At 71.6% G+C, this 461,373-nt stretch carries 338 protein-coding genes, 2 tRNA genes, 11 pseudogenes and 1 riboswitch (1 of these 352 only partly in view); of the genes and pseudogenes, 177 read left to right on the top strand and 174 right to left on the bottom strand.

What is annotated here, in order from left to right; translation table 11 throughout:
- Positions 1-725, top strand: partial view of a glycoside hydrolase family 3 C-terminal domain-containing protein gene (locus OHT52_RS01740; RefSeq protein WP_328718304.1) — the final stretch only. 2,158 nt of this gene lie to the left of the window's left edge; only the last 725 of its 2,883 coding nucleotides appear in the window; its start codon lies off the left edge, out of view; the stop codon is at positions 723-725.
- Positions 726-786: 61 nt separating this feature from the next.
- The gene (gene yicI, locus OHT52_RS01735) at positions 787-3,075 is read left to right on the top strand and encodes an alpha-xylosidase (protein ID WP_328718303.1); all 2,289 of its coding nucleotides are present in this window, start codon (positions 787-789) and stop codon (positions 3,073-3,075) included.
- Between the two features lie 262 nt (positions 3,076-3,337).
- Here yicI and OHT52_RS01730 read toward each other — a convergent pair whose 3' ends face one another.
- From OHT52_RS01730 to xylB, 5 genes are all read right to left on the bottom strand, one after another.
- Positions 3,338-4,180, bottom strand: coding sequence for a calcium-binding protein (locus OHT52_RS01730; RefSeq protein WP_328718302.1), 843 nt, complete (start codon positions 4,178-4,180; stop codon positions 3,338-3,340).
- A gap of 236 nt (positions 4,181-4,416) precedes the next feature.
- The gene (locus tag OHT52_RS01725; RefSeq protein ID WP_328718301.1) at positions 4,417-5,997 is read right to left on the bottom strand and encodes an aspartate:alanine exchanger family transporter; all 1,581 of its coding nucleotides are present in this window, start codon (positions 5,995-5,997) and stop codon (positions 4,417-4,419) included.
- A gap of 249 nt (positions 5,998-6,246) precedes the next feature.
- Entirely contained in the window at positions 6,247-7,140 is an 894-nt protein-coding gene (locus tag OHT52_RS01720) for a hypothetical protein (protein WP_328718300.1), read from the bottom strand.
- Positions 7,140-8,411, bottom strand: coding sequence for a VWA domain-containing protein (locus OHT52_RS01715; RefSeq protein WP_328718299.1), 1,272 nt, complete (start codon positions 8,409-8,411; stop codon positions 7,140-7,142). Before OHT52_RS01715 ends, OHT52_RS01720 begins: the two co-directional genes overlap by 1 nt.
- 101 nt (positions 8,412-8,512) lie before the next feature.
- Positions 8,513-10,003 (bottom strand): xylulokinase, encoded by a 1,491-nt coding sequence (gene xylB / locus OHT52_RS01710; RefSeq protein WP_328718298.1) that lies wholly within the window; start codon positions 10,001-10,003, stop codon positions 8,513-8,515.
- Positions 10,004-10,204: 201 nt separating this feature from the next.
- Between xylB and xylA the strand changes: the two genes are divergently transcribed.
- Complete coding sequence (gene xylA, locus OHT52_RS01705; RefSeq protein ID WP_328718297.1) at positions 10,205-11,374, top strand: xylose isomerase; 1,170 nt, start codon at positions 10,205-10,207, stop codon at positions 11,372-11,374.
- Positions 11,375-11,508: 134 nt separating this feature from the next.
- Here xylA and OHT52_RS01700 read toward each other — a convergent pair whose 3' ends face one another.
- The 4 genes from OHT52_RS01700 to OHT52_RS01685 form a co-directional block, all read right to left on the bottom strand.
- Positions 11,509-11,940: a nuclear transport factor 2 family protein gene (locus OHT52_RS01700; RefSeq protein ID WP_328718296.1), complete on the bottom strand. Its 432-nt coding sequence runs from the start codon at positions 11,938-11,940 to the stop codon at positions 11,509-11,511.
- A 140-nt stretch (positions 11,941-12,080) separates the two neighbouring features.
- Positions 12,081-13,325 (bottom strand): ROK family protein, encoded by a 1,245-nt coding sequence (locus OHT52_RS01695; protein WP_328718295.1) that lies wholly within the window; start codon positions 13,323-13,325, stop codon positions 12,081-12,083.
- A 198-nt stretch (positions 13,326-13,523) separates the two neighbouring features.
- Positions 13,524-14,177, bottom strand: coding sequence for a DUF305 domain-containing protein (locus tag OHT52_RS01690; RefSeq protein ID WP_328718294.1), 654 nt, complete (start codon positions 14,175-14,177; stop codon positions 13,524-13,526).
- Complete coding sequence (locus tag OHT52_RS01685) at positions 14,174-14,824, bottom strand: DUF3105 domain-containing protein (protein WP_328718293.1); 651 nt, start codon at positions 14,822-14,824, stop codon at positions 14,174-14,176. The genes OHT52_RS01690 and OHT52_RS01685 overlap by 4 nt, the downstream gene beginning before the upstream one ends.
- A 462-nt stretch (positions 14,825-15,286) precedes the next feature.
- Between OHT52_RS01685 and OHT52_RS01680 the strand changes: the two genes are divergently transcribed.
- On the top strand, positions 15,287-16,120 hold the full coding sequence (locus tag OHT52_RS01680) for a phospholipid scramblase-related protein (RefSeq protein ID WP_328718292.1): 834 nt from the start codon (positions 15,287-15,289) through the stop codon (positions 16,118-16,120).
- A gap of 123 nt (positions 16,121-16,243) precedes the next feature.
- Here OHT52_RS01680 and pcaDC read toward each other — a convergent pair whose 3' ends face one another.
- Genes pcaDC through pcaH form a run of 4 tightly spaced genes read right to left on the bottom strand, consistent with a single transcriptional unit; the run spans position 16,244 to position 20,059 of the window.
- On the bottom strand, positions 16,244-17,404 hold the full coding sequence (pcaDC, locus tag OHT52_RS01675) for a bifunctional 3-oxoadipate enol-lactonase/4-carboxymuconolactone decarboxylase PcaDC (protein WP_328718291.1): 1,161 nt from the start codon (positions 17,402-17,404) through the stop codon (positions 16,244-16,246).
- Positions 17,401-18,780, bottom strand: coding sequence for a 3-carboxy-cis,cis-muconate cycloisomerase (gene pcaB / locus OHT52_RS01670; RefSeq protein ID WP_328718290.1), 1,380 nt, complete (start codon positions 18,778-18,780; stop codon positions 17,401-17,403). Before pcaB ends, pcaDC begins: the two co-directional genes overlap by 4 nt.
- On the bottom strand, positions 18,780-19,349 hold the full coding sequence (gene pcaG, locus OHT52_RS01665) for a protocatechuate 3,4-dioxygenase subunit alpha (RefSeq protein ID WP_328718289.1): 570 nt from the start codon (positions 19,347-19,349) through the stop codon (positions 18,780-18,782). The genes pcaB and pcaG overlap by 1 nt, the downstream gene beginning before the upstream one ends.
- Positions 19,346-20,059, bottom strand: a complete 714-nt coding sequence (gene pcaH, locus OHT52_RS01660) for a protocatechuate 3,4-dioxygenase subunit beta (RefSeq protein ID WP_328723579.1) — start codon at positions 20,057-20,059, stop codon at positions 19,346-19,348. The genes pcaG and pcaH overlap by 4 nt, the downstream gene beginning before the upstream one ends.
- Before the next feature lie 282 nt (positions 20,060-20,341).
- Here pcaH and OHT52_RS01655 point away from each other — a divergent pair, with 282 nt between their 5' ends.
- From OHT52_RS01655 to OHT52_RS01640, 4 genes are all read left to right on the top strand, one after another.
- Positions 20,342-20,836 (top strand): MarR family winged helix-turn-helix transcriptional regulator, encoded by a 495-nt coding sequence (locus OHT52_RS01655; protein WP_328718288.1) that lies wholly within the window; start codon positions 20,342-20,344, stop codon positions 20,834-20,836.
- Between the two features lie 194 nt (positions 20,837-21,030).
- Complete coding sequence (locus OHT52_RS01650; RefSeq protein WP_328718287.1) at positions 21,031-21,432, top strand: hypothetical protein; 402 nt, start codon at positions 21,031-21,033, stop codon at positions 21,430-21,432.
- A gap of 19 nt (positions 21,433-21,451) precedes the next feature.
- Entirely contained in the window at positions 21,452-23,143 is a 1,692-nt protein-coding gene (locus tag OHT52_RS01645) for an FUSC family protein (protein ID WP_328718286.1), read from the top strand.
- The gene (locus tag OHT52_RS01640; RefSeq protein ID WP_328718285.1) at positions 23,140-23,646 is read left to right on the top strand and encodes a MarR family winged helix-turn-helix transcriptional regulator; all 507 of its coding nucleotides are present in this window, start codon (positions 23,140-23,142) and stop codon (positions 23,644-23,646) included. Before OHT52_RS01645 ends, OHT52_RS01640 begins: the two co-directional genes overlap by 4 nt.
- A 47-nt stretch (positions 23,647-23,693) precedes the next feature.
- Here the strand turns inward: OHT52_RS01640 and OHT52_RS01635 are convergent, their stop codons facing one another.
- Complete coding sequence (locus OHT52_RS01635) at positions 23,694-24,458, bottom strand: IclR family transcriptional regulator (RefSeq protein ID WP_328718284.1); 765 nt, start codon at positions 24,456-24,458, stop codon at positions 23,694-23,696.
- 577 nt (positions 24,459-25,035) lie between these two features.
- Here OHT52_RS01635 and OHT52_RS01630 point away from each other — a divergent pair.
- The 6 genes from OHT52_RS01630 to OHT52_RS01605 all read left to right on the top strand — a co-directional run bounded on the left by OHT52_RS01630 (position 25,036) and on the right by OHT52_RS01605 (position 31,289).
- Positions 25,036-26,667 (top strand): sensor histidine kinase, encoded by a 1,632-nt coding sequence (locus tag OHT52_RS01630; protein ID WP_328718283.1) that lies wholly within the window; start codon positions 25,036-25,038, stop codon positions 26,665-26,667.
- The gene (locus tag OHT52_RS01625; RefSeq protein ID WP_275491019.1) at positions 26,664-27,071 is read left to right on the top strand and encodes a roadblock/LC7 domain-containing protein; all 408 of its coding nucleotides are present in this window, start codon (positions 26,664-26,666) and stop codon (positions 27,069-27,071) included. The genes OHT52_RS01630 and OHT52_RS01625 overlap by 4 nt, the downstream gene beginning before the upstream one ends.
- A complete protein-coding gene (locus OHT52_RS01620; RefSeq protein WP_266711909.1) occupies positions 27,068-27,439 on the top strand; it encodes a DUF742 domain-containing protein in 372 nt (123 codons plus the stop codon). The genes OHT52_RS01625 and OHT52_RS01620 overlap by 4 nt, the downstream gene beginning before the upstream one ends.
- Positions 27,420-28,034 carry a GTP-binding protein gene (locus OHT52_RS01615; RefSeq protein ID WP_328718282.1) on the top strand — a complete coding sequence of 205 codons (615 nt, stop codon included), beginning with the start codon at positions 27,420-27,422 and terminating at the stop codon, positions 28,032-28,034. The genes OHT52_RS01620 and OHT52_RS01615 overlap by 20 nt, the downstream gene beginning before the upstream one ends.
- Positions 28,035-28,286: 252 nt before the next feature.
- Positions 28,287-29,792 (top strand): cytochrome P450, encoded by a 1,506-nt coding sequence (locus OHT52_RS01610; protein WP_328718281.1) that lies wholly within the window; start codon positions 28,287-28,289, stop codon positions 29,790-29,792.
- A gap of 150 nt (positions 29,793-29,942) precedes the next feature.
- Positions 29,943-31,289: a 6-phospho-beta-glucosidase gene (locus tag OHT52_RS01605; RefSeq protein ID WP_328718280.1), complete on the top strand. Its 1,347-nt coding sequence runs from the start codon at positions 29,943-29,945 to the stop codon at positions 31,287-31,289.
- On the opposite strand, the gene OHT52_RS01600 is transcribed toward OHT52_RS01605, so the two are convergent.
- Both OHT52_RS01600 and OHT52_RS01595 read right to left on the bottom strand, forming a co-directional pair.
- Entirely contained in the window at positions 31,271-34,969 is a 3,699-nt protein-coding gene (locus OHT52_RS01600) for a DUF4132 domain-containing protein (RefSeq protein WP_328718279.1), read from the bottom strand. The genes OHT52_RS01605 and OHT52_RS01600 overlap by 19 nt on opposite strands.
- Before the next feature lie 150 nt (positions 34,970-35,119).
- On the bottom strand, positions 35,120-35,569 hold the full coding sequence (locus tag OHT52_RS01595; protein WP_443046454.1) for a hypothetical protein: 450 nt from the start codon (positions 35,567-35,569) through the stop codon (positions 35,120-35,122).
- A 366-nt stretch (positions 35,570-35,935) separates the two neighbouring features.
- On the opposite strand from OHT52_RS01595, the gene OHT52_RS01590 reads away from it, so the two are divergent.
- Together OHT52_RS01590 and OHT52_RS01585 are read left to right on the top strand one after the other, a co-directional pair.
- Complete coding sequence (locus OHT52_RS01590; protein ID WP_328718278.1) at positions 35,936-36,796, top strand: helix-turn-helix domain-containing protein; 861 nt, start codon at positions 35,936-35,938, stop codon at positions 36,794-36,796.
- Positions 36,796-37,032 carry a DUF397 domain-containing protein gene (locus tag OHT52_RS01585; protein WP_328718277.1) on the top strand — a complete coding sequence of 79 codons (237 nt, stop codon included), beginning with the start codon at positions 36,796-36,798 and terminating at the stop codon, positions 37,030-37,032. Before OHT52_RS01590 ends, OHT52_RS01585 begins: the two co-directional genes overlap by 1 nt.
- Before the next feature lie 378 nt (positions 37,033-37,410).
- Here OHT52_RS01585 and OHT52_RS01580 read toward each other — a convergent pair whose 3' ends face one another.
- A complete protein-coding gene (locus OHT52_RS01580) occupies positions 37,411-39,756 on the bottom strand; it encodes an ATP-binding protein (RefSeq protein WP_328718275.1) in 2,346 nt (781 codons plus the stop codon).
- A gap of 457 nt (positions 39,757-40,213) precedes the next feature.
- Between OHT52_RS01580 and OHT52_RS01575 the strand changes: the two genes are divergently transcribed.
- Positions 40,214-41,362 (top strand): glycosyltransferase 87 family protein, encoded by a 1,149-nt coding sequence (locus OHT52_RS01575; protein ID WP_328718274.1) that lies wholly within the window; start codon positions 40,214-40,216, stop codon positions 41,360-41,362.
- 131 nt (positions 41,363-41,493) lie between these two features.
- On the opposite strand, the gene OHT52_RS01570 is transcribed toward OHT52_RS01575, so the two are convergent.
- A complete protein-coding gene (locus OHT52_RS01570) occupies positions 41,494-42,423 on the bottom strand; it encodes a helix-turn-helix domain-containing protein (RefSeq protein ID WP_328718273.1) in 930 nt (309 codons plus the stop codon).
- 241 nt (positions 42,424-42,664) lie between these two features.
- Here OHT52_RS01570 and OHT52_RS01565 point away from each other — a divergent pair, with 241 nt between their 5' ends.
- Together OHT52_RS01565 and OHT52_RS01560 are read left to right on the top strand one after the other, a co-directional pair.
- The gene (locus OHT52_RS01565; RefSeq protein ID WP_328718272.1) at positions 42,665-42,874 is read left to right on the top strand and encodes a hypothetical protein; all 210 of its coding nucleotides are present in this window, start codon (positions 42,665-42,667) and stop codon (positions 42,872-42,874) included.
- Positions 42,875-43,014: 140 nt separating this feature from the next.
- Entirely contained in the window at positions 43,015-43,458 is a 444-nt protein-coding gene (locus tag OHT52_RS01560; RefSeq protein WP_328718271.1) for a YchJ family protein, read from the top strand.
- 130 nt (positions 43,459-43,588) lie between these two features.
- Here the strand turns inward: OHT52_RS01560 and OHT52_RS01555 are convergent, their stop codons facing one another.
- Positions 43,589-45,682, bottom strand: a complete 2,094-nt coding sequence (locus tag OHT52_RS01555) for an MDR family MFS transporter (RefSeq protein WP_328718269.1) — start codon at positions 45,680-45,682, stop codon at positions 43,589-43,591.
- 217 nt (positions 45,683-45,899) lie between these two features.
- A complete protein-coding gene (locus tag OHT52_RS01550; protein WP_328718268.1) occupies positions 45,900-46,748 on the bottom strand; it encodes a hypothetical protein in 849 nt (282 codons plus the stop codon).
- Positions 46,749-46,834: 86 nt separating this feature from the next.
- On the opposite strand from OHT52_RS01550, the gene OHT52_RS01545 reads away from it, so the two are divergent.
- Complete coding sequence (locus OHT52_RS01545) at positions 46,835-48,085, top strand: cytochrome P450 (protein WP_328718267.1); 1,251 nt, start codon at positions 46,835-46,837, stop codon at positions 48,083-48,085.
- Between the two features lie 208 nt (positions 48,086-48,293).
- On the opposite strand, the gene OHT52_RS01540 is transcribed toward OHT52_RS01545, so the two are convergent.
- From OHT52_RS01540 to OHT52_RS01510, 7 genes and pseudogenes are all read right to left on the bottom strand, one after another.
- Positions 48,294-48,725: a DUF4240 domain-containing protein gene (locus tag OHT52_RS01540; RefSeq protein ID WP_328718266.1), complete on the bottom strand. Its 432-nt coding sequence runs from the start codon at positions 48,723-48,725 to the stop codon at positions 48,294-48,296.
- 227 nt (positions 48,726-48,952) lie between these two features.
- Positions 48,953-49,743, bottom strand: a pseudogene (locus OHT52_RS01535) (IS5 family transposase); the annotation flags it as partial.
- Positions 49,744-49,786: 43 nt separating this feature from the next.
- Positions 49,787-50,056: a hypothetical protein gene (locus OHT52_RS01530; RefSeq protein WP_328718265.1), complete on the bottom strand. Its 270-nt coding sequence runs from the start codon at positions 50,054-50,056 to the stop codon at positions 49,787-49,789.
- Between the two features lie 222 nt (positions 50,057-50,278).
- The gene (locus tag OHT52_RS01525; RefSeq protein ID WP_328718264.1) at positions 50,279-51,508 is read right to left on the bottom strand and encodes an acyl-CoA dehydrogenase family protein; all 1,230 of its coding nucleotides are present in this window, start codon (positions 51,506-51,508) and stop codon (positions 50,279-50,281) included.
- A gap of 4 nt (positions 51,509-51,512) precedes the next feature.
- Complete coding sequence (locus OHT52_RS01520) at positions 51,513-51,995, bottom strand: SCP2 sterol-binding domain-containing protein (RefSeq protein WP_328718263.1); 483 nt, start codon at positions 51,993-51,995, stop codon at positions 51,513-51,515.
- A gap of 116 nt (positions 51,996-52,111) precedes the next feature.
- Positions 52,112-52,375: a hypothetical protein gene (locus OHT52_RS01515; RefSeq protein WP_328718262.1), complete on the bottom strand. Its 264-nt coding sequence runs from the start codon at positions 52,373-52,375 to the stop codon at positions 52,112-52,114.
- A 198-nt stretch (positions 52,376-52,573) separates the two neighbouring features.
- Positions 52,574-53,794, bottom strand: a complete 1,221-nt coding sequence (locus OHT52_RS01510) for a helix-turn-helix domain-containing protein (protein ID WP_328718261.1) — start codon at positions 53,792-53,794, stop codon at positions 52,574-52,576.
- Positions 53,795-54,607: 813 nt separating this feature from the next.
- Between OHT52_RS01510 and OHT52_RS01505 the strand changes: the two genes are divergently transcribed.
- From OHT52_RS01505 to OHT52_RS01495, 3 genes are all read left to right on the top strand, one after another.
- The gene (locus OHT52_RS01505) at positions 54,608-55,183 is read left to right on the top strand and encodes a hypothetical protein (RefSeq protein WP_266711952.1); all 576 of its coding nucleotides are present in this window, start codon (positions 54,608-54,610) and stop codon (positions 55,181-55,183) included.
- Positions 55,184-55,332: 149 nt separating this feature from the next.
- Entirely contained in the window at positions 55,333-56,859 is a 1,527-nt protein-coding gene (locus OHT52_RS01500) for a DUF6801 domain-containing protein (RefSeq protein ID WP_328718260.1), read from the top strand.
- Between the two features lie 50 nt (positions 56,860-56,909).
- The gene (locus tag OHT52_RS01495) at positions 56,910-57,473 is read left to right on the top strand and encodes a hypothetical protein (protein WP_327179128.1); all 564 of its coding nucleotides are present in this window, start codon (positions 56,910-56,912) and stop codon (positions 57,471-57,473) included.
- Positions 57,474-57,599: 126 nt separating this feature from the next.
- Here OHT52_RS01495 and OHT52_RS01490 read toward each other — a convergent pair whose 3' ends face one another.
- The gene (locus OHT52_RS01490) at positions 57,600-58,532 is read right to left on the bottom strand and encodes a hypothetical protein (RefSeq protein ID WP_327179129.1); all 933 of its coding nucleotides are present in this window, start codon (positions 58,530-58,532) and stop codon (positions 57,600-57,602) included.
- Positions 58,533-59,474: 942 nt separating this feature from the next.
- Between OHT52_RS01490 and OHT52_RS01485 the strand changes: the two genes are divergently transcribed.
- The 15 genes from OHT52_RS01485 (at position 59,475) to OHT52_RS01415 (ending at position 73,520) form a co-directional block, all read left to right on the top strand.
- Complete coding sequence (locus OHT52_RS01485) at positions 59,475-60,470, top strand: ABC transporter ATP-binding protein (protein WP_328718259.1); 996 nt, start codon at positions 59,475-59,477, stop codon at positions 60,468-60,470.
- Positions 60,467-61,321, top strand: coding sequence for an MlaE family ABC transporter permease (locus OHT52_RS01480; protein WP_328718258.1), 855 nt, complete (start codon positions 60,467-60,469; stop codon positions 61,319-61,321). Before OHT52_RS01485 ends, OHT52_RS01480 begins: the two co-directional genes overlap by 4 nt.
- 3 nt (positions 61,322-61,324) lie before the next feature.
- Positions 61,325-62,128: an MlaE family ABC transporter permease gene (locus tag OHT52_RS01475; protein WP_266711964.1), complete on the top strand. Its 804-nt coding sequence runs from the start codon at positions 61,325-61,327 to the stop codon at positions 62,126-62,128.
- A complete protein-coding gene (locus OHT52_RS01470; protein WP_328718257.1) occupies positions 62,128-63,435 on the top strand; it encodes an MCE family protein in 1,308 nt (435 codons plus the stop codon). Before OHT52_RS01475 ends, OHT52_RS01470 begins: the two co-directional genes overlap by 1 nt.
- Complete coding sequence (locus tag OHT52_RS01465; RefSeq protein WP_328718256.1) at positions 63,432-64,463, top strand: MCE family protein; 1,032 nt, start codon at positions 63,432-63,434, stop codon at positions 64,461-64,463. Before OHT52_RS01470 ends, OHT52_RS01465 begins: the two co-directional genes overlap by 4 nt.
- Entirely contained in the window at positions 64,460-65,479 is a 1,020-nt protein-coding gene (locus OHT52_RS01460; protein ID WP_328718255.1) for an MCE family protein, read from the top strand. Before OHT52_RS01465 ends, OHT52_RS01460 begins: the two co-directional genes overlap by 4 nt.
- A 2-nt stretch (positions 65,480-65,481) precedes the next feature.
- A complete protein-coding gene (locus tag OHT52_RS01455; RefSeq protein WP_328718254.1) occupies positions 65,482-66,702 on the top strand; it encodes an MCE family protein in 1,221 nt (406 codons plus the stop codon).
- Positions 66,699-67,856 (top strand): MCE family protein, encoded by a 1,158-nt coding sequence (locus OHT52_RS01450; RefSeq protein WP_328718253.1) that lies wholly within the window; start codon positions 66,699-66,701, stop codon positions 67,854-67,856. The genes OHT52_RS01455 and OHT52_RS01450 overlap by 4 nt, the downstream gene beginning before the upstream one ends.
- Positions 67,853-69,106, top strand: coding sequence for an MlaD family protein (locus OHT52_RS01445; RefSeq protein ID WP_328718252.1), 1,254 nt, complete (start codon positions 67,853-67,855; stop codon positions 69,104-69,106). The genes OHT52_RS01450 and OHT52_RS01445 overlap by 4 nt, the downstream gene beginning before the upstream one ends.
- On the top strand, positions 69,103-69,624 hold the full coding sequence (locus OHT52_RS01440; protein ID WP_328718251.1) for a hypothetical protein: 522 nt from the start codon (positions 69,103-69,105) through the stop codon (positions 69,622-69,624). The genes OHT52_RS01445 and OHT52_RS01440 overlap by 4 nt, the downstream gene beginning before the upstream one ends.
- Positions 69,621-70,352, top strand: coding sequence for a hypothetical protein (locus tag OHT52_RS01435; protein ID WP_328718250.1), 732 nt, complete (start codon positions 69,621-69,623; stop codon positions 70,350-70,352). The genes OHT52_RS01440 and OHT52_RS01435 overlap by 4 nt, the downstream gene beginning before the upstream one ends.
- A 56-nt stretch (positions 70,353-70,408) precedes the next feature.
- Positions 70,409-70,951 carry a hypothetical protein gene (locus tag OHT52_RS01430; protein WP_328718249.1) on the top strand — a complete coding sequence of 181 codons (543 nt, stop codon included), beginning with the start codon at positions 70,409-70,411 and terminating at the stop codon, positions 70,949-70,951.
- A 46-nt stretch (positions 70,952-70,997) separates the two neighbouring features.
- Positions 70,998-71,765 (top strand): hypothetical protein, encoded by a 768-nt coding sequence (locus OHT52_RS01425; protein WP_328718248.1) that lies wholly within the window; start codon positions 70,998-71,000, stop codon positions 71,763-71,765.
- Positions 71,766-71,784: 19 nt separating this feature from the next.
- Complete coding sequence (locus tag OHT52_RS01420) at positions 71,785-73,083, top strand: lytic transglycosylase domain-containing protein (RefSeq protein ID WP_328718247.1); 1,299 nt, start codon at positions 71,785-71,787, stop codon at positions 73,081-73,083.
- Between the two features lie 194 nt (positions 73,084-73,277).
- A complete protein-coding gene (locus tag OHT52_RS01415) occupies positions 73,278-73,520 on the top strand; it encodes a hypothetical protein (RefSeq protein WP_328718246.1) in 243 nt (80 codons plus the stop codon).
- A 225-nt stretch (positions 73,521-73,745) separates the two neighbouring features.
- On the opposite strand, the gene OHT52_RS01410 is transcribed toward OHT52_RS01415, so the two are convergent.
- On the bottom strand, positions 73,746-74,810 hold the full coding sequence (locus OHT52_RS01410) for an ATP-dependent DNA ligase (protein ID WP_328718245.1): 1,065 nt from the start codon (positions 74,808-74,810) through the stop codon (positions 73,746-73,748).
- 76 nt (positions 74,811-74,886) lie between these two features.
- Between OHT52_RS01410 and ligD the strand changes: the two genes are divergently transcribed.
- A complete protein-coding gene (gene ligD / locus OHT52_RS01405) occupies positions 74,887-75,915 on the top strand; it encodes a non-homologous end-joining DNA ligase (RefSeq protein WP_328718244.1) in 1,029 nt (342 codons plus the stop codon).
- Positions 75,912-77,108, top strand: a complete 1,197-nt coding sequence (locus OHT52_RS01400) for an ABC transporter permease (protein WP_328718243.1) — start codon at positions 75,912-75,914, stop codon at positions 77,106-77,108. The genes ligD and OHT52_RS01400 overlap by 4 nt, the downstream gene beginning before the upstream one ends.
- A 17-nt stretch (positions 77,109-77,125) precedes the next feature.
- On the opposite strand, the gene OHT52_RS01395 is transcribed toward OHT52_RS01400, so the two are convergent.
- Positions 77,126-79,315 (bottom strand): DEAD/DEAH box helicase, encoded by a 2,190-nt coding sequence (locus OHT52_RS01395; protein ID WP_328718242.1) that lies wholly within the window; start codon positions 79,313-79,315, stop codon positions 77,126-77,128.
- A 278-nt stretch (positions 79,316-79,593) separates the two neighbouring features.
- Here OHT52_RS01395 and OHT52_RS01390 point away from each other — a divergent pair, with 278 nt between their 5' ends.
- Together OHT52_RS01390 and OHT52_RS01385 are read left to right on the top strand one after the other, a co-directional pair.
- Positions 79,594-80,385: a VOC family protein gene (locus tag OHT52_RS01390; RefSeq protein ID WP_328718240.1), complete on the top strand. Its 792-nt coding sequence runs from the start codon at positions 79,594-79,596 to the stop codon at positions 80,383-80,385.
- Between the two features lie 83 nt (positions 80,386-80,468).
- Positions 80,469-80,723 (top strand): WhiB family transcriptional regulator, encoded by a 255-nt coding sequence (locus OHT52_RS01385; protein ID WP_328718239.1) that lies wholly within the window; start codon positions 80,469-80,471, stop codon positions 80,721-80,723.
- 75 nt (positions 80,724-80,798) lie between these two features.
- Here OHT52_RS01385 and OHT52_RS01380 read toward each other — a convergent pair whose 3' ends face one another.
- Positions 80,799-81,491: a chitosanase gene (locus OHT52_RS01380; RefSeq protein WP_443046757.1), complete on the bottom strand. Its 693-nt coding sequence runs from the start codon at positions 81,489-81,491 to the stop codon at positions 80,799-80,801.
- 378 nt (positions 81,492-81,869) lie between these two features.
- Here OHT52_RS01380 and OHT52_RS01375 point away from each other — a divergent pair, with 378 nt between their 5' ends.
- Positions 81,870-85,268 carry a hypothetical protein gene (locus OHT52_RS01375; RefSeq protein ID WP_328718236.1) on the top strand — a complete coding sequence of 1,133 codons (3,399 nt, stop codon included), beginning with the start codon at positions 81,870-81,872 and terminating at the stop codon, positions 85,266-85,268.
- A 43-nt stretch (positions 85,269-85,311) separates the two neighbouring features.
- Here the strand turns inward: OHT52_RS01375 and OHT52_RS01370 are convergent, their stop codons facing one another.
- The 3 genes from OHT52_RS01370 to OHT52_RS01360 all read right to left on the bottom strand — a co-directional run bounded on the left by OHT52_RS01370 (position 85,312) and on the right by OHT52_RS01360 (position 89,062).
- The gene (locus OHT52_RS01370) at positions 85,312-86,283 is read right to left on the bottom strand and encodes an acyl-ACP desaturase (protein ID WP_328718235.1); all 972 of its coding nucleotides are present in this window, start codon (positions 86,281-86,283) and stop codon (positions 85,312-85,314) included.
- Between the two features lie 196 nt (positions 86,284-86,479).
- Positions 86,480-86,896 (bottom strand): SsgA family sporulation/cell division regulator, encoded by a 417-nt coding sequence (locus OHT52_RS01365; RefSeq protein WP_328718234.1) that lies wholly within the window; start codon positions 86,894-86,896, stop codon positions 86,480-86,482.
- A 462-nt stretch (positions 86,897-87,358) separates the two neighbouring features.
- Positions 87,359-89,062 carry a RecQ family ATP-dependent DNA helicase gene (locus OHT52_RS01360; RefSeq protein WP_328718233.1) on the bottom strand — a complete coding sequence of 568 codons (1,704 nt, stop codon included), beginning with the start codon at positions 89,060-89,062 and terminating at the stop codon, positions 87,359-87,361.
- A 163-nt stretch (positions 89,063-89,225) separates the two neighbouring features.
- Between OHT52_RS01360 and OHT52_RS01355 the strand changes: the two genes are divergently transcribed.
- The gene (locus OHT52_RS01355) at positions 89,226-89,903 is read left to right on the top strand and encodes an endonuclease V (RefSeq protein WP_328718232.1); all 678 of its coding nucleotides are present in this window, start codon (positions 89,226-89,228) and stop codon (positions 89,901-89,903) included.
- A gap of 128 nt (positions 89,904-90,031) precedes the next feature.
- On the opposite strand, the gene OHT52_RS01350 is transcribed toward OHT52_RS01355, so the two are convergent.
- Positions 90,032-91,213 (bottom strand): saccharopine dehydrogenase family protein, encoded by a 1,182-nt coding sequence (locus OHT52_RS01350; protein ID WP_328718231.1) that lies wholly within the window; start codon positions 91,211-91,213, stop codon positions 90,032-90,034.
- Between the two features lie 252 nt (positions 91,214-91,465).
- Between OHT52_RS01350 and OHT52_RS01345 the strand changes: the two genes are divergently transcribed.
- The 4 genes from OHT52_RS01345 to OHT52_RS01330 all read left to right on the top strand — a co-directional run bounded on the left by OHT52_RS01345 (position 91,466) and on the right by OHT52_RS01330 (position 97,353).
- Complete coding sequence (locus tag OHT52_RS01345; protein WP_328718230.1) at positions 91,466-92,608, top strand: CaiB/BaiF CoA transferase family protein; 1,143 nt, start codon at positions 91,466-91,468, stop codon at positions 92,606-92,608.
- An 85-nt stretch (positions 92,609-92,693) separates the two neighbouring features.
- Positions 92,694-93,836 (top strand): acyl-CoA dehydrogenase family protein, encoded by a 1,143-nt coding sequence (locus OHT52_RS01340; RefSeq protein ID WP_328718229.1) that lies wholly within the window; start codon positions 92,694-92,696, stop codon positions 93,834-93,836.
- 82 nt (positions 93,837-93,918) lie between these two features.
- The gene (locus OHT52_RS01335) at positions 93,919-95,133 is read left to right on the top strand and encodes an acetyl-CoA C-acetyltransferase (protein WP_328718228.1); all 1,215 of its coding nucleotides are present in this window, start codon (positions 93,919-93,921) and stop codon (positions 95,131-95,133) included.
- 48 nt (positions 95,134-95,181) lie between these two features.
- Entirely contained in the window at positions 95,182-97,353 is a 2,172-nt protein-coding gene (locus OHT52_RS01330; RefSeq protein WP_328718227.1) for a 3-hydroxyacyl-CoA dehydrogenase NAD-binding domain-containing protein, read from the top strand.
- A gap of 54 nt (positions 97,354-97,407) precedes the next feature.
- Here the strand turns inward: OHT52_RS01330 and OHT52_RS01325 are convergent, their stop codons facing one another.
- Complete coding sequence (locus tag OHT52_RS01325; RefSeq protein ID WP_328718226.1) at positions 97,408-98,154, bottom strand: MerR family transcriptional regulator; 747 nt, start codon at positions 98,152-98,154, stop codon at positions 97,408-97,410.
- Positions 98,155-98,296: 142 nt separating this feature from the next.
- On the opposite strand from OHT52_RS01325, the gene OHT52_RS01320 reads away from it, so the two are divergent.
- Together OHT52_RS01320 and OHT52_RS01315 are read left to right on the top strand one after the other, a co-directional pair.
- Complete coding sequence (locus OHT52_RS01320; protein WP_328718225.1) at positions 98,297-98,773, top strand: macro domain-containing protein; 477 nt, start codon at positions 98,297-98,299, stop codon at positions 98,771-98,773.
- 170 nt (positions 98,774-98,943) lie between these two features.
- Positions 98,944-99,579, top strand: a complete 636-nt coding sequence (locus tag OHT52_RS01315) for a TetR/AcrR family transcriptional regulator (protein WP_328718224.1) — start codon at positions 98,944-98,946, stop codon at positions 99,577-99,579.
- On the opposite strand, the gene OHT52_RS01310 is transcribed toward OHT52_RS01315, so the two are convergent.
- On the bottom strand, positions 99,566-100,525 hold the full coding sequence (locus OHT52_RS01310; protein ID WP_328718223.1) for an oxygenase MpaB family protein: 960 nt from the start codon (positions 100,523-100,525) through the stop codon (positions 99,566-99,568). The genes OHT52_RS01315 and OHT52_RS01310 overlap by 14 nt on opposite strands.
- 314 nt (positions 100,526-100,839) lie before the next feature.
- On the opposite strand from OHT52_RS01310, the gene OHT52_RS01305 reads away from it, so the two are divergent.
- Entirely contained in the window at positions 100,840-101,715 is an 876-nt protein-coding gene (locus tag OHT52_RS01305; protein ID WP_328718222.1) for an oxygenase MpaB family protein, read from the top strand.
- 128 nt (positions 101,716-101,843) lie between these two features.
- Complete coding sequence (locus OHT52_RS01300; protein WP_328718221.1) at positions 101,844-103,589, top strand: BCCT family transporter; 1,746 nt, start codon at positions 101,844-101,846, stop codon at positions 103,587-103,589.
- A gap of 133 nt (positions 103,590-103,722) precedes the next feature.
- Here OHT52_RS01300 and OHT52_RS01295 read toward each other — a convergent pair whose 3' ends face one another.
- Entirely contained in the window at positions 103,723-104,646 is a 924-nt protein-coding gene (locus OHT52_RS01295) for an FAD-dependent oxidoreductase (protein WP_328718220.1), read from the bottom strand.
- A 142-nt stretch (positions 104,647-104,788) separates the two neighbouring features.
- On the bottom strand, positions 104,789-105,352 hold the full coding sequence (locus OHT52_RS01290) for a hypothetical protein (RefSeq protein ID WP_328718219.1): 564 nt from the start codon (positions 105,350-105,352) through the stop codon (positions 104,789-104,791).
- Between the two features lie 157 nt (positions 105,353-105,509).
- On the opposite strand from OHT52_RS01290, the gene OHT52_RS01285 reads away from it, so the two are divergent.
- A complete protein-coding gene (locus tag OHT52_RS01285; RefSeq protein WP_328718217.1) occupies positions 105,510-107,147 on the top strand; it encodes an ABC-F family ATP-binding cassette domain-containing protein in 1,638 nt (545 codons plus the stop codon).
- A gap of 102 nt (positions 107,148-107,249) precedes the next feature.
- Here the strand turns inward: OHT52_RS01285 and OHT52_RS01280 are convergent, their stop codons facing one another.
- The 3 genes from OHT52_RS01280 to OHT52_RS01270 form a co-directional block, all read right to left on the bottom strand.
- Positions 107,250-109,664 (bottom strand): Tex family protein, encoded by a 2,415-nt coding sequence (locus tag OHT52_RS01280; RefSeq protein ID WP_328718215.1) that lies wholly within the window; start codon positions 109,662-109,664, stop codon positions 107,250-107,252.
- Between the two features lie 203 nt (positions 109,665-109,867).
- Entirely contained in the window at positions 109,868-110,731 is an 864-nt protein-coding gene (locus tag OHT52_RS01275; protein WP_328718213.1) for an SCO6745 family protein, read from the bottom strand.
- A gap of 78 nt (positions 110,732-110,809) precedes the next feature.
- On the bottom strand, positions 110,810-111,562 hold the full coding sequence (locus OHT52_RS01270) for an enoyl-CoA hydratase/isomerase family protein (protein WP_328718212.1): 753 nt from the start codon (positions 111,560-111,562) through the stop codon (positions 110,810-110,812).
- Positions 111,563-111,643: 81 nt separating this feature from the next.
- Here OHT52_RS01270 and OHT52_RS01265 point away from each other — a divergent pair, with 81 nt between their 5' ends.
- Both OHT52_RS01265 and OHT52_RS01260 read left to right on the top strand, forming a co-directional pair.
- Complete coding sequence (locus OHT52_RS01265; RefSeq protein WP_328718211.1) at positions 111,644-112,270, top strand: DUF308 domain-containing protein; 627 nt, start codon at positions 111,644-111,646, stop codon at positions 112,268-112,270.
- A gap of 153 nt (positions 112,271-112,423) precedes the next feature.
- Complete coding sequence (locus OHT52_RS01260) at positions 112,424-112,879, top strand: ATP-binding protein (RefSeq protein WP_328718210.1); 456 nt, start codon at positions 112,424-112,426, stop codon at positions 112,877-112,879.
- A 78-nt stretch (positions 112,880-112,957) separates the two neighbouring features.
- Here OHT52_RS01260 and idi read toward each other — a convergent pair whose 3' ends face one another.
- The 3 genes from idi to galE form a co-directional block, all read right to left on the bottom strand.
- Positions 112,958-113,551: an isopentenyl-diphosphate Delta-isomerase gene (idi, locus tag OHT52_RS01255; RefSeq protein WP_328718209.1), complete on the bottom strand. Its 594-nt coding sequence runs from the start codon at positions 113,549-113,551 to the stop codon at positions 112,958-112,960.
- A 149-nt stretch (positions 113,552-113,700) separates the two neighbouring features.
- Positions 113,701-114,633, bottom strand: a complete 933-nt coding sequence (locus OHT52_RS01250) for a cation diffusion facilitator family transporter (protein ID WP_328723577.1) — start codon at positions 114,631-114,633, stop codon at positions 113,701-113,703.
- 141 nt (positions 114,634-114,774) lie between these two features.
- Entirely contained in the window at positions 114,775-115,758 is a 984-nt protein-coding gene (galE, locus tag OHT52_RS01245; RefSeq protein WP_328718208.1) for a UDP-glucose 4-epimerase GalE, read from the bottom strand.
- 324 nt (positions 115,759-116,082) lie between these two features.
- Here galE and OHT52_RS01240 point away from each other — a divergent pair, with 324 nt between their 5' ends.
- The 22 genes and pseudogenes from OHT52_RS01240 to OHT52_RS01135 all read left to right on the top strand — a co-directional run.
- Complete coding sequence (locus OHT52_RS01240) at positions 116,083-117,870, top strand: DUF5941 domain-containing protein (RefSeq protein ID WP_443046756.1); 1,788 nt, start codon at positions 116,083-116,085, stop codon at positions 117,868-117,870.
- Positions 117,867-118,601, top strand: a complete 735-nt coding sequence (locus OHT52_RS01235; protein WP_328718206.1) for a phosphocholine cytidylyltransferase family protein — start codon at positions 117,867-117,869, stop codon at positions 118,599-118,601. The genes OHT52_RS01240 and OHT52_RS01235 overlap by 4 nt, the downstream gene beginning before the upstream one ends.
- Positions 118,589-119,650 (top strand): iron-containing alcohol dehydrogenase family protein, encoded by a 1,062-nt coding sequence (locus tag OHT52_RS01230; protein ID WP_328718205.1) that lies wholly within the window; start codon positions 118,589-118,591, stop codon positions 119,648-119,650. Before OHT52_RS01235 ends, OHT52_RS01230 begins: the two co-directional genes overlap by 13 nt.
- Positions 119,628-120,407 (top strand): CDP-alcohol phosphatidyltransferase family protein, encoded by a 780-nt coding sequence (locus tag OHT52_RS01225; protein ID WP_328718204.1) that lies wholly within the window; start codon positions 119,628-119,630, stop codon positions 120,405-120,407. Before OHT52_RS01230 ends, OHT52_RS01225 begins: the two co-directional genes overlap by 23 nt.
- 7 nt (positions 120,408-120,414) lie before the next feature.
- On the top strand, positions 120,415-121,287 hold the full coding sequence (locus OHT52_RS01220) for a glycosyltransferase family 2 protein (protein ID WP_328718203.1): 873 nt from the start codon (positions 120,415-120,417) through the stop codon (positions 121,285-121,287).
- A 271-nt stretch (positions 121,288-121,558) separates the two neighbouring features.
- A complete protein-coding gene (locus OHT52_RS01215) occupies positions 121,559-122,488 on the top strand; it encodes an ABC transporter permease (protein ID WP_328718202.1) in 930 nt (309 codons plus the stop codon).
- Positions 122,481-123,266 carry an ABC transporter ATP-binding protein gene (locus OHT52_RS01210; protein ID WP_328718201.1) on the top strand — a complete coding sequence of 262 codons (786 nt, stop codon included), beginning with the start codon at positions 122,481-122,483 and terminating at the stop codon, positions 123,264-123,266. The genes OHT52_RS01215 and OHT52_RS01210 overlap by 8 nt, the downstream gene beginning before the upstream one ends.
- 431 nt (positions 123,267-123,697) lie before the next feature.
- Entirely contained in the window at positions 123,698-124,606 is a 909-nt protein-coding gene (gene hpnC, locus OHT52_RS01205; RefSeq protein ID WP_328718200.1) for a squalene synthase HpnC, read from the top strand.
- Complete coding sequence (gene hpnD / locus OHT52_RS01200; RefSeq protein ID WP_328718199.1) at positions 124,603-125,556, top strand: presqualene diphosphate synthase HpnD; 954 nt, start codon at positions 124,603-124,605, stop codon at positions 125,554-125,556. The genes hpnC and hpnD overlap by 4 nt, the downstream gene beginning before the upstream one ends.
- 100 nt (positions 125,557-125,656) lie before the next feature.
- On the top strand, positions 125,657-127,045 hold the full coding sequence (hpnE, locus tag OHT52_RS01195) for a hydroxysqualene dehydroxylase HpnE (RefSeq protein WP_328718198.1): 1,389 nt from the start codon (positions 125,657-125,659) through the stop codon (positions 127,043-127,045).
- A complete protein-coding gene (locus OHT52_RS01190) occupies positions 127,042-128,145 on the top strand; it encodes a polyprenyl synthetase family protein (protein ID WP_328718197.1) in 1,104 nt (367 codons plus the stop codon). The genes hpnE and OHT52_RS01190 overlap by 4 nt, the downstream gene beginning before the upstream one ends.
- Positions 128,146-128,249: 104 nt before the next feature.
- A complete protein-coding gene (gene shc, locus OHT52_RS01185; protein ID WP_328718196.1) occupies positions 128,250-130,247 on the top strand; it encodes a squalene--hopene cyclase in 1,998 nt (665 codons plus the stop codon).
- The gene (locus OHT52_RS01180; protein WP_328718195.1) at positions 130,247-130,894 is read left to right on the top strand and encodes a phosphorylase family protein; all 648 of its coding nucleotides are present in this window, start codon (positions 130,247-130,249) and stop codon (positions 130,892-130,894) included. The genes shc and OHT52_RS01180 overlap by 1 nt, the downstream gene beginning before the upstream one ends.
- 5 nt (positions 130,895-130,899) lie before the next feature.
- A complete protein-coding gene (gene hpnH / locus OHT52_RS01175; RefSeq protein WP_328718194.1) occupies positions 130,900-131,919 on the top strand; it encodes an adenosyl-hopene transferase HpnH in 1,020 nt (339 codons plus the stop codon).
- 79 nt (positions 131,920-131,998) lie between these two features.
- On the top strand, positions 131,999-133,990 hold the full coding sequence (gene dxs, locus OHT52_RS01170; protein ID WP_328718193.1) for a 1-deoxy-D-xylulose-5-phosphate synthase: 1,992 nt from the start codon (positions 131,999-132,001) through the stop codon (positions 133,988-133,990).
- A complete protein-coding gene (locus OHT52_RS01165; RefSeq protein ID WP_328718192.1) occupies positions 133,987-135,441 on the top strand; it encodes an aspartate aminotransferase family protein in 1,455 nt (484 codons plus the stop codon). The genes dxs and OHT52_RS01165 overlap by 4 nt, the downstream gene beginning before the upstream one ends.
- Positions 135,442-135,513: 72 nt before the next feature.
- The gene (locus OHT52_RS01160; protein WP_328718191.1) at positions 135,514-136,122 is read left to right on the top strand and encodes a helix-turn-helix domain-containing protein; all 609 of its coding nucleotides are present in this window, start codon (positions 135,514-135,516) and stop codon (positions 136,120-136,122) included.
- 73 nt (positions 136,123-136,195) lie between these two features.
- The gene (locus OHT52_RS01155) at positions 136,196-136,381 is read left to right on the top strand and encodes a DUF6126 family protein (protein WP_328718190.1); all 186 of its coding nucleotides are present in this window, start codon (positions 136,196-136,198) and stop codon (positions 136,379-136,381) included.
- A 113-nt stretch (positions 136,382-136,494) separates the two neighbouring features.
- Positions 136,495-136,982, top strand: a pseudogene (locus OHT52_RS01150) (Tn3 family transposase); the annotation flags it as partial.
- Positions 136,983-137,634: 652 nt separating this feature from the next.
- Positions 137,635-137,772, top strand: a complete 138-nt coding sequence (locus tag OHT52_RS01145) for a hypothetical protein (protein WP_328718189.1) — start codon at positions 137,635-137,637, stop codon at positions 137,770-137,772.
- A gap of 116 nt (positions 137,773-137,888) precedes the next feature.
- Positions 137,889-138,305 carry a hypothetical protein gene (locus tag OHT52_RS01140; RefSeq protein ID WP_328718188.1) on the top strand — a complete coding sequence of 139 codons (417 nt, stop codon included), beginning with the start codon at positions 137,889-137,891 and terminating at the stop codon, positions 138,303-138,305.
- A gap of 115 nt (positions 138,306-138,420) precedes the next feature.
- A pseudogene (locus OHT52_RS01135) lies at positions 138,421-138,906 on the top strand (Tn3 family transposase); the annotation flags it as partial.
- A 94-nt stretch (positions 138,907-139,000) separates the two neighbouring features.
- Here OHT52_RS01135 and OHT52_RS01130 read toward each other — a convergent pair.
- Positions 139,001-139,354 (bottom strand): winged helix-turn-helix transcriptional regulator, encoded by a 354-nt coding sequence (locus OHT52_RS01130; protein WP_328718187.1) that lies wholly within the window; start codon positions 139,352-139,354, stop codon positions 139,001-139,003.
- Between the two features lie 77 nt (positions 139,355-139,431).
- On the opposite strand from OHT52_RS01130, the gene OHT52_RS01125 reads away from it, so the two are divergent.
- From OHT52_RS01125 to OHT52_RS01105, 5 genes and pseudogenes are all read left to right on the top strand, one after another.
- Entirely contained in the window at positions 139,432-140,478 is a 1,047-nt protein-coding gene (locus OHT52_RS01125; protein WP_328718186.1) for an NADP-dependent oxidoreductase, read from the top strand.
- A gap of 282 nt (positions 140,479-140,760) precedes the next feature.
- A pseudogene (locus tag OHT52_RS01120) lies at positions 140,761-141,150 on the top strand (recombinase family protein); the annotation flags it as partial.
- Positions 141,151-141,230: 80 nt separating this feature from the next.
- Positions 141,231-141,665, top strand: a complete 435-nt coding sequence (locus tag OHT52_RS01115) for a resolvase (protein WP_328718185.1) — start codon at positions 141,231-141,233, stop codon at positions 141,663-141,665.
- 227 nt (positions 141,666-141,892) lie between these two features.
- Positions 141,893-142,279: a hypothetical protein gene (locus OHT52_RS01110; protein WP_328718184.1), complete on the top strand. Its 387-nt coding sequence runs from the start codon at positions 141,893-141,895 to the stop codon at positions 142,277-142,279.
- Between the two features lie 294 nt (positions 142,280-142,573).
- Positions 142,574-142,783, top strand: a complete 210-nt coding sequence (locus OHT52_RS01105; protein ID WP_328718183.1) for a hypothetical protein — start codon at positions 142,574-142,576, stop codon at positions 142,781-142,783.
- A 214-nt stretch (positions 142,784-142,997) separates the two neighbouring features.
- Here the strand turns inward: OHT52_RS01105 and OHT52_RS01100 are convergent, their stop codons facing one another.
- The gene (locus tag OHT52_RS01100; RefSeq protein ID WP_328718182.1) at positions 142,998-143,807 is read right to left on the bottom strand and encodes a tyrosine-protein phosphatase; all 810 of its coding nucleotides are present in this window, start codon (positions 143,805-143,807) and stop codon (positions 142,998-143,000) included.
- Between the two features lie 428 nt (positions 143,808-144,235).
- A riboswitch (cyclic di-AMP (ydaO/yuaA leader) is annotated at positions 144,236-144,392 on the top strand.
- Positions 144,393-144,395: 3 nt separating this feature from the next.
- Here OHT52_RS01100 and OHT52_RS01095 point away from each other — a divergent pair.
- Both OHT52_RS01095 and OHT52_RS01090 read left to right on the top strand, forming a co-directional pair.
- Positions 144,396-145,289, top strand: a complete 894-nt coding sequence (locus OHT52_RS01095; protein ID WP_328718181.1) for a LysM peptidoglycan-binding domain-containing M23 family metallopeptidase — start codon at positions 144,396-144,398, stop codon at positions 145,287-145,289.
- 181 nt (positions 145,290-145,470) lie between these two features.
- Positions 145,471-146,295 (top strand): SGNH/GDSL hydrolase family protein, encoded by an 825-nt coding sequence (locus tag OHT52_RS01090; protein ID WP_328718180.1) that lies wholly within the window; start codon positions 145,471-145,473, stop codon positions 146,293-146,295.
- Between the two features lie 9 nt (positions 146,296-146,304).
- Here the strand turns inward: OHT52_RS01090 and OHT52_RS01085 are convergent, their stop codons facing one another.
- From OHT52_RS01085 to OHT52_RS01060, 6 genes are all read right to left on the bottom strand, one after another.
- Positions 146,305-147,198 carry an STM4011 family radical SAM protein gene (locus tag OHT52_RS01085; RefSeq protein WP_328718179.1) on the bottom strand — a complete coding sequence of 298 codons (894 nt, stop codon included), beginning with the start codon at positions 147,196-147,198 and terminating at the stop codon, positions 146,305-146,307.
- A 7-nt stretch (positions 147,199-147,205) separates the two neighbouring features.
- Positions 147,206-148,603, bottom strand: a complete 1,398-nt coding sequence (locus tag OHT52_RS01080) for an STM4012 family radical SAM protein (RefSeq protein WP_328718178.1) — start codon at positions 148,601-148,603, stop codon at positions 147,206-147,208.
- A 4-nt stretch (positions 148,604-148,607) separates the two neighbouring features.
- Complete coding sequence (locus OHT52_RS01075; RefSeq protein ID WP_328723576.1) at positions 148,608-149,414, bottom strand: STM4013/SEN3800 family hydrolase; 807 nt, start codon at positions 149,412-149,414, stop codon at positions 148,608-148,610.
- Positions 149,415-149,565: 151 nt separating this feature from the next.
- A complete protein-coding gene (locus tag OHT52_RS01070) occupies positions 149,566-150,768 on the bottom strand; it encodes an STM4014 family protein (RefSeq protein ID WP_328718177.1) in 1,203 nt (400 codons plus the stop codon).
- The gene (locus OHT52_RS01065) at positions 150,749-151,780 is read right to left on the bottom strand and encodes an STM4015 family protein (RefSeq protein WP_328718176.1); all 1,032 of its coding nucleotides are present in this window, start codon (positions 151,778-151,780) and stop codon (positions 150,749-150,751) included. Before OHT52_RS01065 ends, OHT52_RS01070 begins: the two co-directional genes overlap by 20 nt.
- The gene (locus OHT52_RS01060; protein ID WP_328718175.1) at positions 151,777-152,730 is read right to left on the bottom strand and encodes an STM4015 family protein; all 954 of its coding nucleotides are present in this window, start codon (positions 152,728-152,730) and stop codon (positions 151,777-151,779) included. Before OHT52_RS01060 ends, OHT52_RS01065 begins: the two co-directional genes overlap by 4 nt.
- A 337-nt stretch (positions 152,731-153,067) precedes the next feature.
- Between OHT52_RS01060 and OHT52_RS01055 the strand changes: the two genes are divergently transcribed.
- The 4 genes from OHT52_RS01055 to OHT52_RS01040 all read left to right on the top strand — a co-directional run bounded on the left by OHT52_RS01055 (position 153,068) and on the right by OHT52_RS01040 (position 156,340).
- Complete coding sequence (locus OHT52_RS01055) at positions 153,068-153,394, top strand: hypothetical protein (protein WP_328718174.1); 327 nt, start codon at positions 153,068-153,070, stop codon at positions 153,392-153,394.
- A gap of 89 nt (positions 153,395-153,483) precedes the next feature.
- Positions 153,484-154,503, top strand: a complete 1,020-nt coding sequence (locus tag OHT52_RS01050; RefSeq protein WP_328718173.1) for a DUF6745 domain-containing protein — start codon at positions 153,484-153,486, stop codon at positions 154,501-154,503.
- Positions 154,504-154,591: 88 nt separating this feature from the next.
- A complete protein-coding gene (locus tag OHT52_RS01045; RefSeq protein WP_328718172.1) occupies positions 154,592-155,032 on the top strand; it encodes a PPOX class F420-dependent oxidoreductase in 441 nt (146 codons plus the stop codon).
- A 117-nt stretch (positions 155,033-155,149) separates the two neighbouring features.
- Positions 155,150-156,340, top strand: a complete 1,191-nt coding sequence (locus OHT52_RS01040; RefSeq protein ID WP_328718171.1) for an MBL fold metallo-hydrolase — start codon at positions 155,150-155,152, stop codon at positions 156,338-156,340.
- A 125-nt stretch (positions 156,341-156,465) separates the two neighbouring features.
- Here the strand turns inward: OHT52_RS01040 and OHT52_RS01035 are convergent, their stop codons facing one another.
- The gene (locus OHT52_RS01035; protein WP_328718169.1) at positions 156,466-158,127 is read right to left on the bottom strand and encodes a beta-1,3-glucanase family protein; all 1,662 of its coding nucleotides are present in this window, start codon (positions 158,125-158,127) and stop codon (positions 156,466-156,468) included.
- A 253-nt stretch (positions 158,128-158,380) separates the two neighbouring features.
- On the opposite strand from OHT52_RS01035, the gene OHT52_RS01030 reads away from it, so the two are divergent.
- Positions 158,381-159,421: a LacI family DNA-binding transcriptional regulator gene (locus tag OHT52_RS01030; RefSeq protein WP_328718168.1), complete on the top strand. Its 1,041-nt coding sequence runs from the start codon at positions 158,381-158,383 to the stop codon at positions 159,419-159,421.
- A 102-nt stretch (positions 159,422-159,523) separates the two neighbouring features.
- Here the strand turns inward: OHT52_RS01030 and OHT52_RS01025 are convergent, their stop codons facing one another.
- Entirely contained in the window at positions 159,524-161,698 is a 2,175-nt protein-coding gene (locus tag OHT52_RS01025; RefSeq protein WP_328718167.1) for a trypsin-like serine protease, read from the bottom strand.
- 49 nt (positions 161,699-161,747) lie between these two features.
- A complete protein-coding gene (locus OHT52_RS01020; RefSeq protein WP_328718166.1) occupies positions 161,748-162,254 on the bottom strand; it encodes a hypothetical protein in 507 nt (168 codons plus the stop codon).
- Positions 162,255-162,645: 391 nt separating this feature from the next.
- On the opposite strand from OHT52_RS01020, the gene OHT52_RS01015 reads away from it, so the two are divergent.
- Positions 162,646-166,260: an ALF repeat-containing protein gene (locus tag OHT52_RS01015; RefSeq protein WP_328718165.1), complete on the top strand. Its 3,615-nt coding sequence runs from the start codon at positions 162,646-162,648 to the stop codon at positions 166,258-166,260.
- A 7-nt stretch (positions 166,261-166,267) separates the two neighbouring features.
- Positions 166,268-166,642, top strand: a complete 375-nt coding sequence (locus OHT52_RS01010; protein WP_328718164.1) for a hypothetical protein — start codon at positions 166,268-166,270, stop codon at positions 166,640-166,642.
- Between the two features lie 204 nt (positions 166,643-166,846).
- Here the strand turns inward: OHT52_RS01010 and OHT52_RS01005 are convergent, their stop codons facing one another.
- Entirely contained in the window at positions 166,847-169,642 is a 2,796-nt protein-coding gene (locus OHT52_RS01005) for a glycosyl hydrolase (protein ID WP_328718163.1), read from the bottom strand.
- A 358-nt stretch (positions 169,643-170,000) separates the two neighbouring features.
- Between OHT52_RS01005 and OHT52_RS01000 the strand changes: the two genes are divergently transcribed.
- The 3 genes from OHT52_RS01000 to OHT52_RS00990 are packed head-to-tail and all read left to right on the top strand — an operon-like array spanning position 170,001 to position 171,249.
- Positions 170,001-170,561 (top strand): MarR family winged helix-turn-helix transcriptional regulator, encoded by a 561-nt coding sequence (locus tag OHT52_RS01000; RefSeq protein ID WP_328718162.1) that lies wholly within the window; start codon positions 170,001-170,003, stop codon positions 170,559-170,561.
- Positions 170,558-170,680, top strand: coding sequence for a hypothetical protein (locus OHT52_RS00995; protein WP_328718161.1), 123 nt, complete (start codon positions 170,558-170,560; stop codon positions 170,678-170,680). Before OHT52_RS01000 ends, OHT52_RS00995 begins: the two co-directional genes overlap by 4 nt.
- Complete coding sequence (locus OHT52_RS00990; RefSeq protein ID WP_328718160.1) at positions 170,677-171,249, top strand: YbhB/YbcL family Raf kinase inhibitor-like protein; 573 nt, start codon at positions 170,677-170,679, stop codon at positions 171,247-171,249. The genes OHT52_RS00995 and OHT52_RS00990 overlap by 4 nt, the downstream gene beginning before the upstream one ends.
- Before the next feature lie 347 nt (positions 171,250-171,596).
- On the opposite strand, the gene OHT52_RS00985 is transcribed toward OHT52_RS00990, so the two are convergent.
- The 10 genes from OHT52_RS00985 to OHT52_RS00940 form a co-directional block, all read right to left on the bottom strand.
- Positions 171,597-174,020, bottom strand: coding sequence for a discoidin domain-containing protein (locus OHT52_RS00985; RefSeq protein WP_328718159.1), 2,424 nt, complete (start codon positions 174,018-174,020; stop codon positions 171,597-171,599).
- Between the two features lie 51 nt (positions 174,021-174,071).
- Positions 174,072-175,676 carry a glycoside hydrolase family 13 protein gene (locus OHT52_RS00980; RefSeq protein ID WP_328718158.1) on the bottom strand — a complete coding sequence of 535 codons (1,605 nt, stop codon included), beginning with the start codon at positions 175,674-175,676 and terminating at the stop codon, positions 174,072-174,074.
- Between the two features lie 199 nt (positions 175,677-175,875).
- Complete coding sequence (locus OHT52_RS00975; RefSeq protein WP_328718157.1) at positions 175,876-176,751, bottom strand: carbohydrate ABC transporter permease; 876 nt, start codon at positions 176,749-176,751, stop codon at positions 175,876-175,878.
- Between the two features lie 19 nt (positions 176,752-176,770).
- The gene (locus OHT52_RS00970) at positions 176,771-177,730 is read right to left on the bottom strand and encodes a carbohydrate ABC transporter permease (RefSeq protein ID WP_328718156.1); all 960 of its coding nucleotides are present in this window, start codon (positions 177,728-177,730) and stop codon (positions 176,771-176,773) included.
- Between the two features lie 125 nt (positions 177,731-177,855).
- A complete protein-coding gene (locus OHT52_RS00965; RefSeq protein WP_328718155.1) occupies positions 177,856-179,280 on the bottom strand; it encodes an extracellular solute-binding protein in 1,425 nt (474 codons plus the stop codon).
- A gap of 265 nt (positions 179,281-179,545) precedes the next feature.
- A complete protein-coding gene (locus tag OHT52_RS00960; RefSeq protein ID WP_328718154.1) occupies positions 179,546-180,553 on the bottom strand; it encodes a LacI family DNA-binding transcriptional regulator in 1,008 nt (335 codons plus the stop codon).
- A gap of 111 nt (positions 180,554-180,664) precedes the next feature.
- The gene (locus OHT52_RS00955) at positions 180,665-184,951 is read right to left on the bottom strand and encodes a discoidin domain-containing protein (RefSeq protein ID WP_328718153.1); all 4,287 of its coding nucleotides are present in this window, start codon (positions 184,949-184,951) and stop codon (positions 180,665-180,667) included.
- Positions 184,952-185,344: 393 nt separating this feature from the next.
- Positions 185,345-186,559 (bottom strand): D-mannonate dehydratase ManD, encoded by a 1,215-nt coding sequence (gene manD, locus OHT52_RS00950; protein ID WP_328718152.1) that lies wholly within the window; start codon positions 186,557-186,559, stop codon positions 185,345-185,347.
- 201 nt (positions 186,560-186,760) lie between these two features.
- Positions 186,761-188,158 carry a ricin-type beta-trefoil lectin domain protein gene (locus OHT52_RS00945; protein WP_328718151.1) on the bottom strand — a complete coding sequence of 466 codons (1,398 nt, stop codon included), beginning with the start codon at positions 188,156-188,158 and terminating at the stop codon, positions 186,761-186,763.
- Positions 188,155-189,435 carry a family 16 glycosylhydrolase gene (locus OHT52_RS00940; RefSeq protein ID WP_328723575.1) on the bottom strand — a complete coding sequence of 427 codons (1,281 nt, stop codon included), beginning with the start codon at positions 189,433-189,435 and terminating at the stop codon, positions 188,155-188,157. Before OHT52_RS00940 ends, OHT52_RS00945 begins: the two co-directional genes overlap by 4 nt.
- An 802-nt stretch (positions 189,436-190,237) precedes the next feature.
- On the opposite strand from OHT52_RS00940, the gene OHT52_RS00935 reads away from it, so the two are divergent.
- Genes OHT52_RS00935 through OHT52_RS00915 form a run of 5 tightly spaced genes read left to right on the top strand, consistent with a single transcriptional unit; the run spans position 190,238 to position 194,371 of the window.
- A complete protein-coding gene (locus OHT52_RS00935; RefSeq protein ID WP_328718150.1) occupies positions 190,238-192,391 on the top strand; it encodes a sensor histidine kinase in 2,154 nt (717 codons plus the stop codon).
- Between the two features lie 7 nt (positions 192,392-192,398).
- The gene (locus OHT52_RS00930; protein WP_328718149.1) at positions 192,399-192,833 is read left to right on the top strand and encodes a roadblock/LC7 domain-containing protein; all 435 of its coding nucleotides are present in this window, start codon (positions 192,399-192,401) and stop codon (positions 192,831-192,833) included.
- A 2-nt stretch (positions 192,834-192,835) separates the two neighbouring features.
- A complete protein-coding gene (locus tag OHT52_RS00925; RefSeq protein WP_443046754.1) occupies positions 192,836-193,204 on the top strand; it encodes a DUF742 domain-containing protein in 369 nt (122 codons plus the stop codon).
- Complete coding sequence (locus OHT52_RS00920; protein WP_328718147.1) at positions 193,182-193,805, top strand: GTP-binding protein; 624 nt, start codon at positions 193,182-193,184, stop codon at positions 193,803-193,805. The genes OHT52_RS00925 and OHT52_RS00920 overlap by 23 nt, the downstream gene beginning before the upstream one ends.
- Positions 193,802-194,371: a GAF domain-containing protein gene (locus OHT52_RS00915; RefSeq protein ID WP_328718146.1), complete on the top strand. Its 570-nt coding sequence runs from the start codon at positions 193,802-193,804 to the stop codon at positions 194,369-194,371. Before OHT52_RS00920 ends, OHT52_RS00915 begins: the two co-directional genes overlap by 4 nt.
- Before the next feature lie 40 nt (positions 194,372-194,411).
- On the opposite strand, the gene OHT52_RS00910 is transcribed toward OHT52_RS00915, so the two are convergent.
- Positions 194,412-195,308, bottom strand: coding sequence for a transketolase family protein (locus tag OHT52_RS00910; protein ID WP_328718145.1), 897 nt, complete (start codon positions 195,306-195,308; stop codon positions 194,412-194,414).
- A 122-nt stretch (positions 195,309-195,430) separates the two neighbouring features.
- Complete coding sequence (locus OHT52_RS00905; protein WP_328718144.1) at positions 195,431-196,138, bottom strand: transketolase; 708 nt, start codon at positions 196,136-196,138, stop codon at positions 195,431-195,433.
- A gap of 125 nt (positions 196,139-196,263) precedes the next feature.
- Between OHT52_RS00905 and OHT52_RS00900 the strand changes: the two genes are divergently transcribed.
- A tRNA-Pro gene (locus tag OHT52_RS00900) sits at positions 196,264-196,337 on the top strand.
- Between the two features lie 111 nt (positions 196,338-196,448).
- On the opposite strand, the gene OHT52_RS00895 is transcribed toward OHT52_RS00900, so the two are convergent.
- Positions 196,449-196,601, bottom strand: coding sequence for a hypothetical protein (locus OHT52_RS00895; RefSeq protein ID WP_328718143.1), 153 nt, complete (start codon positions 196,599-196,601; stop codon positions 196,449-196,451).
- 312 nt (positions 196,602-196,913) lie between these two features.
- Here OHT52_RS00895 and OHT52_RS00890 point away from each other — a divergent pair, with 312 nt between their 5' ends.
- The 4 genes from OHT52_RS00890 to OHT52_RS00875 all read left to right on the top strand — a co-directional run bounded on the left by OHT52_RS00890 (position 196,914) and on the right by OHT52_RS00875 (position 201,026).
- Complete coding sequence (locus OHT52_RS00890; RefSeq protein WP_328723574.1) at positions 196,914-197,687, top strand: TIGR03084 family metal-binding protein; 774 nt, start codon at positions 196,914-196,916, stop codon at positions 197,685-197,687.
- Between the two features lie 92 nt (positions 197,688-197,779).
- Complete coding sequence (locus tag OHT52_RS00885) at positions 197,780-199,090, top strand: ABC1 kinase family protein (protein WP_328718142.1); 1,311 nt, start codon at positions 197,780-197,782, stop codon at positions 199,088-199,090.
- 203 nt (positions 199,091-199,293) lie between these two features.
- Positions 199,294-200,328 carry an SDR family NAD(P)-dependent oxidoreductase gene (locus OHT52_RS00880; protein ID WP_328718141.1) on the top strand — a complete coding sequence of 345 codons (1,035 nt, stop codon included), beginning with the start codon at positions 199,294-199,296 and terminating at the stop codon, positions 200,326-200,328.
- Entirely contained in the window at positions 200,325-201,026 is a 702-nt protein-coding gene (locus OHT52_RS00875; protein ID WP_328718140.1) for a maleylpyruvate isomerase family mycothiol-dependent enzyme, read from the top strand. The genes OHT52_RS00880 and OHT52_RS00875 overlap by 4 nt, the downstream gene beginning before the upstream one ends.
- Before the next feature lie 135 nt (positions 201,027-201,161).
- Here OHT52_RS00875 and OHT52_RS00870 read toward each other — a convergent pair whose 3' ends face one another.
- The 5 genes from OHT52_RS00870 to OHT52_RS00850 form a co-directional block, all read right to left on the bottom strand.
- Positions 201,162-201,926 carry a helix-turn-helix transcriptional regulator gene (locus OHT52_RS00870; RefSeq protein ID WP_328718139.1) on the bottom strand — a complete coding sequence of 255 codons (765 nt, stop codon included), beginning with the start codon at positions 201,924-201,926 and terminating at the stop codon, positions 201,162-201,164.
- A 392-nt stretch (positions 201,927-202,318) separates the two neighbouring features.
- Positions 202,319-203,374 (bottom strand): carboxymuconolactone decarboxylase family protein, encoded by a 1,056-nt coding sequence (locus OHT52_RS00865; RefSeq protein ID WP_328718138.1) that lies wholly within the window; start codon positions 203,372-203,374, stop codon positions 202,319-202,321.
- A gap of 321 nt (positions 203,375-203,695) precedes the next feature.
- Positions 203,696-204,592: an SDR family NAD(P)-dependent oxidoreductase gene (locus OHT52_RS00860; protein WP_328718137.1), complete on the bottom strand. Its 897-nt coding sequence runs from the start codon at positions 204,590-204,592 to the stop codon at positions 203,696-203,698.
- Entirely contained in the window at positions 204,589-205,224 is a 636-nt protein-coding gene (locus tag OHT52_RS00855) for a carboxymuconolactone decarboxylase family protein (RefSeq protein ID WP_328718136.1), read from the bottom strand. The genes OHT52_RS00860 and OHT52_RS00855 overlap by 4 nt, the downstream gene beginning before the upstream one ends.
- 255 nt (positions 205,225-205,479) lie before the next feature.
- Complete coding sequence (locus OHT52_RS00850) at positions 205,480-207,027, bottom strand: GMC family oxidoreductase (RefSeq protein WP_328718135.1); 1,548 nt, start codon at positions 207,025-207,027, stop codon at positions 205,480-205,482.
- 306 nt (positions 207,028-207,333) lie between these two features.
- Between OHT52_RS00850 and OHT52_RS00845 the strand changes: the two genes are divergently transcribed.
- From OHT52_RS00845 to OHT52_RS00825, 5 genes are read left to right on the top strand one after another with little or no spacing between them, the layout of a single operon-like run.
- A complete protein-coding gene (locus OHT52_RS00845) occupies positions 207,334-209,310 on the top strand; it encodes an FG-GAP-like repeat-containing protein (protein ID WP_443046447.1) in 1,977 nt (658 codons plus the stop codon).
- Complete coding sequence (locus tag OHT52_RS00840) at positions 209,307-210,326, top strand: enediyne biosynthesis protein (RefSeq protein WP_328718133.1); 1,020 nt, start codon at positions 209,307-209,309, stop codon at positions 210,324-210,326. Before OHT52_RS00845 ends, OHT52_RS00840 begins: the two co-directional genes overlap by 4 nt.
- Positions 210,323-216,208: a type I polyketide synthase gene (locus tag OHT52_RS00835; protein WP_328718132.1), complete on the top strand. Its 5,886-nt coding sequence runs from the start codon at positions 210,323-210,325 to the stop codon at positions 216,206-216,208. Before OHT52_RS00840 ends, OHT52_RS00835 begins: the two co-directional genes overlap by 4 nt.
- Entirely contained in the window at positions 216,205-216,681 is a 477-nt protein-coding gene (locus tag OHT52_RS00830; RefSeq protein WP_328718131.1) for an acyl-CoA thioesterase, read from the top strand. Before OHT52_RS00835 ends, OHT52_RS00830 begins: the two co-directional genes overlap by 4 nt.
- A 5-nt stretch (positions 216,682-216,686) precedes the next feature.
- A complete protein-coding gene (locus OHT52_RS00825; RefSeq protein WP_443046445.1) occupies positions 216,687-217,256 on the top strand; it encodes a flavin reductase family protein in 570 nt (189 codons plus the stop codon).
- Positions 217,257-217,499: 243 nt separating this feature from the next.
- Here the strand turns inward: OHT52_RS00825 and OHT52_RS00820 are convergent, their stop codons facing one another.
- Both OHT52_RS00820 and OHT52_RS00815 read right to left on the bottom strand, forming a co-directional pair.
- On the bottom strand, positions 217,500-218,897 hold the full coding sequence (locus tag OHT52_RS00820; protein WP_328718128.1) for a cytochrome P450: 1,398 nt from the start codon (positions 218,895-218,897) through the stop codon (positions 217,500-217,502).
- Positions 218,894-219,841 (bottom strand): DUF1702 family protein, encoded by a 948-nt coding sequence (locus tag OHT52_RS00815; protein ID WP_443046444.1) that lies wholly within the window; start codon positions 219,839-219,841, stop codon positions 218,894-218,896. The genes OHT52_RS00820 and OHT52_RS00815 overlap by 4 nt, the downstream gene beginning before the upstream one ends.
- Positions 219,842-220,145: 304 nt before the next feature.
- On the opposite strand from OHT52_RS00815, the gene OHT52_RS00810 reads away from it, so the two are divergent.
- On the top strand, positions 220,146-221,114 hold the full coding sequence (locus OHT52_RS00810; protein ID WP_328718126.1) for a hypothetical protein: 969 nt from the start codon (positions 220,146-220,148) through the stop codon (positions 221,112-221,114).
- A gap of 49 nt (positions 221,115-221,163) precedes the next feature.
- On the opposite strand, the gene OHT52_RS00805 is transcribed toward OHT52_RS00810, so the two are convergent.
- Entirely contained in the window at positions 221,164-221,814 is a 651-nt protein-coding gene (locus OHT52_RS00805) for a TetR/AcrR family transcriptional regulator (protein WP_328718125.1), read from the bottom strand.
- Between the two features lie 80 nt (positions 221,815-221,894).
- On the opposite strand from OHT52_RS00805, the gene OHT52_RS00800 reads away from it, so the two are divergent.
- The gene (locus OHT52_RS00800) at positions 221,895-223,280 is read left to right on the top strand and encodes a carotenoid oxygenase family protein (protein ID WP_328718124.1); all 1,386 of its coding nucleotides are present in this window, start codon (positions 221,895-221,897) and stop codon (positions 223,278-223,280) included.
- 139 nt (positions 223,281-223,419) lie between these two features.
- Here OHT52_RS00800 and OHT52_RS00795 read toward each other — a convergent pair whose 3' ends face one another.
- The 3 genes from OHT52_RS00795 to OHT52_RS00785 form a co-directional block, all read right to left on the bottom strand.
- Entirely contained in the window at positions 223,420-224,793 is a 1,374-nt protein-coding gene (locus OHT52_RS00795) for an MFS transporter (RefSeq protein WP_328718123.1), read from the bottom strand.
- A 293-nt stretch (positions 224,794-225,086) separates the two neighbouring features.
- Entirely contained in the window at positions 225,087-225,443 is a 357-nt protein-coding gene (locus tag OHT52_RS00790; protein WP_328718122.1) for an ArsR/SmtB family transcription factor, read from the bottom strand.
- On the bottom strand, positions 225,440-225,886 hold the full coding sequence (locus OHT52_RS00785) for an SRPBCC domain-containing protein (protein ID WP_328718121.1): 447 nt from the start codon (positions 225,884-225,886) through the stop codon (positions 225,440-225,442). Before OHT52_RS00785 ends, OHT52_RS00790 begins: the two co-directional genes overlap by 4 nt.
- Before the next feature lie 461 nt (positions 225,887-226,347).
- On the opposite strand from OHT52_RS00785, the gene OHT52_RS00780 reads away from it, so the two are divergent.
- Positions 226,348-226,689, top strand: coding sequence for a VOC family protein (locus OHT52_RS00780; RefSeq protein WP_328718120.1), 342 nt, complete (start codon positions 226,348-226,350; stop codon positions 226,687-226,689).
- Between the two features lie 543 nt (positions 226,690-227,232).
- On the opposite strand, the gene OHT52_RS00775 is transcribed toward OHT52_RS00780, so the two are convergent.
- From OHT52_RS00775 to OHT52_RS00745, 7 genes are all read right to left on the bottom strand, one after another.
- Entirely contained in the window at positions 227,233-227,949 is a 717-nt protein-coding gene (locus OHT52_RS00775; protein ID WP_328718119.1) for an NADPH-dependent F420 reductase, read from the bottom strand.
- A gap of 57 nt (positions 227,950-228,006) precedes the next feature.
- The gene (locus OHT52_RS00770) at positions 228,007-229,191 is read right to left on the bottom strand and encodes an acyl-CoA dehydrogenase family protein (protein WP_328718118.1); all 1,185 of its coding nucleotides are present in this window, start codon (positions 229,189-229,191) and stop codon (positions 228,007-228,009) included.
- Between the two features lie 32 nt (positions 229,192-229,223).
- Positions 229,224-230,171, bottom strand: coding sequence for an alpha/beta fold hydrolase (locus OHT52_RS00765; protein WP_328718117.1), 948 nt, complete (start codon positions 230,169-230,171; stop codon positions 229,224-229,226).
- A 280-nt stretch (positions 230,172-230,451) separates the two neighbouring features.
- Positions 230,452-231,198, bottom strand: coding sequence for an SDR family NAD(P)-dependent oxidoreductase (locus tag OHT52_RS00760; RefSeq protein ID WP_328718116.1), 747 nt, complete (start codon positions 231,196-231,198; stop codon positions 230,452-230,454).
- 141 nt (positions 231,199-231,339) lie between these two features.
- The gene (locus OHT52_RS00755) at positions 231,340-232,038 is read right to left on the bottom strand and encodes a DUF899 domain-containing protein (RefSeq protein ID WP_328718115.1); all 699 of its coding nucleotides are present in this window, start codon (positions 232,036-232,038) and stop codon (positions 231,340-231,342) included.
- 34 nt (positions 232,039-232,072) lie between these two features.
- Positions 232,073-233,623: an AMP-binding protein gene (locus OHT52_RS00750; protein ID WP_328718113.1), complete on the bottom strand. Its 1,551-nt coding sequence runs from the start codon at positions 233,621-233,623 to the stop codon at positions 232,073-232,075.
- Entirely contained in the window at positions 233,620-234,444 is an 825-nt protein-coding gene (locus tag OHT52_RS00745; protein WP_328718112.1) for a p-hydroxycinnamoyl CoA hydratase/lyase, read from the bottom strand. The genes OHT52_RS00750 and OHT52_RS00745 overlap by 4 nt, the downstream gene beginning before the upstream one ends.
- Positions 234,445-234,939: 495 nt before the next feature.
- Between OHT52_RS00745 and OHT52_RS00740 the strand changes: the two genes are divergently transcribed.
- The 3 genes and pseudogenes from OHT52_RS00740 (at position 234,940) to OHT52_RS00730 (ending at position 238,775) form a co-directional block, all read left to right on the top strand.
- Positions 234,940-235,713, top strand: a complete 774-nt coding sequence (locus OHT52_RS00740) for a DUF6008 family protein (protein WP_328718111.1) — start codon at positions 234,940-234,942, stop codon at positions 235,711-235,713.
- 546 nt (positions 235,714-236,259) lie between these two features.
- Positions 236,260-236,425 (top strand): annotated as a pseudogene (locus OHT52_RS00735) (IS5/IS1182 family transposase); the annotation flags it as partial.
- 1,471 nt (positions 236,426-237,896) lie between these two features.
- The gene (locus OHT52_RS00730; protein WP_328718110.1) at positions 237,897-238,775 is read left to right on the top strand and encodes a helix-turn-helix transcriptional regulator; all 879 of its coding nucleotides are present in this window, start codon (positions 237,897-237,899) and stop codon (positions 238,773-238,775) included.
- Positions 238,776-238,982: 207 nt separating this feature from the next.
- Here OHT52_RS00730 and OHT52_RS00725 read toward each other — a convergent pair whose 3' ends face one another.
- From OHT52_RS00725 to eccD, 12 genes are all read right to left on the bottom strand, one after another.
- Positions 238,983-240,149, bottom strand: a complete 1,167-nt coding sequence (locus OHT52_RS00725) for a putative PEP-binding protein (protein WP_443046442.1) — start codon at positions 240,147-240,149, stop codon at positions 238,983-238,985.
- Between the two features lie 66 nt (positions 240,150-240,215).
- Positions 240,216-242,099 carry an FAD/NAD(P)-binding protein gene (locus tag OHT52_RS00720; RefSeq protein WP_328723573.1) on the bottom strand — a complete coding sequence of 628 codons (1,884 nt, stop codon included), beginning with the start codon at positions 242,097-242,099 and terminating at the stop codon, positions 240,216-240,218.
- 779 nt (positions 242,100-242,878) lie between these two features.
- A complete protein-coding gene (locus OHT52_RS00715; protein ID WP_328718109.1) occupies positions 242,879-244,213 on the bottom strand; it encodes a ricin-type beta-trefoil lectin domain protein in 1,335 nt (444 codons plus the stop codon).
- A gap of 79 nt (positions 244,214-244,292) precedes the next feature.
- The gene (locus OHT52_RS00710; protein ID WP_328718108.1) at positions 244,293-259,139 is read right to left on the bottom strand and encodes a hypothetical protein; all 14,847 of its coding nucleotides are present in this window, start codon (positions 259,137-259,139) and stop codon (positions 244,293-244,295) included.
- Positions 259,140-259,146: 7 nt separating this feature from the next.
- A complete protein-coding gene (locus OHT52_RS00705; protein ID WP_328718107.1) occupies positions 259,147-259,482 on the bottom strand; it encodes a hypothetical protein in 336 nt (111 codons plus the stop codon).
- Positions 259,483-259,488: 6 nt separating this feature from the next.
- Entirely contained in the window at positions 259,489-259,947 is a 459-nt protein-coding gene (locus OHT52_RS00700) for a YbaB/EbfC family nucleoid-associated protein (RefSeq protein ID WP_328718106.1), read from the bottom strand.
- Positions 259,948-259,969: 22 nt separating this feature from the next.
- Positions 259,970-262,687 carry an AAWKG family protein gene (locus OHT52_RS00695; RefSeq protein WP_328718105.1) on the bottom strand — a complete coding sequence of 906 codons (2,718 nt, stop codon included), beginning with the start codon at positions 262,685-262,687 and terminating at the stop codon, positions 259,970-259,972.
- 67 nt (positions 262,688-262,754) lie between these two features.
- Positions 262,755-263,195 carry a type VII secretion system-associated protein gene (locus OHT52_RS00690; RefSeq protein ID WP_328718104.1) on the bottom strand — a complete coding sequence of 147 codons (441 nt, stop codon included), beginning with the start codon at positions 263,193-263,195 and terminating at the stop codon, positions 262,755-262,757.
- Positions 263,196-263,349: 154 nt separating this feature from the next.
- Positions 263,350-263,673 (bottom strand): WXG100 family type VII secretion target, encoded by a 324-nt coding sequence (locus OHT52_RS00685; protein WP_328718103.1) that lies wholly within the window; start codon positions 263,671-263,673, stop codon positions 263,350-263,352.
- Positions 263,674-263,732: 59 nt separating this feature from the next.
- Positions 263,733-264,071 carry a hypothetical protein gene (locus tag OHT52_RS00680; protein WP_328718102.1) on the bottom strand — a complete coding sequence of 113 codons (339 nt, stop codon included), beginning with the start codon at positions 264,069-264,071 and terminating at the stop codon, positions 263,733-263,735.
- A 122-nt stretch (positions 264,072-264,193) separates the two neighbouring features.
- The gene (gene eccB, locus OHT52_RS00675) at positions 264,194-265,783 is read right to left on the bottom strand and encodes a type VII secretion protein EccB (protein WP_328718101.1); all 1,590 of its coding nucleotides are present in this window, start codon (positions 265,781-265,783) and stop codon (positions 264,194-264,196) included.
- Positions 265,784-265,880: 97 nt separating this feature from the next.
- Positions 265,881-267,281 carry a type VII secretion integral membrane protein EccD gene (eccD, locus tag OHT52_RS00670; RefSeq protein ID WP_328718100.1) on the bottom strand — a complete coding sequence of 467 codons (1,401 nt, stop codon included), beginning with the start codon at positions 267,279-267,281 and terminating at the stop codon, positions 265,881-265,883.
- Positions 267,282-267,563: 282 nt separating this feature from the next.
- Here eccD and eccCa point away from each other — a divergent pair, with 282 nt between their 5' ends.
- Complete coding sequence (gene eccCa, locus OHT52_RS00665) at positions 267,564-271,508, top strand: type VII secretion protein EccCa (RefSeq protein ID WP_328723572.1); 3,945 nt, start codon at positions 267,564-267,566, stop codon at positions 271,506-271,508.
- Positions 271,509-271,598: 90 nt separating this feature from the next.
- On the opposite strand, the gene OHT52_RS00660 is transcribed toward eccCa, so the two are convergent.
- The 12 genes from OHT52_RS00660 to OHT52_RS00605 all read right to left on the bottom strand — a co-directional run bounded on the left by OHT52_RS00660 (position 271,599) and on the right by OHT52_RS00605 (position 286,843).
- On the bottom strand, positions 271,599-272,816 hold the full coding sequence (locus tag OHT52_RS00660) for a S8 family serine peptidase (protein ID WP_328723571.1): 1,218 nt from the start codon (positions 272,814-272,816) through the stop codon (positions 271,599-271,601).
- Between the two features lie 90 nt (positions 272,817-272,906).
- On the bottom strand, positions 272,907-276,236 hold the full coding sequence (locus OHT52_RS00655; protein ID WP_328718098.1) for a right-handed parallel beta-helix repeat-containing protein: 3,330 nt from the start codon (positions 276,234-276,236) through the stop codon (positions 272,907-272,909).
- Positions 276,237-276,761: 525 nt separating this feature from the next.
- The gene (ssuE, locus tag OHT52_RS00650) at positions 276,762-277,319 is read right to left on the bottom strand and encodes an NADPH-dependent FMN reductase (protein ID WP_328718097.1); all 558 of its coding nucleotides are present in this window, start codon (positions 277,317-277,319) and stop codon (positions 276,762-276,764) included.
- Positions 277,320-277,391: 72 nt separating this feature from the next.
- Entirely contained in the window at positions 277,392-278,168 is a 777-nt protein-coding gene (locus OHT52_RS00645) for an alpha/beta hydrolase (protein WP_328718096.1), read from the bottom strand.
- 79 nt (positions 278,169-278,247) lie between these two features.
- Positions 278,248-279,588 (bottom strand): LLM class flavin-dependent oxidoreductase, encoded by a 1,341-nt coding sequence (locus OHT52_RS00640; protein WP_328718095.1) that lies wholly within the window; start codon positions 279,586-279,588, stop codon positions 278,248-278,250.
- A gap of 52 nt (positions 279,589-279,640) precedes the next feature.
- Positions 279,641-280,513 (bottom strand): ABC transporter ATP-binding protein, encoded by an 873-nt coding sequence (locus OHT52_RS00635; RefSeq protein WP_328718094.1) that lies wholly within the window; start codon positions 280,511-280,513, stop codon positions 279,641-279,643.
- Complete coding sequence (locus OHT52_RS00630) at positions 280,510-281,487, bottom strand: ABC transporter ATP-binding protein (RefSeq protein WP_328718092.1); 978 nt, start codon at positions 281,485-281,487, stop codon at positions 280,510-280,512. Before OHT52_RS00630 ends, OHT52_RS00635 begins: the two co-directional genes overlap by 4 nt.
- On the bottom strand, positions 281,484-282,371 hold the full coding sequence (locus tag OHT52_RS00625; protein WP_328718091.1) for an ABC transporter permease: 888 nt from the start codon (positions 282,369-282,371) through the stop codon (positions 281,484-281,486). Before OHT52_RS00625 ends, OHT52_RS00630 begins: the two co-directional genes overlap by 4 nt.
- A gap of 2 nt (positions 282,372-282,373) precedes the next feature.
- Positions 282,374-283,402 carry an ABC transporter permease gene (locus OHT52_RS00620; RefSeq protein WP_328718090.1) on the bottom strand — a complete coding sequence of 343 codons (1,029 nt, stop codon included), beginning with the start codon at positions 283,400-283,402 and terminating at the stop codon, positions 282,374-282,376.
- Positions 283,403-283,436: 34 nt separating this feature from the next.
- A complete protein-coding gene (locus tag OHT52_RS00615; RefSeq protein WP_328718089.1) occupies positions 283,437-285,008 on the bottom strand; it encodes an ABC transporter substrate-binding protein in 1,572 nt (523 codons plus the stop codon).
- A gap of 480 nt (positions 285,009-285,488) precedes the next feature.
- Complete coding sequence (locus OHT52_RS00610; RefSeq protein ID WP_328723570.1) at positions 285,489-286,355, bottom strand: DsbA family oxidoreductase; 867 nt, start codon at positions 286,353-286,355, stop codon at positions 285,489-285,491.
- 53 nt (positions 286,356-286,408) lie between these two features.
- Positions 286,409-286,843 (bottom strand): RrF2 family transcriptional regulator, encoded by a 435-nt coding sequence (locus OHT52_RS00605; RefSeq protein WP_328718088.1) that lies wholly within the window; start codon positions 286,841-286,843, stop codon positions 286,409-286,411.
- Positions 286,844-286,983: 140 nt separating this feature from the next.
- On the opposite strand from OHT52_RS00605, the gene OHT52_RS00600 reads away from it, so the two are divergent.
- Positions 286,984-287,502 (top strand): cupin domain-containing protein, encoded by a 519-nt coding sequence (locus tag OHT52_RS00600; RefSeq protein ID WP_328718087.1) that lies wholly within the window; start codon positions 286,984-286,986, stop codon positions 287,500-287,502.
- A 245-nt stretch (positions 287,503-287,747) separates the two neighbouring features.
- Here the strand turns inward: OHT52_RS00600 and OHT52_RS00595 are convergent, their stop codons facing one another.
- The 4 genes from OHT52_RS00595 to OHT52_RS00580 form a co-directional block, all read right to left on the bottom strand.
- Entirely contained in the window at positions 287,748-290,672 is a 2,925-nt protein-coding gene (locus OHT52_RS00595; protein ID WP_328718086.1) for a helix-turn-helix transcriptional regulator, read from the bottom strand.
- Between the two features lie 113 nt (positions 290,673-290,785).
- Positions 290,786-291,022: a hypothetical protein gene (locus OHT52_RS00590; RefSeq protein ID WP_328718085.1), complete on the bottom strand. Its 237-nt coding sequence runs from the start codon at positions 291,020-291,022 to the stop codon at positions 290,786-290,788.
- 113 nt (positions 291,023-291,135) lie between these two features.
- A complete protein-coding gene (locus OHT52_RS00585; protein WP_328718084.1) occupies positions 291,136-294,231 on the bottom strand; it encodes a type 2 lanthipeptide synthetase LanM family protein in 3,096 nt (1,031 codons plus the stop codon).
- A gap of 250 nt (positions 294,232-294,481) precedes the next feature.
- Positions 294,482-295,222 carry a peptidase E gene (locus OHT52_RS00580; protein ID WP_328718083.1) on the bottom strand — a complete coding sequence of 247 codons (741 nt, stop codon included), beginning with the start codon at positions 295,220-295,222 and terminating at the stop codon, positions 294,482-294,484.
- A gap of 303 nt (positions 295,223-295,525) precedes the next feature.
- Here OHT52_RS00580 and OHT52_RS00575 point away from each other — a divergent pair, with 303 nt between their 5' ends.
- Positions 295,526-296,521 (top strand): helix-turn-helix domain-containing protein, encoded by a 996-nt coding sequence (locus tag OHT52_RS00575; protein WP_328718082.1) that lies wholly within the window; start codon positions 295,526-295,528, stop codon positions 296,519-296,521.
- Positions 296,522-296,655: 134 nt separating this feature from the next.
- On the opposite strand, the gene OHT52_RS00570 is transcribed toward OHT52_RS00575, so the two are convergent.
- Positions 296,656-305,496, bottom strand: a complete 8,841-nt coding sequence (locus OHT52_RS00570) for a non-ribosomal peptide synthetase (protein ID WP_328718081.1) — start codon at positions 305,494-305,496, stop codon at positions 296,656-296,658.
- 399 nt (positions 305,497-305,895) lie between these two features.
- On the opposite strand from OHT52_RS00570, the gene OHT52_RS00565 reads away from it, so the two are divergent.
- From OHT52_RS00565 to sbnB, 6 genes are all read left to right on the top strand, one after another.
- Complete coding sequence (locus OHT52_RS00565) at positions 305,896-306,366, top strand: cobalamin B12-binding domain-containing protein (RefSeq protein ID WP_328718080.1); 471 nt, start codon at positions 305,896-305,898, stop codon at positions 306,364-306,366.
- Positions 306,353-307,660, top strand: a complete 1,308-nt coding sequence (locus OHT52_RS00560; protein WP_328718079.1) for a methylaspartate mutase — start codon at positions 306,353-306,355, stop codon at positions 307,658-307,660. The genes OHT52_RS00565 and OHT52_RS00560 overlap by 14 nt, the downstream gene beginning before the upstream one ends.
- A 72-nt stretch (positions 307,661-307,732) precedes the next feature.
- Complete coding sequence (locus tag OHT52_RS00555; protein WP_328718078.1) at positions 307,733-308,749, top strand: asparagine synthetase A; 1,017 nt, start codon at positions 307,733-307,735, stop codon at positions 308,747-308,749.
- A complete protein-coding gene (locus OHT52_RS00550) occupies positions 308,746-309,972 on the top strand; it encodes a glutamate synthase-related protein (RefSeq protein WP_328718077.1) in 1,227 nt (408 codons plus the stop codon). Before OHT52_RS00555 ends, OHT52_RS00550 begins: the two co-directional genes overlap by 4 nt.
- Entirely contained in the window at positions 309,969-310,916 is a 948-nt protein-coding gene (sbnA, locus tag OHT52_RS00545) for a 2,3-diaminopropionate biosynthesis protein SbnA (protein WP_328718076.1), read from the top strand. The genes OHT52_RS00550 and sbnA overlap by 4 nt, the downstream gene beginning before the upstream one ends.
- Positions 310,917-310,967: 51 nt before the next feature.
- Positions 310,968-311,975: a 2,3-diaminopropionate biosynthesis protein SbnB gene (gene sbnB, locus OHT52_RS00540; RefSeq protein WP_328718075.1), complete on the top strand. Its 1,008-nt coding sequence runs from the start codon at positions 310,968-310,970 to the stop codon at positions 311,973-311,975.
- A gap of 227 nt (positions 311,976-312,202) precedes the next feature.
- On the opposite strand, the gene OHT52_RS00535 is transcribed toward sbnB, so the two are convergent.
- The 10 genes and pseudogenes from OHT52_RS00535 to OHT52_RS00500 all read right to left on the bottom strand — a co-directional run bounded on the left by OHT52_RS00535 (position 312,203) and on the right by OHT52_RS00500 (position 336,200).
- Complete coding sequence (locus OHT52_RS00535) at positions 312,203-312,454, bottom strand: hypothetical protein (RefSeq protein ID WP_328718074.1); 252 nt, start codon at positions 312,452-312,454, stop codon at positions 312,203-312,205.
- A gap of 283 nt (positions 312,455-312,737) precedes the next feature.
- Positions 312,738-316,769 carry an amino acid adenylation domain-containing protein gene (locus tag OHT52_RS00530; RefSeq protein ID WP_328718073.1) on the bottom strand — a complete coding sequence of 1,344 codons (4,032 nt, stop codon included), beginning with the start codon at positions 316,767-316,769 and terminating at the stop codon, positions 312,738-312,740.
- Positions 316,766-318,385 (bottom strand): annotated as a pseudogene (locus OHT52_RS31410) (condensation domain-containing protein); the annotation flags it as partial. The gene OHT52_RS00530 and the pseudogene OHT52_RS31410, both read right to left, overlap by 4 nt.
- A gap of 111 nt (positions 318,386-318,496) precedes the next feature.
- A pseudogene (locus tag OHT52_RS31405) lies at positions 318,497-319,927 on the bottom strand (amino acid adenylation domain-containing protein); the annotation flags it as partial.
- 123 nt (positions 319,928-320,050) lie between these two features.
- Positions 320,051-324,673: pseudogene (locus tag OHT52_RS31400) on the bottom strand (amino acid adenylation domain-containing protein); the annotation flags it as partial.
- A 108-nt stretch (positions 324,674-324,781) separates the two neighbouring features.
- Positions 324,782-331,516, bottom strand: coding sequence for a non-ribosomal peptide synthetase (locus OHT52_RS00520; protein ID WP_328718071.1), 6,735 nt, complete (start codon positions 331,514-331,516; stop codon positions 324,782-324,784).
- Between the two features lie 200 nt (positions 331,517-331,716).
- Entirely contained in the window at positions 331,717-333,153 is a 1,437-nt protein-coding gene (locus tag OHT52_RS00515) for an MFS transporter (protein ID WP_328718070.1), read from the bottom strand.
- Positions 333,154-333,157: 4 nt separating this feature from the next.
- Positions 333,158-333,781, bottom strand: coding sequence for a helix-turn-helix domain-containing protein (locus OHT52_RS00510; RefSeq protein WP_328718069.1), 624 nt, complete (start codon positions 333,779-333,781; stop codon positions 333,158-333,160).
- Between the two features lie 417 nt (positions 333,782-334,198).
- Positions 334,199-335,185, bottom strand: a complete 987-nt coding sequence (locus tag OHT52_RS00505) for a DUF2510 domain-containing protein (RefSeq protein WP_328718068.1) — start codon at positions 335,183-335,185, stop codon at positions 334,199-334,201.
- A 94-nt stretch (positions 335,186-335,279) separates the two neighbouring features.
- Entirely contained in the window at positions 335,280-336,200 is a 921-nt protein-coding gene (locus OHT52_RS00500) for an AEC family transporter (protein ID WP_328718067.1), read from the bottom strand.
- A 304-nt stretch (positions 336,201-336,504) separates the two neighbouring features.
- Here OHT52_RS00500 and OHT52_RS00495 point away from each other — a divergent pair, with 304 nt between their 5' ends.
- The 4 genes from OHT52_RS00495 (at position 336,505) to OHT52_RS00480 (ending at position 340,318) form a co-directional block, all read left to right on the top strand.
- The gene (locus tag OHT52_RS00495) at positions 336,505-337,242 is read left to right on the top strand and encodes a FadR/GntR family transcriptional regulator (RefSeq protein WP_328718066.1); all 738 of its coding nucleotides are present in this window, start codon (positions 336,505-336,507) and stop codon (positions 337,240-337,242) included.
- Between the two features lie 117 nt (positions 337,243-337,359).
- Positions 337,360-338,130, top strand: coding sequence for a (Fe-S)-binding protein (locus OHT52_RS00490; RefSeq protein WP_328718065.1), 771 nt, complete (start codon positions 337,360-337,362; stop codon positions 338,128-338,130).
- Positions 338,127-339,689, top strand: a complete 1,563-nt coding sequence (locus OHT52_RS00485) for a lactate utilization protein B (protein ID WP_328718064.1) — start codon at positions 338,127-338,129, stop codon at positions 339,687-339,689. The genes OHT52_RS00490 and OHT52_RS00485 overlap by 4 nt, the downstream gene beginning before the upstream one ends.
- On the top strand, positions 339,686-340,318 hold the full coding sequence (locus tag OHT52_RS00480; protein ID WP_328718063.1) for a LutC/YkgG family protein: 633 nt from the start codon (positions 339,686-339,688) through the stop codon (positions 340,316-340,318). Before OHT52_RS00485 ends, OHT52_RS00480 begins: the two co-directional genes overlap by 4 nt.
- A 49-nt stretch (positions 340,319-340,367) precedes the next feature.
- On the opposite strand, the gene OHT52_RS00475 is transcribed toward OHT52_RS00480, so the two are convergent.
- The 6 genes from OHT52_RS00475 to OHT52_RS00450 all read right to left on the bottom strand — a co-directional run bounded on the left by OHT52_RS00475 (position 340,368) and on the right by OHT52_RS00450 (position 348,055).
- Entirely contained in the window at positions 340,368-342,308 is a 1,941-nt protein-coding gene (locus tag OHT52_RS00475; RefSeq protein WP_328718062.1) for a DUF2264 domain-containing protein, read from the bottom strand.
- The gene (locus tag OHT52_RS00470) at positions 342,305-343,339 is read right to left on the bottom strand and encodes a hydroxyacid dehydrogenase (protein ID WP_328718061.1); all 1,035 of its coding nucleotides are present in this window, start codon (positions 343,337-343,339) and stop codon (positions 342,305-342,307) included. The genes OHT52_RS00475 and OHT52_RS00470 overlap by 4 nt, the downstream gene beginning before the upstream one ends.
- An 88-nt stretch (positions 343,340-343,427) precedes the next feature.
- On the bottom strand, positions 343,428-344,327 hold the full coding sequence (locus OHT52_RS00465; protein ID WP_328718060.1) for a carbohydrate ABC transporter permease: 900 nt from the start codon (positions 344,325-344,327) through the stop codon (positions 343,428-343,430).
- A complete protein-coding gene (locus OHT52_RS00460) occupies positions 344,324-345,325 on the bottom strand; it encodes a carbohydrate ABC transporter permease (RefSeq protein ID WP_328718059.1) in 1,002 nt (333 codons plus the stop codon). The genes OHT52_RS00465 and OHT52_RS00460 overlap by 4 nt, the downstream gene beginning before the upstream one ends.
- Before the next feature lie 90 nt (positions 345,326-345,415).
- The gene (locus OHT52_RS00455) at positions 345,416-346,789 is read right to left on the bottom strand and encodes an ABC transporter substrate-binding protein (protein ID WP_328718058.1); all 1,374 of its coding nucleotides are present in this window, start codon (positions 346,787-346,789) and stop codon (positions 345,416-345,418) included.
- Between the two features lie 93 nt (positions 346,790-346,882).
- Entirely contained in the window at positions 346,883-348,055 is a 1,173-nt protein-coding gene (locus OHT52_RS00450; protein WP_328718057.1) for a substrate-binding domain-containing protein, read from the bottom strand.
- Positions 348,056-348,371: 316 nt separating this feature from the next.
- Between OHT52_RS00450 and OHT52_RS00445 the strand changes: the two genes are divergently transcribed.
- Positions 348,372-349,229, top strand: a complete 858-nt coding sequence (locus OHT52_RS00445) for a sulfite exporter TauE/SafE family protein (protein WP_328718056.1) — start codon at positions 348,372-348,374, stop codon at positions 349,227-349,229.
- A gap of 74 nt (positions 349,230-349,303) precedes the next feature.
- Here OHT52_RS00445 and OHT52_RS00440 read toward each other — a convergent pair whose 3' ends face one another.
- A complete protein-coding gene (locus OHT52_RS00440) occupies positions 349,304-349,783 on the bottom strand; it encodes a hypothetical protein (protein ID WP_328718055.1) in 480 nt (159 codons plus the stop codon).
- A 202-nt stretch (positions 349,784-349,985) separates the two neighbouring features.
- The gene (locus OHT52_RS00435; protein WP_328718054.1) at positions 349,986-350,510 is read right to left on the bottom strand and encodes a DUF309 domain-containing protein; all 525 of its coding nucleotides are present in this window, start codon (positions 350,508-350,510) and stop codon (positions 349,986-349,988) included.
- 118 nt (positions 350,511-350,628) lie between these two features.
- Between OHT52_RS00435 and OHT52_RS00430 the strand changes: the two genes are divergently transcribed.
- From OHT52_RS00430 to OHT52_RS00420, 3 genes and pseudogenes are all read left to right on the top strand, one after another.
- The gene (locus tag OHT52_RS00430; protein WP_328718053.1) at positions 350,629-353,274 is read left to right on the top strand and encodes an ATP-binding protein; all 2,646 of its coding nucleotides are present in this window, start codon (positions 350,629-350,631) and stop codon (positions 353,272-353,274) included.
- A 50-nt stretch (positions 353,275-353,324) separates the two neighbouring features.
- Positions 353,325-353,398: transfer RNA gene (locus OHT52_RS00425), tRNA-Pro, on the top strand.
- A 186-nt stretch (positions 353,399-353,584) separates the two neighbouring features.
- Positions 353,585-353,716, top strand: a pseudogene (locus OHT52_RS00420) (EstA family serine hydrolase); the annotation flags it as partial.
- A 40-nt stretch (positions 353,717-353,756) separates the two neighbouring features.
- On the opposite strand, the gene OHT52_RS00415 reads toward OHT52_RS00420, so the two are convergent.
- A complete protein-coding gene (locus OHT52_RS00415; RefSeq protein WP_328718052.1) occupies positions 353,757-354,719 on the bottom strand; it encodes a hypothetical protein in 963 nt (320 codons plus the stop codon).
- 279 nt (positions 354,720-354,998) lie between these two features.
- Between OHT52_RS00415 and OHT52_RS00410 the strand changes: the two genes are divergently transcribed.
- From OHT52_RS00410 to OHT52_RS00400, 3 genes are read left to right on the top strand one after another with little or no spacing between them, the layout of a single operon-like run.
- Positions 354,999-355,514, top strand: coding sequence for a sigma-70 family RNA polymerase sigma factor (locus tag OHT52_RS00410; protein WP_328718051.1), 516 nt, complete (start codon positions 354,999-355,001; stop codon positions 355,512-355,514).
- Positions 355,511-357,040 (top strand): hypothetical protein, encoded by a 1,530-nt coding sequence (locus OHT52_RS00405; RefSeq protein ID WP_328718050.1) that lies wholly within the window; start codon positions 355,511-355,513, stop codon positions 357,038-357,040. Before OHT52_RS00410 ends, OHT52_RS00405 begins: the two co-directional genes overlap by 4 nt.
- A gap of 20 nt (positions 357,041-357,060) precedes the next feature.
- A complete protein-coding gene (locus OHT52_RS00400) occupies positions 357,061-361,653 on the top strand; it encodes an FtsK/SpoIIIE domain-containing protein (RefSeq protein WP_328718049.1) in 4,593 nt (1,530 codons plus the stop codon).
- A 70-nt stretch (positions 361,654-361,723) separates the two neighbouring features.
- Here OHT52_RS00400 and OHT52_RS00395 read toward each other — a convergent pair whose 3' ends face one another.
- The 3 genes from OHT52_RS00395 to OHT52_RS00385 form a co-directional block, all read right to left on the bottom strand.
- Positions 361,724-362,059 (bottom strand): hypothetical protein, encoded by a 336-nt coding sequence (locus OHT52_RS00395; RefSeq protein WP_266712146.1) that lies wholly within the window; start codon positions 362,057-362,059, stop codon positions 361,724-361,726.
- Positions 362,060-362,162: 103 nt separating this feature from the next.
- Entirely contained in the window at positions 362,163-362,474 is a 312-nt protein-coding gene (locus OHT52_RS00390) for a hypothetical protein (protein ID WP_328718048.1), read from the bottom strand.
- A gap of 64 nt (positions 362,475-362,538) precedes the next feature.
- Positions 362,539-363,501 (bottom strand): serine/arginine repetitive matrix protein 2, encoded by a 963-nt coding sequence (locus OHT52_RS00385; protein WP_328718046.1) that lies wholly within the window; start codon positions 363,499-363,501, stop codon positions 362,539-362,541.
- Between the two features lie 162 nt (positions 363,502-363,663).
- Here OHT52_RS00385 and OHT52_RS00380 point away from each other — a divergent pair, with 162 nt between their 5' ends.
- Both OHT52_RS00380 and OHT52_RS00375 read left to right on the top strand, forming a co-directional pair.
- The gene (locus OHT52_RS00380; protein WP_328718045.1) at positions 363,664-372,294 is read left to right on the top strand and encodes a hypothetical protein; all 8,631 of its coding nucleotides are present in this window, start codon (positions 363,664-363,666) and stop codon (positions 372,292-372,294) included.
- On the top strand, positions 372,291-374,975 hold the full coding sequence (locus OHT52_RS00375; RefSeq protein ID WP_328718044.1) for a right-handed parallel beta-helix repeat-containing protein: 2,685 nt from the start codon (positions 372,291-372,293) through the stop codon (positions 374,973-374,975). The genes OHT52_RS00380 and OHT52_RS00375 overlap by 4 nt, the downstream gene beginning before the upstream one ends.
- A gap of 112 nt (positions 374,976-375,087) precedes the next feature.
- On the opposite strand, the gene OHT52_RS00370 is transcribed toward OHT52_RS00375, so the two are convergent.
- Both OHT52_RS00370 and OHT52_RS00365 read right to left on the bottom strand, forming a co-directional pair.
- Positions 375,088-375,990 carry an RNA polymerase sigma factor SigF gene (locus tag OHT52_RS00370; RefSeq protein WP_443046438.1) on the bottom strand — a complete coding sequence of 301 codons (903 nt, stop codon included), beginning with the start codon at positions 375,988-375,990 and terminating at the stop codon, positions 375,088-375,090.
- A gap of 276 nt (positions 375,991-376,266) precedes the next feature.
- On the bottom strand, positions 376,267-376,605 hold the full coding sequence (locus OHT52_RS00365; protein ID WP_328718042.1) for a helix-turn-helix domain-containing protein: 339 nt from the start codon (positions 376,603-376,605) through the stop codon (positions 376,267-376,269).
- A 1,058-nt stretch (positions 376,606-377,663) separates the two neighbouring features.
- Here OHT52_RS00365 and OHT52_RS00360 point away from each other — a divergent pair.
- The 15 genes and pseudogenes from OHT52_RS00360 to OHT52_RS31395 form a co-directional block, all read left to right on the top strand.
- Entirely contained in the window at positions 377,664-377,999 is a 336-nt protein-coding gene (locus tag OHT52_RS00360) for a hypothetical protein (protein ID WP_328718041.1), read from the top strand.
- Entirely contained in the window at positions 377,945-378,445 is a 501-nt protein-coding gene (locus OHT52_RS00355) for a hypothetical protein (protein ID WP_328718040.1), read from the top strand. The genes OHT52_RS00360 and OHT52_RS00355 overlap by 55 nt, the downstream gene beginning before the upstream one ends.
- A 1,016-nt stretch (positions 378,446-379,461) precedes the next feature.
- Positions 379,462-379,899, top strand: coding sequence for an RbsD/FucU domain-containing protein (locus OHT52_RS00350; protein ID WP_328718039.1), 438 nt, complete (start codon positions 379,462-379,464; stop codon positions 379,897-379,899).
- 172 nt (positions 379,900-380,071) lie between these two features.
- Positions 380,072-380,593, top strand: coding sequence for a protease inhibitor I42 family protein (locus OHT52_RS00345; protein WP_328718038.1), 522 nt, complete (start codon positions 380,072-380,074; stop codon positions 380,591-380,593).
- A gap of 865 nt (positions 380,594-381,458) precedes the next feature.
- The gene (locus OHT52_RS00340) at positions 381,459-383,567 is read left to right on the top strand and encodes a hypothetical protein (protein WP_328718037.1); all 2,109 of its coding nucleotides are present in this window, start codon (positions 381,459-381,461) and stop codon (positions 383,565-383,567) included.
- 213 nt (positions 383,568-383,780) lie between these two features.
- Positions 383,781-385,376: a GT4 family glycosyltransferase PelF gene (gene pelF, locus OHT52_RS00335; protein WP_328718036.1), complete on the top strand. Its 1,596-nt coding sequence runs from the start codon at positions 383,781-383,783 to the stop codon at positions 385,374-385,376.
- Positions 385,373-386,827, top strand: coding sequence for a hypothetical protein (locus OHT52_RS00330; protein WP_328718035.1), 1,455 nt, complete (start codon positions 385,373-385,375; stop codon positions 386,825-386,827). Before pelF ends, OHT52_RS00330 begins: the two co-directional genes overlap by 4 nt.
- Before the next feature lie 134 nt (positions 386,828-386,961).
- On the top strand, positions 386,962-387,963 hold the full coding sequence (locus OHT52_RS00325) for a GDP-mannose 4,6-dehydratase (protein ID WP_328718034.1): 1,002 nt from the start codon (positions 386,962-386,964) through the stop codon (positions 387,961-387,963).
- 54 nt (positions 387,964-388,017) lie between these two features.
- On the top strand, positions 388,018-388,731 hold the full coding sequence (locus OHT52_RS00320) for a nucleotidyltransferase family protein (RefSeq protein WP_328718033.1): 714 nt from the start codon (positions 388,018-388,020) through the stop codon (positions 388,729-388,731).
- Positions 388,732-388,739: 8 nt separating this feature from the next.
- A complete protein-coding gene (locus OHT52_RS00315; protein WP_328718032.1) occupies positions 388,740-389,654 on the top strand; it encodes an NAD-dependent epimerase/dehydratase family protein in 915 nt (304 codons plus the stop codon).
- Complete coding sequence (locus tag OHT52_RS00310) at positions 389,651-390,322, top strand: spherulation-specific family 4 protein (RefSeq protein WP_328718031.1); 672 nt, start codon at positions 389,651-389,653, stop codon at positions 390,320-390,322. The genes OHT52_RS00315 and OHT52_RS00310 overlap by 4 nt, the downstream gene beginning before the upstream one ends.
- A complete protein-coding gene (locus OHT52_RS00305; RefSeq protein ID WP_328718030.1) occupies positions 390,319-391,305 on the top strand; it encodes an endo alpha-1,4 polygalactosaminidase in 987 nt (328 codons plus the stop codon). Before OHT52_RS00310 ends, OHT52_RS00305 begins: the two co-directional genes overlap by 4 nt.
- 124 nt (positions 391,306-391,429) lie before the next feature.
- Complete coding sequence (locus tag OHT52_RS00300) at positions 391,430-391,747, top strand: S26 family signal peptidase (protein WP_328718029.1); 318 nt, start codon at positions 391,430-391,432, stop codon at positions 391,745-391,747.
- Between the two features lie 230 nt (positions 391,748-391,977).
- On the top strand, positions 391,978-392,487 hold the full coding sequence (locus OHT52_RS00295) for a DUF4232 domain-containing protein (RefSeq protein WP_328718028.1): 510 nt from the start codon (positions 391,978-391,980) through the stop codon (positions 392,485-392,487).
- A gap of 123 nt (positions 392,488-392,610) precedes the next feature.
- A pseudogene (locus OHT52_RS31395) lies at positions 392,611-392,758 on the top strand (M15 family metallopeptidase); the annotation flags it as partial.
- Between the two features lie 147 nt (positions 392,759-392,905).
- On the opposite strand, the gene OHT52_RS00290 reads toward OHT52_RS31395, so the two are convergent.
- Positions 392,906-393,400, bottom strand: a complete 495-nt coding sequence (locus tag OHT52_RS00290; RefSeq protein WP_328718027.1) for a MarR family winged helix-turn-helix transcriptional regulator — start codon at positions 393,398-393,400, stop codon at positions 392,906-392,908.
- 33 nt (positions 393,401-393,433) lie between these two features.
- Here OHT52_RS00290 and OHT52_RS00285 point away from each other — a divergent pair, with 33 nt between their 5' ends.
- Positions 393,434-393,892: a tautomerase family protein gene (locus OHT52_RS00285; RefSeq protein WP_328718026.1), complete on the top strand. Its 459-nt coding sequence runs from the start codon at positions 393,434-393,436 to the stop codon at positions 393,890-393,892.
- A gap of 478 nt (positions 393,893-394,370) precedes the next feature.
- Here OHT52_RS00285 and OHT52_RS00280 read toward each other — a convergent pair whose 3' ends face one another.
- Both OHT52_RS00280 and OHT52_RS00275 read right to left on the bottom strand, forming a co-directional pair.
- Positions 394,371-395,684, bottom strand: coding sequence for an SLC13 family permease (locus OHT52_RS00280; protein WP_328718025.1), 1,314 nt, complete (start codon positions 395,682-395,684; stop codon positions 394,371-394,373).
- A gap of 17 nt (positions 395,685-395,701) precedes the next feature.
- Positions 395,702-396,886, bottom strand: coding sequence for a CaiB/BaiF CoA transferase family protein (locus OHT52_RS00275; RefSeq protein WP_328718024.1), 1,185 nt, complete (start codon positions 396,884-396,886; stop codon positions 395,702-395,704).
- Positions 396,887-397,017: 131 nt separating this feature from the next.
- Here OHT52_RS00275 and OHT52_RS00270 point away from each other — a divergent pair, with 131 nt between their 5' ends.
- Together OHT52_RS00270 and OHT52_RS00265 are read left to right on the top strand one after the other, a co-directional pair.
- Positions 397,018-397,908: a LysR family transcriptional regulator gene (locus OHT52_RS00270; RefSeq protein ID WP_328718023.1), complete on the top strand. Its 891-nt coding sequence runs from the start codon at positions 397,018-397,020 to the stop codon at positions 397,906-397,908.
- Between the two features lie 97 nt (positions 397,909-398,005).
- Entirely contained in the window at positions 398,006-399,475 is a 1,470-nt protein-coding gene (locus OHT52_RS00265) for a hypothetical protein (protein ID WP_328718022.1), read from the top strand.
- 49 nt (positions 399,476-399,524) lie between these two features.
- On the opposite strand, the gene OHT52_RS00260 is transcribed toward OHT52_RS00265, so the two are convergent.
- The 5 genes from OHT52_RS00260 to OHT52_RS00240 all read right to left on the bottom strand — a co-directional run bounded on the left by OHT52_RS00260 (position 399,525) and on the right by OHT52_RS00240 (position 404,865).
- Complete coding sequence (locus OHT52_RS00260) at positions 399,525-400,268, bottom strand: DUF4232 domain-containing protein (protein ID WP_328718021.1); 744 nt, start codon at positions 400,266-400,268, stop codon at positions 399,525-399,527.
- Positions 400,269-400,759: 491 nt separating this feature from the next.
- Positions 400,760-402,052, bottom strand: a complete 1,293-nt coding sequence (locus OHT52_RS00255; RefSeq protein WP_328718020.1) for an MFS transporter — start codon at positions 402,050-402,052, stop codon at positions 400,760-400,762.
- Between the two features lie 71 nt (positions 402,053-402,123).
- On the bottom strand, positions 402,124-403,041 hold the full coding sequence (locus tag OHT52_RS00250) for a hypothetical protein (protein WP_328718019.1): 918 nt from the start codon (positions 403,039-403,041) through the stop codon (positions 402,124-402,126).
- Complete coding sequence (locus tag OHT52_RS00245; protein ID WP_328718018.1) at positions 403,038-404,051, bottom strand: SPFH domain-containing protein; 1,014 nt, start codon at positions 404,049-404,051, stop codon at positions 403,038-403,040. The genes OHT52_RS00250 and OHT52_RS00245 overlap by 4 nt, the downstream gene beginning before the upstream one ends.
- 238 nt (positions 404,052-404,289) lie before the next feature.
- Positions 404,290-404,865, bottom strand: a complete 576-nt coding sequence (locus OHT52_RS00240) for a TetR/AcrR family transcriptional regulator (RefSeq protein WP_328723569.1) — start codon at positions 404,863-404,865, stop codon at positions 404,290-404,292.
- A 251-nt stretch (positions 404,866-405,116) separates the two neighbouring features.
- On the opposite strand from OHT52_RS00240, the gene OHT52_RS00235 reads away from it, so the two are divergent.
- Complete coding sequence (locus OHT52_RS00235; RefSeq protein WP_443046435.1) at positions 405,117-406,013, top strand: phosphatase PAP2 family protein; 897 nt, start codon at positions 405,117-405,119, stop codon at positions 406,011-406,013.
- Positions 406,010-407,101 carry a DMT family transporter gene (locus OHT52_RS00230; RefSeq protein WP_328718016.1) on the top strand — a complete coding sequence of 364 codons (1,092 nt, stop codon included), beginning with the start codon at positions 406,010-406,012 and terminating at the stop codon, positions 407,099-407,101. Before OHT52_RS00235 ends, OHT52_RS00230 begins: the two co-directional genes overlap by 4 nt.
- A gap of 44 nt (positions 407,102-407,145) precedes the next feature.
- Here OHT52_RS00230 and OHT52_RS00225 read toward each other — a convergent pair whose 3' ends face one another.
- From OHT52_RS00225 to OHT52_RS00215, 3 genes are all read right to left on the bottom strand, one after another.
- Positions 407,146-407,889, bottom strand: a complete 744-nt coding sequence (locus OHT52_RS00225) for a LamG-like jellyroll fold domain-containing protein (RefSeq protein ID WP_328718015.1) — start codon at positions 407,887-407,889, stop codon at positions 407,146-407,148.
- Between the two features lie 193 nt (positions 407,890-408,082).
- Positions 408,083-408,664, bottom strand: coding sequence for a PadR family transcriptional regulator (locus OHT52_RS00220; RefSeq protein ID WP_328718014.1), 582 nt, complete (start codon positions 408,662-408,664; stop codon positions 408,083-408,085).
- Positions 408,665-408,700: 36 nt separating this feature from the next.
- Positions 408,701-410,716: an NADPH-dependent 2,4-dienoyl-CoA reductase gene (locus tag OHT52_RS00215; RefSeq protein WP_328718013.1), complete on the bottom strand. Its 2,016-nt coding sequence runs from the start codon at positions 410,714-410,716 to the stop codon at positions 408,701-408,703.
- 219 nt (positions 410,717-410,935) lie between these two features.
- Between OHT52_RS00215 and OHT52_RS00210 the strand changes: the two genes are divergently transcribed.
- Together OHT52_RS00210 and OHT52_RS00205 are read left to right on the top strand one after the other, a co-directional pair.
- Positions 410,936-411,472 carry a DoxX family protein gene (locus tag OHT52_RS00210; protein WP_328718012.1) on the top strand — a complete coding sequence of 179 codons (537 nt, stop codon included), beginning with the start codon at positions 410,936-410,938 and terminating at the stop codon, positions 411,470-411,472.
- A gap of 71 nt (positions 411,473-411,543) precedes the next feature.
- Positions 411,544-412,392, top strand: coding sequence for a DUF1206 domain-containing protein (locus OHT52_RS00205; RefSeq protein WP_328718011.1), 849 nt, complete (start codon positions 411,544-411,546; stop codon positions 412,390-412,392).
- 83 nt (positions 412,393-412,475) lie between these two features.
- On the opposite strand, the gene OHT52_RS00200 is transcribed toward OHT52_RS00205, so the two are convergent.
- Positions 412,476-413,855 carry a cryptochrome/photolyase family protein gene (locus OHT52_RS00200; protein WP_328718010.1) on the bottom strand — a complete coding sequence of 460 codons (1,380 nt, stop codon included), beginning with the start codon at positions 413,853-413,855 and terminating at the stop codon, positions 412,476-412,478.
- Positions 413,856-413,999: 144 nt separating this feature from the next.
- Positions 414,000-415,568 carry an SDR family oxidoreductase gene (locus OHT52_RS00195; protein ID WP_328718009.1) on the bottom strand — a complete coding sequence of 523 codons (1,569 nt, stop codon included), beginning with the start codon at positions 415,566-415,568 and terminating at the stop codon, positions 414,000-414,002.
- 394 nt (positions 415,569-415,962) lie between these two features.
- On the opposite strand from OHT52_RS00195, the gene OHT52_RS00190 reads away from it, so the two are divergent.
- The 5 genes from OHT52_RS00190 to OHT52_RS00170 all read left to right on the top strand — a co-directional run bounded on the left by OHT52_RS00190 (position 415,963) and on the right by OHT52_RS00170 (position 422,027).
- A complete protein-coding gene (locus tag OHT52_RS00190) occupies positions 415,963-417,450 on the top strand; it encodes a polyprenyl synthetase family protein (RefSeq protein WP_328718008.1) in 1,488 nt (495 codons plus the stop codon).
- Positions 417,447-419,003, top strand: coding sequence for a phytoene desaturase (locus tag OHT52_RS00185; RefSeq protein ID WP_328718007.1), 1,557 nt, complete (start codon positions 417,447-417,449; stop codon positions 419,001-419,003). Before OHT52_RS00190 ends, OHT52_RS00185 begins: the two co-directional genes overlap by 4 nt.
- Entirely contained in the window at positions 418,990-420,045 is a 1,056-nt protein-coding gene (locus tag OHT52_RS00180) for a phytoene/squalene synthase family protein (protein ID WP_328718006.1), read from the top strand. Before OHT52_RS00185 ends, OHT52_RS00180 begins: the two co-directional genes overlap by 14 nt.
- On the top strand, positions 420,042-421,067 hold the full coding sequence (locus OHT52_RS00175; RefSeq protein WP_328718005.1) for a DUF5914 domain-containing protein: 1,026 nt from the start codon (positions 420,042-420,044) through the stop codon (positions 421,065-421,067). The genes OHT52_RS00180 and OHT52_RS00175 overlap by 4 nt, the downstream gene beginning before the upstream one ends.
- A gap of 186 nt (positions 421,068-421,253) precedes the next feature.
- Complete coding sequence (locus tag OHT52_RS00170; RefSeq protein ID WP_328718004.1) at positions 421,254-422,027, top strand: hypothetical protein; 774 nt, start codon at positions 421,254-421,256, stop codon at positions 422,025-422,027.
- A 44-nt stretch (positions 422,028-422,071) separates the two neighbouring features.
- On the opposite strand, the pseudogene OHT52_RS00165 reads toward OHT52_RS00170, so the two are convergent.
- The 7 genes and pseudogenes from OHT52_RS00165 to OHT52_RS00135 all read right to left on the bottom strand — a co-directional run.
- A pseudogene (locus tag OHT52_RS00165) lies at positions 422,072-422,287 on the bottom strand (transposase); the annotation flags it as partial.
- Between the two features lie 144 nt (positions 422,288-422,431).
- Positions 422,432-423,517 (bottom strand): branched-chain amino acid aminotransferase, encoded by a 1,086-nt coding sequence (locus OHT52_RS00160; RefSeq protein WP_328718003.1) that lies wholly within the window; start codon positions 423,515-423,517, stop codon positions 422,432-422,434.
- 216 nt (positions 423,518-423,733) lie between these two features.
- On the bottom strand, positions 423,734-425,233 hold the full coding sequence (locus OHT52_RS00155) for an FAD-dependent oxidoreductase (RefSeq protein WP_328718002.1): 1,500 nt from the start codon (positions 425,231-425,233) through the stop codon (positions 423,734-423,736).
- A 59-nt stretch (positions 425,234-425,292) separates the two neighbouring features.
- On the bottom strand, positions 425,293-426,051 hold the full coding sequence (locus OHT52_RS00150; RefSeq protein WP_328718001.1) for a class I SAM-dependent methyltransferase: 759 nt from the start codon (positions 426,049-426,051) through the stop codon (positions 425,293-425,295).
- A 7-nt stretch (positions 426,052-426,058) separates the two neighbouring features.
- Positions 426,059-427,306: a lycopene cyclase family protein gene (locus OHT52_RS00145; protein ID WP_328718000.1), complete on the bottom strand. Its 1,248-nt coding sequence runs from the start codon at positions 427,304-427,306 to the stop codon at positions 426,059-426,061.
- 238 nt (positions 427,307-427,544) lie between these two features.
- Positions 427,545-427,772, bottom strand: a complete 228-nt coding sequence (locus OHT52_RS00140; protein ID WP_328717999.1) for a hypothetical protein — start codon at positions 427,770-427,772, stop codon at positions 427,545-427,547.
- Positions 427,773-427,863: 91 nt separating this feature from the next.
- A complete protein-coding gene (locus tag OHT52_RS00135) occupies positions 427,864-428,499 on the bottom strand; it encodes a sigma-70 family RNA polymerase sigma factor (RefSeq protein ID WP_328717998.1) in 636 nt (211 codons plus the stop codon).
- A 187-nt stretch (positions 428,500-428,686) separates the two neighbouring features.
- On the opposite strand from OHT52_RS00135, the gene OHT52_RS00130 reads away from it, so the two are divergent.
- Together OHT52_RS00130 and OHT52_RS00125 are read left to right on the top strand one after the other, a co-directional pair.
- Positions 428,687-429,727, top strand: a complete 1,041-nt coding sequence (locus OHT52_RS00130) for a B12-binding domain-containing protein (protein WP_328717997.1) — start codon at positions 428,687-428,689, stop codon at positions 429,725-429,727.
- Positions 429,728-429,846: 119 nt separating this feature from the next.
- Positions 429,847-430,293, top strand: coding sequence for a nitroreductase family deazaflavin-dependent oxidoreductase (locus OHT52_RS00125; RefSeq protein ID WP_328717996.1), 447 nt, complete (start codon positions 429,847-429,849; stop codon positions 430,291-430,293).
- Positions 430,294-430,346: 53 nt separating this feature from the next.
- On the opposite strand, the gene OHT52_RS00120 is transcribed toward OHT52_RS00125, so the two are convergent.
- From OHT52_RS00120 to OHT52_RS00110, 3 genes are all read right to left on the bottom strand, one after another.
- Positions 430,347-431,591: an acyltransferase family protein gene (locus OHT52_RS00120; RefSeq protein ID WP_328717995.1), complete on the bottom strand. Its 1,245-nt coding sequence runs from the start codon at positions 431,589-431,591 to the stop codon at positions 430,347-430,349.
- The gene (locus OHT52_RS00115; RefSeq protein ID WP_328717994.1) at positions 431,591-433,774 is read right to left on the bottom strand and encodes a bifunctional polysaccharide deacetylase/glycosyltransferase family 2 protein; all 2,184 of its coding nucleotides are present in this window, start codon (positions 433,772-433,774) and stop codon (positions 431,591-431,593) included. Before OHT52_RS00115 ends, OHT52_RS00120 begins: the two co-directional genes overlap by 1 nt.
- 62 nt (positions 433,775-433,836) lie before the next feature.
- Positions 433,837-434,229 (bottom strand): hypothetical protein, encoded by a 393-nt coding sequence (locus OHT52_RS00110; protein WP_328717993.1) that lies wholly within the window; start codon positions 434,227-434,229, stop codon positions 433,837-433,839.
- 293 nt (positions 434,230-434,522) lie between these two features.
- On the opposite strand from OHT52_RS00110, the gene OHT52_RS00105 reads away from it, so the two are divergent.
- On the top strand, positions 434,523-435,560 hold the full coding sequence (locus tag OHT52_RS00105; RefSeq protein ID WP_443046753.1) for a hydrolase: 1,038 nt from the start codon (positions 434,523-434,525) through the stop codon (positions 435,558-435,560).
- Between the two features lie 95 nt (positions 435,561-435,655).
- Here OHT52_RS00105 and OHT52_RS00100 read toward each other — a convergent pair whose 3' ends face one another.
- On the bottom strand, positions 435,656-436,222 hold the full coding sequence (locus OHT52_RS00100; protein WP_328717991.1) for an NADPH-dependent FMN reductase: 567 nt from the start codon (positions 436,220-436,222) through the stop codon (positions 435,656-435,658).
- 128 nt (positions 436,223-436,350) lie between these two features.
- Here OHT52_RS00100 and OHT52_RS00095 point away from each other — a divergent pair, with 128 nt between their 5' ends.
- The gene (locus OHT52_RS00095) at positions 436,351-436,992 is read left to right on the top strand and encodes a TetR/AcrR family transcriptional regulator (protein ID WP_328717990.1); all 642 of its coding nucleotides are present in this window, start codon (positions 436,351-436,353) and stop codon (positions 436,990-436,992) included.
- A gap of 55 nt (positions 436,993-437,047) precedes the next feature.
- Here OHT52_RS00095 and OHT52_RS00090 read toward each other — a convergent pair whose 3' ends face one another.
- From OHT52_RS00090 to OHT52_RS00080, 3 genes are all read right to left on the bottom strand, one after another.
- Positions 437,048-437,479 carry an ATP-binding protein gene (locus OHT52_RS00090; protein WP_328717989.1) on the bottom strand — a complete coding sequence of 144 codons (432 nt, stop codon included), beginning with the start codon at positions 437,477-437,479 and terminating at the stop codon, positions 437,048-437,050.
- 64 nt (positions 437,480-437,543) lie between these two features.
- A complete protein-coding gene (locus tag OHT52_RS00085) occupies positions 437,544-437,867 on the bottom strand; it encodes an STAS domain-containing protein (RefSeq protein ID WP_443046751.1) in 324 nt (107 codons plus the stop codon).
- A 147-nt stretch (positions 437,868-438,014) separates the two neighbouring features.
- Positions 438,015-438,341 carry a PRC-barrel domain containing protein gene (locus OHT52_RS00080; protein ID WP_328717987.1) on the bottom strand — a complete coding sequence of 109 codons (327 nt, stop codon included), beginning with the start codon at positions 438,339-438,341 and terminating at the stop codon, positions 438,015-438,017.
- A 269-nt stretch (positions 438,342-438,610) separates the two neighbouring features.
- On the opposite strand from OHT52_RS00080, the gene OHT52_RS00075 reads away from it, so the two are divergent.
- Genes OHT52_RS00075 through OHT52_RS00060 form a run of 4 tightly spaced genes read left to right on the top strand, consistent with a single transcriptional unit; the run spans position 438,611 to position 442,378 of the window.
- Positions 438,611-440,251, top strand: coding sequence for a PP2C family protein-serine/threonine phosphatase (locus OHT52_RS00075; protein WP_443046434.1), 1,641 nt, complete (start codon positions 438,611-438,613; stop codon positions 440,249-440,251).
- Positions 440,248-441,351 carry a cobalamin B12-binding domain-containing protein gene (locus OHT52_RS00070; protein WP_328717986.1) on the top strand — a complete coding sequence of 368 codons (1,104 nt, stop codon included), beginning with the start codon at positions 440,248-440,250 and terminating at the stop codon, positions 441,349-441,351. Before OHT52_RS00075 ends, OHT52_RS00070 begins: the two co-directional genes overlap by 4 nt.
- A complete protein-coding gene (locus OHT52_RS00065) occupies positions 441,348-441,812 on the top strand; it encodes an STAS domain-containing protein (RefSeq protein WP_328717985.1) in 465 nt (154 codons plus the stop codon). Before OHT52_RS00070 ends, OHT52_RS00065 begins: the two co-directional genes overlap by 4 nt.
- Positions 441,813-441,868: 56 nt before the next feature.
- Complete coding sequence (locus tag OHT52_RS00060) at positions 441,869-442,378, top strand: MarR family winged helix-turn-helix transcriptional regulator (protein WP_328717984.1); 510 nt, start codon at positions 441,869-441,871, stop codon at positions 442,376-442,378.
- Positions 442,379-442,418: 40 nt separating this feature from the next.
- Here OHT52_RS00060 and OHT52_RS00055 read toward each other — a convergent pair whose 3' ends face one another.
- Together OHT52_RS00055 and OHT52_RS00050 are read right to left on the bottom strand one after the other, a co-directional pair.
- Positions 442,419-442,778: an STAS domain-containing protein gene (locus tag OHT52_RS00055; protein WP_328717983.1), complete on the bottom strand. Its 360-nt coding sequence runs from the start codon at positions 442,776-442,778 to the stop codon at positions 442,419-442,421.
- A gap of 122 nt (positions 442,779-442,900) precedes the next feature.
- The gene (locus OHT52_RS00050; RefSeq protein ID WP_328717982.1) at positions 442,901-443,914 is read right to left on the bottom strand and encodes a zinc-binding dehydrogenase; all 1,014 of its coding nucleotides are present in this window, start codon (positions 443,912-443,914) and stop codon (positions 442,901-442,903) included.
- 155 nt (positions 443,915-444,069) lie between these two features.
- Between OHT52_RS00050 and OHT52_RS00045 the strand changes: the two genes are divergently transcribed.
- The 3 genes from OHT52_RS00045 to OHT52_RS00035 all read left to right on the top strand — a co-directional run bounded on the left by OHT52_RS00045 (position 444,070) and on the right by OHT52_RS00035 (position 453,039).
- Positions 444,070-444,651 carry a TetR/AcrR family transcriptional regulator gene (locus OHT52_RS00045; RefSeq protein WP_328717981.1) on the top strand — a complete coding sequence of 194 codons (582 nt, stop codon included), beginning with the start codon at positions 444,070-444,072 and terminating at the stop codon, positions 444,649-444,651.
- 569 nt (positions 444,652-445,220) lie between these two features.
- Positions 445,221-452,561 carry a polymorphic toxin type 27 domain-containing protein gene (locus tag OHT52_RS00040; RefSeq protein WP_328717980.1) on the top strand — a complete coding sequence of 2,447 codons (7,341 nt, stop codon included), beginning with the start codon at positions 445,221-445,223 and terminating at the stop codon, positions 452,559-452,561.
- Positions 452,562-452,631: 70 nt separating this feature from the next.
- Positions 452,632-453,039: a hypothetical protein gene (locus OHT52_RS00035; RefSeq protein ID WP_328717979.1), complete on the top strand. Its 408-nt coding sequence runs from the start codon at positions 452,632-452,634 to the stop codon at positions 453,037-453,039.
- Positions 453,040-453,259: 220 nt separating this feature from the next.
- Here OHT52_RS00035 and OHT52_RS00030 read toward each other — a convergent pair whose 3' ends face one another.
- The 3 genes from OHT52_RS00030 to OHT52_RS00020 form a co-directional block, all read right to left on the bottom strand.
- Positions 453,260-453,997, bottom strand: coding sequence for a hypothetical protein (locus OHT52_RS00030; RefSeq protein WP_328717978.1), 738 nt, complete (start codon positions 453,995-453,997; stop codon positions 453,260-453,262).
- A 230-nt stretch (positions 453,998-454,227) separates the two neighbouring features.
- Entirely contained in the window at positions 454,228-456,579 is a 2,352-nt protein-coding gene (locus tag OHT52_RS00025) for an AbfB domain-containing protein (RefSeq protein ID WP_443046432.1), read from the bottom strand.
- A gap of 82 nt (positions 456,580-456,661) precedes the next feature.
- A complete protein-coding gene (locus tag OHT52_RS00020; protein WP_328717977.1) occupies positions 456,662-459,124 on the bottom strand; it encodes an RICIN domain-containing protein in 2,463 nt (820 codons plus the stop codon).
- Between the two features lie 292 nt (positions 459,125-459,416).
- Between OHT52_RS00020 and OHT52_RS00015 the strand changes: the two genes are divergently transcribed.
- Both OHT52_RS00015 and OHT52_RS00010 read left to right on the top strand, forming a co-directional pair.
- Entirely contained in the window at positions 459,417-460,424 is a 1,008-nt protein-coding gene (locus OHT52_RS00015) for an aminoglycoside phosphotransferase family protein (RefSeq protein ID WP_328717976.1), read from the top strand.
- Between the two features lie 47 nt (positions 460,425-460,471).
- Positions 460,472-460,792 carry a DapH/DapD/GlmU-related protein gene (locus tag OHT52_RS00010; protein ID WP_328717975.1) on the top strand — a complete coding sequence of 107 codons (321 nt, stop codon included), beginning with the start codon at positions 460,472-460,474 and terminating at the stop codon, positions 460,790-460,792.
- 171 nt (positions 460,793-460,963) lie between these two features.
- Here OHT52_RS00010 and OHT52_RS00005 read toward each other — a convergent pair.
- Positions 460,964-461,373 (bottom strand): pentapeptide repeat-containing protein (locus OHT52_RS00005; RefSeq protein WP_328717974.1); only part of this gene is annotated, 410 nt, incomplete at its 5' end.

Raw genomic sequence — 461,373 nt, 5'->3', positions numbered from 1 at the left:
CCGTCGCCCGCGAGGACGACCTGCTCCGCGTCGGCCTGACCGTCACCCACGGCGGCGGGGCCGCCTCCGACGAGGTCGCCCAGCTCTACGTCCGCCGCACCGGACCCGACGCCGCCCGGCTGCCGCTGCGCAAACTGGTCGGCCACCGCAGGCTGCACCTCGCCCCCGGCGGCTCGGAGCGCGTCGAATTCCTGGTGTCCGTCTCCGAACTGGGTCACTGGGACGTGGCGCACGGCCGCTGGACCGTGGAGCCCGGCGGGTACGAGCTGCTGGCCGGGGCGTCCAGCGCGGACATCCGGCTCACCACCTCGGTGGAGCTCGGCGGAGAGCCCTCCGGGCCCCGCCCCGTCCTCGCCGCGGGCATCGAGGCGGCCGACTACGACGAGCAGCACGGCACCGAGATCGTCGACCGCGCGAAGACCGACGGCGACGCGGTCACCACCACCGGAGCCGAAGCGGACGGCGGCCGACTGGTCTTCGAGGGGTGCGACTTCGGGCCGGGCGTGCGCAGTGTCACCGTCCACGCCGCGGGCGAGGGCACGGTCGAGATCGAGACGGACGGCGCCGCAGCCGCCGTCGACGTCCCCGCCACCGGCGGCCCGTACGACTACCGGTCGGTGACCGCGGCCTTCGGCGCGGACGGGGTGGCGGAACTCCGGGTCACCCTGCGCGGGTCCCTGCGCCTCGCCCGCCTCACCTTCGCCCCCTCGGGAGCGTCCGAGTGACCCGGTACCCCGCCGCAGCAGCGCAGCCTCCGCTCACCACCGCCCCCGGAAGAGAGTCCTCATGAAGTTCACCGACGGATTCTGGCTCATGCGGGAGGGGGTCAGTGCCTCCTACGCCACCGAGATCCGCGATCTGCGGGTGGACACCGACCGGATCACCGCCCACGCGGCGGTCATGCGGGTCACCGGGCGCGGCGACACACTCAACACCCCGCTGATCACGGTCGAATGCTTCACGCCCGCCGAGGGGATCATCGGCGTCCGCGCCACCCACCACGCCGGCAAGGTCAACCACGGCCCGGACTTCGAGCTGTCGGTGGACCCGACGCCGCACGCCTCGGTGCGCACCACGCGGGAGGGTTCGGTCTCCGAACTCACCAGCGGTCCACTGACCTTGAGGATCGACAAGGAAGGGCCCTGGGGCCTCGCCTTCCTCGACGCGGACGGCCGCCGGCTCACCGGCGCGGACCGCAAAGGCACCGCCTTCGCCACCACCCCCGACGGCGCCCACCACATGATCGCCCAACTCGCCCTGGCGGTGGGGGAGAACATCTACGGTCTCGGCGAGCGCTTCACCCCCTTCGTGAAGAACGGTCAGGTCGTCGACGTCTGGCAGGCGGACGGCGGCACCAGCAGCGAACTGGCGTACAAGAACATCCCGTTCTACCTCTCCTCGCGCGGCTACGGCGTCTTCGTCAACCACCCCGGCAAGGTCTCCTTCGAGATCGGCTCCGAATCCGTGGGCCAGGTGCAGTTCAGCGTCGAGGACCAGACACTGGAGTACTACGTCGTCGCCGGCCCGACGCCCAAGGACGTCCTGGCCCGCTACACCGGCCTCACCGGCCGCCCGGCGCTCCCCCCGGCCTGGTCCTTCGGGCTGTGGCTCACCACCTCCTTCTGCACCTCCTACGACGAGGAGACGGTGACCTCCTTCGTGGAGGGCATGGCCGAACGCGACATCCCGCTCTCCGTCTTCCACTTCGACTGCTTCTGGATGCGCGAGTACCAGTGGTCCGACTTCCTCTGGGACCCGGACGTCTTCCCCGACCCCGAGGGGATGCTGGCCCGCCTCAAGGAGCGCGGGCTGCGCATCAGCATGTGGATCAACCCCTACATCGCCCAGAAGTCGGCGCTCTTCGCCGAAGGGGCGGAGAGGGGCTACCTCGTCCGCAGGCCCAACGGCGACATCTGGCAGTGGGACCTCTGGCAACCGGGCATGGCCCTGGTCGACTTCACCAACCCGGCCGCCACCGCCTGGTTCCAGAGCAAGCTGAAGGTCCTCCTCGACCAGGGGGTCGACTGCTTCAAGACCGACTTCGGCGAGCGCATCCCCACCGAGGTCGTCTGGCACGACGGCTCCGACCCCGAGCGAATGCACAACTACTACGCGCAGATCTACAACCGCGCGGTCTTCGAACTCCTGGAGAAGGAGCGCGGCAGTGGCGAGGCGGTGCTCTTCGCCCGCTCGGCGACCGCCGGCGGCCAGCAGTTCCCCGTCCACTGGGGCGGCGACTGCTTCGCCTCCTTCAACGCGATGGCCGAATCCCTGCGCGGTGGACTGTCGTTGAGCCTCTCCGGCTTCGGATTCTGGAGCCACGACATCGGCGGCTTCGAAGGCACCCCCGACCCGGCCGTCTTCAAGCGCTGGCTCGCCTTCGGCCTCCTCTCCTCGCACAGCCGCCTGCACGGCAACGTCTCCTACCGTGTGCCGTGGGAGTTCGGCGAGGAAGCCGTCGAGGTGACACGGCAGTTCACCCTCCTCAAGCACCGGCTGATGCCCTACCTCTACGGGGCCGCCGCCGAGGCCCACCGCACCGGCGTCCCGGTGATGCGCCCGATGCTGATGGAGTTCCCGGACGACCCGGCGACCCGCACCCTGGACCGGCAGTACATGCTCGGCCCGGACTTGCTCGTCGCCCCGGTCTTCTCGGCCGAGGGCGAGGTGGAGTACTACGTCCCCGAGGGCACCTGGACCCACCTGCTCACCGGCGAGACGGTCACCGGCCCGGTCTGGCGCCAGGAAACGCACGGCTTCGACAGCCTCCCGCTGTACGTCCGCCCCGGCGCGGTGCTCCCCTGGGGCAGCGACGACCAGCGCCCGGACGGCGACTGGCTCGCCGACCTCACCCTGCGGGCCTTCGGTCCCGCCGCGCAGTCCGGGACGACCACTACTTTGGTCACCGTCCCCGGCCTGACCGGCGAACCCGCCGCGACCTTCCACGTCACCCGCGACGAGGACGGCGTACGGGCCACGGCGGAGGGCAGCGGCCGGCCCTTCCGCGTCACGGTCGAGGCGACGGGCGCGACGGCGGAGGGGGAAGCCACGGTCACGGTGCCGCACACCGGCTGACGTGGGTGGGCCGGCCCGGCCGAGCGCCGGCACGCCCTGTGCGGGTGGGCCGGCCCCGGCCGAGCGCCGGCCCACGCCGCTCCTCCCGGCCCCCGCCCCGGTCCCCGGCTCACGACCAGCGTTCGCGTTCGCTGTCCGGCTCGGCGCTCCCCGAGCTTCGGCCCCTGTCCACAGACCGTCCGGCGGCCCGCTGGGCGGAAGCCCGAGGCCGGGCGCGCGGGGACGGCCGCCTCCGCGCCCGCCGCCTCAGGATTCGGCCGGCTCAGTGCTGGTGGACCGCGTCGGTGCCGGGGCCGCCGACGAGGGTGTCCGTGCCCGCACCGCCCCGGAGGATGTCGTCGCCCCGGTTGCCCCGGAGGGTGTCGTCGCCCGCCTGTCCGTAGAGCGTGTCGTCGCCGGCGTCGCCGAACATCTCGTCGTCGCCGCCTTTGCCACGGATGACGTCGTTGCCCGCACCGCCGTGCAGGACGTTCTCCTTGGAGGTGCCGGTGAGGATGTCGTCGCCGGCACTCCCGAAGCACTCGTAGGAACAGCCGCTGAGAGTGTCGTCACCGGCGCCGCCCCAGGAACCGATGCCGAATATGCCCCCGCCGCCGTTCAGGTGGTCGTCGCCCCCCTCGCCGAACAGGACGGCGCGCGGGCCCGAGGTCAGAGTGTCGGCCCCCGCTCCACCGTGGATCGACGCGTACGCACGGCTGTCCGCGTCGATCGTCGCGGTGTCGGCGCCGTCACCGAGGTCCACGTCGTAGATGTCCGAGTCGTCGCTTCCCAGCGGGACTTCGACCGCGCACCGCACGACCGTGTGGTCCGCCTCGGAGGGATGGACACACTCGTCCCACGTGGCGGCCTCGGTGTCGATCGAGATGTCGAATCGGTCCTGGAAGGTGATCACGTGGTACGAATCGAACTCTGCCCGGTCCACGATCTCCGACGACACCGTCAGCGCGTTGCGCTGCCCGGGAGCGGCCTCGTACCAGAGTTCGCCGTCCTGGTGGACGAGGGAGGCTGCCGAGGGGGCCGGGTCCGCACTCGCCGCCGGGGCGGTGAGCACGGCGGCTCCCAGGGCGAGGGCCAGGACGGTGGCGGCTCTCTTGTTCACGCGCATGACGAAACACCCATCATCAGGGGTCGGTTGAGTCGTTCATGCAGTTGGACAGTCCCCGTGCCGGGGGAGTTGTGGCGATCAGTGTCCCGGTCCTGTCCCTGGAGGGTGAACAACAGGGATTGCCCCGCGGCGGCCCGGCCGGCCACGTGCGCGCGGGTGCCGGGCCGGAGCATGGCGGCGGAAGCTGGGAGCACGGGCGCCGGGAGACCGTTCTGACGCGGTACGGCGACTGCCCGTCACAGCCCCACGAGCAGCTGGACGCAGACGATCTTCACCAGGATGCTCAGCGCGAACAGCGTCGAATAGCCGCTGTTGACCCGGCTGTCGCTCACCCGGCTGTTGGTGTACGCGAGGATCGCCGGGTTGCCCACGTACCCGGAGAGCAGCCCCATGGTCCGCTCCCGGCTCTGGCCGAGCGCCTTCGCGACCAGCACCATCAGCGCGTAGCTGACGACCGCGCCGACCACCAGGACCGCCAGCAGCTTCAGGCCGAACATCGAGAACGCGTTCTCCCGGAAGGAGTAGCCCGAGCTGAGGCCCACGATGGCCAGGAAGAGCAGCAGGCCGATCTGGCGCAGGGTGAGGTTGGCCCGGGTCGGCAGCGTCCAGACCAGGGGGCCGGTGCGCCTCCGCCAGCCGAGGACCATGCCCATCACCAGGGGGCCCGCGCCGGTGCCGAGGGCCAGGGTGGTGTCGCCGAGGGTCAGGGACGGGATGCCGATGAGGAAGCCGAGCGCGAGGCCGAGGCCGAGACTCACCGCACTGACCTCACTCACTTTGGCCTCCGTGTCGCCGAGGAACCGGCTGACCTCGGTGGAGCGTTCGCGGGGCATCACCACGCGGAGCCGGTCGTCCAGCTGGAGGACGAGACCGTCGTGGGCGAGCATGTCGAAGTCGCCGCGCCGCACCCGGCTGACGGCCGCTCCGTAGGTGTCGGCCAGACGGAGTTCGGCGACGGTGTGGCCCGCCAGGGCCGGGTTGGTGAGCAGGACACGGCGGTAGTCGACGGTCGACCGGTCGTCGAGCAGATGCGCCTCGGCGATCTCGCCGAGGCGGGCGGTGGCCGCCACCACGTCCTCCTCGCCGCCCACCACCTCGACCAGGTCGCCCGGGTGCAGCCGGTCCAGCCGGAGGGCGACCCGGGGCGCGGCGCCCACCGCCCGGTACTCGCTGGCGAGGACGCGGTGCTCGGCGACGCCCGGCACGTCCGCCCACGCGATCTCGCGGGTGACGTGCACCGTCCGGGTGACGAGGGTGGCGGGCAGCCCCGAGCCGGGGTCACGGCGGGCGGTCCACCGGCGGCGGGCGGCGATGGCCGCGATGAACAGGATGGTGATCACCACGGCGAACGGATATCCGATCGCGTACCCGACGGCGGGCTGCGCCGGATCCTCGGACGCCGCCTGGGCGGCGGCGAGGCCCGGGGTGGTGGTCCCGATGCCCGCGAACCCGCCGGCGAGGAACGGGCCGCTGATGCCGAGGGCGCCGTGGCCGAGCGCGCCCACCACGACCGCGGTGACCACGAGCGCCACGATCGCCCCGGCCATCACCGCGAGTTGGCCCCGGAGTTCACGGAAGAACGCGGGGCCCGACTCCAGCCCCACGGTGTAGACGTACAGGGCCAGTCCCAGGGCCGACACCCCGGCGGGCAGGGCGTCGGCGATGTCCTCGTCCAGGGCGCCCACGAGGAGGCCGACGAAGAGCACGCCCGCCGCGCCGAGCCTGACCGGGCCGAAGCGCACCATGCCCAGCAGGGCGCCGACCGTGATCACCGAGAACACGGTCACCCAGGGGTTGTCCGCGAAGAACTGCCACACGCGCGCTGCCTCCTGGTGTCCGACCGGCGTGAGGGCCTTTCGTCCGGGTCATGCCGGGCTCGCGGGGTCGGGTGCGGCACCCGACCCCGCTCCCTGACCCGGCCCGATCCGAACGAAAGGCCCAGCCCTTTCTGGGGCAGCTTCCGGCAGGCCCGTACGGACCGCCACTCGGCGGCCCGCGGTCCGGACACGACCGCGCCGCCGCCCCGGAGGGGGACGGTGGCGCGGCGGGCAAGGGGGAGAAGCCCGTCAGACGCCCGGAGGCAGGTGCGACGGGCGGCCACGGCCGCGCGTCACGGTGTAGCCGAAGACGCCGGCCAGTGCGGCGAGCACCGCTCCGCCCGCGCTCCACAGCCAGCGCTGCGTCCACCAGCCCGAGGACCAGCCGTCCTCCGGCTCACTGCCCGCCACCACGACCGGTTCGTCCGTCGCGCCGTCCGTGGGGGAGGCCGACGCGGCGGAGCCGGCGGCGGCGCGCACGGCCGAGGAGCCGGGCACCAGCGGCTCGGAGAGGGCGCCGTCCACGTCGTGCGCGCTGCCCGCGTCGATCGAGGTGGCCTCCACGCGGGCCCCGATGGGCTGGCCGAGGTCGGTGTCGGGCAGGTCCAGCACGGTGAGGCGCACGTAGTAGCTGCCCGGCAGCGGGTCGTTGGCCCACGGCTCGGACCAGGCGCGCACCGGGCGCAGCACGCAGTCGAGCTCGACCGTCGCCGCGTCGGCCGCCGCCTTGCGGGTCTGGTGGCCGTACATGCACGCCTGACGGCGGCGCAGGCCGTCGTAGACGTCGATCTGCCAGGTGGACGCCCCGTGCCGGAGCGACGCCTCGGGGAGGGTCACGGTGGCCCGTACGGTCGGCCGCTGTCCGGCGTCGGCCGGGAAGACCCAGTAGAGGTAGTCGCCGGTCGAGGCCTGTGCGGTGCCCGCCTGGTCCTGCTGGAGGGCGGTCGCGGTACGGAAGGTGGTGCCGGCCTCGGTGGGACCGGCGTCCGAGCCGTCCTCGCCGGGGCTCGCGGAGGCCGACGGGTCGTCGGCCAGGGCCGGGACGGCCGAGGAGAACAGGGCGAGACCGGCGACCAGGGCGCCCGCGCTCGCGCGCAGCACCCGGTGGGTGCGGGTGGTCCGGGTGCGGAGGTTCGTACGCATCAGTTGGTCCTCCAGACGGCGACGCGCCAGCGCGAGATCCAGCCGAACAGCAGCCCCGCCAGCAGGCCGGCGAGCAGCATCAGGCCGAGGAACCACCAGCCGCGGCCGAGGCCGAAGGCCGCGGCGTCCGCCGCGTCGTCGGGGGAGTCCACCACGTCGATGGTCAGCTCGACCGGCATACCGGGGCCGGTCTTCGCGGTAGTGGGAGAGGAGAAGGAGTCGCTGAGCTGGAGGCAGACGGCCTCGGCGGTCTCGGCGTCGGCGTCGTCGTCCGCCTCGGCCTTGGGGTACCGCAGCCCGGTGGAGATGGCGTCGGTGCGGCCGGTGCCCGACTCCGAGCCGCGGACGATCTCCCGCCCGTGCGTGGTGACCGCGCGCAACAGGACGCCGTAGTCCGGATTGACGGCCCGGTCGGCCGAGACGCTGACGGAGGCCCGCAGTTCCTGGCCGGGCAGGACGTTCACCCGGTACCAGCGGTGCTCGCCGAGCTTCGCGCGGTCGGTGTACAGCCCGGCGGTGAGCTCGGGGGCCTTGGCACAGCTCGCGGCGCCCTCGGTGGCCACCGGGGTGACGACGGGTTCGGCGGCCCGGTCCACCAGCTGGGTGACCCGGTGGGACAGGTCCTCCTTGTGCTGGACGGCCGTGTACGTACCACCGGTGGCCTCGGCGATGCAGGTGAGCTGCTGCCGGATCTTCGCGTTGGGCACCAGGCCCAGGGTGTCGATCACGAGGTGCACCCCGCGGGCGGCGATGTCGCGCGCCACCTCGCACGGGTCCAGCGGGCCGCAGGTGTCCTCGCCGTCGGTGATCAGGACGATCCGCCGGGTGGACTCACCGCCGTCCAGGTCGTCGGCCGCGCCGAGCAGGGCCGGGCCGATCGGGGTCCAGCCGGTGGGCGAGAGGGTCGCGACGGCCGTCTTCGCCTCGGTGCGGTCCAGCGGGCCGACCGGGTACAGCTGCTTGGTGTCCTTGCAGCCGACCTGCCGGTCGTCGCCCGGGTAGTTCGCGCCGAGCGTGCGTATGCCGAGCTGGACCTCCTCGGGCACGGAGTCCAGCACCTCGTTGAACGCCTGCTTGGCCGCGCTCATGCGCGACTCGCCGTCGATGTCACGGGTGCGCATGGACCCGCTGACGTCGAGGACCAGTTCGACCTTGGGCGAGGAGGCGGTGGGGGGTTCGTCGGCGGCGGCCGGCACGGCGGTGCCGATTCCGGCGGCCAGGGTGGCGAGCAGCAGGCCCACCCCGGTCGTCAGCCGTTTGGTTGTGATCATCGCCGGATCCTATTGAACATCGGTTCGCATCCCCAAACCCGCTGCGCGGAAGCGGGTTCGGGGATGCCCGAGGTGATCCGGCGGTACTCCCGGAGGTGTCGTCAGCCGCCGAGAAGGGATCCCGAGGCCCGGTCGAGTACCGAACCGATCCGCTCCCAGGCCGCCGTGTCCCGCTCGACCGCGTCGAGTTGACGGTCCGTACCCGCGGTGCCGTTTCTGTTCCACTCGGTGGCCAGGGCGACCGGGTCCCCGCCGCCCGCCGCCGAGGCCGCCAGCGCGGCGGCGCCGAGCGCGACCAACTCGCCGTTGGCGGGCAGTACCAGGGGGCGGCCGGAGAGCCGCCGGACGGTCTCGATCCAGGTGGTGCCCCGGGCGCCGCCGCCGATCAGGCGCAGCGGGCGGGCGGCGACCTCCGGGTCCACCGGGTCGAGCCCGCAGGCGCGGAGCAGTTCGTCCATGGCGTGCAGCACGGTGAACGCCGCGCCTTCGTAGGCGGCGCCCAGCAGTTGCTGCGGGGTGGTGTCGTGCCGCAGGCCGGTGAGCAGCCCGGCGGCGTGCGGCAGGTCGGGGGTGCGCTCGCCGTCGAGGTACGGGAGGAGTACCGCCTCGCCGCCGGGTGACGTGTCGTCACGGTGGAGCCCGAGCAGGGCTGCCACCTTGTCCACGGCGAGGGTGCAGTTCAGCGTGCAGGCGAGCGGGAGATACGTACCGTCCGCCGCGGCGAAACCGGCGAGCGCCGGAGAGGCGGGCCGGGTGCGCGAGGCCGCGAAGACGGTGCCGGAGGTGCCGAGGCTGAGCACCGGGTGGTCGAGGAGTCCGGCCGCGCCGAGGCCGAGACCGACGGCGGCGGCCATGTTGTCGCCGGTGCCGGCCGCGACGGCGATGCCGGCGGGCAGGCCGAGCGCCTCGGCCGCCTCGGCGGTCAGCGAACCGGCGCGGGTGCCGCCGGTGGGGGCGACCTCGGGCAGCAGCGCGGCGTCCAGGCCGAGCAGGGCGAGCAGTTCGGGGTCGTAGGCGCCGGTGGCGGTGGAGTACCAGCAGGTGCCGGAGGCGTCGCCCGGGTCGGTCACCGCGACGCCGGTGAGGCGCTCGGTGAGGAAGTCGTGCGGGAGCCGGACGCCCGCGGCGGCGTCCGCGCTCGCCGGGTCGTTCTCGCGCAGCCACTGCCACTTGGAGGCGGTCATGGAGGCGACCGGCACCGACCCGGTGCGGGCCGTCCACGCTTCGGGGCCGCCGAGCGCGGCGGTGAGGGCGGTGGCCTGGGGGGCGGAGCGGGTGTCGTTCCAGAGCAGCGCGGGGCGCAGCGGCCGGCCGCCGCGGTCCAGCACCACGAGACCGTGCTGCTGCCCGGCGACCGCGAGGCCCGTGACGGCCGAGGCGGGCAGCCCGGCCTCCTTCATTCCGGCGGCCACCGCGTCGCGCAGCGCCTGCCACCACACCTCGGGGTCGCTCTCGCGGGCTCCGCCCTCGCCCAGGACCACGTGCGGGGCGCGGCCCACGGCGAGGAGCTCGCCGGTGACGGCATCGGTGACAGCTGCCTTGGTGGACTGGGTGGAACTGTCCACACCGATGACGACCGTGCGCGGCGGCATGGCTACCTCTTCTCGTGCTGCGGGATTTGCTCGTTCGGCTAACAAATTACGGGATCGGACGGGGTGCGAACAGGGCTGCGAAGACTTTTTGGTTCCCGAGGGTTTCGCATCCGGGCCGATGGGTGCCATATTAGTAATGGCACTGAACAAATTGGTCGGTCGGCAGAGCAGCCGTCCGGGCCCGTCGATCAAGAGGCAGACATGTCGGACCGCTTCACTCCCACTTCCGCTGACAAGTTCACCTTCGGTCTCTGGACCGTGGGCTGGCGGGGCAACGACCCCTTCGGTGAGCCGACCCGCCCGGCGCTGGACCCGGTCGAGTCCGTCGAGCGGCTCGCGGAGCTCGGCGCGCACGGTGTGACCTTCCACGACGACGACCTGATCCCCTTCGGGTCCTCCGACAGCGAGCGCGCCGCGGTGATCGGCCGGTTCAAGGACGCGCTGGAGCGCACCGGCCTGAAGGTCCCGATGGCCACCACCAACCTGTTCACGCACCCCGTGTTCAAGGACGGCGGCTTCACCTCCAACGACCGCGACGTCCGCCGCTACGCGCTGCGCAAGGTCATCCGCAACATCGACCTCGCCGCCGAGCTCGGCGCCGAGACCTACGTCGCCTGGGGCGGCCGCGAGGGCGCCGAGTCCGGCGGCGCCAAGGACGTCCGCGACGCCCTCGACCGCATGAAGGAGGCCTTCGACCTCCTCGGCGAGTACGTCACCGACCAGGGCTACGACATCCGCTTCGCGATCGAGCCCAAGCCCAACGAGCCCCGCGGCGACATCCTCCTGCCGACCGTCGGCCACGCCCTCGCCTTCATCGAGCGCCTGGAACGCCCCGAGCTCTACGGCGTGAACCCCGAGGTCGGCCACGAGCAGATGGCCGGACTCAACTTCCCCCACGGCATCGCCCAGGCCCTGTGGGCCGGCAAGCTCTACCACATCGACCTCAACGGCCAGTCCGGCATCAAGTACGACCAGGACTTCCGCTTCGGCGCCGGCGACCTGCGCCAGGCCTTCTGGCTCGTCGACCTCCTGGAGAACTCCGACTACACCGGACCCCGCCACTTCGACTTCAAGCCGGTGCGCACCGACGGCTTCGACGGTGTCTGGGAATCCGCGAAGAACTGCATGCGCAACTACCTCATCCTCAAGGAGCGCGCGGCCGCCTTCCGTGACGACCCCGCCGTCCAGGAGGCCCTCACCGCCTCCCGCCTCGACGAGCTCGCCACCCCGACCGCCGCCGACGGGCTCAAGGGCCTCCTCGCCGACACCTCCGCCTACGAGGACTTCGACGTCGACGCCGCCGCCCAGCGCTCCATGGCCTTCGAAGCCCTCGACCAGCTCGCCCTGGACCACCTCCTCGGCGTCCGCTGACCCCAGGGGTACAGCGACATCCGCGACTCGCGACACGCGATGCGTCAACCGGCAGGGGCCGGGCCGTCCGGCGGGACGGCCCGGCCCCTGCCGGTTCGTGTGCGCGAGCGGCTGCCGGGCGGCGCCGGGGTTGTTCAGCCCCGGGACGCCGCGACGCCGAAGCCGTCCATGTAGTCCCGGACACGGACGATCAGGCCGTCCCGCACGTGCAGGATCAGGAGCCCGGGGACGGTGAAGGTGAGGTCCCGGGCGGGCAGCGAACCCACCACCACGTGCTCGGCGACGATCACCCCCGGGTCGCCGGTCTCGTGCACGGTGACGTCGCGGAGCTCCGTGACCTCGGCCGGACTCGCGCCCCAGGCCGCCCGGTAACCGGCACGGACCTCCTCGCGCCCCTCGAACCGCGCGGGGAAGCCGGGGCTGGTGAACGGGAACTCGTGCACCGCGTCGACCGCGTAGAGATCCGCCAGATCGTCGGCCGACATCGACAGCATCGCCCGGTGGTAGCGCTCCAGCACCGCGCGAGGGGTGGACGTCACAGGAATCCGGGGGGTCGGCTCGGTCACGGCGATCACTCCGTTTCGGGCGGCCGCGAAGGCGGGCCCACAGGCAGGTGGGGAGGCGGCCGCTGAGGCGAACACGCCGCCACGGAGGGCCGGTTGGCACTCCGGTGCGGGCATGTCGCCCGGGCCGGTACGTCTTCTTATCACCGCTCCCGGCCGGCGTACGCAACGGGGTCGGCCAGTACGTCCTGCATCACCAGGGCCGCCGCGCCCCGGGCGGCGTCTCCGGCCACCGACGACGCCCGGAGCCTGCCGCTGCCCGGCGACCAGAGACCGGAGACCACCCGGCCGGTCAGCTCCTCGTCGGCGGGACCCGAGAGCCACGGCATCAGGCCGCGGTAGATCCCGCCCAGCACCACGGCGTCCGGGTCGATCAGGTTCACCGCGCCCGACAGGACGCGGCCCAGCATCCGGCCCGCCTCACCGACCGCCGCTTCGGCGCGCGCGTCACCGGAGCGCACCCTGCGCTCCAGCTCGACCACCGCCGCACCGCCCCCGGCCCCCTCTATGCCCGCCGCCCGCAGCAGCGCGGCCTGACCGGCGTACTGCTCCAGACAGCCGCGCGAACCGCACCGGCACTCCGGGCCGGCCGGGTCCACCACCACATGGCCGATCTCCCCGGCGAAGCCGTGCGCGCCGCGCAGCAGCTCGCCACCGATCACCAGGGCGCCACCGACACCGATCTCGCCCGTCAGATAGAGAAAACTGCGGACGTCTTCGAGACCGCCGAACCACAACTCGGCCAGCGCCGCCAGGTTCGCCTCGTTCTCCGAGCTGACGGGCAGCGGGCCGAGACACGGGTTCAGTACGGCGAGCGCGTCGGCGAACAGACGTTCCGCCGGGACACGGTTCCAGCCGAGGTTGGGGGCCTGACGCACCGCACCGCCGGAGACCAGCCCCGGCAGGGCGAGCGCCGCGCCCACCGGGTGGAGTTCCTGCTCGCGGGCCGAGTCCAGGGTCCGCGCGGCGATCCGGGCGGCGCGGACCAGGACCTCCTCGGGCGGTTCTCCCCGGTTGTCCAGGTGCTCGGTCTGCCGTACCCGCCCGGTCCCCGCCAGGTCGACGACGCACACCGAGACGTAGTCGATGTTGACCTCCACGCCGATGCCCGCGGGCCCGGTGCGGGCGACTTTGAGCGCGGTGCCGGGACGCCCCGCCTGACCACTGAAGGTCTTGCCGGACTCGGTGAGGAAACCGGTCTCCAGCAGCTGCTCGACCAGCGAGGAAACCGCCGCGCGCGTGAGTCCCACGCGGGCTGCCACACCGGCCCGGGTCGCCTCGCCGGTCTCGTCCTCGTCGCGGACGGCACGGAGCACGAGGCTCAGGTTGTGCCGTCGGACGGTGTCCTTGTCGGCCTTGGGGCCCAGCTGCGTGAGGTGATTCTTCATATCGCCACCGAGCCTATGTGACGGCAGGTGCGCCCGGACCGGGAGAGGGGAGGAATCGCGCATTCCGACCGGCTCCTCACTCCCGGCTCCCGGCTTTCGGCTACCTGCTCTCCGCTCCCGGCTCCCGGCTCCCGGCTCCCGGCTCCCTGCCCTCTGCTCTCCGCTCCCTGCTCTCCGCTCCCGGCTTCCGGCTGTCGGTCAGGGCTTGGCGCCCCGCTCGCGGAGCATGTCCGCCATGAGGGCGATCTCCGACCGTTGGCCGCGCACCATGCCCGCGGCCAGGTTCGTGATCGCTTCGGTGGTGGCCGAGCCGGCCGCCGCCTGCGCCATCTGCGCCCCGGCGGTGTGGTGAGCCGTCATGAGCCGCAGATAGAGGACCTCGGCCTCCTCGCCCTTCGCCGCGCGCAGCGCGTCCAGCTGCGTGTCGGTGGCCATACCGGGCATCAGCGCGCCGTCGTGCGGGGTGACCGCGTGCCCCATCCACCGCATGGGCGGGACGGCCGAACTCTTGGGCAGCCCCCACGTCTCCAGCCAGCCCAGCATCATGCCGCGCTGGTTGGCCTGCGTGTTGATGATGTCGTACGCGAGGCGGCGTACGTCCTCGTCGTCCGTACGGTCCCTCACGATGAACGACATCTCGACGGCCTGCTGGTGATGTACGGACATGTCCCGGGCGAAACCGGCGTCCACCGAACCGTCCGCGGGCGCCGACCGCCCGGCCGGGGAAGCGGAGGAGGAGGCGGAGGTCGGCCGTACGACCATCAGCGCCACCAGCCCCAGGGCCAGCAGCAGCACGGCGACACCCGCCGCCGCCAGCCGTCGTGACCCGACCGTGCGGCCGGCGCTCGTCACTTCGCGATCCCGCCGGTGCAGGCGGCACCCGGCTCCGGCGTCTGCGCGCCCTGTACGTACTTCGTGAAGAACTGCGCGACCCGCGGGTCCGAGGCGCTCGTCACGGTGACCTGCTTGCCCCAGGCGCTCAGGATCAGCGGGTCCGCCTGGTCCTCCAGCGGGCTCATCAGGGAGTACGGGGTGGCCTCGACCCGCTCGGTGAGCGCCTTCACGTCGGCCGCCGCGGCCTTGCTGTTGTAGGTGACCCAGACGGCGCCGTGCTCCATGGAGTGGACGGCGTTCTCCTTCGGTATCGCCTCGGTGTAGACGTCGGCGTCGCAGTTCATCCAGACCGGGTCGTGGTCACCGCCGACCGGAGGGTTCATCGGGTAGGAGACCGGCGTCTCGACATGGTTCTGGGTGAGTTTGTCCCAGCTGCGCTCGCCCGTGATGGCGTCGGTCTTCACCTTCGCCTCGGCCTTGTCCTTGTCGTCCGCCTTCGTCATCAGGTAGCCGCCGCCGACGACCAGGGCGGCGACGACCACGACGGCGGCCGAGATGGTGAAGATCCTGACGCGGCGCTCGCGGCCGCGTTCCTTGCGCCGCGCTTCCTCCAGCTTGGCGCGACGCGCGGAGGAGGGGGAGTCCTGGTTCTTGGTGGAAGTCATGGGATCGTCCTCGGAATTCGGCATCGACGGGAAAGTGCGCAGAGGCTGGTGCCCCTGGTGGGCTTCATCAGCCTTCTGGTGTGCCGGGTGCGACGTCCCCCCGAACGGGGACTCTCGTCCGGCTCGCGGTGGCAGAGAGCCGGACCGTCTCCACGCCCGCCCGATCCGAGGGGGGGGGATCGGTCCGCGATTACACGGTCCGCGACCACACGGTCCGCGACAGCACGGAGCCGGCCCGGCGGAACCGCGACAGCGCGCCCTTCGCTCCACGGGCCCACCGCGGCAGGGCACTTGACCGGCGGGACGGTGGTGGACGGAGTGCGCGAGTGGCTCCCCCTTTCGCGGACGCGGCGTTTGTCCGTACGTGCTCCCGCGCCCTCGGCTTGGTCATCGCCGCCACTGAATAGGTGTGTGAAGTTTCAAGAATGTGCCTGAAGCCCTGTCGCGGGATAGTGTGCCTCGGTGACCACGACCTCGAACATACCTGCGGGTTGGTTCCCTGATCCGCACGGAGCCGCGGAGCTGCTCCGCTACTGGGACGGTTCCCAGTGGACCGAGCACACCCACCCCGCCGCGGGCGCCCAGCCCACGGCCCCGGCCGGCGCTCCGCAAGCCGCCGCCGTGCAGGCCCCGGCCCCTCAGGCGGCCGTGCCCCAGCAGCAGAAGGCACCCGCCCAGCCCGGCCAGATCAGTGCCGGAACGCTCTTCGATCAGCAGGTCCTGGTGGTGAACCAGAAGGCCAAGCTGATCGAGGTGACGAACGAGTACCGCGTCTTCGACGAGCAGGGCGCGACGCTCGGCTCGGTCGTGCAGGTCGGGCAGGGCGCGTTCCGCAAGCTGGTGCGCCTCCTCACCAGCTGGGACCAGTACCTGACGCACCGCCTGGAGATCCGGGACGCCTACGGTCAGCCCCAGTTGCTGCTGACCCGCCCCGCCAAGTTCATCAAGTCGCGGGTGATCGTCCAGCGTCCCGACGGGCAGACGGTCGGCGAGATCGTCCAGCAGAACGCGTTCGGCAAGATCAACTTCGCGATCATGGTGGACGGCCAGAAGATCGGTGCCATCAAGGCCGAGAACTGGCGCGCCTGGAACTTCGCCATCGTCGACCAGAACGACGCCGAGATCGCCCGGATCACCAAGACCTGGGAAGGGCTCGCCAAGACGCTCTTCACCACGGCGGACAACTACGTCCTCAAGATCCACTACCAGCTGCCCGAGCCGATGCTGAGCCTCGTCGTCGCGACGGCTCTCACGGTGGACACCGCCCTCAAGCAGGACTCGCGCGGACTCGGCTGAGTCACGCCCCCCGCCGACGCCGGTGCTCCGTACGCGCGACGCGTACGGAGCACCGGCGTTCTGTCGCCGGAGGGGTTTTTGGCAGAAGCGGACCGGGCTCCCGGCGGACCCGGCCGGGTCCGCTCAGCCCTCCGCTTCATCCGCCATCTCGGCGAGCACCCTTCCGGCGACCCGGTACGCCGCGTTCGCCGCGGGCACCCCGCAGTACACCCCGGTCTGGAGCAGCGCGGCACCGATCTCCTCGGGGGTGAGCCCGCCTCGCACCGCCGCGCGGACGTGCAGGGCCAGTTCGTCGAGGTGGCCGTGGGCCACGAGGGCGGTGAGCGTGATCAGGCTGCGTTCCCGGCGGGGGAGCGTGGGGTCGGTCCAGATCTCGCCCCAGGCGTAGCGGGTGATGAAGTCCTGGAACCGTGCGGTGAACGGCGTGGTGGTCGCCCGCGCCCGGTCCACGTGCGCATCGCCGAGCACCTCCCGCCGTACCGCGAGCCCGCGCGACGCGGACCCTCCGGCGTCCGGGCCCTCTGTCGCGAAGTGCGCCCGCAGGGCCCGTACCAGCGGCTCCGGGCGTTCGGCGGGCGCCAGGTGGGAGGCGCCCGGCAGCTCCAGCAGGGTCGCGCCGGGGACGGCGTCCGCGATCTCCCGCGCGTGCGCCGGCGGCGTCGCGGGGTCCTCGCGGCCCGCCACGACCAGGGTGGGCGCGCCGATCGAGGGGAGCAGCGGGCGTACGTCGTACGAGGCGAGGGCGTCGCAGCACGCCGCGTACGCCCCCGGATCGGCGGCACGCAGATCGTCCAGCAGAGCCGGCACGGTGAACCCCGGGGTGAACCAGCGCGCCTCGGCGCCCTCGGCCACCGGCCCAGTGCCCGACGCGCGTACCCGGGCGGCCCGGTCCCGCCAGTGCTCCGGCTCGCCGAAGCGCGCCGACGAACAGACGACCGCCAGGCGGTCGATCCGCCCGGGGTGATGGACCGCCAGCCAGAGGCCGACCGCGCCACCCAGGGAGGCGCCCGCGTACGAGAAACGGGGCAGCGCGAGCGCGTCGGCGAGGGAGAGGACCAGACGGCCGAGATCGGCGACGGTCGCCCCGGGGCCGATCAGGGCGGCCGGGGAGCCGCCGTGCCCCGGCAGGTCCCAACGGACCAGCCGGTGCGCGGCCGAGAGACCGGGGACGACGGCGTCCCAGAGCGCCGTGGACGTACCGAGGGACGGGCCGAGCAGCAACGGCGGCGCGCCGGCCGCCCCGTCCTCGCGGAAGTGCGGTACGGAGAGAGGGCGTTCGGTCATCGGCGCTCCAGGGCACGGTCGGTGAGCGGGCCGGCCGAGCCGGTGCACCGCGTGGGATCGCCGAGGACGGCGAGATCGATCCCGGAGAACGCGGCTTCCTTCGCGAGGACTTCGGTGAGCGGCAGCCGCCGCTCGCGGGCCGTGGTGGTGGCCCGGGCCATCAGTTCGCCGGCCGCGGCGCGGCCGATCCGGTCCGCCGCCACCGAGGCCAGCCGCTCGGAGGCGATCAGTCCATCGGTCAGGCCCAGATGTTCACGCATGACGCCCGCGAACACGCGCAGGCCGTCGACGAGTTCGACGGTGTCCCTGGCCGATCCGCCGACCAGCCGGAGCAGATCGCGCAGCGGCTCCCACTCCGCGTGCCAGGCGCCGGCGGGGCGTTCGTCCTCGGCGGCGAGCGAGCCGTACAGCGTGGCTGCCAGCGCCGGGGCGCGGCGGCCGGCCGAGGCGATCAGCGTGGCGCGGACCGGGTTCGCCTTGTGCGGCATCGCGGAGGACCCGCCGCCCGTGCCCTCGGCCACCTCGCCGATCTCGGTACGCGCCAGGTTCAGCACGTCCGCGGCCGTCTTGCCGAGCGCGCCCGCGGTGAACGCCAGGGCGCCGGCGAGGTCGGCGACCGGGGTGCGGAGCGTGTGCCAGGGCAACGTGGGTTCGGCGAGGCCGAGTTCGGCCGCGTACGCAGCCACGACCGCCAACGCGGCGACCGGGTCGTCCGCGTCGGCGCCCTGGGGGCCGAGGGCGGCCAAGGTGCCTGCCGCACCACCGAGTTGGGCCGGCAGGGACGCCCGTACCGAGGCCGTCCGGTCCCGGGCGTCGAGCAGCAGCGCACGCCATCCGGCGGCCTTGAGGCCGAACGTCGTCGGTACCGCGTGCTGGGTGAGGGTGCGGCCCGGCATCGGGGTGTCGCGGTGTCCGGCGGCGAGGGCGCCCAGCAGCGTGGCGGTGCGCCCGAGGTCGGCCAGGACGAGGGCCAGGGTGCGCGAGGCCACCAGCATCGCCGCCGTGTCCATGATGTCCTGGCTGGTCGCGCCCCGGTGGACGTGGTCGCGCAGTTCCGGGGCCACCCGCGCGCGCAGACCGGCCACCAGCGGGATCACCGGGTTGCCGCCGGAGCGGGCCCGCAGCGCGAGATCCCGCAGGTCGAAGGCGGCGGGATCGGCGGCCCGGGTCACCGCGTGCCCCGCCTCGACGGGAGCGAGCCCGCAGGAGACCTGGGCCCGGGTGAGGGCCGCCTCGGCGTCGAGCAGTGCCCGCAGGAAGGCCGCGTCGCCGGTGGCGGCCTCGGCCGGGGAGCCCGCCCGCCCGGGAGCGAGCAGGCCGGTGTCGTCGCCGTACACCGGCTGGACTCCGGAACGGACCGTGCGGTTCTCGTGCATCAGGAGAACTCCAGGAAGACCGTCTCGTCCTTGCCCTGAAGGCGGATGTCGAAGCGGTACGTACGGTGGCCCGCGGGTGTCGCGACCAGCGTGGCGCGGCGCTGCTCGTCCAGCGACTCCAGCAGCGGATCACCCTCGGGTGCCGCTCCCCGCCCGTCCGGCAGATAGACGCGGGTGTACAGGTGGTGGACGAGGCCGCGCGCGAAGACCGCGACGCTGAGATACGGGACGCCGCCCGGCGGCAGCGTCCGCAGGGACCACTGGCCGTCCGCGTCCGTGCAGACCCGCCCGAAACCGGTGAAGTCCACCCTGTTGCGGCCCGCGTTGCGCCCCGTCACGGGATCGCGGCGCATCGAACCGGGCAGCCCGGTGCGCGAGCCGTCCGGGGCCGGCTGCCAGATCTCGACGACGGCGTCGGGCACGGGGTCCCCGGCGCCGTCGAGCACCAGACCGCGCACCGTGATGGTGTCGGGGTGCCCGGCCGGGGCCATGTCACCGCCGTCGGGCAGCGGCAGTGCGAATCCGTAGAACGGGCCGATGGTCTGGGACGGCGTCGGTGCGGGGTTCATCGGTCGCGGCCTTCCTCGATCCAGGTGGCGGACGGGCCGTCCAGCACGATGTCCCAGCGGTAGCCCAGGGACCACTCGGGCACGGACAGCTCGTGGTCGTAGGCCGAGACGAGCCGCGCGCGTGCGGCGGCGTCCGTGACGGACCGCAGCACCGGGTCGTGGGCGAAGAGCGGATCGCCGGGGAAGTACATCTGGGTGACCAGCCGCTGCGTGAAGGCCGTGCCGAAGAGGGAGAAGTGGATGTGTGCCGGGCGCCACGCGTTGGTGTGGTTGCGCCACGGGTACGCCCCCGGCTTGATCGTGGTGAAGGTGTAGGCGCCCTCGTCGTCGGTCAGGCAGCGGCCGAAGCCGGTGAAGGAGGGGTCGAGCGGTGCCGGATGGTCGTCGAGTCGGTGGGCGTACCGCCCCGATGCGTTGGCCTGCCAGACCTCGATCAGCTGACCGCGGACAGGACGCCCGTCCCGGTCCAGCAACCGCCCGCTGACGGTGATCCGTTCGCCCAGCGGCTCACCGTGGTGCTGTCGCGTCAGATCGCTGTCCAGCGCGGTGACGTCGCTCACACCGAAGGCGGGCCCGGACAGTTCGACGGCCTCCGGATCGCGGACGGGTACCGGCGGCCGGTGCGGGTGGCGCAGACGACTGCTCCGGTACGGCGGGTAGTCGCGCGGCGGGTGGTGCCCGACGTGTCCCGCGGCCTCGGCCAGATCCATCGCCCGGTCGATCGCGGACTGGTCCGAGCCGTCGGGCAGGGGTGTGGAAACCATGGTGACTCCGGGGTCGGCTCGCATGTGCTGCTCGCGTTCGCTGCTTGGATTCACTGCGCTGATTCACCGCTCTGATTCGCGGCGCTGATTATTTAGTCAGTGCACGGAGTAGTTCCTGACGACTGTGGAGCTAAGCAGGAGAGTTGGGGAGGGTCAATACCCTCAGTACACTGTTCTTTCCTTGGCGGGCCGATACGGTTGTCGCCGACGAACCTGGGAGGGCGGGCTGTGTCCGCGGTCGATCTGAGCACCCATCCGGGCCATCTGGCCCGGCGCTTCCAGCAGGCACACCACCTGCTCTGGACCACGATGGTCTCCGAGGAGATCACCTCACCGCAGTTCGCCCTCCTCAACACGCTGATGGCCCAGCCCGGGCTCGACCAGCGGACGGCCGGGGAGCGGATCGGTCTGGACCGCTCGACCATCGCCGACCTGGTCACCCGGCTGCTGCGCCGGGGCCTGCTGGACAAGGTCCGCGATCCGCAGGACGGCAGACGGTCCGTGCTGCGCCTCACCGGGGCGGGCGCGCGCACCCACCGCAAGGTGGCGCTTCGGGCCGCCCGGATGAACCAGGTCTTCCTCGGCCCGCTCTCCGCCGACGAGCAGGGCGTATTCCTCGATCTGCTCCGCAGGGTCTCGGACGCGGCCGAGACCCTGCGCACCCCGACGGACCCGCCCCCGGCCCCGATGTACGGAACGGCTTCCGGCACCGCGAGCGGCTGACCGGGCGCCGGTCGGCAACGGCGGGGCGGCCTGGCCGCCTCGCCCGGCCGCCACCGGTCTTCACCGGAGGCACCGATTCCGGCCGGGGAAGGAGGGTGCGGCATGCGGGACCGTCCGCCACGGGCTGCCCGGGACACACCGGGGGCCGCGCCCCGGTCCGGTGCGCAGGGGGCGGGGCCCGGAGGAGCGCCTCCGTGATCGCCGGGCCGGAGCGGGCCGCGCTCCTGCGCAGGTCCGTCCGTGTCACCGTGGCGGCGAGCGCCGGCTTCCACCCCGTGCTGTACGCCGCCGGACTCCCGGTCACCGCCTCGTACGCGCTCTTCGCGCTCTTCGCCATGGGTCTGCTCTCCCGTCGATCTGGAGGTGTGCGGACCACGAGCCTGGGCCACCAGCTCGCGCGGATCGAGGCCGCACTCGACCCGCCGGAGCCGAACCGGCCGGACCCGCCGAAGCCGGAGCCGCCGGAGCCGAACCGGCCGGAACCGCCGAAGCCGAAGCCGGACCGACCGGAACCCCCGGAAGCGGAACCGCCGGAACCACCAGCACGCGAGGCGCCCCGACCGGACCCCGCCGGACGATATCTTTTACAGGTGTAATACCTGTTAAGGTAAATGGGTGAGTGAGACGACGACCCTTCCCCGGCGCCCATCCGTCCGCAGGCTTCCCCTGAAGGCGGCCCTCCGCCTCAACCACCCCTCGGACACCTGGTTCAAGCCGGCGCTGAGCGTGGTGGTCGCGTCCCTCGTACCGAATCTGCTGCTCTTCGCCGTCGACCGGCTGGACCTCGTGATGTACACGATGGCCGGGTCGCTCTGCGCCCTGTACGGGCACGCCCTCCCGTACGCCCGCCGCGCCGGGACCGTCGCGCGCGTGGTGGCCGGCATGATCGCCGGGCTGGCCGTGTCCCTGATCGCGGGTTCGCTCACCGACTCCACCACGATCCTCATCGCCGTCGGCGCCCTGCTCGCCGCCACCCAGAAGGCACTCTGCGACGCGTCCCGCATCGGGCCGCCCGGACACGTGATCTTCACCTTCGTCACCTCCGCGGCCCTCTTCGCGCCCCAGCACCTCGGCCAGGTACCGGGCCACCTCGCGCTCACCCTCGCCGCCGGCGCCTTCTCCTGGTGCGTCACCGTGGGGCCCGCCCTGCTGCGCCGCGAAGGACCCGAGCGCCGCGCCACCGCACGGGCCCTGGACGCGGCCGCCGCCTGCGTCGCCGACCCCGGACCGCGTACGCGCGGCGCCGCCGCCGCGGCGGTGCACGGAGCCTGGCAGACCCTGCTCGCCTCCGGCCGCGCCACGCCCGCCCGCCGGGCGCTCGAACGCCTCGTCGTGCACGCCGAAGCCGCGCTCGCCGAAAGCTCCCCGGCCGGCCACCGCGCCGCCGCCGACCCCGCGCGGCTGCGCGAGTGGGCCGCGCTGACCCGGGCCCGCGGACCCGTCCCGACGCCGCCGGCCGCCCCCGGCACCACCGCCGAGCTCTACGGCATCGACGCCGAACGCGCCGGCCGCCGGGCCCGTACGCACAGGGGCGAGCTGTTGCGCCGCCTCGGCCCCGGCTCCCACGTGCTGCCCATCGCCGTCCGCACCCTCATCGGCTGCGCCCTCGCCGGATACGTCTGCGAGGCGCTCGGCGTCGGCCGCCCCTACTGGGCCATCGTCACCGCCGCCTCCCTCTACCAGGCCAACGTCACCCTCTCCTGGAACCGGGCCCTGCAGCGCACGCTGGGCAACCTGCTCGGCGTGCTCGTCTTCGCCGCGGTCCTCCCGCTCACCCGGGTGAGCCCGCTGCTGCTGATCCTCTGCGTCCTCTGCTTCAACTTCGCCGCCGAGGCCCTCATCACCCGCAACTACTGGCTCGGCTCGGTCGCGGTCACCCCGATGGCGCTCCTGGTCATCGAGTTCGGCGGGACCCACCCCGCCGGAGAGCTCATCGGCGACCGGGTCATCGACACCGTGGTCGGAGCGGCGGTCGGGTTCCTCGCCTCCGTGCTGATCACCAACCGCCGGGCCACCGGCCGGGTCGAACGCGCCCTGGAGGCCACCGAGCGGGCCCGCGCCCACGCCGTACGCGTCCTCGCCGACGCGACCGCGGACCCCGCCGCCCTCGACGCGTCCCGCCGCGGGCTCACCGCCTCCCTGGTCGAGCTGCGCGAAGCCGGCGACACCGCCGCGGGGGAGTGGTGGCAGCGCGCCCTGCCGGAGGAGGACCTCGTGGCGGCCGAGCGGGCCGGACACCGTACGCTCGCCGCGACGGCACAACGGCAAGGGCTCATCTCCCTCGCCCCGGAGAACGGAGCGGTGTGAGCGACGACATCGTGGCCTCGGTGGTCCGGCAGTGGCAGGCGGTGAGCCCCGGTCTCGACACCGGGCCCATGGAGCTGATCGGCCGGATCAACCGCTGCGCGGCTCTCCTCCAGCAGGCCGAGGACGCCCCGCTGCGCGCCGCCGGACTCAACCGCGCGGAGTTCGACCTGCTCGGCGCGGTGCGCCGGACCGGCCGTGAACTCACCCCCGGCGAACTCGCCCGGGAGACGTTCTCCTCCGGGGCCGCCGTGACCAAGCGGCTTCGCGCCCTCCAGGAACGCGGCCTCGTCGAGCGCCGGGGCGACGACCGGGACCGCAGGGTCGCCCTCGTCCGTCTCAGCGAGGAGGGGCGCGCCCTCGTCGACCGGCTGCTGCCCCAGCAACTCGCCTACGAACGCACGGTCCTGGCCGGCCTGGACGAGCCCGCCCGCGACCGCCTCAGCGCCCAGCTCAGCGAGTTGCTGGTGCAGCTGGAAGGGCGTATCGGCGGCGCCGGGCGCTGACGTGCCCGGCGCTCGACCCGCCGTCGCCGCCGCCGTCGCCGCTGCGGTCAGCCGGCGTCCGGCCGCCCCGGCACCGCCGCCGACTGCCGCAACCGCAGCGCGTGTTCGCCCAGCTCGGCCTCGCCGCCCCGGTCCGCGGGCACCGAGGCCACCAGGGCCAGCCGGTCGCGCGGGCCCGAACCGGAGAGCGGCACCGCGACGGCGTTCATGCCCCGCGCCGACTCCCCGCCGTCGAGCGCGTACCCCCGGGCGCGGATCCGGTCCAGCTGCGCCAGCAGCGCGGTGCGGGAGGCCGTCGTACGTGCGGTGACCGGTTCCAGTTCCTCGTCGGGATAGAGGGCGTCGAGCTGCCCGGCCGTCATCAGGGCGAGGAGCATCTTGCCGCCCGCCGTCGCGTGCGCCGGGTGGGTCAGTCCCGTCCCCGGCCGCACCCGCACGGGGTGCGCGGACTCCCGCCCGTCCGTGACGATGATCCGGTCCCCGATCAGCGCGACCGCCTGCACGGTCTCCCCGGTGCGCCGGACGGCGTCGTCCAGCACGAGGGCCACCCGTTCCCGGACGGCGGCACCGAACCACGCCGGGCTGCCCAGCCTCATCAGTTCCGGCCCCGCCGAGTAACCCCGCCCCGAGGCGTCACGCCCGGCGAACCCGCGGCCCTCCAGCGTGGTGAGCACCCGGTGCGCGGTGGAACGCCCCACCTCCAGCAGCCCGGCGGCCTGGCTGACGGTGAGCGTCTCATGGGTCAGGAACAGCCGCATCAGCCGTAGACCGGTGTCCAGCGACTCGATGGTGTAGCCCGGTGTCGATGCCATGCGGTGCCCGCTCTCATCCGGTACTCGCCGAGGACGTGCGGAGACGCGGACGGTCCTCGCCGCCCGTCGAGCGGGGCGACTTTGCCCGCCACTCTTCCGCAGGGCGCGAATCCGCCCCTTTCGATCCTCTTCGACTGTGTGTGCGTACGTACTGCCCTGCGGGACGGACGGGTGAGGCCCTCCCGGCGGCGAGCTTAGGGCTACTCGTCCCGTGGGTGCCGCAGCCCGCACCGGGTTGTCCCGCGAAAGAGTCCGGTCGCCCGGGATGATTACGGTCGGTTCTCGTGAAGCCCCGTACGTCTTCGTACCACTGTGCGGTACGAGAGCCCGGAAACCTGCCTGTACGGCGCCCGTCGTCACTATCCGCGCACGTCCGGAAGCGTTGAGTACGAAAACTGGCGAGTGTATTACCCGCGAAGGGTGCGCGCAGGGCGTTGGGCGAATGTGCCGACCCCCTGTTCTGATCTGGCTAAGCTCACGCGCAGTGAAGCCGAGTTGGCACCAATTCGCGCACATGTTCATGAGTGTCAGCACCTGTGGGCAAACATCCCGGAATCAACCGCCAGAGGGTTTTTAGATGGTCCGTGTTGAATCACCACCGACCGACCGACGGATCCCCGTCGTCCGCGTACTCCTCCTGCCCGTCGCACTGGTCGTCGGAGCCTGCGCGCTGGGCATCACGCTGGTAGCGGACGCCGCGCGGATACCACTCGCCGTGAGCGGCGCGCTCGGCGCCGTCGTGGTCGGTGCGCTCGCCGTCGCACTGAACCGCCGACGGCGCGAGACACGCGTCCTGAGCGCGCGGTACGAACAGCGCATCGCCCAGCTGGAACTGCGCATCGCCGCACACGACGAAGAGACCGTGCGGCTCACCAAGGAACTGATGCCCTCCGCCATCAGGATGCTGCGCGCGAGCAACTCGCCCGAAGAAGTCATGCGGGAGGTGGTGGACGGGGACGAGTCCTACCGCAACCTCCCCAAGGCGCTGCGGCGGCTCGTCTACACCGTGCTGCAGATCATCGACGACGAGGAGGCCCGGCGTGACTCCGCGCAGCGCGCCTTCGTCAGCGTCGCCCGGCGCGTGCAGGCCATCGTCCACCGTCAGGCGAGCGAACTGCGGGAGATGGAGGACCACTACGGGCGCAACCCCGAGGTCTTCGACGACCTGCTCCGCATCGACCACGGCACCGCGCTGATCGGCCGTCTCGCCGACTCCATCGCCGTGCTCGGCGGTGCGCGCCCCAGCCGTCAGTGGCCCAAGCCCGTACCGCTGTTCAGCGTGCTGCGGGGTGCCATGTCCCGCATCCTGGAGTACCAGCGCGTCGATCTGCACTCGATCGCCAAGGTCGCCATCGTCGGCACCTCGGTCGAGCCGCTCATCCACGCTTGCGCCGAACTCCTCGACAACGCCACGCGCTACTCGCCGCCGCAGACCCGCGTGCACGTCACCGCGGTCGAGGTGCAGACGGGAATCGCGATCGAGATCGAGGACGGCGGCGTCAGCCTCAGCGAGGAGGCCCGCTCCCGGGCGGAGAACATGCTCGCCCAGGCCCAGGCCGGCATCAACATGAACGACCTCGGGGAGTCCCCGCGCCTCGGCATGGCCGTCGTCGGCCGGCTGTCGCGCATGTACCAACTCCAGGTATCGCTGCGCCAGTCCGCGTACGGCGGCGTCCGGGCCGTACTCATCGTGCCCCGGGACATGATCACCACCGGGCCCGCACCCGGCATCGCCCACGGCATCGGCGCCACCTCGCGGCCCACCAGCTCGCTGGACATGTCGCAGCTCCAGCACGTGGTGCCCCCCGCCGGAAAGCGGAAGGCCAGGGTCGAGGCCACCGGCCCGGTGCCCTCGGCAGTCGCCTCACCGGCTGCGTCCGCGCGCCCGGCCGCGCCCGCCGCGGCCCTGGAGGACGAAGTCCCCGTGGTGACCGAGTGGACCGAGAACGGCCTGCCCCAACGCCGCAGCAGGGGCCGCGCCCCGCTCGGCTCGCACAACCTCCCGCAGCAGACCCCGGCGCCGGCGACGGAAGGCGTTCCGGGGGCCCTCGACGGTGCCGCCCCGCAGACCGGTGGCCGCGCGGCCGGCGAGGAAAAGCCCCCCGGCCTCTGGCTGGAGGCGTTCACCAAGGCCGTCAACGGCGTGCCGCACGACCCCAAGAACGGCGAAGACTCTGACGACGCGTGGGACAAGGGAGACCTCAAGTGATCCAGCAGCGGGGAAACATGGACTGGATGCTCAAGGAGCTGGCCGACGACGTTCCGAGCATCCACCAGATCGTGGTGCTCTCCTCGGACGGACTGCGGATCGCCATGCACGGCGGAGACCCGGACGTGGGCGACCGGCTGGCCGCGGCCTGCGCCGGCCTGCAGAGTCTGGCCGCCGCCGTCGCCTCCGAAATCCCCTACAGCGACGGCCTGATGAAGCTCGTGGTCATCGAGGTGACCGGCGGATTCTTCTACCTGATGGCGGCCGGCACGGGCGCCTACCTCGCGGTACTCGCCGGTGAGACGGTCGACGCCGGGCTCGTCGGCGCGCGCATGCGCGACATGGTCGTCCGGATCGGGGCGCATCTGACCAGCCCGCCGCGCCACGACGGGCAGGCCGGATGAACGCTCCCCGACGGGAACGCCGCAATGCCGACCCGGCGCTCAACGATCCCGAGCGCCTGTACGTCATCACCGGCGATCTTGACGGCAGCGAGCGGGCAGCCCTCGACCTGGTCACCATGGTCGTCGCCCAGGCGGAACCCTCACCGACGTTCCAGCCGGAGCAGGCCGCGATCCTGCGGCTCTGCCAGGCACCTCTGTCGGTCGCCGAGATCTCCGCGTATCTCGGCCTCCCGTTCAGCGTCGTCACCTCCCTCCTGACCGAATTACTCGCGACCGAACTGATCGAATCGCGGGCACCCATCGTCCGCGCCACTCTCCCCGACAGGTCCCTTCTCGAAGCGGTGATGCATGGACTTCAGAAGCTCTGACACGATCACCGGCCCCCGTACCGAGGACGTCCTGCCCACCACGGCCACCGCCGCGGTGAAGGTGGTGATCGTCGGCGGGTTCGGGGTCGGCAAGACGACCATGGTCGGTTCGGTCAGCGAGATCCGGCCTCTGACGACCGAAGAGACCATGACGCAGGCAGGCGTCGGCGTCGACGACAACGCCGGGGTGGAGAGCAAGACCGCCACCACCGTCGCCATGGACTTCGGCCGGATCAGCCTCAGCGAGGAACTGATCCTCTACCTGTTCGGCACGCCGGGCCAGGAACGCTTCTGGTTCCTGTGGAACGGCCTCTTCGAGGGCGCCCTCGGTGCCGTCGTGCTGATCGACACCCGCCGCCTCGAAACCAGCTTCGACGTCATCGGACGCCTGGAAGAGCGCGGGGTGCCGTTCGTCGTCGCCGTCAACACCTTCCCCGACGCCCCGCACCATCCGGTCGAGTCGCTGCGGCGGGCGCTCGACCTGCCCGACGAAGTCCCCATGATCGACTGCGACGCGCGGCTGAGGACGTCGAGCCGGGACGTGCTGATGACGCTCATGCGCTACCTGCACAGCCTGGCCGTACCTCTCGCATGACGTCCGGGTGGCCTGCCGGACCGTCCGGCAGGCCACCCGGACACGAGCCGCGCGGCGCCGGGGGTGTCCGGTGGAGCAGGCCGGTCCCGGCGCGGCTCCGGCGCCACGCGTCGTTCCGGCGCGAGGTGCCGGACCGGGCACCCGTCCCCGGCCGCGGTCCGCCGGGACCCCCTGAGAGCTGTCCCCGAAGCCCCCTCTCCGCCCGCGCGGCACGCCCGCGCGACCCTGTGAAGCCTCATCCCTGGAGCCACTGTGACAACCCCCTTCTCCCACGAACCCGGAGCACCGGCGGGAGCCGCCCCGCCGCCAGGGTGCCCCGCCCACGGACTCGGCCCCGGCGGGCTGCGCCGCTACTACGGCCCCGAGGTGGAGAACGACATCGTCGGGCTGAACGAGAAGCTGCGCGCCGAACACGGCAGCGTCGCCCCGGTGCTGCTCCACGGTGACGTACCCGCCTGGCTCGTCCTCGGCCACAGCGAGAACCTCCACGTCACCCGGACCCCCTCGCAGTTCTCCCGCGACTCCCGGCGCTGGCGCGCCCTGCAGGACGGCACCGTGGGCCCCGAGCACCCCCTCGCGCCGATCTTCACCTACCAGCCCGTGTGCGTCTTCGCGGACGGCGCGACCCATGAACGCCAGCGCGGCGCGATCACGGACAGCATGGGCCGGATCGACACGCGCGGCGTGCGGCGCCACATCAACCGGTTCAGCAACCGCCTCGTCAACGACTTCTGCCTCAAGGGCACCGCCGACATCGTCAGCCAGTTCGCCGAACACCTGCCGATGATGGTCATGTGCGCGATCTTCGGCATGCCCGAGGAGTACGACGACCGGCTGGTGCAGGCCGCCCGCGACATGACGCGCGGCACCGAGACCGCCGTCACCAGCAACGCGTACGTCGTCGGCGTGCTCACCCGCCTCGTGGAGCGCCGCCGCACCTCCCCGGAGTCCGACTTCGCCAGCTGGCTGGTCGAGCACCCCGCCGCGATGAGCGACATCGAGGTCATCGAACACCTCCGGCTGACGCTCATCGCGGCGTACGAGTCCACCGCCAACCTGATCGCCAACGTGATCCGGATGGTGCTGACCGACCCCCGCTTCCGGGCGCGGCTCAGCGGCGGCCACATGACCGTCCCCGAGGCGGTGGAGCAGACGCTCTGGGACGAGCCCCCGTTCTCCGCCGTCTTCGGCCGCTGGGCGGTCGGCGACACCGAGCTCGGCGGGAAGCACATCAAGGCCGGCGACGCCATGCTCATCAGCATCGCGGGAGCCAACAGCGACCCCGCCGTCCGGCCCGACCTCAGCGCCGGCATGGAGGGCAACCGCGCCCACCTCGCCTTCAGCGGCGGCCCCCACGAGTGCCCGGGGCAGGACATCGGCCGCGCCATCGCGGACGTCGGGGTCGACGCGCTACTCATGCGGCTGCCCGACCTCGAACTCGCCGTGGAGGAGAGCGGGCTGCGCTGGATGGGCAACATCATGTCGCGCCATCTGACCGAACTCCCCGTCCAGTTCGCGCCCAGTCCGCAACAGGAGATCGACGACGAACCCATGACGGCGATGGCCGCCCGCTCCGGCCCCCGCAGCGACTGGGAGATCTCGTCCTCGCCGCGCACGTCCGGCCGGCCGGCCGGCGGCAAGGAGACCGCCGCGCCCCAGGCCGACGGCGACCCGGCCCCGGTGATCCCGGACCAGCGCACCCGGAGCACCACGGGCCGGCTGTGGCAGGCCGTCTCCAGCTGGTGGAAGGGGTACTGACCAGTACTGACCGACGGACACGGGACGCCCGGACCACCCGGGAACGTGCCGGGCCGGGCACGGCCTCCGGCACGCCCGGCGGGCCGGAGCCCCGGCCCGCCGCCCCTCGCGTCCCGGCGGGCCGGAGCCGGACCCGTACCATCGAGCAGCGTGAAGCTGACAATTCTTGGCGGTGGCGGATTCCGGGTCCCCCTGGTGTACGGGGCACTGCTCGGCGATCACGCCGAGGGCCGCGTCTCCCGGGTCACCCTCTACGACACGGACCACGACCGCCTCACGGCCGTCGCCCGGGTGCTGGACGAACAGGCCCGGGGAGTACCGGACGCACCCGTCGTCCTGGCCACGACCGACCTCGACGAGGCCCTGAAGGGCGCGGACTTCGTCTTCTCGGCGATCCGGGTCGGCGGGCTCGCCGGTCGTGCCGCCGACGAACGGGTGGCCCTGGACGCCGGGGTACTGGGGCAGGAGACGGTAGGGGCGGGCGGCATCGCGTACGGGCTGCGCACCGTTCCGGTCGCGGTCGACCTCGCCCGCCGCATCGCCCGGCTCGCCCCGGACGCCTGGGTCATCAACTTCACCAACCCCGCCGGCATGGTGACCGAGGCGATGTCCCGGCACCTGGGGAACCGGGTCGTCGGCATCTGCGACACCCCCGTGGGGCTGGGCCGCCGGATCGCCCGGGTCCTCGGCGCCGACCCGGACCGCGCCTGGATCGACTACGCGGGCCTCAACCACCTGGGCTGGGTCCAGGGCCTGTACGTGAACGGGCGCGACGAGCTTCCCCGGCTGCTCGCCGACGACACGTTGCTCGGCTCCTTCGAGGAGGGGAAGCTCTTCGGCACCGACCTGATCCGCTCGCTCGGCGCCGTCCCCAACGAGTACCTGCACTACTACTACTTCAACCGCGAGGCGGTCCGCGCCTACCAGCAGGCCGAGCTGACCCGGGGCGCCTTCCTCCGCGAGCAGCAGCAGGGTTTCTACGCGCGCATGCGTGAACCCGGCACACCCGCCCTCGCCACCTGGGACCGCACCCGCGCCGAGCGCGAGGCCACCTACATGTCGGAGAACCGCGAGGTCGCGGGGGCCGGGGACCGTGCCGCGAGCGATCTGGAGTCAGGCGGCTACGAACAGGTCGCCCTCGCCCTCATGCGCGCCGTCGCCCGCAACGAGCGCACCTCACTGATCCTCAACGTCCGCAACGGCAACACCCTTTCGGTGCTCGACGCGGACGCCGTGGTCGAAGTGCCCTGCCTCGTCGACGCGAACGGCGCCCACCCGGTGGCCGTGAGCCCGCTTCCGTACCACGCGGCCGGACTCGTCACCTCCGTGAAGGCCGTCGAACGCGCCGTGCTCGACGCGGCCGAAAGCGGATCACGCTCCGCCGCCGTCCGGGCGTTCGCGCTGCACCCGCTCGTGGACTCCGTCCACGTGGCCCGCGAGCTGGTCGACGCGTACACCCTCGTCCACCCCCAGCTGGCCTACCTCGAACGGCCCTGACCTCCCACCGTGACGGTCCGGCCCGCGACCCGGGCCGGACCGCCGACGGCCGGGGCCCGACGGACTCCCCCGAGCACCGTCAGGTCCGCGAGCGCCTCGGACGCCGTCACCGGGTCCAAGGCGCCGAACATGTGGTGGTACGTCCCGCGGGGCCAGTGGTCCCCCGGGCGGTCGCCGAGCCAGACCGCTTCCAGCCGCTGCTCGGGGAATGCCTCCGGGGAACCGGCCACGATGCCCTCGTAGAAGCCGACGACGAGGTACAGCTCCTCGCCGAGGCGTTTGGAGATCCAGCCCTCGACCCCGGCGTCCTGCGGCGCACCACGTTCCCAGCCGCGCCGCTCCAGGCCCAGCACCGCGACCGTGGGCACGGTGACGCCCTCGAAACGCGCCAGCCGATTGCTCGTCCGCTCCTCGTCCGTCAGGGAGAAGACCTCGCGCTCCAGTTGGGGGAACGGCTGGGACAGCTCCTGGCGGGCGAAGACCTCGGACCAGACCTTCAGCCCGTCGCCGAGACGGAGCGGGTGGGCCAGCCGGACGGAACCACGAGAGGGCAGCGCGAACGCCTGGTCGCGCACGTCGGCCAACGTCCTCTCCCCGGTGACCCGGAAGGCGGTCGTCGTACCCCGGGACTCGCTCAGCCACACCAGCCGCCGCACCAGGTGCCCCACCAACGGATGGGCGACGAACAGGTCCTGGAACTCCCGTGCCGACCAGGACCGGCCCGAGACCATGGCCGCCTCCAGGCGTCGCACCTGTCCGGAGGCGACGGTCCGCACATCCTTCTTCAGCGCCAGGAACCGCTTGCGCCCCTCCGTGGCCAGATCCCCGTCGTCCCGGGCCACCGGGGCCGGCAGATCCTTGCGCCGTTTCCCCGCCCCGTCCAGGACGTACGGACCGAGGCGTTCGTCGAAGCCGACGGTGAACCGGCGCGGGCCGTAGTCCACGACCGTCGAGCCGTCCGCGTCCAGCCCGAAGTCCGGCACCAGCCGGTCCGACAGCTGTTCGGCGGTGAGCCCCAGCACCGCGGCCACCTCGGCGATCTTCTCCTGGGCGCGCGTCTTCAACGCCTTGAACTTCACCCGCCGGCCGATGTCGTGCAGCTGCAGCAGTGCCACCTCGCTGCCGATCGCCGCCAGCACGTCCAGTCCTTCGACCGCCCGGTGGTGCGCGCCCTCGCCGGGCCAGGCGCGGACGACCGGTGTGAGACGCCGGACGGTCTCGTCGTTCCCCACCTCGCCCAGGACGTACAGCGCCCAGGACTCCCTGGTCGGCAGTCGCGCGTCGAGCCACTGCTCGAAGACGGCCCAGGCGAACCCGGCGAGCGAGTCCGGTGCGGTGGCCGCGCGCAGCGCGGCGACACCCGGGTAGACCTCGCCCGGCCGTGAGAGCGCGAACATCGTCAGGGCGTTGCGCACCACCTCGGCGGGCAGCGCCTCACCGGTACGCGTCAGCAGTTGCGGCAGGAGCCCCGGCTCCGCCCAGTTCGGCAGTACCGGCAGCTTCTCCGGCAGCGCGCGCTCCAACGGGTCGCTGATCAGCAGCGCCTCCACCGACCGCACCGCGTCGGCGCAGTAGCGGTCCGCGGCCTCGCGGACCGTCCGCTCGCCGTGCACCGCCGCGATCTGGAGCAGCGCCCGTTCGGCCGCACGCCGAGGGGCACCCGGCTTGCCGACCGCGTCCGGTACCAGGAACACCGCTGCCGCGGCGCCGTGGCGCGCGAACCACGTCCGGGCCGTCGCGGCGGTGGACTTCAGCCGGGCCGCCCAGTCGGCCATGTGCCGGGCGACGGCCGCGTCCACGAACGGCAGGAACAGCGCCGCCATGGTGCTCGGCTGGCGGGGGACGGTGCGCAGCAGGAGCGGCAGCGCGTCGATCCCGAAGCGCGCGACGATCGGCCGCAGGGTGTCCGCCCCGTCCCAGAGGTCCGTCGGCCCCCAGGTGGCCAGGGCCGGTGCGACGCGCTCCACGGGTGCGTGCAGGAAGATCCAAGCGGGCCGCAGCCCGGTGCTGTTCAGCCCTTCGAGCTGGGAGGAGAACACCTTCTCGTAATCGCCGTCGTGCTGGGGGCGGGTGTACCAGGTGGAACAGCGCGCCCACTCCTCCCGCTCGCCCGGGAGCCAGCGCAGCTCCGGCGCGGGCAGAGCGTCCTCGCCGGTGTTCACCGGGACGGCGGCACCGGCGCGCGGGCGGGACCACGGGGGCCGTGTGAGCCCGGTGGGCAGGGACGCCAGGGACGCCTCGGGGAAGCGGGACACCGGGTTCAGCAGCGGGCCCACCACCTCCGCCAGATCCTCCGGCAGCGTCGGCAGCAGGGCGGACACCAGCGGGCGGTGGGTGTTGATGTGGGCGTGCAGCAGCTGCCGCGAGGCACGCGACCTCGTGGGCGTGTTGTACCGGACGTCGGCGGAGAGCAGCCGCAGGGCCCGTACCGGATAGCGGCGCATCGCGTCGAGCAGTGCCGCGCGGACCTGCTTCAGCTCCTTGTGGTGGAGCAGGACGTTGAAGGCCTCGTCGGTGGGGAGTTCGGTGAGCGCCGCGGAGACCGCCTTGACGCCCTCGGAGTAATGCTGGCCGTGATCGAGGTACTTCCGGAGCAGCGGTGCGACGGCCGTCCCGAGGCCATCGGCGAGCGTCGCGATCACGGCGAGGGTGTGGTCCGGACGGTACGACAGCCGGGCCAGCTGGTCGGCCGACGTCAGCGAGCAGAGCACCATGCGCTGCAGGACGTAGTGGTCCTCGGCGAGCACGGCCGGCTCCGACAGGAGGGCGTCGACCCACTCCGTCTCGCTCGGGGCCAGGAAGGCGGCGGCGATCCGGTGGTGGCAGTCCCCGCGGGCGGCCTCCAGCGCCGCCACGGTGGCGCGGTAGGTGGGCTCGTCCGCCGCGGCGATGTGGGCGCGGGCCCGGGCGGCCACGTTCAGCGAGCCGTGGTGCCAGTGCAGGGAGGAGGAGAGGGAGACCCGCTTCAGCGCACCCTTCACCCGCCGTCCCAGGGCGTGGTAACTGTGCGCCTTGATGGTCTGGAGCTCCTGGGCCGCGCGTGCGGCGAAGGGCAGCCCGCACTCCGCCACCCAGGTGTCCACCCAGCTCGAAGGAGCCGTCTCCCCCAAGGAGACGACGGCCGCCAGCGCGGCGGCCCCGGCGGGTGAGGGACTGCCGGCGAGATGGGCCCGGGTCGCCTCGACGAGGTCGGGGTCCGAGCCGGGCTCGGTGAGTATCAGCTCGATCCAGGCCGCCTCACCGGCGATCCGTTCCCCGACCTGCGCCAAGGTCTCCTCGGTGGGCCTGCTCAGGGGTCGGGCGCAGCCGCCCCGCCGGGGGTAAAGCACCCGGCGCCAGCTCAGCGGGAGTTCGAAGGTGTCTTCGTCCGGCAGCACCGGCGCTCCCCGCACACCGGACCGGACGGCGGCCACGGGCACCGCGTGGGGGTGCGCGGTGGCGGTGGAGAGGGGGGCGGTCGGGGCGGACGCGGACGCCGCCACCTCCTCGTACCCCTTGCGCACCTTCTCCGCTATGGTCCTGCGGACCTTCGCGTGCGCAGCCTCCTCGGAGGCGTACTCCTGCGTCCGGGTGCGTCCTTCGGACCCGCAGCGGCCGTACCGCACGGTGACCGCGACGCCGACCGCCCCGGTCTCCCAGAACTTCGACGCAGTGCCTTCCACCAGCTCCCAGCGCCGCATCCGCGCCGCCCCCTCAACCTCAGTACGGCCCGCCGCTCGGCGGGTCTCCCGATCGCTGCATTCATTCTGGAACCGACCACTGACAGTGCCGTGCGACGGCGGGCCGGGCCCCGGAGTGCGGGTCCCGGCCGACCGGGTCGAGGGGGTCCCTCAGGGAGTGGAGACCGCCCGTCGGCCGCCGAGGGCTCCCCAGCTCGGCGTCACCCCGGCCACCTGGCACACCATCAGGAACAGCGGGATCGGAGGCGTGTAGGGGGTGCGGCTGTCCGGCCCGTGGATGAGCCGGGGCCGGGGAACCGGTACGAGGCCCCCGGTGGCGTAGGCGACCGGCTCGGGCCAGTCCAGGTCCTGGTCGGACCCTGAAGGAACGATCCACCACCACACCTCGGCGGCCTCGAACACGCACCCGGTACGGGGCAGATGGGACAGGAGGTGGAATCCGTGCCGGGCGGGGACGCCCACCGCGTCGTACCCCAGGTTCGTGCTCAGCTCCGGAGGCAGCGGCAGCCGCGCCCGCGCGGGACCCGCGTGGCCCCCGTCCTTCGCGGTCCGGGGAGCGTGGTGGTCCCCGCGCAGCCGGGACAGCGCGCCCCTCAACACGTCTGCTCCGCGCCGAACCGCTCAAGGGCTCCGACACCTTCACCGGCCGGTCCGCGCGCTCCGGCGGCCGAGGCCGGCGGAGCGGAGCGACGACCGTACGCCGCGGCCCCGCAACGGGGCCCCGCGGGCCGGGGGATGGGCGCACTGCCAGGTGCCACGACCGAATCCTCACAGTGGTTGCCACGTCACGCCCGGACCTCGACGCAAGGGAGAGGGCGGGCGTGACCGAACGAATTGGTTCAGTCACCAACTCTCCCCCTGTCGCGGACACTTGGCAAGGGGCACTCTGAAACTTGCAGAGTGACCGTGTATTTGTCGCCACCCGCATGGCACACTGCTGACAGAAGAGACCATCGGAGGTCCGAAGTGAGCGAGCCCCGGTCAGCCCCGACCGTGGGGCAGGTCGTCCTCGGCAGGCGCCTGCAGGACCTGCGGGAGCGTGCCGGACTGACCCGCGACCAAGCGGCCAAGGTGCTCCGCGTCGCGTCCGCCACGGTCCGGCGGATGGAGACGGCCGAGGTCGCCCTCAAAATTCCCTACGTGCAGGCCCTGTTGCGTGCGTACGGGATCGGTGAGGAAGAGAACGACGCGTTCGTCGAGCTCGCCGAGGAGGCCAACAAGCCCGGCTGGTGGCAGCGTTACCACGACGTGCTGCCCGACTGGTTCAGCATGTACGTCAGCCTGGAGGGTGCGGCGAGCCTGCTGCGCATGTACGAACCGCACTTCGTGCCCGGACTCCTCCAGACCGAGGACTACGCCCGCTCCGTGATGCTGAGCGGCGCGATCGGCCAGTCCCGTCCCGAGGACATCGAGCGGCACGTCGCCCTGCGGATGGAGCGGCAGAGCCTGCTCGCGAAGGCGGACGCCCCGAGGCTGTGGGTGGTCATGGACGAGACAGTGCTGCGGCGTCCGGTCGGCACTCCCGAGGCCATGCGCGCACAGATCGACAAGCTCCTCGAAGCCTCCGAACAGACGCACATCACCCTCCAGATCGCGGAGTTCGCGACCGGCCACCACCCCGCGACCTACGGCCCGTTCGTGCTCTTCCGCTTCGGCGTGCCCGAACTCCCGGACATGGTCTTCAGCGAGTACCTGACCGGCGCCGTCTACTTCGACACGCGCCCGGAGGTGGCTTCCTACCTCGAGGCCATGGACCGCATGGCGGCCCAGGCCGCGACTGCACGACGCACGAAGGACATCCTCCGGGATTTCCGCAAGGAGCTGTGATGAGCGACATTTACAACGGCATGCCGGCCGCGGCCCTCGGCCTCGAAGGCTGGGCCAAGCCCTGGAGCGGGGGCAACGGAGGCAACTGCGTCGAGACCCTGAAGCTGGCGGACGGCAGGGTCGCCGTCCGCCAGTCCGCGGACCCCGACGGCCCGGCGCTCATCTACTCCACCGGCGAGATGGCCGCCTTCATCCAGGGCGCCAAGACCGGCCAGGCAGACTTCCTGCTGACCTGACCTGACCTGACCTGACCTGACCTTGGCCTGACCTGAGCTCGGCCTCCAACGGGTCCGTACCAGGTCCCGGGCTCCCGCCAGTGCCCGCCGTGGCCCGCGCGGGCTCGGCCCGGCCCCGGTCCAGCGCCGCGGGGCGCCGTGCCCACGCTGGTGCTCGGGCCGCCGGCGGCAGCTCGACCAGGGTCTTCACCGGCCCGTCCACGCACAGCACCGCGTCCGTGAGTTCGAAGAGTGCGTCCGCGCGGGCGCGACGGCACGCGTAGAACTCGTGTCGGCAGGCGCGGCAGTGCGAGGTCGGGCGGAAGCCGCTTCCCCGCCGCTGGGACGGACACCGGTTCCACGAGGGCGCGGCGGTCGCATCCGGAGGAGCGAGGCGTCTCAGCCGATCGGCTGGTCGGCGGTGGCGAACTCTGCGGTGACGTGGCCCAGTTCGTCGGCGGCTTCGCGGTGGCGGGGATTGTTCAGCCCGACGAGGGCGCGGTGGGCCGTGGTCAACGTCGCGCGGGCCTCGTCGTGGCGGTCGAGGTGGCGCAGGGTGATGCCGAGGTCGAGGCGGACGGGTTCGCTCCAGGCCGGCATCCGGCCTGCCTCCCAGTGGGCCAGGGCGGCACGCAGAGGGGATTCGGCCTGGCCCCATAGTCCCAGGGCCATGAGGTCGCTGCCGAGGTGATGACGGGTCTGCGCCACATAGGAAGCGATCAGGTCGTGCGGCGTCCCCGGCACCCCGGCGAGGCAGAGAGCCTCGCTGCGCCGGTGGATGACCAGGGCCTCGTCCGCACGGTCGGCGTAGCGCAGGTGCTGGCCCAGGGTAATGAGAATGGTGAGTTCGGCGAGGCGGACCTGCGGGTCCGTGTGGTCCCTGAGGTGGGCGGCTGCCTCGCGCAGCCGGTCGATGGACTCGTCGGTCCGTCCGAGCCGGCGGAGTGCTCCTGCTTCGTATCCCAGGGCCCATCCCGCCTGGAGCTGGTCTGCGGCCTCGTAGGCCGCGGGCAGGGCTGCTCGTGCGGCGGCCAGGGCGGCGGGGTAGTCGTGGAGGCAGAAGTTGTAGGCCCAGGCGAGGTAGTTGAGGTGGACGGCCTCGTCGCGCCTGCTGCCGAGCGCGCGGGCGGAGTCGACGGCCCGCTGGAACACCTCCGCCCACAGCTCCCAGTGCGCGGTCACGTCGGAGAACCAGTGCATCGCTTCGGCGGCGTCGACGACCTGCTGGTGCCGGCCTGCCGCCTGGGCGTGGCCCAGAGCGGCGAGCCACTGGGGCCGCTCGGCTTCCAGCCAGATCCGGGCCTGCTCGCGGTCGATGGGCGCGGTGGCCGGGTCGGGGTCGCCTTCGGGCGCGTCCTGGTGGCGGTCGGCGTCGAAGCGCAGTGCGGCGGTGGTGGCCCGGCGCAGGATCCACTGGGCGGCCCGGTCCTGGGCAGCGGTGATCTGGACGGGATCGTCATCCTCGACCAGTTGTTCGGCGGCGAACAGGCGCAGGAGGTCGTGGAAGCGGTAGCGGTCGGCGGTGGAGTGCGGCTGGAGCAGTCCGGCGTCGGTCAGCCGTTCGAGGCAGCGCGCGGCCTGGCGTGCGGGTATGCCCGCCAGCAGGGCTGCGGTGGTGGGGCTGAAGTCGGGGCCGCAGGCAAGTGAGGCGCGGCGGAAGACGGTGCGGGCGGCCGGGCTGAGCTGACGGTAGGACAACGTGAAGGCGGACCGTATCTGCAGGGAGCCTGCCCGCAGGGTGTCCAGGCGGTCCCCGTGAGCGGTGAGCTGGGTCACGAGTTTGGCCAGGGTCTCGCCGGGCCGGGAGGCCAGGCGCTGGGCGGCGATGCGCACGGCCAAGGGCAAGTAACCACAGAGTTCCGCGAGGTCGCGGGCAGCCTGTGTCTCCCGCTCGACCCGCTCCGAGCCGATGACACGGGTGAGGAGTTCGACCGCCTCCTCCCGGCGCAGCAGCGCGAGCTCGCTACGGTGGACGGCTTCCAGGCCGGCCAGCGAGCGGCGGCTGGTGACCAGGGTCAGACAGGCGCCGTGACCGGGCAGCAGGGGGCGGACCTGGTCCTCGTCGGCGGCGTTGTCCAGAAGCAGCAGCACCCGGCGCTCGCGCAGCACCGAGCGCAGCAGCCCGCCGCGCTCGTCGGTGGCGGCCGGGACATCGGTGTCGGCCACACCGAGAGCGTGCAGGAGCCGGGCGAGCACCTCGCGCGGCGGTGTGGGCTTCGGGTCCATGCCGCGCAGGTCGACGGCGTACTGCCCGTCCGGGAAACCCGGCGCCAGAGCATGGGCGGCGTGCACGGCGAAGGCGGTCTTGCCCAGCCCGGGCTGCCCGCAGATCACGGCGACCGGCGGTCGGGCGGGATCGAGGTGCCCGGCCAGGACCCGCAGCCCGGCCAGGGCGGGGCCGCGGGCGGTGAAGTCACCGAGATCACGCGGCAACGCCAGCCCGTGTCCGGCCGGCGACCCCGCGCCCGGCCCCGTCCCGGCCGACGCATGGGGCCCCGCCCCGCCGACGGCCCGCGGACGGCCCGACCGGGCGGCGTCCTCCAGCTCATGGCCCACCATGCCGTCCACTCCCAGGGCCGCGGCCAGTGCCTCCACCGTGCTCTGCCGCGGCCCCCGCGTCCGCCCGCGCTCCATGTCCGACAGCGCCCGCACGCTGATCCCCGCCCGCTGCGCCAGCCGCTCCTGGCTGATGCCCGCTCTTGTGCGCAGTGCGTGCAGCAGCTCGCCGAAATTCTTGTCGCCCACAGCTGTGGTCCCCCTGGTCTGCGTGGCCCGGCCGGAACGGCGTACCTCCTGGCAGTACTCACCGGCAGAAGTATGCGGGCCGCTCCATCCGCCGGTCGAACTTCCTGGTCCCCCCGGCCCGCACTGGATTGGATGAGGTGTGTCGGGCGCGGTCCTGAGCGCTTCCCGTACAGAGGGAAGACGCCGGGGCCCCGATCAGCACGCGCGGAAGCGCGCCTCGCGTCGCGCGGGGCGCCATGCCGGCCGCCCGACCGCGGGCGCCTGCTTCGCCGGCGCATCCAACCTCTTGCCGCGCGTCCGTTCACTTGTGCGGACGACTTTCTAGCCAAGGCCCCTTTACATGCACATATCGCGATTTCCAGATGCTTCCGGTCGACCTCCGGGTCGTCGCTCCAGCACGACCGTCCGCCGGTGGGACCTGTGGGCATTGGCGGCGAGCTCCTTGATGGCCCTGGGTGTGGGGATTGCTTCCGCTTCGAACACGTCGCAGCACCGGTGGGGACTCGCCGCTGCTGTCGCCTATGCCTGTGCCGCGCTGGTGTCGCTGGGTTCCCGTGTCCAGTGGTCCCGTGCGGTGGCCCTGATCGGCGTCGTCGGCGCGCTGGCGGTTCCGCTGGTGTGGCTGACTGCCGTGGGCCTGCAGCAGATGGAGGTCGGCGTCGTCGAACGGTCCGCCCGGCACTTCCTGGATACCGGCACCCCTTACCTCTCGCATCCTGTCGCGGTGCCCGACTTCAACCCCTACCTGCCCGGCATGGCCCTCTTCGGGCTCCCTCACGCGCTCTTCGGCGCGGGAGTGTTCTCGAGCGCCCGTCTGTGGAATCTGGCCGGGTTCGTCACCGCGCTGGCCGCTGCCGTGGCCGTCCTGGTCAAGGGTCGGCCGCATGCGCGAAGCACGGCGGTGACCGGGGCGGCATGGATCGCGGCCTGCCCCGTGGTGGCGCTGCCGCTGGCCATAGGCGGGGTCGATCCCGTGGTCGTGGCCTTCGTACTTCTGGCCCTGGCGTACGCGCACCGGGGCCGTTCCGTGGGTGCCGGTCTGGCACTGGGAGCGGCAGCCATTCTGAAGTGGACCGCGTGGCCGGCCATACCCGTCATCGTCGTCCTCCTGGCCGCGACCAAGGGATCACGCGCGGCCAGGACCGCGGCTGCGGTGGCGGTCGCAGTGGCGGCGTTGGCCGTCGTGCCGCCGCTCCTGGCCGATCCGCATGCCTTCCTCGACAACGCGGTGCTCTATCCCTTCGGACTGAGCGACACCGCCTCGACCGCCGCCAGCCCGCTCCTGGGCGCCCTCCTGTCCGCCGTACTGCCCCACGGCAAGACCATCGCCGTGGCTCTCATAGGCGTCGGCGCCATTGCCACAGCCGTGTCGCTCATCGTTCGGCCGCCGACGACCACGGCGGCTGCCGCCCACCGGCTCGCGCTCGGCCTCACCATCGCCATCCTGCTGTCTCCGGCAACCCGCATCGGCTACGCCGTCTACCCCCTCACCCTTCTGATCTGGGCCCGCTGCACCAGCCCGGCCGGGCCACGGCCCGCCCCGGAACCGACGCCGGACCAGGGCACCAGCAGTCGAGTTCTGCACTCGGTCGCAGAGCCGCTCTGAAACCGGTCGAAGCCGCCCGCACGCCCGCCGCAGTACGACCGTGACGGAGCCGGCCCCTGTCGCAAGGCGCAGATCCGGGGCCGGTACCCACGGGCCGAGCAGAGGCCCGAAGCGTGCCGCGCCGACGGCCCTCAGTGAACTGAATCCGCCGAACGCAGCGACCGGCACGCCGACTCCAGCAACGCGGCGCTGTCATCGCGGTCCAGGGCCACCGCCCGCAGCCGCTCGAACAACGACCGGTAGCGCAGGGTCTCCTCCTCCGAATCCAGGAACACGTCACCGGCGGGGGTGTCCGCCCAGACCAACTCCGCGTCCCGGGCGTCGGGGAAGTCCAGGTGGACGAAGCTTCCGGCCATTCCGGCGTGGGCCCCCGCGCCGAACGGGATCACCCGCACCCCCACCCCGGGTTCCCGCCCGATCCGCACGAGGTGCTCGGCCTGCTCGCGCATCACCTCGGGCCCGCCGACCGCGCGCCGTACGGCGGCCTCGTCCAGGACCGCGCGGATCCTCGGCCCGTTCGCCCTCGTGAGCAGGCTCCGCCGCTCCATCCGTACCCGGACGCGCTCGTCGACCTCCGCCCGCCCGGCGTCGGGCAGCATGCCCCGGATCACCGCCCGGGCGTACCGCTCGGTCTGGAGCAGCTCCGGCACGCACATCGATTCGTAGGCGCGCACCGTACGCGCCTCGGCCTCGAACCCGAGATACGCGAGGTAGCCCTCCGAGAACCCGGCGAACCCCGTGGCCCCGCCGGCCCTCGCCGCCCCGGACGGCTCCGCGCCGTACGGCCGCAGCCGGCTCCGGTCGTCGGCGAGCCGCTGAGCAGCCATCAGGTCCGCGCGTTGCGCCTCGCCGGCCCCGTACACCTCCATCAACGCCGTCAGGGTCCGCTGCTGCGGGCGGGCGCGCGCTTTCTCGATCCGGTACAGCGTCACCACGTTGACGCCGGTACGTACGGCGACCTGCTCGCGTGTCAGCTCCGCTTCGGCGCGCAGCCGCCGAAGGAGGGCGGCGAGCCGCCGCAGCCTGACGGTCGGGGGTGGGGTCCGTTGCCTGTCCGACACGGTGTGCGCCTTCCTGTCCGGGGGTAACGAGAGTCTGGCCGGTGACGGGGTCGCATCCCAAACCGGCAGGACGCGGGCACGGACCACGGACGGGCGGAACGCAGCCGAGGAGAACGCAATCTTTGCGTTCCGGTCTGTGAGCAGTGCATGCTGGGCTGCGGCATCACGCACCGTGCGTGATCCACCACAGGAGGAGAGGCGCGGGCATGGCCGAGGACGCACGGGCAGCAGGACGGGCCGGATGACGATTCCACCGCAGTGCGTCGACTGCGGCGGCCCGGTCCTCGGCGAGACGGTCGTCGTGGTGTACGGCGACAACGCGACCGGCGCCCGCGCGCACGGGTACGCGCATCCGGCGGGATCACCCGACTGCGCGCGTGCCGCCTCCACCGGGGCGGGCAGGCGGCGCCGGCCGGCGGCCGGAGAAGCGGAGCCCCCGCAGCGGTGGTGAGGCCCGCACGGGCGGGAGCACCAGGCCTGCGCGGCCGGGTCATCGCTCGTCGAACAGGGGGCGGCAGAGCCCGTTCAGGTGCGGCCGGTCATCCTGGCCGCTGATGACGGGCGCATGCCGCGACCGGCGACAATGGGCGCATGTCACGACGCACCGCCCGCCGGAAACCGCCCGTTCCCTCCGCCCCGCGCATCACCCCGGACGCCCCCTGTCCCTGCGGCCTGTCGGCTCCGTACGGTGCCTGCTGCGGCCGATACCACGCGGGTACGGCCGCCGCGCCCACCTGCGAGGCCCTGATGCGGTCCCGGTACGCGGCCTTCGTCGTCCGGGACGCCGCCTACCTGCTGCGCACCTGGCATCCGGCGACCCGGCCGCCGGCCGTCGAGTTCGATCCCGGCACGCACTGGGAGCGGCTGGAGATCCTGGACACCGCCGAGGGCAGTGCCTTCCACCCGAGAGGCACCGTCACCTTCCGCGCCCATTGGACCGAGGGCGGACGGCCCGGCGGCATGCATGAGCGGAGCACCTTCGTCCGCCACGAGGGCGCCTGGGTCTACGAGGACGGGGAGTTCCCCGACGAGTGACCGGACGAGTGACCCCGGCGGACGACCAGGGCGAGCGGCGGGACGGGTGCCCCCGGCATGTGCCCCCCCCGGAGTGGCCACGGCGAGTGGCCCGGCGGGCCCTTCCCGGAGCCCGGTGCCCGGCCGCGCCTCAGACCGCCGTACCCACCGGGGTGGGCGCGTGGTTCCGGGGGGCCGGGGCGAGTTCGGCCGCCAGGTCCTCCGCGAGGAGCTGTTTGGCGATGACGTCGACCGCCGCCCTCAACTGCCGGTCGTCGGGCCGGGCGCCGTCCTCCGCCAGCCGTTCGTTGAGCCACCTGGCCCAGGCGGAGGTGATCGTGGCCGCCTCCCGGCGGCCCGCCGCGGTGTGCTGGAAGAGGCGTCCGTCGCCGGTCAGGTAGCCCTCGTCGATCATCCGGTCGAAGACCGGGACCAGGACCTCCGGGGGCAGCCGGTGGCGGGTCGCGATCAGCCCGAGACCGGCGTGCCCGACCATCCGCGTGAACAGGTCGACCTGCATGACGGCCCAGGCGCCCGCCATGTCCAGGCGGGTATCGGACGCGTCGACGATCCGCCGTGCCGTGTCCGGGCGGGCGCCGTGGAGGATCTTGGCCACCGAGAACTCCAGGACCCGGTCCGGGTTCCCGCTCATGGGCTGGGCGAATCCCTCGCCCATGTCGGTCGAACCGGCCCGCGCCGAGTCCCGCAGCTTGACCTCCTTCAGGAACAGCGCCACCACGAACCCGATCAGCGCCACCGGCACCGTCCAGAGGAAGACGGTGTGGATGGTGTCCGCGTAGGCCTGTGCGAGAGGCGCGGACTGCGCGTCGGGCAGGGCGTGCAGGCTCAGCGGGTTCTGCGAGGCCGCGTTCAGCGTCGCCGGATCACCGCCCGCCCTCGCCGCCTCGGCCACCCCCTGCTGGAGGTTCGGCCCCAACGAGTTGGCGTAGATCGTGCCGAAGACCGCCGTGCCGAAGGAGCTGCCGAGGGTACGGAAGAAGGTCACGCCCGAGGTGGCCGTACCCAGGTCCGCGTAGTCCACGGTGTTCTGCACGGCGATCGTCAGGACCTGCATCGACAGCCCGATGCCGAGGCCGAGCACGAACATGTAGACCGACTCCAGGAACACCCCGGTGTCCGGGCCCATCAGCGACATCAGGAAGAGCCCGGCGGCCATCACCAGCGACCCCACGATGGGGAAGATCCGGTACCGGCCGGTCCTGCTGACGGTGTTGCCACTGAAGATCGAGGCGATCAGCAGACCGATGACCATCGGGAGCGTCCGGACGCCGGAGATCGTCGCCGAGTTCGCGTCCACGTACTGGAGGTACGTGGGCAGGAAGGTCATGGCGCCGAGCATCGCGAAGCCGACGATGAAGCTCAGGATCGCGCAGACCGTGAAGACCGGGTTGTGGAAGAGCCGCATCGGCAGCATCGGTTCCTTGGCCCGGCTCTCCACCCGCACGAACAGGGCGAGCGCGACGAGTCCGCCGACGAAGAGGCCGATGATGACGGGGGAGCCCCAGGCGTACTCGTTGCCGCCCCAGCTCGTGCCGAGGATCAGCGCGCTCGCGCCGACCGCCACCAGGGCGATGCCCAGGTAGTCGATGACCGGGCGGCCCGCTGCCCGTACGGACGGAATGTTCCGGGCCGCCGCGATGACCACCACGATCGCGATCGGCACGTTGACGTAGAACGCCCAGCGCCAGGTCAGATGGTCGGTGAACACCCCGCCGAGCAGTGGGCCGACGACGGTCGACACCCCGAACACGGCCCCGATCGCACCCTGGTACTTGCCGCGTTCGCGCAGCGGGATCACGTCCGCGATCAGCGCCATCGAGGTCACCATGAGGCCGCCCGCGCCGATGCCCTGGAGACCGCGCCAGATGATCAGCAGCAGCATGTTGGAGGCCAGGCCGCAGAGGAACGAGCCGGTGATGAAGACGATCGCCGAGACCTGGAACACGAGCTTGCGCCCGAACAGGTCACCGAACTTGCCGACCAGCACCGTGGCGACGGTCTCGGCGAGCAGATAGGCGGTGACCACCCAGGACATGTGGGCCGCCCCGCCGAGGTCCGAGACGATCGTGGGCAGCGCCGTACCCACGATCGTCTGGTCCAGCGCCGCGAGGAGGATCCCGAGCACGATCGTCGCGAAGACGATGTTGCGGCGGCGAGGGTCGAGGACGGGCGGCGCGGCGGCGCTCGGCGCCACCGGAGCGGTCTCGCTGCTGGCTGTGGTCACCTTCGCACCCTCACACCGGCCCCGTACGCCCGCATGCCGGACGGAGCCGGACGAGTCAGGTCCACGGCTGTCCCACAATTCCTGGCTGGTGCGCGACGACGGCTGGGCCGTCGCCGCGTTGTCGGCGTGTCCGCGTACGTCCAGTACGCGGACACGCCTCCGCCTCGCGACGCACCGCGTCCGACGCCGCACACCGGTCCGCCGGGACTTACGGGACTTACGGGACAGCCTTGAGCACGGTCGCCACCGACTCGGCCATCCGGCTGACGAATGCTTCCCGTACCTCCTCGGACACCCGGTCGAGCGAGAGGAAGGGGTTGAGGTCCTCCAGCTCGACCAGGAGGAGCCCGCCCTCCGCCGTCCGGCAGGCGTCCACGCGCTGGATGCCGTGGCTGAGGGTGTTCCACTCCACGAACGTACGGGCGAACTCCAGGTCCGCCCCGCTCGCCTCCCACGGCTCCAATACCCAGCGCCGCTCCGGGTCGGGGGCGTACAGCGCGTACTGGAAGTCGTGGTCCACGAAGTAGAAGGACACCTCGTGGAGGAAATCGATACGGGGCTGCACCAGCAAGGTGCCGTCGTCGGCCGGGTCGAGTTCGGGCCGGGACACGAAGCGCAACCCCTCCGAGTCGGCGCCCAGCTTCGGCTTCACCGCGTACGCCTCCGCCTCCGGCAGCCGCCCCAGATCGGCGGCCCGGTCCACGGTCGGGATCACCGGCAGCCCGGCCCGGTCCATGTCCACGAGGTACTGCTTGCCCGCCATGTCACCGCTGCCGTCCAGCGCGTTGTACACCGGTATCCCCAGCTCCGGCGCCCGCCGCCGGAACGCCTCGTACGCCTCCGGGTAGTGCAGCACGGGCCCGCTGTTGCGTACCACCACACCGTCGAAGCGGTCCAGCAGCGCCGCCGCGTCCCGCGGGTGGCAGAGCGCGAGGTCGAAGCGGGCGCGGAGACGCGAGGTGAGGAAGATGTCCTCGTCGCAGTAGCGCCTGCCGCGCGCCTCGTACGCCAGATCGGTGACGAAGAGGACGGACGGGCGGCGGGCGCCGGAGGAGGTGGTGGTCATCGGGTCTTCCCCAAGGGTGCCGGGAGCGGGTGGTCGGTCAATAGCCTGGACGCCGATGACCGTCCGTTCACGACCGAGGAGCATCCATGAACGCTGCCCCGCGCGAGCCGCACGCATCGCCCGCGTCGCCACTGCCGGACATTCTCTCGCCCGCCTTCGCCGCCGACCCCTACGGGGCCTACCGGATCATGCGCGAGCAGGCCCCGCTGATCCGGCACGAGGCGACCGACAGCTATCTCGTCTCCCGTTACGAGGACGTCGAGCGGGTCTTCCGGGACAAGGCGCAGGAGTTCACCACCAAGAACTACGACTGGCAACTCGAACCCGTCCACGGCCGGACCATCCTCCAGCTCAGTGGCCGGGACCACGCCGTCCGCCGGGCCCTGGTGGCCCCCGCCTTCCGGGGCTCGGACCTCCAGGAGAAGTTCCTGCCGGTCATCGAGCGCAACGCCCGCGAACTGATCGACGCCTTCCGGCACACCGGCGAGGCCGACCTCGTCACCGACTTCGCCACCCGCTTCCCGGTCCTGGTCATCGCCGACATGCTCGGCCTCGACCGGGCGGACCACGACCGCTTCCACGGCTGGTACACCTCCGTCATCGCCTTCCTCGGCAACCTCGCCGGCGACCCGGAGGTCGCCGCGGCGGGCGAGCGGACCCGGCAGGAGTTCGCCGAGTACATGATCCCGGTCATCCAGCAGCGGCGGGAGAAGCCCGGCGACGACCTGCTCTCCGCGCTCTGCGCGGCGGAGGTCGACGGGGTGCGCATGAGCGACGAGGACATCAAGGCGTTCTGCAGCCTGCTGCTCGCGGCCGGCGGCGAGACCACCGACAAGGCCATCGCCTCGGTCTTCGCCAACCTTCTCGCCCACCCCGACCAGCTCGCCGCCGTCCGCGAGGACCGCTCGCTGATCGACCGGGCCTTCGCCGAGACGCTGCGCCACACCCCGCCCGTCCACATGATCATGCGCCAGACGGCGGGGGAGGTGGAACTCAGCGGCGGCACGGTACCGGCGGGGGCGACGGTCACCTGCCTCATCGGCTCCGCGGGCCGCGACGACACCCGCTACCGCGACCCGGACCGCTTCGATCTCTTCCGCACCGACCTCACCAGCACCACCGCCTTCTCGGCCGCCGCCGACCACCTGGCCTTCGCGCTCGGCCGGCACTTCTGCGTCGGCGCGCTGCTCGCCAAGGCGGAGGTCGAGACGGGCGTCGGCCAACTCCTGGACGCGATGCCGGACCTGCGCCTGGCGGACGGCTTCGCCCCGGTGGAGCGGGGCGTCTTCACGCGGGGGCCGGAGTCCCTGCCGGTGCGGTTCACTCCGGCCGGCTGAGTGCCGGCCCGTGCGGCGGGTTCCGGTGGCGGGGCCGTACCACCGAAAGCCCGGTCGGTCAGCGGATGCGGCGGACGACAACCTGAGGCCGGGACAGCGAAGGCCGAAGCGCGCGCACGACCGCTCCGGCCTCCCGCGCCCTCCTCTCCGCCTGCCTCTGCGCTTAGACGTCGTTTCTTATGGCGAAGGCGGGAGCGACTGCGGGCGCCTATGTGGCGTTCCATCCGGCTGTGTTGGAGTAGGACTCGTAGCTGTAGCGGGTGCTGCGGTCCCATTCGCCACCGGTGAGGTGCTTGTATGCGTTGTCGGGTACGTAGAGCAGGGCTTCGGCCCAGACGAGGTCGCTGACGTACGGTATGAACCGCTCTGGGTCTCGAAGTACGCGCTCGAATTCCTCACGGCCGGCCGCGACGACCGCAGCCCGGGTGTAGAGGAACTGATCGCTCGACAGGCCATCGCCGTATTCCCTGCGGTCCAGCCTGTACAGGGCCCAGGAGAGCTGCTCGGCGAAGCCGACCATGTCAGATACAGGGCCGTTCGTCAGGCGGGCGGTCAGGGCAGCGGCAAGCTCATCGCCCTCGGGGTCGCGGACGGAGGGGCTACACGCTTCGATGAGCTGCCAGAAGGCGTTCTCGTTCATGTCGAAGAGCATGGCGGAGGGGTGTGACACATCGGGGTGTCAGGCGCTCGCCCTGGCTAAGGGCTGTCCCGCAATTCCTGGCGGGTGCGCGACGACAGCTACGGCACCTCGCCGCGTTGTCGGAACGTCCACATACATCCAGTATGCGGACGCCCCTCCGCCTTGCGATGCACCGCATCTGACGCCGCGCACTGATCCACCACGAATTGCGGGACAGCCCTTAGTCGGCGGTAGCCGATGAGGGCTGCTGCTATGCCAACGAAGGCAAGGAAGTGCTCGGCCTTGCGCTCGTAGCGGCGGTGGAGCCTTCGGCAGCCGGCCAGCCAGGACACGGTTCGCTCTACCACCCACCGGTGCCGGCCTAGCCGCTGTGAGGACTCAATTCCCTTGCGCGCGATGCGAGGGAGGATCCCACGCTTGCGTAGCCATCGCCTCAGGTGGTCGTAGCCGTAGCCCTTGTCGGCGTGCAGTTTCGCCGGCCTTCGACGCCGGGGCCCGTAGCGGGAGCGGATGGGCGGGATACCGCGCACGAGCGGCTCCAGGCCCTGGCTGTCGTGCATGTTCGCCCCGGAGATCCCTAGGGACAGCGGCAGTCCGTTCCGGTCACAGATCAGGTGAATCTTCGATCCGAGTTTGCCGCGGTCGGTCGGATTCGGTCCCGTCAAAGGCCCCCTTTTGCCGCCCGCAGACTGACCGAGTCGATCGCACACCTCGACCAGTCCAGCTCCCCCCGCGCCCCGAGCTCGTCGAGGATCACACGGTGGAGCCGGGCCCAGACACGCTCCCGGCTCCACTGGGCGAACCGGCGGTAGACCGTGGGCCAGGCCGGACCGAACACCGGCGGCAGCTGGCGCCAGGTGCAACCTGATGTCCCCACAAAGATGATCGCGGCCAGGACCTCACGGTCCCCAGCCCGGCGCCGGCCACCGCCCTGCGGACGTATCACCTCAGTCGGTGGCACCACCCGCCGGAATAGCACCCACAACTCGTCCGGCACCAGCCGCTCAACCAGATCCATCATGCACGGATCAACGAACGATCACGCCATAAGAAACGACGTCTTACTTCTCGCCGAACGGGGCCGGTCCGCTTCCCCGGATCTCCACAGTTCCGGAACCGGCCCTGCCGGACGTGGCGACGAACTCCCCTTCGCGACCATCGGGCAACCGCAGGGTGGCCGCCCCGTCGTCGAACCAGTCGACGGACGGGTCGGCTTTGAGGGAACCGCCCCATGACCGGATGCCGCGGTCGACGTGTAGGGCAAGGTCTGCGGTCACGGGCACCTCGTCGCAGCCGATGAGCGCGGCGGCCGGTCCTTGATAGGTAGTCATGAGGTGGCGTGTGCCCGCAGAATCCGACCTTGAGCGGCGGAGAAGCCCGGAGGCGTGACATTGCGGTGTCCTCGAATGATCGTGCGTGCACCCGTTCGCACCCGCACGTCGATCCCGCACAGCGGCCGGGGCCCCGCCGGTGCGGTTCATCCCGGCCGGCCGAGCTCCGGCCCCGCAGGGTGGGCTCCGGTGGCGGGGCCGTGCCACCGAAAGCCCGGTCGGTCAGCGGATGTGGCGGCCGGTGATCGCACGCGCGATGACCAGGCGCTGGATCTCGCTGGTGCCCTCGAAGATGGTGTAGATCTTCGCGTCCCGGTACATCCGCTCCACCGGGTGTTCCCTGCTGTACCCCGCGCCGCCCAGGATCTGTACGGCCTTCTCCGTGGCGGCGACCGCGAGTTCGCCCGCGCGCAGTTTCGACATGGAGCCCTGGCCGGCGTCGAAGGTGCGGTCGTTGCGGGCCATCCACGCGGCCTGCCAGATCAGCAGGCGTACCGCCTCGATCTCGGTCCGGACGTCGGCCAGCGCGAACGCGATCGACTGGTTCTCCACGATCGGGCGGCCGAACGCCTCGCGCTGTCCGGCGTACTCCAGGGCGTACTCGTAGGCGGCGCGGGCGATGCCGAGGGCTTGGGCGCCGACGGTGGGGCGGCTGACCTCGAAAGTCGCCATCGCCGCCTGGCTCTTGGGCGCCTGTCCCTTCGCCGTACCGCCCTCGCGGGCGCGGGCGAGGCGGGCGTCCAGCTTCTCCTTGCCGCCGAGCAGGCAGTGGCCGGGTACGCGTACGTCGTCCAGGAACAGGTCCGCGGTGTGCGAGGCGCGCAGACCCAGCTTCTTGATGGTGCGGCCGGCCTCCAGGCCCCGGGTGCCCGGCGGCACGATGAAGGCGGCCTGGCCCCGGGCGCCGAGTTCCGGCTCGACCGAGGCGACGACGACGTGGATCTCCGCGATACCCCCGTTGGTGATCCACGCCTTCTGGCCGGAGAGCACCCACTCGTCCTTGGCCCCGTCGTACCGCGCCCGGGTGCGCATCGCCGAGACGTCGGAGCCGGCCTGCGGTTCGGAGACGCAGAAGGCGGCCACCTTGGGGTCGTCCTGGTCGCCGTAGCACTGCGGGACCCACTCGGCGAGCTGGTCGGGCGTCCCGGAGGCGAAGATCCCGGCGACCGCGAGCGAGGTGCCGAAGAGCGCCATGCCGATGCCCGCGTCGCCCCAGAACAGCTCCTCGTTGGCGATCTGGAGGGAGAGACCGGTCGGGTCGCCGTACATCTCGGCGAGCGACTCGAATCCGTACAGTCCGATCCGGGCGGCCTCCCGGATGACGGGCCAGGGGGTCTCCTCCCGGGCGTCCCACTCGGCCGCCGCCGGACGGACCACCTCGGCGGCGAAGCCGTGCACCCAGTCGCGCAGATCCCGCTGTTCCTCGGTCAGGGCGAGGGAGAAGAAGCTCACCGGATCACGCCTTCGGGATGTCGAAGTAGCGGGTGAGACCGGCGGCGAGACCGACGTCTCCGGCGATCTTCAGCTTGCGCATCATGAACATGGTGATCGGATTGCCGTTGCCGGAGACCAGCTTGAGGAAGTCGGCGTCGCCCAGCACCAGCGTGGTGCGTGGCTCGGCAGCCGAACGGCCCCGGGTGACGGAGCAGTTGCCGTCGGCGATGGCCGTCTCGTAGACCTCTTCGGTCTCGTCGGGCCCCCCGGTGACCTTCCAGCGGATCAGGGCCGTCACCCCTCCGGCCGCGTCCGGCCGGAACTGTGCCCGCATCCGGTCGAAGACCGCCCCGAGTATCCGCTCGCGGAGTGCGCCTCGCATGACCTCGTCGAGCTGCTTGACGGACAGGCCCTTGACGATCCGGGCGAACTCCTCGGGCGAGACGGCCGAGAAGTCGAGCCGGGACAGCTCCTCGGTCAGCTCGCCGCTGCTGTGGTCGGCCACGCCAAATCCTTACTCCGGAGTAAACTTACTTTTGAGTAAGGTACGGCCGCCGACGCGTGGTTCGCAAGCGGTCGGCGGGGTGCGGGGTGTACGGAAGCGAGCGGCCGGACCGGGCGTCAGCGCCAGGGTCCCGGACGTACCGTCAGTCCCGGATGGTGGGCGGCCAGCACCTTGTTGGCGCGCGCGAGGTCGGAGAGCGCCTGTTCCCGGTCGGCCTGATCCTCGACACCGAGCGACGGGCCGCGGAACCTGCGGACCTCGCGCGCCGCGCAGTCGGCGTCGAACTCGGCCTGCAGCACGTGCGTCGGAACGCAGGCGCCGATCAGAGCCGCGACCCGGTCGGGGATCGGTACGGGAACGAGGAGATGTGAGGCGGGCATGGGGGTTCCCTCTCGGTTGGTCGGCCAGGAGGCGCTGCGGTCGTGGTCGCCCCGAAGGCGTCCAGCGTCTCCCTGTCTACGGCACACGGGTCCGGGTTTCTCATTGGATACGTCTTGTTGCCGCAACCGTTTGGGACTGACCGGCTATTTCCCCTTACTCGGGGGTAAGTTGACTCGCCGCGCGCTGTGTGGTGGTAGTCACCGTCGTGCGGGGCCGTCCCCGCCACGGGAGCGGAGCCGGAGCGCCCTCAGGACGGCCTCGGTGGAGAAACGGCTCTCGGGGTCGACCAGTTGCTCGCCGAACAGGGACTCAAGGCTCCGCATGCGGTAACGGACCGTCTGCGGGTGGACGTCGAGCAGCTCGCCCATGTGGGCCGCGGTACCCCGGGTGTCGAGCCAGATCCGCAGGGTCTCGATCAGCCGCTCCCGGCGGGTGACGCTGAGGCCGGAGACCGGGGCGAGTTCGCGCTTGGAGAGCTGGTCCAGCAGGGCCGTGTCGGAGAGCAGCCACAGGGTGATGAGGTGGTCCTCGGCCAAGACGAGCGGGGCGTCGTCGATCACGCCGGTATCGACCAGTTCGAGGAGCCTGCGGGCCCAGCGGATCGAGTCCGGGGCGTGGGACGGCGGGACGGTGAGGCCGACCGCCGCGTGCGCGCCCAGCAGGGCGTGGTCGAGCATCCGTCTTCGCGCGTCGTCGATCGGGCCCGGTATGAGCATGTTCGGCTGAGGGTCCGTCAGATCGGCGAGCACGTCGCGGTCCAGCGCGAGCCGCCCCAGGTCGGGGGAGGGGCGCAGGGCGACCAGGGTCACCTCCTCCGGCATGGTCCAGCCGGTCTGCTCGCAGAGTTCGGCGATCGCGCTGCGGGGGGCCGGCCGCCCGGTGAGGATCAGGTGCAGGAGGCGGCGGCGCAGGGTCTCGGCGTGGTCGTCGGTGGCCGCCCGGACTTCCAAGTACCCCTCGCGGGAGAGGGATTCGAGCTCGTCCACGTAGGTGAACAGGGCGTCCGCGAAGGTCAGCATCATGGTGGGGGAGAGGTTGTAACGCCGTCCCACCTTCTTCGCACGCCGTAAGGCGATACGGGCACCGAGGCGGTAGGCGCCCTGGAGCTGGTCGAGGCCCCGGCCCTCGTACGCCTCGAACCGGCCGAAACGGCGGCACATCTCGTCCCGCAACGGGGTGGGCGCGGACGGCCGTGCCACCTGTTCGACGAAGACGGAGATGCTCTGTTCCAGGCCGACCCGGATGCCCTCGCCGTGCGGGCTGTCGAAGAGCCGCGCGTACTCCGGGTAGGCGCGGGTGACCTCCAGGCCTATCTCGCGGATGAGGCTCGGAAGTTCGGGGCGGACGATCGCTGCAAACTCCTGGGGCAGTGGTCCCAGAGGTTCCCCGAGGTCCGAGGGCTGCGAGACTGCCGGCATGTTGCTTTACCCCTAGCTCTCCCGTGCCCCGACGGCGGCGAGCAGGGGGAGAGCGCTCCCACATGCCGCCAGGTGCGTACCCATTGGAATCTTGAACATAGAGCACGTCCGAGCGCGTGGACACCGGTGCGACGACGGGAAGTACGCGGAGTGACTATGCCGGTGGCGACTTTGAGCCACTGACGACCCGGAATCCGTCAGTCCTCTTCCCGGAAGGGCTCGGACTCGGCTCCGCGCGGGAATGTCGCTGCCGCCCGCGCGATAGCGCACACGAGCCACAATTTCGCGGTGCTTTACCGGAACGGGAGAGATCCGAAGGTGCGATGCGCATTCCTCGGCGGTCCGTACTAATTCCGCCCGAGGAGCGATGTCGGGCCGATCAATCATCAATCATCGCTCAGGGGTGCGCCGGTGCCGAGGCCTCATCAGGCCGGGCCCTCTCCTGTCCGGTATCCCGCTCTGACATGGGAAGTTGTGAGCAATGGGAGCGTGGGCCGGCCCGGTGGGGGCTGGTGACACGGTCTCGCGGACCGCGCGTTTGCTCACTTCTCGACAAGAACCGGACGACGCGCGGCCGGCGCTTGCTCGCCGACCAATAAAAGACCGGCCGAAAAACACTCTTCCGGAATTTCTTCAGCAAGGCTGTTGCGGAGGAACGTTACCCGCCCGTAGCGTCATCGACGAACGCAAGCGGTCGAGCGGTCCGTCAGGGCGGGCCGCCACTTCACACCACCCTTGTCCCCCCGGATTACCGCCTCTTTCCGGAGACGAGTATGTCCGGATCGGGATACTCTCCCCCGAAGGGAATCCATCGTGAACACCCTTGCACGTAGAGCCGCCGTCGTCCTCGCCGCCGGTGGCGCCGCCCTCGGCATGACCGTCTCGTCCGCTTCGGCCGGTGTCCAGGCGCCGTGGACGGTCACCCCGCCCGGCGCCTACACCGCCACCGCCTCCGGCCCGACGCTGAGCGTCCCGCTCGCCTCCCTCTACTGCACGTCCAGCACCGCGACCGGCAACCTGGCGTCGAGCACCACCAACACGGTCGGCACCATCAACACGGTCACCTTCACCGGGTGCAACCTGGCGGGGCTGAGCTTCACCGTGACGATGAACACCACGCCGTGGAACATCAACGCGCTGTCCAAGAGCGGCAGCATCGTGACCGGCAACGTCAGCAACGTCTCGGCGAAGATCTCCGGCGTCGGGTGCACCGCGACCTTCGCGGGTACGGTCAACGGCACCTACAACAACACCAGTTGGGTGCTGGGCCTGAACGGCACGGGCACGCTCAAGGCCACGGCCGCGAACTGCCTCGGCCTCATCAACGTCAACGACGTGGCCGCCTTCAACGCCAACTACCTGGTGAGCACCCACCCGGTGATCTCCTAGTACTCCCACGGCACATGAGCCTCCGGGCCGACGGTGAGCAGCGACCCTGCCACCGTCGGCCCGGATCGTGCGTTCTGCGGCCGTCCGGCGGACGCGGTGCGTGAAGGAACGGGCAGTACATGAATATCCCAGCGGAAGACAGGGCCAGGATGAGCGAGAAGACATCGGCGACCGCCTCGCGCAGATCCGTACGTCTGGCATCCGTCGCGGCCGTAGCCACCCTCGCCGGACTGCTGAGCGGTCCGGGGTCGGCGGCCGACGACGTGGACGCCAGTGCCGTGGTGACGTACGACTGCGATCTGCCGTCGGGCACGGTCCAGGTGCCGTTGGAGGTAAGGGGGACATTTCCGGCCACCGGCGAGGTGGATGTGCCGATGTCACCCGTGGACGTGAGCATGACGGCCGACTTCGAGGCTGCCGATCTCGCCCCGTTGTTGCCGGAGGGAGCCAGCGAGGTCGTCAGCACCGCGACGCTCGACGTGGACGTCGTGCAGAACGACCAGACGGCCCAGGCGCAGTGGGCCCAGTTCGTCGCGCCCGCCACGCCGCTGGCCGGCGACGAGAACGGGAAGGTCCGGCTCGCGCACACGGGCGAGGTCCCCTCGGTCACCGTCAGCGCGGCCGGGGACGTCACCCTGACGGCAGGACAGTTGACCCTCGGGCTGAGCGCCCCGGCCGTCGAGGGCGAGGAGGCGCCGGCCGATCCGGTGACCCTGACCTGTGACCGGTCCGAAGGGGAAGCGGGCCTGCTGGCGACGGTTCTGGTGCCGGACGCGGGCACGCCGGAGACGCCGGATCCGGGTGGGGAGACCGACCCGGGGGAGGGCGGCGGGGAGGACCCGGGCGACCCAGAGGGGGAGCCGCCGTTGCCCCCCGTCGACACGTCCTGCCCCGATGTCGTGCCCCAGGGAGAGATGGACATCAGCGACGCCCCGGTCATCCCCCCGGGTGCACCGCCCTTTCAGCTGAATCTGCCCGGCCAGAGGGTCTGTGGATACGCGGTGGGGCTCGCCACCATCAAGAAACTGAACGGATCCACGATCATCAACGACCCTTCCGAGAAGCCCGCGTTGCTCTCCGCCCTTGCCAACCAGCGGGTCACGGTTCGCACTCCGCAGATGGAAGGCGGCGGTTACAACATGTTCAACTCGCTCGCCACCCTCGACCTGCCGGACGCCGAGTCGACGTTCCTCGCGTTCGGTTTCCAGCCCGTCTCTGCCGAGGTCTCGTTCGAGACCGGACCTCTCACCGTCTCGACCGGTAACGTGATGGAGGTCTTCGGGTATCCCGTGAACTTCGCGGTGGTCTCCTTCAAGCAGTCCATGCGGCTGCACGATGTGACGGTGAACGGTGTACCGCTCGACGTGGGTCCCGACTGCCGGACCGTGCGCCCTTACAAGGTAGTGCTCCGCGGGGACTTCACCGGCGGGAACCCCTATCTGAACGTACTGGAGGGCGGACCGCTCAACGGGACGTTGGACATACCCGCTTTCTCCGGGTGCGGTAGCGGCGGTCAGGACCTGGACGCGTTGTTCACCGCGTCGATATCCGGACCGGGAAACTCCATCGCGCTGAATCAGGCCAACATGTGCGTCCCGGACGCGGACCCGTCGGTCTGGAACTGTCCGCCGAGGCTTCCCGCGTTGCCCGGCGCCCCTACCCCCGCTGTCGACTGACCCGGTCGAGGAGATCCATGGAGATGAGAAGAAGCAGGAGAAGCACAGGCATGCTCGTGGCCGCGCTGTCCGCGGCGATGGCGTTGACGGCGACTTCCGCGTCGGCGACGGCTTCCGCCTCCTACGTGGTGACTCCGGGAGGCGCTTTCTCGGGACACGGCGCACCCGCGACCTGGGCCTGGCCCGCGATGTCGTTCTACTGCTCCGCGACCGACGTGGCCGGATCCTTCGTACCGGCGCCCGTCGGAAGCGTGGTCGGAACGGTGAGCTCCGTGGCGTTCAGCGGCTGCACGCTCGCCGGCATCGCCTACAGCATCACCCTGACGTCGGGCGCCCGGCCGCTCACCGCGACCGGGGCGGTGGCGGGCCGGCCCACCTGGGTCGGCGTCTCGGTGAGCGGGCTGGCCTTCCGTATGACGGGGACCGGCTGCACGGCGAATTTGGGGGGCAGCCTGACCGGCCACTACGAGAACGGCACCGGATACCTGGTCGTCGACGGCTCCACCATGACGGTGAGCGCCGCCAACTGCCTGGGCCTGCTCCAGGCGGGCGATCCGACCGACCTCGACGCCGACTACGCCGTCACCCCGCACCAGACCATCCAGGTCTCGTAGCGGAAGGCAGCGTACGGCAGTGGGGCCACCCTCGAACCGAGGGTGGCCCCACTGTCGTACGGCCGTGCGGGGAGAGTCAGGGCCGTCGGGATCGGGCTGAGCCCAGCCCGATCCCGACGGAAGGCTCTACTTCACGGCCGAGTGCCAGTACCGGGCGAGGTCCTTGCCGGCGTTCGGGGCGGCGGCGCCCGGGTCGTTGATGGTGACGACGTTGGTCTGCGCGTTGTTCAGCGTCACGCTGTTGGTGCCTGAGGCGGCGGGCAGGCCCGTCTTGAGGTTGACCGCCCAGTTGAGCAGTCCGAGACCGCAGCCGTTGGCGCCGGGAGCGGCGAAGGTGGTGTCCGACTGCGTGGCGCCCGCGAGGCTGATGCGGCCGAGCACGCCCTCGGGGTTGTCGGAGCCGTCCCCGTTGAACTGGAAGGAGCCGACCGTGGGCAGGGTCGAGTTCTTCGGGCGCAGCAGGATCGGGGCGGACGAGCTGCCGATGTAGCAGTTGTCGCCCAGCAGCGGGTTCGTCAGGTGGATGCGGACCGGCAGGGTGATGATCGGCGTGGTGGTGCCGAGGCCGGCCAGGAGCTTGAAGTCCGAAGGGTTGTTGACGGACTCGATGGTGGCCGTCACCCGGTTGAGGTTGACGTCGGCGAGGCTGTTGCAGATGCCGGTGATCACGAAGATGTCGCTCGGGCACATCAGCCCGAGGAGACCTCCGGGGATGTCCGCCGGTGCCGCGACCAGCGCGCCGCCTGCCGGAGAGACCGCCGTCGAGGTGTTGTTGGGGTGGGTCACCACGCCGAGCTGGAGGTCGCTCGCGCCGAACGGGACCACGGTGTTGCCGAGCTTGATGGAGCCGCTCGCGGAATGCGAGGAGACGCAGACCGCGGTGTCGGTGGCGCCGTCGGCGGCCAGCATGGCCGCCGAGTCCACCGGGCACCGGGTGAAGGACGCCCAGTTGCCGTTGAGGGTCGTGGCGGCCGTGGCGGATCCCATGGACGCGAAGGCGCCGAGGGCGGTGAGGCCGGCCAGCAGTCCCATGCGCGTCCGGTTCGAAGTGGCTCTCATGTCATCCCCTTTGACGGCAGCCGCCGTACGGGCGGCGGCATGCGCGGAGTTGCTCGGAAAGCGCCCGGTGAATCGGGCGCCGAGAACGGGCGGTGCGTCCGCCGAGGGAAGCGGCTCCGGCGGCGACGAGAATCGCTACGGTGAAATGAGCGCTGAATCGATGGGATCTGCTCCCGAGTGGCTCCGCTCTTATCACCGAGCCGTGACGTTACTGGCGGGTCACACCGGTGCACAATGGCGGCGTTTGACATTCATCGAAGGCGGCCTTGTTCTCGTGCCTGGGTGAGTGCCTATCCGGCCATTCTTGTCAGATGGTGAGCGGAGAGCTCGTCCCGCGAAATGCGGAGCCCAGGTTTCCGTTTGTGCGGGTCGCCTGGCCGGCGCATACCGTACGGGGCGGGCGTGACGTGCGGGGATGTGGCCGGAGGGCGGGCCGGGCGACGGGAAAATTGTCACCCGGGAACAGTTCCGACGGCCGGACTGCTCACTTCTCGCGCAGAAATACGGGGCCGTAGGTTTGGCCGGGAAAACTTGGACGACGCGTATTGCCTGCCAGGTTACCCGCCCGTAGCCTCGCCCCGTGAGCACCCGGCAAAGTGTGCGGGTCTCCGCCGTCACGTGCGGGATCGGAACCCGGAGCGGCCCGCCGCACCGGTCGTCCCTCCCGGGAGCCCGCCGTCCCGCCACCCCCCTGCGGCCCGGACTCTCGCCCCTCGGGGGCACCTCGACCCCGGCTTCACGGGGCGGGCGTCCCCCGCCTGCGCCGTCCGTGGTGAGTACGCAGCAAGGAACAAGATTGCCACCGGGTTTTGTCACTCGATGACAAGTGTGCCGATCTTTGGCCTCTTGACTGTTCGAGGGCTTGTCCTGGTGGCGTCCGTGAACTTAACGTGCGCCCGTCGGCGCATTTCTGTCACTTCGTGAGTGCATGCAGGAGGTGGGATGGGAATCGAAGTCGTCGTCGAAGGCCTTACCAAGTCTTTCGGCAGACAGAACATCTGGCAGGATGTGTCACTCACGCTTCCCGCCGGTGAGGTCAGCGTCATGCTCGGGCCGTCCGGCACCGGGAAGACCGTGTTCCTGAAATCCATCATCGGGCTCCTCAAGCCCGAACGGGGACGCGTCCTCATCAACGGTGTCGACATGGTGAACAGCCCCGAGCGGGACATCTACGAGACCCGGAAACTCTTCGGGCTCATGTTCCAGGACGGCGCCCTTTTCGGCTCGATGTCCCTCTTCGACAACATCGCCTTCCCGCTGCGCGAGCACACGCGCAAGTCGGAGTCCGAGATCCGTCGCATCGTCATGGAGCGCATCGACATCGTCGGACTCCTCGGGGCGGAGGGGAAGCTGCCCGGGGAGATCTCGGGCGGCATGCGCAAGCGGGCCGGCCTCGCGCGCGCCCTGGTCCTGGACCCGCAGATCATCCTCTGCGACGAGCCGGACTCCGGCCTCGACCCGGTGCGCACCGCCTACCTCTCGCAGCTCCTGATCGACCTCAACGCGCAGATCGACGCGACGATGCTGATCGTCACCCACAACCTCGACATCGCGGCCACCGTCCCCGACAACATGGGGATGCTCTTCTCCCGCAACCTCGTCACCTTCGGTCCGCGCGAGGTGCTGCTCACCAGCGATCTGCCGGTGGTCTCGCAGTTCCTCTCGGGCCGCCGCGAGGGTCCCATCGGCATGTCCGAGGAGAAGGACGCCGCCCTGCTCGCCGCCGAGGCCTCCGACGGCTACGGCCCGGGCGGCCACGCCGGCCAGGGGCCCCGCGGCGTCGTCCCGCAGCTGGAACCCTCGCCCGGGATGCCCGTACGGCAGGGCGCTCTGCGCCGCCGTGAGCGGGTCGCCGCGATGATGCACCAGCTGCCGGTCGCCGCCCAGCACGCCATCCTGCGCAGCGAGACCACGGCCACCGGCGGTGCCCGCCCGTGACCGCCGAGACACCGGTGCGGCCGGCCGAGCCGCCGCAGAAGCCGCCACCCGCACCTTCCCCGCAGCCCGTACAGAGGCAGCCCTCGCGGCTGCTCGCACCGTTGCGGGAGACCGGGAAGCTCTTCGCCCTCGGGATCGCCGTGACCCGGGCCGTCTTCCGACGCCCCTTCCAAGCGCGGGAGTTCATCGAGCAGTTCTGGTTCATCGCCAGCGTCACCATCCTGCCCGCCGCGCTCGTCTCCATCCCGTTCGGCGCGGTCATCGCCCTCCAGGTCGGCTCGCTCACCGAGCAGTTGGGCGCCCAGTCCTTCACCGGCGGCGCCAGCGTCCTCGCCGTCATCCAGCAGGCCAGCCCGCTCATCGTCGCGCTGCTCATCGCGGGCGCAGGCGGCTCCGCGATCTGCGCCGACCTCGGCTCCCGCAAGATCCGCGAGGAGCTCGACGCGATGGAGGTCATGGGCGTCTCGCCCGTACAGCGCCTCGTCGTCCCGCGGGTGCTCGCCACCATGTTCGTCGCCCTGCTGCTCAACGGCCTGGTCTCGGTCGTCGGCACCCTCGGCGGCTACTTCTTCAACGTGATCATGCAGGACGGCACCCCCGGCGCCTACCTCGCCAGCTTCTCCGCGCTCGCCCAGCTCCCCGACCTGTGGATCAGCGAGTTCAAGGCCCTCATCTTCGGCTTCCTCGCGGGCATCGTCGCCGCCTACCGCGGTCTCAACCCGCGCGGTGGCCCCAAAGGCGTCGGCGACGCGGTGAACCAGTCCGTCGTCATCACCTTCATGCTGCTGTTCTTCGTGAACATGGTCCTCACGGCGGTCTACCTCCAGATCGTCCCCGCGAAGGGGGGCTGACCGATGTCCATGCTCAGCTGGCTCGACCGCTCCGGCGACCAACTCAACTTCTACGTAAGGGCACTGATCTGGATACCGCGCACCCTGCGCCGGTACACCAAGGAGGTGCAGCGCCTCCTCGCCGAGGTCGCCTTCGGCAGCGGCGGACTCGGGGTCATCGGCGGCACCATCGGCGTGATGATCGCGATGACGCTCTTCACCGGGACCGTCGTCGGCCTCCAGGGGTACGCCGCCCTCAACCAGATCGGCACCTCCGCCTTCACCGGCTTCATCTCCGCCTACTTCAACACCCGTGAGATCGCGCCCCTGGTGGCCGGACTCGCGCTCTCCGCGACCGTCGGAGCCGGCTTCACCGCCCAGCTCGGCGCGATGCGGATCAACGAGGAGGTCGACGCGCTGGAGGCGATGGGCGTCCGCTCGATGCCCTACCTCGTCACCACCCGGATCATCGCGGGCGTCGTCGCCATCATCCCGCTCTACGCGATCGGGCTGCTCTCCTCGTACGTCGCCTCCCGGTACATCACCGTCCTCTTCAACGGCCAGTCCGAGGGCACCTACGACCACTACTTCAACCTCTTCCTCTCCCCGGACGACGTACTGCTCTCCGTCCTCAAGGTGCTGATCTTCAGCGTGCTGGTGATCCTCGCCCACTGCTACTACGGCTTCCGCGCCGAGGGTGGCCCCGCCGGGGTCGGCATCGCGGTGGGCCGCTCGGTGCGCAACGCGATCGTGCTGATCAGCGTCACCGACTTCTTCCTCTCGCTCGCCATCTGGGGCGCCACGACGACCGTGAAGGTGGCCGGCTGATGAACGCGCAGACGGTACGCCGCAGAGCCGCCGGGGTCACCTTCCTGCTGGTCCCCGCCGTGCTGGTGTGGGTCTCGGTCTCGGTGTACCAGAAGGACTTCCAGGACGACGCCACCGTGACCGTACGCACCGGCTCGGTCGGCAACGAGATGCACGACAACGCCGACGTGAAGCTGCGCGGCGTCGTCGTCGGCCAGGTCCGCTCCATCACGGCGGACGGCGACGGGGCGCGGCTCACCCTCGCCATCGACCCGGACAAGCTCCGCCAGGTCCCCGCCGACGTCACCGCCCAGATGCTGCCGACCACCCTCTTCGGGGAGCGGTTCGTCGCCCTCGTACCGCCGCAGGTGCCCTCGGGCGAGGCGCTGCGCGCCGGAGCGGTCATCCCGCAGGACCGCTCCAGCAACGCCATCGAGCTGGAGCAGGTACTCGACAACGTCCTGCCGCTGCTCACCGCGGTGAAGCCGGAGAAGCTCTCCGCCACCCTCACCGCCGTCTCCCAGGCGCTCGAAGGACGCGGCGAGAAGCTCGGCGACACCCTCGTCACCCTGGACGCCCACCTCAAGAAGCTCAATCCCCAACTCCCCACGCTCAACCGGGACATCCAGGAACTGGTGAAGGTCAGCTCGGTCTACGCGGACGCGGCGCCGGACATCGTCGACGCGCTCACCGACTTCACCACCACCAGCGGCACCATCGCCGACCAGCAGGCCGAACTGGCCGGCCTGTACGGGACGGCGACCGGCGCTGCCCAGGACGTCACGGCCTTCCTGCGGAAGAACAAGGACAACCTCATCCGGCTCTCCGCCTCCGGCCGCCCCACCCTGGAAGTCCTCGCCAAGTACGCCGACGAGTACCCCTGCACCCTGCGCACCATGGCCGGCATGGTGCCCGCCATGGACAAGGCGCTCGGCAAGGGCACCGACCAGCCGGGCCTGCACGTCACCCTCAAGACCGTCCCGTCGAAGGGCAAGTACGTCGCGGGCCGGGACACCCCGAGCTACACGGCCACCGGCGGCCCGCACTGCTACACCGTGCCCTACCTGGGCGCCACCGCACCCACCGCCGAGTCCCGGGTGGCCGCCGACGACAGCGAACCGGCCGCCACCGGCGACGTCACCGCCGAAGGCACCACGGACGCGGCAGCCGGCGAACGCACCCTCGGCATCGCCAACTCTCCCGAAGAGAGCGCGCTCGTCAACGAACTCGTCGCTCCCACACTGAAAGTCCAGCCGCAGGACCTGCCCGACTGGAGCAGCGTGCTCATCGGTCCGGCCTTCCGCGGTGCGGAGGTGAAGCTCAAGTGAAGCGCCGCTCCCTCGCGGGACCCCTCACGAAATCGATCGTCTTCGTCCTGGTGACGACCCTGGCGACCACCGTGCTCGCCCTGTCCATCGCCAACACCGGTGTCGGGGACACCACCTCGTACAAGGCCCGGTTCACCGACGCCACCGGGCTCGTCGTCGGCGACAGCGTCCGCATCGCCGGGGTCAAGGTCGGGCAGGTCGAGTCCATCGGCCTCGCCGACCGCCGGGTCGCCGAAGTCCGCTTCGCCGTACGCAAGGGTCGTACGCTCCCCGCCTCGGTCACCGCGTCCATCAAGTACCTCAACATGGTGGGCCAGCGTTACATCGACCTCGACCAGGGCGCGGGGCCCGTCGGCCAGAACTTCACGGCCGGAGAGACCATCCCGCTCGCCCGCACCACCCCCGCGCTCGACCTGACCCAGCTCTTCAACGGCTTCCAGCCGCTCTTCGAGGGCCTCTCGCCGCCCGACGTCAACGAGCTGGCCGGCTCCATCGTCCAGGTGCTCCAGGGCGAGGGCGGCACGGTCGACAGCATCCTCGAACACGTCGGCTCGCTCACCACGACCGTCGCCGCCAAGGACAAGGTCATCGGCGAGGTGATCAAGAACCTCAACGAGGTGCTGAAGACGGTCAACGACCGCGAGGCCGGGTTCACCGAACTGGTCGACACCCTCCAGCAGTTGGTCACCGGATTCGCCGGGGACCGCAAACCGCTCGGCGAGGCCGTCACCGCGATGGGCGCCCTCACCACCGTCACCGCCGACCTCTTCGAGGACGGCCGTAAGCCCCTCAAGGACAGCATCAAGCAGGTCGGCCGGCTCTCCGACCAACTCGCCGACGCCACACCGGAGATCGAGAACTTCCTCGCCAAGACCCCCGCCAAGATGGAGGCGATCACCCGCCTCACCTCCTACGGGTCGTGGATGAACCTCTACCTCTGCGAGGCCAAGGTCTCCGGGGTCACCACCAGTGACGGCAGCACCCCGCCCACCGGCATCGCGATCACCGAACCGAGGTGCCAGGCGTGAACATCACCCCCATCAGGGAGCGCAACCCCGTCGCCGTCTCGGTCGCCGGCATCGCCGTCCTCGGTCTCGTCGGGTTCGCCGCGTTCCACGCCGACGCCCTGCCCCTCATCGGGGGCGGTACGACCTACACCGCCGACTTCTCCGAGTCGGCCGGGCTCGCCGACGGCGACGAGGTCCGCATCGCCGGAGTGAAGGTCGGCGAGGTCACCGGGGTCGCGCTCGACGGCGCCAAGGTCAAGGTCTCCTTCCGGGTGAAGGACGCCTGGATCGGGAACTCCAGCACCGTCGGCATCGCCATCAAGACCCTCCTCGGCGACAAGTACCTCGCCGTGGACCCGCTCGGGACCACCGCCCAGGACCCGTCCCGGCGCATCGGGGCCGACCGCACCACCTCCCCGTACGACGTCACCCAGGCGTTCAACGGACTCGGCGAGACCATCGACGAGATCGACACCGACCAGCTCGCCGCGAGCTTCGACGCGATCTCCGACACCTTCAAGGACTCCCCGGCCCATGTCCGCAGCGCGGCGGACGGCCTGTCCGCCCTCTCCCGTACGGTCTCCGAGCGCGACGCCGAACTCGCCACCCTGCTGGGCGCGAGCAAACAGCTCACCAAGACGCTCTCCAGCAAGGAGAGCTCCTTCGAGACGCTGCTGAAGGACGGCAACCTCCTGCTGGGCGAGATCCAGGCCCGCCGGGACTCCATCCACCAGCTGCTCACCGGTACCAAGGACCTCGGCATCCAGCTCACCGGCGTGGTGAAGGACAACGACAAGCAGCTGAAGCCCACCCTGGACGCGCTCGGCAGGGTCACCGCCGTTCTGGTGAAGAACGAGGACAGCCTGGACAAGGTGCTCTCGATGGCAGGCTCCTACAACCGGCTCGTCGGCAACACCCTCGGCAACGGTCGCTGGTTCGACAACTACGTCTGCGGTGTCGTGCCCAAGAACTACCTGCCGGCCGACGCGACCCCCGCGGCCGGATGCATGCCGCCCAAACAGGAAGGGGGCAGCTGAAGATGAGACTCACGCGCGTCATCGGCATCGGCGCGGGACTCGCCGTCGTGGCCGTCGCGGCCACCTCCGGAGTGATGGCCCTCGACCAGGAGGGCACCACCACGGTCACCGCGTACTTCGACCGGGCCACCGGCGTCTACCCGGGCTCCGACCTGCGCATCCTCGGTGTCAAGGTGGGCAGCGTCACCTCCGTCGAACCGCAGGGCCAGGAGGTACGGGTCACCCTGCGCGTCGACAAGGACATCAAGGTCCCCGAGGGGGCGCACGCCGTACTCGTCGCCCCCAGCCTCGTCGCCGACCGGTACATCCAGCTCGCACCCGCCTACACCGGCGGCACCACCCTCGCCGACGGTGCGGTACTCCCCGCCGACGGCAACGCCGCACCCGTGGAGGTCGACCAGCTCTACGCCTCCATCACCGAACTCTCCACCGCGCTCGGCCCGGACGGTGCCAACGCCGACGGGGCGCTGGCCCGCCTCCTGGACACCGGGGCCCAGAACCTCGACGGCAACGGCAAGGCTATCGGCGACTCCATCGAGGAGTTCGGCAAGGCGACGAAGACTCTCGACAAGAGCAGTACCGACCTCTTCGACACCCTGTCCTACCTCCAGTCCTTCACCACCATGCTCAAGGACAACGACGGAGAAGTCCGCTCCGCCGAGCAGCAGTTGGACTCCGTCACCGGCTTCCTCGCCGAGGACAAGGAGAACCTGAGCGCCGCGCTGTCCGAACTCGCCACCGCCCTCGGCCAGGTGAAGACCTTCATCGAGGACAACCGCGAGTCGCTCAAGGCCAATGTCGACGCCCTGGTCCCACTCACCCAGATCCTCGTCGACCAACGGGCCTCGCTCGCCGAGTCCTTGGACACGCTCCCGCTCACGGCCGGCAACCTCGTCAACGCGTACGACCCGGTCAACCGGACCCTGGACGGACGGGCCAACCTCAACGAGCTGAGCATGGGCGGCTACTTCCCCGACCAGCCCGCGGCGACCAGCGGCACGGCGACCGGCAGCACGGCGACCGGCAGCAGTGGCGCGAGCGCCCTGAGCGGACTCGCCGCGGTCGACGCCGACCGCCAGGCCGAACTGCCCGTCCTCCCGCTGCCCGCCGTCGGCACCGTCTACGGCACGCCCGAGAAGGCGGCCACCGGGACCGGAAAGTCCGGGGCCGACGGCTCCGGGACCGACGGCTCCGGGACCGAGAAGAAGGAGGCCGGCCGATGAGCAGGGCCGCGCACGGCCCCAGAGGCCGGGTGATCGCCGGGGCCGCCTCGGTGGCCGCCCTCGGCGTCGCCCTGGTGCTGGTCGTCACCCAGGTCGACGCACCCTCGTTCAGCGGGATCGAGCAGCTACCGCTGCCCGGCGGCGCCGACCTCGGCGACCACCCGTACGAGATCACCGCCGAATTCGCCGACGTACTCAGTCTCGCCCCCCAGTCCTCCGTCAAGGTCAACGACGTCGCGGTGGGCCGGGTGACCGACATCGCGCTCGGCAAGGACGGCTGGACCGCGAAGGTCACCATGCGGATCAACGGGAGCGTCTCTCTCCCCGCCAACGCCTTCGCCCGCCTCGAACAGTCCAGCCTCCTCGGCGAGAAGTTCGTCCAGCTCGCCCCGCCCACCGAGGGCAAGGCCGAAGGCGCCCTCGCGGACGGCGACCGCATCCCGCTCGTCCGCACCAACCGCAACCCGGAGGTCGAAGAGGTCCTCGGCGCCCTCTCGCTGCTCCTCAACGGCGGCGGAGTGGCCCAGCTCAAGACCATCACCACCGAGCTGAACAAGGCGCTCACCGGACAGCAGCCGGAGATCCGGTCGATGCTCCAGCGGGTCGACACCCTCGTCACCGACCTGGACGACCACAAGGAGGACATCACCCAGGCCCTCGACGGCGTCAACCGGCTCGCCGCCACCCTCGCCACCCGCAAACAGGACGTCGGCACCGTGCTCACCGGACTCAGCCCCGGCCTCAAGGTCCTGGAGGACCAGCGCGGCCAGCTGCTGACCATGCTGCGCTCGCTCGACACCCTGTCCACCGTCGCCGTCGACACGATCAACAAGAGCAAGGCCGACATGATCGCCGACCTCAAGGCCCTCGCGCCCACCCTCCAGGCGCTCGCCGACTCCGGCGACGCGCTGCCCGACTCCCTCCAGGTGCTCGCCACCTACCCGTTCACGGACGAGGTGCTGCGCGGTGTCAAGGGCGACTACCTCAACGTCTACCTGGACATGACGGCCACCCCCGGCACCCGGATCATCCCGCCGTACGACCCCGACGCGACGACCACCCCGACCGAGCCGACGGCACAGACGGCGTCCCTCGCCTCGCTCCCCCTGCCGCTTCCCTCGGTGACCGCTTCGAGCACCGGGAGCGAGCGATGATCACCACGGCCGTCCGCCTCAAGAACATCGCCTTCCTCGTGATCTCGGTACTGGTCCTCGGCTTCCTCGGCGTCCGCTACGCCGACCTCGGCCACTTCGTCGGGCTGCGCGACTACTACACCGTCAAGGTGCAACTGCCGCAGACCGGAGGGTTGTTCACCCACTCCAACGTCACCTACCGGGGCGTCTCCGTGGGCCGGGTAGGCCCCATCGAGCTGACCGACGACGGAGTCGAGGCCGAACTGCGCATCGACAACGACTCCCCGCCCATACCCGACAGTCTCACCGCCGTGGTCGCCAACCTGTCGGCGGTCGGCGAAGAGTACGTCGACCTGCGCCCCACCCGCGCCACCGGCCCGTTCCTCGGCAACGGATCGGTGATCGACCAGGCCGACACCACCATCCCCGCGCCTCCCACCGACGTACTCGTCAGCGTCAACGACCTGGCGTCCTCGGTGGACCTGGAATCGCTGCGCACCGTCGTCGACGAGTTCGGCACGGCGCTGGCCGGCCGGGGCGACGACCTCCAGGTACTGCTGGACACCGGCAGCGAGTTCGTGGACGCCGCCGACAAGGCGCTCCCCGCCAACATCAAGCTGATGCAGGACGGCGAGACGGTGCTGCGCACCCAGGCCGAACAGGGCGAGGCGCTCAAGGGCTTCGCCGACGGGGCGAAGGACCTGGCCGCCGAGCTGAAGGGCTCCGACAGCGACCTGCGGCGGCTGATCGCCGCCACCCCGGGCGCCGCGACCCAGCTCAGCGCGCTCATGCGCGACCTGGACCCGGGCTTCGGCGTCGTCGTCGCCAACCTGCTCACCACCTCCGAGGTCGCCGTCACCCGGCAGCGCGGCATCGAGGAACTCCTGGTGAAACTGCCCGCCGTGGCCGCCGCCGGAGCGAGCGTGGTGGACGAGGACGGTGCACGTTTCGGGATGGCCGTCACCTTCTTCGAACCGCTGCCCTGCACCGCCGGATACGGCGGCACCGTCTACCGCAACGGCCTGGACACCACCCGGGGCCCCGCGGTCAACACCGGGGCGCGCTGCACCTCGTCCCCCGGCACCGGCATCGAGGTCCGCGGCTCCGCCAACGCCCCGAAGGGCGGCGCGGTCCCCGCGCCGGTGAAGCCGGTGACGACGCTGAGCGGCTCCACGGCGGACACGATCCTCCCCGGCGCCCTGTCCGCCACCTCTTCCGGCGGGTCCGCCACCACCATGGCCGGGCTGCTCGGACTGGGAGGAGGCGAGTGAGCGCGCGGGCGAAGAACCTCACCGGCTGGGCCGTCCTCCTCGCCGCCGTGCTCGTCTGCGCGCTGGGCGGCTGGTCCTACGCGGCGGCCCGGGGCGACGACTCCCTCGCGTACGCCAAGAGCCGGGACGCCGCACTCGCCGCCGGCCGGAGCCAGCTGGCCCGGCTGAACAGCATGGACGGCACCGACGCGGCACGGATCGAGGCAGGGCTCGACGGCTGGCTACGGGTCACCTCGGGGCCGCTCCACGACCAGTTGAAGAGCACCCGCGCCAAGGACGCGAGCGCCTTCGAGTCGGCCCGAACCAGTGCCAAGGGCACGGTCACGGACGCGGCGCTCACCGCCCTCGACGAACGCGGCGGGACGGCGGAGCTGATCGCCACCGTGGACGTGAAGGTCACCCCGCGCACCGGAGCGGCCGGAACCGAACGCAAGCGGTTCGAGGCCGCCCTGGAGCGCACGGGCGACGGCTGGAAGGTCAAGGCACTCACCGCGATCCCGGTCGGAGCGGCCACATGAGCGCGACCCGGGCAGGCACGACGACACCGCGCGACGACGGTCAGTACGACGGCGGTCGGCACGACAGCGGAGAGGCGGCGGCGGTGAGCGTGACCGGCCGGCACGTGGACGATCGGGAGGGACTTGCCGCGGAGGCGCCCACCCCGCCGTCCGAGGACACGGCGTCCGAGGACACGGCCGCCGAGGACACCCCGTCCGAGGACGCACCGCCCGGGGCGACCGGGCGTTTCGCCCGGTGGCGCCGCGTCCTGGCCGGCGCGCTGGCCGTCCTGCTGATCGCCGCCGGGGCCGGTCTCTTCGTACGCGGCCAACAGATCCGGGACACCCCCGCCACCGCGAACCGGGCGCTCACCGACACGGCCGGGACCGACCGGGTCACCGCCGACGTCAGCAGCGCCCTCACCACGGTCTTCTCGTACGCGCCCGGCACCACCGCCGCGACGAAGACCGCCGCCCAGCGCCTGCTGGCGGGAGCGGCACTCAAGCAGTACGCGGCGCTCTTCGGGCAGGTCGAGAGGCAGGCGGCCGACCAGAAGCTGACGCTCACCACCCACGTCGTGCGAGTCGGTGTCGTCCGGCTCACCGGCGACAGCGCCCACCTGCTGGTCTTCATGGACCAGGTGTACGAGCGCGAGGGCAAGGCCGCCACCTCGGCCCCCGCCCAGCTCTCCGTCACCGCCCACCAGCAGGACGACGTCTGGCAGATCGTCGACATCACCTCCAGGTGACGAGGCACAGCGACACGGTGCCGGCCCGTACGGGGGCCGGCAGGGGAGAGGCAGCGATGGCACGGGCAGGCAGAACGACACCTCCGCGGGCGAATCCGCTGGTGATGGCGGCGAGTGCGCTGGCACTCGTGGCGGCGGTCGCGGCGGGATGGGGCGGGTGGTCCTGGTACACGGCGGCGCACGACGACTCGGCCTCGTACGCACAGGCCCGCGACGACGCCCTCGCGGCGGGCGAGCAGGCCGTGCAGAACATGAACACGCTCGACCACGCCCGGCTCCAGGAGGGACTGGACAGCTGGGAGGACTCCACGACGGGCGATCTCCATCAGCAACTCGTCGAAGGACGCGACGCGTTCGTGCAGCAGATCGACGCGGCGAAGACGACGAGCACCGCCCAGGTGCTGTCCGGCGCCGTCACGGAACTGGACGAACGGGCCGGCAAGGCGAGCCTGATGGTGGCCCTGCGCGTCACCGTCAAGGCACCCGAGGGCGATCCGGCGGTGAAGGAGAGCCGGATGCTTGGCCAGCTCACCCGGACCTCCCAGGGGTGGAAGCTCAGCGCCCTCGGCCAGGCGCCCGTCGGCAACACGGCCGGCTGACCCGCCGCTCCCGCCACCCCGCCCCACCCCGAGAGGAACCCCGGACATGTCGACGACCCGTCACCTCGTCAACCGGCAGCGCAGGCTGGCCACCGTCGCCGCCGACCGCACCACGGCGGCGCACGAGACCTCCCCGACCGCCGACGAAGCGGACGTTGCCGCTCCTGCCGGCGCGGGCGGTGGCGATCAACGGGACGACGATCCCGCCGACGACCCGGAGCCGTCCGAAGCCGCGGAGCGGTCGGAGGCCCCGGAAGCCGCGGACGAGCAGGCAACGCCCCCGGGGCGCCGGATTCCCCGTCCCCGTATCAGCCTCCCCGCCCTGCTGTGCGTACTCACCGTGCTCCTCGGCGTCTTCGCCGCCTGGGCGTTCACCTCCGCCGCCACCCTGCGGGACGACCCGAGCCGCCGGAACACGGCGCTCACCGACATCGCCCGCACCAGCGAGGTCAAGGGGCAGATCACCGAGGCGGTCGGCGCCGTCTTCAGTTACGACTACGCCTCCACCGAGAAGTCCGACCGCGCCGCGAAGACCTACCTGACGGGCAAGGCGGTGGAGCAGCACCAGGACATGCTCGCCGAGGTACGGGAACAGGCGCCGAAGCAGAAGCTCGTCCTCACCACGACCGTCACCGAGAGCGCGGTCGAACAGCTCGACGGCGATCGGGCGAGACTCCTCGTCTTCGCCGACCAGAGCAACACCCGTACCGGCGCCAAGGAGGAGACGACCTACGCGGCGGCCATGTTCGCCGTGGACGCGGTCCGCAAGGACGGCCGCTGGCTGATCGCGACCATCGACACCTTCACCCAGTGACCCGGGGAGAGACGGACAGATGAGGTTCAACGGCTCCATGCGGCGCGGAATCACCGGCACGGCCACGGCCGTCGCCGCGATGGCCGCGCTCACGGCTTCGCAGGCACCGGGTTTCGCGGGCACCGCGCACCAGGACGAGGCGACGAAGGTGGCCACCGACGAGGTGGTCTGGTCGCAGGTGCCCAACGACGACTCGTACCACACCGAACTGCCGCCCCTGAAGTCGCCGGCCCCGCTGACCCTGCCGACCGCGCAGAAGCCGGGCGCGGACCAGCGGGCCCCCGCCGTCGTCGAGGCATGGGCCCAGGCAGGCATCCCGTCGACCGTGCTCGCCGCGTACCGCAAGGCGGAGAGCACGGTGGGCCGGACCGACGGCGCCTGCCGGCTGCCGTGGCAACTCCTCGCCGCGATCGGCAAGGTGGAGTCCGGGCACGCCGCCGGAGGCCGGGTGGACAAGGCCGGTACGACGCTCTCGCCGATCCTGGGGCCCGTCCTGAACGGCGCCGGGTTCGCGAACATCCGGGACACCGACAACGGCGCGTACGACGGCGACAGCACCTACGACCGGGCCGTGGGCCCGATGCAGTTCATCCCGTCCACCTGGGCCCACTGGGCCCAGGACGGCAACGGCGACGGCCGCCGCAACCCCAGCAACGTCTACGACGCGGCGCTCGCCGCCGGCCGCTACCTGTGCGCGGGGGCCCGCAACCTCTCGGTCTCCGCCGACCTCGACCGGGCGATCCTGAGCTACAACCACTCGGACACCTACCTGCGCACGGTGCTGTCCTGGCTGGCGTACTACGACAACGGCGTGCACCCCGTGCCGGACGGCCAAGGCCCCCTGCCCACCAGCCCCGGAGCGGGCGGCCCGAGCGAACCGTCCGCCCCGGTCGGGGGCCCCGGCAGCATCATCATCGGCCCCCAGCCCTCCGGCACCCCCCGCCCGCCCACCTCGCCCACCCCCGCCCCGTCCGGAACCCCGGACCCGAGCACGACCCCCGATCCCGGCACGACTCCGGACCCGGGCACCACCCCCGACCCGAGCACCACACCCGACCCGGGTACGACTCCGGACCCGGGCACCACACCCGATCCGGGTACGACTCCCGACCCGGGCACCACCCCCGACCCGGACCCGACCGACACCGGCACGCCCGACCCGACGGACCCGGCCACGACGGAACCCACGGACCCGGCCACGACGGAACCCACGGACCCGGCCACCACCGACCCGGAGCCCACGTGCACGGTCCCGGCCACCGACCCGGAGGCCACCGACGCCCCGTGCACCGACCCGGCCGCAGGCACGGCGGAGTAGCGGCCCCGCTTCATCGAGGTACCTACGCCCTTGGCCCTGGGGGGGCGTCCCCGCGCGCGGAGAGCACGGTCGAGCCGCATGGGACCATCCCCGCGCGCGGGGAGCACGGTCGAGCCGCATGGGACCATCCCCGCGCGCGGGGAGCACATGAAGTGGCGTCGCGTTTCCTCGTCGGCCGGCAGGAACGTCTCCAGGTGCAGCCCTTCCAGGGCGGCGTCGGTCGCCGTGCCGAGAGTGGCCGAGGTGCCGAAGAACCGGAGCGGGGTCCCTTCCACGTCGATGGCGAGCGTGACCACCGGTCCCGTGGACGGGGTGGCGGCGCCGGTTCCGTCGAGGAACCCGGCGATCTCCGTGGCGAGCGCCTGGTGGCATCGGTCGTGGGTGCGCTCGGCAAGATCCAGGACGTCCGCGGATTCCTGGACAAGGTGCCGGCATGACGACGGCGTCCCGCGGATTACGTGATCGGCTACCAGGAGATCCTGCCGCTCCGCACCGAACACGCGACCTGGAAGGTCGCGTCGGTCCAGGGGGTGCCGGACGACTACCGTGCCGCCGACAAGGTCCGAGAGCTCTTTCCGCCCGGCAACGACCAGGCGCCTGTGGGGAGTCAGAGGTCGGTCGACGAACGCGGGATCGCGTCGAGCTCGGGCCCGCGCGCACGCTCACGCGGTCCCCGACAGCACCTCGGAGAGGTCGTACCGCACCACTTCCTCCAACTGTCCGTAGGTGCAGCCGGAAGGGGTGCGGTCCGGGCGCCAGCGGCGGAACTGCGTGGTGTGCCGGAACCGGTCGCCCTCCATGTGGTCGTAACTCACCTCGCAGACCCGCTCCGGACGCAGCGGCACCCACGACATGTCCTTCTTCCCCGACCAGCGGCTCGGCGCCCCGGGCAGCCGGGCTCCTTCGTGCGCCTCGGCGTTCGCCCAGGCGCCCCAGGGGTGTTCGGCGGCGCTGGTCCGCAACGGCGCCAGTTCCTCGGCCAGTTCGGCCCTGCGTTTCATCGGGAAGGAGGCGCAGACGCCGACGTGCTGGAGTGCGCCCGCGTCGTCGTACAGCCCCAGCAGGAGCGAACCCACGACCGGGCCGCTCTTGTGCTCCCGGTAGCCGGCCACCACGCAATCGGCGGTCCGCTCGTGCTTGATCTTGAACATGGCGCGGGTGTCCGGCCGGTAGGACAGGTCGAGCGGTTTGGCGACGATACCGTCCAGACCCGCGCCCTCGTACCGGTCGAACCACCGCCGCGCGACCTCCCGGTCCGTGGTGGCAGGGGCGAGGTGGACCGGTGGCACCGCGCCGGCGAGCGCCGCCTCCAGTACCGTGCGCCGGTCGGCCTGCGGGGTGTCCAGCAACGACAGGTCGTCCAGGGCCAGTACGTCGAAGGCGACCAGCGACGCGGGGGTCCGCTCGGCGAGCGTCCGCACCCGGGACTCGGCCGGGTGGATGCGCTCGCTGAGCCGGTCGAAGTCGAGGCGCCCGCCGTGCGCGAGGACGATCTCCCCGTCGATCACGCAGCGCGGCGGCAGCGACTCCAGGACCGCCGGGACCAGCTCCGGGAAGTAGCGGGTCAGCGGCTTGCCGGTACGGCTGCCGATCACCACCTCGTCGCCGTCGCGGTGCACGATCGCCCGGAAGCCGTCCCACTTCGCCTCGTACTGCATGCCGGGCGGGATCGCCCGGACGGACTTGGCGAGCATCGGTTTCACGGGAGGCATCACCGGCAGGTCCATGGTCCGATTCTGCGCGGAACTCCACCGCCCGTCATTCGATGTGCGGCATTTGCGTACCCCGCCTACGGTGGCCGACATGGGAGCTGCGGTGGAACTCGACGTGGACGGACGGCCGGTGCGGCTGTCCAACCCCGACAAGGTGTACTTCCCGGAGAAGGGCTACACCAAGAGGGACGTGGCGGAGTACTTCCTCGCGGTGGGCGACGGCATCACCCGCGCGCTGCGCGACCGGCCCACCACCCTCCAGCGCTTCGTGGACGGGGTGGAAGGCGAGTTCTTCTACCAGAAGCGGGCGCCGAAGAACGTGCCCGACTGGATTCCGACCACTCGCATCTCCTTCCCCAGCGGCCGGCACGCCGACGAGATCTGCCCCGCCGGACTCGCCGCGGTCCTCTGGGCGGCCAACCTCGGCACCCTGACCTTCCACCCCTGGCCGGTACGGAACACCGACACCGACCACCCCGACGAGCTGCGCATCGACCTCGACCCGCAGCCCGGCACCGACTACGCCGACGCCGTGGAAGCAGCCCACGAACTCCGCGTCGTCCTGGAGGAGCACGGGCTGCGCGGCTGGCCCAAGACCTCCGGCGGTCGTGGCATCCACGTCTTCGTGCCGCTGGTCCCCGAGTGGACCTTCACCGAGGTCCGCCGGTCCGCCATCGCGGTGGGGCGGGAACTGGAGAGACGGATGCCGGACCGGGTCACCACCGCCTGGTGGAAGGAGGAACGCGGCGAGCGGATCTTCGTCGACTACAACCAGACCGCCCGCGACCGGACCATCGCCTCCGCCTACTCCGTACGCCCCTTCCCGCACGCGCCCGTCTCCGCCCCACTGCGCTGGGAGGAGATCGACGACGCCGAGCCCCGGGACTTCGACATCAGGACCATGCCCCAGCGGTACGCGAAGGTGGGCGACGTCCACGCCGACATGGACCAGCACGCATTCCGCCTCGACCTGCTGCTGGAACTCGCCGCGCGCGACGAGCGGGAACACGGCCACGGCGACCTGCCCTATCCGCCGGAGTACCCCAAGATGCCCGGCGAGCCCAAGCGCGTGCAGCCCAGCCGCGCCCGGCACGACGACGAACCGGAGACCGACGCGTGAGCGGAGAACGCACACCGCCGGAGGGCGCCGACGACGGCGGGCGAGCCACTCCCGACGGCGGCGGGGGACCCACCCCCGACGGCGCAGGGGGAGCCGCCGTCGACGACGGCGGGGGAGCCACCCCCGCGCCCGGCCGCCGCGCCCCGCACGGCGCCCACGGCCGGCCCTCCACCCCGCGCGACAAGTGGCACGCCTTCAAGGAATCGCCGTACTTCCCGGCGACCGTGCTGCTGTTCATCCTCGCCGCCGCGGCGGGCCTCTTCGCCGGCTCGTACACCTACGCCATGGCCAACCCCACCCCGCACCGGATTCCGGCCGCCGTGATCGGGCAGCCGGCTCCGCCGCGGGGTACCGAGTTCGTGGCGGGGATGGAGAAGGCCCTGGACGCCTCCCTGGTCCTGCACGAGTACGACACGATGGCCGAGGCCGACGAAGCGCTCCAGGAACAACGCGTCTTCACCATCCTGCGCGCCGACGACGACCGCGTGCACCTCGACGTCGCGGGGGCCTCCGGCGCCTCGGTGGCCCAGCTCCTCGCCGAGGCGGGCGAGAAGGTGGGCAAGGCGGTCGGGGTTCCGGTCACCGTCCGCGACGTCAAGCCCCTCCAGCCGGGCGACCCGCGAGGACTCGCGCTCTTCTACATCTCGCTCGCCGCCGTCATCCTCGGCTTCGTCGGAGCCATCCAGCTCAGCGTCCACGCCCGCAGCCTGAACCCGCTGGAACGCATCCTCTTCACCGTCGCCCACGCGCTGCTCGGAGGGTTCGCCATCGCCGCCGTGGTGGACTGGGGGCTCGGGGCACTGGACCTGCCCTTCCTCCAGTCCTGGCTGATCCTGGCCTACACGATGTTCACCTGCGCCATGGTCTTCACCATGTTCAACACCCTCATCGGGCGCTGGGCGATGCTCCCGACCTGGGGCGTCATGGTGCTGCTCGGCAACCCGTCGTCCGGCGGCGCCGTCTCCTGGCCGCTGCTGCCGTCACTGCTCGGGCACATCGGCCGCTGGCTGCCTCCCGGCGCCTCCGTCAACGCCCAGCACACCGCCGTCTACTACCACGGGCACCAGTTCCTCTTCCCCTATCTGGTGCTCGGCGTCTGGGCCCTGGTCTCCTGCGCCGTGTTCTGGACCTGGCGCCACCGCCACCCCGGCGGTCGGCCGAAGGAGCCCGAGCACGCGGCGGCACCCGGCTGAACGCCCGGTCGCGGAGCTCAGTCAGAGACGGCCCCCGCCGCGAAGCGAGACTGCTCCTCCTCCACGATGAGCCGGGCCAGCGCCCCGTCCGACACGTCCACGGCCTCGGGCACGGCCTCGGCCAGGTCGCTGCGCCGGGCGTACGCGTCGAACGCCCGGTCCTTGCGGGCCAGCAGCGCCATCATCCGCTGGTCGACACTGTCCGCCGTGAGCAGCCGGTGCACCTGGACGGCGCGTATCTGACCCATCCGGTACGCCCGGGCCACCGCCTGGTGCTCCAGGGTGGGCTTGATCTGCGGCTCGCAGAGGATGACCACGGACGCGGCCTGCATGTTCAGCCCGGTGCCGCCCGCCTGGATCTGGCTCAGCAGCACCGCATGGCCGCGTGCCGCCCCGAAGGCGTCCACCAGCTCCTGACGGCGGGCCGCCGCGACATCTCCGGCCAACGGCCCGAACACCCCGTCGCCGAGGGCCTCGCGTACGGTCGCCAGTACTTCGCGGAAGTACGAGAACACCACCACCTTGTGCCCGTTCCCCGCGGCCTCGGCGACCAGCTCCCGCAGCCGCGCCAGCTTCGCCGAGGCCTCCGGCACCGCGTACGCCGCCCGGCGCATCCGCATGAAGTGGCCCGCGTCCACCGCCGCGCGGTAGGCGCCGAGGTCCGCCTCACTGAACTCCACCCACTCGTCCGCCCGCACCAGGGCGGGCAGTTCGGTCAGCACGTCCTCCTGGTTGCGCCGGAGGTAGGCGGGCGCGACGGCGCGGCGGAAGGCGAGCGAACCGGCGGCGCCGTGCGTGGTGTCGACCGAGGGCGCGAGCTCGGGGCGGAGCAGCCGGATCAGACTGCGGAACTCCGCCACCCGGTTCTCCATCGGCGTGCCCGTGAGGAAGAGGACGTGTCCGGCCCGGTCCGCCCACCCGGCGACCGCCCGCGACCTGCGGGTGGCGGGGTTCTTCACGTAGTGCGCCTCGTCGACGACGAGCATGGCCGGCCGCACCGCCGTCCCCGCGTCCGGCAGGGCGTGGAGCGCGTCGAACGTGGTGAGCGCGACCCCGCCCGAGTGCCGCCACTCCGCGAACGCCTCCTCCCGGTCGGGGCCGTGGACGGGCAGCACGCTCAGCGTGGAGCGGGCGCGGATCTCCCGGGTCCAGTTGATGAGCACGCTCGCCGGGCACACCACGAGGAAGTGGCGCTCGCCGCCCGCCGCCAGGTGCGCGAGCGCCGCGATGGCCTGGACCGTCTTGCCCAGACCCATCTCGTCCCCGAGCACCACCCGCTTCTGGGTGAGCGCGAACCGGGCCCCGAACGACTGGTAGCCGCGCAGCGACACCCGCAGTCGTGTGCCGTCCAGCCGCAGGCCGCGTACCCCGTCCGCGATCGTGGCCGGCAGGAACCCCTCGGCGGCGTCCCGGTCCGGGCCCGTTCCCGACAACTCGGCCAGCAGGCCGTAGTACTCCGCCGGCCGCAGCTCGAAGTCGACCCAGGCCGCCACCTCCGGCTCCGGGGCCCGTAGCAGATCGACACACACCTGGCCGAAAAGGAGTGGGAGGTGTTGTTCCTCGGCCTCGGCCAGCACCGTGCGTACGCTCTCCACCGCCGACGCGACCCGGCCGCGCGCTTCCCTGCCGAGGAAGAGGGGGCGCAGCCGCCCTCTGGCCGGCGCTGCCGCGGCCAGGGCCTCCTCCAGCCGCCCGATCAGGCGCAGTGCCGCCTCGCGGGCCCGCCGCGCGTCGGGGCCGGCCTCGACCAGCCGGTGCAGGGCCACCACCAGTGCGGTGGTCGCGGGGTCCGGCGCGTCCGCGTCGAGGCGGACCGCGACCGTGTCGCGGACCGCGTGCGCGAGCCGCTCGGCCGCGGCCATCGCCTGGTCGGCGGTCTGCGCACCCACCCCGGGCAGCCGTCGGAGTTCGTACCTGCTCGCCGCGTGCACCGCGCCGACCGTGCGCAGCCCCGCCTGTTCGAAGGCGGTGATGCGCAGCCGTCCCTCCGTCACGTCGCGGAGCCGCGCGACCGGGATCGCGTCCAGCTCCCGGCCGGCCAGGGAACCGATGAGGGGATCGAGCACGGAGCGTACGGACTCCAGGGCCCGGTCGTGGTCGGCGGGCACCGCGCGGGCCGCCGCCAGCAGCACGTCCGCGTCCGCGAGCAGAGGCCGGATCGCCCTCCTGCCGCCCGCCCCGGTGCCCGTCGCGTCGTCCTGTGACATGTACGTCCCTCTGTCCCACCGCCCCGCCCGTCGCACCGGACCCCTGGGTCGCGACGGGGCCCCATGGTCCCACGGCCGGGTGACGGGAGGACGGCACCGCCCCGTCCGGACCGTGCCCCGGCGTTCCACGTCGAGCCCGCCGTCCGCCGGACTGCGACGCCCGGCCACCGGTGGCAGACTCGAAAAGCCAGCAATTCCCCTGCGCGAGAGCACGTCCACGACCTGTACCGACGAGACAAGCGGGGCGTCAACGGGCCCTGCTGGAGGAGCGCAGCGCCATGCTCGACCCGACCTTCGTCCCCGGCGCCCCCAACTGGATCGACCTGGGCACCCCCGACCTCGACGGGGCGACCGCCTTCTACCGCGGCCTCTTCGGATGGGACCTGGTCCCCGGCGGTCCCGAGACCGGCGGTTACGGGATGTACACGCTGGACGGCCGCACCGTCGCGGGGGCGATGACCGTCACCGACGAGCAGGCCGAGCCGACGTGGTCGGTGTACTTCCAGTCGCCCGACGTGGACGCGACCGCCCGCGCGGTCGAGGCGGGCGGCGGAAACGTACCCTTCGCGCCCATGGACGTGCTGGAGCACGGCCGGATGGGCGGCTTCACCGACCCGGCGGGCGCCTACTTCGGCAGCTGGCAGCCCAAGCAGAACCCCGGACTCGGCGCGACCCAGGTGCCGGGCACGCTCATCTGGTCCGAGCTCTACACCCCGGACGTGGCGGCGGCGAAGACGTTCTACGGAAGCGTCTTCGGGTGGGACAGCGAGGCCACCGACTTCCCCGGCGGCACCTACACGATGGTCCGGCCCGCCGGTACGAAGGGCGACGAGGCGTTCTTCGGCGGACTGGTCGGCCTGGACGAGGTGCCGAGCGAGGCCCGGTCGGGACCGCACTGGCTGCCGTACTTCCACGTCGACGACGTCGACGCGGTACTGGGCGACGCCGTCCGCCTCGGCGGGACCGTCACCCTGGGGCCGATGGACGTGGAGAAGGTCGGTGTGATGGCCAACGTCGACGACCCGTACGGGGCCTCCTTCGCCGTCATCAAGCCCGCCCCGATGGACTGAACGCCCACGTTCCGCTCCGACGGCGGGCATGGCCAGAAGTGGACGTTCAACGGATGTTTATTGACGGACGGCATGCTGGGCGCATGCTGACGAACACCACCACCGAGGACGCACTCGCCTGGCAGGACACGGCCCTGTGCGCCCAGACCGGTCCCGAGTTCTTCTTTCCCGCGCCCGGCAGCTCGACCCGCGACGCGAAGCGGCTCTGCTTCGCCTGCGAGGGGCGGGTCGCGTGTCTGGAATACGCCCTCGCCAACGACGAGCGCTTCGGCGTCTGGGGAGGACTCTCGGAGAACGAGCGCGACCGGCTGCGCCGCTCCGGCCGCGAAAGCGCCTGACCGGGGCCGACGGGAAGCCGCGGAGCCACGGCAGCGGCGGGACTCGCGGGAGCACTCTCGTGCGGGATCAGATCCTCAGGCAGCCGGGAGGCGGAAGGTCTTCCCGTACACCCGCCACTCCAGAGGGGTGGTCAGCTCGAAGTTGCCCTCGTCGAGGAACCTCATCTGCATGCCGTCGATCCGGGAGGTGTCGCGCCCGGTGCGCTTCGCCAGGATCGCCTTCTTGCTCGCGTCCAGGAAGATGTCGAGGTACTCCTCCTCGTCACCGCCCTCGGCCACCGTGTCGGCGTCCGACAGAGCCGCTTCCCTGATGCCGTAGAAACCCGTCGCGCTGGTGTCGGGTCCGTGCAGCACCATCGCGTCGTAGTAGATGTACTGCCCGAGCGGTCCCAGCCCGTCGAGCTTCGCCTGCCGGACGGCCGGCTCGAAGTAGAGGCGGTCGCGGGTCTCCTCCTGTGCCGCGCGGAACGCCTGGTCCTCGGAGGCCAGCTTCCAGGCGTCGGTGAACCCGGGGTCCAGTCCCTCGTGCGACCCGGAGCCGTTCACCTTGCGCAGTGCCGGCAGGAAGGACGCCAGCGGGTTGTCCGGGTGCCCGGCGGTGTAGCGCTCCACGAGGTCGAGCATGTCGCTGGTGCCCGAGCAGAAACCGACGATCCCGGCGGTGTAGCCCAGGCCGTCCCCGGTGTCCTCGATCGCGCCGTACCGGCTTCGCCAGTCGAGCGTGGCGCTGTTCGCACTGGAGACCAGCTCCGACGCGATCTCCTTCATCGCCGGATCGGCGAGCCCCGGAGGCTGCTCCGCGATCTCCGCGTCCTCCTCGGCGCGCAGGTCCGCAGCCGACTGCTTCTCGTTGCTCGCCGACGGCTGCCCGGTGTCGGAGGGAAGTTCGTCGCCGGAACCCCCGAAGACCAGGGAGAGGACGATGATGACCGGGACGCCGATGACGGCGAGACGTATCGCAGGTTTCACGCCGCACAGTGTAGGCGGCTCACAGGAAACCCACTGGTCACCCCTGACCCGGGGCGACCGGGGCGCATGTGTGGGGTCATCCTCCCGGAGCGTCCGCCCCCGCCCTCCCGACCACCCTCTGATCACGTTCGGTAAAACCGTGGCCCGATCCTCGTCGGTGCACGGCAGAATCCCCCCATGACCGACAACCGGCCGCTGGTACTGGCCTGCGCCCTGCTCGACAGCCTCGACCCGCTTCCGTACCCCGCCCGCATGCGGGAACTGGCGGACCGTGTGCGGCGGCTGGTGGATGCGGGTGACCTGCGGCCGGTGCTGGAGGAACTGGAGGACGGTGACCCGTACGAACGCGGCGTCGCGGTCCTCGCGGCGGCGATGGGCGGCGACCGGGAGTGGGTGGCCCGGCGCATCGACGACGAGGACCCCTTCGTCCGGGGCCAGGCGCTGCGGGTGGCGGACGGGCTGGGCGTGCCCGACGCGGTGTTCGAGGAAGCGATGGCCGACGCCCCGGCCGCCGTACGGCTCCAGCTGATCCGGGCGGTCGTCGCGGGGCGCCGGACCGGGCTGGCCGACCGGCTGGTCGTCTCCCTGCGCCGTACCTGGGGCGACGCGGAGGCGGCCCGGATACTGCCCGGCTGCTCACCCGAGGTCGTGGCGGCGCTCCTGCCGGAACTCTTCCACGCCCTCGCCCGCTGGTCCTCGCTCGGGCGGCGCCACCCCGGCCCCCTCCTCGACCACGCGGAGCGCGAACTCGCCGCGCTCCCCGAGGACCTGCGCGCACCCTGGTGGCAGCGGCACGGACACGACCGAGCGGTCGCTGCAGCGGCCGGCCGGCTGCCGTACCGCGTCCTCGACCTGCTGGAGAAATACCCGCTCGCCCGCCTCCCCGTCGCCCTCCACAGCAGCCTCGGCCCGCTCGTCACCGCCGACCCGGGACGCTTCACCGGCCTGTTTCTCGGCCCGGGGCGCACCGAGTTCCCCCGCCACGGCGTCCTCAGCACCACCCTGCTGAAACGGCTGGCCCGGACCGCGCCGGAAGGGCGGCTGGTCGCACTCGGCAGGGTCCTCGGCGAGGACTCCGCCACCCTCGCGCGGCTGCTGCGCGCCCTGCCCCCCGGCCGGCGGGAGTCGTTCCACGCGTCCGTCACCGACCCGGACGGCACCGGGGCCGCCGGTATCCCCGTCGATTCCGCCGTGCTCGACGCACTTCCCCGCCGACGGGTCGCCGCGACGGCCCGGCGCATGGCCTCCTGGGCCCGCGAACACGGCGAACCCTGGGACACGGTTCTGCTCGCCGAGTCCTACCTGCCCGCCGAAGAGGTGCGCGAACGCCTGCTCACCGCCGTCCGCAGGCCGGCCGCCGACGACCGCGCGACGGCCTGGCGCCTGCTGGTCCGCAACGCGGGACGCTCCGGCGAACCCGCCACCGTGCATGCGGTACTCGACGACATGGGGCGGCTGCGCAACGAACAGGAACCCGTGCGCACCGCCGCGCTGCGCGCCCTGCTCGACACCCCGCCCGCCCTCTTCACCGCCGCGTCCGAGCCGCTCCTCGACCGGATCGCCACCGACGCCGTCGAGGCCCGCGACTCCTCCTCCGCCACCCGCTCCGCGCTCGGCTCCCTCGCCGTGGCCGTCCTGCGCGAACACGCCGCCACCGGGAGCCGGACCCTGGTCAGCTGGTCCCTGCGCACCCTCGTCCGGCTCTCCGGCTCCACCGGCGGCGCCGACCTCGGACGACTCGACCGCAGCCTGCGCAAGGGCCAGGAACACCAGGTGTTCGAAGCGCTGCGCACCTGGCTGGAGGCGGGCGCCGAGAAGTCCGACTACGGCCTCGTGCTCGCACTCGCCCGGGCGGCCGGACGCCGCGCCGAGGGCATGGCCGAACTCCAGGACTTCCTCCGCCAGGCCGTCCTCTACGGTGACGCCCCCACCGCGCGCGCGGCGATCACTCTGTACCTGGCACGACCCGGGCCCCGCGACACGCGCGTCGAAGAGATTCTGGACCGGGACCGCTCCGCCGTCGTGATCCCGGCCGTGTGGCGGGCCGTCGCCGCACGGCGCACCGATCTGCTGGACGGCGTGCTCGGCGGACCGGTGCCGTCCGGCAGATTCGCCACCCGCGAGGCCGACCGCACGGTACCGGTCGGACGCGAGACCGTGCGCTGGGTGCCCCGCCAGCAGAAGGCCGCCCTGCGCGGACTGGAGAGGACGGCCGACGACGCCTTGCTGCCCCAGTGGACCCGGGTCGCGGCCGTCGCGCGGCTGGCCGCCGTACCGGGAGCGGGTACCGCCGCCCTGCGCGTGAGGGCCGCCTCCCCGGACGTGGTCCTGGCCGAAGCGGCTCTCGCCGCCCTCGCCCGGACCGACCGCCCCGCCGACGCGCTGGACGAGCTGCTCGCCCACGCCGGCGGAGACCGGGCACGGGTCGCCGCCTTCGCGGCGAGCGAGGTGACGCGGTACGTCCGCCCGTCCCGGCTGACCGGAGTGCTGGCCGCGCGGACCGCGCCCGGTACCGGAAAGGTCACCAGCCGCAAGGAGATGGTGCGGCTCGCCGCCGCCCGGCTGCCCCTGGAGCGTGCCGCCGAGGCGGTCGCCGGTGCCTACGCCGAACCCGGCCAGCACCCCGACGTACGGGCCGCCTGCGTCGCCTTCGCGCCCCGACTGCTCGGCTCGGAACGGATCTGGGAGGTGCTGGCAGACGCCGCGGGCAGCGACACGGCGGTGCTGCGCGGGGCCGTACTGCGCACCGCCCCCTCCGGGTTGCCGGAACGGCACCGGGCCAGGTTCGCCCGGCTGGTCCAGGAGGTGAGCACCGCCGCGGATCCCGAGCAGAGCGCCGCCGCCCACCGGGCGCTGGCCCAGTGGCTGCCCTGGGCTCCCGGGGCGAGCGAGGTGTTGCTCGCCGCAGTGACCGACCTCGACCGCCGGGGTGGCTGGACGGCCGCGGCCGACGCCCTCACCGCCGTGGCGGCGGCGAGCCCCGAGGCGGCCGACGCCCTCAACCGTACGTTCACCATGCTGGCCACCGACGACACGGCCGACGACGCGGGCGCCGACCGTGACCGGCCGGGCCGCCAGCGCCTCGTCCACATGGTGCGGGCGCTGTCCGGGAAGCACGCACCGCCGACCGAGGCGGAGCGCGCCCTGCTCGTCGGTGCGGCGGACCGCCTCGCAGGACACCGCGACACCGTCCCGCAGGCCGCCGCCCTGCTGGTCCGGGCGATCGACGCGTACACCGACGCGGACCGGCTGCACGCGGGCCTCGTCCGGCTCGCCGCCCTGCACGACGGGCGGCCGGCACTCGCCGCCAGGACCGCCCGCACCCTCCTCGGCCGTCTCGTATACGCGCGCCGGTACGGAGGCGGGGACCCGGAGGTCCTCCTCACGGTGGCGGGCCGGCTCAGCGCGAGGGGCGGCGACTCCGCGCAGGGGCTGTTCGCCGTCGCGCTCACGGTGGCAGGCGGCCGGCGCACCGAGTGGACCGCCCCCTGGCGCACCCAGCTGCGGATACTGCGCCAGCACGCGGCGGCGGACGTCCGGGACGCCGCGTACGAGGAGTGGACCGCGCCGGAGTGAGGCCCGGCGCGGGAGGGGCGTACCGGCGGACGGTACGCGGGCCTCAGCGCCCGCGCGCCGCCATGCGGACCTTGCGGGCCGCGAGCTTCTCGTCGAACTTCGAGGCCTCGCTGTCCAGGCCGCCCATGTACAGGCCGAGCTCCTCCTGCGCCTGGAGACCCTCCGGGCCGAGCCCGTCGATGTCCAGGACCTTGAGGTAGCGCAGCACGGGCTGGATCACGTCGTCGTGGTGGATGCGCATGTTGTAGATCTCGCCGATCGCCATCTGTGCGGCTGCCCGCTCGAAGCCGGGCATGCCGTGTCCGGGCATCCGGAAGTTGACGACCACGTCCCGGACGGCCTGCATGGTGAGGTCCGGGGCGAGCTCGAAGGCGGCGCCCAGGAGGTTCCGGTAGAACACCATGTGCAGGTTCTCGTCGGTGGCGATGCGCGCGAGCATCCGGTCGCATACCGGGTCGCCCGACTGGTGGCCCGTGTTGCGGTGCGAGACGCGGGTGGCCAGTTCCTGGAAGGCGACGTACGCGACGGAGTGCAGCATCGAGTGCCGGTTGTCGGACTCGAACCCCTCCGCCATGTGCGCCATCCGGAACTGCTCCAGCTTGTCCGGGTCCACCGCGCGCGAGGTCAGGAGGTAGTCACGCATCACGATGCCGTGGCGGCCCTCCTCGGCCGTCCAGCGGTGCACCCAGGTGCCCCAGGCGCCGTCGCGGCCGAAGAGCGAGGCGATCTCGTGGTGGTAGCTGGGGAGGTTGTCCTCGGTCAGCAGGTTCACCACGAGGGCGATCTTGCCGATGTCCGTGACCTTCGACTGGTCCGGGGCCCACGCCTCGCCGTCGTCGAAGACGCCCGGGAAGTTCCGGCCGTCGGAGAACGGCACGTACTCGTGGGGCATCCAGTCCTTGGCGACCTTGAGATGGCGGTTGAGCTCCTTCTCCACCACCTCTTCCAGCGCGTACAGCAGCTGGGCGTCGGTCCACGCCTTCGAACTGCCGAGGTGGGGAGAGGTGATCGTCACGGGGGCTCCTGGGGACGGGAGATTTACCTACGGCTTCGTAGGTTACGTGTCCGTAGGTTAAGGCCCGGTAAGCCCCCCGCCAAGCCTGGCCGGTGTCAAAGCCGCACTCCGGGGCCTTCCGGACGGGTTCCGGGCCGGCCACGCGGGGGCCTGGACGGCTCCGGGCGGGCCGGGGCGGGCCGGTCCGTGCCCCCGCTCACCGGCTGTCGTCCAAGAGCTCGGCCAGGGCCCGGTCGAGGTCCAGATACCGGTACTCGTCGCCCGTCGGTACCAACTCCTGTACGCGCCCCAGGAACCGGCGCACCTCCGAGGTGCGGACGTGCACCATCGCGACCCCCTCCGCCGCATGGAACTCGAGCACGGTCCGCTCCTCGCCGAAAGGCCGCACCCGTACGTCCCCGACCCCGGCGGGCTCGTCCACGCCCCGGGCCAGCAGGTCCCGGGAGAACTCCCACGAGACCTCGGTCCCCTCCAGGGTGGCCCGGGCGGGAAACGCGATCCGGACGGCGTACGGATTCTCGCGGTCGTACCGCAGCGTGGCGGCCAGCGTCGCCATCCGCGGAACGGCCGCGACCATGCGGGCCTGTACGGGCTGCTCGATAAGGCTGGACAAGACCTGCTCCCTCGCACGGCTGGACGAACGGACTCCGGCACTGGAGTAGACGACGGAACGCCGCGATCCGTGCACCGACCCGGGGCGTGAGGTGTGTCACCGCCGATTCCCCGGGTGCTGATCAACTGCCCGGGAAGCGCCTGCCCATCCCGGGCCGGGGGACCCGGTTGGCCAGGCACGACGGCGCCGGGGCGCTCCGGACGCGACCGGCCGCCCGGTCTCCCCGCCACGGGGACAGGACCCGCGAACGTCCCATCGGCGGAGAGTCGTGACATCGCGGTACGCCTCGGGCGGAAAGCCCCGCAGGACGCCGGCCGTCCCGCCGTCCGAGGTGCCGCGAACCGTGCCCGTCGCGCCGGGACCCCGTTCCGGTGCGCCCGGAGCCGCGGCGGCCCCCACCTGTCGCCGGTCGCGCCTGCCGCATGCCGCGGCAACCGAACGGTCTTCGGAAGCCGCGAACGATCAGCACACGTCGAGCAATCCGTGTCTCCGCACGACCTCCAGCGACAGGCTGCGGTAGCCGACCGTCCCGAAGAGCACGGTCAAAGTCCGGTCCTCCTCGCTCATCACCGACCCCTCCCCCCAGTGCGGGTGCCGGACCCGGGTGCCGGGGTGGAAGGGGTGGTCACCCCCGGCAGCCGGCTCTTCGGGCGGGGCGGGTATCCGCCCTCCGGTACCGGCCAGGACCGCCGGACCGGGTGCCACGCCTTCCCGGGACAGCTCGGCCGCTTCGCACACGTCGCAGGAGCCGCACCCCTCGGACTCGCCCTGGACCTGTCCGAAGTAGCCGAGGAGGAAGCGGCGCCGGCAGCCGGTGGTCTCCGCGTAGCCACGCATCATGTCCACCCGGGAGCGTTCGAGCTGCTGGTGGGCGTCGCCCAGTTCGACCGCCTGCTGCGCGGCGTGGGCCGGGTCCATGCCCGGGGCCGGTTCCACGTCGCCCCGCCGGGTGGTGTGTACCGCGTCGACCTGTTCCAGGAGGTTGACGACCGCCGTCAGCCGGCTCGCCGTCAGGTGCGTTTCGGCCCGCAGGTCACCGGGGTGCACGGGGCCCTCGTGCTCCGCCAGCGTGCGCGCCACCTGGGTGACGGTGTCCGGATCGGGGCGGCCCGCCGAGAAGAAGCGCTGCAGGCCGAGGTCCTGCGGCCGGTACGCGAGGATCGCCCGGGACTGCTCGCCGTCGCGTCCGGCCCTGCCTATCTCCTGGTAGTAGGCGTCCAGGGACCCGGGGACCGACGCGTGGAGCACGAAGCGCACGTCCGGCTTGTCGATACCCATCCCGAACGCGGACGTCGCCACCACCACGTCCAGCGAACCCGCCAGGAAGCGGTCGTGCACGTCGCCGCGCTCCTGCGCGGGGAGTCCCGCGTGGTACGCCGCCACGTCCAGCCCCAGCAGGCTCAGCTCGTTCGCGTACTCCTCGGCCTCGCGCCGCGTCGCCGCGTACACCAGCCCCGGTTTGGGTTCCGCCGCGGCGCGCTCGACCACGGCCCGCGCCTTGACGGCCGCGTCCCGGAACGGAATGACCTCCAGATGGATGTTCGGGCGGTCGAAGCCGGTGACGACCTCCCGCACGTCCCGCATCCCCAAGTGCGCGACGATGTCGGCCCGCACGGGGGCGGCGGCGCTGGCCGTCAGAGCGAGCACCGGAGGCCGCCCGATCCGCCGGAGCACCTGGCCGAGCCTCAGGTACTCGGGCCGGAAGTCGTGGCCCCAGGAGGACACGCACTGCGCCTCGTCCACGACGAACAGCGCCGGCTTCGCGGCCGCGAGCTGCTCGACCACCTCGTCCTTGGCCAGCTGCTCCGGGGCGAGGAAGAGGAAGTCGACGTCCCCCGCGCTGATCCTGTCCCAGACCGCGGCGTTCTCGTCCCCGGACTGCGTCGAGTTCACCGCCGCCGCGTCCGTCCCCGTGCGGCGCAGCAGCCCCTGGACCTGGTCGCGCTGGAGCGCGACCAGCGGCGACACCACGACGGTCGGGCCCGGAAGCAGCACCCCCGGAACCTGGTAGACGGCCGACTTCCCGGCGCCCGTGGGCATCACCACCAGGGTGTCGCGCCGCTCCATCACCGCTTCCATCGCCATCAGCTGCTCCGGTCGCAACCGCTCCCAGCCGAACACGTCCCGCGCGACGTCCTGAAGACGACACGAATCAGCGGCCACCATGACACTCCTCGACGTCGAGCCGGGCAGAACCCGCGAGCCGGGGTTCTCCGTGGCCTCCTCGTACCCCGCCCGACGCGCGGCAGGCAGTGTGAGGCCGCCCCGACGAGTCGGCCGTCGGCCGGCGCCGATCCGCCACCCGGGACAGCCCTTAGACTCGGCGGCCATGACGACGTTCGCCGTGCCCGCCGACGCCACCGAGGCGCGTGCCCTCCAGGACCGCCTGCGCGACCGGGTGGTGGCCGAGGACTCCGGACCGGTGCCCGGAACCGGCCACGCCACCGGGGTGGACGTCGCCTACGACGACGAGCGGGACCTGGTCGTGGCGGCGGCCGTGGTGCTGGACGCCGCCACCCTCGACGTGGTCGCCGAGGCCACCGCCGTGGGCCGCGTCACCTTCCCGTACGTCCCCGGGCTGCTGGCCTTCCGGGAGATTCCCACGGTGCTGGCCGCACTGGAGTCGCTGAGCGCCGACCCCGGCCTCGTCGTCTGCGACGGATACGGGCTGGCGCACCCTCGCCGGTTCGGACTCGCCAGCCATCTCGGGGTGTTGACCGGACTGCCCGTCATCGGCGTCGCCAAGAACCCGTTCACCTTCGCCCACGAACAGCCCGGTCCGAAACGCGGCGACTCCTCACCCCTGCTGGACGGTACGGAGGAGGTCGGCCGGGCCCTGCGCACCCGGAGCGGTGTCAAAGCGGTCTTCGTCTCCGTGGGGCACCGCACCACACTGGACACCGCCTGCGCCCACACCCTGGCGCTGACCCGGGAGTTCCGGCAGCCCGAGACCACCCGCAGGGCCGACGCGCTCTGCCGCCGCGCGTTGCGGGAAGCGGCCGGCTGACGGGGAAGCCCTCCGCTTCCGGCTCCCTTCCTCCCGGGGCCCGTCCGCTTTTCGGGTCGGACCGCCTTTCCGGCCCGTCCGCTTTTCCGGCCCGTCCGCTTTTCCGGCCCGTCCGCTTTTCCGGCCCGTCAGCGCCGGGCCGCGACCCGGAAGTCCAAGCCCGAGGCCCTCAGCCGCTCCAGCAGGGCATCTCCCATGGCCACCGCCGTGGTCACCTGGCCCGCGGTCTCCGGCAGGTCGTCCAGGGCGAGGCAGAGGGCGGCCTCGCCGAGCATCCGCGCCGTCTCGTCGTACCCCGGGTCACCGCCCGAGACCTCGGTGAAGACCCGACGGCCGCCGCCCTCGCCGACGAACCGGACGGTGAACCGGCTCCGCTTCCGGCGCTCCTCACCGGGTCCCTCTCCCGGACGGTAACGAGACGTCAGCCACGCGCGAACGGGCGGGAGTTGGGATGCCACGACCAGGCCCATCAGGCCCGTCGTGCCGCCCAGCGCGACCGGTAGACGCTTCACGGAGGCGAAGTGCCGGTAGCGGAAGTCGGGGCCGTAGCACTCCAGTGTCCGCGCCGAACGGCCCACGATCTGCGGGTCCACGGTCGGCAGCGGCAGGGCCCAGGTCCCGGTCTCCCCGCTGAAGTGCGGCGCCCCGAGCGGGGTTCGCACGCGACGGCCGGTGAGCCGGGGCTCGCGTGCCCGGCGCTCACGGGCGGCTGCCAGCATCTGCGGTCCCCGGCCCATCGCGTGCACCGCCGAGGCGAACGTCCCCCCGGAGAACCCGGCGTGGGTACGGACGAAGGCGTCGACCGTGAGCGGTACGCCCGCCGGCAGCTGCCGGACGGTGAAGTAGGCGCCGAGGTCGTGGGGTACGGAGTCGAACCCGCAGGCGTGCACCAGGCGCGCCCCGGACTCCCGGGCGGTCGCGTCGTGGCCGAGCCAGGTCCGGTCGATGAACTCGGCCTCGCCGGTGAGGTCGGCGTAGTCCGTACCCGCCCGCGCGCAGGCCGCGACGAGCTCGTTTCCGTGGATGAGGAACGGGCCGACCGTGGTGGCCACCACCTTCGCGGACAGGGCGAGTCCACGGAGTGCTGAGGGGTCCCCGGCATCGGCGACGAGAACCGCCGGTTCCGGACCCGTCCCGGCGAGTTCCCCGCGCAGCCGTTCCAGCCTCTCCCGGCTCCGCCCGGCCAGCGCCCAGCGCAGGCCTTCGGGGGCGTGCGCCGCGAGATACGCGGCGGTCAGGGTGCCGACGAATCCGGTGGCGCCGTACAGGACGACGTCGTAGGGGCGTTCCGATCCGTGATGCCTTTTCATACGTGCCTCCGACGGGGCCGGCTCCAAGTGGGTGGCCGCCGAGAGTAGACCCGCGACCCGGGCCCGTGAACCACTCCGGTCGCGCGGGCACCGCCGGGTGACGCGTGGCATTCGGCGCGGAACGGCGCGTGACGGTGCACCATGGGAAGCGCAGAAACTAAGCGGTCGCTCTGCCGAAAGGCTTGTGCGGAGCGACGGTCGTTCTTAGCATCGTCGATGTTACATCGGTTGTGTCACACCGCTGGGGGCTTGATGGCTGCGACGGGGAACGGCCCTCTCTCGGGAGTGCGGGTGGTCGAACTGGCGGGCATCGGCCCCGGCCCGTTCGCCGCGATGACGCTGGCCGACCTCGGCGCGGACGTGGTCCGGGTCGACCGGCCCGGTGGCGCGGTGCTCGGCATCGACCCGGCCCGCGACCTGACCAACCGCAACAAGCGCTCCGTCCTGCTCGACCTCAAGACGGAAGCGGGCGCCTCGGCCGTCCTCGCTCTCGTCGAACGCGCCGACATCCTGATCGAGGGGTACCGCCCCGGGGTCGCCGAACGGCTCGGGGTGGGCCCCGACGCCTGCCTCGGCCGCAACCCCCGGCTCGTCTACGGGCGGATGACCGGCTGGGGCCAGGACGGCCCGCTCGCCCAGCGCGCCGGGCACGACGTCGCCTACCTCGCGCCCACCGGCACCCTCTCCATGATCGGCCGTCCCGGCGAGCCCCCGGCCGTCCCGGCCAACCTGCTCGGCGACTACGCGGGCGGCTCGCTCTACCTCGTCGTCGGCGTGCTGGCCGCCCTCCAGCACGCCCGTACCCCCGGCGGGAGCGGGCAGGTCGTGGACGCGGCGATCGTCGACGGCGCCGCCCACCTCGCCACGATGATCCACGGCATGCTGGCGGCCGGCGCCTGGCAGGACCGGCGCGGCTCCAACCTCCTCGACGGAGGCTGCCCCTTCTACGGCACGTACGCGACCTCGGACGGCGAGGCGATGGCGGTCGGGCCGCTGGAACAGCGGTTCTACGACGAGTTCGTGGCGCTCCTCGGTATCGCCGACGCGGTACCGGACCGCGCGGACCTCGCCCGGTGGGAGGAACTGCGCACCGCGGTGGCGGCCCGGTTCCGTACCCGTACCCGGGCCGAGTGGACCGAGGTGTTCGAGGGCACCGACGCCTGCGTCGCCCCGGTCCTCTCCCTGCGCGAGGCCCCGGGGCACCCGCATCTCGCCGCCCGCGCCACCTTCGTGGAGCACGCCGGGATCACCCAGCCCGCCCCTGCCCCGCGCTTCTCCGCCACCCCCACCGCCGTACGGAGCGCCCCCGCCCTGCCCGGCACCGGCACCGAGTCGGTGGCGGCCGACTGGGACGTACCTGAACTGCTCGGCGAGCCGCCGAAGGAGGCGTCGTGACGCAGGACGCCCCGCGCACCACGGCCACCGGCACCGTGCCGGACCGGCCGGTCCGCACCGATCCGAAGCCACCCCAGGAGGCCCGGTGAAACGGCAGATCTTCGCCGCCGAGCACGACGCGTTCCGTGAGACCGTCCGCACCTTCCTCGCCAAGGAGGTCCTGCCGCACTACGAACAGTGGGAGCGGGACGGCATCGTCTCGCGCGAGGCATGGCGCGCGGCGGGGCGGCAGGGGCTGCTCGGCCTCGCGGTCCCCGAGGAGTTCGGCGGGGGCGGCAACGACGACTTCCGCTACAGCGCCGTACTGGCCGAGGAGTTCACCCGGGCGGGCGTCAGCGGGCTCGCCCTCGGCCTGCACAACGACATAGTCGGGCCCTACCTGACCGGGCTCTCCACCCCGGAGCAGAAGCGGCGCTGGCTGCCGGGCTTCTGCTCGGGCGAGATCATCACCGCGATCGCCATGACCGAACCGGGGGCCGGCTCCGACCTTCAGGGCATCCGCACGACCGCCGAGGACCGGGGCGACCACTGGCTGCTCAACGGGTCCAAGACCTTCATCTCCAACGGCATCCTGGCCGACCTGGTGGTCGTCGTCGCCCGCACGTCGCCGGAGGGCGGCGCCAAGGGGCTCTCGCTGCTGGTGGTCGAACGCGGCGCGGCGGGCTTCGAGCGAGGCCGCAACCTGGAGAAGATCGGCCAGAAGTCCCAGGACACCGCCGAGCTCTTCTTCCACGACGTCCGCGTCCCCAAGGAAAACCTCCTCGGTGAACGCGACGGCGGATTCCTCCACTTGATGACCAACCTGGCCCAGGAGCGCATGGGCATCGCGGTCGCCGGGATCGCCGCCGCCGAACACCTGCTGGAGATCACCACCCGGTACGTCAAGGAGCGCGAGGCGTTCGGCCGGCCGCTCGCGAAGCTCCAGCACGTCCGCTTCGAGATCGCCGAGATGGCCACCGAGTGCGCCGTCACCCGCACCTTCCTCGACCGGTGCGTCGTCGAGCACGCGGAGGGGACGCTCGACGCGGTGCACGCCTCGATGGCCAAGTGGTGGGCGACCGAACTCCAGAAGCGGGTGGCCGACCGCTGTCTCCAACTGCACGGCGGATACGGCTACATGGCGGAGTTCCCGGTGGCCAGGGCCTTCACCGACGGACGCATCCAGACGATCTACGGCGGCACGACCGAGATCATGAAGGAGATCATCGGCCGCTCCCTGCTGTCCTGAGCCCGTTCCCCGCCGTCCTGATCCCCGGACGTCCGCACGCACCCGGACATATCGAAATCCCGCCCCCCGAAAGGCTGTTGTCTTGAGTACCGAAGCGTTCGTCTACGACGCGATCCGCACCCCGCGCGGTCGCGGCAAGGCCAACGGTGCCCTGCACGGCACCAAGCCGATCGACCTGGTCGTCGGCCTCATCCACGAGATCCGCGCCCGCTTCCCCGGACTCGACCCGGCGGCCATCGACGACATCGTCCTCGGCGTCGTCAGCCCGCTCGGCGACCAGGGCTCCGACATCGCCCGCATCGCGGCCATCGCGGCGGGACTCCCGGACTCCGTCGCCGGGGTCCAGGAGAACCGCTTCTGTGCTTCCGGCCTCGAAGCCGTCAACCTCGCGGCCGCGAAGGTCCGTTCGGGCTGGGAGGACCTCGTCCTCGCCGGCGGCGTCGAGTCCATGTCCCGCGTACCCATGGGCTCCGACGGCGGCGCCTGGGCGATGGACCCGATGACCAGCTTCGAGACCGGCTTCGCCCCGCAGGGCATCGGCGCCGACCTCATCGCCACCGTCGAGGGCTTCTCCCGCCGTGACGTCGACGAGTACGCCGCCCTCTCCCAGGAACGCGCCGCCGAGGCGTGGAAGGAAGGCCGCTTCGGCCGTTCCGTGGTCCCCGTCAAGGACCGCAACGGACTCGTCGTCCTCGACCACGACGAGCACCTGCGCCCCGGCACCACCGCCGACTCGCTCGCCGCCCTCAAGCCCTCCTTCGCCACCATCGGCGAACTGGGCGGCTTCGACGCGGTGGCCCTGCAGAAGTACCACTGGGTCGAGAAGATCGACCACGTCCACCACGCGGGAAACTCCTCCGGGATCGTGGACGGCGCCGCGCTCGTGGCGGTCGGCTCGAAGGAGGTCGGGGAGCGCTACGGCCTCACCCCGCGCGCCCGGATCGTCTCCGCCGCCGTCTCCGGCTCCGAGCCCACCATCATGCTCACCGGACCCGCCCCCGCCTCCCGCAAGGCGCTCGCCAAGGCCGGACTGACCATCGACGACATCGACCTCGTCGAGATCAACGAAGCGTTCGCCGGAGTGGTGCTGCGCTTCGTCCGGGACATGGGCATCGGCCTGGACAAGGTCAACGTCAACGGCGGAGCCATCGCGCTCGGTCACCCGCTCGGCGCCACCGGCGCGATGATCCTCGGCACCATCGTCGACGAACTGGAACGGCGCGACCTGCGGTACGGACTCGTCACCCTCTGCGTGGGCGGCGGCATGGGCGTCGCCACCGTCGTCGAACGCGTCTGACCGGCCCCGTCCCCCGCCACGCCCGCCTGCCTACGGAGAAGACACCCCATGACCGAGAGCACGACCATCCGCTGGGAAGAGGACGGGACCGGCGTCGTCACCCTCGTCCTCGACGACCCCGACCAGTCCGCCAACACGATGAACCAGGCCTTCACCCGGTCCGTCGCGGCCGTCGCCGACCGCGCCGAGGCCGAGAAGGAGAACATCCGCGGCATCATCGTCACCTCCGCGAAGAAGACCTTCTTCGCCGGGGGAGACCTCAAGGAGATGATCAAGGCCCGGCCCGAGGACGCCCAAGCCGTCTTCGACACCGGGATGGGCATCAAGCGGGCCCTGCGCCGCATCGAGACCCTCGGCATCCCGGTGGTCGCCGCCATCAACGGCACGGCGCTCGGCGGCGGTTACGAGATCGCGCTCGCCTGCCACCACCGGATCGCCCTGGACGCCCCGGGCTCCCGCATCGGTCTCCCCGAGGTCACCCTCGGCCTGCTCCCGGCGGGCGGCGGTGTGACCCGTACCGTACGCCTGATGGGCATCGCCGACGCGCTGCTCAAGGTGCTGCTCCAGGGCACCCGGTACACCCCGGCCCGCGCCCTGGAGAACGGCCTCGTCCACGAAGTGGCCGCCACCCGCGAGGAGATGCTGGAGAAGGCCCGCGCCTTCATCGACGCGCACCCCGAGTCCCAGCAGCCCTGGGACGTGAAGGGGTACCGGATTCCCGGCGGCACTCCGTCCAACCCCAGGTTCGCCGCCAACCTCCCGGCCTTCCCCGCCAACCTCAAGAAGCAGATCGCCGGGGCCCCGATGCCCGCGCCCCGCAACATCCTGGCGGCGGCCGTCGAGGGCTCGCAGGTCGACTTCGAGACCGCGCAGACCATCGAGGCCCGGTACTTCACCGAGCTGGTCACCGGGCAGGTCGCCAAGAACATGATCCAGGCGTTCTTCTTCGACCTCCAGGCCGTCAACTCCGGCGCCAGCCGACCCGAAGGCGTCCCGGGCCGCACGGTCCGCAAGGTCGCCGTGCTCGGCGCCGGCATGATGGGCGCCGGCATCGCCTACTCCTGCGCCCGGGCCGGAATCGAGGTCGTCCTCAAGGACGTCACCACCGAGGCCGCCGCGAAGGGCAAGGCCCACAGCGAGAAGCTGCTGGCCAAGGCGCTCTCCCGAGGACGCACGACCGAGGCCGCCCGCGACGAACTGCTCGCCCGGATCACCCCGACCGGCGACCCCGCCGACCTCGCCGGATGCGACGCCGTCATCGAGGCCGTCTTCGAGGACACCGCCCTCAAGCACAAGGTCTTCCAGGAGATCCAGGACATCGTCGCCCCCGACGCGCTGCTCTGCTCCAACACCTCCACGCTGCCCATCACCGTCCTCGCCGAAGGCGTCACCCGCACCGCCGACTTCGTCGGGCTGCACTTCTTCTCGCCGGTCGACAAGATGCCGCTGGTCGAGATCATCAAGGGCGCGGCCACCGGCGACGAGGCGCTGGCCCGCGCCTTCGACCTGGTCCGCCAGATCAAGAAGACCCCGATCGTGGTCAACGACTCGCGCGGCTTCTTCACCTCGCGCGTCATCGGCCACTTCATCAACGAGGGCGTCGCGATGGTCGGCGAGGGCATCGAGCCCGCCTCCGTCGAACAGGCCGCCGCCCAGGCCGGCTACCCGGCGAAGGTCCTCTCCCTGATGGACGAGCTGACCCTCACCCTGCCCCGCAGGATCCGCAACGAGACCCGGCGCGCGATCGAGGAGTCCGGCGGAACCTGGGCCCCGCACCCTTCCGACGCGGTGGTGGACCGGATGGTCGAGGAGTTCGAACGGCCTGGACGCAGCGGGGGCGCCGGGTTCTACGAGTACGACGAGTCCGGCCGGCGCGGCGCGCTCTGGCCGGGGCTGCGCGAGCACTTCGGCAAGGCCGGCCACACGATCCCGTTCGAGGACATGAAGGAGCGGATGCTCTTCTCCGAGGCCCTGGACAGCGTCCGCTGCCTGGAGGAGAACGTCCTCGTCTCGGTCGCCGACGCCAACATCGGCTCCATCATGGGCATCGGCTTCCCCCCGTGGACCGGCGGCGTCCTCGGTTACGTCAACGGGTACGAGGGCGGCCTGCCCGGTTTCGTGGCCCGCGCCCGCGAACTCGCCGAACGGTACGGAGACCGCTTCCTGCCGCCCGCCCGGCTGGTGGAGATGGCGGAGCGGGGCGAGACCTTCCACGACTGAGCCGAATCCCGGGAGGTGGTCCGCCCCGCGGCCGGCCACCTCCCGGGCGTACGGTCACGACGCCTGGAAGGCGGCGCGCAGTTCGGCCGTCAGCGACCGCTGGAACGCGGTCACCAGGGCCTGCAACACCAGCGGCTGCATGTGGGCCGAGAGCGACTTCATCGCCGACACGTGCTCCGGGTCCGCCTCCCGCTCCCGGTACGGACTCCACACCTCGTCCCGGAAGAGCCGGGTCAACTCCGCCGCGGCCGACCGGGTGTGCTCCAGCATGACGGTATGCGCCCTGAGGATCGTCTCGTGCGCGATCGGTACGTCCAGCAGCTCCACCCCGAGCATGAGCAGCCCCGGATCGACCCGGTGGACGCCCTCGGGCGACGGGGCGCCCCCCTCCGGCCCGTCCCGCAGCACCCCCATCGCCGCCAGCCGGTCGAGATCCTCCGCGGTGAGCGGCCGGCCCGCCCGCCGCTCCAGTTCCGGGCCGGTCATCTCCTCGACCCCGTCCGGAGCCCAGGACGCCACCAGCGCCCGGTGGATCGCCAGATCGTGGGCGCTGAGATCCTCCGGCAGCTGCTCCAGATACCGTTCGATCGCGGCCAGCGTCATTCCCTGGCGCTGGAGTTCCTCGATCAGCGCCAGCCGCGACAGATGACCGTGCCCGTAGTGTCCCACCCGGCGCGGGCCGATGACCGGAGGCGGCAACAGCCCCCGGGTGCTGTAGAAACGCACCGTGCGCACGGTCACCCCCGCCCGGGCCGCCAGCTCGTCGACGGTGAGGGTCGGCTCCTCGGGCGCGGTCGCCATGTCTGCTCCTCGGTGCCCGGAGACGTCCGGATCGTTCCTGACCGACCCGGTGCGGCGATCAGGTGCAACAGTATTGCTGTCTCACCACTGTGGTGAAACCCTCGCAGGGGCCGTTGTCGGTGGGTGCCCGTACGGTGGGCGCATGTCGGGGATCACTTATCTGAAGGGCGACGCCACCGCCCCGCAGGCCAAGGGCGTCAAGCTGATCGTGCACGTCTGCAACGACCTCGGCGGCTGGGGCAAGGGTTTCGTACTGGCCCTCTCGCACCGCTGGCCGGAGCCCGAGGCGGCCTACCGCCGGTGGCACCGCGGCCGCGCGGGTAACGACTTCGCGCTCGGTGCCGTCCAGTTCGTCCACGTCGACCCTTACGTGTGGGTGGCCAACCTGGTGGGCCAACGCGGAATGCGCAGGGGGAGCGGCGGCGTACCCGTACGGTACGAGGCGATCGACACCGGCCTGGAGACAGTGGCCGTGCGCGCCGCCGAGCTGGGCGCGTCCGTCCACATGCCGAGGATCGGCTGCGGACTCGCCGGCGGTACGTGGTCGCGGGTGGAACCGCTCATAGAACGGCGGCTGGTGAGCCGCGAGCTCTCCGTCACGGTGTACGACCTCGGGTGAGCCCCAGCGGTCCGTGGGCGCCGGGGGGATCGGACCGTGATGCCGGCGCGCCTGGGCGCCGACCCCGTCCGTCGCGAGGCGTTCCCCGGTGGGAGACAGAGCGGCGAGGCATGTCTCTTCGTAGCACCGACGGTTAAGCTGGCGCGGGGGCAGCGACACGGGGAGAGCTCATGACGGTACCGGCGGCCGGCGAAGAGGCGCTGATGACGAGGGCGCTCGAAGAGACGCCACCCTCGGACGAGTTGAGCGAGCAGATCCTCGACGCGGCCCGTGAACAGTTCATGACCTTCGGGCTGCGCCGCTCGACCGTCGACGACGTGGCCAGGCGGGCCAAGGTGTCCCGGGTCACGGTCTACCGGCGCATCGGCAACAAGGATGCCCTGGTCGCCGCGTGTCTGCTGCGCGAGTACCGCCGCTTCGTCGGCGAGGTGGACGAGGCGGTGTCCGAACTGCCCTCGGTGGAGGACCGGTTGGTCACCGGGTTCGTGGCGGTGCTCCGGCACGTGCGCGAACATCCCCTCATCGGCGGTCTGCTGAGGCTGGAACCGGAGGTCATGCTGCCCTTCCTCACGGTGGACAGCGGTCCCGCGTTCCTCGCCATGCGTGACTTCCTGACCGACCGCCTCCAGCACGCCCAGCGGATGGAGGGCCGGCCGGCGACGGACTCGGCGCCGGTCGCGGAGGTGATGGTGCGCATCACCGTCTCCTTCCTCCTCAACCCGCTGAGCTGCTTCGAACTCGACGACGACGAGCAGGTGGCGGCCTTCGCCCGCCGCTGCCTCGTCCCGCTCCTCACGGCCGGGTGAGCCCTTCGGACCGGCTCGCGCCGGGCCGGGGCGCGGGGCGAGCGCCGGGTGCCGAACCCGGCGAGACCTCCGGCATCTCGTCCGGCAGCGGCTCGACCGGCCGGTTCTGCGCCCAGTGCGGCCCCAGATCGTCGAGCCGGTAGCCGAACGGGTAGCTGCGCGGCCGGGGCCGGGAGGGCAGCCATCCGGGCCTGGCGGGCAGTAGCCGTACCCCGTGTGAACGGGCCCGCACCGCGCGTACCGCCAAGGCCCGGAACCAGCGGGGCTGCGGGGTGAACCCCAGGGCCCGCAGCAGCGGTTCGTCCAGGAGCGCCAGGGCGAAGCGGGCGACCAGCGGGCGCAGCGGGGACGGGTACCAGCTCGTCATCGTCCGTAAGGTGGCGGTCGCGACCCGGCGGTTCGCCGGGGCCGGGGCGAACATCTCGGTCTCGTACGCGTCGAGCAGCGCTTCGAACTCCGCATAGGTGGCGGGGACCGATGCGATGCCCATCATCCGGCCCATGTTCCGGCCGACCTCGGCCAGGGCCTGCACCTCCTGCCGGCACAGGGGGCGCCAGCCGAACCGGTCGATCCAGCGCTTCGGTCCGACGACGGTGGTGGCCAGGACGTAGAGGTAGTCCTCGTTGGGGATGCGGTAACGGCCGTGGATGCGGTTGAGATGGCGGGCGGCGGCCCGCCCGCGCTCCGAGTCGAAGCCGTCGGCCGCCATCTCGTAGCCGATCAGCACCGTGTCGTCGTAGCGCCTCTGCCCGTTCCGCTCGAACTCCTGGGTGCGGTCGAGCGTCACGGAGATGCGGGGGACGCCGAAGTCGCGGAGGAACGCGACGCTCACGCCCTGCCGGTAGTCCCAGGGGAACTCGTACTGGGACATCAGCCTGAGGATCTCGGCGCAGTCCCGCACCGGGTCCATCCGGCGAATCGCCCTCAGGCGGCTGTAACGGCCCATGATGTGCACCCTCCTGCGGATATGTGCGGTTCATCGTGCCGACCCCGCTCCCCTGGCATGCGCGTCCAACGCCGCTGAGAAGAGCGGCAGTTGACGTGGAAGGGGTTCCCGGAGTCAATGTTACAAATACTATTGACTTGTTTCATCGAGGCGTCAACGGGCCGAGTCGAATCGGCGGCAGGGGCCCACCGCCGCCGCGTCGGCGCACCGCTCGCATACTGGAAGCAGTACACGTACGGGCACCCTGTGAGCAGGCGCGGCGTCCGCCCGTCCGTCGCACGTCCGCCCGTCCGCCGATCGCCGGGAGTATCCGAATGAGCAGCCAGGGAAACGGGCCGCCGGACCCCGTACCGCCTCCGCCCGGAGGGGTGCTGTGGAGCCTCGCCGGTGACGTCCGGGGGCTGCTGATGCTGCCCGCCGCCCTCACCCTCCAGGTCGCCCACCCCGCCGTCGGCGCGGGCGTCGACGAGCACTCCGTCTTCCGCACCGACCCGTGGGGGCGCGGCGAACGGTCCCTGCGCTCGCTCCAGCTCTGGGTGTACGGAGGCGAGGAAGGCGTGGCGGAGGGGCGCCGGCTGCGCGCCCTGCACCGCACCATCCAGGGCACCGACTCCCGAGGGCGCCGCTACCACGCACTCACCCCGGCGAACTACGCGTGGGTGCACGCCACCGGCTTCCCGGTCTACCAGCACGCCTCCCGCTACCTCGTGCGCCCGCTCACCGAAGCCCAGGAGCGCGCGCTGTACCGGGAATGGCTCCAGGTCGGCCGGGTCCTCGGCATCCACGACCGGGACATGCCGCAGACGATCGAGGAGTTCTGGCCCTACTACCGCAAGGTGCTCGCCGAGGAACTGGAGTGCAACGCGGTCGTCGGGGAACTGGTCGCCACCGACCGGCCCGTACCTCCGCCCGACCGGGGGTCCCTGCTCCTGCGGCTGGTCGCGCGAGCGCTGTGGCCGGTGATCCTGCCTCCACTCGCCCGGTTCCGCTCCTTCCTCACGGTCGGCCTGATGCCGCCCGACGCACGTGCCGCGATCGGGCTGGAGTGGACCCCGGCCCAGGAGCGGCGGTTGCGGCGCTTCGGCGCGGTCGTCCGTCGCGTGGTGCCCGCCCTCCCCGAGCGGCTGCGGTATCTGCCCATGGCCCGAGAGGCGCGTCGCGCCGCCCGTACGGGGGCCGGGAACGGGTAGCGAGAGGCGGACCGGCAGGTGAATACCGGGAGAGGGGGACGGTCACCGCTCGTGGGTCCCGCAAGTCTCACTCCACGTGTGGTACTGCCTACAGGGAGTGATTCCGCGCTTCCGAAAGGTGCCCCTACGTGCCGCAGGACGACCAGAGACCGGAGAATCTGCCCGTCACGGCGGATCTTCCCCAAGATTCGCGGCTCGGGCGGAAGCCCACCACCGACCGGGTGGTCTTCGGAGTCACCGCCGTGCTCACGCTCGCCTTCGTGCTCTGGGGCTCGCTCGCCACCGACTCGCTGGAGAGTGTCTCCACCGATCTGCTCGAAGGCCTCATCCACAACGGCGGATGGGCCTTCATGCTCGCCGCGTCCGGCTTCGTGGTCTTCGCGCTGTGGCTGGCGATCAGCCGCTACGGGAGGATCTCGCTGGGGCAGGAGGGGGAGGAACCGGAGTTCCGGACCGTCTCCTGGGTCGCGATGATGTTCAGCGCCGGCATGGGCATCGGCCTGATGTTCTACGGGGTGAGCGAACCCCTGGCCCACTTCACGGACCCGCCCCCCGGAACCCGCCCCGCCGACGAGGCCGAGGCGATGCAGACGGCGATGGCCACCACCCTCTTCCACTGGACTCTGCACCCCTGGGCGATCTACGCCGTCGTCGGGCTCGCCATCGCGTACAGCACCTACCGCAGGCGCCGTCGGCAGACGATCAGCGCCGTCTTCGAGCCGCTCATCGGGGAGCGCTTCTCCCGCGGAGGCTTCGGCCGGTTCATCGACATCCTCGCGATCTTCGCGACGCTCTTCGGCTCCGCCGCCTCCCTCGGCCTGGGCGCGCTCCAGATCGGCAGCGGCTTCCACGAGCTGAACTGGCGGGAGAAGACGGGCACCGGCCTGCTGGTCGCCATCATCGCCGTGCTGACCGTGGCGTTCGTCGCCTCGGCCGTCTCCGGGGTGGAGAAGGGCATCCAGTGGCTGTCCAACATCAACATGGTGCTCGCCCTGATCCTCGCCGTCTTCGTGTTCGTCGCGGGCCCCACGATCATCGTGCTCGACCTGCTGCCCACCTCCATCGCCGAGTACTTCCGCGAACTGCCCCAGCTCGCAGGACGCACCGAGGCGACCGGTGAGGGCGAGGTCGCCGACTGGCTGAGCTCCTGGACGGTCTTCTACTGGGCGTGGTGGATCTCCTGGACGCCCTTCGTCGGCATGTTCATCGCCCGCATCAGCCGGGGCCGGACCATCCGGCAGTTCATCGGCGGAGTCATCCTCGTGCCGAGCACCGTCAGCCTCGTCTGGTTCGCGATCTTCGGCGGGTCCGCCATCCGGCTCAAGGCCGCCGGCAGGCTCGGCGGCGCCGACACCCCGGAGGCGCAGCTCTTCGGCGTGCTCAAGGAGTTCCCGGTCGCCACCCTGATGAGCGTGCTGGTGATGATCCTGGTCGGGATCTTCTTCGTCTCCGGCGCCGACGCCGCCTCCATCGTGATGGGCACCCTCTCGCAGAAGGGCGTGCTGGAGCCGCACAAGTGGGTGGTCGTCTTCTGGGGCGTCGTCACCGGTGCGGTGGCCGCCGTCATGCTGCTCATCGGCGACGGCGAAGGCGACGCGCTGGCCGGACTGCAGAACCTCACCATCCTCGTCGCCGCGCCCTTCACGATCGTGATGGTCGGCATGTGCGTCTCCCTCATGCGGGACCTGCGCCAGGACCCGCTCATCGTCCGTCACGAATTCGGCGTCGAGGCGGTGGAGAGCGCGGTCATCCAGGGGCACGCCAAGTACGACGGCGACTTCGAGATCCGGATCGGCCCCGGGAGCGAGGTCACCGAGGACCACCGCCATGTGCACGAGGACCCGGGACCCGCGTCCCCGCCGACAGGAGACTGAACGAGGAGCGGTGACGGTACGGACAGGCGGTACGGGTACCACGTGCGCGGCGGGCCGGTACGGACAGGGCGGTACCGGTCCACCCGTGCACGGCGGCGCCGACCCGGGTGGCCGGGCCCGCGCCGCGTAGGGCTCAGCCCACCAGCCGGGCCGCCTCCCGTGCGCAGCCCCAGGCGACGGTGACCCCGGCGCCCCCGTGCCCGTAGTTGTGGACCACCCGGCCGCCGCCCGGCAGGGCCTCCGCCTCGATCCGTACCCCCGCGTCCCGCGCCGGGCGGAGCCCCACCCGGTGTCCGAGGACCCGGGCCCCCGCGATCTCGGGCCGTATCCGCGCGCACCGCGCCACGATGCCCGCCGCGACGCGCGGGTCCGGCTCCGTGGACCAGTCGTCGTCCTGCGCCGTCCCGCCCAGGACCAGCCCGTACGGCTGCGGGAACACGTACGTCGTCCAGCCCGTCGCCGGATCGGGAGCGGCACACCACTCGGTGATCCCCGGGTTCTCCACCAGGACGAGCTGGCCCCGCACCGGACGCATCCCCTCGTCCGGCGCCAGCGCCGCCGCCCCCAGCCCGGCACAGTCGACCACCACCTCCGCCTCGGCGGCGGCCTCCCCGAAACCGCTCACCGTACGCCGCTCGACGCTGCCACCGGCCGCCAGGAGTCGCCGCTCCAGCCAGGCCAAGTGGTCGGGCATGCTGATCAGCGGAAGCGTCACCCGCAGCCCCTCCGCGACCTCCACCGCGCCCCGCAGCCGCGCCGCCCAAGGGCCCAGCCCGGCCAGCCGCTCGCCCAGATGGAGCCCGGCCACCATCCGTACCCCGGTCTCCTCCGGGTCGGCCGCCAGCTCCTCGTGGACGGCGAGCGTCTCCAGGGCCCAGTCGCCCACCGACCGGGCCGGCTCGATCCGGTACGGCCACCACAGGGCACCCGCCACCGCCGATGTCGTGTCCCCGGCCGCGTCCCGCGACCAGACCCGCACCCGGTGACCCCGTTCGGCGAGCACCACCGCCGTGGTCAGCCCGCTGACCCCACCGCCCACCACGATCACGTCCGGCATACCGCCACCCCCGTCGCTCCGCCCCCGTACCCGCACGCTGTCACCCCGGAAGCTAACCGACGGCCCGGCCTCCAGGACAGAGCGCGGTGGATCATGGCCGGGGCACGGTCCCGATCCGCCCCCCCGGCCCGCGAAACCGTGGTCAGTGGCCGCCCTCCGGGGGCTCGCAGTCGGTGCCGTCGGGGTAGCCGCCGAAGGCGTCCGCCGTGACGGAGTCGCGGTCCATCATTCCCTCCACGCACCAGGGCGAGGCGTCGAGGACGATGAGGAAGCCGACTCCGGTCGGGCCGTTCTGGTACGCGCTCCCGGCGCGGTAGCCGAGCCCGTCGAGCACCTTCCGCACGTGCTGCGGAGCGAAGTCCCCGCGTTTGCGCAGCGGTTCGAGTGCGCTCTCGACCCGCCCGGTGACCACGAGCCCGTCGCAGCGGCTCTGGCCGTGGAGCGTGAGGGGAACCCTGAACCCGTGGTTCTCGGCGTAGTGGTCGGTCGGAGCGGCGGTCGTGGCGGGGGAGGAGGCAGAGTCCGCCGACGCCGTCGGAGCGGGGTCCTCGCCGGGACAGCGGAAATCCGTCGGGGCACTCGGAGCCGACGCGCTCCGGCCCGCTCCCGCCGCGTCCCCGGCCCGCTCCGTACCGCAACCCGTCGCCAGTACGACCGTGGCCACCAGCGGCAGCACCCAGTACCGGTGCCCTCTCGATGTCGTCATCGGCCGATCCTCCCCCGAGCCCACTCCGCACGCACGAGTCCCGGTACCCGGGCGGCACAACGACCCGGTCACGTTTTGGCGGCGGGGCCCGAGAAGCTCCGGCGGTCCGGGCCGGTCGACCGGCGGGCCACCCGGAACGCTTAGGATCGACACCCTGATGACTGCCACTCTCGTCGCCAAGGACCTCGCCGCCGGCCACGGCGACCGCACGCTCTTCGCCGGGCTCGACCTCGTCGTCGCCCCCGGGGACGTGATCGGTCTCGTCGGAGTCAACGGGGCCGGTAAATCCTCCCTGCTCCGGCTGCTCGCGGGGCTCGACCGGCCCGAGGAGGGGGAGCTGCGGCTCTCGCCCCCCACCGCCACCGTCGGCCACCTCCCCCAGGAACCCGAGCGGCGCCCCGGCGAGACGGTGCGGGAGTTCCTCGCCCGCCGCACCGGCGTCGCCGACGCCCAGGCCACCATGGACGCCGCGACCCAGGCCCTGGTCGACGGTGCGCCCGGCGCCGACGACGCGTACTCCGAGTCGCTGGAACGCTGGCTCGACCTCGGCGGCGCCGACCTGGACGAGCGGGCCGAGGAGGTGGCCGCCGACCTCGGACTCACCGTCGGCCTCGACCTGCCGATGACCGCGCTCTCCGGCGGGCAGGCCGCCCGCGCCGGGCTCGCCTCCCTGCTGCTCTCCCGGTACGACGTCTTCCTCCTGGACGAGCCCACCAACGACCTCGACCTCGGCGGTCTGGAGCGCCTGGAACGCTTCGTCTCCGGTCTGCGCGCCGGGACCGTCGTCATCAGCCACGACCGCGAGTTCCTCACCCGCACGGTCACCAAGGTCCTCGAACTCGACCTCGCCCAGCAGCAGATCAACCTCTACGGCGGCGGCTACGCCTCCTACCTGGAGGAGCGGGAGCGGTCCCGCAACCACGCCCGCGAGGAGTTCGACGAGTACGCCGACAAGAAGTCGGCCCTCGAAGGCCGTGCCCAGATGCAGCGGGGCTGGATGGACAAGGGTGTGAAGAACGCCCGGCGCAAGGCCACCGACTCCGACAAACTGGGCCGCAAGTTCCGCAGCGAGGCGAGCGAGAAGCAGGCCGCGAAGGCCCGGCAGACGCAGCGCATGATCGAACGCCTGGACGTCGTCGAGGAGCCGCGCAAGGAGTGGGAGCTCCGCATGGAGATCGCCACCGCGCCGCGCTCCGGCTCGGTCGTCGCCACCCTGCGCGAAGCCCGCGTGGTCCGGGGCGATTTCGCCTTCGGGCCCGTCTCGCTCCAGGTCGACTGGGCGGACCGTGTCGCCATCACCGGAGCCAACGGAGCGGGCAAATCCACTCTGCTGGCCGCGCTGCTGGGGCGGCTTCCGGTCGACTCCGGTTCCGCCGTGCTCGGTTCTGGAGTCGTGGTCGGTGAAGTCGACCAGGCGCGCAAGCTGTTCCTCGGCGACGAGACCCTGCTGGCGGCATTCTGCGCGGCCGTCCCGGACACCGAGCCGGCCGAAGTGCGCACCCTGCTGGCCAAGTTCGGGCTGCGCGCCGACCACGTGATGCGCCCGGCGACCACACTGTCGCCCGGCGAGCGGACCCGCGCGGCACTCGCCCTGCTCCAGGGCAAGGGCGTCAACCTGCTGGTGCTGGACGAGCCCACCAACCACCTGGACCTGCCCGCCATCGAGCAGTTGGAGTCCGCGCTCGACTCGTACAACGGCACGCTTCTGCTGGTCACCCACGACCGGCGGATGCTGGAGGCGGTCCGCACGACCCGGCGCGTCGAGGTCGCGGACGGGCGGATCACGGAGCTCTGAGGGCCCCCGCGCGTGGGCGGGGCGGATCGCGGAGCTCCGACGGCGGGCGGACAGCACGCGGACGGGCCGGCCCCTCGGGGCCGGCCCGTCCCACGTCGTCCGTCAGCGCTTCCTGCCGCCCTGGCCCGGGTCCGTGAGGCCGGCGCGCCGCAACGCGTCCGCCATCGCGCTGTTGGCGGGCGCGGGCGCCGCCGAGGGCCGGGCACCGCCCGTACCGCCGCCACGCCGGTCACCGCCCTGACGGCGCCCGCCGGCGTCCGGCTGGCGCTGGCGAGGAGGCCGGCCCCCCTGGCCCGGCGCCGCGTCCCGCTCGCGCCTGCCGCCGCCCTGGCCGCCTGCCGCCGCCTCGTCGTCCAGCCGCAGCGTCAGCGAGATCCGCTTGCGCGGGACGTCGACGTCCATCACCTTGACCTTCACGATGTCCCCGGGCTTCACGACGTCGCGCGGGTCCTTCACGAAGGTCCTCGACATCGCCGACACGTGTACCAGTCCGTCCTGGTGGACGCCGATGTCGACGAACGCGCCGAACGCGGCGACGTTGGTGACCACGCCCTCCAGGACCATCCCGGACTCCAGGTCGCCGAGCTTCTCGACGCCCTCCTTGAAGGTGGCGGTCTTGAAGGCCGGACGCGGGTCACGGCCCGGCTTCTCCAGCTCCTTCAGGATGTCGGTCACCGTCGGCAGACCGAAGGTCTCGTCCACGAACGCGTCGGCCCGCAGCGACCGCAGCACGTCGGTGTTGCCGATGAGGGACGCGACCTCGGTGCCCGCCGTCTTCACCATCCGGCGTACCACCGGGTACGCCTCCGGGTGCACGCTCGACCCGTCCAGCGGGTCGTCCCCGTCCCGGATGCGGAGGAAGCCCGCGCACTGCTCGTACGCCTTCGGGCCGAGCCGGGCCACGTCCTTGAGCCCCTTGCGGGAGCGGAAGGGGCCGTGCGCGTCCCGGTGCGCGACGATGTTCTCGGCGAGTCCGGAGCTGATCCCGGAAACCCGTGAAAGCAGTGGTGTGGAAGCGGTGTTGACGTCCACGCCGACCCCGTTCACACAGTCCTCGACGACCGCGTCCAGGGAGCGGGAGAGCTTCACCTCGGACAGGTCGTGCTGGTACTGGCCGACGCCGATCGACTTCGGATCGATCTTCACCAGCTCGGCCAGCGGGTCCTGGAGCCGCCGGGCGATCGACACCGCGCCGCGCAACGACACGTCCATGTCCGGAAGTTCCTGCGAGGCGAAGGCCGACGCCGAGTACACCGAGGCGCCCGCCTCCGAAACCATCACCTTCGTGAGCTTCAACTCGGGGTGCTTGTCGCAGAGTTCACCGGCCAGCTTGTCCGTCTCGCGGGACGCCGTGCCGTTGCCGATCGCGATCAGGTCCACGGAGTGCGTGCGGCAGAGCCGCTCCAGCTTCGTCAGCGACTCCTCCCACCGGTTCGCCGGGACGTGCGGGTGGATGACGTCGGTCGCCACCACCTTGCCCGTCGCGTCGACGACCGCCACCTTCACGCCCGTACGGAAACCGGGGTCGAGCCCCAGGGTGGCCCGGGTGCCCGCCGGGGCGGCCAGCAGCAGATCGCGGAGGTTGGAGGCGAAGACGCGAACCGCCTCGTCCTCCGCCGCGGTGCGCAGCCGCAGCCGCAGGTCGATGCCGAGGTGCACCAGGATGCGGGTCCGCCAGGCCCAGCGGACCGTGTCGCCGAGCCACTTGTCGCCGGGCCGTCCCCGGTCCGCGATGCCGAAGCGGCGCGCGACCATGTTCTCGTACCCGGACGGGCCGGGCTCCTGGGAGGGCTCCTCCGGCTCCAGCACCAGATCGAGCACGTCCTCCTTCTCGCCCCGGAGCATGGCGAGAATCCGGTGCGAGGGCAGTGCGGTGAAGGGCTCGGTGAAGTCGAAGTAGTCGGCGAACTTCGATCCGTCCTCCTCCTTGCCCGCACGCACCTTCGCCGCGAGCCGGCCGCGCGTCCACATCCGCTCGCGCAGCTCGCCGGTCAGGTCTGCGTCCTCGGAGAAGCGCTCGGCGAGGATCGACCGGGCGCCCTCCAGCGCCGCGGCTCCGTCCGCCACCCCCTTCTCCGCGACCACGAACCCCGCCGCAGCGGCGAGCGGGTCGACGGACGGGTCACCGAGCAGCCCGTCGGCCAGCGGTTCCAGACCTGCCTCGCGGGCGATCTGCGCCTTCGTCCGCCGCTTCGGCTTGAACGGCAGGTAGATGTCCTCCAGGCGCGACTTGGTGTCCGCCGCCCGGATACGGGCCTCCAGGGCCTCGTCGAGCTTGCCCTGCTCGGCCACGGATTCGAGGATCGCGGAGCGGCGGCCCTCCAGTTCCCGCAGATAGCGCAGCCGCTCCTCCAGCGTGCGCAGCTGCGCGTCGTCGAGCATCTCCGTCGCTTCCTTGCGGTAGCGCGCGATGAACGGGACGGTCGACCCGCCGTCGAGCAAGGCGACGGCTGCCGTCACCTGTCGCTCACGTACGCCGAGTTCCTCGGCGATCCTGCCTTCGATGGACGTCGTCACGGTGTTCCCGGCTCGCCTTCTCGTAACTACTGTGCTGCTGGCTCTGCTGACGGCCCGCCCCGCCGTGCGGAGCGGGCTCCGTACCGGGGGCGGGCGTCATTCGGGGTGGTCCCCTTCGCCTGCATTGTGCCGGGTGGCCGGGGGCCGTGTCGCGCGACCTCCGCGAAGACGGGCGGGAACCCGGCCCGGGGATCGTCAGCGGCTCAGCCCTTGCCGATCAGATCCTCGGGGAACGCCCCCGCCGAGGCGGCGGTGAACAGGAGGCCGCGCCCCAGCTCGGTCAGCCGGGCCACCCCGTCCGCGCCCAGGTGCTCGTACGGCGCCTCGTCCAGCCGGTCCGTCGTCTCCTCCAGCTCCGCCCGCAGGGCGGTGCCCGCCTCCGTCAGGGAGCCCTCGGCGTCCAGCAGCCCCCGCGTCCGCAGCCTCTCGGTGGCCGCGTCCCAGTCCTCGCGGCGCCAACCCCGGGTGCCGAGGGTCCAGCGCGGGGACATGCCCTTGCCGGTCGCGGTGTGGCTGACCAGCGCTTCGAGCGGGTCGAGACCCGCGGTGAGCAGTGCGGCGAGGTGCCCGTCGCCGCGGTGCTCGCGCAGCAGCGTGGCCGCGTGCCAGAACGCGAGGTGCGGTTCGGCGGGGACCGGCAGATCGGCGTGGGCGGCGTACAGCGGTCGGGCGTGGCGGCTGCACGCCTCGGTCGCCCGCAGCGCCAGCCCGGCGGCCTCCGCCATCTCGGGCGAGCCGATGATCTCCTCGCCGAGGAGGCGGCGGAGCGTGGTGTCGGCCGCACGGAGCCTGGCGGCGAGAACCGCGTCGGGGGAGGCGACCGACCAGACGGCCGGCAGATGACGGGCCACCAGCTCGTGGTTGAAGTTGTAGAAGGTCGACGTCACCGCACCGGCCCCGACCGCCCCGAGCGCGGCCCCCCGGGCGGCGAAGTACGCGGCCCGCGGGTCGTCGATCCCCAGCGCCCCGAACTCGGCGGTGAGGTCGGGGGAGAAGAAGAGCGTGGAGTGCAGCGGGTTGATGGCGTTGTGGCAGCGGCGGCCGGCGCGGGGCGGCAGAGTACTCATGGTCCGCACATTACCGACTGGTCAGTATGGAGGGAACCCCGTCCGCGTCCCCGTCGGGGAAGGGGTGGCGGCGGGACGTCAGGTGGTCCAGGTGAAGCGCGGCGTCCGCCGCTCCAGGAAGGCGCCGACGCCCTCCGCCGTGTCCTCACTCGTCCGGGCCTGCGCCGCCCAGTACGCGTCCCGGTCGGTGCGGCCGGCGGCGAAGTCCTTGGCCGCCGCCTGGGTCAGCTGGGACCGGGACGCCAGAACGCGGCAGAACTCCGCGACCCGGCCGGCCAGCTCCGCCGGCGGCAGTACCTCGTCGACGAGTCCCGTGCGCAGGGCACGCTCGGTGCCGATCAGCTCTCCGGAGAAGAGGAGGTACTTCGCGGTCGCCGGACCCACCAGCCCGACGAGCCGCCGGGTCGAGGAGGACGAGTAGACGATCCCCAGCTTGGCCGGGGTGATGCCGAACCGCGCTCCCTCCTCGGCGAACCGGAGGTCGCAGGCCGCCGCCAGCTGGCTGCCGCCTCCCACGCAGAAGCCGCGTACGGCCGCCAGGGTGGGCCGGGGGAACGCGGCCAGCGCCTCCTCGGCGGCCACCGTGAGCTCCGAGGTCAGCTTCCCGGGCTCCTGGAGGGAGGAGATGTCCGCCCCCGCGCAGAAGGTGTCGCCCGCGCCCGTGAGCACCAGCACCCGTACCGAGACGTCGGCCGCCAGTCGTTCCAGCAGGACGGGCAACTCCCGCCACATCGGGGCCGTCATGGCGTTCCGTTTCGCGGGATTGCTGATCACGACGGTCGCCACCCCGTCCGCGACGGTGTGCTCCAGCTGTGGCTCGGTGCGGTCCATGCGCCGGATGCTATCCGTACCGTTCGCTCCTATGATCCGACCAGGGGTGCCCGCGCACGTACGCACCGCGAGGAGCTGTCGATGGCCGATTCCCGGGGCCGGAATAGAAAGCTCAACCGCAGCTTCGGCACGCTGGTCGTGCTCGGCGTCCTGCTCGTCGCCGCCGGTGTCGTGGGTCTCGTCCACACCGGCGTGGCCACGCTCACCACGATGCTGCTCTTCGGCTGGCTCCTGCTCTTCGGTGGCTTGGTCGGTCTGGCGCACGCGGTGCAGTCCCGGGGCAGCAGGTTCTTCTGGCTCGCCCTCGTCGTCGCGGCCCTGAACATCGCGGCCGGCGTGGTCGTGATCCACGACCCGCGGGGCAGCGCCGAGGCGCTCACCATGTTCGCCGCCCTGCTCTTCCTCACCGGAGGGCTGTTCCGGCTCGTCGGTTCGGTCGTGGTGCGTGGACCACAGTTCGGCTGGACGCTCCTGCAGGGCGCCTTCGGCCTGCTGCTGGGCCTGCTGGTGCTCTTCGACTGGCCGCACAGCAGCCGGTACGTCCTCGGGCTCTTCTTCTCGCTCTCGCTGCTCTTCGACGGCCTGGGCCTGATCGCGATCGGCGTGGGAGGCCGCCAGGTCGTCGGGCTGGTCACCGAGCAGATGGCGGCGGACGGAGACGAGGGCGGGAGTAGGCCGAATATTGCCCCAGAAGGTGGCGAGAAGTAGTCCACATGCGACGCCGTATTACGAAGCCGGTCAATACGAGTCGATAGGTGCCCACTTCTTGTCAGTGGCCGGACCGGAGCTCCGAGGTTCCCGACACTCGTCAGTCAACGGACAGTGGTCAGAGATACGCGAACCGAGAGCGGGTGCCGGATCATGGAGAGCCGCGGGAGTGTTCCGGCCCGTCCCGTGCCGTACGAGGGGGTGTGGCGCTTCACCGCCCCCGCCGTCGACGTCTCGGTTCCGCAAGCCCGGCACGCGGTACGCGACCTTATCGGCAGGCAGGGCGTACCCGTGGAGGACGACATCCTCCAGGGGCTGCTGCTGATCGTCTCGGAGCTGGCGACCAACGCGGTCAAGCACGCGGCCCTCCTCTCGCCCGAACTGGCGGTGGAGGTGGCCATCGGCGCCGACTGGATCAGGGTCTCGGTCGAGGACAACCACCCCTACCGTCCCACCGCGCTGGAGACCGACCACGCCCAGACGGGCGGCAGGGGGCTGCTTCTGGTGAAGGAGATCACCGCCGAGGCGGGCGGCACCTGCGACGTGGAGCACACCGCCACCGGCGGGAAGATCATCTGGGCGGTACTCCCGCTGAGAACGCCCCTTTGACCCGTCCCGCTCCTGTCGGCGGGGCCGCGGGCACCCTCCCGGGAACCGCCCGCCGCCCCATCCGTCCCGGGCGCGCCTTCACCAGCCGGCGGCGGGCCCCGTCAGCTCACGGATCGCCGGCCGGGCCGCGTCCAGAACCGTCATGAACCACGCGGAGAACGGTCCCGCGGCGTGCCGCTCGGCCAGTTCCGCGGCGGTCACGAAGACCGTCTCGCCGACCTCCTCCGGGTCGGGCGCCGGGGTGTCCTGGGCGAGGCCCACGTACAGGTGGTTGAACTCCTGCTCCACCAGGCCGGACGCGGGGTCCGGGTGGTTGTAGCGCACGGTCCCGGCCGCCGCCATCAGGGACGGCGAGATGCCCAGCTCCTCGTACGTGCGCCGGGCGGCGGCGGCGAAGGGAGCCTCGCCCGGGTAGGGGTGGCCGCAGCAGGTGTTGGACCACACGCCGGGGGAGTGGTACTTGCCGAGTGCGCGGCGCTGGAGCAGCAGACGTCCCTGCTCGTCGAAGAGGAAGACCGAGAAGGCGCGGTGCAGCCGGCCGGGCGCCTGATGGGCGGCGAGCTTCTCCGCGGTGCCGATGGTGGTGCCGCTCTCGTCGACCAGTTCGAGCATGATCGCTTCTGCGGAGCCGTTCGACGAGCTGTGCGTCGCGGTGGCTGGTGTGGTCGGCATACCCATCCTTCGCTTTGGTTCCCGGCCTTGTGCGCCCGGACCCCTGGAGTCCGGTCAAGTCTGCCCCACAAATGCCGCTTGTCCGTACTTCGGGTCCGGGCATGTCAGCCTCGGCACGAGCCGGGGGGACGCCCGTGGGCTCCCCGTCCTCACCTGCAGAGCCGCGCCTCGTGGGCGGCGTGTCCGCTCGGTTCCAGCTGGAAGGTGCAGTGCTCCACGTCGAAGTGGCCGCCGACGCAGCCCTGAAGATCGTGGAGGAGCTTCTCGTGTCCGATGGAGTCCAGCATCTCCTGGTGGACGACGACGTGGGCCGAGAGCACCGGCATGCCGGAGGTGATCGTCCAGGCGTGCAGGTCGTGGACGTCCAGCACTCCGGGCAGGGCGGTGATGTGGGCGCGCACCTCGGCCATGTCCACTCCCTTCGGCGCGGACTCCAGCAGCACGTTGACGGTCTCGCGCAGCAGCTTCACCGTACGGGGGACGATCATCAGACCGATCACCAGGGACGCGATCGGGTCGGCCGCCTGCCAGCCGGTGGCCAGGATGACGCCCGCCGCGACGAGGACGGTGACCGAGCCGAGGGTGTCCGCGAGCACCTCCAGATAGGCGCCCCGGACGTTGAGGCTGTCCTTCTGTCCGCCCATCAGCAGGGTGAGCGAGACCAGATTCGCGATCAGGCCCACGGAGGCGAAGGCGATGGCCAGGCCGCCGCGGGTGTCCGCCGGGGTGATGAAGCGGTCCACCGCCTCGAAGACCAGGAAACCGCCGACGCCGAGCAGCAGGAGGCAGTTGGCCAGTGCGGCCAGGATCTCGGCACGGGCGAACCCGAAGGTGCGGTTCGGACCGGCCGGCCGGTTGGCGAAGTGGATGGCGAGCAGGGCCATGCCCAGTCCCAGCCCGTCCGTGGCCATGTGGGCGGCGTCCGCGATCAGGGCGAGCGAATCGGCGAGCACGCCGCCGACGATCTCCATGACCATCACGCCGAGGGTGATGCCCAGGGCGATCCTGAGCCGCCCCAGGTAGGCGGCCGAAGCCGTCGCGGGTGTGCCGTGCGTGTGACCGTGGTCGTGGCCGGCCCCCATGCGCATGCCTCCAGACGGTGGTAAGGCTCGGGCCGTCGCCGCCCGACGAAGCCCAGTGAACTACGGGCGGGGGGTATCGGGCAACACGGTGTTGAACACCGTTGTCGTCTGCTCTGACCTGCACAGATGTGCGAGGGGTTGTTATCGGTGGCCGGCCTCCGGATGATGCAGCAGCCAGCCTTCCCACGCGGACTCCACCATCTCCCGCGCCCCCCGGCGCGCCGACCAGCCGAGTTCCTCCGCGATCCGCGCCGCCGAAGCCACCGACTTCGCCGCGTCACCCGCACGGGGGGCCTCCACGACCGGTTCCGTACGGTTCCCGGTCACCTCGGCCACCAGGGAGGCGAGCTCGCGCACCGAGACGCCCTCGCCGCGTCCGACGTTCACCGTCAGGTCACCGGGAGCGTTCCGGTCCGCCAGATGACGCGCGACCGCCAGGTGCGCGTCGGCGAGGTCGGCGACGTGAATGTAGTCCCGGACGCAGGTGCCGTCCGGGGTGGGGTACTCGGCCCCGAAAACACGGGGCGCCTCGCCGCGTGTCAGCCGGTCGAAGAACATCGGGATCACGTTGAAGGCCCCGGTGTCCGCGAGAAGCGGCTCGGCGGCGCCCGCCACGTTGAAGTAGCGCAGGCAGGCGGTGGACATCCCGTGGGCGCGGCCCGTGGCGCGCACCAGCCACTCGCCCGCGAGCTTGGTCTCGCCGTACGGGCTGATCGGCGCGCAGCAGGTGTCCTCGGTGATCACCTCCGCCTCGGGCACGCCGTAGACGGCGGCGGAGGAGGAGAAGACGAAGGAGCGGACACCCGCCGCGACGGAGGCCTCCAACAGGACGGCGAGCCCGGCGACGTTCTCCCGGTAGTACATGAGCGGACGCTCCACCGACTCGTCCACCCGCTTCTTCCCCGCCAGGTGCACCACGCCCGTGACCGCGTGGCCGGCCAGCAGCCGGTCCACCGCCGCACGGTCGGAGGAGGACCCCCGTACCAGCTCGATGTCCGCCGGAAGCCGCTCGGCCACGCCCGTGGACAGGTCGTCGAGTACGACCACCTTCTCGCCGGAGGCGACCATGGCCCTCGCCACGTGTGCCCCGATGTATCCCGCACCGCCAGTGATCAGCCACGTCATGCCGATCAGCCTAAACGGTGTCCCGTCGTTCCCCGGGCGGTGTCCCCCACCGCCCGCACCGCGGTTTGTCGCGCGGGGGGCCGATCAAGGAGGATGATCACTGAGCGGCGAACGGGGTGCAGGACTGACCCGAACAGAGCATAAATGGGCAGTGAACTCAACCTTCTGTTCATCCGATAGCCTCTGCCGATGTGCCGCAGGCTCGCCGGCCCGTTTCCAGGCCGCACCGCGTGCCCGTCCATGCCCGGATCCAAGGAGTGAGTTCGTCTGTCGACCGCCATTCTCACCGGTGTGCCGGTAGCCGGTTCGTCGATCGAGGACGACCTGCGCGCCCTCGGCTTCGACGTCCGGCCGGCCGCCGACGCCGGTGAAGCCGCCGCACTCCTCAAGGGTGTTCCCGCGGGCCACCGCGTCGCCCTCGTGGACCCGCGTTTCGTCGGCCACGTCCACGCCCTGCGCCTCGGACTGACCGATCCCCGCTTCGCCGCCGCCGGTGTCCCCGGCGCGCTGACGGTGCAGTCCGACGCGCGGGCGGCACTGCTGCGCGCCATGGACCGCACCGCCGCCGCGGTCGGCGCCGGGCGGCCGGTGGCCGACGCCGGTGTACCGGACCGTGACGAGGACCGTACGATCCCGGGCCGCATCGCGCTCGCGCTGGAGGCCGAGGGAACGTCGGTGCAGCGCCCCGAACTCGGTTCGCTCACCGCCACCGTCCCCACCACCCCCGAAGAGGTGACCGCGGCCCGGGCGGCCGTCGCGGCCGTGGACGACGAAGCGGTACGGCTGCGCAGCGCGGTGAAGGCGCACGACGGCTTCTTCACCACCCACTTCATCAGCCCGTACTCCCGCTACATCGCCCGCTGGTGCGCGCGACGCGGACTCACCCCGAACCAGGTCACCACCGCCTCGCTGATCACCGCGCTCGTCGCGGCCGGCTGCGCGGCGACCGGGACCCGGGCCGGATTCGTGGCCGCCGGGCTGCTGCTCCTCTTCTCCTTCGTCCTGGACTGCACCGACGGGCAGCTCGCCCGCTACTCCCTGCAGTACTCGACGATGGGCGCGTGGCTCGACGCCACCTTCGACCGCGCCAAGGAGTACGCCTACTACGCGGGTCTCGCCATCGGCGCCTCGCACATGGCGGGCGGCGACAGCGACGACGTGTGGGCCCTCGCGCTCGGTGCCATGGTGCTCCAGGCGTGCCGGCACGTCGTCGACTTCTCCTTCAACGAGGCCAACCACGACGCGGTCTCCAACACCAGCCCCACCGCCGCCCTCTCCGACCGGCTCGACAGCGTCGGCTGGACGGTCTGGCTGCGCCGGATGATCGTGCTCCCCATCGGTGAGCGCTGGGCCATGATCGCCGTGCTGACCGCGGTCACCACGCCCCGGATCGTCTTCTACGCGCTGCTCGTCGGCTGCTCGCTGGCCGCCTGCTACACCACGGCCGGCCGGCTGCTGCGCTCGCTCACCCGCAAGGCGCGGCGCACCGACCGCGCCGCACACGCCCTGGCCGACCTCGCCGACTCCGGCCCTCTCGCCCAGGCAGTGGCGGCCGTCGTCCGCCGCCCGGGCGGCGGCTTCACCGCGCCGCTGCTGGCCCTGGTGGGCAGCGGTGCGATGATCGCGACGGCCCTGCTCGCCCCCTTCGGCAGCTGGTGGCCGCCGGCCGCCGCCGGGGTGTACACGCTCCTGGCGGGACTCGCCGTGTCCCGTCCCCTCAAGGGCGCGCTCGACTGGCTCGTTCCCCCCTTCTTCCGGGCGGCCGAGTACTGCGCGGTGCTGGCCCTGGCGGCCCGCAGCGGCGTACCGCACGCCGTGCCCGCCGCATTCGGCCTGGTCGCGGCGGTCGCCTACCATCATTACGACACGGTGTACCGGATCCGGGGTGGCACGGGAGCCCCGCCGCAGTGGCTGGTCCGCACCGTCCTCGGGCACGAGGGCCGCACCCTCGTGGTGGCCCTGTTCGCCGCCGTACTCGGCACCCGTACCAGCTTCACCACGGCTCTCACCGCGCTCGCCGCGGCCGTGGCTCTGGTGGTGACCGTGGAATCCATCCGGTTCTGGGTGTCCTCCTCGGCCCCCGCCGTACACGACGAAGGAGAACTCGCATGATCGGCCTCGTACTGGCAGCCGGTGCAGGACGACGTCTGCGCCCCTACACGGACACCCTCCCCAAGGCACTCGTGCCGGTGGACGGGGAGAAGACCGTGCTCGACCTGACCCTGGCCAACTTCGCCGCGGTCGGTCTGCGCGAGGTCGCGATCGTCGTCGGCTACCGCAAGGAGGCCGTGTACGCCCGCAAGGCCGAGCTGGAGGCCACGTACGGCCTCTCGATCACCCTGGTCGACAACGACAAGGCCGAGGAGTGGAACAACGCCTACTCCCTGTGGTGCGCCCGTGACATCCTCAAGCGCGGCGTGATCCTCGCCAACGGCGACACCGTGCACCCCGTCTCCGTCGAGGAGACCCTGCTCGCGGCGCGCGGCGAAGGCCGCCGGATCATCCTCGCCCTCGACACGGTGAAGAGCCTCGCCGACGAGGAGATGAAGGTCATCACCGACGAGAAGGGCGTGCGCCGGATCACCAAGCTGATGGACCCGGCGACGGCCACCGGCGAGTACATCGGCGTGACCCTGATCGAGCCCGAGGCCGCCGAGGAGCTCGCCGACGCGCTGAAGGCGACGTTCGAGCGCGACCCCGACCTCTACTACGAGGACGGCTACCAGGAGCTGGTCAACCGCGGCTTCGCCGTCGACGTCGCCCCCATCGGCGAGGTGACCTGGGTGGAGATCGACAACCACGCGGACCTCGCGAAGGGCCGTGAGATCGCGTGCCAGTACTGACCCGGCTCATCCCCTCTCCGCTGGTCGTCGACATCCGCCGAGGCGCGATGGACGACCTGGCGGGGGTCCTGCACGACCAGCGGATCTCGACCTCGGGCAAGTTGGCCATCGCGATCAGTGAGGGCTCCGGCCGCGCCCTGAAGGACCGGCTCGCGCCGCTCCTGCCCGGAGCGGACTGGTACTCCGTGAGCGACGGCACGATCGACTCCGCCGTACGGCTCGCCAACGGGATCAAGGGCAACCGGTACGACGCCGTGGTCGGCCTCGGCGGCGGCAAGATCATCGACGTGGCGAAGTACGCCGCCGCACGCGTCGGGCTCCCCCTGGTCGCCGTGGCCACCAACCTCTCGCACGACGGCCTCTGCTCACCGGTCGCCACCCTGGACAACGACAACGGCCGCGGCTCCTACGGGGTGCCCACGCCGATCGCCGTCGTGATCGACCTCGACGTGGTACGCCGGGCACCGGCCCGGTACATCCGCTCCGGGATCGGGGACGCCGTCTCCAACATCTCCTGCGTCGCCGACTGGGAACTCGCCCAGCGGGTCAACGGCGAAGAGGTCGACGGGCTCGCCGCCGCCATGGCACGCCAGGCGGGCGAGGCCGTCCTGCGCCACCCCGGCGGCATCGCCGACGACGAGTTCCTCAAGGTACTGGCCGAGGGCCTGGTGCTGACCGGCATCTCGATGGCGGTCGCGGGCGACTCGCGCCCCGCCTCCGGCGCGTGCCACGAGATCAACCACGCCTTCGACCTGCTGCACCCCGCGCGTGCCGCCAGCCACGGCGAGCAGGTCGGCCTCGGCGCCTGCTTCGCCATGCACCTGCGCGGCGCCGCCGAACAGTCGCAGCAGATGGCAGTCGTCTTCCGCCGCCACGGCCTGCCCGTGCTGCCGGAGGAGATCGGCTTCACCGCCGACGAGTTCGTCGAGGTGGTCGACTTCGCCCCTCGGACGCGCCCGGGACGTTTCACGATCCTGGAGCACCTCAACCTGTCCACCGACCAGATCAGGGACGCGTACGCCGACTATGCAAAAGCCATCCGTAGCTGAACTCCGTCCGGTCGTGCACCCCCCGGGCGTGAAGGACCGGCGCAGTGGTGAGCACTGGGGAGGGCGGCTCTACATGCGCGAGATCTCCTTGCGCATCGACCGGCACCTGGTGAACACCCGGATCACCCCCAACCAGCTGACCTACGTCATGACCGTCGCGGGCGTGCTCGCCGCGCCGGCGCTGCTCGTCCCCGGCATACCGGGAGCGGTGCTGGGCGTGGTCATGGTGCAGCTCTACCTGCTGCTCGACTGCGTCGACGGTGAGGTGGCGCGCTGGAAGAAGCAGTTCTCGCTGGGCGGGGTCTACCTCGACCGGGTCGGCGCCTACCTGTGCGACGCCGCCGTACTCGTCGGGCTCGGCCTGCGCGCCGCCGACATGTTCGGCACCGGGCGGATCGACTGGCTCTGGGCGTTCCTCGGCACCCTCGCCGCCCTCGGCGCCATCCTGATCAAGGCGGAGACCGACCTCGTCGGAGTGGCGCGCCACCAGGGCGGGCTGCCGCCCGTCAAGGAGGCCGCGTCCGAGCCCCGTTCCTCGGGCATGGCGTTCGCCCGCCGCGCCGCCGGAGCGCTCAAGTTCCACCGCCTGATCCTCGGCGTCGAGGCGTCCCTGGTCGTCCTGGCCGCCGCGGTCGCCGACGTGATCAGGGACGACCTCTTCTTCACCCGCCTCGCGGTCGCGGTCCTCGCGGGCATCGCCCTGCTCCAGACCGTCCTGCACCTGGTGTCGATCCTGGCGTCCAGCCGTCTGAAGTGAGAACCCCATGAAACTCGGCGCGGTCATCATCACCATGGGCAACCGCCCCGTGGAGCTGCGCGCCCTCCTCGATTCGGTCGCCGCTCAGGACGGCGACCGGATCGAGGTCGTGGTCGTCGGCAACGGTGCCCCCGTACCGGACGTCCCCGAAGGTGTCCGGACCGTGGAACTCCCCGAGAACCTCGGCATCCCCGGCGGCCGCAACGTCGGCATCGAGGCCTTCGGCCCCGGCGGCACCGATGTCGACGTGCTGCTCTTCCTCGACGACGACGGCCGACTTCCGAGGACCGACACCGCCGAGCTCTGCCGCCGGGCCTTCGCCGAGGACCCGGAGCTCGGCATCGTCAGCTTCCGTATCGCCGACCCCGAGACCGGGGCCACCCAGCGACGGCACGTCCCCCGGCTGCGCGCCTCGGACCCGATGCGCTCCTCCCGGGTGACCACCTTCCTCGGCGGCGCCAACGCGGTACGCACCGCCGTGCTCGCCGAGGTCGGCGGGCTGCCCGACGCGTTCTTCTACGCCCACGAGGAGACCGACCTCGCCTGGCGGGCGCTCGACGCGGGGTGGCTGATCGACTACCGCGCGGACATGGTCCTCGACCACCCCGCCACCGCGCCCTCCCGGCACGCCGTCTACCACCGGATGGTGGCCCGCAACCGGGTCTGGCTCGCCCGCCGCAACCTTCCCGCTCCGCTGGTCCCGGTCTACCTGGGCACATGGATTGTGCTCACTCTGGTGCGGCGCCCCTCGCTGCCCGCCCTCAAGGCGTGGTGCGGCGGTTTCCGCGAAGGATGGGCGACACCCTGCGGCCCCCGGCGCCCCATGCGGTGGCGCACGGTGTGGCGGCTGACGAAGCTGGGCCGTCCCCCGGTGATCTGACCGGTGCCGAGAGCCAGTCGGGTGGCCTTCGACCGTTCGGTGGACGCGTTCAGGTACGTGCGATTCCGAGGCGGCGGGATGGCCTCGTGGCGGAGCTGCGGGGACGTTCCGGCGACGCGGGAAGCGCGGGTGCCAGGGCGTGGCCGCCCGATCGGAGGCCGACCGACCGGTTCTGAGACCATGGGATCCGTATGCATTCCTTTCCGGGTCCTGTCCGCCTGCGCCGCGCTCCTTCACCGGCCGCGTGGATCGAAGACGAGAGTTTCCATCTGTGAGTGACACAACGCATGACGGGCGGGTCGCCATGAGCGTCCCGCCGTCGGCCGACGAGGGGCTGAGCCCGGCGCAGCTGGCCGAGAAGTACGGCCTCACCGTGAGCGGCGCCCGGCCGGGGCTGTTCGCCTACGTCCGCCAGCTCTGGGGCCGCCGCCACTTCATCATGGCGTTCTCCCGGGCGAAGCTGACCGCTCAGTACAGCCAGGCCAAGCTCGGCCAGTTGTGGCAGGTGGCCACCCCGCTACTGAACGCGCTGGTCTACTACCTGATCTTCGGCCTGATCCTCGGCACGCGGAAGGGGATGAGCCAGGACGTCTTCATCCCGTTCCTGGTGACCGGCGTCTTCGTCTTCACGTTCACCCAGAGCTCGGTCATGGCGGGTGTCCGCGCGATCTCCGGCAACCTCGGCCTGGTGCGGGCCCTGCACTTCCCCCGGGCCTCGCTGCCGATCTCGTTCTCCCTCCAGCAGCTCCAGCAGCTGCTCTTCTCCATGATCGTGCTGGTGGCGGTCGCCGTGGCGTTCGGCAGCTACCCCACTCTCTCGTGGCTGCTGGTGATCCCCGCCCTGGTCCTCCAGTTCTGCTTCAACACCGGTCTGGCGATGGTCATGGCCCGCCTCGGGAGCAAGACCCCCGACCTGGCGCAGCTGATGCCGTTCGTGATGCGCACCTGGATGTACGCGTCCGGTGTCATGTTCTCCATCACGGTGATGCTCCAGGACAAGCCGCAGTGGATCGCCAACGTGCTCCAGTACAACCCCGCGGCCGTCTACATGGACCTGGTCCGCTTCGCCCTCATCGACGGCTACGGCGCGGAGAACCTCCCGGCCCACGTCTGGGCCGTCGCCACCGCCTGGGCGCTCGTGGTGGGCGCCCTGGGCTTCGTGTACTTCTGGAAGGCAGAGGAACGGTACGGCCGTGGCTGACGACAACACTCAGGGGCGGGTCCCCACCGTCATCGCGGACGGCGTCCACATCGTGTACCGCGTCAACGGCGGAGGCGGCGGCAGGGGCAGCGCGACCGCCGCCCTCAGCCGCATGGTCCGCCGGGGCAAGGGGGAGCCCCGTGGTATCCGCAAGGTCCACGCCGTGCGCGGGGTCAGCTTCACCGCCTACCGGGGTGAGGCCATCGGCCTCATCGGCACCAACGGTTCCGGCAAGTCGACGCTGCTGCGCGCCATCGCCGGCCTGCTGCCGACCGAGAAGGGCCGGGTCTACACGGACGGCCAGCCCTCGCTCCTCGGCGTGAACGCCGCCCTGATGAACGACCTCACCGGCGAGCGCAACGTGGTGCTCGGCGGACTCGCCATGGGGATGACCCGCGAGGAGATCCGCTCCCGCTACGACGGCATCGTGGACTTCTCCGGGATCAACGAGAAGGGCGACTTCATCACCCTTCCCATGCGGACCTACTCCTCCGGTATGGCGGCCCGCCTGCGGTTCTCCATCGCGGCGGCCAAGAACCACGACGTCCTCATGATCGACGAGGCTCTGGCGACCGGTGACCGGAAGTTCCGGGTCCGTTCCGAGGAACGCATCCGCGAGCTGCGCAAGGAGGCCGGCACGGTCTTCCTGGTCAGCCACAACAACGGGTCGATCCGCGACACCTGCGACCGGGTCCTGTGGCTGGAAAGGGGCGAGCTCCTCATGGACGGCCCGACGGAGGAAGTCCTGCGGGCCTACGAGCGGGAGACCGGCAAGTAATCGGGCCGGGGCCACGGGCCGGACATCGCGGGTGACGCCGGGCGAAACGCTTCGCCCGACGGGCCGCCCGGGGTGTCCGGCCCGTCCGCCTGTGGTGGTAGCCGGAGATCGCTTCTCCACCTGGCGGACGATGCCAAGTGTCCGGGCGCCGTGGAAGGTTGGATGTCCGGGAGCCGGGAGCGACGGTGCGCAACACCCGGTCGATGGTGTGTGAGCCGCACAACGTAAGCTGTACCGGTGCTGATTCGCGGCAAGTGTGCCGATACGCCCGCAGCACGGGACCAGCGTGCGCCGGGGCACTCGGCAGGTCGGGCGGCGTGTCCGAAAAGGGATGTTTTGGGTCAGCAGTGTAGAACGGGAGATGTGACGGCAATGACGGACAATCTCCAGCTCCGACGTGGTTTCGCCGTCCCCGCGCCGGGCGGTACGACGTGACCCGTACCCAGCCGGCTCCCGCGGTCGCCACGCTCGACAAGGCCGCGGACGAGAACTTCCCCGTGGCTCCCTTCTTCCTGCCCCGCGCCTGGCGCGACGACCTGATGGCGGTCTACGGATACGCCCGGCTCGTCGACGACATCGGCGACGGCGACCTCGCCCCCGGCGGCGTCGACGCCCGCCACCTGGGCCTGGAGCCCGGACGGAGCGACGACCGGCCCGCCATGCTCGACGCCTTCGAGGCGGACCTGCGCCGCGTCTTCTCCACCGACGGGGAAGACCCCCGCCACCCCCTGCTGCTCGCCCTGCGCCCCACCGTGCGCCGTCGCGCGCTCACGCCCGAGCCGTTCCTCGGGCTGATCGAGGCCAACCGGCAGGACCAGAAGGTCCGCCGCTACGCGACCTGGGACGAACTCCTCGCGTACTGCGAACTCTCCGCCAACCCGGTCGGCAGGCTCGTCCTGGCCCTCACCGGAACCACCAGCCCGGAGCGGGTGCGCCGCTCGGACGCCGTCTGCACCGCGCTGCAGATCGCCGAGCACCTCCAGGACGTCACCGAGGACCTCGGCCGCGACCGGATCTACCTGCCCGCCGACGACATGGCGCGCTTCCGCGTGACCGAGGCCGATCTGGCCGCGCCGACCGCCGGCGCGTCGGTGCGTGCCCTGATCGCCTACGAGGCGGCCCGCGCCCGGGAACTGCTGGATGAAGGCATCCCCCTGGTGGGTAGCGTCCAGGGCAGACTCCGACTGCTGCTCGCCGGATTCGTCGCCGGAGGGCGGGCGGCCCTCGACTCGATCACGGCAGTCGGCTTCGACGTACTGCCCGGACCGCCCAAGCCCACGAAGCCCAGCCTGCTGCGCGAAGTGGCAGTTGTCTTGCGAAGTGCGCGAAGAGAGGGATGACTCCGAAAGTGGAGGGACAGACGACGTCCGTGTCGGCACCGGTAGCGGCGGCATACAGCTACTGCGAGGCCGTCACGGGTCAGCAAGCACGTAACTTCGCCTACGGCATCAGGCTGCTTCCGTCCGAGAAGCGGCAGGCGATGTCCGCGCTGTACGCCTTCTCCCGCCGGGTCGACGACATCGGCGACGGCGAACTCGACCCCGGGACGAAGAAGACGCGGCTGGAGAGCACCCGCGAACTGCTCGGCCGGGTCCGCGAGGGCAAGGTCGAGGAGGACGACACCGACCCGGTCGCCGTCGCGCTCGCCGACGCCGCCCGGCGCTTCCCGCTGCCGCTGGGAGGGCTCGACGAGCTCATCGACGGCGTGCTGATGGACGTGCGCGGAGCGACGTACGAGACCTGGGACGACCTGCGGACCTACTGCCGCTGCGTCGCCGGCGCCATCGGCCGCCTCAGCCTCGGTGTCTTCGGCACGGAGCCCGGCGCGCCCGGAGCCGACCGCGCCGCCGAGTACGCCGACACCCTCGGGCTCGCCCTCCAGCTCACCAACATCCTGCGCGACGTGCGCGAGGACGCCGGTAACGGCCGCACCTACCTGCCCGCCGACGATCTCGCCAAATTCGGCTGCTCCGAGGGCTTCCGCCGCGCCACACCGCCGGCCGGCTCCGACTTCGCGGGCCTCATCCACTTCGAGGTCCGCAGGGCCCGCGCACTCTTCGCCGAGGGATACCGGCTGCTGCCGATGCTGGACCGCCGCAGCGGAGCCTGCGTCGCCGCGATGGCCGGGATCTACCGTCGTCTGCTGGACCGTATCGAGCGCGACCCCGAGGCCGTCCTGCGGGGCAGGGTCTCCCTGCCCGGTCACGAGAAGGCGTACGTGGCGGTCCGCGGTCTCTCCGGACTCGACGCGCGTCACGTCTCCCGTCTGACGAGGACGGGCCGCCCGTGACCCACTCAGGCAGGCCCGTGTACCGGGCAACCTTCCGCTGGCCGACGACGTCCTTCCCTGGGACGATTCTGTGGTCGACGACCCGACAGGAGGGCGAGGAATGACCGGCACCGCACCGCTGCCCGCGCGCGCCGTGGTCGTCGGCGGCGGCCTCGCGGGCATCACCTCCGCCCTCCGCCTCGCCGACGCGGGGCTCGACGTGACCCTCCTCGAAGGCCGTCCCCGGCTCGGCGGTCTCGCCTTCTCCTTCCGCCGGGGCGATCTGACGGTCGACAACGGACAACACGTCTACCTGCGCTGCTGCACCGGGTACCGCTGGTTCCTCGACCGGATCGGCGCGGCCCACCTCGCCCCCCTCCAGGACCGCCTCGACGTACCCGTGCTCGACGTGGGCCGGCCCGCCGGGCCCCGCCTCGGGCGGCTCCGGCGCACCAATCTGCCCGTACCGCTGCACCTCGCCGGCGGCCTGGCCGCCTACCCGCACCTCTCGCTCGCCGACAAGGCGTCCGTGGGCCGGGCCGCACTCGCGCTCGGCCGGCTCGACCCGGCCGACCCCGCTCTGGACGACGTCAGCTTCGCGGACTGGCTCCGCCGGTACGGGCAGTCCCCGAGGGCCGTCGAAGCCCTCTGGGACCTCGTCGGGGTCGCCACTCTCAACGCGACCGCCGAGAACGCCTCGATGGCGCTCGCCGCGATGGTCTTCAAGACCGGCCTGCTCTCCGAGCCCGGCGCCGCCGACATCGGATGGGCGGCCGTGCCCCTCGGTGAACTCCACGACACCCTCGCCCGCAAGGCCCTCGACTCCGCCGGGGTGCGCACCGAACTGCGCGCCAAGGCCACCTCGCTCGCCCGCGCGGAGGGCGGCACCTGGACGGTGGAGACCGAGAGCGAGCGGATCGAAGCCGACGTCGTCGTTCTCGCCCTTCCGCAGCGGGAGACCCACGCGCTGCTGCCCGCCGGAGCCATCGAGGACCAGGACCGGCTGCTCGCCATCGAGGACGCCCCCATCCTCAACGTCCACGTCGTCTACGACCGCAAGGTGCTGCGCCGGCCGTTCTTCGCCGCGATCGGCTCACCGGTCCAGTGGGTCTTCGACCGCACCGAGCCCTCCGGGCTCCGGGGTGGCGGCCAGTACGTCGCGCTGTCGCAGTCGGCCGCCGGAGACGAGATCGACCTGCCCGTCGCCGAACTGCGCGCCCGCTACCTGCCCGAACTGGAGCGCCTCTTCCCGGCGGCGAGAGGCGCGGGCATCCGCGACTTCTTCGTCACCCGCGAGCGCACCGCGACCTTCGCGGCGGCCCCCGGCGCCGGCCGGCTCCGCCCCGGAGCCCGGACGAGACTGCCGGGACTCGCCCTGGCGGGCGCGTGGACGGCGACAGGATGGCCCGCCACCATGGAGGGCGCCGTCCGCAGTGGAACCACCGCCGCCACAGCAGCGCTCCAGGGGCTCAGGAGCCCCGAAGAACATCCGCTGCAGGAGGCGGCATGAGCAGTACCACCGGAACAAGAGGAGAGTCAGTGACCCCGGCGAATCCGGCTTTCGACACCGTGGCGGACACCACGGACGTCACCGCGCTTCTGGAGCGCGGACGGGCCCTGTCAGCGCCGGTGCTGCGGGCTGCCGTGGACCGGCTCGCGCCGCCCATGGACACCGTCGCCGCCTACCACTTCGGCTGGATCGACGCCGACGGGCAGCCCGCCGCGGGAGACGGCGGCAAGGCCGTGCGCCCCGCGCTCGCACTGCTGTCGGCCGAGGCGGCCGGCGCCCCCGCCGAAGCCGGTATCCCCGGCGCGGTGGCGGTCGAACTCGTGCACAACTTCTCGCTGCTGCACGACGACCTGATGGACGGCGACGAGCAGCGCCGTCACCGCGACACGGTCTGGAAGGTACACGGCCCGGCCCAGGCGATCCTCGTCGGCGACGCGCTGTTCGCGCTGGCCAACGAGCTCCTCCTGGAGCTCGGCACCGTCGAGGCGGGGCGCGCGGCGCGCCGCCTGACCACCGCCACCCGCAAGCTCATCGACGGCCAGGCGCAGGACATCTCCTACGAGCACCGCGAGCGGGTCACCGTCGAGGAGTGCCTGGAGATGGAGGGCAACAAGACCGGCGCCCTCCTCGCCTGCGCCGTCTCCATCGGCGCGGTGCTCGGCGGCGCCGACGACCGCACCGCCGACATCCTGGAGTCCTACGGCTACCACCTGGGCCTCGCCTTCCAGGCCGTCGACGACCTGCTCGGCATCTGGGGCGACCCGGAGTCCACCGGCAAGCAGACCTGGAGCGACCTGCGCCAGCGCAAGAAGTCGCTGCCGGTGGTCGCCGCACTCGCCGCGGGCGGTCCGGCCTCCGAGCGGCTCGGCGCACTGCTGTCCGCCGACGCCAAGAGCAGTGATTTCGACAGCTTCTCCGAAGAGGAGTTCGCCGCCCGCGCGGCACTCATCGAGGAGGCGGGCGGCCGTGAGTGGACCGCCCAGGAAGCCCGCCGTCAGCACGCCGTCGCCATCGAGGCGCTGAACGGTGTCGACATGCCGAGTGAAGTACGGGCGCAGCTCATCGCGCTCGCCGATTTCGTCGTCGTCCGAAAGAGATGATCACCATTCGTATATGACTCGCAGTCGCCGGCCGGTGTCCCTCGGGGCACCGGCCGACGGAGACCCCAGCACAGCAGAGGACCGAACTGCACGAAGGGGAAGCCATGACAGCGACGACCGACGGAAGCACCGGGGCTGCGCACCCTCGCACGGTCCCGGGCGATCCGACCGACACAACCATCACGGCGGACGACGTACTGGTCGCCGCCCGGCGGGCCGCGGAACGCTCCGTCGAGCATCTGCTCGGCAGACAGGACGAGCAGGGCTGGTGGAAGGGCGACCTGGCCACCAACGTCACCATGGACGCGGAAGACCTGCTGCTGCGCCAGTTCCTCGGTATCCAGGACCCCGACATCCTCGAGGCCGCCGCGCTCTTCGTCCGCGGCGAGCAACTCGGTGACGGCACCTGGGCCACCTTCTACGGCGGCCCGAGCGACCTCTCCGCCACCATCGAGGCGTACGTGGCGCTGCGGCTGGCCGGTGACCGGCCGGACGAGCCGCACATGGCCAGGGCCGCCGCCTGGGTGCGGGACCAGGGCGGCATCGCCGCCTCCCGCGTGTTCACCCGGATCTGGCTCGCCCTCTTCGGCTGGTGGAAGTGGGACGACCTCCCGGAACTGCCACCCGAGCTGATGTTCTTTCCTTCCTGGGTACCTCTCAATATCTATGACTTCGGCTGCTGGGCCCGTCAGACCATTGTTCCGCTGACCATCGTCTCGGCGAAGCGGCCCGTACGGCCCGCTCCGTTCTCCCTCGACGAACTGCACACCGATCCGTCCCGTCCCAACCCGCCGGTGCGCAAGGCCTCGCCGGTGAGCTGGGACGGAGTCTTCCAGCGGCTGGACAAGGCGCTGCACCTCTACCACCGGGTCGCACCGCGCCGGCTGCGCCGGATCGCGATGAACGCCGCCGCCCGGTGGATCATCGAACGCCAGGAGAGCGACGGCTGCTGGGGCGGGATCCAGCCCCCCGCCGTCTACTCCGTGATCGCCCTCCATCTGCTCGGCTACGACCTCGACCACCCGGTGATGCGTGCCGGGCTCGCCTCGCTGGACCGGTTCGCCGTACGACGCCCGGACGGCGCGCGCATGATCGAGGCGTGCCAGTCGCCGGTGTGGGACACCTGCCTGGCCGTCATCGCGCTCGCCGACGCCGGGGTCTCCCCGGACCACCCGGCGCTGGTCAAGGCGGCCGACTGGATGCTCGCCGAGGAGATCGTACGGCCGGGGGACTGGGCCGTACGCAGGCCGCAACTCCAGCCCGGAGGCTGGGCGTTCGAGTTCCACAACGACAACTACCCGGACATCGACGACACCGCCGAGGTCGTCCTCGCGCTGCGCCGGGTCCGTCACCCCGAACCCGCCAGGGTCGAGTCGGCCATCGAGCGCGGGGTGCGCTGGACGGTCGGCATGCAGTCGCGCGGGGGGGCCTGGGGCGCCTTCGACGCGGACAACACCAGCCCGTTCCCCAACCGGCTGCCGTTCTGCGACTTCGGCGAGGTGATCGACCCGCCCTCCGCCGACGTCACCGGCCACGTCGTGGAGATGATGGCCTACGAGGGACGTGCCGGTGATCCGAGCGCCCGCCGTGGAGTGGAGTGGCTGCTCGCCGAACAGGACGCGAGCGGGGCCTGGTTCGGCCGCTGGGGCGTCAACTACGTCTACGGAACAGGGTCGGTGGTTCCCGCACTGATCGCCGCCGGGCTGCCCGCCTCCCACCTCGCCGTCCGCAGGGCCGTGGCATGGCTCGACTCCGTCCAGAACGACGACGGCGGCTGGGGCGAGGACCTGCGCTCCTACCAGGACAGCAAGTGGATCGGCCGGGGCGAGTCGACGGCCTCGCAGACCGCCTGGGCCCTGCTCGCCCTGCTGGCCGCAGGGGAGCGCGAGAACCCCGCGACCGTCCGGGGGATCAACTTCCTGACCCGGACCCAGCAGGAGGACGGGTCCTGGGACGAGCCGTACTTCACCGGGACCGGCTTCCCCTGGGACTTCTCCATCAACTACCACCTCTACCGCCAGGTCTTCCCCCTCACCGCGCTCGGGCGCTACGTGCACGGTGACCCCCTCGCGGCCCGGGTCGCGAGCCCGGCGGGGATCTGATGGGCGGGCCGCGGCCCCCCGGCGGACCGCCGCCTTCGCTGCTCGTCGCCTGCGCGCTCGGCATCGAGCAGTTCGCCCTGCGGAGCGGTCCGCGCGGCGGCGGTCCCGTCACCGTGCTGCGGACGGGCATGGGACCGAAGGCGGCCGAGACCGCGCTCGGACGTGCCCTGGTCCGTGAGGAGATGCGCGGCGCCGCCGTCGTCGCCTCGGGGTTCTGCGCCGGCCTCGCGCCCGGGATGCACCCGGGCGATCTGGTCGTCGCCGAGGAGACCAGGTCCGCGCACGGGAACACCGCCTGCGACGGTGTATCCGTGCTGGTGGACGCGGTGTCCCGGCTGTTTCCCGGCCGGACCGTGCACACCGGCCCCCTGACCGGCTCCGATCACGTCGTGAGGGGCGCCGAGCGGGCGGCCCTCGCGGCGACCGGGGCCATCGCCGTGGATATGGAGTCCGCGGCGACCCTCTGTACCGCTCTGCGTCATGGACCACGCCCGGTTGCGGCCGTACGGGTGGTCGTGGACGCTCCAGAGCATGAGCTCGTCCGGGTTGCCACGGTACGCGGTGGAATATCGGCTTTCCGCGTTCTTCGTGCCGTCCTGCCTGCTTTCCATGAATGGCACCGATCTTTGTTGCTCCCCCGGAGGTGAGCCAGATGGCCATGCCGCTCCGCCAAACCATCAAGGTGGCGACGTACCTTGCCGAACAGAAGATCCGCAAGCGTGAGAAGTTCCCGCTGATCGTCGAGCTGGAACCGCTGTTCGCCTGCAATCTCGCCTGCGAGGGCTGCGGGAAGATCCAACACCCTGCCGGAGTGCTCAAGCAGCGCATGCCGGTCGCCCAGGCGGTCGGAGCCGTCCTCGAATCCGGTGCCCCGATGGTCTCCATCGCCGGTGGAGAACCGTTGATGCACCCTCAGATCGACGAGATCGTCCGGCAGTTGGTGGCGAAGAAGAAGTACGTGTTCCTCTGCACCAATGCCATGCTGCTGCGCAAGAAGATCGAGAAGTTCACCCCGTCCCGGTATTTCGCCTTCGCGGTCCACATCGACGGGCTGCGCGAGCGGCACGACGAATCCGTGGCCAAGGAGGGGGTGTTCGACGAGGCGGTCGCGGCGATCAAGGAAGCCAAGAGACGCGGTTTCCGGGTCACCACCAACTCCACCTTCTTCAACACCGACACCCCGCAGACCATCATCGAGGTGCTCAACTACCTCAACGACGACCTCCAGGTCGACGAGATGATGATCTCCCCGGCGTACGCCTACGAGAAGGCACCCGACCAGGAGCACTTCCTCGGCGTGGAACAGACCCGCGAACTCTTCAAGAAGACGTTCGCGGGCGGCAACCGGGCCCGCTGGCGGCTCAACCACTCGCCTCTCTTCCTCGACTTCCTGGAAGGGAAGGCGGACTTCCCCTGCACCGCCTGGGCCATCCCGAACTACTCGCTCTTCGGCTGGCAGCGCCCCTGCTATCTGATGAGCGACGGGTACGTCCCCACGTACCGGCAGCTCATCGAGGAGACCGACTGGGACAAGTACGGCCGCGGCAAGGACCCGCGCTGCGCCAACTGCATGGCGCACTGCGGCTACGAACCCACCGCCGTGCTCGCCACGATGGGCTCGCTCAAGGAATCGCTGCGCGCGGCCCGGGAGACGGTCGCCGGCAGCCGGTAGTCCGAGGAGGGCGGTCACGGCCGGGCACCCCGGCCGTGACCGCCCTCCTTCCACCAGGAACCAGAGAGGGGCCACGTACGTGACCTTGCTGGAATCCATCGGGGGACCACGGGACCTCGCGCCGCTCGGCGGACCGCATCTGGACGAACTCGCGGCGGACATCAGGTCGTTCCTCGTGCAGGCGGTGTCCCGCAGCGGCGGGCACCTCGGTCCGAACCTCGGCGTCGTGGAACTGACCATCGCCCTGCACCGGGTCTTCGACTCGCCGCGCGACCGGATCCTGTGGGACACCGGCCACCAGAGCTATGTGCACAAACTCCTCACCGGCCGCCAGGACTTCTCCAAGCTGCGGAGCAAGGGCGGCCTCTCGGGCTACCCCTCCCGCGCCGAGTCCGTGCACGACGTCATCGAGAACTCGCACGCCTCCACCGCGCTCGGCTGGGCCGACGGCCTGGCCAAGGCCAACGAACGGCTCGGCAGGGACGACCACGTCGTCGCCGTCGTCGGGGACGGCGCACTCACCGGCGGCATGGCCTGGGAGGCGCTGAACAACATCGCCGCAGCCAAGGACCGCCCTTTGATCGTCGTGGTGAACGACAACACCCGTTCGTACTCCCCGACCATCGGCGGCCTCGCCGACCACCTCGCCACCCTCCGCACCACCGACGGCTACGAACGCTTCCTGGCCCGGTGCAAGGAACTCCTGGAGCGCACCCCCGTCGTCGGACAGCCGCTGTACGGCTCGCTGCACGGGGCGAAGAAGGGGTTCAAGGACACCTTCGCCCCGCAAGGGCTCTTCGAGGACCTCGGCCTCAAGTACGTCGGGCCGGTCGACGGTCACGACGTCGCCGCCGTCGAGTCCGCCCTGGTGCGGGCCAAGCACTTCCGGGGGCCGGTACTCGTCCACTGCATCACAGAGAAGGGCCGCGGCTACACCCCCGCCCTGAGGGACGAGGCCGACCGCTTCCACGCCGTGGGGGCGATGGACCCGCTGACCTGCCTCCCGCTGACCGCGCCCACCGGGCCCTCCTGGACCTCGGTCTTCGGCGAGGAGATCGCGCGGATCGGCGCGGAGCGCCCCGACGTGGTCGCCCTCACCGCCGCCATGCTCCACCCCGTCGGGCTCACCGAGTTCGCCTCGGCCTTCCCGGACCGGGTCGTGGACGTGGGCATCGCGGAACAGCACGCCGCGGTCTCGGCCGCGGGGATGGCCGCCGGTGGACTGCACCCCGTCGTCGCCGTGTACGCCACCTTCCTCAACCGGGCCTTCGACCAGGTTCTGATGGACGTGGCCCTGCACCGCAGCGGCGTGACGTTCGTGCTCGACCGGGCCGGGATCACCGGCACGGACGGCCCCTCCCACAACGGCATGTGGGACCTGTCGGTCCTCCAGGTCGTCCCCGGACTGCGGATCGCCGCCCCGCGTGACGCCGACCAGCTCAGAGCGCAGCTCCGGGAGGCCGTCGACGTCCACGACGCACCCACCGTCGTCAGGTTCCCCAAGGAATCCGTGGGGGAGGCGGTCCCCGCGGTCGGACGCGTCGGCTCCATGGACGTACTGCACCGGGGCGAGCGCCCCGACGTGCTGCTGGTGGCGGTCGGGGTGATGGCCCCGGTCTGCCTGGGCGCCGCGGACCTGCTGAAGGGCGCGGGCATCGGGTGCACCGTCGTCGACCCGCGCTGGGTCCGGCCGGTCGACGCGCAGCTCGCCCCCCTCGCCGCCGGCCACCGGCTGGTCGCGGTCGTCGAGGACAACTGCCGTACCGGAGGTGTCGGCTGGGCGGTCGGACAGGCGATGCGGGACGCGGACGTGGACGTCCCGCTGCGGACCTACGGGATCCCCGAGGAGTTCCTGGCCCACGCCAGACGCGACGAGCTGCTCGCCGACGTCGGACTGACCCCGGTGGAGATCGCGGGCAGCATCGGCGCGGCACTCGCGGGACGGCCCGAGGACCCGGAGCGCCGCACCGACGAGGAGACGGCGGGACCGCGACGCGAGGCGACGGCCGGAAACGCCACGGAACGAGGACGAGTGGCGCGCGGAGAGACGAAGGAGACGAGCGGGGAATGAAGGACGACAGGGCGGCCGGCGCCGCGCACACCGACGGCGCCGCGCGCACGGACAGCGCGAACCGCGCCGGCAAGGGGTTCGATCTCGCGACGCTGCTCGCGGAGCGCGGGGCCGAACGCTACGAACTGCACGCGCGCCATCTCAACCACCAGCTGCCGCGCATGCTGCACACCATCGGCTTCGACAAGGTCTACGAACGGGCCGAGGGCGCCTATTTCTGGGACGCGGACGGCGACGACTACCTCGACATGCTCGCCGGATTCGGCGTGATGGGTCTCGGCCGGCACCACCCGGTCGTCCGCAAGGCCCTGCACGACGTGCTCGACGCCTCCCTCGCCGACCTCACCCGCTTCGACTGCCAGCCGCTGCCCGGCCTGCTCGCCGAGAAGCTCCTCACCCACAGCCCCCACCTCGACCGGGTCTTCTTCGGCAACAGCGGTACCGAAGCCGTCGAGACGGCCCTCAAGTTCGCCCGCTACGCCACCGGGAAACCGCGCGTCCTCTACTGCGCCCACGCCTTCCACGGCCTCACCACCGGCTCGCTCTCGGTCAACGGCGAGGACGGCTTCCGCGACGGCTTCGCCCCGCTGCTCCCGGACACCGCCATCGCCCTCGGCGACCTCGACGCGCTGCGCCGGGAGCTCAAGCGCGGCGACGTGGCGGCACTGGTCGTCGAGCCCATCCAGGGCAAGGGCGTGCACGCGGCGCCGCCCGGCTTCCTGCGCGAGGCCCAGGAACTCCTGCACCGGCACAAGGCGCTGCTGATCGCGGACGAGGTGCAGACCGGTCTCGGCCGGACCGGCGACTTCTACGCGTACCAGCACGAGGACGGTGTCGAGCCGGACCTGGTCTGCGTCGCCAAGGCGCTCTCCGGCGGCTATGTGCCGGTCGGGGCCACCCTCGGCAAAGACTGGATCTTCAAGAAGGTCTACTCCTCCATGGACCGGGTGCTCGTCCACTCGGCGAGCTTCGGCTCGAACGCCCAGGCCATGGCGGCGGGGCTCGCGGTCCTCTCGGTGATGGAGGACGAGGAGACCGTCGCCCACGCCCGGCGCACCGGGGACCTGCTGCGGACACGGCTCGCCGCGCTGGTCGACCGGTACGAGCTGCTGCACGAGGTGCGCGGGCGGGGGCTGATGATCGGCATCGAGTTCGGCCGGCCGTCGTCGATCAAGCTGCGCGGCCGGTGGACGATGCTCCAGGCCGCCCGCAAGGGGCTCTTCGCGCAGATGGTTGTCGTACCGTTGTTGCAGAAGCACCGGATTCTCACCCAGGTGTCCGGGGACCATCTCGAAGTGATCAAGCTGATCCCGCCGCTGATCATCGGCGAGGCCGAAGTCGACCGGTTCGTGACGGCTTTCGAGTCGGTGATGGATGACGCCCACGCCGGGGGCGGCCTGATGTGGGACTTCGGGCGCACCCTGGTGAAGCAGGCGGTCGCCAACCGCTGACGACTCCTCGACCCGGTTTGCCTCTGAGGCAAGAAATTTGCCTCAGAGGAAAGTCGGTGGCGCAATGGAGGTATGAATCCCCCTGACGGAGGGGTGGCCGACGACCTCCCCGGCGTCGCCCCCCGCCTGCGCGAACTGCGCCGGAGCCGAGGCCTCACCCTGGAGGCCGCCGCGCAGCGCGCGGGACTCTCCCCGGCCCATCTCTCCCGGCTCGAAACGGGAAACCGGCAGCCCTCGCTGCCCGTGCTCCTCGGCCTCGCCCGGATCTACGGTACGACCGTCTCCGAGCTCCTCGGCGAGATCCCCCCGGAACGCGACGCGATCGTGCGCGGCGGCCGGTTCGACGGACCCGAGGCGGACGGCTGGATGTACCGCCGGGCCGGCGGTCCGGGCCGCGCCATGCAGGCCCTGCGCGTCCGCGTCCCGTACGGAGCCCAGGGCGACCTGGTGCGCGTCCACCCGGGGGAGGAGTGGCTGTACGTCCTCGAAGGGCGGCTGCGGCTCTCCCTCGGTGAATCCGCTCACGAGCTCGGGCCCGGTGACAGCGCCCACTTCGACTCGCTCACCCCGCACCGGATCGCCGCCGCCGGACCGGAGGGCGCCGAGCTGATCTTCGTACACACCCTGTTGCAGAGCCCCGCCGCCGAGCTGTGCCTCGGCGACGGGACCCGCAGGCGCTGACCTCGCCCGGCACCCCGGTGCCGTGCCCATTCCTCGTACGCCCGGCCCCGGGGGTACGGAAGAGAGGACCGTCATGTCCGATTCGGAGCACTACGACCCGCTGACCCCCCGGCAGTCCGCTGTCCGCGACACCCGGGACACCCAGGAGCGGAAGATGCCGCGCGGGATGGTCATCCGGCTCATCGCCTACCTGGTCGCCGGTCACGTCATCGCCGCCTTCCTCTACGTCCTGTTCGCCGTCGCGGGCGGCAACCAGTAGAGGAACGGCCTCGGGGAACATCGGTACAGCGGATATCGGTGAGAACGATCATGGCCGTCCAGCACAGTGATCCACTTCGCTGCTGGGGTTCGGTGAAACGCCTCCGGGCCTGTTCCGGGTTCCTCGACGCCTTCGTCCACCTCGGCTACGGCACCACCCGGATGAAGGACCTGCCCAGTTCGGTGGTCGCCCTGCTGGTGTCCGAGGCGTGCAACATCGGCCTGACCTCGGTGGTGAAACCCCCGGCTAGGAGGCCCCGACCCGGGCCCGGCTCGTACACGCCGACCAGTACTACCTGCGCGCCGACACCATCGCCGCGGCGAACGCCACGCTGATCGCCGCCCAGGTGGACATCCCGATCGTGCGCTACTGGGGCGACGGGCTGCTCGCCTCCGTGGACGGGCTGCGCTTCCAGGTGCCGGTGCGCACCATCAACGCCGCCCCGTCGCCGAAGTACTTCGGGTTCAAGCGGGGCATCACCTGGCTCGACGTCGTCAACGACCAGGTCGCGGGCATCGGGCAGATGGTCGTGCCCGGCACCCCGCGCGACTCCCTGCACATCCTGGACGCCCTGCTGAACCTCGACGGCCGCCCGACCCCACTCGGGGCGGCGTTCGCGGAGTACGGGCGTTCTGCGCACCGAGAGTTGGCATTGATCCACTCGTACCGGTGCCGCCGGAGGTGGGCGTGTGAGGCGAAGCGGCGGATGCCGGGTTGACCCACTGGCCGGCATCAGGCCGGGGTGTCGCCGCGAACGTGCCGGGGCCCGTCCTGGTCCACTGAATGTGATCACCAGGTGTCCTATACAGCCGAGATTGCCCGAATTGGCATCACCGATACGCTCGGGTACTGGACCGTGCTGTCAGGTCCGGCGCTGGAGGTCGTCGAGGACATCGATGACTACCTGCGGCACCTGCGGTTCGGGCGTGCTGGCGAAGAGTCGACGACCAGGGCCTACGCTGGCCACCTGAAGCGGTTCCACCTGTGGTGCCTTGAACAGGATCTGCCCAGGGGCCAAGCCGCCCGCGAACTTGCCCGGTACGTGATGCGGCTGCGGACGACGCCGAGGGCGAGCGGCCGCGGGCACGGCGAACTCCCGGCCGACTCGACTCTTGGCCCCGCGCAACTCCGCCCTGCGCTTGAGCCTGGGCGAAGTCCAAGCCGAGCTGCGGGCCATCCGGATCGAGCAACTCGCAGCCCGCGCTCGTGACGGCCTGAGCAACCTGCCGGCCCGCGATGGAGACCTGGACGAGATGAGGAGGCAGCGGGACACCGCGCTGGCAGGCAGCCGCCGAGCCGAAGCCGATCTCGTATCCCTGCGAAACGTCAACCAACGCCTGATGGTCGACAACAGCCGCTTGCTCCAGGCCACCTCCCAGCACGAGGCATAGGTTGACCAGTGGCGCGTTCGTGCCATCGAAGACTGACGGAGCGAGAGGGGGACTCGGTCCGTCGGGGTGAAGAAATTCCCAGGTCAGAGCAGGCTCTCTACTGGCACTCTGTTGACATGCAACCGTTTCAGGATCAGGAGCTGGGCAGTGCGATCACTGCGGCGAGCTCTCCCTCATGGGATGCCAGGGCTGCTGCGGGGCGACGCCTGGCCGCAGAACCTCAGATCGAGGGTGTCGCAGATGTCCTGCATCGTCTGCTTCTCGACGCCTATGACACTGCGGTGACCTCGGACACGGCCATAGCGCTCCTGGCCCGCGGGGACCTGCCCGGCCTGCGCGCCGTGCTCGCAGCCAGAGCCCAAGCAGCCGACGGGGGAACCGCTGACCAGCTCAGCGCCGAACTCGACGGAGACCCGCGCTGGATGACTGGCGAGGGCGTCGACCAGTTGATCCAGCAACTCCAGACGCTGACGTCGGATGCTGATCCGCAGGTTCGCGACGAGGCCCGGCGGCGACTATCGCTGCTTCGCTGAGGGGCAGCGCCGCAGTACCAAAGGCCGATGGCAGTCCCGTTCAGTCTCGGGCACGGAGCTCGCCGCGCCACTGGTATCCAACCAGTCGAACATGCCATAGACCCACTGGCGGCTATCAAGCAGTCAACCTGCGAAAACAGCGCTCACCGTTGCGCAAAACGGACGGATCGCCAAGACCGAACACCTGCTGCGGGTGGTCGACCCGGTGGACGACACCTACCGGCGGCAGATGAACCGGCAGCTCACCGTGCGGAAGTCCCGCCACAAGCTCGCGAGGGACGTGTGCCACGGCAAGCGCGGCACCATCCACCAGGCGTACCGCGCCGGCGTGGAGGACCAGCTCGGCGCGCTCGGCCTGGTCCTCAACGCCATCGTGCTCTGGACCACGAAGTACATCGACGCCGCCGTCACCCAGCTCCGCGCCGAGGGCCACGAGATCCGCGACGCGGACATCGCCCGCCTGTCCCCGCTCAAGCACCGAAACCTGAACCTGCTCGGCCGCTACAGCTTCACCGCAAGCGTCCCGGCCGCTGGCGTCCTGCGACCACTGCGCGATCCGGACACGCCGGAACTGGACGAGGACGACGGCGGCGAGGATTAAGACACGTCGTGCAAACCTTGCAACGCGCTGATCGGCTTGAGTGCCTGCTTGGCATCCGATGCACTTCCAGAGAGGCCGACGCTGAAATCGGGGATTACCTGATCTGGGTGTTCGTCTCGACCCAGTGACGCAGGTGTGCCAGCGGGGCTGCAGCACCGTGTCCGAGGTCCGTGAGGGCATAGTCGACGCGGACCGGGACTTGCGCGATCACGGTGCGGGTGATGAACCCGTAGTCCTCCAGTCGGCGCAGGGTCCGGGTCAGAACTTTCGGGCTGACGCCCTGCAGGCAGTTCTGAAGGCTGGTGAACCGGCGCGGGCCATCTTCGAGGGCTCCGATGGCCAGGGCCGACCACTTGCCGGACAGAACGTCCAGGACGTCGCGAGCCGGGCAGAGCGCGGCATAGACGTCTGCGGTGCGGCTGAGGGGTTCGGCGGGTGTCGTTGTCATGAAAGATGCCTCCTGCCTGCGACTCTACCCAAAGGGAAGCAAGGGTGCTTGCGGGTCACCAAGGGTGCCGACCTACCGTGGACCGCATCACCACTGCGGTCGCCCGAGGATTGTTGCCGCCCTTACTGGAAGAGTCGTACATGTCTGATCAGCACGTCGGTTCCGCGATGCGGGCCGTGGTCTTCACCGACTTCGGCGGCCCGGAGGTTCTGGTGCCGACGACGGTGCCACGCCCGGAACCTCTGCCCACTGAGGTTCTGGTTCGGGTGCACGCTGCTGGGATTAACCCGCTGGACCTGCGCACCCGGGCTGGTTTCCCTACCCCCGCCAGGGCGGCCCTCGGAACGGGGCCGCACATCTTGGGCTGGGACGTTTCGGGCACAGTGGTGGGGATCGGACCAGGTGAGTTCCTCTACGCGCCCGGCGACGAGGTCTTCGGCCTGCTCTGGCTGCCCCGGCCCGCCAGCGCCTACGCGCAGTACGTCACCGCGCCCTCACGGCAGTTTGCTCGGAAGCCCGCGAGCATCGACCACGACCACGCTGCCGCACTGCCCCTGGCCGGGCTGACGGCCTGGCAGTCCCTGACCGACATCGCCCAGCTCGACGGCGGCGAGCGCGTACTGATCCATGCCGCGGGGGGAGGTGTCGGCCACCTCGCCGTCCAGATGGCCAAGCACCTTGGGGCGCACGTCATCGCCACCGCTACCGCCGGCAAGCACGACTGGCTGCGCGCTCTGGGGGCCGACGAGGTGATCGACTACCGGGCCACGCCATTCGAGGAGGCCACCGGAAACATCGACGTGGTGCTCGACCTCGTCGGTATCGCCCAGCCAGATACCGCTACCCGCTCCCTCAACGTCCTGAAGCCCGGCGGGCTCTTCCTGGGTGTGGCTCCAGGCCGGCCGGCAGGCTTCACCGAGGCAGCCGCAGCAGCCGGCGTCCACGTCGCGCCCGAACCGCTGGTTGAACCCGACGGACACGGTCTCCAGAAGATCGCCCGGCTGGTGGAGGCCGGCGCGCTGGCCGTTTACCTCGACAAGGTCTTTCCTCTCGACGCTGCTGCCGACGCCCACACCTATGCGGAGACCGGGGCACGCGGGAAGACAGTCTTGCGTGTGATCTGACGACGCAGAGGCCGACACCGGCCACCTCCCCGCCGAGCTCCGCTGGACTGGCTTCCCGCCAGAGCTCCACGTCTGAGGCCCGTAGATGAGATCGATGTTGAACCGTCGGAGAAAGCATCTGCCCCTGTCGGCAAACGTTTGACGACAGGCGGCACGTGCGTCCAATGAACCGGTGCCGTCCGGGGGTTCACGACGGCCCGAATCCAATCGGATCCGATGGTGACTGCTGACAGGGTTTGACGACAGACAGGGGCCGATCCTCCGTACGGAAGGGGTCCTTCGGTGGCGAACCTGGTCCACAAGCGGGTCTCGACGGGCCGGCAGTCCACCGCCCGGCAGGACCTCGTCCTGGCCGAAGCCGGGATCGAGGACCCAGTCGTCTTCGAGGAAGACCCGGGAACCTCCAGCCGCCTCCACCCACTCCAGCGCCCGAAGTCGCGCGAACTGCTCACCTACGCGCGGCCGGGCGACACCGTGCACATCTGCGAGATGTTCCGCCTCGTACGCGGCACCGGGCACATCCTCGACGTGCTCGACGTCCTCTGCCGCGACCGCCTCGCCCTGCGCATCCACGACGGCGCGTTCTCCGCGATGGACCTCACTGCCCGCCACCCGCGCACCGGCGAGCTGCTGTCCACCGTGAAGTTCATGGTGCAGACTCTGGCCGCCGCCGGCGAACTCCAGTGGGAGCTGACCTACGACGGGCTGCGGGCCGCCGAGGCCAAGGGTGCGAAGGGCGGCGCCGCCCCGCCGTGGCGGCGGCGAAGACCGACGACGTACGCACCGCGTACCTCGAAGGCCGCTCCATCGCCGCCCTCGCCCGTGACCACGGGGTCAGTCGCGGCGCGATCCGTACCGCCGTCGTCGGCCTCCTGCCCGACCACACCGCCGCCGAGGAGGACACGCCCGCCTCGGAGCTGCCGGTCACCCTCGACATGCCCGGCAAGATCGCCGACTACCTCCGCACCACCGAGCTGGAGCCGGCCGAGCGCGCCGCGCTCGACCAGGTGGCGACCGTACGGCGCGGCCAGGGCTGCACCCTGCGCGTCAGCGCTATCCCCGCCGTACACCGAGGGCTCCTCGCCCGCTGCCAGCCGCTCGACGGCGGCCAGGGCCTCCCCGCGGTCCCGGCCCAGCGCAAGGCCCGCCGCGAGTACGAGAACCGGGTCACGGCGCTCACGCCCTGACAATGATCAATCTCAGCGCCAACCGCTGTACCGATGTTCCCCGAGGCCGTAATCGACCACGGCCGGGAGGCGCTGTCGTTAAGATCCGCTCATGACGTCACGACGGGCAGATGCCGCGTAGACCGCCGCGCAAGGTTCGGGTCGTAGCTCCCGGCCCTCCAGGCGATGGTGCCACCACCAGCACGTTGTTCGTCAGTCGCTGCCCCGGGGTGCCAATTTGTGCGGGTATGCACACGCACCTCTTTGTCGATGGCCTCGACATGATCGCGCGAAGCCACAGCGGGGCCGTCGGCCTGCACCCCCGACGACTCCTCCGCCCCGGCGGACCGCTCTATCCGGCCGATGCGATTCGAGACGTCAACGTGGCTTCTGTGGTGCCCTCTGAGCCCAGCGCGGGTGGGCTCGTCGTTCGTATGCGCCTCCACGGCGAGACCGTCGTCTGGACCGATCTGATGTACCCAGACCTCCAGGGCAGGCTCGTAGACGAAGTCCGGTTCGATCTCAGGCAGTACCTCGGCGAGATCGAGAGGGCCTGTCGGGAGTGGGAGGATGCTGACGACGAGGCCAGCCTGCCGGGAGATGGCTGTCGAAACACCCGTGGTCCAGTTGAATAGCGGCATTGAATAGCGGCATGGGAAGTGCCCGGGGCCAGAGGCCCACGTCGCGGCGACGGCGCCTACGTGGTGGTACGCCGTCCCGCCGTCAGTTCCCCGTGGACTCATCCCCCGCGCACGTCTAGGCCGTGTGTCGAAAGTCCCGCCTGTCCGGCGGCGTCCGGGCGGACGGCGCCACTTTCGGCACACGCCCTAAACGGCCATGATCGTTCTCACCGATACCGCTGTACCGACGTTCCCCGAGGCCGAGGAAGTCCTCCGGACCGCGGCCACCGGCGCCCGTGGAGTGACCGCATGACGACCGTCCTGCGGCATCCACGGCCCGGATGCACCTGGGACTGGTGGGCGGTCGACGCCGTCGGTTTCCTCGTGTGGTTCAGCCACGGGCCGGCCCCCGGACACCTGCCGGCGCACCTGGACCGGGTCGACGCGGCAACCGCGTGGGTGGAGGAGAACCGCCCGGTACGGTTCGCCCGCGACTCACCACTGCACGCGTTCGACTGAACCGGAGAACTGCCGACCTACACCCGGCACGCTGTCCCGGACTCTCCGATGCGGCCGGCCGACGCGCCTGCGGTCGTTGCCGGGGTCGCGGTCCTGGTCGAACCGGAACGGGCGGTCGGGGACATCTGGACGATCCACCTCGACGAGGGACGGGTCCGGGCGGCCCGACCGGGATCGCCCGGCCGACCGGGCCGCCGCGGCCTGATCGCGCTGCCTACCCCTCGTCCAGCAGCCGCTCGCGCAGCCGCTCCCGGGTTTCCGCGGAGAGTCCCAGCCCCTCGGCGAAGTAGCGCTCCGTGGTGCCCCAGGTCTCCTCGATCGTGGCGAAGGCCGCGTCCAGGTAGTCGATGTGCGCTCCGAAGAGCGGGTTGAGCAGGCTCATCACCTCGGTGGAGACCAGCGGGTCCGCACGGTCGCCGCGCCTCAGCCGGTACCGGCGGTGGGCGTCGTTGGACTTGAGGTAGTCCGCCGCGATGGCCTCGCGCTCGACACCGACCGCGAGCAGGGTCACCGCCATCGTCAGGCCCGCCCGGTCCTTGCCCGCGGCGCAGTGCATCAGCGCCGGCACGCTGTCCTCCGCCAGGGCGTGCAGCACCCGGCTGTGTTCGGCCGTGCGGTCGGTGATGATCGAGCGGTACGAGGCGAGCATCCGCTCCGTGCCCTTGCCGTCGGCGAGCAGTGAGCGCAGCTGCGCGATGTCGCCCTCGCGCACCAGCCGCCAGAACCCGGCCCCGTCGGCGGGGTCCGAGAGCGGGATGAGGACGCTGCGCACGCCCGGCAGCTCCACGTCGAAGCCGTCGAGCTTCTGGTCGGCGGAGTTGCGGAAGTCGAAGACGGTGTGCAGCCCGAGCCGACCGAGGAAGACGGCGTCCTCGGCGGTGGCGGCGGCGAGGTGACCGCTGCGGAAGAGCCTCCCGTGCCGCACCCGTCGTCCGTCGGTGGTGGGCAACCCGCCCACGTCCCGGAAGTTACGGACCCCGCTCAGCTCGGGTTCGGCCGGCGAGAACTGCGGCACCTGCGTCACAGCGGCTCCTCGGTGCGTCTGGGCGCCGGCGCTGCTCGCCGACGTCGGCTCGTCGCGACCCTACGACATCGCTCCCCGGCGCCGGAGTAGCGGCGGTCGGTTGCCGGCGGCTGAAGATCCGGCATCCGTGATCTGCGCGACATGTCCGCATTGTGTTGATTTTGCGCAACATCACCCGTTTATAGGGGGGATGGTGGGTGATCTCGTGAGCGGGATCATATCCGTGACCGTGTGTGGCCGAAAGGCCGGGCGACGGCCCGTCCGTCGCGCGGAATGCCAAGATCCGTAATCCACGGAGGGTGACCGGAAAAGCGGACCGATTTCGGATCCGGGATTCCGTTCCGCTTGCGACGGCTTGTTCCGTCCGACCTGGCTCGATTACGTTCACCATCACTCCGGACGGACCGCCTAATCCTGCCGCCGCCCGGAATTCGCACTCACTGATGCGTGGCAGGAGCGGGGGACCCAGGTAAGCCGCCGACCGGAGTTGTTCCGGACGGCTCGGGGTGAAGTCGTGTTCAGCGCGACCGGGCATCTCCAGCCCGAACCCGACAGCTCACCTCGTAGGCGCCGGAGAGGAATTTCCCCATGCCCATCCCGGGTAAGCACCGTCGTAAGAAGTCCGGCCCGATCGCTCGCGGCATCCTCGCCGTCGGAGCCGGTGGCGCCGTCGTCGCCCTGCCGCTCCTCGGAGCCACGGGTGCCCACGCCGCCGAGCAGTCGGCCCCCGCCGCCCAGTCGGCCCCGGCCGCCCAGCAGTCCGCCAAGACCTACAAGGTCGTCTCGGGCGACTACCTGGCGAAGATCGCCGCCCAGCACAAGATCAAGGGTGGCTGGGAGAAGCTCTACCAGGACAACCGCGAGGTCGTCGGCGGCAACCCGAGCCTGATCCTCCCGGGCATGAAGCTGACCCTCGGCGCCCAGGCGTCCAGCTCGGCCTCCACCGCGTCCTCCGCCAAGGCCGAGGCTCCGAAGGCCGAGACGAAGACGGCCGCCAAGACCGGGACGAAGGCTGCCCCGGCGACCGCGACGGAGTCCGCCGCGACCACCACCAAGGCCGCCGACAGCAACAGCACCGGCTGGACCACCCCGGTGGCCAACGCGACCGTCACCACCCAGTACCACGCCTCCGGCTCCATGTGGTCCAGCGGTTACCACACCGGCTCCGACTTCAGCGCCGCCACCGGCACCGTCGTCCGCGCCGTCGGCCCCGGCACCGTCGTCTCCGCCGGCTACGACGGCGCCTACGGCAACGAGGTCATCATCAAGCACGCCGACGGCATGTACTCCCAGTACGCGCACCAGTCGCAGCTGATGGTCTCGGTCGGCCAGACCGTCACCGGCGGCCAGCAGATCGGTCTCTCGGGTGCCACCGGCAACGTCACCGGCCCGCACCTCCACTTCGAGATCCGCACCACCCCGAGCTACGGCTCGGACGTGGACCCGATCGCCTACCTGCGGTCCCACGGCGTCTCCATCTGAGACACCTCCTCTTGACGTATCGTCACGATCCGTCAGGGCTTCGAGGGGCGGTGCGCGTAAGCGCGCCGCCCCTCTACTTATTCCGGCTTTACCAAAACCTGACCGGGTGGTCTATCTCACCCCACGTCAACCCCTTCTTACGGTCGCGTAGGTCACATGGAAAGGGGCAAGATATGTGGTCGTGGCAGACGATTCGAGAATCCAGAAGACAGACATCATCGGGTCGTACGCGGCGATCGGCGACAGTTTCACCGAGGGAGTCGGGGACCCCGGACCGGACGGATCCTATGTCGGCTGGGCGGACCGTTTCGCGGTTCTTCTCGCTGATCAGCTTCCCGCCCCCGACGAGACGGCCGGTGCCGATTCCGTGCACGGGCTATTCCGGTACGCCAATCTCGCGGTACGCGGACGACTGCTCGACCAGATAGTCGAGGAGCAGGTTCCCCGCGCCAAGGAGCTCGCACCGGACCTGGTGAGCTTCTGCGCCGGCGGCAACGACATCATCCGGCCCGGCACCGACCCGGACGACCTGGCCGAGCGCTTCGAACGCGCGGTCGCCGACCTCACCAACGCGGTCGGCACCGTCATGGTGACCACCGGATTCGACACCCGCGGGGTCCCGGTGCTCCGCCACATGCGCGGCAAGATCGCCACCTACAACGTCCACCTGCGGGCCATCGCGGACCGCTACCACTGTCCGGTGCTGGACCTCTGGTCCTTGCGATCGATCCAGGACCGCCGGGCCTGGGACAACGACCGGCTGCACCTCTCACCCGAGGGGCACACCCGGGTGGCGCTGCGGGCCGCACAGGTCCTCAGCCTGGAGACACCGGCCGACCCCGACCAGCCGTGGCCCCCGCAGGCCCAGCGGAACACCTTCGAGATGCGGCGCGACAACATCCAGTGGGCGCGCGAGTACCTCGTCCCGTGGATCGGCCGCCGGCTGCGCGGCGAGTCCTCCGGCGACGAGGTCGCCGCGAAGCGCCCGGACCTGCTGCCGCTCTGAGTGGGGGCGCTACACCAGGGGAAGCCGGAGACGTGACGGGCCCGCCGCGGCGGGCCCGACCGGCGCAGCCGGAATCCGCTCCAGGACACCCCCGGCGAACACGTCGTACAACGGCAGCGACTCCAGGTGCACGTACCCGATGTGGCAGTCGCAGACCGGCAGAGGGCAGGCCCTCGGGCCGAGCGCCCGGCGGTAGCTCCCGTCGTAGAGACTGCCCAGCTCCTCCTTGACGAAATGGCACCGGCGCACGGTGCCGTCGCCGTCCACCGAGATCACCGACTCCCCGGTCCGGCACGGCAGCCCCGCCGAGCGGAGCGGATGCCGGCTGTACGGGAACAGCGGGTCGAGCGCCGTCCAGCGCTCCGCCTCCGCGTCCGTGTACGTACGCCCCTCGGCGGCGTTCACCCACAGGTACACCCGCTCCGGCAGGTCCGCCCGCAGTCTCCGCGCCTCGGGGAGGTGTTCCTCGAGACCGACGACCCCCACGCTGTACCGCACCCCCGCCGCGGTCAGCTCCCGGCACGTGCCGAGGAACCGGTCGTACGGTGTCTGGCCCGGGTGGTACGTGCACCAGAGCGCCAGCCGCTCCGGGTCCGCCCCGGACAGCCAGCCCGTTCTGCCGCTGAGATTCGTCTGGATCGCGACCCGCGCCACCTGCGGCAGGTGGGACAGCTCGACCAGCGCCCGCCGGTACCAGGACCGCACCAGCCCCTCCCCCCACGGGGTGAAGAGCACCGAGAGACGGTCCCCGGTCCGTGCGGCGACCCACGCCGTGAAACGTTCGAGCGCCTCCCGGTCCGCCGTGAGCTGTTCTCGGCTGTCCCGCCTCTTGGCGAACGGGCAGTACGGGCAGTCGTAGTCGCAGGAGGCGAGCGGGCCGCGGTAGAGGATCGTCAGGTCCACGGCCCGCTCACTTCGCCTCGTACGCGGCCATCGCGGCGCGCACGGCGGGAGAGAAGAGGACGGGGCCGAGCGCGTCGGAGTGCGCGAGCCCTTCGGGGGAGAGCCGCAGCAGGCCGTCGCCGGCGCCGCGGTCCAGCCAGCCGAGGTCGGTGAAGCGGGCGAGCTCGTCCGGGAAGTCGTCCACGGGGTCGCGGCCGAACCGCTGCCGGTACTCGGCCAGCGGAAGCCCGGCGGCCTGGAGCAGCGACTGCAGGAGGTGGCGGCGCTGGGGTTCGTCGCCGTCGACGGGCCGGCCGTGCTCCGCCCGGGTGAAGTCCTCGGTGGTGGTGAAGCGGTCGATGATGTCGCGGATCTGCCCCATGTTGACGGCGTAGTCGAAGGAGTAGTGCAGCGACGAGGTGTACGAGCGTGCGCCGCAGCCCAGGCCGATCATGCCGTCCGTCTGGCAGGCGTAGTCGTCGGGGCCCTCCTGGGGCGCGTCGGCACGGCGGAACATCCGCATGGAGACCTGCTCGTACCCGTGGGCCAGGAGGTGGTCCCGGCCGGTGCGGTAGAGGTGGAGCCGCTGGGCGTCCCAGGCGGCGTCCGCCGCCGCCCGGGCCTCGGGACCGCTGCCTTCGGCCAGGCGGCCGAGGCCGGTCAGGGGGCGCACGTACAGCGGGTAGAGGTACAGCTCCTCGGGACGCCAGGCCAGGGCGGCGTCCAGCGAGGCGAGCCATGACCGTGCCGTCTGCCCGTCGATGCCGTAGATCAGGTCGATGTTGAGGACCGGTATCCGGGTCTCGCGGATGCGGCCGAGCGCCGCCTCGACGTCGGCCCGGCGCTGTGGGCGGACAGCCGCCCTGGCCTCGGCGTCGACGAAGCTCTGCACGCCGATGCTGATGCGGGTGGTGCCCCGGTCGGCGAGCACGGCGAGCCGGTCGGCGGTCGCCGTGGACGGGGAGGTCTCGACGGACAGCGGCACCGCGCGCAGATCGGCGCCCATCCTCTTCTCCGCGATGTCGCAGAGCCGTTCGAGCTCTCCGGCGGTCAGGAAGGTGGGCGTGCCACCGCCGAACGCCGCGGCGGCGAACCGCACCGGCTCGTCGTCGCCCAGTGCGTCCCGTACCGCGGTCGCCTGCCGGTCGAGCGCGTCGAGGTAGCGGGTGGTCAGCTCGTCGGGGGCGCCGATCCGGGTGAAGAGGTTGCAGAAACCGCAGCGGACCTCGCAGAACGGTATGTGGGCGTAGAGCTGGAGGGCGTCCCTGCTCTCCCCGGCCCACAGCTCGCGCAGGGTGGGGCGGTCGTGGAGTTCGGCGTAGGCCGTTTTGTGAGGGTAGGCGTAGACGTAGCTCTGATAGGGCCGGACGCCGGAGGCCGCGTCGGTGGTCGGCGCGGTGTCGGCGCGGACGGTGGTGGTCGTCATCGGGTCAGGCCCCCGGTTCGAGGAAGAAGTGGGCGTACGGGACCGTCCAGACGGCCTCGTGGCCGAGCCGGTGACCGGTGTACCCGTCGTCGCCGTAGGCGGTGCCGTGGTCGGAGCAGACGATGGCGAAGCAGCGGCGGCGGCTGCTCGCCGCCGTGAAGAGCCTGCCGATGTGCCGGTCCACGTACTCCAGTGCCGCCGCGTGGGTCGCGCGCGAGTCACCGGCCTCGGTGGTGGCGCCGGGCAGATGGAACCAGTTCGGCTGATGGAGCGCCGAGACGTTGACGAAGAGGAAGAGCCGCTGATCGGCCGGGAGCGAGGCCACGACCTCCTCGGCGCGGGCGACCTGCGCCTCGAAGGAGGTCGGGGAGGCCACGCCGAACTCCGGCTCCCAGTGGCTCTCCCCGAAGAGGCCGGGCAACACCGACCCGAGGGGCGGTTGCCGGTTGAAGAAGCCGACGCCGCCGACGCACACGGTGCGGTAGCCGACCGCCTCCAGACCGCGCGGCAGGTCGGGGGAGTCGTACACGAAGGTCCGGCCTGCCGTCGTCTCACTGCCGGCGAAACGTGCCGCGAAGAGCCGGGGGTGGGGTCCGGGTGTGGCGGGAGTGGGCAGGAACCCGGCGAAGATCGCCTGGTGGGAGGCGTACGTGAAGCTGCCGGGCGCGTGCCGCTTCTCCCAGACACCGCCGGGGAGATGCCGGGCGAGATTCGGCAGGCGGCCCGCCGCCGCGAGTTCGGCGGCGACGTCGTGACGGAGGGTGTCGAGCGTGACGAGCAGCAGATCGTGACTGCCGACGACAGCGTTCATGTCGGGTACGGCTTCGTCCCGGGCGAAGTCGGCGGGCGTGCAGGTCGGTGCCGTGGTGGCGGGCGTGCTGACGACCAGGGGTGCCGCGCCGGTCCGGTCGGTGAAAGCCGTGGCGGGTACGGCTGCCACGGCGGTTGCGAGGGGCGCTGGGTCAGGGGGCTGCGGTGGCACGGTCGTTCCTCGCTCGTTCGTCGGATGTGCTGTCGGTGCTCGCGAGGGCGTCCGCGTGGGCCCGCAGGACGGCGGCGACCTGCGCGGCGTAGGTGTCCTGGCCTTCGGCGCCACTGCCCGGCAGACCGGTCAGGCCGGGCAACAGATCGCCGAACGCGTTGACCTCACCCACGGCGAACCGCCGCCAGCCGGTCGAGGGCAGCAGATCGACCCCCACGCACGGGCTCCGGGGGAAGCAGGCAGCCGCGCGCTCGCAGAGAGCCAGCGCCTCGGACCAGCTGCCGCCCGCCGAGGACACCGCCTCACGGACCCGGTCCAGATCGCCGCGGGCCCCGCCGAGATGGAGATTGGTCATGGGGGAGCGGCTGGTCCGCACGACGGCGTGCGTCGCACGGCCCGCGACCACCACGACCCGCAGATCGGCGGACCGGCCCTGCTGCGAGGCCTTGGGGAGCCAGCGTTCGATGTGCAATCCGTCCGGTGCGAGGGCGTCCACGAGGGCCGCGACCTCCCGCTCCGCGGTGTACCGCCGCACCCGCAGGGAGTTGAACAGCCGCCCCCGCTCGTCCCGTTCCACCGAGGTGGTCGCCTGGACCCGCCCCGGGCCGGCCGTCTCCACGGCCAGTACCCCGGAGGCCGAGGAGCCGTGCGCCGGCTTCACGAACACCCTGGACATGCGGTGGTCCCGCATCAGCTCCTGTACATGGTCCCAGTCCCGGACCGGAGCCGCGGAAGCTCCCGACGTCGGCGAGGCGGGTACCCGAACGCCCGCCTCGTCCAGCGCCGCATGGCACAGCCGCTTGTCGAACAGCCGGGCCAACTCGTCCGCGGAACCGAGTAGTTCGCCACCCGTCGCCGCGACCTCGGTGGCCACGGAACGGACGGCGGTCAGGAAGTTCACGTACCAGAGGGCCGAGCCCTCCACACGGGTCGGGTCGCCGACCCCACGCAGCAGCCGCTCTACCTCAGGCTCCTCGCCCGGCGAGTCCAGACGCACCGACTCGCCGGGCAGGAAGCGCGCCCGGCCGTGCAGTACGTCCAGCCACGGCACGACCCGTGCCTCCGGCAGACCGGCGGCGAGAACCGCCCCCCGGAAGAAGGCGACCCGGCGGTTGAGGGGGTTGCCGACGACGGCGAAACGCGGTCCCTGTCCCCGCCCAGGGCTATTCACCGACCGCGACATACCGCTCGTCGTCCTCGTCCGGATCGAAGTCGGACGCGTCACCGGGCTCCGCGTCCACCACGGCGGGCGCGCAGGCCGACACGATGCGTCGGAGCATCTCCTCGCCCAGGTAGTGATGGCGCAGATCGAGACGCGACAGATGCGACAGAGGCTGCCCGGCCAGCAGTGCCTCGCCTCCCGTGTCGCTCAGGGTGCCCATGGCCAGCGAGAGCGAATCGAGCTGGGCGACGACGGGCGCCGACGCCACGGCGGCGGCGATCTCGTCCTGCACGACGCTGTTCTGCAGACCGAGGTGGCGCAGCGCCGGCAGCCCTCCGCCGGACAGCAGCGGGGCCAGGTCCTCGACTGTCGCGTCCCCGCCGTACCAGTCGGAGCCGAGCCAGAGTTCCAGGCTCCGCAGCGCGGGCAGTTCGCAGGCGGCGACCGCCCGTACGACGTGCCCGGGCAGCCCGCCCGACTCGAAACGGAGGGACTTCAGGGAGGTGTGCCGCACGGGCCGGAGCCGGAGGGTCTCCTCGTCCCGGGGCTCCCCCGGGGTGCCGCCACCCCGGACGACGAGTTCTTCCAGGCGCGGGCAGGCCTCCAGTACCGGAGTGATGTCGCACAGTCGCAGCCACGACACCTCGCACTCCTCGCTCTCCACGTCGGCGAGGAAGAGTCCGCGCAGTGACGGGAGACGGGCGGCGTCGGCCACCAGGAGCTCGACCACCGGTGTGAGAGGGGTGTACTCGTCCTCCCACCAGGGGCCGATCAGCAGCGCCCTGACCCGGGAGGTGTCCACGGTGGCCAGGAAGTGTCGCCACAGGGCGGGGAAGTCGAGATCGTCCTGCCAGGCGCTGTCGAGCCGCCAGGCCACCGCGTCCGCCGCCGGGAGGCTTCCGGCCGGCGCGGTCCTCCCGTCCTCCCCCGCAGGCGCCGCCCCACCGGGCTCCGTCTCTCCGGGGGCCGGCAGGAGGTACACGGGCAGTCCGTGGAAGGTCTCCGGGTGCTCGATGTCCGTCGCGCGGCTCATTCCGCGACCGCCGTGTACCGGTTCTCGCGACCACCGTCGTTCCAGGGCTTGTTGCGGTCGGACAGGTCGACCCGGACGCCGTGCGGTTCCAGAGCGGCGGTGAGCCGCTGCTCCATCGCCTCGCTGAGGAAGTGGTGGTGGAGGTCGAGCGTGTCGAGGTGGGTGAGCGGCTGGCCTTCGAGCAGCGCCGCCGCACCGTCGTCGCCCAGGACACCGTTCGACAGGTCCAGGGTGCGCAGGCGCGCGACCACCGGAGCCGAGGCCACCGCCGCCGCGATCTCCTCCTGGATCTCGCTGTTGCGCAGGCCGAGGTGGTGCAGGGCGAGGAAGCGCGTGCCGGACAGCAGGGGCGCCAGGTCAGCGAGCTCCGTGTCACCGCCGTACGCCGAGACACCGAGCCAGAGGTCGAGCTTCTCCAGCGCGGGGAGTTCACTGTCCAGCACGCCGCGCACCACCTGCACCGGCAGGCCGCCCGACTCGATCGTGAGCGACCGCAGCGCGTCGTGCCGCACCGGCGGGAAGACCAGGCCGTCGCCGCCCCGCACACCCAACTCCACCAGCCCGGGGAAGGCGTCGAGCAGAGTCGTCACGTCCGACTGCTCGATCCAGGAGATCTCCGCCTCCTCCAGGACCAGGTCACCGACGAACACGGCTTCCAGCGAGGGCAGCCGACTCGCGGCGGCGGTCACCAGGCCTGTCGGGTAGGAAGAGCGGTGCTCGGTCGTCTCGCCCCACTGACCGATGATCAGCGCCCGCACTCCGGCCGGGTCCACCGTCGCCAGGAACAGGTCGAAGACCTCCTCCCACGTGACCTCCGGCTCGTCGTACGGGTCGACCCGGAGCCGCCACGCCACGGCTCCGGCCTCGGGAAGCGAGCGGCCCTCGGTGGGGATCTCGAAATCGACGGCGGGAAGGCCGTGCAACTCGCTCAGGTGGTTCGCAATGGTCATGACCCGAAGCTCCGGTGTGCTGGGGACGTCTGTCTGCCGCAAGGTCTATCAAGTGCCACTGACAGCGCCGCACCCGGGACGGGGAACGCCGCGGTCCGGCAGCTGAGACGTGTGCCGGTGCTCCCGGGGTGCCGCGAGCCGGAGCGCCCGGACCGACGGATCCACGGGGTGATCCACCGGGGTGGCGATCGCGCGGCGGACGGTTGCGGGGGCCAGGGGGCGGGCGCAGCCGCGTGGTGCCTCCGCCGACCGCGGGAACCCGCCGATGTCAGACCCACCTCCTAGCGTTCTCCACAGGGTTCGGCGCACGGGGCGCCGTACCGGAGGGGAGACGTCCGTGTACCGGCAGGGCGATGTGCTGATCATGGCGGTCGAGAAGTCCGAGGTGCCCGCGCCGTTCCTGGACGCGCGGGGCGAACTGCGCGACGGGCGCGGTCGGTTGGTGCTGGCCCTGGGGGAGGTCACCGGACACGCGCACGCCGTACAGGGACCCGGCCGGCTGATACGCGAGTCGGGGCCGTTCGGACCGATGCTGCTCCACCTTCCCGAGGGCGGGCGGGTCGTGCACGAGGAACACGCCCCGATCGCGCTGCCCAAGGGCTGGTTCCGCGTGGTGCGCCAACGGGAGTACGTCCCCGGCGCGTTCCGCGTCGTGGCGGACTGACGGGCGATCACCGGCGCGGACGAGAAAGACGCGCCGGAAAGGCGCACCCGAGCAGGAACACGAACACGAGCAGGGACGGGTGACCAGGGATGACAGGGACGGGAATGATGACGCGGGACGCGACCTCGTGGCGGGCGGTGGCCTCGGCCACCGGAAGGGCCGACAGGACGGCGGCGGAGGAGGGCATTCGTCGGGCCTACCGCACGGCGGGCCTGGCGGAGCCGGGCCGGATCGTCTGGGCGGACTCGCCCAGGGCAGCGGTGAAGGCGGTGGAGAAGCTCGTCGACGCCGGTAAGTCGGTGCGTGAGGAGGTGCGTACCCGGCCGTGGGGTCACGAACGCCGCCGGAAGTACGACGAGTTGGGAGCGATGGGCTGGGCCGCGCTCTGGTCGGCCACCGGCGCGCAGCTGTGGGAGAGCACCTCCGCCCTCGCCGCGCGTATCCGCGCGGGCGTGGTGGCCGAGCTCGCCGCGGATCCCGAGGACGAGACGGCGGTGCGACTGGTGCTGCTGGACGCGGTGCTGGGGCAGCACGACGCGGCATGGCTCGCCGCCTTCGAGGACAGCGAGCGCCTTGCGGGCCTGGCCGAGGTGGCGCGCAACGCCGGGTGGTGGTGGCCCTACGAGAACGCCGTCGTCGTCGCCGAACGCCCTGAGACGCTCCATCGCGACGAGGCGGGCCGCCTCGACCGCGGGGACGGCCCGGCGCTCGCCTACCCGGACGGCTTCGCCCTCCACGCCTGGCGCGGCATGCCGGTGCCGGCCGCTTTCCTGGAGGAGCTCTCGGCCCTCACCCCCGAGCGGATACGCGAGGAGGCCAACGCCGAGCTGCGGCGCGTGATGCTGGAGCACTACGGCTACGACCGCTACCTGGAGGAATCCGGTGCGGAGCCGGTCCACCGGGACGAGACGGGCATTCTCTGGCGCATCCCGCTCCCCGGCGACGAGGACGTCGTGATGGTCGAGGTCGTCAACTCCACCCCTGAACCCGACGGCACCCACCGCACTTACTGGCTGCGGGTGCCGCCCGCGACCCGCACGGCGAAGGACGGGGTCGCCTGGACCTTCGGGCTCGGGGGCGAGCAGTACGCACCCGTGCGCCAGACGTGACGGAGAGGGGGCACGCGCCACCCCCGGCAGAGGATCGCCGTCCGCCCTTCGGCGGAATCTTGCGGGGCGTGGACACGTTGGACGGATCATGACCTCTCTCGATACCGCACAGGAAGACCTTCTGCGCCTCGTCGGTGCCTCGCACGACGGGGTGCTGGTGACCCTGAGGAAGAACGGCCGCCCCCAGCTGTCGAACGTGAACCACGCCTACGACGCGGCGGCCCGGACGATCCGGGTCTCGGTGACGGAGGACCGGGCGAAGACGCGGAACCTGCGCCGCGACCCCCGGGCGAGTTTCCATGTGACGAGCGAGAACCGGGGCGCGTGGACCGTCGTGGACGGGACGGCCGAGCTGACTCCCCCCGCCGCCGATCCCCGGGACGCCACCGTCGAAGCGCTGATCACCCTCTACCGGGACGTGCTCGGCGAGCACCCGGACTGGGACGACTACCGGCAGGCGATGGTGCGGGACCGCAGAGTCGTTCTCACCCTGCGCATCGAGCACGTGTACGGGCAGCCGGGTGCCTGACGCGATACGTGTGGGGAGCCGGGCAGGCCCGGGGTGCGGTGCCCGCCCCGGGCGAACCGTCGCGCGGGCGTGCCTCCCGCACATAATAAGAAGAGACCGACTCCCCCAGGAGATGCTGTGACCGGCGCCGAATTCTTGACCCCCCTGCGCACCCGACTCCGCTCGATGCGCGCCGACGCGTTCGGGGCCGACCCCTCGGGGGCCCGGATGGAGCGCATCCGCCGCTCGCCCCACTTCGCCGACGGAGTGTTCCAGAATCCGGTCGGGGCCCGGACCCGGCCCTCGGGCTCCTCGCTGGAACTCGCGAAGACCTACTTCAACAAGGAGCAACGGGCCCGCAGGGCACCGCTCGGAAACATCCCGGTACACGCCACGACCTTCGCCGACCTGGCCCGGCCGCCGGCCTCGGGTCTCCGGGTGACCTGGATGGGCCATTCCAGTGTCCTCGCCGAGATCGACGGGAGCCGTGTGCTCTTCGACCCCGTCTGGGGCGAGCGCTGCTCCCCGTTCGACTTCGCGGGCCCCAAGCGTCTCCATCCCGCCCCGCTCTCGCTCGACGCCCTGGGGCCGGTGGACGTCGTCGTCATCTCGCACGACCACTACGACCACCTGGACCTGCCGACGATCCGTGCCCTCGCCCGGACGGACACCGTCTTCGCCGTGCCGCTCGGCGTCGGCGCCCATCTGGAACACTGGGGTGTCTCACCCGCCCGGCTGCGCGAGCTGGACTGGAACGAGAGCACGGAGGTGGCGGGCATCCGGCTCACCGCGACCCCCGCACGGCATTTCTGCGGACGCGGCGTGCGCAGCGGGCAGCACACCCTCTGGGCGTCCTGGGCGGTCGAGGGGGCCGAGCACCGGATCTACCACAGTGGCGACACCGGCTACTTCGCCGGCTTCCGTGACATCGGGGCCGAGCACGGCCCGTTCGACATCACGATGATCCAGATCGGGGCGTACTCCGAGTTCTGGCCCGACATCCACATGACGCCCGCCGAGGGGCTCCGCGCGCATCTGGATCTCCAGGGCGGCAGCCCTCGCGGCGTTCTGATGCCGATCCACTGGGGCACCTTCAACCTCGCCCCGCACCCCTGGGCCGAGCCGGGGGAGTGGACCCGCGAAGCCGCGGCCGCGATCGGTCAGGCGGGCGCCTTCCCCATTCCGGGACAGCCTTTCGAGCCCGGCGGAGAACTGCCGTCCGAGCCGTGGTGGCGGACGGTGGGGTACGTACCCGACCAGGAGTGGCCCGTTCCCGAATCGCCGGAGTACTCGTCCCACGAGGCCCTCGAACTCGTCACGGAGGAGTGACGGACCGCTCGGAGCACACGGGGGGTGTCATCGCGTCGCACGGGCGGGCACCGGGCTCGCCGCAGCGGTGACGGGCTCCGCCGCCCCGGGCCCGCCGGTCGCGGGTCCGGGGCGGCGGGTCCGGGTCACTTGGTGAAGGTGAACCAGTTGAGGTTGAGGAAATCCGAACTGCTGCCGGAGAAGACCAGGTAGACGTCGTGGACACCGGTCGCGGAGGCGATGATGTTGGCGGGAACGGTCTGCCAGGTCTGCCAGCCGCCGCTGCCGGAGAAGTTGATCTCCGCGATCTGCGGGCCGGTGGTGCTGTCCAGACGTACCTTGATCGCGCCGCTCACGCCCGCCGCTGCGCCCGACGCGAGCCGGGCCTTGAACTGGAACGGTGCGGTCGAACCGAAGTCCAGGGACGAGTACTTGAGCCAGTCGCCGTTGGCGATGTACCCGACGTTCTGGCCACCGCCGGTGTCGGTGGTGGTCTCCGTGGTGGTGCCGCTCTGGGCCGAGTAGGACTCCGCCTGGATGGTGCCGTAGGCGCTGGTACCCGAACCCGTTCCGCCGCCCGGGTTCGACCCCGAACCCGAGCCCGCGCCCAGTGAGATGGTCCAGGACGTGGGGTTGCCGTCCTGGATGTGGCCGTCGACGGGCGCGGAACCGGTGGGGCCGACGTCGTCGTACGGGAAGGCGTAGCCGATGCTCGCGTACTTGTGGACGAGTCGCGCGTAGTGGTTGGTGATGGGGTCCGTGTAGTACTGGGACGGGGACACGCCGTCGGGGTTGTTGTTGCCGCCGGAGACCAGCAGGCTGCTCCGGTTGAGCGCGGCGGACAGCCGGGCCGCGATGGCGCCGCGCGCGTCGCCGCCGGAGTTGTAGAGCGGGCCGGAGGCGCAGCCGAAGATGTCGACGGCGCTGGGTTTGGTGAACGGGACGCCGTTGGTGTTGAGGCCCGAGAAGACGATGGCGCCACCGGAGACGGTGCCGGTGTACGAGCCGATGCCGCCCTGGCCGTTCAGGGTCAGGGGGGTGGTGGCGTAGCGGGCCCACACCCGGTTCAGGTAGTCGTCCCAGTAGTTGCCGAAGTCCACCGGGGAGTGCGAGGGTGCGAGGACGCGCAGCACCCCGCCGGAGGAGTCGTTGATCACCAGCTTGTCCCAGGGGGCGCCGTCGGTGGCGTGCTGGGACCGCAGGCCGGAGGCGATGGAGGCGAGCGCGCCGCTGGGCAGCGGGCTGACCGTCTGGTTGCCGGAGCTGCCGGTGCTGGACATGGAGACCGGCAGGCCGACCATGTCGACGTAGGAGATGTTGGCGTACAGGTTGGCACTGTTGAAGGTGAACTCGCAGAAGGTCCAGTTCGTCGACCAGTTGGGGTCGGCGCTGGTCAGTGCGGGCTGGACCACGCCGGGCACGGTGCCCGGGTTGACGAAGAACTTGAGCTTCTGGCCGACCGAGAACCAGACCCGGCCCCCGATGACGAAGCCGGCCAGGTTCACCTTGGTCGCCGCCGAGCCGGAGGCCCCCAGCGGGATGGAGTAGTCGGCGATCGGCGTCACCGCCGCGGACGGGTTCGGCAGCCGGTTCAGGGCGCCGTTCGCGGAGACGAACACCGGCCAACCGCTGCTGTCCGTACCGGAGATGTACGCGTAGACGGTGTTGTTCCCGGAGTTGTTCTGGAGCGAGATCGGGAGCGGGGCGCTCGCGGCGGAGGCCGTGGAGGTGAACGGCGACAGCGGGGAGAGAGCGGCAGCGGCGGCGGTCGCGCCGGTCGCGGTGAGGAAGGAACGTCGAGAGACCACTGACCCTCCGAAAGGGTGTGATGAACCGTCAGAAGCGCGACGGAGGTGGGGGTGTTGCCCTGAGGCGAACGCGACGCTAATGGCCTGTACCAATGAGGGTCAAGGGATGTGCCGAACGGAGCGGGACGAGTTTGGGAGCGCTCTCAATCCGGGCAGGTGGCGGCGCCGCTCCCGGGCGGCCCCGGCGCTAGGCTGTGAGCGAACCGGCGGTCCTGCCTACCGGTCCGCCGCCCAGCGTTGAGGAGCGCCCGCCTTGCCCGAGCAGTCCCCAGGTTCCCGGCCCACCCTGGAAGCCGTCGCGGCGCGCGCGGGAGTCTCCAGGGCCACCGCGTCCCGGGTCGTCAACGGGGGCGACGGTGTGCGCCAGCCTCTGGTGGACCGGGTGCGCCAAGCGGTCGAGGAGCTCCAGTACATCCCGAACCACGCGGCCCGCACCCTCGTCACCCGGCGGACCGGAGCGGTGGCCGTGGTGATCGCCGAGCCGGAGATACGCATCTTCTCCGACCCGTTCTTCTCCCGGCAGCTCCGGGGCATCAGCAAGGAGCTGGCCGAACACGACGCCCAGTTGGTGCTGTTGATCGTGGAGGGTCCGGGAGACTTCGGCCGGATCGAGCGGTACCTCTCCGGCGGCCACGTCGACGGAGCCCTCGCCTTCTCCCTGCACACCGACGACCCCCTGCCCGCGATCACCCGGCGGGCCGGCCTGCCGACCGTGTACGGCGGGCGGCCGAGCTGGACCACGCCTCCCGGGGAGCGCACCGCCAGTTACGTGGACGCGGACAACCGGGGCGGGGCGCGGGCGGCCGTACAGCACCTGCGGGACCTGGGGCGACGGCGGATCGCCTACATCGGCGGACCGGCCGACCAGACCTCGGCCCTGGACCGGTTCGACGGGTACCGGGACATCCAGCTCGACGTCGATCCCACACTCGTCGCGCAGGGCGCGTTCACCGTGGAGTCCGGCGCGCGGGCCATGGAAGAGCTGCTGGAGCGGCGGCCCGACCTGGACGCGGTGTTCGCCGCCAACGACCTGATGGCCTCGGGTGCCTTGCGGGTGCTGGGCGAACGCGGCATCCCGGTGCCGGGCCAGGTGGCGGTGGTCGGCTTTGACGACATGGCGTCCGTGGCCGAGACGACCGTACCGCCGCTGAGCACCGTCCGGCAGGACGTCGAGGGCCAGGGGCGGCTCATGGCGAGACTGCTGCTGCGTGGCCTGGACCGCGACCGCAAGGGGACCGGGGCGCCCGACTCGGTGATCACCCCGACCACGCTGGTACGGCGGGCCTCGTCCTGAGACCCGCCGCCGGTGCTCCGCACCGTGGCATCCGTCGGAGGGGACGACGCGGGGGTGCGGCCGGTGGACACCGGCCGCACCCCCTGTTCCCGCAGGGGCGGGCTACCGTGCCGCGTAACCGAAGCGGACTCCCGCGGCCGGAAGGCCGCCGGTGCCCGGCTGGTACGTGGTCACCGGTGCGATCGTTCCGCCGGCGGTCACGTTCGACAGCGGCAGCGCGTACAGGGTGCCGTGGGCGGACGGCCCGAACGGCATGCCCACGTAGAGGGCCGTGGACGTGTAGTGGATGTACTTTCCGAGGTACTGCTTGGCACCGGGGGTGCCGGGAACGCCGTCGCCGTCACCGGTCTCGATCCACCGCTCGCCGTCGCCGGGCGCTCCCAGCAGGGAGAACGTCGTGATCGCACCCGCGCTCGCGGTGGTGCCGACCGCCTCGTCGGGAATGCCGACCGCCAGCTTCATGGTCGCCGCGGTGCTCACCGCGCGCGGCGCTGTGTTCACGGCCGTCAGAGCCTGACCGAAGTGGTCACCGGCCTCGGAGGTGCCGGAGACGTCGTCGTCGGCGGTGCCCGACTCGTAGGTGTTGAGCTGGCCGTAGCCGCCGTCCGCGCGGATCCGGAAAGACTGTACGAGGCCCGCTCCGGCCTTGGTGACGTCGTTGACGCTGAGGGCCTCGCCCGGTGAACCGACGGCCAGGATCGACTCCGTGGCCGACGCGGTGCCCGACGGGCGGTACGGCACCAGCGCCACCGAGGCGCCGAACAGGTCTCCGGCCTCGGCTCCGCCGCCGACCGTGTCCAGATCCTGGTCGAGCCCGAACAGCGGGGTCGGCCGGTCTTCGGAGTTCAGCGTGTTCGGGTCGAACACGACCAGGTTGCCGGCGTCCGCGTCGGTGTCGATCGCCTCGTGGGGCGCCGCGACGACGATGTGGTTCGAGTCGGCCGCGACGGCCCCTCCGAAACCGTCTCCCGGCTCGACCGCGCCCGGGACGTCGAGCCGGTCCTGGTGGATGACCACGTTCGTCGTGCCGTGGATGTAGACGGCCATGCCCGCACCGGCGGACGTGTCGACGCCCTCGCCCGGCGCTCCCGCGATCACGAACGGTTCACCGGCGCGGGTGACACCGGCCGCCAGGGAGGCGCCCATGAGGTCACCGGTCTCGCTGGCGGACGCGCTCAGGGAGCCGTTGCCCGCACCCTGTTCGTAGTGCGTGTCCTTGACGGTGCCCGTACCCAGACCGCCCGGCGCGCCGTGCAGGATGTCGATCATGCCGGCGTCGGTCGCGGTGTCCAGGTCCTCGCCCGGTGTACCGACGACCAGGTCCGTGCAGCCGTCCTCGTCGTAGTCGACGGTGGCCAGCGCCTGGCCGAACTCGTCACCGGCTTCCGAGCCGCCGGCCACCCAGTCCAGGTCCTGAGTGATCTCCTGGGTACCCTTGCCGCCGCCCAGGACGATCCGCACCAGGCCGGCGTCGGCGTCACCGCCGACCGCTGCCGCCGGGTCGGCGACAGCGATGTCCTCGACTCCGTCGCAGTTGAAGTCGGTCACCGGCGCCTTGCCCACGGTGTCCGACACCCAGGTGGCCAGGTCGTCCGCGCGTGCGGCGACGGCACCCGTGCGGGTCTCCGTCTGTCCCAGGCAACCGCCCTGCCAGGAACGGCTGTTGATGCCGACCAGCTCGGTGGTGCCGTTCGCCTCGCGCAGCAGGGGGCCACCGGTGTCGCCCTTGCAGACGGCCCCTCCCACCCCGCTGACGTCGAGGTCGTCCGCAGAGACGGCGTTCACGACGAAGCCGGTGGCGTGGGGGGAGGTGGGTACCCACTCCGTGGCGGTACGGCCCCAGCCCGACGCCACCAGCTGTTCCCCCGCCACGGGGGAGACGGTGCCGACGGAGACCGGGGCGACCGCGGTGACGGGCCGCGACAGGCGGGCCAGGACCACGTCCCGCCCGGAACGCGGCACGAGCTGCACCACGCGGCTGCTCGTGCCGCCGACCGAGGCGGTGGTGTCCAGGGCGGGCTTGCCCGCGGCGACCACGGGCACGGCCGGGTTCTCGGCGAAGCAACTCGCCGCGGTCAGGATCCAGTCCGGGGCGACGAGGGCGCCGCTGCACGCGCGAGCGGTGTCGTCCGCCCCGAGGGACACCTTGACGGTGAAGGCGTAGGAGCCGGCCGGCACGGCGTCGCTCGCCACGGCATGAGCCGGAACGGTGAACACGGTGGAGGCGAGAGCGACGGCGCCCGCCACCACCAGGCCCGGTGAAGTGAGCGCGTTCATGCGCGAAAAGGTCACGATTCTTGATTCCTCGATGCTGGGATCGGCCGGCTCAGCCGGTGACGCGGATCTCGACGAGCACGGAGCGGGCACCGCCCACGGTGCCCTCGCCGACTGGCTCGAAGCCGCCCTCGGCGACGTTCACCGTGGTGGTGGCGCCGTTCGCGGTCAGGTCGGCGCTGAACGGGTGGTCGCCGGTTTCCAGGGCGAAGACCCGCGGCAGCGTCAGCGTCAGATAGCCGGACGGGGACGTCACGTCGAAGCAGTACTCGCCCTTGCGGTTGGCCCCGCTGTCGGCGACCGTCGACACCTTGATCTGGTCCACCGAACCGTCGCAGGCGGCGAGCACGATGTGCCCGTCGCCCTTTTTCAGTTCGATCCCTTCCGACTGAAGAATTGCGGCAGCGCCGGGATACTGGAAATCTTCGACCGCCGAGGGCGGAGTGTCCGAAGTAGCGGTTTCCGCCGAATCGGTCGCGAATGCAATGGGGGTTCCGATTCCGATCGCGGCGAGGCCGAAAATTCCGGCAATGGTCAGACTGCGGGCACGGGAAAGCACCGCACCATCCTTTCGGGTGCATCAATTCCGTACAGAATGCTGCCCCCCATTAGTCACCAATAATTCCAAAGAGATGCACAAGTTAACCTCAACTCCGTTCCTCGTCAACGCCTTGTTCCCCGGTTTGGTGTCAAGATCGCCGAATGATTCGCAAATATCGCATACGCTCCGGAGCGTCCCTGCTGCATGCTTTTCGGCGACTTTCCGTGCTCTCGGTCCAGGGCGATCAGGGAGTTGCCCCCTCCATTCGGATTTCTTTTCGGGCTATGGTCTTTTTTGGTCGCCCGAACAGGGGTGCAGAATTCCGACGACGCCAAAAGGTGGATATGTCATGAACGGAAAATGCTCCGGAAGACGCGGCCGGGCAGGAATGCCGAGATGGAAACGGGCCGTGGTGCCCGCACTTCTGTCGCTCGTCATGGTCACCGGCGGCCTGAGTGCCCACCCGGCAGCGGCCGCGGAGTCGTCGGGCGCCGACGGGCAGGCGGTCGCCGCCCTGGCCGAGGCGGCCGCGACGGACCGGGGCCGGGTGCTGGACCACTGGAGATCCGGCGGGCCCGGGGTCAAGGCCGCGGCGGAGGCCGCGCTGACCGGTAGCGATGCCGACGTGCAGGAGTTCCTGACGGTCGCCGGTGAACTGCTGTCGCAGGACGAGAGGGTCAGTGCCGCCCAGATCGCGAGCATCGGGGGTGCGGAACTGCTGGCCGCGGCGCGCACCGCGCTGTCGGGGACCCAGGAGGAATTGGAGATCTTCCTGAGCTGGGGCTGGGAGGAACCCGCCCGGCAGGACAACCGGGTGCGGGTGGCCCAGGTCATCGACGCGGGCGGCCCCAACGTCCAGGAGGCCGGCCAGGCCGCGCTCGACGGTGGGCCGGCCGCGATCTCGAAGTTCCTCGAAGAGGGGCAGTACACCTGGCAGGAGCAGGACGACCGGGTCCAGCTCACCCAGGTCATCAGCGTGGGCGGTCCGAACGTGCGGGCCGCCGGACGTATCGCGCTGAGCGGCGGCGCCGACGAGATCCGGGAGTTCCTCGAAGTCGGCCAGTTCGTGGCGCGGAACAAGGACGAGGAACACGCCACGGTCGCCGAGCTGGCGGCCCGGGCGGAGGAGGCCGGGCGTCAGGCCGCGGTCGAGACGAAGGCGGCCCAGGCGGAGTCCGCCAAGGCCGTCGAAGCGGCGAAGCTGGCGAAGGAGGCCGCCCAGCGGGCCGCGGCCGAGGCCGAGGCGGCCAAGGACGACACCCAGCGGGCGGCGAGTGCCGCGCAGCGCGCGGCGTCCGCGGCCTCCCAGGCGGCCGAGGCCGCCCAGCAGGCCATCTCCGCGGCACGTGCGGCGAACAACTCGGCCAGGATCGCGGCGAACGCGGCTTCCCAGGCGGCCGCCGCGGCGGCGGGCGCCTCGCAGGCCGCGTCGAGGGCCCGTAACGCCGCGGCGGACGCGGCGGTGGACGCGTCGAACGCCGACGCGGCCCGCCGGGCGGCCGACGAGGCCAACCTCGCGGCGGACGGCGCCGAGAAGGCGGCCGGCGCCGCCGGCCAGGCAGCCGTCGCGGCGGATGCCGCAGGCGACGCGGCGGCTTCGGCGATCAGCGCCGGCGCCCACGCGAACGCGGCCGCCGACGCGGCCACCGAGGCGAGCGGCTACGCGGACCAGTCCAGCGCGGCGGCGGCCCAGGCGCGCGCCGCTGCAGCCGCAACCCGGCGGCACGCGGCCGAAGCCAACCGTGCCGCCGCGGCGGCGGAGTCGCTGGCCCGCAAGGCGGCGAGTGCGGCACGGGACGCGCGGGACGCGGCCGAGTCGGCCGCGACGCACGCGCGCAACGCGGCGGAAGCGGCCCAGGAGGCGGCCGAGCACGCGGGCGACGCGGCCACGGCGGCGGCCAAGTCCACGGCGCACGCCGACGCGGCTACCGACGCGGCGAACGTGGCGACGGCAGCGGTGCTGCAGGCACAGAACGTGTACACCCTGGCGCGCGAGGTGGAGGCCGAGGAACTGCTCAGCCGTACCAACGAGGGCATCGAGCAGGCCCGCGACCAGAAGGCGGCGACCGAGGCCGCGACGGCCGGCCAGAAGGATCTGGAGAAGGCGGCGGCGGACCGGGACGCCGAGCGGGACGCACTGGTCGCCGCGGCCGCCGAGCCGGACGCCGACCTCGCTGCCGTCGCCGCTCAGGGCCGTGACCTGGCAGTGCGGGAGATGACGCGGGGCGAAGCGTGGGGCCGCGCGGCGGCCGAGGCGGCGCTGGCCGGAACCGACGAGGAAGTCCTCGACTACCTCACCGACGGCTGGGAGGACGCCGAACACCAGCAGCAGCGCTCCTCCGTGGAACGACTGGCCGAGGAGAGCGCCGATCCCCACATGCGGACGGCCGCGGAAGCCGCCCTCGACGGCGACGCCGCCGACATCGCCGAGTTCGTGGCGAACGGTCAGTACGTGATCGCCACGGAGCCGATGAGGGTCGAGATCGCCCGGGTCGTCGACGCGGCCGGGCCCGTGCTCGCGGAAGCCGGCCGGGCCGCCCTCGCCACGGGGGACGCCAAGAAGTACAGCGCGTTCCTGACCGTGGCGCAGTACACGACGAGGACCGAGGACGAACGGGTACGGGCCGCCCAACTGGTCGACTCGGCAGGGCCCGAGGTCCGCTCGGCGGCGAGGGTCGCCCTGGAGGGGCCCCCGCAGGCCCTGCACAACTTCATCGCGTCCGGCCAGTACACGGCCCAGCGCAAGGACGAACTCTCCGCCACCCACGTCGCGCAGGTCCAGAAGCTGATCGCGGACGCGGCGCAGATCGCGGCCACGGCTCAGCAGAACGCCGCGACGGCGCAGAAGACGGCGGCCCTGGCGCGCAACGCCGCCGCCGAAGCCCAGGAATGGGCGGACAAGGCGAAGGATTCCGGCACCGAGGCACAGGCCCAGGCCGACAAGGCGCAGGCGTACGCCGAGGACGCCGAAGCCTCTGCCACGGCAGCGGCCAAGTCCGCGGCCACCGCACGGGCGGCGGCCGACCGGGCCGACGTCGCGGCCGAGGACGCCGCCCGTTCCGCCACCGACGCCACCCTCTCCTCCGAGGCGGCCCAGGCTTCGGCGTCCACCGCTTGGTATTACTACGACGAGGCCAAGAAGTCGGCGACCGCGGCGGGCGAGTCGGCCGCCGCGGCGCTGGAAGCCGCCGACGAGGCCTTCGCCACCTCGGTCGCGAAGTACCGGGAGGAAGCCGAGGCCGCGCGCAAGGCCGCCGTGGCCGAGAAGGAACGCAACGAGAACGGCAGGCGTGCCGCCGAGCTGTACCGCTGTGGCCAGTCGTTCGTCCCCTGCGACCCGCAGGGCTACGTCCGCTGGTGCACGCAGAGCCCGGTCGACTGCCAGATCCTGGAGAACGGCGCGGAGATCGGCGCCGGCCTGGAGACGGCGGCCAAGATCAGCCTGGAACTGGCCGGCCTCACCGAGCTGGACACCTGCCTGCGCGAGAGGGACCTGGAGCACTGCGGCGGCCTCGCCGTGGACGCGCTCGTCGGTGCCAAGCTCAAGGCGCTGGAGAAGGTCTTCGACGGGCTGAAGCTCCTCAGGCGCGGCTGCAAGATCCTCGGCAGGACGACGCTGTCCGCAGCACCGGTCTCGTACGTGACCGAGGCTTCGACCACCTGGGCGAGCACGAGCGCGGCGTCCGCGGCGGTGCCGATGACGGCTTCGTCGGGCAAGTCCTGCGGTGAGCACGACATCCCGGGGCTGCCCCGGGACGTCTCGGAGATCCCCCGCAGCGGCGGTTGCGACGTGTGTGCCGAGAACATCCGGGACAGTCTGGGCGGCGGTACGATCTTCACCCTGGAGAACAATCAGGGGGGCGAGCTCCCCTACTACCGGGGCCAGGACAGCCAATGGTGGTGGCACGCAGTGGTGGTGTACGAGGGCCGGGTGTTCGACGCCTGGACCGGTCGGGCCGGTGAGACGATCGCCGAGTACAAGTCCAGGTGGAGCAAGCCCCAGAACATCGACTGGCCGTTTTGAGGAACCCGTGAACGACAAGCCCCTCATCGAGGACATCCGCGCGAATCCGGGGACGTACGGTCTGAACGGCCGGTACTACCCGACCGTCATGCTGCTGAACGGCATCGACGTGGCCCAGTCCCGGGGTTTCTTCCGCGGCTTCGCGGAGTGGCTCTGCGTCCAGCGGCAGGAGCTCTCCAGCTTCGCCTGGTACAAGGAGATCTTCCGCGAAGCCGTTCCCGAGGCCGACCCCGGCGAATGGCGCGGGCCGCTGACACCGGAGCAGGACCAGCGGGCCCTCGACCACCTGTTCACCAGGGTCCTCGAGTTCCTCGCCGTGCGAAACAGCCGGGAAGCCCTGATCCGCATGTACGCCGACTTCCGCACCCTGAGAGGCAGGTGACGCGGACGGCCGGAGCCGGACCCGTGACCGGCCCCCGACCGGGACCCGGAACGGAAACGTGACCGAACCGGCAGGAGCCCCCGCGGGCGCGAGTCGCTGCGCCTGCGGGGGCTCCTGCCGTCGGACGGGTGCGGGCCCGGGGGTTCGGGCCGGGTGCACGTCCCGGACCTACGGGCCGGGTGTACGGGTGCGGTGCGTACCCGATCAGACGTACGGGATCTTCAGGACCGCCGCGTCCGTGCCGGTCTGCACCTGGGAGGTGCTGCTCCCCAGGGCGTTCCAGATCTCCAGGCGGACGGTCCCGCCCGTGAGGTTGCCCAGGGTGCCGGTGGTCGCCCGTGTGCCCACGGCCTGCGTGTACTCCTCCCACCCGGCGACCGGGTCGCTCGCGAAGTAGCGGTAGGTCTCGGTCCGGTCGAAGGTGCCGTCGCCGGTGAGGTCGTAACTGACCCTGACCTGCGGCGCGAGTCCGACCGTGGTGCCCGCGTCGACCCGGAGGCGGAACGTGGTGGAGGCGCCGGAGGAGAGGGTGCCGTTGACGTTGGTGATCTGGTAGGCCGTCGGCTTGTACGGAGTGCCGTCCCGGTTGACGCCGTCCGCCGAGGCGATCGTGTCGGTCCCCGCGGCGCCGTCCGTGGCGGTGGTGAGGGTGCCGCCGGACTTCAGCCGGAAGGTGTTCCCGGTGGACGTGCCCGTGCCGGGGTCCGTGCCCGGGTCCGGGTCGGTGGTGCCGCCGCCGGTTCCAGTGCCGGTGGCCGTGGAGCGGGCCGGTACGGAGAGGGTCGCGCCGTTGGTGAAGGTGACCGTGCGGGCGGCGGTGCCGTAGTTGTGGGCCACGTAGGTGTTGACGCCGTTCCTGGTGAAGACGGCGGAGGTCGGGATGTCCCCGCTGATGCTCATGTCGGGGGCGCCGAGGCTGTTCAGGGTGGTGATCCACTGGTACGTGTGCGCCTTGGACTCACCCTGTTCCGGGGTGTATCCGGCGTTGCCCGCGTCCCATTTGGCCTTCGCGGACGCCGGGTCGGCCAGCGCCTCGAACTCCCAGAGCAGGTCGCGCCATTCGACGGCCGGGCCGCCGTTCTCCCGCTCCATCTCGGCGAGATTCCGCTTGACGGTGGCCTTGTCACGGCCCAGGTAGAGCGAACCACCCGTGATCGGCAGGGTGTTGATGCCGTGGATCTCCTCGGGGTTCGCGGTCCACCAGGTGGAGTACGCGGCGCCGCTTCCCCAGACCATGCCGACCGTGTCGTGGCCGAAGGAGCTCGGGAAGACCTGCTGGTCGGTGTCGAACCAGTACTGCTCGATCGCTTCCGACTCGGTGGTCAGCAGGTAGCTGCCGAGGTCGCGCAGCGAGGTGTCGCCGGTCGCGGAGCCCCACAGGACGAGCGCGGCGCTCAGGTTGGTCGACTCGGAGGAGGACTCCTGGTTGTTGCCCGCCGCGAAGCCCTGGTGTCCGGAGGCCCAGCTGTGGCCCGCGTACACGTCGAAGCCGCGGAGGAAGGGGAACGCGCTGTCCGTGCGGCTCGGGTTGGCCGTGTCGCGGATCAGGTTCTTGACCATGGTGCCCCAGGCCGAGTCGGCGGCCCAGGCCTGGTCGTACTGGGCGACGATCGCCGCCGCGTACACGTAGTAGCTGTAATGGAAGTGATGGTCGTTCAGCTCGGTGTCGCTGCCGTAGGAGGCGGGGTACCCGATGAGGGTCTTCCAGTCCTTGTCGTAGCTGAACTCGCTCGCGCCACCGGCCGTGAACCACTCCTGGAGCCGGCTCTTCAGCAGCCCCAGCATCTTGTCCCGGATGCCGGTCTGGCCGATCTGGTCCGCCACGGGCACCAGTTGGGCCAAGCGGCCGAGTGCCTTACCGGTCCAGTAGGTGTCGGTGGCTCCGGAGAACGGGTCGGAGGCGTTCGCCACCTCGTTGAGGTAGGCGGTCAGCCGGGCCGTGTCGACGCCGCTGACGGCCGGAAGGGCCGGCACCACACCGGAGCTCTTCTGGCTCGTGGCGAAGGAGGTTCCTTCCCGCACCTTCATGGTGCCGCGCGGGGACACGTAGGTGTAGCCCGTGAGCGTGTCGGTGGTGTGCAGCCACTGGTGGCGGTAGAGCGCCTGGAGCGTCCCGCGCTCGGTGCCCTCCTTCGCCTCCGTGGTGAGGCTGTACGTCGCCCGGACCGTGCCCCCGGTGGAGGACCAGGAGACCGTGGAGCCGGTGACGAAGCTGAAGGCGTACTTCCGGAACGTCGCGAGCGCGTCGGTGGACGGCAGCACGGCGAGCGAGAAGTAGTCCTTGCCGCCGAGGGGGGCGGTGATGCTGGACCCCGAGACCGTCCAGTCGGTGCCGGTCGGCGAGAACAGCGCGTAGTGGTGCCCGGCGACGGTGATGCCGAGGACGTTGCCGTTGTCCGCGAAGACGGTGGGGGCACTCGCCGTGGTGATGCTGGCGTTGCCACCGGAGCCCTTGGCGTACACGAACGGCAGGCCGTGCCCGATGGTCGTGCGCAGCGTGCGGGTGCCGTCCGACCAGTAGGGGGTGACGGTCCAGTCGGACCAGTCGTCGGCCTTCGTGTCGGGCGAGTTGAGGCCGCTGAGACCGAGCGTCAGGTCGGCCTTGTGGGCGTACTCGTACTGGCGGCCGTCCCCGACGATCGAGGGCGTGGTCGGGTAGCCGACCTCCAGCCCGCCGGAGGTGGCCTGGTAGGTGAGCGGGTGGCCGTACATCGGCGTGGAGTACGGGTTGTCGCCGTAACGCTGGTAGGCGAGCGAGGTCCACCAGTCGTTGGTGGGCACCGGCTTGTTCTTGGCGGCCTCGGTCAGTTTGGGGGTGACCGGTGCGCCGGTGTTGGTGGTCGGTCCGGAGGTACCGGCCGGGCGGGTGTCGGTGTAGCTGCCGGCGCCCGCGGTGATCGTGGCCGCGGCCGCCGGGGTCGCGGCCGGACCCAGGCCCACCGCGGCCAGGGCGACGGCCAGAGCCACCGCGGCAGCGGGTCTCACGAGGGAGGCTTGCATGGGGAAGCACCTCGAAGTCAGGAGGGGGACGGAGCGCTTTCGAGAGCGCTCTCAGATGTCAAGGAACGTAAAACTCCTGAAACCTTTGTGTCAATAGAATTGACACGTACGGTAGTTGAGGGTGTTTGCGCGCAGGCCAGCGTTCGAGTTCTGACGGATCGGAGGGCGTGCCGCGTGGTCCGAGGGGAAAGGATGAGAGCGCTCTCATCGCCCGGATCGCCGCATTCGAGGGTTTCGCTCGTGTGGTCCGGCCCGTTACGGCCCGCCCGAGCCCCGCTCCCTCTCCTGGGGGCGTGGCCGTGAGGGTTCCGTCGCGGGGCGGGAATGGTAAGGCTGCTTGATAAAGTAGCTTTAGTACATGGACGAAGATCTGGCTCCGGAGGGAGTCGCCGCGGCTCTCCTGGCGAGCATCGGTGTGCTGGTGCGGCGGGTACGCCATGTACCGGTGGACGGCGGACTCGCGATGCCCGAACGGGCCGCCCTGGCACTCCTGGACCGCTCGGGCCCGACCACCTCCTCCGCGCTGGCCCGGGAAGCGCAGATCACCGCGCAGGCCATGGGGGCGACGCTCGCCGCGTTGCGTGCCCGTGGACTGGTCGAGCGCCGCCCGGACCCGGAGGACGGCAGGCGGGCGGTGCTGACGATGACCGCCGCGGGACACAAGGCGCTGGAGGACAAGCGCAACGCCCGGACCGATCTCCTCACCCGGGCCCTGACCGGTGGCGCGTTCACCCCGGCAGAGCTGGACCGACTCGCTGCCGTGGCGCCACTGCTGGACCGGCTGGCCCGCACCGTCCGACCCGCCGGGTCCGGAACGCCCGAGCCCGGTACGCCCGATTCGGACCGGTCCGGAACGCCCGACACCGCCCGGACCGGTCCCGGAGACCGGCCGACCCGCACAGGAGAGACACCCCAGTGACACTGTCAACGATCGACCCCACCCCCGCGCTCGTCGTGATCGACCTGCGGAAGGGCCACCTCGCCGGCGCCGGACCCGCCGTCGCGGCGGTCGTCGCCATGATCGAGGCCACCCGATGACGCTGCTGGGCCGGCTCCTGAGCAACCGCCGGGCCGGCGAGACCCACCTGGCCTGGAACCTTCCCGGCCTCCAGGGCCCGTCCTCACTGACCCTCACCAGCGACGACTTCGGTCCCGACGGCTTCCTGCCGCAGGTCCACTGCGCGAAGCACGTCGGCGGCCAGGACCTCTCCCCGCACCTGACCTGGAGCGGGCTCCCGGCCGGTACCGCACAGCTTCTCCTGGTCGTCGAGGACGTCGACGTACCCATGGCCAAGCCCGCGGTGCACTGCCTGGCGCTGATCGACCCGGCGACCGGAGAGCTCCCGCCCGGCTCCCTGGCGGCGAAACGGCCCGGCCCCGGGGTGCGGGTGCTGCGATCCACCGTCGGGCGGGGCTACCACGGCCCCGCGCCCGTCAAGGGCCACGGGCCGCACCGGTACGTCTTCCAGCTCTTCGCGCTCGCGGCTCCCGTCGACCGCGGCCCCGGCGCGATGCCTGTGGACCGGGCCCGGCCCCGTACCCTGCTGCCCCTCCTCACCCCGCCGGTCCTCGGCCGCGCCCGGCTGACCGGGGTCTACGAACGCTGACCCGGTTCCCCCGCGGTCGGGCCATGTAGCGGAGAGGTACGCCGGGCCGGAGGGCGACGCCGTCACAGCGCGCGCTTCGTGTGGGACGGCACCGAACGCGGTCGGCCGGCGGCCCGCCGCCGGGGCGTCTCACCGAGGCTCCCTGGGGCCCCGGGCTGACGCGAGCACGGCGGATCTGGGCGTCGCGGGGTCGAGGAGACCGTCGCGGAAGAGCCGCTGGAGGACCTGGCCGGCGTTCGCGTCGTACCCCGCTCCGCGTGACCGGCCCGGACCGTCCCGCCACAGCGCTCCGCCCGCCCGCGGTACGGGACCACGGGCGGGCGGAACGCTTCGGGGGGACGGGCGTGTCAGGAGCGGTAAGCCTCCAGTTCCGAGGCCTGGACGGCGGGCCAGGCCGTGTTGGCGGTACCGGTGACCCGCAGGTGGCGGGGGGTGGAACCGGCCGGCAGGGTCACGGTCACCGTGTTGCCGGAGGCCGGGTCGAAGCGGTACTCCTTCGACGCGGTCAGCGTGGTGAAGGCGGAGCCGTCGGAGCTGCCGAGGACCGCCAGGGTCTGGGTGCGTGCCTCCCAGGACGACGGCAGCCTGAGCACGACCCGGCCCACCCCGGTCGCCGCCCCCAGGTCCACGGTCAGTGACTGCGGGAAGGACCGGTTGACGCTCTCCCAGTACGAGTTGGCGTCACCGTCGACGGCCTTCGCCGGGTTGTAGACGTCCGCGTACCCGGTCGCGGTGACGGGCCGGCCCAGGGCGAGGTTCCGGCCGGGGTCGGGGGTCGGACCGGTGGGCGTCGGAGTGGGCGTCGGGGTGGGCGTCGGAGTCGGAGTGGGCGTCGGGGTCGGGGTGGGCGTCGGCGAGGTGCCGGTGCCGTGGTCGTAGTTCGCGGTGGGCCACGGCCCGCAGTAGGTCGCCGGGAGCTTGGCGTTCCAGCCGGAGTTGCCGGTGCCCTGGGTCAGCGCCAGAGAGGAGCCGAGGCAGCTGTAGACGGCGTCGGTGAACCCGATGTCGGTGGCGCGCACGTTGGTCAGCGACAGTTGCGCCGGGTCGTTGAACTGGAGGGCGAAGGTACCGGTGCCGACGATGTTCACGTTGGTGAAGTTGACGTTCTTCGTCGTCCCCGAGACGAAGTGGACGGCGGCGTAGGAACTGTCCAGGATGTCCGTGTCGGTGACGTTGATCGTCGCCTTGTCGATCGGGCTGTTACGGGCGTCGAACCAGACCGCGCCGATCGGGAACGGCCACCCGTAGTCGGTGTTGCCCGCCCGGATGGTGGTGTTGCGGGCCAGCGTGAAGGTGCCCTGGACGTCCGTGCCCTGGCCGGGGGAGACACCGGGGAAGCGATTGCCCACGTGCAGGGCGCCGCCGTTGGTGAGGCTCTCGGCGAGGACGTTGTCGGTGACGGAGATGTCCTTGCCGCCGTAGATCGCTATGTGGTTGGCGAGGATCGGGGCCACCACGGTGTTCCCGGTGAAGGCGTTGGCGGTGTCGGCCCTGGTGTCGGACCACATCGCGAGGCCGTCGTCACCGAGGTTGCGCAGGAAGGTGTTCTCCACGGACGAGTGGGTGACGCCCCAGTGGAAGTTCACCCCGTCCGCGGTCTGGTCCAGGATGCGGCTGTTCCGGATGTGGAAGTTGTCCATCGGCCCGTCCATCCAGGCGCCGACCTTGGTGTGCTGGAGCCACACACCGTCCACGACGGAGTCGCTCATCGCGCCGCCGATCGCGTTGACCTGGTCCTCGTCGACCCGCTCGGTGATGTCCCCGATGATCGCGAAGTCCTTGAGGGTGACGTTCCGGCTCGGCCCGCCGGCCTCGTACGGGCGGACCCCGCCGCCGTACCCGCCGCCGGAGACGTACTTGCCGTAGATCCCCGCCGCCCGGCTCCGGTCGGTGGGGTGACGGCCGCCCAGCACGCTGTACCAGGGCCCGGCGCCGCGCAGCGTGACCTGGTCGACCACCACGTGGTCGGTCAGCTTGAAGGTGCCCTGCGGGATCCACACCTCCTTGCCCTGGGCCTTCCCCGCGTCGACCGCCTGCTGGAACGCCGAGGTCGAGTCCGCGCCGCCGCTCGCGTCGGCTCCGTAGTCGGTGACCGAGAGTGACCCGGACGGCCGGGTCACCGGTGCCGCGACCTGCTCGAAGTCGGCCAGGTCCACCACGGCCCACGGGGTGGCGGAGGTCGAGGGCAGGGTGATCCGCACCTTCGAACCGGCGGCGAGGGTCCTGCCGAAGAGGGTCCTGGTCTCGTCGTAGAAGTGGTGCGGCTGGCTGCCCGGGGTGTTGGTGAACGGGTACGAACCGTAGAACCAGCCGTACTTGGACGTGAAGTCGAGGTCCTTGAGCTTGGTCCCGTCCAGACCGAGCGCGACCGGCGCGGTGATGCCCGTACCCGCCGCGTTGTCCGGCACGGAGTAGCGCACCGTCACGGCGTTGGCCGGCTTGGTCAGGGTGAACTCGACGTACTCGCCCGGGGCGTCGAGCCGTACGGCGCGCCGGCCCGAGGCCTCGGAGGGAAGGGTGGTGTACGTGCGGTCGGGGCCGATCAGCGATCCGCTGGTCGCGGCGTTCTCCGCTTCCAGTTCGGTGAACGGCACCTGGGCCCCGCGCCCCGCCACCGCGAACGGTGAGAGTACGGGCGCCTCGGCCGCCGCCGCGGAGCCGGCGCCGCCCCCGGTGAGGGCGGCGACCGTACCCAGGGCCACGGTGCAGGCGAGTGAGGCCAGCAGCGCGGTCAGGGACCGTCCACCGGGTGCGGCTCGTGTCACGTTCATGATGCATAACCTCCTGTGGGGGGACATCTGGACGGCGGCGCGGCGACTGGATCAGGCCAGCAGCCACACCGCCGTGTCCTGGGGGAGACGGCCCCGGTCGTCCAGGGGGCCGGCGGCGAGCAGGACTTCCGTGTGGGCGGGGAGCTCCGCCGGTTCCGCAGCCAGGTTGACGACGCAGACCAGGCCCGTGCCGCGCCGGAAGGCGAGGACGCCCTCGGCCGAGGGGAGCCAGGTCAGCGGCTCGCTCCGGAAGGCGGCGGTGGTGCGCCGCAGCCGCAGCGCCTCCCGGTAGAGCGACAGCATCGAGCCGGGGTCGCCGTCCTGGCGGTCCACGGCGTACGCCTCCCAGCCCTCCGGCTGCGGCAGCCACGGTTCCCCGCGCGAGCCGAAACCGCTGTACGGGGCGTCCGCGGTCCACGGCAGCGGCACCCGGCAGCCGTCCCGCCCCGGATCGCTGCCGCCGGATCGGAAGTGCATCGGGTCCTGGATGCGGTCGAGCGGTACGTCCGCCTCGGGCAGGCCCAACTCCTCACCCTGGTACAGGTAGGCGGCCCCGGGCAGCGCGAGCGTCAGCAGGGCCGCGGCACGCGCCCGCCGTTCGCCGAGCGCCAGGTCGGTCGGCGTACCGAACGCCTTCGTGGCGAAGTCGAACCCGGTGTCCTGCCGGCCGTACCGGGTCACCGTCCGGGTCACGTCGTGGTTGCACAGCACCCAGGTGGCCGGGGCGCCGACGGGCGCGTGCTCGGCCAGGGTGTCGTCGATCGTCCGCCGCAGCCGGTCCGCCCGCCACGGGCACGCCAGGAAATTGAAGTTGAACGCGGTGTGGAGCTCGTCAGGACGCAGATAGCGGGCGAAGCGCTCCGAGTCCGGCAGCCAGACCTCGCCCACGAAGACGCCCTGGTACTCGTCGGCGATGGCCCGCCAGGACCGGTAGATGTCGTGCAACTCGTCCTGGTCGATGTACGGATGGGGGTCCACCCCCTCCACGAAGTCGGCGAGCGCGGGGTCCTTGGCGAGGAGCGCGGCCGAGTCGATCCGTACACCGGCCACCCCGCGCTCGAACCAGAAGCGCAGGATCTCCTCGTGCTCCCGGCGGACCGCCGGATGGGCCCAGTTGAGGTCGGGCTGCTCGGGCGTGAAGAGGTGGAGGTACCACTCGCCGTCCGCCACCCGGGTCCAGGTGCGTCCGGAGAACTGCGAGGGCCAGTCGTTGGGCGGCAGCTCGCCGTCCTCGCCCCGGCCGGGCCGGAAGTGGAACAACTCCCGCTCGGGACTGCCCGGTCCGGCCTCCAGGGCCGCCCGGAACCACGCGTGCTGGTCCGACACGTGGTTCGGCACGATGTCCACGATCACCCGGATGCCGGACTGGCGGGCTTCCGCGATCAGCTTCTCCGCCTCGGCCAGCGTCCCGAAGGCCGGGTCGATGGTGCGGTAGTCGGCGACGTCGTATCCGCCGTCGACGAGCGGAGAGACGTACCACGGGGTGAACCAGATGGCCTCCACGCCCAGTTCGGCGAGGTACGGCAGTCTCGACCGGACGCCCGCGAGGTCTCCGGTACCGTCCCCGTCACCGTCGGCGAAGCTGCGTGGGTACACCTGGTAGATGACGGCGCTGCGCCACCAGTCGTCGGTGCGCACCGGAAGAGGGGCTGCCACGTGAGGGTCCTTTCGGGCAGGGTCCGCCGCCGGCCGGACAGCGGGGCGTGCGGTAACGGCCGGCGGCGGAGGCTTCATGGAGAGTGGCGTCGTGCGAGGGGTGTCGCGGGAGCGCGCACGGGGCGCGGCCGGCGAACGTGCGGGCGTGCGGGCAGGCGGCCCCGGCTGCCCCGGACCGACCGGGGCAGCCGGGGCCGGGTCAGCCCTTCAGGCCGCCCGCGGTGAGGCCGCTCATGATGTTCCGCTGGAACACCAGGAAGATGAGCAGCGTCGGCAGGGACGCGATGGTGAGGGCGGCGATCAGCACGTTCTCCGGCACACCGTTGGAGAGCGAGTAGATGCCGACGTTCAGGGTCTGCATGGCCGGATCGGGCAGGGTGAGCATCGGCCAGAGGAAGTCCTTCCAGACCCCGACCACCGCGAAGATGGAGACCACCCCGAGGATCGGCCGCGAGATGGGCAGGACGATGGAGCGCAGGGTGCGCAGGGGGGAGGCCCCGTCCATCGACGCGGCGTCCAGCAACTCCTTCGGGATGGAGTCGAAGAACCGCTTCAGCAGGAAGATGTTGAAGGCGTTGGTCACCGACGGGAGCCAGATCGCCCACGGCGAGTTGAGCAGATTGCGCTCCACCAACGGGACGTCCAGCACCGTGAGGTACTGCGGGACGACCAGCACCGTCGCCGGGATCATGAGGGTGGCCAGCATCATCCCGAGGATCGCCTTGCCGAAGACGGGCCGCAGCCGGGAGAGGGAGTAGGCCGCGGCGACGTCCAGGACGAGCTGGAAGGCCAGCGCTCCGAACGCGTAGTACAGGGTGTTGAAGAGGAGGCGGGAGAGGTCCATCACCTCCCAGGCGCGTGAGTAGTTGCCGGGGGTCAGCGTCGACGGGAAGAGCGTCGGCGGCGACTGCACCGCCTCCTGGGTGGACTTGAGCCCGCCGGACACCATCCAGTAGAGCGGTCCGAGGAAGACCAGCGTGAACAGGACGAGGACGAGACCGAAGACCACCCAGTAGACGGCCCTGGCCCGGGGCCTGGCCAGTTGGGCCGGCGAGATGAGCGTGCGTGTGGACATCTGTCGATTCCCCCGGGTCCTACTCGTCCTCGGCGCGGCTGAGCCTCACGTACACGGCCGACACTCCGGCGAGCAGCACGAGGAGGACCAGGCCGAGCGCCGCCGCGGCGCCGTAGTTGTTGAAGTTGAAGGCGTATTGGTAGATCAGGTAGACGACCGTGGTCGTCGAACCCTCCGGGCCCGCGCCGCCGGTGAGCAGGAAGGGCTCCACGAACACCTGCATGGTCGCGATGACCTGCATGAGCAGCAGCAGCGAGAGGATGAGCCGGGTCTGCGGGACGGTGACGTGCCAGACCTTGCGCAGCAGTCCGGCGCCGTCCAGTTCGGCCGCCTCGTACAGCTCGCCGGGGATGCCCTGGAGCGCGGCGAGATAGATGAGCGTCGCTCCGCCCATGTTCATCCAGGTCGAGGCGACCACGACGGAGAGCATCGAGGTGCTGGGGTCCTGGAGCCACTGCTGGGCGGGTATCCCGAAGAATCCGAGGACCTGGTTGAGCAGGCCGTACCCGGGATCGTAGAGGTACTTGAAGAGCAGCACCGAGGCGACCGGCGGGAGCATGACGGGCAGGTACACCAGGAGCCGCAGATAGCCCTGTGCGTGCCGGAACTCGTTGAGCACCACCGCGACCACGAACGGGACGGCGAATCCCAGGACCAGCGCGAGCACGGTGAAGAGCAGGGTGTTGCGCCAGGCCTGCCAGAACGCCGGGTCGTTGAAGACGGTGTTCAGGTTGTCCAGGCCCGCCCAGGTGGTCTGCCCGTCCTCGGTCTTCTGGAAGGCGAGGAGGAACTCCCGCACCATCGGGTACCAGGAGAAAAGGGCGAAGCAGATCACGGCGCCGATCAGGAAGCCGTGCGCGGTGAGATTGCGGCGCAGGGCCCGGGCGAAGGCGCCGCCGGCCGCCTGCGGTCCTTCGCCGTCGTGCGGGAACGGGCGGGGCGTCTTCGCCGCCGACGTGGGGATGGTGGGGGCCGACATCGTCGCCTCCTCCTCGGTGCAGTGGTGCCGGAACGCGGTCCGGGCGCGGACGGGGTGCGGGGGGGCCGGCCGGGCCGGCCCCACAGGGCCTTCCGCTCGGGTCCGAACGAAAGGCCCCACCCCGGTTACTGGGTGGCCAGGACCTGGTTGACCTGCTTCTCCGCGTCGGAGAGCAGCTTGTCGACGTTCGCGTCCCGGTTGGTGAGGAGGCCGGACATCACGTTGTCCAGGACCTTGTAGACCTCCTGGGCCTTCGGCGGCTCGGCCTTGCCGGGGACCGGGTTGTCCACGAAGGTCCTGAAGTTGGCGACCGGCATGGTGGCGAACTGTGCGCGTGCGGCGTCGTCCGTGGTCTTCGAACCGTTCAGCCAGAAGTTGGGCTGGGGAACGCCGACGGGCAGCTTGTCGGCCTTGGTGCGCTCCCAGTCGAACTGGCCCTTGCCGACGCTCAGGTTCTTGAAGTTCAGCCAGGCGATGGCGGCCTTGATCTTGTCGGCCGAAATCCCCTTCTTGATCATGTAGTTGTTGCCGCCGGCCAGGGTGCTCTTCTCGCCGGGGATCGGCCCCATCCCGAAGTTCTCGTAGCTGGCGCCGAGTTGCTGCACCATGTACGCGATGTCGTCGGGCGCGGCGAGGAACATGCCGAGCTTGTCGGTGGCGATCTGCTTCTGCAGGTCGCCCCACTTCAGCAGCTGGGTCTTGCCCATGCTGTCGTCCTGCCACCGCATGGCCTTGATGTTCTCGGCGACCTGCTTGCCCAGGTCGTCGTTGAACGCCGCCTTGGTGCCGCTCGCGTCGACGACCTCGCCACCGACGCTGTACATCTGCGCCGTGAAGTGCCAGCCCCCGGTGTTGCCCGCGCTGTACTCGCCGAAGCCCGAGATGCCCTTGCCCAGATCCGCGATCTTCTTCGCGGCGGTACGCACCTCCGCCCAGGTGCGCGGCGGGGCGTCGGGGTCGAGGCCGGCCTGCTGGAAGAGCTTGCGGTTGACGAGCAGGCCCATGGTGTAGTTGCTGGTGGGCAGCCCGTACAGCTTGCCGTCCTGCTTCAGCGAGTTGAGGACGTTCGGGTCGATGTCCGCCAGCGCGGGCACGCTCTTGTCGGTGACGTAGGCGGTGATGTCCTCGGCGCCGTCGTTGTCGAGCACCTGCGGCAGGTCGGTGAAGTACGTGTAGAACACGTCCGGCTGGGACTTCGCCTTCAGCATGGCCGTGAAACGCGGCGGCTCCAGACACTGGCCGGCGGTGGACCGTCCCTCGATGGTGACGTTCGGGTACGTCTTGTTGAACTCGGCGACGTCCTCCTTCCACTCCTTGAGCTCGGCCGCCTTCGCCGTGGGCGGCATGCAGTCGATGGTGATCGTCACCTTGGTCTTCGGGTCCAGCGGGGCGGCGGGGTCGGCTGACGTGCTGCCGCCGCCGCCCTTCTCGCCGCCGTCGTTGTCGCTGCTGCTGCTCGTACCGCAGGCCGCGAGCGCGGTGAGCGCCAGCGCGGAGACAAGAGCGACCGCGCCTGCGCGGCTTCGACGACGGAACGCGGCTCTACTCATGGGTGGTCCCCCTCGGGCATGTGCGTGGACGACGCCCCACCGCCGATGCGTTGTGGGGCGCCGCACACTCAACCACCGGGAACAGAAGGACGCAATATCTAACGCCGATTCCGTAATTGTTTGACAGATGAATGAATGCCGGTGGGCGGAGCGAGAGGTCGCCCGACCTGCGGACGCCGCACACCGACTGCCCGCGACGCAAAACGCCGCGCGGTGCCCGCCCCGGGGAGGGGGCGGGCACCGCGCGGCGTCGGAGTGCGGCGGACTACCGCGGTGCCTGGGCCGTCGACCCGCGCACCACCAGCTCGGGTTCGAAGAGCAGTTCGCCGTGGTGTACCTCGCCGCCCTGGATCTGGGCGCAGAGCAGCTCGACGACCGCGCGGCCCATCGCCTCGATGGGCTGGCGCACGGTGGTCAGCGGCGGCTCCGTGCAGTTCATGAACGCGGAGTCGTCGTAACCGACCACCGACACCCCGTCCGGCACGGAGATCCCGCGCCGGCGGGCCGCCCGCACCGCGCCGAGGGCCAGCGGGTCGCTCGCGCAGATGATGCCGGTGGCGCCCCGGTCCAGCAGCCGCGAGGCGGCCGCCTGGCCGCCTTCCAGGGAGAACATGGTCCGCTCGACGAACTCCGCGGTCAGCTCCCGCCCGTGGGCCGTCGCGACCGTCCTGGCCGCCGCCAGCTTGCGCCGGGAGGGGATGTGGTCGGCCGGGCCCAGCACCAGGCCGATCTTCTCGTGGCCCAGTGAGGTGAGATGGCGCCATGCCTGCTCGACGGCGACACCGTCGTCGCACGAGATGCAGGGGAAGTCGACGTTCTCTATGGGGGCGTTGATGAGGACCACAGGAATCCTGCGCTCCGCGAGCCGCCGGTAATGCGCGTGCTCCGCGTCCGCCTGGGCGAAGAGCCCGCCGGCGAAGACGACCCCGGAGACCTGCTGCTGGAGCAGCAGGTCCACGTAGTCCGCCTCCGAGACGCCGCCCTTGGTCTGGGTGCAGAGCACCGGTGTGAGGCCCTGCTGCGCGAGCGCGCCGCCGATCACCTCCGCGAAGGCCGGGAAGATCGGATTCTGGAGCTCGGGCAGGACCAGCCCCACCAGCCGCGCCCGTTCGCCCCTCAGCTGGCTCGGCCGTTCGTAGCCGAGCACGTCCAGCGCGGTGAGCACCGACTGCCGGGTCGCCTGGGAGACTCCGGGCTTGCCGTTGAGGACCCGGCTGACCGTGGCCTCGCTGACACCCACCTTCTTTGCCACTTGAGCAAGTCTTCGCGTCATGACCGCAAGACTAACGCAATCCGTGCAAGCGGTTTGCGGAAGACCCGGCGGGCCGTCGCGGCGGTAGGTCGACCCCGCCACGACGGCCCGTACATCCTGTCGATCCGCTCCTTACGGGTTGACGTTGATCTTGAAGGTGGAGGTGGTGTTCCGGATGTCCACCGCGTTGCCGGAGAGCCGCAGGCCGTTGAAGGTGACCTCACCGACCGCGGGTCCCTGGCCCGACTCCGGCAGCTCGTTCGCCCAGAGACCGAAGCCGGACTTCGCGTCGAAGGCGTCGCCGCTCTTACGGGCGCCCGAGATCGAGACGTCCGTGAAGATCGTGTCCTTGATCGGGAACTGGGGCTGTCCGCCCACGTAGTTGGTCTGGAACATCACCCCGCTGTAGGTCGGGTCCACGATGTCCACGTGGCTGACCCTGATGCCCTGGAACACCTTCGAGGCGGAGAACACCCAGATGGCCGGGAAGGTCTGCGACCCCCAGAAGTGGCCGCCGGTCCGTACCAGGGAGATGTTCTCCAGGGCGGTGGGCCCGGTGCCGAAGCCGTTCATCGGATACCCGAAGTCCAGCGAGGAGATGGTGATTCCCGCGTAGACGAGGGTGTCGGCGACCCGCAGGTTGCGGAAGGTGTTGTCGTAACCGCCGTACACGGCGATGCCCGCCGCCCGCCAGGTGAGGATCGACGTCAGGTTCTCGAAGACGTTGTTCTTCATGTCCGCGCCGCCGGCGTCGATCGCCGAGAAGAGCGCGAAGCTGTCGTCACCGGTCGCCCGGGCCTCGTTGTTGGACACCAGGTTGTCCGTCGAACCGTTGGTCATGTTGATGCCGTCGGCGAACGTGTCCCGGATGCGGGAGTTCTTGATGGTCATCCGGTCCGTGTTCGCACCCCAGTACAGGCACACCATGTGCTCGACCCAGACGTTGTCGATCACGATGTCCGAGACGCCCGCGAAGTCGAACACCTTGCCCGGACCGTCGATCCGGGAGGTGTAGTTGCCGAAGTAGCCGAAGCCCGAGAACGACGAGCCGTTCGCGGTCGCGTCGGCACGGAACCCGATGTCCGTGTTCTCCTGCCCGGCCGGCGCCTGGAACCTCGCGAACCAGGGACCGGCACCGACGACCTTCACCGCCTTCCCGTACACCTGGAACTTGGACGAGGTCTGGTAGTCGCCCGTCGGCAGGTAGACGCCGACCAGCTTGCCCGTGGTGTCCATCCGCACCCGGTCCAGGGCGTTCTGGACGTCCTGGTGGGTGAATCCGGCCGGTACCGCGTACGCCGCCGGGTCCGGGTTGGCCACGACCGTCGCCTGCTCCAGGCTCACGAAGTCGATCGCGTACGTGGAGGTGTTCGCGGCGTCCTTCTGCAGCCGGATCTTGGCTCCGGCCGGCACGGTCTCGCCGAGCAGGAGGTGCGCCTCGTCGTAGATGTGCCGGGGCGCGCCCGCCGAGGGGGAGTTGCCGGGGCCGGCCTCCGCGCCGTACAGCCACGCGTACCGGGAGGTCAGCGGGAGCGCCTTCTTCAGGACCCCGTCGACGTAGACGTCGATCGTGGAGTCGATGCCCCCGCCGCCCGGGGCGTCCGGGATGGAGAACCGGGTCACCAGCGTGTTGGTGGCGGCCCGGGTGGTGAACTCGACGTACTCACCGGTCGCGTCGAGGTTCACGGCCTTGCGGCCGGAGGCCTCACCGGCGATGTCGCCCACCGTGCGGTTGGGGCCGACCACCTGCGCCCCGCCCCCGGTCGTGGCGTCCTCCGCCTCGTACGTGTCGTACGGCATGGCAGCGCCGCGGCCGACGAACAGCGACTGGGTGGAGACGTTGTTCGTCCGCTTCACCGGCAGCTCGTTGGCGTCGTCGGCGAGCGTCACCTTCACGGTGTACGAGCCGTTGGCCGCCGTCCACGGACCGAGCTTCACCGAGGCCGCGGTCGCTCCGGCCGCGATGGTCCCGGAGAACGCGCCCGTCAGGGTCTTCACGGTCGCGTTGTTCGCGTCGAGCACCGCGAGGGTCACCCCGTGGCTCCCGCTCGCCGAAGCGATCGAACCCTGGTTCTTGATCGCCACGTCGAAGGTCACCGCGTCACCGGCCGAGGGGCTGGAGGGCGAGGTGTTCACCGAGGCGACCAGGTCGGAGCTGGAGACCGGCTTCACCACGAGGGGATCGGTGCGGTTGTAGGCGTTGTTGGACTCGTTCTGCTCGATCACCTGGCCCGCCGGGTCCACCACCGCGCCCAGCGGGTAACTCCCCGCCTCACGCGTGCCGATGGAGGCGCTGACCGTGGTCGACGCCCCGGCCGCGAGAGCGCCGACCGATGCGGTGGCGACCTTGGAACCGCCGAGCAGCAGGTCCACCTTGGTGGCGGGCGACGCGACCGCGCCGCTGTTGCGCACCGTGGCGCCGAGGCTGATGGTGTCCGACTCCACCGGGGCGGAGGGCGTGGACGTCACACCGGTGACTTCGAGATCCGGATTCGGAGCCGGTACTCCGATCACCTGGAACTCAGCGACCTGCCCGGCCGAGGAGCCGGAGTTGGCCGTGAACTTCAGCTGTACGTCGGCGACGCGGCCGGATACGGGCACGGTGACGGTGTTCCCGCTCGCCGGGTCGAAGGAGTAACTCCTCGCAGCCGCCAGGCTGGTGAAGGAGCTCGCGCTCTGCTCCCGCCCGAGCACCTCGAAGGTCTGCGTCCGGGCCGCCCAGGCGCTGTCCGGGTTGAGCTTCAGCACCAGGGAGCTCAGGTCGGCGTTGGAACCCAGCTGTACGGTCAGGGTGTTGGGGTAGCTGCCCCCGGCGCCTTCCCAGTAGGTCGTCACGTTGTTGTCGTTGGCGTTCGCCGCGACGTAGGTGTGCACGTACGACGAAGCGGTGATCGGCTTGGACACCGCGAGGTTGGAGCCGATGGTGCCCGAACCATTGCGGGTCACGGAGTTGCTCGCCGACGACTGGTTGCCGGCCGCGTCCTTGGCCCGGACCACGTAGGCGACCGTGGCCGAGGCGGGCTGCGCGTCGGTGTACGTCGTCACCGAGCCGCCGACGCTGCCCCGCAGGGCGTTGTTGGCGTAGATGTCGTAGCCGGTGACGGCGGTGTTGTCGGTGGAGGCGTTCCAGGTCAGCTTGATCTGCCCGCTCGCCGGCTCGGTCAGCGCCAGCCCGGAGGGGGCGGTCGGCGCCGTGGTGTCCCCGGTACTCGCCTGGCGGGTGACGGTGTTGCTGTTGCCCGACTGGTTGCCGGCCGCGTCCTTGGCCCGTACGTAGTACGAGACGGTCTGGTTCGCGGGCCGGTTGTCGGTGAACGTGGTCACCCCGCCCGCCACACTGCTCAGCAGGGTGTTGTTGGCGTAGATGTCGTAGCCGGTGACGGCGGTGTTGTCGGTGGAGGCGTTCCAGGTCAGCTTGATCTGACCGCTCGCGGGCTCGGTGAAGGCGAGGCCGGACGGCGCGGACGGAGCCTGGGTGTCACCCGTCTCGGGGCCGTAGACCTCGAACTCCGACACCTGGGCACCCGGTTGCACGCTGTTCGCGGTGAACAGGGCACGCACGTAACGCGTGGTGGTGGCGTCGAACGAGAGGGTGACCGTCTGACCCCCCGCGCTGTCGAAGGTGTACGCCTGCGAGGCGGTGAGGTCCGTGAAGGCCGAATTGTTCGTGCTTCCCTGGATCTTCAGCGTCTGACTGCGCGGCCCCCAGCTGTCCGGCAGCTTCAGGACCACCCGGTCGACCCGTACGGCGGAACCGAGGTCCGCCTGGATCCACTGCGGGAACGCGTTGTTGCCGCTCTCCCAGTAGGACGACTTGTTGCCGTCGTTGGCGTTGGACGCCGGATAGACGTCGGTGTGACTGCTCTCCGACATGGTGCGCCCGCTCGCGAGGTTCACCGAGGACGCGGCTGCGAGCTTCACCTCCAGCTCGGAGAGCTGGGCGGCATCCGCGACGGAGTTGTCCGTGACCGCGATACGTACGTAACGCGCCTTGGTGGCCGGGTAGTTCACGGTGACCGCGTTGGCCTGCCCCGGACTGAAGGTGTAGGTCGCCGAGCTCTTCAGCGTGGCGAAGGCCGTGCCGTCGGTGCTGCCCTGGACGGCGAGTGTCTGGGTGCGGCTCGCCCACCCGGCCGGGAGTTTCAGTACGACTCCGTCCGTCCGGACGGTGGACCCCAGGTCGGTCTGCACCCACTGGGGTCCGTCACCTTTCGCGCTCTGCCAGTAGGTGCCCTGGTCGCCGTCGGTGATGCCGGCGGCGGTGTTCTTCGCCTGCGCGCTGCTCGCCTTGGCCGGCAGGCCCGAGGCCGCGTTCGGCCCCGAGGCCGCCGTGGCGGTCAGCGCGGGTCCGCCGACGGTCAGCAGGCTGGTGACGACCACTGCGGACAGACCGCGCGCTCTCCAGCGTTTCGCTCTCATGGATCCCCGATCCCTCGGCCTCGCCCCTGACGGAGGCGAGGCGCGGCTCAGTCGATGTGCAGGGAGGATTGGATTTATGCGTCATGCACTACATCTTTTGCGAGGAGCGGTCAGAGGGTTGCAGATATCTGGAGGCTCGTCTACCGGTCCCGCACGTACCAATTGCCGCGTCGGATCGGCTTGATTGGTCAACACCCGCCGCGATCAGGGGCTTTCGTCTGTGCTGTCAGGAAATGCAAGTTCGCCGCAAGCGATGGAAGCCGGTTGCGTTTTTGCGCAAGGCAGGCCGAGCGTGGAAACGCCGACGCCCCGGACCGCGGCGTGGGGGAACGCGGCGGTCCGGGGCATCGGCGGGAGGGCAGGAGGGTGAGGGGGCAGGCCGGCCCCCAGGTCTCACCAGTCGTGGACGGTGCCGTCCTGGAGGCGGTTGACCGGCAGATAGGCGGGCTCGTACGGGTGCGCGGCGGCCAGCTCCTCGTCGAGCTCCACGCCGATGCCGGGGGCCTCGCCCGGGTGGAGGTGCCCGTCGGTGAACGTGTAGGCGTGCCGGAACACCTCCCCGGTGAGCGCGGAGTGGCCCGAGTACTCCTGGATGCCGAAGTTGTGCACGGCGAGGTCCAGGTGGACCGCCGCCGCCATACCCACCGGGGAGATGTCCTCCGGCCCGTGCGTCGCGGCCTTGACCTGGTACTGAGCGGCGAAGTCGAAGAGCTTGCGCAGGGGGGTGACCCCGCCGAAGTGGGTGACGGCCGAGCGCGCGTAGTCGATCAGCCGCTCGGTGATCAGGGCCTGGTAGTCGTGGACGGTGTTGAAGACCTCGCCCACCGCGAGCGGGGTGGTCGTGTGGTGGCGGATCAGGCGGAACGCGTCCTGGTTCTCCGCGGGCGTGCAGTCCTCCAGCCAGAACGGGCGGTACGGCTCCAGGTCCTTGCCGAGCCGCGCCGCCTGGATCGGGGTGAGCCGGTGGTGGGCGTCGTGGAGCAGCGGCAGTTCGGCGCCGAACTCCGTACGTACCGCCTCGAAGACGGCCGGGACGTGCCGCAGGTAGGCGTCGGTGTCCCAGTCCTCCACCAGCGGCCTGGCCCGCTGATGGAGCACGGCGGCGCCGCTCTCGTCGGTGGTGTGCACCCCGTAGACCGCCTTCAGGCCCGGCACGCCGGTCTGGATGCGGACGGCCCGGTATCCCTCGGCGAGACGGGCTCGGACGGAGTCGAGCAGTTCCGGGATGCCGGCGCCGTTGGCGTGGCCGTAGGTGCGGACCCGGTCGCGACTCGCTCCGCCGAGGAGCTGGTAGAGCGGGAGACCCGCGGCCTTGGCCTTGATGTCCCAGAGCGCCACGTCCACGGCGGCTATCGCGGCCATCGTGACCGGCCCGCGCCGCCAGTAGGCGCCCCGGTACAGGTACTGCCAGGTGTCCTCGACGCGGTGCGGGTCGAGCCCGATGAGCAGGGGCAGGACATGGTCGTCGAGGTAACTGACGACGGCGAGTTCCCTGCCGTTGAGGGTGGCGTCGCCGAGTCCGGTGAGCCCTTCGTCGGTCGTCAGCTTCAGCGTGACGAAGTTGCGTCCGGGACTGGTGACGATCAACTTCGCGTCGACGATCTTCATGCGCGTGCTCTCTCCGGTGCTGGGCGGGGCTGTGCGATACCGGGGCGGGCCGTCCGCGATCCGGAGCGGGCCGTTCCTGCCGGTATTCCATCAGTCCCGCCGCCGGCGCTCCGCCCGGGTCTCCCCGCCGTGGCCCCGTCCGCGCCCGCGCACCGGAGCGCGGTGGCCGGGCCATGACAGCTCCGGCCACCACGCGGTGGTTCACCCCGTGTACTGCGCGAACACGCGGGTGTAGTCCCATGCCTGCTGGCTGACGTCCGAGCAGGTGTCCGCGCCGCCCCCGGTGCACGGCCGGTCACGGTTGACCGACCAGAAGGTCAGCCGCGCCAGGTGGTGCTGCTGGGCGTAGGCGAGGATGGTGCGGAAGTCGTCCACCGTCACCGTCTCGTTGTCGTCGGTGAGACCGTTCATGGACGAGATGCCGATCGACCGGTACGTCTGGTCGTCGGTGTACCCGTAGGCGCTCTTCACCGCGTTCTTCAGGCCCTCGGCGGCCTGCTTGGTGAGATTGCCCATGTTCTGGCCGGCGCCGCCGAAGTCGAACGGCATGATCGTCCAGCTGTCGACGGTCAGCCCCGAGGAGGCGGCCCGGTTGATCAGGGAGCTGTCCGGACCGCTCTGGCCCGTGCCGAAGGTCACGTACACCTTGATGCCCGGGTTGTTGGCCCTGACGGTCTTCAGCGCGTCCACCGTGCGCTGCTGCACGGTGGCGTTGCTGTAGGCGTCCGCCTCGATGTCGATGTCGATCGCCTTGAGGCCGTACGCGTCGATGACCTTCTGGTACGCGGCGGCCAGCTCACCCGCGCTGGAGCAGGAAGTCTCCAGCTTGTTGCCGCTCCAGCCGCCGAACGACGGTATGACGTCGCCGCCCGCCCCGCGCACGGTGTTGATCGTCTGCTGGTCGACCCCGCCGGCCAGCGCCCGCGAGCCGTCCCACTGCGGGTTGCAGTAGCCGTTGCTCAGGACGAACGCCAGCGTGAACCACTTCACCCCGGTCGCGTTCATCACGGTCGTCGGATTCGGCGGACTGCCCCACCCGTTGTAGAGGTACGGGGCCACGGCCATGGTCCCGCCGGGGGCCGGCGTGCCGCCGCCCGAGGGGACCGTCCACTTCTGGTTGGCGGTGCCGGAGCAGGTCCAGAGCTGGAGGCGGGTGCCGTTGGCGGAGGAGTTACCGGTGGCGTCCATGCACTTGTTCGACTGGATGCCGACGATGTCCTTGGCCGCGGGGGTCGCCCACTTCTGCGCGGCGGTTCCGTTGCAGTCCCAGAGTTGGAGCAGGGTGCCGTCGGCGGTTTTGGCGTCCTTGGCGTCGAGGCACTTGCCGAGAGCGCGGATGGTGCCGTCGCTGTTGACGCTCCACTGCTGGGCGGGCGAGCCGTTGCAGTCGTAGAGCTGGACGGCGGTGCCGTTGGCCGAGGAAGCGGCGGCGACGTCGACGCACTTGCCGCCGATGCCGGTGATCGCGCCGGTCGCGGTCACCGCCGCCTGCGCGGGGGCGGGCAGCGAGACCAGGGAGGCCCCCGCGGCGAGGAGGAGCGCGGCGGGTACGGCCACGGACGGGACCCAGCGGCGACGGGACCCGGTGAGGGCGCTCACGCGGCGTTCACCGTCCACTTCTGGTTGGCGGTTCCGGAGCAGGTCCAGAGCTGGAGGCGGGTGCCGTTGGCGGAGGAGTTGCCGGTGGCGTCCACGCATTTGTCGGACTGGATGCCGACGATGTCCTTGGCCGCGGGGGTCGCCCACTTCTGTGCGGCCGTTCCGTTGCAGTCCCAGAGTTGGAGCAGGGTGCCGTCGGCGGTTTTGGCGTCCTTGGCGTCGAGGCACTTGCCGAAGGCGCGGATGGTGCCGTCGCTGTTGACGGCCCACTTCTGGGCGGCGGAGCCGTTGCAGTCGTAGAGCTGGACGGCGGTGCCGTTCGCGGTGCCGGCGCCGGCGACGTCGACGCACTTGCCGCCGATGCCCGTGATCGAACCACCGGTGGCCGGGGGCGGGGTGGTACCGCCGTCACTGGTGGTGACGTGCACGTAGTCGACGACGAGCTGGCCGGGGAACGGAGTCGATCCGTCGGGGTCGCCGGGCCAGTAGCCGCCGACCGCGAGGTTCAGGATGATGAAGAAGGGCTTGTTGAACACCCAGCTGTTGCCGCCCAGGTCGGCGGGGGTACGCGTCTGGTAGACGTTGCCGTCGACCGACCAGGTGAGGGAGTTGGGGGCCCAGTCGACCGCGAAGGTGTGGAACGCGTCGGCGAAGGCCTGGCCGCCCGGCAGGGAGTAGCCCGCGCCGATGCCCGCCGAACCGGAGTAACCGGGGCCGTGGATGGTGCCGTGGACCGCGCCCGGTTCGAAGCCGACGTTCTCCATGATGTCGATCTCACCGCTGTTGGGCCAGCCGACACTGCCCAGATCCGCGCCGAGCATCCAGAACGCGGGCCACATGCCCTGACCGCGCGGGATCTTCATCCGGGTCTCGACGTGCCCGTACGTCGACGTGAACTTGCCCGAGGTGTTCAGCCGGGCCGAGGTGTACTGACAGGTGCCGTACCAGCACTGGTAGTTGGCGGGATTCTCCTTGCGGGCGGTGATGACCAGATTGCCCTGGCCGTCGAGCTTGGCGTTGTTCGACCCCGCCGTGTAGTACTGCCGCTCGTGGTTGCTGACGTTGTCGCCGGTCTCGGTCTGCCACTTGCCCGCGTCGGGCGCCGACCCGGCGGTGCCGTTGAAGTCGTCGGAGAAGGTCGTGGTCGCCGCAGCCGCGGTGGCGGCACTCTGGGAGGTCGCGGGCGCCGCGCCTGCCGGGGCGGCCATGAGCACGCCCGAACAGCAGAGCAGGGAGGCGACGGAGAGTGCCAGTCGGCGCCTGAAGGGAGTTCGCATGGTCATCACATCACTTCGCGTGGGGGGAATCTGTCATGGGCATGACAGATAGGCATGGCGGATGAAGGCGTGACGGACCGTGGTGAGGGTCCGCATCCCGAGGGGTAAGGCCGTTTGTTAATTCACTACTTGATTTAAGTGAGGGGGCGAGGGGGCGTCAAGGTGCTGGTCCGTACCTTCTGTTGACTCGTGTCGACGGGATTTTGGCCGGCCCGTTCACGTCTTGAACGCTCACGCCCGAGGGGCGGGCGGCTTTGCCGGGGCGCGGCCGAGGTTCCACGTGCGGGGGTGCGCACCGGTGGGCAGCGCCCGCGACCGGACGAACCGGCTCATCCGCGCTGCGCCACGACCGGGTGGACGGCTCCTCGGCGAAGCCGTGCGCACCCCCGCCGCCCCTCGGGAGGCGGGGCGCCGGCTGTCGGTGGAAGCGGCGCTCGCGGCCCCGAGTGGGCTCGTCACGAGAGGTGAGCGGGTTCTGTCGTCGTCGTGGCGCATGGTCGTGGCGCGTGCCCCGAAGGGTCGCGCGGGGTGACGTGCGCCACTCGGCTCCATCGGTCCGGTCGCCGAAAAAGGCGAACGGAAATCGGTCGTCAGTACGGGCCGTCATACCAGAGCGGGACGGATGGCGGGCAAGTTCGACAACTGGCGCTCACGCCCGCCGCGTCGGCGACTACCGTGTGTGCTCAGTGATCAACGATGGGCTCATGTTCTTCGAGCCCGCCCGGTTGATCCGGAGCCTGACCGACCCCCTTTGGTGCCACCGCATGAACGATTCCGGGTGCCCCACGTACCGAGGACGCTGATGTCTCAACTTCGCGCACCAGAAGCGCGACCGGATCGCCGGGAGAGCGGGCGGCACGGCCGCCCCGCGGGCCGTTCCCAGACCGCCTCCTCCAAGCCGCGCACCGTACAGCCGGCATCGCGGCTGCGGATACGCGGTCAGATGGTGCGGGCGGCGCTGCTGCCGACCGTGGCCGCCCTGCTGATCGGTGCCGCCGCGGTCGTCTTCACCGTACGGGCCTGCGGGGTGCGTCCCTCCGGCAGCCTGCTGGCGGCGCTCGGCGGGTCCGGCGCGCTGGCCGTGACGGCCGTCGTGGCGGCGTGCATCGGCGCCCGCCGGGTATCGGCCGGGCTGCTCGACCGCGCCCAGGCGCTCCGCCGGGCCAACGCCCGGGGTCAGGCCGACCTGCAGCGAGCGCTGGAACAGCTCCGGGCCGGGGAGCAGTTGCCCGCCCGCAGGGCTCCACAGCCCACCGCCCCGGGAGCGGACGCCTTCGACCTGCTGGGGCAGGAGATCGCACGCTCGCAGGAGGCCGCCGTGGCCGCCGTGGGCCAGGCGTCCCAGCTTTTCAGCAGCACGGGCAACGAACAGAAGGTCGAGGTCTTCGTCAACCTCGCACGCCGCCTTCAGTCTCTGGTGCATCGTGAGATCCAGATTCTCGACGAACTCGAACACGAGGTGGAAGACCCCGACCTCCTCAAGGGCCTCTTCCACGTCGATCACCTGGCGACCCGCATCCGACGTCACGCCGAGAACCTCGCCGTGCTCGGCGGGGCGGTGTCCCGTCGGCAGTGGTCGAACCCGGTCACCCTCACCGAGGTGCTGCGCTCCGCCATCGCCGAGGTCGAGCAGTACCCGCGGGTCAAACTGGTTCCGCCGATCGAGGGGACCCTGCGCGGGCACGCCGTCGCCGACGTGATCCACCTGGTGGCCGAACTCGTCGAGAACGCCACGGTGTTCTCCGCTCCGCACACCCAGGTCCTGCTGCGGGTCCAGCCCGTCACGGCCGGCTTCGCGCTGGAGGTGGAGGACCGCGGGCTCGGCATGCCGGGCCAGGAGCAGAGCCGGATGAACGCTCTGCTCGCCGACCCCGACCAGGTGAACGTCGCCCACCTGCTCCAGGACGGCCGCATCGGGCTCTTCGTCGTCTCCGCGCTGGCCCGACGCCACGGCATCGCGGTCCGGCTGGAGAGCAACATCTACGGCGGTACGCAGGCGGTCCTGGTCCTCCCGCAGGTGCTGCTCGGCGCCGAGGGCGACACCACCACGCCGCCGGAGGGCGTTCCGGTGCCCCCGCCCGGCGCCGTGCACCGGCCGCCGGCCCAGGACTCCGGCCCACGGGCCCGCCCGGCACCGGCCTCCGCCGAGCCCCGGTCGGCACCGGTCCTCCCGGGAGGACCGGACCGTGCGCGGCAGCCGGTCCGGGACCAGCTCCCGCCCGCGCCGCAGGATCAGCTCCGGCCCGTGGTGGGACGACTCGGGCCACCCGGCGCGGCCCCGGCCGGGCCCGGGGCACCCGGCGCTCCGGCTCCCGGTACCCCGCACCCACCGCGCCAGATCCGCCGCGAGGCCCAGGGCCCGCCGCTCCCGCAGCGCACCTCGGAGCGGTCGGCGCCCACGGGGCCGCCCCCCGCGCCCTCCGAGCACGCCGCACCGGCCGCGTACCCCGAACCGCAGCCCGCCCGCCCCGAACTGCCCCGGCGGACCAATCAGGAGAACCTGGTGCCGCAGCTCCGCCAGGCCCCGGTGCGCCGTGTCCCGGACGAGCACGCGGTGCACGACCCGGGCCTCGTCGCCGCCTTCCGGCGCGGTATCGACCTGGCTGAGGCCCGGTCGGCGCAGGACACGGAGCCGCCGGTCGGCGGCGACGCCCTTCCGCCCGCGCCCGGACCGTCGCGTGCGGCGGGCCAGGGCCTCCCGCCGGCGACCGGGCCCGCCCCGGCGGCGGGGTCGCCCGGGTCCACCGCGCCGCCCGGGTCCACGGCGTTGCCCGGGTCCACGGCGCCGGGGTTCGTCCCGTACGCCGCTCCGGCCGCGCCACCGGTCCGGCGGGTCACCCCGCTGCCCGTACGCGCGCCGGCCGCACCGTCCGAGAGGGGAGTCCCGGGACGCCCCGGCCCCGTCCCCCGTCACGAGAACCCCGAACCCCGTCACGAGAACACGTACAAGGAGTAGATGCACCATGCCGAGTGAAATGACGTCCGGTCAGGTCGCCGACCTCGACTGGCTGTTGAGCGGACTCGTCCAACGTGTCCCGTACACGCGCAGTGCCGTCCTGCTGTCCGCGGACGGGCTGGTGAAGTCGGTCCACGGCATGGATTCCGACAGCGCGGACCACATGGCGGCCCTGGCGGCCGGGCTCTACTCCCTGGGCCGCAGCGCCGGGGCAAGGTTCGGGGACAACGGCGACGTGCGTCAGGTCGTGGTCGAACTCGACTCGACCCTCCTCTTCGTCTCCACCGCCGGTTCCGGCACCTGCCTCGCGGTCCTCGCCGGCCGGGAGGCCGACGCGGCGGTCCTCGGGTACGAGATGACCATGCTGGTCAAGAGCGTGCGACCGTATCTGGCCACCCCGGCACGACACATGGCGGGGACACCGTTCGCCCCGGGGCTGTGAGCGTGCGGGCTCAGGAAGGACCGCTGCTCGACGCCGCGGCCGGCCGGCTCGTCCGTCCGTACACCGTCAGCAGCGGCCGGACCCGGCCGACGACGGAACTCGACCTGCTCTCGCTGATCATGGCGACCGGCAGGAAACCGCAGGCCCACCTGGGCCACGAACACACCGTGACACTCGGGCTCTGCGAAGGCCCCACGTCCGTCGCCGAGGTGGCCGCGCATCTGCGGCTGCCCGCGACGGTCGCCAAGGTCCTCGTCTCCGACCTGGTGGACTGCGGGGCCGTCACCGCGCACGCCCCCGCCTTCCAGGACATGCCCACCGACCGAACCCTGCTGGAGGCAGTGCTCGATGGCCTACGACGACAACTCTGACAGCACCGCCCGCCCCGCGCCCTTCCCCGTGGCCCTCAAGGTCCTGGTCGCGGGTGGGTTCGGGGTCGGCAAGACGACGTTCGTGGGCGCCGTCAGCGAGATCGCCCCGCTGAGCACCGAGGAGCTGCTGACCCAGATCGGCGTGGGCACGGACAACCTCGACGGCATCGAGTCGAAGCGGTCCACCACCGTCGCCATGGACTTCGGCCGGATCACCCTCGACCAGAGCCACGTCCTGTACCTCTTCGGAACCCCCGGCCAGGAACGCTTCTGGTTCATGTGGGACGAGCTGTCGCAGGGTGCCTTGGGCGCCGTGGTGCTGGCCGACACGCGGCGCCTCGAAGAGTGCTTCGCCGCCGTCGACTTCTTCGAACGGCGTGGCATCGGCTTCATCGTCGCCGTCAACGAGTTCGACGGCGCCTACCGTTACGCCCCCGACGAGGTCCGGGCCGCACTGGACCTCCCGCCGGGCGTCCCGGTCGTCCTGTGCGACGCCCGGATCGCCAGTTCCGGTACGGGCGCGCTGGTGACGCTCCTCCAGCACCTCATCAACGCCACCGCCGCCCCTGCCCCGCTCCAGACCTACGGAGCACACCCGTGACGGGCAGGCAGCTGCTCACCCCGGTCGACCGCGACGGCTCCGCCAGGGCCGCCCGCTTGCGCCGGCTCGGCCTGGGGGAGCGGCCGGACACGACCTTCGACAACTTCGACGACTTCGCGGACCGCGTCGCAGCCGTGACCGCCGCCCCCTACTCCATGGTCAACTTCATCGACGAGAACCGTCAGTTCTTCGCCGGTCTGCACACACCCGCGGGCAACCAGGGAGGCGGCGCCCTCGGAACCGCTGCCGCGCGCAGCAACCGGAGCGACCGCTACATGGCCCGCGACCACGGCTACTGCCCGCACGTCCTGGTACGGCGCAAGGCCCTGGTGCTGGACGACGTCTGCGACTATCCGCGCTTCGCCGGGAACCCGGTCGTGGACGGCATAGGGATTCGTTCCTACCTCGGGGCCCCGCTCATCGACGGCGCCGGAGTCGCGCTCGGCACCGTCTGCGCCGTCGACACCGTCCCCCGGCCGTGGGGGCGCGCGGGGCTCGTCACCATCAAGGCGCTCGCCCAGGAACTGATGGGGCACATCGACCGCCGGGAGCTGCCCCGCCGCTGAGGAGACGGGCGAAGGGCAGACCCGTGCGTGGAGCGTCCGCTCAGCCGCGCAGGAACCGAGTGATGCGACTCCGCAGCCCCGCGGCGTCGAGCCCGTGCGCCGCGACGTGCTCGTCCATCCGCCCGTAGCGGCGGAGCTCCGCGCGGCCCACACCCAGACCCAGTACCCGGTGCGGGAGGTCGAGCAGGGCTTCGGTCGCCACCGCTACGGAGGTACCGGCGAGGTACGGCTCCACGAGCACCACGTCGGCGGTGCCCGCGCCCACCGCCCTGCGCAGCCCGTCGAAGTCGAAGGGCCGCACCGTGGCCGCGTACAGCACGGTCGTGTCCAGCCCTTCCGTCGCGGCGAGTACGTCGTCCAGCGTCGGGCCGACCGCGACGACGACGCCCCGGGAGCCCTCGCGCACGGTGAGGAAGCCGTTCCCGTCCACGGGCAGGGCCCGGCGGTTCGACTGCAGCGACAACCGCAGGTAGACCCGGTCGTCCCCGGCGGCTGCCCGCCGCAGCAGTGCCTCCGCCTCGTCGGGATGGCCGGGAACGTGCACGCTCCAGCCGTCGAGCGTGTCCATGAGCGCCACATCACCGGGCGACATGTGCGTGAAGCCGGCCGCCGGGAAGTCGTACGAGGCTCCCGCGCTCACCAGCACCCCGGCCACGCCCTGGTGCCCGAAGTCCAGCCTGATCTGCTCGAAGGGGCGCTCGACGAGGAAGCTCGCGAAGGTGTGGACGATCGGCCGCATCCCGGTCAAGGCCATACCCGCGCCCGCCCCGATGAGCAGCTGTTCACGGATACCGACATTGATCACCCGGTCAGGGTGGTTCCGCTCGGCTCCGGCGAAGCCGTCGCGGCTGATCTCGGCCAGCACGAGAGCCAGGCGCGGATCATGGCCGAGAAGTTCGGTGGTGGTGGCGATGAAGCGGTCTCGCATGGTGTCCACGGGGGAGTCTTTCCGTTGGTGCCGGGAGTGGTGGTGAGGTGAGGCTGGGAGTGAGGGGGCGCGCCGCGGTGTGCGGCGGGACCAGGAGCGTGTGAGAGGGCTGAGGGAGAGCGGTCGCGCGGTCAGCGCTTCGGCGCGGTCCGGGCGACCACGGCGTGCGGCCGGCCGGGGTGGGGGGCGGTGAAGGCCGCGTACAGCGCCTCGTGGTCCCCGCCGTCCACGCTCGCCACCGACCACCCGGCGGTCTCGAAGCGCGCCGCGATCCCGCCGGGGCGGCCGTAGGTCGCCGACTGGTTGTCGATGACCACGGTGTGCAACCGCTCCAGGCCGGCGGGCCCGGCGTAGGCGAGCGCCTCGTGATTGCTGCCCTCGTCCAGTTCCGCGTCCCCCACGAGAACCCAGACCCGGGGATCGGTGCGCCCCTGCGCCCGCAGCCCCAGGGCGGTGCCGACCGCGAGAGGGAGGCCGTGCCCCAGCGATCCGCTGCCGATCTCGGCGCCCGGCACCAGCAGCCGGTCCGGGTGCTGGCCCAGCGGCGAGTCGAACGAGCCGAAGCCGGTGAGCAGCTCCTCCGGGAAGAAGCCGCGGGTGGCGAGCACCGCGTAGTAGGCCATGGGCCCGTGGCCCTTGGAGAGCAGGAACCTGTCCCGCTCGGGATCGTCCACGGTCGCGGGGCCGACTCGGAGCACCCGGTCGTAGAGCACCCAGAGCACGTCCAGGGTGGAGGTGGCGGCGGGCCCGTGCTTCTCGTCGCCGGTCATGAGGCCCATCAGGCGGTTCAGGTCCTCGTAGCCGTGCGTGCGGAGCCCTGAGCCGGTGGAATTCGTCATGCTGATCATGGTTGGACCTCAACCATGGTTGAGGTCAAGAGGAAGTGGTTCGTAACCACCCGTCCGAGTGCGGTATCGTTCTCATGCGCGTTCGGCCAGGGAAGCAGCCCAGGTCAGACGGGTGCCGGGACGTGGCGCAGCTTGGTAGCGCACTTGACTGGGGGTCAAGGGGTCGCAGGTTCAAATCCTGTCGTCCCGACTCGTGAGAGTCGTAGTTCGAGGGCCGGTTTCGGAGCAATCCGAAACCGGCCCTCGAACTTTTCTGGGGACCGGTCGGGGACCAGCCGCGGTCTGGGCGTCCTTGACCGCGTCAGCGGGTCATGACGACGGGGCTCGGCAGCGAACGCGGTGCGCGCAGCGCGCTGACGTGGGCCGACAGCGCCGTCCCGGCCGCCGTGATCCTGTGGACGTCCGGGTGCAGGTAGCGGTCCAGGTACACGTCCTTGGCAGGATCGCCGGCCACGGCTCCATGGCCACCACCCAGCATGACCACGTCGTCCCCGTGCGTGGCATCGCGCAGGACAGCGGTGGACGGCGCCTGGGGCCCGGGAGGCCGCCAAGAACGCGCCGTGCCGGTGAGTCTCCTGCTGGAACCGGCGCCGCTCGCGCTGCGGCGCCTCGCCGTGGAGGACACATCGGTCCCTCGCCTCCAGGGCGTCGGATGCGGCGCGGAGAGCACGTGCGAAGAAGCGGCGGTCCGCGCGCGCCCGGAAGATGGACGCGGTTCGCCTGCTGCGTTCTTCGGCGCCTCGAAAGGAATGGCCACGTGACCGCGATGCACGACGTGTACGCCGATCTGGCGGTGGAGGGCACCGAACTCGGTGATCTGGTCTCAGGACTGAGCCCCGAGGAATGGGCGGCGGAGACACCCGCCGTCTCTTGGACGGTCCGTCACCAGGTGGCTCACCTGGCGTACGTCTCCCGTATGGTACGGCTCGCGGTGAGCGACGCGGAGGCCTTCGAGGCCGAGACCGCGCCGGTCCGGGAGGACTTCCAGTCCGGGATGGACTCCAGGCTCGCCGAGTACGTCGCGGAGCCGCTTCCCGGTCTGCTGCGTCGCTGGGCCGAGGAACGGGCCGCCGCCGAGAAGGGACTGGCCGCACGGGGGCGGCGTGACCTGGTGCCGTGGCCGGCCGGGCCGCTGCCGGCCAGCGTGCTCGCCGCGGTCGCGTTGACGGAGCTGTTCGCGCACGGCCAGGACATCCGCGACGGCCTCGGGCGTCCGCGCGTGCTCACCGACCGGATCGGTCACATCGTCTTCCTCGGGACCCGCACCCGGGACCTGGCCTACCGTGCCCGCGGTCTGCGGCCCCCGGCCGAGCCGTTCCGTTTCGAGCTGACGGCCCCGTCCGGGGAGCTGTGGGCCTTCGGCCCGCCGGAGGCCGGACAGCGGATCTGCGGCCCGGCCCAGGACTTCTGTCTGCTCGTCACCCGGCGCAGACACCGCGACGACCTTGCGCTGAGCGCTGTCGGGACGGAGGCTGACCAGTGGCTGGACATCGCACAGTCCTACGTCGGACCGCCCGGCACGGGCCGGGCACCGCAGTGAGCAATATGGCATATAGATCACCGGCCCGGCGGCTGCTTTCATGGCTGGCGGGCCGTCTTCGGTCCGCCCGACACGAGGGATCTGGGGTTGCCGTGCGAGAACAACGGACCAGCTGGTGGCTGCTTCCGAAGCGTGCCTGTGCCACCGCCCTGATCGTCACCGGACATCTGATCGCCGCCCTGCCGCACACGATGACCCGCGGCGGCCGGACCCGGCTGGCGCACCGCGCTCCCCGGCTGCTGACCGCGCTGGGGCCGTTCTTCGTCAAGGCGGGGCAACTGCTCAGCACGCGCCGCGACCTGGTCCCCGAACACTGGTGCAAGGCGTTGGGCGAACTGGCCGACGAGGTGCGGCAGCCGAGACGCGCGGCGGTGGCACGCACCCTCGCCGAAGCCGGATTCTCGGATGCCTTCGCCGAGTTCGACTGGGAGCCGGTGGCCTGCGGCAGTATCGCCAGTGTGCACCGCGCACGGCTCGTCGATGGATCTGAGGTCGCCGTCAAGGTGCAGCGGCACGGCATCCGCCCGGTGCTGGAGGCCGATCTGCGGCTGGCCCTGCTCGGCGCGCGGGCCGGCCGGCTGCTGCCGAGCATGCGGGACCTGCCCGCCGAGGAGATGATCGGACAGCTCGGCGGCGCCGTCCTGCGCCAGCTCGACTTCACCGCCGAACACGATTCCCTGCTCGCGCTGCGCGGCAACCTCTCCGACCACACCGAACTACGCATCCCCGCGCCCGTCGAGGGACTGTGCGGACCGACGGTGCTCACCATGGAGTTCGTCCCGGACATCGGCAGGTTCCGGCCCCACGGCATGTCCGTGGCCCGCCGCCAGGAGGTGGTCCGGGACGTCCTCCGGGCGGTCTACCGGATGCTCTTCGTGGACGGCGTGGTGCACTGCGACCTGCATCCGGGCAACCTCTGCCTGGACGGTGAGGGACGGGTCGTGGTGCTCGACGCCGGCTTCGTGGTGCGACTGCCCGACGCGGTGCGGCGCTCCTTCGCCGGCTTCTTCCTCAACATGGCCCAGGGCAACGGCCCGAAGTGTGCGGACATCGTGCTCGACAGCGCCGCGCGGCTCCCCGCGGACATGGACCGGGAGGGTTTCCGCAGCGCGGTGACGGCGTTGGTGGACGAGGTGGCCGGGGCACTGTCGAAGGACTTCGACCTCGGGGCGTTCGCGCCGCGGTTGTTCAAGCTCCAGAAGGATTTCGGCGTCTTCGCCGCGGCCGAGTTCGCCTTTCCGCTGCTGTCGCTGCTCGTGCTGGAAGGAATGATCAAGGAGTTCGACTCCGAGGTCGACTTCCAGGCCGAGGCGGTCCCCGTGCTCATGGCCTCCTTCGCCAAGGACGTCCAAGTGGACTCCGAGCGCCGCGAGAACGGTTCCTCCGGTGGGTGGGCCGCCTGAGGAACCGTTCCGGCACCGCCGCGCGCCGTACGGTCTGCGGTCGCCCGTCCCCACCTTTGTGGGGATCGGGCCGGACGGCACGAGCCGCCGCGTGGCGGACATCACCCGAGAGAGCTTCTGCCGGACGGCCGTGCACGCCTGCGGACCGGCCGCGCCGGCGGGCGAAGCGACACGTCGGCAGGGGACGGAAAAGGAGGAACGACATGTTGGTCTGTGTGACAGGAGGCACCGGCTTCCTCGGCTCGCACACGGTTGCCGCCCTCGCGGCCGGCGGAGCACGGATTCGGCTGCTGGTGCGCGATCCGTCACGCCTGGCGGCCGCGCTCGGCCCGCTCGGCATCGACCCGGACACGGTGGAGACCGTCACCGGCGACGTCGCGGACGAGGCGGCGGCGGCCCGCGCGGTCCGCGGCGCCGACGCCGTGATTCACCTGGGGTCGGTCTACTCCTTCGACCGCCGGCGGCGCGACGACATCACCCGCACCAATGTGGCGGGCACCGAAGCGGTCCTGAAGGCGGCGGTCCGGGCCGGGACCGGCACGGTGCTGTACGTCTCGACCGTTGGCGCGCTGATTCCCACCACCGAATCCGAGCTGCGCGCCGAAAGTCCGGTGGGGGACCCCGACGAGCCCTACCTGGCGAGCAAGGCGGCCTGCGAGACGCTCGCCCGACGGCACCAGGACGACGGGGCGCCGGTCCACATCGTCTACCCCCCGGCTCTGCTGGGCCCGGACGACCCGAGGCTCGGTGACCAGACCCGCCGGATGCGCGACGCGCTGCGCGGCCTGATGCCGCTGTGGCCCACCGGCGGCTTCCCGCTGGGCGACGTGCGTGACACCGCCGAGTTGCTCGGCGGGCTGGCCCTCGGCCCGCCGCCGGACAAGCCGGTACGGGTCTTCGGGCCCAACCGGTACGTGACGACGGCCGACTACCTGGCGGAGCTCCGCGCGGCGACCGGCCGTCGGCTCACGACGCTGCGGCTGTCGGGGCGGGCCATGCTTCCCGCCGCCCGGGTCGCCGATGAGGTCCAGCGGTGGTGGCCGTGGCACATCCCCGCCGAGTTCGGCGCCGCCTACACCTGTGTCCACGCGGTGCCGGTGGCCCGGGCCGCTACGGCCGACGTCCCCACGGCGCGGCCCGTCACGACGACGATGGCCGACACCGCTCGCTGGCTGCACCGGGCCGGCCTGCTGACGCGGCGCCAGGCCGGCACCGCGGTCGAGCGGAGCGGGTCATGACGGCGGCGGGGACCGGACACGATCCGGCCGAGCAGTACCACGCCTACCGGCGGACCAGGGAGAACATCACCGGCCTGGTGACCCGGACGCCGGACACGGCCGCCGCCGGCGTGCCCGCCTGCCCCGACTGGACGGTGCGCGACCTGATCGGACACCTGGTCCACATATGCGAGTCGTTCGTCGCCCTGGAGGACAACCAGATAGATCTGCGCCCGTCTCAGGGCGTTGACCTGCCCGGTCTGCTGGACCGGTGGGACGCCCTGGACGGCGAGTTGCGCGAGGCACTGGACCGGACCCCCGAACTGCGGCGGCGCATCCTGTTGCTCGACGTGTTCTCGCACGAGATGGACCTGCGCGTCGGTCTGGGCCGGACGGCCGCGCCGTCCGGCCATCCGGCGTTCCCCGGCGCGCTGGACCTGGCCACCATGGGCTTCGGCCTCGCGTTGCACGGCGGGAATCTGCCGGCGCTGCGGATCGACACCCCGGAGCGGGACTGGGTGGTGGGAGAGGGGGCTCCCGTCGCCACCGTCCACGGCGCGGCCTTCGACGTGTTCCGGTCGCTGACCGGCCGACGCACCCGGCACCAGATCGAGGAGCTGCGCTGGTCCGGGAACCCGTCGGTGACCTGGATGCCGGCCTTCGCCTGGGGGCCGTTCGCGCCACCCGCGAACGAGGTGGAGCCGGTCCGCGGGTTCTGACCCACCGAGCCCCGCGAGGGCCGCGGCAGGACCGCCCGGTGGCCGCACCGGCCGGGGTCGCACCGCCTGGAAGGCCTTCCAGAACGCCCGGCCCGTCGCACGACGGGCCGGGCGTTCTGCTTCGCGACTACGGTCTCAGGTACCGGTGACGGCGGGCAGCTCGACGGGAGCACCGCCGGCCTTCGGCAGACCCGAGAAGTCCAGCTCCGGCAGCGCCAGCAGGATCGGCAGGTCCAGGGGAGTCAGCGGACGCCCGACCAGGTTGACCCGCATGTCCTCGTTCCGTCGTACGTTCAGTACCTGGCTCGAAGCCACCAGCAGCGGGCGCCGCTGACCGTGCGGCGAGCGCGGGTCGTCCACGGCGAGTACGGCCGCCCGGATGTACCAGGCGCCCTCCGGCAGGCGCAGCGAGAACGAACCGGGCCCGTCCAGGATCACGCAGGCGGTCGGGCGGCCCTGCACGATGGACTCACGGAACGCACCGACGTAGATCCGTACCGGCTGTGGGGTGCCGGGGAGACGAATGGTGCCTTCCAGCTCACTGGTGGGCCGGCCACCGTCGAGGAGCTGCTGCGGTCCCGTGGCGGCCCCGCCGCTCGGCGCGAGCAGCCCGGCACGGGCCAGCGCCCGGTACCGGGCCGGAGAGTGGCTCACACTGCGGGTGAAACGACTGGTGAAGGTGCCGAGACTGTTGTAACCGACCCGGTAGGAGATCTCGGTGACGCTGAGATTGGTCTCCAACAACAGGCTCTTCGCCTGGTGCAACCGGACCACGGATAGGAATCGGCCCGGAGAGGTCCCGGTGAGATTGCGGAACACCCGGGAGAAGTAGAATTTGCTGAGAATCGCGGTGTTGGCGATCTCGTCGAGCGAGAGTGGTTCCTCGTATCGATCCCACATCGTCGCTATTGCACGCTCAACGGCGACCTGCATGGCAGTGCTCCAAGCTTGTCGATGAATCGAATGCGACCTGACGGAAATGGCCGAGCAGAATCTCAGAACTGACGCTCTGTCGGTGCGACAATGTGTACCGCAAATTTGTGCACGGCATTTCTCCGAGCGTGCCGATGAATCGAGTACGTCCCCACCGGACGCGCAGGGAAGTGCCTGACGACCGCAGGTCGGGGGGAATGGGGCCCCGATTTCGGGCGACGACATGGAAGTGCTGGATCCCGCTGCGCTGCATCGGGTAGCAACACCTGGAGAATTTAGGGCGCACGGAAGCCATATCGGAACACACCCGCAAGGCGGGGTGAACGGACAACAGCCGACGACCCGGGGGAGCTGGGTATTCAGTTGTCGCGGAGTAGTTGTCCGCTGCGCCGCTGGGCCGCCCGCTGGGCGGCCCACGACGTGACCGCGAGGATCTCCCGGTCACCCCCGCCGTTCTGCCGGTAGGCCGCGATGACCTTGTCGTCCACCCGGTAGGAGGCCAGGGCGGTGAGCAGTGCGAGGCTGCCCGCCGGCCGGTCGGCGGGCGGCAGTTCCCGCAGCGGTGCGTCCAGCCAGGCCCGGCCGAGGCCGGGGTCGCCGCCGTCCCAGCGGGCCAGTTCGGCGGCCACCAGGTCCCGGACCGGCTCCGGCACCAGTTCGGCCGCTGTCAGCTCGACGGCCGCCGTACTGCGGGCCAGCGCCGCGGCGATCCGCGGATCGGCCGCCGCCCAGCCCAGGTCCTTCGGCAGCGGTGCGTGGGGCAGGAGCGACAGCGACCTACCCGGCCGGATCCTGGCCCGGACGGAGCCGCGCATCAGGCCGGTCAGCACCCGCAGCACGGGGCCCACCGCCCGGTCCGGGGCGCGCGGCGGCAGCGGTTGCGCGCCCAGGAAGACGTTGACCATCCGGTTGAGGTACTGGAGGCAGAACGCGGTCCCGGCCAGTTCCGGCATCAGTTCGGGTGCGAACGGAGGCATGCCCGCCGAGCCGATCCACGCCGTCAACTGGTCCGGCGCCGTCCCCGCGCCGCCGGCCGGTCCCGCCTTCACGCCCCGCCCGGACGAAGTGGGCCGGGTGGTCAGGGAGTTGTGCATCGTGGAGTGCATGGTGGTGCAGAAGGGGCACTGGTTGCTCCGGGACACGGCGGCAGCCACCGCTTCCTTCGCGGCCCGCGGTACCAGCCCCTCGACCAGCATCGTCTCGCGCAGTGTCATCCAGGAGGCCGCGAGCAGTGCCGGCACCGGGGCGTGCAGGGCTATGGGAGGAGCCAGCACCCCGAAGTCCTGTTCGAGCTCTCGGTAGACCCGGGCGGTGTCGCCGGTCGCCTCACCGAACGGCACGGTGGCGATGTGCCGGACCTGGAGCAGGGACAGTCTCCTGAGCGGCGACTGAACGAGCAGTCTCGGGTCCTTCATGCGTCCGCTCCGGGATCAGGACCGGTGACGTCGCGCCCCGGTGGCTCCGCGTGGCCTTCATGCATCGGTGGCACTTCCCTCAGCTCCTCGTCGGACGACTTTCGGTGCGCCAGTCAATCGTCACACCGATGCGGGGTTCCTCCTTCTTCATTCTTGCGGTCTGACGGCCGGTCCCGCACGAGTTCCGGCAAGGCTTGCCGCCGCGCTCGCAGCCGTGGCTCCGACCGGCCGCCATCATCGGCGGTGCCGGGCGGAGCCACGGTGACGGGTCAGTACGACAAGGGCGTGTGTCCCGCCTGTCCGCCCTCCGGACAGGCGGCGCTACTTTCGACGCACGCCCTGAGGGACGGGGAAGAACGCCCGGACGAAGCGTTCGAACATTCTGTCCCCGATGGTCCACCGCATCCGCGGCAGCAGCCGGGACGGCATCCCGATCCGGTACCTGATCCGCGGGTCGTCGCTGGTCACCGCCTTCTCGATGACCTTTGCCACGGTCTCCGCGCGCACCGCCATCCGGCCGCGGCCGCTCGGCTTCTCCGTCTCCCGGTAGGCGCCGTGCCAGTCGACGAAGTACCGCCAGAAGTCGTCGTACGGACCGCCATGTTCCTGCCCGGACATCCCGAGGTCGGCGACCGACATCGGTACGAACCCGCCGAGCACCGGCGACGGCTCGACCAGCACCACCTTGATGCCGAACGCGTCCACCTCCAGGCGCAGCGAATCGCTGATGGCCTCCAACGCGTGCTTGGTGGCCTGGTAGTAGCCGCGGCCCGGGGTGGCGAACTGGCCGAAGATGGACGACATCATGATCACCCGTCCGCTGCCCCGGGCCCGCATGCCGGGCAGCACGAGCTGGGTGAGCCGGCACAGTCCGAAGACGTTCGTCTCGAACTGGCTGCGCACCTCGTCCATCGGGGTCTCGCCGATGGTGCCGTTGAGGCTGTAGGCGGCGTTGTTGATCAGAGTGCCGACCGAGCCGTGCTCGGCGGTGATCCTGTCTACGACGGCCGTCATCGAATCCTCGTCGTTGACGTCCAGTTGGAGGACCCGGATGCCCTCGGCCTCCAGCTCGGCCAGTGCCTCGGGCCGCCGCGCGGTCGCGTAGACCGGCCAGCCGGCCCGGTGCAGCCGCAGCGCCACGGCCTTTCCGGTGCCGGAGGACATGCCGGTGCTCGATGCCGCCCCGGTCAGCAGGATCGCTCGCGAAGGGCTGTTCACCGGGACTCTGTCAACCGCTGCTCGGACACCGTGGCGTCCTCCGGCTGCGAGGCGATCCGGCTGCGGGCCACCGAGTCGCCCAGGCCCAGGCCGTCCACCAGGCGGTTGATGAAGGCGAACAGTGACGCGGTGAAGACCGCTTCCAGCATCTCCGCGTTGGTCCAGCCCGCGGCCTCGGTCCTGGCCCAGTCCTCGTCGGTGACCCGGAACGCACCCGTGCAGATCTGGGTGACCAGGCGCATGAGTTCCTTGGTGCGCTCGTCGATCGGCAGGTCCTCCACCGAGGCGGCGCCGGCGATCGCGTCAGTGAGTTCCTGGTCGCCGCCGAACTGGGCCAGGAACCAGTTGTGGGTGCCCACGCAGTACGGGCAGCCGTTGACCTTGGAGCTCCAGGCGGAGATCATCTCGCGGGTCGCACGCGGCAGCACGCCGTCGTTGAACACGCCGCCGTAGCCGGCGATCACGACTTCCAGCAGGTCGGGCCGGCTGGACACGAGGCGGAACATGTCCGGCACGAAGGGAATCCCCATCCGGGACTTGATCGCCTCGTACAGCTCCGCGGTCCTGCCCTGGGCCTCGTCCTCCTGCACCAGGGGGACGCGGACCGTGCTCAGCACATTCGGATCGGTCATGGATGATCGCCTTTTCTTCCGATTGTGGGAGCCGCCCCGCGAACCAATGGAGAAAACAGGAAAATATCCGGTCTGCTGTCCGGCGGGTAATCGCGGCGTTGTTTTCTCTCATGGTGGCAGGAATGGACACGGCGTCTCGTCTTTCAAATTGCCCTGCGTGCGCCTGCCGTCGGCTTCCGGACCTGGACATACGGACGGCCGTTCCGGCGCGGCAGGCGCCGGAACGGCCGTCGGGGGAGGCTCGGCGGGCTCAGCTCACTCGGCGCGCAGCCAGTCCGCCAGCCGCTCACCGATCATGATCGAGGTGAGGTTGGTGTTGCAGTTGACGATGCTCGGCATCACCGAGGCGTCGGCCACGTACAGGTTCTCCACCCCGAGCACCCGCAGCTGTTCGTCCACCACGGCGCCCGCGTCCTCAGCGGCGCCCATGCGGGCCGTGCCCACCGGGTGGTAGCCGCTGTCCAGGCTCACCTTCACGTACTGCTCGACCATCGCGTCCCTCTCGATGAGCTTGTCGTTCAACACGATGAAGCCGTCGCCCCGCGCCGCGATCTCCGGGTGGTTGGCCAGCTCCCAGCAGGTCCGGACGCCCTGGACCATCTTCTCCAAGTCCCTTTCGGTGGAGAGGAAGTCGAGCTGGATGTCCGGCCCCGCCGCCGGGTCGGCCGAGGTCAGCCGCAGTCGGCCGACCGACTCCGGCTGCTGGTCCACCACCATGACACCGAAGATCATCGAGGCCCCCGCCAGCATCTGAAGCTCGGGGAAGAGCTCCAGATCGAAGTGGTTGACCATGTAGTACTGCATGTCGTTGAAGTCGGTGGACCCCTTGGCCGTGGTCCGCACCATGGACTGCAGGAACGGCACGTTCTCGTCCAGGGCCCCCTCCTTGGGCCGCATGAACACGCCGGTCCGTGGGTGGTCCATCAGGTGGGCGCCGACCCCGGGCCGGTCCAGCCGGACGTCGATCCCGAGCCTGGTCAGGTCGTCGGCCGGGCCGATTCCCGAACGCATCAGCAGCGTCGGGGTGTTGACAGCGCCGGCCGACAGGACGACCTTGTGCGCCCGCAGTTCCTCGGGCTCGCCGCCACCGGCCGAGACCAGGACGCCGACCGCGCGGTCGCCCTCGAAGAGCACCTCGTGCACCAGCGTCCCGCTGCGAATGGTCAGGTTCACCCGTGCCCGAACCTCGGACGTCAGGTACGCCATCGCCGTCGAGACCCGGTAGCGGGGGTCGCGTCGGTTGGACGGGATCGGGCCGATACCGGTCGCCTCGGGGTGGTTGTGGTCCGAGACCTCGGGGAAACCGGCCGCCAGGCTCGCTTCGGTGAAGGCGCGCTGCATGGTGGTCATCTCGTCCGGCTGGAACCGGCGGATCGGCACCGGGCCGCCCTTGCCGTGGTACCGGCCCTCGAAGTTCAGGTCGTCCTCCAGCCGGCGGAAGTAGGGCAGCACCTGCTCGTACGACCACGCCGGATTGCCCGCCGCCGCCCACTTGTCGTAGTTCTCGGGTACACCCCGCAGCGCGATGGTGGCACCGACCGCGGACGAGCCGCCGGTGATCTTTCCACGGGGAAAGAGAATGCGCCGGCCGTCCATGATCTCCGCGCGGTAGCGCCAGTCGTGCTTGCTCATCGACATGGCGTTGCCGTTGGTGATGTCGTGCGGGATGTCGGCCGGATCGGGGAAGTCCGGGCCCGCTTCGATGAGGAGTACCGAACGGGCCGGGTCCTCGCTCAGCCGGGCTGCGAGCGCCGCACCCGCGGAGCCCGACCCGACGATGATCGCGTCATACGTGTGCGTCATGGATTTAAACCTCGCCAGACTGTGATGAGACAGGGTCCGATCTCACTCGAGTTTTTCAGGCAGTCGGCATCCGGTCTTCTCCGAGACTGCTCGATGACCCGGGGCCGTGGATATCCCCCGCACTGGCCGAAGGCGTTGCTTCAACGGGTTGACACCGCCCTCCTTCGAACCGTGGCAACGTCAGAGAAGCAGCCCTTGCCGGGGTGGTAGATCCTCAAGTGCCAGGTGCTGCGACAGTAATTTCAGAATTACATTCGCAATGTCCTCGGTCAGCTGTTCATTTCTCGCTCACGGGAGGGATTTGGGATGTCGTACCGACAGCGATTCCGCAGGCTCATACCAGGGGTGGTCACGATATTGGTGGCGACCTCGCTGTTCTTCGTCGTCCGCACTTCGGTATCTGTCGCGGGCGACCAGGCCGCTGCGGCGTACAAGTTCAAGGAGATGCCGATCGCGATGCCGCCCGGATACGACTCGCAGCCGAAGCGGACGATCCGTGAGGTGAACCCGGCCTACGAGAAGATTCGTGCCTGGATCTCCTCGGTCGGGGCCAGCATCGCGGTCAACGATGTCACCGGCCACGGACTCGCCAACGGAATGTGCATCGTCGACACCCGTACCGACTCGGTCGTGGTCACCTACACGCCGACCGCTCGTACCGGCGACCGATTCACCCCGTTCGTGCTGGACGGCGAGCCGCTGCCGATGGACGACGCCATGGCGCCCACCGGCTGCACCCCCGGCGACTTCAACGGCGACGGCCGCAACGACTTCCTGGTCACCTACTGGGGACGCACTCCGGTGCTGTTCCTGGCGAAGTCCGACGCCAAGACCCCGTCCGCGTCCGCGTACGTCCCGCGCGAGGTCGTCGCCTCGCAGAGTCTGGACGGCAAGTACCACGGGCCGCGGTGGAACACCGACGCCGTCTACGTCGCCGACCTCGACGGCAGCGGCCACCCGTCGATGATCGTCGGGAACTACTTCCCGGACTCCGACGTGCTCGACCCGAACGGCCTCAACAACGTCGAGATGAACGACTCGCTGTCAAGCGCGAAGAACGCCGGCGGTGACCACGTGCTGCGCTGGTACAAGGCCTCGGCCGGCACCGACCCGGACGTCTCCTTCATCGAGGAGAAGAACGCCATCCCGTACGACAACTCCACCGGCTGGACGCTGGCCATCTCCGGCGCCGACCTGACCGGCTCCGGTCTGCCCGACGTCTACATCGCCAACGACTTCGGCCACGGGCACCTGCTGCACAACCGTTCCACCCCCGGCAACATCCGCTTCACGGAGGCCAAGGGCGAGCGCACCGCGACGACCCCGAAGTCCTTCGTGCTCGGCAACGGCTCCTTCAAGGGCATGGGGGTCGACTTCGGTGACGTCGACGGCAACGGCAGCTTCGACATGATGGTCAGCAACATCACCGTCGCCTGGGGCCTGGAGGAGAGCAACTTCCTCTGGGTCAACCAGGCCGACAGCCCCGCCGCAGCGAAGGCCAAACTGCAGGACGGCATCGCCCCCTTCAAGCAGGAGGCGCAGAAGAACGGCGTCGCCTGGACCGGCTGGGGCTGGGACGCGAAGATGGGCGACTTCCTCAACAGCGGCCAGCAGGACATCCTGCAGGCCGACGGCTTCGTCAAGGGCGACATCGACCGCTGGCCGTGGCTCCAGGAAATGGCCATGACCAACGACAACCTGCTCTCCAATCCCGCGATGTGGCCGCACGTCGGCCCCGGTGACGATCTGGCCGGCGACGAGGTGATGGCGTTCTACGCCCGGACCAGCAGCGGCAAGTACGCGAACGTGAGCGAGCAGCTCGGCCTCGACGTCCCGATCCCGACCCGCGGGATCGCCACCGCCGACACCACCGGCAGCGGTGCGCTGGACTTCGCGATAGCCCGGCAGTGGGGTCCGCCGGCGTTCTACGCCAACCAGGCCCCGAAGCTGGGCAACGACCTGACACTGCGGCTGTACCGGCCCGCGCCGGACGCCGGCGCCGGAGAGGGCCTGGCCGCACCCGGCTCGCCCGCGTACGGCGCCACGGTGAGCATCACCACGCCGCAAGGGCGGCAGATCGCCCAGCTCGACGGCGGCGGCGGACACGGAGGCTTCCGCAGCTTCGACGTGCGCTTCGGCCTCGACACCTACACCGGCCCGGTGAAAGCGCACCTGACGTGGCGCGACAGCGACGGCGGCCTGCACACCAAGACCCAGCAGCTCTCCGCGGGCAGCCACACCCTCATGCTCACCGACGACATCCAGGAGGTGACGAGCCGATGACCGACACCCGTTCCCAGACTGTCAAGGCGGCTCCGCACGACGCCCAGCCCCACGCCGCGAAGAAGAAACCCAACCGGGATCCCCGCTACCTGGCGCTGCGCAACTTCGCCATCTCCATGAGCGTGTTCAACATCCTGGGCTACACCCTGCTCGGCTTCGAGCAGCCCTGGCTGTGGCCGATCATCTGCGCGCCGTTCGCCTACGCGGTCGAGATGGTGCTGGAGGTGATCAGCGCCTGGGCCCAGAACCGCCGGGCCCGCTTCCTGGGCGGGGGGTTCCGCAGGGTGTACGAGTTCCTGCTGCCCGCCCACATCACCGCGCTCGCGGTGAACATGCTGCTCTACGCCAACGACCTGCTGCTGCCCGTCCTGCTCGGTGTCTTCATCGGCGTGGCCGGCAAGCACGTCCTCCAGGCACCGGTCAACGGGCGCATGCGGCACTACATGAACCCGTCCAACTTCGGTATCACCGTCTCACTGCTCCTGTTCGGCTCCTGGATCAGCATCGCCCCGCCGTACGAGTTCACCGAGAACGCGAACACGTTCTTCCGGGTGGGCATCCCCCTGGTCATCGCCACCGCGGGCACGGTCATCAACGCCATGCTGACCAAGCGGATACCACTGATCGTCGGCTGGCTCGGCGGCTTCGTCATCCAAGCGGTGCTGCGCCACTTCCTGTGGGACGTGGCCATCTGGTCCGCGCTCGGGCCGATGAGCGGTGTCGCCTTCGTGCTCTTCACCAACTACATGATCACCGACCCCGGCACCACCCCGTCGAAGGGCCGCAACCAGTTCATGTTCGGCTCCTCGGTCGCCATGGTCTACGGGCTGCTGATGCTCTTCAACGTCGTATACACACTCTTCTTCGCCACCACGATCGTGTGTGCCGTCCGCGGTATCGGCTGGTGGGTCGCCCACGGTCTGCAACGACGCCGGGGAATCGACGCGACGAGCGGCACGGTGGCGCAGCCCGCCGGGCCACAGCGCCTGGCCGACAACGAGGCGGTGGCGGCATGACCGTACACGAACCGCGGCCCGTGACCACGGCCGAGAACGACGAGCGGGAACCCTCCGGCCGGATCGCGGTGGTCGGCATCGCCTGCCGCTACCCCGATGCCGAGAACCCCGAACAGCTCTGGCAGAACGTGCTGGCGGGCCGCCGTGCCTTCCGGAAACTGCCCGACCAGCGGATGCGCGCCGAAGACTACTACTCACCCGACCCCACCGCGCCCGACCGCTTCTACAGCGCCAAGGCCGCGGTGATCGAGGGATTCGAGTTCGACCGGGTCCGCTACCGGGTGGCGGGCAGCACCTTCCGCTCCACCGACATGACCCACTGGCTCGCCCTGGACACCGCGGCCCGTGCCCTGGAGGACGCCGGCTTCCCGTTCGGCGAGGGGCTGGCGGACGTCAACACCGGCGTCATCATCGGCAACACCCTCACCGGGGAGTTCAGCCGGGCCAATCTGATGCGGCTGCGCTGGCCGTACGTCCGCCGCACCGTCGGCGCCGCGCTGCGCGAGCAGGGCTGGGACGACGAGGCGCTCACCGCCTTCCTCGACGGCCTCGAACAGCGCTACAAGAGCGCCTTCCCGCCCATCGGCGAGGACACCCTGGCCGGCGGCCTGGCGAACACCATCGCCGGCCGCATCTGCAACCACTTCGACTTCAAGGGTGGCGGTTTCACCGTCGACGGCGCGTGCTCGTCCTCCCTGCTCTCGGTCTCCACCGCGTGCGACGCGCTGGCCCGCGGCACGATGGACGTGGCGGTGGCCGGCGGTGTGGACCTGAGCATCGACCCCTTCGAGGTGATCGGTTTCGCCAAGACCGGCGCGCTCGCCACCGGCGAGATGCGGGTCTACGACAAGGGCGCCAACGGCTTCTGGCCCGGCGAGGGCTGCGGCATGCTGGTCCTGATGCGGGACGAGGACGCTCGCGCGCAGGGTCGGTTCCGCTACGCCACAATCGCCGGCTGGGGCTACTCCTCCGACGGGAAGGGCGGCATCACCCGGCCCGAGGCCAGCGGCCACCGGCTCGCCATACGACGCGCCTACCGCACGGCCGGCTTCGGCATGGAGACCATCGGCCTCTTGGAGGGCCACGGCACCGGAACGGCCGTCGGTGACGCCACCGAGCTGCGCGCCTTCTCCGAGGCACGCCGCGCCGCGGGTGCACTCGCCCCGGCCGCCCTGAGCACCGTCAAGGGCAACTTCGGCCACACCAAAGCCGCGGCCGGCGTCGCCGGGCTCCTCAAGGCGATCCTCGCGGTCCGCCACCAGGTGATCCCGCCCGCCACCAGCCACTTCGACCCGCATCCCGAACTCCTCGGCCCCGCGCCCGCGCTGCGGGTCCCGGACCGCGCCGAGCTGTGGCCCGAGGACATGCCCATCCGGGCCGGGGTCTCCTCCATGGGCTTCGGCGGCATCAACGCCCACGTCGTCGTCGAGCACGCGGACGGCCTGCGGCGCAGCGCCGTGCCGAGCGTCACCCGCAGACTGGTCGCCTCCCGGCAGGACGCCGAGCTGTTCCTGCTGGACGGCGCCGACCCGGAGGAACTGCGGGAGAAGGCGACCCGCCTCGCCGAGTTCTGCGCCCAGCTGTCGTACGCCGAACTCGGCGACCTGGCAGCCACGTTGCAGGGCGAGCTGGACGGCCGGCCGTTGCGCGCCGCAGTGCTCGTCGCCTCGCCCGAACAGGCCACCGAGCGACTCACCGAGCTGGCCGGACAACTGGCCGCCGGCGTCCGTACGCTGGTGGACACCAAGAAGGGCGTCTTCCTCGGCGGCGCCGGATCGGCCCCCCGGATCGCCTTCCTCTTCCCGGGCCAGGGCGCCGGAAAACGGGGCGACGGAGGCGCGCTGCGCCGCCGGTTCGCCGCCGTGGACGAGTTGTACGATCGGCTCTCGCTCCCCACCGACGGCGACCTGGTCGCCACCGACGTCGCCCAGCCCCGGATCGTGGCCGCCTCGGTCGCGGGCCTGCGGATCCTGGACATCCTCGGCATCGAGGCGGTCCGGGCCACCGGGCACAGCCTCGGGGAACTGACCGCCCTGCACTGGGCGGGCGCCATGGACGAGCCGACCGTGCTGAGCGCGGCCGGCGCCCGCGGCCGGATCATGGCCGCGGCCAGCGACGGCGACGGCACCATGGCGGCGCTCGCGACGACCCCCGAACTCGCCGAGACCCTGACCGCCGGCGAGCCGGTGGTGATCGCCGGCTACAACAGCCCGCGGCAGACCGTGGTGTCCGGCCCGGTCGCGGCGGTCGAACGAGTCTGCGCGCTGGCGGCCGGACAGGGCGTCGGCGTGGCGAGGATCAACGTCTCGCACGCCTTCCACTCACCGGCCGTCGCCCCCGCCGCGGCCGGACTCGCCGAGCACCTGACGACCGAGCGGTTCGGCCGGATCGGCGAGGGCCTGGTCTCCACCGTCACCGGCGGACTGCTGCCCGCCGACACCGACGTGGTGGACCTGCTCACCCGCCAGGTACTGCAACCGGTCCGGTTCACCGAGGCGCTGCAGGAGATGGACGGCGAGGTCGACCTGCTGATCGAGGTCGGACCGGGCCACGTACTGAAGTCGCTGGCCGCCGAGATCCTGCCGGACGTGCCCGCGGTCGCCACCGAGGCGGACGCCCTGTCACTGACCGGGCTGCTCGGCACGGTCGCCGCTGCCTGGACGATGGGCGCGCCGGTCCGGCACGGTCAGCTCTTCGCCGGGCGCTTCACCCGGCCGCTGCCGCTGGACAAGGAGTTCCTGTTCTTCGCCAGCCCCTGCGAGTCCAACGGTGAGGACTTCGTGCTGGAGCAGTCGGTACCGGCCGCGCTGCCCGAGCTCACCGCTCTCGCGGCCACCGCCGGCAGCACGGCAGCCGACGGGGAGGACGCCTCCAGCCTGGAGGTGCTGCTCCGGCTTGCCGCCGAGCGGGCCGAACTCCCGTTCGAAACGCTCGATCCGTCGGCCAACCCGCTCGACGAACTGCACCTCAGCTCCATCACCGTCGGCCAGATCATGAACCAGGCCGCCCAGGAGCTGGGCATCTCCGCACCCATGGTCACCACCGCCTTCGCCACCTCCACACTGGGGCAACTCGCCGAACTCCTCGACGAGCTGTCGGAGCAGTCGCCCGACGACCACCAGCCGTCCGCCGCCCCCGGCGTCGCGAGCTGGGTGCGCCCGTTCGTGGTCGACCTGACACCGGCCGAGCCGTCCGGTGGCCCCGCCGCCGGGCCCGGTGGCGACTGGGAGGTCTTCGCCTCCGACCGGCACCCGCTGGCCGGCCCGCTGGCCGAGCGGTTGCGCACGGCCGGGCCCGGCGGGGGCGTCCTGCTCGCTCTGCCCCGCGATTGCGGTCAGGAGCACACCGGCCTGATGCTCGCCGCCGCCCGAGCCGCGCTCGACCCGGACCGGCGCGCCGCCGGCACCCGGCTGGTCGCCGTCGGCGACCGCAGGGGAGCGGCGGGCCTGGCCAAGACGCTGCACCTGGAGGCACCGGACATCCCGGTCACCGTCGTCACCCTGCCGTTGCCCGGGGACATGACGGCCGACGCCGCCGAGCGGATCAGCACCCGGATCGCCGCGGACGTGCTGGCCACCACCGGATTCGGTGAGGTGCACTACGACTTGGACGGCGTACGTCGGGAGCCGGTGCTGCGGGCGGTGGAGCTCGCGACGGACTCCACCCACCAGGCGCTGGATGACGGCGACGTCCTACTGATCACCGGCGGCGGCAAGGGCATCACCGCCGAGTGCGCCATCTCGCTGGCCGGGCCGAGCGGTGCGGCGATCGGGCTGATGGGCCGCTCCGACCCCGCCGAGGACGCCGAGCTCGCGGACAACCTGGTCCGCATGGAGGCGGCCGGTGTCCGGGTGCACTACGTGCGGGCCGACGTCACCGACGTCGACCAGGTCAAGGCCGCGGTCGGCGAGATCACCAAGGCGCTCGGCCCGGTCACCGGCCTGCTGCACGGCGCGGGCCGCAACCAGCCGCAGGCACTCGCCAACCTGGACGAGGACTCGTTCCGCCGCACGCTGGCCACCAAGATCGACGGTGTGGAAGCGGTGCTGGCCGCGATCGACCCGGCGGCGCTGCGGCTCTTCGTGACCTTCGGCAGCATCATCGGCCGGGCGGGACTGCGTGGCGAGGCGGACTACGCCATCGCCAACGACTGGCTCACCGAGCTGACCGTCCAGTTCCAGCAGGACTACCCCGACTGCCGCTGCCTGGCACTGGAGTGGTCGGTCTGGTCCGGTGCCGGTATGGGGGAGCGGCTGGGCGTCCTGGAGGGTTTGGTCCGCGAAGGCATCGAGCCGATCCCCGCCGACCAAGGCGTGGAACTGCTCGGCCGGCTGCTGGCCGACCCCGGTATCCCGCCGGCCCTGGTGGTGATGGGCCGCGCCGGCGGCCTGCCGACGCTCACCCTGGAGCAGCGCGAACCCCCGCTGCTGCGGTTCCTGGAACGCGTACAGGTGCACTACCCCGGCATCGAACTGGTCGCGGACGCCGAACTCGGAGCGGGCAGCGACCTCTACCTGGCCGACCACCTGCTGGACGGCGACCTGCTCTTCCCCGCCGTCCTCGGCATGGAGGCCATGACCCAGGTGGCCACCGCGCTGACGGGCCACCGGGACACCCCGGTGCTGGAGGACATGGCTTTCCTGCGGCCCATCGTGGTCCCGGTGAGCGGCACGACGACCCTGCGGGTGGCCGCCCTGGTCACCGGACCCGGCACGGTCGAGGCGGTGGTGCGCAGCAGTGAGACCGGCTTCCAGGCCGACCACTTCCGGGCCACCCTGCGCTTCGGCGGGCCGGAGCCGGTCGGTGACCCGGCTCCGGTCACCGACCAGGTTCCGCGGGTGCCGCTGGCACCCGGTGAGCTGTACGGGCCGGTGCTCTTCCAGGGCGACCGCTTCCAGCGGCTGCTCGGCTACCGGGACCTGGCCGCCAAGCACTGCCTGGCCGAGATCGACGACACTCCCCGGACCGACTGGTTCGCCGCCTACCACCCGGCCGAACTGGTACTGGCCGATCCCGGTACCCGCGACGCGCTCATGCACTCCATCCAGGCGTGCGTGCCCGACGCCACACTGCTGCCGGTGAGCGTGGCACGGCTGCGTCTCGCGGCCCGGCCGGCGCGACACACCGGCCGACTGCTGTTCCTCGACGCCCGCGAGCGGTCCCGGGACGGCGACAGCTACCTCTACGACCTGGACGTCCGTGACGAGGAGGGCCGGCTGGTCGAGCGCTGGGAGGGCCTGCTGCTGCGGGCGGTGCGCAAGCAGGACGGGGCCGGCCCCTGGCTGCCGGCCCTGCTCGGCCCCTTCCTGGAACGACGCGTCGAAGCGGCGCTCGGCCACCCGTTGCGGTGCGTCGTGCTGCCCGGAGGCCCGGTGGACGGGTCCTCGGTGGACGAGCGCCGGCAGCGCACCGCCCAGGCGGTGAGCTGGGCGCTGGGGCGTACCACCGAGGTGCACCACCGGCCCGACGGACGGCCCGAACTGGCCGACACGCGACGGGTGTCCTCCTCGCACGCGGCGGGTGTCACCTTCGCCGTGGTCGCCGACCAGGCCGTCACCTGCGACGTCGAGGTGGCCGCCGAGCGGCCGGCCGACGAGTGGGCGGCGCTGCTCGGCGCCGACGGCCTGGCGCTGGCACGGCTGCTCGCCGAGGGGCGGGGCGAGGCGCTGAGCCTGGCCGCCACCCGGGTGTGGGGCGCGGTGGAGACACTGCGCAAGGCGGGCCACGCGGTGGCCGCGCTGAGCCTGGACGGCGACGCGGGACTGCCGGCCGGCTGGGTGGCCTTCCGCGGCGGCGCACACCGCATCACGTCCTTCGCGACCGCCCTGGAAGGCGTCGCCGATCCGATGTCCTTCACCGTGCTGACCGAGGGGACCCGATGACGCAACCGGACCACTACGAGTACCGCCACCTGGTCGGCTTCGAGGAGACCAATCTCGTCGGCAACGTCTACTACGTCAACTACCTCCGCTGGCAGGGCCGCTGCCGGGAGATGTTCCTGCGCGACCGGGCACCCGACGTGCTCGCCGACATCCGGGCCGACCTCAAGCTGTTCACCCTGAAGGTGGACTGCGAGTTCTTCGCCGAGATCACCGCCTTCGACGAACTGTCCATCAGGATGCGGCTGTCGGACCTCACCCAGACCCAGATCGCCTTCACCTTCGACTACGTGCGGCTCGGTCCGGACGGAAGCGAAACCCTGGTCGCCCGGGGGCAGCAGAGGATCGCCTGCATGCGCGGCCCCAACACCGACACCCGCCCGACCAGGGTCCCCGAGCCGCTGCGGCTCGCCCTGCTGCCGTACCGCGTCACCGGTACGGCGTCCTCCCGGACGCTCACCACTACTGCGGGGTGATCCACATGTCCATCGTCCCATCCGCCTCCGTTCCGCTGCCCGGTCCGCTCGACCTGCCGCCGCTTCCCGCGGAGACGCCCGAGGCGGACATCCACGACCGTCCCGCGCTGCGCGGGGTACTGGGGCGCTTCGCCACCGGGGTGACCGTACTGACCGCGGGACGCGACGCGCCGCGCGGCATGACCGCCAACTCCTTCACCTCCGTCTCCCTCGAACCGGCCCAGGTGCTGGTGTGCGTCGTGAAGTCGGCAGCCATCCACCAACTCGTTCTGGCCGAGCAGGCGTTCGCGATCTCCGTGCTCAGCCGGGACCAGGAATGGGTGGCCCGGCACTTCGCCGACCACTCGCGCCCGCGCGGTGCGGCGGAGTTCGCCGGCATCGACCACGAACCCGGCCGGTACACAGGAGCCCCCGTGCTGGGCCACGTCCAGGCATGGCTGGAGTGCCGGCTCAGCGCCATCCACGACGGGGGGGATCACACCATCTTCGTGGGCTCGGTTCTGGGCGCGGGCAACGCGTCGGGGGAGGATCCGCTGCTCTTCCTGGGCGGGGCCTTCCGCCGCGTCGCCGCCTGACCCCGATGCGAACAGGAAGCCCGGCCGGCTACCCCGGCCGGGCTTCCCGCGTTGCCCGCCGTAGCCCGTAGCCCGTAGCCCGTAGCCCGTAGCCCGTAGCCCGTAGCCCGTAGCCCGTAGCCCGTAGCCCGTAGCCGTAGCCCGCGCCGGACGCCGGAACGCGAACGGCCGCCCCGGGCGACTGCTGCCCGGGGCGGCCGTTCACGTGACCGGTCCGTCCTCGCCGCTGCCGGCGCCGCACCGTCAGTTCCGCGGCTCCACTGTCATCGGCAGACCGCCCTTGACCCGCAGGGTCAGCATCGGCTCGGCCCGTACCTCGTGGCCCGGGGGGACCGACAGCCGCAGCCGGCGCAGCAGGACGGCGAGCACCACCGTGGCCTCCATCATCCCCAGGCTGCTGCCGACACAGACCCGCGGTCCCGCACCGAACGGTACGTAGCTGTACCGGTGCCGGCCCGCGGAGCGGCCCGGGGCGAACCGTTCCGGGTCGAACCGGTCCGGGTCCTCCCAGAAGTCCGGGTGCCGGTGCAGTGTGTAGGGGCACAGCACCACATCGGCGCCGGCCGGCACCCTGAAGCCCCCGATCTCGTCCGCCGCCAGCGCCTTGCGCGGCAGCAGCCACACCGCCGGGTACAGCCGCATCACCTCCTGGAGCACCATCGACGTGTACGTGAGCCGGTGGAAGTCGTCGATGGTGGGCAGCCGGTGGCCCAGCACCTCGTCGACCTCGGCGCGTACCCGGTCGCCCGCTTCCGGGTGCCGGTCCAGCAGGTACAGTGCCCAGTTGAGGGTGCTGGCGGTGGTGTCGTGCCCGGCGAGCAGCAGGGTGATCAGCTCGTCGCGCATCCGGTGCTGCCGGACCGCCGGATCCCGCTCGTCGGCCGTCGCGTCGATGAGGCGCGAGAGCACGTCGTCGCGGCTGCCGTCGGAAGCCGGGTGCTGTTCCCGCTCCTGGGCGAGCGCGGCCACGATCCGGTTCAGTTCGGCTCGCGCCTTGCGGAACCTCAGTTGCAGGGGCAGCGGCACCCAGGTGGGCACCGAACTCAGGCTCATCATCTCGAAGACGGCCTGGTCCTGAACGATTTCGAAGGCCTCGCCGATGGATTCGTACGCGCCCAGGTCCGCGTCCAGCAGCGAGCGGCCGAGCACCCCGAGGGTGAGCCCGGTCATCTCCTGCCGGATGTCCACCGCTCCCGCGCCCACCGACAGCCTCAGCCGGTCCGCCAGCAGCAGCGCCTCCTCGCCGATGGCCTCGATCTGCCGGGTGATGCGGCGCGGCTGGAACGCCGGCTGGATCACCTTGCGCTGGGCTCGCCACAGCGGGCCCTCACTGGTCAGCAGGCCGTTGCCGAGCGCGCGCCGGGCGTGCACCAGGCCGATGCCCTTGTGGTAGTTGGCGCTGTTGTCGGTCAGCACCCGGCGGACGTGGTCGGGGTGGTTGAAGAAGTACAGGGTCTTGGGGCCGAGCGGCAGACGTACCGCGTCGCCATAGGTGGCCGCCGCCTCGCTCATCACGGCCAGCCGGTCGGAGGCCATCCGGGCCAGGAGCACCGGGGTGCTCGCCCGCGACGGCCCCGGGGGCCGCCGCGGGCGGCCGCCGCTCGGCAGGACCGGGGCCGGTACCGAGTCCACGCCGGTCATGCCCGCGCCTCGGGAGCGTCGCTGGAGACCCGCTGGGCGATCTCCCGGCGCCATACCTCGTACGCCGTCAGCCGGTCGTCCACGACGGGGTTGGGCCGGGCCCGCGAGCAGACCTCGGTGACTTGCTGCGGGGGCATGCCGCAGAGCAGTCGCGCGGCCATTTCGGTGTGCGGTGTCAGCAGTCCCGACTCCACCCGGGTCGTCGAGGCGAAGGCCGCGCCCTGGGCGAGTTGCGGCCGGTAGCGGCCCGCCCGTTCGAGCAGGTACAGCAACTCGGCCTCGTCGGCACCGCCGGCGTAGCAGGCGGCCAGACCGACCCCGCTGTAGAGGTCGGCATGCCGGTCCGCCGCGAAACCGTCCACCAGGTCCGCGACCACGGCCGGGTCGGTGCCGCCGATGAACCAGAGCGCCCGTCCGATGCCCTGGTCGACGGCGTGCCCGGCGTACCGCCGGGTCTCGTCGCCGGGCCACCGGAAGGACGGGTCCCGGTACTGCTCGCGCACATAGCGCTGGGTACGGAAGTAAGCCTGGTGGAAGCCGTATCCGTCCAGGGCCAGCCAGCGCAGCAGTGGGTCGGCGGGCGCGATGGACGCCCACCGGAAGCGGGGCAGCCGGGCCATCGCCCAGCCGACCCCGACGTGCACCATGTAGTCGTGCGGGGCGCCGTGGCCCGCCAGGAAGGTCGATATGCGGCCTTTCCCGGGTACCGGAAGTCCGTCCAGCATGGCCAGTCCCATCGCCGCGCCCTCGTAGGCGAAGCCGCGGAACCGCACCGGGATCCGCTCCAGCCGTTGGTGCGCCTCGTCCTGGTCGCGCGCCTCGACGGCGAACGCGTACCCGTCGAGGAAGGTCGCCCCGACCGTTTCGAGCGTCTCCCGCGCCTCGGGGCTCTTCTCGTGGAAGCCCCGTGTCGACAGCTTGGTCTCGTCGTGGCTCGGTGTCATCAGACGGCGCCTGACCGCTCGCCAGCTCGCGCTCATCGTTGCCCTCCAGCCCGCCGCGCGCCCGGACGGCCGCAGCTCTCCGGTTACATGCTCCGGTTCTCCGGCCCGCGCCACTACTTCTGCCGTGCCGGTACCGGGCAATTCAGGAGTAGGCAGTGAACGGGTCGGGTCCCGACAATCAGTCGCGTTGCCCGCACGTCCCCATTTCCGAGGTCTCGCGTAGGGCCACCCCGAACGGGAGCGGCCGAGATCGCGGACCTCGTGCACCGGTTCCCGCACCATCCTGCGACAGAGGAGACCTCACGTGACCGACACCACCTCCGCTCCGGTCTCGACGGCACCGCCGCACGCCACATCGCTCTTCGTCAACGGCCTGTTCCCGCGCCGCCGGGGCCTGCTCCTCGTGCTCAGCGTGCTCGGCGGCCTGCTGATCGCCTACGCATGGTCCTCGAAGCTGGCGGACGACGAAATCGGCTTCCGCACCGCCAGCCAACTGCTCGGCCACGACGCCAAGGACACGCCGCTGTCCGGCATCGCCTCCGGGGTGCTCTTCGCCCTGGTGTCCGGGCTGGCAGGCTCCTTCACGGCCTGCAACGTGGCCGTGTTCGGAACGGTGGGCCCGCTGGTCGGGCAGATCAGCCTGACCAGCCGTCAGCGGCTGGCACACGCGCTGCGGCCGCTGGGCTGGATGGCGGCCGGCATGCTGCCGGTCTCGGCTGCATACGGGGTACTGGTCGGTCTCGTCGGCACCCACATGCCCCAGTTCTCGACGGCGCAGACGCACGGCATCTCACCCCGAATCGCCCAGGCCATGATCGTGTACGGCGTGCTCGGCCTGTTCATGCTGGTGCTCGGGCTGGCCGCCGCCGGTCTGATCCCCGACCCGCTGGCGGCAGTCTCGCGCCGGCACCCGAACGCTCCGCTGGTGCTGATCGGCGTCATGGTCGGCGCCTTCCTGATCGGCCGCCCCTACCCGCTGTTCCGTAACCTGTTCCGGCAGGCGGCCGAGGAACACAACCCGCTCTACGGGGCAGTCGCCTTCTCGCTCCAGTCCATCGGCAACTTCGTGGTGATGGCGGTGCTCTTCCTGCTCCTGTCCTACACCCTCAGCCGGCCCGTCCAGCGCTGGCTGGCCACCAAGCCGGGCCGGGTGGCGACGCTCACCGCGTCCGCGTTCCTGGTGGCCGGCGCGTTCACGGTCGTCTACTGGGACATCCGGATGCTGGGCAGGTTCGATTACATATGGTTCCCGACGGCTCCCTGGAACGCGTAGCGGGTTTCTCTTCCGTTCCGGCAGAGCCACGCGACGGCGGCTGCGGACCCTACTGGGTCCGCAGCCGCCGTCGCGTGGCTCTGGCCAGGGACTCCTGGGCGCGCTGAGGGTCGTCCCCCGCGCCCAGGATCATTCCGCCCACCTGTGCCTCGAAGCAGACATCCGCGGTGTTGGGCTCGACCAGGTAGCCGCCGAGGTCCAGGGTGACCAGTCCGTGCAGGGCGATCCACAGCTGATGGGCGACCAGTTCGGGGTCGAAGGGACGGAAGCGGCCGGTCGCGGCGCAGCGCTTGACCGCTCCGACGAGGATTTCCAGGGTGTAGCGGCCGTGCTGCCGGTCGGCGTCGGTGAGGGAGAAGCCACTGAGGCCCGATCCGCCGAACATCACGTTGTACAGGTGCCAGTGTTCCCGGGCGTTGTCCCGGTACGCCCAGCCGAGGGCGAGCACGTCGGCAACCGGGTCGTCGCTCTCCTCGACCGCCCCCATCCGGTCGCCGAGCAGCCTGAACCCCTCGTGGACCATCGCTCGCACCAGGTCGTCCATACCGCCGAAGTGTGTGTAGACGGCCGTGGTCGAGGTGCCCACCATGGCTGCCAGCTTGCGGGTGGACAGGGCGGCCGGCCCCTCCTCGCCGAGCAGCTTCGCCGCGGCGTCGATGAGTTGGGGACGGAGGTTCGGGTCAACTCGGCGTGGGCTCACCCTTGACAGTATGGAGGGCGGCTGTGACGCTATTCCGTGACGGTGTTACGTAACGATGATACTCAACGGAGGAGGCGGCCATGCCTCGCACCACTGACCCTGTCGGCGGCACACTCCCGCACCCCACGGTGCACCTTCTCGGGCGCGGCTACCAGCCGGTGCCGACCGAGACCGAACACACGGAACTGACGGTACGCGGCACGCTGCCGCCGCAGCTCGACGGAACATTCCTGCGGATCGGGCCCAACACCCGGGGCACCCACGACCCCGCCGTCGACCACGCCCTGGGGGGCGACGGCATGGTGCACGCGATCCGGCTGGGCGGCGGCCGCGCGCTGTCGTACCGCAACCGCTGGCTGCGGACCGACGCGATCAGCGGCGCGCTCAACGAGCTGCCCACTCCCGGGCCCCGCAACGGACCGGACGACAACGTCAACGCGAACCTGGTCCGGCACGCCGGCCGCACCCTGGCCGTGGCCGCCGCCACCGCCCTGCCGCTCGTCCTCGACTCCGGCCTCGCCACCCGCGCCCGCACCGACTTCGACGGCACCCTCCCCGGCGGCTTCTGCGCGCACCCCCTGACCGACCCGGTCACCGGCGAACTCCTCGCGGTCGCGACCGACCACGCGAGGGACGAGGCGGTCCTGCTCACCCTCGACGTCGCGGGCCGGGTCCGCGAAACGCTGCCGATCCCGGTCAAGGGCCGCCCCTGGATGCACTCTTTCTCCCTCACCGAACGCCACGCCGTCCTCTTCGACCTGCCGGTGACGCACGACCCCGCCGAGGCGCGGGCCGGCTCGCCCGTGCCCTACTCCTGGCAGCACGACCACGCTGCCCGGATCGGGATCGTGCCCCGCGACGGCACGGCCGCGGCCGCACTCTGGCTCGATGTCGCACCCTGCTTCGTCTTCCACCCGGTCAACTCCTACGAAGAGGGCGACGGCCGGATCACCGTGGACGTGATCCGCCACGAGCGGGCCTTCGACCGTGACCGGCTGCACGCCAGCGAGTCGGCGCCCGCCCTGTGGCGCTGGACCCTCGATCCGCTCGAGAACGTCGTGACGGAGCGGCAACTGGACAGCCGGGTACAGGAGTTCCCGCTGATCGACGAGCGGTACACGGGGCGGCGGTACCGGTACGCCTTCACCGTCGAACTCGACGCGGGCCAGGGCGCCGCACTCTGCGGCCCGGCACTGCTGCGGCACGACCTCACCACCGGTCGCTCGGACCGTCATGCGTTCGCCGGCGGACGGCTGACCGGCGAACCCGTCTTCCTGCCGCGCGAGGCACGGGCCGCGGAGGCCGACGGCTGGCTGCTGACCCTGGTGTACGACCCCGCCGCCGACCGCAGCGAACTGGTGGTTCTGGACACCGCCGAATTCACCGGGCCGCCCGTCGCCGTGGTCCCGCTGCCGGTCCGGGTGCCGCACGGCTTCCACGCGCAGTGGGTGCCGGGGGAGAGGTGAGCGGCGCGGGGACCACGAAGACCCCGCCAGGGACGGCCTCCCGGCGGTCGCCCACGCCCACCGGCAAGGACTCGGCGGAACCCGGCCCGGAAAACCACGGAGCCGCACTCGGCCGAGTGCGACTCCGTGGGGCCGGGTGTCAGTCCAGCGGACGGGCCAACGCCTCGTCGGCCTGCCCCGGCAGCGGCACGGTCGCCGCCGGAGCGTCCGCGCCGCGGGCACGCAGGCCGAACCAGACCAGGACCATGCTCGCCATGGTCACCACGACGTCCACGATCAGCGCGAGGTGGAGGCCGTCCAGTTCCACCGCCTGGGTGGCGGCGACCGAGCTCAGGATCGGGATGCCGATCGTGACGGCCACCTGCTGGGTCATCGCGGTCATGCCCGTTGCCAGGCCCTGCTCCTCGTTGGGCAGGCCGGAGGTTCCGGTCACCGTGTAGGCCACGATGGAGGTCACATGCCCGAAGAACCCGATGAACAGCGCGGGGATCAGGATCGCGAGCGCCGCCCGGTCGGTACCGAGGAAGATCAGCGGAATGATCGCCAGGCCCTGCACGGACATGCCCACGGCCAGTACCTTCCGGCTGCCGTGGCGTCCGATGGAGCGCCCGGCGATGACCCCGGCGACCACGGCCGCCAGGCCCGGGACGCCGAAGACCAGGCCGGTGGTCAGTGGCGAGTAGTGCAGGACGTTCTGGAGGTAGAGCGTCATCAGGAAGATCATGGCGGTCTCCATGGAGAAGACCACGAGCCCCGCGTAGTTGCCCCACTTCACCGTGGACCGCTTGAGGATGCGCACCGGGGCGAGCGGCGCGGGTGAACGGAGCTCGATCATCCAGAACGAGGCCAGCAGAGCCACGCCGATGATGCCCGAGTAGATGTTCGTCTCGATGACCGCGTAGATGACGGCCAGCAGACCGCCGGCCGCGGTCACCGCCCCGGGCACGTCCAGCTTCACCCGGTCGGGGACGCTGCTCTCCCTGATCAGCGAGGGGGTGAACGCCAGGATGACCACCGCCACCGGGACGTTGATGAAGAACGCGGCTCGCCAACTGAGCAGGCTGACGAGGACTCCGCCGACCAGCGCGCCGACCGTGAAGCCGCCGGAGAGCAGCGCACCGTTGAGGCCGAGGACCCGGTCTCGGTGCGCGCCTTCCGCGAAGGTGCTGGTGAGCAGGGACAGTGACGCGGGGATCGCCATCGCGGTGGCGAAGCCCTGCAGTGCGCGGGCGGTCAGCAGTACTTCGGGGTTCTGGGCGAATCCGCCGAGCAGCGAGGCTGCGCTGAGCAGCGCCAGCCCCGATATGAAGAGCCGGCGGCGGCCGAACAGGTCGCCCATCCGTCCGAAGAGGAGGGCGAAGCCCGCCGCGGGGAGGGCGTAGGCCGAGGTGACCCAGGGCAGCCCGGACAGCCCCAGCCCGACGCCCGCGCCGACCTCGGGCAGCGCGACGTTGAGGATCGAGAAGTCGACTGACAGCATGAATCCGGACCCGAGCAGGAGGAATAGGATCATCCGTTCCCTGCTGGTGAAACGTGGAGCTGAGCTCGCTTCGCTCTTACCTGCGTCGGTCGTCATGAGATGGTTCCCTCGATCGAGAGTCCGATTTCGTGAACAGTCACCGCGTCGGCCGACCGTGCCGCCCGGCGGCACGCGTCACCGAGCGCCGGACCGACGCCTGACCGGCCGTCAATCCGGTGCCTCGCCGGGGTGACCTGGAGCTGGGGGAGTGCTGGGGGCTGCCGCCCCGTTCCCGTCGTTCGCCCGGAGGGTGGGCCGTGCGAACGACGGGAACAGGACGACAGGGTCTACGGGGTGTCTTGCCGTTCCGCTGCCTCGGCGATGTGCTTGATCTTCGCCAGACGCCGATCCCAGTCGGCGGCGAGCATGGTCATCCACCGCGCCGTCGCGTCGAGGGTCGCCGGCTTCACCGCGTACCGCACCTCGCGTCCGACCCGGCTGCCGGAGACCAGTCCGGCGGCGTCCAGGACGGCGAGGTGTTTGGCCACCGCCTGTCGTGAAATCGGAAGACTCTCGGCAAGCGTCGTCGCCGTGGCCTCGCCCTGTGCGGCGAGCAGTTGCAACAGCTCGCGTCGTGTGTGGTCGGCCAGCGCGACCAGCACGCTGTCCACCACCCCGACGGAACCCTGGCGTTCGTCCGTCACACGGACGACGCCTCGACGCGCGTCTTGACCGCGTCGAGTACCTGGGGCCAGCCGCCGGCGTTGTCGCTGTGCGCCTTGGCGCGCAGATCCTCGGACCCGGCCAGCGCCGCGAACCCGCTCTCGACGACGCGCAGCCGCGTCTTGTCGCCCTCGGCGGTCAGCGTGAACTCCACCAGGGTGCTGTTGTTCTCGCTCAGCTCCTCGCCGGGGAACGCGCTGGCCCAGCGGTACGCGACGTAGGTCTGCGGCTGCACCTTCTCCACCCGCACGGGGAAGCTGCCGTACTCGGGGTTCTTGGCCACCGTCGATTCGCCCTCGACGGCCACGGTGCCGGACGCACTTGCCGGGTCGGCGACCCAGAACCCCGGCTCGGTCACCAGTGACCACACCCGGTCCACGGGGGCCGCGATCAGGGTTTCGCGTTCGATCAGCCGTTCCGTCATGAGGGACTCCTTCATTGGTGCTCTTGCCAGCAACCCGATGGTTGCACATCGGGTCGTCAGGCGCAATCGAAAGGTTGCGTTCAGCGGGAGGGGTGCGGTACTTCCGTGCGGGCGTCAGCTCTGGGCGCATGCGCTGTGGCGCTTCGGGACGGTGGCGTGTCGCGCAAGAGGTGGGTTGCTTAGGGGTGGGTCACGTGCAACACTTTGGTTGCGGAATTGAATCCGACGGACCAACCGCCGGGCAGGTCGGCCGGTCCTCCGCGACCGGGTCGGGCGTGCGGTCAGGGAGCCTGCGGCTTCCCGACCGGAGGGACCCTTACGGTCGAGGTCTCCGCGGCCGGTCGGTGCCATCGGGCGGTGGTCGTCGAGCGCGTCGCCGAGGCGGACGACTTCACACAGCACCGAGAGGCGTGGCGACAGCCGCTGCTGCGATCTCGGGCCACACATCAAGGAGATTCGACATGGCGACACTGAAGCCTGGAAGCATGCTGCTCGGCTCGACTCGTCCCGAGGAACTGCGGGCCTGGTACATCAAGGCGCTGGCTCCGGGGTTCACCGGCGACGGCCCGATCGACCTGGGCGGCTTCCACCTGGTCGTCTGCGAGCGCGACGACATCGACGCGAAGAACGACCAGCCGGGTCGCTCCATCGTCAACTTCCATGTCGACGACTTCGACGCGGTGGAGGCCCAGTTGACCGCTGCCGGCGCGGAGTGGGTCTCGATCGACGACCGCGAGCCGGGCAAGTTCGGCACGTTCTCCGACCCCGACGGGAATTACCTCCAGATCATCCAGTGGAAGTAGGACTCCCGAAGGGCTGTCCCGCAATTCGTGGTGGATCAGTGCGCGGCGTCAGATGCGGTGCATCGCAAGGCGGAGGGGCGTCCGCATACTGGATGTATGTGGACGTTCCGACAACGCGGCGAGGTGCCGTAGCTGTCGTCGCGCACCCGCCAGGAATTGCGGGACAGCCCTGAGGCGGGGTGTTCTCGCAGTCCCTCTTCCGGTCCGATGCGGACCGGAAGAGGGACTGCCTCTCCACGTGGGCCCGCCGCCCGGACCGTCCCAGGCGACACCGGACAGAGGGAAGCCCGCAACGGCCGTCATCGGGCCGCCGGAGAGCTTCCCGCGATGCGGCCGCTGCACACATGGGGGTAGAACGGCCGGCTGTTCGCGCTGTACCGGACCTCCCGCACGGGCAGCCGCCGGTACGGGTCTGCCGCTGGTCGATCCCGCTCATCGTGGTGTCCCCCAGGGCGTGTGTCGAAAGTCCCGCCCGTTGTGCTCCGCAGGGAAGCCCGCCGTCGCCGGCGGGCTTCCCTGTTTCCTCCGGGCGTCGGGCAGGGGTCAGAAGGTGCGCTCCGCCACCCGTACCCTCTCGACGTTCTCCAGTGCCGCTCGCAGCGCGGCGGCCGGCAGGGGAGCCCCGAGGGCTTCGGTCCGGTCCTCGAAGGCGGTGTTCTTGTCGGCCATGTAGAGCCAGGTGTACGCGGAGGTCTCCGGCTCGAAGCGCCAGCTGTCCGCCAGCGAGCCCGCGTCGACGGTGTCGAAGCCGAGCTTGTGGATCAGCGCCGATGCCCCGGTCTTCGTGGAGGCGTCGTTGCCGGCGACGGCCACGGCGCTGCGCTCCGGATGGCCGGAGGGACGGGCGAGCTGGGTGATGTGGTGGGCCAGGATGCCGCTGAACGCCTTGACCAGGTGGACCCCGTTGAAGTGCTGCTGGATCAGCTCGCTGGTGGTCAGCTTCTCCGAGTCCAGCTCCTCGATGCGGCCGTCGCGGATCGGGTAGTAGTTGCTGGTGTCCAGCAGGGTCCGTCCCCGCAGCGGTGCCACCGGGACGGACCGGTAGTCGGTGACCGGCAGGGCCATCACGACGATTTCGCCGGCCCGGGAGGCCTGTTCGACGGTACCGGCCGTGGCCAGCGGGCCCAGGTCCGCGACGAGGCCGGCGAGGCTCTCGGGGCCGCGGGAGTTGGACATCACGACCGGAATGCCGTTCTCGACGGCGAGCCGGGCGATCACCGTGCCCATGACTCCGCTGCCGATGATTCCAAGGGTGGACATGACGACTCCTCAGGATTTTTGGTGGACTCTCTCGTACCGGGGACGGCTCGGCACCGGTCAGATGTAGTAGGTGTTGGGCTCCAGGCCGCAGAGGATCCGGCCGTAGGTCTCGGCGTTGACATCCGGATTCATCATCGCGTGCAGGCCGAAGGTCTGGAGGTCGTTGGCTATGTGCTGCACCGGCACCTTGGTGTAGGCCGCGGAGCCGCCGCTGGACGAGGCGAGGATCTCCACCGCCTCCCGGGTCAGCCGCACCGCCGAGCCCTCGTCCGCTCGGCTGCGGCCGCGTTCCGCCATCTCCCAGGGCTCGGCCGAAGCGCACTTGGCGTCGAGCTGGGCGGCCAGCCGGGTCGCGTGGAACTTCGCCTCGTCGAGTTTCATCACCGCTTCGGCGACCCGCAGATGGGTCACCGGGGCCTCGCCCTGGCTCGGGTACTCGGTGTAGGTGATCTTGCGGCCGGGGAGCCGCTCGAAGAACAGGTCCCGTACCGCCTCGCCCATGCCGACGGCGACCCCGACCGTGGACGCCGCGCCCACCACGATCAGCGGAGCCCGGTACATCGGCGAGTCGGCGTTCAGCTTGGAGACCGACTGGCCACCGAGCACCATGGGCGCCGGCAGGATGCGTTCCTGCGGGATGAACAGGTCCTTCGCCGTCGTGGTGACGCTCCCGGTTCCGCGCAGGCCGCCGGTGTGCCAGTCGTCGACGATCTCCAGGTCCGACACCGGGACCGGGCCCATCACCGGGTACGGCTGCCCGTCCGGGTCCAGGAATATCGCCGCGACCTGCTGCCAGGTGCTGCTGAGGGCGCCGCTGATGAACGGCCACGAGCCGTTGACCAGGACGCCGCCGGGAACGGGGACGGCCGTCGCGGTCCCGGGCCCGATGGTGGCGCAGAGCCCTGTGCCGGACTCCGCGAACACCTCGTCCTGGACCTCGTCCGGGTACAGGCCCACGCCCCAGCCGGCGACCCAGGAGCTGGCCACCACCCATGCGGCGGACCCGTCGGCCTTGGCTATCTCCTCGGCCACCGCCACCATGGTCTGCGCGTCGCTCTCGTACCCGCCGTAGCGCAGCGGGATACGCATCCGGAAGACACCCGCGTCGCGCAGGGCCTCCACAGAGTCAGGGTGCAGCCGGCGGTTCTCCGTCGACCACGCGGTGTTGGCCCGCAGCACGGGCGCGATCGCGGAAACCTGCCGCACCAGCTGTTCCCGGGTCGGGATGACGGACGTTGACATGACTTCTCCTCAACGGACTTGTGGGATCAGGGTCAGACGAAGAACGCGTTGAACGCGTCGATGACGGCCTGCGGCGCCTCCTCGACGAAGTAGTGGCCCGCGTCCGGCACCAGCACGACCCGCACGTCGCTCCCCTGGGTGGGCAGCGTCGCCTCCATCTGCTTGGCGAACATGCCGTCGGCGAGGTTGGAGACCAGGCCGAGCATGGGCGCGGTCACCTGTCCGTAGGTTCCGAGGTCGGCGATGTCCTGGCCGAACGTCTGGTACCAGCCGTTGCCGCCGCGGATCCCGTCCGCCGTGTCGTAGGCCCGGGTGTAGACGGCCCGGTCCGCCGGGGTCACCGCGCCCGGGTCCAGCAGGAAGTTGTCGAAGACCCAGTCGATGAGGAAGTGGGCGCGCCCGGCCAGCAGTTGTTCGGGCAGGCCGACGACCTGGTTGAAGGCGAACCACCACGGGAAGAAGGGCAGACCCGGGGCCGGCAGCACGGGGATCTGGTACATCGACGCGTCCGGGTGGAGCACATCGAGCAGGGCGACCCTGCGGGTGGCTTCCGGGTGGTTGACCGCGAAGCTGAAGGCGACCTGTGCGCCGACGTCGTGGCCCGCGATGTCCACCTGGTCGTAGCCGAGGGCGCGGACGAATCCATGGACGACCCCGGCCATCGTCTTCTTGTCGTATCCGGTGGCGGGCTTGTCCGAGCCGCCCATGCCGGGGAGGTCGAGCACGATGACCCTGCGGCCGGCCGCGGCCAGGGCGGGCATCACCTTGTGGAATTCCCACCAGGTCTCCGGCCAGCCGGGCAGCAGGACCAGCGGAGTGCCCTCCCCGCCGGTGACGTAGTGGAGGCGGAGACCGTTCACGGTGGCGTATTCGCTGCTGAAGCCGCCGTCCAGGGAGCTCGCGAGTTCGGCATCGGTCGGGACGCCCGGGGCTTCCCCGCCGGTGTCCGGTGTGCTCGTACTGCTGATGTTCGTCGTCACTGTTCCCACTCCTCGTCGTCGTGGCCGAAACAGGTGTGCGAAGGACCGGCCCACGGGCTCGGTGCTGCTCAGTCATCATCGAAGATGGAAATCCCCCCGGCCTCTTCCTGCGTGCCCTCCCGCGTTCCCGGCTGGAAGGGACGTCGAGTTCGGGGCATGCGTGCTCAACGGCTCGGCAGGTCTGCTCTCGCCGCCCGCCGAGCCGTATCCGGGAGTCGCAACGACGTACGGGGCGGGGCCGACCAGCGGCCCCGCCCCGTACCCGTGACGCGGAACCGAGTCAGGGCAGCTTCTTCAGGCCGGCACCGGTCAGGAGGTAGCCGGGCGCGACCGCGTTCGCCTCCGTCCGGACCAGCTCGACCATCGCTGAGCCGGCGATCTCCGGGGTGAGCAGCGGACCCATCTGCTTCAGGTACTCCTCTTCCGACCGGCCGTCGCGAGCCGCGTACGCGCGGGCCGCCGACCTGCCCAGCTCGGTCACCGGGGTGATCCGGGGAAGCACCGCGGAGAACGTGATGTCCAGTCCGGCGCGCCTGGCCTCGTCCTGGGCGTATCCGGTGATGAAGCGCTGGGTGGCCTTGGCGCCGGCGTAGCCCCCGGAGAGCGGCGAACCCGCCATCGCGGCACCGCTGCTGATCACGATCACCCTGCTGCCGGGCCGCAGCGGAGTGAGCAGGGCCTCGCGCAGCCAGTGGAACGCGATCCTGACATCGGTCTGCCAGTTGACCGAGAAGGTCTCCCAGGTCTGGTGTTGCAGCGGACGCATGTGCGGGCTCGCGCCGGCCGCCAGGACGACGACCTCGGGCCGGTATCGGTCGAGGAGGCTGCCTACCAGTGTGGGGTCGCCGGCGTCGGCGAGTTCGTGAACGGTGCTGCCGGCGCCGCCGGCCGGCTCGGCGAACGGCGCCGCGGTGCGCGAGACGGAGACCACTCGGGAGCCGGCCTCGGCGAAGGCCCTGGCGATCCCGTGGCCCAAGCCGCGGCTCGCGCCGACGACGATGGTGGTCTTGCCGGACAGGTCACTCATGATGTCCTCCAGGTAGTGGGCGTGTCCGGTCGCGGACAGTCGAGAACTCCGGACCCGGGACCTGTCGCGGGGAGGCAGCAGGTCCCGGAGCCGGAGTCACGGGCCCTCCCGGCTGTCGCCGGGAGGGCCGGAATCGACGCTCTACGACTTGAAGCGCGTCCCGTTCCACCAGTTGTTGCCGGGCGCGGCTGCGTCCTCGCTGTCGTAGCTGTCCTTGTAGCGCCACCAGTCCCAGGGGTGCTCGAGCTCGTCCTCCTGCCGGCCCAGGGCGGTGATGTCCAGGTAGTTGTAGAAGTTCTTGAAGATGTCCCCGCCCCGGTCGAAGACCGAGTACGTGTGGAAGACGTCGTCGCCGTCACGGATGAACGCGCTCACCCCGGGCGACTCGCCCATCTCGGTGGCGGCCTCGTAGTCGTAGTTGAAGTCGTTGCCGAACGACGAGTACCAGGGGTAGTTCCAGCCCATCCGGGCCTTGAAGGGTTCGAGCTTCGCCAGCGGCGCCCGGGAGACGAGGGCGAAGCTGGTGTCCCGGGCCCACATGTGGGCGAGCTCGCCGACGCTGTCCGTCTGCATGGAGCAGCCGATGCAGCCCTCGTCGTCGTCCGGGCCGAACATGAAGTGCCGGACGATGAGCTGGCGGCGGCCCTCGAACAGGTCGAGCAGCGTCGCTGTGCCGTCCGGTCCTTCGAAGAGGTACTCCTTCTCCGCCTTGACCATCGGCAGCTTCCGGCGCTCCGCGGCGATCATGTCGCGGGCGTTGGTGACTTCCTTCTCCTTCTCCAGGAGCGCCCTGCGGGCCTCCAGCCACTCGGCTCGGGAAACTATCTTCGGAAAGTTCATCGGTTCTCCCTGGTGGTCTGCTTCAGAGTTGCGATTACTGGCCGGACTGCTCGCGGGCCAGAAGACTGCGGCGCTCGATCTTGCCGACCGGCGTGCGGGGGATCTGATCGAGGAACTCGATCCGCCGGATCTTCTTGTAGGGGGCGACCCGTTCGGCGACGAAGTCCATGATTTCCTTCGGCGTCACCGGCTCGCCGGTCACCACGAATCCCTTGGGGATCTCGCTGGCCTCCTCGTCGGGCACGCCGATCACCGCCGCGTCCGTCACCTTCGGGTGCGACATCAGGACCGCTTCGAGCTCGACCGGCGATACCTGCTGGCCCTTGTACTTGATGAGTTCCTTGATGCGGTCGACGAGGAAGAGCTCTCCGTTCTCGTCCACATGGCCGAGGTCGCCGGTGTGCAGGAAACCGTCCGGTTCTAGCACCTTGGCGGTGGCCTCCGGGGCGTTGAGGTAGCCCTTCATCACATGCGGGCCGCGGATGAGGACCTCGCCGTCCTGGTTGTGCCCGAGTTCGTCGCCGGTGGTGATGTCGACGATCTTGCACTCGATGTTGGGGGAGTTGGGGCCGACCGACCCAGGGGCCAGCGGGTCGGCGAGCTGCATGAAGGAGACCAGCGCCTCGGTGAGGCCGTATCCCTGGCCGATGCTCACCCCCAGGCGTCGCCGGCAGAGCTCGGCCGTCCCCGGGTCGAGCGCCGCGCCGCCGGAGACGATCGAGCGGAGCGAGGAGAGGTCGTACCGGTCCACCAGCGGGCTCTTCGCGAGGAGGACCGCGATGGTCGGCACGACGTAGAGGCGTGTGACGCGGTGGTCCTGGATCGCGTTGAGGTAGGCCTCGGGGTCGAAGCGCGGCATCGTCACGAGTGTCGCGCCCTGGAGCAGACTCGCGTTCATCGTCATGATCAGGCCGAACGCGTGGTGGAAGGGCGCGACGGCGAGCACCGTCTCGTGCTCGTCGAGAGGCGCGACCAGGCTGGTCTGGAGCACGTTGGCGATCATGTTCCGATGGGTCAGCAGCACCCCCTTGGGATAGCCGGTGCTGCCGCTGGAGTGGAGCACGGCCACCACGTCCTGCGCCGGGTCGACGGCCGGCTCGGGCGGCACACCGTCGGTGAGCAGCGCGGAGAACGACGTGGCGCCCTCCGCCTCACCGAACACGATGATCTCCTCGACCTTCGTCCGCGCGGTCAGCGCCGTGGCCTTGACCACCTCGGACGGCATGGTTACCAGCAGGCGCGCGTCGGTGTCGTTCAGGTGGGCGGTGAGGTCGTCCTCCGTGTCGAGGGGATTGAGCACCACCACCGTGCCGCCCGCCAGGGCGGCGGCGTGGAAGGCGATCGGGTACGCGGGCACGTTCGGCGCGAGGAGGGCCAACACGTCGCCCTTGCCGAAGCCGCGGGCCTGGAGCCCGGTGGCGGCGCGGCGCACCGCCGATGCGAGCAGGCCGTACGTGTGACCGTTCTCCCCGTCGACGTCGACCGTCGCCAGGCGGTGCGGGTACTGCTCCGCCTGGCGCAGTATGAAGGAGGTGAACGTGGTCTCGGGGACGTGGACGCGTGGACGTGGGCCGGTGAAAATCATGACGCGGCGTCCACCCGACTGTACGTGCTGAGGCCGGGCTGGTAGTCGCGCTTTTCGAACTGCTTGAGCGCCACGTTGATCCACTCGTTGCCGCTGAGACGGGAGAGCTCCCAGAGCTTCGCCTGGTCGTAGTCGATCGACGCCGGAAGGTCCATGGTCGTGGTGCGCTCATAGACCTGCTTCGCCAGTTCCAGTGTGATCGGGTTCTTGTTGATGATCCGTCCGACGATTCGGTCGGTCTCCGCGTCCAGTTGATCCGCCGGAACGGCCTTGTTCACCAGCCCGTAGGTCTCCGCCTGCCGCCCGGTGAGAGTGTCCCCGGTGAGGATGTAGTACAGCGCTTGCTTACGCGGCAGGTTGTGTGTGGCCGCCCAGGTGGCTCCACCCGCCGGGAAGATGCCGAAGTTGATTTCGGAGAGTCCGAACTTCGCCGTCTCCGACGTGATGGCCAGATCGCAGATCCCCGCGACCAGGAACCCGCCGCCGAAGGCGTACCCGTTCACCTTGGCGATGGTCACCGCGGGAAAGGCCTTCAGCCGCTTGAACCAATTGAGCGCCACCAGATTGGTCCGGTAGAACAACTGCGGGTCGTCGAAAGGCTGCAGGAAGCACTCTTCGAGGTCCATCCCGGAGCTGAAACTGTCACCGCTGCCGGTCACGACGACCGCCTTTACGGTTCCGGCTGCCTCGATCGCGTCCAGGGCCTCGTTCATATCCAGGTGCATCTGCGGATTCATCGCGTTCTTCTTGCCCGGCCGGTTCAGGTAGATCGTGGCCTTCGGTCCGTCGATCTCGACGTTCACCGTGTTCAGCGTGATCATTTTCTTGGCCTCTTCTCCAGACGAAGTGCGCACGCGCACTGCAACTCACCAATCCACCGTCCGTGGCTCCGGCCACAGATGTGAGCATCACATCTTCTGTATCGGGTCGACTTCTCCCAAGGTGCTTTGCCGTGAACCGGTGCGGAGCGCTCCGGGGCCGTGCCGGCGGCCAGGGCACCTGTCCGGGTCGCACGCGGGCGGAGGGCCTTGCCACCGGCGGGATCCGGGCGCGCCCTGCCGAGTCCCGAAGAGAGCAACGTGGAAGAGGCGAACCCGGCTGGCTGGCGGCAGTCTGTCGGGCGGGAGCCCCGTAGGCGGGCCGGTTCGCGATCGTGAGTGGCGGGAGGGCGCTGGTCCTGCTCGTGCCGGGGGAACCCAGGACGTGCTTCTTCGCCGGCCTCGGATTTCGGTCGCCGCCTCAGGGCGCTGCCGAACGCCGACAGCTGTATCTGCGATCTTTCCGCACAGTTGAGAGACACCAGGGAGGAACTTCGTATGGATCACTCCGGCATGCCGGGAATGGCACCCACCGTTTCGACGGTCGACACCGTGGGCGCTGTCCTCTTCATCGGCTGGGCCGTCGCGATGTGGGCCGCCGTCGCCGTGCTGGCGGTCGGGAACCGCAAGGCGGTGAAGCCGTGGGCGTACAAGCTCGCCGTAGTGCTCGTGGGCGTTGGCGTCGTGGGCCAGGTCGGCCACTTCCAGGAACATGTCGTGCAGGCGGGCTACTGGATCGCCCATCCCTACGACCCGGCGTGGATGACTCCGTGGGCTGACAGCTTTGCCCGTGGGATGGGTCAGGTCGACGCCGGCAAGCCCACCCTCGGGATGGAGATCCTGCACTTGGTCGGCAACTTCATCTTCCTTGCCGGACTGGTCGGCATCGTGCAGATCACGCACCGGGTCGCCGGGCAGCTGAAGGCGCGCAAGTGGGCCAGGATGGGCGTCTGGATGCAGGGCATCCACGGCATCGAGCACATCGTGCTGACGGCTTCGGTGGCGCTGGGCGCGAGCCGGGCCATCGGCCTGTCCACCTGGTTCGGTGCCATCGAACCGGGCCCGGCACTGGTGACGTACCGGGTCTGGTGGCACTTCGTGGCCAATGCGGTGGGCACGGTCATCCTCGGCATCGCCGTCTACCACCTCTGGAAGGAGAAGCGGGTGGTCAAGGAGAGTTTCGGCCTCCTGGGAGACGTGGAAACGGCGGCTGCCCCGGCCGGCTCCGAGGTGGGTTCCGCGAGTGCACTCGGACCTGTGGGGCGCCGCTGAGGGGCGGTGGCTCCCGGGCCCGGTCACCGGTCGGAGCGTGCGACCGGGCCTGTTCGATGCAGAGCCCTTCGCGGCGCGATTCGGCACGGCCCGGATAGGGGCTTTTCCGCGATTCCTGGCGGGTGCGCGGGGAGGGCGATGAGCATGCAGGGGACAAATAGGGCGCCCGTGTCGGCGAGTTGAGACTTCGAACGTCTCCTCGACGCACGGGCGCCTCGTGCGTCGCGTCTCCGGCGCCGATACCTGTTCGGTGGCCACCGCGAATCGCTCACTGACCCTCTTCAGTCCTGAACAGTCACAGGTCAGCAGCGTGTGGACGGCTTGGACGACGGTGCCGACGCGGCGGTGGAACAGCTGGCTCACGCTGAAGCGCTCGAACCACCGGGCTGCGGCTTTCACGGGCCAGGACCCGGATCGCGCCCATGAGTGCACCTCTTTCATCCTGTTCCGCAGGAGTGAAATGCGCCGGGCAGGTGTGGTGACGCGGCAGGGCCCCTCGACGTCGGCGTGGTGATTCCACTCATCACACCGGCGGCCTGAGGGGCCCTGCTGGTTCCGTATCGAGCCGTGCTCGACGTCCCGCACGAGCTCGTCGAGCATGTTTCCCGGCTGCTGTACGAGCACCGCCTGAGGATCAAGTCCCGCTGACGCAGGCTCGGTTGTCTCAAGCAGGCGTTGCACACTCCTTGCCCACCTGCGCGAGAAGGAGACCGAGCGTGGGCAGGGGCCGTGGAAGTCGTGGCTGTGTCGAACAGCGGCGGGAACAGGCCACCGCACCGGACTTGAGGAAGTACCTTCGCCATGGCCACGACGATGAGGTGGTGCTCGGAGTCGGGAGCGTAGACGCGTCCCGGGTTCTGCCGGGCCGCCTCGAACTCCCGCGATCGGCCCCCGGCTCCACCAGCGGGCAGGGCGGACCGTTCTCACCGGCGAGACGAGCTGATCGCGTGAGTACGTGCCGAGGCTGCCCCCACGTCCTGTCTGGAGCCGGCGAAAGCGATCCTCGTTGATCAAGGTTGTCGAAGCCTCTGATCACGAACAGGGGGCGCTGGCATGTCGTCCTCCCTGACCGGCGTCCTGCGGCGCCACCATCGCCACCAAGTGCAACGAAATCCCCGCCTCCGCTCCGCTGCCGGACCGGCTCGATCTGTCCGGCCACGCCGAGCGGATCACCGCCGGCGGCGCCCACGGCATCCTGGTCGTGAAGGGCGACCAGAAGAACCTCCGCAGCCAACTGCGGCGCCTGCCCTGGCGCGAGGTCCCGCTCCGACACCGCACCCGTGACCGGGCGCACGGACGCCGTGAGATCCGCCGTCCGTAGGTCTGCACGGTCCAGCCGGGTCCGTTCTTCCCTCATGCCGTCCAGACCATCGGGATCAAGCGCCGCCGCACCGACCGCACATCCGGGAAGACGACCATCAAGACCATCTACGCGGTCATCAGCCTCACCCCCGAGCAGGTCCCCCGGCCAGGTTCGCGGAGCTGATCCGCGGGCACTGGCAGGCCGAGACCCGCACCACGTACGAGACGTGACCTTCGCCGAAGACGCCTCGCGCATCCGCACCGGCACCGCACCCCCGGGCCAGTGTGACCCTCCGCGACCTCGTCATCGGTCTCATCCGCCTGGCCGGACGGACCAACGTCGCCGACGCCACCGGCCACTACCGGCCACTACCGGTCACGCAGTCCAGCTGCTCGATACCTGAGGACGCGTCAGCCCTGCACCAGCAGGTGAAGCCGGTGAAACCCGTCCGGGGTCGGAGATTTATCCGCACAGCGCTTACGCCGTCGACGGAAGCGGTACCGTAAACGCGATTTTCGGCCACCTTCTCTCGGCATCCGTCTCAAACCGCAATTTTGAAGATGCGAACGGTTTCGAACAGCTAAACGATATTCCTGCGCCATACCCGGCCGCCACGGCATCGGCCGGATTCGACACGTTCGGGAAGGTGTACCGCCACATGAGGGAGCCACCGCGCGACCGGTGCAGAACGACCAGGCACTCCAAGACGAACCCGCCGACCCGAAAGGTAACTCGCTGTAACGAATGCGCCGGTGAGCCGGGACGTACTGCGACCGCTCACCGGAACAATTCCGATCGGGGTTCCCAAGGTCCCGACAGGCGATTGGTATTTCCGTGCACATGCACATGCATTCTCAGCATCCAAAGCCGGGGGATACGGATGGCCGCAGAGGCAGCGATCGAGCGCAGTATTAAAGCTATGTGGAATCACCACGCCGACCCGCTTTCCCTGGGACAACTGGCGGAAACTGCCTTTTACAGCAAGTTCCACTATTCACGGATGTTCAACGAGGTGACCGGGACGTCGCCGGGCCGGTTCCTCGCCGCGATCAGACTGTTCATGGCCAAGCGGCACCTGCTGGAGACCGCGGCCAGCGTCTCGGACATCACCCACCGGGTGGGCTACAACAGCCTGGGCACGTTCACCAGCCGCTTCACCCGCAGCGTCGGCATCGCGCCGACCAGGTACCGGTTCCTGGCCCGCTGCGGCATGCCACCGCTCACCCTGCCGGCCGCCCAGGCCGGCCACGGGTTGTCCACTGTGGCCGGACGACTGCACTTCCCGGCGGACGTCGGCCCGGTCCGGGTCTATGTGGGTGCGTTCAGCACCCCGATCATGGAGGGACTGCCGCGCTCCTGCGACATCTTGGACGAGTTCCGCCCGTTCCGCCTGAACGTCCCCGACGGGCTGTGGTTCATCCGGGCGGCGGCCGTGATGCTGCACGACGACGCGTCCGGTCCGCAGGTCCGCCTACCGAGGCTGATCGGCTCGGGGTGGGCGGTCCGCGCCCGCGGAGGACGCATGTACAACGCCGATGTGCAATTGAGGGCGGCCACCAAGCTCGACCTGCCGATTCTGCTCGCTCTACCGGAACTGGACGGCCTGTACCACCGGCCGCTGCACGCCGCCCCGTCCGGTGAGGCCGGGGTCGCCGCCAGCGGCCGCGGGCGGGCTCCCTGTGCGGGCGACTGGCAGGCGGATCCGTGGGGCCCGGCCGGAGCGCACCGGCTGAGAGCCGTGCAGGAGGGCTCACCATAGGCGCAACCTGCGCCCGGCCCCTGAGAAACGGGCACGACGGATGTGAGCCGGCCGGGCGGCCCGGGGCCCGGCCGAGCGGTCCGGCGAGGAAGCGACGGCCTCGCCGGACCAGTTGCCGCCGCACGGACCCCGCCGTCCGCGCAGCCGGCTCCCGGCGCGGTCCGGTCGCAGCGGCCACCGCCGTACCGGGTGCTCGCCCTGCCAGGGCTACGACCGGAGGATCACCTGCTGGAGTTCGGCTGTGCACATCATGTAGCCGTCCGGGGTCGGCAACTGCTCCAGGTAGTGGCCGAGGTCCGCCCCCAGCGCGAACACCCTCACCGGGGTGCCCGTGGCGCGCGCCGACTCCACCACCCTTCTTATGCCGTCGATGACGGCCGGGTGCCGGGTCTGATAGGACCCGGCCACCAGGTGGTTGCCCCGGTCCGCCGCGAGGTAGAACTGCACCAGGTCCTTCGTGCCGACGAACAGCTCGCTGGCCCCCTCGGCACAGATCGCCGCGGTGGCGTGCACCGCCGCGGGCGTCTCGATGAACGCGGACACCGGCACGTCGGGCGGCAGCTCCAGGTGCCTGCACAGCGTGGCGAACTCCTCCGCGTCGTTGACGAAGGGAACCGAGAGGTGCACCCGGCCCGCTTCGTCACCGAGCCGCATGCGCAGGGATGCGAGGACCGCGTGCAGCGCGTCCCGGTACGCGTTCGACGCCAGCAGCCAGCGGGCGCCGTGCAGGCCCAGTTCGGGGTTCGGTTCGACCGCGACCCGGGTCAGCTCGGTGACCCGGGCAGCGTGGTCCGAGCGGAGGTCGAGCAGTCGCAGGACGAGCCGCTGCTCGGGCAGGAGAGCCTCGACGAACGCGCACAGCCGGTCCGCGACGGCCTGACCGTAGGCTGTGATGTCGGCCGGGCTGCCGCCCACCGAGTCGAGTGGACGCAGGCCTGCCGCCAGGCAGAGGAACTCCTCCCGGATGAAGAAGGAGTCGACCCGCTTCGCGTCCGGACCGCACGCGTTGATCGTGGTGATGTCCTGCAGGTCCGCGATGACCGCGCAGGCCGAGCCCAGATCGTCCGGCGACGGTTCCCCCGCTGTCGGGCTCGCGGCCCGGGAGACCGTGGCGGACTCGACGACGATCGACTGGCTTTCCAGATGCAGTGTCACCTCGCCGGTGACGCCCGCCAGATCGCTCTCGTCGACACGGAGCACGGGGATACCCCTGCCGCGGCAGATGGACTGCATGTGCCCGGTCAGCCCGCCCGCGCCGCAGACGACCGCACGTGAGGCCACCATCGCGTCGTAGAGGCCCGCTTCGAGGGAACTGGCGACGAGGATGGACCCCTGAAGTGGACTCCTTGTGCGGTTACAAGTGCCTCGCAACACTTTCTCTGTTCCGTCGCTCAACAGGAACCCTTGAATTCGTCGCCCGCTCAACTGGTCCTCCACGTCCTAGGAGTTCGCTATCCCGAGTTGTCTGCGCAGTTGCTTCGGCGTAACTGAGATGTCGGTGAGCCGTTCAACGGCTGCCCGGTTGACGACAGTCCTCATCAGACGGTCGCGCAGGGACGCGTCCGTCGAAAGACCTGGCAGCATTTCTTCCGCGGTCCGAATGCGCGAATCCAAACGGGAATCGATGATTTCCCGCTCGCTTCGGGTACGTGCGGCCAGCCTCCTCACCTCCAGAGTCACAGCTTCCTCGAATTCGACCCGGTCCACTTCCTTGATATTGCTGGAACGGGCATAGTATTCGGCCAAGCTCTCGGCCAAAACATCTCCGCCCGGTTCCAGCGTCTCGATGACACAGGCGGCAACCGCGATCGAGTGGTTCTTGATGGCCGCGAGGTTGAAGGTGAACGCACCGGTCCGGCCGTTCCGGACGATCTCGTCGCCTTCTCTCAGCACGCCGACCGCGTAGATGGGGCCGACCGCCTGCCCGCCGGGGCCGAGCAGCGCCCCCCGCCCGTCGACCTCCAGACCGCGCCCGGTGCGCTCGTGAGGGACCGCCATGCCCCGGCGCAGGAGGTTCTTCCACAGTGGCCGGCCAACCCTGCCGTAGTCCGACTCCCTGCCGAAGTTGGAAATCACCAGGTCGGTCTCGATGGACCGCATCCCGTTCCTGGCGTCGACGGAGACGGCCAGCCGCCCGGACTCCGTCGGCTTGATTCCGGCCACCTTGCCGACCACCAGCTGCACCGTCCCGTCCGCCGGGTGCATAGCGCGCTCGATGACCTCCATCGTGTACTCCACCGCACCCACCCGGAAGGCAGCGATGGCGGTACCGAACTCGTCCAGCAGCCCCCGCAGTTCCGCGGAGGGAATCAGCTCGATGGCCTTCGGCAGATGCGGCTCCCACGCCTTGGCCACCCGCTCCGCGACCACGGTCGGATGGATGCCGGGGTGCTCGCGGACGACCGTCGAGCACGCGGCCTCCCACGCGCCGCGGACTCGGGCCAGGAACTCCTCACGATCGAGGTACGGCTCCAGCAGTGCCCTCGGGCAGGGCAGCCGCACCACCTCGTGTTCATGGCCGGCGGGGTACGTACGGAACACCGTCCCCGTCCTGGAGACCAGATGGATCTTCCCCGTGTGTCCCTGGCGCAACAGCAGGCCCGCCGAGTCGTACGCGCTCAGCACTGATCCGACGATTGCGACGGTCGCCCCGGACGGCAGCGTCATCAGTTTCCGGACGCCGGCCTCGGAGTACGGGTTGCGCACGAAGGACTCGTGGTCGAGCACCTCCGCGGCGAACGGCGGCTCCCTGAGCTCCAGGCCGGTCGCGAGGATGACGCGGTCCGCGAAGAGCACTGTCGTCTCCTGGCCCTGCCCGCCTCCGGAACCCTTGTCCGCGCCGTGCAGGGAGAAGTGTCGTACCGTCACACCGACACCGGTCGAACCGACTTCCATGTCGACGGCCTCGCCGTCCGCCTCGACGAGCACGACGCCGGGACAGGCTTCCCGCCTGGCTTCGGCCAGCCGGTCGATCAGATAGTCCTGGAAGATCCGCCGGGGCGCCGGTCCCTCCTCGGTGAACGTCGTCCCGGCCCACGGGGCAGGCCAGTCCCCGCGGTGCGCCTCGGAGTTGGCCCAGCGGATGAAGTCGTGGACGTCTTCACGGAAGGCCGACATCCGGCCCGCCTGGATGTTGAACACATGGCCCCAGGGGTTGCCGTCGCGGTGGTAGGCGACACCTGCGCACCGGTAGTCGGAACGCCGCTCGAGCAGAACGATTTCCAGGGGGCTGCGCGCGAAACGGAGCAACCGCATGGCGGTGGCGGCGCCGGCCAGGCCCGATCCGACAATGAGCACTTTTGGGCATAAGCCTGTTCGAAGTATGGTAAAACCTCCCCGAAGAGGATGGGACTGCGGCTCTGCCGCACCAGCCTCGGGCTTTCACGAGGCCAGCTGTGCGGCAGTCGGGCAGAAGAGAAGAAAGTGCCTTGACCGGCAAGAACGAGACGTGGTGAGGCCCTTGTTCCTGCCAGGGTCCGAGGCGCTTCCGGAGTGAAGTACTCTATCTGGCCCCCTCGCCTTTCGTATGAAGACCGTTATTGGTCCAGCACCGGGTTTCGAGGGCGCTTCGCCCGGTCCGGGTCAACTCCGCGTCGAGCGAGCCGCACCCCCGTCAGCGCACCGTTCTCGATCCGTACGTGGACGAGTTCTCGTCGCAGGGGATCGCCGACAAGCCGGCTATCTCCGTCAGGACGGTGCGGGTCCACCTGTTCAAGGCGCGAGGGAGCCTGAGAGGGATCTGCGGGCAGACAGGGACGCGGGACGGTCGCCGCCGGCTCCTGCCGGCAGCCGTCTGCCCGGCCCCCGGTCCTGCCGCTGTACATGGACGAGGGCGGAGAGGGGGAGGGCATTGACCCCCGATGGTGAACACCCGAGGCACTGAGCCTCTTTCGTCCTGAATGGTCGCAGGTCAGCAGTGTGTGGACGGCTTGGACGAGGGTGCCGACGCGGCGGGTGGAACGGCCCTCGACACATTTCCCGGGGTCGCGGCGGGCCCGGGTGGGTTTCCGAGCGGTCCGGCGGTCCGTTCCGGGGCCGCGCCGACGCGTGCGTGGCCCTGGTCGCCGCCGGTGTCCAGGACCCGCCTGCTCCTCACGGTGCGGTCAGCGCTTGCTCCACTTCTGGTTCGGGTGGCCGTTGCAGGTCCACAGCTGTAGCCGGGTGCCGTTGGCGGTCGCGGTGTCCTTGACGTCGACGCACTTGCCGATCGTCGTGTTGACGAGGTCGTGCGACGCGTTGACCTTGAACTTCTGGGCCCAGCCGCCGTTGCACTTGGCCAGCTGGATCTGGGCGCCGTCGTTCGTCGACGCCCACGCGATGTCCATGCACAGCCCCATGGAACGTGCGGTCCCGTCGGACCGGAAGTCCCACTTCTGCCAGTTCTTCCCCGTGCAGTCGTAGATCTCCAGGGGGGCACCGTCCGTCCCCTTGTCGCCCACGATGTCGACGCACCGGCCACTCGCGTGGCTGTAGACCGTCACACCCGCCGCGACCGCTGCGACCGCCGCAACCGGCTTGGTCGTCTTGGTCGGCGTGGTGGTGACGGTGCCGGACTTCGACGTGCCGCCACCGCCGGAAGTCGACGAGGACGAGTCGGACGAAGAGGACTTGGACGAGTTCGACGAGGTACCGTCCTTCGCCGCGCCGCCGCTGTTCGAGGAGGTCCCGCCCGAGCCTGGGCCGTCCTTCGTCGATCCGCTGCCGCCCGACCCCCCGGACGCGGCGGAGTTCCTCGGGTCCGACGGGTTGCCGCGCGGCGCGTTCGCCTCGGGGGAGCCCGACGTGCGCTTGCCCGCCACGGGCGCGGCCGAATCGAAGGCCCCCGGTGCGTCCTCGAAGGGGTCCGTCAGGACGGTGTCCGCGGCATCGCCGGAACCTGCTGTCCTGATGCCGTCGTTGTCGTCGTTCCGCGCGTGGATCAGGAAGGGGACGGACACCAGCAGCGCGCCCGCTATCGCGGCGGCGGCCAGGATGGTGCGCGGCGGCCGGCCGGGCTGCCCCGCCCGTGCGGCGCCCGCGTCGGAGCCGTTCCCGGCGGTGAGGGTGACCGCCTCGGCGTCGCCCTCCGGGGCGGCGTCGGCGGACGCGCCCTCGGCCGTGGCGGGGGCGGACCCGCCGTCGGCTTGCGCGGCAGCCGAGACGTCTTCGGCCTGTGTGTCGGAGGACCCGCCGTCGGCCTGCGTGGCAGCGGAGGCGCCCTCTGCTTGCGCGGCGGTGGACCCGTCTTCGGCTTGCGCGGTGGTGGCGGACGAGGAGGTCGTCGCAGTGGACGTGCCGGTGTCCGGCTCGGCGGCGGCCCCGGGCTCAGGGGCGCCCTTCGCGGAGCCGGAGGCCGGCGCTGCTCCCGTGTCCGCGGTCCCGTCCGGGGCGGCTGCGGCCGCAGCCGTCTCGCCTTCGGAACCCTGCGGGGACCCGGCAGTGTGCGGTGCGGTGCTCAAGACGTCCTCCTGGCGAAGCGGCTGTGGGGCGGGTTCCATCGGTTCCCGTGTGGTGCTGAGGGGTTGTGCGGGCCATGTCTCAGGTCTCCCGCGCAGGCCGAGGGGGCGTCGAGTAACGCACCCCGTCGAAGACGATTCGGATCGGCTCACCGGTTCCGGTTCCCTGGCTGCGCTCGGTGCCGTCCCGGTCGACGATCACGACGCTCCGGCCGGAGACCATCGCTGTCAGGGCCGCCAGGGTCTCAGGATAGGACCCGGGGCCGGCCCGGTTGACGAGCAGTCGGATTCGCTGCCCGATGTCGAACTGCGCGGCTGACAAGGTGATCCGGCCGCCCAGCATGCTCGCCTCGGCGAGTTGGCCCGGTCCGAGTGCGACATCCAGGGCGGTGATCTCGTCCAAGTCGGCCGTGTCGTCACCGGAGGGCAGTCCGGTGACGGGCGCGCCGGACTCCGCTTCGAGGGCCGAAATGCGTTCGGACAACCAGAGGTTGAGGGCGTCACGGCCCCCGCCGTCCTGCGCGGGGGCGGACTCCGGGCTCAACTCGCGCAGCAGCGAAGCCGAGAACGACTCCTCGGGAGACAGAGTGACGGTGCGGCCCCCGCCCCGAACCTCGTTGCCGCCAAGCTCTCTTGCCAGGTTCGGCCTGGAGCCCGGGTCAGGCCACTGGGACGGCGTACGCGCGAGTGATCCCGTGGGCATGTCGACCTGCTCGGCGCCCCGCAGGCTGTTCACGTCGGCCGCCAGCCCCGCCAGGCGCTCGGCGGCCCCCCGCTGCGCGCGGGCCGCGACGACCTGGCGTTCGCGAGCGGCGTCGAGCAACTCCCGCAGTTCGTCGGCGCGTCGACCCGCCTCCTCCAGAGCCTTCTCTGCGGCGTACCTGCGCGCCCGGGCCGCCTTGGCCAGGTCGTTCTGCTGGGATCCGTCCCCGGTTGACTCGTTACTGGCCGGGTCGGTGGCGGCCGGTTCGGTGCCGACCGGATCGGAACCGACCGACTCCCTGGCCCTCCGCAGCTGTTCGAGGGTCCGCCGGGCCTCGCGGGCACGGATCTCGTCCGGCCGGGCGCCCTGGCGCTCGGCCGGACGGTTGCGCCCGATGTGGGCGGCCTCCGCCTCGGCCGCGCGACTGAGGCGTTGCGCGGTGCGGATCTGCTCGTCCAGGGTGGTCCGCCCGCGCGACGAAGAGCCCTGGCTGCCGCTCCCCGAGGCCGCCGACTGCCGCTGCCCGCCCGACTTCTGACCTGGCTGGGGTGCTCGGGCGGAGACGGTTCGGGGTGGGGTGGGTGTGGTGGGCAGGACGGGTGGGGTGTGGGTGCCGTGGTAGGTGATGGGTGCGCCTTCGCCCAGTGCGAGGAACTCGTTTTCTCCTTCGCCCAGGAGGAGTGAGCGGTCGGGAGTGGTGTCGGCGCGGCTTTGGAGGTAGGTGCCGAACACGTGGTGCAGCGGTACTTTTTGTGAGGTCACCCAGAACGGTCCGAGGGTGTGACTGCTTTCGTCGGTGGGGTCTTTGTAGGGTGTCAGGAGGCTGTACGACTCGGCGGGGCCGCGGGTCATGTGGACGTTGTCGCCGATGGTCATGGGGCCGCTGTTCTGGTCTTCCAGCAGGCTTCGTTTTTCCAGGCGGATGAGTTGGACGACTCCTTCGGTGGGGTCGACGTTGGGCATCTTCACTCGGGTCAGGACCTCGTAGGTGAAGACGTGTTGGGCGATCATGCTGCGTAGGTAGGTCGTGTGGTCGTCCAGGTTCTCCGGGTCGAAGCGTGTGACCGGGTATTCCTGGCCGTCCCATTCCCAGGTGTCGTGACGCAGGCTGGTGTTCAAGCCGGCCATGTAGTAGGCGCCGCCGGGCTTCGGTGGGCGGAAGTGGCTGATCATCACTTTGAACCGTTGCGGTTCGGTGTTGATCGATCCGCCGGCTTGTTCGTCGGCCCAGGCGTTCAGCCAGCCGCTGCTTCCGCCGGCTCCGTTGAGCCAGGTGTGGAACTCGGTGGACACCCCGCCGGTGCCGCGCAGTGAGCCGCCGATCGGGCCGGTCGTCTCGGTGGGCTCGACCAGGGCCCATGGTGTGTCCTCGGGGTCCTGTATGCCTTTCTGCCGTTGCCAGTCGGGGTTGCTCACGAGTTCGCGGGGGAGTCGGTCGAGCATGCCGTGCTCGCCCAGGAGCATCTGCACGCGCAGGAACTCAACTCGGTATTCGGGTCGCCAGTTGTCGTCCTTGAGCAAGGTGTTGGTTTTCAAGAGGCGTTCTGCGGCGTCTCGTTCGCTTCTGGGTGCCTGCTCGTCCGCCTGTGTGTGTTCGGCCCGTTCGATGACGAGGTCGAGGTACTTGTCGGCGGGTTCCATCACGGCGTTGAAGGCGTCGTTGCCGTCCCAGGGGTCGCTCCAGGTGGCTGTCGGACGGTCGTCGGGGTACTTGAGCGGCACTGTCAGGCCCCGCCTGGTGTCGGTGACCACGGCGAAGGATTCCATCGGGGGTGCCAGCGACCACAGGGTCTCGGCGTTGAACGGTCCCTGGGGGAGGCTGTCCGGAAGGACGTAGGTCACCAGGGACGAAGCGTCGAACGGTGTGCTCTGCTCGGTTTGGTCGTCCTGTGCGGGCTCGGGCGAGGGCGGCGTCCGCACGGGGCTCGGCGCGGAGACTGGGGGCTGGACCCAGGTGAAGCGTGGCGCTGCGGACGGGCCGGCCGGGGTCGGGGCGGGTGCGTCCCAGTCGGATTCGTCGGAGTCGGCCGCGTCGGAGTCGTCGGAGTCCTGTCGGAGGCCGCGTGGCATCGGGAGCATGCGAGCGGCGACCGTGTCGGTCTCCTGTTGCGCGGTGCCGTCGTCGCCCTGAGGGCCGAGAGGTTGGGATACGGGGTCGATCCAGGTGTGACTACGCGCGGCGGGCGTGGCACTGTCCCGTGACCGGGCCCAGTCGCCGTTGCCGTGGTGGATGTCGGTGTCGCCGATGAGGGTGGCGAGGAGTTCGAGGTGGCGTTGGCGTAGGTGGGCTTGGGGGAGTGCGTCGGGTGAGGGCTGGTGGTGGTTGCCGAGGAGGCTGCCCTGGATGTCGGGGCGGTGGGGGGCGGTGTCGTCCTGGTATTCGTCGCGGAGGCCGAGTTGGTGGCCGAGTTCGTGGGCGTAGTCGACGGGGTTGGCGTCGTGGTGCCAGTTCTGCTGGTCCATGACGGTGTCCGGGCCGACGAGGCCGACGCTCAGGTGGGGTGTGGTGCCGGGCGGGGCGGGTTCGACGGTGATGTGGAGGAGGTCGCCGTTGGGCAGGCGGTGGCCGGGAGCGTTGTAGTACTCCTCGACTCCCTGCCTGAGTTTGTTCCAGGCCGTTTCACTGTTCCCGCCGTTGAAGGCGACGGTGATGGTGAGGTCGGCGACCGTCTCGTCGTCGTGCCGGATGCGGCGGACGTCGAAGCGGGAGGGGACGGTGAAGCGGGGAGTGCGGTCCAGCCGCATCCGGGGTCGCGTGAGGGGCCCCGAGCCGGTGGAAGCGGGCCGCGTCTCCGCGAGCGCGAGGTCCACCTCGTGAACGGCGTCCGAGAGTACAGCCGTATGCCTGTCCCGCTCCGCTCGCAGAGATGCCTCTTCCTGCGGATCGGCTGCCGTGTCGATCCTGTGCTGGAGGTCGTCGGCGTGCAGGCCGGCGGCTTCCAGGGCCGACTCGGCGGCGCGCAGGCGTGTCCGGGCCGCGATCTCCTTCTCGCTCAACGGCTCATCGGTGCTCGACGGCTCATCGGTGCTCGGCGGCTCGTCGGTCGACGCTGCCGCGGTGTCCCGCGGTGGTGACTGTCCGACCGTGCGCGTTCCGGGCTGGGGTGCTCGGGCGGAGACGGTCCGGGGCGGGGTGGGTGTGGCGGGCAGGACGGGTGGAGTGTTGGTGCCGTGGTAGGTGATGGGTGCGCCCTCGCCCAGCGCGAGGAACTCGTTCTCGTCCTCACGCAGGAAGAGCGTGTGCTCCGACCACTTCTCCTCCTTGGGGACAGCCCGGCTCTGAAGGTAGGTGCCGAACACACGGTGTAGAGGCACCTCTTGGGAGGTCACCCAGAAGGGGCCGAGCATGTGGCTGTCCGTGTCCGTCGGGTCCTTGTACGGCTCCAGAAGGCTGTACGACTCCGCCGGACCCCGCTTCATCTGGACCTGGCCGCCCACCGGAGGCATGGGCTCGTTGTACTGCCCGAGCAGGCTTCGCTCCTCCAGGCGGATGAGCTGTACGACCCCCCGCGCGGCGTCGACGTTCGGGATCTGGACCCGTTGCAACACCTCGTAGGTGAACGCGTGTTGAGCCGCCATGCTCCGGACGTACGTCGGGGTGAAGGCGGTCACCGGGAATTCTCTCCCGTGCTCGTTCTGCCAGCTGTCGCTGCGCACGAGTCTGCTCTGCTCATCGAGCCGGGACATGTGATAGCCCTCGCTGTCCCGCGGAGGACGGAAGTGGCTGACCATTACCTTGAAGTACTGCGAACTGGAATGGATGGAACCACCGGACTGACCGAGGGACCAATCGGCCAGCCAGTCGCTGTCCCCGCCGTTGTCGTTCACCCAGGCGTGGAAACGGGAGGACACGCCGTCCTCACCGCGCAGGGACCCGCCCACCGGCCGCTGCGCCGCCGGCGCGTCGTTGGCGGGGTCGGTCAGTGCCCACACCGGGCCGATGCCGGCGTCCGACGCCAGCCGCGCCGGCAGGCCGTCCAGCAGGTCGCCCTCGCCGAGCAGCATCTGCATCCGCAGAAACTCGCTGCGGTACTCCGGAAGCCACCCGTCCGCCTCCAGTAGGGAGTTCGTCTCCAGCAGCCGCCCCGCGGCCTTCCTTTCGGCCCCGGAGGCGTTCGCTTCGGCGACGATGCCCTCGGCCCGCTGCACTATGAGTGACAGGTACTGATTGGACGTCAGAAGCATCTGATCGTAGGCGTCCACGCCCTCGTACGGGTCTGCCCACTGGGAGATCGCCCGGTCGCCCGGATAGACCATGGGGTAGGTCTTGCCGTTCCCCAGGGTGATCACGCTGAAGTCGGGCAGCGCCGGAGCGTTCGACCAGAGCGTCGCTGCGGTGAAGGGACCCGTCGGCAGCGCGTCGGGCGGGAGCGCGGTCGGTGCCGGCGGCGACGCGCTCCGCCGACTGTCCTGGACGTGCTGAGTCCCCCCGAGGCCCGACTGGTCGTCGATTTGCGCGGGCGCGGGCGCCACGTAGACCGGTGTCGGCGCGGCAGGGGGCGGAGCAAACACCGTTGTGTGCCGCGACGTGGTCACGGTCGGGGCGGGTGCGTCCCAGTCGGATTCGTCGGAGTCGGCCGCGTCGGAGTCGTCGGAGTCCTGTCGGAGGCCGCGTGGCATCGGGAGCATGCGGGCGGCGACCGTGTCGGTGTCAGGTCGGCTGGTGTCGTCGTTTTCCGGCCCGAGGGGTTGGGATACGGGGTCGATCCAGGTGTGACTACGCGCGGCGGGCGTGGCACTGTCCCGTGACCGGGCCCAGTCGCCGTTGCCGTGGTGGATGTCGGTGTCGCCGATGAGGGTGGCGAGGAGTTCGAGGTGGCGTTGGCGTAGGTGGGCTTGGGGGAGTGCGTCGGGTGAGGGCTGGTGGTGGTTGCCGAGGAGGCTGCCCTGGATGTCGGGGCGGTGGGGGGCGGTGTCGTCCTGGTATTCGTCGCGGAGGCCGAGTTGGTGGCCGAGTTCGTGGGCGTAGTCGACGGGGTTGGCGTCGTGGTGCCAGTTCTGCTGGTCCATGACGGTGTCCGGGCCGACGAGGCCGACGCTCAGGTGGGGTGTGGTGCCGGGCGGGGCGGGTTCGACGGTGATGTGGAGGAGGTCGCCGTTGGGCAGGCGGTGGCCGGGAGCGTTGTAGTACTCCTCGACTCCCTGCCTGAGTTTGTTCCAGGCCGTTTCACTGTTCCCGCCGTTGAAGGCGACGGTGATGGTGAGGTCGGCGACCGTCTCGTCGTCGTGCCGGATACGGCGGACGTCGAAGCGGGAGGGGACGGTGAAGCGGGGAGTGCGGTCCAGCCGCATCCGGGGTCGCGTGAGGGGCCCCGAGCCGGTGGAAGCGGGCCGCGTCTCCGCGAGCGCGAGATCGACCTCCCGGAGGGCGTCGGCGAGGACTTCGGCCTGCTGCTCCAGGGCTTCCCGGAGTTCGAACTCCTCCCGGCGGCTCTCCTGTTCCTCCCGCGCCGCCGAGGTGAGTACCGACGCCTCGGTGTGGAACCCCTGCCACGCGGCCATCGCGTCCGGGTCGAGTCCCGAGGGTCGGCCTTCGGAGTCGAAGTTCCAGAGCCCGAGCGTGCCGTCCTCGTACCGTACGACCAGCTCGACCGGTTTTCCGGCCGTCGCCGCCGTCTGCGAGGCGGCGAACAGGGCACGCCCCAGCTCCCGCGGATCGGGCCGGGCGGGATTCCCGTCCCCGGTCGCCGGGTCGGTGCCGACCGCGAGCCACAGTTGGGCCTCCTGGTCGACGGGGTCGATCTGGGACGCCAGGAGATCGGGCAGGGAGTCCAGCGGATGGGTCCGCCAGTCCCTCAGGTCCGCCGCGGCCCCGGCGGTCGACACCGACAGGTCCGCGCCCGCCCGCACCATGGACGCCAGGTCGTACACCTGGGGATGGGTACGAGGAGGAGTGATGCCGTGACCGAGTACGTCCCGCTCCGCGACGCGCACGGTGGCGGTGCCGGTGACATGCCGGGTTCCCTCCGGCCCTCGTACGGTCACATGGGTGTCTACCAGCGCCTCGTAACTGCGGGTGCCGTGCGAGCCGTCCTTGGGGGCCGACGCCCCTCCGGTCTTGAGCCATTCGCGGCGCCCCCCGGACGTACCGGCCGCGCCGCCCGTCGTCCGGGGCTGACGGGCCAGGACCGGGATGGTGGCACCGCCGGACGCCTGGTTGGCATTGTCGTGGCTGTAGATGCCCTGGAAGCTGATCCCGCCGGTCACGCCGAGGTTGGACGACGAGCCGCCCACGGTACTGCTGAAACCGAGCCGGTCCAGGGTCACGTCGGACGCCTCGGTGACCCGGCGCGGGTTGTGCAGGGTGACGGACAGGGAGGGCGGGGTGTCGGGCGCCGACTCGAACGGATAGGCGCCGGGCATGCTGTCGGTCAGCCCGGCCGCGGTGCGCGGGTGGTCCAGACCGATCTCGCCCGCCTGGATCAGTTCACCGATACGGACGGCGGTGCTCTCCGCGGACGTGGAGGTGTCCAGGGAACGCCAGTGGCGGTCTTGACCGGGGGCGACGGTGTTCAACGCGCTGGTCAGCTCCGGCCAGGCGTTGAACTCGAAGACCGGGGCCGGGCCGGTCGGGACGAAGCGGTCGCCCTTCAGGACGGGCGGGGTCTCCGAGACCTCGGGCGGCAGCGGCGGGTCCACCTCCTGGCCCTCGGCGGCCTCGCTGCCGGTGAACCTGAGCGTCACGCGCGCGGGCACGACGGCCGAGCGGCTGGGACGGCCGCCGAGCGTACGGCTGATCCAGCCGGTGACCCCTGAGCTGTCCTCCGGCGCGCCGGCCGACGGCAGGAACCAGCCCTGCACCATGCCGCCCAGCACGTTCGGCGGCCAGTCCGCGACCAGCTCGGAGCGGACGCCCACCTCGTAGTCGTACTCCAGGTCGAAGTCGGCGACGCTGTCGGTGCGCAGCCAGAACCGGTCCTCGGCGGTGGTGGCGGTCTTCGTGCCGTGGGCGCGGGTGGTCGCGGCGCTCAGTACCGGGCCGCTGCGGTCGGTACGGGTGTCGTTGCCGGGCTGTGGATAACGCGTGGTGGGATTGAAGGTGAGACCGTGCTGAACGGTGTTCGTCGTCCCGGTGGAGACGCCCGCGGGCTGATGCGCGTGATACTGCTCGATGCCGCCCGAACCGGCTTTCCGCCCGCGGATGGTGCGCCGTTCCTCGGCGCCGGCACGCGGTCTCGCGTTCAGGGTGACCTCGACCAGCCGGGCGCCGCCCTTCGCCAGATGGCGGAAGTGGAAGCGCTGCACGCCCCTCGGACCGCGTCCGGGCAGGGCACGCAGACCGGTGGGTGAGGTGTAGTCGGCGATCCGGGACGCCACCCCGGGAAGATAGGCGGCGTGCCCCGGCCGCGTGACGCCCGGGGCCTCCGACTCGACCAGCGCGATCAACTCGTCGTAGAGGCGGTTCCGGCGCTCCACCGGCACGGGGTCTGCCGGATCGGCGGGAGTGCCGGGGCTCGCGGTCCCGTCCTCGGAGGTGCTGGAGGCCGGTGGCGGGCCCTCGGGGACGCCGGAGGGGGGCGAGGCGGTCGTGTCCGCGGCCACGGGCCCGGATTCCGCACGCTCGGCCTCGGGACCGCCGCGCGGGGTGTCGAGCTGGGTGACGGACAGTACGCCCGCCAGGCCCGGCTCTCCCGTACGGGCGAAGCGGCCGGGCAGCGGAAGGTCCTGTGGCACCTGCTGCGGCGGGGTCAGACCCACGACGCCGGTGAACCACTCCTGATGCCTCGCCAGTTGCCCGTCCGTCATCAGGAACTGCACGGCATCCGGCAGCTCCACGGCGACGGTCACCGGTTCCCCGCTGCCCAGACCGAGGGTGTTGCCGACCACGTTGCGGGTGCCCCCGCGCACGGTGACCAGAATCAACGCGTCCGCGCCGATACGGTGAATCTCGGCCTTCTCGGTCGGATTGCGGTTCACCGCGGTCGTGGTGGAGAGGGTCGCCGAGTCCTCCGACTTCGCGGTGTGGAGGTACTTCGCGGACGGCCCGAAGGTGTCCGGCCGCTTCGGCGGTGCGGCGGAGGGATCGGTCGGCTTGGCCACCGCGGATGCCCTGGTGCCGGTCACCGCGACCCCGCTCTGGTGGGTGGCGGAGGCGGACTTCTGCTGGGACGCGGTGTCGGAGGAGGAGACGCCGGATTCCAGCTGCTGCTCGGCGCTCCGCATCAGACGGGGATTGCGCAGCACACCGCTGATCTCCAGGGAGTACTCCTGGTCGGCGCCGAGGCCGGGCAGGGTGACTCCCTCGATCACGTAGCTGCCTTTGAGGATCTGGTGCCCGCGCGCGGTGAGGTTCCCCGGCGAGAGGGCCGCCTGCCGCACCTCGGCGGCGAGGGTGGTCGGGTCGGTGGCGCTCTGTCCGGCTGCGGACGTCGCCACCAGTGACGCCGCCGACGTGACGACCTCCGGGCTCATGCCACTGATGGCGGTGCCCAGTGCGGTCGCCCAACCAGGCTGCGGACGACCTGGATGGGTGCCCGCAGCTATCTGACGTACCGCCTCCTGGAGGGCGCCGGAGCCGTGGAACACGTCCAGGACCGCGTCGTCCGGAAGCTTGGCGATCCCCTCCAACGGGCGGCCGTCGGGGCCCGTCGTCGCGAGCGCCTTCCGATCCTCCTCCGTCACCTCCCGGATCTGTCCGTTCCGCGGGCGAGGTGCGGGTTCCGGGGTGGCCGGGAGGGTCCGGTGATGCGGCACGGCGACCCTGATGCTGCCGGTGACGGCCGTCGGCGGCGGACCGGCCGGGGTCGGAGTGGCGTCCGGCCCGGCGTACGGAGTGGCGGCGGTGTGCTCGGCGAAGCGGACGGTGGGCCCGGTGCCCGAACCGTCGTGCAGGTCGAGGGAGAACCGCGCCGGGATGTCGAAGACCTCGCCGCCCTGGTTCACGCCGACGAACTGCTGGTCCTGGCCCAGCCCCGAACCGGCGTTGCCCGCGTGGGACGTCTGGCTGGTGTACGCGTAGTCGGCGGCTGTGCCGAGGGTTCCGGAGCCGCCCGGAGGACCCACGGGGCCGCTGACGCTGCCACCGAAACCGGCCGTCCAGCCGTAGCCGGAGGACTGCTGCTCCACGCCGCTCATGACGAAGGAGGTCAGGCCGACGAGGTGCAGGCCGGGCAGTGTGCGCACGTGCCGCGTCGGACGCGGGGCCGCCGGTGCCGGTGTCGTGTCAGGGGTCTCGGTGACCGGTGCCGTGTCGGGGGCGGGGTCGACGGGTCCCGGCGTCGTGTCACGGGTGGCTCTCAGGTTCAGCCGGATGCGGCGGGTCCCGCCGCCCGTGGTGGGCTTCTCCAGCCACAGGGCGTGTCCGCCGTCGACCATCGCGTCGACGGCGGCCCGCAGCCCGACAGCCGAGCGGGCCTGCTCGAACCGGCGAAGATTGTTCAACTGGGCCTGCACCAGGGCCTCGTCGGGCAGCACCGTGGTGCGGCTCGTCGTGGTCGCGGAAGCCGGCAGGAACCCGGTCTCCCGCAACCAGACCTCGGCGTGGGCGAAGAGCTGCTCCGGACCCTCCACGGTCAGCGGGGCCGCGGTGGTGCCGATGCTCCGGAGGTGCTCCAACTCGGCGGGAAGAGAACGGAGTTCATCCCCCTCGGGGACCTTCCCCGCAGCGTCGGACCTGGCCGGCACACGCAGCTGCATGCCGTCGTCCCAGGGCCCGAACCCCCGCGCGGTCTCCCCGCCGCCGGGCCGCACGAGGGTGACCGTGTGCCGCACGCTCGCGGGCGTCAGCAGATGACTGCGGCTACTGCGCAGGGAGTGCGAGATGGTCGCGCTGCCCCCGTTGCCGAGGGTGTCGCTGGTCTGCCAGCGGACCCCGCCCTTGCCCAGGACGGATCCCGCGACCTTGCCCGCGGCGTCCGGGTGCCCCTTGGCGTGGCTGCCGGTGAAGGCCGGTCCGACGCCGAGGTCCACACCCACGGCGTTGGTGACCTTGGCTTGCCCGTCCACCTTGACGGTGTTGAGGAGATGGCTCTCCAGGTTGATCTTGCCGTCCTGGCTCTGATGCGTGGGCTTGCCCGGCGTGACCTTCGTGGTCAGCTTCAGCATGCCGATCGCACGCCCGCGCGAGTCCAGTAGCAGGGGCGAGAAGATGCCGCCCGCCCGCTGCATGGGCAGCGTCCCGCGCAGCACCGGCTCGGAGAGGAACGCTTGCAGCGCCTGTGCGGACGAGTCGGAGAGGTCGGCGAGATCGCCGTGGAACTCGCCGTTGACCATCTCCAGGAGTTGGTGCGGTTCCTTGACGCTGTCCACGCCCCACAGCGGCAAGTCGTCCAGATCGGCGGGTTCCGGCAGTGGCTCGGCGCCGGCCGGGCGCTCCGCGGTCAGATGCTCGGGGAACCAGATCGTGACCGGCCCGAGCTCGGACCCGGGGCCCCAGTTGTCCACCGGCGCCATACGGGGCGTGTCGACCCGAGCCTGCCAGTTCGATTCGTAACTGAAGGCGTGCGACGACTCGTTGCTGCGCTGCGCCGTCGTCGTCTGCACGGTCTGGGTGACCGACGTCGACAGCGAGAGCTGATTGTGCGTCAGGGACAGGGACGGTCCGAAGTCCACCCCGCGCACCGGCCCGGCGGCCGGGATCGGCAACGTCGCCGACCACGGCACCAACAGGGTCCGGATGGTGCCGGACGACTCGGTGTCGCCCGACTCCTGGGTGCCGAGCCCGCGCCGCTCGACGTTCACGGCCGGGTCCGAGGGGTCACGCGTGCCCTGGCGGAGCGAGGACACCGGATCGTGCAGGGACAGCCGTACGTCGACGGTCCGCCGCCTGCCTCCGATGTCCACGGTGACGCGGTGCCCCATGCTGCTGAGCAGATAGGGCAGGTTGATCACCAGTTGCTCGCCGCCGAGTTCACGGCGCAGCTGCTCGACCACGGGGTGCGTGGCCTGCTGGTCAGCCGGAATCCTCAGCAGGTTCATCACGTGCTGGTGCAGGCCCTCGGCGATCCTTGGCGGCAGCGGTTCGACCTGCACCAGGCCCACGTTGCCGTCACGCCGACTGCCGTAGCTCCGGACGTACGGCGACGGGGCGAGCGGCGCGAGCGGGTCGGCGCCCTCGGACCGGGTGGCCGCCGGCATGGACCCGACGGTGTCGTCCGGGCCGCCGACGAGGGCGCTGAGCAGGGAGAGATGGCGGGGGCGCAGGCCGCCCGGGGCGTAACTGCCCCGCTGCTCCTCGGGGCTGCCCTCGGCGACCGGGCGTTGATAGGTGCCCATCAGGCTGCCGTCGACCTGGGGGCGCTGCGGGGCCGTGGCGTCCCGGTTCTCGTCACGCAGGCCGAGTTGGTGGCCGATCTCGTGGGCGAGGTCCTGCGCGGTGGCGTCGGTCCGCCAGGTGTGCTGGGAGGTGCGGGATCCGGAACCGCCACCCGTCAACTCCACCGCCAGATGCGGCTGTCGACCCGCGATCGCGGGCACGACGGTGACGTGCAGCCGCTCCCCGGTGGCGAGCCGGTGCCCGGGATCGTTGAACGTCTGCCGCACACCGGCCGCCATCCGGTCCCACAGAGCCTGGCGTTCGGTGTCGCCGACCGTGTCGGCGCCGCCCAGGGCGATCTCGACGGTGAGGTCCACGACCGCCTCACCGTCGTGCGTGAAGCGGCGAACGTCGAAGGAGGAGTCGACGGTGTAGCGGGTGGGTTTGCCTTCGGCGGTCCTTGGCGTGGAGACCGGGTCCGTCCAGGTGTGGCTGCGGGTGACGGGCGGTACGACGGACCGCGCCTCGTCCCAACCGCGCCTCTCGGTAACGGACATGGTCGCTACGGGGGTTGCCGGGCCGGGTTCCGCCGGAACGGAGGCGGTGACCGTGGGTACCGTCGGGGCCGACTTCGTGGCCGTGGGGGTCGCAGGATCGGGCCTGGCAGGTGCGGAGGTGGTGACCGTGGGGATCGCCGGGGCCGGTTCCGTCCCCGGGTTCGTGGCGGCGGACGTCGTCGGTGTGGGGGATGCCACGGTGTCCGGTGTGGGGGATGCCACGGTGTCCGGGGTCGGGTTCTCTCCGGTCCCGGTCGTCGGTGAACTCCCCTCGGAACGGGTGCTGACGGGGGTGGGCGCGGCGTCCGGGTCGCCGTCGGAGGGACGGCGCTTTTCGGCGCCGGGGCGTACAGGGGGTTGCGCGGTCCGCGACGGCTCCGGCGCGGGCCCGGCCGATCGCGCCGTGTCCCGGCCCTCGGTACCGGTCGTCGGCGGAGCGGTGGCCGGGTCGGCCCCCGGGCCCTGGGCGATGCCGGAACGGGCGTCCGAAAGGACGTCGGTACCCGCGTTCGACACGACATCCGTACCGGGTCCGGCGCCCGCGTCCGTGCCGGACCCGCCGTCCCCGGGCAGGAGCGTGGCCGTGGACGAAGTCCCGGGCCGGCTCGCGGACTCGGCGGAGGACTCGGGCGGGGACCCGTCCGCCGAACCGGGGTCGGTGGCGTCCGGCGCCCCCTTGTTCGCGCGCTGCGGCGAACCCGTGCCGCTCGCCTGATTTCCCTGTGCGGGCGTCTGCCCCTGCGCCGAGCCCGTGTGGGCGGGCGCGCCCGCGTTCGAGGCGAGGTTGGCCGGAGCACCGGTGGTCGAGGCCGCGAGGGGTGCGGCGCCCGCCGTGCCGATCGTCGGTATCGCCCCCTCGCTTCCCGCCGAGGTCTCCTCGTCCGCGCCCCGGAAAGCGGACTCCTGGAAAGCGGACTCCCGGGTGGTGGCGGACCGAGGGCCGGAGTCGGCGCCCTGGCCGTTGGTCCCCGTCCTCGGGGCGGTCGTGTCCGCGCCGTCGTCCGTCGCCCGACTCGCGTCCTCGTCCGTGACGGAGGCCGCCGGATCCTCCTGAACGCCCTCGGATTCGTCGCTCCCCTGAAGGGCGCCGGGGGGCGGAGCGGACCGACCGCTGCCGCCGCCCCGGGGCGTTCCGCTGCCGGACGTCGCGGGCGTTCCCCCTGAGGACGAGGTGGGGACCGTGCCGGCGCCGCCACCGCCCATGCCGCCGACCGGGCCCACGCCGTCGAGCCCCTCCCCGAGCGCCTCCCCGCGCCCTTCCCCGAGGCCGGCGTCGACGCCGAGGGGAGTGTTCACCGAGGTCGAGAGGTCCGTCGTGCCCTTGCGCGTCGGACCGGTGGAGGACGTGGTCGGTACCGCTTCCGGTGCGCGGTCGTCGTCGCGCCCGGTGTTCCGCCCGTCGGCCGGGGCACCGTCCTCACCGGTGACCGGCAGGACGTTGACGCTGCCGAAGTCGAATCCGGACCCGAACGCGCCGCCGAACTTCGCCGCCGCCCCGAACAGTGCCGAACCGACCACCGAGCTGACGCCCGCCCCGATGAACGTGTCCAGGTTGCCTTCCCACTTGCCGTGCAGGACGCCGGTGACGACGATCTCGGCCAGGGCCTCCGAACCGCCCGCCACCAGGAACTCGTTGGCGCCGCTGCCGGTCTCCCGGACGAACCGGTCGCCGACGGACCGCGGCGGCTTGTCGATCTTGGAGGTGATGTCATCGGTGATGTTCTTGGTGTTGGTCTTGCCGAACTGGGCGCCGTCCGGCCCGTCCAGGATGTTGCGGAAGCCCTTGCCGAGGTTCTTGGTCAGGGACTCGAAGGCGCCGTGGAACATGCCGGTGACGGCGCCGAAGAGACCGTCCTCGACGATCTGCTTCCAGTCGAAGCCGTCGGGCCTGCGGCCGGGCGGGGCCATCGTCATCATGGCGAGCCGGACCACGAAGGTCTGGAACGCCTCGTCGAACGCCTCGGACAGGCTCGGCAGCAGATGCGTCCGCTTGAGCAACTGGTCCAGGGAGGCGAGGATCGCCACTCTGCTGCGGGCCTTGGCGGTCGCTGTCTGGCTGGCGGAGGCGCCGCCGGTGAAGAACGACAGTGCCGTGATGATCGCCAACTCGATCAGCAGACGCACCAGTTCGGCGATGATCGACCACTTGGCCTCCATGATGTCCATGGAGATCTTGACCCGGCCGTTGCCGACGTCGTCCAACTGCCGGGCGAACTCCCGCAGATAGTTCGTCCCGCCGTCGTCCACGAAAAGGCGCATGGCCCGGACGTACTGACGGCCCACCTGCGGGGGCAGCGCCTGGCCCACGCCGAAGACCGACTGCTCGATCAGGTCGGACAGTTCGCGGACGTTCTTGCCGAGCCGCCGGTAGGGCTGGTGGCTCCGGTACGCCAGGTCCTCGTCCGCTTGCAGCATCTTCTCGCCGATGAGAACGAAGAGCAGGTTGTTGAGTTGGGGCGAGACGATGATGCTCATCGGAGTGTCAGTGCTTTCCGCGACGGGCCGAGTTGATCGAGTCGATCACGCCGCTCTGGGTGGTGCGGATGTTGTCCAGGTTTGCCAGGGTGCCGTCGGCCACCCCGGTCACCGCCTCGACCAGCGAGGTTCCGGTGTCCACCGCCGTCGTGCGCTCGCGCTTCTCCTGCGGGATCATTTCCTCGGCGAAGCTGTCGTCGTGGCCGGGCCAGCCGACCGTGCTGTTGAGGCCCATGGTGAAGTCGCGGAGCATCTCGTGGGCGAGCGTGCTGATCTGGTCGATCTGGCGCACACCGGCGACCAGTCGGTCGGGCTCGGCGTAGTACGCGTTTCCCTCGGGCATCGCTGATCAGTCCTCCTGGTCCTCGTGGATCTCGTCGAGCAGGCGGCGCGACGAGGCGTGGCGGTCCCCGCCCGAGGGTCCGTCGAGGACCCCCGGGCCGAAGATCTTGTTCCAGTCGATGTTCACACCCGGCAGTTCGGGCACGGAGTCGTGAGGCCGGGTGAACGGTTCGAAGGTCTCCATCACCTGACGGGCCATGACCGCACGAGCCTCCTGGGCGGCCTCCAGAACGCTGGCGGCCAGCTGCCCGGCAGGCATGGTGCGGTACTTGCCGTCCAGGAAACGCAGGTCGGTCAGATCGCCCTGCGCGCTGACGGTCACCTCGACCGAGCGGTCCTGGGAGCGGATCGTGCAGCTGGCGTGGCTCAGCTCCGCCTCCGCCTCCGCCACCGCGGCCGTGGTGGACTCCAGGTCGGCCATGGCGCGGGCGAGCCGCTGCTCGATGGTCTCCTTCATGTCGCTCATGCCTTCGTCTCCCGCATGCCGCTCAGCGCCCGATCACGGCGGGCGCGCCGCCCTCGTCGGTTCCCCACACGTCCTCGTCCTCTTCCGTCCAGCTCACGCGGGCCCGGTCGCCGCTCTCGGTGGACCGGCCGTTCTGGCCCGCGCCTCCGGGACCCGGGACGAGCGTCCCCGAAGCGGCGCCGGTCGTCGCCGTCCGGCGCCGGGTCACCACCACGTCCTCGTCCTCGTCCGCGGTTCTGCGGGGCCGTGACCGCCCACGGCCGGCCGCGGCGGGCCCTGCGTCGGTCAGCACGTTGCGGACGCGCTCCCCGTTGTTGCCACCGCCACCGCCACCTCCGCCCGATCCCATACCGCCCATGCCACCCATGCCGCCCATGCCCGGGAACAGCGGGCTGCCCGCCCCGCCGGCCGCCGAGCCCGCCTCACCGGTCGCGGCGGCCGCGAGAGCGTCGTCACCGGGAGCGCGGAGCGCCCCGCCCGACAGCAGTTCCGCCGAAGTGGCGTCGTCGTAGTCGTCGTAGCCGGCATCGCCGTAGCCGCCGCCGTACCCGCCGCCGTACCCGCCGTCGAGGAGGGATGAGCCACCGGTCAGCGTGAGGCCGTCACCGAGACCGGTGTTCGTGGCGAGGTTCGACGTCAGGCCGTCCAGGTCCAGGCTGCTGGTGCTCGTCGTCGGTGTCAGGGAGTGGTCGGCGAGATCGAGGTCGCGCAGGGAGTCACCGAGCCCACTGCCGATGTTCCCGGTGGTGACGTTGCCCTCGGGGTCGCGGGTGGTGAGCGACCCGGTCTCCGGGTCGATCGTGGTGGTCGTGCCGTCGGGGAACTTGGTGGTGAGGGTGCCGTCGGGATTGAGCGTCGTCGTGCTGCCGTCGGGGTTGACGTGGCCGCCGGGGATGGTCAGGTCGCCGGTGGTGACCGTTCCGTCGGGAGACGTCGTCTTGACGATCCCCGTCTCCGGGTCGAGGAGTTGGGTGGTGCCGTCCGGGTACTTGGTGGTGAGGGTGCCGTCCGGATTGAGCGTGGTGGTGCTGCCGTCGGGGTTGGTGAGCGTCGCCCCCTTCGTCTTGTCGTTGCCGTCGTCGCTCCCGTTCAGCAGGTTGCCGAGCCCGGCGCCCAGGTTGGAAGTGACGCCGCCGGGAGCGTCGATGCCGTCACCCAGGCCGTCGCCGAGCCCGTCGCCCAGGTCGGCGATGCCGTCACCCAGGCCGTCGCCGAGCCCGTCGCCCAGGTCGGCGATGCCGCCACCCAGGCCGTCGCCGAGCCCGGTGCTCAGGTTGCTGAGGCTGTTGCCCAGCCCGTCCCCGAGGTTGTCGAAGCTGTCCCCGAGGCCGTCTCCGAGGTTGTCGAAGTTGTCGCCGAGCCCGTCACCCAGGCCGTTCAGGCCGTTGCCCAGGTTGTTCCCGAGATTGTTCAGGCCGTCGCCGAGACCGTCACCCAGGTTGTTGATGTTGTCGCCGAGGTTGTTCAGCGCGTTGTTGTACTCCTCCTGCTGCCGGTTCGCCTCGTCCTCGGCGATCTGGCGCCGGTCGTCCTCGTACGACTCCGTCAGCGAGGAGGTGTCCTTGGTGCGGATCTCACTGAAGGCGTCCGACACGTCGCTCCACGCCGTCTTGAGCGTGGTGAGCGAGGTCTTCGCTTTTTCGACCAGGACGTCCTCGACGTGCTTGTTCCACCGGGTCACGGCTTCTTCGCCGATCTTCACCCAGGTAGCCATGTCGTGGAGGTTGCCCCAGGGGGAGTGCTGCACGAACCCGGCGTCGGTGTTGTAGTCCTTCGCTGAATTGTTGGTCGTCACACGGGTGTGTTTGATCTGGTTCTCCAGCACCCATACGGAGACCTCCTGGAGGACCTCCATCAGGATCCTGTGCGCGTCGTGCCTGCCTCCGGCCGCCCAGGTGTCCCAGGCGTCGCTGAGCGCCTTGGCCTCCGTCATGAGAGCCGTCTGAGCGGTCGCCAGCGCCCGGCTGAGCTTCGACCGCGGCACATGACCGCCGAGCATGGCCGCCGCGGTGCCGGTGGCGTCCGCGGTGAGCTGGTCGACGTAACTGTCGTAGTTCTTGTGCAGCTGATGGACCAACTGCCAGAACAGGCCCGCGGCCTGGCCGTGCCAGGCCGCGTTCTCCTCCCCGAGGGAGTTCTCCCACTGCTCCAGGGTCGCCGCATGGTCCTCGAAGAACTTCAGAGTCCGGTCGTAGGCCTGCGCGGTGCGGTCGAAGGAGTTGGCATCGACGGCCTCGGTGTCCTGGACGCTCAGACCGCTGAACTCGAAGCCCCGGGTGGTGTGGTCGGCGCGCAGTCTGTCGATCGCCGCCTTCGACCCGCTCTGGTACTGCTGGAGCAGGCTGAGGTCCCACTCGTTGCCCAGTACGCCGGTGAACTTTCCGGCGCTCCAGATCTCGCCCGCGTCCAGCAGCCGCCCCGTGCCGTCGGTGGTGGGGATGCCGATGAACACGATGGTCGCCTGGTACAGGGTGCCGCCGTAGTGCTTGCCGTCACCGCCCGCCTCGACGAACGCCAGGTCGTAGTCCTCACCGTGCTGGGTGTGCCAGCCCACCAGGGCGGTGAAGTTCTGGGCGGTCAGCTCGGTCGACGCCAGGACCTCGAATCCCAGCCGCATCAGCGGTACGCCCTCGCTGCTCTTGAGGGTGTCGAACAGCTTCTTGCGGCTGGGGACGTTGTACCCGGTGTAGAGGGTGACCGCCTGACCCCAGTAGTCGCCGGGATCGGAGGTGACTGGCATGACGGGACTCCGCTGGGTGGAGGAGGACGGACACGGGAAACGGCGAGGTGCCGGGGGAGGCCGAGGGTCAGTCCTCGGTGTCGGGCCCTTCGAGGTCTTCGTCGACCCCGGACCAGACGTCCAGGAACTTCTCCCCGTTGATGCTCTCCAAGGAGGCGCCCTGGGTGTTGAGCAGCGTGGTGATGGTGGTGTCCAGGCTGTCGTCGATGTCGTCGAAGAGAACACCCTGGTCGCCGAGAACGTCGTCGATCGACTTCGCCGACTTGAGCGCGACGTCGATCAGCGTCTTGCCGTAGACCGTGTCGTCAGCCGTCATCAGGCCGATGCCGAGCACCGGGTTCTCCCCGATGAACTGCGCGGGGGTCGTGCCCCTGACGATGCTGTGCAGTGCGAGGACGCCGTTCGGATCGTCCTTCACGATGCTCTTCAGGTCGGTGATGAACGTGGCGAGATCGTGATCACGGAACTGCTTGAGTTTCTGGCCGTTCAGATGGGTCAGGTCCGCCATGGCGTGGTCCTCGTGGGTGCTCGGTCGGCGAGAGGGCAGGGGTCGCGAAGGGAGGCTGGGGGAGGAGGTGCGGAGAGATACGGGAACCGGACGGCGATCGCGCTGGTAGCCGTCCGGCCGGTTCGTCCGGGCACCGCACCGCGACCGCCCCCGGTCAGCGGCCGATGCGTACCTCGGACCACATCTGGGACAGTGAGTTCTCGCTGTAGCGGTAGCTGTCGGAGATGTCCGTCAGCAGGCCGGAGTGCGAGGTCAGCAGCGTCTCCATGTTCTTCACCGCCTGGTCCCAGGCCGCCTGCTTCTGGCGGTACATGTCGGCGTCGTCGCCGTACCAGGACTTGACCAGCTCGTTCAGCTCCGCCTCCAGCGACGCGAGCGTGTTCGCTATCGCCTTGGTCTGCTGGACCATGTCGTCGGCGGCGTTGTTCATGTGGTTGTAGTCGACGTAGATGTAACCGTCGGTCAAGTTGTCGGGCATGGAGTCCTCCTGCTCGGTGGGGATCGCGGTGGGGGTCGGTACTCCGGGAAGCGGCCTGCTCAGCCGGCGAGTTGGTCGTACGCGGCCTGCGACTGGTTGTAGGCCGAGTTGATCGCCTCGTTGGAGGAGCCCTGGGTCTTGCCGTGCTGGGTGAGGCTCTGGTTCAGCTTGTCGACCATGTCCTCAAGGCTGCGCAGGATGCCGTCGCACTGCTCGTCCCACTGCTTGAGGAGGGCGCCGAACTGACCGCCGTCGCTGCCCTGGTAGCCCGAGGAGAGACCCGCGCGGGTGTTGTCCACGTCCTGCCGGGACTTGAGGATGCCGCTGAAGGCGCTCTCCAGGGCCTGGATCCCGTTACGGGTCGACTGCTCGTTTGACTGCTGTCCGGTCCCTGCCATGGGTCCGCCTTTCGATGGGATGCTGATATAGCTGGTTCAACTGCGGCGCCGGTGAGCCTAAGCACGCCGGAGAGCAGGGTGCAACGGGGAACGATCGGTGAAGCCAAGGATTTGGCGGATCGTCAACTATTTTTACCTGGCTGCAACGTGGCGTCGGAATCTGCGGATTCCCCGACCCGCGCGGCGGGTCCGCCGGGTGCGTCCGCGGAGCCCTCGGCACAGGCCCTTGCCGTCGACGCGGGCACCAGCCCGGTCGCCGCCTGCGGGCTCAGATCGGGGCCGGTCGGCAACATCGCCAGCAGCGGGGACGGCAGCCCCCGCGCGTCGGACTCCGTCCAACCGAGCGCCGTGAGCGCCTCCTTCGAGCCGACCCGGTACTTCACGCCGTCGTCGGCCACGAAATAGGTGGTCGCTCCGACCGTCCCGCCACCGGCGCCGAGCGCCCGCGCCAGCACACCGTGACCGGGCCGCACGACCACCGCGTCCACCGGCAGGCAGGCGTCCACCACCGCGTCACCGCTGCGCTGGGCGACCGGGCCGAGCGCGCCGGTGGGCACCAGCACCGAGCTGATGCGGACACCGTCGCCGCCGGGCAGCACCCGTGCGCACACCGCACGGCCGTCCGGCACCCGGGCGGCCCGGGGCGGGTTGTCCGGCAGCCCGGCCACCGACGGGTCACGGCCGGTGGTGCCGGGCGCCTGGTGGTCCTTCAGCAGGTCCGCCCCGATCGGCAGCGCCGTCGGCGAGTCACCGTCGTACGCCTTCGACCGTACGGCGGGATCGCCCAGCAGCAGCGCCACGGCGGTCGAGGTCACCGGGGAAAGGCCGGAATCCCCCAGCAGGAAGTACTGGGCGCCGCCCGGTTCACCGGAGCCCTTCGCCGTGCCACCGGGCACCGTCACCTGGAAGACCTGGCCGATTCTGGTCGCCGTGCCGTCGAGGGAGGGGCCCTTCGAGCCCAGCCCCTTCACCGACGGCGGCGCCAAGTCCGGGCCGGGCACGAACGAGTCCAGGAACGCGGCCGACACCGGGCGGGGCGTCACCGAGCTGTAGCCCAGCGACAGCAGCGCGCCGGACCTGGTGTCGAGCCGCAGCCGACTGCCCTGCCAGATCAGGTATTCCTTCTCGTCGGGACCGCTCACCAACACCGCCTCGTCGGCCCCCAGCGCCGTCGAGTCCAGGGGCGCGCCCGCCGCCACCGCGGTCACCGCCCGCGTCGTCCTCCCCCCGCCCCCGGCGGCGCCGTCCGCCGTCGCCGAACACACCGCCCACGCGTCCGACTCCAAGTCGCCCGAGGAGGGCACCCCGTCCGGCGCTCCCGGGATGCCGACCGCGGCACCCACCGGGGTGTCCCGCAGCGAGGCCGCCCCCACGTCCGTCGTCTCCAGGTCCGCACCGCCGATGAGCAGCGCGGAGGAGTAGTTGCGCACCGGGCGCAGCCGGCCGTCGAGGTAGAGGTAGCGGGCCCCGGTGTCACGGTTGACGATCAGGTTCTTGCCGCTGCGCCACGAGTCGTTGCCGCCCGGCGAGACCAGCCCGAACACCACCGCCCCCGCGGCGACCAGCACCGCGATCAGCACGCCGATCCCCGCCCCGCGGGTGGTGCGCCCCAGCGGGCTCTCGGGGGCGTCCGGGTCGGCCAGCAGCATGCCCGAGGTGAGGCGGCCCATGACGAAGGCGTGCGCCTGCACCTGGTCGCGTTTGGATTGCATGAGCCGCGGTCCTTCCGGTCAGCCGGTCCGCACCGGCTCCCGCGGTACGGGGCCGTTCGCGTCGAAGTGGTCGTTCATGTCGTGTCCGTGGCCGGGGTCAGCCGTTGATGGCGCGCAGCGCGGCGAAGACGCCGAGCACCCACAGCGTCAGCGGCAGCAGGGCGATCGCCAGCAGTGACTGCGCCAGCTCCGCCGCCCTGCCCCAGTAGGGCAGCATCCGCCGGCCGGGAACGGTCCAGGAGGCGACGGCCAGCACGGTGGCCGACGCGAGCAGTCCGCCCACCAGCAGGGGCCGGTCGGCCGCGGCGGTGTCGGCCGCGAGGGCGAGCACCAGCAGCGCCACGCCCCAGGCGCCGGGCAGGACCAGCGCCAGCCGCTGCCACACGTTGACCATGCCCCGGCCGTGCACCAGCAGGAGCACGGCGAGCACCACCGCGGTCAGGACCTCGGGGAGCGCCGGGTTGCGGCTCAGCGGCACCAGGCAGCCCGCGCACAGGATGCCGGAGGCGGCGTAGAGGCCGGTCATCCAGCCGCTCGCCAGCTCGGTGCGGGTCGTCACGTCCGCGCCGTTGTAGGGCTCGATACCCTCCTGGAGCTGCTGCGGGTTGGTCGGCAGGGCCGGCATGCGCATCCCGGCCAGCTGGAAGGACAGAGCGGGCACGAAGCCGCCCAGCAGCACGGCCAGCGACGCCACGGCTGCCGCCGCACCGTCCACGCTCAGGTCGAACAGGCTCATCAGGACACCCGCCAGCACCCCGGCCAGCGACACCAGCGCCGAGGCCACGAACAGCGGCGTGCGTACGGCGGTCAGGGCGAGTGCGAGCACCGCGCTGCCCGCGCAGGCGGCCGCGGCGGCCAACAGCCGGGCGCCCAGCACCTGGTTGGCCTGGGGGCCGGCGATCTCACCGCCCGGCTGCAACCAGCCGGCCAGGGCCAGGAACGGTCCGGCCATGAGACCGAGCGCGGCGGCGGCAGCCGCGTCGCCCACCGCGCGACTCGCGGAGGCGGCCCCGGCCAGCAGCAGCAGTCCCGCCACACCGGCGGCGGCCATCCGCGGTGTGGTCGGACCGCCGGGCCAGGCCAGAACCACCAGTCCCAGCGTCAGGACGGCCACCGCCATGCCGAGCAGCAGACGCCGGCCGGCCGCCGCGTCCCAGCTGTGCAGCCGGTCCCGGGTCACCGTCGCGATACCGTCCACCAGGTCGTCGAGCCGTACTTCCGGCAGCGACTCGGTGTGCGGCCGCAGGTACAGGACCTCGCCGTCCTTGAGGTCCACCGCGGCCAGGGTGCTCTCGTCGTCCAGCGCGGCGCCGCCGAGGCGTTGCAGCACCCACCCGTCGTGCTCCAGGCCGTTCTCCTCGACCTCCTCGCCCGCGTAGTGCAGGACGGTGGGCAGCAGATCGGCGACGGGTACGTCGGAGGGCACCGCCAGGTCGATGGTCCTGGCCGGGGCTCTGACGGTGAGGCGGCAGAGGCCCGCAACGGAACTGTCGGTCATCGTGGGTCTCACGTCTCCATGAGTCGGGGAGGGGCCGGAGGTCGGGGCCCGAACTGGCGCGGTGCCGACGGGAGTCATGCAAGTGCCTGCTTGGACGTACGTGTCGTCGCCGTGCAGACTACTGATGGGCGGTCGAACAGAATTATGGACCCCTGCCAACGGCGTGTCACAACGTCGGGGGATCAGCGACCCGTTGTGCGGCGCCGAACCCCGATCCCCTAAGGAGCAGTTGCGTTGAGCGTGGTTCTCTTCCGCAGACCGGCCCGTCGCCGTGGCCCCGACATGCCCGAGGGCGAGCTGAGCCTGCAGGAACCCCCGACGCTCCCGGAGACCGTGCCGGACAGCTCGGCGGTATGGACGTACCTGCCGATGGGCATGATGTCCGTCTCCATGATGCTGATCTTCATCAAGCCGGGTGGCGGCAACAGTTCGTTCACCTACATCGCGCTGGGCATGATGGTGATGGCCTCCGCTGCCATGATGGTCGGCCAGGCGATGCGCAAGGCGGGTGAGCGCAAACAGCGACTACGCGGAGAGCGCCGGGACTATCTGCGCTATCTCACCCAGATCCGACGCCAGGTCCACCGGGCGGTCGTCGAACAGCAACTGGCCCTCGCCTGGCGGCACCCGCACCCCCGGACGCTGCGCACGATGGTGCGCACCACCAGGCTGTGGGAACGGCGGGTCAAGGACGAGGACTTCGGCGAGGTCCGGATAGCCGTCGGCGACCAGCAGTTCGCGATGCGGCTGAATCCGCTGTCCACCAAGCCCGTCGAGGACCTGGAGCCGCTCAGCGCACACGCCCTGCGCCGCTTCATCCGCGCCTACAGCACGGTGCCCGGCCAGCCCATCGCGCTCTATCTGCGCTCCTGGTCACGGGTACTGACCCGCGGCGACGAGGCCGCCGCTCGCGCCATGGTCCGCGCCGCACTGAGCCAGCTGGCCGTGTTCCACCCGCCGGAGGAACTGTGGATCGCCCTGTGCGTGTCCGACGAGCGGCGCGCGGACTGGGAATGGGTCAAGTGGCTGCCGCACAACCTGCATCCGCAGGAGCAGGACGGCGCCGGATCCGCCCGCATGGTGGCCGCCACCTTCAACGACCTGGAAGACCTGCTCGGCGCCGAGTTCACCGAACGCCCGGCCTTCGACCCGGACGCGGTGCCGGGCCGTGACGAGCCCTACACCGTGATCGTGGTCGACGGCGTCACCGTGCCCGCCGGTCACCGGCTGGAGGGCCCCGGCTTCCGCAACACCGTCGTCCTGGACCTCTCCGAAGCCCTCGCCTGGCGCCCCGGCCGCACCACCCTGCGCCTCGACGTGGCCCCCGACGCGGTCCGACTGGTGCGCACCGACCGCAGCCGCAAGGAGCAGACCACCCTCCTCGGCCGCCCCGACCGGGTCGGACCCGTCGCCGCCGAGGCACTGGCCCGGCTGATCGCTCCGTACCGCATGAGCCTGGCCGCCGACATCGCGGAACCCCTCAGCTCCGACGTGCAGTTGACCACGCTGCTGGGCATTCCCGATCTCTTCCGGCACACTCCCGACACTCTCTGGAAGCGCCACACCGGGGCCGCCCGACTGCGGGTCCCGGTGGCCGTCGGCGCGGACGGCACGCCCGTGGAACTCGACATCAAGGAGTCCGCGCAGGGCGGTATGGGCCCGCACGGCATGCTCATCGGCGCCACCGGCTCCGGCAAGAGCGAACTGCTGCGCACCCTGGTCCTCGGACTGGCCCTCACCAACTCCTCCGAGACGCTGAACTTCGTCCTGGTCGACTTCAAGGGCGGCGCGACCTTCCTGGGACTGGACGAGCTGCCTCACACCTCCGCCGTCATCACCAACCTCGCCGACGAAGTCGCCCTGGTGGAACGCATGCAGGACGCCCTGCACGGCGAACTCATGCGCCGCCAGGAGCTGCTGCGCGCGGCGGGCAACTACACGTCCGCCCTGGAGTACGAGCGGGCCCGCGCCTCCGGCACCCCGCTGGAGCCACTGCCCAGCCTCTTCGTCGTGGTCGACGAGTTCAGTGAACTCCTCGCCGCACACCGGGAGTTCATGGATCTCTTCGTGATGATCGGCCGCCTCGGCCGGTCACTGGGCGTACACCTGCTGCTCGCCTCCCAGCGCCTGGACGAAGGGCGCATGCACCAGCTGGAGAGCCATCTCTCCTACCGGATCGGCCTGCGCACCTTCTCGGCCATGGAAAGCCGCGGGGTGCTCGGCGTCCCCGACGCCTACCAACTGCCCTCGCAGCCCGGCGCCGGCTACCTCAAGAGCGGGGTGGAGGCACTCACCCGCTTCCGTGCCGCGTACGTCTCCGGGCCCTACCGGCACCGCCGCGGCGCCGCCGTCCAGGCCAGGGTCGCCAGCCAGGTCGTGCCCTGGACGGCCGGCTGGGTGGTCCCACGGGCCTCCGCGGTCCCCGCTCCCGACCCGGCGGAGGAGGAGACGGAGTCCGCCGAGAGCCTGCTGGCCGTGGCCGTCGACCGGCTGCGCGACTCCGGCCCCGACGCGCACCAGGTGTGGCTGCCGCCGCTCGACGTACCGCCCACCCTGGACGGTCTGCTCCCCGGCATCGAACCCACCGCCGACCGAGGCCTCAGCGCCACCCGCTGGCCCGGCACCGGACGGCTCCGGGTCCCCGTCGGCCTGGTCGACAAGCCCTTCGACCAGCGGCGCGAGCCGCTGGTGCTCGACCTGTCCGCGGGCGGCGGCCACCTCGCCATCGCAGGTGGCTCGCAGAGCGGCAAGTCCACCGTGCTGCGCGCCCTCCTCGCCTCCCTCGCCCTCACCCACACCCCGGCCGAAGTGCAGTTCTACTGCCTCGATTTCGGCGGTGGCACGCTCTCCTCGCTCACCGGGATGCCGCACGTCGCCGGGGTCGCGTCCCGCCTCGACAGCGAGCGGATCAGCCGTACGGTGGCCGAAGTCACCGCCGTGCTCAACCACCGTGAGCAGTTCTTCCTCGACCAGGGGATCGACTCCATGGCCACCTACCGGCGCCGGCGCGCGGCCGGGGAGTTCACCGACGAGGCACACGGGGACGTCTTCCTCGTGGTGGACGGCTGGGCTCAGGTCAAGCAGAACTTCGACCACCTGCTGCCCACGTTCAACCAGCTCGCCACCGGCGGTCTCAACTACGGCATCCACCTGATCACCACCACCACCCGCTGGGTGGAACTGAGCGCGCAGGTGCGTGACCAGAGCGCGACCCGGCTGGAACTGCGGCTCGGTGACCCCATGGACTCCGTGGTGGACGTACGCAAGGCGGCCCTCGTGCCGCGGCTGCCCGGACGCGGGCTCACCGTCGACGGCAAACTGCACTTCCTGACCGCCCTGCCCCGCCTCGACGGCGTCACCACCACGGAGGACCTCAGCGAGGGCGTCACCGCCCTGGTGGAGAGGATCGCCGAGCACTGGTCGGGCCGACCCGCGCCCGCCGTACGTATGCTGCCGCACCGGCTGCCCGCCTCGACGCTGCCCGCACCGGAGCTGGGCGACGGACTGCGGCTGCCGCTGGGCCAGGACGAGGAAAAACTCTCCACGGTGTGGCACGACTTCAGCCGGACCCCGCACCTGGTGGCGGTCGGCGACACCGAGAGCGGCAAGACCAACCTGCTGCGGCTCGTCGCGCAGGCGGTCACCACCCGCTACGCCCCGACCGAGGCGCGGGTCCTGGTCGTCGACTACCGGCGCGAACTCGTGGACGCCGTGCCGCCGGAGTACCAGCTCGGGCACGCCGTCTCCGTCGACGCCCTCAAGGAACTCGTCGGCGGTTCGGCGCGCGCGCTCAAGACCCGGCTGCCGGGGCCCGACATCACCCCCGCCCGGATGCGGCTCGCCGACTGGTGGCAGGGACCCAGGCTGTTCGTGCTCGTCGACGACTACGACATGGTGGTCGGCAGCAACAACTTCGACCACCCCTTCGCCCCGCTCTTCGACCACCTGGCCCTGGGGCACGAACTGGGACTGCACGTCGTCGCCGTCCGCTCCGCCACCGGCGCCGGCCGCGGCCTCAACGACCAGTTGCTGCGCCGCCTCGACGAGGCCAACACCCCGGGCGTACTGCTGTCCTGCCCGCCGTCGGAGGGCTATGTCTTCGGCAACATCAAGCCGCGCAACCTGCCTGCGGGACGTGCGCAGTACATCGCCCGGCGCAAGGCGACGCTGATCCAGACGGCTCTCGCGGAGGCGGCGGAGCCCTCCGAAGGAGGCGACGGGTCCTGACCCGGCACGCGTCAAACCGGGGAGAGCGTGCCCGGCCCGGTCCGACGCGTCGTCCGGACGGGACAAGACGGGCGGCTGCCGCCCGTCCCGTCAGGTTCCCGCGCCGCCGCTCTCGTCGGCGGCCGGGGCGCCCGCCGGCCGCCACCGGCGGGTGCGGGCCCGGGGGAGCGTCAGGGCGGCCCAGGCCACCAGGAGGATCAGCGCCGCGCCCGCCGCCGCGAACAGCGTGGCCCGGCGGACCGGAAGAGCCGCGTCGTCGTCGGGCAGCCGTACGGCGGCTCCCGGCGCCGGGGCCGCGGCGCCGGGAGCGTTCCCCGGCGCCACCTCCGTCACGGCCGCGAACGGATCGAGCCGGGGGACGACGTCGGGGTAGGCGCTCGCGGTGAGGCGGGCGGCGGTCTCCGCGCCGGTGAGGCCGGGGTGGGAGGAGCGCACCAGCGCCGCAGCCCCGGCCACGTACGCGGCGGCGAAGGAGGCACCCGAGCCGATGTAGTGCCCATTGCCGCGCGCGCCGATCCCGACCACTCCGTCACCGGGCGCCGCCAGGTCGGCGGAGCCCGGCAGCAGGGCGTCGTCCGGACGCTGCCCCTGCGCGTCGACGTCCAGCACCGACAGCACACCGGGCTGCGAGGCGGGCCAGTAGTCCCGCGGGGCCGGCTCCTCGTCCTGCGCCGAGGACTGGGCCCCCGAGGACTTTGCCGGACGGTCGGGCACGGCCGCCGCGATCACCAGTACGTCCTTCGCGAGGGCAGCCTCGACGGCCTTCGTCAGTCCGTCCGACCCCTGTACCAGAGCCGGCGAGACGGTGATCACGTCGGCGCCCGCCGCCGTCGCCGCGGCGATACCCGACGCGACGCTCCGCGCGGTGGCCGCACCCCGTTCGTCCGTGCCGCGCACCGCGAGGATCCTCGCCCGCTGGGCGACCCCCGCGAACCGCACCCCGTCGACGGTGGCCGCGGCGACCAGCCCCGCGACGAAACTCCCGTGCCCCACGCAGTCCTGACCCGCGGAGCCCACCGCGGTCACCCGGCCGGACAGGGCGGACGCCGTCGTGGACACTCCGGTGTCGACCACCGCCACCGTCACCCCGGAACCGTCCGAGAACGGCCAGGTGCGCGTCAGTTGGAGACTCCGCTGCTCCCAGGGCACGGTCGTGGCCCGCTGGGCGGAGGCGCTGGTGCAGACCGCGTCGGCGTCCAGCCGCGCGGGCATCACGGGCAGCCGCACCGGCGCTTCGTCCGCGGCGGACGCCTCGGCCCCGCTGACCAGTGGCAGCAGGGTTCCCAGGCACAGGCACACGGTCAACATCCGTGCCGAGCGGTGGAGATGAGCCGGAGGAGGGCGCCGAGACATGTCCCGCATCCTACGGGCAGCCGCCGGACGCGGGAGGCCGCCCCCTCACCCCTTTGGCGTCGGCGTCCGCACCCCGGGCACATCGCCGGGCAGCAGGAGCCGCAGGTCGTCGAGGCCCGGTGCGGCCATGGCGCTGACCCGGCCCGCCTGCCTGGTCATCATGGACTCCAGGACCTGCCGGGCCAGCCGTCCGTTGCCGAAGAAGCGGTCGCGGGGCAGGGAGTCGAAGTACTCCCGCAGCAGCCCGCCGACGCCGGGTCCGCACTCGTAGCCCGAACCGTCCGCGTGCATGCGGACGATCGTGACCAGCTCGTCGGAGGTGTAGTCGGCGAACTCCACACGCCGCGAGAACCGGGACGACAGACCCGGGTTGGACGCCAGGAAGGACTCCATCTCCCGGGTGTAGCCGGCCACGATGACGACCACCTCGTCGCGGTGGTCCTCCATCAGCTTCAGCAGGGTGTCCACGGCCTCCTGGCCGAAGTCCGAGCCGGAGCCGCTTCCCGGCGTGAGCGTGTAGGCCTCGTCGATGAACAGCACGCCTCCACGGGCCCGTTCGAAGACCTCGCGGGTCAACTGAGCGGTGTGGCCGACGAACCGCCCCACCAGGTCGGCCCGCGCCACCTCGACGAGCTGGCCCTTCGGCAGCACGCCGAGCGAGACGAGCAGTTCGCCGTAGAGGCGGGCGACGGTGGTCTTGCCGGTGCCGGGCGGGCCGGTGAAGACCAGATGGTGGCTGACCCGGGGACTCGGCAGCCCGGCCGCCTCCCGCCGCCGGGCGGTCGACAGCAGGTTGACCAGATCGGTGACGTCGCGTTTGACGGCCGCCAGCCCCACCATGTCGCCGAGCCGGGACAGGGCGTCACCGCGGTCCGGCTCGCCCGCCTCCCCGTGCGGTCCGGCCGGGACCTGTATCCCCACGTCCTCGGGGACCAGCAGGCTCAGATCCCGTTCGCTCACCTCGGGCTGGGTGGCCAGTCGTACGGCCTGCCGGTCGACCATCTCCTCGAACACCTGGCGGGCGGCACGGCCGTTGCCGAACGTGGCGTCCTTGGGAATGCCCTCGAAGTGCACGGCGAGTGCCGCGCTGGTGCCCTCGCCGAGCTCGTACTGGTGCCGGGCGCACATGGTCTCCACGATGGCCACCAACTCGGGCACCGCGTAGTTCTCGAACTCCACGGTCCGCGAGAAGCGGGACGCCAGACCGGGGTTGCTGCCGAGGAAGGACTGCATCTCGCCGGAGTAGCCCGCGGCGACGACCACCACGTCCTCGCGGTGGTCCTCCATCAGCTTCAGCAGGGTGTCCACGGCCTCCCGCCCGAAGTCGGGCCCCGAACCCCCGCTGTGGGAGGTCAGGGTGTACGCCTCGTCGATGAACAGCACCCCGCCCAAGGCCCTGTTGAAGGTCTCGGTGGTCTTGATGGCGGTACCGCCGATGACCTGGGCGACCAGATCGGCCCGCGAGACCTCGACCAGGTGCCCGGAGCGCAGCGCGCCCAACTGGGCCAGCACGGTGCCGTAGAGGCGGGCGACGGTGGTCTTGCCGGTGCCGGGCGGGCCCGCGAAGACCAGGTGACGGCTCATCGGCGGTGCCGACATGCCCAGTTGAGCCCTGCGCTGGGCAAGCTGGGTGAGATTGACGAGCGTGCGGACCTGCTGCTTGACGTTGGCGAGGCCGATCAGCCCCTCCAGCTCGGCGAGCGGGCCGATCTCCCCGGGCGCCTCCACGCCGTCCGGCGCGGTTCCGGCCGGGTCGGTTCCCTCGGCGTCGCCGTAACCCCAGGCGTCCCGACGGCCGTTGCCGCTGGTGGTGAGGGACTCGACGGCCAGCCGGTCGCCGGGCTGGGACTGGACCAGGCCGCTGCCCGCGTTGTCGCGGACCGTGCAGTTGACGACGGACACCGGCAGGGTGGTCTCCACCCGCAGTCCGTCTTTGCCGCTGCCGGCCAGGGTGCACCCGTTGAGCGAGGCGCGCCCGCCCTGCCGGATCACGGCGCCGCACTCCGGGGCGCCGACCACCTGGAGCCTGGTGCCGGTCAGTTCGCCCTCCGCCTCGACGAGCACGCCGTCCGCTCCGGCCTCGCGGATCTCGCAGTCGCGGGCCGTGAGGGTGCCGTCGGTGCCCACGAACAGGCCCGCGGTGGTCGGCGCGAGCACGGTGGTGCCCCCGACGTAGAGGTTGCCCGCGCTCTCCACGTGGACGCCCGCCGCGCCGGTCCTGGCGATCTCGCTGTCCTCCAGCCGTCCCCGGCCGTCCTTGGCGACCTCGACGCCGTTGCCGCCCGCGTCGATGATCCGGGCGCGGCGGATCATCGGGTTGGCACCGGTCGCGATCCGGATACCGGCGCCCGCGGTGTCGACCACCTCCACCCGGTCGAGTTCGGCGGTGGACTCCTCCTCCAGCAGCAGCCCGGACGAGGCCGCGCAGTCCCGCACGGTCAGCGAGGTCAGCGACGGCGATCCGGACCCGGTCACCCGCAGCGCCGGCGCCTGGGAGGAGTCCAGCCAGCAGTCCTCGTAGGTGCCGCGACCCCGGTCGGTGACCAGCAGGCCGTTGCCCCCGGTGCGGGCCGTACGGCAGCGGCGCAGCAACGGGTCGCTGCCCTGCGAGACGACGAAGGCCGGACCGGTGGTCGCGGTGACCCTGATGTCCTCCAGCACGGTGCGGGAGGCACTGGTCAGATGCACGCCGATCGCGACGTCGTGGACGACCGTGCGCAGGATCCGCGTGGTGCAGCGGCCCTCCAGCGCGACGGCCGGCTGGTCGGTGGAGGAGATGTCGCAGTCCTCGACGGATCCCTGGGCGTCGCCGTTGGCCAGGATCCCGTTGGCCCGCGCGTCACGCACGGTGCAGCCGCGCACCGAGACCCGGCCGCGTTCCCCGATCACCACACCCGACGTGCCCAGATGCTCGACGGTGCAGGACTCCAGGGAGCTCTCCACGGCGGAGGTGACGACCACCCCGGCCCCCACGCGGTTGCTGATCCGGCAGTCGCGCATCGCCAGCGAACCGGTCTCCCGGGCGAGGACGGCCGTCCACGCGGACCCGGTGACCTCGCAGCCGTCCATGGCCACCTGGCCGCGGACCGCGTCCACGGCGGGCACGTCCTCGTCCCCGCCGCGCAGCACCAGATCGGTGAGCATCACGGCGTCGGCGCGCAGACTGACCGCGCTGCCGCGCCGGGGGCGTATCTCCACCGTCCCCCGCGACTGTTCGGCGACGATGGTCACCCGTATGCCGACGACGAGGCTCTCCTCGTACGTCCCGGGGCCCACGCTGATCACGGCGCCGCTGCGCGCCCCCACGAGCGCCTCACCGATCGTGCGGTAGGCGCCGGTTCCGTCGGGGCGGACCGTCAGTACCTGGCGTGACACGCGCTCTCCATCTCTCACAGACTCACGGTGCCGATCGCCCTGGGCAGGGTGCCGACGGCCCCATCATGCCTGGCTCCACCAGGTGTTGACACGTCGGCCCGAACCGGGCCACCACCTTTCCTGTCGCGGCGGCCCATCACCGGACTCGGCCGGTGCCGTCCGGCCGCGCCGTCGGCGTCCGGTGCCCGTGACCGGTTGGACGGTGCCTACGAGAACGAAGAAGCTCTGGCAGCCGCTCCGCGCTCGGTCCGGGAAGGGTCGGCGATTGCCCGCGGTCGCCGTACGCGAACGCTTCTCCGTGGATCCCACGGACCTCCCTGGACGGTGTTTCGTCCACCGGGGCTCAGGGGGGCGCGGGTTCACGTCCTGGCCTCCCGACTCGAAGGAGTCGTCGTCCCGGGGGGGCCGGCTCCGGAAGAGATCCGGAGCCGGCCCCCCGGTCGTTCTCGCGACCCGCATGCCCGAATCGCCGGGCCCGGGAGGGACCTGCGCCCCGGAGCGAGGGCCGCGTGCCGGCGCCGGCGGTCAGGCCGTGGCCGCGAGCACCGTCGTACGTCCGCCGAGCACGCGGGAGAACGTGTCGGTCACCTGGGCCAGAGCCTCGGCCGTACCGGGCGCGACGGTGAGGGTGCCGTCCTCCCCGACCGTGAGGTCCTTGTCCACCGTGAACCACCCCGGGACGATGTGGGCCGCCCCCATCGAGCTCAGGACGGGCCGCAGCGCGTAGTCGATGGCCAGGACGTGGGCCGGGCTGCCGCCGGTGGCGAGGGGCAGCACGGTCTTGCCGGCGAGGGCGTACTGCGGAAGCAGGTCCAGCAGCGTCTTCAGCAGACCCGAGTAGGCGGCCTTGTAGACGGGGGTGCCGATCACCACCCCGTCCGCCTTCTCGAACAGGGCCGTGGCGCCGACGACCGCCGGGTGCCCGAAGTCGGCGCCCAGCAGCGCCTCGGCGGGGAGCGTGCGTACGTCCAGCGGGGTCACGTCATGGCCCTGTTCCCTTAGCCGGTCGTCCAGGTGGCGCAGCAGCCGTGCGGTGCGGGACGTGGCGGAAGGGCTTCCGGAGACGGACAGGATGGTTGCCATCGGGCGGGCCTCTCTCTTGGGTCGCTTCGGGTCAGGAATGCCGGTGGTGCCGCGTGCGGCCGGACGCGGTGCTCACCAGGCACTCGAATCGACGTCGACGACCGGCACCAGTCCGTTGCGCAGGGTCTCCAGGAACGTGACGATCTCCGCGGCGGCCGAGCGGTGCTGCAGGTCGTTCAGGACGTCGTGGTGCGCGTCGCGGACCACCGACAGGCGGCCACGGTCCAGGCTCTTCGCCGTACGGGCGAGCGCCTCGCGGTCCGCGAGCGGGTCCCGGTCGCCGACGAGGAACAGCGTGGGGACGCCGGGCTCGCCGTCGTACGCCGCTGCGAGCAGGGACGCGGGGACCGCCTCGTCGAGCGCGCCCCGCCGTGTTCCGGCGTCCGCGGTGAGCGTGGAGCGGTGGGCCGGGCAGGCGGTACGGACGTCGAGCTCGTGGTCCCAGTCCGCACCGACGGCGGCGGCGCCGGTAGGGGCCGGGAGCCCGGCGAGGACGACGGCGTCCGGCCGTACGGCGGACGGAGCACCGCCCCCGCCGGTGAGTGCCGCGACGGCGGTGGCTCCCGCGTCGGCGCCCAGCAGCACGAGCGGGCGGACGACACCCTCCGGGCCCGGGGAGACGCCCTCGACGGCCTCCGCGAGCAGGCCGTCGAAACGGCGCAGCGAGCCCGCGGGGTCGGCTGGGTCGGTGACGGGAGCGTCGACGACGCGGACGCGGTAGGCGTCGGCCGCCAGCCGGCGCCCGAGCCGGGCGTACGTCGCCCGGGTCTCGCCCCTGCCGGGCACGACGACGACGGTGCCGCGCGTGCGAAGGCCCTCCGGCCCGAAGTGGTCGGTGTACTCGGTCATACGAGGCTCCTGCGGGTGGCGGTGCGTACGTTCAGCGCGTGCGGGCAGGCGGGCGCGGTCGGCGCGGGTGCTTCGTGCATCAGCCGGCTGCGGCTTCGCGGGCGGCGGTGTGGCGGTTGGCGGGGACGGGCAGGCCGAGGTTGCCGCGCAGGGTGTCCGACTCGTACTCGGTGCGGAACAGGCCCCGCTTCTGGAGGAGCGGCACCACACCGTCCACGAAGCGGTCGAGGTCGTCGTTGTTGCGGAAGGCCAGGTTGATGCCGTCCAGGGTGCCCGCGTCGAACCACGTCTCGATGGTGTCGGCGACGGTCTCGGGCGCACCGACGAAGGGGGAGGCCCGGAACGCGTTCACCGACTGGGTGACCTGGCGCAGCGACAGGTTCTCGGCCTTCGCCCGTTCGATGATCTGCGCGGCGCCGGTCCGGCCGCCCTTCTCGGCCAGGTGCGCGACGTCCGGGAACGGCGCGTCCAGGTCGTGCACGCTGAAGTCGTACGCGCCGAAGGAGCGGCCGAGGAGCGCGAGGTTGCTCGCGAAGTCGTTGTCCTCCTCGAAGATGTCCCGCTCCCGGCGCCTGGCCGCCTCGTCGGTCGCCCCGACGACCGGACTGCCGTGGATGAAGATCTTGATGTGGTCGGGGTCGCGCCCGTAGGAGGCCGTGCGCTCCTTGATGTCCGCGTAGTACTCCCGCGCCTGCTCCAGCGTGCCGCCGGGCGCGTAGATGCCCTCCGCGACGCGTGCGGCGAGGTCACGGCCCTCGGGGGAGACCCCGGCCTGGAAGATGACCGGCTGCCCCTGCGACGAGCGCGAGAGGTTGAGCGGCCCGGCGACCTTGAAGTGCTCCCCGACGTGCTCCAGGGCGTGCAGCCGGGACGGGTCGAGGAAGACGCCGCGCTCCACGTCCGCCGGGAAGGCGTCGTCCTCGTAGGAGTCCCACAGGCCACGGGCGACCTGTACGAACTCCAGGGCGCGGCCGTAGCGGGTGGCGTAGTCGAGGTGTTCGTCCAGCCCGAAGTTCCGCGACGTCCCGGTGTCGAAGCTGGTCACCACGTTCCAGCCGGCCCGTCCGCCGCTGATGTGGTCGAGGGAGGCGAAGCGCCGGGCCAGGTTGAACGGCGAGTTGTACGTGGAACTCGCCGTGCCGACCAGGCCGATGTGCTTGGTGTGGGTGGCGACCGCCGAAAGCAGGGTGAGCGGCTCCAGCCGGTTCAGGTAGTGGGACGGGTAGGTGGCGTTGATGAACTGGCTGTCGACGACGAACAGGGCGTCGAAGAGGGCGTGTTCGGCCGCCTGGGCCTGCTGGATGTAGTAGTTGACGTCGATGCTGGCGTTCTTGGCGACGCCCGGGTCCTTCCAGAGGCCGTGCTGGCCGGGGCCGCCGACGCCGTACGGATGGAGAGCGAGGTGGAGCCTGCGGGACATGGTGTTCCTCTCGGTGGTCGGGAAAACGTGCGGGTGTCACCGGGTGCGTGGGTCAGCCGCCCAGTTGGGCGCGTAGGGCCTCGCGCTCGCCGCGGTCGGCGGTGCGCGTGTGCAGCGTGGGCGCGGAGCCGACAAGGAGCCGGGTGTACGCGTGCCGGGGCCGGCCGATGACCTCCCGGGCCGTGCCGACCTCGACGAGCGCCCCCCTGTAGAGCACGGCGACGCGGTCGGCGGTGCCGGCGACGGAGCCGAGGTCGTGGGAGATGAAGACGAGGGACGTCCCGCCGGCGCGGAGTTCCTTGAGGATCTCCAGCACCTGGACGCGATTGGCCGAGTCCAGGGCGCTGACCGGCTCGTCGAGGATGACCAGGGACGGTTCGGTGATCAGCGCGCGGGCCACGGCGACCCGCTGGCGCTGGCCGCCGGAGAGTTCCCCGGGCAGTCGCCGGAGCAGCTCCGTCGAGAGGTGCACCCGGTCGAGGAACGCGCGTGCCCTGTCCGCCGCCTCCGCGCGCGCCACGCCCTGGATGAGCAGGGGCTCGGTCAGCGAGGCCTCGATGGTGAGGTCGGGGTCCAGACTGCGCAGGGGGTCCTGGAAGACGTACTGGACGACGCCCCGCCGGCGCAGCGAGCGCCACTGGCGGGCACGGAACGAGGCCAGGTCCTCACCGCCGACGAGGATCGATCCCGCCGATGCGCGCACCAGGCCGAGAACGGCGCGGGCGAGGGTGGACTTCCCCGATCCGGTCTCGCCGATGAGACCGACGGTCTCGCCGGGCGCGACGCTCAACGACACCCCGTGCAGGGCGCTCCGGCCCCGCCGGCCCCTCCCGTAGCGGACTTCCAGGTCCCTGATGTCGAGGACCGGGGCAGGGGGGCTCTTCTCCGGGGCGCCCGTCTCCGTCGCGGGTGCCGTGGTCGTCATGACGCCTCCTTCGGGTCGAGGAACGTGTCGAGGCCGTACCTCTCGTGCTCGGCGATGAGGAGCTGGGTGTATTCGTGCCGAGGCGCGCGCAGTACCGCCCGTGTCGGGCCCTGCTCCACCACGGTGCCCTCCCGCATCACGAGGACCTCGTCGCACAACTGGGCGACGACGGCCAGGTCGTGGGAGACGACCACGAGGGCCAGCCCGGTACGTTCGCGCAGTTCGGCGAGGAGATCGAGGATCTCCGCCTGGACCGTGACGTCCAGCGCCGTCGTCGCCTCGTCCGCGATGAGGGCCCGCGGCTCCACGGCGATGGCCGCGGCGATCAGGACGCGCTGGAGCATGCCGCCCGACAGCTCGTAGGTGTACTGGCCGTAGACCAGCTCCGGGTCCCGCAGCCGTACCGCGCGAAGGAGGTCGAGGGCGCGCCGCCGGGCCTCCCGGCGCTTCACTCCCGTCTTCACCCGGATGACCTCGGCGATCTGGGCGCCCACCCGGATCGACGGGTTGAGGTAGGAGGCCGGGTCCTGGAAGACGGCGCCGACGGTGGTGCCGCGCAGGGCCGTCCACCGGCGGGGTGTCAGGGTCGCGATGTCGGTGCCGTCGATCCCGATCGAGCCGCCGGAGACCTCGAAGTGCGGCGGGAGGATGCCGAGTACCGCACGGCAGGTGAGGGTCTTGCCGCTGCCGGACTCGCCGACGATTCCGACCGCCTTGCCCGCGGTGAGCTCGAAGCTCACCCCGTGGACGATCTCCCGGCCCGTGACGCCGTCCCCGATGCGCACGTCGCGGACGGCGATCACGGGCGCGGTCCGCGCCGGGGGAGCGGACGCGGCGGCGGCTCCGGACTCCTGGACGTCGTCGCGCGGGGACGGGTGGGGGCGTGCGCCGGTCGGGATCGCGTCGCCGGGAAGCGCATGGCCGGCAGCGGCGTCGTCGTTGCCCGGAAGGGTGTGCTGGGACAGAGCGCTCATCGGGAACCTCCCACGGGGACGGCGGACGAGCCGGTGCGGCCGGACTTGGCCGCCCGGCCGGTGACCAGCGCGCGGCCCGCCTCGCCGGACACGTCACGGATGGCGTCGGCGAGCAGGTTGCAGGCCCAGACCGTGACCATGATCAGCAGGGCGGGGGCCGCCGGGGCCCACGGCTGGTGGCTGAGGTAGTTCAGGTCCGAGGCGAGCAGACCGCCCCAGGTGGGAGCGGGCGGCTGCACTCCGATGCCGAGGAAGGTCAGGCTGGAGACGATGACGAAGCCGACGCCGACGGTCTGGGCGAGCGCCACGGCGATCGGCGGCAGCACCTTGGTCCAGACGTGGTGGCGCACGATCCAGCCGATGGACGCGCCGGAGACGATCGCCGCCTCCACGTACGGTGCGCGGGCCACGGCCAGGGTGGCCGCCCGGGCCACCCGGTAGAAGAGGGGCGAGACGAGTGCGCCGGTGACGAGCATGGCCTGGGTGATGCCGTTGCCCAGCAGGGCGATCACCGCGATGGCGAACAGCAGGAAGGGCAGGGCGACCAGGGTGTCCGCCAGGCGGAGGGTCAGCCACTCGAAGACCCGGCCCGAGTAGACCGACAGGATGCCGGGGACCGCCCCGGCGACCAGGGCCGTCAGCGCGACCTCCAGCGAACCGAGGACGCTGACGCGCGAGCCGTCCAGGAGCCGACTGAGGACGTCACGGCCCAGATAGTCCGTCCCGAGCCAGTGGGCGCCCGACGCCGGAGCGAGCGTGTCGCCGCTGACGGCGAGCGGGTCGTGGGGAGCGAGCCACGGCCCGCACACGGTGAGGAGGGCGATCAGGACGAGTACGGCCACGGCGAGGCGGCCGGACGTGAGTGAGAGGACGCGGCGCACCATCGTCAGACCCCCCGTTGCGATGCCGGCATCACGCGGGCCAGCACCAGGTTGATGATCAGGTTGAAGGCGACGACCAGCACGATCGACACCACGAGGACGCCCTGCACCGCGGGCACGTCGCCGGCCTGCGCGGAGTCGTTGGCGAACCGGCCGAAGCCCTGGAGGCCGAAGATCCACTCGGTGATCACGGAAGCACCGACCAACGCGGGGAACTTCTGCCCGATCGTCGCGAGGGCCGGCCCGATCCCGTTGCGCAGGACGTGGCCGAAGAAGACCCGCGAAGGACTCAGGCCCCGTACGACCGCGCCCGTCACGTAGTTCTCGCCGTACGCGGAGACGAGGCTGGAACGCAGCTGGCGCGCGACATCCGCGACGACGTCGAAGCTCAGCGCGAGTGCCGGGAGCGTGATGTGGGCGATCCAGGGACCGAAGCCCTGTTCGGCCGGGACGTATCCGGCCGAGGGGAACAGCTGGAGCTGGACGGCGAGGACCGTGACCAGCACGATGCCGACGACGAAGGCCGGCATCACCGAGATCACGGTGACGAATCCCGTGATCGCGCGGTCGAGGAGGGTGGTGCGCCGGAGCGCCGCCACCGTACCGAGGAGGAAGCCGACGACCACACCGATGAGGAGCGCGAAGGTCGCGACCGAGAGGCTGACGCCCAGGCCCAGGCCGATCAGGGCCGAGATGTCCGCCCCGGTGACCCAGCTGGTGCCCAGTTCGCCGTGCAGGACATCGGTGAACCAGTGCCAGTACTGGGTCAGGAAGGGCTGGTCGAGCCCCCATTGGGCCTCGACGCGCTGGATGGCCTCCGGGGTCGCCTCCTCGCCCAACTGGATGCGAGCGGGGCTGAGTCCGCTCATGGCCCGCAACGCGAACGTCACGAAGGTCGCGACCAGGAACACCGGTACGAAGATCGCGACCGAACGTCCCAGCGCGGAGCCCAGACGTCCTGCGGCGTGCAGCGCCCTGGCTCCGGCGATCCCGCGGCGGCGCTCGGGTGCCGTCTGCGCCGTGGTCGTCGTCATGGGGATGCCTCCTCTCTGCGGTGGATGGGGATGGTCAGGAACCGCCGGCGATCGTCACGCCGGTCCAGTCGATGTGCGCGGGGTTCTTCGGCAGGTTGGAGACGGACTTGCTCTTCGCGAAGAGGTTGGGGGAGGAGAAGGTGAAGATCAGCGCCTTGCTCGCGAGGCCCGCGCGCGTCGCCCCCTGGAGGACCCTCGTGTAGTCGGGTGCGTCCAGAGGCGTCTGACGGACCTTGGCGACAGCTTCCCGGAAGCCCTCCGGCTCGTAGGGGGTGCTGAGGTTGAGCGGGCCGTCGGGCCCGAAATGCGCGGTGAGGGTCTGCACCGCGGAGTCGCGCCCCGTGGTCGAGTAGAGCGAGAAGGCGAGGTCCTTCGCGAAGAACGGGGTGGCCCAGTTCTTGTCGATCTTGATGGTGACCTTGACGCCCACGGCGGCCAGTTGCGACTGGACGATCTCCGCCTGGGGGTCCTCGGCGGGGACGACCAGGTCGAGCTTGAGCTCCCCCGGCCGGTGTCCCGCCTCGGCCAGGAGCTTCCTCGCCTTGGCGGGATCGTAGGGGTAGGCGTTCTCCGACTGCGCGTCGTACGCCACATACCCCTTGGGGAAGGGCTGGTCGGTCGCCTCCCCGAGACCGAAGGTCAGCTTGTCGACGAACTCCCGGCGATCGACCGCGTAGCGGAAGGCGTCGACGACCCGGTCGTCGTCGAACGGCGCCTTGTTGACGTTCAGGCTGAGGTTGGAGGCGTTGAACCCGGGCTGGGAGAACACGTCCAGCCCCGCCTTCTTCGCCGCGTCGGCCTGGCTCGGCACGATGTCCGCGAAGTTGTACACACCGGTCTGGAGACCGGAGACGACGGTGGAGGCGTCGGGGGCGGACACCAACTCGACGTCGTCGATGTGGATGTTCTTCGCGTCCCAGTAGTCGGGGTTCTTCCGCAGGACCGCCTTGGTGCCCGGGATGAGCTGGTCGATGACGAACGGTCCGGCACCGACGGGGTTCTGGTCCAGCTTCGCCGGGTCGGCCGCGGCCTTCGGGCTGGCGATCTGCAGCACGCGCTCCCCGAGCAACTGCGGTATCTGGTAGTCGACCTGGGTGAGTTCGAGCGTCGCGTCGAGACCGTCGGCCCGCACCGACCCGATCGACGTCAGATCTCCGAAGAGGGCCGAGTTCTTCTGCTTCTGCGCCCGCTCGACGGCTGCCTTCACGGCTGCGGCGTCGACCGGCTCACCGTCGCTGAACTTCAGGCCGGGCCGCAGGTGGAAGGTGATGCGGTCGCCCTTCTCGTTGTACTCCCAGCTCTCGGCGAGGTCGGGGACGGCCTTGCCCTCCTCGTCGGTACGGGTCAACGAGGCGTAGACCAGAGCCAGTTCGCGGAACTGCGCGCCACTGCCCGACACCACGGGGTCCCAGTGGCCGGGGAAGTAGGAGGAGGCCCACTTGAGCGTCGCGTCGCCGGTCGACGACGACGCGCCGCCGCCGCAGGCGCTCAGGGCCGGGACGAGCAGGGCGACGGCCGCGGTTCCGAGGGCAGCGGCCCTCAGGCCGCCCGTCTTTCGGGCCGACCGGACGTCCGGTCGGTGTCGGAGCGTGAGTCGTGCGAGCATCTCGTTCTCTCTGATGAGTCCCGGCCCGTCACGGGGGCAGGGGGAAGCGGAGGAGCGTGAAGGGGGAGCGCGGCACTCGCACGGAACCGCCGCCGGGGGTGCGGGCATGCGTCGCGGGGAGGCGGCGGCGCACGACAGGGCAGGAGTGGGGCCCGGGCTGGGCACCGAGTACTCACTGACCCGCACGGGGTACGGCGAGGTGGCACGACGGAAGACGAGGAGCCGACGCGGAGAACAGGCGCGGATCAGCGGGCCGGTGAACGGCCGGGGCTGCCGGCGGAAGGCCGGACGGCGCCTGTGGAGCGAAGGTGCGGGACGGTCAGCGACAGAGTGCGCTGGAGGTGCGCCGCAGGTCCACGTAGCGGCACACCACGCCGGGGTGCGTCGTGAGCATGGTCCTCATCCTGGCCGCGGCCATCCGCGAATGTCAATGGACACCCATTGGTGTCTCATTGGGCGGGACGTCGCGGCAACGGCAGCTCAGGGCCCCGTGACAGGCCGGAACGGGGAGTCCTCCCTGGCTGACGCCTCGTCAGGATGCAGCCACAAAGGGCCGTTCGGCCCGACCACCGGCACCGCCCCGGGCGGCGGCCAGACCCCCGGAGCCAGCAGCCGGCGCTCCGGCTCGGTCAGGCTCCGGTGGCGCTCCAGCGCCTCGGCCGGCGAGAGCGGGGCGGACGGATCCAGCAGGCCGGGGCGCAGCTCCTCGAAGGCCGCCGCGTACGCCTCGTACGGCCGCCAGCCGGGGACGGCGCGACGGCCCGACGGGGTACGCACGAGCAACGTCGGCAGGGCGTAGCGGAAGCCGCCGTCGGGGGTCTCCCTCGCCGAACCCGGGTGCGGCGAGTCGCCGCGTACGGAACGCACTTCGGCGACCGGGCGGCGCGCTTCCGCACGGTCGCGCTCCACCCGCTCGCGGGAGGCGGCGGACACCGCGTCGGACCGCAGCCGGTCCGTGTCCAGCCCCGGTACGCCCCGGGCCGCGGCCACCGCGCGGTCGAGGGTGTCCGCCGGGTCGCCCAGCACGAAGACGGTCTCCCGCAGCCGCCGCAGAACGCCCTCCGCCACGTCGGCGCCCTGGAGTTCGGCGGCCACCGCGACCAGCGAAGAAGGCCAGGAGCTCGACGCCACCCTCGCGAGCAGGGCAGCCCGGGGAGCCCCGGTGTGCGTGCTGATCTCCTCGACGTAACCCGCGTACCAGGCCGTCTCGGCCGCCGGATCCGGCGCCGGATCCTCCACCTCGTCGTCGAAGAGCACGGCGTACGCCCGCCGCCAGCGGACCCTGCCCGCCGACGCGGCCCGCAGCCTCCGGAAGACCGGCTCCGAACCCCATGCCCAGGGGCACATGGGATCGGTGTACTCCACCGCTTCGGCCAAGGGCGCCTCCCCTTCGCCCGCCGTCACGCGGCACCGATCGCCGACGGCCGCCCGTGCGCCTCGGAGGGCAGCAGTGAGGCGAGGCTCAGTCCGCCGAGGGTCGCGGCGGCGTCCGATTCGACCTGTCGCCACACACCGGGCAGGCCCACGGCGGGGCCGGGATAGTCGAGTCCGTCCAACGACTCGCCCCGCAGGGTTATCAGTTCGCCGTCCACGGCGCGCACGACGTCCAGCAGGGCGATCTCGCCGGCGGGTCTGCCGAGCCAGTAGCCGCCCTCGCAGCCGCGCTGGCTGCGCACCAGACCGGCCCTGCGCAGCTCACCCACCACGGATTTGAGGAAGCGGAACGGAATGTGCTGCGCGGAGGCGATGGCTTCACAGGAGAGCGGACGGCCGGGATCACTCGCGAGCTCCAGAAGGGCGCGCGTGGCGTAGTCCGCCTTCGCGGAGATATGCATGGCCACATCATGCCCCCGCGGGCGGACCGCAGGCGACGTTCTCCGCGCACTCGCTTCCTGTGTTGCGGGAACATTGCCGCAGGTGAAGGGGAAAGGACACCTCTTGACATCCTTTTCCGGCGCGCCCTAGCGTCCCAGCCATGAGCGAGCCGCTGACGACACCCGGCGAGGGTTTCCACCCCCACCTCCACGCGAGGAAGGGCACCCCGAAGGCCCCCCTGCACACCCGCCTGCACCACATCCGGGCGGACGACCTCGACGGGGACACCGCGCAGACCGGCGGTATGCGCAGGTTCAGTGCCGTCAGCGGCAGGACCGTCGGCTCGGAGAAGCTGTGGATGGGCCAGACCCACGTGGCTCCCGCGACCGCGTCCTCCGACCACCACCACGGAGAGTCCGAGACCGCCATCCATGTGGTCAGCGGGCACCCGGAGTTCGTCTTCCTGGACGACTCGGGGGAGGAACCGGAGGAGGTGCGGCTGCGCACCTCGCCCGGCGACTACGTCTTCGTCCCCCCGTTCGTACCGCACCGCGAGGAGAACCCCGACCCCACCGAGGAGGCCGTGGTCGTCATCGCCCGGAGCACCCAGGAGGCGATCGTGGTCAACCTGCCGCGTCTGTACGCCCTGGAGCCGGACGGAGCGGGCGCGGACGCCTGACGGACGGGTCTCCCTCGCCGGCCGGTGTGCCGGGGGACGGGCTCGGTCCGGCGCCGCACGGTCGGGTGCCGCCGGACCGTGCGCCGTCGCCGGCGCCACTGCCGGAGCCCCCGGCGATTCGGGGCGGGGTGCGTCGCCGACCGGCGGCGACGCCGCGAGGTGCGGCACAGGGGGCTCGCCGGCCCAGCACGTCGAGCGTCCGACCGACAAGCTGAAAGCCTGGCGGGCCATCGCCACTCGCCACGTCAGGTCTCACGCCACGCCTGCGTGAGCCGGGTCGACCGCGCGCACAGGTCCGCGCGGTTGGCGGCACCGGTCTTGTTCATCAGACTGGCGATGTGCTTCTCGACCGTGCGGGGCGAGATGAACAGCCGGTCGGCGATGTCCTTGTTGCTCAGGCGGTCGGCGAGGAGCCGGAACGCCTCGTACTCGCGCACGGTGATGCCGAGCGTCCGCAGCTCCTCGGGTATGCCGTCGGTACCGGTGCGGTGCTGGTGCACGGGGGCGCCCAGGCGCCGCAGGGCAGCCCGGCAGGCGTTGGTGACGGCGGGCACCCCCTGTTCGTGGAAGTGGTGCTCGGCGCGCCTGAGCCAGGCGACCGGCTCGCCCCAGCCGTCCTCGTGCGCGGCGTCCGCGACCAGCCGCAGGCCCAGGTGCAGGGCGGCCGGGTACGCGGCGGCGTCGCGCAGCGCCGAACCGACGCGCTCGGCCGCCAGCTCGCCCTGCCCCTCCCGGCCGAGCAGGACGGCGTCGGCGAGCTTCACGAACTGACGGTTCCACCGCATCCGTCCGACCGCCGTGGCGGCGATCCTCTCCTGCCGGGCGCGGTCCGCGTCACCGGCCAGTACGTCCAGGAGCAGCTCCAGCCCGTGCATGCCGCTGAGGTGGTAGGTGCTGGGATTGTGCCCCTCCAGCGCCGACAGCGCTCGCAGCTCGGACCGTGCCAGGTCGCGGTCCTCCTCCATCAGCGCGCAGAAGGCGCGGGCCATGCCCAGAGTGAGGGGCTCCTCCTGCGAGCCCGCACCTTCCCATTCGGCGAAGGAGGCGAGGGCGGCCTCCATGGCCTGCCGGTCGCCCCGGTGGGCCTCCAGCGACGCCAGTGACATCAGGAGGTACCGGACGACCGGGGCGAGCCCGAGCCTGCGCACGATGGCCAGGGTCTCGGCGGCGGCTTCCCGCGTCGCCTCCCGCGTGCCCCGCATCACCCCGTCCAGGACCAGGATGCCGTCGACGGTGTGCACGATGCTGATCGAGCCCAGCCGGAGCGCCTCCTCCCGTGCGGACAGCAGTCCGGAGGTGTCGCCCTCGGCGAGCCAGTCGTTGCCGCCTATCCGGGTCGCGGCGTACAACTTCCGCAGGGGGAGCTGGTGCCGCTCGGCCGTCGACAGGGCCTTCTCCAGCATGGCCCTGGACTCGTCCGGGTCCCGCTCGCGGGCCACGGTCGCCAGTAGCTCCCACGCCTGGCAGGCGACCGAGGGCAGGGCGTGGCGTTCGGCCGCGTCGGCCGCCGAACGGGCGAGCTTCTCCGCGTGCTGGGTGCGGTCGGGGCCCGGGGTGTCCAGCGCGAGGTAGGCGGCGGTGACATCGACGGCTGCCATCGTCGCACCGTCCGGACCGGCACCCAGCACCTCGCGGGCCCGGTCGATCTGCCGGTTCCCGTCGTTCCACCGTCCCGCCGTGTGCGCCACCTTGGCCAACCGGGTGTGCAGGACTGCCAGGCGGGACGCCCCCAACCCGGCGTTGTCCAGCGCGTGGAGGTGTTCGACCAGGTCGGAGGCGCGTCGGAAGTCGCCGGACTCGGCCAGGGCGGGCAGCAGGTGCTCCAGGGCACCTGCCCGCTCCTGCGGGTCCCCGGCCCGTGCCAGCAGGGTCTCGGCACGGCTGAGCAGCGTCACCGCCGAACCGAGCGCACCCGCCGCGAGAGTGCGTCGCCCCGCCTCCGCGAACAACCTGCCGGCCGCCGCGTCCTCGCCCGCGTCGGAACGCAGGCCCGCCGCCAGCGCGCACCACTCACCGGGTAACTGGGGGTGCAGCTTCTCCACCGCCTCCGCGCCCCGGCGTGCCAGCTCCGCTCGCCGGGGCGGTGTCAGCTGGGTGAACAGCGCCTCCACGGTGGGGGAGTGGCGGAAGGAGTACCAGTCGGGTGCCGGCTCGTCCGGGACCACCAGGCCGGCGGCGACACCGGCGTGCAGATGACTGAGGAGTGCCCGGTCGTCGATCTCGGTCATCCGCTGGAGCACGGTCAGCGAGAACCGTCTGCCCAGCACGGCCGCCGCCGACAGCAGGGTCAGGCCCTCCGAGCCCAGTCGGTCGATGCGGCGGAGGATTCCCCGGGCCAGGGCGGAGGAGACGTCGCCGCGCGGGTCGCCGACGGTCCGCCAGCCGTCCGGCGCCTGCACCAGGGTGCCCGCGCCGATCATCGACTGGAGCAACTCCTCGACCAGGTAGGGACTTCCCGCGCTGCCCTCCCACAGCCGCTCCAGCACCGGCGCGGGCACCTCGTCCGGAGGGGTTCCCAGCTGGCCCGCCACCAGTTCGCGTACCTGGGGGCGGGTCAGCGAGGGGAGTTCCAGGACCGAGGCCGCGCCACGCCGCCGGGCGGACTGCGCCAGATCCAGCGCGTCGCTGAAGTCCGTGCGGACGGTGGCGAGCAGCAGGACCGGGCTGTACGCCAGGTTGTCCACGAGGTATTCCAGGACCCCCAGTGTCTCGGGGTCGGCGTCGTGCAGGTCCTCCAGCACCAGCAGCCGGCCCCGGCCGTGGTCGGTGGCCATCAGCAGGCGCAGTACGGCCTCCCCCAGGATCACCATCGAACTGCTGTCGCCCGCGCCGGTGTTCCAGTCGGGTATCAGTCGTCCGAGGACCGGCCTGTAGGGCCCCAGGGGGAGTTCGTCGAGCGGTTCGCCGGCCCGGAACAGCGACATCAGCGCCTCGGTCAGCGGCCGGAAGGGGACCGCCGGGCCGGTGGTGCTGCTGCGTCCTCGCAGTACGCCCATCCCGGCCTCGATGGCGCTGCCCACGGCTTCGGCCGCCAGCCGGGACTTCCCGGCCCCGGCTTCGCCGACCAGGAACACCACGCCGCCGCGCCCCTGCCGGGCGTCCGACAACGCGCTTGCGAGTAGCTCAAGTTGAGCATCCCGGCCGATGAGGGAAGGCGCTTGGAAACGCATGAACTCGAAGCATAATCGGAATATCTGACGCGAGGGTATATGGCCGGCTTCCGATTCTGCCCCGGTCGGCCGAGCGCGCCCAAGGCCTTCCCCGTCCCGGGATGGGGAAGAGGCTACTGGGGCGCGGACACCGAGGTGTCGATCGAGCTGAGCGTGATCACGATTCCGCTGGTGAGGACCATCCCGGCCAGGATGCGGGCGCGTGCGCACGCGCGGTTGCGGCCCGAGAGGGTGATGCCGCCGGCCGCGTCCTGCTCGTCGGCGGTGGGCGTGACGGCGGTGTCGTCGGAGACGGAGCCGGTGGCGGCGGCGACGGCGGCGGACGTGGAGTGGCTGGAGTGCTGGTTCATGGGGATCTCCTTCTCGAGGGCGTGCGCGGGTGAAGGGACAGGGCGGAGCGGGGACGACCGGAGCGCAGGTACGAAGAGGGGCGAAGGGGCTGTGAAGGGCGGGCGCCGCTCTCTCAGCGGACGGGCGGCCGGCCCGGACAGAAGTGCTCCAGCAGGAGCGCGGACGGGACGCGGTCGGGGGAGTGCAGACGGAGCAGCCCGTAGCCGATGCCGGCCAGGCCCGTCAGCATTCCGGGAGAGGGCACCTGGTCGGGGGTGGCACAGCGGTGCTGTTGCGCCTCCACCGTCGCCAGCACCCGGCTGGTGGCGCGGGTCAGAGCGGCGGACGCCTCGCCGTCGCCCCGGCGCGCCAGGACGGTGAGGGCCTCCAAGACTCCGAAGGCACCCTGGCCCGCGCTCAGGTCGGGGCCGTCGGCGAGGGCGGTCAGCCGGGCGGCGAGGCCGCCGCGTCCCGGCAGGTGAGCGGTGGCGGCGGCGATCCCCGGCAGACCGGAGGTCCATGACGGGCCGTGCCCGGCGGGGCCGGCGTCGGCCGAGCGGAGCAGTCCTGCCGCCACCTCCTGGTGGCCCTCTCCGTCCGCGCGGTGCTCCGCATGGCGCCGCAGCGCCCAGCCGATGCCCGCGGCACCCTCGGCGAACCCCGCGGCGCCGCCGTCCCGCGCGGACGCGGTGGCCAGGCCGTCGGCCACCGCGTCCGCGAGGTCGCGGGTCCGGCGGGCGCCCGTGGCGTCGTGGGCGGCGACCGCGGCCGCCAGGGCACCGGCGACGCCGTCCGAGAAGCCGGGATCCGTGGAGGCCACCACGGCGTGTTCCAGAGCGGTGAGCGCGTCGGGCAGCGAGTCGGCAAGGTCGGCGTCGAGGAGGACCGACAGCCGCACCAGGCCGTAGAGGATGCCGCCGAGTCCGTCGTACCCCCCCGGTCCGACCGCCGCGCACAGTTCCGGGTCGGCGGCCAGCATCTTCAGCAGGGCCGGCAGCGGTCGTACGGCCTCGTGGGCGAGCGCCGTGTAGCGCCCCGCGCCCGCGAGGAGCCCGGCCTCGGCCAGGAACAGCGCGACTCCGGTGTAGCCCTGGGCGAGCCCGGCGCCCATGGGGAGGACCGACCAGTGCCCGCCCGGCAGGCGCTCAAGGCCCAGCCAGTTGGCCCGGCCACCGGCCCGCACGGCGCGGGCGGTGATCTCGTCGGCGATCCCGCAGGCCGCCGCCAGCAGCCGCGACGGCTCGGGCACCACGGCCGGTACCGGGGTCAACACCAGCGCGGAGCGCGGGCGGACCAGCGTGGAGCCGGAATCGCGGGCCGCCAGCGCGGCCGAGACGATCCACTCCTGGTCCCGGCAGTCGACCTCGTCCATCCGGGCGATCTTGGCGCGGACCGCGCTCAGGCTCGACACCGGCAGCAGGTCCGCCACCCAGGTCCCACCCGCGGTCCCCACCTCCGTGCCGGAAGGGCGGTGGACGAACATCGGGACGTCCCCGCGCCACAGGTCCTCGGTCTCGTGCTCCACCAGCCGGCCGCGTGCCGGGTCGTGCGCCGATTCGGTCCACAGCACCGCGAACGCGGCGTCCCGGGCGAGCGCGTCGCCGAGCAGCGTCGGGTGGGTGGACTCCTCCAGCAGGGTCGAGTACAGCCGAGTGGAGCGGACGATCAGCCGTGCGGGACTCTGCGCGTGCCGCTCCAGCAAGGCCCCCGGAGCGGCGAGTTCCGCACCGTGTGCGCGGATCGCCGCGTAGGCGGTCCGGAAGCCGTCCAGCAGGGCGGCCCGGTGGTCGGCGCCCTGGAGACGGTGCCCGCCCGGCAACGGCTGGTTCTGCGCGGCAGGACTGACCACCGGACCCCGTACGACGCGCATGGTGTCCAGTCCGCTGTCCTCCCACCGCATCCCCTCGCTCGGGAACGTGCCCTCCCCCGCCCGGCCCAGCGCGGAGATGTCCAGCGCGCCGTACTCACCGATCAGCAGATGGGGCAGCAGGCAGGTCCGGTGCACCGAGGCCTGGAGGGCGTCGGCGGCCGGGTCGGCCCCGGCCGTGGCGGCCTGCGGAAGTCCGGTGTGCAGCAAGGTCTCCGCGTCGACCAGCACCGGGTGGTCCCCGGCCGCGATGAGGTTCTCGTAGTGCATGTCCGCGCCGTCCACCGCGTACAGCAGGGCCAGCAGCGCACCCTGGCGCCGGTAGAAGGCGTCCGCCTCCGTCACCGAACCGCACCAGCGGTGCTCGACGAACTCCAGCCAGCCGTGCTCCTGCCGCCGCACCGTGCGCGGGGTGCGCAGTTCGAGTCCCTCGACCCGGCCGGTGAGCCAGCGCGTCAGGTCGTCGAGGAGCGCGTGGTGACCCAGCGGGCGAGGCTTGTAGACCGTCCGCGAACCGTCCGCGAACTCCAGCACCGCCACCGCGCGCCCCCCGGCGTGGGCGTCACCGCGGCCCAGTTCCACGCGGGTGAGGGGGCCGGGGTCGTTGCCTTCGAGGAGGTCGGCCACCACTGCGGCGCGGTCCGCGTGCAGCCGCAGGCCGAGCTCGGCAACCGCGTCGGCCGCGTCCAGAGCCGTCTCGGCCAGCATCCGCGCCAGCACCGGATAGGCGGTGAACAGTGCCCGCAGACCGTCCGCGCCGCCGGTGGTGGCGAGGAACGAGGCGAACCGGTCGCGCGACGTCGCCCCGGAGAGGCGTCCGGCGCGCCGGGCGCCGTCCAGTTCGCGGACCAGGGTACGGGCCGCCTGCCGGGACAGTCGGCCGAGCAGCCACTGCTCGAACGAGGTGCGCAACACGTTCCGTTCGGCTGCGGGAAGCAGTGCCAGCCGGTGGTCCAGGGAGTTCGAGACCGATGTCACCAGCGGTGCCACGACCGGTGTGAAGACCTCCGGCCCGGTGGCGTCGTCACACGGCACCGGAGGTGCCGCGCCGACGGAGCGAGCCAGCGACTCCTCGACGTGACCGGCCCAGCGCGGGGTGCCGGCCCGGTGCGCGAGCCGCTCCGGCGCCTCGTCGGCGAGGGCCCGTACGGCGAGTTCGTCGAGGCCCAGATGGGCCAGTCGGGCCGCGAAGCCGGCCGTGTCGCCGGCGTCCCAGGGGGCGCGGCCGGAGACGGCGGTCGTATCCGACGCCACGGGACGTCCGGGGGCGGCGACGCGCTCGGCGAGAGAGAGCGCGGGGGCCCACCAGGCGAGCGGCAGGTGCGCGCTTCGGGGAGTCGTGGATACGGCTGATTCGGTCACATGAGGAAGGTCGCAGGCCGCGTACGACCCCCACATGGGGGTGGTTCCCCCATATTGTTCGGCGGCGCCCGCCGAAGGGCGGGGGCCGGGTGGGGGGACGCACTCCGTGGGCAGGCCGTGCTCCCGGAGCCGGGACGGCTGCCGCAGGTCACGGTCCACGTCCGGCGGTCCGTGCGCGCCGCCCGGCCCACCGGCGCGCCCCCTTCGGCGAGGCGGTCCCGCCGCCCGACGGTTCCCCGCGTTCCCGGGGTCAGTCCCCGGTCGGCGGCAGCAGGCGCGGCTCCAGGCGTTCCTCGCGCACCCCGTCGCCCTCGCGGGTGACCACGTACGCACCCTTGCCCGCCGACTCCGTGACCGCCTCCACCAGCCGGGTGCCGTGGTAGACGAGCCCCACCCCGTCGTCCGTGCAGTGCGCGGACGACAGGGTGCCGTCGGCGACCAGCCGGTGGATCATCGGCCTGCGTCCGGGGTCGGAGTCGTAGTGGACCCCGTTGCCGTACGGCAGGAAGCCGAGCGCGTCCACCACCGGTCGCAGCAGCGGCCCGTAGGAGTCGGTCGTGCCGCCCTCGAACCAGCAGATCGAGCCAGCGCTCACCCCACTCAGCACGACCCCCGCCTGCCAGGCCCGCCGCAGGTGCGCGTCCAGGCCGTGCACCCGCCACACCGCCAGCAGGTTCGCCACCGAACCCCCCATGACCCACACCACGTCATGGTCGAGGATCGTGCCCTCCACGTCCTCCACGCTCGGCATGGGGAACAGGTGCAGCGGCGTCAGGTCGAAACCCGCCACCCTCGCGGCCTCGTGCATGCGCGCGGTGACGTGCTCCGCGTCCCCCACCGCCGTGCCCAGGTACAGAATCCGCGGACGGCGCCCGTGCACCCCCGACAGGTCGACCGCGTGGTGGACCAGGGAGTCGAACAGCACCCGTGCGCGGGCGCCGGAGCGATGCCCTCCGGATGTGGCCAGGACGGTCGGCTGCGAAGCGGGCATGCGCGCGATCGTAGCCGCTGGCCCGCCCGCGCATCCCCCGGCGGGCACCCTGACCGCCGCGAAGTGGCGGAAACAGCTACCCGCCGAGAAAGGCGGCCGGACGCCCCCGGGCGCCGCGCGGTGCTCCGGCACAACTTGGGTGGTCGGCCCGCATCCGCTGGCGCCCCGGCCCCCGTCTACTGGTGTCCGGCCGACGGAACCCCGCGGCGGCACGGGACCGCGCCGCCACGCCCGCAGGACCGTCGTCGACTCGACTTTGTGATCACCAGGTGCCGTACTGACGAGACAACAGGAGTGAAGGACATGCGGACCACTCAGGCTATCGACTCCGTCGCACGAAGCGTCTATCTCGCCATGGTCGACCTGCCAGACGCCGGGATCACCGAGTTGGCGGCGCGGTTGCGGGAGGCCGAGGAGACGGTACGGCAGGGGCTGGAAGAGCTGTCGGCCCTGCTGCTCGTCGTTCCCGGCGACACCGCGACCGGCTGGCGGCCGGTCGACCTGGAGCTGGGCCTCGCGGCGATGCTCGCCCGGCAGCAGGCCGAACTCGCCCGGCACCGGCTCCAGGTGGAGGACAGCCGACTGGAGGTCACCCGGCTGCTGACCGAGCACGGCCGCGCCGGCCGGGACAGCGCGCCGGGCGTCGAGTGGCTGGCCGGAGCGGACACCGTGTGGCGGCGGGTCGCGGAACTCGCCGAAGGATGCGAGCAGGAATGGCTGACGGTCGGTCCCACCGAACGCCTCGCCACGGCCGCCTCCGGGGGCGTCCCGCCCGTCGAGGAGATCCTGCGCCGCCGCGGCACGGCCGCCCGCACCATCGTGCTGGAGAGCGTCCGCAACGATCCCGACGCCATGGACCGGCTGCGCGGGAGCGGCGACGGCATCGGCTCGATCCGTACGCTGCCCTCGCTGCCCGCGTGGATGATCCTCTGCGACCGTACCCACGCCGTCGTACCGGTCGTCGGCGTCCAGTCGGTCGCCGGCGCCATGGTGTGCTGCGTCGAGTCGGTCACCGAAGCGTTCGCCGCCCTGTTCGCCCGCCTCTGGAAGGAGGCGTTGCCACTGGCCGAGGCGCGCCCGCGAACCCGCGGCAGCCTCTCCCTCCAGGAGCAGCACGTGCTGCGGCTCTGGGCGCAGGGCCTCACCGACGCCGCCGCCGCCCGCCGGATGGACGTCTCGCTGCGCACCGTGCGCCGGCTCTCCGAGAAACTGACCGACCGCTTCGGTGCGCAGAGCCGCTTCCAGCTCGGCGCCCTGGCCATCGCCCAGGGCGGAATCCTGGTCGAGGACACGGTCTGACACGCCCGGTACCCACCCCGCCGAAGCGTCCCGACCCACCTCGACGCGCCGACGCACGCCGCCGCGCCTCCGGCGCCCCGAAGCACGCACTCCGCGCACCCCCACCGTCGCCGGAACGGTGGGGGTGCGCGGTCTCATCCGGCGGACGCGAACTGCGCGTCGATCGCGGCCATCAGCAAGTCGGCGACGCCCTGGGCCAGTTCCGCCGGCGTCGGGCGGTCGAACACCGTCCGGACCGGCACATCGACCCGCAACGCCTTCCGCAGCCTCGACACGACCTGGGTGGCGAGCAGCGAATGCCCGCCCAACTGGAAGAAGTTGTCGTGGACGCCCACGCGTTCGACGTTCAGGAGATCCGCCCAGACGGCCGTGATGTGGCGCTCGACGGCGTTGCGCGGTGCCGTGTACGACGTCCCGAGGTCCGGCCGGCGGCCGTCCGGCACCGGCAGCGCCGCCCGGTCCACCTTGCCGTTCGCCGTCAGCGGCAGCCGCTCCAGCACCACGAACGCCGCCGGGACCATGGGTTCGGGCAGGTGGCGTCCCAGGTGCGTGCGCAGTTCCGCGACGCTCGGAACCTCCGTCCCGGCGGCCACCAGATAGGCGACCAGCCGCTTGTCGCCCGGCGTGTCCTCCCGGACGACGACGGAGACCTCTCCGACGCCGGGGTGCGTGATCACGTTGGCCTCGATCTCACCCGGTTCGATGCGGATGCCGCGGATCTTGACCTGGTCGTCGATCCTGCGCAGGAACTCCAGCTGCCCGTCCTCCCGCCACCGGACCAGGTCGCCGGTGCGGTAGACCCGGTCGGCCGCCTCCTGATCGGACACGAACGGAACGAACCGCTCCTCCGTCAGGTCCGGGCGCCCCAGATAGCCGCGCGCCACCTGCACGCCGCCGACGAGGAGCTCACCGGGGATTCCGGCAGGCAACAAAGCGCCGTGCTGGTCCACCACGAAACACCGGGTGTTGCCGATCGGCGGGCCGATCGGCGGGACGGCTTCGCCGGGTACGCACACGGTGGAGGTGACGATGACCGTGGCCTCCGTGGGCCCGTAGTTGTTGACCACACGGAAGGGAAGCCGGGCCTGCGGCGGCAGCGTCAGCCGGTCGCCACCGGTCAGTACGTAGTCGAGGGTGCTCTCCGGGCCCCACTCGAGTGCCGACAGGGACTCCAGCATCGGCGTGGACAGGAACGCGGCGTGGATCCGCCGCTCGCCCAGCCAGTCCCGCAGCAGTTGCGGGGCGAGCCGGACCGAGTCGGTGGTGACGCAGCAGGTCGCACCCCGGGTGAGAGCGAGCCACAACTCCCAGGCCGCCGCGTCGAATCCGATCCCCGCGAGCAGCGCGAACCGCTGCCCCGGCTCCAGACCGTACGTGACCGCCGTCCAGTGGACGAGGTTGACCAGGCCGCGGTGCTCGACCTGGACCCCCTTGGGCCGGCCGGTGGAGCCGCTCGTGTAGATGAGATAGGCCAGGTCGCGCGAGGAGGAGACCGGTTCCGGGTCGGTGACCGGTTCTCCGGCCAGCGGACCCGCGTCCGCGTCGCAGGCGTCGAGCAGCAGCAGGGGGACACCGGGCGGCAGACGGTCCGCGTGCGCGGAGTGGGTGAGGACGACCGGCGTCCGCGTGTCCCGCACCATGTACGCCAGACGCTCGGCGGGATACTCCGGGTCCATCGGCACGTACGCCGCCCCCGCCTTCAGCACCGCGAGCTCCGCCGTCACCAGGTCGGCCCCGCGGCCCAGGCACACCGCCACCGGCATGTCCGGCCGCGCCCCGTACCGGGCCCGCAGATGGTGGGCGATCCGGTTGGCCCGTGCGTTCAACTCGCCGTACGTCAGGGAGGTTTCCGGCGTCTCGATCGCGACCGCGTCCGGCTGTCGGGCGGCGCGCTCCTCGAAGAGTCCGTGCACGGTGACCGTGTCCGGGAAGGCGGCCGTGGTGGCGTTCCACTCGACGAGCGTGCGCCGCCGTTCGGCCGGGGTGAGCAGGCACAGCTGCGACAGCCGGCTCCCCGGGGTGCCGGCGACCGTGTCCAGCAGTGTGCCCAGGTGGCCGGCCAGTCGCTCCACGGTGTCGTGCTCGAAGAGATCGGTGCGGTACTCCAGGGAACCGCCCAGAGCACCGTCCGGCCTTTCGGACATCACCAGACTCAGATCGAACTTCGCGTCCTGCCCGGTCACCGCGAACGGCTCCACCGTCAGCCCCGGCAGGCTCCACACGTGGTCGTCCGGCGTGTTCTGCAGAGCGAACAGCACCTGGAACAGCGGATTGCGCGACGGATCGCGGTCGGGCGACAGCTCCTCCACCAAGCGCTCGAAGGGAAGATCCTGGTGGTCGTACGCGCCGAGCGCGGTGTCCTTGACCCGCTCCACGAGCTCGGGGAAGGAGGGGTTGCCCGACAGATCGGTGCGCATCACCAGCGTGTTGACGAAGAAACCGATCAGATCCTCGGTCTCCGCCCGGTTGCGGCCCGCGATCGGCGACCCGACGACGATGTCGTCCTGCCTGCTGTACTTCGCCAGCAGTACCTGGAACACCGCCAGCAGCACCATGTACAGGCTCGCCCCGCTCCTGGTGGCCGTCGCCCGCAGCCGGGCGGCGACCTCGGCCGGAACCTCGAACGCCACGGTGGAGCCGCCTCCGGGCGGCCCCGCCGGGCGGCGGTGGTCGGTCGGCAGTTCCAGCGGTTCCGACCCGGTGAGCCGGTCCCGCCAGTAACCCAGCTGCGCCTCCAACACCTCACCGGTCAGCCGCTCCCGCTGCCACACGGCGAAGTCCGCGTACTGAACCGGAAGTTCGGGCAGGGTGTCCCGACCCCTCCCCGACACCGACGCGAGGTACCCCTCGCGCAGCTCGCGCGCCATGACCCCCTCCGACCAGCCGTCCGCCGCTATGTGATGCACCATCAGCAACAGGAAGGCCTCGTCGTCGGCGAGTCGCACCACATGGGCGCGCAGCACCGCGCCCGTCGCCAGATCGAACGGACGGCGGGCCTCGGCCTGCGCGAACCGCGTCGCCGCGGAGCGCCGTTCGGCCGGATCGGCGACATGGCGCAGGTCGTGGACGGCCGCCACGACCGGGGCCGGCGGGTCGACGATCTGTCCGGGTTCGCCGTCGGAGGGGACGTACCGCGTCCGGAGGATCTCGTGCCGCGCCACCATGGTGGTGAGCGCCGCCTCCAGCGCGGCCACGTCCAGCACGCCGCGGACCCGCAGTGCGAACGGGACGACGTACTCGGCACGTCCCGGCTCCAGCTGGTCCAGGAACCACAGTCGTTGCTGGGCGGAGCTCAGCGGCAGCGGACCGCCCGTCCGGGCGGCGGGCACGATCCGTGCCGAGTCGTCCGGGGCGAGCCGCTCCACGCGGGCCGCCAGCGCGGCGACGGTGGGCGCCGAGAAGAGGACGCGTACCGGCACCTCCACGCCGAGCGCCGCACGCAGCCGTGAGGTGACCTGCGTGGCCAGCAGTGAGTGGCCCCCCAGCTCGAAGAAGTTGTCGTCGACGGAGGTGACGTCCGTACCCAGTACCTGCGACCAGGCCGTCGCCACCGCGCGTTCGGCCGGTGTGCGCGGCGGGGCGCCCCGGCCGGGCGAGCGGGGCTCCGGAGCCGGCAGCGCCCGCCGGTCCACCTTGCCGTTCGGGGTGAGCGGCAGCCGGTCCAGCACCACGAACGCGGACGGCACCATGGGGGCGGGCAGCTCGCGGCCCAGCCGGTCGCGCAGACTCTCGGGGGACGGCGCCCGCCCCGCCGGGACGACGTACGCCACCAGTCGTCTGTCGCCGGGGACGTCCTCGCGCAGGACGACGGTCGCGGCGGCGACCTCGGAACCGGCCAGCAGTACCGACTCGATCTCGCCCGGTTCGATGCGGTGGCCGCGCAGCTTCACCTGGTCGTCGAGGCGCCCCAGGAACTCCAGCTGGCCGTCGGGCAGCCAGCGCACCCGGTCGCCCGTGCGGTAGACCCGCCGAGGTGTGCCGTCCACGTCCACCGTGACGAACCGCTCCGCCGTCCGCTCCGGCAGTCCCTGGTAGCCGCGGGCCAACCCGATCCCGGATACCACGAGTTCACCGGGAACGCCGATGGGGACGGGCCGGTCGTGGCGGTCCACGACATGGACGACGGTGTTGCGGACCGGCCGTCCGATCGGCGGTACCTCCACGCCGGGCACCACCTCCGCGGACGTCGTGACCACGGTCGACTCGGTCGGCCCGTAGTTGTTGACGACGCGGAACGGCAGCCGCAGCCCGGCAGGCAGGCGCAGCGCGTCACCGCCGGTCAGTACGTGGGCCAGTGAGGTCGGCTCCGACCAGTCAAGCCCGGCCAGTGCCTCCAGCATGGGCGTCGACAGGAACGTGCCGTGCACCCCGCGCCGGGTCAGCCAGCCCTGGAGGAGTTCCGGCGTACGCCGCACGGTGTCCTCGGGCACGCACACGGTGGCGCCGGCCGCGAGAGCGGGCCACAGCTCCCAGGCCGCCGCGTCGAACCCGAGGCCGGCGAGGTGCGCGACCCGGCGGCCCGGCGCGGCGCCGAAGCTCCCCACCGTCCAGTGGATCAGGTTGACGAGGCTGCGGTGCTCGATCTGGACTCCCTTGGGGCGGCCGGTGGAGCCGCTGGTGTAGATCAGGTAGGCCAGATCCCGCGGGCCGGCCGAGGGCTCGGGGTCGTGCTCCGGAAGGTCCTGGATCAGGGCCCGGTCCCGGTCGGTGCGGAAGCGGCCGGGCGTCCGGGGCAGCAGGTCCTCGTGCGCGGCATCCGTCACCACGTGCACCGCACCGGAGTCCTCGATCATGAAGGCGAGCCGGTCGGCCGGGTGTTCCGGGTCGAGCGGCAGATAGGCGGATCCCGACTTCAGTACGGCGAGCAGCGCGGTGATCTGGTCGGGCCCGCGCTCCAGGCACACGGCGACCACCCGGCCGGGTCCGGCGCCGGCCGCCCGCAAGTGCCGGGCGAGCCGGTTCGCACGCTCGTTCAGCTCCCGGTAGGTCAGCTCCCCGGTCTCCGACAGCACCGACGCCGCACCGGGCAGGTGCGCGGCGCGCTCCTCGACGAGCCGGTGCGCGGTCGTCGAGGCGTCCGCGACGGGGGAGGCCGCCCCGGACCACTCGGTCAGCAACTGGCGGCGTTCGGCGCCGGCCAGCATCTCCAGCTCGGACAGCCGTCGGTCCGGGGCCGCGACCGCCGCGCCGAGCAGCGTGGCGAAGTGGCCGGCCAGCCGGGCCGCGGTGGCGCGGTCGAACAGGTCGACGGCGAACACGAGGTTCCCGTCGAGCGATCCGTCGGGCCGCTCGGTCAGGAAGAGCGTCAGGTCGAACTTCGCCTCCTCCGCCCTCACCGCGAACGGCTCGACCGCCAGTCCCGGCAGGCCCCAGGCGTTCTGGTCCGGCGTGTTCTGGAGCACGAACATGGTCTGGAAGAGCGGGGTGCGCGACAGGTCCCGCTCCGGGGCGAGCTCCTCCACCAGCCGCTCGAACGGCAGGTCCTGGTGATCGTAGGCGCCCAGCGCGGTCTCCCGGACCCGGTCCAGCAGGTCGCCGAAGCCCGGATCGCCGGACAGGTCGGTGCGCATCACCAGGGTGTTGACGAAGAAGCCGATCAGCTCCTCCGTCTCGGCCCGGCCGCGCCCCGCGACCGGGCTGCCCACCGCGACGTCCTCCTGCCCGCTGTACTTGGACATGAGCAGCTGGAACACCGCCAGCAGCGACATGAACAGGCTCGCGCCCCGCCCTGCCGCCGTCCGCCGCGCGGCGTCGACCACCTCGGCGGGCACGGTGAAGGCGACCGCGTCGCCGCGACCCGAGCGCTCGGCCGGCCTGCGATGATCCGCCGGCAGCTCCAGAGGCTGGAGACCCGTGAGCCGGTCGCGCCAGTACGCCGCCTGCTTCTCCAGCGCCGCTCCGGCCAGGACGTCGCGCTGCCAGAGGGCGAAGTCCGCGTACTGGATCTCCAGCGGCGCGAGACCGGCATGCCGCCCCTCGACCGCCGCGCCGTACAACTCTCCTATCTCACGGGCGAGTACGCCCTCCGACCAGCCGTCGGAGACGATGTGGTGCACCGCGATCAGCAGCAGCCACTCCTCCTCGTCCACGCGCACCGCGACCGCCCGCAGCAGCGGCCCCGTAGCCAGGTCGAAGGGCCGGCCCGCCGCCTCGCGCAGGAGGGCGAGGGCGCCGGCCTCACCGATGCTCCGCCCGTCGTGCGTGTCCACGTCCATCTCGCGCGGCGCGTCGACGACCTGCACCGGCCGGCCCGTGCCGTCCGCGACGAACCGGGTCCGCAGGATCTCGTGCCGGGCCACCAGCGTCGTCAGCGCCGTGCCGAACGCGTCCGGCGAGAAGCCCCCGGTGACCCGCAGCCCGGCCGGAACGACGTACTCCGCCCGCCCAGGGTCCAACTGGTCCAGGAACCAGAGCCGTTGCTGTGCGAATGAGAGGGGAAGCGGCCCCGCCGGGCGGTCCGCGCGCGGTATCACCGCGGCCGTGCCGGGTTCGAGTGCGTCGACGGCGGCAGCCAGCAGGGCGGGGGTCGGCGCCTCGAACAGGGTGCGGTGCGGCACCTCCACACCCAGGTCCCGGCGCAGCCGGGCGGCGACCCGCGCGGCCAGCAGCGAGTGCCCGCCCAGCTCGAAGAAGTCGTCGTCGACGCCTACCGGGTCCACGCCCAGCAGCTCGGCCCAGATGCCCGCGACCGCCACCTGCGTCGGAGTGCGGGGCTCCGCGTAGGCCGTCGACAGGTCCGGCCGCGCGCCCTGCGGCGCGGGCAGCGCCTTGCGGTCCACCTTGCCGTTCGGTGTCAGCGGGATGCGCTCCAGCGTCACGTACCGGGCCGGCACCATGTGCTCCGGCAGATCCCGTGCCAGGGCCCGGCGCAGCTCGGCCGCCGCCGGAGCGGTGCCGTCCGTCGGCACCAGGTACGCCACCAGCCGCTTGTCGCCGGGAACGTCCTCGCGGACCACGACGGCCGCCCCCGCCACACCCGGCCGGGCGAGCAGGGCGCTCTCGATCTCGCCCAGCTCCACCCGGTGGCCGCGCAGCTTGACCTGGTCGTCGATCCGGCCCAGGTACACCAGCCGGCCGTCCGGCAGCCACTTCACCAGGTCCCCGGTGCGGTACACCCGGGCGTCCGGGTCGGCCGAGAACGGGTGCGGGACGAACCGTTTTGCCGTCAGGTCCGGGCGCCCCAGGTAGCCGAGGGCCACGTTCACGCCGCCGATCAGCAGCTCACCCGGCACGCCCACCGGCTGGACCTCGCCGTGCGCGCCGACCACGTACACCTCGGTGTTGTCGATCGCGCGGCCCATCGGTACGTGGTCCGCCGCCGGGTCCACCGCCTCGGTCCGGCCGACCACGTTGCCGACGGTCGCCTCGGTCGGTCCGTACTCGTTCACGACGGTCGTGTCGTCGGTGCCGTTCGCCAGTATCCGGTGCGTCAGCGACGGCGTCAGGTCCTCGCCGCCCGCCACCACCGTCGCGATGCCGTGCCGGAGCCCGTCCCGTTCCAGCCGGGCGGCCAGCAGCTCCAGGTGCGAGGGCGTCGCCTTGAGGAAACTGATCCGCGCGCCGGTGGCCACGAGTTCCACGGCCGCGTCGAACACGGTCGCTCCCGGCTCCGGGCTCGGTACCACCAGACGCAGACCCTGCACCAGGGGCAGGAACAGGGCGGTGACCGTCAGGTCGAAGGCGGCCGACGAGCACAGCAGCGAGCCGATCTCCGCACCCGGCGCGGCCGGGTAGTTGCGGTCGCACCAGTACAGGTAGTTGACGACACCCCGGTGTGCCACACGGACTCCCTTGGGGCGGCCCGTGGAGCCGGAGGTGTAGATGACGTAGGCGAGATCGTCCGCGCTCGCGACGGCCGGCGGGGCCGATCCGTCGCCGTCCGGCCAGGCGCGGTCGGTGAGCAGCAGCTCCGAGTCCGGGGCGAACAGACCGGCGTGCGCGGACTGCGTGACCACCACCGGCGCAGCGCTGTCGCCGACCATGTACCGCAGCCGCTCGGCCGGGTACGCCGGGTCCAACGGCACATACGCGGCACCGGACTTGAGCACCCCGAGCAGTGCGCACACCAGATCCGGGCCGTGGTCCAGGCACACCGCGACCAGCGCCCCGCGCCCCACGCCCCGCTCCCGGAGGTGGTGCGCCAGCCGGTTGGCCCGCTCGTCCAGCGCGCGGTAGGTCAGCAGCCGGCCCGCGTGCTCCAGGGCGACCGCGTCCGGCTCCCGGGCAGCCCGCTCCTCGACCAGCCGGTGGACGGTCGAGGTGTCCGGGAAGGGCGACCGGGAACCATTCCACTCGGAGAGGACGCGCGTCGTCTCCGCGGGCGTCAGCATCTCCAGCGCGGACGTCCGGGCCTGTGGCTCATCGGCGGCGGACCGGGCGAGAACACCGAAGTGGCCGGCCAGGCGCTCCGCGGTGGCCCGCTCGAACAGGTCGGTGCGGTAACCGAGAAGGCCGCGCACCCCGTCGCCTTCCGCCGTGAGCTCCAGCGTGATCCGGGCCGAGGGCGGGAACACGGCCGGCTCCTCACCGGCGGCCCGCCACGCGAACCACGGGGCGCCGTCCAGCGCGCCGCCCGCCGCGTCCGCGATCTCCCCGTACGGCAGGGCGACGTGCGCCCGCACGGCCACCGCGACGTGCGCCAGCGTCTCCTCGAACAGCGGGTCCCCGTCCGGGCTCCGCACGGCGCGCGCCCGGCCGCCGCCGTCGGCCACCACTACCGGGACGTCGCCCCGGCCGGAGTGGCGCGCGAGCAGCGCGTGGAACACCGCCAGCAGAACGGACGGCAGTTCCGTCTCCCGCTCGCGGGCCAGCGCGGCGAGCGCCCCGGCCGTCCGCGCGGTTACGCCGAAGGGGACGCGGTCCGAGGGAGCGGGACCGTCGTGGGACGGACGCCCGTCCGTCGGCAGCTCCAGCGGCTCCAGGCCCCTCAGAGCCTGCCGCCACTCCTCCACCTGGTGATCAGCGTGATCAGCCACCGTTCACTCCCCATCGTCAGCACGTTGTCAGCGGTTGCGAGCGTCCGAGCACTCGCCGCGCGAGCGGTCGCGGCGCTCCGGGGCCGGCAGTGCGGCCACCGGCACCGGAGGGACGCCCGCGGTGAGCACGCTAGGACGCGTGGGCGGGCGCCCCCAGTGGGCACAAGTGACGCCCTGTCGGCTGGTCACAAGTGCCCAGTGCCGCGACCGATCAGGGCTGGCCACGATGGACGACGTCACCCGCCGACCTCCTGCTCCCCGGCGCCCTCTCCCCGACAGACCGCCCGACGTACGCCGGGCGTCGACGCTTTCGGGCAGAGGGAGGCCGTACCGAGCCGGCGCGCGGGCCGACGGCCCGATCGCAGCGATCGCGGTCCCCCACGGAGAGGAAAGCCGGTCGTGCACCTGCGTAGCCAGTCCCCGCAGAGCCCGCCCCACGCGGTCCTGAGCACCATCCCCTCGGACTCGCACACCTGGAACCTGCTGTTCCTCCAGCTCCTGCTGGAGGAACAGGGGTGGGAGGTCACCAACCTCGGTGCCTGCGTCCCCGTCGAGACCCTGGTCACCGAGTCGGCCGCCAGGCCTCCCGGTCTCATCGTCGTGAGCACCGTCAACGGCCACGGCGCCGAAGAAGCACCCGCCCTGGCTCGCGCGGTGCGCGCCGAACCCGCCCTGGCGCGGGTACCGCTCGTCATCGGCGGCAAGCTCGACACCGAAGGGGGCACCACCCCGGAGGACCGTTCCGAGTTCATCGAGGCCGGATTCGACGCCGTCCTCATCGGACCGAACGCCGTACCGGGCCTGCTGGCGTTGCTCGATTCCCTGGCCCAGCACGGGAGCGGAAGGGCCTACGCCGATGCTGTCCACTGAGTCCGCCGCAGACGGAGTGACGCCGGGCCCGGCGCCCGGGGGCGCCTTCCACCGCTTCATGGACGACGCCGCACGTTCCGGCACGCTCGTCGTCCAGCCCCGCATGGGCTTCGCGGACCCCGACCGCATGCGGGCCGGCCTGATCGCCACCCGCGGCGCCGCCGCCACCACGGTCGGCACCCTCACCCTCGACAGCTTCACCCGGGTCGGTGACTACGCCGCCGCCGCCCGCGCCGCGGAGCAGGGCCACCCGCTCAATGGCTACCCGCTCGTGAGCATGCCCGTCGCCACCACCACCGGCATGCTCGACGGCGTCCGCGGCGAGGCGTTCCCCGTGCAGGTGCGGCACGGGTCCGCGCAGCCCGGCCGGATAGTCGAAGCGCTGATCGGCGCCGGCCTCGACGCCACCGAAGGCGGCCCCGTCTCCTACTGCCTGCCGTACGGCCGCACCCCGCTGGCCACCTCCGTGAAGGCGTGGCGCGAGGCGTGCCGCACCCTCGCGGGACTCCGGGCCACCGGCGTCGAACCGCACCTGGAGAGTTTCGGCGGCTGCATGCTCGGCCAGCTCTGCCCGCCCTCGCTGCTCATCGCCCTCTCCGTACTGGAAGGGATGTTCTTCCGGCAGTGCGGGCTGCGCAGCATCTCCCTCAGCTACGCCCAGCAGACCAGCGCGGAGCAGGACGAGGAAGCCGTCCACGCCCTGCGCGCCCTGGCCGCCGACCACCTCCCCGACACCTCGTGGCACGTGGTCGTCTACGCCTACATGGGCGTCTACCCGGAGACCAGGCACGGTGCGGCGGCCCTCGTCGCGGACGCGGCCCGACTCGCCGTGCGCACCGGAGCCTCCCGCCTCATCGTCAAGACGGCCGCCGAGGCCGCCCGCATCCCGTCGATCGCCGAGAACGTCACGGCGCTGGAGACGGCCGCCGCCGTCGCGCGTACCGCGCACCGCACCGCCCCGCCCCCGTCCACCGGCATCGAGGCCGAGGCCCGTGCCCTCGTGGAAGCCGTCCTCGGCCTGCACGACGACCTCGGGCAGGCGTTGATCCGGGCCTTCGCCCGCGGCTACCTCGACGTTCCCTTCTGCCCGCACCCCGACAACGCCGGCCGTACCCGCAGCGTCGTCTCCGAGCGGGGCCGCCTGGAATGGTCCCGCACCGGGTCGCTGCCGCTGGGGCCCGCCGCCGTCGTGCACCACTCGCGCCGACTGACCTCGTCGGAGCTGATGCACGCGCTCCACCACGTCAAGACCCGCTACGACACACCCGCCGTCCCGCTCCCGCAGGCAAGTTGATCAGCCGTCACATCGCCCTCGCCGCAGCCCTTTCGGGCCGGTGAACCGTACGTCGACCGGACAAGGACCGACATGACACTCCAGATCGACCTCCCCCCGGCATTCGCCGCCGCTCCCGTCCTGCCCTCGCCGCTGGAACACCTGCGCGACCCTCGCACCCGGGCGGCTCTGCGCGTCCAGCAGGCCCTGGTCGCGGGTGCCCGCGCCTACCTGCGCGCCGACGACGCGGTGGAGATGGCCCACCCGATCATCGGTCCCGTCACCGACCCCGGCTCGCGCGGCGCCAAGCAGGTCGACGTCGACTACTACGGCCACCGCTACAAGCTGATGACCAGCGCCATCCTCTACAAGCAGGCGTCCCTGCTGGCGTACGACCGCATCTTCCTCGTCGCGCCCAACGTCCGCCTGGAACCCCTGGAGACGAGCTCGACCCACCGCCACCTCTCCGAGTTCCGGCAGATCGACGTCGAGTACGCGGGCGCCACCCGCGACGACGCCATGGACATCGCCGAGGGACTCGTCCGCCACGCCGTCACCACCGTCGCCGACGAATGCGGTGCCGAACTCGCCGTGCTGGGCCGCGACCCCGACACCCTGCGCCGGTTCGTCGCCGAGCCGTTCGCCCGCGTCCCGCACGGCGAGGTCGTCGACCGTCTGCGCGCCGACGGATATCCGCAGGCCGCCGGTACGGAGATCGAGTGGGAGGCCGAGGAACGCATATCCCGCCAAGCCGACGCCCCGTTCTTCATCGTCGGTTACCCCAAGGGCTCCCGAGGCTTCTACGACAAGGAGAGCCCCGCCGAGCCCGGCACCCTGCTCAACTTCGACCTGATCGCACCCGAGTCCTGCGGCGAGCTGTGCAGCGGGAGCGAGCGCGAGAACGAGTACGCCACCCTGGTCACCCGGATGCGCGAGACCGGCGAGAACCCCTCCAAGTACGCCTGGTACCTCGACGTCGCCCGCCACGGCATCCCTCGCAGCGCCGGCTTCGGTATCGGCTTGGAACGCCTCACCCGCTGGGTCGCCGGCCTTGACTCCGTCTGGCAGGCCACGGCCTTCCCGAAGCTCGCGGGGGTCGTGTCCCCGTGACGTACCTGACCGCACCAGGACTGCCCGAGGACGCCATCCGCGCCCGGGCCCGCGACGGAGCCGCCGCGGCCTTCCCGCCCCTCGACACCTACGGCACCGCGGTCTTCGGCGCGGCCCCCGGCGAACGGGGCGACGAGATCGACGCCCTGCGCCTGGCCCCGCCCGTCTTCATGCCCGGCCGCCTCGCCGAACTCATCGAACTCGGCCGTGAGCCCCTCTACTCGGACGTCCGCCTCGCCACCGCGCTCGGCGGCTTCGACGCCCCCGTACCCGTCTACGTGTCGGCCCTCGGCTCCACCCGCGTCGCCGGTACCAGCCTCGCCCTCAGCCGGCAGGCCGGACGCCTCGGCATCCCCATGGTCGTCGGAGAGAACGTCGCTCCGATGAACGGCTTCCGCAGCAGCGGTGACGACCACCGCAAAGGGCTCCTGGAGCGCATCCACGCCTACTGCGAGGAACTGCCGGACGGCGTCGGAGGAGTCTGCGTCCAGCAGAGCACCGAGGACGCCGACTCCGAGGTCTGGAACCACGTCTACAGCGACCCCGCCGTCTTTGGACTCCTCGCCTCGGGCCGCCTCGGCTTCGAGATGAAGGTCGGCCAGGGCGCCAAGCCCGGACTCGGCGGTCTCACCATGATCAGCGAGGCGGTCGCCGCGGACCTCGACGGGCAGTACGCCGTCGAACGCCTCGCCCCCGACGGCGGAGAGGTCCTGCGCTGCTCCAGCCCGGGCACCTTCACCGAGGAGATCTTCCGGCGTCAGATCCAGCTCATGCGCAACAACTACCCTCGCGCCCGCTGCTGGGTGAAGCTCTTCCCCGGCCGGGACGTCGGCAGGGCCGCCGACATCGCGTGGGAAGCGGGCGCCCACGCCGTCACCGTCGACGGGGCCGAGGGCGGCACCGGCTGGGCTCCCACCGGCTTCCTCGGCCACGTCGGACTGCCGCTGGCCGAGTGCCTGCGGCGCGTGGAGCCGGCCGGCCGGACCCTGCTCGCCAGCGGACGCGTCTGGGACGGCATCCGCGCCGTCAAGCTGCTCGCCCTCGGGGCCCACGCGGTCGGTCTCGGCCGTGCCGCCCTGATCGCCACCGACGAGGACCCCGAACGAGGACTCGAACGGCTGCTGGACGCCATGGCCCTGGAGATGCGCATGGCCGTCAGCTCCCTCGGCAGGTACACCGCGCACGAGACCGGACCCGAGGACCTGTGGAGGCCCGAGTCATGATCTACGAGCACACGTACGAGCTCGTCACCGACGACCTCTTCGTCCGCCTGACCCGGATGGCACCGGGCGCCGACGTCTTCCTGAAGATCGAAGGCCTCAACCCGGCCGGCTCCGTCAAGCTCAAGACGGCACTCAGCCTGGTGGAGGACGCCGAGCACCGGGGCGTCCTCACCCCCGGTGCCCGCGTCATCGAATCGTCCTCCGGGAACCTCGGCATCGCCCTCAGCTCCATCTGCGCCACCAAGGGGTACCCGTTCACCTGCGTGGTCGACCCCAACACCAATGCCACCAGCATCGACCACATGCGTGCCCTCGGAGCCGAGGTCGTCGTCGTGGACACCGTCGACGCCAACGGCGGCTTCCTCCAGTCCCGCATCGCCCACATCCGGCGTCGCGTGGACGCCGACCCCGCCATGGTGTGGCTCAACCAGTACGCCAACCCGGCCAATCCCCGCGCCCACTACGAGCAGACCGCGCGCACCCTGCTCAAGGAGCTCCAGCACATCGACTACCTGTTCGTCGGCGCCGGCTCCACCGGCACGTTCGTCGGCTGTTCCCGGTACCTGCGGGAGTTCTCCCCCGGCACCCGGATCGTGGCCGTCGACGCCCTCGGCTCCATCATCTTCGGGGCGCCGCCCGGCCCTCGCCGCATCCCCGGTCTGGGCGCCAGCCGCATCCCCGAGCTGCTCGAACCCGGCCTCGCCGACGACGTCGTGCTCGTCGCGGAGGAGGACGCGGTCCGCGAGTGCCGGCTGCTCGCCCGCAGCCACGGCCTCCTCGTCGGCGGGTCCACCGGCTCCGTCCTGGCCGCGATCCGCCAGTACGCCGACGCGTTCCCGGTCGGCGCCCGCATCGCCGCGATCTCGCCCGACCTCGGCGAGCGCTACCTCGGCACCGTCTACAACGACGCGTGGGTGGGAGAACACCTCGGCGTCCTCGCCTGACCACCGCTCCGTGCCCGCACCTCCTCCGCAACCCGCGAAAGGGACCTACCGATGTCGACTTTTCACGTGATCGACGGCGTCGTCGCCGAGGACGTCATCACCTCCGCGCCGTCCGAGATCCTGGACATCGTGCGAGACACGTACCTCCAGCACAGTCGCGGCGCGACCGTGAACCCCAACAGCTACTTCCTGCGCTTCCCCGACAACCCCGGCGCCCGCATCATCGCCCTCCCCGCCCACCTCGGTGGCGAGGCACCGGTCTCCGGCCTGAAGTGGATCGCCAGCTACCCGGAGAACGTGCGGCGGAACCTGCCCCGTGCCTCCGCCGTCCTGCTGCTCAACGACGCGGAGACCGGGTACCCGTTCGCCTGCCTGGAGGCCTCCCGCATCAGCGCCGCCCGTACGGCGGCCTCCGCGGCCCTCGCCGTGGAGACCCTGGCCCCCGACGACGCGCCGCGCACGGTGCTCTTCGTCGGCGCCGGAATCATCGGCCGCACGGTCTCCGACTTCCTCGCCGCCCGCGGGCTCAACGTCCGCGAGTGCCTCGTCCACGACCACGTGGACGCGTATGCCGAGAAGTTCGCCGACCACGTGTCGGGCACCCACGGCTGGCAGGCCAGAGCCGTCACCCAGATCGACGCCGCCCTGGCCACCGCGGACCTGGTGGTCCTCGCCACCACCGCGCCGGCGCCCTGGCTGGCGGACGGCCAGACCCTGCTTCCGGACCAGCTCATCCTGAACCTGTCCCTGCGCGACATCCACCCCACGGTCATGATCAAGTGCCACAACGTCGTCGACGACGTGGACCACTGTCTGACCGCACAGACCTCACCCCACCTCACCGAGACGGAGTACGGCACCCGCGACTTCATCGACGGCACGCTCGCCGACGTCCTGCGTGGCAAGGTCACCCTCGACCGTGACCGCCCCACCGTCTTCTCCCCGTTCGGCCTCGGCGTCCTGGACCTGGCGGTCGGCAACCACATCTACCGGACCGCCCTGGAGAGTGGACGGGCCACCGAAGTGCCGCACTTCTTCACCGAGTTGACCCGCTGGTGACCTGAACTTCGCGCGGTGACGGCTCGCCCCGGTCCGGGGTTCCCTCCGAAGGATTCGGAGGGAACCCCGGACCGGGGCGTTTCGGCGTGGACGGCACCGCCCGCGTGCAGCGTACGGACGCCCGTCCCCCCGCCCGCGGGAGGTGCCGTCGGCGGTCGGCCGATGAGCGCCGACGGGTACGCACGCGCCTGTGCCCGTACGGGGGTACGTGGAGTGCGAACGCGCGCTCAGTCGTCCACGGGGTGACCGCCGTCGCCCTCGACCACGACACGGTCCGCGCCGGCCGTCTCCGCGCGCTCGACCATGGTGACGTCGACCTCGCCGTCACCCGTGGTGTCGAACTGGTACAGATCCGCCGTGCCGTCTCCCGTGGTGTCCGTCATCCATACGTCGGGCTTGCCGTCACCGTTGGTGTCCGCCGCCAGCACCACGTGGTGAAGGTTGCCCCGGGTCTCCACAACTTCTTCGATTCCGTCCATGCCGGTCGACTGCCCCTGGTGCTCCGTCGGAAACTCCGCTCAGGCCGAGGACAAGTACGGTGCGCGTCACGGCGGTTCGGCGGTGGGACGCCCTGCACCGCGGACTTCCCGGCTACGAGGGCGAGCATGAGGGGGAACGTGACGACGCCCCCCGGCCGCGCGCCCTCGCGTCGGCCCCCGGCCGGCCGCACCGTGCCGCGCGGGCGGCGGCCCTGCCGGCCCCGATCGACGGAAGCCGCCCTCCGCGGGAGCGGAGGGCGGCTTCGGCGGCGCACGGCATCCGTCAGGCCGGCAACAGGGCCTCCGCCGCACGGTCGGTGCTGCCCGTCACGCTCTCCCGTACCGCAGCGAGCAGCACGGACAGCTGCTCGTCGCCCTTGACCATCTCCATGTGGCGCCCCGGCATCGCACGGATGTCCAGGCCCATCGGGTAGAGCTCGCTCCAGTGCGCGACGTACCGCGCCTGCGGTACCTCGTCCCCGCTGCCGTCGCGCACGGTGTCGCTGACGAACAGGGTCGCCGGGGCGACCGAGCCCCCGGGCCGGTAGGCGGCGAGCGAGCGCACCTCGGCCTCCAGTACCGCGTAGGGCAACCACTGGTCGAGCGTGATCGCGGACTCCTCGATGTTCATCTCCGGGGCCAGCCGCTTCATCTCCCGCTCCACGGCGTCACGCCGGGACCCGGTCCGGTCCTGGCCGTGCTGCCACAGCGCGTTCACCCTGCGGTACACCTCCGCGTGCCGCTGGAACCGGTCCCGCTGGTCGTCCCCGGTCACCGCCGGCTCCAGGAGGAGCAGGCGGGCCACCGCCCGCGGGTCGCGTTCCCCCATCGCGTGCGCGATCACCGCGCCGGTCGACCACCCGAGGATCGTGCAGGGTCCCTCCGGCTGCACCTCGCGGATCTCCCGCCAATAGCGGTCGGCGACGGCCTCGAAGCCGACGAGCGGCGATTCGCCCGCGTTCAGCCCCGGCGCCTGGACACCGTAGACGGTGAACACCCCGGCCAGACGGTGAGCGAGTGCCCGGTACGGATGTGTGCTCCCGCCGCCGGGGTGCACGCAGAACAGCACGGGGAGAGCGGGGTCGACCGTGCGCGACAGCGGGACGACCAGCCCGCCGGACGCCGGCCCCGACTCCGGCATGGTCTTTGGGGCGTCCAGCACGGCTGCCAGACCGGCGACCGTCGGATGCCGCGTGATCTGTTGCAGCGCGATGTGCAGTCCGGCCTCCCGGACCCGCGAGGCCACTCTCACCGCGCTGATCGACTGGCCTCCGAGCGTGAAGAAGTTGTCGTGCACGCCGATGGTGTGGACGCCGAGCACGTCCGCCCAGATCGCCGCCAGGGTGCGTTCGGTGTCGGTGCGGGGGGCGGTGTAGGCGTTGGCGAGGTCGGGGCGGTGGTGGTCGGGTGCGGGGAGGGCTTTGGTGTCGACTTTGCCGTTGGGGGTGAGGGGGAGTTCGGGGAGGGTGATGAAGGTGGTCGGGATCATGTAGTCGGGGAGTTGCTGTCGGAGGTGGGTGCGCAGGGCGTCGTTGTCGATGGGTGTGTTGGTGACGATGTATGCGGTGAGGCGTTTGTTGCCGGGGGTGTCTTCGTGGGTGGTGACGGTGGTGGTGTGGATGTGGGGGTGGGTGTGGAGTGCGTTTTCGATTTCGCCGAGTTCGATGCGGTAGCCGCGGAGTTTGATTTGGTTGTCGATGCGGCCGATGAATTCGAGGGTGCCGTCGGGGCGCCAGGTGACGAGGTCGCCGGTGTGGTAGGTGCGGGGGCTGTCCGGGGTGTGTTTTCCGGTGGTGGTGGGGTTGGTGGGGGTGTGGAGGGGGTTGGGGGTGAAGCGTTGGGTGGTGAGGTCGGGTCGGTTGTGGTAGTTGCGGGCGAGGCAGATGCCGCCGAGGAGGGCGTGTCCGGGGATGCCGATGGGGGCGGGTTGGTTGTGGTGGTCGAGGACGTAGGTGGTGGTGTTGGTGATGGGTTGGCCGAGGGTGGTGGTGTGTCCGTTGGGGTCGGGGGTGGTGGTGAGGCTCATGACGTTGGCGACGGAGCCTTCGGTGGCGCCGTATTCGTTGCTGATGGTGGTGTGGGTGGTGCTGTGGTCGAGGAGTTGGGTGACGAGTTGGGGGGTGAGGTTTTCGCCGCCGGCGACGATGGTGGTGATGTGGTGGTGGGTGTTTTGGGTGGTGAGGTGGGCGGCGAGGATTTCGAGGTGGGAGGGGGTGGCTTTGAGGAAGCTGATGGGGGTGTTGGTGAGGATGAGTTCGATGGCGGCGTCGAAGGCGGTCTGGTCGGGTTGGGGTGTGGGGATGTGGAGTTGGGTGCCTTGGATGAGGGGGAGGAAGAGGGCGGTGATGGTGAGGTCGAAGGTGATGGAGGAGTAGAGGATGGTGCCGATTCCGTGGGGGTGGGTGACGGGGTAGTTCTGGTCGCACCAGTGGAGGTAGTTGACGACGCCGCGGTGTTCGAGGGCGACGCCTTTGGGGCGGCCGGTGGAGCCTGAGGTGTAGATGATGTAGGCGAGGTCGTCGGGGGTGGCGTGTGGGTGGGGGTTGGTGTCGGGTCCGTCGGGCCAGTGGGTGTCGGTGAGGAGGAGGGGTGTGGTGGTGGGGAGTCGGTGGGTGTGGTGGGTGGTGGTGATGATGAGGGGGGCGTTGGCGTCGTTGATCATGTAGGTGATGCGGTCGGTGGGGTAGTCGGGGTCGAGGGGGACGAAGGCGGCGCCGGCTTTGAGGATGCCGAGGAGGGTGGCGATGAGTTCGGGGGAGCGGTCGAGGCAGACGGCGATGAGGGTGTCGGGGGTGATGCCGGTGGTGCGCAGGTGGTGGGCGAGTCGGTTGGCTTTCTGGTTGAGCTGGGCGTAGGTCCATTGCGTGGTGCCGTGGGTGAGGGCGATGGCGTCGGGGCTGGTGGTGACGCGGTCTTCGACGAGTTGGTGGATGGTGGCGGTGTCGGGGTAGGGGCCGGTGGTCCCGTTCCAGTCGACCAGGATCTCCTGACGCTCCCGCGCGGTCAGCATGTTCAGCTCCGCGATGCGGGCTCCGGGAGCCGCTACGACGGACTCCAGCAGGGTGTGCAGATGGCCGGCCATCCGTTCGACCGTCGCCGCGCCGAACCGGCTCCTGTCGTACACGAACCGGAATTCCAGGGTGTGCCCCGCCGATGCGACCAGGGTGAGCGGATAGCCGGTGCGTTCCACGCAGTTGACCAGGCGCCGGGTCAGTCCCTCGGGGAAGTCGGAGGCCTTCTGCACCACCGGGTAGTTCTCGAAGACCAGGATGGACCGGAACAGTGGCTCCCCGCGTGCGATGGAGCTGTTCTTCTGTACGTCGACGAGGTGGCAGTACTCCCACTGCCGCATCTCCAACTGCTCGTCCTGGAGGTCCCGCAGCCAGCCCGCGACCTCCAGCTCACCCGAGAGCCGGCCGCGCACCGGGAGCGTGTTGATGAACAACCCCATCATCGAGTCCACGCCCGGCAACGCGATCGAGCGCCCCGAGATGGTCGATCCGAACAGCACCTCGTCGCGGCGGCTGTAGCGGGACAGCAGGATCGACCACAGCCCCTGCACCAGAGTGTTCATGGTGATCCGCTGGGACCTGGCGTAGTCGCGGGCCCGGGAGAACAGGTCGGCGGAGGCGTGCACCTCGAACTCACCCACACCCGCGTCCCCGGTGTCCCGGTCCACGTGCAGGTCGGTGGGCTCGGTGATGCCCGCCAGATACTCCGTCCAGAACTCCGATGACGAATCACCCTGTTGGGCGTTGAGCCACTCGATGTAGCGGCGGTACGGAACGGTGGGCGGCAGCACTGCGGGGGCACCGTCGAGCAGACCGCGGTAGAGGGCGAACAGCTCCTTCTGGAGGATCTGCACGCTCCAGCCGTCCATCAGGATGTGATGGAACGACCAGACGACGAAACGCCGTTCCTCCGCGGCGCGCAGCACGGTCACCCGCACCAGCGGGGCCCTGGACAGGTCGAACCCGCGCTCCCAGTCCTCCGCCAGGAAGGCGTCCAACCGCTGGTCCTGGTCGGGCAGGCCGCGCAAGTCCCGTACGGCGAACGGTACGGGAGCCTGCCGCTGCACCACCTGCACCGGCTCCGACACACCCTCCCAGACGAAGGCGCTGCGCAGAATCGTGTGCCGGTCGACGAGTTGCTGCCAGGCCTGACCGAACAGCACCTCGTCGAAGGGGCCTTCGACCTCTTCCGTCATCTGCACCATGTAGGGGCGGGTGTCGGACGTGTCCTCCAGCGAGTGGTACAGCATCCCGAACTGGAGGGGCGAGAGCCCGTAGACGTCTTCCACGTTGTGCGTGCTCATATCGAGAACCTCTTCAGGATCGCGGCCATGTCGGTTTCGCCGACATCGGTGAGTGGGACGGCGGGGGTGGTCCGGCGGGCATCGGCGGCGCCTTCGGCGCTGCCGGCGATCAGAGTGCGCAGGTGGCCCATGACTCCGTCGGCCAGCCGCTCGACGGTCCGCCGGTCGTGCAGCGCCGAGGAGTAGCCGACGTACAGCCCGAACGTGTCGCCCTCGACGGCCGCGGTCACGTCGATGACGTTCCACCGCATGCCTTCGGGGCTGATCGAGTGGCCCTTGGGCTCGTCGGCGGGGGCGTACCGGCCGATGCCCGGAAGATCCCGGGTGAACTGCCCCAGGTAGTTGAAGTTGATCTCGGGGACTGGCTGCTGCCCCAGGACGGACGCCATGTCCGGCGCCCCGAGGTGACGCAGAATGCCGTAACCGACACCCCTGTTCGGGATGCGTTCCAGCTGCTCCTTGACGGAGTCGAGCGAGGCGGTCGGCCCGGCGCCCGGTGCCAGCCGCAGCGCGACGGGGAACACGGAGGTGAACCACCCGACCGTGCGCGACAGGTCCACGTCGGGGAACAGGTCCTCGCGGCCGTGCCCCTCCAGCCCGATCAACGCCTCGTCCTCGCCGGTCCAGTCCCGCAGCGCGTGGGCAAGGGCGGTGAGCAGCGCGTCGTTGATCTGCGTACGGAAGGCGCGGGGCACGTCCCGCAGCAGGGCGCGGGTCTCGTCGGAGGTGAGGGTCGCCGCCACGGTGGACGCCGAGCCGAGGTCGTTGCGCCCCTGCCGGTCACGGGGAACCCGCCCGCCGGGCTTCGCCTCGGCCCAGTACGCGAACTCGGCGCGCGCCGCGTCCGACTCCGCGAAGCCGCGCAGCTTTTCGGCCCAGGCGCGGAAGGACGTCGTCTTCGCGGGGAGGCTGGGTGCCTGACCGACGGCGCGCTGCTCGTAGCAACTGCCCAAGTCCTCCAGGAGGATTCGCCAGGAGACCCCGTCGACCGCCAGGTGGTGCACGGCGACGAGCAACCGCTGCCCCCGTGACGCCCCCAGCTCCAGAAGGGCGCACCGCACGAGCGGTCCCTTTGCCAGGTCGAGACCTTGCTGCGTCTCTTCCGCGATACCCAGCGATACGGAGGCGAGGGCGTCGTCGGCGACGTCGGACAGGTCGTGGACGTCGAGGATGCCGGCGTCCACCGACTCGTCCAGGTACTGCCGCCAGCCGTCCTCTCCGTTCTCGCACCGAAGCCGCAGTGCGTCGTGGTGCTCGATCAGGTCGCCCAGCGCATGCCGCAGGACGTCCGGGTCCAAGGCGTCGGTGGCCAGCAGTTCGGCCTGGTTGAAGTGGTCGAAGGCCGGTAGCTCCTTCTCGAAGAACCAGTGCTGGATCGGCGTCAGGGGTACGTCGCCCACCACCCGGCCCTGCTCCGCGTCGACCACGGCCGTCGTGCCGGCGTGGGCCGCGATCTCCGCGACGGTCTGGTGCTTGAAGATCATGCGCGGAGTGAGGCGAAGGCCGAACTTCTGTGCTCTGGCGATCATTTGGATGCTGATGATCGAGTCGCCGCCGAGCTCGAAGAAGTTGTCGTGGATGCCTACGGTCTCGATGCCGAGGATGTCGCCCCACACCGATGCCAGGGTGCGTTCGGTGTCGGTGCGCGGGGCCACGTAGGTGGCGTCGAGGTCGGGGCGGTGGTGGTCGGGTGCGGGGAGGGCTTTGGTGTCGACTTTGCCGTTGGGGGTGAGGGGGAGTTCGGGGAGGGTGGTGAAGGTGGCCGGGATCATGTAGTCGGGGAGCTGCTGCTGGAGGTGTGCGCGCAGTTCCTGTGTGGTGGGGGAGGGGGCTCCGGGGGTGGTGACGATGTATGCGGTGAGGCGTTTGTTGCCGGGGGTGTCTTCGTGGGTGGTGACGGTGGTGGTGTGGATGTGGGGGTGGGTGTGGAGTGCGTTTTCGATTTCGCCGAGTTCGATGCGGTAGCCGCGGAGTTTGATTTGGTTGTCGATGCGGCCGATGAATTCGAGGGTGCCGTCGGGGCGCCAGGTGACGAGGTCGCCGGTGTGGTAGGTGCGGGGGCTGTCCGGGGTGTGTTTTCCGGTGGTGGTGGGGTTGGTGGGGGTGTGGAGGGGGTTGGGGGTGAAGCGTTGGGTGGTGAGGTCGGGTCGGTTGTGGTAGTTGCGGGCGAGGCAGATGCCGCCGAGGAGGGCGTGTCCGGGGATGCCGATGGGGGCGGGTTGGTTGTGGTGGTCGAGGACGTAGGTGGTGGTGTTGGTGATGGGTTGGCCGAGGGTGGTGGTGTGTCCGTTGGGGTCGGGGGTGGTGGTGAGGCTCATGACGTTGGCGACGGAGCCTTCGGTGGCGCCGTATTCGTTGCTGATGGTGGTGTGGGTGGTGCTGTGGTCGAGGAGTTGGGTGACGAGTTGGGGGGTGAGGTTTTCGCCGCCGGCGACGATGGTGGTGATGTGGTGGTGGGTGTTTTGGGTGGTGAGGTGGGCGGCGAGGATTTCGAGGTGGGAGGGGGTGGCTTTGAGGAAGCTGATGGGGGTGTTGGTGAGGATGAGTTCGATGGCGGCGTCGAAGGCGGTCTGGTCGGGTTGGGGTGTGGGGATGTGGAGTTGGGTGCCTTGGATGAGGGGGAGGAAGAGGGCGGTGATGGTGAGGTCGAAGGTGATGGAGGAGTAGAGGATGGTGCCGATTCCGTGGGGGTGGGTGACGGGGTAGTTCTGGTCGCACCAGTGGAGGTAGTTGACGACGCCGCGGTGTTCGAGGGCGACGCCTTTGGGTCGGCCGGTGGAGCCTGAGGTGTAGATGATGTAGGCGAGGTCGTCGGGGGTGGCGTGTGGGTGGGGGTTGGTGTCGGGTCCGTCGGGCCAGTGGGTGTCGGTGAGGAGGAGGGGTGTGGTGGTGGGGAGTCGGTGGGTGTGGTGGGTGGTGGTGATGATGAGGGGGGCGTTGGCGTCGTTGATCATGTAGGTGATGCGGTCGGTGGGGTAGTCGGGGTCGAGGGGGACGAAGGCGGCGCCGGCTTTGAGGATGCCGAGGAGGGTGGCGATGAGTTCGGGGGAGCGGTCGAGGCAGACGGCGATGAGGGTGTCGGGGGTGATGCCGGTGGTGCGCAGGTGGTGGGCGAGTTGGTTGGCTTTCTGGTTGAGCTGGGCGTAGGTCCATTGCGTGGTGCCGTGGGTGAGGGCGATGGCGTCGGGGCTGGTGGTGACGCGGTCTTCGACGAGTTGGTGGATGGTGGCGGTGTCGGGGTAGGGGCCGGTGGTCCCGTTCCAGTCGACGAGGATCTCCTGCCGCTCCCGGGCGGTGAGCATGTTCAGTTCGGAGAGGTGTGCGTCGGGGGTGGCGGCGACGGCGGCGGCGAGGGTGCCGAGGTGGCCGGCCATCCGCTCGATCGTCGCCCGCTCGAACAGATCCGTCCGATACTCCAGCACGGCCTGCACCTCGTCGCCCGACTCCGCGGCCGTCAACTGGAGGTCGAACTTCGCGTCCTGACCGCCCACCCCGACCCGCTCGACGTCGAGGCCGGGCAGGCCCCAGGCATCCCCGTCAGGGGTGTTCTGGAACACGAACAGGGTCTGGAACAGCGGGTTGCGCGACAGATCGCGGGTCGGAGCCAGTTCGTCGACGAGCCGCTCGAACGGCAGGTCCTGGTGGTCGTACGCGCCCAGCGCCGTGTCCTTGACGCGCTCCACCAGTTCGGCGAAGGTCGGGTCGCCGGACAGGTCCGTCCGCATCACCAAGGTGTTGACGAAGAAGCCGATCAGATCCTCGGTCTCGGCCCGGTTGCGGCCGGCGATCGGGGTGCCCACCGCGATGTCGTCCTGGCGGCAGTAGCGGGCCAGCACGATCTCGAACAGCGACAGCAGCGTCATGAACAGGCTCGCACCCTGCCGACCCGCCATCGTCCGCAGTTCCTTCGCCACCTCGGGCGGGATCGTGAAGTACACGCTGTCCCCTGCGGCGCCCTCGCGCTCGGCGGGGCGTCCGTGGTCCGTGGGCAGTTCCAGCACCGGCACTCCGGCCAGTCGCTCGCGCCAGTACGCCAACTGCTCGTCCAGGAACGCACCGGTGAGCTGTTCGCGCTGCCATACGGCGAAGTCCGCGTACTGGACCGGGAGTTCGGGGAGTGAGGCATGGCGCTCGGCCAGGGCCGCCGCGTAGAGCTCGCGCAGCTCACGGGCCAGGATGCCGGACGACCAGCCGTCCGAGACGATGTGGTGCAGCGTGATCAGCAGAAACTGATCGTCCTGCGCGACCCGCACCAGGTCCACGCGCAGCAGCCGGCCGCCGTCCAGGTCGAACGGGCGACGCGCCTCTTTCCCCATGAGTTCCTGTGCGGTCCGCTCCCTGCCCTCAAGGCCCGGTGCGGCATTCCGTACGTCGTGCACCACCGGGGTGACCGACCACGGTGCGTCGACGATCTGCGAGGGGCGACCAGAATCGTCGGTGACGAACCGGGTGCGCAGAATCTCGTGCCGAGCCACCAGGCCGGTGAAGGCGGAAGCCAGGGCGTTGGTGTCCAGCTCTCCCCGGACCCGTAGGCCCATGGGCACCAGGTACTCCGCGCTTCCCGGTGTCAACTGGTCCAGGAACCAAAGCCGTTGTTGGGCGAAAGACAAGGGGAGAGGGCCGTCGGCGCGGTCGGCCGGCACGAGCGGCGCCTGGGCGGCTGTCGCCGGACCACGCAGGACTGCGGCCAGTGTCGCCGGGGTGGGCGAGGTGAAGAGCGCGCGGACCGGCACGTCGATACCGAGCTGCTGCCGCAACCGGGAGGTCACTCGCGTCGCGAGCAGCGAATGGCCGCCGAGCGTGAAGAAGTTGTCGTGCACGCCGACGGTGTCGATGCCGAGGATGTCGGACCAGATGGAGGTGACGACGTGCTCGGCAGTGGTGCGCGGGGCCACGTAGGTGGCGTCGAGGTCGGGGCGGTGGTGGTCGGGTGCGGGGAGGGCTTTGGTGTCGACTTTGCCGTTGGGGGTGAGGGGGAGTTCGGGGAGGGTGATGAAGGTGGTCGGGATCATGTAGTCGGGGAGTTGTTCCTGGAGATGCGCGCACAGCTCGTTCGCCTGCGGGCTGGTTCCCGGGGTGGTGACGATGTATGCGGTGAGGCGTTTGTTGCCGGGGGTGTCTTCGTGGGTGGTGACGGTGGTGGTGTGGATGTGGGGGTGGGTGTGGAGTGCGTTTTCGATTTCGCCGAGTTCGATGCGGTAGCCGCGGAGTTTGATTTGGTTGTCGATGCGGCCGATGAATTCGAGGGTGCCGTCGGGGCGCCAGGTGACGAGGTCGCCGGTGTGGTAGGTGCGGGGGCTGTCCGGGGTGTGTTTTCCGGTGGTGGTGGGGTTGGTGGGGGTGTGGAGGGGGTTGGGGGTGAAGCGTTGGGTGGTGAGGTCGGGTCGGTTGTGGTAGTTGCGGGCGAGGCAGATGCCGCCGAGGAGGGCGTGTCCGGGGATGCCGATGGGGGCGGGTTGGTTGTGGTGGTCGAGGACGTAGGTGGTGGTGTTGGTGATGGGTTGGCCGAGGGTGGTGGTGTGTCCGTTGGGGTCGGGGGTGGTGGTGAGGCTCATGACGTTGGCGACGGAGCCTTCGGTGGCGCCGTATTCGTTGCTGATGGTGGTGTGGGTGGTGCTGTGGTCGAGGAGTTGGGTGACGAGTTGGGGGGTGAGGTTTTCGCCGCCGGCGACGATGGTGGTGATGTGGTGGTGGGTGTTTTGGGTGGTGAGGTGGGCGGCGAGGATTTCGAGGTGGGAGGGGGTGGCTTTGAGGAAGCTGATGGGGGTGTTGGTGAGGATGAGTTCGATGGCGGCGTCGAAGGCGGTCTGGTCGGGTTGGGGGGTGGGGATGTGGAGTTGGGTGCCTTGGATGAGGGGGAGGAAGAGGGCGGTGATGGTGAGGTCGAAGGTGATGGAGGAGTAGAGGATGGTGCCGATTCCGTGGGGGTGGGTGACGGGGTAGTTCTGGTCGCACCAGTGGAGGTAGTTGACGACGCCGCGGTGTTCGAGGGCGACGCCTTTGGGTCGGCCGGTGGAGCCTGAGGTGTAGATGATGTAGGCGAGGTCGTCGGGGGTGGCGTGTGGGTGGGGGTTGGTGTCGGGTCCGTCGGGCCAGTGGGTGTCGGTGAGGAGGAGGGGTGTGGTGGTGGGGAGTCGGTGGGTGTGGTGGGTGGTGGTGATGATGAGGGGGGCGTTGGCGTCGTTGATCATGTAGGTGATGCGGTCGGTGGGGTAGTCGGGGTCGAGGGGGACGAAGGCGGCGCCGGCTTTGAGGATGCCGAGGAGGGTGGCGATGAGTTCGGGGGAGCGGTCGAGGCAGACGGCGATGAGGGTGTCGGGGGTGATGCCGGTGGTGCGCAGGTGGTGGGCGAGTCGGTTGGCTTTCTGGTTGAGCTGGGCGTAGGTCCATTGCGTGGTGCCGTGGGTGAGGGCGATGGCGTCGGGGCTGGTGGTGACGCGGTCTTCGACGAGTTGGTGGATGGTGGCGGTGTCGGGGTAGGGGCCGGTGGTCCCGTTCCAGTCGACCAGGATCTCCTGACGCTCCCGCGCGGTGAGCATGTTCAGTTCGGAGAGGTGTGCGTCGGGGGTGGCGGCGACGGCGGCGGCGAGGGTGCCGAGGTGGCCGGCCATCCGCTCGATCGTCGCCCGCTCGAACAGATCCGTCCGATACTCCAGCACGGCCTGCAGTCCGTCCGAGGTCTCGACGGCGGTCAGCGTGAGGTCGAACTTGGCCACGCCGCGCTCGATCTCGACCGGTTCGACCTCCGTACCCGCCAGCTCCCACGCCTCGCCGTCCGCGCTCTCGGGTGCCTGCAGGACGAACATGGTCTGGAACAGCGGATTGCGCGACAGATCCCGCTCCGGTGCGATCTCCTCCACCAGCCGCTCGAACGGCAGGTCCTGGTGGTCGTACGCGCCCAGCGCCGTGTCCTTGACGCGCTCCACCAGTTCGGCGAAGGTCGGGTCGCCGGACAGGTCCGTCCGCATCACCAAGGTGTTGACGAAGAAGCCGACGACGTCTTCGATCTCGGCCCGGTTGCGGCCGGCGATCGGGGTGCCCACCGCGATGTCGTCCTGGCGGCAGTAGCGGGCCAGCACGATCTCGAACAGCGACAGCAGCGTCATGAACAGGCTCGCACCCTGCCGACCCACCGCCTCCCGCAACCGTTCGACAACCTCGCCCGGCACCGCGAAGGTGACCACGTCACCGGTACCGTTCGTGTGCGCCGGACGCGGGTGGTCCGTGGGCAGTTCCAGCGGCTCCAGGCCCGCCAGACGGCCACTCCAGTAGCCGAGCTGCCGTTCCAGGGCCGGCCCGCTGAGCTGTTCGCGCTGCCATACGGCGAAGTCCGCGTACTGGACCGGGAGTTCGGGGAGTGAGGCATGGTGCCCGGCCAGGGCCGCCGCGTAGAGCTCGCGCAGCTCGCGGGCCAGGATGCCGGACGACCAGCCGTCCGAAGCGATGTGATGAACCGTCAGCAAGAGGTAGTGGTCGTCCTCCGCGAGGTGGACGAGGTTCGCGCGCAGGGGCCGGCCCGTCGTGAGGTCGAAGGGCCTGGTCGCCTCGGCGCGCAGCACCTCGCGGCCCCGCCCCTCGGCGTCGGCGTCGCTCCGCAGGTCGTGCACGGCTACGTCCACCGGCCACGGGGCGGTGATCACCTGCTGCGGCCTGCCGTCGTCGTCGGCGGGGAAGGACGTCCGCAGCACCTCGTGCCGTGCCACCAGTGCGGTCAGCGCCGTCTCCAGCGCGGTGATGTCCAGCCGCCCCCGTACCCGCAGGGCGGTCGGAACCAGGTAGTCGGCGCTTCCGGGGGTCAGGCGGTCCAGGAACCACAGTCGCTGCTGTGCGAAGGAGAGCGGCAGCGGTCCGGCGGTGTCCCTGTCGAAGCGGACGATGCGGTCCGCTTCCGCGCGTCCTCGCATCCGGGACAGCAGCCGCGCCTCGATCGAGTTCTCGCCCATGATGAATTCCGTCCTCATTCTTTTCGGGTGGGCAACGGGTCTCTGCACGTGGGCAGCGGACCGCTGAGTTCAGGAAGCCTGTTCTTGCGCGCCGAACAATTCGATGAGCTGCTTCTTCACGCCCGTGACGGTCGGCGCGCGGAAGAGCTCGCGCAGGCCGACGCGGATTCCGGTCGCCGCCTCGATGCGGTTGACGAGCTGAATGGCGAGGAGGGAGTGTCCGCCGAGTTCGAAGAACCCGTCGTGGATTCCGACCCTTTCGAGTCCGAGCACCTCGGCCATGATTCCGGCGATCTCCGCCTCGATCTCGTCCCGGGGTGCCGTGAATCCGGCCGTGGTATCACCCTCGTCGGGGGCCGGCAGTGCGGCGTGGTCGACCTTGCCGTTCCTGTTGAGCGGGAGTTCCGGCAGGCTCACGAAGGCGGACGGGGCCATGGCGCGGGGCAGCCGCTCGGCCGCCCACCCGCGCAGCGCTCCGGCGTCCGCCGTACCGACCGGCGACGGCACCCAGTAGGCGACGAGCCGTTTGTCGCCCGGAGTGTCCTCGCGGACGGTCACCGCGCAGACACCGACCGCCTCGTGGGTGAGCAGCACCGCCTCGATCTCGCCGAGCTCCACCCGTACCCCGCGCAGCTTCACCTGCCGGTCGATGCGGCCCAGCAGGTCGAGCTCACCGTTCGCGGTGAAGCGGCCGACATCGCCGGTGCGGTACATGCGGCCACCGGTGAACGGGTCGGGCACGAAGCGCTCGCCGGTGAGCTCGGGCCGCTCGTGGTAGCCGCGTCCCACGCTGTCACCGCCGAGGTACACCTCGCCCAGGATCCCCGCCGGTACGGGGCGGCGGTCCGGGTCGAGGACGTACACCGTCTGGTTGACCATGGGCCGTCCCGCGAGGACCGGGCCCCGGGGGTCGGTGCGCGACGCCCGCCAGTACGTCGTGTCGACCGAGACCTCCGTCGCCCCGTACAGGTTGATCAGGTCGCCGGGGAATCGGTCGAGGAAGCGGGCCACCAGGGTCGGCTGGAGGGGCTCACCGCTGGCGAAGGCGTACCGCAGGCGGGCGCAGTCCTCGGGCCGTGCCTGCGTGACGAACAGGTCCAGCAGGCTCGGGACGAAATGCAGGCCGACCACGTCGTGGGCCCCCATCAGGCGCGACACCTCGGCCATGTCGAGCCGGTCGGAGCCGGGTACCAGCACCACCTTCGCGCCCTGCCACAGCGGCCAGAAGATCTCGTAGGCCGACACGTCGAAGGAGAGCGGTGTGGCCTGGAGGAAACCCTCGCCCGGGGCGAGAGGGAAGGCCTCCTGCATTCCGGCCAGGTAGTTGACGACGCCCCGGTGTTCGATGCGGACGCCCTTGGGGCGGCCCGTCGAGCCACTGGTGTAGATCAGGTACGAGAGGTCGCCGGGTCCGGCGACGGGCTCGGGGGCGGTGGCCGGAAGGGAGTCGGGCAGGTCCGCCGCGCTGTCGACGGTCAGCACGGCCAGGCCCTCGGGAAGCAGGCCGGCGTGCGCGGAGTCGGTGACGACCAGCGGCGCACCGGAGTCCTCCACCAGGTACGCCAGGCGCTCCGCCGGGTGCTCCGGGTCGAGCGGTACGTACGCCGCACCGGCCTTCAGGATGCCGAGCAGCGTCCACACCAAGGCGGGGGAGCGCTCCAGGCAGACGCCCACCGGAACGTCCGGTCCGACCCCCGGCTCGGCGCGCAACCGGTGGGCCAGGCGGTTGGCCCGTTCGTCGAGTTCGCGGTAGGTGAGCTCCTCCGTCCCGCAGACGACGGCGACCGCCTCCGGGGCGAGGGCCGCGCGCTCCTCGAAGAGCCGGTGCAGGGTGGCCCCTGCCGGGACGGGGGCGGCGGTGGCGTTCCACTCGGTCAGGATGCGATGCCGCTCCTGCGAGCCCAGCATCTCCAGACCGGACGAAGGGGTGTGCGGGTCGGCGGTGGCCGCGTCCAGCAGGCGGGTGAAGTGGTCCACCAGGCGGCGTGCGGTGGACTCCGTGAACAGGTCCTCCGCGTAGACGACGGCGCCGTCCAGCGTGCCGTCCGCCGCCTCCGCCAGGTACATCGACAGGTCGAACTTGGCGTCGTGAGAGGGGGATTCGACCGGCTCGGCGGTCAGGCCGGGCAGGCCCCACGCGTCCGCGCCCGGGGTGTTCTGGAGCGCGAACAGGGTCTGGAACAGCGGGTTGCGGGACAGGTCGCGGTCGGGGGCCAGCTCCTCCACGAGGCGTTCGAAGGGGAGGTCCTGGTGGTCGTACGCGCCCAGGGCGGTGTCCTTCACGCGGGCCAGCAGTTCGGTGAACGACGGATCGCCGGAAAGGTCGGTGCGCAGGACGAGCGTGTTGACGAAGAAGCCGATCAGGTCTTCCGTCTCGGCCCGGTTCCGGCCGGCGATCGGGGTGCCCACCGCGACGTCCCGCTGACCGCTGTAGCGGGCCAGCAACAACTGGAACACCGCCAGTAGCGTCATGAACATGCTCGCGCCGCCTTCTGCGGACACCGTCCTGGCCCGCGCGGCGACATCGGCGGGCACCGAGAACCGGACGACCGCTCCGGTGCCCGTGCGCTCCGGCGGCCGGGCGTGGTCGGTCGGCAGCTCCAACGACTCCAGGCCCGCCAGACGGTCGCGCCAGTAGCCGAGCTGGCGCTCCAGCGGCTCGCCGGTCAGCCAGGAGCGCTGCCAGAGCGCGTAGTCGGCGTACTGCACCGGAAGCGGGGCGGGCGCCGCCTCCGCTCCCGCGCCCAGAGCCACCGCGTACAGGGCGGACAGCTCACGCACCAGTACGCCGATCGACCAGCCGTCGAAGGCGATGTGGTGCACGGTGACCGCCAGGACGGCCTCCTCGTCGGCCAGCCGCACCAGCACCGCGCGCAGCACGGGCCCGGCGGCGAGGTCCATCGGGCGCAGGGCGTCCCCGGTCAGGACGGCCGCGAGGGCGTCCTCTCGGGCCGGGCCGTCGGAGACGGCCCGCAGGTCCCGTACCAGCACCGCCACCGGACCCGCCGGAGTGACCGACTGGACCGCCGATCCCGCGTCGTCGGTGGCGAAGCGGGTGCGCAGGATCTCGTGGCGCTCCACCAGCGCGGTGAACGCGGTGTTCAGCGCGTGCACGTCGACCGCACCGCGCACGCGGAAGGCGAAGGGCAGCAGGTACTCTGCGCGCCCCGGCTCCAACTGGTCCAGGAACCAGAGGCGTTGCTGGGCGAAGCTCAACGGCAGCGGACTGCCGTCGCGCGGTACGGCACGGATGCGGGAGACGCCCGCCTCGTCGAGGTCCGCCACCGCCGATGCCAGCAGCGCCGGGGTGGGCGCGCTGAACAGGGTCCGTACCGGTATGTCGACGCCCAGTCGCCGGCGCAGCCGCGACACGACCCGCGTGGCCAGCAGCGAGTGACCGCCCAGCGCGAAGAAGTCGTCGTCCACCCCGACGGTGTCGATGCCCAGCACCTCGGCCCAGACCGCGGCCACCGTCCGCTCCGTCTCGGTGCGCGGAGCCGTGTACGCGGAGCCCAGTTCGGGCCGGTCCGAGGCGGGTACGGGCAGGGCGCGCCGGTCCGTCTTGCCGTTCGGGGTGAGCGGGATGCGGTCCATGGGCACGAACGCGGCAGGCACCATGTAGTCCGGCAGGTCCCGCTGGAGGTGGGAGCGCAGGCGGCCCGGTTCGACCGCCGGGTCCGCGACGACGTAGGCCACCAGCCGCAGATCGCCCGGCACGTCCTCGCGCAGCAGGACGGTGGCGCCGGTGACCGAGGGGTGGGTGAGCAGCGCGGCCTCGATCTCGCCGGGTTCGATGCGGTAACCGCGCAACTTGACCTGGTTGTCGGCCCGGCCGACGAACTCCAGATGCCCGTCCGGATGCCACTTGGCCAGGTCACCGGTGCGGTACACGCGCCGCGGGGTCCCGTCCACGGTGACGACCGTGAACTTCTCGGCGGTCAGGTCGGGCCTGCCCAGGTAGCCGCGCGCCAGACCGGGGCAGCCGATCCAGATCTCGCCCGGGACGCCCACCGGTACCGGCCGGCCGGTGCGGTCCACCAGGAACACCTTCGCGTTGGCCACCGGGCGCCCGATCGGCACATGGTCGCCCGGCCCGGTGATCAGTGCCGTGGCCGCCTCCTGGGCCGCCTCGGTCGGGCCGTAGCCGTTGACCAGCGGTACCGAGGTGTGGCGGAACCACTGGCGTACCTGCTCCTGCTGGAGGGCCTCGCCGCCGAGCCGTACCAGTCGGAGTTCCGGGCCGAGGCTGTCCGGCCCGTCCAGCTGGGCGGCGAGTGCGCCGAACGCCGACGGGGTCAGCCACGCCACCGTCACCTTGTGGGTACGCAGCGCCTGCGCCAGCATTCCCGGATCCCAGGCGTCGTCGCGCAGCACCAGCGAGGCGCCCGAGACGAGCGGAGCGAACAACTGACCCACCGAGGAGTCGAAGGAGATGGACGCGAACTGCAGTACCCGGTCCTCGCAGGTGAGGCCGAGCCGGCGCCGGGTTTCCCGCATGCGGGCGCGCAGAGCGCCATGGGTGATCTGCACCCCCTTGGGGCGGCCCGTCGAACCGCTCGTGTAGATCACGTACGCCAGGTCGTCGGGTCCCGGGCCGGGCTCGGAGACCTCACCGGTGGGCACGGGCGGCTCCGGCGGCCAGGGCGCGTCCAGCAGCAGGCGTGGCGTCGCGGCGGGCAGCCGCTCGACGTGCGCGGACCGGGTGACGATCAGCGGGGTTCCGCTGTCCCCGACCATGTAGGCGAGCCGGTCGGTCGGGTACGCCGGGTCCAACGGCACGTACGCGGCGCCCGACTTGAGAATGCCGAGCAACGCGCTCACCATGTCGGTGCCCCGGTCCAGGCAGATGCCGACCAGCGTGCCGGGGCCGGCCCCGCGCTCGCGCAGCCGCGCCGCGATCCACTCGGCCCGCCCGTCCAGCTCGCGGTACGTCAGACGGTCCGAGCCGCAGGAGACCGCGGGGGCGCCCGGACGCTCGGCGGCCCGTTCCTCGAACTGCCGGTGCACGGTGACGAGGTCGGGGGCGTCGGTGTCCGCACCGTTCCACGCGGTGAGGATCTCCCGCCGCTCCAGGGCCGTCAGCATTTCCAGGGCGGACAGCCGGGCGGCAGGGGCGTCGGCCGCGGCACCGAGCAGCGTCTCGAAGTGCCCGGCGAGCCGCACCATCGTCGCCGCGTCGAAGAGGTCGGTGGAGTAGACGACGGTGACGTCCAGACCGCGGTCGGCGGCCTCCGTCACGTAGAACGTGAAGTCGAACTTGGATTCCTGTGCCGCCACCTCCAGTTGGCGCACGCTGAGCCCCGGAAGCTCCCAGGAGCGACTGTCCGGCGTGTTCTGCAGGACGAACATGGTCTGGAACAACGGGTTGCGGGACAAGTCGCGTTGCGGCGCAAGCTCCTCCACCAGCCGCTCGAACGGCATCTCCTGGTGGTCGTAGGCGCCGAGCGCGGTGTCCCTGACCCGGTCGATCAGCTCGGTGAACGTCGGGTCGCCCGACAGGTCGGTGCGCATCACCAGCGTGTTCACGAAGAACCCGACGAGGTCCTCGATCTCGGACCGGTTGCGGCCCGCGATGGGCGTGCCCACCGCGATGTCCTCCTGGCCGCTGTAGCGCGACAGCACGACCTGGAACACCCCCAGCAGCGTCATGAACAGGCTTGCGCCCGTGTCGTGCGCCAGCCTGCGGGCCCCGTCCGCGGTCGTTGCCGGGATGTGGTGGGTGAGCATCGCCCCGTTGCCGCTGCGCCGGGCCGGGCGCCTGCGGTCGGTGGGCAGCTCCAGCGGCTCGGTGTCCGCGAGTCGCCCCCGCCAGTAGTCCAGTTGCCGGGACAGCACCTCGCCGGTGAACCAGTTCCGCTGCCAGACCGCGAAGTCGGCGTACTGGAGAGGGGGTTCGGGGAGGCCGGCGGCGAGACCCGTGACCCGGGCCGTGTACAGGGTGGTGAGCTCCCGGGACAGGACACCCACCGACCACCCGTCGAAAGCGATATGATGAACCGTCAGCGACAGCAGATGATCCTCGTCCGCGAGCCGGACCAGCAGCGCCCTGACCACCGGCCCGGTGGCGAGGTCCAGGGGCCGGAAGCCCTCGGTGGTCACCAGCGCGGTCGCCGCCTCCTCGCGGGCACCGGCGTCCGTGACCGACCGGAGATCGTGCAGGACCAGCGGCAGCGGACGAGGAGCGTCGACCACCTGCCCGGGGGTGCCGTCGCTGTCCGTGACGAAGCGGGTCCGCAGCACCTCGTGCCGCACGATCAGCTCCGACAGGGACTCCTCCAGCGCCGCCACGTCCAGCGGGCCGCTGATACGCAGGCCCATCGGGATCAGGTACTCGGCTCGGCCCGGCTCCAACTGGTCCAGGAACCACAGCCGGCGCTGCGCGAACGACAGCGGCATCGGCCGTCCGTCACGGGTGGCGAGGGGGATCGCGGCGGTGTCGTCGGGGGCGGACGATCCGGTGAGGAGATCCGGTCCGTCGTCCGGCCCCTCGTCGACGGACTCGAACAGCCGACGGGCCCGCTCCATGGCCTCCTCGGCGAGGAACGACGCCACGGACCGCAGGGTCAACGGTCCCGGCGCGGTAGGCGCCCGGAACTCCGAGCCGAATTCCTCCGCCACCCGGCGCGCCATGTCCACGGCCTGTTCCGCGGTGCCGCCCAGAAGGAAGAAGTCGGATTCCGCCGCCGTCACCTCGGTGCGGAGAACCGACCGCCACACGGCGGCTATGCGGGCTTCGGCCGGCGAGAGCGGCTCGGACGCCGCTTCCCGGACGGGAGCCCGGACCACCATCGGATTCGTAGTCATGCGTCCACCAGTTCCTCGTCGTCGACCCGTAACGGAGGGCCCTCGGGTGCTCAGCCGATTTCGACTCTGGCAGAGCGATCTTGACGAGATAACTGGTTACTTCTGCCCGCGGGGCCTGGGCACTTCTGCCCGTACGCGGTGTGGCCGGGCTGGGTGCCCTGGCCCACACCGCGTACGGTCCACGGCCGTCCCGCGACCGTTCAGGCCGCCGCCGGCACCGAGGCATCCTCCCGCGCCACGGCCTGCCCGGCGGGCCGGCCGGCCGCCGCCTCCGAAGCCGCACCACCCGCACCTTGCGCGGAGCCGTTGCTGTCGGGGGCGCTGTCGGCGACGGCCGGTGCGGACGCCGCCCGCTTGCGCATCCCGGACCATTCACGGCTCAGGCCGGGTACGACGATCGCCACGAGATACAGACCGCCCACGATCCACAGTGCCGTCGACGTGCCGGTCAGGGTCACCAGCCCCGCTCCCAGCAGGCCGCCGAACGGGATGCCCGCCCACGTGACCGCCTGCGCCATGGTCTTGACCCGGCCCAGCAGGGGGGTCGGGATCAGCTCGTACGTCACGGCGCCCACGATCGGGTTGACGAAGCCGGACCCCAGTCCGCCCACCGCGAGCACGGTCAACACCAGCCACAGCGGCGCGCCCATCGCCATCGCGGCGAACCGGGGCACGCCGCCCAGGGTGAAGCCGATCAGGTAGACGGTGCGGCGCGGCAGCCGTTCGGCCACCCCGGCAGCCACCAGCGCGGCGACGATCGACGTCGCGGCGAACACACTCACGACCAGGCCGATGGCCTGCGGGCCGGCGCCCGAATCCTTCGCCCAGACCGGCAGCAGTACCGACATGAACGCCTGGTCGAGCAGGTTGGTCACCGCCAGCATGCCGATGATGGACCGCAGCAGCTTCGCGTCCCGGAGGAACTCGGCTCCCTGGCGCAGCTGCGCGAAGTAGCCGCCGCTGTCCTCCACCGGCTTCTCGTGCGGCTCGGGCACCGGGTCGGTCAGGGTGGTGGAGACGACCAGCGCCGAAATCGCGAAGAGCGCGGCCGTGACCCACAGCGCGTACAGGCTGCCGAAGGCGGTGACGACCACGCCCGCGAGGGCCGGTCCCACGGTGGTCGCCGTCCGCTCGACGGCGGCGGACAGCCCCGTGCCCCGCTCGATCGGTACCCGGGCGGCGCGGGTGGCCGACGGTACGAACAGCCCCTTGGCACCGTTGGCCGGCCCGTCGGCCGCTCCGACGACCGCGAGCAGAGCCAGCAGCAGCCCGAAAGGCAGGTTGCCGGTGAGGTAGAGCAGCGGGGCGACGGTCATCGCGACGGTGGACAGCAGGTCGCCCGCCACGCTGATGCGCTTGGGGCCGATCCGGTCGATGAGCGGTCCCGACAGCGCCTGCGCGATCACGTACGGGACGATCTGGCAGAACGCCACCAGACCGGTCTTCCCGACGCTGCCCGTGGTCGTCAGGACGAACCAGGGGAGGGCGACGGATAAGACCCGGTTGGCCGACAGGGCCGCGGCGTTGGCCGACAGCATGCCGAACAGGCCGCGCAGGACCCGGGGGCCCGTGTCCGGAGCCGCTGTCCGTACTGCGTTGTCCGCCGCCGTTTCGGCGGCCGTGGTCCGAGGGGGCATCGGTCTACTCCGTGTCCTGGGTGGGGTGAGGTGCCGGTCCTTGCTGGTCCTTGCCGGTAGGGAACAACTGGAACTGGAAGGAGACCCGCTCCGCGTCCTGCGGCACAGCCGCGTCCGGGTCCGGGGCGGCCGACGTGCGCCGGCGGAGCAGGGCGTGGATCTGCGCCGTCAGCTCCTTGGCCTCGGCCGGCGTGAGGTTGAGCGCGTAGTCGCCGAAGTCCTGTGCGTCGCGCCACTCGGGAGTGAGCGACGGAGTCGCGACGATCGCCGCCGTCAGGGCGTCGGACCAGACCCGCCCGAGTGCCTGGAGATAGGCGATGCCCAGCCCGTCGCTGCCGTCCAGCACCTGGTCGTCGGGCACGACCGTGTTGGCGTGTGCCGCCTGCCACCACCGGTCGCGTCGCCCGCCGTTCGAGGGCGCCTCCGTGATGAAGCCGTACTCCGCGAGCCGGCGAAGGTGGTAGCTGGTCGCCCCGGTGTTCTGATCGAGCCGTCGCGCCAGCGTGGTCGCCGTGGCAGGGCCCTCGGTCCGCAGGACGGTGAGGATCTGGACCCGCAGCGGGTGGGCGATGCCGCGAAGGTTTCGGGCCGTCAGATGGACCTGTGAGGGCTGCTCCGGTAGTTCCATGCCTCTGAGGCTAGACCACACAGAAAGCTTTGCATAGAAGTGTGTGCACAGAAATCTCTGCATTGGGTTCGCGACGCGCTCCGCGGGCAACTTGGTTGGCCGGTCGGCCTGGTGACGGCATGCCGGTGGGGAGAGGCCGGGTAGGTCGCGCTGCACCGGTGGCGGCGGCAGGGGGCCGGAGGCGGAAGCGCCGGACGCCGTGGTGGCCGGTTCGTTCGGTCCGGGCACATCGCGGACCGGTCCACCGGAAACGGGGGGGGGCGTCGGGGACGGCGGCGGGGCGCCAAGGGCCGCACCGTCGGCGGCTCCGCAGGGTGGTCGTGGGGCCGCGATGCGGGCCCGCAGTGACACGGAAGGGCCGGGTACCGGCGCTTGAGCGCCCGTACCCGGCCCGAGAGGGAATCCGGCAGATTCCGGCTACGCGGTCTGCCCGTTGCCCGAACCGCTCACCGACGCGGCCTTGATGCCCTTGGTGATGGTGTCCAGCACCGAGAGCTCCGGCGCCTTGGCGTTGATGTCGAATCCGGAGCGGACGACCACCAGCAGGTCCTTGCTGTTGGGGGAGGGGAAGGCGAGCGATTCGACGTACCCGTCGTCGCCCTTCTTCGTGACCACCTTCCAGCGCACGAGGTAGCCCTTCTGGCCCGCCACGGTGACGGCCTCGGACTTCATCTCCTGGTGGGAGGTGATTCCCTCGTAGATGTCCGCGCCGTAGGACTCCTCGGCGTTGACCGAGATGTCCTTCTTCGCGGCCGCCTCGGCGGTCTTCTCCGTGTTCTCCAGTGCCGCCGCGGGCGCGGAGAACACCCCTCCGCGCACGCACTTCTGGCTGGTGTCGCCGGGGCAGGCGTACTCGCCCGTCGTCAGGCCCGCGCCGACCGTGCCGGACTCGCCGGTCCAGCCCTTCGGCACCGGCAGGCTGATGCCGCTGGCGACATCGGTCGCGTAGCCGTCCTCCGTCGGGATCTGCGATTCGGGCGCCTGGTCCTGGCCACCGCTGCCGCCGTCACCGTTCTGGTCGCTTCCGCCGTCGCTTCCGCCGTCGCTTCCGCTCCCACCGCTCTGGCCGCCGCCTTGGCCGCCGAAGCCGCCGCCGCTCTCGCCCGGCGCGCCCTGGCGTCCTTGGCCACCGGACGGCGGGCCGCCCGACTGCGCGACCGAGGGCGTGGCGGACTGTTTTCCGTCGCCGTGCCCCAGTGCGTACGCGCCACCGCCGACGGCGGCGAGCACCACCACGCCGACGGTGACGCCGACGCCGATGCGGATACGGCGGCTACGGACGGCGGCGGGTGCCACGCGGAGTTGGTCGGTCCACTGGGTGCCGTCCCACCAGCGCTCCTGCGCGGGGCCTATTCCTGAATACCCGGGGTCTGGATGCCAGCCGGGCGGGCTCGTCTGGTTCACAGCCGTACCGTATGCGGACTGAGTGAGAATCACATGAAATGGCTGGTGTTCTTTCTCTCCTCGCGCCCCCTCGCCTCCGGCACTCGCGTGGGCGTCAGCCCAGCAGAGCCGCCGTGGTGACCGTCACCGGTGCCGCGAGAACCGTGGAGAGCAGGATCGACTCCCGGGCCAGCCGCACGCCCGTCCCGTAGTGCGAGGCGTACGTGAAGAGGTTCTGGGCTGCGGGGAGTCCGCTGGTCACCACCACCGCGAACAGGGGCGCCCCCTCCAGGCCGAACACCCCGGCGGCGATCGCCCAGGCGGTCAGCGGCTGGGCGAAGCTCTTCAGCGCGACGGAGAGGAGCACCGCCCCCCGGTCCGTACCGCGACCGGGCATCTCGCTGCCGCGCAGCGAGATGCCGAAGGCGAGCAGCACCCCGGGCACCGCGATTCCGGCGATCAGTGTGACCGGCTCCAGCACCGGCCCGGGGACGCGCCGTCCCAGGACGCTGACGACGACCCCGGCGAGCGAGGCCAGGACGATCGGGTTGCGGAAGGGCGTGGTCAGCAGCCGCGCCAGGGAATCCCGCTCGCCGGGGCGCGAGGTCTTGATGACGGTGAGGGCGACGGGGGAGACGACCAACTGCTGGAAGAGCAGGATCGGCGCGATGAGGGTCGCGTCCCCCAGCACGTAGACGGCGATGGGGATACCGAGATTTCCGGCGTTGACGTAGCAGGAGCAGAGGGCGCCGATCGTCGTACGGCCCACGCTCCAGCCGCGTACGGCTCCGACCGCGACGAAGGTGCCCGCAACCACCAGGGTGGAGAGCGCGGTCACCAGCAGCGGCAGCGAGACCATGGCCGACAGGTCGGCCTTCGTCATCGTGGTGAAGAGCAGGGCGGGCGAGGCGACGTGGAAGGACAGCCGGGTGAGTACGGGCTGTCCGTGCTCGCCCAGCAGGCCCGACCGGCCGATCAGATAGCCGACGGCGATGATGCTCGCGATGACACCGAAACCCTCCAGGACCCCGGTCATCGACGCGCGCCGACGGAGCGAAGGGGATGGGGGCGACGAGCGGCACAGGCCGACGATTTTCGGTGTGACATACACGCAACGTTATGGAGTGCGGCTCCTTCCGCACAAGGCGTCACCGATCACGCCGGTCTTTGGTCCGACCACAGCACGTGTGTGACATAGTCGGGGCCCAGTACGTGTGGCGCCGCGTCCGTCCCGGGGCCGTCGGTCGCCGCCCGGCCCGGGCCGCATGGTGGAGGTCCAGCCCTCCGGGCGGACGGCGCTGCTTACCGCCGGTGCGACCGGCCCGACCAGGGAGTGGCAAGTGCCCGTCGAATGGGAACCCGTGCGGCAGTCCCGTACCCACGAACTCGTGCTGCGGAGCATCGAGGAGCGGGTGTTCGCCGGCGAGCTCAAAGCGGGGGACCGCCTGCCGCCGGAGCGTGAGCTCGCCCCCGTCCTCGGCGTCAGCCGGTCCGCCCTGCGCGAGGCGCTGCGGGTACTGGAGACCATCGGCGTCCTGGTGGCCCAGCCCGGCCGGGGGCCCGACTCCGGGGCGCGGATCGTGCGCAACCCGGACGACGCGCTCGGGCGGCTGCTCCGGCTCCACTTCGCGCTGGGCAGCTACAGCCTGGAGGACGTCATGGAGGCCCGGGTCGTCCTGGAGCGGTCCGGCTTCGAGGCCGCCGTCACACACGCGCGCGACGAGGATCTCGACGAGGCCGCTTCCCTGGTCGCCGCCATGGCGGCCCCCGGCATCGGCGTCACCGCCTTCAACGACCTGGACACCCGCTTCCACGTGCAGATCGCCCGCTGCTCGGGCAACGCCCTGACCTCCACCCTCACTTCGGCCGTACGCGAGTCCGTACGCCCGCTGATCCTGCGGGCCCTGGAAGAGGCGGAGGACTGGCCGGCCACCGCCGCCGCGCTCAACGCCGAACACACCGAGCTGCTCCGGCTGGTACGCGCCGGACGGGGCGCGGAGGCGGCCGACCTGGTCGAGCGCCACATCCGCAGCCTGCACGGCACCCTGGTCGAAGACCAGGGCGTGAGTCGAAAGTAGCGCCGTCCGCCCGGACAGCGGAGCGCCCGGCGCGAGGCCGGGGAACTTCACTCGGCACACCATCCAGAGTATGGTCCGACCATACAAAGGACGTAGAGAAACGATCGAGGAGGCTCCATGCGCGTCGGGCTCTTCGCCACCTGTCTGGGAGACACGCTGTTTCCCGAGGCGGTGAAATCCACCGCGGTGCTGCTCGCCCGCCTGGGCCACGAGGTGGTGTTCCCGCCGGGGCAGACCTGCTGCGGTCAGATGCACGTCAACACCGGCTACCAGCGCGAGCCCGTACCCCTGGTACGCAATTTCGCCGAGCAGTTCGGCGACGCCTCCATCGAGGCGATCGTCATGCCCTCCGGCTCCTGCGCGGGCTCGGTCCGCCACCAGCACAGAATCGTCGCCGAGCGGTACGGCGACGCAGCCCTGCGTGCCGGGGTCGCCACGGTCGAGGCCAAGACGTACGAGCTTTCGGAGTTCCTCGTGGACGTCCTCGACGTCACCGGAGTCGGCGCGTACTTCCCGCACCGCGTCACCTACCACCCCACCTGCCACTCGCTGCGCATGCTCCGCGTCGGCGAGAAGCCGCTGCGACTGCTGCGCGCCGTCGACTCCATCGACCTCGTGGAACTGCCCGAGGCCGACTCCTGCTGCGGCTTCGGCGGCACCTTCGCGGTGAAGAACGCCGAGACGTCCTCCGCGATGCTCCAGGACAAGATGCGCAACATCGCCTCCACGGACGCCGACGTCTGCACCGCAGGTGACTCCTCCTGCCTGATGCACATCGGCGGCGGGCTGCACCGCGTCAAGTCCGGCACCCGCACCCTGCACCTCGCGCAGATCCTCGCCGCGACCCGTACCGCGCCGTACGCCATGACGGAGGCCGCCACCGTATGAGCACCTTCCTCGGCATGCCCGCAGCCCCGCCCCGCTCCCCGTACGGCACCGGCAACCTGCGCGGCGAGCGGAAGTTCCCCGCCGCCGCGCACGACGAGCTGCGCAACGAGCAGCTCCGCCGCAACCTCGGCAAGGCCACCCGCACCATCCGTACCAAGCGACTCGACGTCACCGGCGAACTCCCCGACTGGGAGGAGCTGCGCGACGCCGGAGCGGCGATCAAGACCGACACCATGAACCGGCTGCCCGAACTCCTGGAGCAGCTGGAGGCGAAGGTCACCGAACACGGCGGCACCGTCCACTGGGCGCGCGACGGTGCCGAGGCCAACGAGATCGTCACCCGCCTGATCAGGGCGACCGGCAGCAGTGACGTCATCAAGGTCAAGTCGATGGCCACCCAGGAGATCGGTCTCAACGAGCACCTCGAATCGGTCGGCATCACGCCCTACGAGACCGACCTCGCCGAGCTCATCGTGCAGCTCGCCCACGACAAGCCCTCGCACATCCTGGTCCCCGCGATCCACCGCAACCGCGACGAGATCCGGGAGATCTTCCTCAAGGAGATCCCCGGCGTCGACCCGGACCTGGACAACGTGCCCGCGCACCTCGCCGCCGCCGCGCGCGCCTATCTGCGCGAGAAGTTCATGACGACCAGGGTGGCCGTCTCCGGCGCCAACTTCGGCATCGCCGATACCGGCACCCTCTCCGTCGTGGAGTCCGAGGGCAACGGCCGGATGTGCCTCACCCTGCCCGACACCCTGATCACGGTGATGGGCATCGAGAAGGTGCTGCCGCGCTACGCCGACCTCGAAGTCTTCCTCCAGCTCCTGCCGCGCTCCTCCACCGGCGAGCGGATGAACCCGTACACCTCGATGTGGACCGGGGTGACCCCCGGCGACGGCCCGCAGTCGTTCCACCTGGTGCTGCTCGACAACGGCCGCACCGCCGCGCTCGCGGACAAGGTCGGACGCGAGGCCCTGAACTGCATCCGCTGCTCCGCCTGCCTCAACGTCTGCCCGGTCTACGAACGCGCCGGCGGACACGCCTACGGCTCGACCTACCCCGGCCCGATCGGCGCGGTCCTCACCCCGCAGCTCGCCGGGATGCACGCCGCGAAGGACGACCCGAACAGCTCGCTGCCGTACGCCTCCAGCCTCTGCGGCGCCTGCTTCGACGCCTGCCCGGTCAAGATCGACATCCCGTCGCTGCTGGTCGAACTCCGGCACCAGAACACCGAACAGGCCGGTACGACGGCGGAGAAGCTCGCCATGAAGGCCGCCGCCACGGTGATGAAGAGCCCTAAGCTCTTCACGGCCGCCCAGAAGGCGGCCGGTCTCGGGCGGGTCGTCGCCGGCAAGGACGGCACCATCGGGCGGGTACCCGCGCCCTTCGACGGCTGGAGCGACAGCCGGGACACCCCGGCCCCGCCGAAGCAGACGTTCCGCGCCTGGCTGGCCTCGGCCGAGGGCGCCGCCACGATGAAGGCGGCGGCCGACGAGGGCGCCGCGTTGAGCGCCGGAGCGGACCGCCCGAAGGACCCGACAAAGGACGAGAAGTGACGACCGCACGCGACACCGTCCTCGGCCGGGTGCGCGACGCCCTGGCGCTCGCCCCGGCCCGCCCGGTCACCGTCCCGCGCGACTACCGCACCGGACGCACCCTGCCCGACGCCGAACGGCTCGGGCTCCTCACCGACCGGCTGGTCGACTACAAGGCACAGGTCCACCCCTGCACCTCGGACCGCACCGCCGAGGTGATCGCCGAGGTGCTGCGGGAGCGGGGTGCCCGCCGGATCGGTGTACCGGCCGGGCTCGACGCCGAATGGCTGGCAGGCTGGGAGGGGGAAGTCCAGCGGGACTCAGCCGACATCCCGGCGCCCGCGCTCGGCGAACTCGACGGCGTTGTCACGGCGTCCGCCGTCAGCTGCGCGGAGACCGGCACCATCTTCCTGGACGGGTCCGGGGACCAGGGGCGCCGCGCGCTCTCCCTCGTCCCCGACCTGCACGTCTGCGTCGTCGACCTCTCCACGGTGGAGGTCGGGGTGCCCGAAGCGGTCGCGCGCCTGGTACCGGAGCGGCCGACGACCCTGATCAGCGGGCCCTCGGCCACCTCGGACATCGAACTGGAGCGGGTGGAAGGGGTGCACGGCCCCCGGACGCTGGTGGTGATCGTCCGCACGGACGTCTGACGCCCGTGAACGGCCGGGTGCGGCGGCGGTCGAACCCGCCACCACCCGGTCACCGTGTGCCGTGCTCCACCGACACGGAGTCGGCCCCACCCGTGCCGAAGACGATCCGGGTGACCGCCCCGTCCTCGGACCAGGCCACCTCCACGGTGTCCCCGGCGCCCCGGGCGTCCGCCGCCACGTTCACTCCGCTCACCGCCGTGCCCACCGGAGCGGGGGCCGCCTCACCGGTCAGCGAGGCCAGGGCCACCAGCACCACCGTGCCCTCGGCGTCCACGGCCAGCCGGGGCATGACCGCCCACCGGGTGTACGCCGTGCCCTGCGGGGCGCGCACCTCCTCCTCCCACTCCCAGCCGTACAGCCCGTGCAGCACCGAGCGCGGTGACGCGTCCGGGGCCGTCGCCCAGCCGGTCTGCTCGACGCGGGCGCCCGCCGGGACGCCGAGGAGCCGGTGGACCCGGAGTTCGTAACGACCCCGTACGAAGGTGACGCTCTCCACCCGCAGTCCGGGGACGGCCGGCGGCCGGCCGGCGAAGACCGGCATGTGCCAGGAGGCCGCCCAGCCCCAGCCGTCCCCGTGCCCGGCGCCCAGCGGGTGGATCCGGCGACGGACGCTACGGGCGGCGCCGACCCGGACGGAGAGATGGTTGTCCGCCACGTTCACCGGCGAGGAGGGACCGGTCGCCGTGGAGTACGCGAACCGCCCGTAGTGCGGGTCCGCCTCCGCCGCCGACTCGCCCTCGTGCGGCCGGACATGGTCGCTGCCGTGGTTGTGCAGCCGGACGATCCCGTCCGCCCGCGTCGACTGCACCAGCAGCCCCGGTGCCGGCAGCGACAGCACCCGGTCCGGGCCCTCGCTCGGCGCGGGCTCCTCCGGCGCGGTCCACAACGGGTGGTCCGCCGGGGCGAGCAGCGAGACGAACGCCTTCGACGCCCAGTACGGCGACGCCGGACCCGAGTAGTGCTGGAGCGTCGCCTCGTGCGGACCGTGCCACCCGAGGCTCAACAGCCCGTCCTCGCCGGTCGCGCCGCGCTCCAGGAAGTACCGGAGCGAACCGCTGACCAGCCGCCGGGACGCCCCGGGGGAGAGCGGAGTGTGCCCGGAGACCGCGCCCATGCCGACCGCCGCGCCCGCCGCGAACCGGTAGGCGAGGGAGCGCCCGAAGTGCAGCGGCGCCCCGTCCGCGCCGAACATCAGGGAGAAGCTCTCCAGGTGCTCGCGCAGCCTGCCGCCGTAGTGGGCCAGGAGCTCCCGGTCGCCCGAGAGATGGGCGTCCAGCACCGGATAGAGGTGCAGCGCCCAGCCGTTGTAGTGGTCGAAGGCGCGCCCGTCGCCGTCCGCGTACCAGCCGTCCCCCCGGTACCACCCCTCCAGCAGGTCCAGCGCGCGGGCCCGCGCCCGCGCGGTCTGCGCGTCGCCCCGGCCGACGGACTCCAGGAACCCGGCGACGGTGAAGGGGAAGAGGTACCAGTTGTTGGGCGCCGGGGTGTGCCGCAGCGATCCGCGCAGCCACTCCTCCGCCCGGTCCTGGGTGCCGCCGTCGAGCCGGTCCCAGAGCCACGGGCGGGTCAGCCGCAGACCGAGGGCGACGGACGCCGACTCCACCATCGGCTGACCGAAGACCGTGTGGTCGCGGATGAGCGGCCAGGACTCGGTGTCGTCGCGCCCGGGGGTCCGCGTACCGGCGGCGAGACCGTCCGCGTACCGCTCCAGCCAGCCGTGCGGGTCCTTGCCCTCGGCGCCCCCGACCCGGAACGCGGCGGCGAGGAAGGTGCGCGCGTACCCCTCCAGCCCGTCGGAGCGGACACCGGAACCCGAAGGGCGGCCGGGCAGGTCGAGCATCGCCCGGCCGGGGGTCGCCCACTGCCAGGCCGCGTGCAGCAGACCGTCCGCGGCAGCCTCCCAGTGCGCCCGGGTGTAACCGGTGAGGGGGCTGAGCGCGCGGTCGACGCGGGGGAGTCGGAAGGGGAGAGGGAGGGGGGCGGTGGTCATGCGAGGAAGGCCAGCCTTTCCGGTCGTACGGGATGGGCGAAACCGTCGCCCGCGGCCCAGCGCGCGACCTCACCGGTCGCCAGATCGGCCAGCCGCCGCCACTCGTTGCCCTGGGACCCGGCGAGATGCGGGGTGATCAGCGCGTTCTCGCACCCCCAGAGCGGATGGTCGGCGGGCAGCGGGTCCGGGTCGGTGACGTCCAGGACCGCGCGGACGCGGTCCTGACGGAGTACGTCGGTGAGGGCGTCCTGGTCGACGACCGCACCGCGCGCGGTGTTGATCAACGTGGCGTCCGGCCGCATGGAGGTGAGCAGTTCACGGCTGACGAGCCCCCGCGTGCCGGGCAGCAGCGGAGTGTGGACGCTCACCACGTCGCTGCGGGCGAAGAGTTCGGCGAGCCCGGTCCCCTCGACGCCGAGCGACGCCGCCTCCTCGGCCGACACGTACGGATCGTGCAGCAGCACCCGCAGGTCGTACGGGCGCAGCAGCTCGATCACCCGTCTGCCGATCAGTGAGGCGGACAGGATGCCCACGGTACGACGGTAGTTGCCGACCTCGTCGGGGGTCCGCAGCCACTCGCCCCGGGCGCGCGCGACGCGGAAGTCCCGGGCGCGCTCCAGCACCCGCTTCCCGGAGAGCAGGATCATGGCGACGGTGTACTCGGCGACCGGCAGCGCGTTCGCGGCGGCGGCCGAGGAGACCGCGATCCCGCGTGCCCAGCAGGCGTCGGTGACGAGGCCACGCACCGAGCCGGCCGTGTGGACGACGGCCCGCAGCCCGGGAGCCGCCGCGAGCACCCCCTCGTCGACCGGCGGACAGCCCCAGCCGGTGACCAGGATCTCCGCGTCGGCCAGCGCGGCGCGGGCCCGGTCGGTGGTGAAGTCGTCCAGGGCGGGCGGCGGCGCGAGATCGCAGACCTCGCCGAGCGCGGCGAGAGCCTTTGGCGGAAGCACCGCCGCCGCCGCGTCCGCCTTCATGGCGAGCACGGCGCGGGGCCGGCGGGGCGTACGGGTGGAAGCGGAACTGTGCATGTCTCTCCTGGTACGGGGGCGGTCCGCGGCGGCCGCCGGTACGGAAGCTGTTGCGGACCGCCCCGGGGGACGGATCGCGCCAGCCGCGCTACTTCACGGCGCCCGCGGTGAGCCCCGACCGCCAGAAGCGCTGGAGCAGGGCGAACGCGAGAATGAGCGGGACGATGGCGAGCAACGAGCCCATGATGACGACGGGGTAGTACTCGGGGGAGACCGACGCCGAGCTGTTCCAGGTGTACAGGCCGAGGCTGACCGGATACAGGTCCTGGTTCGAGAGCATCACCATCGGCAGGAAGAAGTTGTTCCAGATGGCGGTGAGCTGGAAGAGGAAGACGGTGACGAGGCCGGGCCCCAGCATCCGCATCGCCACCTTGAAGTAGGTGGCCAGTTCGCCCGCACCGTCCACCCGGGCGGCCTCCAGTACCTCGTTCGGTACGTACCCCTGGCTGAAGATGCGGCCCAGGTACACCCCGAAGGGGTTGAAGAGCACCGGGATGAAGACGGCCCAGAAGGTGTTGACGAGCCCCGCCTTGGACGCCATCAGATAGAGCGGCAGCGCCAGGACCGTCTGCGGCACCATGACGGCCGCGAGCACCAGCCCGAACATCTTCTCCTTGTGGCGGAAGCGGTACTTGTCGAAGGCGTACCCCGCGGCGATGCTGATCAGCGCGCCCAGGGCCGCGCCCAGCACCGCGTACAGCAGGCTGTTGGCGTACCAGCGCCCGTACAGGCCCGCGTCCATGGAGAACACGTCCTTCAGGTTCTGGACGAACGAGAAGCCCTTCAGGGAGAGGACGTCGCTCTGGAAGAGCGCGTCGCGGTCCTTGGTCGCGGCGAGCACCAGCCACAGGACGGGCAACAGGGTGTACAGCACCGAGATGCCCACCACGAGGTTGACGACGGCCCGTCCGGTCAGGCCCGGCCGCCGGGCGGCGGAGGCGGAACCGGCACGACGGGAGGTGGTACGGGGTATGGCCGGAGCGCTCATCGGGCGTCCTCCTCGGCTGCGTCGGCGCGGTTCGTCCACCGGGTGACGCCGTAGGACAGCGCCACCGTGAAGGCCAGCAGGATCACCGAAGCGGCAGCCGCCAGGCCGTAGTTGTTGCGGGTGAACGCGGCGTCGTAGATGTACATGCTGGGGGAGAAGCGGGAGTTGATCATCGGGGTGGACTGGCCGAGCAGCATCGGCTCGGTGAAGAGCTGGAGAGCGAAGATCAGCGTGAACATCGCCACCATCACGATGGAGGAGCGCACCAGCGGCGCCTTCACCTGGAGCGCGGTGCGCACCGGCCCCGCGCCGTCGACCACCGACGCCTCGATCACCTCGCGCGGCACGGCCTGCAACGCGGCGTAGAAGACGACCATGTTGTAGCCGAGATTGCTCCACAGCGCGATGTTCACGATCGAGGGCACCACGGTGTGCACCCCGAGGAAGTCGACCGTGATGTCCGCCTTGCCGAGCAGGTCGATCACCGGGCTGAGCCCCGGGGTGTACAGGTACAGCCAGATGATCGCGGCGATGATGCCCGGCACCGCGTGCGGCAGGAAGAGCGCGAGCTGCGCCCAGGCGCGCAGTCGCACCACGCCCGAGTCCAGCAGCAGGGCCAGCGCGAGCGCGCCGACCACGATCAGCGGGATGTAGATCAGGCAGTACAGCGCGACGACGCCGAGTCCGCCGAGGAAGGTCGGGTCGGTGAGCACGGCCACGTAGCTGCGCACTCCGACGAAGACGGTCTTCTCGGGCCCGAAGCCGAGTCCGGGCTGGTCGTCGCTGAAGAAGCTCAGCCAGATCGCGGTGCCGACCGGGATCAGGAAGACGGTCACCAGGAGGACGAAGAACGGCGTCATCAGAGCGCCGGCGGCGCCGAGTTCACGCCGTCGCGCCGTCACGCGACCGGCCCCCGCCCGGGCGGGCGGTGCGGGACGCACGGTCCGCCCCGCACCGCTCACGGGGACGACGGGCGGGGTGGTGCTGGTGCTGGCCATGGGGTCACCTGCCTCTCTGCTGCGTGGGGGCACCGGTGCCGCGTGGGGGGAGACCGCCGGTGCGGTGGTGCGAGGGCACCCGGGGGCGGCTCATGTGGAACGCTCGCTGGTGGCGAGGCCGAGCGCCCGCAGATCGGGCATGGTGCCCTCCTGCGCGGCCTCGATCGAGCTCAGCAGCGAGCCCTTGCCGCCGCTCGCCCGGGCGAACCCGTCCTGCATGACCTTGCCGGTGGCGGTCATCCGGGGACCCCAGATCCAGCCGTCCCGGACGATGCGCGCCTGCTCCTCGAAGACCCGGTAGATGTCCTGGCCCGCGTAGTAGGAGCGGTCGAACGCCTGGCTGCCCACGGAGACGAGGCCGGGTGCGGCCGGGTACTGGCTGCTCGCCCCGCTGGAGAGCCGGGCCCGCAGCGCGTCCGGGTGCGAGACCTGCCACTCGATGAACTCCATCGCGGCCTCCGGACGCGCGCAGTCCTTCGTCACCGCGAAGGTGGACCCGCCGTGCGTCCCGTTGGACGGGTCCGCCGTGTCCCACTGCGGGAACGGCGCGATCGCCCACTGCCCCTTCTGGCCCGGGCGGGCCTTCATCTGGGCCCCCGCGTCCCAGGCGCCGCTGAGACGGACGAGCACCAGCCCGTTGCCGATCTGGGCGTCGCTCTGCCGGCTCTCCACGGCGTTCATGAACACCTGCTCCCGGTCGATGAGCCGCTGCCAGTACGCGGCGACGCGCCGGGTCGGGGCGTCGGCGAGCGAGACGTTCCAGGTGCCGCCGGTGGTGGAGAACCACTGGGCGCCCGCCTGCCAGGCGTACGCGGCCATCTGCGTGGCACCGTCGGTGGGGAAGAGGACGAGCCGCCGCTCACCGCCCTTGCGCCGTACGGTCGCCGCCGCCTCCTCGAACTCGTCCCAGGTGCGCGGCACCCGGAGCCCGTACTCCTCGAACAGATCGGTGCGGTAGTGCATCACCATCGGTTCGAGGTCGAGCGGGACGGAGAAGATCTTCTTGTCGAACGTGGTGAGCCCCAGCGCCTGCGGCAGCAGCTTGGCGCGGAGCGTGTCGCTGACGAGGCCGGTGAGGTCCCGGGCGACACCGTCGATGGCGAACCCGGGTACCTGCGGGTACTCCAGGGTGGCCACGTCCGGGGCGTTCCCGGCCCGCGCGGCGTTGCTGAGTTTGGCGTAACCGCCCTGACCGCCCGAGGGGATCTGCTGGAAATCGACCTCGATGGTGCGGTGACCGCGGTTGAAGGCGTCCACCACTTCCTGGCTGCCCCGAAGGGCGGACCAGAAGGTGATGCGGGCCTTGCCGCCCTTACTGCCGGTGCTGCTGGTGGTGCTGGTGGTGTCTGTACTGCTCGTGCTCCGCCCTGATGTCCCGCCGCCGGAGCAGGCACTGAGTGCACCTGCCACCGGCAGCGAGGCCATCGTGGCCAGCACGGACCGACGACTCTGTCGATCAGGCATGCGCGCCTCCCGCGGCTCCTGTTCGGGACAACGGGAATCCTGATCGCCTGATCGGAAAGGGTCAATAGATCGATCAGAAGAAATGTAAAGCGGTCAAACGATCGGACTGTGCGGCGGGTTGCCCACCGCCCGCGCCGAACCGCGCACCTTCAGTTCCGGCAGCAGCTCCGTACGCCGCGCCGGCCCCCGCGCCCCCGCGCCCCCGCTCAGCCGGTACAGCAGCAGCTCGGCGGCGGCCCGCCCGATCTCCGCCTTCGGCGGCGAGACCGCGGTCAACGGCGTGGTGCCCAGCGCGGCCACCACGTCGTCGTACGCCACCACCGAGCAGTCCTCCGGCACCCGCACCCCGCTCTCGGACAGCCGCTGGACCAGCATCAACGCGTCCACGTCACCGTGCAGCACGGCCCCGGTGGCACGGCGCTCCCGCAGCACCGCCGCCAGGTCCACCGCCTCGCCGCGCCCGCCGGAGCCCTCTTCGCCCCGCTCGCTCCCCCCGCCGTACCGGCCGTCCGAGGCGACCGCGTCCGGCGAACTGAGCACCATGTGCCAGTCCTCCACCTCCGGCCGCGCGGCGGAGACCTCCGCGAAAGCCGCCCGGATGCTCCGGGCTGTCGGGCTGTCGTCCCGGGCGGCCAGCACGATGCGGCGGTGCCCCAGGGACACCAGGTGGTCGACGGCGAGATGGACGCCGTACCAGTGGTCGGAACAGACCGAGTCCAGGGCGTGCAGCGCACTCCCCGGGCGGGGCCTGCGCTCCATCAGCACGGTGGGCACCCCCACTTCGGCGAGCCACTCGTTGTCGGACTCCTCCCACGCGGCGCCGCGCCAGCGCGGTGCGATCAGCAGCCCGCGAGCGCCGGCCGCGAGCGCCTGCTCCACCAGGGGCCGTTCCGTCCCCCGGGCCTGCGGAGCGATGTGCAGGGCGACCCGCACACCGTGCTCGTCCAGTACCGAACGGGCGCCGTGCAGGGTCTCGTACAGGTACGAGTGACGCTCCGGCACGACGAGCGCGACCGGGCCGCCCTCGGCCCCCGCGTCAGCCCGCGCCCCCGCGGGGGCGCGGGCCGGTTCCTGCGTCAGGGAGGTGGACCGTGCCACCCCGTGCCCGCGCCTGAGCCGTCCCTCGCGGGCCAGTTCCTCCACGTCCCGGCGGACCGTGACCACGGAGACGTCGAGTTCGTCGGCGAGCGCGGTCACCTTCACCGCCCCTCGCGACCGCACCACCGCGAGGATTCGCTGCCGCCTGAGTTCCACCGGCTCCCGCATGTTGGCCCCTTACCCCGTACTGCCGCATGGTGTTCGTTTGAGCGCTTCTTCGATCGCTCGCGGGCGCAGCATAGGCAGATCGTCCCGGGCGGACGCCAGGGGTGGGGCGGGGAGGCCGTCCGCCGGGTGGCCGGGGATGCCGTCGGGTGGGCGGGGGCGCCGATGGGTGGCGTGTGGTGCGGTGTGGGCGGTGCTGGTCGGGCGGCGTGTGGTGCGGGTGGTGCGCTGGGTGTGGGCGGTGCGCTGGGTGTGGGCGGTGCGCTGGGTGTGGGCGGTGCGTCGCGTCCGTACCGATGTGTTTAGCATTCGGTACGCAATGGATACCCTCACGCTTGCCCAAGTGGCCGTGCTCGCCGCGGCGTCCGCCCTCGTCGGCTTCTCGAAGACCTCGATCAACGGCGCCAACACGATCAGTCTCGCGGTCTTCGCGGCCGTGCTCCCGGCCCGTGAGTCCACCGGTGTGCTGCTTCCCCTCCTGATCGCCGGTGACGTCCTCGCCGTGCTCGTCTACCGGCGGCACGCGCACTGGCCGACCCTGCTACGGCTCTTCCCCGCCGTCGCGGTCGGCCTGGTGGCCGGAACGCTCTTCCTGAAGTACGCGGGTGACGGCGCGGTACGGGCGTCGATCGGAGCCATCCTGCTCGTCATGGTCGGCGTCACGCTCCGGCGGCGCCGGCGGACGACAGGGCCGGTGGCCGACGGGGAGCGGGCGGAAGGCGGCCACGGCGGGGAGGCCGAGCCCGGTAAGGAGGCCGGGGAACGGGCGGCGGGAGCGGACGGTACGGCGCCGGGCCCTCCGGGGCGGCGGGCCCGCAACGCCGCACGCGCCCAGGCGGGAACCTACGGGGCACTCGGCGGCTTCACCACCATGGTGGCCAACGCGGCCGGCCCCGTCATGTCGCTCTACCTGCTCTCCTCCGGAATGCGCAAGCTCGGCTTCCTCGGCACGTCCGCCTGGTTCTTCCTGATCGTCAACGTGACCAAGGTGCCGTTCAGCGTGGGGCTGGGCCTGATCGACGGGCGCTCCCTGCTGCTCGACGCGGTTCTGGTGCTCTTCGTCCTGCCCGGCGCCTGGCTGGGCCGCCGGTGCGTGGACCGGATCAACCAGCGGCTCTTCGAGCAAATCGTGCTCGTGGCGACGGTGGTGGGCGGGCTCCAGCTGCTGCTGCTCTGAGAGGGCCCGCCCGATACCGGTCGGACATGCGGACGCGAAGGGCGTGGCGTTGTGGGTGCCCGCGTCCTCGTTGCTCAGGGAAGCAGCAGCCAGTCCGTCCCGACGGCGGCGAGCAGGCCGATGCCGAGCAGCCAACTCGCCAGTCTCGTGCGCCCGTTGCGGCTGAGTTCCATCACCACGCCGCACAGGATCAGGGCGAGCCCGTAGACGCCGACGACCAGCACCGACGAACGGCTGGCGATGCGCATCCACAGGACGACCGCCATCACCGCCATGCCCACCGAGGACAGGACGATGCGCAGCCGTCTGGCTTGACGAGGCGTCAGGCGTCGCTCTCCCCTGTCCTCCGCGCCCGTTTCCTGCTCGGAGGCGTCCCGCTCCGGGGCCGCCTCGTAGCCCGCGGTTTCCCCGCCGGGGGCCGTTCCCCCGGGAGGTGCGCCTTCGCTCTCGTCCTCGCGGTCCTCGCGGTCCTGGTTGTGGTTCTCGTCCTGGTTCGCGTCCTCGTCCTCGACCCGGACCTGTTCCCGGACCTGTTCCCGGTCAGCAGTGCTCATGGAGCCGGATCGTAACGGCTGTCCGCCGCAGGGGGTACGGCGAGCCCCGTGGGGCCGGGGCCCGCGGGGCCTCGACGGTGCCCCCGTCCGGTCGCGCGGCGGTGGTCGCCGAGCGCATCCGTCAGCCGCGACGAGTATCCGGAACGGGCCCCGCACCGCCGGACGCGGCCGAACGCGGACGCGCCGCGATCCCGGGGCGCCCCTACGGGCGGAGCCGAGGCGCCTCCGCGGCGGCGTCCACGCCGCCGGTCGCGCGCCCCCGGCCCGCCGGACGGGCAACGGCCCCCGTCTCCGGGGGCTCCACCCGCCCCGCCAGTTCCCGGGCCCACCCGATCAGCGCGCCGACGCCGATTCCGTACGGCCCGCGGGCGCGGTACGCCTCCAGTACCGCCGCTCCCCGGCGCAGCAACCGGGCACCTCCTACCGCGTTCCCGCGCGCCGCGTGGGTCAGGCCCACCGCCAACTGGGCCATGGCACGCCATAGTTCCCGGTCCTCCTCGGGGCCCGACTTCCAGGCGTCCTCGAAGACCTCGTGCGCGTGGAAGGGCATGCCCCCGTCCAGCAGCCGCTGGGCCTCCCGCAAGGTCTCCTCGGGGGAGCGCACCACACCTTCGGGCTGACGACCGACCCCCTCGGTCCCGTAGGGCAGGGGACGACCCAGCCCGTCCCGGGGGCGCGCGTTGCGCGCTCGGCCTTCGGCGTCGCGGTCCCTGTGCGTTTCGTCCACGGCTCGATTGTGCACCTGAGCGGCTCTTACCTGCGGCGAACTGTTCGAACCACCGCCCGCACCGCCCCGCGCGCGACTACGCTCGGCTCTGTCCGCATCACCTTGGGGAAGGGGAGGCATGAAGCCGTCCCGGCCGTTGTACGAGCGCGATCCCGAACTCGCCGCAGCAGCAGACGCGGTGGCCGCGCTCTGTGGCGCGCAGGCCGTCGGTGGCCTGCTGGTCTGCAGCGGGGAGGCGGGCCTCGGCAAGACCGCGTTGCTGGCGGAGATCCGGGCCATGGCCGCCGACCGCTGCACCGTCTGGTCGGCGCGCGGCGGTGAGACCGTCACGTCGGTGCCGTTCCACGTCGTGCGCCAACTGCTGCAACCCGCGCTCGTCCAGATCCCGACCGACCAGCTCCGCGAGCTGTTCGGCGACTGGTACGAGACCACCGCACCCGCCCTCGGACTCGCGCAGCCCAGCGGACCGCAGCCGGACCCCCAGGGTGTCCGGGACGGCCTCGACCACGTGGTCCGCCAGCTCGCGATCCGGCACAGCCACCGGCCCCTGCTGCTCATCGTGGACGACGCGCACTGGGCGGACGGCGAATCCCTCGACTGGCTGTCCTCGTTCACCGAGAACCTCGGCGATCTGCCTTTACTCGCCGTTCCCGCCTACCGTCCACGAGAAATGGCCGACCGGGGCAGGGCTGGGGCGTTCGACCCGAACGCGGCGAGCGACCCCGCCAGGCTCGTCCGCGTCCCCCTGAGCGCGCTCACCCCCGACGCGACCGCCCACCTGGTCCGGGAGACCCTCGGGGAGCACGCGGACGATCCGTTCTGCCGCGAGGTCTGGGCGGTCACCGGAGGCAACCCCTACGAGGCGGTCGAACTGGTCGCCAAGGTGCAGGACGAGGAGATGCCGCCGGTGGAGGATTCCGCCGGCCAGCTGCGCGAACTCGGCGCCTCGGCCCGGGGCCGCGGGCTCGTCGCCCGTCTCGAACGGCTGGGAACCAACGCCAACAGGTTCGCCTGGGCCGCCGCCGTACTGGGCACGGAGATCTCCCGGGACATCGCGGCCAACCTGGCGGGGATGAGCGCGGCGGAGGCCGCCGACTGCACCCACAAGCTCCGCGAAGCCCGCATCGTCACCGGTTTCGACCCGCTGGAGTTCGTCCACCCGCTCATCGCCTCGACCATCTACGACTCGATCCCTGGGGCCACCCGGACGGCCATGCACGGGCGGGCGGCCTGGGCCCTCACCGACGCCGGACACGGCGTCGCGGCGGCCTCGCGCCATCTGCTCGAAGTACACCCGGACGACGACCAGGGTGTGGTCAGACAGCTCCGCGAGGCGGCCAGGCACCATCTCGCGGTCGGTGCTCCGGAAGCCGCCCGGCGCTGTCTGGAACGCGCCGTGGAAGAGCCGCCCCGGCCCGAGGACCACGCGCTGATCCTCTACGAACTGGGGTGCGCGACGCTCCTCAGCTCGCCCGCCACCACCGTGCGCCATCTGCGGAACGCTGTCGACACACCAGGTCTGGACGACCGTCAGCGGGTGGACGCGATCTTCCGGCTCGCCGCCGCGCTGGCCCACAACAACGAGCTCAAGGAGGCGGCCGACACCCTCGCGGCGGAGTCGGCACGTACCGCTCCCGGGCCGGGCCTGATGCGTCTGCAGGCCGCGCACTTCCAGTGGGAGGGGATGCAGCGGGAGGAGTACGACGGTGCGGCCCGCTCGCGCAGGCTCGCCGGCAACGCGAACCATCTGGAAGGCCGGGACAACCCCGAGCGCGCCCTGATCACCCTGCGCGCCTTCGACGCGATGATGCGGGGCGAGAGCGCCGAGCTCGTCGTCGAGTACTGCGAACGCGCGCTGGTCGACGGCAGCCCGGCCCGTGGCCTCGGCTGGACGGACCCGGAGTGGGGATTCGAGTTCCCCACCATGGTCGGCATCACCTATGCCTTCACCGACCACTACGAGCGGGCCCAGAGCCTGTTCGGCGAAGCGGTGCGGGCCTTCGAGATCTCCGGCTGGAGCGGCGCGCACCTCGCCTTCGCCCATACTCTGCTCGGCCTCGTCGCCCGCCGTCGCGGAAGGCTCGCGGAGGCCGAGGGCTTCCTGCGCGAAGGACTGCGGCTCGCCGACCGTGTCGGCAGCGGCCTTCCCGTCCACTGGGACGCGGCGTGCCTCCTCATCGACACCCTGCTCGCGCGGGGTCGTACGGCCGACGCCCGCAAGGTCGCGGACCAGTACCAGTTCGGTGCCCCGTACCCCAGCGCCATGGTCCTCCCGGACGCCCCGTGCATCAGCGGCCGTCTGCTACTGGCCGAGGGACGGACCGAGGAGGCCATCGCCGAGCTCGAAGCGGCGGGGCTCGCGCTGGAGGCGCGTCAGCGGCACAACGGTGTCTGGGCGCCCTGGGCGTTCGACCTGGCCCGCGCGCTGCGCGACACGGACCCGGTCAAGGGTGCGGAGATCGCCGCCCAGGCGAGGACGCACGCGGAACGCTTCGGAACGGACACCGCGATCGGTGAGGCCCTGCGCTGCCTCGCGGTGTTCGCACCCGCCGAAGAGGCCGAGAAGCTGCTGGCCGACGCCGTACGCCACCTGGAGGCGTCCACCTCCGAGTACGAGCACGCGCTCGCCCGGTACGAGTACGGCATCGCGATCCGCAGCACTCGGGAGCTCGGCCGCGCCCACAAACTGGCCCTCGCCTGCGGTGCCGACGGACTCGCCAACCGTGCCCAGCAGGCACGCGCGTCAATTCGACCCTCGGAGTGAGGTAATGTTTTCCCTGCGCGGCCGACCGGGAAAACCGGGAGGAAACGCAGCGGGACGTGGCGCAGCTTGGTAGCGCACTTGACTGGGGGTCAAGGGGTCGCAGGTTCAAATCCTGTCGTCCCGACTGGAGACAGTCGCAGATCAGGGCCGGTTTCGGAGCAATCCGAAACCGGCCCTTGATCTTTTTGGGGGGCGGCAGGAACCGTTCTGGAAGCCTGGCGCGGCGTACGGCTACCACGCCGTGGTGATCGGCGCGCCGGCCGGCGACGTGATGCGGCTGGCCACCGGCCGATCGATCCAGGAGCTGTACGAGGCGTTCGCCGACCCGGAGCCGGGCATCGCGTACGGGTACACCCGCCGCCGGTACGCCTACCCGGGTGGCGAGGCGCCCGAGAACACGCGCCTGGTGGAGGCGGTGGTACGGGCGGCCCGGGGCGCCTGACGGGGACTCGGGCCGCCGCGTCGTACCGGCGGCCCCGCGCTCACACCGTGAAGCGCACGGCTTCCAGCCAGGAGTCGTTGTTCAGGGTGCCGCCGAATATGTAGTTCCCGGAGGCCTGGCCGATCGGCTTGTCACAGGCGAGACCGCCCCAGCCCGAGCGCACCCGGGCGCTCTGGCAGACCGCGCCGTCACCGACGTTGATGACGAAGCCGAGCATGTAGGGATAGTTCTTGGCCGTGCTGCCGATGTAGTTGTCGATCCCGTCGGCCACACCGTTCCAGGGGGTCTTCCACTCGTCATCGTGTACGAAAGCATTGCCGGCGGTGCCCTTCGTACCGGACACCGCGATGTTGAGGGCCTTGATCTTCTTGCCCGTGATGCCGGTCGTACCGCCGTCGCACACCACGCTCTGCCAGCCGTTGCCCTCGACGTAGGCGCGGTAGCAGATGTGCCGCCCCGGCTGCCGGGCCGCGAGGCGCGACACGGTCAGGGCCGCGGTCTGCGGTATGGGAGCGGCCGCCGACGGCTTCGGGGTGGCGGGCACCGTCTTCTGCGGAGCGGGCGCGGCGGGGAGCGGGGGCTGGTAGGCCTGTGCGGGAGCGGCGGGCAGCGGCGCCGCCACCGGGGTGGGGGAGGCCGTCGGGGTGGGGGAGGCCTTCGGGGTGGGCGACGCCGAGGCCGCCGGGGTGGGGGAGACGACGACGGCCGGGGGCGGCGGGAGGACGCGGGCGGCCGCCGCTTCCTGGCTGTCACCGAGGTCACCGGCGCCGTCGCCCGCCAGTGCGGCGGTGAGCGCGAGGGGCGCGGCCACCGCCGCGGCCGTCCAGCCCAGCGTGGTCCAGACGCGGCGTCCGGGGGCCATTCCCCGGGGCCCGCGGACGCGGCGGCGGCGGAAGGCGTCGGCGAAGTCCGGCCCGGCCGGGGACGGTCCGGCCGGGGTCGTCGGGTCCGGGGACGACCGGGGTTCCAGGGGCTGCTTCGAGTGCTCGGACTGCGAGTTCATGGGGGTGATTGGCTCCAGTCGACGGTCGCGGAGCGGGCAGGAGCGGATCGGGTCCCCCGCTGTCGGGATGTCCGCCGGCCGGGGGTCGGCCCGGGGCGCCACCCTAACGCGGGTTTGTCGCCGCGAGTTTCGAGATCTGCAATGTTCTGAGCTTTTACTGAGCATCAACAAGCGTCTGTGGATCTACGTTGACTGAACGTCACCGTGAACAGAAAGAACATGAGAGGGCATTCCCCCGTGCCCTTGATTCTCCGCCCCCGGGCGATGTGGAGCGAAACAGTGATCGATGCTCACGGCACACCAGATTCGTCCTCTCGACCCGCCACGGCCGAGCGCCACCGGGCGTTGCTCCTGAGGTTCGCGAACCGGCTCACCGGGGACCCGTACCGGGCGGAGGACATCGTCCAGGAGACCCTCCTGCGCGCCTGGAAGCGGCCACCGGCCGCCGTGCCGGTCGACGACGACGAGCGGCTGCTCGCCTGGCTGTACACCGTCGCCCGCAACCTGGCCATCGACATGCACCGCCGCGACCGCGCGGTGCCCGTGGGCGCGCTGCCGCAGCAGCTGCTGAGCCGCAGCGGGGAGTGCGACCTGGCGGAGCAAGTGGTCGACCGCCACGTGGTGCGCAAGGCGCTGGCCCGGCTGTCGCAGGAGCACCGGGAGGTGGTCGTACGGGTCCACCTCTGCGACCGCCCGAGGGACGAGACCGCCCGGGAGATAGGGATATCCCCGGGAACGGTCAAGTCCCGTACCCACTACGCCCTGCGGGCCCTGCGCAGGGAGTTGGCCGCGTGAACGGCGTCGACCCGATCCGCTGGATCTCCGACCACCGGGACGGCATCATCCGGTGGACCCTCCTGGTGTGCGTGGCCTTCCTGCTCTTCCTGCTGGTCCGGCACTTCGCCATGAAGCTGGGCGGCTGGAAGGCGGCCGGCCGGCGCGTGGCGCGGGAGACCGCCCTCACCGGTGCGGCGTTCGCCTCCCCGGCGCGGGCCTGGCTGCGCTACCGCCGGGTGCTGCGCATCCTGGTGCGGCGGCTCCGCTCGCCCGAGAGCTGGCGCGACGCCGAACGGGCCCTGTCCGCGGCGCGGCTCGCGGCCGCGCCCGCCGTGCCGTACGGGGTGCTCGTCGACGACCGGACGGTCACCGTCCTGCTGGCAGGGCGGCACGTTCCCCCGGCGCCCGAACCCTGGGCCGCGGAGGCCGAAGCCGACGATCCGCTGCGCTGGACGGTCCTGCGGTCGGAGCTTCCCGCCGTGGTGCCGGAGGCGGGGCTGAACCGGCCGGTCGTGGTCGCGATCGGCGCCGAGGACGAGCCCGCCGGCCGGTGCGCCTTCCTGGATCTGGCGACGGGGCCGCCGACCCTGGCACTGGACGGGGACGAGCGGGCCCGCGCGGCACTGCTGCCCACCCTCGCCGCGCAGTTGGGGCGGCGGCTGCCGCCCGGGCAGACGGTCGTGGCCGAGGGCGTGCTGCGCGGATACCCGGGCGAGCCGGTGCGGGAGGCGTACCGGAGGGCCAGGGAGACACCGGCCCGGCTGGGTACACCCCCGTTCCTGGCGGCGCGCGAGCTGCCGGACCCGCTCCCGCCCGAGATGGCGGGGCCCCCGGCGGCGGTGCCGGCGCTGCGGGTGCTGGTCCTCGGCTCCGGACGCGGATACGTACGGCGGCTGCACGCCGACCGGTACGGGCAGCTCGCGCTCCCCGGCACGCCGCTGCTGCTGCTGTCGCACGCCCTGCCGCGCGCGGTGTCCCGAACCTTGAAGCGGATCCCGCCGGTGCATCCGCCCGCCCCCTCGGCGGACGGGATGCGGCCGCTCTTCGCGGAAGAGGACGAGGCCGTCCCCGCAGGGCCGAGCGAGGCCGACCCGGACGAGGGGGTGCCGACCGCGGCCCCCGCCGCCCGGGAGATGCGGCGCACGGCACCGAAGACCAGCGAGGCGTCGGCCGGGCCCACCCCCGTTCCGGCCGGCGTCTCGCTGCCCATCCCGCGGCCGAGGGTGCGGGCCGCCGCAGGCCCGGAGACGCACCCGGCCGCCGGGGCCCCGGCCGGCCGGGACCCGGAGCGCGCACAGCCTCCCGCGCCGGCGCCCGCACACGGCGGGCCGGGGCACCCGCCGGAGCCCGGCACCGACGGCCCGGTACCACCCGTCATCTGGGCCGGCTCCGACCCTGACCCGGGAGCCTGGTCCGGGCTGGTCGCCGACCCCGGCGGACCGGACGGACCCGACGGGCCGGACGGTCCCGGACCCCACGGGCCGGGCGGGGAGCCCGATCCGGATGCCGGGGTGCCCTCCGCCCCGCCCCCACGACACCGCTGAAAGCCACCGCAAGGAGTGCCGTGAGACTCACCCTCTCCACCGTCGACGCCCGGGGCCACCGCGCGGACCACCTGCTGGACCTCCCCGACGGCGCCGACCTCGCCGCCCTCGGCGAGGCGCTGGGATCCGCCGAGCTGTATCTCGGGAGCAGTCCGCTCCACCCCGACCTCCCCGTGCGGGGCAGCGGACTGCGCGAGGGCTCGGTGGTCGGCCTGGGCGTCCCGGTGCCCTACCCGGCCGGGGCGTCCGAGGCGTGGCGACCGCCCGACTCCGACCCCGTCCTCGTCGAGATCCAGCACGTCGGCGGACCGGGCGCGGGCAGGGTCTGGCGGCTCGGCCCCGGTGACCACGAGGCCGGTACCGACCGCGGCTGCGTCCTCAGCCTGGACGGCGGCGGGGCGCCCGCGCGGGGCACCTGGATCACGGTGGGCACCGACGGGCGGGTGACCCTGCGGCTCGCCCCCGACGCGGACGCCGAGTGCGGGCTGCGCAGTCTCGCCCCGCCCCCGCCGGTCGACCCGACCACCGGCACCCCGCTCACCGCCGAGGAGCCCGCCGGCCCGCAGGACGGCGGCCCCGGCGGTCACACGCCGGAGCCCGCCCCGCCGGGCCCCGACGGCCACCCCGTTCCGCCGCCGCTGCCGCCCGTCGGGAAGCTGCCGCTGCCGGACGACGGCTCCGTCGAGTGGCCCGCGTACGCCGACCTGTCCCTCGGCGACCATCTGCTGCGCCTGAGCCGGCCCTTCGAGGCGGACGCGGCCGTGAACCGGGCCGCCGACGGCGTGGGCATCGAGTACAACCGGCCGCCGCGGATCGTCCCGCACCTGGACACCGAGTCGATGACCATGCAGGGCCCGCCCGCCGACAACACCAAGCGGCCCTTCCCGTTCCTGATGATGATCTCGCCGCTGATCATGGGCCTGGTCATGATGTTCCTCTTCCGCAGCCTGTACTTCGTCGTCTTCATCCTGCTGACGCCGCTGATGGCCGTCGGCAACTGGGTCTCCGGCCGGCGCACGGGGCGCAAGCAGTACGAGGAGAACCTCCGGATCTACCTGGTCCGCCGCTCCTGGACGGAGCTGGAGATGCGTCAGGCGACCATCGACGAGAGGAAGCTGAGGGCCGACACCTTCCCCGACCCGGCCTCGGTGCTGCTGACCGCCTCCGGGCCCGGCAAGGGACTGTGGCAGCGGCGGCGCCGCGACCCCGACCACCTCACCCTGCGCGTCGGCACCCTGACCCGGCCCTCGCTCAAACGCATCGACGACGGCGCCCGCGACGCCAACCACCGCCAGGTGCACTGGCGGATCGCCGACGCCCCCTTCGGCATCGAACTGGCCGAGCACGGGGTCGTCGGCATCAGCGGTCCCGGCGCCGCCCCGCGCGCCCTGGCCGCCTGGGCCGTCGCCCAGGCGGCCGTCCTGCACAGCCCCCGCGACCTGCGGATCGTCGTCCTCACCGACCGCGAGCACGCGGAGGCCTGGAACTGGGTGCGCTGGCTGCCGCACCTGCGCTCCACCCGCCCCGGCGCCGCCGTCGTCAGCCTCGGCAACGACCCGGAGAGCACCGCGCACCGGGTGAACGAGCTGATCGGCGAGATCCAGAACCGCTCGGACAACAACACCTCCGCCCTGAGCCGCTCGCTCCAACGGGAACCCGACATCATGGTCGTCCTGGACGGTGCGCGCAGGCTCCGCGACGTCCCGGGCGTGGTCCACCTGCTCACCGCCGGGCCCGCCGCCCGGGTGTTCAGCCTCTGCGTCGACGAGCGCGAGCGGCTGCTCCCCGAGGAGTGCACGGCCGTCGTCACCACCACCGGCAACCGGCTGACCGTCCGTACCTCCGGCGTGCCGGCCGTGGAGGACGTCCGGGCCGACCAGGTCGACGCGCAGTGGTGCGAGGAGGTCGGGAGGGCCCTCGCACCGCTGCGCGACGTCACCGTCGACAGCGACTCCGGACTGCCGGAGGACGTCCAGCTGCTGCCGCTGATCGGCCACGAGCCGCCGGACCCGGCCGCCTTCGTCCGGGCGTGGGCCCGCCGGCCCGCCACCAGCTCCTTCGTCGTGGGCTCCGGATACGACGGCCCGCTCACCATCGACCTGGTCCGCGACGGGCCGCACGGCCTGATCGGCGGCACCACCGGCTCCGGCAAGTCCGAGCTGCTCCAGACCATGATCGCCTCGCTGGCCGCCGGCAACCGGCCCGACGAACTCGCCTTCGTCCTGGTCGACTACAAGGGCGGCAGCGCCTTCCGCGAATGCGACCGGCTGCCGCACACCCTCGGCATGATCACCGACCTGGACGGGCACCTGGTCCGCCGGGCCCTGGCCTCGCTCGACGCCGAACTGCGGCGCCGGGAGATCCTGCTCAACGAGGTGGAGGCCAAGGACCACACCGAGTACCGGGCCAAGCGGCCCCGTGACCCGAGGCTCCCCGCACTGCCCCGACTGCTCATCATCATCGACGAGTTCGCCACCGTGGTGCGCGAACTCCCGGAGTTCGTACCCGGCTTGATCAGCCTCGCCCAACGCGGCCGTTCGCTGGGCCTGCACCTGGTCCTCGCCACCCAGCGGCCCGGCGGATCGGTGAGCAACGAGATCCGTGCCAACACCAACCTGCGGATCTCCCTGCGGGTGACCGACCGCTCCGAGAGCCAGGACATCATCGACGCCCCGGACGCCGCCGGTATCTCGGCGAACCACCCCGGCCGGGCCCTGGTCCGGCGCGGTTCGGCCGCCCCGGTGCCCTTCCAGACGGCCTACGTGGGCGCCGAGCGCGGAGGCGCCGCCCCCGACCCGGCGGCCGTCCCCGACCGTCCACTCCGGCCGATCCGGAGCTCCGAACTGACCTGGCAGCGCCTGGGCCGGCCCCCGGCCCTGCCCGAACACTCCGACGACGACCCCGAGGCGATGACGGGACCCGCCCCGGAGGAGCTCCCCACCGACCTGAAGGCCCTGGTCGACACCCTGATCGAGGCCACCGGACGGCTGGAGGACTTCACCCGGCAGCCCAGGCCCTGGCTGCCGCCCCTGGACGAGCAGATCGGCCTGGAGGAGCTTCCCGCGCCCCCGGAGCCCGCGGAGGGCGAGCTCCCGGCGGTCCCCTACGCGCTCCTCGACATCCCCTCACTCCAGCAGCGGCGCCTCGGCGCCATCCAGTGGTCGGCCTTCGGGCACCTCTACGTCATCGGCGCCCCGCGCTCCGGCCGCACTCAGGTGCTGCGCACCATCGCCGGATCCACCGCCCTGTGCATCGACAGCGGCGACCTGCACATGTACGCGATCGACGCGGCCGGCGGCGGTCTCGCCGCACTGGAGGCCCTGCCGCACTGCGGGGGCGTGGTCTCCCGCCACGACACGGAGCGGATGGAGCGGCTGGTCAATCGCCTGGTCGCGGAGTTGACGATCCGCCAGCGTCTGCTGTCCCAGCACGACTGCGCGGGCATCAACGAACTGCGCGCCAAGCTGTCCGCGGCCCGACGCCCCGCCCATCTGGTCCTCTTCATCGACGGCTGGGACGCGCTGAGCCAGCTCCTCGACGACTACGACGGCGGCCGGGTCTACTCCGACGTGGTGCGGTTGCTCCGCGAGGGCGTCGCGGCGGGCATCCACGTGATAGCCACCTCCGAACGCGTCCTGCTCGGGGGCCGTCTGGCCGCGCACAACGACAAGCGTCTCGTGCTCCGGCAGACCGACCCCAGCGACTACAACGTCGTCGGCATGGGCCGGGACCGGGTCCCCGCCCACGTGGCACCGGGCCGAGGCTGGCACGCGCCGGGCGGGGTCGAGGCGCAGATCGCGCTACTGCCGACCATCTCGCCCGAGAGGCCCGACCAGGGTGACGCGCTGCGCGGCATCGGCAAGCAGGCCTGGGCGCGGGAGAGCGAGGTGCCCTCGCGGAAGCGGCCGTTCAAGATCGGCGAGATGCCCACCCTGATCGGCTTCCAGGAGGCCGTCGACCAGATCCCCAAGGCTCAACTGCGCCCGTTGTGGGCGCTGATGGGCGTCGGCGGCGACGCGGTCGGCCCGATCGGCTACGACTTCCAGGAGGGCGGCGGCTCCTTCGTCGTCGCGGGACCGCCCCGGACCGGCCGCAGCACCGCGCTCGCCGCGATGTCCGTCTCCCTGCTGCTCGGCGGCACCCGGCTGATCGTGATCACCCCGCGCGAGTCACAGCTGCGCCGGCTCGCCGCGCACGACCTGGCCCACGTGTTCCGCGAGCCGGACCCCTCCAACGAGGCGCTCACCGAAGCCCTGAACGCCGTCGCGGGACAGCCGGTGGTCGTGGTCGTGGACGACGCGGACCTGCTGCTGGCGGCGGACGCCGACCGCACCCTGCGGCAGGTGGCCACGTCCGGGCGGGACCACATGCAGGGCCTGCTGCTGGCCGGCCTGCCGGAGTCGATGCACTCGCTGGGCTGGGTGGGTACGGCCCGCCGGGCCCGGCGCGGGCTGCTCCTCGGCCCCAAGAGCCCCGGCGAGGGCGACCTCATCGGGTCCCGCATCTCCGGCGACCAGATCCGTACACAGCTGGGGGCGGGACGCGGCTGGACGGCGGGCGAGAACGGCAGCGCCATCGCCGTGCAGGTGCCGCTGACGGTCCTGGACGCCTGAAGATCGCGGCGGCGTCGAAGGGCCGGGCCACCTGGCCCGGCCCTTCGACGTACGTCTCACCCGGGGAACGTCACTTCTGTGCGGCGGCCTCGGCCTGCGCCTTCTTGATCTCCTCGACGATCTGCGAGTCGGACTGCCCCATCGACTCGGCGATCTTCTTGAAGTTGTCCGCGTACGAGGCGATGTTGGCCGCGGAGGTCTTCATCTGCTTGCTGAACTCGTTGTAGGCGTCCCGCATGACGGGGCTCGCCTTCTCGAAGACCAGGCCGTTCTGGAGCAGACCGCTGACGGTGCCCTCCAGCGAGGTCAGCTCGTTCGATATGTCCGTGAGCTTGTTGCCCATGGTGGTACAGCCGCTGAAGATCTCGTCGTAGTCGAATACGACGTCGTCATTGCCGACAGGCATCCTGACAGCCCTTTCTGTTGAGTGTCCCTGCGTCGTACGAGGCGCCAGGCCGTGTCCGACCATTCCCGCCCGGCGGGAATGGTCGGACACGGCCCCGGGCCGATCAGTTGCCGCTGCTGTTGACCTTCTCGGCCAGGTCGGCGTCCATGCCCTGGACCGACTCCTTGATCGCCTGGAACTGCTTGGCGTAGCCCTTGATGGACTCCGTCGCCTGCGTCAGGGCGGTGTTGAACTTCTCGTACTGCTGCTGGAGGGCGGGGCTGCTCTTCTCCAGGACGAGGAAGGTGGACAGCAGACTGTCCACCTCCTTCTTGGCCTCCGTCATCCGGGGCACCAGGGTGACGTCGACGCTGGTGTTGAGCATGCCGGCGACCCGGTCGATCTCGGCGTAGGAAAGGCGGATGTTGGCTACCACGAGTGGTTCTCCCTCTGTCGGGCGGAGCTTCGAGTAGGTGCTGCGGGCAAAACCGCGGTGCGCGTCAGGCGTAGGTGTACGAGTAGTCGTCCTCCTCCTCGACGACCTCCTCCCACTCGGCGGTGGGACCCGAGCGGGTGTACTGGGTGGTCTCGTCGTCCTGGACGACCTTCATCGTCCCGGAGCCGTCGTCGTTGATCACCACCGTCGAGGTGCTGGTCTTGCCGTCGCCGCCGGTGGTGGTCACCGTGTAGTCGCGGGTGTCGTACGGCTTGCCGTCGCCGGGCGGGTCGACCATCTTCGGCGCGCCCTGCTCGTAGGTGGTGGACGTGGTGAACGTCTGCCCGTTGGTCTTGACGGTGGACGTCTCCGTGATGACGTTGTCGTCCTTGTCGAGGACCAGATCGACGTCGACGGAACCGGTCGTCGTCTCGGAGTGGTAGTGGGTCGGCGGAGTGTCCGGCGGCTTGGGCGGCGCGTCGCCGGGCTTCAGCGGCGGGTCGTCCGCATCGCGCCACGCCTGGCACCAGCCGGGTGCGTCATCGGCGTTGCAGACCATGCGGATGCTCGCGTCCGGGTTCTTCTCGAAGTAGTCGGAGGCGCCGATGCTCTTCAGGAAGTCGTCCCACTCCTTCTTGTCCTGCACCCAGTCGTCGTACGCCTCCTTCTTGTTCTTCCAGTCCTCCAGCCCGATCGACTTGCCCATGACTCCGGCGCTGCCGCTGATCTGGGAGTCGGCGTCGAAGAACACGTCGGAGACGCTCTTGAAGAGTTCGGCCAGTTCGTTCAGGCCGTCCTTGGCCTTTCCCTGGCGCCTCTTCGAGAAGGAGTAGAAGTAGTTGAACTCCGCCGAGAGATTCGCGTTCCCGAGGATCCTGCGGCGCTCGCTGGACTTCGCGTCGCCCAGGCTTTTGTAGGAGCCGTCGCCCGCTCCCGCTCCCGCCTGGGACGCCAGATCACGGAGCTTCGACTGGACCTCGTGGAGCAACCCGTAGTCGATGGCGAAGTCCGAGGTGATGTCGGCCACGGCCACCTCCTTCCTGCTCGTACCTTGCTTCGACCACGCTCCGGACCCCACTTCGGTTCAACCGGGCCGAGGATTGGACGGCGGCAGCCTTGAACCTGACGGGTGGCCCGTGCGTGGTCGGGATGAGGACACGACGCCGGACGACGGAGGGGGTGGCCGGGCATGGCCCGTCCCACTGACTGGAGTGCGCTGGGACTGTCCGAAGACCCGACTCCGGGTGATCCCGACGAGCTCGACCGGGTCATCGTCTCCCAGTACACGCTGATCGAGCTGGCACGGACCATCGACAGCGGGCTGGCGGAGGTCTCCAACAAGGCGTCCGAGGCCTTCAAGGGCAAGACCGCCGACGCGCTGCGCGGCAAGATCGACGGCCGGATCCGGGGCTTCGTCACCACCTTCAAGACCGCCCACGAAGACGTCCGCACCGCCCTGCTCACCTACGTCGGAGTGATGCGCGCCCAACAGCGGGTCGCCGACGACGCGCTGACCGCGGCGGCGGCCCTGCCGGAGGACGACACCGAGGGCCGCGAAGCCCACAAGGCGACGGCGAAGTCGGCCGGGGACACCATGGAGACCGCGGCCGACACCGCGGCCACCGCGATCGCGACAGCCGCGGAATCGATCTCCTCGCCGGTGGACGAGTGCGAGGACCTGTGGAAGGCCCTGACCTGGATCGCGATCATCCTGATCATTCCCGCGATCCTCGTCGGCGGCCCGATCGCCCTGCTGGCATTCGGTCTGAACCTCGCCATCATGATCAAGACGGCGATCGACTTCTCCCGCGGTGACGCCGGCCTGACCGAACTGCTGCTGTCGATCGTGGGAGTGCTCGCGCCGACCACCAAGGGCCTGAACGTGGGCCAGGCGTGGAAATCCATCAAGGGATTCGGCGCACAGGGCATCAAGGGCACCAAGAACCTGGTCCTGGGCGGCCCGAACTCCCTCGGTCTCTTCGGGCGGCTGGGCCTGGGCATCGACGACACGTTCAGTGCCACGAGTTCCTGGCTCAAGGGCGGTCTGGGCGACGCGATCAAGTTCAACAAGATCAAGGGGCTGGAGGGCGTCACCCTCCTGGGCGGCGGCTCCGGCAAGGGATTCCAGTTCTTCCCGCTCGGCGTGCAGCTCGGGGTCATCAACACCATCGGCGCCAAGGGCTTCTTCGGGCTGCACAGCGTGATCGTCGGCCTGAACGGCATCAAAATGGGCGCCGGAGCGATCGCCAACGGCCTCTCCGGTGTCAAGGGACTACGGCTCTTCCTGCCGGTGGCCGCCGACGAGATGGGCCAGGGCCTCTTTCTGGCCTTCAAGATCGGCTTCATCGACCGCGGTGTCTTCGGCATGTACAGGTACGGGGCGTTCGTCAACGGTTCCTTCATCGGCGCGGGCAGCAAGGCCTCCGGGGTCGGAGCGGGCGTCTCCAACTTCTTCGACGCCGGCAACGGCGCAGGCATGGGCCTGGTCAAGGCCGGCGACTTCCACTTCGCTCCCGGCACCTTCGGCAACATCGGCGGCCCCGGCGGGCTCTTTGCCCCCGGCGGCCTGGTACCGCCCGGCCGGTTCGCCGCACCGCCCCCCGGCATCTCGCTGTCGATGCCGACGTCTCTCTCGATCCACCTCGGCGAACAGGGCGGTTTCGCCAACCTCGGCCAGATCAACCTGCCCTCCATCGACGCCCGTCTCGCCGATCTGCCCTCCCTCGGAATGACCGGCGACCAGGCGCTGCCCACCCTCGGCGCCGTCACCCGCATCGACCTGCCCGGCGGCCTCGCGGGCCTCCCCAGCCTCGAGAACCTCCCGCAGACCATGCCCGCCCTCGGCCAGGTCAACATCCCCCAACTCGGCTTCTCCCCTTCTTCCGTGCCGTCGATGACGCTGGGCACCCCGTCCGTCGACGGCAACCTCGCGGGCCTCCCGAGCCTCGAAAGCCTCCCGCAGTCGATGCCCGCCCTCGGCCAGGTCAACATCCCTCAACTCGGCTTCTCCCCTTCTTCCGTGCCGTCGATGACGCTGGGCACCCCGTCCGTCGACGGCAACCTCGCCGGGCTCGGCCAGGTCACCGTGAACGCCCCCTCGCTGCCCGCGCTCGGACACATCAACGTGCCCTCCCTGGGCACGGCCGGTGCGGGCCACCTCGGCCTCATCCGCACCGACATGCCATCGGTCCACGCGCAGGTCGTGGACCTTCCGTCGGTGGGCAGCACGGGTGGCCCCATGGGGCAGATCCAGCTCGGCAGCGTGAACGTGGCGTCGCTCGGCCTGAGCACGCCCCACTTCTCCGCGACGCAGATCAACACCGCGCCGGCCGGCGGCTTCGCCTCCCCGAACCTGAGCCCCGCCCTCGGCGATGCCGCCGTCCCGCACGCCGACACCCACCTCGGCCAGATCGAGCTGCCCGGCACCGGCACGGTCCTGGGCCACACCGACCTGCCGAACGTGAACCTGACCATGGGACACGTGGACGCCCCGGACACGCACACCGGCCCGATCGACACGGACCTGCCCACCAGCCACACCGGGGCCGTCCAGCTGCCGGGGCTCGGCCAGAACGACCTGGCACTCTCCGTACCGCCGCCCACCGCGCACCTGGCTCCCGGCGCCCTCTCCGCCCCGGGCATCAACGGCAGGCTGGTGGACGTCCCGACCGTACTGCCCGGCAACGGCTCGCCGATCACCACGCCGAACACCGCTCCCCTGCTCAACAGCTCGGCACTGACCCCGCCGAGCAGTCAGTTCTTCGCCGGCCTGATCGCGGCGATGAACCGCGAACCCCTCACCGTCTTCATGGCCCCGCACATCACCTACGATTTCCATCACACCTTCACCCACCTCCCTCAGATGCCCGCCGGTGTCCAGGTCCAGGTCACCCCCGGCACGGCCGGGCAGCTGGTGGACGTCCACGTGACGACCCCGGCCGGCACACCGGGGTCGGTGACCGCCACCCACGTTCCCGTGAACGGCCAGGACGTGCTGCGCGTCGAGCACACCCAGCTGGACGGGACGATCCAGCGCCTCGACTTCGAGCTGAGCGCGGCCAATGACCACCAGCTGCTGGACAGCCGGACCATCACCCCCGCCCACGTCACCGGCGAGGACATCGAGTTGGAGACCTTCCGGCCGGACACCGTCGCCGGCTCCTCGGGGGCCGGGGGCCTCGGGGGCGCCGGCCGCACGGTGCCGCTGCCCACCCCCGTCGTGCACGTGGTGCCGCTACCGGGCCTGACGGGCACCAACGTCACCATCCGGACCGATGTCACCGGCCAGATCACGCACGCCCATCCGGTGGCCGGGGGTGTGCCGGTCACCGTCCAGCACCTCGCCGGGAGCGGCCCCGGCGGCGTCGACATCGTCCGCGTCGAGCAGACCGTCACCGCGGGCGCCGAGATCCGCCGCTGGGAGTTCACCGCCGACCTGACCGGCAACCGGCTCGTCGCCGACGAACGGGTCTTCCCGCTCAACGACGGCGCCCTGGGCGGCGGCGTCATCAGCGTCGACCTCGCCGCCGGCGTCCCCACCGTCCGCCACCTGGACAGCACCGGCGCCGTGCGGGCCACCGGCGGGCGGCCCATCCGGATCGGCCCGACCTCCCTCAACATCCCCTCCGCCCACGGCTTCCACCTCTACGACCCCACCACCGGCCTGCAGACCCACACCGGCCTCACCCTGGTCGACGCCCACGGCGCCCCCACCCCCCTGCACGTGCTCACCCCGCACACCCCGCCCGGCGGCGGAGCCGCAGTGCCGCTCCGGCTCACGGGCGCCGACGGGGTGACCCCGCTCGGCACGGTCACCGTCCCCGCCCACGGGGGCGGCGTGTTCCACGTACGGCCCACACCGGCCCCCGGCGCCGCTGCCGTCCCGCACCTCAGCGTCCACCGGGCCGACGGCACCTTCTCCCACCACGCCCTGCCGGTCCCGGCCGTCACCCTGGCCGGGGGAGCGGGCCCGGCCTTCGTCCGCCTCCCGGACAGCGCCGGCGGGCTGCCCTCGCTCGTCCACCCGGACGGTACGGGCGTCGCCGGGGCCACCGTGCACCCGCAGGGGGTCAACGGCGCGCTGGGCTTCCGGATCGACCAGAACGGGCAGCACCTCGTCGTCAGCCCGGCCGGTGTGCACACCCACAGCGCGGTCTCCCTCCAGGGCCCGGGCGTCCCGGCCGCCGGCCAGTTCGTGTTCAGCCCTCCCGGCACCCCCCACACGCCCCTCGCGCGGCTGCACGACCGGAGCGGCGCCCCCGGCGCCCCGGTGGCGTGGGTGGACGGCACCTACCACGTGGCCCTGGGCGGCAACCAGTTCTCCGTCCACACCCCCAACGGCGCCTACGCGCACCAGGCCCTCGCCGTGGGCGGGCTGACCGTCGCCCCGCCCGGCGGCACCTTCCTGCGGGCCGACCCGGCCAACCCGGGCGGCTCCCTGCTGACACGGGGCGACGGCACACCCGTCCCCGGCGCCCAGGTCCACCCACAGGTGGGCGGAGACTTCCGCGTCACCCACAACAACCAGCACATCACCGTCAGCCCCACCGGTGCCCACACCCACGACACCGTCACCCTCCAGGGCCCGGGGGCCGGCCAGTACGTCTTCACTCCGGTCGCCACCCCGAACGTGCCCGTCGGGCACCCGCGGACCGGCAACGGGGCCGTCGACACCACCGTCACCGTCCAGCGGACCGGCGGCGAGTTCCGCCTCACCGACGGCCACGGCACCGTGAACGTGTTCGACCCCGCGACCGGCGCCCATCTCCGCACCGACGTCCCCGTCAGCGGCGGCACGGCACTCGACGGCCACTTCGTCCGGACCGACGCGGCCGGGACCGTCACCGTCGTACGCGCCGACCTCAGCGCCGCCCCCGGCCTGCGGGCCACCCCGCAGCCGGGCACGGCAGGCGGCGGCTTCCGCCTCTACCAGGGCAGCGCGCATCTGGTGGTCGACCCCCGGGGCGCCCACACCCACACCGCCGTCGAACTCCGGGCCCCGGGCACCGCGGGCGGCACCGGGCAGTACGTCTTCCACCCCGCGGCGCCCGGCGGCGCGGGCCCGCACCCGCAGGTCAAGGACGGTACCGGCGCCGACCTGGCGGACACCGTCACCGTCCGCCCGGACGGCGGCCTCCAGGTCAACGGCGCCGGGACGATCCGCGTCCACGACGCCACCGACGGGGCCTTCCGGTTCAGCCTCTTCCGCCTCGTCGACGCGGCAGGCGCCCACCTGCCGGAGACCGTACGGGTGTACGGGGCGGGCGGTATCCGCTTCCTGGACCAGCACGAGAACGTGGTCGACGGGTCCGTGGTCACCGTCCGGCCGGGCGGCGGGTTCCGGGTCGAGAAAGCGACCGGCGAGTTCTCCCTGTACAACGCGGGCGGGCGGCTGGACTTCCGGGCCGTCCCGGCCGCGGGCGGCGCCCCCAACACCCTCACCGTCACCCCGACGGGCGGCACCGCCTTCACCGTCGTCCCGCTCGGCGACGCCGTGAAGCTCACCGACGCGAGCCTGTCCCGGTTCGTCGACATCACCCCGGGCGGTCCGCGGGTCCTCGACGGCCACCTCACCGTCGTGCCGGGCCACACGGTCGCCCCCACGGCGGCCGGCGGCTGGCGCGTCGACCCGCCGGGCAACCTCCGGCTCCGGGAGTTCACGGAGTACGCCGCCGACGGCACGCTCACCCTCCAGCGGATCAACATCGTCACCAAGGGGCGGATCAAGGCCAACAACCACCTGGAGCTCTACCACGTCGCCACCGGCGGCGCAGGCGGGAACCCGGCCGGCACCTGGAAGCTGATCCGTACCGACGGCGCGGGCGTTCCGCTCCCCGGTGCGGGCGGCAGGTGGTTCGGACACGGCCTGATCACCGCCACGGGCATTCCGCAGGGCCGGGTCCACCTCACCACCCACTCCGGAGTCACCATCTTCGAGTCGCGGCCGCTGCCCGGCGGCAACACCCTCCACTCCTTCCAGTCCAGCGCCAGCGCCGAGGTCTCCACCTTCTCGTTGGGCAACCAGCGCGGCGAATGGCACGAGATCGACCCCCAGGGCACGCTCGTGCGCAACGGCGACCGGCACTGGGGCGAGAGCGGCCGCAGCTGGTGGGACTCCACCGGCACCAGCGGGGTCGACCGGGTCCTGCACTTCCAGCAACTCCCCGACGGCGGGCACGTCCTGGGCACCCTCGACCGCAACGTGTTCCACCAGAGCACGGGCAGCGGCACCTGGTTCCGCTTCGACGCCGACTTCAAGATGATCGCCCAGGGCGCCCGCGCCTACGGGCCGGGCCTCGGCCGCGGCTTCACCGACACGATGGACCACCCGCTCACCGGCCAGAGCTTCGTCGTCCACGAGAAGTTCGGCCGCTTCCAGACCGACCCCCACGACGTACGCAGGCTCTTCCAGCGGGAGATGGGCGCCGACGGGGCGCCCAAGACCACCTCGGTGTCGCTCTCCGCACCCGGCAAGGAGATCGACAGCCTCAGGCAACTGGAGAACAACGGCGGCCTCCTGGAGGTCCGGAGGGTGGCCGAACAGCGCCCGCCGAACTGGTTCCGCTACCTCATCAGCAGCGAGTACCGCACGACGGACCTCGGCCCGTTCCCCTGGCTGAAGGCCGACAACCTGCCGCAGCTCAACGAATGGCGGGTCCGGCCCACGCCCGGCGGGGCCGTCGGCGCCCACGGCATCCGGCTGCTCACCCAGAACGCCGCCATCACCGACATCTCCAGCACCGGGCAACTCGTACGCGAGACCCGCAAGCTGTTCCACGGCAACGACCTGACCGTCGGCAACGTCAAGGTGCCCGACGACCCCGCGGGCGCTCCGGTGAACATCCCCGCCCAGTACCTGCCCTGGTCGGAGGGGGTGGGCAAGCTGCAGGGGCACCGCACCTTCAACCCCGCCGACTTCCAGGCCCCGCCCGGGGGCGGTGTCCACGTCAACCAGGTCATCTGGCACGACCGGTTCACCACGAACCTGGGTGACGGCGACTGGTTCAGCCCCAACGCAGCCAAGCAGTGGCAGATCGCGCGCACCGGCCTGAACGACGGCACGGTGATCGAGTACCGGCCGATCCCGGCGGTCCGCACCGGCGCCGCGGCGGGCGACGGCGGCGCAGCCTTCCGGCAGAACTTCCACATGAACCACGGCGACTGGACACGCTACGACCACCACGGCTTCGTCGTAGGCCGCTCCGACACCTGGCCAGGCGTCCAGGGCAGCCCCGACCTGCGGATCACCGCACACGGCCCGGCCACCGGCAGGATGACCTGGGTGGACTCCAACAACCCGCACATCAGCGGCGTCCGCCTCACCGCCCACGGCCGGGACATCAACCGCTACGGCTGGGACCGCGAGTCGTACCAGGACCTCGGCGCCGACGGACGCATGATCCGCGACCACCGCCTCCTCGCCGACGGCACCACCGTCGACTCCTGGCGCGTCAGCCGCGACGCCGCCGGCAACGAGGTCTGGCACTGGAACAAGATCGACGCACACGGCAACATCCAGGTCTTCGGCACCGGCGCCGGCGACCAGGTCCGCCACTGGTTCGACGCGCAGGGCAACGCCCTCCCCGGCTGGGCGGAGGGCGCCCGCTGGTCCGAACACGTCACGAGCCTCGGCAACACGAAGATCCAGGAGATCCCCGCCAGGCCCAGCGCCGGCGCCTTCCAGAACACCTTCGGCGACGCCCCCTTCCGCGTCCGCGAGTACGTCGCGAACCCGGGCGACACCTTCAACGCCCACGCGTGGAAGGAGTTCGACGGCGGCACGGTCGTCCGCCAGAAGAAGGAACTGCTCGACGGGAACTTCCTGGAGAGCGAGAGCTGGCAGAAACACTGGCGCCTCTACGGGCCGGGCGGCACCAACCTCCTCGCCGAACGGTCCATCTCCGGATGGATCTATGAGACCAACGCCTTCGGCCAACTGAAACTGGTCGGCCGGGAATCCAACTTCATCGACTGGGCCAACCAGTACCGCGGCTACAACCGCATGTGGAAGGACGCCAACCGCTGGGAGTTCGGCGCCAGCGTCGGCGGCGAGTCCGTCTACCGGCCCTACCTCACCAAGGCGATGCAACAGATCGCCCTCGACGCGGGACACGAGTTCATCGTCGACTTCGCCCTCAGCCTCACCGTCTTCGGCATCGTCGCCCTGGTCACCGGGGCGAAGTTCACCGCGACCGACCTCGCCAAGGCCGCCTTCGGCGCCATGATGGGCTCCGTCGTCAAGAGCTTCGTCTCCGGTCTGCACCACGCGGCCGGCCGCGGCACCCCGTGGAAGAACGGCTGGGGCCACGTCGACTACGGCTACGCCTACCAGCGCCACCCCAGCGACGACGACTGGGGCGGCGAATGGGCGGGCCACGACAAGGTCACCCGCTGGCGCGGCGGCACCTACGACTTCGGAGTCGGCATCGCCACCGGCGTTCTCGGCGGATTCGCCTCCGGTGCCGCCTCCGCCTCGGTCTTCGGGGTGAAGACCGCGAGCGGTGAGCTGATCCACCTGTCCAAGGCGGACGCCGCCATCGCCGGGCTGATGAGCTCGGTCGGCGGCACCCTCGGCGGGCTCACCGTCGGCGCTGCCCGCAGCATGATCCACCTCAACCTGGCCGGCCGCTGGTACCACCGCGCCGGCATGGTCGACATCTATGTGGCGCCGGCCCTCGGAAAGCTCATCGACAAGTCCTTCTCCGCCTTCTTCATGGGCAGCGCGGTCCGCGGCTGGTTCCACCCGAGCTGGTACACGGACGGCGGCACGCAGGGCGGTCGCCCCAACGTCGACAACCTCCCGCAAGGAGCAGGCACATGACGACCACCACCGGCACCCCACCGCTGCGCGTGGCGGCCAAGGGGTGGGGCGGTCACCGCACCATCGCCTCCGCCCTCGCCGCCGCCCCCGCCGGGGCCGTGATCACCATCGCCCCCGGCGTCTACACCGAGTCCCTGCGCCTGGAGCGCCGGGTGCTGCTGGAGCCGGAGTACGGCTTTGGGACCGTCCACCTGCGCTCCCCCGGCGGGCCCGTGCTCGACGTCACCGCCCCCGGTTGCGAGGTGCACGGGCTCGAACTGCGCGGCAGCGATCCCGCCGAGCCCGCCGTGCGGGTCGCCGACGCCGCCGGGCTGACCCTCGCCGAGTGCGACCTCGGCAGGGGCCGGATCGACGTGCTCGGCTCCCGGGACGGCACCTGGGCCGCCGCGAACTCCGCCCTCACCTTCGCCGACACCCTGGCCCGGGCGCTGCGCGACCCGGTCGGCGGCGGGGTACTGCTGGTGCGCGGCGGCCGGCTGCACGACGCCCGGCACGCCGCTGTCCACCTCGAAGGCGACGCTCGGGCCCGGCTGGTGGACACCGCCATCGACACCGTCGACGGGCTCGGAGTGGCCCTCGGCGGCAGCGCCGTGCTGCTCGCCGAGCGGCTGCGCGTCAGCGCTACCGCCGGCTCCTCGCTGCGCGCCCGCGGCTCCTCCCGGGTGCTGCTGCGCGACACCCGCCTCAGCGGCCCCGGCCGCCACGGCCTGCTCATCGAGGACGAGGCCGAGGGCCTCCTGGAGGACTGCCGGATCATCGGCCCCGCCCGGGCCGCCGTCCAGGCCGGTGGCTCGGCCACCGTGGGCCTGGCCGACTGCCGTCTCTCCGGGTCCGGGACCGACGCGCTGGCCGTGGGGGGATCGGCCCAGCTCACCGTCCACGGCTGCTGGCTCCTGGACTCGGCCGGCCACGGCATCCTGGTGACCGGCGAGGCCGTGGCCCTGGCCGTGGACATCCTGATCGCGCGCAGTGGAGCGGCCGCCGTACGCGTCTCCGAGCTGGCCCGGGCCTCCCTGAGCGGCTGCCGGATCGGCGTCAGCGGGGAGCACGGGCTGACCGTCACCGACGACGCCCACGCCGAACTGGCCGACACCACGCTCTCGGACGCGGCCGTGGCCGGGGTGCACACCGACGGCCGGGCCCGCCTCACGCTCACCGGCGGCCGCATCGAGCGGGGCGAGACCGGGCTGCGGCTGCGTTCCACCGCCGAGGCATCGGTACGGGGCACCACCGTGAGCGGCCCGAGCAAGGCGGGCGTGGAACTCGGACCGCGCGCCCGTACCACCCTGGAGGGCGTACGGATCGGATCGACCGGCAGCGCCGGTGTGGTCCTCGCCGCCGGAGCCCGGCTGGCCATGGAGGGGTGCACCATCGAGGCCCCCGGCGGCAGCGGGATGGTCGTCTCGACCGGCGCCGAGCCGGCGGTGAGCGGCCTGCGGATCGACCGGGCCGCGAAGAACGGCATCCTGTTCGGGCCCGGCGCGGGCGGCACTTTCGCGTACTGCGACCTGACCGGCGGAAACTTTCCCGCTCTGCACATCGGCGCGAACGCCGCCCCCCGGTTCACCGGCTGCCGGGTCCTCGACTGCGGTCAGGACGTCGCCCTGGCCGACGAGGCCGCCCCCGTCTTCGAGGACTGCGTCTCGATCCGGGTCAAGAACCCGCTCCTGCCGGGAGTCACCGCCGCGCCCGGCCCCCTGCCCAGGAAGCCCGCCGCCCCGGACGGAGCCGCGCGGGGTACGGGCCCCGCGGGCGGCGCCCGTACCGCCCCGGGGGGCACCGCGGCGGCCGGCGGTGGCTTCGCCTCCCTGTCCGACCTCTCCGAACTCGGCGAGCCCGAACCGGAGCCGGAGACCCTGGAGGAGTTGCTCGCCGAACTGGACGAGCTGGTCGGGCTCGACGGGGTCAAACAGAACGTCGGCGGCATGGTCAAGCTGATGCAGACGGTGCGGCTGCGCCAGCAGGCCGGGCTCCCGGCGCCGCCGCTCAGCCGCCACCTGGTCTTCGCGGGGAACCCCGGCACCGGCAAGACCACCGTGGCCCGCCTCTACGGCAGGCTGCTGAAGGCCCTCGGCCTGCTGGAGCGCGGGCACCTGGTGGAGGTCGACCGCAGCGCCCTGGTCGGCGAGTACGTGGGTCACACCGGCCCGAAGACCACCGAGTCCTTCAACCGGGCCCGCGGCGGCGTCCTCTTCATCGACGAGGCGTACGCGCTGGTCCCGGCCGGGGTCACCAACGACTTCGGCCTGGAGGCGGTGGCCACCCTGGTCAAGCTGATGGAGGACCACCGCGACGAGGTCGTCGTCATCGCCGCCGGCTACCCCGGCGACATGGAGCGCTTCGTCTCCTCCAACCCGGGGCTCGCCTCCCGCTTCACCCGCAGCCTGGTCTTCGCCGACTACAGCTCCACCGAGCTGGTCCGCATCGTCGAGCACCACGCGCAGCGCCACCGCTACGAGCTGAGCGACGGTGTCCGCGGAGCGCTCGGCCGGTACTTCGACGCCGTGCCGCGCGACGCCCGCTTCGGCAACGGCCGCACCGCCCGCCAGGTCTTCCAGGCCATGACCGAGCGGCAGGCCATGCGGATCACCGAGCTGACCTCCCCGGTCGAGGCCCAGCTGGTGGTCCTCGACGAACAGGACATGCCGGAACTGGTCCCGCCGGTCCCCCCGGCCTCCTGAGGGCGGAACGCGGAGTCGCTCGTGGTCCGTCTCCCGGCACCGGCCGCGCGGCGCAACGGCCCCCGGTTGGATTGCGCGGACCCGGGGGCCGTTGAGGGAGAGGGGTGCGGGGTCAGGCCACGACGCTCATGCCTTCGCGGAGCTTGCGCAGGATGCGGTTCAGCAGCCGGGAGACGTGCATCTGGGAGATGCCGAGTTCCGCGCCGATCTGGGCCTGCGTCATCTCGGCACCGAAGCGCATCCGGACGATGAGACGCTCCCGTTCGTCGAGCCGCTCCAGCTGCGGGGCCAGGTCGTGGAGGTTCTCGAAGGTCTCCATCGCCGTGTCCCAGTCGCCGAGCACCTCGGCATGGCCGCGCTGCTGGCGCCCGTCGTCGTCGCCGGAGGACGGTACGTCGAGCGAGCCGGCCGAGTACCCGTTGGCGGCCACGAGCCCCTCGACGACCTCTTCCTCGCTCAGGTCGAGGTGGGCGGCGAGCTCCTTGACCGTCGGGTCCCGGTCGAGCCTGACGGAGAGCGTCTCCTTGGCCTTGGCGAGCTCGACCCGCAGCTCCTGCAGGCGCCGGGGCACATGGACGGACCAGCTGGTGTCGCGGAAGAACCGCTTGATCTCGCCCACGATGTAGGGGATCGCGAAGGTGGTGAACTCGACTTCGCGTGACAGGTCGAAGCGGTCGATGGCCTTGATCAGGCCGATCGTGCCGACCTGGATGATGTCCTCGGTATCGTCACCGGCCCGGTTGCGGAAGCGCTGCGCGGCGTAGCGGACGAGGGAGAGGTTCATCTCGATGAGCGTGTTGCGCGCGTACTGGTAGGTGGGGGTGCCTTCCTCCAGCGTCCGGAGGCGGTCGAAGAACGCCTTCGACAGGGACCGCGCATCCTGGGGAGCGATCTTCCCGGCATCCTCGACCCACGGCAGATCCTCCACCGCGGACCGTGTGCCCACACCAGTCATGCCGCACGGCTCCGTGAGCACATCGCGTTCCGCGGCGGTTCGCGCCGACACAGCCGTCATGGTGTCACCCTCCTTCTCGTGCACTTCTTCGCGCGGTCCTGTGCCCCGCTGCCCGGAGGCCATTCCTGCTTCTTCCGACAAACTTCTGATGTGCCGTCATCGATCTCGCCGGGCGTGAGCCGAAGGGACCGTGTGTCACCACCTGCGTGCGCGGCCCCGACCCCCAAGTTCACACGCGCAGCCGGCCGATCTTCCGTCCGCGGGCGCCCAGCGGTGGAGACCACCACCGGCCCGCGCAGGCCCGGCGCCCGCTGGTGCACGGCTGCCCGCAGCAGATCAGCCGGCGCCGGCCGGGCCGACGGTGGTGTGGGTGCGCCGGTGTTCGGCGTTGATGCGCTGTGCTTCCTCGAGCTGGTCTTCGAGGATGATGATGCGGCAGGCTGCCTCGATGGGCGTGCCGTGGTCGACGAGTTCGCGGGCGCGGGCGGCGATGCGCAGCTGGTAGCGGGAGTAGCGGCGGTGTCCGCCGGCGGAGCGCAGTGGGGTGATGAGGCGGGCTTCGCCGAGGGCGCGGAGGAAGCTCTGGGTGGTGCCGAGCATGTCGGCGGCCCGGCCCATGGTGTAGGCGGGGTAGTCGTCGTCGTCGAGACGGTCGTACGAGTCGTCTGCGGTCATTCGCACCTCTTCCTGGAGCGCGTGGAGGGGCCCTGGTGCCTGTGGCACCAGGGCCCCGAAGGAACTACACCATCTGCCGGCCCTGGTCCTGCGCCGGCCTTCTGTGTCCGCCGTCCCGACCTGAACGGTGTCGGGAGTGCGGGGATCGCGGTTGCTTGACCGGAGACCACCTCACTGTCGATGTCCTGCGGTACCCGGACCCTGTTGTCGCGTCCGGGCGATCCTGATGGCGCTCGGCTCCTCCGTTCTTCCCTCGGTGATCAACTACCTACCAGTGGGGACTGGGAACTGCTGGTACTGCCTTTATGTGTACTGCTGGTGATGCGAACTGCTCTGTGGCCTGTGACAGCACCACTCTTCGGCAGCCGGACCCGTCGCCCGTCCTGCGTCTGCTCCGGCTTGGAACCCCACTGCCGAACTACCCGGTGCGCGCGTCCGCAGCCGACGCCTTCACCGAGGTACCGCTCACTCCACTTCGCTGCTGAGTAGCGCCCCGCCCTTTGCGGGAACCGCGGTCCTGCTCGTGGCGGCCCCTGATCACTGCGGGCCACCCGGTCCGGTCGTCAGCCACGTCGCCGTCCTGCACTGCTCTGGCTTCGCGACTCCACCACCGCACCGTCCTGCGCACTGCAACTACATGTGCTGTTCCCGGCAGTTCGTGTCTGCCGGTTCTTGCTTTCTCTCTGGGCTACGAGAGAAACCATAACCACACCACCGCCCAATGTCTACTCTCGCCATGACAGATTTTCGCCCGTTCGATGATGAGGTATTCGGAGTCGAACAGTGATGGGTGCCGCCGGCCCCTCATCTCGGTGAAGCGGGCGGGGTCGGGCTGTCCAGGCCGCTGGTGGACGCCCGTGCCGGCGTGGGCGGCGGCGGCTGGTACAGCGGGATGAAACCGGCGAACCCGCTGGACGAGCACGGCCGGCGCGTCAGCTCCGTCGACCAGGAGATCAACCACACCCCGGCGAAGGCGTCCTACGCGCATCTCGACGCGGCCGGCTTCCGCACCAGCGAGAGAACGGCGGCGCCGCGGGCATGGGCCCCTCGATCCTTCGATGACGGGCTCCCGCAAGGAGAGCGACCAATGGCGCGAGAGCCAACGGCAGTTCATCGATGCCGGCCGTGGGGGCCAGGTCATGAAGATGGACATCGACGAGATCCGCGCGCTCTACGGAGACAAGTACGACACCCACGTCAAGGACATGGCCGACAGCCCGCGGCACAACAGGGAGTTCCAGGCCATGCTTCAGGTCAAGGGGTGGACGATAGACTGCGGCTTCCCGAAACGACGGGCTGGAACGACGAGGCGCAGACGCCGAAGGGCTGAGGACGGGCCATGGATCTGGTACTCGACCCGCCGCGCGGAGTCGCGCCGATCCTGCTGGGCATGACGCGCGCCGAGGTACTCGCCGCCGCGCCCGAGGCCTGGGGCGAGCCCCGGGTGCTGCGGCGCCCCGGCAGGAACTCGGCGAAGGTCTCGTGGACCCTCGACCACGTCGGCGTACAGGCACTGCTCGAAGGCGACGGAACCCGCGTCACGGCCGTCGAGCTGTGGTGGCCCGGTGAGGGCCGCATCTCCGGCACGCGCGTCCTGCTGGAGAAGGACGAGGTGTTCACCACCCCCGCCGCGGAGCTCTTCCGGCACGCCGCCGGACGGGGCTGGACGGTCGACACCTCGCGCCCCGAGTACCCGGTGATCCCCGGAGTGTCGCTCGGTTTCACCCGGCACACCTCGCAGGAGGTCGAACGGGACGCCGACGGGCTGCCCGCGTACGTCACGTCGGTCCTGGTGGGCGACGAGCACTACTACGACTACCTCCGTCAGCCGCGCGGCTGACCGGCACCGCCCCCGTACGACCACCGGGCCGGACCGGCCGTGACCCCCCGCCGGGTCGGCTGCTCCTGCTCCTGCCCGGCCCCGCGCCGCGCGGGAGCGGCCGTGACAGGGGCCGGCGAGGTGGAGTGTCCGCTGGCCGGACGACGACTGTCCCCACGCTGTCCGGCCGTCCCGGACTTGGGTGTACCTCGGGCCGGGGGCGTCCGCTGAGCCATCCGAGGAGCGGCTGCCCGGTACCGGCCGCCGTCTGCCCCGGACTGGGGCGCCGCAACACCCCGGGGACTGGCGCGAGGTGCAGCGCACCACCGTCCCTGTCATGCGGCTTCCGCCTCCGCTGCGGCCCGGCGGGCCGGTCGGTGCGCTTCGGGAAGGGCTTCGGGCGTCGTCGGAGGAGGGCGCACCGCGTGGGCATGGTCGGTTTGGACGTTGCGCGCGGCGCCAGGAGGACGACGGATCGCGTGCGGTGTGCCGACCGGATCACGCCACATGGCGGTGGGTACGACGCGCGTCGGCCCGCGCGGTCGGTGGATGCCGAGATGACGTACTGGTGCAATTGATGGGATGAATATGGAATCTCCATATGAATTCGAAGGTAGGTTCCTCTGTTGTCCTACGAAGCGATGGTGCACTCCGGGGCAAGTGGACAAAATTTCGCCCATGGCTTTACATACATCCCATCTCTGTTGTGGCCTCACCCGGCCTTGGCCCAGGAACTCTCCCGCTCCGGGACGAGCGCGAGGACACCCGCATGATGCTCCGAACCGCCTGCGCGGCCGCCGCCGTCGGCCACTTTGTGCCCTTACCGGTCAGCCGCCGGGTCGGCGGCACCGGCAGCTTGGCGGCGAGGGTCGGGGACGGGTTCCGGCTTCGCGCACCGGGCGACGGCAGGCCGGCCCGTCGGGGCCGCCACGGCAAGTCGCGTCCGGTGGCCGCTCTCCGGCGGAGGTCGCCGCGACCCTCGCCGACACCCCCTCGTTCTCCATCAACCCACCCCTGTTCCCGTCCTGGAGGAACCCGTGCTTCTGACCGAACTGCTGCACCCCGGCATGCTGGAAGCCCTGGCCGGCGCCGGACACGGTGCCCGCGTGCTGCTCACCGACGGGCACTACCCGGCGAGCACGGCCGTCGGGCCGCGCGCTCGAATCGTGCACCTCAACGTCACGCCCGGCCTCCTCGACGTACCTCCGGTGCTCGACGTGCTGTTGCGGACCGTTGCCGTCGAATCGGCCCAGGTGATGGTGCCGCCGAAGGGGGAACCCGAGCCGGCTGCCATCGCCGACTACCGCGCCCGGCTCGGCGCGGTGCCGGTGGAGTCGCTCGACCGGTTCGCGTTCTACGACGCGGCCCGTTCCCCGGACGTGGCCCTGGCGGTCGTCACCGCGGACACCCGCACGTACGCCAACCTGCTGCTGACCATCGGCGTCCGCGCGGAGGGGACCCTGGCCGCGCGATGACCCGTGCCGTCCGCCGTGCGGACGGCCGCACGGCGGACGGCACAGGGCGCCCGCGCGGTGACTGCCGTCGCTCGGTAGGCTGACGGGCTTCTGGTGCACGACTCCTGGGGCTCGGCCCCTCGGAGTCGGCCAGGACGACCTCATCGACGGCCACACGGCAGGGCTTTTGACTGTGATCTCCTCCACGCGTACGGCGTCCATCCTCCGCGGCAACGGGACCGGTGCGGTGATCGCGGTGGCAGCGCTCCTCGTACTGGCCACGGGGTGCGACTCCGGTGCCGGCGAACCGGCCGGTGCCTCCGCGAGTACCGCGAGCCGCCCGGTCGACGACACCGACATCACCGCCGTGCCGGGCGAGCGATTCACGCTCACCGTCGACCAGAACTCGTCCATCCGCGAGTACTGGTACCTGGTCGGCCCTGCCCCCGACAGCTCGGTGCTGGTCAGCCGCGGCCAGGAGTACGCGTCGGCCTCCGGCGACGGGCCGGAGGCCGGTTCGGGCGGCCGGCTCACCTTCACCTTCGAGGCCAAGGGCAAGGGGACCACCCGGTTCACGCTGCTGCACTGCACGTTCGCCACGTGCCGGGGCAACACCGCCACGCTGCCGCCTGCGGCGATCACACCCCCCGCGACCGCGTCCCCCTCTCCCTCCCCGGTTGGCGAGCGCGTCACCTACGTCGTCACCGTCGGCTGAACCGCGGCTGAACCGCGCCGGACCAGTCGTCCGGGGCGAGGGTGGCGAACCGGCGTACGCCCGTGTACGGCGTGGCCGCGACGGCCCAGCGGGCGTGGCTGCGGCTGTCGTTGCCCTTGGACTCCGTCGTGCGACCGCGGCGGAGGGCCGCTCCGGCCGAGGCTCCCCGTCGTCGCGGAGGAGGGTGGCTTCCGCCGTGCCGCGGCGGAGAGGTACGCGCGCGGGACCGCGCGGAGGCGACCGGAGCAGTCCTTCCGGGGTGTCCTGGGCGCCGCCCGCTCCGGGCGCGCCGGGCCCCCACTCGCGCTGTCGCCCCGAAGTTGCCGAAGCGTGCCGTCGACTCCCTCGGCCGTCGGCTCGTCGGCCCGTCCGCTCTTGTCCGCCCCGCGCGGGGAGTGCGCCGCTCGGACGCACGGTTCCGTTCTCCCGAAGGACGCTCGCAGGATGCGGAGGCGCCACCTCCGACCATGGGGGAGAATTTTCCCACTGTCTGAAAACGGTTGGTGCGGGATCCAGGACCCCGGCAGCCGCCCCGGTCGGTGGCCGAAGGCGGACTGGCCTCGTCCGTATGGCTGTTGGTCCGGGCGGCGCACGGGAGACAGCGCATTCTTCGCATGGCGGGCAGGGCCTTCCGGTCCGTCGCCGAAGGGCCGGAAAGGGCTGATCGCGAACAATTGGGCCCCTGCGTTTTTCCGCCAGGTTTCGCAGGATGACCATGAAAGCTACACAGGGCCATCACTATTGGTGCGACAGATGCGTGACGACCGGCTTCTGAGGGGGCGCCGGCGTCGCACCAGGGGGTGCGTCTGCTCCACAGGTATGCCTGGAGCCGTACCCACCCCTGCCCGGGGAGGGGAACAACCGCATGAAGCGGACCATCCGCACGGCCGCGCTCACGGCCTGTGCGCTCATAGCCGCGCTCGGCCTGCCGGCCGGAGTGGCTCAGGCCGACACGGCCACGCCCCGAATAGACCTGAGGGTACTCGTGGTCACCGACGGGGGACCGGCGACCAGAGCCGTGGAGGCCGAACTCGACGGCGAGGGAATCCCCTACACCGAGGTCGACCTGAACTCCGCGTCCAGGCCGACCATCGACGCCTCGTTCCTCTCGGACACGGTGGACGGCCGTCCCAGGGCCAAGTTCCAGGCGGTCGTACTGCCCAACGACAACCCGTTCGCCACGGGTCCGGAGATGGCCGCTCTGGCCGCCTACGAGCAGACCTACGCGATCCCCCAGGTCGACGCCTACACCTACGCGCGCCCCGAGGCCGGTCTGCAGTACTACGTCTACGGCGGCTACGCCGGGAGCCTCGACGGGATCACCGCGGGGGTGACCGACGCGGGCAGGGCAGGACCGTTCGGCTATCTCGACGGAGCGGTCCCCTTCGAGGACAACGACGCCTCGGTGAGCGAGAGTTACGGCTACCTGGCGGTACCCCTCGTGGGCGCCGACTTCACCACGTACGTGGACGCCCCCGTGCCCGGTACGACCGGCCGGGCCTCCCTCGTGGGCGAGTACCGGCACGACGGACGGCGCGAACTGGTCGTCGGATTCGTCTACAACCAGTACCAGCAGCAGTTCAAGCTGCTCGCCCGCGGCATCGTCGACTGGATGACGGACGGCATCCACCTCGGGGCGTCCCGCAACTACCTCGCGGTCCACGTCGACGACATCTTCGCCGCCGACGACCGCTGGAACAGCACGTACGACTGCACGCCCGGCGACGTCGACTGCACGGACCCCGGTGCCACCGGGTCGACGATCCGCATGACCTCCGCGGACGTGGCCTACGCCACGTCCTGGCAGGAAACCAACGACTTCACCCTCGACCTCGCCTACAACGCCCTCGGCAGCGAGGACTTCAAGGAAGAAAACGACGGCTCGGATCCACTGCTCACCTCCCTGGTCGCCGACAAGGACGACTTCCGGTGGGTCAACCACACCTACTCGCACGAGTTCCTCGGCTGTGTGCAGAACACCACCGTCGTCCCCTGGGTGTGCGCGACCAACACGGACGGATCCACCCAGTGGGTCTCCCAGGCGCAGATCTCCAGCGAGATCTCGACCAACGCCGCCTGGGGGCAGGCGAACGGCCTGCCCATCGACACCACCGAGCTGATCACCGGTGAGCACTCCGGGTTCTTCGTCACCCCGCAGCAGCCCGTCGACAACCCGAACCTCGCCTCGGCCTTCACCGCCAACGGCATCCAGTGGGCCGGGTCCGACAACTCCCGCGATCCGCAGCAGCGCCAGGTCGGCTCCGCGCTCACCGTGCCCCGCTACCCGGTGAACATCTACTACAACGCGGGCACGAAGGCCGACGAGGTCGACGAGTACAACTACATCTACGGCAGCCGGGCCCAGGGAGGCAGCGGCATCTGCGACGACAACCCCGCCACCACCACCTGCCTCGCCGCTCCGCTGTCCACCACCACCGGATTCGACGACTACATCGTGCCGTTGGAGAGCCGCCAAGCCCTCGGCCACGTCCTGGGCAACGACCCCCGGCCGCACTACGTGCACCAGTCCAACCTGGCCGAGGACCGTTTGCTCTACCCCGTCCTGACCTCCGTGATCTCCCAGTACCGGGCGCTCTACGCCGATACCGCCCCGGTCGTGAACCTGCGGCAGAAGGACATCGGCGCCGAACTCCAGCGCCGCGCCGCCTGGAAGAGCGCCCTCTCCGCAGGCACGGTGACCGCGTACCGCATCGGCTCCGACGTGACCGTCCAGGCGCCCGCGGGCACCCAGGTCACCGCGACCGTGCCGGCCGGCACCACCCTCGGCGGCTCCGAGTACGGGACGGCCTACGCCGGCGAACGGTCCGGCTGGACGGCCTCCACGGGCTCGGCACTCGCCCTGACCCTGCCCGCCCCGGCCGTCTCGCTGACCGGAACACCCGCCTCGGCCGACTCGGTGGAAACCACCTCCACCGCGCCCGGGACCAGGATTCCCGCGGGTCTCACCGACTAAGGGCTGTCCCGCGATTCCTGGCGGGTGCGCGACGACGGTCACGGCACCTCGCCGCACTGTCGGAACGTCCGCACTCATCCACGTGCGAAACACGTCCTTGGTCGCGCACGTCCCCCGCACACCGACCGGCGCAACCCGCCACCGGTCCTGGCCGAGCCCGTCGGCCAGGACCGGCTCGAACCCACCCCACACCTCGGCCGTGGAGCCCCAGCGATGCACGTTCAACAGGGCGGGCGCCGAACCGGCGCGACGCATGTCACCCTGCTCACCGAAGGTACCTATCCGCACAGTCACGGCGGCGTCAGTGTCTGGTGCGACCAACTCGTCCAAGGCATGCCCGACATCGACTTCGACGTCATAGCCGTCACCGGCACCGGACGCGAACCGGCGGTGTGGGACCTGCCCGCCCAGGTGTCGCGGGTCACCTCCGTCCCGATGTGGGGCGACCCGCCGGAGGGGCGGGCCCCGCGCGGGCGCGCCCGCGCCCGGCTCGGCGAGGCGTGGGAGCGGTTCCTGACCGCGCTCGTCGACCCGTCCGCCGAAAGCGGCTTCGCGCCCGCCCTCTACACCATGGCGCGGGCCGCGTCCGCGGGCATGCTCAGCCCGTTCCTGCGCGGCGACACCGCCATCGGCGTCCTGACGTCGGTGTGGAACCGGCCCGGACTCGCCATCCGCGAGTCCGGACCCAGCCTGCACGACGCCCTGACCGCCGTGTCGCTCCTGGAACACGCGCTGCGCCCGCTGTCCGCCGAGCCCCCCGCGCACGGGGTGGCCCACGCGGTCAGCGGCGGAGTGGCGGTCCTGCCCGGCCTCGCCGCCCTCGAACGGCACGGAGTCCCGCTGCTGCTGACCGAACACGGCGTCTATCTGCGCGAGCGCTACCTCGGCTACCGCACCGCCCCCTACCGCTGGCCGGTCAAGGCGGTCGTACTGGGCTTCTTCCGGCTGCTCGCCGAGGAGACCTACCGGCAGGCCTCCCTGGTCACCCCCGGCAACCGGTACAACCGGCTGTGGGAGGAGGAGGGTGGCGCAGCCCCCGAGTCCATCCGCACCGTCTACAACGGGGTCGACCCGGCCGCGTTCCCGATGGCCGGACCGGAACCGCTGCGGCCGACGCTGAGCTGGGCCGGGCGGGTCGACCCGATCAAGGACCTGGAGACGCTGATCCGGGCGTTCGCGCTGGTCCGCGAGAAGATGCCGGACGCCCGCCTGCGGATGTTCGGCGGCACCCCGCGTGGCGGCGAGGCGTACCGGGAACGGTGCGAGGCGCTGGCCGCCGAACTCGGCCACGGTGACGCGGTGGTGTTCGAGGGCCGCGTCGACGACATCAAGGACGCCTACGCGGCCGGGAACGTCGTCATGCTCTCCAGCATCAGCGAGGGGTTCCCGTTCACCCTGATCGAGGCCATGTCCTGCGGGCGGGCGACCGTCTCCACGGACGTGGGCGGAGTACGGGAGGCGGTCGGCGACACCGGACTCGTGGTGCCGCCGCGCGACCCGGGCGCGATGGCCGCCGCCGCGCTGGAACTGCTCGGCGACGCCGGCCGACGCCGCACGATGGGGGAGGCGGCCCGACTGCGGGTCGTCGAACAGTTCACCCTGCGGCAGACCGTCGACACCTTCCGCGCGATCTACCTGGAACTGCCGGCTCTCGGCCCGCGTCACCAGGCCGACCCGCGGGGCGCCGACGGGACCGCCGTACCGGCCGAGGCCGCGCCCCGGCCGAAGGGCGCGGGGGGCGCCCACCGCCGTACCGCGACGGGCACCCGCTCGTCCGTTTCCGCCGGACCGAGGAGCATGGCCGGATGAGCGGGCCGATATCCCTCGAACCCGGTGGCCCCGAGCAGGAGACGCTGGCCATCCGACTGGCCGACACCCGCCGGAGCGTCCGCAAGGTGTCGGACGATCACACGGTCCTCCTCGACACCCGCCGGATCGCCCGGCGCGTGGCGGCGGACCACACCATGGCCCTGCGGATCCCTCGCTTCCACCCCGACGAGGAGGCTGTCAGCATGCTGGCAGCCGACCTCGCGGACCGGGTCGGGCCCGCGGTCCACCCCTACGAGGTCGCGGCCCTGCTGGAGTCCGAGGGCCTGACCGCCTCGCTGATCCAGGAGCGCTACGGCCACCCCAACCTGTTCTCGCTGGCGACCGCGCTGTACGAGCGGGTGCCCCGCACGTTCCCGGAGCCGGCGCTGCCGGCCGACCCGTGGCGGCCCGACACCCTGCGGTGTCTGCTGCGCGGCGCGCTGTTCGCGCTGCCCGGTCTGGCGTTCCTGCTGACCGCGCCCCTGTGGGACGCCGGCGGGCACACCCGGGCCCTGGTCGTCGCCGGCCTGTTCTCCTGGGCCTGGGGACAGGCACTGGGCCACCGGGCGCATCTGCGGATGGCGGTCGGCCGCCGGGAAGCGGGCCGCACCCTCCTGCTCGGCGCACCGCTGGGGGCCGCGCTGGCCACGGCCGCGGCCGGCGTTCCGGACGGCTTCGGCCCGGTGACGGCCGTGGCGGCGGCACAGTCGGTGTACCTCGCCGCGGCCGGCGCGCTGCTGGTGCTGGGCCGGGAGCGGCTGCTACTGGCCGCGCTGAGCCCGCTGATCGGCGGTGCGGCCGTACTGCCCTGGTGGGAGCCGGGGAAGGAACTGCGCGCGGGGCTGCCGCTGCTGGCGCTGCTGGCCACCCTGGTGGTCTGCGCGGTGGCCCTGGGCGCCTGCCTGCGCACACCGCCCGCCGCCGGGCGCCGTCCGAAGCTGGTGTGGTCGCTGCCGTACGGCCTGTTCGGGCTCGCGGCAGGCACACTGGTGCTGCTGGAAGGCAAGGTCAACGCCTACGCGGTGATCGTGCTGACGCTGAGCATGGGGCCGGCGGAGTGGCTGCTGTACCGCTACCGGGGCATGTCGGTCGCGGCGCTGCGCGCCACGGCCACGCCCGCCGGGTTCCTGCTGCGCTCCACCGGCGTACTCGCCCTGTGCCTGCTCATCTACCTGGGCCCGCTCTTCCCTGCCGCGCTCCTCAGCCACGCGGACCCGGCCACCCTGCTCACCCTCGCGGCCACGCTGTGGACCGCCCTGCTGCTCCAGGCGTTCGGCGCGGCCTGGCCCGCCGCGACGATCTGCCTCCTCGCGGCCGGCACCTCGGCGCTCGTCAACCGCCTCGAACTGCCGCCCGGCACGGCGATCCTGCCGCTGAGCTGTTGCGCCGCCGCGCTCCTGCTGATCGTGTGCGCGCTGCGCATGCTCGGCCGCCCGTCGCCCCACGCCTGACGGCTCACCACCCCACCGCCGCCCGGCCCGGGCCCCGGTCCGGCATCGACACATCCGCCGCCGTACCGCACGCTCCTCCGCCGGCCACCGCCCCGACCCGCACCCCGACCCGCTGCCCCGGAAGGACCATTCCGTTGACCTCCGCACCGCTCGCCGCCGTCACCGGAGCCGAAGGATTCATCGGCTCCCACCTCACCGAGGCCCTGGTCGCCCGGGGGTACCGGGTGAGGGCCATGGCCCAGTACAACTCCTTCTCCTCCTTCGGCTGGCTGGAGACACTCTCCGCCGACGTGCTCGACCAGGTCGAGATCGTCCTCGGCGACGTCCGCGACCCCGGTTCGGTGCGCGGCCTCCTGGAAGGCGCCGACCTCGCCTTCCACCTCGCGGCGCTGATCGCGATCCCGTACTCCTACCAGGCGCCGCACAGCTACGTGGACACCAACGTCACCGGCACGCTCAACGTGCTGGAGGCGGTCCGCGCCCTCGGCACGCCCCGGCTGGTGCACACCTCCACCAGCGAGACGTACGGAACCGCGCAGACCGTGCCGATCAGCGAAGACCACCCGATCAACACCCAGTCCCCGTACGCCGCCTCGAAGGCGGGCGGCGACCGGCTCGCGGACAGCTACCACGCGAGCTTCGACACTCCCGTGGTGACGCTGCGCCCGTTCAACACCTTCGGCCCGCGCCAGTCGATGCGCGCGGTCATCCCCACCGTGATCGGCCAGGTCGCCGCCGGTGAGACCACCATCACGCTCGGCGACCTGCGCCCCACCCGCGACTTCACCTTCGTCAAGGACACCGCGCAGGCGTTCCTCGCGGTGGGCACGGCGCCCGCGGAGAAGGTCGTCGGCCGCACCCTGAACGCCGGTACCGGCGGGGAGATCTCCGTCGGCGACCTGGTCGGCCTGATCGGCAAGGTGATGGACGCCCCGCTCGACGTCCGCGAGGACACCGCCCGCATCCGGCCGGCCAACTCCGAGGTGATGCGCCTGGTCGCCGACGCGAGCCGGCTCACCGGAGCCACCGGCTGGACGCCCGCGCACACCCTGGAGGAAGGGCTCGCGCAGACCGTCGAGTTCTTCCGCGAACCGGCCAACCTCGCCCGCTACAAGACCGGCATCTACAACATCTGACCCGCTGTCACGTCCAACGTCGACGCCCTGCGTCCGACAACGAGGGGGAACACCATGCATGTCGTCATCCTGGCCGGTGGCAAGGGCGTCCGGCTGCGGCCCTACACGACCGCCCTGCCCAAGCCACTGGTACCCATAGGCGACCAGCACACGATCCTGGAGATCGTGCTGCGCCAGCTCGCCAACTCCGGATTCACCTCCTGCACGCTGGCCATCGGCCATCTCGGCGAGATCATCCGCGCCTACGTCGGCGACGGCTCCCAGTGGGGACTGCGGATCGACTACGCGACCGAGGAGAGCCCGCTGGGCACCATGGGCCCGCTGCTCACCATGCGCGACCGGCTTCCCGAGACGTTCCTGGTGATGAACGGCGACGTCCTGACCGACCTGGACTTCGGGGAGGTGCTCGCCACCCACCGTTCCGCCGACGCCCCGCTGACCATCGCCACCTACGCCCGCAAGGTGCACATCGACTTCGGTGTGCTCACCACGGACGACAGCAGGGTCGTCGCCTTCACCGAGAAGCCCAGCATGGACTACCGGGTCTCGATGGGCGTGTACGGCCTGTCCCGGTCGACGCTCGACAACTACACCGCCGGCCTGCCGCTGGGCTTCGACGAGCTCGTCCTCGACCTGCTGAAGGCCGGGAACCCGCCGCACGCCTACGAGTTCGACGGATACTGGCTGGACATCGGCCGCCCCGACGACTACGACCGGGCCAACGCCGAGTTCACCAGCCGCAAGCAGCTTCTGCTCAAGGGAGCCTGACCCCCCTCATGCGCATTCTCGTCCTGGGCTCCACCGGTTTCCTGGGCGGCCATGTCGTCGAGCACCTCCGCACCCTCCCGGGTGTGCGGGTGCTCGGCGCCGGCCGCTCCGAGGCCGCGGAGTTCGATCTCGACCTGGCCGGCGACAGCGTCAAGCGGCTGGCGAAGACCCTGGAAGCGGCGGCACCGGATGCCGTGATCAACTGCGCGGGCGCCACCGGCGGTGATCCGGTCACCCTCGCGGAGGTCAACTCCCGGGGCGCCGCGGCCCTGTGCGCGGCGATGGGGCTCGCCGCCCCGGTCGCCCGGCTGGTCCACCTCGGGTCGGCCGCGGAGTACGGTCCCGGCGTTCCGGACGTCCCCGTGACCGAGTCCGGCCCCACCTGCCCGCTCTCCCCGTACGGCGCCACCAAGCTCGCGGCCACCCTCACCGTGACCGCCTCGGGACTCGACGCGGTGGTACTCCGGGTGGGAAACCCGGTGGGCGCCCGCGCCCCGCTGGCCGGACTCCCCGGCCGGATCGCCGCCCTGCTGCGGGCCGCCTCCGACGACAGCGCCGCGGTGCTGCCGCTGGGCGACCTGTCGGCGTACCGCGACTTCGTGGACGCCCGGGACGTGGCACGGGCCGCCGGTCTCGCGGTGACCGCCGAGGGTTCGCTGCCGCCGGTGCTGAACATCGGTGGCGGACAGGCCGTGCCGGTACGGTCGCTGGTGTACCGCCTGGCCGAACTGGCGGATTTCCGGGGGCGGATCGAGGAGAGCTCCGACGGCTCCGCGCGCTCTGCGGCGGTGTCCTGGCAGTGCTCCGACATCTCCCTGGCCGGTTCGGCTCTCGACTGGCGGCCCGTCCACTCGCTCGACGCGTCACTGGCCGACCTGTGGGCGGCCACCGCGCCGCACGGCGGGGGCGACAGCGCGCCGTGAGCCTCCTCGTCCCGCTGTACGTGCATCCCGCCGAGGACCCGGGCGCCTGGCACCGGCTGATCACCGCCGCCGACCTGACCTACGGCGTGGTACTCAATCCGGCGAGCGGGCCCGGGACCACGCCGGACCCCGCGTTCGCGTCCGCCGCCGAGGCGCTGCGCGCGGCGGGCGCTTTGCTGCTCGGGTACGTCGACACCGACTACGGCACCCGCGACCCGGACCTGGTCCTGGACGACTTCAGGCTCCACCGCGAGTGGTACGAAGTGGACGGCTGCTTCCTGGACCAGGTGACCTCCACGTCGGTGGACCTGCCGGCATGCCGCCGGCTGGTGCGCCGGGTCAGGCGGGCGGGGGCGCGGGCGGTGGTACTGAACCCGGGGGTCCAGCCGGCCCCCGGCTACACCCGGCTCGCCGATCTCACCGTGACCTTCGAGGGGCCCTGGTCGACGTACGTCTCGGCCTTCACCCGGCCGCCCAAGGCGGGGAAGCCGGGGAAGGAACCCGCCGACCGGCTCTGCCACCTGGTCTACGGGGTGCCGGAGGCGCTCGTACCCCTCGCGGTGCGCACCGCGGCCGAGCGGGGGGCGGCGGTGTGCGGGCCGGTGACGGGCGAACTGCCCAATCCCTGGGCAGCGTTGTCGCCCGCACTCACCGGGAAGGAACGATGAGGAACACCATGGCGACCTGGCGGGCGGCCCTCCTGGCGCTGCTGACGGCGGCGGCGCTCACGGCGTGCGCCGGTGCGGCGGACGAGGACAGGGCGGGAGGGGAGGGCGACCGGTCCGCCTCCCCGGGCGCGGAAGCGCGGGACCCGCACGCCTCCCGGACACCCACGACGTCCGCGACCCACCGTCCGTCACCCGGGTCGTCGGCCCCGGCCTCCCCGACGACCCGACCGGCCACCCAGTCCCCTTCCGCGAAGGGCGGCCCCACCGGCTCCACCCGCTCGGCCGGCTGGTGGCGTCCGAAGCCGGGACTGGACTGGCAGTGGCAGCTCGACGGCCGGGCCGACCAGTCGGTGGACGTGTCCGTCTACGACATCGACGGCTTCGAGAACTCCGCCGCCGACGTGGCCCGCCTGCACAGGAGCGGCCGCAAGGTGATCTGCTACATCAACGTCGGCGCCTGGGAGGACTTCCGGCCCGACAAGGCCGCCTTCCCCGCCTCGGTCCTCGGCTCCGGCGACGACTGGGACGGCGAACGCTGGCTGGACGTACGGCAGATCGCGGTACTGAAGCCCATCATGGCCCAGCGGTTCGACATGTGCCGCGCCAAGGGGTTCGACGCGGTGGAACCGGACCTCGTCGAGGCGTACAACAACGACAGCGGCTTCGCCATCACCGCCGCCGACCAGCTCGCGTACAACAGGATGATCGCGAAGCTCGCCCACGAGCGCGGCATGGCCGTGGGCCTGAAGAACGACCTGCCGCAGATCCCCGCCCTGCTGGAGGACTTCGACTTCGCGGTCAACGAGGAGTGCGCCGAGTACGACGAATGCGGCGAACTGACGCCGTTCGTCGAGGCGGGCAAGGCGGTCTTCCACGTCGAGTACGAGGTGCCCGCCTCCGACTTCTGCGCGGACGCCCGCCGACTGGGCCTGTCGTCCATGGAGAAGAAGCTCGAACTGGGGGTGTGGCGGAAGGCCTGCTGACGCGTTCGCCCTCGGGTGCGGACCACGGCGAGGTAAATCGGGGGGCCGCTGCGGGGGAATCTGTCACGATCACCGGCTGGGCGCATGGGACGCGGTGGCGGACCGGGTCGCCGCTGGGGCCACCGTGACATTCCGGCCCAGCGGCACCTCCATGGTGCCGCTGATACGCCACCGGCAGCAGGTGATCGTCGCTCCGGTCGACCCGTCGGCACTGGAGACCGGGGACATCGTCCTCGCCCGTGTCGCCGGGACGGTCTACCTGCACGTGGTGTCGTCCGTGGACCCCGCGAAAAGGCGGGTGCAGATCAGCAACAACCGGGGCCGCGTCAACGGCTGGACCGGCTACGCGCGCGTCTTCGGCATCTGTGTGGCCGTCGACGGTGTCGCCCGGAAAGGGGCCGCGGACAAGACGGTCGCGGCCGGCTCGAACGGCTCCTCCTGAACCTGACGCTCCAAGCCTCCCGGCGGACCCCGGTGCGGCTGTCCGCCGGGGCGCGCCGCGGACTCGGGAATGCCCGCACGGGGCGGTGCACCGACGAATCCGTGTACGGGAAACCAGTTGTGGCGATTCCGGGACATCCACCACGGGCGAATGCGGGCAGGCATGACGTCGACCATGGTTCCGGCGGCGATCAGCCGCAGGCCATCGAACAAGGCAAGGAGCGTTCTTTGATGCGTACCGACCAGAGGATCGGCGTCGTCCTCGCCGTCACCGTGCTGACGGGCGGGGCAGTGGGCGCGGGAGTCGTGCAGGCCTCAGCGGCGACGGGCCGCGGCACCGCTCCCTCGGCCTGCCGCCCGGCCAACCACACGGCGACGATCGCCCCGTCGGACAGCTCCGCAGGTCACCGCCACTACCGCGTCACCCTGACCGCGCCGCGCGGGTACGAGCCGTGCGAGCTGGCCGGTTCGCCCACCGCCGTGCGGTTCCTGGACCACGGTTCGGACAGCGGCATCACGGCGGGCACCTACGGCGACCAAGCCGGTGCGGTGACCTTCGGGCCCGGGCACCCGGTGCACTTCGACTTCCAGGTCCCGAACACCGGTCCGGTCACGTCCGTGGACGAGGTGTCATTCACGCTCCAGGCTCCGGGCGGCGAGATCCCCGGCGCGTCCTTCGCCGAAGGGGCGTTCACGGTGGCCGACGGCACCCTCGTCGGACCGGTCCAGCAGGGCGCCTGACCCTCTTCCGCACACCGGTGGCGTTCTGCGGGCAAGCCCTCGGGACGCCACCGGTCGCGGACCGGTTCATGTCGGTGTCGCGCCCCGGCCGGTTCTTCACCTCGCGCCGTGCGGGGTGCCGCGTACTTCGAGGAGTACGCCGACCAGCTGAGGGCCGTCCACACCGACTGGTCCGCCGATCGGATCCACTCGGCCGCCAGCAGGTACGTGTCCGCCCGAGATCGCCCCGCACGGCGCCGGCGCGGCCGTCGACCTGCCCCTGACCGACGCCGACGCCGACGGCCCGGCGGGCGGGAGTTGTTTTGACCTTGCGCTATTCCTCTGCGCCCCTGCGGGCTACTCGCAGCCGCTCGGAGTTCGTCGGGCATGGTGGGGACCAGGAGGCGACCGCGTCGCCGAACTGGCCTCTGATGCTTCATCAGTCGTCTTCGTCGTCGGCCATGGCCGCCTCATAGGCCCGCAGAGTCTGGACGAACATGTGCCGCTGTTCGGGGGTCAGGGGATTCAGTGCCTGACGCCAGGCACGCGCTCCCCGTGCCAGCCAGCTGTCGATGGACGGTCGTTTGCCATCGGTGATACTGACGATGCGCCGACGCCGGTCCGACTCGTCCTCGCGCCGCTCCAGGATGCCCTTCCGGCTCAGCTCGCCGACCATGAGGCTGACGGTGGTCGGGGCGACCTCCAAACGGGCGGCCAGATCCTTCACGGTCATCGGGCCGTCGAACAGCAGATAAGACAGCAGCGACAGGTGCCGCGGCGCGAGCGCAAGCGACTGGATCTCCTCAGGCACACGGATCCGCTTCGCGCGCCCAACCATGCGAGGCATGAGAAGCAGCAACGCCCTGATCGCCTCGTCGACTCCCGGCTCGGTCCCGTCCCGGTTCGCCTTGTGGCCCCGGTCCTTGGTTGACATCGCCCATCCTCCCATTTAGTTTTGATGACAAATATGTTTGGCTTGCAAAACAAAAGTGTCTTCATGGTAGCGAACCACCTGAACGGAGCTGTGATGCCGCACTTCGAGGTACGGATCCACGAAGAGGAGCTCGACGGAAAAGTCGAGCCGAAACTCGTCCTTGCCCTGACTGAGGCGCTGGTCAAGGTATACGGAGAGCGAGCACGCTCCATGGCGGTCGTCGAGCTGTTCGGCATCCCACGTCACCGCTGGGGCATCGGCGGCGTACCCGCCGAGGTGAACGCACCGATCGTCTCGCTGAACGTGCGTGAAGTGGCGTTGAACCTGCCGGGGATCGGCAATGCCCCCACGCAGCTGATCACGTCCATCACCGATGCCGTGGTCGAGGTCTTCGGCGAATCCGTCCGACAGCACGTGACCGTGTACGTGGTCGGCGTTCCAGCGGGACGCTCCGGCGTCGGCGGCGAAGTCGATCCGCCCCCGGGCAACTGAGCATCAACCGTGTGTCCGTGCCTGTCACCGCTCGTCCGCAGCCCGAGCCGCGAGGTATTCGGCCCAGTCGCGTCCGGCAGGTTCTGGGGCACTTGCCTCGGAATGGAGGGGACGGCGAGCTCGCGGGGTGAGCCGACGGCTCGTGGTCCACTTCAGGAAGTGTCGGATCAGGTAGCGGCGTTGGCTGGTGGCTCCGAGGCGTGGGACCTCGGCGAGTGGTACCGGCCCGGGCTTCGGACATGAGCGTCCGATCCTCCGGGGTGTGACCGCCAAGTCCTGTGCCGGGGGCCGTCGCCCCCTCGGCCGGGGCCGCGCCCAGGTCCCGGCGGGGTGTGCGACCGGGCCGCGCACGTACACCGCCGGGCCGGTGCCGGAGAGATCCGGTACCGGCCCGGCGCTTTCCCGCGGTGCCGTGACGACCGCCCGCCGGCGCGACGCGGAGCGTGTCCGGTGGCCGCGGGCCGGAAGCGTGGTCCCGTCACCACCACCCGAAGGCGAAGCACGCCAGGGCGGGACCGACCACCACGGACACGAGCCCGCACCGCAGGAGTTGACGGAAGAGCGGCGTACGGTCCTCCGGCTTCGCGGCGCCGAGGATCAGCCCGCCCGTGATGCCCAACGGGTTGATGTCGACCAGGATCGAGGCCAGCGCGACCGCGAGTACCGCACCGACCGGCGAGGCGCCCTCGGCGACCACGGCGGGCACCAGCGGGATCGTGGTCGCGAAGATCGCGATGGAGCTCGCGGCGAAGGAGGTGACACCGGCGATGTAGCAGAGGACGAGCAGGCTCAGCATCGGAGAACCGTCCACCCGCAGCAGATCGCTGATCCGGGTGAAGGCACCCAGGTCCTGCATCAGCCCGACGTAGGTGAGCAGCCCGCCGATGAGCAGCACGATGTTCCACGGGATACGGGAGACGATCTCGTTCGGATCCAGCCGGAGTGCGAGCTGCTGGACGACCGCGGCGGTGAGTCCCAGGTAGCCGATGTTGATGTCGAAGCCGACCGACAGCACCACCACGGCGAGCAGGCATCCCAGGGTCAGGTAACGGCCCCAGACCGGCGACGGGGCGCGGCCGGTGGTCTCCTCGGTGGCGGGATTCTCGGCGTCCCGCGATGCGCCGTCGGGTGAGGCGTCGAGAGTCGAGTCCGGCTCGCCGACCGGCGTGAGACGGCCGCGCGGCATGGTCCCGGTGCGGTACCCGAACACGAGACATCCGGCGCAGATGACGAGGCCCGCCAGCAGTCCGCCGAGGAAGAAGGCGACCGGGGCGGAACCGGGCAGGTCGAGCCCCATCTTCTCGCCCAGGTTGTTGGCGCTGGTGCCGAACACGGCCAGGGGCGAGAGGAGACCGCTGATGATGCCGGTGATACCGAGGACGGCCGCGATGAACGGGGGTATCCCGTACCGGGCGGCGAGCCCCAGCGCGATGGGCGCGACGATGGCGGTGGCGGCGGCCGGCAGGGTGCCGATCGCGGTCAGCACGGCACCGACCAGGAACGGCACCAGCGCGACCAGCAGCGCACGCCCGCCGACCATGCGGAGCACGCCGTCGAGGAGCCAGTCGAGCGTGCCGTTGATCTGGGCGACGGCGAACAGCGCCGTGATCCCGACCAGCAGGACGAAGAAGTCGCCCGGGAAGAACGCCGTGACCTCGTCGGCGGTGCGATCGGCGGCGAGACCTACGAGGAAGGCGGCGGGCAGGGCCGCGAGCCCGATGTTGAACCTCGGGACGAGCGTCGCCAGGAAGAGGGCGACGAGAACGACGATGGAGACGTCGGCCATGGACATCGGTGAGCCTCCCTGGATCAGATGACGCCGCGGACGGCGAGGTCGTCGATGGCGGCGGGTTCGAGGCCGAGTCCGCCGAGTACGGAACGGGTGTGCTCGCCCAGGTGCGGCGCGCTGCGGTCGACGATCTGGCCGAATCCCGAGAACCGTCCGGCGGAGCCCTGCACCAGGCGGGTGCGTCCGTCGTGCTCGTCGGTCACCTCGACCACCGATCCACGCTCCCGCACATGGGGATCGGCGCAGATGTCGGCGGCGGAGTTCACGGGTCCGCAGGCTACGCCCGCCTCGTCCAGGAGCTTGGTCAGGGGTGCGAGATCGTGGTCGGCCACCCAGGCGGCCACCCGCCCCTCGATCTCCGCGCGGTGCTCGATCCGGGCCGACATGGTGTCGTAGGCGGCGAGGTCCGGGGCGTCCATGGCGACGACCAGCCGGCGCCACATCTGCTCCGTCGACGCGGGCAGGGCCATCCAGCGTCCGTCGCGGGTGCGGTAGAGGTTGTTGGGGCTGATGTGCGGATTCTCGTTGCCCTGGCGTTCCCTGACCTCGCCGGTCTCGCCGTAGTCGACGATGAAGTCCTCCATCATCCGCAACAGCGGCTCGTACAGCCCGATGTCGGCCAGCTGGGGCTCACCCGTCAGGTCGCGCTGGCGCAGTGCGAGCATCGCCGCGAAGGCCGCGTAGATCCCGGTGACCCCGTCGGCGACCGGATAGCCCGCGAACACCGGCGGACCGTCGGGGAACCCCGTGCGATGGGTCAGCCCGGCGAAGGCCTCCGCGACACGGGCGAAGCCCGGGCGCTCCGCGTACGGGCCGGTGCGCCCGAAGGCGCTCACGTGCACCATGACGAGGTCGGGCCGGTGGGCGAGAAGGTCCTCGAAGTCGATGGAGAACCGGCGCAGGGTCGCCGGCCGGAAGTTGGTGACCACCACGTCGGCGGTGGCGGCGAGCCGGCCGACGAGGCCGGCGGCTTCCGGGTGGTGCAGGTCGATCGTCACGCTGGACTTGTTGCGGCCGACGACCGCCCAGCCGGCGGAGACGCCGTCGTCGTCGAGCGGCGGGTAGCCGCGCGCCGGGTCACCCGCGCCGGGCTGTTCGACCTTGATCACCTCGGCGCCGAACTCCGCGAGGAGGGAGGAGGCCAGGGGGCCGGCGAGGACGGTCGAGATGTCCAGGACACGCACGCCATTGAGAGGTCCGGGCACGAAAAATCCTTTCACGAGCAATCAGCACGTCACGGCGATGCGTGACCCGCGTCACGATGTCGTGGTGCGTGCGCTGCGGGAAGATGCCGCCCACTGGATCCTGTGATAGCCAATGGCAATAACATGGGCCGATGCGAGTCGAACGTGCCCGGTACTTCCTCGCCGCGCTGCGCACTGGATCCCTCCGCTCGGCGGCGGCGGCCTGCGGTGTCAGCCAGCCCACCATCGGACAGCAACTCACTGTTCTGGAGGAGGAGTTGGATGTCGTCCTGCTGACCCGGAGCCCGGGAGGCGTGCGCGCGACACCGGCCGGTGAGGCGCTCGTCGGCCCGTTCACCCGTCTCGTGGCGGCCGAGGACGCCGTGTGCGAGGCGGCGCTGGCCTCCAACGGGACCTACCAGGGCAGGGTGTCCATCGGCGGCGGTTCGGTGACCGTGGAGACGATCGTCGCCCCGGTCGTCGGGCGGCTGCTCGCGGACCACCCGGGTCTGCGCTTCTCCGTGCGCGAGGGACCCTCGGGCGACATCGAGAGCGCGGTGCTGGGCGGTGAACTCGACCTCGGCGTGGTCACCACGCCCGACGAACCCGCCCCGAGCGGTCTCGCCCGCAGGCGGCTGATGACGGCACCGCTCGGCGTCCACACCCGGCCCGACCATCCGCTCGCCCAGCGCGGTGAGGTGACCTGGAACGACCTGGAACACTTTCCGATCGTCACCATGAGACCCGGCACCGTCCTGCACCAGCGGCTGCGCAAACACCTTCCCAAGGGGCAGGTGATGGTCGAGGCGATGTCGGCGCGCACCGTGCAGACCATGGTCGCCCGGGGCGCCGGGATCGGGCTCCTCGCCCGGTTCGACACCCGCGGGACGGCGGGAGACCTGACGTGGCTGCCGCTCGCGGACACGGAGCCGGTCGAGGTCAGCCTGGTCCAGCGCGCCGACAGCCAGCCGTCGCGGTCCGCCATCGTCGTGCGGCGGCTCATCACCGCCCGCGCCGACGAGCTGGCGGGACGCCAGGCCTGAGCGGGCCGGCCGGAGCGACCGGCCGCCCCCGGCGGCGCGCGGAGACGACCGTGTGCGAAACTCGGCGATCATCCCAGCGGAGCGGGAGGCCCCCGGAATGCCGTACGCCGCCAACAACCCCATCCACCTGGACGCGGTGGCGGACGGTCTGGCGAAGAACCCCGCGCTGCCGCCCGAAAGCGTCCACCGGCTCTTCGCCCACCGCAGGGGATTCGGAGAGATCGCCAAGCGCCCTGACCTGACCGACGACACGATCGGTGCGATCATCGCCGCCGGCGACTACTGGCTCACCCACTCGCTCGCCCTCAACAGGGCCCTCCCGCACGCGCACCGGATGACACTCGCCAGGCATCCGGACCCGGGAATCCGTGTGGCCCTCGCGGTCGCCGCAGCCGACGCACCGCGAGAAATGTTCGAGCGACTGCTCGCCGATCCGGATCCGCGGGTGCGCGAACAGGTAGTGGAGAACGACCATGTCCCGGAGGATCTGCGCGCCCGATCGGCGGCCGACCCGGACCCCGGAGTCCGGGCCGCGCTCGCCCAGTGGTGGCCCGGGGCTCCCGAAGCGGTACGCCGCATCCTGCTGACCGATCCCGACGACTCGGTACGCGCGGGAGCCTGCTCGACCTACTACCGGCGGCTTCCGCGTCCCGTCCCGCCCGCCGATCTGGTCCCTGCCCTGCTGGCCGACCCCGTCACGCGCGCCGGAGCGGTACGCCACACCGCGCTGGACGCCGAAGCCGCGTCCCGACTGGCCGACGACCCGGACGAGGACGTGCGCCGGGAACTCGCGGCACACCCCGGAATCCCGTCGTCGGTGCGCGACGTACTCGCCGAGGACCCCAGCGCGCTCGTCAGGCTCCGTGTCTTCGCCCGCCCGGACACCCCGCCCTCGACCCGTGCCGCGATCCACGCGAGGATCGTGACCCACGGCTCCGACTGGCTCGCCGACCACCTCGACTACCTGGACGACGACGCGCCGGAACGGGAGTTGACGCACCACCTGGCGTGGGCGGAACTCCGCTCACTGCGGCTCCCGTGGGTGACGGCCGACCCGCTGCCGCACGTGGACTCGCCCTACGCCTGCTTCCGCGCGTCGGCAGCCATGTCCGACTGCCTCCCCGAGCAGGTCGTGGCCCGGCTGCTTCACGACGAGGAGAGCGACGTCCGTACGACGATGGCTCTGCACGCCCGCGACCGGATCGATCCCGCGACCGCCGAACGCATCGACCGTAGCCACCGACCGGCCAAGAGAACGGCATGGCGTCCGGCCGACGAATTCCCCCTCCCGGCAGCCGTTCTGCGCCTATTGGCCACCGACCCCGAACCGAGAATGAGGCAACTGGCCACCCGCGAACCGGATCTGCCGTCGGAACTCCTTCGCGCTCTGGCGGCAGATTCCGATCCGGGGGTGCGCCGAACGGTCGCGGCCCATCCCGGAGTTCCGCTCCGGGAACTGACACGGCTGCTGGCCGATCCGTCGGAACAGGTCGCGACCGCGGCTGCCGGAAACCCCGTTCTGCCGCCCGCGGAGATGCACCGGCTTCTCGCTCTCGCCGGACTGTGAAGGAAACCGGCGTGCAGCGATGCCGTTACGGCACCGCGCGCGGCGTCTCTCAACCGCCCGACACCGCCGTCGTCGTGAAGCGGTCGCCGCAGACGCGGGGGTCGGCGGTCCGCAGGGTGAGCGCCCGGGTGGAGCCCGGCGGATAGACCTTGAGGTAGTCGGGCCGGCCCCAGCAAGGGGAGTCGGAGACGCCCTCGTTGTTGGTGTGCAACGTGACCTCGGCCGTACCGCCGGGGCCGATCGCCGTACGCGTACCGGCCGTTCCCTCGTGCGTGGCCGGGACGCCGACCGCGCTGCCGTCGCGCCGGATCAGCGAGACTCCGGGGTAACCCGTCAGTGTGCACGTCTCCTTGGACGTGTTCGTGAAGGTGAGCCGGTAGTAGACCTGCCCCGCGCCCGCGTCGGCGGGAGACAGGCCCATGGTCAGCGTCTCGGCCGCGCACCGCTGTACGGCGCTCGCACCACCGGCCGCGGACGTCGCGGTAGGGGAGGCGGGATCGGACGGTCCGGAGGGGGCCGGGGCGGTGTCCGGCGCCGAGGGGCCGCCCGCGGTCGGTTCACCGGATGCGATGGGCGCTTCGGGCGTGGCCCCGCCCGCGACGGAGCTGCTCGCACCGGCCGGTTCGGTCGCATCGCTGCCGCCGCAGCCGGCCGCGGCGAGGGCGATCGACGCGGCCAGCACCGGGACGACGCCGAACCGGCGGAGCCCACCGGGACGCGGCGTACGCGCGCGGGGCCCCGGGGCGGGGGAGCGGACGGCGGGCGGTGTGGTGGTGCGCGGGAGAGAATCCATGTCTCTCGCCTGCTCGGTACCGCGCCGTTCGAACCTTTCCGACGTGGAACAGGACCGGAATCGGTACCGGAAGAGGAAGTACCTCGCGCGGAAACGTACGAACCGGGGCGTGTACGGCTTTGAGGCGCGTGCCGGAACGCACGAATCGCGCCGCCCGCCCGGTCCTGGGACCATGGAGCGGTCGGAACAGCAGCTTTCCGACCTCCCGATCCAGCTGGAGGTGGCCATGTCATCGAAGCGTCGGCGTAAGAAGAAGGCCCGTCGCAGGCATCCCGCGAACCACGGCAAAAAGCCTCAGACCTGACGTTCCGTCCCGCGTCCCTTCACTTCTCCCGCGTCTCCCGCACTCCGCGATGCTCGTGGGGATCACCACGGGCGGCGGGGCGGACGGTTTCTTGGCGTGCCTGGTCTGCCACGACCCGGGTCCGGCCCCGCCGCTCACGCGACGGGGCCGGACCCGTTCGCGGTGGGCCGGGCACGCGGGAGATCCGTCAGCCGTGGTCCGTGTCCTGGTCGGCCGCTGCCGGTGCGCCGGACCGCTGCGGCGGGAGAGCCGGGTCGGCCCCGCCGGGAGCCGCCCCCGCCGCCGGGACTCGGCCCGGGCCCTTGCCGAGGAGCCACACCGCCCCGGTCAGCGCGACGGCGGCTGCCGCGAGGAGCTGTACCCGGTGGTCGAAAGCGGTGACCATGAGCGTGCCCAGCAGGAGGGCGGGCCCGGTGGGGCCGAAGACCAGTGTGCCCGCGGTGGCGGCGACCCTGCCGAGCAGTGCGCCCGGCGTCTCCTTCTGGACCGACGTCATGGCGCTGATCAGCGGCCACGGAAGCCCCAGACCCACCATCAGCCCCCCGGCCAGGACCAGCGGGAGGAGGCCGGTCGCCCGCGCCAGCACCCCGGCGGCGAAGAGCCCGAGGCCCAGGGCCGACACCGTACGGGAGGACAGCCGGCGCAGCAGCGGGCCGGCCGACAGCCCGCCCGCGACCGATCCGAGCCCTTGGACCGTGGCGAGCACGCCCACGAAGGCGGCGGGCCGGTGCAGACCGTGCTCGACGAGGGCGTAGTTGGCGGAACTGCTCAGGCTGGAGGCGGCCATGGCGCAGCCGCCCACGACCACCAGGGAACGCAAGTGCGGGTGGCGCCACAGGTGGCGTACCCCGTCCGCGGTCTCCCGGGCCCAGTTCGCGCGCTCCGCCTTCTTCACGGGTGCGGGTTCGTCGACCCGGATCAGGGTGAACGCGGCGGCGGCCAGCAGGAAGGTGAGCGCGTCCAGCAGGGCGGCGGTCGGCCCGCCCACCACGACGAAGAGGCTCGCACCGGCCAGCGGGCCGATGAGGCTGGTGCTCTCGACCGCCGTTCTCACCAGCCCGTTGAAGTCGCCGCGCAGCCCGGCGGGTATCGCGGCGGCGATCAGAGCGGCCTCCGCCGCGTCCATCAGCACACTGCCGACACCCACCAGCGCCAGCACCGTGAACAGCACCCAGACGTCCGGGGCGGAGCGCACGGCGAGGGGCGCGGTCATCACGAGGGCCAGCACGAGGCAGGTCGCGATCAGGAGCGGACGGCGGCGCACCCGGTCGGCCATGGTGCCGATGAGCGGCCCTGCCGTCGCCGGGGCCCACGCGCAGAAGGTGACGAGGGCGGCGAGCGCGTCGGAACCGGTCAGTTCCTTCACCCACACACCCGCGGCCAGGGACATGGCCGAGTCGCCGAACCCGGAGACGAGTACCCCCGCCAGATAGATGCGGGCGTTGCGGTCCCTCAGTACTCCGGCCGGGCCCCAGGCCATGACCGTCCCCCTCGGTGATCCGGCGATCCGGATGGGCACCCTACTCCCCGTCCGCGCCGTACAGGCCGCCCTCAGCCGACCAGCCGCAACGAGGTCGGGGATACCCCGATCCGTACCGACTGGCCCCACGTCAGCTCCAGCGCGTCGGACTCCATTCCGTCGCCGAACACCACCATCCGGTCCGACTCGACCGTCAGCCGCAGCCGCCGGCCGCGCCCCAGCTCCCCGGCGACCATCGACGTTCCCGTCACCGGCGACGGCCAGGCCTCGCGCACGAACCAGAGCAGTCGGGGGTCCGAGGGGGCGGGCAGCCGCAGGGTGCTGCCGCGTTCCTGCCAGAGGGAGCGGAGCCAGCCGGTGGCGCCCGTGCCCGTACCGACCAGCACGCCCGAGGACGCCTGCGCCTCAGCGGCTCCGGGGTGAGGCGCGGCCCCGGTGTCCGGCCCGATCCGGTAGCGGGCGGTCTGGTGTCCCGGCGGCCCGAGGTAGATCTCGTTGAGGGCCACCAGCCGCTCGCCGTCGTCCGCGACCGCCTCCACCATCGTCAGCTCGTCGACCCGCCCGCCGGCCGCGGGTGTGGTCACCGCGCGGAGCAGGGCCGCCGTGTCCCGTACGCGGTGGCGCACGAGGACGCCGGGATTGCGCCCCGGGTCGGTGTCGATGCCGATCACCGGCTGCCCCGAGAGGTACTTCGCCGCGTTGGCGACCAGTCCGTCCTGCCCGGCCACGATCACCACGTCCTCCGGCGCGAAGAGGAAGCGGTCCAGGTCGGCGCGTTCCACCCGGGAGCGCCGCCAGGTGAGCGGCACCGCCGACGCCACGTCGGCCAGCGCCCGCAACGTCCGGTGGTGCCGTTCCGCCACCTCGTCCAGGGAGCGCCCGCGGGTGGAGAGGAAGAACGCGGCCTGGCCGTGCGTACCGTGCCGGGCGAGCAACTCCTCGTACTCCGTGGTCCGGTGCACGAGGACGGCGCGGGGGGCGAGGCTCACGCCGGGGTCCCGCCACCGGGGCGGCCGAGGCGCGAGAGCAGCCCGGTCAGCACGTCGGGGGAGAGGGTGAGGCTGTCGATGCGCGGCAGGTTCTCCGCCAGCCTGGTCGCCGCGAGGGCGTGCAGGGTGGCCGCGTCGACCTCCGCGTGGACGCGCAGCCAGGCCGCCTGCGCGTCGGCCCGGGCCGCGCCCGTCTCTCGTACGGCCTCCGCCTCCGCCTTGGCCAGCCGTACCGCGCGGGAGGCCTCGGCGCGGGCGCGGACGTCGTCGGCCGCCGCCTTCTCCTCGGCCTCGCGCCGGGCGTTGGTACCGCGCTGGTCGACCAACTGCTCCTCCCGCCGGGCCAGTTCTATCTGGCTGGCGAGTTCGTTCTCGGCGATGGCGCGTTCCCGTTCGACCGCCACCGCGCGGCGTTCGTAGGTGGCCCGATCGGCCTCCTGCTGGATCTGCTCGCGGGCGGGGGTGCGCAGGGCGCGCTCCACCTCGGCCTCCGGGCGGATGGCCACGACCCGGGTCGCCACCACGTCGATCCCCGTCGCGGGCAGCCGGGGCTCGGCCGCGAGTCCGGCGGACACCCGCTCGCGCACCAGGGCCACACCGTCGACGAGGGCGGTGGCGAGCGGGGTACGGGCCAGGGCGTCGAGCGTGTGCTGCTGCGCGGTCTCGGTCAGCAGGGTGGCGATCTGTTCGAGCGGGGAGCCGCGCCACACGCCCGTGTCCGGGTCCACGGAGAAGTCCAGCCGGGCCGCCGCCTGCGCCGGGTCGCTGACCCGGTAGGTGACGGTGGCCTGCACGGTCACGTCCTGGAAGTCGGCGGTGCGGGCGTGGAACGCCATCGCCAGCTCCCGGTCGTCCACCGGCACCTCGGAGAGCGCGGCGCTCAGCGAGCGGTACCAGAAACTCAGCCCGGGACCGTCGTGGGTGAGCGTGCCGCGCTTGTGGTGACGGATGTGGGCGGTGGGGGCGGAGCGCAGGTGGCGCCAGCCGAAGCGCCGTGTGATGTCGGCCATGGGAACGGCCCCTTCCATTTCTCGTCAGGATGACGACAAGTGAGACGATAGAGGCGCGAGGGGATATCGTCAAGAGGACGAAAAAAGGCTCCGAGGGCGAACCCTCGGAGCCCTTCGGCCACGCGAACGGCCGGCGTCTTCGGTGGAAGTCGCCGGCCGTCGGGGTGCGCCGCCCCCGTCCCCACGGTGCGGCGCGAGCGGGCCGTTCCCTCCGCTGGGATGGACGGCCCACGTTCGGTCAGGGCTCGGTCGCAGGATGCTCCAGGCCGAGCCCGGGCAGGATGGCCCGCTCCGTGAAGCGCACGAGGTACTCCCCGTCGGCCTGCCGGGCGTCGAGCAGAGGGCGCACGCGCACCATGCCGAACAGCTGGGCCGCGACGTACTGGGCGGTCGCGCAGTCGGGGGTGATCTCGCCGCGTTCGCGGCCCCTGCGGACCATCGCCTCGATCGCCGCGATCTCCGGCATCACCAGCGACTCGCGCATCGCGCAGAGCAGCTCCGGACTCTGCAGGGCGGCGTGGCTCAGTGCGTGCACCAGCGAGGTGTCGAGGCCGGAGCGGGCGCCGATCGCCCGTGCCGCCGCCAGCAGATCGCCGGCCAGGGTGCCGGTGTCGATGTGGGCGAGCGACTCGCGCCGGGTGCTGTGCAGTGCCGCCACGACCAGCTCGGGCTTCGACCCCCACTGCCGGTAGAGCGTCGACTTGCCGCAACGGGTCCGCGCGGCGACGCCCTCCATGGTGAGGGATTCGTACCCGCTCTCGCGGAGCAGCTCCAGCACTGCCGCGTAGAGCTCCTGAGCGCGCTCCGGTGTGATTTTCGACCTGGGTGACCGGGGTGAGGGTGTCGCTGAGTCCTGCGCCTCGGTGTCCCGGGTCGCCGCGTTTTCCTGAGCTCCCTGTGCGGAGTCCCGGGTCGGCACGGTTCGTTCCTCCTGGACTCGGCGGGAAAGCCTTTCGATACGCCAGTGTACCGATACGTTTGCGTATCGGTACACTGGCGTATCGATTGGGTGTGGAGGGAACCGCACCCAGGTACCACCACAACCGTCAGTAAGGGGCACGGGTGATGTACGCCCGCAGAACGCCTGTGGGACGGGAGCCGGACATCTCGGCCCGCCCGCCCCTCGTCCGGGAGTTCCTGCTCGTCGTCGGGCTCTTCGTCGTCTACAAGCTCGGGCGCCAAGCGGCCAACGGCCATGTCGACGAGGCTTTTCACAACGCCGGACACGTCTGGAACTTCGAACGTGCGCTCGGTCTGCCCGGGGAGGGAGACGTCCAGGGAGCCCTGCTGCACAGCGAGACTCTGATCCACCTGGCGAACTCCTACTACGCGGCGGTCCACTTCCCGGCCACCGTGCTGTTCCTGGTCTGGCTGTACTGGCGGCACCCCCACCACTACGTCTGGTCCCGCCGAATACTCGCGGCGCTCACCGGCGCCGCCCTCGCGCTCCACCTCCTCTTCCCGCTGGCCCCGCCGCGCATGCTGGCCGCCGCGGGACTGGTCGACACCGGCCAGGTGTACGGACCCACGGTCTACGGCGCCACGCCCACCACCGACACCGTGGCCAACCAGTTCGCGGCGATGCCCTCGCTGCACTTCGGCTGGGCCCTCATGGTGGCGATCGGGCTCGTCGCCGCCGGCCGCTCCCGGTGGCGCTGGCTCTGGCTGGCCCACCCGCTCGCCACCCTGCTGGTGATCGTCGGCACCGCCAACCACTACTGGCTCGACGCCCTCGTCGTCTCGGCCCTCCTCGCGCTCGCGCTGGCCGCGATCCCGCTGCACCAGCCCTCCCGGGCGGTACGGCTCCGAGGCCCCTGGCCCTCCGCCGCCGGACTCGTAGGCCCCGCCGGAAGCCACGCGGCCCACGCCGCCGGCGTGCCCGCCCCGGCCGGCGCCCACGCCTACGCAGGCAACCCGTCCGCCCCGCGGCGGACCCTCACCGCACCAGGAGCCGGACGGTGAACGCCACGCTCGTCGCCATCCTTTTCTGCCTCGTCTCCGCCGTCGCCTACGCGGCCGCCGCCGTGGCCCAGTCCCGGCTGGCCGGACGCACCGCACCCGGCTCCGGCGGGCTCCGACTGCTCGGTCGCGGCGCCTGGTGGGCGTCGGTCGGACTCAACGCCACCGGGGCCCTTCTGCACGTCGCCGCCCTGAGGTACGGGCCGCTCACCCTGGTCCAGCCGCTCGGCGCGCTGACCCTGGTGGCCGCCGTACCGCTCGGCGCCCGTACCGCAGGCCGCAAGGTCAGCGGCACCGAGTGGCGGGGCACGGTCCTCACCCTCGTCGGACTGGCCGCACTGCTGACCGCGGCGGGCGGCGCCGCGCCGCACGAGACCCTCGGCCTCGGGGAAGCCCTCGGGGTCGGCGCGGTCACGCTGGCGGTGGTGTCCGGCCTCGGCAGGCCCGGAGCCCGCCCCGGCCTGCGGCACGCGGCAGCCTCCGGGATCACCTCCGGGGTCGCCTCCGCACTGACCCAGACCCTGACGGTCGCCCTCACCGACCACACCTCGGGCGCCCTGTTCACCCCGCGCACCGTGGTGGTGACGCTGCTGGTCGCGGCCTTCTCCATGGGCGGGATGCTGCTCTCCCAGACCGCGTACCGCGACGGCCTGGGCGCGCCGCTCGCCGTACTGACCCTCGCCAACCCGGTGGCCGCCGCCGCGATCGGGATGGTGCTGCTCGGCGAGCGCCTCCAGGGCGGCCCCCTCAGCGTGATCCCCGCGGTCACGGGCGTCGCGCTCTCGGCGTACGGAGTGGTCCTGCTCAGCAGGGCGCAGTCCCGGACGCAGGCCGCGGCAGCCGGCGTACCGGTGCCCGAACAGGTGTCGGACGATGCCGGCACTCCGGTACGTCCCGTGCCCGCTTCCGCGCCCACCTTCGTACCCGCCCCCGTCGCCGTGCGGGGCCGCCACCCGGCCTCTCCGGTACCCGACGTCCCGGGGACCCGCCGGAGATCCGGAGTCCGGCGGCGCACGGTCATCGGGAGCCCGCGGAGCCTGAAGCGGCCGGTGGCCGAAAGCCCCGAACCCGTGACGGCCTCCGGAAGCTGACCGGACCGGGGGCGGTCGTTCCGACCCGACCGTGCGGGGGCGCCTCAGGTACTGGTCATGACGACGTGGTGGGCCAGGAGACGCTCGGCGGTCAGTTCTCGCGGGTAGACGGCGACCTTGCCGATCGCACCCAGGAAGAAGGACCTCAGGCTCGCGGTACCGATGCGCACGGGGGACGGGGTGTCGCCCGGCACGATCGAGTAGTCGGCGAGCGCGTCCTGGTCGCGCAGCCTCCCGTCGCGGTAGATCTTCGTGTAACCGGTCGGGTACGAGGGGCCGGCGGGACTGGTGTTGATCACCAGGGCGTAGTGGATCCACTCCCCGGGGTACAAGGTGTCCTGGAAGTAGGAGCCGGCGCCCAGGCCTCCGGCGGGGTTGAAGGCGTACCCGGAGACGCGGTTGGCCCGGCCCTCGGTGTTGTCGGCGCTGTAGACGCGCGCCGCCCACTCGGCCTGGTTGACCGTGGCGTAGGTGAGCTTTCCCAGCCAGTGCACGTACCCGGTGCCCTCGCTCGCCGGGAACGTGAGGGTGTCGGGCCGGAACCAGGCTTCCACCGTCAGCGCCCCGGTCGTCGACACGGACAGGGAGCGGTCGTCGGGGACCTCGACGTACTGGCCGGGGGTTCCGTCGAAGAGGGTGGCGCTGTCGCCGTTCGGCAGATGGCTGTGGGACGGCGAACCGTGGAAGAGGGCGCGCCCGCCGCCCGGGGACAGCTCCGTACCGGCGCCGCCCAGCCGGAGGTAGAGCACGGGGTCTTCGGCTTCGATCAGTTCGTCGTACGCGCTCACATGCGTCTCCCCTGGCACTGGGCCGATCCGACGGCCGGATCGGCCCAGGTTAGGCGCGTACGCGGCACGTGCGGGAGGGCGTGAACGCCGGCACCGGGCGGCTCCGCCGGGACCCGGCACGCGGGCGCGTGGGAGGGGGCGCGCACGCCGGACCGCCGGGCCGGCCCCCTGCCCGCCGTGGCTGCCCGGACGGTCACGGGGTGCCCGGCGGTGCGGCGCCCTCCCGCACGGCTCCGTCCGGCCCGCCCTCGAGCTCTTCGATCGCTCCGGTCAGCCAGGTGATCCAGAAGTTCTCCAAGTCGATGCCGCCGCGCAGCAGGAGGTGGCGGAGCCGGTCGTCCTGGCCCTTCCTCCGCTCCGGGGGGAAGTCGCGCCTCTCGATCTCCAGGTACTTCGCCAGCTGCCGCCGGTGCAGCTCCAGATGGCGGCGCAGCTCCCCGCCGAGCCGGGGTGCCCCGACGACCGCCGCCGCCCGCATCCGCAGCAGCAGCGGATCGCGGACCGGCTTGGGGTCCTCGGGGAGCGCCACCCAGGCCGCCAGCTCCTCGCGGCCGGCCGGCAGCACCTCGTACTCCTTCTTGCTGCCCCTGGCCGGCTGCTCCGGCAGCAGGGCCCGGATCCGCCCGGCCTGCTCCAGCCTGCCCAGCTCACGGTAGATCTGCTGGTGCGTCGACGACCAGAAGTAGCCGATCGACCGGTCGAACCGGCGGGTCAGCTCCAGTCCCGACGACGGCTTCTCCAGCAGAGCGGTGAGGATCGCGTGCGGCAGTGACATGGGGTGCATCCTACGAACGCGGACGGAGGCACGGGTTCAGAGCGCGGCGGCCAGCTCCGTGCCCTGACGGACGGCCCGCTTGGCATCGAGTTCGGCCGCCACGTCGGCGCCGCCGATCAGATGCACCGGCCGGCCCGCCGCGCGCAACTCCTCGTACAGCTCCCGGCGCGGTTCCTGGCCGGCGCAGAGCACGACCGTGTCGACCGGCAGCAGGTGCTGCTCGCCGTCCACGGTCAGGTGCAGCCCCGCGTCGTCGATCCGGTCGTAGGTGGCGCCCGCGATCATGGTGACACCCCGGTGGCGGAGCTCCGTGCGGTGGATCCACCCCGTGGTCTTGCCGAGCCCCGCGCCGACCTTGGTGGCCTTGCGCTGGATCAGGTGCACCGTACGCGGCGGCTTCGGACGCTCCGGCAGGCGCAGCCCGCCCCGGTGCGCGTAGGTGGTGTCCACGCCCCAGCCGCGCAGGAAGGCCTCGGGGTCCTGGCTCGTCCCCTCCCCGGAGTCGGTGAGGAACGCGGCGACGTCGAAGCCGATCCCGCCCGCCCCCACGATCGCGACCCGGTCGCCGACCGGAGCCTTGTCGCGCAGTACGTCCAGGTAGCCGACCACGCTGGGGTGGCCGGCCCCCTCGATGGGCGGGGTGCGCGGCTCGACCCCGGTGGCGAGCACCACCTCGTCGTACCCGTCCAGCGTGCCCGCGTCGGCGCGGGTGGCGAGCCGTACGTCGACCTCCAGCTCGCGCAGCCGGGTGCGGAAGTAGCGCAGCGTCTCGTCGAACTCCTCCTTGCCCGGCACCTGGCGCGCCACGTTGAGCTGGCCGCCGATCTCGTCGGCCGCGTCGAAGAGGGTGACCGCGTGGCCGCGTTCGGCCGCGGTGACCGCGCAGGCGAGTCCGGCCGGTCCCGCGCCGACGACGGCGACGCGCTTGCGGGTCCGGGTGGGGGAGAGGACCAGCTCGGTCTCGTGGCAGGCCCGGGGATTGACCAGGCAGGACGTGATCCTGAGGCTGAACACGTGGTCCAGGCACGCCTGGTTGCAGCCGATGCAGGTGTTGATGGCGTCGGAGCGGCCGGCCGCGGCCTTCGCCACGAACTCCGGGTCGGCGAGGAAGGGCCGGGCCATCGACACCATGTCCGCGCGGCCCGAGGCGAGGATCTCCTCGGCGACCTCGGGGGTGTTGACGCGGTTGCTCGTCACCAGCGGTACGGAGACCGCGCCGCGCACCTTCTCGGTCACCCAGGTGAACGCGCCGCGCGGCACCGAGGTCGCGATGGTGGGGATGCGGGCCTCGTGCCAGCCGATGCCGGTGTTGATGATGGTCGCCCCGGCCGCCTCGACCGCGCGGGCGAGGTGCACGACCTCCTCCAGCGTCGATCCGTCGGGGACGAGGTCGAGCATGGAGAGCCGGTAGATCAGGATGAAGTCGTCGCCGACGGCCTCGCGCACCCGGCGCACGATCTCGACGGGGAAACGGACGCGGTTCTCGTACGTACCGCCCCAGCGGTCGGTGCGGTGGTTGGTCTCCGCCACCACGAACTCGTTGATGAGGTAGCCCTCCGAGCCCATGATCTCGACCCCGTCGTACCCGGCGCGGCGCGCGAGTACGGCGGCGCGGACGAACTCCTCGATCGTCTCCTCGACCTCGTCGTCGGTCAGCGCGTGCGGGGTGAAGCCGCTGATGGGCGCCTTGAGCGCGCTCGGCGCCACCAGGGCCGGATGGTGCGCGTACCGGCCGAAGTGCAGGATCTGCATCGCGATCCGGCCACCCTCCGCGTGCACCGCCGAGGTGATCAGGGCGTGCTCCTCGGCTTCCGCCCCGGTGGTCAGCTTGGCGCCGCCCGGCGCGGAGCAGCCGCGCTCGCTGGGTGCGATGCCACCCGTGACGATGAGGCCGGCGCCGCCACGGGCGCGCTCGGCGTAGAACGCGGCCATCCGCTCGAAGCCGTTCTCGGCCTCTTCGAGTCCCGTGTGCATCGACCCCATGACCACCCGGTTGGGCAGGGTGGTGAATCCGAGGTCCAGCGGGCTCAGCAGCGTGGGGTAGGGGCTCATGGGGGTCTCCTCGCGCGGTGTCGTCCCGCCAGTTCTAGAGGATCGGAGAGGCATTGTGCAACAAGTTGCACAATGATGTGCGTCGCATCCGGGCGTCCCGCGAGGTGCGCTGTGGGGGCCGGCGGGACCTCCCCCGTACGGCGTAACAGGCCGCGCCCTCGCGAAGGCGCCGGGCGAGAGTGGAGCCGTACCCCGTCCTCCTCGTCCCCGGGAGCTTCCATGGCCTGCCTCAACCGGCGTGACCTCGGCCTGCTCGTCCTGCGCGCCGGCACCGGCGCCGTCCTCGCCGCCCACGGCTCCCAGAAGCTCCTGGGCTGGTTCGGCGGCGGCGGGGTCGAGGGCACCACCGCCGCGATGGAGGCCATGGGCTTCCATCCCCCCAAGCACAGCGCGGTCGCCGCCGGGCTCGGCGAGACGGGCGGCGGCGTACTGCTCGCGCTCGGCCTCGCCACCCCGGCGGCCGGCGCCGCCGCCGCAGGAGCGATGGCGGGCGCGGTCGCGGTGCACGCCCCCGCCGGATTCTTCGCGCAGGGCGGCGGCTACGAATACCCGGCGTTCCTCGGGTTCGCCGCCGCCGCGATCGGCCTCGCCGGCGCCGGCGACTACTCCCTGGACCACGCCACCGGCCACGTGCTCGACAAGCCCTGGGTGGTCGCGCTGGCCTTCCTCGGCAGCGCCGCGGCGGCAGCCGTCGTCGTCGGCAAGCGCGCGAAGGCCCAAGGCGCCGCCGCCGCGGGGGAGTCCGACGAGGACTGAGAACCTGCCCGCGCGACGCCGGTTTCCGGACCCCTGGCATTGATCCAGCGTTCAGGGGCATCCGTCGGTCCATGGAGACCAGTGCGATAGCGGAACGCGGACGAGGACAAGCCCGGAGCGGGGCCACCGGAAAAGCGGTCGAGACGGCGGCGCGCGCCGGATTCGTGGCGCGCGGTGTCATCTACCTGCTCGTCGGAGTGCTCGCCCTGCGCGTGGCCTTCCCGGGCGACAGCGGCGGCGGAGAGCAGGCCGACCGGGGTGGCGCCCTGAAGAAAGTGGCCGAGCAGCCGCTCGGCGGGGTCCTTCTGTGGCTGCTCGGCATCGGACTCGTGGGCATGGCGCTCTGGCGGCTCTCCGAGGCGCTGTTCGGCCAGGCCGGGCCGGACGGGCAGAAGCCCATGAAGCGGATCATCGCCGCCGGGCGCTGCGTGTTCTACGCCTTCGTCGCGTACTCCGTGATCTCCTACGCCGCCGGGGACAAGGGCAGCGGCAGCGGGTCGAGTGACAAGCGGACCGACGATGTCACCGCCAAGGTCCTCGACTGGTCCGGCGGCCAGTGGCTCGTAGGGATCGCCGGAGCCGTCGTCGTGGGCGTCGGTCTGTGGCTGATCTTCCGTGCGGTGACCCTGAAGTTCCGCAAGCACCTCGACATGTCCGGTACCGGGGAGAAGGTCCGCCGGACCGTCGACGCGGTCGGCGTGTTCGGCGGAACGGCCCGGGGCGTCGTCTTCGGCACGGCGGGCGGCTTCGCCATCGCCGCGGCCGTCCAGCACGAACCGGGACAGGCCAAGGGCATGGACGACACCCTCCGCTCCTTCACCGACACCCCCGCCGGTCCCTGGCTGCTCGTGCTCATCGCCCTCGGACTGGCCGCCTTCGGCGTCTTCTCCTGGGCCAACGCCCGCTGGCGCAAGGTCTGACACCCCCGTCCACCCCGACACGGCCCCGCCGGGCACCCCCACCCACCGGCGGGGCCGTCCCCTGACCCCTGTGCGGCGCGCCCTCAGACCAGGCCGCGCGCCTGCTTGAACCGGTCCAGCGCGTCCGCCAGACCGACCAGCGGAGCCGGGTAGTCCAGCGCGGCGCGCTCCGGCTCGGGGAGCTGCCACGGCTCGTGCACCGCCCCGCCCCCGATGCCCGCCAACTCCGGTACCCAGCGGCGTACGTACGCCCCGTCGGGGTCGTAACGGTGGCCCTGGCGCACCGGGTTGAGCACGCGGTTGGGGCGGCTGTCGGTCCCGGTGCCCGCCACCCACTGCCAGTTGAGCTGGTTGTTGGCGACGTCGCCGTCCACCAGCAGGTCCAGGAAGTGACGCGCGCCGATCCGCCAGTCCACGTACAGCGACTTCGCCAGGAAGCTCGCCGCGAGCAGCCGGCCCCGGTTGTGCATCCAGCCCTCGTGGCGCAGTTGACGCATCGCGGCGTCCACGACCGGATAGCCGGTACGCCCCTCCCGCCACGCCTCGATCTCGTCCCCCGCCTCCTTCTCGTCCCGCCAGTCGTCGTGCTGCGTACGGTAGTTCTCGTGCGAGGCGGCCGGGCGCGCGGCGAGGACCTGGTAGTGGAAGTCCCGCCAGCACACCTGCCGTACGAACGCCTCCGCACCCGCGCCGCCCGCTCCGCGGGCCCGCCCGACCAACTCGGCGGGTGAGACCGTGCCGAAGTGCAGATGCGGTGAGAGCCGTGAGGTCGCGTCGCCCGCGAGGTCGTCGTGCGTCTCCTCGTACGAGTCGAGTCCGGCCCTGCGCCACGCGGTGAGCAGGGCCCGGCCCGCTTTCTCGCCGCCCTCCGCCAGTCCGGGCGAAACCCCGGACACCGCTTTCCGGGACGGCAGTTCGCCGGAGCGCGCGGCGTCCGGCACCCGAAGCGCGCGGGGCGGGGTGAGGGGGTCCCGCAGACGTTCCTGGGACCAGCGCCGGAAGTACGGGGTGAACACGGCGAAGTGGTCCGCTCCCGAGCCCGTGGGCCGTACCGCCCCGGGGGCGACGGCGGTCACCACCGCGTCATGGACGTGCAACCTCCGCCCCTGCGACTCCAGTTCCCCGCGCAGCCGCTCCTCGCGGGCATGGGCGTACGCGCTGACTCCGCCGGACATGTGGACGTCCGCGGCGCCCGTCGCGGCGGCGACCCGGCAGACCTCCTCGGCCACGTCCCCGGTACGGATCACGAGGCGCCCGCCCCGCTCGCGCAGTCCGGCGTCCAGGTCCCGCAGGCAGTCGGCGAGGAAGGCCCGCCGGTTGGGCACCGCGAAACCGGCCCCCTCCACGCGCCGGTCGAGGACGAAGAGCGGCACCACCGTGTCGCTCGCGGCCGAGGCGGCACGCAGCGGCGGATGGTCGTGCAGCCGCAGGTCGGAGGTGAACAGGACGACCGAGACGGTCATGGCGCTACTCCTGGACGGGATCGGAACCGGAACGGGGACATCTGGTGCGATCGGTGCTTCCGCGCGGCTCGGCGGTCCGGATGCGCCGCACCCCCGAAGAGGCGCGGGGCACCGGCCGTCCGGGCCGCCGGCCGCTGTTCGGGCTCAGGACTGTTCCCGAGGACGCGGACGCACCGCCGCGGTCTCGGCCCGGGCACGGGCCGAGCCGGGGGGCCGGGACGCGGCCCGGGCGATGTTGCGGGCCATCCCGCCGAAGACGATCGCGTGGAAGGGCGAGACGCTCCACCAGTAGGCGTGGCCCAGCAGCCCGCGCGGATGGAAGAGCGCCCGCTGACGGTAGTGGGAGTGCCCGCCCTCCCGGTTCTCGACGTACATCTCCAGCCAGGCCAGCCCCGGCACCCGCATCTCCGCCCGCAGCCGCAGCAGCCTGCCCGGCTCGATCTCCTCCACCCGCCAGAAGTCCAGCGAGTCCCCCACCCGGAGCCGGTGGGCGTCCCGGCGGCCCCGCCGCAGCCCGACCCCGCCCATCGCCCGGTCCAGCCACCCCCGCACCGCCCAGGCCAGCGGGAACGAGTACCAGCCGTTGTCGCCCCCGATCCCTTCCACCACCCGCCACAGCGCCGCAGGGGAAGCGTCGACGTCCCGCTCCCGGACGTCCTCGTACAGGCTGCCGCCCGCCCAGTCCGGGTCCGTGGGCAGCGGGTCGCTCGGCGCGCCCGGGAGCGAGGCCGAGGACCACCGGGTGGTCACCTTCGCGTCCCGCACCCGCTGGAGCGCGAGGGAGAGCGCCGTGTCGAACGGGAACGGCTGCCCCGGCCCGTCCGGTACGTACCGCGCGATGTCGTGCTCGCGGCAGACCACCTCGTACCTCAGCGACTCCGCGAGCGGTCGGGCGATGGACCGGGGCACCGGGGTCACCAGCCCGATCCAGTGGCTGGACAGCCGGGGCGTGAGCATCGGGACGGGCAGGATCAGCCGTTTCGGCAGGCCCCCGACCTCGGCGTACCGCTCCATCATCACCCGGTAGGTGAGGACGTCGGGCCCGCCGATGTCGAAGGAGCGGTGCACGTCCGCGGGCATCCGGGCGCAGCCGACGAGGTAGCGCAGCACGTCCCGGACACCGATCGGCTGGATCCGGGTGGACACCCAGCTCGGGGTGACCATGACAGGCAGCCGCTCGGTGAGGTAGCGGAGCATCTCGAAGGACGCCGACCCCGAACCGATGATGACGGCGGCCCGCAGCACGGTCGTCGGCACCCCCGAATCCAGCAGGATGCGGCCGACCTCCGCACGGGACCGCAGATGAGGAGAGAGCTCGTCCTCCGGTACGTCCCCGGGGGTGAGGCCCCCCAGGTAGACGATGCGGCGCACCCCGGCCGCGCGGGCCCGCTCACCGAAGTTCCGGGCCGCCCTGCGGTCGGTCCCCTCGAAGCCCGGACCGGTACCCAGCGCGTGCACCAGGTAGTACGCGACGTCGATGTCCCGCATCGCCGAGTCCAGCGACTCCGGATCGGTGACGTCCCCGCGCACCACCTCCGCCTCGCCCACCCAGGGATAGTCGCGCAACTTCTGGGGGGTCCTCGCCAGGCACCGCACCCGGTGGCCGGCGAGGAGCAGCTCCGGCACCAGACGGCCCCCGATGTAGCCGGTGGCCCCCGTCACCAGGCAGCGCAGGCCCTTCCCGTCGTCCCTGGTCCCCTTGGCCGTCTCCATGGCGCCTCCGCCTCGCGTTCGATCCGGGTCTTCCTCTTCCACCGTCCCCGCCCCTACCGCATTCCGCCCGGCGGGGCCCGGTGGAGGCACCGTGCCACGGTCCGGGACGGCCGAATGGGTCGCGGGGCCGCTCCGGAGTCCTCCTCACCGGCCCCGGCAGCCACCGCCCGGCCGGTCGGCGTGATCCCCTCGGGAGCCGGGGCCCGCGGCACCGGCACACCGCCGGCACGGATCGGGGCCCACCCGCATCCGCCGGACGAGGGACGGCGGAAGAGACGCGACGGGTCCGGAAGACCGCGGACCCGCGACGGACCCCGTACCGCCGGCACGCCGGCCCGGCGGTGCGGGGCCCGCCCGAGCGGTACGGAGACCGATGCGACCAGAAGGACCAGCGATGCGCCTCACCCGGGCAGCGGTTTCCGCCTCTGCCGACCACCGGCGGTCGGATCGGTCCTCCGGGGGCGCGCAGCCACCCGACCGGCCCCGCCGCCCCGCCGAGGGGGCGCCGGCAGGTCCGGACGCCCGGGAACCGTACGGCGCGACGGCCCGCGCGCACGACGACCCGGCGGACGGCGACCACACCCGGACGCACGACGGACCCCGCAGGGCCGCCGACGGCTCCGGCGGGACGCGCGGCAGCCGCGACCCGGACGGCCCGGCCGCCGCGCCGCCAGGGCCCGGATCGCGAGCCGCCGCCCCCCTCGACCCGCTCGAATCCGTCGAGACCGTGGAAGCCGTCGACGCCGACGTGGCCGGAGCCGTCCTGCGTACCGCCCGCACGGTGCTCCGGGACCACCTCGCCGAGGCATCCGCCATCGACGACGTCTTCACCCGGGACCTGGCCCGGCGAGTCGCGGACTTCACCCTCGGCGGCGGGAAACGCGCCCGGCCCCGCTTCCTCTGGTGGGCGATGCGGGCCTGCGGCGGTGCGGACGCCGCAGGCGCGGCGCTACGCCTCGGCGTCGCACTCGAACTCATCCAGACCTGCGCCCTGGTCCACGACGACGTGATGGACGGCTCCCCGCTGCGCCGGGGCCGCCCCGCCGTCCACGTCGAACTGGCAAGCGTCCCCGGCGGACCCCCCGACACCGCGTTCGGCACCTCGGCCGCCGTCCTCGTCGGCGACCTCGCGCTCGCCTGGGCGGACGACACCGTCGCCGCCGTCCCGACGGACCCCGCCACCCGGCGCCGGGTCCTCACGATCTGGCGGGCGATGCGCACCGAGATGGTGGCCGGCCAGTACCTCGACCTGCACGGACAGGCGGCGGTCACCCGAACCTCCACGCACGCCCTGCGGACCGCCTGCCTCAAGAGCGCCCTCTACTCCGTGGAACGCCCCCTCGCCCTGGGCGCCGCGCTGGCGGGCGCCGACGACCGAACGACCGCCGCGCTCTGCGCGGCCGGCCGGAGCGCCGGTACCGCCTTCCAGCTCCGCGACGACCTGCTCGGCGCGTTCGGCGACCCGGCCGTCACCGGGAAACCCTCCGGCGGCGACCTCCGCGACGGCAAGCCCACCTACCTGGTGGCCGTCGCCCGGGAGCGCGCCGAGGCGGCGGGCGACACCGCCCTGCTCGCGGTCCTGGACGCCGGCGTGGGCAACCCCGCCCTCACCGACGAAGGGCTCGCCCGGGTACGGGACGCACTCACCCGGAGCGGCGCGCGCGCCGCCGTCGAACACCGGGCGGACCGGCTCGCCGCGGAGGCCGAAGCCCGCCTCGACCTCGCGGGACTCCACCCGGAGGGCGCCCGGCAGCTGCGCCTGCTGCTGCGGGAGGCCGCGGGCGGGCGCACCCCGCCGCGGTCCGGGCCTCCCGTCCCACCGTCCGCACCCGGCTTCGGCCTCGGCCACGGCCCCGGCTCCGAAGGAGACACCACCCGATGAGGACCGTCCCCGGGCGCACCGACCACGTCGTGGTGATCGGCGCCGGCCTCGCCGGCCTGTCGGCGACCCTCCATCTGCTCGGCGCCGGGCGGCGGGTCACCGTCGTCGAGCGCGACCCCACACCGGGCGGACGCGCCGGGCTGCTGGAGCGCGGCGGCTACCGCATCGACACCGGCCCCACCGTGCTCACCATGCCCGACCTCGTCGAGGAGGCCTTCGCCGCCGTCGGACACCGGCTCGCCGACCGGCTCGACCTGATCCCGCTCCACCCCGCCTACCGCGCCTGGTTCGCCGACGGCTCCACCCTCGACGTGCACACCGAACCGGCCGCGATGGAGGCCGCCGTGGAGGAGTTCGCGGGCGGCCACGAAGCGCTCGGCTACCGCCGTCTGCGACGGTGGCTGGAACGCCTCTACGCCGTCCAGATGCGCCGCTTCATCGACGCCAACTTCGACTCGCCGCTCCAGCTCCTCCACCCGGACCTGGCCCGGCTCGCCGCACTCGGCGGCTTCGGCCGGCTCGACGCGCGGATCGGCCGCTACCTGAGCGACGAACGGCTGCGCCGCGTCTTCTCCTTCCAGGCCCTGTACGCCGGGGTGCCCCCGGCCCGGGCGCTCGCCGCGTACGCCGTCATCGCCTACATGGACACGGTCGCCGGGGTGTACTTCCCACGCGGCGGGATGCACGCCCTGCCCCGGGCGCTGGCGGACTCCGCCGCGGAGGCCGGTGCCGCGTTCCGCTACGGCGAGTCCGTCAGCAGCCTGGAGCGCTCAGGCGACCGGGTCACCGCCGTCGTCACCGACCGGGGCCGCATCCCGTGCGACGCGGTCGTCCTCACCCCGGACCTGCCCGTCAGCTACCGGCTGCTCGGCCGTACCCCCCGCCGACCGGGCGGGCTGCGGCACTCGCCGTCCGCCGTCGTCCTGCACGCCGGAACGGACCGCACCTGGCCCGGACTCGCCCACCACACCCTCTCGTTCGGCCGGGCCTGGAAGGGCACCTTTCACGAACTCACCCGCACCGGCTCCCTGATGAGCGACCCGTCGCTGCTCATCACCCGCCCCACCGCCGGAGATCCGGCGCTCGCACCGCCCGGCAAGCACCTCCACTACGTACTCGCCCCGTGCCCGAACACCGACATCGGCCCCTGCACACGCACCTGGGACGAGCTGGCACCCCGCTACCGGGACAGCCTGCTGACCGAGCTGGAACGCCGGGGCCTCGCCGGACTCGGCGCCGCCATCGAGGAAGAGTGCCTGGTCACCCCGGTCGACTGGACCGCCCAGGGGCACGCCGCCGGAACCCCGTTCTCGGCCGCCCACACCTTCCCGCAGACCGGCCCCTTCCGGCCCCGCAACCTCGTGCGGGGCACCACCAACGCCGTACTCGCCGGCTGCGGCACCACCCCCGGCGTCGGCGTGCCGACCGTCCTCATCTCCGGAAAGCTCGCCGCCGCCCGGATCACCGGTCCGCCCTCGTCCGTGCGGCCCCGGCCGGCCACCGCGACCACCCCGCGCCCCGTACCGAAAGGCACCCCGCATGACCGCCCGTGAACTCGACGCGGCAGCCATCCACGACCCCGCCCTGCGCGCCGCGTACGCCACCTGCCGGAGGCTCAACGCACGCCACGGCAGGACGTACTTCCTCGCCACCCGGCTGCTCCCCGCCGACCGCCGCCCCGCCGTCCACGCCCTCTACGGCTTCGCCCGCCGGGCCGACGACATCGTGGACGACCTGAACACCGACGCCGCGCCCGGGGACCGCGCGCGGGCGCTGCTCGCCTTCGAAGAGCGGCTCGCCGAGGGCCTCGCGCACCGCGCCACCGGCGAACCGGTGATCCGGGCACTGGTCCACACCGCCGACGTGTACGGCATCGACCACCGCCACTTCACCGACTTCATGGCCTCCATGCGCAGCGACCTCACGGTCACCGAGTACGCGTCCTGGGACGAACTCGGCGGCTACACCCACGGATCGGCCGCCGTGATCGGCCTCCAGATGCTCCCCGTCCTCGGTACCGTCGTCCCGCGCGAGGAGGCCGCCCCGTACGCCGCCGACCTGGGTGTCGCCTTCCAGCTCAGCAACTTCCTCCGGGACGTCGGCGAGGACCTCGACCGGGGCCGCGTCTACCTCCCCGCCGACCTGCTCGCCGCGCACGGCGTCGACCGCGAACTCCTGCTGCACAGCCGGGCGTCGGGCGTTCGCGACCCACGCATCACGTCGGCCCTGCGGGCCGCCGCCGCGTACAACCGCGAGATCTACCGGCGGGCGCTGCCCGGCATCGCCCTGCTCGCCCCCGAGTCGCGTCCCTGCATCCGCACCGCGTTCGTGCTGTACGGCGGCATCCTCGACGCCATCGAGGCGGACGGCTACGCCTCGCTTCACCGGCGCGCCGTCGTCTCCCGAGCCCGCCGCGCCACGGTCGCCCTGGACGGCCTGGTACGCGCCCTCGCCGCCCGCTCGGCGCTCCGCACCACCGCCGCGCCGCGACGATCCGTCCGGTCCCGCCCCCTCCCGGTGTCGGACGCCCCCAGGGCCGGCCGGCCGCACCACGACCCGGCCGTCACCGGAGCCGGTCGAAAGGACGCGGCATGACACCCCCACAGGCCGACGGGCCCGGCCGCCGCGGCCGCCTTCCCCTGCGGCTGCGCCGCGACCCCGTACCGTGGGAACGGCAGCGCCCCACCTGGCGCGAGGCCCGGCCCGCCCTCATCGCGGGCGCCCTCAAGCACGCGCTGAGCCGACCCTCCGGCAACTGGTACGTCATCGGCGCCTCCCGCCGCATCACACCCGGCCGCTCCTTCGGCCGGACCGTCCGGGGCACCGAGGTCGTCGCCTGGCGCGACGCCTCGGGCCGCCTGCGCGCCGGTCCCGGCGCCTGCCCGCATCTGGGCGCACCGCTGCGGGACAGCCCGGTCCGCTGCGGCACCCTCGTCTGCCACTGGCACGGACTCGCCCTGAACGGCGAGCCGTTCGCCGGATGGGAGCCCTACCCCGCCCACGACGACGGAGTCCTCGCCTGGGTACGGCTCGACGAAGTGGGCGGCGAGACCCCGCTGGAGAGGCCCGTGGTCCCCGAACGCCCGGTGCCTTCGACGGCGGTCGACGCGGTGTACGAGGGCTTCGGCACCTGCGAACCCGAGGACGTCGTCGCCAACCGCCTCGACCCCTGGCACGGCGCCTGGTTCCACCCGTACTCCTTCGTGGACCTGACCGTGCTCGACGTCCCCGGCGGCGACGCCGGGGACGGCCGGGACGGATTCGCGGTCGACGTCTCCTTCAAGGTGGCGGGCCGCGTCGTGGTGCCCGTACGCGCCGTGTTCACGGCGCCCGAACCCCGTACCGTCGTCATGCACATCACCGAGGGGGAGGGCCGGGGCTCCGTCGTCGAGAGCCACGCCACCCCGCTCGGCGCCGACGCGAGCGGCCGGCCGCGCACCGCCGTGGTGGAGGCGGTCGTCGCCGCCTCCGACCGGCGCGGCTTCGCCGTCGCCCGCGCGGCGGCCCCGCTGCTGCGACCGCTCATGAGGGCCTCGGCCGGGCGGCTCTGGCGCGACGACCTGGCGTACGCCGAACGCCGCTGGGAGCTGCGCAGCAGCGGCCGGTTCCCTGGGTGAGGGAGCGACCCGAGGGTATCCGTCGCCGCTGACCACCGATGCCCGACGCTGGTGCCCGTCAGTACAGTTGGGCACGAGCCGGGGGCCCAGCCGCGTCCGCCACCTGGCTGCGTGCCCGGTGCCCGGACGAGCCGGGGGCGATGTGGTCGGGATCCGTTCGGCATCCACTTCTTGGGGGAACAGCACATGGTCAGTGTTCGTGGAAGTTTCGAGTATGCCGACGGGCTGACTCCCGGGCAGTCGAAAGACGGTGGGCTCCACCACAACCTGTACGACGAAGAGATGCACCTTGTCGGGCACGCCACGTTCGTCCCCGACGATCCTCACCACCAGGAGTACTCGTTCACCGACCCGCTGTCTCCGTGCGCGCACGAGTGCCACTGCGGGGCGCAACCCGAGGAACCGGAGCGTTTGGACGTGGAGGAGGTGCTGGCACTCTTGGTCATGCTCGTCACGTTCGTGCAGTGGAGCGCGCCACGCCTCAAGCGATGGTGGGACGGTCAGGCCCGTCCGTTCGTGGAGTCGACGCGCGGCAAGTTCGCCCGTACCCCCAAGAGCGACAACAAGGACGAGACCGCCGAGCCGCTCGTCCCGACCGGTTCCGATTCCTGGGAAACCTCGGGGGAGGGCGACACCGGACGTGGCGAGGACCGAGTGAGCATGGACAGCGAATGGGGGTCGGCACGACGTGGCGCAGCGTTGATGCGGAGGCTGTTCAGCGAGGAGCAGTTGAGGGTTCTGCGAGGGGAACGGATCGAGGAGAGTGACAGCTCCTCGGAGTCAGGTGCGCTCGTAAGGCGCACGCCCCAACAGATCAGGGACGACGTGAGACTGATGCTGGAGGAGAACCCTTCGCTCCTCACCAAGGAGTCCCAGTTCGAACTCATGAGGATTCTGGCGCGAGTTCGAGCCGTTCCCGGACTGCGTTCCATCGAGCGACGGAGGTATCGGGGACGCTGAGGGGCAGCTCTTGGTACTCCAGCCGCAGATCGTGATCTTCATGGATGGATGGCGACCTGGGCATTCTCGACGCGGCCGGCCGTGCCGGCGCACTGACGCTGGACGCCGACGGTCGCGGTGCCCTTCTTCGGATCGGCCGTCTCGTCGACCACGAGCACCGCCTCGGTGTCGCGCAGGTGCTCGACCACGTAGGCGCGTACGTCGTCACGGATCGCGTCGGCGTCCCATGTCGCCCGGTGGAGCAGGTGCTGCATGACGTGGTGCGCAGCCGAACCGGCCTGTCGCGTCACCCAGTGTGCTCCGACTCCGGGGCGGGCCGCCGCCACTTGCCCAAGCCCGCTGGAGTCGAGCGCCGTCACCACCGCGTCCCGAAGATCCGCGCAACCGTCCACCGTGATGCGGGCTCAGAGAACGCGCCGCATCCAGCCGTGCTTGTCCTCGGTACGACCGAACTGAATGTCCAGAACATGCTCACGCATGGCCAGGGTGTGCTTGCCGGGCGTACCGTCTCCGATGGTGAACTCGTAGCCCTCGCCCTTGAAGCCGACCATCGGAGTGATCACCGCGGCCGTGCCGGCCGCGAACACCTCGGTGATGCTGCCGTCGGCGGCCCTTGACCGGAGCTCGCCCAGGGTGATCGGCCGCTCCTCGGGGACCAGGTCGAGGTCGCCCGCCAGAGTCAGGACCGTGTCACGGGTGACACCTTCCAGAATGGTGCCGAGTGCGGGGGTGACCAGCCGGCCGTCCGCGGTGATCAGGCACACGTTCATGGTGCCGGACTCCTCCAGTGTGTTATCTCCCGCACTGTCCAAGTACATCACCTGGTCACAGCCGTGCTGCTTCGCGTCGACCTGCGCGGCGAGGCTCGCGGCGTAGTTGCCGCCGCACTTGGCCTCTCCGGTACCGCCCTTGGCCGAGCGGGTGAACTTGCTGCTGATCCACAGGGTCACACCCTCGATGCCCGAGGCGAAGAAGGGGCCCGCAGGGCTGGCGATCACCGAATAGGTCACCTGTGCGGCGGGCCGCACGCCCAGGAACACCTCGGAGGCGAACATGAACGGCCTCAGATAGAGGCTCTCTTCTCCGGTGGACACGGGAACCCAGGGCTCGTCCGCACGCACCAACTCTTCAATGCTGGCGAGGAAATCCTCCACGGACAGCTGGGGCAGCGCGAGCCGCTCGGCGGAGCGGGCGAAGCGCCGGGCGTTGGCCTCCGGCCGGAACAGCCAGACGCTGCCGTCCGCGTGGCGGTAGGCCTTCAGCCCCTCGAAGATCTCCTGCCCGTAGTGCAGAACCGCCGCACTCGGATGCAGCGAAAACGGCTCCAGCGGACCGATCTTTCGGTCCTGCCAACCGTCCGCCGACGTCCACACCGCCGAGGCCATGTGATCGGTGAAGTACTGGCCGAACCCCGGTGCGGCGAGGATGTTCTCGCGCTCGGCCTCGGGGGTGGGCTTCGTGGTCCGGAAGAGAGGGAAGTCGGTGGTCATCGCCGAATCCTAACGACATACTCCTTTGCCCCCGGAAGAGATGGCGGGGCGTCTCAATCGGTGGCACACCCAACTCGTCCGGCACACCCCGAAATTCGCCCGGATCGACCGGTCCGGCCCCCGCCCGGTGAGCCGCCGCGCGCCTTCTCCGCCCCGTGTGCCGGCCCAGCCGGGATGCAGGTCGGCCGAGATGCGGGGCGGACCGGGCGGAGGGGACTACGCCGTTCCCAGTCGGGCGAGTTGGCGCAGCACCACCGATCGTCCGCCGCGCGGCACCGTCCACAGGGTCTGACCCCGCACCCCCCAGTCGGCCAACAGGGCGTTCGCGGCCATGAACCCGCTGGTGGCGGCCCGTTCCATGAGGGCGACCGGCAGTTCGGTGCGGACCAGGTCGCCCGCGACGACCACGGCCTGGTGGGGTGTGCGTACGGCGGGACGGTCGCGGTAGCCGCCCACGGGGAAGTGCGGGCAGTCCGCCCGCCATTCGTGCCGGGAGTCCACCACCCGGACACCCGCGGTCTCCGGGTAGACCCGGTGCAACTGGCTTACCAGCTCGGCCTGTACGGCTGCCCGGTCCGCGTCCGGTGCCACCGCGTACGCGTGCAGCTCCACCACCGAGCCGCCGGTGCGGCGGGACCACCGAAGAGCCTCGCCCTCCCAGCGCTCCAGGACGCTTACGTTGTCCAGCGGGCCGTACCCACTGGTGCCGAGGAAGCCCGGGCGGTCGGCCGCCACGGGCCGCTCCAGCCAGAGTCGCGACACCAGGAACGGCGGGGCGGTGCGCAGCCGTGCCACCCTGCCGCGCCACCGGCCGTCGCCGAGTCCGGGAGAGGCCGCCACCAGGTGCCGCAGCCCGCCGGAGTCGAGTGCCAGCACCACCGCGTCCCGGCGGTGGGTGCGGCCGTCCGCCGTGACGTCCAGCCCGCCGTCCGGGGCGGGGGTCACGCTCTCCATCGTCGAACCGGTCCGCACCCGCACCCCGTGCTTCTCCAGATATCCGTGGAGCGGGTCCCACAGCGCCTGCGGGTACGGCTCCGCCGGTACGTCGAAGAGCAGGCCCTCACTGGAGCCGAGAAAGTAGATGTGGAACATCAGGACCAGTTCCGCGGCGGAGAGGTCGCCCGGATCGGCGAAGAAGCTTCGCGAGAACACCTCGAAGGCCAGGTGGTGCGCCGCCTCCGGGAAGCGGACACGCGCCAGGAAGTCGCGGGCGCTGACCGTGTCCAGCCGCTCGTAGACCTCGGGGACGCGCACGTCGAGCAGCGGCAGCGCGGCGCGCGGGTTCATCCGCAGCAGATCGCGCGCCCCGAAGGAAGGGCTGAGGGCGACGAACCCCATCGCGCTGAGCGGAGGGGTGCGCGGTACCCGCGCGAAGCTGTCGTACATCCCGTCGCTGTGCCGCAGCGGGTAGTCCGGCACGGCGGTGAGCGACTCCAGCCCGGGGTCCACCCGGCGGAGCAGCCCGCGCAGGTTGTAGTACTGACGGAAGAAGGCGTGGAAGCCCCGGCTCATGGTGACCGGGGAGCCGTCCGCCAGCTCGGTGGACCACCCCGCGAGCCGCCCGCCGAGGGTGGGTTCCCGTTCGTGGAGGGTGACCCGCGCGCCCCGCTCGGCCAGCAGGGTGGCCGCGGCGAGTCCGGCGATACCGCCGCCGATCACCGCCACCTCCGGGGCCCCGACGTCGAACCGCGCACGGCCCTCCGGGGCCCGGAGCACCTCGGCCCGTCGGTCACGACCGTGCCGCCGGCCGTCCGGGACCCGACCGCCCGACCGCCTCACGCCGTGCCCCGGTCCCCGGAACGGCGCGGAGCCCGGGCGACGAAGGTGTGGGCGATGCCGGTCTGCCAGCCGGGCAGCGGCAGCACCCGCACCTCCTCGAAGCCGGCCCGGCCGACCCGTTCGGCGAACACGGGCGCGGTGTCGAAGGCGATCACGCTGCGCCAGAGATGACGGTAGAGCTCCCCGTCCCCGGCGGCCCGGCCCAGCGGCATCACCACCGAGCGGCAGACCGAATTCCACAGGGCCCGGTGCGCCCGCCCTTCCGACAGGGCGTACTCGTGCACCGCCAACCGCCCTCCCGGCATGAGGAGTTCGCGGGCCGAGGTGAGGACGGTGTCCGGATCGGTGACGTTGCGGAAGAGATAGGCGGCGAACACCGCGTCGAAACGGCGGTCGACGGAGCCGCCGTTCCCGTCCGCCCGAAGGGTGTCCGCCAGCGCCTCCACCGGGGAGTGTACGAAGCTGACATGGGCGGGCCACTCCTTGGCGGCGGCCTGCGCGAGCATGCCCGCGGAGGCGTCGACGGCCACGATCTCCGCGTACGGGGCGGCGGACAGCAGAGCGGCGGTGGAGGCCCCCGTACCGCACCCCAGGTCGAGTACCCGCAGCCCCGCACCGCCGTGGGGCAGTCCGAGGCGGCGGGCGGAGCGCCGCAAATGGGCGTGGTAGCCGGGGTTGGCCGCCACCAGACGGTCGTAGGCGAGGGAGGCGTGATCGAACGCGGAGGACAACTCGGCGTCGTGCAGCAGGGTCATGGTGCGGTCATTCCTCATCGGAGGGGTGCGGGTTGGGGAGGGGGAGGGGGATGGAGGAGACGGGCGGATCGGGGGCGGGCCGGCGGGCGCGGAAGGGCAGTTCGGCGACCGTCCTGAGCATCGGGACGACCGGGGTGCGCAGTCCCACCAGCAACTCCTCGCGCAGTGGGGCCGATCCGTCCAGGAAACGGAGCAGGCGTGCGGGGGGCACCGAGCGGAAGAGGCCGGTGAAGAAGGCGGCGCCGTCCACCCGACCGGCGTCCAGCGCCCGCAGCATGACCGCGTCCATGGCGAGGGACCGGGCGCGGTAGGGGGACGGTGTCCGCGGTGGCTCCCCGGCGCGCAGCGCCGCCGCCAGCGACCGACTCTGACGTTGGACCGCGCTGAAGGTGTAGCCGGTGGAGGGCCGGGTGGCACCGCCCGCGGTACCGATGCGGAACACCGACCGTCCGACGCGCGGCGGGAAGCGGCCGTCCGTCATCGGGATGACGCCGTGCTCGGTCGCGGACACCCGGTAGGGCGAAGCGCCGAGCACCTCACCGAGGTGATGGTCCAACGCCCGTTCGTATGCCGCCGGTTCGAGGGCGTCGCGGGAGAACTCCGTGTACTCCACGAGGGCCGTGCGCGCGTCCAGCGGGAGCACGTAGGCGAAGGAGAGACCGTGGCGCGGCTGGGGGGTCCGGAAGTCCATCAGGTCGGCGGTGTCCGGATCGAACACCGGCCGCTCGGTGTGGACGAACCAGCCGGTGAAGTGCTGGAGCAGCGTGGTCCGGGCCGCCGGCAGCTGCTGGGGCGGACGCGAGTCGAAGACGTACCGCCCCCTCACCACGGTTCGACGGCCCCGGGCGTCCTCGCCGACCACCTCACCGCCGCCCCCGGCCGCGTCGCGCACCGCCCGTACGGTCAGTTCGACGCGTCCGAAACCCACGGCTGTCGCCAGGCGACTCTCCACCAGCGCGGTGAACGCGTCGGACCGGAGCATCTTGTACCGGAGCGGCGACGGCACCGCCACCGTGGGCGAGCCGTCGGCCGCGCGCACCCGCAGCCGCTGCCAGGAGGCGGACAGCGCCGCGTCGAACTCGCCGTCCGGTTCCTCCCAGAAACACCAGGTGCGCGGCGGCGGGCGGAGCGGCCCGGGCGGAGCGTCGACCAGGAGCACGGAGAGCGGCACTCGCCCGTCCGGCGCGCACAGCCGGTACGCCAGCGACAGACCGGCCGCTCCGGCACCCACGATGACCACGTCGGCGTACGTCAAGGGGGGACGCTCTCTCCTCCGGGAAAAGGTGGACGGGCGGGTGGCTTCCTGCCGTCCACGGGACGGCGCACGGGCGGGACATGGGCGCACCGGTCACAGCGGCGCGTGGCGTGCTCCGCGGCCGCACCGGTGCTCCCGCCGATACTCGCGCAGCCGGAGCGCTCCCGGACGCATCCGACGCGTGGGTGTCGCGCGTCGGACGCGCGCGGAGGTGCTTCTGCGCGCGCGTGCCCCGCCCTCATCCACCGATCTCGGCGCTGATCGCCTCCCACACCCCCTGCGGCGGCGGAAGGGGAAGGTCGGCGGCCGTCACCGCGCGGGCGGCCGCCACCACGGCCCCGAGCGCTTCGAACTCGGCTCGGCAGTCCGCGCACCGGCGCAGGTGCGCGACTACGGGGCCGTCATGTGCGGACCGGTGACCGAGAGCCAGTTCCGTCAGGTCGTCCTCGTGGACATGGTGCGCCATGTGCACCTCCCTCAGGACCTGCTTCCCCTCGGGGGCACCGGCCGGACGCACTCGGACGGTCTTCCACGCGCTCTCACGGGGTGACGTCGCGTCAGCGCATCTCCGGCGCGGCCGCCGTGAGCGACCGGCGCATCCGCGCCAGGGCCCGGCGGGCATGGCTCTTGACGGTTCCCAGGGGCAGGCCGGTCCGCTCGGCGATCTGCACCTGGGTGAGGTCGTCGAAGAAGGCCATGCAGAGGATGTGCCGCTGCACGGCGGGGAGTTTGCCCAGCTCCTGGACGACCAGGACCCGGTCGAGCACGGCCTCCGGCCCGCCTCCCTCGGTGCCGCGCACCTGTTCCCGCGCGGCGGACGCGGAGGCCAGTTCGCCGCGCCGGGTACGGGCGGCCAGGGCGTCGGCGATCTTGCGCCGGGTGATGCCGACCAGCCACCCGGGCAGCGGTCCCCGCTCCGGGCGGTAGCCGGCGCGCCCCCGCCACGCGGCCAGGAACACCTGCTGGGTGACGTCCTCCGCCTCCCGGGAATCGCCGAGGGAACGCGCGGCCAGCGTGTGCACCAGGGTTCCCCACCGACGGAAGATCCGTGCGAAGGACTCCGCGTCGCCCCGGAGAAGTCCATCCGCCAGTTCTGCTGCGGCGTGCTCCTCGTCCTCGCTACGCTCCTCGGCGGGCGGGCGGACCAGGCCCTCCGGTGCGCGATGCCCCACCGGTACGTCGACTGCGGTCATCGGTGTCCTCCTCCTCAGGAACCCGGGAAGCCCGGAGTCCGGGCGGCGGAAGGCCGTAAAGACCGCACCGCCGCCCGGCCAGGAACGCCAACGGCTCGCCGGAGCCGGGGTGTTCCATCGGCGCCAGACAACCCGGCTCCGCACCAGCGCGGCAACATGCATCGTTTCTGCGTCGTATCGTGGGCGCATGGACGCATCGAGTCGCGGGCACGCGAAGACGTCGGGCCCCGGGATCACGGCCGCACCGGGCACCAACCGCCCCCGCCCCGCCGGTCATGACGGAGGACTGACCACCGGAGCCGTCGCGCGGCTGCTGGGTGTGGCTCCCACCACCCTCCGCTCCTGGGAGCGCCGTTACGGCATCGGGCCCGCCGAGCGGGAAGGCGGCAGACACCGGCGCTGGACCTCCGGCGACGTCGAACTCCTCATGCGCATGTGCGACTTCACCAGTGCCGGGCTTCCGCCGGCCGAGGCCGCCCGCGCCGCGCTCGCCGCCGCGCCGGGTGCCGGAGGTGCGCCCCCGGGCGCCGTCGGGGAGACGCGCCCCGCCCCGGCCCGTCCGTCCACCGCTCCGGGCGCTCTCCCGGTCGGCCGCGGGCGCACCGAAGCCCGGGGTCTCGCACGGGCGGCCGTGCGCCTGGACGCCCGCGCCGTCGAGGACCAGCTCGCCCGCGCGATCGACCGGCACGGGTTGGTGGCCGCCTGGGACGAGGTCATCATGCCGACCCTGAACGCCGTGGGCCGGCGGTGGGAGAGCTCCGGCGAGCGGTACGTGGAGGTGGAGCACCTCTTGTCCTGGCACGTCTCCACCGCTCTCCGCCGCGCCGCCGTCGGTCCGCCGCCCGCACGCGGCGCCGCCGTCTCCCTGCTCGCCTGCGCGCCGGACGAGAACCACACGCTGCCCCTGGAAGCGCTCACCGCCGGACTGACGCAACGCGGCCTGCCCGTACGGATGTTCGGGGCTGCCCTGCCGGTCGACGCGCTGGAGGAGGCGGCCCGGCGCACCGGTCCGGCCGGCATCGTCCTCTGGTCGCAGGGGCGTTCGACGGCCAGTCGGCCGCTGGCTCAGCGCATCGCCTCCATCGAGTGGGGAGTGCGCGGGGCCCGCGCGGCCCCGACCGTCGTGCTCGCCGGACCCGGCTGGGCGGGGAACCAACCGGAGGGCGTGCTGCGGCCCACCAGTCTGGCCGAGGCGCTCGCCCTGCTGTCCGCGCTCGCCTCCCGCTGAACCACGGGTGGACCGCGGCGCGCCGCGCCGGAAACCCGCCCCGGGGCCTCGGCGCTGCATGATGGACGCGACCGTGCACGGCGAAGGCACGGCCGGACCCAACGACGACAGGACACACCATGCCGCTCCAGGGCGAGTACGAGCCCAGCCCCACCCAGTGGGTGCGTGACCAGGTCGAGTTGTACGAGAGCTCCGGCGGGACGCGGGGCACCACGATGCGCGACATGCCGGTCGTCGTGCTCACCACCCGGGGCGCCCGCAGCGGGAAGATCCGCAAATCCGCGCTGATGCGTGTCGAGCACGACGGCGTCTACGCGGTGGTCGCCTCCCTCGGCGGGGCTCCGAAACACCCGGTCTGGTACCACAACGTCAGCGCCGACCCCCGGGTCGAGCTCCAGGACGGCCCGGTCCGCCAGGACATGATCGCCCGTGAGGTGACCGGGGACGAGAAAGCCGCGTGGTGGGAGCGCGCGGTCGAGGCGTTCCCGGACTACGCGGACTACCAGAAGAAGACGGACCGGGTGATCCCCGTCTTCGTCCTGGAGCCCGCGCCGGCACCTCACTGACCCGCACACCTCACTGACCCGCGTGGCCGCCACCGGCGGAGACTTCCGGGCCCTCACGGCAGCAGACGTGGCGACCGCCCGGCCGCCACGTCCTCCACCCAGCCGAACACGGCGACGGCGGCGGCGATCAGCGGCCAGACGACCACGAACTGGAACCACGTGCTGCCCAGCGGCAGACGCTCCTCCAGCGACGGGACCTGCCACATCGGATCGATCACCGCCACGCTCAGCATCAGTGCGACCTCGTGCCACAGATAGATGCTCACCGCCCGGGAGTTGAAGACGCGCACCACCCGCCCGATCAGCGGACGGCGGGTGGGAGCGGCGGGGGCGCCGGGCCCCGGGCCTGTCCGGAGGACCACGGTCGGGGTGTCGACGGCCGGTGCGGCACCCCGCCCCCTCGTCGAACCGTCCGCATCGCTCCGCGACGAGGGCGTTCCGGCGCCCTGCGACGCACCCCGCCCCGGCCGGTCCCGGTCCGCCCCGCGCCGCCTGAACCGCAGGAGCAGCGCGACCGCACCGCCGGACCAGAGCGCCTGGGCGAGCGGGATGTCGTCGAGGTCGTAGCTCCCGCCGGCCCGGTGGGTGAGGGCCCACCACGCACCCGCCGCCATCAGCCCCGCCGCCACCCCGACGACCCGTCCCGGCCGGATGCGGTCCAGGGTGCCGTCGCGGTGCGCGAAGCCCAGCAACCAGCAGAAGAGGAACACCGACAGATCGCTGATCCCGCTGCCCAGCCGCCCGTCCGGCACCCGCCACACCGTGCCCAGCAGCACCGCCGGTACGAGCGACAGGGCCAGGACCGGCAGGGGCCACCGGGAGAACGGGCGCAGCAGTACGGGGGAGAGCAGGACGAACCACAGATAGGTCCGCAGATACCAGAGCACCGCCCACGCCTGCTCGCCCCAGGCGTTGCCCGGCGGATCACCGACCGGCAGCACCCAGTACAGCGCGTCCGGGCCGGGAACCCACCCGTGCAGCACCATCGCCGTGCCCAGAACCAGCCCGAACACCCAGACCGGCACGAGGAGCCGGCGCAGCCTGCCGCGGATCACCGACCACGCGGGCCGCTCCAGCGAACGCGCCATCAGGGAGCCGGCGAGCGCGAACATCACGCCCATGGACGGGAAGACGAACCCCAGCCAGGGCCATCCGAAGGTGTGGTAGGTGACCACACGGACGAGCGCGAGGGCGCGCAGGCCGTCGATGTACGGGTCGCGCGCCCTCAGCTCCTCGAACCGCTCCGCCCGCCGCGGGGGCCGGCGCTTCGTCGCGGTCCTGCGGTGCGCACCGGCCATCAGTCCGCCTCCGTGGGGGCGCCGGGTACGCCCACCGCACCGGTGCGTCTCAGCTTCTGCCAGCGCAGCCGCCCGCCGGTGAGCGCGGTCAGCGCGGAGTGCATCAGCACCAGGTACATCATCTGCCGGTAGGCGAGTTGCTGGAGCGGCAGCATCAGCAGGTAGCGGTACTTCTCCCGGTCGAGCCGGAACGCGTAAGCCGCGCAGGCCAGTTGGATGCCGAGTACGGCCAGCCACGCCAGCAGCGACCCCTCGAAGCCGACGAAGAGCATCGCGTAGAGGGTGAAGACGTCGATGAGCGGGGCGAGCAGCGGGGTGAGGATCTGGAAGAGGACCACCAGCGGCATTCCGATCCGGCCGAACCGGCCCGAGGGCCCCCGGTCGGTGACGGAGCGGCGGTGCTTCCAGAGCGCCTGCATGGTGCCGTAGCTCCAGCGGTAGCGCTGGCGCCACAACTGGCCGAACGAGGAGGGTGCTTCGGTCCACGCCCGGGCGTGTTCGGTGTAGACGACCCGGTGGCCCGCACGGTGCAGGGCGATGGTGATGTCCGTGTCCTCGGCGAGTGTGTCCTCGCTCATCCCGCCCACCTGGAGCACCGCCTCACGGCGGAACGCCCCGATCGCGCCCGGAATGGTGGGCATGCAGCCGAGCAGGTCGTACATCCGCCGGTCGAGGTTGAAGCCCATGACGTACTCGATGTGCTGCCAGGCCCCGATCAGGGTGTCGCGGTTGCCGACCTTGGCGTTCCCCGCCACGGCACCGACCCGGGGGTCGGCGAAGGGCTGGACCAACTGCCGTACGGTGTCGGGTTCGAAGACCGTGTCGCCGTCCATCATCACGACCAGATCGCAACTCGCCTCGCGCACGCCGTTGTTGAGCGCCGCGGACTTGCCGGCGTTATCCTGTCGGACCACCCGGACCTGGTGCAGTCCGAGCGACTCGGCGATCTCCGCGGTCCCGTCGGTGGATCCGTCGTCGACCATGATGATCTCGATCGGATGGGTGCTCGCCGCCAGTGAGGTCAACGTGCCGGCGATGCACTCCTTCTCGTTGTAGGCGGGCACCACGACGCTCACCGGCCGGGTCACCGCGGGCCCCCAGGAGAACCGCCGCCGGTTCCGCCGCCGGCGGTGGCGCCCGGCGAGGAAGACCATCAGCCCGAACCTGCCGAGGACGGCGACCCCGACCACCCCGAGGAGGGTGGCCAGCGCCGGTACCGTCCACTCCGCCACGGCGACGGCGAGGAGCAGCCCCCGGCCCTCCCAGACCGACGCGGTGTCCGCGGTGTGGTGCGCGGCCTGTTCCGGGTCGTCGGAGCCGCCGGTCGGTACGGGCGCCGCCGTGCCGGAGTCCCGCGCGGCCTGCTGCCGGGCGCCGCTGACCGTGGTGAAGGTGTACCCGGCGGCCTTCATCTTCTTGATGTACGCGGGCAGCGCCTCCAGGGTCTGCGAGCGGTCGCCGCCGGAGTCGTGGAAGAGGACGGAGGCGCCTTCGCCGCTCGCGGGGGTGGCCCCCCGCACGATCGCGTCGACGCCCGGCGTCTTCCAGTCCTCGCTGTCGGTGTCGATGAAGACGCTGGTGTACCCCATCACCCCCAGCCTCTCGTAGACGGGCCAGCTGTAGTCGTCGATGGCGTCGGGGGTGGAGGAGTAGGGGGCGCGGAACAGGTTGGTGGTGATGCCCGCGGCTCCGGCCAGCGCGAGCTGCGTCTGGGCGATCTCCCGCGTCACGCGGGCCTCGCTCTGGTAGGAGAGGTCGACGTGCGTGAAGGTGTGGATGCCCACCTCGTCACCGTCGGCGACCATCTCGCGCACCACCCCGGGGTGGCGCGCGATCATGGAACCGACCAGGAAGAACGTGCCGGGTACGTCGTTGTCGTCGAGGACGTCCAGCACCTGCTCGGTCCACTCCGGATCGGGTCCGTCGTCGAAGGTGAGCACGATCGTCTTGTCCGGTACGGACTCCGAGCGTGCCTCGCCTCCCGCGAAGCTCAGGAACGGGCCGCCGTCCAGCACGCTCCGCGGCACGTCGTCCGCGGCCGCACCCGAGCGCACCCGCTGGTCGCCGCCCACCTCGGAGCGCAGATAGCCGTCCAGCAGCAGGGTGCTCACCAGCCCGAGCAGCAGCAGGACCGCCAGCACCGCGCGGGGACGGGGAACGGCCTGCCGGCGGACACGTTCCATCCGGCCCGGGGTCGCGTGCCGTGCCTCTCGGGCCGCCGAGCGGCGACGCCGTGTCGAGGCGGTCACCCGGCGACTGCGGCATCGGCGGAGTCCGCGTCACCGGCGGCGTCCGAGGACTCGCCGGTGGGCGAAGCCGCCCCGCCGACGGGCCGCGCGGACGCGTCCGGGGGCGCGTGACCGCCCGGGGCGGCCTTCGCGGGCTGCCCGGCGTCGAAGGGCAACAGCTGCGAGGGCGACGTGGAGAGGCCGCCCACGAAGGCGAGCCCGAGCACGGCCGCGTAACCGACGACGGCGAGCCCGAGCACGGCGCCGGCCCGGCGCAGCAACCGGGCCCGGCGCCCCGAGGCGTCGACGAACACGGGGCCCCCGGCCTGCCTTTGCCGTGCGGGACCCGCGTGCCTGCGGCGGCGGCCGTGCGGCGTCGGGGCTTTCTGGTAAGTGGTGTCGGCATGCATGAGCGCATGGTGACGGGCGCCGATGTGCGCCCCGTGGCAGGACCCTGAGCGCGCCCTGTGCGACGGCCCGCAAGCTGTCGGGTCGCTGAGAGCCGGGCCCGGCCGCCGACTCCGTGCGAACGCCCGACTTCCCCTGCCCGTAAGGGATTCGGCGCCGGCGGTGATGGCGCCGGACCGCCGGATGTGAGATGCGTTGGTTCTCGCGGACGCCGGACCGTGAGAGGTTTGCGGCGGATGCCGCCCCTTTCGTCACCCTTCCCGGGGCGCATCGGAGGAGAGAGCAGGTGCCTGTCTTGCGTGGGACACCATCCGTGCGCACACCGTCGAAACGCGTCACGGCGTCGCTCGCCGGCCTGGCCGCCCTCGCGCTGGCCTGCGGCGGATGCGCCACCGGTACGGTCGCCGACCAGAGCGCCAACGCGCCCGCACCGCCGACCGGTTCGGCGGAAGCCGCCGACGGCCCCGCCTACACCCCCTACGTCAGCGCCACCACCGCCTCGGACACCGACGGGGCGGGTTCCCCCGACACGTACGACCTCGCCTTCGTCGTCGCCGACGGCGGCGGCTGCACCCCGAGCTGGGGCGGCAGTGCGGCGGCCGACGACGCGGCGGTGCTCGCACGGGTCGCCGCGCTCACCGCGTCCGGGGCGGACGTGCGGGTCTCCTTCGGCGGCGCCGCCGGTACCGAACTGGCGCGCGCCTGCGGCAGCGCCCGGGAGCTCGCCGACGCGTACGCCGAGGTGCTGGACGCGGTCGGCGCGGACAAGGCGGACTTCGACGTCGAGGGGAGCACCCTCACCGACGAGGCGTCCGTGGCGCGCCGCGACCGTGCGATCCGGCTGCTCCAGAAGTCCCGGGACCTGGACGTCACGTACACCCTGCCGGTGATGCCGGCCGGCCTGGAGGCGAGCGCCCTCGCGCTGCTGGACGACGCAGTCACCGAGGGCGTCACTCTCTCGGCGGTCAACGTCATGGCGATGAACTACAGCGAGTCCCGCACCGGGGACATGGGGCAGTACGCACAGCGGGCGGCCCGCGCCGCCCACACCCAGCTGGCGAAAGCGCTGGGCCTCGGCTCCGCCGAGGCGTGGAAGGCCCTGCACCTCACGGTGATGGCCGGGGTCAACGACGTGGCGGGGGAGACCTTCACCCTGGCCGACGCGTCCGCCCTGCGGACCTTCGCCGGGGAGCGGGGAGTGGGGGCGCTCTCACTGTGGGCCACCTTCCGCGACCGGGCGTGCGCCGACACGGACACGACCGGGGCCGACGACTCCTGCAGCGGTGTCGAGCAGGAGGACGGTGCGTTCGGCGAGGCCCTCGGGGGAGAGTGAAGCGGCGGGCACCGTCCGTGGCGGGAGGGCCGGGGCACGACGTGAGGCGCCGCCCCGCAGGAGCGGGACGGCGCCTCACGGCCGTATCAGTGTGCTCAGACGGCCTGCGGCGCGGCGGTGGCCGCCTTCGCCAGCTCGGCGAGAACGGCGGTCAGCTGCTGCGCGACCTCTTCGTCGTCGGCCGGGTGCGTCTCGGCGAAGCGGACGACGGAGCCGGGCACGGAGAGCTTGACCTCTTCCAGCACGGAACCACCGGCGATGCCGACGGCCTTGCGGGCGTCGTCCTGGGCCCACACGCCACCGAACTGGCCGTAGGCGGTGCCGACCACGGCGACCGGCTTGCCGGTGAAGGCGCCGCCGCCGTAGGGGCGGGAGTACCAGTCGATTGCGTTCTTGAGGACGGCCGGGATGGTGCCGTTGTACTCGGGGGAGAAGAGGAGGAAGGCGTCGGCGCTGGTGGCGGCCTCGCGCAGCCTCGCGGCGACGGCCGGAAGCTTGCCCTCGACGTCGATGTCCTCGTTGTAGAAGGGCAGGTCGGCGATCTCGTCCTGGATCACGACCTCCACGCCCTCGGGGGCGAGCTTCACGGCGGCCTCGGCCAGCTGACGGTTGTGGGAACCGGAACGGAGGCTGCCGACGAGGGCGACGATGCGAGTGGACATGGGGGTCTCCTGTGGGAAAAAGTGCCGGGGACGGTGGCAGGGATAAAACCGGACCGTGGTCCGGTAATGGGTATAGCACGCGAAGCGGACCGCGGTCCACTTCGCTCGGATGGAGTTACGCTGGTGCGATGACCGCGCAGACCGGATCCGAAGAGGCACCCTCCGCCCGCCCTGTCACGCTGCTGCCCCTGGCCGGTCACGAGCCCCAGGAGCGCGCCGACGCCGCCCGCAACCGAATCCGCCTGCTGGAAGCCGCATCCCGGCTGGTCCGCGAGGTGGGCGCCGACCACGTCACCATGGAAGCCGTCGCCGCCGCGGCGCAGGTGGGCAAGGGAACCGTCTTCCGCCGCTTCGGCGACCGGGTCGGCCTGATGAACGCGCTCATCGACCACGCCGAGAAGGAATTCCAGAGCGCGGTCATCTGCGGACCGCCGCCGCTGGGCCCCGGCGCGGCTCCGCTGGAGCGGCTGGAAGCCTTCGGCGTCCACACGATCCGCCACATGATGAAGTACGTCGATCTGTACGTGGAGGCGGACAACTGCCCGACCCGCCGCTACAGCGCGCCCGCCCGGACGGTACGGGCCACCCACGTCACCGACCTGCTCCGGCGGGCCGGCGCGACGGGCGACGTGGAACTGCTGACCCAGGTGCTGCTCGCCTATCTGGACCCCTCGTTCCTCAACCACCACCGCAACGGCCGATGTTTCTCGGCCGAGCGCGTGGAGGACGGCTGGAAGGACCTGGTGGCCCGGGTCACGCACCGCTGCTGAACCGCACGCGCCGCGCGCAGCCGGTCAGCGAGGGCGCACGGCTCGCCGGACGGCCTCAGAACAGGGTGATGACCACGCTGATCTTCTTGCCGCGTGCCTGCGGGGTGATGGTGACCCGCTTGGAGAGCCGCCGCACCAGCGGCCATCCGTACCCTCCGACCCGTACGGTGTCGGGAACCGGCGCCACGGTCCGCGGCTCCGTGGGACTGGCGTCCGCCACGTCCAGCAACAGCCCCTCACCGCTGAGCCGGGCACTGAACCCGGTGAGCCCGCCCCCGTGACGGATGGCGTTCGTGACGAGCTCCGACGTCACCAGCATCGCGTCCGAGATGACCACGTCGTCCGGGTCCATGCCCCCCAGCGTGCAGAACTGCTCGTCCAGCAACTCACGCACGATGGCACGCGCGGCGGCGGCGTCGCCGGGCAGAGGCAGCCCCGTGCCGACGGATCCGCTGTCGTCGCGGCCCACCGGATGTTCCCTGCTCACGTACTCCTCCGCCCCCTGGAACACGGCACCGCCGGGGCGACGGGCCGTGCGTGTCGTGCCGGCTTCAGCATGTGGCCGCCTCTTCCACGCTCATCGCCATGGCGAAGGCGTCCGCCGTGCCGGTGACGTCGAACAAGCGACGTACGGCGGTGCGGAAAGGGCCCGCGAGCACCAGCCTCACGCCGGCGCGCTCATGACGTGCGCGCGCGTCGAGCAGGGTGTGCAGCACCGCGGAGTCCGCGAATTCCGTCTCCGACAGATCCACCACAGTACGTTCTCTCCCCTCGCGCAACGCCGTCCCGAGAGCTTCGGCCAACTCGGGCGCTCCGGAATTCTCGTCGGCGTCGCCCCTTACCCGGACGAGCGCGAACCCTTCCGCCGGGACCAGGAACGCCGTTCCCCTGGTCGGTCTCTTCCGCCCGGTCATTTCACTGATGGCGCTTCACCCCCGAGACGTACGCATCGGCGCAGGCGGAATGCCGCGCGGGCCCGGGGCGGCCGTCCGTACCCCGGGCCCGGACATGTGTGCTCCGCTTCACGGCGTCAGGATTCCGGCGTAATAGGCGCCCAGGCGCGTCAAATAGGCCGGGTCGTTGGTGTCCTGGTCGCGAGCGAACCGCGGAGCGTCCTTCACCTGCTCCTTCGTGCAGAGCAGGGTGATCACTCGGTGTTCGGCATCCACCCGCGCGACCATACCCATGGGAATGGCGGCGCTGCGACCGAATTTCCAATGACCGGTGTCGACGACGAGGTGGTCGAATTCCGGGTCGAGGGAACGGCGGTCCACTGTTCCGAGGGAGTCGTCGGAAGCCTCCACCGAGAACTCGGTCGGATCCGTCTCGGCCAGCACGTCCAGGGCCACGGGGCCGCTCCAGACATTTCTCACGCTCTCGCCTTTCCGTCCGCCCGCCGATTCGCGCGGGTCACACCGACCGCTTTCCCCGCGTGCCGAAACTCACACAGGAAGAGCCGCGCGCGCGAGGAGGGGCCCGTCACACCGCCCCGCCGGGGCGCCGGAGACGATGACGGGTTGCCAGAAGACCCTCGGGTGGAGGAGTGTTGCCGGGGGGCAATGATTCTGTCGTCGAGTTGATGAGGTGAGGGGTTCGCGCAGCGGGCCTTCTTCGTTTGGTGACTTCCGCACACCGGGCGCCTGCCGCCCGTGCGAGCGCTTCGGCCGAGCCGGCCTGGAACACGGCTCCCTGCCCCGCCCTGGTGGTGGGACCGAGAGGAGCCGTCGAGCGGGCCAATGACGCCGCTGCCGCCCTCTTTCCCGAGGCCCGTCCCGGAACCCCGCTGACGGACGCCGTTCCGTCCTGGCTGGCGGACGCGCACCTCGTCCGGCCGGCCGGGAAGGACCCGGCCACGGCCGCCGGTCCCGTCGGCGACCGGAGCTTCGAGGCGCACCCGGCCGGACAGGAGGACGGCGGGGTGGTGTGGTGGCTGGTGGACGACACCGACCGGCTGCGCGCCACCGAGGCGTTGCGCGGGGAACGCGAGCGCACCGCCTTCCTGACCGAGGCGTCCAACAGGCTGCTGTCCTCGCTCAATCTCGACAAATGCGCCGAAGTGACCGCCCAGTTGGCTGCCGCGCACCTGGCGGACGCCGCTCTGGTCGTGGCCCCGTCCACCGCCGGCACGCTGATCGCCCGGTGCTCCCGGGGCGGCGCCGCGACGCTCACCCGGGAGCGCGTCGACCCCGAGACGGTGCCCGGCCTCGCCGAGGCGCTCCAGGGATTCCCGCCCGTGCCGTCGCGATGGATGGACCCGGCACTCGCCCCGTCCTGGGTGGTGCCGCGGGACATGGGCGAAGTGGGCTCCATCGTGGTCACTCCGCTGCCCGGCCACGGCGTCCCGGCCGGGGCCCTCATCCTGCTCCGCCGCGGTGAACACCACGCGTTCAGCCGGAACGAGGAGACCTTCGCCCGGCTGTTCGCCGCCCGCGCGGGCGCGGCGATGTCCGCCGCGCGCATGTACGCCGAACAGGCCTCGATCACCGAGACCCTGATGCGGGAACTCCTGCCCCCGGTCCTCCACCAGGTCTCCGGAGTGGAGTACGCGGGCGGCTACCGCGCCTCGCGCGACGCCGAGCGGGTCGGCGGCGACTTCTACGACGTGCACCCCGCGGCGGTCGAGGGCGAACCCTCCCTCGCCGTGCTCGGAGACGTCTGCGGCAAGGGCCTGAACGCCGCCGTGCTGACCGGGAAGATCCGCAACACCCTGCACGCGCTGCTGCCGATGGCCGACGACCACCAGCGGATGATCGACCTCCTCAACGGCGCGCTCCTCAATTCCCACCACGCCCGGTTCGCCACCCTCGTCCTCGCCTCCGCGGTGCGGGACTCCGCCTCGGTGCGGCTGCGGCTGACCAGCGCCGGGCACGCCGCCCCGTTGATCGTCCGCGCGGACGGCGAGGTCGAGGAGGCCGCCACCCGGGGCACCCTGGTGGGGGCGCTCCCGGAGGCCAGGGCCGAGACGGTGGAGGCCGTCCTCGCGCCCGGGGAGAGCTGTGTGCTGTTCACCGACGGCATCACCGAGGCCAGGGGCGGCCCTCTCGGGGACGGCCTCTTCGGCGAGGACCGGCTGAGGGACGCGCTGTCCCGGTGCGGGGGGATGCCCGCCGAGGCCATCGTCGAGCACATCCAGATGCTCGCCTCGCAGTGGGTCGGCGCCGGACGCCACGACGACATGGCCGTCGTGGTCATCGCCGCACCCCGCACCCACCACCTCAGCGCGGTGGACGGCCACACCCGTGGGAGGTTCACCGCATGAGCACGCCCACCCGCCGGGCACCGGGCCACCCGCTGACACGACTCCGGGACGGACTGTGGGACGCCGTCCTGGAAGGCGACGAGCACACCGCAACCGGCCTCGTGCTGGACGCCCTCCACGACGGAGTGCACGCCGAGAGCGTGCTGCTGGACGTCGTCGTGCCCGTCCAGGGCCGGATCGGGATGGAGTGGGCCGCCAACCGCATCACCGTCGCCCAGGAGCACGCGGCCACCGCGATCAACGACAGGGTCGTCGGCGCCGTCTCCCGGAGCGGCGCGGCCCGCGCCGTCCGCGCGTCCGGTGCGTCCGGCCGGGTCACCGTCGCCTGCGTCGACGGCGAGTGGCACGCCCTGCCGGCCCGCATCCTCGCCGAGGTGCTCACCCTGCGCGGCCTGCGGGTCGACTATCTCGGCGCCCAGGTCCCCACCGCGCACCTGATCGCCCATCTGCACCGGACCGGCGCCACCGCCGTGGCCCTGTCCGCCTCCCTCGCCACCCGGCTGCCCGCCGCCCACACCGCGATCACCGCCTGCCAGGCGACCGGCACCCCGGTCCTGGCCGGTGGAGCGGCGTTCGGTGCGGACGGCCGGTACGCGCGCCTGCTCGGCGCGGACGCCTGGGCCCCGGACGCCCGCTCCGCCGCCGCTCTCCTCGCGGCGGGCTCCACCTCCCGCACCCCGCGAGCCCACCAGCCCATCGACGATCTGCCGCACCTCGGCGACCAGGAGTACACCCTGGTGGTGCGCAGCAAGGCGCAACTGGTCAAGGCGGTGCTCGTCGGGCTCGACGAGCGCTTTCCCGGGGCGCGCGACTACACCGAGTCCCAGCGCGACCGGACGGCCGAAGACGTGGCGCACATCGTCGACTTCCTGGCTGTCGCCCTCTACACCGACGACCCGGAACTCTTCACCGGATTCCTCGAATGGACCGGGGGGATCCTGAGCGCCCGCGGAGTGCCGGCGCTCTCCCTCGTACCGGCACTGGAGGTGCTGGGCGAGGAGCTCCGGGACTTCCCCCGCGCCACCCACCACCTCCGCGTCGCGGCCGCCCGGTCCGGTGCCCCCCTCCGTCCGCACACTCCCTCCGGAAAGCACGCATGACGACGACACCCTCCGAAGGTTTCCGGCTCCGCACGCGGTACGACGACCCGGGCGCGGTCCGGGTGGAGATGCGCGGAGACCTCGACCACACCAACGCCGACACCCTGCTCGCCACCGTCGTGGAACTGCTGGCCGGGCACCCGGACGCCCGCGAAATCCGTCTCGACTGCGCGTCGTCGGGAACCGTCGACTCCTCAGGGCTCGCCGCCCTGATCATGATCCGCAGACGGACCGGCGAGGCGGGCGTGGCCCTGCACTTGGACGGGCGCGGAGCCGCGCTCGACCGGTTGCTGGAGGTCACCGGTACGCTGGGGTACCTCACCACGACCTCCATGGACGCGGAGCGGACCCCGGGGCGCACCGGGCGGACCACCCCGGAGACCGCGCACGAGGCCCCCTCGGCCATCGAGGGCGTACAGAACCGCTCGGCCCGTCCCACCGGCCCGGACGGCACAGCCTGACGCACGCGGTGCGTCCAGCCCGCCCCCGGGGACACCGGGAACAGAGGGGAAACGCCATGAGGCCCGACGTCGAGGTCACACCTCCGGGCTCCCCCGACGTGGCGTTCGCGGCGGGCGACATCGTGGAACTGCTCGACGTGCTCTGGGAACGGAACCGCGACCGGGACTGGGCCGCCCCCGCCTCCCTGGCGCAACTCCGTCTGATGTACGCCGTCGACCGCGAGAACGGCATCAGGATGCGGGCGCTCGGAGCCGTACTCAACGTGTCCGCGCCCTCGCTCAGCCGGCTGTGCGACCGGCTCCAGTCCGTGGGCTTCGTCGAACGGCGGCCCAGTCCCCACAGTGGACGCGAAGTGACGCTGAACCTGACCGCGGAGGGGCACGCGCACCTCGCCGAGGTGCGCAGGAAGCGCGGCGAGGTGCTGAACGGGGCGATCGACCGCATGTCCGCCGGCCAGCGTGCGGAGCTGGCCCGGGGGCTCACCGGGCTGCGGGCCGCCCTGTGCGGCGTGCCGGTGGCTCCGCCGGTGTTCGCCGTGTCCGACGTTCGCGGCCCGGCGGGCTGAACCGCAACCCGCCGGTGGACACACGCTTGGTGACGGTGTGTCAGCCCGCGTGGTGCTCGGGGGTGTCCCCGGCGGTGCCCACGACGACGAAGTGCTCCAGCGTTCCGGTGACGGTGAACAGCCGCCGCACCTGCGGGCGCAGCGGGCCGGCGATGATGAACGCCCGCCCCCGGAGACGGTGTCCGCGCTCCGCCACGAGCAACTCGTTGAGCAGCCCGCTGTCCCCGAAGGTGACACCGGACAGGTCGACCACCGTGGCGGGCAGATCGGCCTCCGCCGCCTCCAGCCAGGCGGCGGCGAGAAGGTCGCGCTCCGCCTGGTCGACGGCGCCGGTGACGCCGATCACGAACACGTCCGGCTGTCTCGCCACCCGCACGGTGGCACCTTCGTCCCAGGTCATGGCCCCTATTTTCACAGGACCCTGACGCCGCCCCGACAACACCCCCCGGATGCGCGGGCGGAGCGATTTCGCCCCTGCGGCCGGAGAGCGCGCCGCACGGGAGGGCCCGGTCCGAGGAACCGTCAGGGTCGCAGGACCAGACGGATGGGGTCGCCCTCCTTGCGCTCCAGACGGGCCACCGCCTCCGCCGCCTCGGCCAGCGGCAGGGTTCCGCTGATCGAACCGGAGAAGTCCAGCCGTCCGCCCTCGACCAGCCCGAGGAGCTGGGGGAGCGCGACGGGCATGTCGGAGCCGTAGTGGCCGAGGATGCGCTGCTGGAGATAGCTGAAGCGGGTGCCCTGTGTGACTGTCAGCGGCTTGTCGGTGAGGCCGACGAGGACGAGCCGTCCCCCCTTGGCCAGGGCGGTCAGCGCCTGCTCGCGCACGGCGGGCACTCCCGCGAAGTCGAAGGCGGCGGCGAGTCCCGCTCCCGCCGTGACGGCGGCCACCCGCTCCGCCAGGTCCGGGGCGGCCGGGTCGAGGGCCAGGTCGGCGCCGGCGGCGAGCGCCCGCTGCCGGGCGATCGGGTTCGGGTCGACGGCGACGATCGGATACGCGCCCACCGCGCGCAGCAACTGCACCGCGTGGATTCCCAGACCGCCCGCGCCCCACACGCCCACCGCCTCGGCGGGCCGGACCGCCGCGGTGGCGGTGATCGCGCCCCACGGGGTGGACACGGCGTCCGGGATGATCGCGCCCTGGTCGAACGGAATGGCGTCGGGCAGCAGTGTCAGCGCGTCCTCGCAGGAGAGCGCGTACTCGGCCCAGCCGCCGTCGTAGTCGACGCCCCGGGTGTACGTGACGCCGTTCCGTGTCTCGCCGGCGTACAGCACCACCCGCTGACCGGGCATCCAGGACGTGACGCCCTCGCCCGTTTCGGCGATCGTGCCGGACACCTCGTGGCCGAGGGTGACCGTGTCGCCCTCCAGCAGCTGCGGGGTGAGGCTGCCACCGATCAGGTGCACGTCGGAGAGGCACACCCCGGCCGCCTCGACCTTCACGAGCACCTGTCCCGGGCCGGGCTGCGGCCTGGGCACCTCCTCGACCCGCAGGGTGCGGCTCGGGACGTGCAGGCGTGCGGCGAGCATCTGCTCCATGACGTGACCTCCAGATACGACTACTGCCTCGACGGCCGACGGTGCGACGCGGGTCGCAGTGCAACGCAGGTCGCAGTGCAACGCAGGTCATCTTGCGATAGACGGTACGGCGATCCGGAGGTTCAGCGCAAGTGGAGTTGCTTTAGGCTTGCCGCATGACCACTCCCCGCCCCGCCGCCCCGCCGCTGCGCCGACGCGGGGAGAACATGCGCAGAGCCGTCCTGACCGCCGTCGTCGAGATCCTCTCGGCCGAAGGGCTCGCGGGCGCGACCGTCACCGCGGTCGCCAGGTCCGCCGGAGTGCACGAGACGTCGATCTACCGGCGGTGGAAGACCCGGGAGAACCTCATCGCCGAGGCGTTGGTCGCCGAACTCGACGCGGCCGTGCCCGTCCCGGACACCGGAGACGTGCGGGAGGACCTCACGACGTTCTTCGTCTCCCTCGTCCGGCTGCTGCGTACCGTCCAGGGCCAGGCGCTGCTGCGGCTGAGCGTCGAACGGGACGCCACCCTGGAAGACCGTCGGGGCCCGTACTGGAAGGACCGGCTGGAGCGCGGGACCGTGATGGTCCGGCGCGGCATCGAGCGTGGTGAGCTCGCCGGCGACACCGATCCGCGACTGCTGGTGGAAGCGGTCAGCGGCCCCCTCTTCGCCCGTGTCCTGGTGAGCGACGCGCCGGTGGACGAGGGGCTGGCCGAGCGGCTGGTCGCCCTGGTGCTCGACGGCGCGCGGGCCTGAGGGTCCGGGAAGAGGTCCGGCTCCGCGGCCCGGAGCTCGTGCGTGCGGGCCCTTCCGGTCGGCGGGCGGCTTGTCGACGTCACGGGGCGAAGAGAGGGTGCCACCCGCATGACCTGCCGTCATGCGGGCCGGGACGGAGGCCGGTTGGCCGAGCGGGCGCTTTCCGGCGGCGGGGTGCAACGATCGCGAAACATCGGCGATCTCTTTGTCGTCCAACGGGTAGATCTTGGGTGATACGTGAAGATCATTTGACCTTCCCATGATCGCTCCGGTCGTGAGACTGTCTGCCGGGCGTGTTCGCAGGCGGGACGCCACCGTGTCCACTGCCGCACGCCCCACACAGAACGGCAGTTGCCCGTTCCTGGGGGGAGGGAGCGCCGGAGCGATGCCGTTCCGAACGAGGTGACGGCAGCGTGACCGGCTGATGCCGTCGTGCCCACGAGCGGGCTCTGCCTCCCTCCGGAAGTTGGGCAGAACTCATGTCATGGGCCCGGGACGTCGGCAGAAGACGGCGTCGCAGAAGACAGACTCTGAAGAGAGCCACGGGTGGGGCGGCCTTCGTCTCGGCCGTGGCCGTACTCGCCGGTCTCATCACCGCGGTACCGGCCTCCGCCGCCGGCGCGGAGCAGGAGGAGGACACGGGCCTCTTCCGCAACACCATCGGCGACACCGTGCGGCAGGACCGCTGTCTCGCCGGAGTGGCGCTGCACGCCGGCGGGCCGCGGATGAAGGCCAAGGCGGTCGAGGGCCTCTCGGGCAGCGCCGAGCAACTGCGCTCCACCGTCGGTGACGTCGGCTGGATCGGCTTCTACCCGCTCGGACTCGCCGGCGGCGAGGACCAGGAGGCCGGACTCACCTACCGCGACGACCTCCGCGCCCGGTCGACCGCGCTGGAGGACGGCAACAAGCCGTTCGCCTCCAACGCCTTCTACAGCGACGAGATGGACTGGCACATACCGGAGTTCGACTCCGAGGTGCTCCAGTTCACCCTCTTCACCCAGGAACAGCTCTCCTGGCAGCTCGGCTGGGACGGCCACACCAACGCCAGTCCCGAAGCGGTCGCCCGCGTCCGTGAAATCATGGAGGAGAACCGCGGGCAGGACGTCGACAACGACTGGATCGCCGACTGGTCGTTCCGTGACGAGGACGTCTACGAGACGCGTTACTCGGGTGGCACCACCGCCGGCGACGTCGCGTCCTACCTGAAGTTCGGCGGCCTGCCGACGAAGGCTCCGGCCGAGGGCTCGCCGGAGTACCGGGTCGTGGTGGAGGACCTGAAGCAGGCATGGGCGGGCTGCGACTGGCAGAACCCGCTCGACTTCGACCGCGTACTCAACGGCCCGGTCATGACCGCCATGGCGGAGTGGGAGCTGGAGTACGCCGGGCAGGCGGCCCAGCGCGACACGATCATCCAGGCGGAGACCGACGCGGCGAACGAGACCCGCGAAGCCACCGACGACATGATCCAGGCCATCCAGCAGGCCTGGCGCGCCGACCAGATCCTCACCTGGCAGAAGGTCGTGGCGGAAGAACTCGCCAACGACCCCGACTTCCTCTTCAAGCCCGAACCCGAGCTGTACGAGCAGGCCGAGGCTGACCTCGCCGACGCCCGGGCGAAGGCCGACGAGCTGGCCACCTCGGCCAACAGCCACGCCGCGGCCGCGAAGACGGCGGCGACGAGCGCCACGACCGCGCAGCAGGAGGCGTGGGCCCTCGCCGACACGGCCAAGGTGCCGCGCGGCCGGGGTCTGATGTACGCCCAGCAGTCCGTGCAGGTCGCCCGCGCCTCGGCGGCGGCGGCCGAAGCGGCCGCCAAGGCCACCGGGACGGCCCGCGACGCCACCGACGCCGCGGTCGGCACCAGTCGCACTCTGGCGGCGAAGGCGCAGACCGAGACGCACGCGCTCAACACCGAGTTCCGCCGGATCGCCGCGCAGGAGGCGGCCGCTCAGGCCAAGGCCGCGGCCGACAGCGCGGAGACCAACGCCAAGGCCGCGGCCGACAGCGCGAAGGACGCCGGTACGGCCGAGGCCGCCGCGAAGGGGAAGCAGGAGGTGGCCCGTCAGAAGGCCGCCGTCGCGCAGACCCAGCGTGCCTCCGCCGAATTGGAGTACGCCAACGCCGTAGCCTCCCGCGCCGAGGCCGCCCGGCAGCGGACCACCGCCGCCGGGGCCGAGACCAGGGCCGCGACCCAGCAGGCCGCGGCCGGTACGGCCAAGGCGAGCGCCAAGACGGCCGCGACCGACGCCGCTACCAAGCGCGAGGCCGCCGACGCGAAGGCCCGGGCTGCCCAGGCCGCACGCGAGAAGGCCGCCGCGGCCCAGCAGAAGCAGCAGGCCACCGCGGCCCGCGCCGCCGCCCTGGAGGCGGCGGCCGCCGCCGCCGACGGCAAGGCCACGGCCGAGGAGACCCGCGCCGCCGCCCAGCAGGCACACCAGGCGGCCACCGATGCCGCCACCGCGGCGGCCACCGCCCGCGGCGCGGCTGAGACCGCGACGGCCGCTGCGGTCTCCGCGCGGTCCGCCGCGACGAAGGCCGAGGGAGCCGCCGGACGGGCCCAGGCCGATGCGGACGCCGCGTGGTCGGCGTACCTCGCGTCGACCGGCGCCGCGGCCTCCGCCCGCGCCGAGGCCGCCAAGGCACTCGACGCCGCCGGGGACGCCGCACTGCGCGCCCAGAACGCCGCCACCGCGTCGGACCAGGCATCCGCCCTGGCGAAGCGGGCCGGCGACGAGGCCGCTTCGGCCGGGGTCGAGGCCGCGCAGGCCGTCGACTCCGCCGCGGTCACCGCGGGCCGCGCCTACGCGGCCGGGCAGGCGGCTCTCGCCGCGCGGGACAGCGCGACCAAGGCGGTGGCCGCATCGGCCGACGCCGTCGCGCTCGGTATGCCGTACCAGGAGAGCGACAGCGCCGCCGCGTTCGCCGTGCTGACCGGCCAGAAGTCCAAGACGGTGGCCGAGCAGCAAGCGGCCGCCGCGGCGGCCAAGGCCGCCGAGGCGGAGCAGGCAGCCGAGGACGCCCAGCAACTCGCCGATCAGGCGCAGGGCGATGTCAAGGTCGCGGCCGAGGCGGCGGCACAGGCCGCCGGAGACTCGGCACGTGCTATCACCGCCGCAGCCACCGCCCAGACATCCGCCCAAGCGGCGGCCGTGTCCCGGGAAGGCGCCAAGAAGGCCGCCGACACGGCCTCCGGCTACGCGCAGCAGGCGGGCAACGACGCGCTCAGCGCCCAGCAGACGGCCAACTCGACCGACACCGTCGCCGGTGACGCGGACCGCGAGGCCACCGACGCCGAACGCGACGCCCTGAAGGCCGCCGAAGCCGACGACCGGGCGGCCCAGGCCGCCGCGGAGGCCAAGGCGCAGGCCGACAAGGCGGACAAGGACGCCCAGGAGGCCGAGGACCGCGCCTCGGACGCCGACGGCGACAGCGCCGCAGCCGAGGAGGCCGCCGACCAGGCGGAGAAGGAGCAGCGGGAGGAGAACGAGCAGCAGCACCAGCAGGCCATGGAGGAGGGCGACTACCCGATCCCGGGCGGCCCCTCCTCGTGGGCCGAGCTGGGTGAGCAGCAGGAAGCCATCCTGCTGGCCAAGTGCGGCCAGAGCTGCGTCGACGACTACCGCGACGCGTACGCCGCCGTCTCCGTCCACGTCCTCGACTGGGTCGCGGCCCACGGCGGGCAGATCCTCCTGGACGACCTCGGCGTGGCCGAGGTCAAGGAGTGCCTGAGCTACAGCGGCGTCGAGAGCTGCCTCTGGGACCTGGTGGACATCGCCTCGTCCGCCGTCGTCGTCGGCCGGATTCCCGCGCTCGCGGCGGCGATCGAGCAGGTGAGCGCCGGCATCCAGCAGGTCTTCACCGACGCCGACGACGCCCAGCGCAAGCTGACCGAACTCACCGAGCTGATCGGTACGACCCGCAGCACCGCGCGCCTGGACCGGTGCATCGCAGGTGTCGCGCTGCACGCGGGCGGCCCCGAGATGAAGGCCGAGGCCATCACGGCGCTGTCCGGCACCAATGCCGATCTGCGCGCGGCCGTCGGTGACATCGGATGGATCGGTCTCGAACCGCTCGGCCAGGCACGCACCCGTGACGTGCAGGCCGCGTTCGACTACCGGGACGCGCTGGCTGCCCGGTCGAACGCGCTGGAGAAGGCCAACAAGCCGTACGCCGAGTCGGCGTTCTTCAGCGACGACATGGAATGGCACGTACCGGCATTCGACGAAGAGGTCCTGCAGTTCACCCTCTTCACCCAGGAGAAGATCTCCGGCCGTCTCGGCTGGGACGGGCACAGCAACGCCGGCGCGGAGTCCGTCGCGCGCGCCAAGGAGATCACCGAGGACAACCGGGGCAAGGACTCCTGGTACGACTGGACCGCCGATGTGATGCTGCGCGACAGCGAGGTGGCCAACACCCGCTACGCGGGCGGTACCACCGGTAGCGACATCGCGTCCTACCTCCGGCACGGCGGTTTCCTGACCGAGGCCCCGGCCAAGGACAGCCCGGAGTTCCGCGAAGAGGTGGAGAACCTCAAGCAGTCCTGGGCCACCTGTGACAGCGCGGAACCCACCGACCCGCGGAACAAGCTCTCCGCGGTGACCGCGCAGGCGCACACCGAGTGGGAGGCGGAGTACGCCGCCCAGGCCGCTCCCCGCACCCTGATCGCGCAGGCGGAGGCCGACGCGTCGGCCGCCACGCGCGAGGCCACCGACGACATGGTCGAAGCCATCGGCCAGGCGTGGCGCGCCCAGCAGATCCTCACCTGGCAGCAGGTCTGGCACGACACCCTGGAGGACGACCCGGACAACATCTTCAAGCCCAAGCAGGCTTTGTTCGACCGGGCCAAGGCCGATCTGGCCACCGCCCGGGGCAAGATCGCCGCGCTGACCGCCTCCGCCAAGACGAACGCCGCCGCCGCGAAGACCGCCGCGCAGAAGGCCGTCGACGCGCAGGAGGACGCCTGGGCGATTGCCGACGCGGCCGAAGTCCCGCGCGGCCGGGGCCTGATGTACGCCCAGCAGTCGGTCCAGGTCGCCCGCGCCTCCGGCGCGGCCGCCGAGGCCGCCGCGAAGGCGACGGAGACGTCGCTGAACGCGGCCAACGCGACCGTGTCGACGTCCGAGGCGCTGCTCGCCCTGGCGAAGACCGAGACGCACGCGGTGAACACCGAGTTCAGGCGCGTCGCCGCGGAGGAGGCCGCAGCACAGGCGAAGGCGGCGGCCGACAGCGCCGATGCCTACGCGGCCTCGGCCGCGGCGAACGCCGCGACCGCCAAGAAGGCCAAGGAAACCGCCCTGGCGGAGGAGGAGGACGCACGCCAGGCTGCGGCCGACGCCCAGGCGTCGCGCGCCGTGGCCGAACTGGAGCGCGCCAACGCGGCGGCCTACCGGGCCACCGCGGAGAGCGAGCGGGACAAGGCATCCGCATCCGAGGCGGAGGCCTCCGCGCAGGGCCGGATCGCCAGTGACGCCCGGACCTCGGCAGAGGCGGCGGGAAGCACGGCGTCGGCCCGCAGGGGTGACGCCGAGCAGGCGGAGCGCGACGCGGTCGACGCCCGTGGCAGGGCTTTGGAGGCCGAGCAGCGGCGGGATTCGCTGAGCGCGAAGGCCGCGGCCCTGGAGGCGCACGCTGCGGCTGTGGATGGCACGGACGCGGCAGAGGCCGCTCGTGCCGCCGCCACCGATGCGCGGGCTGCCGCCAATACGGCGACGACGGCGGCCACCAACGCGCGTGCGGCGGCGAACGCGGCTACGACCGCGGCCACCACCGCCCGTGAGGCTGCCACCAAGGCGCAGGGCGCGGCATCGCGTGCCCAGGCGGCGTCCGACGCCACCTGGGCCTCGTACCTGGTGGCGGTCGGTTCCGCCGCGGCGGCCCACGCCGCGGCGGCCGAGGCCATCGACGCCTCCGAGGCGGCGGCGCTCGACGCCAAGGGTGCCAAGGAACAGTCCGAGAAGGCTTCCGCCGCGGCCAAGAAGGCCAAGGAGGAAGCGACCGCGGCGCGCAGTGAGGCGCTGCAGACGGCGTCATGGGCTGCGGTCACCGCGGGCAAGGCGCTCGCGGCCGTGCAGTCGTCACTCGCGGCGCGCGACTCCGCGGCAGCGGTGATCAAGCCGGCGAACGAGGCGATCACACTCGGTACGCCGTACCAGGAGACCGACAGCTCGGCCGCGTTCGCGACACTCACCGGCCAGCAGGCCCTGACGGTCTCGCAGCAGCAGGCAGCGGCGGCCACCGCAACGGCAGACATGGCCGAGGGGTACTCCGCGGAGGCCAAGGCCCTCGCAGCCCAGGCAGCGGCGGACATGAAGCTGGCGGCGCAGGCGTCCGCGGCGGCTGCCGCCGACGCGGCCCGTGCCGCCAAGGCGTACCAGCGGGCCCAGGCGTCGGCCACCCAGGCCGCGAAGGACGCGAAGCTCGCCGAGGCGTCGGCCAACCGCGCCGACGGCTACGTCCAGTCGGCGGGCGCGGACGTGGTGAGGGCCTGGACGGCCTCGAACGACGCCGCCACGGACGCGGCAGCGGCGGACGCCGCGGCCACCGAGGCGGAGCACGACGCCGCTTCGGCCCGTGCCACGGCCACCAAGGCCGAGGAGGACGCGGCCAGCGCCCGCGACACCGCCACCCAGGCGGAGACCGACGCGACGGCGGCGGAGAAGGCGTCCGAAGGGGCGTGGGACGCCGCGAACGAGGCCCAGCAGGCCGCCGACCGCACCGAGAAGGCCGACAACACCGAACACATCACGCAGGGTGCCACCACCGGGATCGGTGGTGTGTGGGAAGTCCTCGACCACGTCGAGTACATCGGCGATCCCAAGAACGTCGACAAGGACAACTGCAACCCGATCGTCCACATCGGCGACTGCACCATCACGGCCGACGTCACCTACAAGTCGCACTCCGACGTGTTCATGTGCCTGGCCGAGTCGGGCTCCTACTCGGGCAGCTGCCCGCAGGCGGACACGGTCTACCTCGGTCCTGAGGTCTCGGACGCCCGCACCGAGCGGATGTCGCAGACGCTGACGATGGTCGAGTTCAACTCGGGCATCGACCCCATCGACATCCTGCTCGGCGACTTCATCGGCTGCGCCAAGCTGATCAATCCGTTCATGGAGGGCGGCAGCTGGGGCGACTGCGCCTGGGTCGTGGGCATGTTCGCGGTCGGCGCGCTCTTCAAGGCGGGCAAAGTCGCGGTGACGGCGCTGGACGCCTCCCTCAAGACCGGCATCGGGTTCATGGACGCCTTCCGGGCGCTTCGTGCCATCGGCCTGACCGAGGGAGCCTCCGCCGGCATCATCAGCCGGATCCTCCGGAAGATCGGCGAGGCGTGCGAGGCGGAGGACATCGCGACCTTCCGGGTCGTGTCGTTCTCCGTCGCCGCGTCCGGCGACGGGATCGTGAAGAAGTGCGCCAGGATCCTCGCCGACCTGGTGAAGGACGGCGATCACGTCGTCCTCGGAATCAACCCCTACTCGGACGACCTGGCCAAGGCTGTCGGCGGGGGCACGTTCAACAACAAGGAGCTGTACGGCATCGAACTGCCGGAAAGCATGGGGATGGGAAAGCGCGCCATTTGGACCGTGGGAGTGGAGCGAGCCGTGTCCAACCCCAAAGTGGAGCTCTCGGTGACCCTGGACGGGGTCGAAGGTGCCAAGAACGCCGACGAGGCGCTGGCCCTTCTTCTGGAGAGAGGGGATTCGATTACGGACAGCAGCTGGAAGCTCATCCAGGACGGCGGCTTCGGAACCGCTTGGGAGATGGTCAAACTCCGTGCGGCTCTCCGCGTGCAGTACCGCACATGGGACTCCATCAAGTGGTACATGACCAAGCTGGACGAGAACGGCAAGAAGGTGTTCGAGCAGGTGTACCCGAAGCGCTTGACGTACGCCAACGGAACGCCGGTCGACTGAAGCGTGTGTCGAAAGTCCCGCGTGTCCGGCGACGCCCGGCACACGCCTCAGTAGGAGGAGGATGGTGGTCATGACCGATTTCATCCGGGAGGGGCGGCTCTTCAGAGTCACCGCGTTCCTCCCCTCGCACCGACTGCTTTTCCTGGCCAGTGCAGCCACGCTGGTGGACGGGACCACGACGAGGGTCGAGGTCTCCATCGGGCATGTGGAGCTGATGTTCCTCAAGCCCCTGTACCGGAACGGGCTCCACATACGCCGGGCGACCACCGCCGAGTTCGCCGTACTCAGCGAACGGCACGGCATTCCGGAAGCAAGCGCCGAGTACACCTGGATGCTGGAGCGGGACGGCGACAGCTTCGTCGTCGGTGCCAATCCGAACTGGCGTGAAGCGGAGTACGAGCTGATGGGTGAGCGTCAGTCGCTGTACGACGAGCCCTGGCCGCCGGACTTCCCGGCGGAATCGGGGCACGTCGACTGACCTGCCGGCGCCCTGACCGGGGAGAGCGGAACGGCGCGGTCCCCCGTCCTGGGCGACGGCAGCACGATCTGACGTGACCTCCCGGGGTGAGCGGTCCCGACCGGACCGCTCACCCCGGAACAGCGCGACAGCCACTGTGAACGCAGAATGCCTGGGCCGGATTCACGGCCCAGGCATTCTGTGGTCTCTGCCTTCTTGCTTCCCCTTGTCCGAACGCTTCTCAGCCGAGCGATTTCAACTGCGCCTCGACCAGATTCTCCGGGACGGCGGCCTTCTTCGTGTCCAGCATGTTGACCCCGTAGAAGGCGGCGATCACACCGCCGTGCCGCACGACCGTGTAGGTCGTGGGAATCGTCTGGTCGGAGACGGCGGTGGTGATGTCGTAGCTGACCGCCTCGTCCCCGAGGTCCGGGTCACCGAGCCGTTTGACGGACTTGTAGGCCAGGCCGAGTGTCTTGAATCCCTTCGGGCATTCCTTCAACGCGGTGCGCAGGTCGTTCATGACCTGCTTCGCGTTCTTCTCGGAGTGCGAGGCAAGCCACATGGACCCGACGGTAGCGTTCTTGGCGTCCGAGGGCGCCAGGGAGCGGTGCACGAGGCTCACCGGCGCGATACTGGTGGTCCCGCCCGCCAGACTGGCCAGGGGCTGGCACTCCTTCTTGTCGGCCTTCATGTCCAGCCCGGCGGAAACCTCCGCCTCGGAGACCTTCTTCATCTCGTACCCGGCGGCCTTTCCGGAAAGGGCCGCCTTCTCCAGTTCCGCGGGCGGGACGGCGCCTATCTTCTTGGCGTTCTCGGTGGCCTTTTCGACGGCGCTGTCCTCCTTGCTCGGAGACTCCTTGCCGGTGGCCGCGGGCTTCTTCTCCGCGGCCTTGTCGTGCGTGTCCGAACTGCAGGCCGAAGCCAGCACGAGGACGGGCAGGACGATTGCGGCCGGAAGAATTCTACCGATGAACACCAATGTCTCCTGGAAATCAGTCAGTTCCTGAGCAAGGACGAAGAACGATCCTACCGACGGATGATCTTGCGTCGGGTAACAATTCGGGGTCGGAGCCGGGCCCACCCCGAGCCGCCGGGCCACGGCGGCCGGGTCCCGGACGCACGCCGCCGGCGGCCGGCCAGGCTGTTCCGACGGACCGGCCACCGAACGACGGACGGCCCCGACGACCGGGACCTTCCGCTGTCAGCTCACGGCGCCCAGGGGGCGTCCACCGACCACGTGGTGTCCTCGGTGAAGGACGCCTGGTTGTCCCACGTGTTGGTGCCGCCCGGGGTGGCCAGCCACACCTCGGAGTTGATGTGGCGCAGGTAGCTGCCGGGCAGGTTGACGCTCGACAGACGAACCCCGCCGGTCCCCGCGACCGCGCACCAGGTGGCGTCCGCCTTGAAGAGGGCCGAGCCGTCGCTCGTGTCCCGGCGGACCCGGAAGTTCTGGTGGCGCAGGTACTCGCCCGGGTAGTTGCGCGACTCGAAGGAATAGCAGTTGCTGTTCGCCAGGCCGGCGACGACCTTCCAGGTGGCGTCGCTCTTCAGCAGCGCGGCGCTGTTGGCGTCGACGACCGCCGTGTACGCGAGCCCCTCGGAGTGGCGCAGGTACTTGTTGGTGTGGCCGGGGGTGGTGACCCGGAGCGACTTGTAGCCGCCGGTGGGCAGCGTCACCGCCGTCGTCCCCGCCTTCGAGGCGGCGATGAGGGCCTGGTTGGCGGCCTTCACCCGGGCGGTGTCCACCTTCACCACCTGCCGGTCGTAGGTGAGGAGGCCGTTTGCCTCGTTCTCCACGTCGGTGATCTCCGTGTACACCGAGGCGGAGAGACCGGCCGGCAGCTGACCGACCCGGATGCTGTCGATCAGACCCGTGAAGCGGTTGTTGAGGGCCGACACGCTCGCCTGGTCCTCGTAGCTGAAACCGCCGCCCGGGTACCACTCGTGGCCCGCGACCTTGTACCCCAGCCCGCCGAACTCGCCGAGTACGGCCGCCCGCGTCGCGGAGGGCGCGGTGTTGCCCGGTCCGACGTAGTTGTGGTTGTCGACGACGTCACCGTTGCCGCCGTCCACCGCGCCGCAGCAGTTGACCCCGCTCATGTTGTCGACCAGCCGGGACGGGTCGTACGCCTTCACCTCGTTGGCGATCCTGGCCTGGTCGTACTGGCCCCAGCCCTCGTTCTCGTTCACCCACAGCACCAGCGACGGCGAACTGCGGTGCTGGTCGATGATCGCGTGGTACTCCGCCTCCCACTGCGTCCGTGCCGCACTGTCCGGCGACTTGCCGGTGTCCATCGCGGGCATGTCCTGCCAGACGAGGAGCCCGAGCTTGTCCGCCCAGTAGAACCAGCGCTGCGGCTCGACCTTGATGTGCTTGCGGACCATGTTGAACCCGAGGTCCTTGTGCGCCTGGAGGTCGGACCTGAGCGCCGCGTCGGTCGGCGCGGTGTAGATGCCGTCCGGCCAGTAGCCCTGGTCCAGCGTGCCGGTCTGGAAGACGAACTTCCCGTTGAGCACCGGGCGCAGGATGTTGTCCACCTTGGCGAGCCCGATGGACCGCATCCCGGTGTAGCCGCCCACCGTGTCGGTGACCGCCGAACCGTCGAGCAGCTCCGTCTTCACGTCGTACAGGAACGGGTCCTCCGGGGTCCACAGGTGCGTGTTCGGCACGGGCACGGAGACCTCCGCGCCCACCGTGCCCGTCGCCGTGCCCACCGTCGTACCGCCGGTGGAGACGGTCACCCGGGCGCTGCGGCCCGAGGCGCCCGCCGCCTGCACCTTCACCCGCAGGGTGCTGTCACCCAGGCTCGGGGTCATGTCCAGCCGGGTGACGTGCGCGACGGCCACCGGCTCCAGCCAGACGGTCTGCCAGATGCCGGATGCCGCGGTGTAGAAGATCCCGCCGCCCGAGTGCGGCGCCACGTCGTTGATCCGCTGCTTGCCGACGGCCTGGCCGCCGGTCTGCGTCGGGTCGTAGACCGACACGACCACGGTGTTCGTCCCGCCGTTCAGCTGCGGGGTGATGTCGTACGAGAACGAGTCGTACCCGCCCTTGTGCGCCCCCACCTGGGTGCCGTTGACCCAGACCGTGGTCTGCCAGTCGGAGGCGCCGAAGTTGAGCTGCACCCGCCGCCCGCTCCAGTTGGACGGCACGGTGAACGTCCGCTTGTACCAGAGCTTGTCGTTCTCGGTGATCTTGCGCTGGATGCCGGAGAGCGCGGACTCCGCCACGAACGGCACCCGGATCTGTTCGGTGAACGACGCGGGCTGACCGGCGTTCTTGCCGGTCACCGCGAAGTCCCAGATGCCGTTGAGGTTCGCCCAGTCCGGACGGGTGAGCTGCGGGCGCGGGTACTCGGGCAACGGCTGGTCGACGGAGACCTGGTTGGTCCACGGCGTCGTCATGGGCGCCGTCTTCGGCGACCAGGCGGTGGCCGCCGCGGCGGCCGGAGCCGTACCGGCTCCGACCAGGGCGCCGGCCATCAGAGCCAGCAGGCCGGTGCCCGCCGTGAGCCGTCGCCACCAGGTTCTGCGGCGCGGTGCGGGTGCGGACTTCATCCTGAGACCTCCTTCACATGGGGGCCCCGCGCGCCGGACCGGCGCGCGGGGTGGTGCGGGGGAGATCCGGCGGGACTGCTCGTCAGAGCAGCTGCCAGAGGTGGTCGTCGGTGCCGTTGTCGTCGAACTGGACGACGTGGGCGCTGTCGGCGAGGGACATCAGATCCACGCCGAGCACCTTGTCCGAGTGCCGGTTGCGGATGCGGTACCAGCCGTCGCCGTTCGGAACGAGCTGCCAGAGGTGGTCGTCGGTGTCGCTGTCGTCGAACTGGACGACGTGCGCGCTGTTGGCCGTGGACATCAGGTCGACGCCGAGCACCTTGCCGGAGTGCCGGTTGCGGATGCGGTACCAGCCGTCGCCGTTGGCGACCAGCCGCCAGAGGTGGTCGTCGGTGCCGGTGTCGCCGAACTGCACCACGTGGGCGCTGTTCGTGATCGACATCCCGTCGACGCCGAGCACCTTGCCCGAGTTCTTGTTGGCGATCCTGTACCAGCGGTCCGCCAGCCAGGGCGCCGCGTCCGGTGCGGCTGTCGGGAACGACGTGATCCGCAGCCGCGCCGCCCCCATCGGGACGAGGGTGACCTGCTCGATGGGCTCGGTGCTGCGCGCCGGGCTCTGCTGGAGCGGCGCCACCACGTGCTCGTCGTCGGCGCTCCACTCGGGGATGCGGCGGGCGCGCGCGGTCAGCGTGAGCGGGGTGCCCTCCAGGGTGAAGGGGTTCGAGCCGGCCGCCAGCCGGGCGGACCGCTCACGCGCGCGGGCACGCGGGGCCGCGGTGGCCTGGGGCAGCGCGCCGTCCAGCACCAGCCCGTAGTTCCACGGGGTGGTCGCGTGCACCGCGTACTCCGGGAACTGGTCTGTGCCGCCGATACGCTCGTAGCTCTCGCCGATCCGGAGCGAGTACGTGAGCGGCCCGCGGTCGATGCTCACCGAACCGTGGTTCGCCGCCCAGGTGCGTACGGTGGTCTGCTGCGGGAAGCGCAGCGTGACCTTGTCGCCGTTGCTCCAGGTGCGGTCGACGCGGGTGAAGGCCGGACCGGCGGGAGCGGTGACGCGCTGCCCGTTGACCCGGATCTCCGGCGCGGTGCACCAGGCCGGGACACGCAGCACCAGCGGGAACTTCAGCGGCTTCGGGGTCTTGAGAGCGAGCGTGACCGTGTCCGTGAAGGGGTAGTCGGTCTCCTCGGTGATCGTGATCTGGGTGCCGTCCGCGACCGCGGCCGTCACCTCGCTGGCCGCGTACATCGCCGCCGCCAGCCCGCCGTCGGGGGTCGCGAGCCAGAGCTCTTCGAGGAAGTACGGCCAGCCCATGCCGTAGTTGTGCGGGCAGCAGCGGTACTGGTCCACGCCCGGCAGGTACGCCTGCATCGCGAAGGGGTTCTGGAACTGCCGGTCCCGCTTGGGCTCGTTGTCCAGATCGACGCTGTTTGCGCTGGTGATGTAGTGGATCGCCCTGCCCGAGGGATCGAGCGAGGCGGGAAGCGAGTTGAACGCCAAGTCCTCGCAACGGTCCGCCCAGAGCGGGTCGCCCGTGATCCGGGTGAGCAGCTGGTGGCTCGCCATGAACTCCACGATGCCGCAGGTCTCGAACCCCTGCCGTGGATCGCCGTGCCCGGCGCGGGCGTTCTCGTCGCCGGCGATCCCGCCACCGGCGAACTGCCCGTACTGGTCGATCGCCTTGGCGTACGTGCCGTACGTGTCCTTGGTGTCCTGCGCCGAGCCGCTGCGCAGCGCGTACTGGGCGGGCTCGCGGAATCCCTGCGCGATGTTGACGTTGTGCGGGTTGACCAGGTTGTCGCCCCAGTCGGCGCCGTTCTGGTGGATCTTGTCGGCGAGTTCGAGCAGGAAGGTGTCGCCGGTCCGGTTGAACAGCCAGAAGACGCTGTCCAGGCCGTCGCCCCAACGCAGCGCGATCCAACTGGTGTTGAAGGCTCCCGGACCCTGGGCGTTCATGTACCGGAAGAACCGGCTGAGGAAGGGGATCACCCGGGTGTCGCCGCTGTACTCCTGCCAGGAGCGCAGCGCCTGGATCAGCGGGAGGAAGGGCCAGAAGTCGGGTCCGCCGTTGAGCGAGGTGCGCAGTGCCTTGGGGCCGAAGAACCCGTCCGACTGCTGCGTGGTGAGGATCGCGTCGATCCAGCGCCGGGTGGCGGCGAGCGCCTTCGCGTCGCCGGTCACGATCGCCAGGTCGGTGTATCCCCGCAGCCAGTATGGGACTTCCTCCCAGCCGCCCTGGTCGGTGTGCACCCAGCCGGAGGTGTCGAAGTCGAGGAAGTGGGAGAACTCCTCGTACCGTCCGCAGAGGCCGTCCAGCTGGAGTTCGAGCTGGCCGGCGAGCCAGCCCCGTGCCTTGACCCGGCCGGGCGGCAGCTTCTGGAACGCGGTCGGGTGCAGCGGGGCGGCGTTCGGGGCGTAGTGGCCGCCGCGCGCCACCGGCGCCACGTGACCCGCCGCGGTCGCGGTGGTGGCCCAGCGGCCCATGGCGGCGGTCGAGGCGGCGGTGACCAGGGCGCTGGTCATGAAGTGCCGACGGTTCAGGGGCATGTGGAAGCTCCACTTCTGCTCTGCGGCAGCCTCGTTCCGCGCCCTGGTGCGACGACTTGGGCGCATGGCGAAGAAGGCTGCCGCGTTCCGGTGCGGTGGTGCGACAACTTCTATGCAACGTTGGAAAAATGATGTCGGCGGTATGACAGCACGCCGTCAAGCCAGTGTCCATACATCGCGCAGCGGTTGGTGCGGGGCCGGCGCGTGGTGCCGGGGTGCGGCGTCCGGGGCGCCGCCCGGTCCGGCGGAAAACGGATGGAGGCGGCGGCAGGCACGGTGATGGGATGGGGCGATGAGGCGCGACGAGTCGGCGGCGGTGGACCGGGGGTCGTACCGGGACGCGGTGACGCCCTGGGAGACCCGTACGTGGCGGGAGGCCGCCCTGGCATGGGTGGAGGGCGAGCTCGCGGCGCGCGGGCTGCGCGAAGCGGGTGGGCGAGCCGTGCGGCTGCGACCGTGGTCCGTCCTGGTGCGGATTCCCGTCGAGGGGCACGGAGTCGTGTTCTTCAAGGCCTCCCCGCCCGCGAGCGCCTTCGAAGCGGGGCTGACCGAATCCCTGGCGCGCTGGATTCCCGGACGTGTGCTGGAGCCGATCGCCGTCGACGCCGAGCGGGGGTGGTCGCTCCTGCCGGACGGCGGTCCCCTCTTCCGGGACCAGCTGAACCGTGGAGCCGCGGGTCCGGCGGAGTGGGAGGAGATGCTGCGGCAGTACGCGCAAGCGCAGCGGGAATTGACTCCGTACGTCGGAAGAATGGAATCACTCGGTGTTCCGGACGGGCGCGTGGCGGCCCTTCCGGAGATCTTCGACCGGATGGTCGAGGACAACTCCGTGCTGGCTCAGGCCGACCGCGCGGCGTTACGGGACATCCGTCCCCGTCTCGCGGAGTGGTGCGCGGAACTCGCGGGCTTCGGAATCGCCGAAACGCTCGACCATGGCGACCTGCACGACGGCCAGTCGTTCGTGCCGGAACCGGGCCGCTTCGTTTTCTTCGACTGGGGAGACGCGGCGCTTGCGCACCCATTCTGCGGCCTCCTGATTCCCGGGCGGGTGGTCCGCGAGCGATACGGCCCCGAGGCGCTGCCGCGCCTGCGTGACGCCTACCTGGAACCATGGACGGGGACCTGCCACACCCCCTCTGAGCTGCGACGAGCCGTCAGCCTGGGGTGGCGGCTCGGAGCGATCGGCCGAGCCTGCTCCTGGGCCCGGCTCTTCCCGGGCGCGGCGCGTGGTGCGGGCGACCTCGGGTTCGTGGACGGCGCCCGCTGGCTGCGGGAATTGCTCACCGAGCCGCCTCTTTGACGGGAAATCCGGCGGCCGGGTCATCGGATGGTTCCAATGACTCTTACGTGGACATCCGCATGGGCGACGGGGTCATGATCGCTCCCAGCGTGACGCTGACCACGACGGGGCATCCGGTGCGTCCCGCGCCCCGAGTCGACTTCGGTCGCTACTCGGAGCCGATCGTGATCGAGGACAAGGTCTGGATCGGCGGCAACGTCGTGGTCCTGCCCGGCGTTCGCATCGGATACGGCTCCGTCATCGGTGCCGGCAGCGTCGTCAGCCGCAGCATTGCGGCGATGACCGTTGCACTCGGAACACCTTGCCGGGTGGTCCGCCACATCACGGACGAGGACCTCACCACCCGCACCGCCGGAAGCGAGATGTAGTCCTGTCGATCACATCGCACTCAGGATCGATTGGACTGCCGCGACTCGGTTGACGCCACGTCAGTCTCATGGGTGACGTCGTCGAGTCGCCCCGGCGTGGCAGGCGGGAGGGCCGGGTTCGGCCCGGCGCGCTGGGGCCGGCCCCTGCGGAGCGCGACACGGAGCCGTGCGCTACGCGGCCCAGTGGCCCGGTCGCTGCAACGCCGCTGGGATCCGGGTCGCCTGGTCGCCTCGAGCGGCATTGAGCTGGGGCTGGGTGAGAAACAGGGCTCCCGTGAGGTCCGCCCCGCACAGGTTTGCGTCTCGAAGGTCCGCGCCGATGAAGTCCGCGTCGCGCAGGTCCGCCCCGGAGAGGTCGGCGGCGATCAGGTAGGCGCCGCGCATGCTGGCACCGCGCAGTTTGGCGGTCGTCATGCGCTTGCCCATGAGGTCGGCGTTCCGGTGGTCCTTCTTCTTGCCGGGCACCGAGGCGCGGGCGAGTTCACTGGCCCGCAACAGCAGCGGGTTCACTTCCGCGCGCAACACCATCACGTCGATGGCGAGCAGCGACTCGGCCGTGCCGCGCGTCATCGCGTCGAGCC

Origin of the sequence: Streptomyces sp. NBC_00247 (genome assembly GCF_036188265.1) — a bacterium.
Taxonomy (GTDB): Bacteria; Actinomycetota; Actinomycetes; order Streptomycetales; family Streptomycetaceae; genus Streptomyces.
Note: the sequence above shows the minus strand (reverse complement) of the source record. Positions and strands in the feature narration are given on the sequence as shown.

Coding starts and splice junctions, on each gene's coding strand:
- OHT52_RS00780 (WP_328718120.1), top strand. CDS start 226,348: ATGGCGACACTGAAGCCTGGAAGCATGCTGCTCGGCTCGACTCGTCCC.
- OHT52_RS00280 (WP_328718025.1), bottom strand. CDS start 395,684: ATGTCCATGGCCGACGTCTCCATCGTCGTTCTCGTCGCCCTCTTCCTG.
- OHT52_RS00515 (WP_328718070.1), bottom strand. CDS start 333,153: ATGCCCCCTCGGACCACGGCCGCCGAAACGGCGGCGGACAACGCAGTA.
- OHT52_RS00175 (WP_328718005.1), top strand. CDS start 420,042: ATGACACCCCCACAGGCCGACGGGCCCGGCCGCCGCGGCCGCCTTCCC.
- OHT52_RS01425 (WP_328718248.1), top strand. CDS start 70,998: ATGTCGACGACCCGTCACCTCGTCAACCGGCAGCGCAGGCTGGCCACC.
- OHT52_RS00245 (WP_328718018.1), bottom strand. CDS start 404,051: ATGGCCGACATCACACGGCGCTTCGGCTGGCGCCACCTGCGCTCCGCC.
- idi (WP_328718209.1), bottom strand. CDS start 113,551: ATGCCGACCACACCAGCCACCGCGACGCACAGCTCGTCGAACGGCTCC.
- OHT52_RS00795 (WP_328718123.1), bottom strand. CDS start 224,793: ATGATCCTATTCCTCCTGCTCGGGTCCGGATTCATGCTGTCAGTCGAC.
- OHT52_RS00970 (WP_328718156.1), bottom strand. CDS start 177,730: ATGTCGGCCCCCACCATCCCCACGTCGGCGGCGAAGACGCCCCGCCCG.
- OHT52_RS00695 (WP_328718105.1), bottom strand. CDS start 262,687: ATGCCAGTCACCTCCGATCCCGGCGACTACTGGGGTCAGGCGGTCACC.
- OHT52_RS00485 (WP_328718064.1), top strand. CDS start 338,127: ATGAGCACCTTCCTCGGCATGCCCGCAGCCCCGCCCCGCTCCCCGTAC.
- OHT52_RS00340 (WP_328718037.1), top strand. CDS start 381,459: ATGAAGCGGACCATCCGCACGGCCGCGCTCACGGCCTGTGCGCTCATA.
- OHT52_RS01080 (WP_328718178.1), bottom strand. CDS start 148,603: ATGACGACCACCACCGTCCGCGCCGACACCGCGCCGACCACCGACGCG.
- OHT52_RS00055 (WP_328717983.1), bottom strand. CDS start 442,778: ATGACCTGGGACGAAGGTGCCACCGTGCGGGTGGCGAGACAGCCGGAC.
- OHT52_RS01510 (WP_328718261.1), bottom strand. CDS start 53,794: ATGCCGGCAGTCTCGCAGCCCTCGGACCTCGGGGAACCTCTGGGACCA.
- manD (WP_328718152.1), bottom strand. CDS start 186,559: ATGAAGATCGTCGACGCGAAGTTGATCGTCACCAGTCCCGGACGCAAC.
- OHT52_RS00205 (WP_328718011.1), top strand. CDS start 411,544: ATGGAGACCAGTGCGATAGCGGAACGCGGACGAGGACAAGCCCGGAGC.
- OHT52_RS01260 (WP_328718210.1), top strand. CDS start 112,424: ATGGAGAGCCGCGGGAGTGTTCCGGCCCGTCCCGTGCCGTACGAGGGG.
- OHT52_RS00620 (WP_328718090.1), bottom strand. CDS start 283,402: ATGACGACGACCACGGCGCAGACGGCACCCGAGCGCCGCCGCGGGATC.
- OHT52_RS01695 (WP_328718295.1), bottom strand. CDS start 13,325: ATGAAGAATCACCTCACGCAGCTGGGCCCCAAGGCCGACAAGGACACC.
- OHT52_RS00285 (WP_328718026.1), top strand. CDS start 393,434: ATGTTTGGCTTGCAAAACAAAAGTGTCTTCATGGTAGCGAACCACCTG.
- OHT52_RS01000 (WP_328718162.1), top strand. CDS start 170,001: ATGGACGAAGATCTGGCTCCGGAGGGAGTCGCCGCGGCTCTCCTGGCG.
- OHT52_RS00460 (WP_328718059.1), bottom strand. CDS start 345,325: ATGGCCAGCACCAGCACCACCCCGCCCGTCGTCCCCGTGAGCGGTGCG.
- OHT52_RS01025 (WP_328718167.1), bottom strand. CDS start 161,698: ATGAACGCGCTCACTTCACCGGGCCTGGTGGTGGCGGGCGCCGTCGCT.
- OHT52_RS01145 (WP_328718189.1), top strand. CDS start 137,635: ATGAGGAGGCAGCGGGACACCGCGCTGGCAGGCAGCCGCCGAGCCGAA.
- OHT52_RS00355 (WP_328718040.1), top strand. CDS start 377,945: ATGGATCTGGTACTCGACCCGCCGCGCGGAGTCGCGCCGATCCTGCTG.
- hpnH (WP_328718194.1), top strand. CDS start 130,900: ATGGCCATGCCGCTCCGCCAAACCATCAAGGTGGCGACGTACCTTGCC.
- OHT52_RS00580 (WP_328718083.1), bottom strand. CDS start 295,222: ATGCCCGCTTCGCAGCCGACCGTCCTGGCCACATCCGGAGGGCATCGC.
- OHT52_RS01385 (WP_328718239.1), top strand. CDS start 80,469: ATGCTGACGAACACCACCACCGAGGACGCACTCGCCTGGCAGGACACG.
- OHT52_RS00680 (WP_328718102.1), bottom strand. CDS start 264,071: ATGGCAGGGACCGGACAGCAGTCAAACGAGCAGTCGACCCGTAACGGG.
- eccB (WP_328718101.1), bottom strand. CDS start 265,783: ATGCAATCCAAACGCGACCAGGTGCAGGCGCACGCCTTCGTCATGGGC.
- OHT52_RS00560 (WP_328718079.1), top strand. CDS start 306,353: ATGCTGTCCACTGAGTCCGCCGCAGACGGAGTGACGCCGGGCCCGGCG.
- eccD (WP_328718100.1), bottom strand. CDS start 267,281: ATGACCGACAGTTCCGTTGCGGGCCTCTGCCGCCTCACCGTCAGAGCC.
- yicI (WP_328718303.1), top strand. CDS start 787: ATGAAGTTCACCGACGGATTCTGGCTCATGCGGGAGGGGGTCAGTGCC.
- OHT52_RS01515 (WP_328718262.1), bottom strand. CDS start 52,375: ATGCCCGCCTCACATCTCCTCGTTCCCGTACCGATCCCCGACCGGGTC.
- OHT52_RS00020 (WP_328717977.1), bottom strand. CDS start 459,124: ATGCCCCTGAACCGTCGGCACTTCATGACCAGCGCCCTGGTCACCGCC.
- OHT52_RS00035 (WP_328717979.1), top strand. CDS start 452,632: ATGACCGATTTCATCCGGGAGGGGCGGCTCTTCAGAGTCACCGCGTTC.
- OHT52_RS00130 (WP_328717997.1), top strand. CDS start 428,687: ATGGACGCATCGAGTCGCGGGCACGCGAAGACGTCGGGCCCCGGGATC.
- pcaG (WP_328718289.1), bottom strand. CDS start 19,349: ATGAACCCCGCACCGACGCCGTCCCAGACCATCGGCCCGTTCTACGGA.
- OHT52_RS00690 (WP_328718104.1), bottom strand. CDS start 263,195: ATGGCGGACCTGACCCATCTGAACGGCCAGAAACTCAAGCAGTTCCGT.
- OHT52_RS00975 (WP_328718157.1), bottom strand. CDS start 176,751: ATGTCCACACGCACGCTCATCTCGCCGGCCCAACTGGCCAGGCCCCGG.
- OHT52_RS00185 (WP_328718007.1), top strand. CDS start 417,447: ATGAGGACCGTCCCCGGGCGCACCGACCACGTCGTGGTGATCGGCGCC.
- OHT52_RS01325 (WP_328718226.1), bottom strand. CDS start 98,154: ATGGCGACCGCGCCCGAGGAGCCGACCCTCACCGTCGACGAGCTGGCG.
- OHT52_RS00700 (WP_328718106.1), bottom strand. CDS start 259,947: ATGAGCGACATGAAGGAGACCATCGAGCAGCGGCTCGCCCGCGCCATG.
- OHT52_RS00935 (WP_328718150.1), top strand. CDS start 190,238: ATGTCTCAACTTCGCGCACCAGAAGCGCGACCGGATCGCCGGGAGAGC.
- OHT52_RS00605 (WP_328718088.1), bottom strand. CDS start 286,843: ATGCATATCTCCGCGAAGGCGGACTACGCCACGCGCGCCCTTCTGGAG.
- OHT52_RS00025 (WP_443046432.1), bottom strand. CDS start 456,579: ATGAAGTCCGCACCCGCACCGCGCCGCAGAACCTGGTGGCGACGGCTC.
- pcaDC (WP_328718291.1), bottom strand. CDS start 17,404: ATGACCGAACGCCCTCTCTCCGTACCGCACTTCCGCGAGGACGGGGCG.
- OHT52_RS00745 (WP_328718112.1), bottom strand. CDS start 234,444: ATGATCACGCTGAACACGGTGAACGTCGAGATCGACGGACCGAAGGCC.
- OHT52_RS01530 (WP_328718265.1), bottom strand. CDS start 50,056: ATGACTACCTATCAAGGACCGGCCGCCGCGCTCATCGGCTGCGACGAG.
- OHT52_RS00360 (WP_328718041.1), top strand. CDS start 377,664: ATGACGGGCTCCCGCAAGGAGAGCGACCAATGGCGCGAGAGCCAACGG.
- OHT52_RS00160 (WP_328718003.1), bottom strand. CDS start 423,517: ATGACCACCGACTTCCCTCTCTTCCGGACCACGAAGCCCACCCCCGAG.
- OHT52_RS00940 (WP_328723575.1), bottom strand. CDS start 189,435: ATGCGAACTCCCTTCAGGCGCCGACTGGCACTCTCCGTCGCCTCCCTG.
- OHT52_RS00440 (WP_328718055.1), bottom strand. CDS start 349,783: ATGAGCACTGCTGACCGGGAACAGGTCCGGGAACAGGTCCGGGTCGAG.
- OHT52_RS00555 (WP_328718078.1), top strand. CDS start 307,733: ATGACACTCCAGATCGACCTCCCCCCGGCATTCGCCGCCGCTCCCGTC.
- OHT52_RS00500 (WP_328718067.1), bottom strand. CDS start 336,200: ATGACCGGGGTCCTGGAGGGTTTCGGTGTCATCGCGAGCATCATCGCC.
- OHT52_RS00170 (WP_328718004.1), top strand. CDS start 421,254: ATGGTCAGTGTTCGTGGAAGTTTCGAGTATGCCGACGGGCTGACTCCC.
- OHT52_RS00475 (WP_328718062.1), bottom strand. CDS start 342,308: ATGACCACCGCCCCCCTCCCTCTCCCCTTCCGACTCCCCCGCGTCGAC.
- OHT52_RS01620 (WP_266711909.1), top strand. CDS start 27,068: ATGAACGCTCCCCGACGGGAACGCCGCAATGCCGACCCGGCGCTCAAC.
- OHT52_RS00200 (WP_328718010.1), bottom strand. CDS start 413,855: ATGACCGTCTCGGTCGTCCTGTTCACCTCCGACCTGCGGCTGCACGAC.
- OHT52_RS00235 (WP_443046435.1), top strand. CDS start 405,117: ATGTACGCCCGCAGAACGCCTGTGGGACGGGAGCCGGACATCTCGGCC.
- OHT52_RS01395 (WP_328718242.1), bottom strand. CDS start 79,315: ATGTCACAGGACGACGCGACGGGCACCGGGGCGGGCGGCAGGAGGGCG.
- OHT52_RS01730 (WP_328718302.1), bottom strand. CDS start 4,180: ATGCGCGTGAACAAGAGAGCCGCCACCGTCCTGGCCCTCGCCCTGGGA.
- OHT52_RS01225 (WP_328718204.1), top strand. CDS start 119,628: ATGCAAAAGCCATCCGTAGCTGAACTCCGTCCGGTCGTGCACCCCCCG.
- OHT52_RS00395 (WP_266712146.1), bottom strand. CDS start 362,059: ATGCCTGTCGGCAATGACGACGTCGTATTCGACTACGACGAGATCTTC.
- OHT52_RS00990 (WP_328718160.1), top strand. CDS start 170,677: ATGACGCTGCTGGGCCGGCTCCTGAGCAACCGCCGGGCCGGCGAGACC.
- OHT52_RS00890 (WP_328723574.1), top strand. CDS start 196,914: ATGCACGACGTGTACGCCGATCTGGCGGTGGAGGGCACCGAACTCGGT.
- sbnA (WP_328718076.1), top strand. CDS start 309,969: ATGATCTACGAGCACACGTACGAGCTCGTCACCGACGACCTCTTCGTC.
- OHT52_RS00140 (WP_328717999.1), bottom strand. CDS start 427,772: ATGGCGCACCATGTCCACGAGGACGACCTGACGGAACTGGCTCTCGGT.
- OHT52_RS00770 (WP_328718118.1), bottom strand. CDS start 229,191: ATGTCAACGTCCGTCATCCCGACCCGGGAACAGCTGGTGCGGCAGGTT.
- OHT52_RS01470 (WP_328718257.1), top strand. CDS start 62,128: ATGAACGCGCAGACGGTACGCCGCAGAGCCGCCGGGGTCACCTTCCTG.
- OHT52_RS00295 (WP_328718028.1), top strand. CDS start 391,978: ATGCGTACCGACCAGAGGATCGGCGTCGTCCTCGCCGTCACCGTGCTG.
- OHT52_RS01110 (WP_328718184.1), top strand. CDS start 141,893: ATGCACACGCACCTCTTTGTCGATGGCCTCGACATGATCGCGCGAAGC.
- OHT52_RS00855 (WP_328718136.1), bottom strand. CDS start 205,224: ATGACCGATCCGAATGTGCTGAGCACGGTCCGCGTCCCCCTGGTGCAG.
- OHT52_RS00220 (WP_328718014.1), bottom strand. CDS start 408,664: ATGTCACTGCCGCACGCGATCCTCACCGCTCTGCTGGAGAAGCCGTCG.
- OHT52_RS00455 (WP_328718058.1), bottom strand. CDS start 346,789: ATGCCTGATCGACAGAGTCGTCGGTCCGTGCTGGCCACGATGGCCTCG.
- OHT52_RS00820 (WP_328718128.1), bottom strand. CDS start 218,897: ATGACCGGCGTGGACTCGGTACCGGCCCCGGTCCTGCCGAGCGGCGGC.
- OHT52_RS01075 (WP_328723576.1), bottom strand. CDS start 149,414: ATGAACGCTGTCGTCGGCAGTCACGATCTGCTGCTCGTCACGCTCGAC.
- OHT52_RS00135 (WP_328717998.1), bottom strand. CDS start 428,499: ATGACCGCAGTCGACGTACCGGTGGGGCATCGCGCACCGGAGGGCCTG.
- OHT52_RS00865 (WP_328718138.1), bottom strand. CDS start 203,374: ATGAAGGACCCGAGACTGCTCGTTCAGTCGCCGCTCAGGAGACTGTCC.
- OHT52_RS01165 (WP_328718192.1), top strand. CDS start 133,987: ATGAAGGACGACAGGGCGGCCGGCGCCGCGCACACCGACGGCGCCGCG.
- OHT52_RS01450 (WP_328718253.1), top strand. CDS start 66,699: ATGAGCAGGGCCGCGCACGGCCCCAGAGGCCGGGTGATCGCCGGGGCC.
- OHT52_RS00210 (WP_328718012.1), top strand. CDS start 410,936: ATGGCCTGCCTCAACCGGCGTGACCTCGGCCTGCTCGTCCTGCGCGCC.
- OHT52_RS00465 (WP_328718060.1), bottom strand. CDS start 344,327: ATGAGCGCTCCGGCCATACCCCGTACCACCTCCCGTCGTGCCGGTTCC.
- OHT52_RS00110 (WP_328717993.1), bottom strand. CDS start 434,229: ATGCATGCCGACACCACTTACCAGAAAGCCCCGACGCCGCACGGCCGC.
- xylA (WP_328718297.1), top strand. CDS start 10,205: ATGTCGGACCGCTTCACTCCCACTTCCGCTGACAAGTTCACCTTCGGT.
- OHT52_RS00625 (WP_328718091.1), bottom strand. CDS start 282,371: ATGGTGCGCCGCGTCCTCTCACTCACGTCCGGCCGCCTCGCCGTGGCC.
- OHT52_RS00120 (WP_328717995.1), bottom strand. CDS start 431,591: ATGGCCGGTGCGCACCGCAGGACCGCGACGAAGCGCCGGCCCCCGCGG.
- OHT52_RS00875 (WP_328718140.1), top strand. CDS start 200,325: ATGACGGCGGCGGGGACCGGACACGATCCGGCCGAGCAGTACCACGCC.
- OHT52_RS01285 (WP_328718217.1), top strand. CDS start 105,510: ATGACTGCCACTCTCGTCGCCAAGGACCTCGCCGCCGGCCACGGCGAC.
- OHT52_RS00930 (WP_328718149.1), top strand. CDS start 192,399: ATGCCGAGTGAAATGACGTCCGGTCAGGTCGCCGACCTCGACTGGCTG.
- OHT52_RS00660 (WP_328723571.1), bottom strand. CDS start 272,816: ATGTTGACCGTGTGCCTGTGCCTGGGAACCCTGCTGCCACTGGTCAGC.
- OHT52_RS01140 (WP_328718188.1), top strand. CDS start 137,889: ATGCAACCGTTTCAGGATCAGGAGCTGGGCAGTGCGATCACTGCGGCG.
- OHT52_RS00600 (WP_328718087.1), top strand. CDS start 286,984: ATGAGCGAGCCGCTGACGACACCCGGCGAGGGTTTCCACCCCCACCTC.
- pcaH (WP_328723579.1), bottom strand. CDS start 20,059: ATGGATCTGGCCGAGGCCGCGGGACACGTCGGGCACCACCCGCCGCGC.
- OHT52_RS00830 (WP_328718131.1), top strand. CDS start 216,205: ATGACGCAACCGGACCACTACGAGTACCGCCACCTGGTCGGCTTCGAG.
- OHT52_RS00490 (WP_328718065.1), top strand. CDS start 337,360: ATGCGCGTCGGGCTCTTCGCCACCTGTCTGGGAGACACGCTGTTTCCC.
- OHT52_RS01585 (WP_328718277.1), top strand. CDS start 36,796: ATGAGCGACATTTACAACGGCATGCCGGCCGCGGCCCTCGGCCTCGAA.
- ssuE (WP_328718097.1), bottom strand. CDS start 277,319: ATGGCAACCATCCTGTCCGTCTCCGGAAGCCCTTCCGCCACGTCCCGC.
- OHT52_RS00535 (WP_328718074.1), bottom strand. CDS start 312,454: ATGGACGGAATCGAAGAAGTTGTGGAGACCCGGGGCAACCTTCACCAC.
- OHT52_RS00750 (WP_328718113.1), bottom strand. CDS start 233,623: ATGATTTTCACCGGCCCACGTCCACGCGTCCACGTCCCCGAGACCACG.
- OHT52_RS00265 (WP_328718022.1), top strand. CDS start 398,006: ATGCCGTACGCCGCCAACAACCCCATCCACCTGGACGCGGTGGCGGAC.
- OHT52_RS01310 (WP_328718223.1), bottom strand. CDS start 100,525: ATGGGCCGTTACAGCCGCCTGAGGGCGATTCGCCGGATGGACCCGGTG.
- OHT52_RS01065 (WP_328718176.1), bottom strand. CDS start 151,780: ATGAGCCGCGCGACGGACATCGAGCACCCGGAGACCTTCCACGGACTG.
- OHT52_RS00450 (WP_328718057.1), bottom strand. CDS start 348,055: ATGCGGGAGCCGGTGGAACTCAGGCGGCAGCGAATCCTCGCGGTGGTG.
- OHT52_RS00905 (WP_328718144.1), bottom strand. CDS start 196,138: ATGACGAATTCCACCGGCTCAGGGCTCCGCACGCACGGCTACGAGGAC.
- OHT52_RS00365 (WP_328718042.1), bottom strand. CDS start 376,605: ATGACCGCAGACGACTCGTACGACCGTCTCGACGACGACGACTACCCC.
- OHT52_RS00610 (WP_328723570.1), bottom strand. CDS start 286,355: ATGTGCCCCTGGGCATGGGGTTCGGAGCCGGTCTTCCGGAGGCTGCGG.
- OHT52_RS00215 (WP_328718013.1), bottom strand. CDS start 410,716: ATGAGCCCCTACCCCACGCTGCTGAGCCCGCTGGACCTCGGATTCACC.
- OHT52_RS00375 (WP_328718044.1), top strand. CDS start 372,291: ATGACGACCACCACCGGCACCCCACCGCTGCGCGTGGCGGCCAAGGGG.
- OHT52_RS01105 (WP_328718183.1), top strand. CDS start 142,574: ATGACGACCGTCCTGCGGCATCCACGGCCCGGATGCACCTGGGACTGG.
- OHT52_RS01500 (WP_328718260.1), top strand. CDS start 55,333: ATGAGCGAGAAGACATCGGCGACCGCCTCGCGCAGATCCGTACGTCTG.
- OHT52_RS01495 (WP_327179128.1), top strand. CDS start 56,910: ATGCTCGTGGCCGCGCTGTCCGCGGCGATGGCGTTGACGGCGACTTCC.
- OHT52_RS00180 (WP_328718006.1), top strand. CDS start 418,990: ATGACCGCCCGTGAACTCGACGCGGCAGCCATCCACGACCCCGCCCTG.
- OHT52_RS00050 (WP_328717982.1), bottom strand. CDS start 443,914: ATGGAGCAGATGCTCGCCGCACGCCTGCACGTCCCGAGCCGCACCCTG.
- OHT52_RS00850 (WP_328718135.1), bottom strand. CDS start 207,027: ATGACGCACACGTATGACGCGATCATCGTCGGGTCGGGCTCCGCGGGT.
- OHT52_RS01160 (WP_328718191.1), top strand. CDS start 135,514: ATGAATCCCCCTGACGGAGGGGTGGCCGACGACCTCCCCGGCGTCGCC.
- OHT52_RS01390 (WP_328718240.1), top strand. CDS start 79,594: ATGCTCGACCCGACCTTCGTCCCCGGCGCCCCCAACTGGATCGACCTG.
- OHT52_RS00195 (WP_328718009.1), bottom strand. CDS start 415,568: ATGGAGACGGCCAAGGGGACCAGGGACGACGGGAAGGGCCTGCGCTGC.
- OHT52_RS00630 (WP_328718092.1), bottom strand. CDS start 281,487: ATGAGCGCTCTGTCCCAGCACACCCTTCCGGGCAACGACGACGCCGCT.
- shc (WP_328718196.1), top strand. CDS start 128,250: ATGACAGCGACGACCGACGGAAGCACCGGGGCTGCGCACCCTCGCACG.
- OHT52_RS00290 (WP_328718027.1), bottom strand. CDS start 393,400: ATGTCAACCAAGGACCGGGGCCACAAGGCGAACCGGGACGGGACCGAG.
- OHT52_RS00755 (WP_328718115.1), bottom strand. CDS start 232,038: ATGAACTTTCCGAAGATAGTTTCCCGAGCCGAGTGGCTGGAGGCCCGC.
- OHT52_RS00015 (WP_328717976.1), top strand. CDS start 459,417: ATGAGGCGCGACGAGTCGGCGGCGGTGGACCGGGGGTCGTACCGGGAC.
- OHT52_RS01485 (WP_328718259.1), top strand. CDS start 59,475: ATGGGAATCGAAGTCGTCGTCGAAGGCCTTACCAAGTCTTTCGGCAGA.
- OHT52_RS00960 (WP_328718154.1), bottom strand. CDS start 180,553: ATGACGCGAAGACTTGCTCAAGTGGCAAAGAAGGTGGGTGTCAGCGAG.
- OHT52_RS01550 (WP_328718268.1), bottom strand. CDS start 46,748: ATGACCACCACCTCCTCCGGCGCCCGCCGCCCGTCCGTCCTCTTCGTC.
- OHT52_RS01315 (WP_328718224.1), top strand. CDS start 98,944: ATGACGGTACCGGCGGCCGGCGAAGAGGCGCTGATGACGAGGGCGCTC.
- OHT52_RS00115 (WP_328717994.1), bottom strand. CDS start 433,774: ATGGAACGTGTCCGCCGGCAGGCCGTTCCCCGTCCCCGCGCGGTGCTG.
- OHT52_RS00305 (WP_328718030.1), top strand. CDS start 390,319: ATGAGGAACACCATGGCGACCTGGCGGGCGGCCCTCCTGGCGCTGCTG.
- OHT52_RS01250 (WP_328723577.1), bottom strand. CDS start 114,633: ATGGGGGCCGGCCACGACCACGGTCACACGCACGGCACACCCGCGACG.
- OHT52_RS00645 (WP_328718096.1), bottom strand. CDS start 278,168: ATGACCGAGTACACCGACCACTTCGGGCCGGAGGGCCTTCGCACGCGC.
- eccCa (WP_328723572.1), top strand. CDS start 267,564: ATGCCCGAGGGCGAGCTGAGCCTGCAGGAACCCCCGACGCTCCCGGAG.
- OHT52_RS00045 (WP_328717981.1), top strand. CDS start 444,070: ATGACCACTCCCCGCCCCGCCGCCCCGCCGCTGCGCCGACGCGGGGAG.
- OHT52_RS00760 (WP_328718116.1), bottom strand. CDS start 231,198: ATGAGTGACCTGTCCGGCAAGACCACCATCGTCGTCGGCGCGAGCCGC.
- OHT52_RS01455 (WP_328718254.1), top strand. CDS start 65,482: ATGAGACTCACGCGCGTCATCGGCATCGGCGCGGGACTCGCCGTCGTG.
- OHT52_RS01095 (WP_328718181.1), top strand. CDS start 144,396: ATGCCCATCCCGGGTAAGCACCGTCGTAAGAAGTCCGGCCCGATCGCT.
- hpnD (WP_328718199.1), top strand. CDS start 124,603: ATGACTCCGAAAGTGGAGGGACAGACGACGTCCGTGTCGGCACCGGTA.
- OHT52_RS01330 (WP_328718227.1), top strand. CDS start 95,182: ATGACCGAGAGCACGACCATCCGCTGGGAAGAGGACGGGACCGGCGTC.
- OHT52_RS01490 (WP_327179129.1), bottom strand. CDS start 58,532: ATGAGAGCCACTTCGAACCGGACGCGCATGGGACTGCTGGCCGGCCTC.
- OHT52_RS00520 (WP_328718071.1), bottom strand. CDS start 331,516: ATGACTACGAATCCGATGGTGGTCCGGGCTCCCGTCCGGGAAGCGGCG.
- OHT52_RS00955 (WP_328718153.1), bottom strand. CDS start 184,951: ATGAGAGCGAAACGCTGGAGAGCGCGCGGTCTGTCCGCAGTGGTCGTC.
- OHT52_RS00800 (WP_328718124.1), top strand. CDS start 221,895: ATGCCTCGCACCACTGACCCTGTCGGCGGCACACTCCCGCACCCCACG.
- OHT52_RS00315 (WP_328718032.1), top strand. CDS start 388,740: ATGCGCATTCTCGTCCTGGGCTCCACCGGTTTCCTGGGCGGCCATGTC.
- OHT52_RS00370 (WP_443046438.1), bottom strand. CDS start 375,990: ATGACGGCTGTGTCGGCGCGAACCGCCGCGGAACGCGATGTGCTCACG.
- OHT52_RS01430 (WP_328718249.1), top strand. CDS start 70,409: ATGGCACGGGCAGGCAGAACGACACCTCCGCGGGCGAATCCGCTGGTG.
- OHT52_RS01560 (WP_328718271.1), top strand. CDS start 43,015: ATGTCACGACGCACCGCCCGCCGGAAACCGCCCGTTCCCTCCGCCCCG.
- OHT52_RS00595 (WP_328718086.1), bottom strand. CDS start 290,672: ATGCGTTTCCAAGCGCCTTCCCTCATCGGCCGGGATGCTCAACTTGAG.
- xylB (WP_328718298.1), bottom strand. CDS start 10,003: ATGCCGCCGCGCACGGTCGTCATCGGTGTGGACAGTTCCACCCAGTCC.
- OHT52_RS00685 (WP_328718103.1), bottom strand. CDS start 263,673: ATGCCCGACAACTTGACCGACGGTTACATCTACGTCGACTACAACCAC.
- OHT52_RS01540 (WP_328718266.1), bottom strand. CDS start 48,725: ATGAACGAGAACGCCTTCTGGCAGCTCATCGAAGCGTGTAGCCCCTCC.
- OHT52_RS01050 (WP_328718173.1), top strand. CDS start 153,484: ATGACAGGGACGGGAATGATGACGCGGGACGCGACCTCGTGGCGGGCG.
- OHT52_RS01715 (WP_328718299.1), bottom strand. CDS start 8,411: ATGATCACAACCAAACGGCTGACGACCGGGGTGGGCCTGCTGCTCGCC.
- OHT52_RS01380 (WP_443046757.1), bottom strand. CDS start 81,491: ATGAAGGAGATCGCGTCGGAGCTGGTCTCCAGTGCGAACAGCGCCACG.
- OHT52_RS01295 (WP_328718220.1), bottom strand. CDS start 104,646: ATGCCGGACGTGATCGTGGTGGGCGGTGGGGTCAGCGGGCTGACCACG.
- OHT52_RS00510 (WP_328718069.1), bottom strand. CDS start 333,781: ATGGAACTACCGGAGCAGCCCTCACAGGTCCATCTGACGGCCCGAAAC.
- OHT52_RS01290 (WP_328718219.1), bottom strand. CDS start 105,352: ATGACGACATCGAGAGGGCACCGGTACTGGGTGCTGCCGCTGGTGGCC.
- OHT52_RS00255 (WP_328718020.1), bottom strand. CDS start 402,052: ATGGCCTGGGGCCCGGCCGGAGTACTGAGGGACCGCAACGCCCGCATC.
- OHT52_RS01070 (WP_328718177.1), bottom strand. CDS start 150,768: ATGTCGCGGTCGGTGAATAGCCCTGGGCGGGGACAGGGACCGCGTTTC.
- OHT52_RS00445 (WP_328718056.1), top strand. CDS start 348,372: ATGGATACCCTCACGCTTGCCCAAGTGGCCGTGCTCGCCGCGGCGTCC.
- OHT52_RS00840 (WP_328718133.1), top strand. CDS start 209,307: ATGACCGACACCCGTTCCCAGACTGTCAAGGCGGCTCCGCACGACGCC.
- OHT52_RS01265 (WP_328718211.1), top strand. CDS start 111,644: ATGGCCGATTCCCGGGGCCGGAATAGAAAGCTCAACCGCAGCTTCGGC.
- OHT52_RS00730 (WP_328718110.1), top strand. CDS start 237,897: ATGGCCGCAGAGGCAGCGATCGAGCGCAGTATTAAAGCTATGTGGAAT.
- OHT52_RS01475 (WP_266711964.1), top strand. CDS start 61,325: ATGTCCATGCTCAGCTGGCTCGACCGCTCCGGCGACCAACTCAACTTC.
- OHT52_RS00470 (WP_328718061.1), bottom strand. CDS start 343,339: ATGCACAGTTCCGCTTCCACCCGTACGCCCCGCCGGCCCCGCGCCGTG.
- OHT52_RS01350 (WP_328718231.1), bottom strand. CDS start 91,213: ATGAAAAGGCATCACGGATCGGAACGCCCCTACGACGTCGTCCTGTAC.
- OHT52_RS00710 (WP_328718108.1), bottom strand. CDS start 259,139: ATGAGCATCATCGTCTCGCCCCAACTCAACAACCTGCTCTTCGTTCTC.
- galE (WP_328718208.1), bottom strand. CDS start 115,758: ATGACGTGGCTGATCACTGGCGGTGCGGGATACATCGGGGCACACGTG.
- OHT52_RS00785 (WP_328718121.1), bottom strand. CDS start 225,886: ATGACGGAACGGCTGATCGAACGCGAAACCCTGATCGCGGCCCCCGTG.
- OHT52_RS01685 (WP_328718293.1), bottom strand. CDS start 14,824: ATGACTTCCACCAAGAACCAGGACTCCCCCTCCTCCGCGCGTCGCGCC.
- OHT52_RS00845 (WP_443046447.1), top strand. CDS start 207,334: ATGTCGTACCGACAGCGATTCCGCAGGCTCATACCAGGGGTGGTCACG.
- OHT52_RS01615 (WP_328718282.1), top strand. CDS start 27,420: ATGGACTTCAGAAGCTCTGACACGATCACCGGCCCCCGTACCGAGGAC.
- OHT52_RS00070 (WP_328717986.1), top strand. CDS start 440,248: ATGAGCACGCCCACCCGCCGGGCACCGGGCCACCCGCTGACACGACTC.
- OHT52_RS00125 (WP_328717996.1), top strand. CDS start 429,847: ATGCCGCTCCAGGGCGAGTACGAGCCCAGCCCCACCCAGTGGGTGCGT.
- OHT52_RS01005 (WP_328718163.1), bottom strand. CDS start 169,642: ATGCAAGCCTCCCTCGTGAGACCCGCTGCCGCGGTGGCTCTGGCCGTC.
- OHT52_RS01275 (WP_328718213.1), bottom strand. CDS start 110,731: ATGAGTACTCTGCCGCCCCGCGCCGGCCGCCGCTGCCACAACGCCATC.
- OHT52_RS01410 (WP_328718245.1), bottom strand. CDS start 74,810: ATGGACCTGCCGGTGATGCCTCCCGTGAAACCGATGCTCGCCAAGTCC.
- OHT52_RS00965 (WP_328718155.1), bottom strand. CDS start 179,280: ATGAGTAGAGCCGCGTTCCGTCGTCGAAGCCGCGCAGGCGCGGTCGCT.
- OHT52_RS00740 (WP_328718111.1), top strand. CDS start 234,940: ATGGATCACTCCGGCATGCCGGGAATGGCACCCACCGTTTCGACGGTC.
- OHT52_RS00100 (WP_328717991.1), bottom strand. CDS start 436,222: ATGTCCACTCGCATCGTCGCCCTCGTCGGCAGCCTCCGTTCCGGTTCC.
- OHT52_RS01235 (WP_328718206.1), top strand. CDS start 117,867: ATGATCGGCCTCGTACTGGCAGCCGGTGCAGGACGACGTCTGCGCCCC.
- OHT52_RS01545 (WP_328718267.1), top strand. CDS start 46,835: ATGAACGCTGCCCCGCGCGAGCCGCACGCATCGCCCGCGTCGCCACTG.
- ligD (WP_328718244.1), top strand. CDS start 74,887: ATGGGAGCTGCGGTGGAACTCGACGTGGACGGACGGCCGGTGCGGCTG.
- OHT52_RS01720 (WP_328718300.1), bottom strand. CDS start 7,140: ATGCGTACGAACCTCCGCACCCGGACCACCCGCACCCACCGGGTGCTG.
- OHT52_RS01130 (WP_328718187.1), bottom strand. CDS start 139,354: ATGACAACGACACCCGCCGAACCCCTCAGCCGCACCGCAGACGTCTAT.
- OHT52_RS00705 (WP_328718107.1), bottom strand. CDS start 259,482: ATGCCCGAGGGAAACGCGTACTACGCCGAGCCCGACCGACTGGTCGCC.
- OHT52_RS00380 (WP_328718045.1), top strand. CDS start 363,664: ATGGCCCGTCCCACTGACTGGAGTGCGCTGGGACTGTCCGAAGACCCG.
- OHT52_RS00430 (WP_328718053.1), top strand. CDS start 350,629: ATGAAGCCGTCCCGGCCGTTGTACGAGCGCGATCCCGAACTCGCCGCA.
- OHT52_RS00775 (WP_328718119.1), bottom strand. CDS start 227,949: ATGTCCACCCTTGGAATCATCGGCAGCGGAGTCATGGGCACGGTGATC.
- OHT52_RS00060 (WP_328717984.1), top strand. CDS start 441,869: ATGAGGCCCGACGTCGAGGTCACACCTCCGGGCTCCCCCGACGTGGCG.
- pcaB (WP_328718290.1), bottom strand. CDS start 18,780: ATGCACGAGAACCGCACGGTCCGTTCCGGAGTCCAGCCGGTGTACGGC.
- OHT52_RS00190 (WP_328718008.1), top strand. CDS start 415,963: ATGCGCCTCACCCGGGCAGCGGTTTCCGCCTCTGCCGACCACCGGCGG.
- OHT52_RS01360 (WP_328718233.1), bottom strand. CDS start 89,062: ATGGTGGCCGCTGATTCGTGTCGTCTTCAGGACGTCGCGCGGGACGTG.
- OHT52_RS00615 (WP_328718089.1), bottom strand. CDS start 285,008: ATGCTCGCACGACTCACGCTCCGACACCGACCGGACGTCCGGTCGGCC.
- OHT52_RS01435 (WP_328718250.1), top strand. CDS start 69,621: ATGAGCGCGACCCGGGCAGGCACGACGACACCGCGCGACGACGGTCAG.
- OHT52_RS00640 (WP_328718095.1), bottom strand. CDS start 279,588: ATGTCCCGCAGGCTCCACCTCGCTCTCCATCCGTACGGCGTCGGCGGC.
- OHT52_RS00985 (WP_328718159.1), bottom strand. CDS start 174,020: ATGAACGTGACACGAGCCGCACCCGGTGGACGGTCCCTGACCGCGCTG.
- OHT52_RS01220 (WP_328718203.1), top strand. CDS start 120,415: ATGAAACTCGGCGCGGTCATCATCACCATGGGCAACCGCCCCGTGGAG.
- OHT52_RS01190 (WP_328718197.1), top strand. CDS start 127,042: ATGAGCAGTACCACCGGAACAAGAGGAGAGTCAGTGACCCCGGCGAAT.
- OHT52_RS00815 (WP_443046444.1), bottom strand. CDS start 219,841: ATGACACCGAGCCACGACGAGACCAAGCTGTCGACACGGGGCTTCCAC.
- OHT52_RS01270 (WP_328718212.1), bottom strand. CDS start 111,562: ATGGACCGCACCGAGCCACAGCTGGAGCACACCGTCGCGGACGGGGTG.
- OHT52_RS01635 (WP_328718284.1), bottom strand. CDS start 24,458: ATGGCATCGACACCGGGCTACACCATCGAGTCGCTGGACACCGGTCTA.
- OHT52_RS00590 (WP_328718085.1), bottom strand. CDS start 291,022: ATGAACCAGCACTCCAGCCACTCCACGTCCGCCGCCGTCGCCGCCGCC.
- OHT52_RS00095 (WP_328717990.1), top strand. CDS start 436,351: ATGACCGCGCAGACCGGATCCGAAGAGGCACCCTCCGCCCGCCCTGTC.
- hpnE (WP_328718198.1), top strand. CDS start 125,657: ATGACCGGCACCGCACCGCTGCCCGCGCGCGCCGTGGTCGTCGGCGGC.
- OHT52_RS00260 (WP_328718021.1), bottom strand. CDS start 400,268: ATGGATTCTCTCCCGCGCACCACCACACCGCCCGCCGTCCGCTCCCCC.
- OHT52_RS00635 (WP_328718094.1), bottom strand. CDS start 280,513: ATGACGACCACGGCACCCGCGACGGAGACGGGCGCCCCGGAGAAGAGC.
- OHT52_RS01375 (WP_328718236.1), top strand. CDS start 81,870: ATGACCGACAACCGGCCGCTGGTACTGGCCTGCGCCCTGCTCGACAGC.
- OHT52_RS01305 (WP_328718222.1), top strand. CDS start 100,840: ATGAGCAGCCAGGGAAACGGGCCGCCGGACCCCGTACCGCCTCCGCCC.
- OHT52_RS00065 (WP_328717985.1), top strand. CDS start 441,348: ATGACGACGACACCCTCCGAAGGTTTCCGGCTCCGCACGCGGTACGAC.
- OHT52_RS01180 (WP_328718195.1), top strand. CDS start 130,247: ATGGGCGGGCCGCGGCCCCCCGGCGGACCGCCGCCTTCGCTGCTCGTC.
- OHT52_RS00920 (WP_328718147.1), top strand. CDS start 193,182: ATGGCCTACGACGACAACTCTGACAGCACCGCCCGCCCCGCGCCCTTC.
- OHT52_RS00320 (WP_328718033.1), top strand. CDS start 388,018: ATGCATGTCGTCATCCTGGCCGGTGGCAAGGGCGTCCGGCTGCGGCCC.
- pelF (WP_328718036.1), top strand. CDS start 383,781: ATGCACGTTCAACAGGGCGGGCGCCGAACCGGCGCGACGCATGTCACC.
- OHT52_RS00575 (WP_328718082.1), top strand. CDS start 295,526: ATGCGGACCACTCAGGCTATCGACTCCGTCGCACGAAGCGTCTATCTC.
- OHT52_RS01565 (WP_328718272.1), top strand. CDS start 42,665: ATGACGATTCCACCGCAGTGCGTCGACTGCGGCGGCCCGGTCCTCGGC.
- OHT52_RS01045 (WP_328718172.1), top strand. CDS start 154,592: ATGACCTCTCTCGATACCGCACAGGAAGACCTTCTGCGCCTCGTCGGT.
- OHT52_RS00880 (WP_328718141.1), top strand. CDS start 199,294: ATGTTGGTCTGTGTGACAGGAGGCACCGGCTTCCTCGGCTCGCACACG.
- OHT52_RS00415 (WP_328718052.1), bottom strand. CDS start 354,719: ATGAACTCGCAGTCCGAGCACTCGAAGCAGCCCCTGGAACCCCGGTCG.
- OHT52_RS01420 (WP_328718247.1), top strand. CDS start 71,785: ATGAGGTTCAACGGCTCCATGCGGCGCGGAATCACCGGCACGGCCACG.
- OHT52_RS00270 (WP_328718023.1), top strand. CDS start 397,018: ATGCGAGTCGAACGTGCCCGGTACTTCCTCGCCGCGCTGCGCACTGGA.
- OHT52_RS01320 (WP_328718225.1), top strand. CDS start 98,297: ATGTCGGGGATCACTTATCTGAAGGGCGACGCCACCGCCCCGCAGGCC.
- OHT52_RS01060 (WP_328718175.1), bottom strand. CDS start 152,730: ATGACCATTGCGAACCACCTGAGCGAGTTGCACGGCCTTCCCGCCGTC.
- OHT52_RS01155 (WP_328718190.1), top strand. CDS start 136,196: ATGTCCGATTCGGAGCACTACGACCCGCTGACCCCCCGGCAGTCCGCT.
- OHT52_RS00330 (WP_328718035.1), top strand. CDS start 385,373: ATGAGCGGGCCGATATCCCTCGAACCCGGTGGCCCCGAGCAGGAGACG.
- OHT52_RS01630 (WP_328718283.1), top strand. CDS start 25,036: ATGGTCCGTGTTGAATCACCACCGACCGACCGACGGATCCCCGTCGTC.
- OHT52_RS01355 (WP_328718232.1), top strand. CDS start 89,226: ATGACGACGTTCGCCGTGCCCGCCGACGCCACCGAGGCGCGTGCCCTC.
- OHT52_RS01600 (WP_328718279.1), bottom strand. CDS start 34,969: ATGCGGCGCTGGGAGCTGGTGGAAGGCACTGCGTCGAAGTTCTGGGAG.
- OHT52_RS00825 (WP_443046445.1), top strand. CDS start 216,687: ATGTCCATCGTCCCATCCGCCTCCGTTCCGCTGCCCGGTCCGCTCGAC.
- OHT52_RS00835 (WP_328718132.1), top strand. CDS start 210,323: ATGACCGTACACGAACCGCGGCCCGTGACCACGGCCGAGAACGACGAG.
- sbnB (WP_328718075.1), top strand. CDS start 310,968: ATGTCGACTTTTCACGTGATCGACGGCGTCGTCGCCGAGGACGTCATC.
- OHT52_RS01345 (WP_328718230.1), top strand. CDS start 91,466: ATGGCTGCGACGGGGAACGGCCCTCTCTCGGGAGTGCGGGTGGTCGAA.
- OHT52_RS01445 (WP_328718252.1), top strand. CDS start 67,853: ATGATCACCACGGCCGTCCGCCTCAAGAACATCGCCTTCCTCGTGATC.
- OHT52_RS00870 (WP_328718139.1), bottom strand. CDS start 201,926: ATGTGGGATCGATACGAGGAACCACTCTCGCTCGACGAGATCGCCAAC.
- OHT52_RS00530 (WP_328718073.1), bottom strand. CDS start 316,769: ATGAGCACGCACAACGTGGAAGACGTCTACGGGCTCTCGCCCCTCCAG.
- OHT52_RS00150 (WP_328718001.1), bottom strand. CDS start 426,051: ATGACCCTGCTGCACGACGCCGAGTTGTCCTCCGCGTTCGATCACGCC.